This window comes from Amycolatopsis sp. CA-161197, assembly GCF_050942255.1.
In the GTDB taxonomy this organism is placed as follows: domain Bacteria; phylum Actinomycetota; class Actinomycetes; order Mycobacteriales; family Pseudonocardiaceae; genus Amycolatopsis.
This window is the reverse complement of sequence record NZ_CP192059.1, coordinates 7,876,879-8,331,987: the sequence shown is the minus strand read 5'-3', so window position 1 is coordinate 8,331,987 and position 455,109 is coordinate 7,876,879. Positions and strand designations below refer to the sequence as shown.

Here is a 455,109-nt window from a genome sequence, read left to right as displayed (position 1 = left end):
TGCCCGCGGTGAACGTGCCACCGGCGCCGCCGAGGACGACGATCGGCGTGGCCGCGGTCTCCAGCGCTTCGGCCAGGGCCGAGTACATGGCCGTGGTCAGCGCGTTCCGCTTGTCCGGACGGTTGATCGTCACGCTGGTGACGGCTTCGCCGGCCACGACGTCGATGGTCATGCTCCGAGAGTTCCACAACGGAACTCAGCCGGTCAACGCCGTCTCAGCGAGGCTGCGTGTCCGCGAACTGTCAGGAATGTCCAAAGTGGACACCTTCCGCGCCTTGCGGCGGCCGGCAACCCTTCACCGACCCGGCCGCCCTCCACGACATCCGCGCGGTCTACGTGCGCGGCACGGCGGTCAGAGCTCCGCCACCGCGCTGACCAGGCGGTCGACCTCGGCCGCCGTCGTGTACGGCGCGATGCCCGCGCGGACGGCGCCCGTGTCGCCGAGGCCGAGGTGGCGGGAACACTCGATGGCGTAGAAGCTCGCGGCCGGCGCGTTGACGTTGTGGCTCGCCAGGTGTTCGTACACGGCCTTGGGTTCGTGGCCCGTCACGGAGAACAGGACGGTCGGCGTGCGTTCGCGGCCGGGGGAGCCGTAGCGGACGACCTGGGGCAGCGCGGCGAGCCCGTCGTCGAGGCGCTGCAGCATCTCCTGCTCGTGCACTTCGAGCGCGGCCAGCGACGCGGCGAGCCGCTCGCGCCGCGTGCCCTCGGCCGGGACCAGGTTCGCGACGAAGTCGATGGCCGCGGTGGTGCCCGCGAGCAGCTCGTAGGGGAGCGTGCCGAGCTCGAAGCGCTCCGGCACGGCATCGCTGGACGGCACGAGCTTGTCCGGCCGCAGCGTCTCCAGCAGCTCGGGCGCGGCCGCGAGCAGGCCGAGGTGCGGGCCGAGGAACTTGTACGCGGAGCAGGCGTAGAAGTCGGCTCCGAGTGCTGCGATGTCCACGGTGGCGTGCGGCGTGAGGTGCACCCCGTCGACGTAGCTGAGCGCCCCGGCTTCGCGCGCCTTCGCCGTGATCGCCGCGACGTCCGGCCGCGTGCCCAGCAGGTTGGACGCCGCCGTCACGGCCACCAGCCGCGTCTTGTCCGTCAGCAGCGACGTGACCGCCTCGACCGGCAGCTCACCCGTCGCCGGGTCGAAGTCGGCCCACCGCACGGTGACCCCGCGCGTGGCCGCCGCCTGCACCCACGGCCGGATGTTGGCGTCGTGGTCGAGCCGCGTGACCACGACCTCGTCCCCGGCTTCCCACGTCTTCGCCAGCGTGCGTGAGAAGTCGTACGTCACCTGGGTCATGCTGCGTCCGAAGACCACGCCTTCGGCCTTCGCGCCCAGCAGGTCGGCCACTGCCTGGCGTGCTTCCCGCACGATCCCGTCGGCGCGCCGCTCGGCCGGCGTCACGGTGCCCCGGTTGGCGATCGCGGAGCAGAGGACTCCTGCCACGGCTTCCCCCACCACGTCCGGCACCTGTGAGCCCCCGGGCCCGTCGAAGTGCGCGGCGCCTTCGGAGAGGGCGGGGAAGTGCTTGCGGATCGCGTTCACGTCATAGGCCACGGAGCCCAGCATGCCGGAAGCGATCAGGCGGGTGCGAGATCGGCCGGGGATCTCGGCCGGAGCCCTGGTCGGAACGGCTTGGTCGACAGCTGAGACGACCGGTCATATAATTGGTGGATGCCACGTCCCAGCGTTCGTGAGGTGATCGTCGACACCGCGGTCACCGAGTTCCACCGCTACGGCTTCGCCGCGTGTTCCGTCGACACCATCACCCGGGCGGCCGGCGTGCCCAAGGGGTCGTTCTACAACCACTTCAAGAGCAAGGAAGACCTCGGCGCCGAAGTCGTCGCGCGCTACGCCGAGAGCTCCGGCTGGCGTGACGGCCACGGCGACCTCGGGCCGCTCGACACGTTGCGCGCGCGGTTCACCGTGATGCGCGACGTGCTCGTGGACAACGAGTTCACCCGCGGCTGCCTCATCGGCAACATGGGGTCCGAGCGCGCCGACCACAGTCCCGTCATCCGCAAGCAGGTCGGGGAGAGCCTCACGCACTGGTCGGACAGCATCACCGACTCCATCCGCCAGGCGCAGGCCGCCGGCGAGGTCAAGGGCGACAAGGACCCGGAGCTGCTCGGGCGGTTCGTGCTCGACGCTTGGGAGGGTGCGATCATCCGTACCAAGGTGGCCAAGAGCGTCGCCCCGCTGGACGACTTCTTCGACGTGGTGTTCGGCTCCCTGCTGTAGGAAGGTGCCCCCAGCGTGCTCGCCGACCTGGTGGACGAACTGCTCGCCCAGCCGCTCCCGTGGCCCATCGTCCAGGCCGGTGACCCGGTCCTGCGCACGGCCGCGGCGCCGTATGAAGGCGAGCTGAGCGAAGCCGCGCTCGCCGGGCTGATCGAGGGCATGAAGGAGACGATGCACGCGGCGCCCGGTGTCGGGCTGGCCGCGCCGCAGATCGGGCTCCCGCTGCAGCTCGCCGTGATCGAGGACTACGAGCGGCCGAACACGCCGCCGGAGGTGCTGGCGGCGCGGGGGATCGGGCCGTTGCCGTTCCGCGTACTGGTGAACCCGCGGTACACGGCGCTGGGCTCCGAGCGGGTCGCGTTCTTCGAGGGGTGCCTGAGCGTGAACGGATGGCAAGCCGTGGTCGCGCGGCCGTTGCGCGTCCGGCTCGAGGCGCAGGACGAGACGGGCGCGGCCGTCGACGAGGAGTTCGCGGGCTGGCCGGCGCGCATCGTCCAGCACGAGACCGACCACCTCGGCGGAGTGCTCTACCTCGACCGCGCGGAGCTGCGTTCGCTGTCGACGCACCAGGCCGTGGCGCAGCGGTGGGCGCAGCCGACGCCGGTCGACGCCGCGAAGGAACTGGGCTTCGACCTGCCCTGAAAAACCTGGGTGCCTGATTCGGGGTCGGCGCTTGACAGTAACTAAGACGACCGGTCATATTCGTGACATGGCAACTTACCGAGCTCTGGAAGTCACCGGAACCCGCCAGTTCGCGCTCAGCGAGCGGGAGCTCGTCGCGCCGTCGTTCGGGCAGGTCCGGGTCAAAGTGGAGTACTGCGGCGTCTGCCATTCCGACGTGCTCGCGGTGGACGGATTGCGCGCCGACCCGGATGTGCCGCGGGTGCCCGGGCACGAGATCGTCGGGGTGATCGACGCCGTCGGCGAGGGGGTGCGGGCGTGGCACGTCGGCGAGCGCGTCGGCATCGGTTACCTGGGCGGGCAGGACGGCGAGTGCGAGTACTGCCGCCGCGGCGACTTCGTCAACTGCACCGATCAGCCGTGGACCGGCACGCACGTCGACGGCGGTTACGCCGAGTACACCTACGCTCGCGCCACCGGCCTCGTGCGCATCCCGAGTGGACTGTCCTCTTCGGACGCCGCGCCGTTGCTGTGTGCGGGAATCACCACGTACAGCGCGTTGAGCAAGCTGGACGCGCGACCCGGTTCGCTGGTCGCGGTGCAGGGGATCGGCGGGCTGGGCCATCTCGGTGTGCAGTACGCGAAGGCGCTGGGCTACCGCGTCGCCGCGATCGCGCGGGGAACGGACAAGGCCGACCTGGCCATGCGGCTCGGCGCGGACGAGTACCTCGACAGCACTGCCGCCGACCCCGGCGCGGAGCTGCAGAAGCTGGGCGGCGCGGCGGCGATCGTCGCGACGGCCTCGAGCGGCGCGTCCATGTCGCCGCTGGTCGCGGGGCTCGCGCCGCGCGGGCGGATGGTGGTCGTCGGCGCGGCGCCCGACCCGCTGTCGATCGGCACCGCGGACCTGATCTTCGGCACACACACGGTGGCCGGCAGCCTCACCGGTTCGGCCATCGAGAACGAGGACGGCCTCGCCTTCGCCGAGGCCCGCGGCGTGCGGCCGATGAACGAGATCGTCCCGTGGACCGACGCCCCGAAGGCCTACGAGCGCATGATGTCGGGTCAGGCGCGCTTCCGGATCGTCCTCGACCTCGCGGCCTGAGCTTTTTGTCGGTGGCCGCTGCTAGCGTCCTCCCTTGTTCGAGTCCGACTGGGAGGGATCACATGGAATCGTTGCAGGACAAGGCAAAGGCGTTCAGAGAGCTGCACGCCCAGCCGATGCTGGTACTGCCGAACGCCTGGGACGCCGGCAGCGCGGCTGTCATCCAGCACGCCGGCGCACCGGCCATCGCCACCACGAGCGGCGGCGTCTCGTGGGCCCTCGGCCGCGGCGACGGCCAGCGTCTCACACGCTCCGAGATGACGGCGGCCGTGCGGCAGATCACCCGCACCGTCTCGGTACCGGTGACGGCCGACATCGAAGGTGGCTACGGCCCGGACCCCGCCGACGTCGCCACCACCGTCGCCGAGGTCATCGACGCCGGCGCGGTCGGCGTCAACCTGGAGGACTCCTGGGCGGGCACGCTCTCGCTGTTCGCCCCGGAGGTCCAGGCTGAGCGCTTGGCGGCGGCTCGCGCGGCTGCCGCCTCGGCGGGCCTGCCGGAGCTGTGGATCAACGCCCGCACCGACGTTTACCTCTTCGGCATCGGCGAGCCCGCGGGCCGCTTCGCCGACGTACTCGCCCACGCCTACGCCGAGGCCGGCGTGGACAGCATCTTCGTGCCGGGCCTGGTGGACCTGGCCGTACTCTGCGAGCTCACGGCCGCCTCCCCGCTCCCCGTCGCCGCCATGGCCGGCCCGGGCGCTCCTTCCGTGGCAGACCTCGCGTCGGCCGGCGTCCGCCGCGTCACCGTCGGCACGGCCCTGGCCCAGGCCGCCTACGCCGCAGCCCTCCGCTCGACCCGGGAACTCCTCGACGCGGGCACCTACGCCGAGCTGGGCTCCGCCATGGACTTCGGCACGCTGAACGGCTTGTTCGCGTGACGGCCTTCGACTGCGCGGAGGTGGGTGCCGTGTAGCCCCGCGCTTCTGTCCTCACCCCTCCCGGGCGGCCGGGGACGATACTGAACCGCGTGGATCACGACGGACCGAGCCATGCCGATCCCGCAGATTCGAAACGCGCGGATCCGGCGGTGCTGGACCGTCTGGGCCGTGCGGGCTCGAACCGCGTGTACGCCGAGGGCCCTCACCCCGCGGACGGTGCGACTCCGGGCCGTGTCGCCTACGGAGGACCTCACCGCGCGGATCAGGCGGTTTCGGACCGCGTGGATTCCGCGGGCGCGGGCCACGCGGGTTCGCGCCCCATGAATCACGAGGCGCCGAACCGCGCCGACCAGGCAGTCTTGGACCGCGAGGATTCTGGGTGGATGGATCACGTGGATCTGGAGGGGCCGGGTCGCATGGATCGTGTGGGTTTGGACCGCGCGGATTCCGAGGGGCGCGACCGCGCGGATCTCAGAGATGCGGACCGCGTGGATCCCGAGGAGCCGGGTCGCTTGGATCATGCGGGTTCGGACCGCGTGGACCACGAGGAATCGAGCAGCGTGGTTCGCCCGGCGCGGACCGACATGGATGACGCGGGGCTAACCGGCGTGGAATATCCCGCCGGGAACGCCGTCGTGGAACCCGGTCACCCGCGGCACCATGATCCCGGCCGACGATGGCTGTCGCCTCTGGGCGGATGCCGTTGGGAGGGTGAGTCGGTCGTTCTGCGTCGCCGAGGCCGTCCTGGGTTTCCTCGCCCCACAGCGACAAACACCTACGCGGGCAGATAGTTGATCGGATGGTCACCCGTCGCCCACAGGTACTGCACCGCGTAGGCCCGCCACGGCTGCCACACCGCCGCATGGCGGGTCAGGGCGGAGGGCGACGTCGGCAGTTCCAAAGCAGCAGCAGCCAGCTTCACCCCCAGATCCGTGGGCACAAAAGCATCCGGATCACCCAGCGCTCGCATCGCGATGGTCTCCACCGTCCACGGCCCGAACCCCGGCAGCGCCGACAGCTCGGCGCGGGCGCGAGCCCAGTCACCGCCCGGCGAAAGGTCGAGGTCACCTGCGGCGAGGGCGGCGATGAGGCCCAGCAGCGTCCGGCGGCGGGACTGCGGCATCGCGAGCGTCGAAGGATCCAGGTCCACGAGGTCGGCCGGCGTGGGAAAGAGAAAACCGAGGCCGCCCTCGCGATCGTCGACGGGCGTGCCGTGGGCCGTGACCAGGCGGGCGGCGTGCGTGCGGGCCGCGGCGGTCGACACCTGCTGCCCCAGCACGGCCCGCATCGCGAACTCCTCCGGATCAGTCGTGCGCGGCACCCGGCGCCCGGGGTTCTTCGCGACCAACGGGGCCAGCGCCGGATCCGAGGAGAGCTGCGCGTCGACGGCGATGGGATCCGCGTCGAGGTCCAGGAGGCGGCGGCAGCGGCTGATGGCGGCCGCCAGGTCACGCAGGTCGGTGAGGCTCAGGCGGCACGCGATGTGGTCGGGCGTCGGCGCCAGCGAAACGAGGCCGTGGCCGTGCGGCAGGCGCAGGGTGCGCCGGTACGCGCCGTCGCGCCATTCCTCGACGCCCGGCACGGCCGTGGCCGCCAGGTGGCCGAAGAGGTTGTCCGGGCACAGCGGTGCGCGGAACGGCAGCCGCAACGACAGCGCCCCGGGCGAAGACGGCGCGCCGGATGCCCGCGCCCGCAGCTCGCTCGGCGTCAGGGCGAACACCTGCCGCACGGTGTCGTTGAACGTCCGGATGCTCGAGAACCCCGCGGCGTGCGCGATGTCGCCCATCGGCATGTCGGTGGTCTCGACCAGCAGCCGCGCCGTTTCCGCGCGCTGGGCCCGCGCGAGCGCGAGCGGCCCGGCGCCCAGCTCCGCGTGTACCTGGCGCTCGAGCTGCCGCACGCTGTACCCGAGCCGCGCCGCGAGCCCGCTCACGCCCTCGCGGTCGACCACCCCGTCGGCGATCAGCCGCATGGCGCGGGCGACCACGTCGGCGCGCTCGTTCCACAGCGGCGATCCCGGCGTGACGTCGGGCCGGCAGCGCTTGCACGCGCGGAACCCGGCCGTCTGCGCCGCCGCCGCGCTGCCGTAGAAGCGCATGTTCTCGACCTTCGGTGGCACGACCGGGCAGCTCGGGCGGCAGTAGATACCCGTGGTGACGACGGCGGTGAAGAACCACCCGTCGAACCGGGCGTCCTTCGACTGCACCGCGCGCACGCAGCGTTCGATGTCCTCGTACACCCCGCCAGTCTGCCCGGTGGCACCGACAGAACCTGGCGGGAATGCGACATCACCCCACCGAGCGTCACACTCGGCGAAGGTAATGCCTCACTTTTTCCCGATCACCGAAACACCATACCGGCTGGTCGGTGACGATCACCACTTCGGCGGTGTGCGCCGAAGAGCGGTCGCTATAGTTTTTCGCACTGGCGGGAATTCTGGGGAAGTTCGCCATACGCGTCTGGGGACGTTCCCGCCTGTTCGAATCCGGTCCGTCGGCCGGGTTTTCTCCACCGAAAGGCGATTGAATGAAGAAGCACATTTCGCTGGTCCTCGGCGTGCTCGTGGGCGCCGGCTCGATGCTCGCGCTGGCCCCGTCCGCCGGCGCGGCCGGGACGTGCGCGTCCGGGCACTTCTGCCTGTTCGAGGACGACGACTACAAGGGTCAGCACATCGAGTTCGCCTACCGCGCGGGCGCCATCGACCTGTCCAAGACCAAGTGGGCGGGCGGCAACGGCTTCGTCACCAACGGCGCCAGCTCGATGAAGAACAACACCAGCCACGTCGTGAAGCTGTACGACGCCGCCGACTGCGGCGGCAACCAGGGTTACGAGGCCAAGAAGAACTCGGTGGACACCGACTTCTCGAACAACAACTTCGACAACAAGGCCAGCTGCGCACTGTTCGTCTGATCTGAAAAACCACAAATAGTGCCACTGGAAAACAATTCCGGTGGCACTATTTGTCGTCTCCGATGGTCACTCAGCGCTACCGCCGACAACCTTCCCCAGACTTCAGCTCGAATTCACCGCCGTGATCGTTCACGGCGCGCCGGGACCCGGATAACGTGCCCAGCGCGGGACGAACCACGCACGAACCGGCCCGTGTTGAGACGTGTCACCACCCGCTCCACCGGCGAAGAAGCGACTGGGGAAGCCGCCGACGGTGAGCACAACCACCGTGCCGCACCTGTGCGGCCGTCCGCCCTCCCGCGGGCACGACCGCCGGGACCGCACTGGATCGGAGCGACGTGGAAAACCCGACGCGACGCAAGTTCCTCACCGTCACGGGAGCCGCCGCCGCGCTGGCGCTCGCCGGCACCTTGCCCGGCATCACCGCTTCCGGCGCCACCACCGTGGACACCGACCGCGTGCCCGGCTACCCGTTCACGCTCGGCATCGCCTCGGGCGACCCGCTGCCCGACGCGGTGGTGATCTGGACGCGCCTGGCGCCGAAGCCACTCGATCCGTTCGGCGGCATGAACGACCGCCCGGTGTCGGTGCGCTGGGAGGTCGCCGAGGACGAGCGGTTCCGCCGGGTCGTCCGCTCGGGCAATGCGCTCGCCCGGCGCGAGGAGTCCCACAGCGTGCACGTGGACGTCCGCGGGCTGCGGCCGTGGCGGCACTACTTCTACCGCTTCCACGTCGGCGGCCACACCAGCCCGGTCGGCCGCACCCGCACGTCGCCGACCGCGCACCAGTCGGTGCCCGCCGTCTCGCTGGCGTACGCGAGCTGCCAGGCCTGGTACGAGGGCTTCTACACCGCCTACCGCGACATGGCGGCGAAGGACCACGACGTCGTGTTCCACCTCGGCGACTACATCTACGAGTACGGCGTGGGCGCCGACGGCGGCCTGCGCAAGCAGGACATGGCCGTGGACTTCCAGCGCGAGACCACGACGCTCGACGACTACCGCGGCCGCTACGCCCTCTACAAGACCGACCCCGACCTGCAGGCCGCGCACGCCGCCGCGCCGTGGATCGTCACGATCGACGACCACGAGGTCGAGAACAACTGGGCCGGCGACATCTCCGAGAACAACGACCCCGTCGCGCAGTTCCTCGTGCGGCGCGCCAACGCGTTCCGCGCGTGGTGGGAGCACCAACCCGTGCGCGTCTCGCAGCTGCCGACCGGGCCGGACATCCAGATGTACCGCCGCTTCCAGTACGGCGACCTGATCCGCTTCAACGTGCTGGACACCCGCCAGTACCGCGACGACCAGGCCGCGGGCGACGGCACCAAGGCCCCGAACCCGGACTCGCTCGACCCGAACCGCACGATCACCGGTGCGGCGCAGGAGAAGTGGCTGCTCGACGGCATGGCGCAGCACTCCGCGCGCTGGGAGGTGCTCGCGCACCAGACCGCGATCGCGCAGCTCGACACCGCCGCGGGCGCGCCCGTGCTCGTGCCGATGGACACGTGGGACGGCTACGTCGCCTCCCGCAAGCGCATCCTCGGCGGCGCGCAGGATCGCAAGGTGCGCAACCTGGTGAGCATCGCGGGTGACCTGCACCGCAGCGTCGCGTCGGAGCTTCGGCCCGACTACGCGGACCCGGCTTCGCCGGTCGTGGCGACGGAGTTCGTCGGCACCTCGATCACGTCGGGCCAGGACGGCATGGACCTCGACGCCGGCGGCCAGACGATCCTCGACGAGAACCCGCACGTCAAGTTCGGCAACTTCCAGCGCGGCTACGTGCGCTGCGAGGTCACCCCGCGCGAGTGGACCGCCGACTACCGCGTGGTCGACAAGGTCTCCATCCGCGACGGCAAGGTCACCACGCGCGCGAAGCTGACCGTCGAAGACCGCGTCCCCGCCATCCACGTCCACTGACAGGAGTTCCCCATGCAGCGACGTCACCTCGCGGTGGCCGCCGGCGCTGTCGTCGTGCTCGGCGTGGCACTCGCAAGCGCCGCGCAGAGCACCCCGGCCACGCCCGCGTTGCAGCTGACCGCCACGCCTGCGCAGATCCAGGTCGTCGGCCTGCCCTGCCTGCCGAGCGCCCTCACCGTCGGCATGACGAACAACGGCAAGGGCCCGGTGTACGCGGACATGGAGCTCTCCGCGCCTCGGCCGCTGTCCCTCGACCGGCGGGTGTTCTCGTCCTGGCTGCCCGTCGGCCAGCCGGTGTCGGTCCGGGTCGGCGTCACCGTGCCGCGCTCCGCCCGCCCCGGCCACTACACCGTGGACCTTTCCTCCGACCGCGCCCACTTGCCCGTCCCCGTCGACGTCCTTCCCCTACCCCCCAAGGGCCCCGGCGACAACGTCCTCCTCGGCGAACAAGCCACGCCCTCCTCGACCAACGGCAGCTTCTCCCCCTGCGGCGCCGTCGACGGCGATGCGAACGGCGACCACTGGTCCACCACCACGGGCTGGAACGACGGCACGAAATCGGCGTTCCCGGACACCTACGCCGTGACCCTGCCCGCTGCTGCCGCGGTCAGCCGCGTCGTCACCGACACCCTGGACTCCACCAAGTACCCGGCCGCCAAGTACGGCCTCCGCGACTTCGACATCCAGGCCCACATCGCCGGCGCCTGGACCACGGTCGCCTCGGTGCGCGGCAACACCTCGGGCTCGGTGACGTCGACGTTCCCGGCGGTGCAGGCCGATGGGGTGCGGGTTGTGGCTTTGGATTCGAATGATCATGCTTATTCGCGGATCGTGGAGCTGGAGGCTTTCTCGAGCTGAGGGGTCAGAGGCGCTGGGCCCGGCTCAGCCGGGCGGGGTGGTTTCGCTCGGTTCGGGCTCCTCGAAGTCGGCGACACGGCTCGGCGAACTCGGGAAGTGTTGCCGGGACCGGCAAGTGCGGTGGTTACTTCGACTACAGCTCCCGTACCCGGCTCAGTCGGACGGCGGACACAGTCGCGAGGGCCATCACCGCCGCGCCCGTGATCAGGGTGGCGCGGAGACTCACGGAGCCGAGCAGCCCGCCGGCGAGGGCGCCCAGGGGTTGCATGCCGTAGACGAGGAACCGCCACGTCGCGGTGGCGCGGGAGAGCAGGTCGGGCGCGATGAGGGTTTGGCGGAGGGTCTGCTGGTTCACGCCGTAGAGCGAGGGCCCCGCGCCGCGCAGCACCTGGCCCGCGACGGCGGCGATGGCCCCACCCGCGGCGATGACCAGACCAGCAGCGCTGGCGAGTGTCATGCCCGCCAGATAGGCGCGGCCGGGGCCGAGGCGGCGCGTGATCGGATGCGCGACGAGCGCGCCGAGCATGCCGGCGGCGCCGGCCACAGTCACGGTGAGACCGACGGCCGCGGGAGAGAACCCGAGTTCTCGCACCAGGTACAGCACCAGCACGGTGTTCTGCAGCTGCCCGGCGAATGCGCCGAGCGTCGCCGACAGCGTGACCACGCGCAGCACCGGATGCCCGAACACCGCGTGCAAGCCTTCGAGGACGTCTTTCACGAGGTGGTGCTCGCGCGCTGCACGCGGCGGGCCGGGTACCCGGATGCGCGCCTTGAGCAGGGCGGCCACGAGGAACGATGCTGCGTCGGCCACGATCGCGAACGGTGCGGTGAGCAAGGCGACCAGCGCCCCACCCAGCGCGGACCCGGTGGTGGCGACCGTGGTGGTGCTCAGCATCAGTGCACTGTTGGCGGGCAGGAGTTCTTCGGGTGGTACCAGTGCCGGCGTGAATGATTGCGCCGCAACGGTTTCGAAGAGGTTCGCGACGCCGGCGAGAAGCGCGACAAGCAGCAGCTGCGCCAAGGTCGGCATCCCGAACGCTGCGGCGACAGGGATCGAGCTGATGAGCACCAGTTGCGCGATGTCGGCTGTCACCAAAATCTGCCGGTACGGCAGACGGTCCACCCAGACGCCGGCGGGGAGGCCGAGCAGGAAGTGCGGTAGGAGGGCGGCCGCGCCTAGGAGTCCCATGTAGATGGACGAAGCGTGCAGCGTCAGCACGGCCGCCAGCGGCAGCGCGACAGTGGTGACACTCGAACCCAGCAGCGACACCGAGTTACCCAGGAAGAGCCGGCGGAAGTCGGCGTGTCGTTGGAGGATGTGCCGCGCCACGCGGGCGAGGTTACGCCGAGTCGTGGTGGAGCCGGGCGCGATGGTGCGCAGGAACCCGCTCTCTGCGGTCGAGGGGCGGCAGGCCGAGCCCTACACAGGCCTCACCAGCTCGGTGAGGCTGAGGAGCTCGTGAGTGGAGATCGCTGGCGAGCCACGCGAGGTCGCGCCGAAACGGGTTCGCGGCGAACGTCGGACGGGGCGAGAATCGAGCGTAGCGGTACAGACATCACTGCGGCGGCCGGTGGACGGCACGAAGCCACGGGCGAAGTCAGGCCGAAACCCGCTCCCGCTCACGGCGAGCATCCACAACCCGCAACCCCGCCAACAGTCCCGTCAGGCCGCGATGTCCGCGGGTGAAGATGGCGAACAGGCCGCTCACCAGGATCCACACGCCGGTGAACGTCGACGGCTGCGCGCTGGCCGTCGCGGCGCCCAGCGCGAGGAAATAGCCGCCCGACCCGAAGACGAACCGCACCACCATCTGCAGCGCCGAAGGCTTGTCATCGCCAGAATTGACCACCGTCAGGAGCACCGCGCGTTGCCCAGGTGTCGCGCCGTTGCCGGCCAGAGGGACCATCAACAGCAACACCAAAGCGGGCAACCACTCGCCGAGAATCGCGTTCACGACGGGATTGCCCGGCCCGCGGAGGCTGTCCGGGTCGCGCAGGAGCTGGACGGCGACCACGGCGACGTTCAGCGCCACGCCGAGCAGCGTCACCGCGATGAGGTCGAGCAGCATGCCGAACAGGCGACGTCCGCTGCGGACGGGGCGGGGGGCCTTGGCGTCGAGGCGTTCGTGGGGGCGGCCGAGGACCGGGGCGACCAGGGCGCCGACCGCGGCGCCGGCGGTGTTGGAGAGGAGGTCGCCCGTGTCGAAGAGGCGGTAGGGGCAGTCGACGAGGAACCAGACGCCCGTGAGCTGCGTGGTTTCGATGAAGAGCGAAACGAGGAACCCGCTGGCGATCGCGAAGGCCGGGCCCTTCCGGTACAGGCGGCGCATGAACACGCCCCACGGCACGAACAACGCGACGTTGAACAGGACCTGCCGCAGCGCCGGGTTGCTGAGCAGTCCCGTGTGGAACTGTTGCATGTCCGAAAGGAACTGCAGTGGGTTCACGACGGGGTGGCGCAGCGACTCGTGGCTCGCGCAGAAGGCGGCGTCGACCACGGGCGTCGGCACGAGCGTGTACGTGATCAACGCGCAGCAGTAGACGAGGAACCCCAACGCCGCGATCGCGCGTCCCGGACCGAACTCGCCGCGGCGGCGGTAGCTGAGGACGGCGTAGGGCACCACCAGCACGAACGCCAGCCCGAAGCCGCCGAACAGGGCCAGCAACGTCGGCCCGCTCCACTGTGTCACTGACCCCTCCACCTCCGTAGGCGCGCCCGAGGGTAGCGATCTTCGCCGGGACCCACCGTTCGAGGGACACTGGCAGCGGTGCGTAATCTGCACGCGGAGGGCACGGAGAGAGGAGCCGTTCGTGGACGACGACATCGAGGACAACGCCGACACCGGCGTGCTCGACCCCGAAGACACCCTCGAGGACGGCGACCCGTACGACGAGGGCTACTCGCCGCCGGAGAAGCCGCTGGCTGTGCGCGAGTGGGGCATGACCGCCGCGGAGGAGCTCGCCGGCGAGAGCTGGGAGGGCCGCCTCGCGCGCGAGCTGCCGGACCTGGCGTACGACGACAGCGACGACCTCGGCGACACCACCGACACCGACGGCGAACTCCTCGACGACGAAGTCGGCGACGCCCGCGCGGGCCGCCTCGTCGCCCAGGACGCGGGCTTCGGCCCGGACACCGACGAAGAGCTCTACGCCTCCGACGCCGGCATCGATGGCGGCGCCGCGTCCGCCGAAGAGGCCGCCGTGCACATCGTCACGCCTCGCGACTGATCCGGGCGGTGACGGACCGGTCACGACGTGCTCGAGTCGGGTGTCGGCAGGTGGCCGGGGGTGACTTGCCGGGCTGACGTGGGCAGTCGCGAACGGTCCCTTCGCGACGTGCTCGGGTCGGTGACCGGTCTGGGCACGTGTTGGGGAAGTTTCGCGGGCTGATGTCACCGTCGCGAACGGCCTTTTCGAGACGCGCCCGGGTTGGTGACCGGCCTCGGCTGGTGGCCGGGTGTCTTCGTGGGCTCGTCTTGGCCGTCGCGAACGGCCGTCTCGCGACGTGCTTGCTGGGTGACCGGTTCCGGTACGTGTTCGGGGAGCTTTGGCGGGCTGATGTCACCGTCGCGAACGGCCCTTTCGAGACGCGCTCGGGTTGCTGATCCCGGTTAGGCGGGCGTCGGGGTGGTTCGCGGCTGGCTGCCGCGAAGGGGCCTTTCGTGAGGGTTCACGGTTGCTGGGTGGGTCTCGGCGGGTGGTTGGGGTGAGTTGTGGGCTCGCCTTGGCTGTCGTGAACGGTCTCTTCGCAACCGGTCGGATTGGCGAGTGGAGTTCCAGCAGTCGTCGCGCAGGCGGGCGTGACTCTGCGGAGTTGACGACGTCGTGAAGGGACCGCTCGACCGGGCGGCGGCGGGTGGCGGGCGCTTGCGGGGCGGCCGCTCCGATCTTCACGAAGTGTCCGAAAGTCCCCACCGCGCTGCCCTTCACAGCTCTGCGGCCCAGATCGAGGCCAGGAGCAGGTAGGGGCGCAGGAGTGCGGTGAGCTCGGGATCCCCGCGGTGGTGCAGGGCGTTTTCGGCCAGGCGGCGGGTGACGCCGGCCAGGAAGTCGGCGAGTTGGACGCGCGGGTCGGCGCGGGAGTCGACGAAGTGGATGTCGCGGGTGGGGCCGAGGAGGGTGGCGAGGCGTGCGGGGGTGAGGGAGGGCTGTTCGTCGTGGATGACGGTGGTGGGGTGCCAGTGGGTGACCGTGTCGACGAGGGCCGGCATCAGTGGGTCGAGTGGCGGTACCAGTGATGGGTCGGAGAGCAGCTGATCTCGTAGCTCGGTCAGGTGCTCGCGCGCCGGCGGCCGGTCGATCGGCGGGTCGAGTGACTCGGTCTGCTGCAGCGGTCGGACTTGCGGGTGCCCCGGGTGGTTTGGCTCGGGCCGTTGCTGCGGGTTGATCTGTGGGCGGGATGGCTCGCGCTGGTGGGGCGGTGGGACCTCGGTGTGCTCGGGGTGGTTTGGCTCGTGGCGTTGCCGCGGGTCGATCGGTGGGCGGAGTGACTCGGGCTGTTGCGGTGGCCGGATTTGCGGGTGGTCCGGGTAGTTCGGCTCGGGCCGTTGCTGCGGGTTGATCGGCAGGTGGGGCGACTCGGGCTGCTGCGCCGGTCGGATCTGAGGGTGCTCTGGGTCGTTTGACTGGCGTTGCTGCCAAGGCGCGACCAGCGGGGGCTCGATGCTGATCGATCCGCGCTGCCGTGCCGGTGAATGGGCGGCGGGCTGTGGCGTCGACGAGACAGCATTGGGTAGGGAACCGCCGGGCTGGGGCGCCGACGAAACAGCAGTGGGCAGGGGACCACCGTGCGGCGGCACCTGGGCGAGCCAACCCAACACATCACGCTGAGCAAAGAACTCCGCAGGCGTCAGCCCAGGACCACGCCTCTGCGAGGTCCGCAGCAAAGCGGTGAACGACTGAAGGAACTCAACCCACCGCGGCCCATACAGTCGCAAACCCCCCAAATAAAGCGCCAGCGCCCGGGAGTCCGGGCGGCGGGCGAGGCAGTCCGGGTACGGCACTCGGTCGACGAGGAGGTCCACCACCTTTCCGGTGACGAACAGTGCCTTGTCCACCAGCACGACGCCGGCCCGGCCGACCAAGGGGCCCGACGGGCCCAGGAACCACACCAGAACGGCCCGGTTCTTGGCGCGCAGCAGGTGGTTCGCCTTGTACTCCAGAGCCGGCGAGCCGATCCGGTCCCGGAGCTCGCCGACGCAAGCCGCGGCTGCGTCGAGGCCCACCCGGACGCCGGCGTGCGCGAAGACGGCCGTGTTCGCCCCGATGAGGTTGACGCCCTCGGAGCCGGACTCGTCGCAGGCGATCGTCCCGGGCACCGGCAAGATCCTGCCAGGCCCGGCCGGCCGGTGCACGGGGTTTTCGCAAAACAACAGTCCACAAGGGACTCAGCCCAGCGTGAACGGGTCCCGTGTCCCTCCGGTCAGCTCGATCCAGACGGCCTTTTCCTCCAGGTACTCGTCCACGGCGTGGACCCCGTTCTCCCGGCCCAGGCCGGAGTTCTTGAAGCCCCCGAAGGGAACCGACGGGGAGACCACGCGGTAGGCGTTCACCCACACCGTCCCGGCGCGGATTCGCCCGGCGACCCGGTGGGCCCGGTGCACGTCCTTGGTCCACACCGCGCCGGCGAGGCCGTAGGGTGTGTCGTTGGCCAGTTTCACCGCCTCGTCCTCGTCGGTGAAGGTCAGCGCGGCCAGGACGGGGCCGAACACCTCCTCGCGATACACCGTCGACTCGGGTGTGACGCCGGTCAGCACCGTCGGCTGCACGAACAGCCCGCCCAGGCCGGGATCCGCGACGCCGCCGTACGCGACCGTCGCGCCCTCGGCCCGCGCGGTTTCCAAGTACGACAACACCTTCTGATACTGCGGCTCGTTCGCCACCGGCCCCATCTCGGTCTCCGCCGCGGTCGGGTCGCCCAGCCGGATCGCGGCGGCGCGCCGGGCCACCAGCCGCACCAGTTCGTCGTGGACGTCCGCGTGCACGATCAGCCGCGAGCCCGCCATGCACGTCTGCCCGGTGGCCGCGAAAACGCCCGCCACGATGCCGTTGGCGGCCGCCTCCAGATCCGCGTCGGGGAACACGACCTGAGGCGATTTCCCGCCCAGCTCCAAGGTCACCTTTACGAGGTTTTCCGCCGCTGCCCGCGCGACGGCCCGGCCGGTCGCCGTCGAGCCCGTGAACGCGACCTTGTCCACGCCGGGGTGACCGGCCAGGGAGGCGCCCGTCTCGCGTGAAAGGCCCGTGACGACATTCACCACACCAGGCGGAAAACCGGCCTCCGTGACCAGCGCGGCGAAGCCCAGCGTCGACGTCGGCGCGTGCTCCGAAGGCTTCACCACCACGGTGCACCCGGCGGCCAGCGCCGGTGCCAGCTTCCAGGTCAGCAGCAACAACGGCGAGTTCCACGGAGTGATCGCCGCGACCACCCCGACCGGCTCGCGCTTCGTGTAAACGAGGTAGTTCGGGTTGGGCGACGGGATCTGCCGCCCCTCGATCTTGTCCGCCAGGCCGGCGAAGTAGTGGTACCAGCCGCCGAGGGCGGTGAGCTGGCCGAGCATCTCGCGCAGGAGCTTGCCGGAGTCGTTGACCTCGAGGCGGGCCAGCCGTTCGGCGTTCTCGCCGATCAGGTCACCCAGCCGGCGCAGCAGCGCGGCCCGGGTGAAGCCCGTCGCGGAGCCCCACTCGCCGTCGAGGGCGGCGCGGGCCGCGCGCACGGCGGCGTCGACGTCCTCGGGCCCGCCGTCGGGGAGCGCGGCCCAGGTTTCGCCGGTGTAGGGGTTGCGGGATTCGAACGTCTTGCCGCTGATCGCGTCGACGGCGTGGCCGCCGATGAGCATCTTGAAGTGTTCGGGCATGGCCCACCTCTCCTCGGTCTCGCTTCGGACGGTACGTCCGCACCCGAGGAGGCACCAGACCCGCGGATTCAGCCGATCGGCGAAAGTGTCCACAAAGGACGCAAGGGGCGCCGTGGACCAGGGCCGCCGGGAGTGCGGTGAACGCACCGCACTCCCGGCGGCCGGGCGGTCGGGCGCCGGGGGCGGTGATCCCAGTGCACAGCCGCCGGCGTGGGCCGACCTGGTGAGAGGAGCAGGCTGGGAAGATCACTTCGAACGTAACCCACACCCCGGCGGGCCTGCCAGTACTGTTCCCCGATCGAGGCGGTGTGAACAATGCACGTGTGCTGTCCGATGCGAGCGGCAGGGAACCGAAGATGAGCCAGAACACCGACGCGCCCCTCGGCGCGCCGTGGGCACACCAGCAGCAAGAGGCGCTCCCGCAGGTCCCGGCCCCGCCGCCGGACCCGCAGGAGCCGCCGAAGCGCAAGCGCCCCCTGCGCGCCGTGCTGATCTCACTCGGACTGGTGGTGCTGCTGGCGCTCGTCGGCGTCGCGGTCGGGCACTACGCGTGGGGGCCGAAGACGCCGCCCGCGCCGGCTGCGGCCCCGGTGCGGGTGCAGGCGGCGTTCGACGTCGCGTCGGTGGTCGCGAAGGTGAGTCCCGCTGTGGTGGACATCGACGTGGAGCTCGGCCTCGAGGGCGGCGGCGCGGCGGGCACGGGCATCGTCCTGAGCGACGACGGCCTGGTGCTCACCAACAACCACGTGGTCGAGGGCGCCACCGCGATGCACGTCACCGACGTCGGCAACGGCCGCGGCTACGACGCCACGGTGCTGGGTTACGACCGCAGCCACGACATCGCCCTGCTCAAGCTGAAAGACGCGACCGGCCTGGTCACGGCCACCCTGGGCGAATCCGGCGCGGTCGAGATCGGCGACGGGGTGGTCGCCATCGGCAACGCGGGCGGCCTCGGCGGGCCGCCCAGCGCGTCGCCGGGCAAGGTCACGCGGCTCGGCCAGCAGGTCACCGCGGCCGACGAGGTCACCGGCGCCACCGAGACCCTCACCGGCCTGCTCCAGGTCGACGCCGACATCCAGTCGGGCGACTCCGGGGGACCGCTCGCCGACACCCAGGGCCGCGTGATCGGCGTCGACACGGCCGCGAACGCCGGGTACGTGTTCGACAAGGGCCTGCGCCCGCACGAGGGCTTCGCGATCCCCATCACGGAGGCCGCCGACATCGCGAAGCGCATCCTCGAGCGCAAGGCGTCCGACACCATCCACATCGGACCCAGCGCGTTCATCGGCCTCACCGTGGTCGACGGCGGCAACGGCACGGGCGCGCTCATCAAGTCCGTGGTCGCGGGCGGGCCGGCGGCCAAGCTGGGCCTGAAGGCCAACCTGCTCGTGGTGGGCATCGACGACAAACCGGTCACCTCGGCGACGGCACTGATCGCCCTCATGGACACCCACCACCCCGGCGACAAACTGCGGATGACGGTCGCCGGGCAAGGCGGCAAAACGGCCACGGTGACGCTGGTCCCGGTGAGTGGTCCGATCGGCTGAGTGCGGCCGCCGGGGACCGGTCGGACGCCCGGGTCGCCCTCGTCACCGAGCGTGATGGCGAGGTCGGCGAGCGCGCCGAAACCGGGTCCGGCAGGGGACGAACGGGCACCGTCCGTGGCCGAAGGTGTCGGTTGCCCCCGGTGATGGCAATCGTCCGTTCAGGGGAAGGGTTGACTGTCGCGGGGTGCGAAGCGGCCACTGTGGGTGGTGGTCGCGGACGGAGCACCTCGTGTGGACGGCCTCCGGTGCTGTCCTACAGTTCTGCGCAGCAGGGCAAGGGTGATCTTGCCGGTTCGGGGAGGGTGGTCCGGAATGGCCGGGTTGAGGACTCGTCACCGCCAACAGGTGGCCGACGAGGCGCTCGTCCGCTCGTTGTTCGAGGAGCACGGAAAGGCGATGCTCGCCTACGCCACGAGACTCCTCAACGACCGCGCGGCCGCCGAAGACGTGGTGCAGGAGGCCCTGGTGCGCGCCTGGCGCAACCCGGACAGCCTCGTCAACGGCAAGGGCTCCGTGCGCGGCTGGCTGCTGACCGTCGTCCGCAACCTGGTGATCGACAAGGTCCGCGCGCGGGACGCACGCCCCGCGGAGGTCGCGGAGTCGCCCACGACCGGTCCGGTCGAGCACGACCACGCCGACCACGTCGTGGACTCGATGGTGGTCCTGTCGGCGCTCGAAGGCCTCTCGCCCGAGCACCGCGAAGTCCTGGAACAGATGTACCTGCACGGCCGGACGGTGACCGAGGCCGCCGAGCAGCTGGGAATCCCGGCGGGCACGGTGAAATCCCGGTCGTACTACGGTCTACGGGCATTGCGGGAGAAGTTCGCGGATCAGCGGGTGGGGGCGGCGTAGATGAGCGGGTTCAGCGAGTTCCCCGAGCACGCGGACCTCGCCGGCTACGTCGCCGGTGACGTCTCCGCGGAGGAGAAGCAGACGATCGAGGCGCACCTCGCCGGCTGCGCGGACTGCCGCGCGGAGGTCGAGTCGCTGCGCGAGATGCAGGAGTTCCTGGGCGAAGTGCCGCCCGAGGCGCTGCTCGACGGCCCGCCCGAGGGCGGCGACCTGCTGCTGCAGCGCACGCTGCGCCAGGTCCGTTCGGAAGCGCGCAGCTCCGCCGGCCGGGGCCGGTTCCTGGCCGCGACGGCCGCCGTCGTGGTTGCCGCCGCGGCGATGGGCGTCGGTGTCGTGGTGGGCAAGGCGGGTTCGCCCGCGGGCCCGGCCGTCGCCGTTCCGCCGCCGCCCGCACCCGTGCCGACGACCGCGTCCAGCACCGTGCCCGGCACGAAGTTCCTCAGCGGCACCTCGGGCGAAACGCGGCTCACCGCGAGCATCGTCCCGGCCGCCGGCTGGGTTCGCGTCGAGGCCGCCGTGACGGGCATTCCGGCGGGGGAGAAGTGCCGCCTGATCGTCGTCAGCAAGAACGGCGACCGCGAGATCGCCGGCGGCTGGCTCGTGTCCCCGAAGGCGGTCCACGACGGTGCGGACCTCAACGGTTCCGCCCTCGTCGACCCCTCTCAGGTCGCTTCGATCGTGGTCGAGAATACCGAGGGCCACCAGTTCGTGGAAGCGAACGTCTGACCTTCGGGCGCTTCCTGCCCCGGCCCGTGGTGTGTTCGGGCAAACCGGGAGCGGGGAGTCCACTTCGGACGGTCCCGCGGCGGCCGGCGCGCAGGTACGCCGGCTCGCCGACGGGAACGCCGCGGCCCTAGTTGCGGTACCGGAACAGGATCCGCCCCCGGCTCAGGTCGTACGGGCTCAGCTCCACCAGGACCCGGTCGTACGGCACGATCTTGATGAAGTTCTTCCGGATCTTGCCGCTGATGTGGGCGAGCACGTGGTGCCCGTTGGACAGCTCGACCTTGAACCGGGCGTCGCGCAGGCACTCCACCACGGTTCCCTCGACTTCGATCCCGCCCTTACCGGCCATGGCGCACCAGCTCCAGGGTGCTGTTGCTCCGCCGGGCGCCGAGGCCCTCGAACAACGCCGTCGCCGCTTCGTTGGCCTCGTTCACCTCGGCCGACGCCGTCTCGATCCCCGTCCGGTGCAGAACGCCGAGTGAATGGACGAGCAGCGCACGGGCGATGCCGCGGCGCCGCCGGGAGGTGCGGACGGCGACCAGCCCGATGCGGGGCAGGCGCGTCAGCTGGACCACCCGGATCAGGCCCACGTACTCGCCGTTTTCGGCTGCCACGGCGTACTTCGTCGGGTCGACGATCGTGTCGCCGGGCCGGACCAGCACCTCGGCCGGCATCTCGTGCCAGCCGACGGCCGCTTCGACCTCGGCCCGGACGACGCGGTCCAGCTCCCGCAGCGGGCCTTCTTCGGCCGCGCCGGCGGGGACGAGGGTGACGCCCGCTGGTGGCAGGGCCGGCCCGGTGACGCGCGTGGGCACGACGTACTCCCACTCGCGCCGCCGGATCGTCAAGCCGGCTTCGCGCCAGGCGGCCAGCAGTTCGTGGTCGGTTTCGTCGACCACCGTGTGGAGCGGTTGGGGCAGGGTCGCGAGCATCGCGCCGACGAGCTGGTCGAAAACGGAGCGGTGCCAGGCGTCGACGCTGAGGAAGACCCGGCCGTCGGGGCGCGTGGTCGCCTCGGCGCGGCCGGTGACGCGGTCGTCGTCCAGCGCGTGCCACAGCCGGGGCGCGACGCGCGTGATCTCCACCGCGGGTTCGCCCGCGGTGAAACGCAGAGTGTTCATGGTGGTCACCTTTCGGGAGTGCCTGATCAAGGCGCTCCCGGCAACCCCTACGTCAGTCGCCCGACCGTGACGACGAGGGGAGCACCCACATCGAAACAGCGTTCATGGGTCTCACCTCCCGGCGTCGAGTCACGGTCCCCGGAACGATAGCGGCAGGGCGGCAGCGTGCCTACCGAATTTCGTGCGCCTAGCCGAACCTGGTCGTGAGCCAGGTGCGGGCGTGCTGCCAGGGTTCGTCGGCGGGCTCGATCACGCGGAAGTGGTCCACGCCGGCGAGCGCGGTGAAGGTGACGTCGTCGCCGGCGGCGCGGGCGGCCTCGACGTAGACGCGGCTGTGGTCGATCGGGACGCGGACGTCGGCGTCGCCGTGGACGATCAGCTGGGGCACGCCGATCGGCAGGCGCGTGAGGGGCGAGGCGGCCGGGTCCGGGGACGGCAGGAACAGGCTCGCGGCGCCCTCGCCGAGGCCTTCGGCGGCGCTGCGGGGGACGTCGGTGATCGGGGCGAGGCCGATGACGGCGGACGGTTTCACGGCCGCGGCGGCGAGGAGCGCGAGGTGGCCCCCGGCGGAGTGGCCGACCACGATGGTCGGCAGGTTCTCCGCGACGGGGACGGCGGCCATGGCGGCGAGGACGTCGTCGAGGGTCTCGGGCCAGCCGCCGGTGTCGCCGTCGATGCGGCGGTACTCGAGGTTCGCGACGAGCCAGCCGGCGGCGACGAGGTCGGCGGCGAGCGCGTCCATCAGGTGCAGGTCGCGCTGGGCGCGCCACCAGCCGCCGTGGAGCAGGAAAGCCGTGCCGCGCGCGGGGTTGTCGCCGTGCAGCTCGACGAACTGGCTGGGTTCGGCGCCGTAGCGGATCGTCCTCATTCCTTCATTACACCAGGGATGAGGTTCACTTCAGCAGCTCGTGGACCTTCGCGAGCCCCTCGTACGAAGCGCGGTACGCCTCGTACAGCCGCGTCAGGTCCGTCTGCGGCTCGAACACGCGCTCCACGGCGACGGTCGCGGCGGCCGCCGTTTCGACGTCCGGCTGCAGGCCCACGCCGACGGCGCCCAGCAGCGCGGCCCCGAGCGCGGCGCTGTCGTGCACGCGGAGGCGCTCGACGGGACGGCCGAGGACGTCGGCGTGCAGCTGGGTCCACAGGTCGCTGCGCGCGCCGCCGCCGGAGAAGGTCAGCGACGGCAGCCGGAAACCGCACGCCTGCTCCACCTTCTCCAGCACGTGCCGCGCAGAGAACGCGACGCCCGTCAGCACCGCGCGCGAGAGGTCCGCTCGCGTCGCCGACGAGCTCAGACCGAGGAAGCTGCCCCGCACGTCGGCGTCCCACAGCGGTGCGCGTTCGCCCTGCAGGTACGGGGTGAACACGATCCCCGCCTCGCCGTCGGCCGCTGTGGCGAACACCTCGGGCACAGTCTGTCCCGACGCCTGGGCCCACCACCTGACGGCCTCGCCCGCAGCCTGCGTCGGACCGGCGTGGACGAAGAGGTCGCCGCGCGGCGGGAACGTCACGATGCCCTTCTGGGCGGCACCGTGATTGGACGCGCCCGCGACGACCAGCGACGTGCCGCACGAGATCATGCCGCGGCCCGGCTCCGTCGTGCGCGTCCCGAAAACCGCGCCGAACGCGTCCATGGTCCCCACGACGACGGGCGCGCCGTTGAGGTGTTTCGCCGGCCCCAGCGGCGTTTCTGGCTCGAGGAGCTCCGGCAGCCGCTCACCCAGCCCGTCGACGAGCGCGACGGCCTCCGGCAGATAGCCCTGCGCGCCAGCGACCCGGACGCCGGACAGCTTGTCCGTCGCGACGCGCCCGGTGAGCCGCGCGCCGATGAAGTCCTTGGGGCTCAGGATCCACCTCGCCCGCGCCCACTTGTCCGGCTCTTGCTCGGCGAACCACGCCGCCCGCGCACCGACGAACGACGCGTCCAGCGCCACCGGCCCGCCCCAGATCCGCACCTTGTCCTCGGCGGTGAAGCGCGCGTCCAGTTCCCGGGCTATTGCCGCGCACCGCTGGTCCTGCCAGATCAGGGCAGGTGTCAGCGGGGTGAGGTCTTCTTCTGCCAGCAGATGGGTGTTGACCTGGCTGACGATCCCGGCGCCGCTGATGACGACGTCCGGCAGCTCGGCGAGGACGGCGCCGATCGCGGTGACGGTGGCGCGCCACCAGTCCTCGGGATCCTGCTCCGCCCAGCCGGGGCGCGGCCGGGTGATCGGGTAGGCGCCGCTGCGGACGGCGCGCGCCCGGCCGTCGAGGCCGAACGCGGCGACCTTCACGGCGGTGGTGCCGATGTCGATGCCCAGGACCACCTGGTTGTCGTTCATGGGAGAGATGTATCAAATCCCGCTACGGTCGCGGGGTGACGACACCCGCCGAAGCCTTCATGGCCGCGTACCACGACCGGAAACCCCATGTGATGTCCGATCTGATCGATTCGTGCCGGGTGATCGGTGACGGGCGGACGAGTTACGAGGTCCTCGCCGCGCGGGTGTCCGGCAAACGGCGCGTGCTCGACCTCGGCTGCGGCGACGGTTCGCTGCTGGCCGCGATCGACGGCGCGGAAGCCTTGGCGGGCGTGGACCTGTCCGCGGCGCACCTCGACGTGGCGCGGGCCCGGCCGGAACTCGCGCAAGCCGACCTGCGGCAGGCGCGGGTGCAGGAGTTGCCGTTCGCCGACGGTTCGTTCGATGCCGTCGTGTCGCACATGGTGCTGATGCTGCTCCCGGACGCCGACACGGCCATTGTTGAAGCGGCACGCGTGCTGGCGCCGGGCGGCGTGTTCGCCGCGGCCATCAGCGGCGGCGTCACGGGGGCGCTGAAGGTGTTCATCGAGATGGCGAACCCCCTGTTCGACGAGGTTCCCGCAGAACGCCGCGTCCGCCTGGGCAACCCACGCGTCCGGCGGCGCGACGGCCTCGACGAGCTGCTCGGCGCCGCCGGCTTCGAGCCCGCCTCGTGGGACCCGATCGACCTCGACTTCGGCGGCCCCGAGGCGGACGTCTGGGCGCGTTGCTGCGAGACGTTCTACCCGGTGGACGCCCTCGACGCCGCGCAGCTGAAGCGGCTCGAATCGGCGTTCCGGGCGGAAAGCCGCGATCTTGTGAAGGACGGTCGATTGCCTGCAGGGATGACCATGCGAATCGTCGAAACGAGGCTGCGGGCCGATCAGCCGCGATGACGTCGGGGACATGACGACGCCGGGGAGCTGTGGCTGCGGGAGTACCACGACCGCAAGCCGGATTCGCAGTCGGTGTTGATCGGGCGCACCGCCGAGGGGTTCGACGAGTTCCTCGGGCCGGCGGGGTTCGAACCCGTTGCGTGGGAACAGATCGTGGTCGATTTCGGGGCGCCGCCGGAGCGGGTGTGGGTCACGTCCTGCGAGACGCTCTACCCCGCCTCGACGCTGGACGACACGCAGCTCGCCGAACTGCGCGCCGAGTTCGCCGGGGCGACGCGCGGGCTGCTGACCGCCGACGGGATCCTGCCCGCGGCCGTGCGGCTCGACATCGCGCGAACGCGCCTGGCGGAGTGACGATCCGCGCTAACGTCTCGCCATGACGTCCGCCGAGGAGTTCCTGCGCAGCTACCACGACGCCCGCCCGGACGCCGCGTCCGAGCTGGCCGGGCGCGGCCGCGTGACGGGCGACGGCAGGACCGTGTACGAGGTGTTCGCCGACCGCGTCGCCACGGCCAAGTCAGTGCTCGACCTCGGCTGCGGGGACGGCGCGCTGCTCGCCGAGCTCGGCCGCCGCGGGGTGGCGAAGCTGGCGGGGGTGGACCTTTCGCCCGGCCAGCTGGCCTCGGCCGGCCGCCGGCCCGAGCTGGCGGAGGCAGACTTGCGCGAGGGGCGGGCGCAGGAGCTGCCCTTCGCGGACAAGACGTTCGACACCGTGGTGTCCTTCATGGCGTTGATGCTCATGGCCGACGTCGAGCAGGTCGTCGCCGAGGCCGCGCGGGTGCTGGCGCCGGGCGGCACGCTCGCGATCGGCGTCGGCGGTGGCGGGCGGGAGGCGATGGAGATCTTCCTCAAGGTCGCGCGGCCGCTGTTCGCCGTCGTGCCCGAGGAACGCCGCGTGCCGGCGGCCGGCGACCCCCGGACCCGTACGCGTGAAGGTCTGGACGAGCTGCTCACGCCCGCCGGCTTCGAACCCGTCGAGTGGGACCGGATGGTCGTCGACTTCGGCGGCACCCCCGAGGAGGTCTGGCAGACCTGCCACGACACCTACTACCAGATGGCCACCCTCGACGACACGCACCGCAAGGGCCTGCGCACGGCCTTCACCGTGGCGACGCGCAGCCTGGTGACGCCCGAGGGCCGGCTGGCGGCGTCCGCGTGCATCGACGTGGCGGTCACCCGGCTGCGGTGACGGTGCCGAACCACCGGGTCAGCGTCTTCTCCAACCCGGCCACGTCCGGCCGGGCGTCGGAGGAAGCCCAGGCGACGTAGCCGTCCGGGCGGATCAGCAACGCGGTCGCGTCGACGCCCGTCGCGGCGGTGACCGGGTCCACCCGGTCCGCCCACGCGGCGGCGGCCGAAGAAACCGAGCCGTCCGAGGTCAGGTCGACGAGAACCGGCCGCGCCGCATGATAAGCCGCCGCGACGCCGTCCGAAGAAAGGTCCGGTGCCCACCGGCCGACGAGCGGGTGCGGGTCGTCGCCGTAGCGGATGTCCGCGCCCGACAACAGGTCCGCGAGGTGCTGCGTCACGTCCTGGTGGCCGAGCAGCTCCCCGAACAGCTCGCGCAACGCCGTGACCTCCGGGCCCGGCGCGGTCAGCGCACCCTGCGCCTGCGTCTGCATCACGACGCGCCGGCTGACCGGCCGCCGCTCGGCGTCGTAGGTGTCGAGCAGGTCGGCCGGCGCCCAGCCGCGCACCTCGGCGGCGAGCTTCCACGCCAGATTGACGGCGTCCTGCAGCCCCAGGTTCAGTCCCGGGCCGCCGATCGCCGAGTGCACGTGGGCGGCGTCGCCGACGAGCAGCACGCGCCCGACGCGGAACTTCTCCGCCAGGCGCGTGTTTCCGCTGGAGACCCGGCGCAGCTGGTGCGGCCCGGGGCCGGTCGGCGCGTCCAGCGGCAAGTCGACGCCGAGCACCCGCCGCACGCTTTCGCGCACCTCGTCGAGCGTGGGCGGCACGTCGTCGGGCACCTGCGGCCGGCCGCGTTCGGACGAAGCCACCAGCGGTGCGGCGTTCGGGAACGGCGCGAACACGAACAGCCCCGTCTCCGTGCGGAAGTGCCGGAACGGCGGCACCGCGTCGACGCCGTCGAGCCGCAGCCCGCCCGTCGCCGGGTCGCGCACGGAGTCGGGCACGCTTACGTGTGCGGTATACGAAACCGTGTCTTCCCTGGTGACGCCGGGAAAATCGATGCCGGCGAGCTTGCGCACGGTGCTGCGTCCGCCGTCCGCGCCCACCAGGAACCGGGTGTCCACAGTGTACTCACCATCGGGGCCGGAAACAGTGACGTGCACCGAGTCGTCCTGCTCGAACCCGAGCACCTCGTGCCCCCGCCGGATTTCCACGCCCAGCGCCAGAGCCCGCTCTTCCAACGCGCGTTCCAGCTCGCGCTGCTGAATCGGCAGCAGGTACACGGGGTTGACGGGCAACCGGGCCAGATCGAGCGGAAACGCGCCGAACATGTAGTGCGGCGCGGGCGCGGGTTCGGCCTGGCCGGTGAGCCCTTCGTACAGGCCACGGCGGTGCAGCAGCCGCACGACCTGGCCGACGAGGCCGTTGGCGCGCTGTTCTTCGCTGCGTTCGGTGAGGCGTTCCAGGACGACCGGCCGGACGCCGGCCAAGCTGAGTTCGCACGCCAGCATGAGCCCGTTGGGCCCACCACCGGCGATCACGACATCGATCGCGGGCATGGTTTCTCCTTGGCGGAAGAGGAAAAGCCGGAAAATCAGGGAAGTTCGACGGTCACCGCGCCGAAGGCCGCGCGCAGCACCGAGCTGAAGGAAACGGGTGGATCGGCGCGCAGCCAGTGCACCATGGCCGCGCGGATGGCCCCACCGGCGGCGGTGGCGACGAGCACGGGGTAGAGGTCGTGGTCGGCGTCGGTGCCGGTGCGGTCTGCGATCGCCTGGGCGAGCGCGATTTCGGCGGCGACGTTGGCTTTCTGGAACTCGCCCTGCAGGGCGGGTTCGGCGATCATCAGCTGCACGCCCTGTGTCCACAGTGGATCCGGAGTGGACTCGGCGCGGTCGGCCTCGAACCGGGCGAGCGCGGCTTCGGCGATGGCGTCCCAGAGCGGCTCGTCGGCCGACCGTGCGCGCAGCAGGTCGGCGATGCCCTGGGCGCGGTCGTGGTGCCGGGCCGCGATGGCCTCGGCCTTGCTGGAGAAGTAGTTGTTCACGGTGCGCGGCGAAACGCCGGCCTCGGTGGCGATGTCCTCGATGGTCACGTGCGCCAGACCGCGTTCGACGGCGAGCCGGATCGCGGCCCAGGAGATCGCGGCGCGCGTCTCCAGTCGGCGCCGTTCACGCAGGCTTGGCCGTTCGGTCATGCCCCCAAGGTAGCGAAAACTTGCGCATCACGCAAAGTCTGCGTGATGCGCAAGTTCGATGGATACAAGAAAGCCCAGGGCCACGTGACCCTGGGCTTTCCGGAACTCAGTCCTTGACGCCCTTCACGGCGTCCTTGACCTTGTCGGCGGCTTGCTTCAAGTTGCTCTTGCCCTGCTCTGCCTTGCCTTCGGCCTGCCACTGCTCGTTGCCGGTGGCGTCGCCGACGGCCTCCTTGGCTCGGCCCTTGAGCTCTTCCGCCTTGTTCTCGGCCTTGTCGGTCATGGTGTCGCCTCCCTTGCTCATTCGCTGGCACTCACCGGCTACCCGGTGGGCGGGAGGCCAAACACCGAGACTCAGGCGTTGCGAAGGGTGGCGAGCGCCTTGCTCCACGCCTCGACCTGGTCGAGGGTCGTGTTGAGGTAGCCGGTGTGCATCTCGGCCGGCTTGAAGGTCGACATGTTCTCGAAGTCGGTGAACAGCGACAGCGCGACCTGGCTCGTCACGTGGGCGACCTGCAGGTTGCTCAGCACGAGGCGCAGCTGCTCCACCGCGCGGACGGCGCCGACGGAGCCGTAGCCGACGAAGCCGGCGGCCTTGTTGTTCCACTCGGCACCCAGGAAGTCGATGGCGTTCTTCAGCGGGCCCGGGATGGCGTGGTTGTACTCCGCGGTCACGAAGACGTAGCCGTCGAACTCGGCGATCTTCTCGGCCCAACGCTTGGTGTGCTCCTGCGCGTACTGGCCCATGGACGCCGGCAGCGGCTCGTCGAGGTGCGGGAGCTCGTAGTCGAGGAGGTCGAGGAGCTCGTACTCCGCGGTGCCACGCTGCTTCGCGATGTCGAGGGCCCACTTCGCCACGGCTTCGCCGTTGCGGCCCGGACGGGTGCTGCCGAGGATGATCGCAATCTTGGTCATGTCCGACTTTCCTGGTTCGAGGGGACGGTCATCGGGTCAGTTGCGCTGGTCAGGGCTTGATCCAGAAGTGTTCGATGACGCGCCCGCAATTTAGTCTCCGCTCTGCGGACATGTCAACAAACCGGGTGTGAGGGTCATTCCCACGGCTGGGTGAATCGGCAGTACCTTGTGCGTGCCGTCGCCCACTCCCAGGCGCGAATCGTGACCACTTCACAGGACAGCTATCCGCTCGTGATCAGGGGCGGACGGGTGCTCGACCCGGAGAGCGGTTTCGACGCGGTGGCCGACGTCGGAATCACCGGCGGCACCGTGAGTGTGGTATCCGCAACACCGCTGCAGGGCGCGCAGACGATCGACGTGACCGGCCTCGTCGTCGCCCCGGGGTTCGTGGATCTGCACAGCCACGGCCAGGCGATCCCCGAGCAGCGGCTGCAGGCGCTCGACGGCGTCACCACGGCGTTGGAGCTCGAGGCCGGCATCACGCCGGTCGGCGCGGCGTACGCGCGGGCTGCCGCCGAGGGCCGGCCGGTCAACTACGGCTACTCGACGTCGTGGGCGCTGGCGCGCATGGCCGTGCTCGCGGGCGCACCGCTCGAAGGCCCGCCGGACACGGTGCTCACGCACCTGGGCGTGCCCGCGTGGCGCGCCGAGGCGTCGGCGGCCGAGCGCGGATCTTCGAGCACCTGTCACGGGACCTGGCCGACGGCGCGCTGGGCGTCGGCGTGCTCGCGGGCTACGCGCCGCACCTCGATCCGGCCGAGTTCGTCGCCGTGGCGGAGCTGGCCGCGGAGGCCGGGCTGCCCGCGTTCACGCACGCGCGCCCGCTCGTGGAAGCCGACCCGGACGTGCCGGTCGACGGCGCCGAGGAGATCGCGCGCGTCGCGGGACAGACCGGGGTGCACCTGCACTACTGCCACGTGAACAGCACGTCGGGGCGCCACGTCGACCGCGTGCTCGGGCTCGTGGAGCGCTGCCGGCTCGAAGGCGCCGAGGTGACCACCGAGGCGTACCCCTACGGCGCCGGCTCGACGGCCATCGGCGCGGCTTTCCTGGCGCCGGAAGTCCTGGCGCGCCAAGGCATCCGGCCCGACTCGCTCGTGCTCGTCGGCACGGGGGAGCGCATCGCGGACGCCGCGCGTCTCGCCGAGGTCCGCGCGAGCACCCCGGGCGCGCTCGCGCTGCTGCACTTCCTCGACGAGGACGACCCGGCGCTGGAGCGCGCCCTGCTCTTCGAGGGCACCGCCATCGCGAGCGACGCCATGCCGCTGACGTGGACGGGCACCCGGCCGGACCCGCTGACGTGGCCGCTGCCGCCGGGCGCGCTCGGCCACCCGCGGGGCGCGGGTACGTTCTCGCGCGCGATTCGGCGGCTCTACCGGGAAAGCGGGAAGCTGACGTTGTCCGAAGCGGTCGCGCGCTGCTCGCTGCTGCCCGCGCAGGTCCTGGACGAAGCCGTGCCCGCCCTGCGGCGCAAGGGTCGCCTGCGCGCCGGCAGCGACGCCGACGTGGTGGTGTTCGACCCCGCGCGGATCGCGGACCAGGCGTCCTATGTGGACGGAACGCGGCCCTCGGTGGGGATCGAGCACGTGCTCGTGAACGGCACCGCGGTGGTGCGCGCCGGCTCCCTCGTGCCCGACGCGTTGCCCGGCAAGCCGGTCCGCGCCTGACTCAGGCGGCCTTGTTCCTGCGCAACGCGACCGCGGTGGCGACCGTGGCCACCGCGAGGACGAGGAACACGACCGCGGCGCCCGTCCGGTCCAGCGTCAGGTTCCCGACGAAGCCGATCAGCAGCGCAACGGTGAGGGGCGCCCACATGGCGGATGGTCCTTTCTCGCGGTAATGCTTGTCAAAGCTAAGCTTTACGGTACGGCGGGGTGGGTGTTCCGCGCATGATCAAGTGGCGCAAGGAAAACGTCAATTCCTGATCAGCGCGCACGGCGGCACCCGCGCGGGCCGGCGCGGTGGCCTCGGCGTGGACACCTTCGAGCTCGGGCACTCGGCGGCGCCGGTCCACGCGCGGGGCGACCCGGCCGATCAGGCGGTCGCCGTGGAGGACGGGCAGCACGTAGTAGCCGTAGCGGCGCTTGGTCTTCGGCACGTACATCTCCGTGCAGAACTCGAATCCCCACAACCGTTGCGTGCGGCCGCGGTCGCAGATGAGGTTGTCGAACGGCGAAAGCAACGTGGTGCGCGCCGTCCAGCCGCCGGCGGTGATCGCCTCCAGCAGCGCCGCGCGACGCCGAGGGCGCGCAGCGCGTGTTCCGCGCAGCGCGTCACGATCTCGGTCTCGGTCAGGGGTGCGGGCCCGAGGCCGGCGGGCAAGCACCGGAAAGCCAAGTCCCACAGGCGTTTCCCGCCGGTTCGCGAGGCCACCATGATCTCGCCGCGGAACCAGAGCACGTCGAGCATGCTCTCCACGTTGCGCCCGGTCGTCCAGCCGCCCGAGACCCACCCGGCCGCCGATCGGTCCTCGAACGCGCCGGCCGGCAGCGGGCCGGATTCGCGGAGCCGATCGCGGATGTGGTCACGCAAGGCGGCGTTGCCGTGGAGGAACTCGGCGACCCGGCGCCCGTACGCCGACTTCTCGGCCGGGTAGGCGCGAATCAGTGCCTGGTGCAGCGGGCTGCGCAGCACGAGGTGGTGGCTGTGCGCGACCACGCTGATCGAGTCGAGTTGCAGGCACCGCAGCGCGCCGAGGACCTCGCACACGTCGCGCGCCCCCGGCCGGCGGGCGTCCCGGGTGCGCAGTTCCACGCGGCTAAACCCAGCGCGACACGCGGGCGGTGAAAATCACAGGGAAATGCGGGTGCTGCTCGGTGGGGGCGCTGGGCGTGCAAGTGCGGGACCAGGGGGATGAGTGGTGCTGCAGGTCGGTTCGGTGGGTGATCGAAGCGGCGACGGTGCTCGCGGAAAAGTATTACTGTGGCGGCGTTGTCGTACTTCCACGCACTGCACAAAGGACTGTCCACATGCGCCTGTCAACCCGCAACCAGCTCGTCGGCACCGTGTCGGCGGTGAAGCCCGGCGCGGTCATGACCGTGGTCACGGTCCAGCTCGACGGCGGCCAGTCCGTCCCGCCTCGATCACCAAGGACGCCGCCGAGGAGCTGGAGCTCGAGGTCGGCAAGCCGGTGACCGCGCTGGTGAAGTCGACCGAGGTCATGCTCGGCGTCGAGTGACGTTTCGCCAGCTCGCGGCCCGAACCTGCTGACCAGCGGGTTCGGGCTTTTTTGTGCCCGTTTCCAGTCGTGCGTGCTAAGGTCGTTTCATGCCGCAACGAAATGAACGAGCAGACCTGGCCCGCGCGGTCATGGAGCTCATCGACACCGGCCACCGCCGGATCTCGCGGCACCTCGACCTGACGCGGGTGCGCGTGCTGGGCACCGTCGCGGCCCGGCAGCCCGTGCGGCCGAACGCGATCGCGACCGAGCTGGGGCTCACGGCGTCGGCGACCAGTCGCCACCTCGCCGCGCTGGAGGCGGCCGGGCAGATCGCGGTGGAGCCGGACCCGGCGGACTCGCGGACTTTCCTGGTGCGGCAGACGGAAACCGGCCGCGCCGACGCCGAAGCCACGGTCGCCGCCGGTGCGGCGGTGTTCGCCGACGTGATCTCCGGCTGGTCGGACGAAGACGTCACCGGGGCCCGCGAGCTGATCACCCGCCTGAACCAGGCGTGGTCGACCCGCGGCGACGCAGCTTCGGCGGCGCAGCGCGGGAGTGGGCCGCGCTGGCGGAGGAAACGCCAGGGTGATGAGGGGAGAAATGACTGCGATAGCTCCGGCCCGAATACCCGCCGTTGTGCAGGTTGCGCGGGGCTTGCTGGGCCTCGTGGCGGTGAGTCACCTGGTGGTGCCGCTGGTGATGTGGGCGCGCGAGGGGGCGGTGCGTGACGAGGTTGCGGCGGCGCATCCGGAGTTCGGGGTGGCTGAGGTGGCGCGCGCGGCCGATGTGGCGGTCGGGGCGGCGGTGGGGTTTCACCTGGTGCTGCTGCTGTTGTGCGTGGTGCCGGCGTGGAAGCTGAGGGGCGGGAGAGTGTGGGTGCGGCGGCTGGTGACCGTCTCGCAGTTGGCAGGGGTGCTGTTCAGCGTGTTCTCGTGGTCGTCCTCGGGGATGTTCCACGCGGTCATCCCGGTGCTCGGGGCGCTGCAAGTCGCGTCGGTGGTTCTGCTGTGGGTGCCGGCGGGGCGGGAGTTCTTCGCCGGTAGCCGGTAAGCGGTAGCCGAGCCCCGAAGGAGGAGGGGTTGACAAGAGTTAAGACGACCGGTCATATTCAAGTGGTGAGGCACGAGCCACCCGAGGATCGGAGTTACGGACATGAGTGACTTGCTGGACATCGCCGTCGAGGCGCACGGTGGGTTGAAGCGCTGGAACGAGCTGAACAGTGTGAGCGCGCACCTGCGCAACGGCGGGGTCGTGTTTCCGCTGAAGGGCCAGGCTGGGTTGCTCGACGAGATCGACGTCCGCGTCGAGCTGCATCGGCAGTTCACCAGCCACTCGCCGTTCGGCGGGCCCGGGCTGCGCACGGCGTTCCGCGGCGAGCACGTGGCGATCGAGAACGCGGCGGGCGAGGTCGTGGAGGAGCGCGACAACCTGCGCGCGTCGTTCGCCGGCCACACGTTGGAGTCACACTGGGACCGGTTGCAGACGGCGTACTTCGCGGGCTACGCGATGTGGACGTACCTGACCACGCCGTTCACGCTCACCCGTCCGGGCTTCCGCACCGAGGAGCTCGCGCCGTGGCAGGAGGACGGCGAGACGTGGCGCCGCCTGCGCGTGGAGTTCCCCGACGACCTCACCACGCACAACAAGGTGCAGACCTTCTACTTCGACGCCGACGGCCTCATCCGCCGCCACGACTACGACGCCGAGGCGGTCGCCGGCGGCCTCGCGGCGCACTACTCGTCGGAGCACCGCGAGGTCGACGGCATCGTGGTCCCCACCAAGCGTCGCGTCTACCCCGTCGGGGAGGACGGCAAGCCGGTGCCGGAACCGCTGCTGGTGTCGATCGACCTCAGTGAGATCAAGTTCGCCTGAGCAACGCTACAAGCCGCGCAGGAGCCGCAGCGGTGACTCCACGCAGTCCGCGATGAACCGCAGGAACCCGCCCGCCGTGCCGCCGTCGCAGACGCGGTGGTCGAACGCCAGCGTCAGCTCGGTGATCTTGCGCGGCACGACCTGGCCGTCGACGATCCACGGGCGGTCGATGATCCGGCCGATCCCGAGGATCGCGACCTCGGGGTGGTTGATGATGGCGGCGGAACCGTCGACGCCGAACACGCCGTAGTTGTTGATCGTGAAGGTGCCGCCGGTGAGCTCGGCGGGGGCGAGTGAGCCGGAGCGGGCGCGCTCGGTGCGTTCGGCGAGGGCGCCGGAGAGCTGTTCCACCGAAAGCTCGTGCGCGCCGGGCACGACGGGGACCACGAGGCCGCGGTCGGTCTGCGCGGCGAACCCGAGGTGCACGGCCGAGGGGATCACGATCTCGTCGCCGTCGAGGTGTGCGTTGAGCTCGGGGAAGCGACGCAGGCCTTCGACGGTGAACTTGGCCAGCAGGGCGAGGAGGCTGATCTTCGGCGCGCCGACGTCGGAGTTGAGGGCGGCGCGGGTTTCGAGCAGGGCTGTCGCGTCGACGTCGACCCAGACAGTCGCTTCGGGGATTTCCCGGCGCGAGCGGGTGAGCTTGTCGGCGACGGTCTTGCGGATGCCGCGCAATGGGATCCGGCGTTCGTCGGAGGCGGCAGGAGTGACGGCCGCGGCGATCGCTCGCTCGACGTCGGCGCGGCTGATGATCCCTTCGGTGCCCGAACCGGCGAGCGCGTGGATGTCCACACCGGACTGTTTGGCCAGCTGCCGCACCAACGGCGACACCACGCGCACGCGCTCGTTCACCGGCCGCGGCGCGGACACCACCGCGGCTCCGGGCCGCCGCGTGCCCCGAGCACGACGGGTCCGCCGCGCCTGAGCCGTACCGGTGCCGTATCCGATGAGGACGTTGCCGCTGCCCTCCGAAGTGGACGGAGAAGGCGTCACCACCCCCGGCTCCAGAAACGCCGGCGCCTCCTCCACCGTGATCAGCGGGCTGCCGACGGTCAGCACGTCGCCGGCCGCACCGTGCAGCGTCGCGACCCGGCCCGCGAACGGCACCGGCACCTCGACGCTCGCCTTGGCCGTCTCGACCTCCACCACCGTCTGGTCGACGGTCACGGTGTCGCCCACGGCCACGTGCCACGCGACGATCTCGGCCTCGGTCAGGCCCTCGCCCAGGTCGGGCAGCTTGAAGACGGCCATCACGCCTCCGTTTTCGTGAGCGGCGCCGCGTCGTCCCACTGCAGCCGCTCGATCGCGTCGAGCACCCGGTCGACGTTCGGCAGGTGGTGCTTCTCCAGGTTCGGGGCGGGGTACGGGATGTCGAACCCGCCGACGCGCAGCACGGGCGCCTCCAGGTAGTGGAAGCACGTCTCCGACAGCTGGGCCGCGACCTCGGCGCCGTAGCCGCAGAAGCGGCTGGCCTCGTGCACCACGACCGCGCGCCCGGTCCGCCGAACCGACGCGGCGACCGTGTCGAGGTCGAACGGGGCGAGGCTGCGCAGGTCGATCACCTCGGCGCTGTAGCCCTCTTCCTCGGCCGCCGCGGCGGCTTCGAGTGTGGTGCCGAGCGCGCCGCCGTAGGAGATCAGCGTGACGTCGGTGCCCGAGCGCCGCACGACCGCGCGGTCCAGAGTGGACGATCGGTGGTCGAGCCGCACGGTCTCCTTCTCCCAGTAGCGCCGCTTGGGCTCCAGGAAGATCACCGGGTCCGGGCTGTCGATCGCCTGGCGCAGCAGCGCATACGCGTCAGCGGGCGAAGCCGGCGTGACAACGCGCAGGCCCGCCGTGTGCGTGTAGTAGACCTCGGAGGAGTCGCAGTGGTGTTCGACGCCGCCGATGCCACCGCCGTAGGGGATCCGGATCACGATGGGCAGCTCGACGGCGCCGCGCGTGCGGTTGCGCAGCTTCGCGAGGTGGCTGGTGATCTGCTCGAACGCAGGGTAGGCGAACGCGTCGAACTGCATCTCCACCACGGGCCGCAGGCCGTTCATCGCCATGCCGATGGCCGTGCCGACGATGCCCGACTCGGCGAGCGGGGTGTCGAACACCCGCGTCTCGCCGAAGCGGGCGGCCAGCCCGTCGGTGACGCGGAAGACACCGCCGAGTGTGCCGACGTCCTCCCCGAACACGAGCACGCGCTCGTCCTCGGCCAGCGCGTCGGCGAGGGCGCGGTTGAGCGCGCCGGCCATGGTGACGGTGTCCGGTTCGGCGGCGGTGGCCGAAGTGGAATCCAGGGTCGCGGTCATTCTTCGGCTCCGAAGGAGAGTTCGGCGGTGAGGTCTTCGGCCTGGCGGCGCAACGCGGCCGTCGGCTCGGCGTACACGTGGCGGAACAGGTCCGCCGGGTCGAGCACGGTGTCGACGTTCATGCGCTCGCGCAGCGACGCGGCTTCGGTCTCGGCGCGCGCGGCGATCTCCTCGCGGGCGGCGTCGTCGAGCAGGCCGCGGTCGGTGAGGTAACGCTCCAGCCGCGCGATCGGGTCGCGGGTGAGCCAGGCCTCGACCTCCGCTCGGTCGCGGTAGCGGGAGGCGTCGTCGGCGTTGGTGTGCGACTCGACGCGGTAGGTGAGGGCCTCGATCAACGTCGGCCCGCCACCGGCGGCGGCGCGCGCGACGGCCTGCTCCACCACGGCGTGCACGGCGGCCGCGTCGTTGCCGTCCACCAGCACCGACGGCATGCCGTAGCCCACGCCCTTGTGCGCGAGCGAAGGCGCCGCGGTCTGCTTCGAAAGCGGCACGCTGATGGCGTAACCGTTGTTCTGCACCAGGAACACCACCGGCGACTGCCACACGGCCGCGAAGTTCAGCGCCTCGTGCGTGTCGCCTTCGCTGGTGGCGCCGTCGCCGAGCAGCACCAGCGCGACGGTGTCCTCGCCCTTGGTCTTGGCGGCGTGCGCGAACCCGACGGCGTGCAGCGTGTTCGTGGCCAGCGGCGTGCACTGGGGCGCGACGTTGGCGCGGTACGGGTCATAGCCGCAGTGCCAGTCGCCACGCAACAGCGTGAGGACCTCGACCGGGTCGACGCCGCGGGCGACGACGGCCATCGAGTCGCGGTAGGTCGGGAAGAGCCAGTCTTGCGGACGCAACGCGAGGATCGAGCCGATCTCACCCGCCTCCTGGCCGCGGGCGGACGGGTACACGGCGAGGCGGCCCTGCTTGGTCAGCGCGGTGGCCTGCGCGTCGAAGCGGCGGCCCGACACCATCGCGCGGTGCAGGCGCAGCAGCACGTCGTCGGCCGGCATCTCCAGGGCGGGGTCGGCGACGGGCGCGCCGTCGGCGGTGATGAGGCCCAGGGGCTCGTCGCTCGGAAGGAAGAACGACGCGGCGGTGCGTTCCGTGGTGGTCACCGGCAGCTCCGATCGACGGGGAACAGGGGAAGACGTCTAACGCCGATCTTCGCTCCGCACCGATCAGGGATCCAGGTATCCACGGCAAGTGTGGAACAATGGCTCACCCGCTCACAGTGAGCCGGATTATTGGCTTCGGGAGGTGCCGGGATGTCCGAGCCGGGTGGACGAATGGCGGCCGCCCTCGACGAGGTCGACCTGAAACTCATCGCCGAGCTCAAGGCCGACGGGCGCGCCTCGATGCGGGCGCTGGCCGAGCGCGTGCACATTTCGCGAGCGGGTTGTTACACGCGGGTGGAGCGGCTGCACCGCGAAGGCGTGATCACCGGGTACGCCGCGGTGACCGATCCGCGGCGGATGGGTCAGGGGCTCGCGGCGTACGTCTACCTCAAGGTCACGCAGAACTCGTGGCGCACGGTGAGCGCGGCGCTCAAGAGCATCCCCGAGATCGAGCACGGCGGGCTCGTCTCGGGGGACAACGACCTCATCCTGTTCGTCCGCACGAGCGACGCCGACAGCCTGCGCGACCTGGTCTTCGAACGGCTTCAGGCGATGCCGGACGTGCTTTCGACGCACACGGTGCTGGTCTTCGACGAGCTGTGAGGCCTCAGGAGACCAGCGAGTCGAGCAGCTTCAGGCGTTCGGCCGACGGCGAGCCGGGCTCGGCGCCGGAGAAGATGATGCGCTGACCCGTGTCGTCGGGCATCCGCAGGCTCTCCTCGTTGAGGGTGAGCCGCCCGACGAGCGGGTGGTCGTACTCGCGGACCGAGTGCAGGCACTCCGCCACGGGGTGCGAGGCCCAGATCCGCGCGAACTCCGGGCTGTGGATGCTGAGCTCGCCGATCAGCTCCGCCATCTTCGGGTCCTCGGTCTGCTCGCCGGTGGCCATCCGCAGGTAGGAGGCCGCGTTGCGGGCCTGGCGCTCCCAGTCGACGACCAGGTCGCGCATCGCCGGCTCGAGGAACATGTGCTTGGTCAGGTTGGGCCGCGCGGTGCGGTCGATGCCCAGCAACGCGAAGCCGAGCCGGTTGCCACCGAGCAGGTCGGTCCGCCGGCCCACGATGATCGCCGCCTGGTCGAGGTTGCCCTCGACCAGCGCGAGAACCGAGTCACGCACCATTTCCGGGCCTGCCTCCCGCCGCATCACCTGGGCGGGCCAGGCCAGGCGCAGCAGGTGCATCCGCTCGCTTTCGTCGAGGCGCAGCGCGTTGGCGATGGCCTCCATCACCGAGTCGGACATCTGGTGGCTCTCGCCCTGCTCGATGCGGGTGTAGTAGTTCACGCTCACGCCGGCGAGCTGCGCGACCTCTTCGCGCCGCAGCCCGGGGACGCGCCGCGGGGTGCCGTAGGTCGGGACCCCGGTCTCCGCGGGCGTCAGCGCCGCCCTGCGGGAGCGCAGGAAGTCCCCGAGTTCGGTGTTGCGCTGCTCGCTCATGACCCGATTCTCCTTCGGCGGCTCGCCCGCTGCCGTCCCCTCGTGTGGGTACCCAGCGCGTGGCGAGGTGCGGTTGCCGCGGTGGTTACAACATCGGGGCATGACGAAGTATTCGGTCACCCTTGGACTGGACACGTTCGGGGACGTGCTTTCCGACGACGGCGGCACCCCCGTCAGCCACGCCGAGACCATCCGCGGCCTGGTGGAGCACGGCGTGCTCGCCGATCACGTGGGTCTCGACTTCTTCGGCATCGGTGAGCACCACACGGTGGACATGCCGCTCTCGGCGCCCGACGTGGTGCTGGCGGCCGTGGCGGCGCGCACGTCACGCATCCGGCTGGGCTCCGCCGTCACGGTGCTGAGCTCCGACGACCCCGTGCGCGTCTTCCAGCGCTACTCGACCCTCGACGCGCTCTCGCACGGACGCGCGGAGGTGATCCTGGGCCGCGGGTCGAGCACCGAGTCGTTCCCCTTGTTCGGCTACGACCTGGGCGACTACGACGAGCTGTTCGACGAGAAGGTCGACCTGTTCTCCCGCCTGCTGGAGGAGAAGCCCGTGACGTGGTCCGGCCGGCTGCGGCCCTCGCTGAACGGCCAGGAAGTGGTGCCGCACACGGAGACGGGCCCGATCCCGGCGTGGATCGGCGTCGGCGGCAGCCCCGAATCGGTGCTGCGGACGGCGAAGTACGGCATGTCGCTGATGCTCGCGATCATCGGCGGCCCGGCCGCGCGGTTCAAGCCCTTCGCGGACCTGTTCCGCGACGTGCAGCGCCGGCTCGACAAGCCGCAGAAGGCGATCGGTCTGCACATGCCCGGCCACATCGCCGACAGCGACGAGGACGCGATGGAGGAGCTGTACCCGCACTACGTCGACGTGCTCACCCGCGTCGCGCGCGAACGCGGGTTCCGGCCGCCGTCGCGCGAGCAGTTCCTGGAGGAGGTCTCCGAACGCGGCGCCTGGCACGTCGGCTCACCGGAGACGGTGGCGCGCAAGATCGCCGCGTCGCTGAAGACGGTGGGGGCCACGCGGTTCGACCTGAAGTACGGACTGGCCGGGCTGCCGCGCGGGTCGGTGCTGCGCAACATCGAGCTGTACGGGACTCGCGTGGCGCCGATGGTGCGGGAGCTGATGGCGGAGTGAGCCGTGGCCGCAAAGGTGCCGCGGCTCAGTCCGCGGCGCCTTGGTCGTAACCCACCAGGAAGGCCATCGCCCCGGTGAGGGTCGTCCTGCCGAGGAACATGCCGGTGCGCCGGGCGAACTGGGTGAAGTACTCGCGATCGCTCATCTCGAGCAGATTCGGCATCCCCCGGTTCTGCCTCAGGAGCGCCGGACGCGACCGTCAGACTTGCGGCGGGAGGGCCGGGCCCGTGGTGCCGAGTTGTTCCTGCGCCACCACTTCCGGCACCGGCCACGTGATTCCCGGCGGCGGGAACTTCTGCCCGGTCTTGGCGAGGAAGTCGGCGGGCGGTTCGTACATCGGCGGCTGGACGCCGTCCGGGATCATGCTCTTCCAGTTCGCGTCGCGGGTGCGTTCGGTGAACTCCTGTTGCATGCGCCGGAGCAGCTCGGGCTGCGTGATGAGGTCGACGGCCGTCGCGGCGAGGTACTTCGCGGCGGAGAGCGCGGCCTGGTGGCCGATGTTGGTGGCCGCCGTGGCCGTGACACCCCAGTTGTGGTTGGGCAGGCCCGGCGGGAACGTGGCGATGAGCGCGGTGACCTTCGGGGTCCGCCAGCTCACGTCGGCGGTGTCGACGGACGGGCCGCCGAGGAACACCGGGTCGGGTGCGGTGAGCGGCACGAGTTCGGTGGGCATGCCGATCTCGGGCTTGCCGAGCGAGCGCTGCAGGGCTTTCGCCAGGTCGTGGTCGGCGGCCGTGAACCGCGGCGGACCGATCTTGGTCATGTTGTCGTTGAGGACCTCGGCCGCGACCTTGTTGCCCAGCGAGTTCCACGTGCCGGAGTGGAACTTGTGGATCAGCTTCGTCTGGCTCGCCTGCGCGGCGGCGTTGGCGCAGGCCACGATCTTGTCGTAGAGCACCTGCGCGCGACCCGGGCTGCCTTCGCGCACGAAGAACCAGATCGAGCACATGTCCGGCGTCACGTTGGGCGCGCCGCCGCCGTTGATGATGGCGTAGTGGAAGCGCCCGGACGCCGCGACGTTCTTCTCGCGCAGGAACTCGCTCATCGTCGCCATCAGCAGCGCGCCGTCGAGGCCGCTCTTGTTGCCCAGCGGCGTCGCGCCGTGGCCGGCCGCGCCGAGGAAGGTGAACGTGGCCGACATGAGGGCCGACGTGGTGCCCCAGTCGGCGCGGGTGACGGTGAACGGGTGCCAGTCGAGGTACCCGTCGAGGCCCTCGTAGAGCCCGGCTTTCGCGCTGTACGGCTTGCCGACGAGTTGTTCCTCGCCGCTCGCGCCGAACACCTTGAGCGTGGCGACGAGCCCGTTCTGCTTCATGGCCTTGCTCACGGCGATGGCGGCGCCGATCGAGCCGGCGCCGAGGGTGTTGTGGGCGTCGCCGTGGCCGGCGCCGTAGCTGGGGCCGTAGGCGTCATAGTTGTAGACCAGCGGGTCGTGCGTCGAGACGCCGGTCTTCTGCGAAAGGCCTGGTAGCGCGTCGTATTCGGCGTTGAAACCGAGGACGGGCTTGCCGGAGCCGTAGGTGGCCACGAACGCGGCGGGGAAGCCGCCGGCGCCCCATTCGATCGTGAAGCCGTTGCGCCGCAGCAGCTCCGCCGAGTCGAGCGCGGAGTTCCACTCGCGCAGCGACAGCTCGGCGTGGGACCAGACCTTGTCCGACAGGCCGGTCACCGCGCTCGCGTTGTCCCGGAGCCAGTTCAACGCGGTCGTCTTGCCGGGGCTGTCCTGCGCCACGCCCGTCGGCGCGGTGTACGTGGCCGGGTCGACGCCGATCTTCTCGTCGTAGCCCAACGTCGCACCGAGTACCGGATCGGCGGTGTACATGGCCGCCAACGTGGCCGCCCCCGTGACCCCGAACGCCTGCAGTGCTCGGCGGCGTCTCATCTGGTAGTCCGAACCCATGACTGTCCCCTCTTCGACTTGTGTGACGAGCCAAAGAGATCTGACCGGCAAGCGATCCCGGCGACAATGGTCCGGACAAAAGAAGTGCCCGGCCGGGCGCGGTTGCGCGCCCGACCGGACATCACCGCGGGATCAGCGGAACAAACCAGAGCCGAGTGTGTGGCTGTTGAAGAAGTTCCAGATCACGTCCTGGGCCTTCACCGTCTGCGTCGCCGAGCCGGGGCCGCTGTCCACGAGCTCGCCGGGCCAGGTGTGGCCGGCGCCGAGGATGCGGTAGTGGGTGACGGAGGCGTTGACGGCGCAGTTCTGCCACGAGAACTGGATCACGTCGGAGCCGATCGGGGTGCTGACCGGCGTCGCGGCGCAGTGGTTGTGGTTCGCCCAGTTCTGGGCCCAGTCCATGAGGTTGGGGATGGGCTCGCTGTGGCTGGTGCCGCCGTTGTACTCGATGGTCGGGTCGGCCGTGCCGTGGAAGTCGACGATCGGGGCGGGGACGCTCGACGAGCAGCCGACCGTGGTGCCGGGGTAGAAGGCGCCGGCGATCGTGGCGAAGGCGGCGATGCGCATCGGCAGCTGGCAGGCCAGCAGCGACACGAAGCCGGCGCCGTTGGACTTGCCGGTGGCGAAGATGCGCAGCGGGTCCACGCACAGCGTCGCCTGCAGGTGGTCGAGCAGGTCGCCGACGAAGCGGACGTCGTCGACGCCCGGCGCGGCGTACGGCGCGCTCTGCCAGGCGCGCTGGTCGGCTTCGCCCTTGGCGCCCACGGGGTAGACGGCGATGGTGTCGAGGCCGTCGATGCCGGAGAACTCTTCGATGTCGCTGCCGTCGCCCTTGCGGCCGTGGAACGCCATGACCACGGGCATCGGGTGACCCGGCTGGTAGTTCGCGGGCAGGTGGATCAGGTAGTCGCGGGAAAGCCCGCCGGAGGTGATGGTCTGCGTGACCGTCTGGCCGAGCGGCAGCGAGGTCGAGTGCGCGGTGCAGCCCGTCGAAACCCGGGGGTAGTTGCGCACGGAGGGGGTCGCGGACGCGGTCTGCGGGACGACCGCCGTGGCGGTCAGCGCAAGCGCGGCGACAGCGGCGAGCTTGGCGAATCTCATTCAGAGCACCTCGTCGAGGAAGGACCGGAGCCGGTCACTGCGGGGGGACTCGAAGAACTCGGTGGGGTGGGCGGCTTCCACGAGCCGTCCTTGGTCGAGGAACACGACCTGCTCGGCGACCTCACGGGCGAACCGCATCTCGTGCGTCACCACGATCATCGTCATGCCGCGGGAAGCCAGGTCGCGCATCACGGCGAGCACGCCTTTCACGAGCTCGGGGTCGAGTGCGGACGTCGCTTCGTCGAACAACATCACCTCGGGGTTCATCGCCAGCGACCGCGCGATGGCCACGCGCTGCTGCTGACCGCCCGAGAGCTGGGAGGGCCGGCGGTTCTCGTACGCCGCGAGCCCGACCGCGGCGAGGTTCGCCCGCGCGGTCTCCACAGCTTCGTCGCGAGACACGCCGAGCACCTGCTGCTGGGCGAGCGTCACGTTGTCGAGCACCGTGTGGTGCGGGAACAGGTGGAAGTTCTGGAACACCATGCCGACGCGGGTGCGGATGCGGTCGACGTCGGCGCCCTTGTCGGTGATGGCCTGGTCGCCGATGAAGATGCGCCCGGCCGTCGGGATCTCCAGCAGGTTGGTGCAGCGCAGCAGCGTCGACTTGCCGGAACCCGACGGGCCGATGATGCACGTGGTGGTGCCGCCCGGGGCTTCGAGCACGATGTCGTGCAGCACCGGGGTGTTCCCGAAGGTCTTGTCGATGTGCTCGTAGCGGACGGTCGTCCCGGTGGTGGTCACGGCGTCGGCCGCCGCGGTGCTCGCCCGCGTCATACGAGAGCCTCCTCGGTGCGCACGGCCGCCGGCGTGGTCGCCGCGGCGGGCCGGCCTTCGCGCATCCGCTTGTCCCACTTGTTCACCACGTAGGTGAGCGGCACGGTGATCGCGAGGTAGAACAGGCCCGCGGCGACCAGCGGTGAGAGCGAAGCGTTGTTGGTGGACGTGTCCTGGGCGATCGCGAACATCTCCCGCTGCCCGGCGGCGAGGCCCAGCAGGTAGACCAGGGCCGTGCTCTTGATGACCAGGATGAACTGGCCGGTGAGCGCCGGCAGCACGCGCCGGAACCCGATCGGGATCACGATGAGCCGCATGGTCTTCGTGTGCGACATCCCGAGGCTGCGCGACGCTTCGACGATGCCCTTGTCGACGCTCTGGAAGCCCGAGCGGAAGATCTCCGCCATGTAAGCGCCTTCCATGAGCCCGATCGCGAGCGCCGCGTAGCCGTAGGTCCAGTTGCCGAACATCGTGAGCCCGGCCAGTGGCAGGCCCTGGCCGATGAGGTAGATGCTCAGGATGTGGGGCAGGCCGCGCAGGATGTCGACGTACCAGCGGCAGGGCAGGCGCAGCACGCGGAAGCGGGACATCAGGCCACTGGCGAGGAAGATGCCCACCACGAGGCCGATCGCGCTCGCGAGCACGGTGAGGAACAGGGTGTTCAGCAGCCCCTCCTTCAGCAGCGTGGGGAGCGTGCTGCCGATGAGGTCGAGGTCGAAGAACGTGTCCCAGATTTGTTTCAGACCGTCCATGGCGCTGTCCTTTCAGGACCCGTCGGCAGCGGTGACGCCGGGGCGCTGCTGCATGCCGGGGTAGGCCTTGAGCATGTCGTCCGGGATCGCGACGCCCTTGGGGTTCCACTTGTCGAACAGCTTCGTGTACGTGCCGTCGGCGATCACGGCCTTGAGCGCGTCGTCGAGCGCTTTCTTCAGCTCGGGCTTGTCCTTGGCGACCGGGAACGCGGTCATGCCGCTGGTGATCGCCGGCGAGGCCTGGTAGTCCGGGTGCTTCTCCAGGAGGTCGTTCGTGGTCGCGACGCCGGTGAACAGCCCGTCGACCTGGCCGGCGGTGAGCGCGTTGGAGCTGGCCGCGATGTTGGGGAACTCCTTGACCGTCACGGTCGGCACGCGCTTCTTCACGAGCGGGATCAGCTCGCTGCCGCGGGTGATCGCGATGGTCTTGCCGCCCGAAGCGTCCACAGTGGTCAGTGGCGCGCTCTTGCGGGAGATCAGCTGCGCCTGCCCGTAGTTCACCGCGGTGGTGAAGTCGGTGACCTCCTGGCGCGGCGGCGTGACGAGCGTGCCGAACGCGGCGGAGTCGTACTTGTGGTTGCGGATGTTGGGCAGCATGCTCGCGAAGTCGGTCGCGGTGTAGTCGGCGGTCAGGTTCATCTTCTGCGCCATCGCCTGCGTGAGCTCGATGAGGAAGCCGGCGGGCTTGCCGCCGTCGATGAACGACGTCGGCTTGTCGTCGGAGCGGAAGGCGAAGTGGACCTTGCCGGGGGTGGCGGTGCCGAGCGGGTTGGCGGCCTGGTCGTCGCTGCCACCGCAGGCGGTCAGCGTGAGGCCGGCCGCGAGCACGAGGGTGGCCACTCCGAGACGGCGTCGGGTCGGGGCGGTCATGGCGTCTCCTGGGGAATGCGGGTGAGGGTGGGGGCGGACTGGCGTTCCGGCAGGTCGAGGAACTCCTGCAGGAAGCCGCTGATGCGCTCGACGGTGGCTTCCACCAGCCGAGCACCGATCTCGACGGACGACTTGGTGGCGTCGCCGAGCGTGCCGGTCTTGCTCAGGTCGTGATAGGACTGTGGAAAGTGGATCCCCGGCCGCGAGCGGCTGAGCTTGCCCGCCTGGTCGAGGTCGTCGAAGGTGGAGCTGCCGGGGGTGAGCCGCTCGGGGAGCACGAGGTCCGGGTCGGCGAACATCGCCTGCGAGGTCTCGATTTCGCTGGAGTGGCCGCCGATCCGGCTTTCGGACAGCTTCGACACGAGGTCCGAGACCACGGGCGTGATCCCGCTCCACGCGATGTGCAGGTCGGGCAGGTCGGTGCGCAGCCGCGTGACGGCGACCTCGACCGTGGCGTTGTTGCCGCCGTGGCCGGTGAGCACGTAGACCTTGCGCCAGCCGTGGCGGTGCAGGCTGGTGACGAGCTCCACGATCACCTGCTGCAGCGTGATCGGCGACAGCGTGAGCGTGCCGGGGAAGGCCATGTGGTGCTCGGAGACCCCCACGGGGATCACCGGGGTCACCACGACCTTCGGTGAAAGGTGTTGCGCCACAAGGTCTGCGACGACCTCGGCCCGGGTGGTGTCGGTGCGCTGCGCGAGCCCGTGGCCGTGCTGCTCGGTGGCTCCGAGCGGCACGATCGCCACGGGGGCGTGCGGGCGCAGGTCGTCGATCTCGGGCCAGGTGAGATCGGCGAGGCGGTGTGAACGTGGTGCGATCGGCATGGTGTCTTTCCCGGTCATTCGGCCCGCCCGAGCTGGCGGGCCACTTCGGTGCGGAGTTGTTCGAGGTGGTGGCGGGTGTGTTCCTCCGCGGCGGCCGCGTCGCCGGAGCGCACGGCGTCGAAGATGGCGAGGTGCTCCTCGTAGTCGCGCCGGCGGTCCTCGATGAGGGCACGCAGGGCTTTCTGCTCCCGGCCACGCGCGGCGAGCAGCGAGTCGACGACCTCGAAGAGCACCTGGTTGCCCGAACCGCCGGCGAGCTCCCGGTGGAAGTTCAGGTGCGGCCGGTGGTCGGTGCTGTCGCGCTTGGCCGTGTCGAGCGCGAGCTCCAGGCGCTGCAGGCTTTCCTCACTGCGGTTGATCGCGGTCAGCGCGGCGATGCCGGGCTCGATCGTGAGCCTGGCGTCGACGAGCTGGAGGATCAGCTCGTCCTTCATCGGCGCGGAGTTCGGGTTCGGCATGAGCGTGCGGTGGACGCCGTCGCCCACGTAGATGCCCGAGCCGTGGCGCATGCGGACCGCGTCGGTGGTCTGCAACCGGCGCAGTGCTTCCCGGATCGTCGGCGTGGTCACGGAGAACCGCTCGGCCAGCACGCGCACGGTCGGCAGGCTGTCGCCCGGCGCCAGTCGCTCGTCGGCGATCAGCTCCAGCAGCCCCGCCACGAGCTGTTCGGACAGCCCGGGTTTCGGGTGCGCTTCGGTCATCGGTGACTCCGTTCTGCGAGTGAATTGACTAAATCACTTGCTCAATTTGAAGTCAAGGATTTCGCGACGAACGTGCATGAGCGCAGTTCGGGAGGGTTTGGGGCGATCTTCGAGCGCGCGGGCTACGCCGTGCCGGCGGTGGCGAGGCGCCGCGCGGCGATGTCCTTCGCGGTGCGTTCGAAGGCCTTCAGGTCCGGCGTCGGCGTGCCCGCGGCGCGGCCCAGCACGAGCGTGGTGCCGGCCTGGCCGACGACCGGAACGGCCACCACGGCGTCGCCGATCCGGCTCGCGGCGCTCTCGCCGACAACGACGACGAGCTGGCCGAGCGCGACGCGGTCGACGATCTCGTCGAGCGACACCGGCGGGCACGTCGCGCGGTAGGCGTCGACGCGGCGCAGCTCGTCGAGGGGGACGGCCGCGCGCGTCGCGAAGGGATGGGACGCGGGCAGGAGGGCGACCGGCGATTCGACGGCGAGCTCCGTGGTCGCGAGTCCGGTGGTGTCCGAGGACGCGCAGAGCACGGCGACGTCGGCGGTGCCTTCGCGCAGCGCTCGGGTCTGGTCGGTGGTGAACAGCAGCTCGACCGGTGCGGCGGAGGGGCGGTGCGCGTAGGCCTCGAGCAGATCGGACAGCAGGCCCGCTCCGGTGCCGGAGCGGACGGCGACCACGAGGCTCGCCGGCCGGGCCGCGCGCTGGGCGCGCCGCACCGCGGTGTCCACGGCGGCCAGCGCCGCGCGGCTCTCGGCGAGGAAGACCTCGCCGGCTTCGGTGAGGGAGACGCGACGGCTGGTGCGGTCGAACAGCCGCACGCCGATGCGCCGTTCGAGCCGGGCGATCGCACGCGAGAGGGGCGGCGCGGCGATGCCGAGCCGCTCGGCGGCACGGGCGAAGTGCAGCTCCTCGGCCACCGCGACGAAGTAGGCCAGCTCGCGCGTCTCCAGGCGATCCATACCTCCAGGGTAATGATCGCCGCCCGGACGGTCATCGTTCCGCAGGTCACGCGGGGGTTGGCTGGAAACGTCCCCCAGAGAAAGGCCATTTCCGTGAGTGACGAACGCGCGGTCCAGGGGGTCCTGGCCCGCTATGTCCGCGCGACCGACCGGCGTGACGGCGCCGCGCAGGGCGCGCTGTTCACCGACGACGCCGAGGTCCGGATCCACGTCCGGACCGGCCCCGGCACGTACGAGCAGATCGGCGAGCCGTTGATCGGCGGCGCCGGGGTGCGGTACGCGGTGGAGAACTTCATGAAGCCACACCCCGAAGGCGGCACCGGGCACCACGTGACGGCGGACCACCTCATCGAGGTCGACGGCGACCGGGCGCGGTTGTCGGCGCAGTACGTGGTGTTCGAGACGCGCACGCTGCCGTCGCCGGTGGTGCGGCCCATCGAGTCGGGCTACTACGAGACCGAGCTGCGCCGCGTCGAGTGGAAGATCTCCCGCCACGACGTGCTGGGCGATCTTCCGCTGGAGCCGGAGGCGTGAAAGCCGTGGTGCACCACCGGTTCGGCGGGCCGGAGGTGCTGGAGCTCGCCGAACTGCCGGACCCGAAGACGAATCTCGACGGCGTGCTGGTGCGCGTGAAGGCGGCGGCGCTGAACCCCGCGGACCTCGGCGTGCAGGCCGGCGCGATGGCCGACGCCCTCGAAACGTACTTTCCCGCGGTGCCGGGGTGGGACATCGCGGGCGTCGTTGAGCGAGCGGGTCCGGCGGCGCCCGAGTTCTCCCCTGGCGACGAGGTGATCGGGTACGTCCGCGGGGACGTCGCCCATCGCAATGGCGGGTACGCGGAGAAGGTGGCCGCCGACGTGCGGATGTTGGCGCGCAAGCCTTCTCGGCTGTCGTGGGCCGAGGCGGCCGGGTTGCCGCTGGGTGGGCTGACCGCGTTGCAGGCGGTTCGGGCTCTCGGCTTGTCCGCGGGTGAGACGCTGCTGGTGCACGCGGCCGCGGGTGGCGTGGGTTCGCTCGCGGTGCAGCTCGCGGTTTCGCGGGGGGTGCGGGTGATCGGGACGGCTTCGGAGGCGAATCACGCGTATCTGCGGTCGCTGGGTGCCTCGCCGGTTGGCTACGGCTCGGGTCTTGCCTCGCGGGTCCGCGCGCTGGCTCCGGGTGGTGTCGACGCCGTGCTCGACACCACCGGCCGGGGCGCCCTTTCGTCCACTCCGGACCTGGCCGCGCCGGACGTGCGGGTCGCGTCGATCGCGGAGTTCTCTTTCCCCGGCACCATTCCGGTGTTCGCTCGCCTCGACGGGCGGGACCTGCTGACGTTGGTGGAGCTGGCCGAGGCGGGCACGCTCTCGGTGCGCGTGGCGCGAACGTTCCCTCTGGACCAGGCGGCCGAGGCGCAGCGGTTGCTGGCTGAGGGTCACGCGCCGGGGAAGGTCGTGCTGGTGTGCGACTGACCCGGCGAGGCGGCGCGGACCGGGGCTGTGGTGAGGGGAGTCAGGCGGAACACGCTTCCTGAAGCGGTGATCGCTCAGTCGGGTTCGGCGCGGGCGTGGTTCACTCGGCGCCGGAACTCAGGAAGCGAGTCGAACCATGGTGCGCATCACGGCGCCGGGCTGGAGTGTTGACGTCGGGGACGACGAGGTGGTGTTCGGGCGTGCGCTGCGGCCCGGGGAGGGCGAACCGGACCTGCCGCGGGTGTGGGCTGGGCGGGGGCTCGGGCTGCGCGACGAGGACGTGCCCGCGTTCGTGGGGGCGCTGGGTGAGGTGATGGCGACGGCGCAGTTCTGGCACGCGCCGCGGTCCGGAGCGGGGCGCGGCAGCGAGCAGATCTGGTCGGTTCCCCTGACGCGTAACGGGTTCACGTACGTCACCGGACCGTGCGGACGGTGGAACAACACCGCGGGGCACCGGCCGGCGGAGACGTTCTCGGTGGCACTGGCCGACGTGCGCGGGCTGCGGATCCGGCTGGCGGCGCACCTGCACACGGGGTGATCACGCCCGGCGTTTGACCAGGAAGACCGCGTGCTGGATGTGGCCGTCGACCGGGCCGGACTGGTCGGTCAAGCGGTAGCCCGCGCGTTCGTACATCGTGATGTTGCGCTTGCTCGCGGCGCCCGTGAAGAGCTCGAAGCGGTCCGCCGACGCGGGCGCCTGGCTCTCCACCTGCTCCAGCAGCCGCCGGCCCAGGCCGTGCCCGGCGAGGTCGGGCGCGACCATCAGCCGCCCGACTTCCCAGGCGCCGTCCTCGAGCCGCCCGCGCACCGCGCCCACCAGGCGCGGACCCTGCCGCAACACCCACACGCGCCACGTGCGGATCCACTCGCGGACCTCGTCGAGCGTCTCGTGGAGCGCGGGGATCTCCAGGGTGTTGTTGAGCAGGGCTTCCTGAACCCAGCAGCACCGCTGCAGCACCATCAGTTCGGCGGCGTCGTCGGCGGTCGCTTCGAGGAGGCGGAGGTTCACGATGCCTGTTTAGCGGTCGGGAGGCCGGCAGCGCAATCGAGTTCGAGCGGCGTTCGGGAACGGTCCCCGCGGCGGACGGTGATCGGGCAGGATGGGTGCCATGGGGGACAACGATTCCGACCGCACGCCCGGGACAGCTCGCGAAGACGAGGTGATGCCGGCTTTGGTCCAAGCCATCGTCCGGGAGGCGCCGCGCGTGGCGGCCGCGGTGCCGGTGACGGCCGCGGCCGCGCTCGGCCGATGGCGTGGCGGGCAGGAACACCGCGCGCGGCCCGGGGAGCCCGAAGCGATCCGGGCCTTGCGGGGGCTGCCGGTCTGGATCGTGGAACGCGTGCACGGGGCGCTGGAGCTCACCGTGCGCGCATTGCCGCCGGTGGCGGGCGCCGCGGCGGGTCTGGGCGACCGCGTTACCGGGACGTTCGCCTTCGGGTCCTTGAACACCGAGGCCGAGGCGTTGCGCGAAGCCCGATTCTTCGATACTTCCCGGCCGGGTGCGGTGGAGGTGATCGCCGGCCTGGTGTCGCGGCTGGTCGAGCACGAGGCCGTGGCCGGGTCGCTGGGTGCGGACGCAGCGGGCGACGAAGAGGCGGTCGCCGCGGCGCACGGGGCGGCATACCTCGCGGTGGCCGTGGTGACGGCGGCCGGCGTGCTGGGCGATGCCGCGTACGACAAGGTCGCCGCGCAGATCGGGCTCGGGCTGGGCGTGGCGTCGGCTCTTCTGCCGAGCCGGAGCATGCCCGTGGTGTACGAGGAGGCGGTGCTTGCCAAGAAGCGCGCCGAGTACCGCTTGCCGGCCTTCGGCTCTATGCAGGTGGCCGTGCGCGACCACGTGTTCGCACTGGCCGAGGGACCGGTCGCCGAGCCAGGCGAATTCGCGGACAACGGACTGGTCGAAGTCGTCGACGGTGGAGTGCTCGTGCGGACCGGGCGGGAAACCGGGGTGCTGGAAGTCCGGATGCGGGTACTCGCCGAGCCACCGGCGAAGATCGACACGCAGGGCTGGCACGAGGTTGCGGAGGTCAGCTGGCCGGCTCGCCGCGGCGACGCGACCTTCGTGGGACCGAAGCACTACAACCACCGTCGGATCGCGACACCGCCGCGGCCGGGTGACCTGCGGGTGCGGGTGTACGCGTACGGCCGCGACGACGTCGAGACCGAGAACTACGAGCTGGTCGTGTGGGAAGCGCCGCCGGCACCGGCCGTGGTCCACGCGCGAGCCGACCGGCTGGGCCACCGGCTGCGCGGCGAACCGGAGCCCCCAGGGGTCGACCTACCCGAGGCGGCGTACCGGTGGGTCAGCCAGAGTGCACTGTCGGAGGGAGCGACCGTGACTGTGGTCGTGGGGCTGACGCTGCGGGAGGTCTTGCAGGCGTTCGGCGCGGACATCCGGGAGCCGGAACCGATCGAGGACCTGCTCGACTCGGACCTCGAGTTCGGCCCCTGGGTGACGGCGTCCGAAGTGGACGGAATCGTGCTGGCCATCGAGGAGAACGGGATTCGTGGCGCGCAGCGCGAGGTGCTGGCCGAACTGTCGCGAGAAGGACGCGCCGCGAGCATGTTCTGGAACGTCAACGCCGTCAGCCGGCTCTCCTTCGCTCGCGACGGCGAACTCCTCGCCTCGGACGAACTCGGCCGCTCGCTCGGCGACGATCCGGAAGTGGCCGCCGCCGTCGAGGGGCTGGACTTCCACGATTGGCGGGACCGGTATGAGAAGGGCCTGGTGGCCGTCGAGCGGTTCACCGGCCGGGGGCTCACGGTGGAGGACTTCGACGAGATCCAGGAGGCCGGCATGGGTTATCCCTTGGCGGACCTGTGACGGCCGGGCGGGTCACGCCATCGGGGTGAGGTGACACTGGAGGGCATCAACTTCGAAGCACTCCGTGCCTTCGTCGCGGTCGCCGAGGAGGGGCAGTTCCGGCTGGCGGCCGGGCGGCTGGGGATCAGCCAGCAGGCCGTGTCGAAGCGCGTGGCGGGGCTGGAGGGCGAGCTGGGGGTCGTGCTGTTCGAGCGGGTCGCGGCCGGGGCGTCGCTGACGGCGGACGGGCGGACGTTCCTGCCGCGCGCGAAAGCCGTGCTGAGTGCGGTCGCCGAAGCGGTGGAGTCGGTTCAGCGGGAGACGCGGCCGTTGCGGGTCGACGTGCTCGGGCGGCGGCTGGCGGCGGCCGAGCTGTTCCGGGAGTTCCACCGCGACCACCGTGAGGTGCCGATGGAGATGCTCACGTCCGGCGGCGCGGCCGAGACGCTGCGGGAGCTGCGCGCGGGCGCGGTCGACGCCGGGTTCACGTACCTGCGTGAGCCGCCGGAGGGCCTGAAGCACGTGTACGCGTACCTAGAGCCGTTGCAGATCGTGGTCGGGCCGGAGCACCCGCTGGCCGGGCGGCGGGAGGTGCGCCTGGCCGAGGTCGCCGAGCACCGCGCGTGGGTGCCGGGGATCCGGGGCGGCAGCGAGTGGGAGGGCTTCTACGCCGAGCTGTCGGCGGAGTTCGGCGTGGACGTCGACCCGGCCGGGCCGAACTTCGGGCTCGAAGCGCTGCTCGACACGCTGGCGGAGTCGCGCACGCTGCTGACGTTCGTCGGCGAGAAGATCCGCATCGCGTGGCCCGAGCGGCACGAACTGCAGCGCATTCCGGTGGTCGAGCCGGTGCCGTGTTACCCGTGGTCACTGGTGTGGCGTCCGGGGACCGGTCACCGCGGGCTGGCCGAGCTGGTCGCGTTCGTGCGGCGCGGGTGGGCCGGCCCGGCCGGAGCGAGCTGGGTGCCCGGCCACGTCCGCCGTGATTTGGTCAAGGGCGCGCGATCATCGTGAAGCCGGCGCCGAACGGGTCGGTCACGGTCGCCATCCGCCCGTACGGCGTCCCCTCCACTGAAGCGACTTCGCCGCCCGCGGTGCGGACCTTGGTGGCTGCTGCGTCGGCGTCGGCGACTTCGAACGTGGTGGCCCAGGCCGAAGTGGTGGCGTCCCGGAGGGTGAAGATGCCGCCGACCTCGTGGCCGTCGGGCCGGCGCAGGAAGGTGAAGTCGGCGTCGGGCAGGTCGGCGTTGCCGTCGAGCGTGAAGCCGAAGACGGTGCAGTAGAACTTGCGGGCGTCGGTCGCGTCGGGAGTGACGAGGTCGTTGCGCACGAGGGTGTCGGGCTCGTTGACCAGGCGGGCGCCGGGGAAGGCGTGCCCCTCCCACAGACCGAACGGGGCGCCGGACGGATCCACGGCGAGCGCGGCTCGGCCGCGGTCCCCGACGTCGTGCGGTTCGCGCAGCAGCGTCCCGCCGGCCGCGGTGACGGCTTCGGCGGTGGCGGCGCAGTCGTCCGTCGCGAGGTGGACCTGCCAGCCGGGCAGGGGGTCGGCCGCGTGGTGCAGACCGGCGACGGGGAGGCCGCGCAGGAGGCAGTCGCCGCCGTCGAAGTCCCAGCCGAAGACGGCGCCGTAGAAGGCCCGCGCGCGATCGAGGTCGGGCACGGCCAGGTCGATCCAGGTCGGCGTGCCCAGCGGCTGGTTGGTCTCGACGGGGCTCATCGGAATCCTTTCGACGTCGTGGTTGCGAACGGTAGAACCCCATCCGGCCAGTTTCCGGCCTGATTTGCCCGGTTCGCGGCTACCCTGGCGTCCTCGACGCGGAAGGGGTCCCTCATGGCAGAGCTGGTGCGCACCGACGGCGGCTTCGCCCTCGTGCTGCGCCGCACGTTCGCGACGTCACCCGAAGACGTCTGGGCCGACGTGACGCAGCCGCACCGCACGGCGCTGTGGTTCGGGCCGTGGGAAGGCGAAGGCGCGCCCGGGAAAACGGTCCGGGTGCCGATGGTGTTCGAGGAGGGCAAGCCGTGGATCGACATGCGCGTCGACGCGTGTGAAGCACCGCAGCGGCTGGCGTTGCTGGGCATGGAGGACGCCGGCGGGTGGCCGATGGAGCTGCTCGTGTCCGAAGTGGAGGACGGGACCGAGCTGCGGCTGGTGCACCACCTGACGAGCACCGACGGGATCGGCGAGATCGGGCCCGGCTGGGAGTACTACCTCGACCTGCTGGTCGCCGCGCGCGACGACTCGGTGCGGCCGTCGTTCGACGAGTACTACCCGGCGCTGAAGGCGTCGTTCGAGGCGTTGCGCGCGTAGTTCGGGGAGTCACACCCCAGCATGTGGGATCGGGTGGCACAACGCCTGGCCGCCACCGCATTCTGGAGTGTCGCTCCGACTACGAAATGGCAGGCAGGATGAGCTCGTCGCCGCTCGACAACCCGGTGTGGGCAGCGCTGACCGGACCGCACGCGCACTTGGCCGAGCAGAAGGGCCAGGTCCTGCGCTACCCCGCGGACGTCGCGCCCTTCGTCGCCCTGCCGGATCAGCCGGACGACCAAGTCTGGCGTGACATCGCCGACCTCGCCGGACCTGGTGCCACGGCTGTGATCGCCGGCGCGACGGGTCCCGCGCCCGCGGGCTGGACCGTGCTCGGCGAGACGCCGGGCGTGCAGCTCGAGGGCACCGGCCTGACCGTGGCTCCCGACGCGGAAGCCGTCCGCCTGACCGCAGCCGACGTGCCCGAGATGCTCGACCTCGTCGCCCGCACGCAGCCCGGCCCGTTCCTGCCGCGCACCATCGAACTGGGCACCTACCTGGGCATCCGGCGCGACGGCGCCCTCGTCGCGATGGCCGGCGAACGCTTCCACCCGCCGGGCTGGACGGAGATCAGCGCGGTCTGCACCGACCCGGCGTTCCGCGGCCAGGGCTTGGCGGCGCGGCTCATCCGCGCGGTCGCGGCGGGCATCCGCGAACGCGGGGAGCTGCCGTTCCTGCACGCCGCCGCGTCGAACGTCGGCGCGATCCGGCTGTACGAGCACCTGGGCTTCAAGCTGAACCGGACGTTGGTGTTCCTCGCGGTGCGGGTGCCCGAATCGGACAAGCGCTAGTTTCCGGCGACTGGCGAGAATCCGGCGGAAGACGGCGATCCAGCCGGTTCCGGGCGGTGAAACGCGAGGGCTAGCGTCAAGGCCGTGAGCAAAGTCTTCCTGTCGATCCACGTGCTGGCGGCGATCCTCGCCGTCGGGCCCGTGGCCGTGGCCGCCAGTATGTTCCCCGCCGCCCTGAAGCGGGGTGATCGCTCGACGTTGGTGCTGCTGCACCGCATCTGCCGCGTGTACGCGTGGGTGTCGATCGCCGTGCCGGTGTTCGGTTTCGCCGTCGCCGGGACGATGAAGGTGACGGGCCAGACGTGGGTGCTCGTCTCGATCGCCCTGACCGCGGTGGCCGCGGTGGTGCTGCTGGTGTTCGTGCTGCCGGGTCAGCGGGCCGCGCTGGCGGGACCTTCGGGTGACGGCGCGGTGCCGGCCGAGACAGCCGGGTCGTCTGTGGCGACCGCGTTGGACACCCGCGTCGCCGGCCGGCTGGCCATGACGACGGGGGTGTTCAACCTGCTGTGGGCCGTGGTCACGGTGCTGATGATCGTGCGGCCGGGTTCGTCTACCGGAGTGTGAGGCTCGCCAGCACGGAGGCGAGCTCCGCGGAGTGGATGAGCGGCCCGACGTGCGACGCTTCGAGCGAGTGGACGTCGAACGGGTTGTCGGGCGTGCGTGCGTCGGCCTCCTTGATGAAGGTGTCCTGCAGGGCCAACGGCATGCTCTCGTCCCGGGTGAAGCGCACGTAGGTGTGCGGCACCCGGCCCCAGGTGGCGGCGTCGATGACGTCGTCACCGCCGTCCAGGCTCTCGTCCGGATCCATGCCGGCCAGGAACGACAGCAGCTCGGCGTCGGTGCCGTCGGCCAGAATCGCCCGCTTCAACGCGGCGAGCTGCGTCGCGTCGGCGGTGCGCCAGTTCATGCGCAGCACACCGAGCTGCCCCGGATCACCGACCCTGACGGTGGCCGCTTCGAGAAGCGCTGTCGGAACGTGGGCCGGGTCCTGCAGGTAGTGGGCGGGGTTGCCGGTCACGCAGCACCACGCCGTCAGGTACACCGTGCGCGCCAGCAGGTCCGGCACGGCGTTCGCGACGCTCGTGACCGCCATCCCACCCCGGCTGTGCCCCACGAGGATCACCGGACCGTGCTCGTGCACCCGCCGGACCACGTCCGTCAGCGCCGCCACCACCTCGGCGTGGGTCACGCCCGCCAGCGGCGAGGGCTCGGTGGCGAACGTCTCCAGGTCCTGTGCCTGGTACGCCGCCGAGAACCCCGCCGCACCGTGGCCGGGCAGGTCGACCGCGAGCGAGCGGTGGCCGAGCAGCGCGAGCTCGCGCTGCAGTGAGGTGAAGCAGCGGCCGGGGGCGTTCGAACCGTGGACGAGGACAAAAGTGGGTGCCATCTCGGCGATTCTGCCCGAATCGGGCGGGCCGCCGTGGCGGTTTTGTCGAGTCCGTGGCGGCCTCAGGCCGTGGCGATGCTCCCTCCGCCGTCGACGCGCAGGACCTGGCCGGTGATGAATCCGGCGTCGTCGGAAAGCAGGAAACAGATGGCGTGGGCGATCTCCGCCGGCCGCCCGAGCCGGCCGACCGGCAGCTTCTCCAGGAACCGGGTTTCGCCTTCGGACCCGGCGGGGGTGCCGCGACGGAACAGCTCGGTCTCCGTCGGCCCGGGCGCGACGGCGTTCACGGTGATGCCGCTGGCCCCGAGCTCCCCGGCCCAGATGGCGGTGGCGGTCTCGAGCGCCGCCTTCGACCCCGCGTAGGTGGTGCGGTTCGCGGTGCCGAGGGTGACCATGCTCGTGACGTTCACGATCCGGCCGCGCCCGGCGGCGAGCATCCCGGGCAGCACGGCCTGGGTCACCTGCACCGCGGTGCGGAAGTTGAGGTCGTAGGCGTGGGCGATGTCGTCGAGGTCGATCGACCCGAGCGGCGCCAGCTTGGCGAAGCCGACGTTGTTCACCACCGCGTCGACGGGACCTTCCGCGAGGACCTTGTCGAGCGTCGCGGCGGTGGCGTCGCGGTCGCCGAGGTCGACGGCGTGGAAGCTGCCGGGGAATTCGGCCGGCGCGGTGCGCGCCAGGCCGATCGGGTGGTGGCCCTCGGCGGCCAGCCGGTCGACGACGGTCCGGCCGATGCCCTTCGACGTCCCGGTGATCAGCACTCGCATGACTAATGACTCCTCTTGTTTTGCTCGGTTGCTCCATGACGGTAATGTTCTGGACGAGCCGTGGGAAATGTCCTTCGCGTTATGACGGTATGCCGCGGCGATCATGGTGGGAGGTCCTCGTGACGACGATGCAGCAGCTCAAGGTGCTCCTGGCCGTGGCCGACCACGGCGGTTTCACGGCGGCGGGCGAGCGCCTCGGCATGGCGCAGCCCGCGGTGAGCCGCTCGATCGCCTCGCTCGAAGCCGAGCTCGGTGCGCCGCTGCTCACCCGCCAGCGCACCGGCGTCACCCTCACCGAAGCCGGCGAACGCGCCGTCCGGCGGGCGCGCGAGGCCGTGCGGCAGGTGGATCTGCTGCGCGCCGAGGTCGCCGAGGTCGCCGGCCAGATCACCGGGACGCTGCGGATCGCCAGCCTGCCCACCGCCACGGGCACGCGGCTGCCCGCCGAGCTGCGGGCGTTCACCGAACGCCACCCGCTCGTCGCGGTGCGCCTGATCGAGGGCAGCGACCAGGAGGTGCGCGACTGGCTCGACCTGGGGGTCGCCGACGCCGCCGTGGTCACGCTGCCCGCGCCCGGCCTGCGGACGGTGCTGCTCGACAGCCACGAGATGTGCGCCGTGCTGCCCGCCGGCCATCGGCTGGCGGAGCGCGAGGCCGTCTCCTACGCGGACCTCGCCGAGGAGCCGTTCGTCCGCCCGACGGGCGGCTGCGCGCAGGTGTTCTCGGCGGCCGCGGAGAAGGCCGGGGTTCACCTGGAGGCGACGTTCGAGGCCCGCGAGATGTCGGCCGTGCTGGAGATGGTGCGGGCGCGCCTGGGCGTGAGCATCCTGCCGTCGGTCGGCGTGCCGCGGCTCGACGGCACCGTGCTGCGGCCCTTGGTGCCGCGCACGCCGCGGACCGTCGCGGTGGCCGTGAGCGCGAGCGCTTCACCGGCCGCGCGGGCGTTCCTGGACGAGCTCCGGGGCGGGGCCGACCAGGTCTGAGGTCCATTGTGGAGGGTCTCCTTTCAGGCTGCCTTTAGGGGCGCTTAGGGGTCGTTGGGCGGCTGCCGGGCGGGCTAGCTTGGTGCGTCGGGGGACCCGGTCGGCGTGACCTCGTCCCGTTGTGACAGACGTTCTGACAGACGTTGTGACAGACGGAAAGGCGGTGGGACGACATGGTCGCCCACGCGGAAGACGCCTGGTTTCGGCGGTTCCACGCGGCGCCGGAGGCTCGGGCGCGGTTGGTGTGCCTGCCGCACGCGGGCGGGTCGGCCAGCTTCTACTTCCCGGTTTCGCGGGCCCTGGCGCCGGATGTCGAGGTGCTCGCCGTGCAGTACCCCGGACGGCAGGACCGGCGGCACGAGCCGTTCCTGACCACGATCGACGCCATGGCCGACGCGGTCGCCGAGCTGCTGCGCGACAAGACGGACCGGCCGTTGGCGTTGTTCGGCCACAGCATGGGCGCGATGGTCGCCTACGAGGTGGCGCGGCGGCTGGAATCGTCGGGGGCCCCGGTGGACACGCTGTTCGTGTCCGGCCGGCGCGCGCCCTCGCGGCAGCGCGACGAGTCCGTGCACACGCGCACCGACGAAGGCGTGCTCGACGAGCTGCGCCGCCTGAGCGGGACCGAGATGGACCTGCTCGGCGACGAGGACGTCGTGCGCATGATCCTTCCCGTGGTGCGCAACGACTACCGCGCCGTGGAGACCTACCGGCACGTGCCGGGCCTTCCGCTCGCCACGCCGGTGGTCGCGTTCACCGGCACCGACGACCCGGTCGCCTCCGTGGCCGAGGTCCGCTCGTGGGCCGACCACACGGCGGCGGGCTTCGAGCTGGTGACGCTGCAGGGCGGGCACTTCTTCCTGACCCGCCACCAAGACGTGATTCTCCGGTATCTGGCTGATCGGCTCGTCGACAAGGGGCGTGTACATGTCTGAGGCACTGGCCGTAGAGGGAGCGTTCGGCAACCGGCTCGTGGAGCTGCGCGAGATCAAGGAGGCGGCGCGGCGCGGTCCCGACGACGCGGCGACCGTCCGGCAGCACGAGCGCGGAAAGCTGACCGCCCACGAGCGCATCGAGCTGCTGCTCGACCCCGGCAGCTTCACCGAGCTGGAAGCCCTGCGGCGCCACCGGGCGACGGGCTTCGGGCTCGAACACCGCCGCCCGTACTCGGACGGCGTGGTGTGCGGGTGGGGGACCGTGCACGGGCGCACGGTTTTCGTCTACGCCCACGACTTCCGCATCTTCGGCGGCGCGCTCGGCGAGGCGCACGCGCAGAAGATCCACAAGGTGATGGACCTCGCCGCGGCCGCGGGCGCGCCGCTCGTGTCGCTGAACGACGGCGCCGGCGCGCGGATCCAGGAGGGCGTGACCGCGCTCGCCGGCTACGGCGGCATCTTCCAGCGCAACACCCGGTGTTCGGGGGTGATCCCGCAGATCTCGGTGATGCTCGGCCCGTGTGCCGGTGGTGCGGCGTACTCGCCGGCCTTGACGGACTTCGTGTTCATGGTCCGCGAGACGTCGCAGATGTTCATCACCGGCCCCGACGTGGTGCAGGCCGTGACGGGCGAGGAGATCACGCAGAACGGCCTCGGCGGCGCCGACGTGCACGCCGGTACCTCGGGCGTGGCCGCGTTCGTCTACGACGACGAGCAGTCGTGCCTCGAAGACGTGCGGTACCTGCTGTCCTTGTTGCCCGCCAACAACAATGAGGCCCCGCCGGTCGAGCCGACCACCGACCCGGTCGACCGCCGGACGGACCGCCTGCTCGACCTGGTGCCGACCGACTCGGCGCGCGCGTACGACATGTGCGCCGTGATCGAGGAGATCGTGGACGACGGCGAGTTCCTCCAGGTGCACGCCGGCTGGGCGACGAACGTGGTGTGCGCGTTCGCCCGGCTCGACGGGCACGTGGTCGCCATCGTGGCCAACCAGCCGGCGGCGCTCGCGGGCGTGCTCGACATCGAGGCCAGCGAGAAGGCCGCGCGGTTCGTGCAGACGTGCGACGCGTTCAACATTCCGCTCGTGACGCTGGTCGACGTGCCCGGCTTCCTGCCGGGCGTGGACCAGGAACACGGCGGCATCATCCGGCACGGCGCGAAGCTGCTGTATGCCTACTGCAACGCCACGGTGCCGCGCGTGCAGCTCATCCTGCGCAAGGCCTACGGGGGCGCCTACATCGTGATGGACTCGCGCTCGATCGGCACCGACGTGTCGCTCGCGTGGCCGACGAACGAGATCGCCGTGATGGGCGCCGAGGGCGCCGCCAACGTGATCTTCCGCCGCGAGATCAAGGCGGCCGACGACCCGGAGACCGTCCGGCGGCTCAAGATCAAGGAGTACCGGACCGAGCTCATGCACCCGTACTACGCCGCCGAGCGCGGCCTGGTCGACGACGTCATCGAGCCCGCCCGGACGCGCGAGGTGCTGATCCGCGCGCTGACCATGCTGCGCACCAAGCACGCCGACATCCCGGCGCGCAAGCACGGAAACCCGCCGGTGTGATGAGCGGGCCAGTGGTGCGGATCGTGCGCGGGAACCCGACGGACGAGGAACTCGCGGCTTTGGTGGCGGTGCTGACCGCGCTTCAGGCGCCGCCCGAGCCGGTGGTCGAGGTGCAGGTGCCACGGCCACGCCGGCCGGTGCGCTTCGTGCCGGCGACGAGTTGGCAAGGGGTTCGCTGAGGGTCGCGCTGGGGGCCGCATCTGTGCCACGGATTGGTGGCGCGGGTGCGGCTCTCTTCTTTGCAGCGGATGGGTGTGCGCGCACGGTCGCGGCGACCTGGCGCGAACGGACTGCGTGCTCTCCCGGCGGTGCCGGTGCGGCTCTTATCTTTGATGCGAGGGAATTCAAGGAACCAAACGCCCCGCCTCTCTCGCGGCCGGGCCCGGTCACGCCATTCTCCGCTGACTCGCCCGAGGAATACATCTGCCGCGAGGCCAGTGCGGTTTTGCGGCTCACTGCACCAAAAGCAGCACCGAGCCGCACCCGTCTTCGGGGGTGCGGCGAAGCGAGGTGTGCTCTCCACAGCGTGGCGAGCACACCGTCCACAATGGTCGAGATCCGAACCGGGCCGGCAGGCGAAAGCTCCATACCCCCAAGCTACCGACCCCACTCGAACATCCGCACGATATCGATCGAGTGAATCAAGCGCGCACGGCGGTGCTGTCCAAATAGGTCAGCACGGCGCGGATGCGGCGGTTCTCGTCGCGGCTGGCTTCCAGGCCGAGTTTCGCGAAGATGTTGCTGATGTGGTTTTCCACTGCGCCCTGGGTCACCACCAGGGTCTTGGCGATGGCGGCGTTCGACAGACCCTGCGCCATCAGGCCGAGGACCTCGGTTTCGCGCGCGGTCAGGCCCTCCAGGGGATCGCGGCTGCGGGAGAGCATCTGGGCCACCACGTCGGGGTCGATGGCCGAGCCGCCGCCGGCGACGCGGCGGACGGCTTCCAGGAAGTCGGCGACGTCGGCGACGCGCTCCTTCAGCAGGTAGCCCACGCCGGAGGTGCCTTCGGCGATGAGGTCGACCGCGTAGCTGCCCTCGACGTACTGCGAGACCACCAGGACCGGCAACCCGGGAATCTCCTGGCGGGCGGCGATCGCCGCGCGGATGCCCTCGTCGGTGAAGGTGGGGGGCATGCGGACGTCGGCGATGACGAGGTCGGGGCGGTGCTCGCGGATGGCGACGAGCATGGCGTCCGGGTTGTCGACGGCGGCGGCCGTGGTGATGCCGACGTCGGCGAGCAGGCTTTGCACACCCGCGCGCAGGAGCACGGAATCCTCGGCGATCACGACACGCATGGAACAGCTCCTCAAAATCACCAGCGGACAGGGAGATCGGCACGCACGACGGTCGGCCCGCCCATCGGGCTGACCACCGTGAGCACGCCGTCGATCGTGGCGGCGCGGTCGGCGAGGCCGGCCAGCCCGCCGCCGGGGCGCACCGAGGCGCCGCCGCGGCCGTTGTCCATGATCTGGACGACCACGGTGTCGTCGTCGCGGGTCACGCGCACCGAGGCGCGGTCGGCGCCGGCGTGTTTGGTGATGTTCGTGAGCACCTCGCTCACGATGAAGTACGTCGTGGTCTCCACCGGCGCCGGCGGGCGCGGATCCACGGCGACCTCGACGTCGACCGGGATCGGCATGCGGGCGGTCAGCGACGACAAAGCCGCGTCGAGACCGCGGTCCTGCAGCACCGGCGGGTAGATCCCGCGGGCGAGGTCGCGCAGCTCGGACACGGCCAGCTTGGCGTCGGCGTGCGCGGCGCCGATGAGCTCGCGCACGGCGGCGGAATCGTCGGAGTCGAGCTTCAGCTGCGCGCGCCCCAGGCTCATCGCGACGGCCACGAGCCGCTGCTGTGCGCCGTCGTGCAGGTCGCGCTCGATGCGCTTGCGCTCGGCCTCCACGGCGTCGACGCCGCGCGCCCGCGAGTGCTGCAGGTGCTGCGTGCGCTCCTCCAGCTGCGCCGTGCGGTCCGGACCCAGCATCGACAGTGTGAACTCAGCGTGCAACGCCCCGATCCGCGGCGCCACGAAGATCCCGAACGGCGGCACCGCCACCGAGACGATCCCGGCCACGAACTCGACGATCCCCAGCGGCATCGCCACGAGCACGAACACGAGCTCGCGCCACGTCACCGGGTCCACCAGCCGCGCCTGCCACGCCGCCAGCAGGCCGTTGCCGTTGGGCTGTTTCCGCCGCGGCTGGGCCACTTCGACACCGAGCAACGTCCGCACCGACCGCCGCTCGAAGTCCGCGAAGCCGCGCATCACGCCCGTCGCGATCAGCGACAGGGGGATGCCCACCCACAGCATCGTCGTCGCGACCCCGACGATCATCGACACGAGGACGACCACGAACGCGAAGATCCGGACCGGGAAGTTCACGATGAGGAACCCGATCGTGCGGATCGCGTGGGGCCGCCGTGTCACCGGCATCGCGCGATCCGTTCGAACTCGGGCACGAGGTCGTCGAGCGTCGGCGTCGTGAGCATCTCGTCGCGGACCTCCAGGGCGCAGCTGCGGAACGACGGTTCCTCCAGGAGTCTCAGCAGTCCTGTTCGGACACTCCCCGGTGTGACGTCCTCCAGGTCCACCAGCAACCCGTTGCCCCGCTTGACCTGCGCGACGGCCGAACCGCGCTCGCTCCACGTGGTGCCGGGGATCACGAGCTGCGGCACGCCGTTGACCACGGCGTTGCCGATCGTCGCGCCGCCACCCTGGTGGATGATGGCCGAACAGCTCGCGAGCAGTTCGTTCATGGGCACGAAGTCGACCGCGCGCACGTTGTCCGGCACCTTCCGCACGGACGCCAGCTGGCCGGCGTTGAGCGTCGCGATCACCTCGACGTCGAGGTCGGCGAGGGCGTCGAGCAGGTCGGACACCGACGTCTCCTCGACGCCCAGCACCTGCCGGTTGGAGATCCCCAGCGTCAGCATCACCCGCGGGCGCGCCGGCTTCTCGAGCACCCAGCGCGGGATCGCCATCGGCTTGTTCTGCGGGATGAACCGCGCCGGCAGGTAGTCGACGTCGACGCCGTCGTAGCGCAGATAGGACGGGTGGCAGTCGATGGTCTTCAGGCCGTGGCGCAGGGTTTCGTCGTAGACCGCGCCGAACCGCGCGACCGCGCCCGACATCCAGTCCACGAAGGGATCCGGCGCGTCGGACCGCAGGTCGCGGTACTGCGCGTTGATGCGGGCCGTCTGGTCCATCGCGTACATCATCCGCAGGTGCGGCACCCCGATGGCGTGCGCGACGATCGGCGCGGCGTAGATCATCGGGTCCCACACCACGAGGTCCGGCTGCCACTGCCGCGCGAAGCGCACGAGCTCGTCGAGCAGCGAATCGGGCGTGGTCCAGCGGAACACGTCCACCCAGTGCTCGTAGACGTTGCGCACGTACTCCTCGGTGTACCGCTCGGGCCGGCTCTCGGAGATGCGGAACTCGCCCTGCATGGCGTTGTTGCCCTCGACCTGCAGCTGCCGGTGGCGCGCGATGTCGAGCTCGGTGCCGAACCACATCGCGTCGAGACCGGTCTCGGCGAACGAGGCCACCTCGCGCGGGTTGCACTGGCCGACGAACCGCACCTCGTGGCCGGCGGCCGCGAGCGCCCAGCCGACCGGCGCCATGCTGTAGACGTGCGTCCTCGTCGGGAAGACCATCAACATGACTCGCATGGGACGCACTCTCCGAACTGGCTCGACCTGCTGGCGGGAAAAAACGTTAGTGCGGACGCCGCGCGCGGCCGACCCGGCAACGCGCCGCTAGGGGTCGCGCACCCCTACCGCCCTTGCCTCGAAAAGTCCTTGTGGGCTAAGGAGAACAAAGACTTAGACCGGCTTTAGACGCCCCTTAGGGGCTGGTGACGACGACGCCGGTGCGGCTAGACATGAACGTGGGTCCGGCGGCAACCACCCGCCGGCCGAGGGAAACGAACGAGGTGATGAGCATGGCCGTGGCGCCCACCGCGAAGGGCTGGGTTCCCTTCGGCGAGCACCGCACGTGGTACCGGGTCACCGGCGTCGTCGGCGGCGAGCTGCCCGCCGTCGTCGTGGTCCACGGGGGACCGGGCAGCACGCACGACTACCTGCTGAACCTCTGCTCGCTCGCCGAGCACGGGTTTCCGGTGGTGCACTACGACCAGCTCGGCAGCGGCGGTTCCACGCGGCTGCCGGCCGAGGGCGCGGACTTCTGGACGCCCGAGCTGTTCGGCGACGAGCTCGACAACCTCGTGCACCGGCTGGGCATCGAGGACAACTACGTCCTTTACGGACAGTCGTGGGGCGGCCTGGTCGTCGCGCGCCACGCGGCGCAGCGGCCCGACGGGCTGCGCGGGCTCGTGATCGCCAACTCGCCCGCGTCGTACGAACTCTGGCGCTCCGAAATGGACGCGCTCCGGGCGCAGCTCCCGCCCGGCGTCGACGAGCAGCTGCGGGCGCACGAGGCCGCCGGTACCACGGACACGCAGGAGTACTTCGACGCCATGCGCGTGTTCTACGACCGCCACGTCTGCCGCGTGCTGCCGTGGCCGGGCGACTACCTGGCCTCGTTCATGGAGATGGCGGACAACAACACCGTCTACTCCGTGATGAACGGGCCGAGCGAGTTCACCGTCACCGGCACGCTGAAGGACCACTCCGTGGTCGACGACCTCGACGACATCGAGGTGCCGACGCTGCTCATCTCCGGCCGGCACGACGAAGCCACCCCCAGGACCGTCCAGCCCTACTTCGACCGGATCCACGACGTGCGCTGGGAGATCTTCGAGGACTCCAGCCACGTTCCCCACCTCGAGGAACCCGGACGGTTCCACGAGGTCCTGCTGAGTTTCCTGCAGGAAGTCCACCCCGCCGCCAACGCCGAAAGTGAGGCAACCAGCCATGGATGAGGCCAGAGGATCGGCGGTGGTCTTCCCCGGGATGAGCCCCTGCCGCTTCGCCGACTTCGGCAAGTTCCTGCTCATCAACCCGTTCGCCCGCCGCCTGATCGGAGAGGCCAACGACCGGCTCGGCTACTCGCTGGTCGACCGGTTCCGCGAGACGGAGGGCGACTACTCCGAATACGCCCAGGTCGGGTTCATGCTCACGTGCCTCGCGCTCGCCGAGTGGGCCGAGCAGGAGTACGACATCAGCCCCGACTACTGCACCGGCCCGAGCTTCGGCGAGAAGCCGGCCAGTGTGTACGCCGGCGCGCTGACGTTCCCCGACGCCGTCTGGATGACCGCGGAGCTCGCGCGTTGCCTCACCGAGTTCTTCGCCACCGAGTACACCGACGTGGTCACGCACTCGTTCGTGCGCACGCCCGAGGAGAAGCTCCTGGACGCGCTCAACGACCTCGACGGGCGCGGCGAGTGGTCCGACATCTCGTGCTACATCGACCACGACTTCTACATGGTCTCGTTGCGCGAGCGGAACCTCGACTGGCTCAAGCAGACCGTGCGCAGCATGGGCGGGTTGTCGTTGTACACCATGCGTCCGCCGTTGCACTCCCGAGCTTTCGCGGCGCTGCGGCGGAAGGCGGAGGACGAGGTCATCGGCGACCTCGACTTCCACGACCCGCTGCTCCCGATCGTCGCCGACCAGGACGGCTCGATCCTGCGGTCGGGGGAGCAGGTGCGCACGATGCTGCTCGACAGCATCGTCAAGCCGTTGCGGTGGCCGCACGTCGTCTCCTCCCTGGAACAGCTGGGCGTGCGCAAGCTCTGGGTGGCCGGCCCGGACACGCTGTTCGGCCGCGTCCGCGCGACCACGAGCCGCTTCGAGGTGGTCACGGTGAACCCGCGCCTGGCCCTGCAACCCCGGAGGCGGGGCGCAGGACCTTCGCGGGTCAGCTAGCCGGCTGCAGCTCGGCGAGCGTGGCCCAGAGCCGGCCCGGGTTCTCGAAGGTCTCGAGGTTGAGGGCGTCGTCCTCGAAGCGCACGTTGTAGTTCTGCTCCAGCACGGCGAGCAGTTCCACGGTCGCGAGCGAGTCGAGGCCGTACTCCCGCAGCGGGGTCTCGGCGGTGAGTGCCTCCTCGGCGGGGAGGAACGGGAGGAACGTGCGAAGGGTCTCGTCGAAAGAGCTGTCCCACATGACTACTCCGGATGGCTAGATCGGTATCTACCAGGCAGAAAACCGACCGCCCGGTTCGGTTTTGGACTCTACCTCGCGTCGCCGCTCCGGATCGACGCATCGGGACCCCTATTCAACGCGGAGGACGACGATGGATACGAGCTTCACCGGCGGGCTGCACTCGCGCTTCCTGCGTGGCCTGGCGCTTTCCGAGAACGGCACCGCCGTCCGGGTCGGCGGCCAGGAGCTGAGCTACGGCCGGCTCCACGAGCAGGCGCTGCTCTGGGCCGGCGCGCTGGCCGACGCGGGCGCGCGCACCGTAGGGGTGCTGGCGGGCAAGGGAATCAGCGCGTACGCGGGGATCCTGGCCGGGTTGTACGCGGGCGCCACGGTGGTGCCGCTGCGGCCCGACTTCCCGGCGGCCCGCACGGCGCAGATGGTCGAGGCGGCGGGGGTCGACGCGCTGGTGGTCGACGAACGCGGCCAGGCGCTGCCGGCGGACGTGCTCGGCGCGCGGCGGGTTCCCGTGCTCACCCTTCAGACGCGGGCGCAGGGTCTGGCCGCGCCGCGGGAGGTGCGGCCGGAGGACTCCGCGTACATCCTGTTCACGTCCGGCTCCACCGGCCGGCCCAAGGGCGTGCGGATCGGCCACGGTTCGACCGAGCACTACTTCGGCCTGCTCGACGCGCGTTACGACTTCACCCCCGACGACGTGTTCTCCCAGACCTTCGACCTGAACTTCGACTGCGCGATGTTCGACCTGTTCTGTGCGTGGGGCGCGGGGGCGCCCGCGGTGGTGCTGCCCGGGCGCGCCTACCGCGACCTGCCGGCGTTCGCCGCGGAGAGCGGGCTGACGGTGTGGTTCTCCACGCCGAGTGCGATCGACCTGGTGCGCCGCACGGGTGGGCTCAAGCCGGGTGCGCTGCCCGGCCTGCGGTGGAGCTTCTTCGCGGGCGAAGCGCTCACCGTGCGCGACACGGCCGACTGGCGCGCCGCGGCCGTGAACTCGCTTGCGGAGAACCTCTACGGCCCCACCGAGCTCACCATCACCGTCGCCGGTTACCGCTGGGACGACGTGGAGACGCCGCGCGTCGCGGTCAACGGGGTGGTGCCGATCGGCGCCGTCCACGAGGGCCACGACCACCTGCTGCTCGGCGAGGATGACGTCGAGGAAGCGGAAGAGGGTGAACTCGCCATCGCGGGTCCGCAGCTGACCCCGGGCTACCTCGACCCGGCCGACGAAAACGGCCGGTTCCTCGATCGCGGGGGCCGCCGCTTCTACCGCACGGGTGACCGCGTCCGGCGGCTCGGCGACGACTTGGCCTACCTCGGCCGCCTCGACTCCCAGGTGCAGGTGCTCGGCTGGCGGATCGAGCTGACGGAGGTCGAACACGCGTTGCGCGCGACCGGCGTCCGCGACGCCGTGGCCCTCGGCGTCTCCGGCGACGCCGGCACGGAACTGTTCGTCTTCTACACCGGCGGCGAGCGGCCGGTGATCGAGCTGGTGCGCGCGCTGCGCCAGGTCCTGCCGGAGGGCGTGATCCCGCGCCACTACCGCCACGTCGACGAGTTCCCGCTGAACTCGAACCGGAAGATCGACCGGAAGGCCCTGGCAGCGGAGGCGGAAGGGCTGCTGACACCGGTAGCCTGACCGGCGTGGCGAAGTACGTGATCGGGCCGGAGGTCGCGCTACGGCTGGCCGAGGAGCAGGGTGTGGTGGGGCACCGGTTGCTGGCGCCCCACGCTCATCCGTTCGCACGCGTTGTCCGCGCTCTACGCGCAGGTGCGCCGCGGTGAGCTGACGAAGAAGGACGCAGCCGTGCGGCTCGATCGCGTGCGGGCGTTGAAGATCCGGCTGCTCGGTGACCGCGTCTTGCAGGCGACGGCGTGGCAGGTCGCCGAGGAGCTCGGCTGGGCGGACACGTACGTCGCCGAGTACGTCGCGTTGACGCGGTTGCACGGCGACGCGTTCGTGACGCTCGACGAGCAGCTCGCGCGTGACCTCGACGGCGTCGTGCCGGTCGCGGGGTTCGAAGCGCTGAGCTGAAGCCCGTCTGAAACGGCCTGCTACGCCTGGGTTTCCGGGCGCGGCAGGCCGTTTTGGCGTGCGCGCTTAGGGGCGGTTAGGGGTGTGGCCACGCGCGCCGCCGCGGCTAGTTTTCCCGGAGTCGAGGGGCGGATCGAGGCCCCGGTTCTCGAGTTCTGGTGGGAGCAGTCGTGAACGGTACTTTGCTCGTCCATTCCCTGCTCGACGAGGCGGTGGCCGACGCGCCCGGGTCGACGGCCGTGCGCGACCGGGCCGGCGCGTGGACCTACGCCGAGCTGGCCGCGTGGAGCCACGCGGTGGAGGTGGTGCTCGCCCGGCGCGGGGTGGGGCGCGGTGACCGGGTGGTCGTGCAGCTGCCCACCACGCGTGAGCTGGTCGCGTTGTTCTTCGGCACCACGCGCCGCGGCGCGGTGTTCGTGCCGGTGAACCCGGCGATGAAGGCGTTCCACTTCGACTCGGTGGTGGCCAACGCCGAACCGGTGCTCACCATCACCAACGACAACTACAGTCTACTGTGGACCGAGGTCGAAGCCGCCTACGGCGAACACGTGGAGGCGACCGACGTCGACCCCGACGACGTCGCCGTGCTCATCTACACCTCCGGCAGCACCGCCGCGCCCAAGGGCGTGATCGGCCCGCATCGCCAGGTCACCTTCGCGGCCGGCGCGATCCAGGCCGTGCTGGGCTACCGCGGCGACGACGTGGTGTTCTGCCGCTTCCCGATGTCCTGGGACTACGGCCTCTACAAGGTCCTGCTCTCGACGCTCGGCCGCAGCGAGATCGTGCTCGCCGACGCGGAGTCCGACCTGCGGCTGCTGCAGCGGATGCGCGAGGTCGGCGCGACGATCGTGCCCATCGTGCCGTCACTCGCCACGATGATCGCCACCCTCGCCGGCCGTGAGACGGAGCCGGCCGCGCCCGTGCGGCTGTTCACCAACACCGGCGCCGCGCTGCCCGAGAGCACGATCGCGCAGCTGCGCGCCGCGTTCCCCGGTGCCCGCGTGGTGCGCCAGTTCGGCCAGACCGAGTGCAAGCGCATCACGATCATGCCGCCTGAGGAGGACGACCAGCGGCCCGGCGCGTCCGGGCTGCCGCTGCCGGGCACGTCCGTGCTCATCCTCGCCGCCGATGGAACGGAGCTGCCCGCCGGAGACATCGGCGAGATCGTGGCCGCCGGACCGCACGTGATGCCGGGTTACTGGCGTGCGCCGGAGCTGTCCGCGCGCGCGTTCCGCCGCGACGAGGCGACCGGCGAGCTGCGCCTGCACACCGGCGACTACGGCCGTCTCGACGCCGACGGTTACCTCTACTTCGAAGGCCGCCGCGACGACATGTTCAAGCGCAAGGGCATCCGGATGTCCACTTTGGAGATCGAGGCGGCCGCCATGGACATCCCGGGCGTCCGGGCGGCCGGCGCGATCCCGCCGAGCGACACGCGTGATCTCGCGATCTGCGTCGAGACCGACCTGCCGCCCACGACCGTGTTGCGGGAGCTGGCGAAGCGCCTCGAACCGCAGAAGGTCCCGTCCCTGTGTCACGTCGTCGACGAGTTCCCGCTCACGGCGCACGGCAAGAACGCCACGAAGGAACTGGCCCTGCTCGTGGAAGGCGCGCGCAAATGACCGAGTCCCTGGCCGAACGCTTCGGCACCCCCACCTACGTCTACGACCTCGACGTGGTCGCCCGATCGCGCGACCAGCTGTTCGGCCTGCTGCCCGAGGGTTTCCAGGTCTTTTACGCGCTGAAGGCCAACCCGCACCCCGAAATCGCGCGAGAGCTGCACGACGGTGGTTGCCGCGCGGAGATCAGCTCCACCGGCGAGCTGGCCAACGCGCTGCAGGCGGGCTTCGCCCCGAGTGAGATCCTCTACACCGGCCCGGGAAAGACCGACGCCGAGCTGGAGCAGGCGATCGCGACCGGCGTGCGGATGTTCTCCGTCGAGTCCCTCACCGACCTGCAGCACGTCGGCGTGGCAGCCGAGAAGCACGGTGTGGTCGCTTCGTGCCTGCTGCGCGTGAACACCACGCAAGGGAGCGCGTCGACCGGCATCCGCATGATGGGCCGGCCCTCGCAGTTCGGCATCGACGCCGAGACGCTGCCGTCGCTGATGCCCGCGTTCAAGGCCGTGCCCGGCACGCGCGTGGCCGGCGCGCACTTCTTCACCATGAGCAACGCGAAGGACGAGGACAGCCTGCTCGGCGAGTACGAATTCGTGCTGCAGTCGGCCGCGCAGCTGCACCAGGAGGCCGGCCTGCCGCTGGAGCTGCTCGACATCGGCGGCGGCTTCTCCTCGCCGTACGCGGTGCCGGGACCGCGCACCGACTACCCGAAGCTGCGCGCCGGGCTGGAGCAACTGCTTGACCTGTACCTGCCGGAATGGCGGACGGGGGAGGTCGAGCTGGCCTGCGAGTCGGGCCGGTACCTGTCCGGGAGCTGCGGCTCGCTGCTCGCCGGGGTCGTGAACGTCAAGGAGAGCCGCGGCAGCAGGTTCGTGATCCTCGACGCGGGCATCAACGTCGTCGGCGGGCTGTCCGGCATCGGCCGGCTGCTGCCCGCGGCCGTCGGCATCGAGGACACCGATCCGAACGGCGAGACCGGCAGCCTCGTCGGTCCACTGTGTACTCCCGGTGACTCGCTCGCGAAGGCCGCGAAGCTGCCCGAGCTGGCGCCCGGCGACGTGGTGACGGTGCCGAACGTCGGTGCATACGGCGTGACAGCGAGCCTGATCAGCTTCCTCGGCCGGCCCGCGCCGACGGAGGTCGTGGTGCGCGGCGACGAGGTCGTGTCCGTGTCGCGGCTGGACTACCAGCGCGCGTACGAGGTTTCGCCGTGAGCGAGGAGATGAACGCCTACCGCGGCGGCGTGGTCACGGAACCGCCGCGCACGGTGATCGTGAGCAGCATGGCGTCGGACTCGCACACGTGGAACCTCGTGTACCTGGAGCTGCTGGTCGGCGAGCTCGGCTTCGACGTGGTGAACCTCGGCGCGTGCGTGCCCGACGAGCTGCTGGAGTCCGAATGCCTCAGCCGGCTCCCGACGATGCTCGTGCTCAGCAGCGTCAACGGCCACGGCTACCAGGACGGCCTGCGCGTGATCCAGCGCCTGCGGTCCTTTCCCGAGCTGCGGGCCCTGCCGGTGGTGATCGGCGGCAAGCTCGGCGTCGGCGGTCCGCTCACCGAAGAGGAGACGGCGCGGCTGCTGCTCGCCGGCTTCGACGGGGTCTTCGACGACCAGCAGAACAACGCGTCCTTCCGCCGGTTCGCCGCGACGTTGACCGCCGGCTCCGCCCAGCTCCCCGTGCGGGTGGAGGGGGTGTGAGCTTCGAAGAGTTCGTGGCGAGCAGGCACGCGGCCGGGCAGCTGGTCGTGCAACCCCGCATGGGGTTCGCCGACCCGGTGGCGATGCGCGCCGGGCTCGCGGCGACCAGGAACGCGGCCGCCACGACCGTCGGCACCGTCACGCTCGACAGCTACACCCGCGTCGGCGACACCGATTCCGTCGCGCACGCGCTGGCCCACGGCATCGCACTCAACGGTTACCCCATCGTCAACCACCCGGCCGAGGTCACCCGAGCGATGCTCGACGGCCTCGAAGGCCCGGACTTCCCGGTGCAGGTGCGCCATGGTTCGGCCCGCCCGGCGGACATCTTCCGCGCGATGCTCGCCGCCGGCCTGCACGCCACCGAGGGCGGGCCGGTGTCCTACTGCCTGCCCTACAGCCGCACGCCACTGGACGAGTCCGTGCGCAACTGGTCGTACTGCTGTGAACTGCTGGCCGACGCCGAGCTGCTGGGCGGCCGTGCGCACCTGGAGACGTTCGGCGGCTGCATGATGGGCCAGCTCTGCCCGCCGAGCGAGCTCGTGGCACTCAGTGCGCTGGAGGCGTTGTTCTTCTACCGCAAGGGGTTGCGCAGCATCTCGGTGAGCTACGCGCAGCAGACCAACCTGCGCCAGGACCAGGAAGCCGTCGCGGCACTGCGCCGGCTGTGCACCGAGTTGCTCCCCGGCGCGTCGTGGCACGTGGTGATCTACGCGTACATGGGCTTGTTCCCGCGCACGCCGGAAGGCTCGCTGAGCCTGCTCGGCACGGCGGCCGAGCTGGCGCTGAGCACCGGCTCGGAGCGGCTGATCGTGAAGACCGTCGCCGAGGCGCACCGGATCCCGACCGTCGCGGAGAACGTGCAGGCGCTCGAACACGCGGGCGCCGTGCGAGGCACCAGGAAGGTCGCCGTGGAGGCGGACAACCAGGTCTACCGCGAGGCCTACGCGCTGGTCGACGCCGTGCTCAACAGCCACGAAGACCTCGGCCGGGCGATCGTGGTCGCGTTCAAACGCGGCCTGCTCGACGTGCCGTTCTGCCTGCACCCGGACAACGCCGGGCAGGCCCGCAGTTACCTCGACCCGGCCGGCCGGCTCTGCTGGTCCGACCTCGGTTCCCTGCCGCTGCGCCGCGTGGTCGAGCGCGGTCCCGGCGGCGCGATCACCTCGTCGACTTTGATGTCGGCGCTCTCGTACGTCCAGCACACCCACGACGCCCAGGCATTGGAGCAGCCGATGACCGCGATTGGAGGGGATTCGCGATGAGTACGCGCCGGACCGTCCGGGCCTACCCGTTCGACATGCAGGAGATCTCCGTTTCCGAGCTCTACCACACGTTGCAGCGCGAAGAGCCGATGAGCCGGGTGCAGATGCCCTTCGGCGAGCCGGCGTGGCTCGCCACCAAGTACGCCGACGTGAAGCTCGTGATGACCGACCAGCGCTTCAGCCGTGAGCTGGCGCAGGGTCTCGACCAGCCGCGGATGCGCCGCCAGCAGATGGGCGACGGCATCATGGGCATGGACCCGCCCGACCACTCGCGCCTGCGCCGCCTGGTGTCGAAGGCGTTCACCGCGCGCCGGCTCGAGCAGATGCGCGAAGGCGTGCAAACGCTCGTGAACGACCTGCTCGACGGCATGGTCGCGCGCGGCGACTCGGCCGACGTCGTCGAGGAGCTCGCGCGCCCGCTGCCCGTGACCGTGATCTGCGACCTGCTCGGCGTGCCGCAGGAGGACCACAAGATCTTCCGCGAGTGGACCCAAGCGCTGGTCAGCGACGCCACGGCCAAGGGCGACGTGCTCGACGTCTACGGTGACCAGCTCGACAGCTACGTCGCCGGGCTGGTGGCGCAGCGGCGCGAGGAGCCGACCGACGACCTGCTCGGCGCGCTGGTCTACGCGCGCGACGCCGGCGACAAGCTCACCGAAAACGAGCTGATCTCCATCGCCGGCGCGGGCCTGCTCACCGGTGGCGTGGAGACCGTGTCCACGGCGCTGCCGAGCTTCCTGTTCACCCTGCTGACCCAGCCGGAACTGCTCGCGCAGCTGCGTGCGGACCCGGAGCTGATGCCGACCGCCGTCGAGGAACTGCTGCGTTACGTGCCGATCAACACCGCCGCGATGTTCGCCCGCTACGCCACCGAAGACGTGCGCTTCGGCGACGTCGTGGTGCGCGCGGGCGACCCGGTGCTGCCGGCGCTGCACGCGGCCAACCGCGACCCGGAGGTGTTCGCGAACCCGGACACCGTCGACCTCACCCGCAGCCCCAACCCGCACGTGGCGTTCGGGCACGGCCCGCACCACTGCATCGGCGCGCAGCTCGCGCGCCTGGAACTGCAGGAAGCGCTCAAGGCGATTCTCGCGCGCTTCCCGGAACTGCGGCTCGCGGACGGGCGCGAAGGCGTGAAGTGGGAATACGGCGTGATCGTGCGCGGGCCTTCGCTCCTGCGCATCGCGTGGTGATTTCCCTGCCCCTAGCGGCTTTTTCTGGGGATCCGGGCCGGCACTGAGCCGACTTACGATCCCTCCGACGACCATGAATGCTGCCTTGCTACAGCGGTGGAGTGCGTTATGCGTGAGTTAGACAAGAATCCGGAATCCGGTTTCGGCCAGCGGCTGACGCACTTGCCGCCGGACGATCGGGCGGCGTTCGTCGCGGACGTGGTGCACAGCGCCACCAGGGCCGCGCTCCGGGCCGTGCTCCCGGAGGTGCCGGCCGTCCTCGACCCGGAGAAGGCGTTCTCCGACCACGGGTTCGACTCGCTGGCGGCGGTGGAGCTGCACGCGCAGCTCACCGACGCCACCGGGCTCGACCTGCCCGTGACGCTCGCGTTCGACCACCCGACCCCGGCCGCCGTCGCGCGGTTCCTGCACGCGCAGGTGTTCGGGGAGGAGACCGTCGACAGTGGACTGATCCCGCGCAGCGGCAACGACGACGAGCCGGTGGCCATCGTCGGCATCGGCTGCCGGTACCCGGGTGGCGCGGCTTCGCCCGAGCAGCTGTGGCAGCTGGTCGCAGACGAAGTGCACACGATCAGCGGCTTCCCGACCGACCGCGGCTGGGACCTCGGCAAGCTCTACGACCCGGACCCAGACCGGCCCGGCAGCAGCTACGTCGCGTCCGGCGGCTTCCTGCCCGACGCCGGTGAGTTCGACGCCGGCTTCTTCGGCATCGCGCCGCGTGAGGCGTCGGCGATGGACCCGCAGCAGCGGCTCGTGCTGGAGACGGCGTGGGAAGCGCTGGAGCGGGCGAAGATCGACCCGACCACGCTGCGCGGCACGCCCGCCGGCGTGTTCATCGGCGCCGAGGCCCAGGAGTACGGTCCGCGTCTGCACGAAGCTCCCGACGGCCTCGACGGCTACCTCCTCACCGGCAACGCGCCGAGCGTCGTCTCCGGGCGCGTCGCCTACTCGCTGGGTCTCGAAGGCCCGACGCTGACGGTCGACACCGCGTGCTCGGGTTCCCTGGTGGCCCTGCACCTCGCCGTGCAGGCGCTGCGGCGCGGCGAGACGCACCTCGCGCTCGCTGGCGGTGTCGCCGTGATGGGCGCACCCGGCACGTTCACCGCGTTCAGCCGTCAGCGTGGCCTCGCCGAGGACGGTCGGTGCAAGGCGTTCGCCGCGGCGGCCGACGGCACGGGGTTCGCCGAGGGCGTGGGTGTGCTCGTGCTGGAGCGGCTGTCCGACGCTGTGGCGAACGGGCACACCGTGCTCGCCGTGGTCCGCGGTTCGGCCATCAACTCCGACGGCGCCTCCAACGGCCTCACCGCGCCCAACGGTCCTTCGCAGCAGCGCGTGATCACGCGAGCGCTGGCGGATGCCGGACTTGATCCGTCCGAAGTGGACGCCGTCGAGGCGCACGGCACCGGCACGCGGCTCGGGGACCCGATCGAGGCGCAGGCGCTGCTCGCCACCTACGGGCGGGAGCGCGAGACGCCGCTGCTGCTGGGCTCGATCAAGTCCAACATCGGCCACACGCAGGCCGCCGCCGGCGTGGCCGGCGTGATCAAGATGGTCGAAGCCATGCGCCGTGGCGTGCTGCCGAAGACCCTGCACGTCGACGCGCCGACCCCGCACGTCGACTGGACGGCCGGCGCCGTCGAGCTGCTGACCGAGGCGCGCGAGTGGCCGCCGGTCGAGCGGCCGCGGCGCGCGGGGGTGTCGTCGTTCGGGGTCAGCGGCACCAACGCCCACGTGATCATCGAGCAGGCCCCGGCCGTCGAAGCTGAGGAAACGCCGGCCGAGAAGCTGCCGGTGGTGCCTCTGGTGGTGTCCGCTCGGGACGAGGACGCCTTGCGTGCGCAGGCCGCCAAGCTGGTGTCCACTGTGGAGACCGAGAACCTTGCGGACCTCGGGTTTTCCCTCGCCACCACGCGTGCCGCGCACGACCACCGCGCCGTGGTGGTCGCCGAGAACACCGCCGACGCCGTCCGCGGGCTCGCCGCGCTGTCCGCGGGGGAGCAGGACGCCGCCGTGGTCACCGGCGAGCGCACGCCGGGCAAGCTCGCGATGTTGTTCACCGGCCAGGGTTCGCAGCGCCTGGCCATGGGCCGGGAGCTCTACCTCGCCTACCCGGTGTTCGCCGAGGTCTTCGACGAGGCCCTCGACAACCTCGACGTGCAGATGGACCAGCCGCTGCGCGACGTACTCTTCGGGGACAACGCCGACGAACTCAACCACACGCAGTACGCGCAGTGCGCCCTGTTCGCAGTCGAGGTCGCGCTCGCGCGGCTGCTGGAGTCGTGGGGCGTCAAGCCCGACGTGCTGCTCGGCCACTCGATCGGTGAGCTCGCCGCCGCGCACATCGCCGGCGTCTGGTCGCTGGCCGACGCGTGCCTGGTCGTCGCCGCCCGGGGTCGCCTGATGCAGGCGCTGCCGGAGGGAGGCGCGATGGTCGCGCTGGCCGCGACCGAAGACGAGGTGCAGCCGCTGCTCAACGACCGCGTGAGCATCGCGGCCGTCAACGGACCGTCGTCCGTCGTGGTCTCGGGTGAGCGCGACGCGGTCGAGGACGTCGCCACCGTGTTCCGGCTGCAGGGCCGCAAGACGAGTGAGCTGCGCGTGTCGCACGCGTTCCACTCGCCGCTGATGGAGCCGATGCTGGCGGAGTTCCGCGAGATCCTCGAGGTCGTGGACTACGCGCCGCCGGCGATTCCGGTGGTGTCCAACGTGACCGGCCGCCTCGCGAAGCCCGAGGAGCTGTGCTCGCCGGGCTACTGGCTGTGGCACGTCCGCCGCGCGGTGCGCTTCGCCGACGGCGTGGCGACGCTGGCCGAGGCCGGCGTGACGACCGCGATCGAGGTCGGCCCCGACGCCGTCCTGTCGGCGATGGCCGCCACCGGACCGCACGCCGACACCATCGCCTTCACCGCCGCGCAGCGCCGTGACCACGCCGAGGTCACCACCCTCGCCGGTGCGCTGGGCAAACTGCACACGCGCGGCGTGCCGGTCGACTGGACCGCGTTCTTCGGCCCGGCCCGCCGCGTGGATCTGCCGACGTACGCCTTCCAGCGCAAGCACTTCTGGCTCACCGCTCCCGTTTCGCACGGCGACGCCGCCGATCTCGGCCAGCTCGCGTCGAGCCACCCGCTGCTGGCCGCGGAGATCGGCCTCGCGGGCGACGGGCTCGTGTTCACCGGCCGCGTCGGGCTGAGGACGCACCCGTGGCTGGCCGACCACACCATCGCCGGCTCCGCGGTGCTGCCCGGCACGGCGTTCGTCGAGATGGCGCTGCACGCCGGCGAGCAGGCCGGCTGCGGCGTGCTCGACGAGCTGACGCTGCAGGCGCCGCTCGCGCTGCCGGAGACCGGCGGGGTCGCGCTGCAGGCCGTGGTCGGTCCGGAGGAGGACGGCCGCCGCACCATCGAGTTCCACTCGCGTCCTGACCACGACGCCGACGCCGCCTGGACCCGCCACGCCGTGGGTGTCCTCGCGACCGGTCCCGTCGTGGAGCCGGCGAGCCTGACCGAGTGGCCGCCCGCCGGGGCCGAGGTCGTCGCCACCGCCGAGCTGTACGGCGAGCTGGCCGAGCAGGGTTACGGCTACGGCCCGTTGTTCCAAGGCCTGCGCACGGCGTGGCGGCGCGACGACGTCGTGTACGCCGAGGTCGCACTGCCCGCCGAGAAGGACGCCGCGTTCGGCATTCACCCGGCGCTGCTCGACGCCGTGCTGCACGCCACCGACTTCGCCCCGGGCGAAGCGCGGGAGGCCGACGAGATCCGGCTGCCGTTCGCGTGGACCGGCGTGCGGCTGCACGCGTCGGGCGCCACGGAGGTGCGCGTGCGGATCACGTCGCCCGCCACCGGCGGGGTCACGCTGGAGATCACCGACCCGGCCGGCGCGCCGGTGCTGTCGGTCGAGTCGTTCCGCTCGCGGGCCGTGCGCGGTGCCGATCTCGGCACGCAGGCGCGGGACCTGCTCTACACCGTGGAGTGGACGCCGGTCACGTCCGGCGCCGAACTGCCGACGCTCGCCGCGCTCGGCTCGGTCGCCGGCCTCGACGTGCCGGTCGCCGACGCGCTGGTGTCGCTGGTGGACGTTCCGCAGGCCGTGCTGCTGCCCGTTTCGGTGCGGGGCAAGAACGTCGCCACCGCCGCGAAGCAGGCCGCGCACCGCGTGCTGGCCGTGCTGCGGCAGTGGCTGGAGAACGAGCGTTACGAGTATTCGCGGCTGGTCGTGCTGACTCGCGGTGAGCTGGCCGACTCCGCGGTGCGGGGCCTCGTGCGTTCGGCTCAGGCCGAGCACCCGGGCCGCGTGGTGCTGATCGAAGGCGCGGTCACGGCGGCGACGCTCGCCACCGCGCTCGGCTCGGGGGAGCCGGAGCTGCGCATCGAAGGCAACGCGGTGCACGCGGCCCGCCTGGTGCGGCTCACCGGCGACGCCGAGCGGCCGGCGTGGTCCGCCGAGGGCACCGTGCTCATCACCGGCGGCACGGGTGGCCTGGGCGCGCAGGTCGCGCGCCACCTCGTGACGAACCACGGCGTGCGCAGCCTCCTGCTGGTCAGCCGCCGCGGTGCCGACGCCCCGGGCGCGGCCGAGCTGGTCGCGGACCTGCGCGAGCTGGGCGCGAGCGTGACCGTGGCCGCCGCCGACGTGAGCAAGAAGCGTTCGCTGTCCGCCGCGCTGAAGAAGGCCGAGCAGCCGCTGTCCGCCGTCGTGCACACCGCCGGTGTGCTGGACAACGCCATGATCGGCTCCCTGACCGAAGAGCGGCTCGACGCCGTGCTGGCGCCGAAGGTCGACGCGGCCTGGCACCTGCACGAGCTGGTCGGTGACGTCTCCGCGTTCGTCCTGTTCTCGTCCTCGGCGGGCCTCGCCGACGGCGCGGGCCAGGCGAACTACGCGGCCGGCAACACCTTCCTCGACGCGCTGGCCGAGCACCGCTGCACCGAAGGCAAGATGGCCACGTCGCTCGCGTGGGGTCTGTGGGACGGCGACCTCGGCATGGGGACCACGCTGTCCGAAGTGGACCGAAGCCGCATCGCGCGGCTCGGCCTCGCGCCGCTGACGGTCGCCGAAAGCCTGGCCGCGCTCGACGCGGCGCTGGCCTCGGGCGCGCCGGCCGTGGTGCCGACGCGCATCGACCGGTCCGCGCTGCGGGCCCGGGGCGAGGACGTCCCGGCCGTCCTGCGGGGACTCGCCCCCGCCGGTCGTCGCCGGGCCGCCGCCGCGGTCGTCTCCGGTGAGCTGACGCCGGAGCAGCAGTTCGCCGGCCGCTTCGCCCACCTCGGTGAGGCCGACCGCGACCGCGCGGTGCTCGACCTGGTGCGCACGCACGTCGCGGCCGTACTCGGCCACGACAGCGCCGACGCGATCAACCCGGCCCGCCCGTTCGGCGAGATCGGGTTCGACTCGCTGGCCGCGGTCGAGCTGCGCAACATCCTCGACTCCGTCACCGGCATGCGCCTGCCCGCCACGCTCGTCTTCGACTACCCGACGCCGCGCGCGCTGGCCGAGTACCTCGTGAGCCGGCTGGCTGGGCTCGCACCGACGCGGCCGATCGCGCCGGTCACGACCGCCGACCCGGAGGAGCCGATCGCGATCGTCGGCATCGCCTGCCGCTACCCGGGTGGTGTGACCACGCCGGAGGACCTGTGGCGGCTGGTCGCCGACGGCGAGGAGGCGCTGACGCCGTTCCCGGCCGACCGCGGCTGGAACGTCGACGCGCTGTACGACCCGGAGCCCGGCAAGCCCGGCCACTCCTACGTCAAGCACGGCGCCTTCCTGCACGACGCCGCCGAGTTCGACGCCGACTTCTTCGAGATCAGCCCGCGTGAGGCCGCCGCCATGGACCCGCAGCAGCGGTTGCTGCTGGAGGTGTCCTGGGAGGCGTTCGAACGCGCCGGCATCGACCCGGTTTCCTTGCGCGGCAGCGCGACCGGTGTCTTCGCCGGTGTGATGTACCACGACTGGGGCACGCGGCTCGGCACGGTGTCCGACGACATCGCCGGCTACCTCGGCAACGGCAGCCTCGCCAGCGTCGTCTCCGGCCGCGTGTCCTACGCGCTGGGCCTGGAAGGCCCGACGGTCACGGTCGACACGGCCTGCTCGTCGTCGCTGGTCGCCCTGCACTGGGCGGCGCAGGCGCTGCGCCGCGGCGAGTGCACGCTCGCCCTCGCCGGCGGGGTCACGGTGATGTCCACTCCGGACACCTTCGTCGACTTCTCCCGCCAGCGCGGCCTTTCCGCAGACGGCCGCTGCCGCTCGTTCGCCGACGCGGCCGACGGCACGGGCTGGGGCGAGGGCGCGGGCATGCTGCTCGTCGAGCGCCTGTCCGACGCCCGCCGCAACGGTCACCCGGTCCTCGCGCTGCTGCGCGGCTCCGCGGTGAACCACGACGGCGCGTCCAACGGCCTCACCGCCCCCAACGGTCCCTCGCAGCAGCGGGTGATCACTCGCGCGCTGGCCGACGCCGGGCTCACGCCGTCCGAAGTGGACGCCGTCGAAGGCCACGGCACCGGCACCACGCTGGGTGACCCGATCGAGGCTCAGGCGTTGCTGGCCACCTACGGCCAGGAGCGCGAACAGCCGCTGTGGCTGGGTTCGATCAAGTCCAACATCGGCCACACGCAGGCCGCCGCCGGTGTCGCGGGCATCATCAAGATGGTCCTGGCGATGCAGCACGAGCAGCTGCCGCGCACGCTGCACGTCGACCGTCCGTCCACAGTGGTCGACTGGGCGGCGGGTTCGGTGCGGCTGCTCACGCAGCAGCAGGACTGGGCGGCAGACGGCCACCCGCGGCGTGCGGCCGTGTCGTCGTTCGGCATCAGCGGCACCAACGCCCACGTGATCCTGGAGCAGGCTCCCGAGATCGAGCGCGCGCAGCCGGCGGAGACGCAGGCCGTGGTGCCGGTCGCGCTGTCCGGCCGGTCCGCCGCCGCGGTGCGCGGGCAGGCGGCGCGGCTGCGGACGTGGCTGGCCGAGCACGAGACCGTCGGGGTTGCGGAGATCTCGCGTTCGGTGGCCGCGACGCGGGCTTCGCTGGAGCATCGCTCGGTGGTCGTCGCCGGGACGGTGGCCGAGCTGGCCGACGGGCTCGACGCCGTCGCCACCGGTGAGGCCGCGTCCGACCAGGTCACCGACGGGAAGCTCGCCTTCCTGTTCTCGGGCCAGGGCGCGCAGCGCGTGGGCATGGGCCGAGAGCTGTCCGAAGCCTACCCGGTGTTCGCCGAGGCCTTCGACGCGGTGTGCGCGGCCGTCGACCGGCACACCGACGTGCCGCTGCGCGACGTCGTCTTCGGCACCACTGCGCTCGCCGACCGTGGGCTGCTGGATCAGACGCAGTACACGCAGACCGGGCTCTTCGCGGTCGAGGTCGCCCTCTTCCGGCTCGCCGAGTCGTGGGGGATCGTCCCCGACGCGCTCGCCGGCCACTCCATCGGTGAGCTGGCCGCCGCGCACGTCGCCGGGGTGCTCTCGCTCGACGACGCCGCCAAGCTGGTCGCCGCCCGCGGCCGCCTGATGGGGGCCCTTTCGGAGCGGCCGGGCGCGATGGTCGCGTTCGCGGCGCCGGAGGCGACCGTGCGCGAGCTGCTGGCCGGGCACGACGACGTGAGCATCGCCGCCGTCAACGGGCCCGCCGCCGTGGTGGTCTCGGGTGCCGCCGACGTGGTCGCGGAGATCGAGCGCCTGGCCGGCGACATCCAGACGCGCCGGCTGCGCGTGAGCCACGCGTTCCACTCGCCGCTGATGGACCCGATGCTCGACGAGTTCGCCGCGGTCGCCGCCGGGCTCACGTACGCGGGGCCGCGGATCCCGATGGTCTCCACCGTCACCGGCCTCGTGGCCACCGACGAGGAGCTGCGCTCGCCGGGGTACTGGGTCACGCACGTCCGCGAGACCGTGCGCTTCGGCGCGGCGGTCAAGACGCTGGCAGAGAGCGGCGTCCGGACGTTCCTGGAGCTCGGGCCCGACAGCGTGCTGTCGGTGCTCGGGCCGCAGAGTGCCGAAGACAGTGACGGCAACACAGTGTTCGTCCCGTTCGGCCGGCGCGACCAGGACGAGGTCCGCACGGCGCTGGCCGCCGTCGGCCGCCTCCACGCGCGGGGTGCGGCCAAGCTCGGCCTGCTGCTCGGCGACGGTCCGGTGCGCCTCGACCTGCCGACGTACGCCTTCCAGCACAAGCGTTACTGGCTCGACGCCACGCCGTCCGGCGACGTCACGGCCGTCGGCCAGCAGCCGCTGGCGCACCCGATGCTGGGTGCGGTGGTGCCGCTGTCCGGTTCGGACACCACGGTGCTCACCGGCCGGCTGTCGGCCGCGTCGGTGCCGTGGCTGGCCGACCACGTGGTGAAGGGCGCGATCCTCGTGCCCGGCACCGGTCTGCTGGAGCTGGCCGTCGCGGCCGGCGACCAGGTCGGGCTGCCGGTCGTGGAAGAGCTGACGCTGCAGGCACCGCTCGTCCTGCCGCCCGACGGTGCGGTCGCGCTGCAGGTCGTGGTCGGCCCGGCCGCCGACGACCGTCGTCCGGTCACCGTGTTCTCCCGCCCAGCCGACACCGAGGGCGAGTGGACGCAGCACGCGCTCGGCACGCTCTCGGCCGTCGCCCGGTCCGAGCCCGCCGGGCTCACCGAATGGCCGCCGCCGGGGGCGAGCGTGATCCCGGTGGAGGGCGCCTACGAGCTGCTCGCCGACCGCGGTTACGGCTACGGTCCGGCGTTCCAGGGCCTCAAGGCCGCGTGGCGCCGGGGCAACGAGGTGTTCGCCGAGGTCGCGCTGCCGGAACCGGCCGCGGCCACGGCCGGCGCCTACGGCCTGCACCCCGCACTGCTCGACACCGCCATGCACGCCGACCTCCTCGGCGACCCGAGCGGCGCGACGCTGCTTCCGTTCGTGTGGAACGGCGTGACGCTGCACGCGGTCGGCGCCGCGGTGCTGCGGGTGCGCATCGTGCGGCTGGACGGCGACGAGCTCTCGGCCATCGAGGTGGCCGACAGCGAGGGCCGGCCGGTCGCGACGATCGAGTCGCTGGTCTCGCGGCCGGTGCAGAAGGAGCTCTCGGCCGCACCGGACACTGTGGACGGTTCGCTGCTGAAGATCGCCTGGCAGCCCGGCACCGCACCGGCGGCCGACACCGCCGTCGTGGCCGTCGGCCGCGGCCGGGTCGGGGTGGCCGCCACCTACGCCGGGTTCGCGGACCTGATCGGGGCCGTCGATCGAGGTGAGCCGGTGCCGGAGCTGGTCACGCTCTCGGTCCCGGAACGCGAAGGTGCGGTGCCGGAGGTCTCCCGCGAGCACGCGGCCTGGCTGCTGGCGGAAATCCAGGCCTGGCTGGCGGAGCCGCGGTTCGCGGGCACGAAACTCGCGGTCGTCACGCACTCCGCGACGGCGGCCGGCGGCGCGGGAGTGGACGTCACCGAAGGCGCCCTCTGGGGTCTGGCGCGCGCCGCGCAGGCCGAGCACCCGGGCCGGGTGTTCCTCGTGGACGCCGACACCGCCACCACGCCCGGCGACATCGCGTCCGCGGTCGCGTCGGGGGAGCCGGAGTCCGCGGTCCGCGCGGGTTCGGTGCTCGTGCCGCGGTACGCCCGCACCGAGACCACCGGGGTCTCGCCGTTCGGCGAAGGAACGGTGCTCGTCACCGGCGGTACCGGTGGGCTCGGCAGCCTGCTGGCGCGATACCTCGTGGCCGAGCACGGCGTGCGCGACCTCGTGCTGACGAGCCGCCGCGGCCTCGATGCCCCGGGTGCCGCGCAGCTGGCCGACGACCTCACGGACCTCGGCGCCACGGTCACCGTCGCGGCGTGCGACGTCGCCGACCGCGCGGCCGTCGCGGAGCTGCTCGACGCGTTGCCGCGGCTGTCCGCCGTGGTCCACGCGGCCGGCACGGCCGACAGCGGGGTCTTCGACTCGCTGACCACGGACCAACTGCACTCCGTGCTCAAGCCCAAGGTCGACGCCGCTTGGCACTTGCACGAGCTGACCGCTTCGCGTGAGCTGTCCGCGTTCGTGCTGTTCTCCTCCGCCGGCGGCCAGGTGCTGCCCGCCGGCCAGGCGAACTACGCCGCGGCCAACGCGTTCCTCGACGGCCTCGCACAGCACCGCCACGCGGCGGGCCTGCCGGCGACGGCGCTGGCGTGGGGGCTGTGGGCCGAGAACACCGGCCTCGGCGGCGACCTCGCCGAGGCCGACCTCGCCCGGATGGCTCGGCTGGGCCTGCCCGCGGTCACCGCGGAGCAGGGACTCGCGTTGTTCGACGCCGCGGTGGCCACGGAAGACGCTGTGGTCGCGCCGCTGCGGGTCGACGTGCCCGCGCTGAAGGCGCGCACGGACGAGCTGCCGGCTCTGCTGCGCGGCTTCGTGCCGCCGAAGGCCCGCCGTGTCGCCAAAACCAAGGCGGCGAGCGCGGACAACGCGTTGGCGAACGAGCTTGCCGCCCTGGTCGAGAGCGAGCGCGACCGTGTGCTGCTGGATCTCGTCCGCACGCAGGTGGCCACCGTGCTCGGCTACGCGGACAAGTCCGAAGTGGACGGCACCCGGGCGTTCAAGGAGCTCGGGTTCGACTCCCTGGCGGCGGTGGAGCTGCGCAACCTGCTCGGCACCGCCACCGGGCTCTCGCTCCCGGCGACGCTCATCTTCGACCACCCGACCGCCAAGGCCGTCGCTGACTTCGTGAAGGGCAAGCTGCTCGGCGCGGTCACCAAGAAGTCGACCACGCGCACCAACGCCGCCGGTGTTTCGATGCAGGAACCGATCGCGATCGTCGGCATGGCCTGCCGCTACCCCGGCGGCGTGCGGTCGCCCGAGGACCTGTGGCGGCTGCTCGTCGACGAGGTCGACGCGGTCAGCGGCTTCCCGACCAACCGCGGCTGGGACACCGAGGGCATCTACGACCCCGAACGCGGCAAGCGTGGCAAGACCTACGCCAACCAGGGCGGGTTCCTGCACGACGCCGCCGAGTTCGACCCGGCGTTCTTCGGCATCGGCCCGCGCGAGGCCATGGCGATGGACCCGCAACAGCGGCTGCTGCTGGAGACGGCGTGGGAGGCCATCGAACGCGCCGGCATCGACCCGACCGCGCTGCGCGGCAGCCTGACCGGCGTCTTCACCGGCGCCATGTACGACGACTACGGCAGCCGGGCCCCGGGCGCGCCCGCCGACGTCGCCGCCTACATCCCCAACGGCAGCTCCGGCGCGGTCGTCTCCGGTCGCATCTCCTACCTGCTGGGGCTCGAAGGTCCGTGCATGACGGTGGACACGGCGTGCTCGTCTTCGCTGGTCACGCTGCACCTCGCGGTGCAGGCACTGCGGGCCGGCGAGTGCCGGCTGGCGCTGGCCGGCGGTGTGACGGTGCTTTCGCAGTCGGACCTGTTCGTCGACTCCAGCCGCCAGGGGGTGCTTTCGCCCAACGGCCGCTCGAAGTCCTTCTCCGCCGCGTCCGACGGCGTCGGCTGGGCCGAGGGCGCGGGCCTGCTCCTGCTGGAGCGGCTGTCCGACGCGCAGCGCAACGGCCACGAGGTGCTCGCCGTCGTGCGCTCCAGCGCGGTGAACCAGGACGGCGCGTCCAACGGGCTCACCGCCCCGAACGGCCCCTCGCAGGAACGCGTGATCCACGCGGCGCTGGCCGCCGGTGGACTGCGTCCGTCCGAAGTGGACGCGGTCGAGGCGCACGGTTCGGGCACGAAACTCGGTGACCCCATCGAGGCGCAGGCCCTGCTCGCGACCTACGGCCAGGACCGGCCCGAGGGACACCCGCTGTACCTGGGCTCCGTGAAGTCGAACATCGGTCACGCGCAGGCGTCCGGTGGTGCGGCCGGCGTGATGAAGGTGGTGCAGGCGCTGCGGCACAACCTGCTCCCGCGGACGCTGCACGTCGACGCGCCGTCGCCGGTCGTCGACTGGACGACGGGCGACATCGAGCTGCTGACCGAGGCACGGCCGTGGCTGCCGAACGGGCGGCCGCGCCGTGCCGGGGTCTCGTCCTTCGGCATCAGCGGGACCAACGCGCACATCATCATCGAGGAGGCGCCGCCGTCCACTGTGGAGGCGCCGCGCGCCAGTGCTCCGGCACTGCCGGTGGTGCCGCTGCCGCTCGCGGGATCGGTGGGCCAGGCGCTGGCCGACCAGGCCGCCCGGCTTGCCGAGCACCTGCGGGCCAACCCGGAGCTTGACCTGACCGACGTCGGGTACTCGCTCGCCACCGGTCGCGCGGCGCTCGACCACCGCGCGGTGGTGCTGGCCGCAGACCGCGAGGCCGCGTTGAAGGCGCTCGACGGGCTCGCCACCGGCGGAACCCCGGCGAGCACCGTGACCGGCACGATCAGTGCGGCCGACCTGACCGCGTTCCTCTTCACCGGCCAGGGCGCGCAGCAGCCGGGCATGGGCCGCGGGCTGTACGAGGCCTTCCCGGTGTTCGCCGGCGCGTTCGACGAGATCTGCGGCCTGTTCGACGGCGATATTCGCGGTCTCTCCGAGACGGACGTGCCGCTCAAGCGGGTCATCTGGGCCGAGAAGGGCTCCGACGACGGGAAGCTGCTCAACCAGACCGCCTACACGCAGTGCGCGCTGTTCGCGATCGAGGTCGCGCTCTACCGCCTGGTGGAGTCGTGGGGCGCCGCGCCCGACTACGTGGCCGGGCACTCGATCGGTGAGCTCGCCGCGGCCCACGTGGCCGGGGTGCTGTCGCTGGCCGATGCCTGCACGCTGGTCGCCGCTCGCGGCCGGTTGATGCAGGCGCTGCCGAGCGGGGGCGCCATGGCCGCGATCGCGGCCACGGAGGACGAGGTGCGGGCCGCGCTGCCGTCCGACGTCGACGTCGCCGCGGTCAACGGGCCGCGCTCGGTCGTGATCTCCGGGCCGGACGCTTCGGTCCGGACGGCCATGGCCACGTTCTCCGACGCCGGGCGCCGCACGAAGCAGCTGGTCGTGTCGCACGCGTTCCACTCGGCGCTGATGGAGCCGATGCTGGCGGAGTTCGGCGCGGTTGCCGAAAGCCTCAGCTATTCCGCCCCGGCGATTCCGGTGGTGTCCAACGTGACCGGGCGGATCGCCACGGCCGCCGAGCTGTGCTCGCCCGCCTACTGGGTGGGGCACGTTCGCGAGGCCGTGCGGTTCGCCGACGGGGTCACGACGTTGCTGGGCGCCGGCGTCACGCGGTTCGTGGAGCTGGGCCCGGACGCGGTCCTCACGGGCATGGCCCGCGAGAGCGACACCGCGGCCGCCGAACGGCCGGACCGCGTGGTGCAGGTGCCGGCGATGCGGCGCGGCCGCGACGAGGTGACCACGCTGTTCACCGCGCTCGGCACGCTGTACTCGCGGGGCACGGCCCTCGATTGGCGGGCGCTGTTCGCCGGCCGCGGTGCGTCCACTGTGGACCTGCCGACGTACGCGTTCCAGAACAAGTCCTACTGGCTCGACGCGACCAAGGGCACCGGCGACGTCGGTTCGCTGGGCGCCAAGTCCGCCGCGCACCCGCTGCTGGGTGCGCTGGTGGAGCTGCCCGACGGCGGCGCGGTGCTCACGGGCCGGCTGTCCACGGCGACGCAGCCGTGGCTGGCCGACCACGTGGTGATGGGCCGCACGATGCTGCCCGGCACCGCGTACGTCGAGCTGGCCGCGCACGCCGGCGACCAGGTCGGGGCGGGCCTGCTCGAGGAGCTGACCCAGCAGGCACCGCTGCTGCTGCCCGAGGACGGCGTGGACCTGCGCGTGGTCGTCGGGGCTCCGGACGCCAGTGGCCGCCGGGAGTTCTCGGTGCACTCGCGGGCCGCCGAACGAGGTGCTTGGACGCAGCACGCGGCGGGCACGCTCACCACGGGAACGCCGGCCGCGGAGTTCGACCTGGCGGCCTGGCCGCCGGCGGGCGCCGAGGCCGTGGACCTGACCGGGCTCTACGACGACCTCGCGGGCCTCGGCTTCGGCTACGGCCCGACGTTCCGGAACCTCCGCGCGGTCTGGCTGCACGAGGATGAGGTGTTCGCCGAGGTGGCGCTGCCCGAGGGCACAGCGGCCGGCGAGTTCGGCCTCCACCCGGGCCTGCTCGACTCCGCGCTGGGCGCGACGGACTTCCTCGTGCCGGGCGGCCCGAAGGCGCTGACCGAGACGACGATCCCGTTCGCCTGGAACGCGGTCTCACTGTTCGCGGCGGGTGCCACGGCGCTGCGGGTGCGGGTGCGCAAGACGGAGAACGGGGCCGAGCTGGCGCTCGCCGACGCGGCCGGTGCGCCGGTCGCGTGGATCGAGTCGCTGGTCACGCGGCCGGTGTCGGAGAGCCAGCTCGGCGCGAAGGTGCCGGACTCGCTCTACCGCATCGACTGGTCGCCCGCGTCGGGTGTGCGGCTGGCGCCGTCGATCGACGGCTGGGCCGTGCTGGGTGCCGACGATCTCGGGTTGGGCCTGCCCGTCCACGCCGAGCCGGTGGCGGCCGACGTGCTGGTGCTGCCGGTCGCGACCGAGGACGGCGACGTGCCGGCCCGCGTCTACGCGACCGTTCAGAAGACGTTGGCGCTGCTGCAGAACTGGCTCGGCCGGTTCGACGACGGCAAGCTCCTGGTCGTCACCCGCGGTGCGGTCGAGGCGGACACGCCGGACCTGGCGCAGGCGCCGGTCTGGGGTCTGGTGCGGGCCGCGCAGGCCGAGAACCCGGGCCGGATTCAGCTGGTCGACGTGGACGGCAAGGCGGAGTCCGCGCAGGCGCTGCCCGCGGTGGCGGCTTCGGGTGAGCCCGAGGCGGTCGTCCGTGCCGGTGAGGTGCGGGTGCCGCGGCTGGTGCGGGTGACCGAGATCGGCGAGCCGGTCGAGTGGAACCCCGACGGCACGGTGCTGATCACCGGGGGCGCCGGTCTGCTCGGCGGGCTGCTGGCCCGGCACCTGGTCGCCCGCGGCGCCCGCGACCTCGTCCTCACGAGCCGGCGGGGCCTCGACGCTCCGGGTGCGCGGGAGCTGGTCGAGGAACTCGCCGGGCAAGGCGCGAAGGTCACCGTGGCGGAGTGCGACGTCACCGACCGCGCCGACCTGGCGGGACTGCTGGAGACGCTGCCGAAGCTCACCGCCGTGGTCCACGCGGCGGGGCAGATGGACAGCGCGGTGCTGGGCGCCCTCACTCCGGAGCAGGTCGAGACCGTGCTGCGGCCGAAGGTCGACGCGGCCTGGCACCTGCACGAGCTCACGGCGTCGCGGGACCTGGCGGCGTTCGTCCTCTACTCGTCGGCAGGCGGCCTGTTGCTGGCCGCGGGGCAGGCCAACTACGCGGCGGGCAACGTGTTCCTCGACGCGCTGGCCGAGCACCGGGCCGCACAGGGCCTGCCGGCGACCGCCCTGGCCTGGGGTCCGTGGGAAGGCACCGACGGCGAGGTCGACCTGGCGCACATCGCCCGGTACGGCGTCGCGGAGCTGACCGCGGAAGACGGGCTGGCGTTGTTCGACGCCGCGCTCGCGGCGCGGCGGCCGGCACTCGTGCCGGTGGAGCTGGCCGACCTGAAGGAAGCCGACCGCGTGGCCCCGCTCCTGCGTGGCCTCCTGACGGCTCCGTCCCGGCGAGCGGCGACGGCCGCGGTGACCGCCGCACCCGAGGCCGGTTTCGCCGATCGGGTCGCCGCGCTGCCGGCGAGCGAGCGGGAAGCGGCGGCGCTGCAGCTGGTGTGCGAGCACGCGGCGGCGGTGCTGGGTTACGACGACGCTTCGGCCGTCGGGGTCGAGAAGGGCTTCACAGACCTCGGCATCGACTCGCTGGCGGCGCTGGAACTGCGCAACCGGCTCGGGGCGGCGACGGGGCTGCGGCTGCCGGCGACGCTGATCTTCGACTATCCGAGCCCGCTCCCGCTGGCCCGCCACCTCCTGGCGGAACTGCTGCCGGAGTCCGAAGAGGACAGTGCGCTCGAAGAGAACGACGAAGCCGCGTCCGCAGTCGCGGCGATGGACCTGGCCGACCTGGTCCGCTCCGCGATGGGTGGCGACCAGACCGACGAACGAGGTGAGTCCCGGTGACCCAGTCCCCGTCGACCGAGCAGATCGTCGCCGCGCTGCGACAGTCCATGACGGACAACGAACGGCTCAAGACGGACAACAAGAAGCTCTCCGCCCGGCTGCACGAGCCGATCGCGATCATCGGCATGGGCTGCCGCTACCCCGGCGGCGTCACGACTCCGGACGAGCTGTGGCAGCTGGTCGCGGGCGGCGTCGACGCGATCGGCGAGTTCCCGGCCGACCGCGGCTGGGACACGGCGTCGATCCACGACCCCAGTGGTTCCCGGCCCGGCACGACGTACTCGAACGAAGGCGGTTTCCTGCCCGAAGCCGCCGACTTCGAGCCGGAGTTCTTCGGGATCTCGCCACGGGAGGCGCTCACGCTCGACCCGCAGCAGCGCGTGCTGCTGGAAACGGCGTGGGAAGCGGTGGAGCGCGCCGGGATCGTGCCGGCGACGCTGCGCGGCTCCAGCACCGGCGTGTTCACCGGCGTGATGTACCACGACTACGGCGCGGGCAGCAGCGACGGCAGCCTCATCTCCGGGCGCGTCTCGTACACGCTCGGGCTCGAAGGTCCGTCGGTGTCGGTGGACACGGCGTGCTCCTCTTCGCTCGTCGCCATGCACCTCGCGGCGCAGGCGCTGCGGCGCGGCGAGTGTTCCCTGGCGCTGGCCGGCGGCGTGACGGTGATGGTGACGCCGGACATGTTCGTGTACTTCAGCGAGCAGCACGGGCTGTCCTCCGACGGGCGCTGCAAGGCGTTCGGCAGCGGCGCCGACGGCGTCGGCTGCTCGGAAGGCGCCGGGATGCTGCTGCTGGAGCGGCTTTCGGACGCTCGCCGAAACGGTCACCACGTGCTCGCCGTGCTGCGCGGCAGCGCGGTGAACTCCGACGGCGCATCGAGCGGCATCACGGTGCCCAACGGCCCGGCGCAGCAGCGCGTGATTCGCGCGGCGCTGGCCGACGGCGGGATCGAACTGTCCGATGTGGACTTCGTCGAGGCGCACGGCACGGGCACGAAGCTGGGTGACCCGATCGAGGCACAGGCACTGATCGCGACCTACGGCAAGGTGACGACGCCCGAACGGCCGCTGTACGTCGGCTCGTTCAAGTCGAACGTCGGCCACACGCAGGCCGCGGCCGGCGTCGGCGGTGTGATCAAGGTGGTGGAGTCGCTGCGACGCGGTGTCCTGCCGCGCACGCTGCACGCCGAGGAGCCGTCGCCGCACGTCGACTGGTCCGGCGGCACGGTCGCGCTGCTCGCCGACGAGCGGGCGTGGCCGGAGACCGGGCGCGCGCGGCGGGCCGCGGTGTCTTCGTTCGGGATCAGCGGGACGAACGCGCACGTGATCGTGGAGCAGGGTGACCCGGCTCCCGAGCCTTCGGCCGAGGGCGGGCCCGTGACGTGGCTGTTCTCGGCCACTGGGCCCCAGGCGCTGCGGGCGCAGGCGGGCCGGCTGGCCGAGGTTTCGGGGTCGGCGGCGGACGTCGGGCTCTCGTTGGTGACCACGCGAACGTTGGCCGAGTACCGGGCCGGGGTCGTGGCGGCCGATCGCGCCGGTGCCGTGCGGGCGTTGACGGAGTATGCCGCCGGGCGCGCGCCGGCCGGAATTGTCGAAGGTGTTGCGGCGCCGGGGAAAACGGCGTTCCTGTTCACCGGCCAGGGCGCGCAGCGGGCGGGGATGAGCCTGGAGCTGGCTGCGGCCTATCCCGTCTTCGCCGCCGCGTTGGACGAGGTCGCCGCCGAGCTGGATCCGCACCTGGACACGCCGCTGCGCGAACTGCTGGCGGATGCGGACAAGCTCGACGAGACCGGCTACACGCAGCCGGCGCTGTTCGCCGTCGAGGTCGCGGTGTTCCGGCTGCTGGAGACGTGGGGCGTGCAGGCGGATCGGCTGGTCGGGCATTCGATCGGTGAGCTGGCGGCCGCGCACTGCGCGGGTGTGTTCTCACTGGCCGACGCGTGCCGGCTGGTGGCCGCGCGGGCGCGGCTGATGCAGGCGCTCCCACGCGGTGGCGCGATGGTCGCGGTGCAGGCGCGGGAGGACGAGGTCCGGCTCATCGACGGCGTCGGGATCGCCGCGGTGAACGGGCCCGATTCGGTCGTGTTGTCCGGGGTCGAGGACGCGGTGCTGGCGGTCGCGGAGAAGTTCGCGCGGACGTCGCGGTTGCGCGTGTCGCACGCGTTCCACTCGCCGCTGATGGAGCCGATGCTGGCGGAGTTCGCCACGGTGGCGGCGCAGGTGAACTACTCGGCGCCGGCGATTCCCATCGTGACCACGGCCGGCGGCGATCTGTCCACTCCGGACTACTGGGTCCGGCAGGTGCGCGAGGCCGTGCGGTTCGCCGACGCGATGCGCACGGTGCTGGCCGACGGAGTGACCACGTTCGTCGAGGTCGGACCGAGTGCGGTGCTCACCGCGATGGGGCAGAGCTGCCTGGCCGGCGACGAACGGGCGACGTTCGTGCCGGTGCTGCGCAAGGACCGGCCGGAGGCCGAGAGCGCGGCCACGGCGGTCGCGACGCTGTTCACGGCCGGGGTGCCTGTCGACTTCGAGGCGTTCTACGCCGGCGCGCACCGGGTGGAGTTGCCGACGTATGCGTTCCAGCGCAAGCGCTATTGGCTCGACAACCCGACCGGCGCCCGGGCGCGGGGTGTGGCCGAGGTCGGCCAGCGCGAGGCCGGGCACCCGTTGCTGGGTGCAGTCGTGGTCGCGGCCGACTCGGGTGGTGTGGTGCTCACGGGCAAGCTCTCGCTGAGCGCACAGCCGTGGCTGGCCGACCACGTGGTGCAGGGGGCGGCGTTGTTCCCGGGCACGGCGTTCGTGGAGCTGGCCGTGCGGGCCGGCGACGAGGTCGGCTGCGCGCGGCTCGACGAGCTGACGTTGGCCGCGCCGCTGATCCTGCCCGCGCAGGGTGGGGTGCGGCTGCAGGTCACGGTCGGCTCCCAGGACGAGGACGGCACCCGAACGCTGGGCATCTACTCGCAGGCCGAAGGCGCTGACGAGTGGGTTCAGCACGGTAGCGGCCGCCTTTCGTCCACTGTGGACGCGCGACCGGAAGCCGCCGAGTGGCCGCCCGCGGGCGCGGCCGAGATCGACGTGACCGGCCGCTACGACGACCTCGCGGCCCAGGGCTTCGACTACGGCCCGGTGTTCGCCGGGCTGCGCCGCGTCTGGCGGGTGGGTGACCGGCTGGCGGCCGAGGTCTCGGTACCCGAGCACGCGAACGCCGAAGCGTTCGGCCTGCACCCCGCGTTGCTCGACGCCGCGCTGCACACGATCGGCCTCGCCGGGCCGACGGAGGACAAGCCGGTGCTGCCGTTCGCGTGGTCCGGGGTGTCGCTGCACGCCGGCGGCGCGTCGAGCCTGCGGGTACTGATCTCGTCGGACGTCGAGAACACGGTGTCGCTCACGGCCACCGACCCGAGCGGGTCGCCGGTCCTGAGCGTGGAATCGCTGGCGCTGCGGCCGATCGCGGACGACGCGTTCGCGCCGGCCGAGCGTTCGGCGGTGGACGACTCGCTGTTCCGCGTGGAATGGCCGGCGTGGTCCGGTGAGCCGGCCGCGGCCGTGACGTCGGCGGTGCTCGGCGAGGACGTCTTCGGTCTCGGTGGGAAGACCTTCGCGGACTTCGAAGCACTGGTCGCCGGGATCCACGGTGGTGACGCCGTGCCGGACGTGGTGTTCGTGCCGTTCGCCGCGCCCGAGGTCGCCACGCCGGCCGGAGCGCGCGAAGCCGTGCACCGCCTGCTGGCCCTCGCCCAGGCGTGGGTCGGCGAGGACGTGCTGGCTGCGTCACGGCTGGTTGTAGTGGCGCGGCGTGCGATCGGCACCCGGCCGGACGAGGCGGTGGCCGACCTGACGCACGCGGCCCTCTGGGGTGTCGTGCGGACGGCGCAACTGGAGTACCCGGACCGCTTCCTGGTCGTGGACCTCGACGACGGCCCGGTGCCGGTCGCCGAGGTGCTCGGGGCGATGTACGCGGACGAGCCCGGCGTCGCCGTGCGTGCCGGCCAGGTGCTCGTGCACCGGCTGGCCAAGTTCGTGCCGGATGAAAAGCCGGTGCAGCTCGGCGGAACCGTGCTGGTCACCGGCGCGACGGGCGTGCTGGGCATGCTGATCGCGCGGCACCTGGTGACGTCGTACGGCGTGCGGGACCTGCTCCTGACCAGCCGGCGCGGCCTCGACGCGCCGGGCGCGCCCGAGTTCGTCGCGTCACTGGAAGAGCTGGGAGCTTCCGTTTCGCTGGTCGCGTGCGATCTGGCTTCGCGTGACGCCGTGGTTTCGTTGCTGGACGGAGTTTCCCTGTCCGCGGTGATCCACACGGCCGGGGTGGTCGACGACGGCGTGCTGCTGTCGCTGACCCCGGAGCGGATGGACGCGGTGCTGCGGCCCAAGGTCGACGCCGCGTGGCACCTGTCCGAGCTGACGGCGTCGATGGACCTGGCGGCCTTCGTGCTGTACTCGTCGGCCGGCGGCACGCTGGGCGCGGCCGGTCAGGCGAACTACTCCGCGGCGAACGTGTTCCTCGACGCGCTGGCGCAGCACCGCGTCGCAGCCGGGCTACCGGGCGTTTCGCTGGCCTGGGGGCTGTGGTCCGAGGGCGGCATGTCCGGCGAGCTCGGCGACACCGACCTCATCCGCATGGCCCGCTCCGGCGTCTTCGGGCTGTCCTTTGCGGACGGTCTGGAGCTGTTCGACGCCGTTTTCGGGACCACGGAACCGGCGCTGGTGCCGGTGCGGCTGGACCTGTCCGGGCTGCGGGCCGACGCGCACAGCGTGCCGGCGATGCTGCGGGGGCTGGTCAAGCGGTCGACGCGACGCCGGGCCGAGGTGGTCGACGACTCGTGGGGCCGGATTTCCTCGCTGCCCGCGGGAGAACGCCCGCGGGCCGTCGTGGACCTGGTGTGTGGCACGGCCGCGGTGGTGCTGGGTCACGAGAACGCCGGTGCGGTGGACCCGCGCAAGGGTTTCATCGAGCTGGGCTTCGATTCGCTGACGGCGATCGAGCTGCGCAACCGCCTCGACGTGGTGACCGGGCTGCGGCTGCCGGCCACGCTGATCTTCGACTACCCCTCGGTGGAGGTGCTGGCCGAGTTCCTCGCGGAGTCCGTGGCGGACGGCCCGTCCGACGTCGAGGTGCGCGTGGAGGAGCTGGTGGCGGCGTTGCGGAGCGCGGACGCCGACGTGCGGGGCAAGGTCGTGGACCGGCTGAAGTCCGTCGTGGGCGAGTTCTCCGGGGACGACGAGGTCGAAGACGCCAGCGCGGACGAGCTGTTCGCGATGCTGGACGAGGAGCTCGGCGCACACTAGCGACAACGAGAAGCGGGCCGTCCACAGTGGAAACTGTGGGCGGCCCGTCGTCGTGTCCGGGGGAGCGGAGCGGGCGGCGCTCGACGCTCGGGGGGAAGGCGCGGATCGCGAACCTGGGACCGTGGTGCCCCAGGGCGTTCTGTACGCGTCGGGTGGGTTCTCAGGCCTCGGTGAGCAGACCCAGGGAGCACAGCGAGCCGGCCAGCGCGATGATGTCGTAGCGCGTGTCCTCCTCGTCGGTGCCCCACAGACCGGACAGGACGGCCGCGGCGCGGTCGACGTCACCGTTCTGCTGCTTCAGCGCGATCCACATCGCCGCGGCGACGGGCTCGCACTCGATCTGGCGGCGGGTGGCGCGGCAGGTGAGCTCGAGGTGGCCGTTGGGGAGCATCCGCTGGGTGACACCGGGAGCGGTCTGGATGGCCATCATGACTACCTCCGAGGGAAGTGGTTCCGGGGTGTTTCCTTGATGTACTTAGTTTCGCGGAACCGGGCCCGCCGGACCATGGGGTCGGCACCTGAACGCCAGGTGGGGTTTACCCACCCCTACCGCGGCGCCTGATCCGGGGTTGCGCGCTGCCACCGAGCCAGGGTCGTGGCGACCGTGCCCACGACGCCGTCCAGCTGGCTGTTCAGGTAGAAGTGCCCGCCGCCGAACACGGCGACGTCACACGTCGCGGTGGTGTGGGCGCGCCAGGCGCCGGCCTCGTCGAGGTCGGTCACCGGGTCGGTGTCGCCGACGAGGACCTGGATGGGGCACCGCAGCTCGGCACCGGCGTCGTGGCGGTAGGTCTCCACGGCCGTGTAGTCGCCGCGGACGGCGGGCAGCACCATGCGCAGCAGTTCGTCGTCGCCCAGCACGGCGGTGTCGGTGCCGCTGAGCTCCTTCAACGCGGCGATGAGACCGTCGTCGTCGCGCTGGTGGATGTATTCGATGCGCTGGGCCGAAGGGGCACGGCAGGCGGAGGCGAACAGGCCGATCAGCTCCGCGCCGCGGGCCTCGAGCCGGCGGGCGACCTCGTAGCCCAGCGTCGCGCCCATGCTGTGGCCGAACAGCGCCACCGGGCGGTCGAACCACGGGCCGAGGTCGTCGGCGAGGGCGTCGGCCATGGCGGCGAGGTCGTCGAAACAGCGTTCGCCACGGCGGTCCTGGCGGCCCGGGTACTGCACGGCGACGACGTCGGCGGGCAGCCCGGCCGCGAGGGCCGCGCGGGAGAACGGAAAGTAGGCGGTCGCGGAGCCGCCGGCGTGCGGCAGGCACACCAGCCGCACGCGAGCGTCCTCGACCGGGTGGAAGCGCCGGACCCAACGACTGGTTTTTTCGTTCACGGCAGTCACAGTTCAGGAAGTGTTCGGGCCGGTGCTCGGGCGGGCAACCCCTACCGACCCGGGAAGTGCCTGGGGCGCAAGGAAATCCGCAGCAACAGAACGTGACGTGATCACCCCTTCGGGTGACTTTAGGTCGGGGTTGGTTGCCCTTAGGGGGTCACTGCGAGTCTCGGAGTCGCAGGAAGATGACCAGTGGGTCGAGGAGCTTGCGATGGGCGTGAACTGGGGGCAGAACCGCCGAACCGATCCGCAGGAGGCAGTGGGGTTTCTGGAAGGCCTGCTGATCGAATGCGACGCCGGTGCGGGGGAGACCGTGCTGGTGGGCGGCGGTCCGGCCAGCGGCAAGACACAGGTGCTGAACCAGGTGGTGGCACGGGCGAAGGAGCTGGGCATCCTCACGCTCACCGCGACCGGCGCGGCCGACGAGCGCGAGGTGGACGGCGGCGTGATCGACCAGCTGCTGGCCGGTCCCGCGCTGCCGAAAGCCGTGGCACAGCACCAGGACAAGATCACCGAGCTGTGCGGCGCGCTGCACGGCGTGGCCCGCGAACGACCGGTGCTGGTGGCCGTGGACGACCTCCACCACGTGGACGAGACGTCGGCGCGGCTGCTGCTGAGGTTGCAGCGGCGCACCCGTTCGGCCGCACTGCTGCTGGTGCTGACGCAGCCGGACACCTGGTACGCCGGCGGCGGTCTCGAGTTCGCGTCGCAGCCGCACCGGCACGTGCAGCTGACGCCGCTGTCGATCGCGGCGATCGCGGAACTGGTGGCGGAGGACGGGCCGGACGGGCTGCCCGAGCAGATCCACGAGCTCAGCGCCGGCAACCCGCTGCTGGTCAACGCGCTCGTGGACGCGTTCCGCAGCAGCACCGACTCCGGTTCGGCCTACTCGGAGGCCGTGCAACGGCTGCTGCACCGCTACGGCTCGCCGATGCGGGAGGTCGCGACGGCGATCGCGGTGCTGGACACCGACGTCACCACCGAGGCCGTGGCCGCCGTCGCCGGGGTGGACCCGCTCGACGCCGAGACGTCGGCCGGGCTGCTGGCCGAGTCGGGCCTGGTCGCCGGCGTGCGGTTCCGGCAGCAGCCGGCCGCGGCCGCCGTCGTGGGCGGGCTGCGCGGTTCGGAGAAGGTGCGGCTGCACGTCCGCGCCGCCGAGGTGAAGCACGCGCGGGGCCTGCCGGCCGCCGACGTCGCCCGCCACCTCGTGGCCGCCGACGAGGCGAAACCCGAGTGGGCGCTGCCCGTGCTGGTGGAAGCGGCGGAGCAGGTGATGCTCGGCGACGACGTCGAGTTCGCCACCCGCTGCCTCAAGCTCGCGGCGTCCGTGACCACCGCCGCGTGGGAGCGGCAGGCGATTTCCCAGCTGCTGGCGAAGATCACCTGGCGCGTCAACCCGGCCGCCGCGGCGCCGCACCTGGCTTCGCTGCGTGCGGCGGGAGACTCGCTCGACCAGTCCGACCGGATCGCGCTCGCACGGCAGTCGCTGTGGTTCGGTGAGCGGGATACGTTCGAGCAGGCTTTCGCGGCGCTGGACGCCGACCTCGAACCGCTCGACCCGCGCACGGCCGCCGAGCTGACGCTGGCCGGGCACTGGCACTACGGCGTCGCCCCGGCGGCCCCGAGCGGCGACGACCCGTGGCTGCACACCGCGAACACGCTCGCTTCCGTGTGGCACACGGGCGCGACCGAGGCGACGTCGGCGTGCGCGGAACGGATCCTGCAGAACTGCCGGATTTCGGACACTTCGCTCGAAGCGCTGGGCACCGCGATCGTCGCGCTCGCGTACGCCGACAAGGCCGACCGTGCCGAAGGCTGGTGCACGTCGCTGAGCGAAGAGGCCGAATACCGCGGCGCGGTGACGTGGAAGGCGATGCTCGACGCGTTGGGCGCGAGCCTGGTGCTGCGCCGGGGTGACGTCGCGGCGGCGACGGACCGGGCGAACCGCGCGCTGGCCCTGCTCGACGCGCCCAACTGGGGTGTCGCGATCAGCTACCCGCTCGCCACGCTGCTCTCGGCGCACACCGCGGCCGGCGCGTTCAAGGCCGCTGCTGCGGTGCTGCGGCAGCCGTTGCCGGAAGCCGTGTTCACCACACTCGGCGGCGTGCGCTACCTGCGGGCCCGGGGCCAGTTCCACCTGGCCACCAACCGCGGTCTGGCGGCGGTCAGCGATTTCCAGCAGTGCCAACGGGTCCTGCGGGAGCAGGAGCTGGACCTGCCGACGGTCGTGCCGTGGCGCACCGATCTCGCCGAGGCCAACCTGAAGCTGGGGAACCCGACGCTCGCCGTCGAGCTGGCCAAGCAGCAGCTCGCGAGCGCGGCGCCGACCGATGCGTACTCGCGTGGTTCGGCCTTGCGGGTGCTGGCTTTCGCCGGCGATTCCGCCGGGCGGGCGGGGCTGCTCAACCGGGCCGCCGAAGCGTTCAAAGCCTCGGGCGATCGGCTGGAGCTGGCGCGCACCACACGGGCGCTCAACCAGCTCGGCCAGCGCGCGGAACGCTCCGCGGGCCTGGTCAAGCCGGTGCACGTGCCGCGCCAGGCGACGCGGGCGGTCACGGCGAGACCCGTGCCGCCCCGACCCGTCGCCCCGCGCACGGAGGTGACGCCCGCGCAGACGACGCTCAGCGAGGCCGAGCTGCGCGTGGCCGAGCTGGCGGCCCACGGGCGCACCAACCGCCAGATCGCGGAGACGCTCTACATCACCGTGAGCACGGTCGAACAGCACCTGACCCGGGTCTACCGCAAACTGGGCGTGGCCGGGCGCGCCGCTCTGGCCGGCGAGCTCGCCGGCGCCGACAGCGGGCAGTGAGGGAGAGAGATCCGGTGGTACTGACCGAGATCGAGCTGCGCGTGGCCGACCTCGCCGCGCACGGCACGAGCGTCCCCGCGATCGCGGAGCTGCTGGGCGTCGCCCCGAACACGGTGGCCGACCACCTCACGGCCGTGTACCTCAAGCTCGGCCCCTGACCACGCGGGCGCACCCCAATGAGGTTTTCTCAGTAGGGCGAGGTGGGGGTGCGTGTTGCCGTGAGGTGAGGCGTGGGGCCGCTGGTAGGACTGGATTTGCGAAGATCGAATCCTAAAATTCCAGAGGCCCCACGTGATCACCCATGGTGCCACGCTCGACGTGGCACGCGAGCTGGCCCTCTATGTCGGCACAGTGCTGCGCGCCGAGCGACACCGGCGAGGCACCCGCCGCGGCGCACGTGCGTTGACCCCCTACCGGCAGGCACTGCTGGTGCTGCGCTGGTTCCGCGATGCCACCCCGGTCCATCGACTCGCTACCGACCACCAGGTCAGCCTCGCCACCGCCTACCGCTACCTGCACGAAGCCATCACCGCTCTCGCCGCCCTCGCCCCCGACCTGCACCAAGCCCTGCAGCAACGCCGAGCCGCCGGTGACACCCACGTCATCCTCGACGGCACCCTGATCCCCACCACCCGCATCGCCGCGACCACCATCAAAACCAAAGGCACCAACCGCGGAACGACGGTGCATCTGTGGTACTCCGGCAAACACCGCAGCTTCGGCGGGAACATCCAGTTCCTGGCCAACGCTGAGGGATTCCCGCTCTGGGTGTCCCCGGTGCTGCCCGGCTCCCGCAACGACCTCTCCGCCGCCCGCGATCTCGGCATCGTCGGAGCGCTGACCGCCGCCGCAGCCGCGGGCCTGAGAACTCTGGCTGACCGGGCCTATCACTCAGCCGGCATCGGCATCCTGACACCGTTCAAGAAAGCCGCAGGCCAACCGCCCCTGGCAACCGACCACCACAGCTACAACCTGCTGCACAGCCAACTGCGCTGCCTCGGCGAGCGAGCCGCCGCAATGCTGAAAACCCGCTGGTCAGCACTGCGACGGATCACCCTCTGCCCCAAACGCATCGGCACCATCGTCCAAGCAGCACTCGTCCTCACCCACCACGAACACCACGGCCGCTACTGAGAAAACCTCAATGTGGCGTTGGGTGCGTCGAGCGCACCGAACGCCACATTGGGGTGGTCTGGGCGGGGGGTCAGCGGCGGTCGGCGATGACGGCCGCGATGATGTCGTCCAGCGTGCGGGTGGGGACGAAGCCGATCTGGTTGTACGCGCGGGTGCAGTCGGGGATGCGGCGCTGCATGTCCTCGTAGCCCTCGCCGTAGGCCTGCTCGTACGGGACCTTCGCGATGGTGCTGGTGGAGCCCGTCGCGGAGATCACGCGTTCGGCCAGCTGCGCGATCGTGGTCTGCTCGTTGCTGCCGAGGTTGAACACCTTGCCGTACGCGGTTTCGTCGGCGAGCAGGTCGACGAGCGCGGGCACGACGTCGTGCACGTGGCAGAAGCAGCGGGTCTGCTGGCCGTCGCCGAAGACGGTGATGGGCTCGCCCGCCAGCGCCTGCGTGACGAAGCGCGGGATGACCATGCCGTAGCGGCCGGTCTGGCGCGGGCCGACGGTGTTGAACGGGCGCACGATCACCGTGCGCAGGCCGTGCTCCTTGGCATACAGGTAGGCGAACGTCTCGTCCAGCGCCTTGGCCTCGGCGTAGGACCAGCGGTTCTTCAGTGGCGAGCCGATGATGCGGTCGTCCTCTTCGGACAGTCCGTCGGCGGTGTTCTTGCCGTAGATCTCGCTCGTGGACGCCACCAGGATCGGGACGTCGTGGCGCAGCGCGGCGTCGAGCAGGTTCTCGGTGCCGTGCAGGTTGGTGCGCAGGCTCTCGAGCGTCTTGTCGAGGATGGTGAACACGCCGACCGCGGCGGCGAGGTGGAACACCGCGTCGACGCCGGCCATGCACGACTCGACGGCCGACGGGTCGGTCACGGAGCCGCGGACGAAGCGGAAACCGGGGTGCCCGGCCACGGCGGTGAGGTTGTCGAGGGTGCCGGTGCTGAGGTTGTCCAGGGCGACGACCTCGTCGCCGCGGGCGAGCAGGTGCTCGGTGAGGTGGGAGCCGATGAAACCGGCACCGCCGGTGATCAGGTAACGCACGTCAGGAGTCCTCTCAGTTCGCGAACAGCGTGCGGTCGAAGCGGTAGGTGGCGTCGATGACCGTGCCGCACTGGGCGAGCCACTCGTACGAGTGCCCGGGCTGGATCGTGTGGATCAGGGCGACGTCCCAGTCGCCGCCGGCCGGGTCGACCACGTTGTCGAGCGATCCGCCGGTCACGCGCACGTTGGGCACCAGCGGGTCGTGGTAGCCGACCTTGGCGCCCTTCGCGGCGAGCAGGTCCAGGATGTCGAGCGCGGACGACGAGCGCACGTCCTGCACGCCGGGCTTGTAGGTCACGCCGACGACGAGCACGCGGGTGCCCGCCATGCCCTTGCCGTCGCGGGAAAGCGTGTTGAGCACGCGGTCCACGACCTGCTTCGGGCGCTCGGCGATCGCGTGCATGGCCTGCGTGACGAGCGGCGCGTTGCTCTGCGTCGCGCGCAGCTGCCACAGCAGGTAGTGCGGGTCGCAGGGGATGCAGTGACCGCCGACGCCGGGGCCGGGGTGGAAGGCCATGAACCCGTACGGCTTGCTGGCGGCGGCGTCGATGACCTCGATGGGGTCGATGGCGAAGCCGTCGCTGATCTCCGCGAACTCGTTGGCCAGCGCGATGTTCACCGCGCGGAAGGTGTTCTCGAACAGCTTGGTCATCTCGGCCGCCTCCGGCGAGCTGACGCAGTGCACGGCCGGGGTCAGCACGTTGATCACACGCTGCGCCATCGCGGTGCACACCGGCGTGACCCCGCCCAGCACGCGCGGCGTCTCGGCCTGCGTGTGTGTGACGTTGCCGGGGTCGATGCGCTCGGGGCTCGACGCCACGAAAATGTCCCGCCCGACCGTGAAACCCTTGGCGCTCAACGGCTTAACCAGCAGTCGCTCCGACGTGCCGACGTAGCTGGTGGAGGTGAGGATCAGCGTCTGGCCGGGCCGCGCGTGGGAGATCAGGGCGGCGCACGCGCTCTCCAGCGGGCCCAGGTCGGGCATCAGGTACTCGTCGAGCCCGGTCGGCACGCACACCAGCACCGCGTCGGCCTCGGCCATGCGCGCGGAGTCGGTGGTGAGCTGGAAGTCTTCCTGGTGCACGGCCTTCTCGAGGCGGCGGTGGTCGGACTCGATGAGGTCGACCTCGCACGAGCGGATCGCGTCGAGGCGGTTCTGCGACAGGTCGATGCCGATCACCTCGACGCCGCCGGCGTGCAGGCCGAGCGCCGTCGGCAGGCCGACGTACCCCATGCCGATCACGGCGACCGAAGTCAGTTTGGTGAGCTCGGTGGTGGTCCGGAATTCAGCGACAGTACTGGTCATTTCTCGTCACCCGTTTCTTGCTGGGCAGATAAAAGACAGAAAGGAAACGCGCTCAATGCACGATCCGCACGATTTCGAACGCCTCGGCGAGCCCCGCCGAGACCTGCGAGCCGCGGTATTCGGCCAGGGCGCGCACGCCGCGTTCGCTGCGGGGGCTGGGCCACGGCTCGAGCTCCTTGCCGTAGGCGCGCAGCGCGTCGATCTTGCGGTCTAGGTGCGACTCGTCGAGCAGCTGCCAGTAGTTCGGGCGGAACGCGTTGGGCAGCCCCGAAGCTTCTCCGACGTCGGTGGCGGAGCGGATCTCGAATGTGCGGACCTCCTTGACCGGGCCGCGGCCGGGCCGGCCCGCGACGCGAGCCGCGCGGCTCACCAGCGCGTGGTCGGTGGACAGGTCGCACATGCTGGTGGCGAACACCGTGTCCGGCTCGAACTCCCGGACCTCCTGCTCGACGACGCGGTTGAGGTCCAGGTGCCGTTCGGTGTCGAGGCGGTTGTCGCCGAACTCGTGGACGCGCACGCGCTCGATGCCGAGCGTCTTCGCGGCCAGCTCGATCGCGGCGGTGCGGTTGACGACACCGGTGCCGCTCACCGACCGCGAACCGTCGTCGTTGGTCAGGATGCAGAGCGACACGACGACGCCTTCGTCGGCGAGGCGGGCGATGGTGCCGCCGGCGCCGAGCGTCTCGTCGTCGCCGTGGGCCCCCACGACCAGAAGCTTCCGAATCTTCCTGTGCATAACCGATCCCCAGTCTCAGTCCAGCGGGCGAACCTCGGGCGAAAACGAGCGAGAGAATTGCTGTGAACGTGGGGAAAATCTGTCATCCGGCCGCCGCGACCGACAACCCCTAAAGACCGTCTAAAGCGGACCTTGGTGCCGCTTCGAGCGCGCTGGTGCAGGGGCTCTTAGGGGTGGGTCCGGCCGCGCTCGCGCTTCTATCGTCGGCCTGTCCGGCGTTACGTGACGGGGAAGGAACGAGGACACGTGGGCAACTCCGAAGAAAAACTGGTCGGTGCGCTCCGAGCCTCGGTGAAGGAAACCGAGCGGCTGCGCGAGAAGAACCGCCGGCTCACCGAGGCCGCGCGCGAGCCGATCGCGATCATCGGCATGGCCTGCCGCCTCCCGGGTGGCGCGAACACCCCCGAGCAGCTGTGGCGGCTGCTGGCCGGCGGCGTCGACGCCATCGGTGAGTTCCCGACCAACCGCGGCTGGGACCTCGAGCGCCTCTACGACCCCAGCGGTGAACGCCCCGGCTCCAGCTACGTGCGCGAAGGCGGCTTCCTCCACGACGCACTGGACTTCGACGCCGACCTCTTCGGCATCAGCCCCCGCGAGGCCCTGCTGATGGACCCGCAGCAGCGGTTGCTGCTCGAGACGTCGTGGGAGGCCTTCGAACGCGCCGGCATCGCGCCGCACTCGGTGAAGGGCAGCGCCACAGGTGTCTTCGCCGGCACGATGTACCACAACTACCAGGGCAGCTACGGCTCGTCGGGCGTGATCTCCGGGCGGCTCGCCTACACCTTCGGGCTCGAAGGACCCGCGGTCACGATCGACACCGCGTGCTCGTCCTCGCTCGTCGCACTGCACCTGGCGGTTCAGGCCCTGCGCAGCGGCGAGTGCTCGCTCGCGCTGGCCGGCGGCGTGTCGGTGATGTCGACGCCGCGCACCTTCGTGGAGTTCTCCCTCGACGGCACGCTCGCCCGCAGCGCGCGCTGCCGCACGTTCGCCGACTCCGCCGACGGCACCGGCTGGTCCGAGGGCTGCGGCATGCTGCTCGTCGAGAAGCTCTCCGACGCGCGCCGCAACGGTCACCCCGTGCTCGCCGTCGTGCGCGGCACCGCGATCAACCAGGACGGCGCCTCCAACGGCATGACCGCGCCCAACGGCCCAGCCCAGCAGCGCGTGATCCGCCAGGCCCTGGCCAACGCCCGGGTGACGCCCGACGAGGTCGACGTGGTCGAGGCGCACGGCACGGCCACCAAGCTCGGTGACCCGATCGAGGCGCAGGCCCTGTTGGCGACGTACGGCCAGGACCGTGCCGAGCCGCTGTGGCTGGGGTCGATCAAGTCGAACGTCGGGCACACGCAGGCCGCCTCCGGCGTCGCCGGCGTGCTGAAGCTGGTGCTGGCGCTCAACAACGGCGTGCTGCCGAAGACGCTGCACGTCGACAAACCGACCCGGCACGTCGACTGGGGCGCCGGGAACGTCGAGCTGCTGACCGAGTCGCGCCCGTGGGCACGAGGGGACCGGCCGCGCCGCGGTGCGGTGTCGTGCTTCGGGCTCAGCGGCACCAACGCGCACGTGATCCTGGAGGAAGCTCCGGAGCCCGAGGCGACGGAGCCGGCGCGGGACGACGCGGCGGTCCCGTTCGTGCTGTCCGGGCGGACGCCGCAGTCGCTGCGGGACCAGGCCGCGCGGCTGGCGGAGCACCTCGTGGAGAACCCCGCGCCGCCGCTCGACGTGGCGCGCACGCTGGCCGTCGGCCGGACGCACCTCGACCACCGCGCCGCCGTGACCGGGCACACGCAGGACGAGCTGCTGGCGGCGTTGACCGCGCTGGCGAACGGCGAGCCCGGTGGCGTCAGCGGTCTGGCGCGCGGTGAGGCGACGCTCGGATTCCTGTTCTCCGGTCAGGGTTCGCAGCGTGTCGGCATGGGCACTGAGCTGGCGGCGAAGTTCCCCGTCTTCGCCGAGGCTTACGCCGCCGCGTGCGGCGAGCTGGACCGGCACCTGGACCGGCCGATCCGCGAGGTCGTGGCCGGTGACGCCGAGACGCTGGCACAGACGGGGTATACGCAGGCCGCGTTGTTCGCGTTCGAGGTGGCGTTGTTCCGGCTGGTCGAGTCGTGGGGTCTGGCGCCGTACGCGGTGTGCGGGCACTCGATCGGCGAGCTGGCGGCCGCGCACTGCGCCGGGGTGTTCTCGCTGGCCGACGCGGCGAAGCTCGTCGCCGCACGGGGCAAGCTGATGCAGGCGCTGCCCGCCGGCGGCGCGATGGTGGCGATCGAAGGCACGGCCGAGGAAGTCGCGGAACACGATCCCGAAGGGACGGTCGACGTCGCCGCCGTGAACGGGCCGAGGTCCGTGGTCATCTCCGGTGCCGAAGACGCCGTGCTGGCCGTGGCGGAGAAGTTCGCCGGGCGCCGGACCACGAAGCTGAAGGTGTCGCACGCGTTCCACTCGCGGCTGATGGACCCGATGCTGGCCGAGTTCCGCGCGGTGGCGCAGAGCATCACCTACACCGAGCCGACGTTGTCGGTCGTCTCCAGCGTCACCGGCGGCGAGGTGTTCACCGAGCTGACCGATCCCGAGTACTGGGTCCGCAACGTGCGCCGGCCGGTGCGGTTCGCCGACGCCGTGCGGGCGCTCTCGGCCGAGGACGTGAACCGGTTCCTGGAGCTGGGCCCGGACGCGCCGCTGACTGCCGTCGTGCCGCAGTCCTCTTCGGACGGTTCGGTCGCCGTCGCCGCGCAGCGCCGGGAGATCGCCGAGGACGTCGCCCTGGTCACGGCACTCGCGACTCTGCACGTCCGTGGGATCTCGCCCGACTGGGCCGCGCACTTCACCGCCCGCGGTGCTGCCCGCGCCTACCTGCCCACCTACGTCTTCCAGCACCAGCGCTACTGGCTGGAGGTCTCGTCCGACTCCGGTGACGTGACGTCGATGGGTCTCGACCCGGTCGACCACCCGCTGCTCGGCGCGGCGACGCTGCTCGCCGACGCCGAGGGCCTGGTGCTGTCCGGCCGGATCTCCGCGACCACGCACCCGTGGCTGAACGACCACGTCGTCGGCGGTGCGATCCTGTTGCCCGGCACGGCCTTCGTGGAGCTCGCGGTGCGCGCGGGCGACGAGGTCGGCTGCGGTCGCGTCCGCGACCTCACGTTGCACGCGCCGCTCGTTCTGCCGGAGAAGGGTGCCGCGCGGATCCAGCTCCGGGTCGGCTCGCCCGCCGCGGACGGCACGCGGCCGATCAGTGTCCACTCGCGCCCCGACGACCTGTCCACGGCGAGCGCGTGGACCCGTCACGCCGACGGCACGCTCGCCCCGGCTTCTGCGGCCACCGCGTTCGACCTCAGCGCGTGGCCGCCCGTCGGCGCCGAGGCGATCGACCTCGACGGCATGTACGACCTGCTCGCCGAACACGGCATGGCCTACGGCCCGGTCTTCCGCGGCCTGCGGGCCGCGTGGCGCAGCGGCGACGACGTGTTCGCCGAGGTCGCGCTGCCCGAGCAGGACCGCATGAGCGCGGAGGTGTTCGGCCTGCACCCTGCGGCGTTCGACGCGACCCTGCACGCCGTGGGCCTCAGCAGCGCTGCCGGTGAGGGCACGACGCTGCCCTACGCGTGGTCCGATGTGGAGCTTCACGCGGCCGGCGCGTCCTCGCTGCGCGTGCAGGTCCACCCGACGGGCGAGCAGACCGTGGAGCTCCGGCTCGCGGACACCAGCGGTGCGCCGGTCGCCCGCGTCGGTGGCCTGACACTGCGCCGGATCAGCGAGGAGCAGCTCGCCGCCGCGCGATCGACGCCGAGCAGCACCGACTCGCTGTACTCGCTCGACTGGGTCCCGACGACACTGCCGGACGCGGGCACCACCGACTACGCCGTGTACGAAGCCGGCACCGGCAACGACGCCGAAAGTGCGCGGGCGGCTGTCCACAATGCACTGAGGGAGCTGCAATCGGTCGAGGGCAAGCTGGTCGTCGTGACCCGCGGTGACCTGGCCGGTGCGGCCGTCGCCGGTCTCGTCCGCTCGGCGCAGGTGGAGAACCCCGGCCGGATCGTGCTGGTGGAAGGCGAGTCCACCCCCGACCAGCTCGCCGCGATCGCGGTCGCCGACGAGACGGCCGTGCGTGTCTCCGGCGACGACGTGCGCGTGCCGCGGCTGGCCCGCGCGGTGCCGGAGCCGGGCGAGCCCGTGGACTGGTCCGCCGGAACGGTGCTGCTCACCGGCGGCACGGGTGCGCTGGGCCGGATCGTCGCGACGCACCTGGCCCGGCGGGGCGCGAAGAAGCTCCTGCTGGTCAGCCGCCGCGGCAAGAAGGCGCCGGGTGTAGCCGAGCTGGTCGCGCAGCTGGCCGAGCTGGGGGCCGAGGCCACCGTGGCCGCGTGCGACCTCGCCAACGCCGCCGTCGTGAAGCGGCTGCTGAAGAAGCACCCGATCCACGCCGTGGTCCACGCGGCCGGCGTCCTCGACGACGGGATGCTGCCTTCGCTCACGCCCGAGCGCATCGACGGCGTCTTCGACCCCAAGGCGCTGGCCGCGTGGCACCTGCACGAGCTGGCCGGCGACGTCGCCGCGTTCGTCACGTTCTCCTCGGCGGCCGGCGTGCTCGGCGCGCCCGGTCAGGCCAACTACGCCGCCGCCAACGCCTTCCTCGACGCCCTCGCCACCCACCGCCGCGCCGAGGGCAAGCCGGCGCACTCGCTGGCCTGGGGCATGTGGGAGTCGGCCGCGGGTATGGCCGGCGAGACCCACGGCAAGCGCGGCCTCGGCGCGTTCACGGCGGAGGAGGGCCTCGCGCTCTTCGACGCGGCCGTCGGCTCGGCCGGCGACGTGTTCGTGCCGATCAAGCTCGACCTGCCCGCGTGGCGCGAGGCGGGCGGCGTGCCCGACCTGCTGCGCGGCCTCGTCCCGGCGGCGCGGCGCACGGTCTCCGACCGCGAGGCGGGCGCGGACTCGTTGCTGGGCAAGCTGATCCGGCTCCCGGCCGACAAACGGCTCGACCACCTGCGTGAGCTGGTCATCGCCCACGCAGCCGCGGTGCTCGGGCACGGTTCGGCCGACGTCGTCGACGCCGACCGCGCGTTCAAGGACCTCGGGTTCGACTCGCTCACCGCGGTCGAGCTGCGCAACACGCTCAACGAAGCCACGGGCCTGAGCCTCACGGCCACGCTCGTCTTCGACTACCCGACCGCCGGTGACCTGGCGGCGCACCTGCACGAATCGCTGCTCGGCGACCTCGGCGACGCCACCGAGCCCGAGCAGACCGTGGTCGCCCTCGGCGCCGACGAGCCGATCGCCATCGTGGGCATGGCCTGCCGCTTCCCCGGCGGCGTCCGCACACCCGAGGAGTTCTGGCAGCTCGTCGTGAACGGGGGCGACGGCGCGTCCCGCTTCCCCGAGGACCGCGCGTGGGACCTCGACTACTGGCTCGGGCTGTCGGCGGCCGCGGGCAAGGAACCCAACGGCGGGTTCGTCACCGACGCCACCGACTTCGACGCCGGCTTCTTCGGCATCAGCCCCAACGAAGCCGTGATGATGGACCCGCAGCAGCGCATGCTGCTCGAGACCGTGTGGGAGGCGTGCGAGTCGGCGGGCATCAACCCGTTGTCGCTCAAGGGAACCGACACCGGCGTGTTCGCCGGCGTGATGCAGTCGGACTACGACCCGGGCCCGCTGGGCACGCTCGCGCACAACGGCCTGTTCCGCGGCTCCGGCGCGCTCGGCAGCGTGGTCTCCGGTCGCGTCGCCTACACCTACGGGCTGGAGGGCCCGGCCGTCTCGGTCGACACCGCGTGCTCGTCTTCGCTGGTCGCCCTGCACCTCGCGATCCAGGCCCTGCGCCAGGGCGACTGCTCGCTCGCCCTCGCGGGCGGGGTGTCCGCGCTCGTCTCGCCGGAACCGTTCGTGCACTTCGACAACAGCGGCACGGCGTCCGACGGGCGCACCAAGGCGTTCTCGGCCGCGGCCGACGGCGTGGGCTGGGCCGAAGGCGTGGGCCTGCTCGTGGTCGAGCGCCTCGCCGACGCGCAGCGCAACGGCCACGAGGTCCTCGCGGTGGTCCGCTCGAGCGCGGTCAACCAGGACGGCGCGTCCAACGGGCTCACCGCGCCCAACGGGCCTTCGCAGGAGCGCGTGATCCGCCGCGCGCTCAAGCTCGCGGGGCTGACCGGCGCGGACGTCGACGTCGTCGAGGGCCACGGAACCGGCACCACGCTGGGCGACCCGATCGAGGCCAACGCGCTGCTCGCCACCTACGGCCGCGAGCGCTCGGCCGACGACCCGCTGTGGCTCGGCTCGGTGAAGTCGAACATCGGGCACACGCAGGCCGCCGCGGGTGCGGCCGGGGTCATCAAGATGATCCTGGCGATGCGCCACGGCGAGCTGCCGATGACGCGGCACGGCGGCGACCCGTCGCCGCACGTCGACTGGTCGCCGGGCACCGTGCGGCTGCTCGCCGAGACGATCCCGTGGCCCGAGCGCGACCGTCCGCGCCGCGCCGCCGTCTCGGCCTTCGGGTACAGCGGCACCAACGCGCACGTGATCGTGGAGCAGGCGCCGCCCGTCGCCGCGCCAGAACCGGTGCGGGCGCCGGGTGAGCGTGGCACGGCCCTTCCGCCGTGGCTGCTCACGGCCCGTACGCGGGAAGCTCTGCCGCTGCAGGCCGCCGCGGTGCTGACGCACCTCGAGGAGCACCCGGACCTGGACTCGCTCGACGTCGGGTTCTCGCTGGCCGTGCGCGAACCGATGCTGTCCTACCGCGCGGCGGTGGCCGGCGACGACCGGGCCGAACTGGTGGCGGGCCTCACCGCGCTGGCCGCGGGGGAGGACTCGCCGGCCGTCGTGCGCGGCACCGCCCGCGGTGGGGTGACCGCGTTCCTCTTCCCGGGACAGGGCACGCAACGGCCAGGCATGGGTCGTGAGCTGTGCGCCGCGTTCCCGGTGTTCGAGCACGCCTTCAACCAGGCGAGTGTGCTGTTCGACGACCACCTGGGCCGCTCACTGCGCGAGGTGATGTTCGCCGACGAGGGCTCGGTCGACGCGCAGCTGCTCGACCGCACGGCGTTCACGCAGGCCGCCCTGTTCACCATGCAGGTGGCGCTCTACCGGCTCGTCGAGTCGTGGGGCCTGCGGCCAGGGGTATTGCTGGGCCACTCCGTGGGCGAGATCGCCGCCGCGCACGTGGCCGGGGTGCTGTCGCTCAAGGATGCGGCGAAGCTCGTCGCGCATCGCGGGCAGCTCATGCAGGAACTCGCCGGCGGTGCGGTGTTCGCGGTCGAAGCCGACGAAGCCGAGGTCACGCCGCTGCTCACCCCGGCGTGCGGGATCGCCGCGATCAACGGCCCTCGCTCACTCGTCGTGTCCGGTGCCGAGCCCGACGTGCTGGCCATCGCCGAGCACTTCCAGGCCGAAGGCCGCCGCACCAAACGGCTCGCGATCAGCCAGGCCATCCACTCGCCGTTGCTCGACGAGATCCTCGACGAGCTGCGCGAGATCGCCGAAGAGCTCACCTACGAGCCCGCCCGGTTGCCGATTGTGTCCACGGTAGACGGTGTGGTGGTGGACCCGGAGCGCTGGTGCGACCCGGAGTACTGGGTGGCGAACTGCCGTCAGTCGGTGCGGTTCCTCGACGGTGTGCGAGCCCTGGAGGACTTCGGCGCCGCGCGGTACGTGGAGCTGGGCACCGACGGCACGCTCGCCGCGATGACCCAGACGTGTCTCGCCGGTGACCCGCGTGACGTCGTGGTGATCCCGTTGCGCGCCAAGGCCCAGGGCGAGCTCCGGGGTGCGCAGCTGGCCGCCGGCCGGTTCTTCGCGCACGGCCTCGGTCTCGCGCCCGCCAAGCTGTTCCGCGGTGCCGAGCAGGTGCCGCTGCCGTCGTACGCCTTCTGCCGCACGCGTTTCTGGCCCGAGGTGGACATGGAGGCCCTCCACGCCACCGGCGACCTCGTCACCACGGGGCTCGACGCGACAGAGCACCCGCTCGTGGCCGCGTCGCTCACGGTGGCCGGTTCCGCGCAGGTGGTGCTGACCGGCCAGGTGTCGGTGCACACGCACCCGTGGCTGGCCGACCACACCGTCGGTGGCGTGATTCTGTTCCCGGGCGCGGCTTTCGTCGAGCTGGCCGTGCGGGCCGGTGACGAGGCTGGCTGCCCGCGGATCGACGAGCTCACTCTGGAAGCGCCGCTCGTGCTGCCGGAGCTGGGCAAGGTGCGCTTGCAGGTGGTCGTGGACGAGCCGGACGGCTCGGGTCGCCGCACCGTGTCGGTGTTCTCGCAGGCCGATGCCGCCGAGCCGTGGGTTCGGCACGCCGCCGGGGTGCTCGCGCCGGACGCGGGGGCGGAGCCCGCGGGGCTGTCCGTCTGGCCGCCTGCGGGGGCGGAACCCGTTGACCTGGACGGGTTCTACGAAGGTTTCGCGGCCGTGGGCCTCGGTTACGGGCCGGCGTTCCAGGGGCTGACGGCCGCCTGGGTGTCGGGTGCCGAGGTCTTCGCGGAGGTCGAGCTGGACGACCCGGCCGCCGAGCGGTTCGGGTTGCACCCGGCCGCGCTCGACGCGTCGCTGCACGCCATCGGGCTCGCCGAGACCGTGACGGTCGAGGGCGGGCTGCCGTTCGCGTGGACCGGCGTGCGGCTGCACGCGGTGGGCGCGAGCCGGCTGCGCGTGCGGATCACGCCGCTGGGCGCGGACTCCGTGGCGATCGAGCTGGCCGACCAGACCGGGCGTCCGGTCGCGTCGGTCGAGTCGCTGGTGCTGCGGACCGCCGCCGGTGGTGCGGTGGCCACCCGGGCGCCCGAGTCGCTGTTCGGCTGGGCTTGGCTGCCCGTGCCGGCGACCGGTACAGCAGTGCCCGCGCTGTTCCCGAGTCTCGACGCGGTCCTCGCCGCCGGCCCGGTGCCGGACGTCGTGGTGCTCGATCGCCGCACGCCGGCTGAGATCGGTGACGCGTTGGAGGACGTGCAGAACTGGCTTGCCCAGAAGGAGTTCTCGGCGGCCACGCTGGTCGTGCTCACGAGCGGCGCGGTGGCGCGCGACGGCGAGGACGTGACGGATCTCGCCGGGGCCGCGCTGTGGGGCCTGGTGCGCGTGGCGCAGTCGGAGAATCCGGGCCGGTTCGTGCTCGTCGACTCCGACGAGGCTTCACTGGCGCTGCTGCCGGGTCTGCCGGACTCCGGGGAGCCGCAGTTCGTGCTCCGCTCCGGCGTCGCGTATGCCGGACGGCTCACGCGACCGACACCGTCGGCCGAGCCCGTGACCGCGTTCGGTCCCGACGGGACGACGCTCGTCACCGGGGCCACCGGGGCGATCGGCTCACGGCTCGTGCGGCACCTGGTGACCGAGCACGGCGTGCGGCGACTGGTCCTGGTCAGCCGGCGCGGTTCGGCTCCCGGCCTGGTCGACGAGCTGACTTCGTCGGGCGCATCGGTGACCGTCGCGGCCTGCGACGCGGCGGACGAAGCCGCGCTCGCCGAGGTGCTGGCCGCGATCCCGGCCGAGCACCCCTTGACCGCGGTGGTGCACCTGGCCGCGGTGGTCGACGACGCCACCCTGCCGTCGCTGACCCGCGAGCGGCTCTCGGCGGTGCTGCGGCCGAAGGCCGACGCGGCGCTGAACCTGCACCGCCTCACCGAAGGCCTCGAGCTGTCGGCGTTCGTGCTCTTCTCCTCCGTCGCCGGGCTGCTCGGCAACGCGGGCCAGGGCAGCTACGCCGCGGCCAACACGTTCCTCGACGGCCTCGCCGCGCACCGGCGGTTCCGCGGGCTGCCCGCGCAGTCGCTCGCGTGGGGCCTGTGGGAGGACGCGGGGCTGTCCGAGAGCGACCGGGACCGGTTGGTGCGCAACGGGATCTCGCCGCTGTCCGCAGAGGAAGGAATGGCGCTGTTCGACGCCGCCGTGGCGCGGCCGGAGGCGCTGCTCGTGCCGATGAAGGTGCTGGCCGGCGACACCGAGGACGTGCCGCCGGTGTTCCGCGCGCTTGTCACGCCTTCGCGGCGCACGGCGTCGCGGGCCGCGGGCGACGCGGGAGGCCTGAAGCAGCGGCTGGCCTCGCTCGAACCGCTGCAGCGTGAACGGGCCGTACTGGACCTGATCCTGGACCGGACGGCGGCGCTGCTCGGCTACGCCGGCGGCACGGCGATCGACGCGTCGCGCCACTTCCTGGAGTCGGGCCTCGACTCGCTGACGGCCGTCGAGCTGCGCAACGGCCTCAACGACGACACCGGCCTCGGCCTGCCGGCCACGGTGGTGTTCGACCACCAGACCCCGGCCGGCCTGGCCACACACCTGCTGTCCGAATGGGACACGACAGTAGCGGCTCCGGCGGAAGACGATTCCCTGCAGGAACTCTTCGCCGACGCGGTGCGCGCCGGCCGGGTGCAGGACGGGCTGAGCATGCTGGGCGCAGTCGCGAACCTGCGTTCCGCGTTCACCTCACCCGCCGACGTCGACCGGCTGCCCGCGCCGGTGCGGCTCAAGGAGGGTTCGGCCGACCCGCAGCTGTTCTGCTTCGCGACCCCGGTCGCGACGGGCGGGGTGTACCAGTACGCGAAGCTCGCCGCCGGGTTCCCCGGTGACCACGAGCTGCACGCGGTGCCGATGCCGGGCTTCCTGCCCGGGGAGGCGCTGCCATCGACCCCGGAGGCGATCGTCGAGGTCCTCGCGGAAAGCCTGCGCAAGGCGGCGGGCGACCGTCCGTTCGCGCTGCTGGGCTACTCGTCGGCGGGCATCCTCGTCCACGCCGTCGCGGAAGCCCTGGAACGCACCGGCACCCCGGCCGCCGGCGCCGTCCTGCTGGACACCTACGTGATCCACGACGGCGCCGGTGAAGACGTCCGCGCCAGCGAGGAGGCCGCCGCGGACCTCGCGAAGGGCATGCTGCGCCACGAATCGCAGTACGGCTCCTTCGACCGCACGAAGCTCACGGCGATGGCCCGCTACATGGACTTGCTGCCGCGGATCACGGTCACGGACCTCGCCACCCCGTCGTTGCTCGTGCGGCCCACGGACCCGTTCGACCCGGCCGCCACGACGTGGCGCACCACCTGGTCCCACGCGGGCACCACCCGCACCGTCCCGGGCCACCACTTCACCCTCATCGACACCGACGCCCCCACCACCGCCCGCGCCGTCTCGGCCTGGCTCACCGACCTCGCCTGACCCCTGCTCACCGCACCCCAATGCGGCGTTGGTGGCGCTCAACGCACCGAACGCCGCATGGGGGCGCTCCGGGCCGGGCGAGCGGGTCAGTGGGACTCGGCGAAGCCGGACACGCCGGCGACGACGTGGTCGAGGCCGGCTTGGAGGAACGCCTCTGCCTCGGGTTGCGTCGCCGGGTACTGGCCGTCCGCGACGAGGCCGGCCAGGTGTGTCGAGCCGAGGCGGTCGAGGTGGGGCAGCAGGTGATCCCGCACGGCGGTTGCCTCCCCGGGACCGGCCGGGGACGCGAGCCGCGCGGCGGCGGCGTGGGCGAAGCCCGCCACCATGGTGACGCAACCGAGCAGATGTCCTTTGTGGACACCGGCGCGGGTCAGGGCCGCCAGGAGGAGCTCCGTCCACGCCAGGCGGTTCGGGGTGATCGCGTCGCCGCTGCGCGGCAGGTCCAGCAGCCACGGGCGGGTCAGCAGCCGGTCGACGACGGCACGGGCCCAGGCCCGCACGTCGGCGCGCCAGTCGTCGGACGCGACCAGGGCCGGCGGCGGCGGGCCCCAGCCCGCGTCGGCGAGCAGCACCGTCAGCTCCTCTTTCGAGCTGACGTAGCGGTACAGCGCGTTGGTCGTCACGCCGATCTCGTGCGCGATGTTCGGCAGGGAGGCGCCCGCGGCGCCCTCGGCGTCGGCGAGCTCCACGGCCGCCGCGACGATCTGTTCGACGGTGTGCGCGGGCCGCGGTCCGCGGCGTGGCGGCGGAGCGCCGCCCCAGGCGAGCGTGAGCCCCGGGGGCCGTTCGGGTGTCGTGTCCCTGTCCAGCATGGTCCGCATCTTCCCTGGCGAGTACTCCGGCAGTAAACTGTGAGAGTCTTGCACTGATTCGGGCGGAGGGCGAGCGGACGTGATCGAGACCAAGCCGGTGGCTTCGGCCATCGGCAGGCTCCTGTGGCCGGAGCGCACGAAGGTCACCGAGCTGGACCGCAAGCTCGCGGTCACGCGGATCGAGCACGCACGCGATGAAGGGCAGTACGACGAAGCCGAGGCGGCGCAACGGATCGCCCGGGTCGAATCGGCCGGCGACTACGCCGCGCTGACCGCCGGCGTGGCCGGCCGCGCGGAGGCTGCGGTGCCGGCGATCCTGCAGGCCGCCCCCCGGGTCGGTGCGGCCGTGTGGGCGGTGGCGAGTGTGGTCAACGTGCTCGTCTACCTCATCCTCGGCCTGGTCAGCGGCCACTGGGACGGGCCGTGGCCGATCTGGCCCGTGCTCGGCGGCGGCCTGATCGTGCTCGGCCTGTGGTCGACCCGTGAGCGCGACCGCCGGATGCGCCTCGCCGGCGACTGACGCGCAACCCCTGACCTGGTGAAAAGGGTCCTGGGTTCCCCTTGGCCAACTGGTCCGCTAAACTGTGCAAGCCATACACAGTTCAACGATCGGGGGCCGAGATGGCCGAAACGACAGACAGTTCGACGGCCGGGGGGCGCACCACCGCTTTGAAGGTGGTGACGATCGTGTGGCTCGTGGCCACGGCGATCCACCTGCTGATCTGGGTGATCATGTGTTCCGTCACGCTGAGCCTGAACCACTCGCCGTTCTGGATCTGGCCGCTCCTCGGCGGCGCCGTGATCGTGGTGCCCTGGTGGCTCGCGGTCCGCGGCCGCGCGAAGGAGAGGGTCGCCCGGTCATGACGACGATGACGGCCACCGGGTCGCCCGTCCGGCTCGACTCCGTGAAAAAGACCTATGGGCGTGGAGAGAACGAGGTCGTCGCGCTCGCCGGCGTCAGCGTCGACTTCCCGCGCGGCAGCTTCACCGCGGTGATGGGCCCGTCGGGGTCCGGCAAGAGCACGCTGCTGCACTGCGCGGCGGGCCTCGACCGGCCCGACTCGGGCAGCGTCACGCTCGTCGGCGCCGACCTCAAGGGCAAGAGCGAGACCCAGCTGACGGAGCTGCGGCGCGAGCACGTGGCGTTCGTGTTCCAGTCGTTCAACCTCATGCCGGCGCTCAACGTCGAGGAGAACATCACGCTGCCGATGCTGCTCGCCGGGCGTGAGCCCGACCGGGCGTGGATCGCGCAGGTCGTGGAGCGGGTCGGTCTCACGCACCGCGTGAAGCACCGCCCCGGTGAGCTTTCCGGCGGCCAGCAGCAGCGCGTGGCGATCGCCCGCGCACTCGCCGGCCGGTCGGAGGTGACGTTCGCCGACGAGCCGACCGGCGCCCTCGACACGAGCACCGCGCTCGAGGTCCTCGGCCTGCTGCGCGAGCTCGCCGACGCCGGCCAGACCATCGTGATGGTCACGCACGACCCGGTCGCGGCTTCGTTCGCCGACACCGTGCTGTTCCTTGTGGACGGTCAGATCGTGACGCGCATGACCGCCCCGGCCGTCGAGGCCGTGGCCGGCGAGCTGGCGCGCCTCGGCGCCCAGGCCAAGCTGGCGAGGGGGCGGCAGTGAGCCCGCGGCGCGTGGTGCTCCGGATGGCGCTGGCCAGCCTGCGGTTCCGCGCCGCCGCCTCGCTGGCGACGTTCGTCGCGATCCTCGTCGGCTGCTCGCTGCTCATCGCGTGCGGCGGCCTGTTCGAAACCGCGCTGACGCTCGACGCGCAGCCCCAGCGGCTCGCCGCGGCGCCCGTGGTGGTCGGCGGTTCGGCCGGGTTCAAGCTGCCCGACGAAGAGTCGCAGGTCGTGCCCTACAGCGAACGCGCCGGCGTGCCCGCGGACCAGCTCGCGAAGCTGGCGGGTGTGCAGGGCGTGCGCCAGGTCGTGCCCGACGTCTCGTTCCCGGCGGTGGTCGTGACCGCGGCCGGGCCGCAGGCGGGCGGCGACACGCTCGCCGGGCACGGGTGGGAGTCGGCCGCGCTGGCGCCTTACACGCTGGTGCACGGCACGCCGCCGCAGAACGCCGGGCAGGTCGTGCTGGACGAGGCGTCCGCCGCCGGGGTCCAGGTCGGTGGCCAGGTGGCCATCGCCGTGGACGGCGCGCAGCCGCGCGACTTCGTCGTGACGGGCATCGCGCACTCCGACGTTTCGGGGCCCGCGCTGTTCTTCTCGGCCGGCGACGTGCAGCAGTTCGCCACGCACCCGGGCACCGTCGACCTCGCCGGCGTCTTCCCGGCGCCCGGCGTCGACGCCGACGACCTGGCCGGCCGCCTCGCCGAGCAGGTGCCGGGCCTGACCGTGCTGACCGGAGCCGACCGCGGTTCCGCGGAATTCCCGGGCATCGAGGCCGCGCAGCTGCCGCTGATCCTGCTCGCCGGGGTCTTCGGCGGCATGGTGCTGGTCGTGATGGCGCTCGTGGTGTCGGCGACGATCAGCCTCACCGTGCGCCAGCGCCAACAGGAGCTCGCGCTGCTGCGGGCCACGGGTGCGACGCCGAGACAGGTGCACCGCATGGTGCTCTCGGAGACGATGGTGGTTGCCGTGCTGGCCGCGATCGCGGGCGTGTTCCTCGGCCGGTTCGTCGGCACGCGGATCTTCGCGATCACCACCGAGGACGGCGTGCTGCCGCCGCAGCTGGAGTTCAGCCAGGGGATCATCGCGTTCGCGGGTGGTCTGCTGCTGGCGCTCGGGATCTCGTTCGCCGCCGCGTGGTTCGCCGCGCTGCCGGCCGCGCGCTCGCGTCCGCTGCAGGCGCTCGCCGAGGCGTCGATCCCGTCGGCGAAGGTCAACGACGTGCGCAAGTTCGGCGCGAAGATCTTCGCCGGGTTCACGGTCGTCCTGGCCGTCGCGACGCTGTTCCTGCCCGTGGACATCGCCTCGGCCGCGTGCGGTCCGGCCGTGCTGACCGGTTCGATCGCCGTCGCGCTCATCGGCCCGGAGCTGATGGCCTACGTCGCCACGCGCTTCGGCCCGCTGATCCGGCGGGTCGGCGGCCGCGACGCGACGCTGGCCGTGATCAACTCGCGCACGCGCGCCGTGGCGTTCGCCGCGGTGCTCACGCCGATCACGCTGGCGACGGCGGTCGCGCTGGGCAATGTGTACGCGGAAACCACGCAGCAGCACGCGATCGTCGGCGCGTATGCCGAGCAGCTGCAGGCCGACGCGGTGGTGGACAGCGGCACCGGCGCGGTCTCGCCCGAGCTGATCCGCGCCGTGCAGCAGGTGCCGGGCGTGGGCACGGTTTCGCCACTCGTCACGAGCCAGGGCTGGATCGAGGAACCCTACGACGGCAACGGCAGCGACCCGGGCCGGCTGCTCGGCGTCGACGCGGGTGACACCAGCGTGCTCGCCACGCCCGTCACCTCGGGGACGCTGCGCGACCTCACCGGCGACACCGTGGCGCTGCCCGAGGACATCGCCGACGACCTGGACCTCAAGCTCGGCGACACCATCACGATGCGCCTCGGTGACGGGGGCCAGGCGCACGTGCGGATCGTCGCGCTGCTCGACAGCCCTTCGGGCTACCCGAGCATCGTGCTGCCGGCGGCTTTGCTCGCCCAGCACACCACGTCCGGCGTCGCGAGCCGGCTGCTGGTGCGCGCGGCGGACGGGCAGGACGCGTCGGCGGTCGTCTCGGCCGTCACCGCGGCGACGCACAACTGGCCCGGGGTCGTGGTCGGCGACTCGGACACGCTGACGGAGAGCTTCGCCGCCAGCGCCGACGTCGAGGCGATGATCCACTACCTGCTGGCCGTGCTGGCCATCGCGTACGCGGCCATCGCGGCCGTGAACACCCTTGCGGTGGCGGTGCTTTCGCGGCGGCGGGAGTTCGGCGTGCAGCGGCTGGCGGGCGCGGGGCGGCGTCAGGTCCGGTCGATGCTCATGATCGAGGGCGGGATCCTGGCGGTGCTCGGGATCGTGCTCGGCACGGTGATCTCGTTGTTCACCATGGTGCCCATGGCGATCTCGTCGGGGACCATCGTGCCGGTCGGGCCGATCTGGGTGTTCTTCGCGGTGATCGCGGCGGTGTTCGTGATCGTGTGGCCCGTCACCGCGCTTTCGGCCCGGCTGGCCATGCGCCGCAGCCCGATCGAGGCGGTGACGCTGCCCGGGCAGTGAGCTTTTCTAGGGGTACGCGGGCCGGTTCCGGGTGGCTAGTCTCGAATTCGACTATCCGCACCGGGCCGGCCCGGTTTCCCCTTTCTGGAGTGGATTTCCATGCGAGTACTCCTGGCCGTGCCGTCGTCGCCCGCTCGTCTGCGCACGCTCGTCCCGCTCGCGTGGGCGCTGCGCACCGCCGGCCACGACGTGAAGATCGCCGGACGGCCCTCGTTCGTCGAGGAGATCCTCGCCACCGGCTGCGTCGCCGTGGACCTCGAAGAGGGCGACGGGGAAACGCTGGCCGAATCGGTCGCGCTGGTCGAGTTCGCCAAGCTCTGGCGGCCCGAGGTCGTGGTCTCCGACGCGCTGGCACCCGCCGGCACGGCCGCCGCGCGCGCGGTCGAGGCCGTGGCGGTTCGGCTGCTCGGCGCCGGTGACGAACCGGCCGCTTCCGACGCCGACGCCACGTTCGACGTCGTGCCGCCTTCATTGCGGGACAACGGTTCGGGCGTGCGTGCCGTGCGGCACGTGCCGCACTTCGGCCCCGTGGTCGTGCCGAACTGGTTGCGCCGCAAGGCCCGGCGGGCCCGGATCCTGCTTTCCCTCGACGACACCTCGCTGTTCGGCCCGGTCTTCGACGCCGTGGCCACTGTGGACGCCGAGCTGCTGTGCGCGGCGCGCGCCGACACGTTCGGCCCGGGGACCACGGTGCCTGCCAACGTGAAGCTCGTCGACGTCGCCCCGCCCGCCGCCGTGCTGCCCACGTGCGCCGCGGTCGTCCACGACGGCGACCCCGCCCTCGCGCTCGCGGCGGTGGCGCACGGCCTGCCGCAGCTTTCCTTGGCCGGCAACGATTTCGCGGCCCGGGTGGCCGAAGCCGGTGCCGGGTTCGTCGGCGCCGTCGAGCACGTCGCCGACGTGGTGGCCGACGGCGGGGTGCGGGCCAAAGCCGTGGCGCTGCGCGAGGAAATCGCCGCGCTGCCGGCCCCGCACGCTGTGCTGGCCGAGCTGACGCGGTGATTGTGGGGCCGCCCGGCCCCGTTAGGGGTGGGGCGGCCACCAGGGCCTCGGTAGCGTTTTCGACGTGGCACCTTCCACCCCTTTCCGCGGTTAGGTGGGTCGAATCCGTGAGTACCGAAAGCCCGTCCGGTGAGAACGAGCGCAAACTGCTCGGGTATCTCAAACGCGCGACGACGGAACTGCGCGAGACCAAGCGCGCCCTGCAGGAATCGCGCGACCGCGACAGCGAACCCCTGGCGATCGTCGGCACGGCCTGCCGCTACCCGGGCGGGGTCCGGACGCCGGAAGACCTGTGGAGGCTGGTCGCCACCGGCACCGACGCCATCGGCGAGTTCCCGGCGGACCGCGGTTGGCCGCTCGACACCCTGCACGACCCCACCGGAGAACGCCCCGGCACCACGAATACGCGCGAAGCCGGGTTCCTCTACGACGCGGCCGAATTCGACCCCGAATTCTTCGGCATTTCCCCGCGTGAGGCGCTTTCCATGGACGCGCAGCAGCGGCTCATGCTGGAAACGGCGTGGGAAGCGCTGGAACGCGCCGGAATCGTGCCGGAAACCCTGCGCGGCAGCAGCACCGGTGTGTTCACCGGCGTGATGTACCACGACTACGCGGGCCACGCGGCCGCCGGCAGTGTGGTGTCCGGCCGCGTCGCCTACGCGCTCGGGCTGGAAGGTCCCGCGCTGAGCGTGGACACCGCGTGTTCCTCGTCGCTCGTCGCCCTGCACTGGGCCGGCCAGGCGCTGCGCCGCGGCGACTGCTCGCTCGCGCTCGTCGGCGGCGTCACGGTGATGGCGACGCCCGAGACCTTCGTCTACTTCACCGAGCAGCGCGGGCTGTCCGACGACGGGCGCTGCAAGGCGTTCGCCGCCGCGGCCGACGGCACGGGCTGGGGCGAGGGCGCGGGCATGCTCGTGCTGGAACGCCTTTCCGACGCGCAGCGGCTGGGCCACCCCGTGCTCGCCGTGGTGCGCGGCAGCGCGGTGAACTCCGACGGCGCGTCGAGCGGCCTGACCGTCCCCAATGGACCGGCGCAGCAGCGGGTGATCCGCAGCGCGCTCGCGTCGGCCGGCCTGACGACCGCCGACGTCGACCTCGTCGAGGGACACGGCACCGGCACGAAGCTCGGCGATCCGATCGAGGCGCAGGCCCTGCTGGCCACCTACGGCCAGGACCGCGCGGAACCGCTGTGGCTCGGTTCGCTCAAGTCCAACATCGGCCACACGCAGGCCGCGGCGGGCGTCGGCGGGATCATCAAGGTCGTCGAGGCCATCCGGCACGGGGTACTGCCGAAGACGCTGCACGTGGACGCTCCTTCGCCCCACGTCGACTGGGCGTCGGGCGCGGTCGAGCTGCTCACCGAGGCGCGCGAGTGGCCCGAAACCGGGCGGCCGCGGCGGGCGGCGGTGTCGTCGTTCGGGATCAGCGGCACCAACGCACACGTGATCATCGAGCAGGCGGAAGCGCCGACGCTCGAGGCGGAAGTGACCGAGCCGGAAGTTTCGGTGCCGGTAGTTTCGGTGCCGGTTGTGGTGTGGCCGCTGTCGGCCGACTCGGCGGACGCGCTGGACGCCCAGGTGGAGAACCTCGCCCAGCGCCTCGATTCGGCGCTGCCGATCACGGACGTCGGGTTTTCCCTGGCCACGACCCGGTCTTCACTCGACCACCGCGCGGTGGTCGTCGGCGCGAACCGCGAAGAGCTGCTGGCCGGGCTGGCCGAAGGCGGTATCCGGGGCGTCCGCGGTTCGGGCCGTACGGCGTTCGTCTGCACCGGCCAGGGCGCGCAGCACGCGGGCATGGGCCGGGAGCTCGCGGCGGCGTACCCGGTGTTCGCCGAGGCCTTCGACCAGGCGTGTGCGCTGCTCGACCCCGGGCTGAAGGCGGCGCTGGACGACGGCGAGCTGCTGGAGCGGACCGGATACGCGCAGCCGGCGTTGTTCGCGTTCGAGGTGGCGTTGTTCCGGCTGCTCGAATCGTGGGGGGTGCGGCCCGACCACGTGCTGGGGCACTCGATCGGCGAGCTGGCCGCGGCGCACGTCGCCGGGATCCTGACTCTCGAGGACGCCGCCACGCTGGTCTCGGCCCGCGCGAAGCTGATGCAGGCCCTTCCGGCCGGCGGCGCGATGGTGGCGGTGCAAGCGACCGAGGACGAGGTCACGCCGCATCTGACCCCGAACGTCAGCGTCGCCGCGATCAACGGCCCCGACTCCGTCGTGCTTTCCGGCAGCGAGGAAGCCGTCGCCGATGTGGTTGCGAACTTCAGCGAGCGCAAGTCCACGAAGCTCAAGGTCTCGCACGCGTTCCACTCGCCGCTGATGGAACCGATGCTCGCCGAGTTCGCCGCGGTGGCGAAGAAGCTCACCTACGCGAAGCCACGGATCCCGGTCGTCGCCACGGCCGGCGGTGATCCGTCCACTCCGGACTACTGGGTGCACCAGGTCCGCGCGGCCGTGCGGTTCCACGACGGCGTGCAGACGTTGCTCGGCCACGGTGTCACCACATTCCTCGAGGTCGGCCCGGCCGCGATCCTCAGCGTGACGGCCGCCGACGCCTTCGTCCCCGCACAGCGCAAGGGCCGGCCCGAAGCGCACGCGCTGGTCACCGCCCTGGCGACCCTCCACACCCGCGGTGTCGAGGTGGACTGGCACACTTTCTACGCCGGGGCCCGGCGCGTGGACCTGCCGACCTACGCGTTCCGCCGCACCCGCTACTGGCTGCCCGCCACCACAGCGTCGGGCGATCCGGCCGAGCACGGCCAGGAACGCGCCGCGCACCCGATGCTCAGCTCCGTCGTCCGCCTCGCCGACCGCGACACCGTCGTGCTCACCGGGCGGCTGTCGGCCACGGGCTGGATTGCCGATCACGTGGTGCTCGGCACCGTCCTGCTACCCGGCACGGCGTTCGTCGAGCTGGTGCAGCGCGCCGCCGACGAGGTCGGCTGCGCACACCTCGAAGAGCTCACGCTCGAAGCCCCGCTCACCCTGGCCGAAGGCGCCGCGATCCAGGTGACCGTGGAGGCCGCCGACGCCGACGGACGACGTCCCGTGACCGTCCACTCGCGACGCGACGAGGCCGCCGAGTGGGTTCGCCACGCGAGTGGTTTCGTGACGCCCGAGGCCGAAGTGCCGTCGTGGCGGCTCACCGAATGGCCGCCCGCCGGCGCCACCGAGGTCGCGCTGGCCGACCCGTACGAGACGCTCGCGGCCCTCGGCTACGACTACGGGCCGGCGTTCCAGGGCCTGCGCGTGATGTGGCGTTCCGGCGACGACGTCTACGCGGAGGTCACCTTGGCCGACGGCGCCGAGGCCCGCGACTACGGTCTCCACCCCGCCCTGCTCGACGCCGCCCTGCACGCCCAGCTCCTCGGCCCGGTGCCCGAAGAGGGCTCTCTGCTCGCAGACCCGGCGCCGATGCTCCCGTTCTCCTTCTCCGGCACGACTCTGCACTCCGCCGGCGCGTCGGCGCTCCGGGTGCGGGTGTCACCGGCCGGCCCGGACACCATCACGGTGCGGATCGCCGATTCGACCGGCGGCCCTGTGCTGACGGTGGACGCCCTCGCCGCCCGCGCGGTTTCGCTCGACAAACTCGGTGGCGCCAGGGACTCGCTGTTCCGCACCTCGTGGGAACCGGCGAATGAAACCGTCCCCGTCGAAGCCGCCCGCATCCTCGAACTGTCCACTCCGGACGGTCCGGTGCCCGCCGCGGCCCGCGCGATCACCCGCGAGGTGCTGACCGCCATCCGCGAGACGCTCGACGGGACCGGCCGCTTGGCCGTCGTCACCCGAGGCGCCGTGTCGGTGGCCGGGGAAGACGTGCACCCGGCGCTGGCAACGGCGTGGGGCCTGGTCCGCGCGGCCGAGGCCGAGAACCCGGGCCGGTTCCTCCTCGTCGACGGCGAACCGACCTCGCTCACCGAGGAGCCCGAGGTCGCCGTCCGCGATGGCCAGGCCTTCGTACCTCGCTTCACCGTCGCCGCACCCACCGTGAAAGACCTGGGCTGGGACCCCGACGGCACCGTCCTCATCACCGGCGGCACCGGTGGGCTCGGCGCGGTCGTGGCCCGGCACCTCGTCGGCACCCACGGCGTCCGCCGCCTGCTCCTCACCAGCCGCCGCGGCGCGGAGGCACCCGGCGCCGCCGACCTGTGCGCCGAACTCACCGCCCTCGGCGCACACGTCACCATCAAAAGCTGCGACGTCACCGACCCCGGCTCCGTGCGGTCCCTGCTGGACGGCACGCGGGTCACCGCCGTCATCCACGCCGCCGGCGTCCCGTCCGCGGGACGCGTCGAAACCCTCACCGACGACGAGACCGACCGCGTCTTCGGGCCGAAGGTCGACGGTGCCTGGAACCTCCACGAGCTCACCGGTGACCTCGACGCCTTCGTGCTGTTCTCCTCCGCCGCGAGCTCCGTCCTCGCCGCCGGCCAGGCGGGGTACGCGGCGGCCAACGCCTTCCTCGACCAGCTGGCCGAACACCGCCGTGCACAAGGCAAACCCGCGATCTCCCTCGCCTGGGGCGCGTGGGCCGAGGACGGCGGCATGGCCGGCGAGCTCGACGCCGCGGACCTGCGTCGCCTCCGTCGCCTCGGCACCCCGCCGATGGCGACCGGTGAAGCCCTCGCCCTGCTCGACGCGTGCCTCACCGCCGACGACGCCGTGCTCGCGCCCGTGCGCCTCGATCGCGCCGCGCTGAAGGCTCGCGGGGACGCGCTCCCGCCCGTGCTGCGCGGCTTCGTCCGCCCGGCCGCGCCGAAGCGGGCGGGCCGTGCGGACGGGGCCGTCGCCGCCCGGCTGGCCACGGTGGCGGAGGCCGAGCGCGAGGCCTACCTGCTGGAGGTCGTGTCGGAGCAGGTCGCCGCGGTCCTCGGTTTCACGAGCGGGGCCGCGGTCGAGCCCGGGCGCGCGTTCCAGGAGATGGGGTTCGACTCCCTCACCTCCGTGGAGCTGCGCAACCAGCTCGGCGCGCTGACCGGCCTCAAGCTCACGGCCACGGTCGTCTTCGACCACCCGACGCCGGCCGCGCTCGCGCGCCGGCTGCACGACCTGCTGGGCGAGGGCCGCGGCCCGGCCGACCCGGTGCTGGCCGAGATCGACCGGCTCGAGGCGCTGCTGTCGGGCGCCGCCGGCTCGCTGAACGGCTCGACCGGCAAGGTCACCGCCCGCCTCGACGCGCTCGTGCGCAAGTGGGCCGACGCGCACACCGGCCGCGAAACGACCGCCGACCTCGGCGAAGCCACCGACGACGAGCTCTTTGCCGTGCTGGACGACGAATTGGGCATCGGATGAACAGGCAGACCATGAGCAACGAGGACAAGCTCCGCGACTACCTGAAGCGCGCCACCGCGGACCTGCAGCAGGCCCGCCGGCGGGTGCACGAGCTGGAGGCCCGGGACACCGAGCCCATCGCGATCATCGGCATGAGCTGCCGCTACCCCGGGGGCGTGCGGACACCGGACGACCTGTGGGACGTCGTCGACGAAGGCCGCGACGTGATCGGCGAGTTCCCGGCCGACCGCGGCTGGGACGTCGAGGGCGTGTACGACCCGACGCCGGAGCGGCCGGGCAAGACATACACCCGCCACGGCGGCTTCCTCTACGACGCCCCGGATTTCGACGCCGACTTCTTCGGCATCAGCCCCCGCGACGCGCGCCGCGCCGACCCGCAGCAGCGCATCCTGCTGGAGGCGTCGTGGGAGGCGTTCGAGCGCGCCGGGCTCGACCCGCACTCGCTCAAGGGCAGCCCCACCGGCGTCTACGCGGGCGTGATGTACCACGACTACAGCGGCGGCAGCCCCGACGGGAGCCTGGTGTCCGGCCAGGTGTCGTACACGCTCGGGCTCGAAGGCCCGTCCGTGTCGGTGGACACGGCCTGCTCGTCTTCGCTCGTCGCGCTGCACCTGGCGGCGCAGGGGCTGCGCCGCGGCGACTGTTCGCTGGCGCTGGCCGGCGGTGTCGCCGTGATGGGCACGCCGGAGATGTTCGTGGACTTCTGCAGCCGCCGCGGCCTCGCCGCCGACGGGCGCAGCAAGTCGTTCTCCGACGACGCCGACGGCACGTCGTGGGCCGAGGGCGTGGGTGTCCTCGTGCTGGAGCGACTGTCGGACGCACAGCGCAACGGCCACCGGGTGCTCGCCCTGGTGCGCGGCTCGGCGGTGAACCAGGACGGGGCCAGCAACGGCTTTTCCGCCCCCAACGGCCCTTCGCAGGTTCGGGTGATCGAGGCGGCGCTGGCCGACGCCGGGCTGTCGGTGTCCGATGTGGACGCCGTCGAGGCCCACGGCACGGGCACCGCGCTCGGTGACCCGATCGAGGCACAGTCGCTGCTGGAGACCTACGGCCGGCGCACGTCGGGTGAGCCGCTGTTGCTCGGGTCGATCAAGTCGAACATGGGTCACCCGCAGGCCGCGGCCGGTGTCGCCGGGGTGATCAAGATGGTGCAGGCGCTGCGCCACGGCAAGCTGCCGCGCACGATCCACCTGGGCACGCCGTCGAAGCACGTCGACTGGACGTCCGGCGCCGTGGAGCTGCTCGCCGAGCCGCGCGACTGGCCCGAAGTGGCGCGGGCGCGCCGCGGTGCCGTGTCGTCGTTCGGGGTCAGCGGCACCAACGCGCACGTGATCCTGGAGCAGGCACCCGAGGTCGAAGCCGTCGAGCCGGGCGAGGCGCCGGTGTATCCGCTGGTGCTGTCGGCGAAGAACCCGGCCGCGCTGGCCGAGGCTGCCGCCCAGCTGGCGTCCCCTGTGGACGCCGGGCTCGCCGGGGTGGCGCACACGCTGGCGATCGGCCGGGCCCGGCTGGACCAGCGCGCCGTGGTCCTGGCGCAGAATCCGGAGCAGGCCGCGGAGGCGCTGCAGGAGTTCAGTTCCCGGCCCGACGTCGTCACGGGTACCGCCGACGTTCGCGGCAAGACGGTGTTCGTCTTCCCCGGCCAGGGTTCTCAGTGGACCGGGATGGCGACGCAGCTGCTGCGGCAGTCGCCCGTGTTCGCCTCGCGCATGGCCGAATGCGACGCCGAGCTGCGCAAGTTCACCGGCTGGTCGGTGCTCGCCGTCCTGCACGGCGAGCCGGGCACGCCGCCCGCGGACCGCGTGGACGTGGTGCAGCCGATGCTGTGGGCCGTGATGGTGTCGCTGGCCGCGGTGTGGCGCGTGCACGGCGTGGAGCCGGACATGGTCATCGGCCACTCGCAGGGCGAGATCGCCGCCGCGAGCGTCGCGGGTGCGCTGTCTCTCGAAGACGGTGCTCGCGTGGTCGCCCTGCGCAGCAAGGCCATCGGGGAGGTCCTCGGCGGACGGGGCGGCGGGATGCTCGCCGCCGGGCTGGCCGCGACCGACCTCGAAGCCCGCCTCGGTGCGTGGGACGGCCGGATCTCGGTGGCCGCTGACAACGGCGCCACCTCCGCCGTGCTCTCCGGCGACGGCGACGCGCTCGACCACCTGCGCGACCAGCTCGTCGCCGAGGGCCTGCGCGCCAAGCGCGTGCCGGTGGACTACGCGTCGCACTCCGCGCACGTCGAGCACCTGGCCGACCGGCTGCTGGCCGATCTGGGCCCGATTCGCCCCCGTCGCGGTGAGGTCGCCATGACCTCCACGGTGACGCTCGAACCCGTCGGCGATTCCACTGTGGACGCTGCCTACTGGTTCGCGAACCTGCGCCGGACCGTGCGGTTCGCGCCGGTCGTCGCGCAGCTTGCCGCCGCCGGCTACACGCGGTTCGTGGAGATCAGCCCGCACCCGGTGCTGACCATGAGCATCCAGGAGACCCTCGACGAAGCCGGCCACGCCGGTGCCGTCGCCGGGACCCTGCGCCGCGACGAAGGCGACCTGACGCGGTTCGCGACCTCACTCGCCGAGTACTGGGTCCGCGGCGGCTCGGTCGACTGGTCCTCGCTGATCCCGGCGGCGGGGATCGTCGACCTGCCGACTTACCCGTTCCAGCACAAGCGTTTCTGGCGCGAGGAAGCCGACGCCCCGGCTTCGCCGGCCATGCCCGTCGCCGACCAGGAGTTCTGGCAGGACGTCGCCGAAGGGGACGTCGCCGCGCTCGCCGCTCGGCTGGGCGTGGAGGCACAGCCCCTCGCCGAGGTCGTGCCGGCGCTGGCCACGTGGCACAGCCGCCGCACCGAACTGTCCACCGTGGACTCCTGGCGCTACCGCGTGTCGTGGACGCCGATCGGCGGCGTCACCGGCGGGCTGACCGGCGCCTGGTTGGTCGTCGCCCCCGCCGGCGCCGCCGAGCTGGCCGACGCGCTCGCGGAGCAGGGTGACGTCGTCCGCCTGTTCGTCGAGAGCACCGACGACCTCGCGACCCTGATCACCGAGGCGACGGCAGTCCGGCCGTTCGACGGCGTGCTCTCGCTGCTCGCCCTCGGCGCGGACAACCCCGCGCTCACCACGATCGAGCTGCTGCAGGCCCTGGGCGACATCGACGCGCCGGTCTGGGTCGTCACGCGGGGCGCCGTCGCCGTGGACGCGTTCTCCGACGCCGACCCGGCCGCCGCCATGGTGTGGGGCCTCGGCACGGTCGCCGCGCTCGACCGCCCCGGCACCTGGGGAGGCCTGGTGGACGTCACCGGCCCCGGCGACGCGGCGAAACTGGCCGCCATCGTGTCCGGAGTGGACAACGAGGACCAGGTCGCGATCCGCCCGTCCGGCGTCTTCGCCAAGCGGATGGCCCACGCGCCGCTCACCGGCGACGCTCCCGAGTGGACTCCGCGCGGCACCGTGCTGATCACCGGCGGCACGGGCGCGGTCGGCGCGCACGTCGCCCGTTGGCTCGCCGCGAAGGGCGCCGAACACCTCTTGCTCACCAGCCGACGCGGCCTCGACGCCGACGGTGCGCGCGAGCTGGTGGAGGAGCTGTCCGGCACGCGCGTCACCGTCGCCGCGTGTGACGTCACGGACGCGCAAGCGCTTGCGGCCCTGCTGGAAGAGCACCCGCCGACGGCCGTCGTCCACGCCGCCGGGGTGCTCACCCGGGAGCCGTCACTCGACGACGTCACGCCCGAGCAGTTCACCGCCGCCCTCCACGCGAAGGTCGCCGGTGCCGCCCTGCTGGACGAACTGCTGGGCGACGCCGAGCTCGACGCCTTCGTGCTGATGTCCTCCGGCGCGGCGGTCTGGGGCACGTCAGGCCAGCCCGCCTACGCAGCCGGCAACGCCTACCTCGACGCCCTCGCCCGCCGCCGCCGTGCGAACGGCCGTACCGCCACCGCCGTCGCCTGGGGTTCCTGGGGCGGCGGGGGCATGGTCGACGCCGAGGCGAGCGACCTGCTGCGCCGCATGGGCCTGGCCGAGATGGCGCCGAAGCTCGCCGTCGAAGCACTCGGCCAGGCCCTCGCGCACGACGACACGTACCTGGTCGTCGCGGACATCGACTGGGCGGCGTTCGCGCCCGTCTACCAGCTCGCCCGGCCGCGGCCGTTGCTGCGTGCGCTGCCCGAGGTCACCGCCGACGAGGCTCCGGTCGAGTCCACCGGCGACCTCGCCGGGAAGCTCGCCGGCCTGACCGCCCCCGAACAGCGCCGCACCCTGCTGGATCTGGTGCGCGGCGAGGTCTCGGCCGTCGCCGGCTACGACGGCGCCGGTTCGGTCGAGCCGGCCCGCGCGTTCAAGGAGCTCGGTTTCGACTCCGTGACGGCCGTCGACCTGCGCAACCGGCTCGGCGCCGCCACCGGCCTGAAGCTGCCCGCGACCGTCGCGTTCGACCACGTGAACCCGCAGGCGCTCGCCGAGCACCTGTGGACGCAGCTGTGCGAAGGCGACGCCGAGGTGCCGCTCGAGGTGGAGCTCGACCGCCTGGAGGCTGCCGCCGCTTCGCTCGACGCCGCGGAGATCGACCGGTCGCGCATCGTCGCGCGGCTGCAGGCGATGGTCACCACCCTGCACAAGACGCTGGCCGGCAGCGGAGCCGGCGCGGAAGCCGCGCTGGAAGCCGCGACCACCGACGAGCTGTTCGCCCTCATCGACAACGAGCTCGGCGCCTGACACCCGCCCACTGCAGCGACAAGAGGAATCTCGCGATGACTGACGAAAACAAGCTGGTCGACTACCTCAAGCGGGTGACCGCCAACCTCCAGGAGACGCGCGAGCGGCTGCGCGAGGTCGAGGCCGCGGGCGCCGAGCCGATCGCGATCGTCGCGATGGGCTGCCGCTACCCGGGCGACGTCCGCTCGCCCGAGGACCTGTGGCGCCTGGTGGCCGAAGGCCGCGACGCCATCGGCGGGTTCCCCACCGACCGCGGCTGGAACCTGGACACGCTCTTCGACGCCGACCCCGACAGCCCCGGCACGAGCTACGTCAGCGAAGGCGGCTTCGTCGCCGACGCGGGCGAGTTCGACGCGCCGTTCTTCGGCATCTCGCCGCGCGAGGCCCTGGCCATGGACCCGCAGCAGCGCATCGTGCTGGAGCTGGCGTGGGAGACGTTCGAACGCGCCGGCATCGCGCCGCACTCGCTGGCGAAGCAGCAGGTCGGCGTGTTCGTCGGCAGTGGCGGGCAGGACTACTACGACGAGCTGCCGGCCTCGGTGCTCGCCGGTGAGGTCGAGGACTACCTGAGCACGGGCAACGCCGGCTCGGTCATTTCCGGCCGCATCGCCTACGCGCTGGGACTGGAGGGCCCGGCCGTCACGATCGACTCGGCGTGCTCGTCCTCGCTGGTGGCGCTGCACCTCGCGGTGCAGTCGCTGCGGCAGCGCGACTGCTCGCTGGCGCTGGCCGGCGGCGTGATGGTGATGTCGCGGCCGGGCCCGTTCCTCGCGTTCAGCCGGCAGCGCGGCCTCGCCGCCGACGGCCGTTGCAAGGCGTTCTCCGACAGCGCCGACGGCACCGGCTGGGCCGAGGGCGCCGGAACCCTGTTGCTGGAACGGCTTTCCGACGCCCGCCGCAACAGCCACCCGATCCTCGCCGTCGTGCGCGGCTCGGCCGTGAACTCCGACGGCGCGTCCAACGGCCTCACCGCGCCCAACGGCCCGTCGCAGCAGCGCGTGATCCGGCAGGCGCTGGCCAACGCGCAGCTGTCGGCGTCCGAAGTGGACGCGGTCGAGGGCCACGGCACCGGTACCACGCTGGGCGACCCGATCGAGGCGCAGGCTGTGCTCGCGACTTACGGGCAGGACCGGCCGGCGGGCAAGCCGCTGTGGCTGGGCTCGATCAAGTCGAACATCGGCCACGCGCAGGCGGCGGCCGGCGTCGGCGGCGTGATCAAGGTCGTGCAGGCGCTGCAGCACGGGTTGTTGCCGAAGACGCTGCACGTCACCGAGCCGTCGACCGAGGTCGACTGGGCGTCGGGCGAGGTGGAGCTGCTGCGGGAGGCGCGGCCGTGGACCGCCGACGGACGGCCGCGCCGGGCGGGGATCTCGTCATTCGGCGTGAGTGGCACCAATGCGCACGTGATCGTCGAGGAAACGCCGGCCACCGAAGCCGCCGAGGTCGTCGCGCCGAGCTGGCCCGAAGGGGTCGCCGTGCCCATGCCGCTGGCCGGGCACGGGTCGGCCGCGTTGGCGGCCCAGGCCGGACGGCTGTCCGAAGTGGAGGGTGCGTCCGCGCTGGATCTCGGCTTCTCGCTGGCCACGTCCCGGTCGCCGTTGTCGCACCGGGCCGTGGTGCTGTCCGAGGACCCGGCGACGGCGATCGCCGCACTGGCCGTGGGGGAGACCGCGCCGGGGCTGATCACCGGTTCGTCGGCGGAGGGGCAGACCGCGTTCCTGTTCTCGGGCCAGGGTGCGCAGCGCGCCGGGATGGGCGCCGCGCTGGCCGCCGCGTTCCCGGTGTTCGCCTCGGCCTTCGACGAGGTCTGCGCCGAGCTGGACCGGCATCTGGACCGTCCACTCAAGACGGTGGTGTTCGAGAAGCCGCGCCTGATCAACCAGACCGGGTACACGCAGCCGGCGTTGTTCGCGATCGAGGTCGCCCTGTTCCGGCTGCTGCAGTCGTGGGGCGTCAAGCCGGACTACCTGCTGGGCCACTCCATCGGCGAGCCGGCGGCCGCGCACGTCGCCGGGATCCTGTCGCTGGCCGACGCCGCCACGCTGGTCACCGCTCGCGCGAAGCTCATGCAGGCCTTGCCGGGTGGTGGCACCATGGTCGCGCTCCAGGCGACCGAGGACGAGGTCACGCCGCACCTGACCGATTCCGTGAGCATCGCCGCGATCAACGGCCCCGACTCCGTGGTGCTGTCGGGCACCGAGGACGCCGTCGCCGCCGTGGTCGCGCGGTTCGACGGCCGCAAGTCCACCAAGCTCAAGGTGTCGCACGCGTTCCACTCGCCGCTGATGGAGCCGATGCTCGCCGAGTTCCGCGCCGTCGCCCAGCGGCTCACCTATGCGGCGCCGGTGATCCCGATCGTCTCCACCGTCGGCCCGGATGTCGACATGTCCACTCCGGAGTACTGGGTCGGCCAGGTCCGCGCCGCCGTCCGGTTCCACGACGGCATCACCACGCTCACCGCCCATGGCGTCGGCCGGTTCGTCGAGGTCGGGCCGGACGGGGTGCTCTCGGCGCTCGTCCGGCAGACCACGGATGCCACCGTCGTTCCCGTCCTCCGCAAGGACCGTGACGAGCCGCACGCCGTGCTCACGGCCCTGGGCGAGCTGTTCGTCAGCGGCCTCGAGCCCGACTGGGCCGCGGTCTTCGCCGGCCGCGGCGCTAATCGGGTCGACCTGCCGCCGTACGCGTTCCAGCGCAAGCGCTACTGGCTCGCCGCCCGCGCCAACCGCGACGAGATCACCGGCGCCGGCCTCACGGTGGCCGGGCACCCGCTGCTCGGCGCCGCCGTCGCGCTCGCCGACAGCGACGGGGTCGTCCTCACCGGCCGGCTGTCCGTCGAGACGCACGCGTGGCTGGCCGAGCACCGGCTCGGCGACGTCGTGGCCGTGCCCGGCACCGCGTTCCTGGAGCTGGTCGTGCGCGCCGGTGACCAGGTCGGCGCCGGCCGGATCGAGGAGCTGACGCTGGGCAGCCCGCTCGTGCTGCCCGCACGCGGTGGCGTTCAGGTGCAGGTCACGGTCGGTGCGGCGGGGGAGCACGACGTCCGCACGGTCACCGTCCACTCGCGACCGGAGGAGGGCGCCGAGTGGACGCTGCACGCGTCCGGCACCGTCGCCCCGCAGTCGCCGCGGGGCGGGACCGAGCTCACCGAGTGGCCGCCCGCCGGCGCCGAGCCCGTCGCGATCGACGGGATCTACGAGGACTTCGCCGACACCGGCCTCACCTACGGCCCGCTGTTCCGCTCGCTGCGCGCGGTGTGGCAGCGCGGGCGGGAGGTGTTCGCCGAGGTCACGCTGCCCGAGGACAGCGACGCGGAGCGCTTCGGCCTGCACCCGGCCGCGCTCGACGCCTGCACCCACGCCCTGCGGGTCGCCGGTGGTGGCGACGGCGGCGTCGGCCGCGTCCCGTTCTGCTGGACCGGGGTCGAACTGCACGCCACCGGCGCGTCCGCGCTGCGGGTGCGCTTCACCCCGACCACGGACGACGGCTTCGAGGTCGTCCTCGCCGACACCACCGGTGCTCCCGTGGCGACGGTCGCCGAGACCGTCTTCCGCGCGTTCACCGCCCCGGTCGCGACCGAGCAGGCCGCGCCGCTGTACCGCGTGGAATGGCAGCGGGCGACGGTGCCCGAGTCCGATAGGGACACTTCGGGCCTCGAGGTCTTCGACTGCACCGCCACGACCGGTGACCTGCACGAACCGACCCACCGGGTGCTCGCCGCCCTGCAGAGCTGGCTCGCCGAAGGTCACCAGGAACACGAACGGCTGGTCATCGTGACCCGTGGCGCCGTCGCGGCCGGTGGCGACGTCACGGACCTCGCCGCGTCCGCCGTGTGGGGCCTCGTGCGTTCGGCGCAGGAGGAGAACCCCGACTCGTTCCTGCTGCTCGACCTCGACAGCGAAACCCAGGCCGCAGACGTCGTGGCGCAAGTCCTGGCCTCGGGCGAGACCCAGGCCGCCGTCCGCCTCGGGGTGCTCCTCGCGCCGCGCCTGGTGCGCACGGCACCCGAGCTGGAGCGTCCCTACTTCTGCCCCCACGGCACGGTGCTGGTCACCGGCGCGTCCGGCGCGCTGGGTGGCAAGCTCGCCCGGCACCTGGCCGCCGAGCACGACGTGCGCCGGCTGCTGCTCGTCAGCCGCCGGACCACGCCGGAGCTGGAGCAGCTGGCCGCTGACCTGCGGGAGCTCGACGTCGACGTGCGGCTCGCGCGCTGCGACGTCGCCGACCGCGCCGCGCTGGCCCGGGTCCTCGCCGACATCCCGGCCGAGAATCCGCTCACCGCCGTGGTCCACGCGGCCGGCGTGCTCGACGACGGCGTTGTCACCGCGCTGACCCCCGACCGCGTCGACACGGTGCTCGCGCCCAAGGTCGACGGCGCCGTGAACCTCCACGAGCTGACCCGCGACACGGCACTCTCGGCGTTCGTCCTGTTCTCCTCGGTCTCCGGCGTGCTCGGCGCGCCCGGCCAGGGCAGCTACGCCGCTGCCAATGCGTTCCTCGACGCCCTCGCCGCCCACCGCGTCGCCCACGGCCTGCCGGGCCTCTCGCTCGGCTGGGGCCTGTGGGGCGAGGTCGGCGGCATGGGCGGCACGCTCACCGCCGAGGAGGTGACGCGGCTCGCGTCGAGCGGCATCGTGCCACTGTCCACTGCGGACGGTCTCGCGCTGTTCGACCGTGCGCTCGCCGTGCGGCAGCCGACCGTGGTCCCGGCGAAGCTCGACCTGCCGGTGCTGCGCAAGCTGGACCGGATCCCGCGCACGCTGGAGCAGCTCGTCGGTCGCGCGGCCCGGCGCGTCGCGGCCCAGGCCGAAGCGACCGAGGACTCGTTCGCCGGGCGGCTGCTGCGGCTGCCGGAGGAGGACCGGCGCGACGCCGTGCTGGAGCTGGTGCGCGGTCACGCCGCCACCGTGCTCGGCTACGGCGGTGCGCACGAGATCGAGCCGGCGGCCCAGTTCCAGTCGCTCGGCTTCGATTCGCTGACCGCCATCGAGCTGCGCAACGGCCTCACCGCCGCAACAGGCCGGCGGCTGCCGGCGACGCTCATCTTCGACCACCCGACCCCGTCCGCCCTGGCGACCCACTTGCTCGCCGAGCTGGCGGGCACCACTGAAGAAATCGTCACGGTCGCGTCGGCGGCTTCCGACGAGCCCATCGCCATCGTCGGCATGGCCTGCCGCCTGCCCGGCGGCGTCACGTCGCCCGAGCAGCTCTGGGAGCTGGTCGCCGAGGGCCGCGACGCCATCGGCGACTTCCCGGCCGACCGCGGCTGGGACGTCGCGGGCCTGCTCGACCCGACCGGTCGCCGCCCCGGCACGACGTATGTCGCGCGCGGCGGGTTCGTCTACGACGCGGGCGACTTCGACCCGGCGTTCTTCGGCGTCTCACCCAAGGAAGCGCCGGCCATCGACCCGCAGCAGCGGCTGCTGCTCGAAGCGTCGTGGGAAGCGCTGGAGCGCGCGGGCATCGACCCGGTGTCGCTCAAGGGCAGCCCGACCGGCGTGTACGCGGGCGTGCAGTACCACGACTACGTGGGGGCCAACAGCGCCGGCTCGATCGTCACCGGGCGGGTGTCCTACACGCTGGGGCTGGAAGGTCCGTCGGTCAGCATCGACACGGCGTGCTCGTCTTCGCTGGTCGCGATGCACATGGCGGCCCAGGCCCTGCGCGGCGGCGACTGCTCGCTGGCGCTGGCCGGCGGCGTCACGGTGATGGCGACGCCGGAGACGTTCGTCGAGTTCAGCCGTCAGCAAGGGCTCGCGGCCGACGGCCGGTGCAAGGTGTTCTCCGCCGACGCGGACGGCACCACCTGGTCCGAAGGCGTCGGTGTGCTCGTGCTGGAACGGCTCGCCGACGCGCGAGCCAACGGGCACCCGGTGCTCGCGGTCCTCAAGGGCAGCGCGGTCAACCAGGACGGCACGTCCAACGGCCTCACCGCCCCCAACGGTCCCGCGCAGCAGCGGGTGATCCGGGCCGCGCTGGCCGACGCGGGCCTCGAACCGTCCGAAGTGGACGCCGTCGAGGCACACGGCACGGGCACGAAGCTCGGCGACCCCATCGAGGTCCAGGCGCTGCTGGCGACCTACGGCACGCAGACGTCAGCCGACCGTCCCCTGTGGATCGGCTCGGTGAAGTCGAACATCGGCCACACGCAGGCGGCGGCCGGTGCGGCGGGTGTCATCAAGATGGTCCTGGCGATGCAGCACGGGGAGCTGCCGGCGACGCTGCACGTCGGGCGTCCGTCCACGGAGATCGACTGGTCCACCGGCGCCGTGCGGGCGCTCGTCGAGCCGGTCAAGTGGCTGCCCAACGGCCACACGCGCCGCGCCGGCGTCTCGTCGTTCGGTGTCAGCGGCACCAACGCGCACGTGATCCTCGAAGAAGGCGACCGGCGTGAGGTGGTCTCCGGCAGCGGGGTACCCGAGTACGACGGGCCGGTCGCGTGGCCGGTGTCCGGCCGCGGTGCCGCGGCGCTGCGGGCGCAGGCCGAGCAGCTCATGTCGTACGTGGACGAAGAGCCCGAAGGCAGCCTCGCGGACATCGGCCTTTCGCTCGCCACCTCCCGCAGCGCCTTCGATCGCCGGGCGGTGCTGATCGGCAGCCGGTCGCCGCAGTTCGTGCGGGGTCTCGCGGCGCTGGTCGACGAAGAGGAGGCTCGCGGCGTCGTCAGCGGCGTCACGACTTCGGGCCGCACGGCGTTCCTGTTCGCCGGCCAGGGTTCGCAGCGCCTCGGCATGGGGCAGCGGCTCGCCGAGCAGCAGCCCGTGTTCGCAGCCGCGTACGACGAGGTCTGCGCGGAGCTGGACCAGCACCTGGACCGTCCGATCCGTGAGGTCATCACCAGCGGCGAGGCCCTCGACGAGACGCGCTACACGCAGCCGGCGTTGTTCGCACTGGAAGTCGCGCTGTTCCGGCTGATCCGGTCGTGGGGCGTGAAGCCCGACGTGCTGGCCGGGCACTCGATCGGCGAGATCGCGGCGGCTCACTGCGCCGGCGTGCTCTCGCTGGCCGACGCGGCGAAGCTCGTGGTCGCCCGTGGTGCGCTGATGCAGGGGCTGCCGGAAGGAGGCGCGATGGTCGCGATCGACGCGTCGCCCGAAGCGGTGCGTGAAGCCGCGGCCGGCACGGTCGACCTCGCCGCGATCAACGGCCCGAGCTCGGTGGTCATCTCGGGTGCGGCCGACGCCGTGGCCGCGGTGGCGGCGAAGTTCGAGCGCACCAAGCAGCTGCGGGTCTCGCACGCGTTCCACTCGCGGCTCATGGAGCCGATGCTCGCCGAGTTCCGCGCGGTGGCCGAGCAGCTGACCTACACCGAGCCGCGGATCCCGGTCATCTCGACCGTGACCGGCGAGCCGGCTGACCTCACGTCGCCGGAGTACTGGGTGCGTCAGGTGCGGGAAGGCGTCCGGTTCCACGACGCGGTCACCCGGGCCGCGGCCGACGGTGCGACACGGTTCCTCGAGCTCGGCCCGGACACCACGCTCACGGCGATGGCCACGGCCTGCCTCGACGATCGGCCGGAAGGGCTGGTGCTGGCCGCCTTGCTGCACAAGGACCAGGACGAGGCGGTCACCGCGTTGACCGGACTCGCGCAGCTGCACGTGAGCGGCGTCGACGTCGACTGGACCGCGGTCTACGAGCCGACCGGCGCGCGGAAGGTCGCGCTGCCGACGTACCCGTTCCAGCGGCAGCGTTACTGGCTGGAGAGCACGGCGTCGGCGCCGGGCCAGGAGGACCACCCGCTGCTCGGCTCGGCGCTCGAACTCGCCGACGCGGGCGGGCTCCTGTTCTCCGGCCGCGTGTCGGTGGGCACGCACCCGTGGCTGGCCGACCACGTCGTCGGCGGTGCGATCCTCTTCCCCGGCACCGGGTTCGTCGAGATGGCGATCCGCGCGGGCGACGAGGCCGGCTGCCCGCGGCTGGACGAGCTGACGCTGGAGTATCCGCTCGTCGTGCCCGAACGCAGCGGCGTGCGGGTGCAGTTCGCGCTCACCGCACCCGACGGATCTGGCACGCGGACGTTCACCGTCCACTCGCGACCGGAAGGCGACGGTGCCGCCTGGACTCGCCACGCCGCCGGCCGGCTCGCCAAGGCGGACAAGGCCGGCAAGTTCGAACTCGGCCAGTGGCCGCCGGCCGCCGAGCCGGTGCGGCTGGAGGGCACGTACGAGGAGCTGGCGGAAGACGGCCTGGCGTACGGTCCGGCGTTCCGCGGACTGGTCGCGGCCTGGAAGCACGACGGTGAAGCGTTCGCCGAGATCCAGCTGCCCGCTTCGGTGTCCGAAGTGGACCGCTACGGCATCCACCCCGCGGTCCTCGACGCGGCCTTGCACACCATCGGCGTCTCGGGAGCGCTCGGCAAGGAGCCGATGCTGCCGTTCGCGTGGGAAGGCGTGCGGCTGCACGCGGTCGGCGCGACGACGCTGCGGGTGCACGTGAAGCCGATCGGCACCGGGGCGGTCGCCCTGGACATCGCCGACGGCACGGGTGCGCCGGTCGTCTCCGTCGAGTCGCTGCTGCTGCGGCCGATGTCGGCGGTGCCGCAGGCGGCCGAGCCGAGCGGCGGGGACTCGCTGTTCCGCGTCGCGTGGGAGCCGGCGGAGCTGGACGCCGTCGCCGAGGTCACCGACTGGACCGTGGTGGGTGCCGACCCGTTCGGCCTCGCCGGTGAGCTCGGGGCGGAGATCACTGTGGACTGCGCCGGCGCGTCCGGCCTGCTCGTGGTGTCGGCCGGTGGGGACGACGTTCACGCCGAGCTGCACCGCGTCCTCGGGCTCCTGCAGGAGTTCCTGGCCCGACCGGACGGTTCGCTGCTCGTGGTCACCCGCGGTGCGGCCGCCACGGAGGCCGGGGAGAACCCGGATCCGGTCGGGGCGGCCGTGGCCGGCCTGGTGCGTTCGGCGCAGGCCGAGCACCCGGACCGCGTCACGCTCGTCGACCTCGGCACGGGCACGCCGACCGGCCGCACGCTGGCCGCGGTGTCCGCTTCGGACGAACCGCAAGTCGCGCTGCGCACCGGCTCGGTGCTCGTGCCGCGGCTGCGGCGGGCGAGCGACGCGGCGGCCGCGCCGGTGTGGCGGACCGACGGCACCGTGCTCATCACGGGCGCCACCGGTGCGCTGGGCAGCGCCGTGGCCCGGCACCTGGTGGCCGAACACGGGGTGCGGAGCCTGCTGCTCGTCAGCCGTCGTGGCGCGGACGCGCCGGGCGCGGCGGACCTGCGGGAGGAGCTGGCCGGCCTCGGCGCCGACGTCACGCTCGCTGCGTGCGACGTCGCCGACCGGGCCGCGGTTTCCCAGCTGGTGCGGGGAGTCGAGCTGCAGGCCGTGGTCCACGCGGCCGGTGTCCTCGACGACGGCGTGCTCACCTCACTCACCCCGGAGCGGCTGGACAACGTGCTGCGACCCAAGGTCGACGCCGCCGTGACGCTGCACGAGCTGACGCGAGACGCGGACCTCACCGCATTCGTCCTGTTCTCCTCGGCCGCCGGCGTGCTCGGCGCACCGGGCCAGGGCAGCTACGCCGCGGCCAACGCCTACCTCGACGCACTGGCGGCTCGCCGCCGGGCCGAAGGACTCGCCGGCACCTCGCTCGCGTGGGGCCTGTGGGAAGGCGGCATGGGCGACGCCGTGCAGGACGCCGACGCACACCGCATCGGCGAGACGGGCATCACCGCGCTGTCCACTGAGGACGGGTTGAGGCTGCTCGACTCGGCCGCGGGCTCCGCCGAACCGCTGCTGGTGCCGATCGGGCTCGACCCGCGTGTGCTGGCGGCGTCGAGTGTGGAGGACCTCCCGGCCGTGCTGCGCGAGTTCGCCGACGCACCGGGCCGCCGGGCGGCGCAGGACGCGGCGGACGACACGGAGTCGTTGGCGCAGAAGCTGTCGGCTCTGCCGGTGGCCAAGCGCGTGCCGACGATGCTGACGCTGGTGCGCACCCACGCGGCCGCCCTGCTCGGCCACGCCGGGCCGGAGGCGGTGGAGGCGGACCGCTCGTTCAACGAGGTCGGCTTCGACTCGTTGTCCGCCACCGGGTTCCGCAACAAGCTGAGCCTCGTCACGGGGCTGAAGCTGCCCGTGAGCCTCATCTTCGACTACCCGACGCCGCGGATCCTGGCCGAGCACCTCGTCGGCGAGCTGGCGCCACAGGCGGTGGAAACCCCGGTTGTGGAGGAGCCCGAGGACGAGCAGCCGGCGCTGGACGCGTCGGCGATCGACGAGCTCGACGCCGACGCCTTGATCAGCATGGCGATCGGGGGAAGCGACGACGACTGACCGGCCGTCGACCCCTAACTCCGCGCCACCCGGCCATTATTGCCGCTGCGAAGGCGCCTGTGGCCCACTGGTACGGACAGTTCACCGGGCTCCCGGCCGGTGTCCGAGAAGAGAAGTTCTTCATCGATCTTGACCCGAACGAGGAGAGGTAACCGATGGTCACCGGCTACGCAATAGAAGCACGGGGGCTGCGCAAGTCCTATGGCGACGTCGACGTGCTGGAGAGCGTCGACCTCAGCGTGGAGCGGGGCACGATGTTCGCGCTCCTGGGCCCCAACGGCGCCGGAAAGACCACCACCGTGCGGATTCTCAGCACGCTCCTGGAGGCCGACGGCGGCACGGTGACCGTCAACGGCCACGACCTCAAGGGCCCCAAGCGCAAGGTGCGCGAGCAGATCGGCCTGACCGGCCAGGACACCGCGGTCGACGAGCTGCTCACCGGCCGCGAGAACCTCGAGATGATGGCGCGGCTGTTCCACCTCTCGACCGCCGACGCGAAGGCGCGCGCCACGGAACTGCTCGCGCAGTTCGACCTCGTGGACGCGTCGACGCGGCAGGTCAAGACGTACTCCGGGGGCATGCGCCGCCGGCTGGACCTCGCGATCAGCCTCATCACGTCGCCGCCGGTGCTGTTCCTCGACGAGCCGACCACCGGTCTCGACCCGCGCAGCCGCTCGGCGATGTGGGACGCGATCCGGCAGCTGCTCGACGGCGGCACCACGATCCTGCTCACCACTCAGTACCTCGAGGAAGCCGACCAGCTCGCCGACCGCATCGCCGTGATCGACAAGGGCCGCGTGGTCGCCGAGGGCACGGCGGCCGAGCTCAAGCGCCGTGTCGGCACGGAGCGGCTCAAGCTCACCTTCGCCACCCCCGTGGAGGCGGAGCGCGCGCACACCGTCGTCGAGGGCGTGCTGCTCGACACGACGGTGAGCATCGCGATCGACAACCCCGCGCAGGTGCGGCGGGTGCTCAACCAGGTCGCCGACGCGGGCCTCGAAACCACCGGTCTCGAGCTCTCCGAGCCGACCCTCGACGACGTCTTCCACACCCTGACCTCAACCGCGGGAGAGAAGTGAGATGACCCAGACCCTGTCGAGGGAGACGGAGGGGACCCGGATCCCCGCCACTCCCGCCCGTTCGGCGCTGTCGCTCGCGGCGTCCGACTACCGGGTGCTGATCGGGCGCAACCTGAAGCACATCACCCGCAACCCGGAGATGCTGATCCAGGCGGTCTCGCTGCCGATCGTGCTGCTCCTGCTGTTCCGCTTCATGTTCGGTGGTGCCATCAACCTGCCCGGCATGAACTACATCGACTACCTGGTGCCGGGCCTGATCGTGATCAGCATCGGCTTCAACTCCACGTCCACTGTGGTCGGTGTATCCGCCGACCTCACCAACGGTCTCGTGGAACGCTTCCGGTCGATGCCGATGGCCGGGTCGGCTGTGCTGGTCGGCCACGTGGTTTCCGGGGTGCTGCGCAGCCTGCTCTCGCTCGTGGTGATGGTGGCTGTCGGGCTTGCCATCGGCTTCCGGCCCGGTGGTGGCGTTCTCGGGTGGCTTGGCGCGGTGGGCCTGCTGGTGCTCTTTGCGGCCGGTGTGTTCTGGCTGGCTACGTTGCTCGGGTCGATCGCGAAGACGGTGGAGGGGGCGAGTGGCTTGGGCATGATCCTGGTGTTCGTGCCCTACGCCACCAGCGCGTTGGTGCCGACGGCGTCGATGCCGAGCGTGCTGCGGGTGATTGTGGACAACCAGCCGGTGACGGTGTTGATCGATGCTGTTCGGCATCTGATGAACGGGTCCGAGTTGGGTGCCACGGGGTGGCTGGCGTTGGCGTGGTGGGTTCCGATCACGGCGGTCGCGGCGGTGCTGACGGTGCGGAAGTTCCATCAGCGGGCGACGGTCTGAGATTGGCTCTTCTGGGGCGGCCCGCTTCGTGCGGGTCGCCCTTTCGTCGTGTGCAAGGTCGACTTTAGGTGGGTCGGGCACGCTGCGTTGAGCAGCCAAGACCAGTGCGTGAAGTGAGGTGGCAGGATGCCGACCCGCATCGATGAGTTGCCGGCCGATGTGCTCGACGTGTGGCTCGCCCCATTGGCGGATGATCCGGCCGGGGCCGTGGCGTTTCTTGCCGAGGTGACCGATCGGGTTGCCCGCCGGAGTGGGGGTGGGCGGGTGTTGGTGCTCGGTGGGGGGCCGGTTGCGGATGCGTTGGCCGGGGAGGGTTACGCGGTCGACGTGGGTTCGTTTTCGCTTGGGTTGCCGGTGGGGTCGCGGTTTGATGCGGTTTTTCTCGGTGGTGACGGGTTGTCGCGGATCTCGGGGCAGCGGGGGCAGGTGCGGGCGGTTCGTTCGCTGGCGAGGGTGTTGCGGCCGGGTGGGGCGTTGGTGGTGCAGGGGAGGCAGCCGGATCCTCGAAGGTGGGGTGCGGAGGGGTGGGTGGATTGTGTTCGGCAGACGGTGGAGCTGGGTGGGGTTGTTTTGCGGTATGTGTGGCCGGCTGAGTTGGATTTGATGGCTGAGTTGGCGGAGTTGGCGTTGGATTCGCGGTGGGGTGGGTGGTACGGGGAGCCGGTTGAGTGTGGGGGGCCGGTGGTTTCTGTGTATCGGAGTTGAGGGGGTTCTGGTTGTGGTGCCGGCTCGGCGTGCTGCGCACACCATTGCCGGTTGTCGGGTGGGTGGTGGGGAGCCCCGATTTTTGATTGTGACGACGGTAGGGATCGGCTTGTCAAGGCGGGAAAGCGTGCCTTGACAAGCCGATCCCTACCGTGTTGGGGAAAAGCATCGGGGGGCCGGGTGGGGGAAGGGTTCGGGGAGGGGATGGGGGAACGTGGCGTGCGGTGCCGGGTGGCGGTTGGTGAGTGGCAAGGGCACGCGTGGGGGGTGTGGAGTGGTGGCTGTGGTGCGCGGCCGGCGGTTGGGGTGGTAGGCGCCGGGGTCAGGTGGGGGTGTGGGTTGTATGGGCGGCCGGCGGTTCGGGGTGTGCCGGAGCGTCCCAATGTGGCGTTGGTTGCGTTGGGTGCACTCAATGTGGCGTTCGGTGCGTTGGGCAACCACCGCCACATTGGGGCGGTGGCGGTGGTGGTGTGCCGTCGGGCGGCGGAGCGGGAGTGTCGTGAGTGAAGGAGACCGAGCAACAAGAAAGGCCCGCCTACTGCAATGAAAGCAGTAGCGGGCCTTCTTGTTGTGCGGAGTTACACGGCGTCGGACATTTCTCCCACCAGGATGCTCTGGTGGAGTTTGCGGAGGGAGACGCCGGGTTCGATTCCGAGTTGCTGTACCAGGTTCTGGCGGGCCGAGGCGAAGGTTTCCAGGGCTTCGGCGCGGCGGTTGGAGCGTAGGAGCGCGGTCATGAGGTATTCGTAGAAGGTTTCGCGCAGGGTGTGTTCCTTGGCCAGCGCCGAGAGTTGGCCGACGACCTCGCGGTGGCGGCCGATGAGCAGCTCGGTTTCCATGAGCAGCTCCAGGCATTCCAGGCGGGTCTCCTCCAGGAGGGTGGCGTAGGCCTGTACGTCCGGGGAATCCGTGAAGCCGCCGAAGGCGGGGCCGCGCCAGAGGGAGGCGGCGTGGCGGAGGACGGTGGCGGCCTGGCCGTAGCTGCGGTCCCAGTGGAGGGCGCGGCCTTCCTGGTAGAGGCGGGTGAAGCGGTCGGCGTCGAGTTCGTCGATGCCGACGTGGAGGGAGTAGCCGCGTGGGCTGGTGACCACGGGGCTGTCCTCGGCGTCGGCCGGGGTGCCGCGGAGGAGCTTGCGCAGCTGGGAAACGTAGACGTACAGCGCGGCGCTCGCGCGCGCCGGTGGGTTTTCGCCCCAGATTTCGCCGATGAGGTGCTCGGTGGTGACCACCTGGTTGCTCTTGGCCAGCAGCACGGCGAGCAGCGTCTCGATCTTGCGCGCCCGGGGTGCGCTGACACCGGGCCGGCCGCTGACTCTGATCTGCCCCAGAATTTCGTAGTTCATCATGAACGCCCTCCGGTGTCCGCGTCGTCGGGGGGCCGGCATCGGCGGCGCCCCCAGCGCCCCTGCCTGCCGGACTTGCCTGGCCCCACGTGAGCAACTTACCAAACCGGGAGGTCGGTTTTCAAGACAAAACCGGGAGGTCGGTCTGTTTTGATCAAGGAAAAACCGCCTCGGTCCAGGTAGTGGCCCTGAATTGTGCCCGGAATCCTTGTAAACCGGGCGGTTGGTATCTTACTCTGATCAGGTCGGCACGGACGTGCGCGGCCGGAGTGGATGGGGACGACGGTGACGAAGCAGGCGCGCGCGGAGCAGACCCGGCTCTTGTTGCTGGAAGCCGCCGCCGAGCTGCTGCACCGCGACGGCTACGCGGCCACGAGCATGGTGGACATCGCGCGCCAGGCGGGCGTCACCAAGGGCGGCCTGTACTTCCACTTCTCCTCGAAGGACGAGGTCTGCGACGAGGTCCAGGGCGCCGCGGTGGCCGTGCTCCAGGAGCACGTGGACCGCGTCGACCGCCGGAGCGGCGCGCCCGCCCTGCGCAGGCTCGCGGAGCTCAGCCGCGCCCTCATGCACTGGCTCGGCGCGGATCCCAAGGTCGGCGCCAGTTTCCGGCTCACACGCGAGATGGGCTCGAAGGACGCCCGCTACGTCGCCTTCACACGCGCCTGGCTCGCCCAGGTGCGGCGCTACATCGCCGAGGCGCACGACGCCGGCGAGCTCAGCGCGGAGGTCCTGCCCGACATGGCGACGCTGCTGGTGGTCGTGACCTGTGTGGGCCTCGAGTCGGTGGTCGCGAGCGGCACGATCCCGGCCGACACCGACCTCACGCGCACGCTTTCCGAGCTCTGGCGCGTGATCGAGCTGGCCGAGCCGGTGCCGAGCACCGCGCGATGAGCCGCCTCAGGCGGGCTGCTCTTCGAGGACCCCGGCCGGGTTGAACTTGTGCAGCCGGCGCGGCGGCACGATCGAGGGCAGCAGCGTCGCCCACATGAACGTGACGCGCTCGCGCAGGTCGGTCCGGTCCGTGAGGACCTGGGAGCTCAGCTGGATCCCCGTGAACGACCCGACGGCGTACTGCGCGAGATCGTGGGTGTTGATCTCCTTGCGCACGTCACCCGAGGCCTTCGCGGCGAGCAGGCACCCGTGGACGAGGTCGATCCACTGCTTGTAGGCGTTGGCGGCCGGCGTGACGAACGAACCCTGCTCGATGACGAGCCGGATGCTGGCGCGCACGAAGACATCGTTCTGCAACCCGGTGGCAAGGGTGTGGCACCAGTCGATCACCGTCTGCAGCCCTGGGTTCGTCAGCGCCGGCGACGAGTCCGCCACCGCAAACTGCTCCTGCATCAGCGCTTCGGCGAGATCTTCCTTCGACTTGAAGTGGAAGTACAGCGCACCCTTGGTCACGCCGGCCTCGGCCAGGATGTCGGACAGGCTCGCCCCGAGGAATCCGACCGCGTCGAACCGCGACGCCGCGGCGGCGAGGATGGTCTTACGGGTCTGCTCCGCGCGTTCCTGGCGAGCCACGCCTGACTCCTTCGTGCACAAGGGGATGAGGTCCGTCGTGGACCGGTGCAAGCGCTCAGTGTACCGGTCGGCGGGCCGAAGAGCCAGCGAAAAAAACCGGTAGGTAGGTATGGTTTTGGCTCTCGGATTCCGCTAGAAATTGAACGGGGGAGCACTGGGGAAACTGGGGAATTTCTTTCTGGGAGGTCCGACATGGTCGGCACACTGCTAGTGGAGACAGTAGGAAGATCATCCACTGAAACGATCGATGAAACTCCGGCGAAGAGACCGATTGACTTCCAGCAGACGATCCCGCGCAGCCTCGTGCACCGCGCGGCTGTCTCGGAAGTCTTCGTCACCGATCTGAACATCCTGGGGCCGGGACGCTTCGAGCTCGGCGCCCAGTGGCCGCGGCGCCACGGCTTCTTCGGCCCGCGCACACCGGCTTCACACGACCCGTTGCTGTACACCGAAACCTGCCGGCAAGCCGCGATGCTGCTCGCCCACCGGGCGTACGGGGTGCCCCTCGGCTACAACTTCCTATCCGACCACAAGGCGTACGAGGTCGACGAGGCAGGGCTGGCCACCGACACCCGGCCGGTGAACGTGGTGCTGCAGGTCAGCGCGCACGACGTGCAGTACCGCGGCAAGCAGGTCGGCGGCATGCGGTACGAGTTCGACGTGTTCCGCGACGGCACGCACATGGGCACGGCTTCGGAGCGCTGGCGGTGCGTGTCGTCGGCGGTCTACCGGCGGCTGCGCGGCGAGCACTTCGCGGCGACGCCGTTCCAGGTCACGGTGCTGCCCACCGTCGAACCGGCCGAGGTCGGGCGCAACCACGCGCAGGACGTGCTGGTCGCGGCCACTTCGGAGACGGGCGTCTGGGCCCTGCAGTTCGACCCGGACCACGCGGTGCTGTTCGACCACACGGTGGACCACGTGCCCGGCATGGTCATGGTCGAGGCCGCGCGGCAGGCCGCGTTGCTCACGGTCGGCGACCCGCACGCATTGCCGCTACGGGCGGAGATCGAGTTCGACGCCTACGTTGAGTTCGATGCCGAATGCCTTGTCGTGGCCACGGAACTGGCCCCGGCGGAGGACGACTGCCGCCTGGTGCGCGTGGAGTTCCGGCAGTACGGCAAGACCGCCGTGACGACCACGCTGGCGATGCGTCTGTCATGACTGCCGACCTGGGGGCGGTCAGTACGACAGACATCCTGGTCACCGGCGCCACCGGCTTCATCGGCTCGGCCGTGGTGCGGGAGCTCGTCGCGAGCGGGTGCGGCCCGCGCGTGCGGGTCCTCGTGCGGCGGCCGCTGCCCGACTGGCCGGCGGACACGGGCGTGCGAGCCGTGGTGGGTGACCTCACCGACCCGGCGAGCCTGGCCGGGACGTGCACGGGCGTCACCACGCTCGTGCACCTCGCGGCGCAGGTCGGCGGGGACGAACAGCTGTGCACCGCCGTCAACGAGGACGGCACCCGCGCGCTGCTCGCGGAAGCGGCGCGTGCCGGCACCACGCGGCTGCTGCACCTGAGCACCTGCGCGGTCTACCGCGACGGCGACCACCGCGGCGCGTCGGAGTCGGCGCTGGTCACGGGTCCGGCATCGGCCACGAGCCGCAGCCGGCTCGCGGCCGAACGGCTCGTGCGCGCGGCCGGTGGTGTGGTCCTGCGGCCGCACCTGGTCTACGGCGTCGGCGACCGGCACGTCGTCCCCGCGCTGGTGCGGTGGCTGCGTGCGGTCCCGGCGTGGGCGGCGGGCGGCGACGCGCGGACGTCGGTGGTCTCGGCCACGGATCTCGCGGCGGTGCTCGTCGCGTTGATCCACCGGCCGGGCCCGCCGGGGGAGGTCTTCCACGTGGCCGACCCGCGGCCCGTGCGGATGCGGCGCCTGATCACGGCCGTGTGCGACCTGCTCGGTGAGCCGGTGCCCGCGGCGGACCTGCCGCTCGCGGAGCACCGCGAGCGGACGCGGGACGCGTTGCCGTGGCTCAGTGATCACCAGTATTCCCTGCTCACGCGCGACCACTGGTACGAGAGCAGCCGCGTCTGGGCCCGCACGGGCGTGTCGGCGGGGCCCGGCCTCGTCGCCCGCCTGGCCGAGGCGGCGGAGTACTACCGGGAAACGCTCTTCGGCCGCGTTGGCGGAATATGACGCGATTCGAAGATCGAATAACGCGGAAAGTGCCCGCTTGAATTCGCACAGCAATTTCGATCATGACGGCCACCCGGAATGGACCGGGTGGCCGTCCGCTTTTCCCGGCGGCCGGTGATCGTCGAAGATGGCGGCATGTCACGACGTGAGCTCGTGGTGCTCGGGTCGGCGAGCCAGACGCCGACCCGGCACCGCAACCACAACGGGTACCTCCTGCGTTTCGACACCGACGGCGTGCTGTTCGACCCGGGGGAGGGCACGCAGCGGCAGATGACCCACGCCGGCGTGGCCGCCGCGGAGCTCACGCGCATCTGCATCACCCACTTCCACGGCGACCACAGCCTCGGCCTCTCCGCCGTGCTGCAGCGGCTGTCGCTCGACGCCGTGCCGCGGCCCGTGCGCTGCCACTACCCGGCCTCCGGCCAGGTGTTTTTCGAGCGGCTGCGCTACTCCACCGTCTACCACGAGCGCGCCGAGGTCGTCCCGCGGCCGGTGCTCGCCGACGGCTGGACCGACGGCCCGATGTCCGCTCACGTCCTCGACCACCGCATCGACTGCTTCGGCTACCGCTACACCGAACCCGACGGCATCCGCATGCTTCCCGACCGCCTCGCCGCGGCCGGCGTCCGTGGTCCGGACATCAGCCGGCTGGAGCGCGAAGGGTCGCTGGAGATCGACGGCCGCACTGTTCACCTCGCCGACGTCAGCGAGCCCAAACCCGGACAGGTCGTGGCGTTCGTCATGGACACCCGGCCGTGCGCGGGCGCCCTGGACTGCGCGCGCGACGCGGACCTGCTGGTCGCCGAGTCGACCTTCCGCGACGCCGACGCCGACATCGCCACCCGCTACGGCCACCTCACCAGCACCGACGCCGGGCGCCTCGCCGCCGAGGCGGGTGTGCGCAAGCTCGTGCTGACCCACTTCTCGCAGCGCTACCCCTATTCGGAGGCCGACGCGTTCGGGGAGGAGGCGGCGCAGGTGTTCGACGGGGAGATCCACGTGGCGCGCGACTTCGATGTGATCCCGTTGCCCCGGCGGCGCTGACGCTGTGACCTGGGCCGTCGGCGTGTCGGTGCCCGGGGTCGGCGGAGCGTGCCCGCGGTCGTGCCAGACTTCCGGGCGATGTACACGCCGTCCGATCTCGCCGATCTGCTCGAGTGCGAGCACCGGAGCGTCCTCACGCAGGCGCTGGCGGCGGGGCTGCCCGGCGCGCCGACGCCGGGCTCGGGGCCCGATCAGCTGGCTGTGAAGCACGGGCGCGCGCACGAGGAGGCGACGCTCGGGCGGCTGCGGGCCGAACGCAAGGTCGTGGAGATCGAGGAGCGGGACCCGGTCGTCGCCGCGAAGGCGACGGAGGAGGCGCTGCGCGCGGGCGCGCCCGTGGTCTACCAGGCCGTGTTCCACGACGACGAGTTCACCGGCCGCGCCGATTTCCTTCTGCGCGACGACGAAGGCCGCTACGAGGTCTACGACACCAAGCTCGCCCGGCACGCCAAGCCGTCCGCCGTGGTCCAGCTGACGGCCTACGCCGACGCGTTGCGCCGGGCCGGGTGGCCCGCTGGTCCGGACATGCACCTGCTGCTGGGCGACGGCACCACCCGCACCCTGCGCGTGGACGACTTCCTCCCGCTGCTCGACCGCTTGCGCTCGCGGCTGCGCGATCGCCCGGCCCGCCTGCCGTTGCAGCTGTGGGCCGACGAGCGGCCGGCGTGCGGAGCGTGCCGCTTCGCGCAGCACTGCTCGACCGCGCGGGAGGCGGACCGGGACCTGTCGCTCGTCGCGGGGATGCGCGGAGACCAGCGGCGCAAGCTCGTGACGGCCGGGCTAGCCACGATCGACAAGCTCGCCGCCGCCGGTCCGGACGACCGGCCGCGCGACATGTCGGCGACGACGTACACGACACTGCGCGCGCAGGCCGCGATCCAGGTCCGCCAGGACGAGACGGGCGAGCTCGCCTACGAGGTGATCGACCCCGCCGCGCTCGCCGAGCTGCCGCCGCCGAGCCCGGGCGACGTCTTCTTCGACATGGAAGGCGACCCGTACGCGCTGGCGGGCACCGGGCTCGAGTACCTGTTCGGTGCGGTGACGGACGACGCCGACGGCCGGCGGTTCACCCCGTTCTGGGCGCACAACCGCGCGCAGGAGAAGCGCGCGTTCGAGGAGTTCGTGGACTTCGCAGCCGCGCGGCTTGCCGAACACCCCGGTGCGCACGTCTACCACTACGCGCCGTACGAGGTCACGGCCATCAAGCGCCTCGCCGCCGTGCACGGCACCCGCGAGGAAGAGGTCGACGAGCTGCTGCGGGGCGGCGCGCTGGTGGACCTGTACGCCGTGGTGCGCAAGGCGTTGCGGGTCGGGCAGCGGTCGTACTCGATCAAGTACCTCGAGCCGCTGTACATGCCCGCCGCGCGCGAGGGCGACGTGAAGACGGCCGCGTCCAGCATCGAGGCGTACGAGGACTACCTCACCCTCACGGCCGCCGGCGAGCCCGAGCGGGCCGGTGAAGTGCTGCGCGGCATCGGTGAGTACAACGAGTACGACTGCGTGTCCACCTTGCGGCTGCTGGAGTTCCTGCACCGGGTGCGCGTGGACGAGGGCATCGAGCTCGCGGAGCCGGCACCGGAGTCCGATGTGGACGCTCTGCTGCGGGAGACCGAGGAAGACGTCGCGGCGCAACGGCGGGCGGAGCGCGCGGCCGCCATGGCGGCGCTCGTCGATCCCCTGCTGGAAGGCCTGCCCGACGACCCGGCCGAGCTCACGCCCGACGACCACGCCCGCGCCTTGCTCGCCGCGTCCGTGGGCTACCACCGGCGCGAGACCAACCCGGCGTGGTGGGAGTTCTTCCGGCAGCTGGCCGCACCGCTCGGCGACCTGGAGATCGACACGACGTGCGCGGTGCCCGTTTCGGTGTCGGCCGGCGAGTGGGTGCCGCCGTCGGGCCGGCTGCGCACGGCGAAGCGGACGCTCGTCGTGGCGTGCGACCCGGACCGGCCGCACCCGTTCGCGCCGGGTGACGACGTGCGCCTGCGTTATGGCGCCGAAGCGCGCGACGCGAAAGTGGTGGCTTCCTCGGCCGTCGAGCTGACGCTGGAGGAGAGCAGCGCCCCCGACGCGACGTCGAACGACCGCCCGGCCGCGGTGCTGCCCGGCAGCCCGGTGCGGCCGTCGCCGAAGGACGAGGCGGTGGCGGATCTCGCGCGGCTCGTCGGCGAAACCCTGCCCGCGTTGCCGAAGCACCCTGGTGTGGACCTCTTGCGCCGCACGGCGCCGCGGCTGCGGACCGGCGGCGCGTTGCCCGCCGCGGGAGCGGATCTGGTCGCGACGGTGATCGAGGCCGTCGACGCGCTCGACGGTTCCGTGCTCGCGGTGCAGGGCCCGCCGGGCGCGGGGAAGACGTACCTGGCGGGCAAGCTGATCGCGCACCTCGTGCGTTCGGGCCGGACGGTCGGGGTCACGTCCAACAGCCACAAGGCCGTGGAGAACGTGCTGTCCGCCGCGCTGGGCAACGATCCTTCGCTCGCGTGCGCCAAGCGTGCGAAGCGGACGCCGGACCCCGCGGCGCCGTGGGAACAGCCCAAGAACAACAACGCTTTGGTGCGCTGGCGCGAGGAACACGACACCGGGCACCTCGTGGGCGGCACGGCGTGGACGTTCGCCAACGCGGCCGTGCGCGCGGAGCCGTTCGACGTGCTCGTGATCGACGAGGCCGGCCAGTTCGCCCTGGCCGACGCGCTGGCGGTGTCGACGTGCGCGAAGAACGTGGTGCTGCTGGGTGATCCGCAGCAGCTGCCGCAGGTGGTGCAGGGCACGCACCCGGCGGGCGCGGAGGCGTCGGCGCTCGGGCACCTGATCGGTGACGCCGACATCATGCCGGCGCACCTGGGCTACTTCCTCGACCAGACGCGGCGCATGCACCCGGCGGTGTGCGCACCCGTGTCGCGGCTGTCGTACGCGGGGTTGCTGCACTCGCACCCGTCGGCGTCGCGATCGGTCGACGGGTTCGCGTCGGGGCTGTACTTGGCATCGGTGGAGCACCGCGGGAACACGACGCGTTCGGTGGAGGAGGCGGCCGAGGTCGTCTCGGTGATCTCGGCGCTGCACGGGCGCACGTGGGAGGGCCGCCCGCTGACGGACGCCGACTTCCTCGTGGTGGCGCCCTACAACCTGCAGGCCCGCGTGGTCACGCGCGCGCTGGCCGACGCCGGCTTCGGCGACGTCCGAGTGGGCACGGTCGACCGGTTCCAGGGCCAGGAGGCGCCGGTGGTGGTGACGACGATGACATCGTCCTCGGCCGTCGACCTTCCGCGCGGGCTCGACTTCCTGCTGTCGCGCAACCGGCTGAACGTCGCGCTCTCGCGGGCGCAGTCGGTGGCGGTGCTGGTGTGTTCGCCGCACCTGCTGGAGGCCGACATCCGCACGGTCGAGCAGATGCGGCTCGTGTCGGGGATGCTCGGGCTGCTGCAGGACGCGCTGCCCTGGCCTTCATCCGGATAAGGGCGTGCCCCCGGTCCCGTCGCTGCGGAGGGGGAGTTCGCGCGGGCCGGGAGCGGGGGCACTGTTTCCCGCCTCGGGCGCCGCGCCGATGGGGGGATCGGCGGGTGCGGGCGGGAGCTTTCTCTTGTGCGTGGCTTGCGTCGGTACGGGGGGTCGCCTCTCGGCGAGTGGCACGACCCGGCGTCTTGCGACGGCCCGGGAAGGCAAAGGGTGAGGCCCGGGGACACCCGCCGTACCGACACTCTGTACAACGCCTGCGCGGGGCCGGTGTTCCGGATTTCCCTTGTGACGCAGGTCGCTCAGGTGATTTTCATGATCCACTGTGGACGTTTGGATACTCCTGCTCCTGCCGCGGCAGTGGGTCCGGCGACAGGAGCAGGAGCACATGAGCCCACCCCGCGCTGCCTGGGGGCAACTGCGGCGCAGCGGGGTGGGGTGGTCCGAAGGGGTTGGTTCGAGGCCGGTGCGGGGGTCGCCTCTCGGCGGTTGGCGCGACCCGGCGTCTGTGCGACGGTCCGGGAAGGCAGTGGGTGGAGCCCGGGGACACCACCGCACCGGCAAAGGTTGTAACCAGTGCCGGTTCTTCGGTATTCCCGGCGTTCTGGATGATCCACAGTGGAGGGTAGGGGTGCTCCCGCTCCCGGCTCCGCCGGCTGGGGGTCCGGCGAGCGAGAGCAGGAGCACTGGTGCCCGCCCCGCGCCGCGTTGGGGGAGCGCAGGGCAGCGGGGCGGGTGGTCTGGCGTCGGCACGGGGGTCGCCTCTCGGCGAGTGACGCAACCCGGGGCCGGCGAACCGGCTGTCCGGGAAGGTGAAGTGTGGAGCCCGGGGACCCACCCGCACCGACAGTGAGTACAACGCCCACGCCCCCCGAATGTTCCACGGCCCGCGAGTGACGTGGATCGCGACCGTTCGGGTGATGGCTCGGCCACGTGCCGAGCTGCGGGCGTCGGAGCCACCGGGTCGGTCAGCTGCGCCTGCCGGTCGAGGAGGCCCGGGTGGATGCGGGAGTCGCGGCGGCACAGGGGAAACGAGCGCCGCCGGAACGTCGCCGGGCGACTCCGGTCGGCGAAGGTTGCCGGGGCGCCGTGCCGCCCGGGACCTTCGGCGTGCGTCGGCGCCGCGTCGCCTTCGGCAGTGAGCGCCTGCGACGCGTGTGGTCCAGACCGCGACCGGCGTGCGCTTCACGTCGCTCCCGCTGACGCGCGACCGCGTGTGGCAAGCGCTCTCCTCCCGGGGCGAGTGAGGGTGTGTTTGTGTGGCCCCCTGGGCGCGGAAGGGGACTACCAGGGGGCCTGGCCCGCCGCCCGGTCGGGGGAATGTCGAGGCTGAGCGGGTTGTCGGTGACACTAGCGGTAGAAGTCGATCTTTGATCAGTCCACGAAACGGTGAATCAATCAGGGTGAACTATTACTCTTGGTGATCGTCGGTGGTGAGGCGGTTTCCGGCCCCTTCCGGCGCGCCGGACCACATCGCGAGGGCGTCGCGGAGGCCGGCCGGATCGACGGGCGAGTCGAGCGGCGCGGCCCACGCGATGTGCGCGTCCGGGCGGACGAGGAGGGCGTCGGCGGGGCGGAGCGCGGTCTTGGCGGTGCGGAGAGCCACGCGGGGAGCCCAGGGTTCGGCGGCCGCCCGGAGCTCCGGGCGGTCCGCGAGGTCGAGGAACACCGGCCGGCCCGGGCTCAGCAGCGAGGCGAGCGACGACGGGCCCTCGTCGGTGGTCAGGGGGAAGTCGCGGGCGAAGGTGCCGGCCAGGGGGTGGTCCGAACCGGGCGCCGGGTAGCGCAGGTCGGTGCCGCCGATGGCCGCGGCGAGGCGGTGCAACGGTTGTTCGTCGGTGAGGAGCTCCTGGAACAGCGTGCGCAGCGCGTCGGCAGCGGGGTCGTGGCCGCGGCGGAGCGCGGCCTGCGCGCTGGTCTGCAAGAGAGCGCGGCTGCCGGCGTAGTGGCGTTCGGCGTGGTAGCTGTCGAGCAGTCCCGGCGGCGCCCAGCCGTGCACGGCGGCGGCGAGTTTCCACGCCAGGTTGACCGAATCGAGCATGCCGAGATTGAGCGACGCGCCCGAGGAAGCCAGCAGGTGCGCCGCGTCGCCGGCGAGGAGGACGCGTCCGACGCGGTACTCGGGGACCTGCCGGCCCTGCCACTGGTAGCGCGACAGCCGCCGCACCTCGCCGAGCGGCAACGGAACCCCGAGCACACGGCGGACGCTGGCCTGGAACTCGGCTTCGGTCATCGGGCTGAGGTCGTCGTACTCGGTCGTCTCTTGTTCGACGGTGTTGATCAGCAGAACGTCCGTCCCGATCGTGCCGAACGCGAACACTCCGCTGTCGGTCCGCGTGAAACCCTGGCGCAGCAGCCCCAATCCGGGTACGTCGAGGTCGCCGTTCCGCCTCACCGAGTCCGGCACCGTCGCCTCGACGAGCCGGTTCACCTCCGGGTAGGTCGTGCCCGGAAACGGCACCCCGAGGACCTCGCGGACCCGGCTGCGGCCGCCGTCGCAGCCCACGACGAAGCGAGCCGTGAGCTGGTACGGCCCGTCGGGACCCCGCACGTCCACCGTCACTGCCGTGTCTTCGCGAAGGCCGACGACCTCGTGCCCCTCACGGATCTCCGCCCCGAGCTCGGTTGCGTACTCGGCGAGCGTGCGTTCGAGCACCGGCTGCGGGATGCCGAGCGCGTAGTACGCCGGCTCGGCCAGGCGCGAGAGGTCCAGCTGCGTCCCGCCGAACGGCAACGACGGCGCCGCGCGCACCGGGGAAGCCGCCGCTTCGAGCCGCTCCAGCACCCCGCGGTAGCGCAGCAGCTCCACGATCTGGCCGCCGAGACCGTTGGCGCGCGCGACTTCCCGGCGCTGCGGCTGCCGTTCCAGCACCAGCGGCCGCACCCCGGCCAGGCGCAGCTCGGCGGCCAGGACCAGGCCGGCCGCGCCGGCACCCACGATGATCACGTCGTGCACTTCGTACCCCCGTTTCGCTGACGGCCGCCGATTCTGCGGCACGACGGGGGTCTTGCGGCAAGCCCCGGGGTGCGCTATAGCTTGAGAGTGGGAGACGTCCAGTGTGGACGGATCCCCTCACGCCACCCGGACCTCGACCCCGGCTTGGCGAAATCGGTCCAGTGCTTCCGAAGGCGCCTCGGCGTCGGTGACCAGTACGTCCACGTCCTGCATCCCGCACACGGTCGCCAGCGCGGTGCGCGAGAACTTGGCGCTCTCGGCAACCAGCACAGTGCGCCGTGAAGACCGCTTCGCAGCGCGCTTCACGGCGGCGTCCTGCAGGTCGTGGGCCGTGACGCCATCGTCGGGCGACAGGCCGCAGCAGGTGAGCACGAACGTGTCGAACCGCAGCGCGGCGAGCGCGGCCTCGGTGATCGGGCCGACCATCGAGCCCTCGCCGAAACGCGTGGTTCCGCCGGGCAGCAGCAGGTTCACCGACGAGCTCTCCGCCAGCGCGGTCGCGCTCGGCAGCGCGAGCGGCATGACCGTCAGGCGCCGGCCCGCGAGGGCGCGCGCGACCGCGAGCCCGCTCGTACCGCTGTCGACGACCACGGCCTCGCCGTCGCGCACCAGGCCACCGACCACGGCCGCGATCCGGTCTTTCGCCGCTGCGGACTCCACCGCGCGCAGCGCGAACGGCAGCTCCTCGCCACGCATCAGCAGGCTCACCGCGCCACCTCGTACGCGGCGCAGCGTGCCCTGCTCGGCCAGCGAGTCGAGGTCGCGCCGGATGGTCACCTCCGACGTGTCCAGCTCGCCGGCCAGCTCGCCGACGTCGACGCGGCCGTCGCGCCGGAGCCGCTCGAGGATGCGTTCGTGCCGGGGGTTGCCTCGCATGACTGCCGAACTTACCTCCCTTTCGTTCGAAAGGCCTGGGCGTCTGTGACGACGAACATGTTCGTTACGACCTTGTTCGGAACGAACATGTTCGTTACCGTGAGGACATGACCGCACCACGCAGCCGCCGGGAACGTCCGGCCAAGCCGGCCCTGACCAGGGCCGGGATCATCACGGCCGCGCTCGCGATCCTGCGCGCCGAAGGCCTGTCCCGGCTGACGATGCGCCGGCTTGCGCAGGAGCTCGACACCGGTGCGGCGTCGCTGTACGTCTACGTCCACAACACCGTGGAGCTCCACGCGGCGGTGCTCGACGAGCTGCTCGCCGAGGTCGAGCCGGCTCCGGCGGCCGGTACCTGGGCGGAGCGGCTCGAAGCGGTGCTCGGCTCGTACACGGCGGTGCTGTTCCGCTATCCCGGGCTGGCGCAGTCGGCGCTCGTGGCCCGCCCGCGCGGGGACAACTACCTGCGGCTGGTGGACACGCTGCTCGCGCTGCTGGCCGAGGGCGAGGTGCCGGGTGCGCAGGCGGCGTGGGGCGTCGACCTGCTGCTCCAGCTGGCCACGGCGACCGCGGCCGAACACGCCGACGAGCGCCCCGAAGACCGCGAAGCGTTTCAGGCCCTGGCGGCCGTCATCCACGACGCGTCACCCGAGAAGTACCCGCACTTGGCCGCGGCCGGGCCCGACCTGCTGTCCGGCGCGCCCGGGCAACGCTTGTCCTGGGCGTTCCGCGCGCTGATCGCCGGAATCGCCGCGACCCCGAGAACCTGAAGGAGAAAGACCATGAAGATCACCGTCATCGGAGCCGGTCTCGGCGGGCTGACGCTCGCGGCCGTGCTCAACCGCAACGGCGTCGAGGCCACCGTGCTGGACCTCGACGCGTCGGCCGCGGCCCGCTCACAGGGCGGGATGCTCGACATCCACGAGGAAACCGGTCAGGCCGCGTTGCGCGCGGCCGGCCTGTACGAGGAGTTCCTGCCGCTGATCCACCGCGGCGGGGAGGCCATGCGCGTGCTGGACCGGCACGCGGTGGTGCGACTGTCCGAAGAGGACGATGGTCACGGCGCCCGGCCGGAGGTCGAGCGCGGCGCGTTGCGCGACCTGCTGCTCTCGTCGCTGCCGGAGGGCACCGTGCGGTGGGGTGCCAAGGTCGTTTCGGCCCGTCCGCTGGGTGATGGCCGCCACGAGGTGACGCTGGCCGACGGTTCGACGCTGGAGACCGACGTGCTCGTCGGAGCCGACGGGGCCTGGTCCCGGATCCGGCCCCTCGTCTCGGCCGAAGTGCCCGCGTACACCGGGATTTCGTTCGTGGAGCTGGATTTGCTGGACGTCGCCACCCGGCACCCGGAAAGCGCGGCACTCATCGGCGGCGGAATGTTCATGGCGCTCGGCCCGGGGAAGGGGATTCTGGCGCACCGGGAGCCGGACGGCAGCGTGCACGTCTACGTCGCCCTCCAGGTTCCCGAGGGCTGGGTTTCCTCGCTCGACCTATCGGGCGCGCAGCTGGCGCGAGAGTTCGCCGGCTGGGCCCCGGAACTGAAGGCCTTGATCGAGTCGGCCGACACGGAGCTGGTGCCGCGGCCGATCCACGCGTTGCCGATCGGCCACGAGTGGGCGCGCGTGCCCGGCGTGACGCTGGTGGGCGACGCGGCGCACCTGATGTCGCCGTTCGCCGGTGAGGGTGCCAACCTGGCCATGATCGACGGCGCCGAGTTGGCGCTGGCCCTGGTCGAGTCAGGCGGCGACGTCGAGGCGGCCTTGGCGCGGTACGAGAAGGCGCTGTTCCCGCGCAGCGAGGAAGCCGCGCGGGGTTCGGCGGAGAACCTGGTGACCTCGTTCGCCGAGGACGCACCCGACCGGCTGCTCACGGTGTTCGACGGGCACTACTGTGCCGATCAGTACTGATCCGAACACAGTCACGGCCGAATGGTTTCGTAGCAACGATTGCGTGCCGCTTGGGGAGTCGGCCTACTTTTGGCCGGATCAGTAAATTCCGTCGACCGCTGCGGTGAAGATCGTTACGCTCGGGGGCTCGTCCGACCCGGGGGGATGATCTGGCGTGCGGAGCCGTGGTGGGGCGGTGCTGCTGGCGGCCTTGGTGGTCGACTCGGTGGGCAACGGGTTGTTCCAGCCGCTGTCGGTGTTGTTCTTCGCGAAGCTCACCACGGTGCCGCTGGCGCTGATCGGCGTGCTGCTCAGCGCGGCGAACGCGCTCACGCTGCCGGTGCCGCTGATCGCCGGGCGGCTGGCCGACCGGATGGGCCCGTGGGTGCTGGTGGTCGCCGCGCAAGGCGCGCAGGGCGTTGGGTTTCTGCTGTTCACGCGCGTGACCGGGCCCACCGGGATCTTCCTCACCGCCGCGCTCGTGGCGGTCGGGGTGCGGTTCTTCTGGTCGTCGGTGTTCACCGCGGTCGCGGATTTCGTCGACGGCAGCGAGAAACCGCGGAGCAAGGACTCCTGGTTCGCGTGGATGAACGTCACCCGCACGGCCGGACTGGCCATCGGCGGCCTGATCACCGGGGTCGTCGTCACCATCGGGACGCCGGAGGCGTATCGCGCGATCGCGTACGGCTCGGCGGCCTGTTTTCTCTGTGCGGGACTGGCGATCGCGGTGCGCGTGCGGGCGCCGCGGCGTGCGGAGGGCGACGCCGGCGGGTACCGGGGGATGCTGCGGGCGCGGCCGTTCCTGGCCTTCACGGGGCTGAACGCGGTGTTCGCGTTGACGAGCATGATGCTGGCGCTCGGGTTGCCGGTGTTCGTGACCGTGGGGCTGCACGGTCCGCCGTGGCTGGCGCCCGCGATGCTGGTGGGCAACACCGTGCTGCTCACGGTGCTCACCGCGCCGGCCGTGCGGCTGGTGTCGCCGCTGCGCCGGACGCGCGTGCTGATGGCCTCGGCGGTGCTGTGGGCGGCGTGGTGCCTGGCGTTCGCGCTGCTGGTGCCGGGGCAGCTCGGGTGGGTGGTGCCGGTGCTGCTGGGCGCGACGTTCCTGTTCACCGCGGCCGAGACCGTGCACGGCCCGGTGTCGCAGTCGCTGGCCACCGAGCTGTCGCCGCCGGGCGCGCGAGGGCGTTACCTGGCGGTGTTCCAGTACTCGTTCACGGTCGCGAGCCTGGTGGCGCCGGCGTTCTTCACCACGTTGTTCGAGATCGGGTACTGGCTGCCGTGGCTGGTCCTGGGCGTGGTGAACGTGTTCGCGGCGCTGGCCATGCGGTTGCTGGAGCGCGTGATCCCCGTCGCGGCTACTACTTAAGGATTACGCGGGTCGAGCCGTCGAGCCGATTCGGGTGCGCGGCGCGCGCTCTCATACTGGACCCATCGCGTCCGATGTGGACCGACGAGAACCAGGGAGAGGACCGATGACCATCCCCACCGCGCTGGCCGCCGCAGCCCAGGACGGCCCCCACGCCGCGAACATCGCCGTCGCCGTCGGGATCATCGCGTTGATCCTGACCCCGCTGGTGTTTTTCCTCGCCGCGCTGATCAGCGTGCTCGGCAGCCCGCTGACCGGCGGGATGAAGCTCGTGTGGGTCGTGTTCGCGTTCTGCGCGCCGTTCCTCGGGCCGCTGCTGTGGTTCCTGGTGGGGCGGCGCAGTGCCGAGGCCGCAGCGTATCGCTGAGTCTGTTGTGGACTGGATCGGCGGACGGGTTCGGCGAACCCGTCCGCCGATTTCGTCAGCTCACCTGCAGGTCGACGCAGGAGTAGAACGCGTTGGCAGTGTCGGCGACGTTCCAGATGGCCAGCACGGTCTGGCGCCCCGTGCGGTTGCCCAGGTTCACCGAGTGCGACACGGTGGCCGGCGGCACCTGGTTGTTGCCGCTGAAGCTCGCGACGCGCGTGTTGCCGATGTAGTACTCGTAGGTGCTGGTCTTGTGCCGGGCGGTGAACGTCCAGTTGAACGTGACCGTGCGACCGGTCGCGGTGGCGCGCCAGGGCTTGCTGTTGTCGTTTAGCTCGGCGAAGCGCGCGACGCCGCCGTTGCAGGTGCGCTGGCCCTTCGGGCCTTCCACGCTCTGCGGTTCCCACTTGATGTCGCCGCAGGACACGATGTTCTGCGCGCATTGCGCCTGCCGGCTGGCGGGCGCGTTGACGTAGCCGTGGGCGCTGGCCGTGCCCACGGGGCCGACCAGCACGATCACAGGCGCGATCGCCGCACCGGCGAGGGCGGCCACGAGCTTGCGGTTCGTTTTCATACCGGGCTCCTTCGACAGCGGTGCCCGCTCCCACGGATGGCCTTGAACGGGCGCGATCGAGCCGCCGCGTGGGAGGTGCGCGGGCGGGGAGAGGGGGAGAATGTGGTCTAGACCATACTGGGAAACGGGCGTTTCGGTCAAGAGGTCGCAAACTTCTGGAGTAGTCGGACGACCTTCGCCGGGCTAGTGCATACTGTATGCAGTTTGGTAGCCTGAGCGCGTCCGACCGCTTCGTTCCGTCGAACACGGAGGCTCTCGCCGCGATGTACACCGTCACCGACCCGGCCACGGGTGAACTGATCGAGCAGATCGAGAACTCCACCGACCAGGAGGTGCGCGACGCGATCGCCCGCGTCCACCGCGGCTACCTTTCCTGGCGGGACCGCCCGGTCGCCGAACGCGCCGAGATCGTCGCGCGCGCGGGTGAGCTGTTCGCGGAACGGTCCGACGAGCTCGCCGCGATCATGACCCTCGAGATGGGCAAGCGCGTCAACGAGGGCCGCGGTGAGGTCGGCATCGTCGTGGACATCTTCTCCTACTACGCCGAACACGGCCCGTCCCTCATCGCCGACGAGCCACTGAAGATCCGGGGCGGCGACGCCGTCATCCGCAAGGAGCCGATCGGCGCCCTGCTCGGCGTGATGCCGTGGAACTTCCCCATGTACCAGGTTGCGCGTTTCGTCGCGCCGAATCTGGTGCTGGGCAACACCATCCTGCTCAAGCACGCGTCCATCTGCCCCCGCTCGGCCGTCGCGATCGAACAGGTCCTCCGCGACGCCGGCGTGCCGGACGACGCGTACGTCAACGTCTTCGCCTCGTCGCGCCAGGTCCCCTCGATCCTCGCGGACCCGCGCATCGTCGGCGTTTCCCTGACGGGCAGCGAACAGGCCGGCATCTCGGTCGCCGCCGAGGCGGGCCGCAACCTGAAGCGCTGCGTCCTGGAGTTGGGCGGCTCGGACCCCTTGATCGTCCTCGACACCGACGACTTGGACTCGACGGTGAACGCCGTGGCGACGGCCCGCATGCGCAACTGCGGCCAGTCCTGCAACGCCCCCAAGCGCATCATCGTGGTGGGGGATCTGTACGACTCGTTCGTCGAGAAACTGACCGCACGGGTGGCTTCGTTCTACCTGCCCGGCGACCCCTCCGACCCCTCGACCAAACTGCCACCCCTGGCCTCGGTCTCCGCCGCCGACGAAGTCGCCGCCCAGGTCTCGACGGCCATCGCCCAGGGCGCGGTTCTGCGGACGGGCGGCCACCGCGTGGACGGCCCCGGCGCTTACCTGGAAGCCACCGTCCTGACCGACGTAACCCCCGACATGGACGCCTACCGCGACGAAATCTTCGGCCCCGTGTTCTTGCTCTTCCCGGCCGCTTCCGACGAGGAGGCCATCTCCATCGCCAACGACTCCCCCTTCGGCCTGGGCGCCAGCGTCTTCGGCACCGACCCGGCCCGCATGCGCGCGGTGGCCAACCGCATCGAGTCGGGGATGGTGTACTTCAACAAATCGGGCGGGTCGCAGGCGGATCTGCCTTTCGGCGGGATCAAGCGCTCCGGGATGGGCCGGGAGCTGGGCCCGTTGGGGATCGAGGAGTTCATGAACAAGAAATCTATACGCCTCTGACCTGCTGTTTTGTTGCGTTTGACCCTCTCAGGCCGTCGTCAGGCCGTCGCGGATTCGTCCGTGGCGGCCCGGCCGGCCGCTCGGGGCGTGAACACTTTGTTGGCCGCCGCCCGCGCCCGCTTGTGGCTCGACGGCACGAGGTGGGTGTAGATGCGGAGGGTGTAGCCGGGGTCGTGGTGGCCGAGGTACTCCGCCACTTCCTTGATCGACACGCCTTGCGCGAGCAGTGTGGAGGCGTAGAAGTGGCGCATGGCGTGCATCCCGTCGCGCCGGTCCACGTAGTCCAGCCCCGCTGTCCCGAACGCTGACTTCCACTCGTTCTTGGTGAAGTTGGCTCCCTGGGTCACGTGCCAGACCGGCTTGTTGCGGTACTTGCGGGTCCGTCGAAGCGCCCGGCTGATCAGCACCCGAAGGGTCTCGGGACGGCCGCCAGGTTCGAGCCAGGGGAGCGTGAGCGTCATGGGCTCGCGCAACGACATGTGGTCGTCGACGGCATCGAGTACGCCCGCGCCGAGCGGGACCACTCGGGTCTTGCCTCCCTTGGGCGGCGAGAAGACCGGTTGCCCGCCGATCCATCGGATTTGCCGTTGAACGTTGACGATCATCTCGTCGCGGTCGATGTCGTCCGGGCTGAAGCCGAAGATCTCCATTTGCCTCAGCCCGAGGCCGGCACCCAACGGCACGATGACGGTGTACTCCCGCGGCAGCGCGAGCTGGACCGAATGCACCCGCGATTCCGGCCACGGGATCACCTTGCGCTGCACCGGCTTCGGCCGCTTGATGCTCTTGGCCCGGCAGGGATTCGAGCGGATCTTCTTGTCGTCGGCTGCGGCTTGGAGGATCGCCGAGACCGTGTCGAAGAGGACCGCTCGGTACGAGGCCATGAGCCCGCGTCCGCCCTCGATCTTCGGCCGCTCCAGCCAGTCGAGCCAATCCCGGATGGTGTCGGTCTTCTCGACGACCTTGAGCGGCTTGTCGCCGAGGAACGGGAAGATTCCGGTCTTGAGGTGGCTGTTCACCGTCTGCCGGGTACCGGCGTCGGCTGACTGTCCTTTCTGCCATTGTGCGGTGTAGTCACGGAACTTCTCGGCGCCTGACTCCGGCGTGATGTACTCGCCGGTCATTACGTCGTGCTGCATCTTGGTCAGGAAGGCTTTCGCCTTCGTGAGTTGCTTGTCAGGGAAGGCTTTGGACCGCTCCTTGTCTTCGGCGTCGTAGTACCGGACCTTGTAACGCTCGCCTTGACCGAACAGCTCAGTCTTCTCCCTGACGGGATGGCCCTTGGCGTTGAAGACAAGCTTGCCGTTCTCGTCTTTCTTCTGCCGCCACCAGCGATCCTGAACGTGTCCCTTCATGTCACCTCCTGGGTGTTGGGGCAACGACCGATCCCCGTGCCTCTTGATCCGAGACACGGGGAAGGCCGTCGCCGGGGTGTGCGGCTATGCCGCTTCTGCCGATTCGTCGAGCGTCTTGAGCCATCGACGTACCGCGTCAGGGTCGTACCTGACGTGCTTTCCGATCTTCATCCACGACGGGCCGTAGCCCTTGAAACGCCAGTCGCGCAGGGTCTTCGCCGGGATGCCCAGGAACGTCGCGAGGACGTCGGACGACCACAGGCCCTCGACACTCACCACCTTGACTTGTGCTTCCATCGAGCCCCCTTCCGTCATGCGGCCTCCCGAGTTGCCGAAGTTTCTGGCGGTCCGGCTGCGAGTAGCGCCCGGTCGTATTCGGCCTTCCAGGTGATGCGCTCGGCGATGGCGTGCATGACCAGGTGCGGCCGGGGTGGCACGTGCGGGTCGACGGAGTCGACCTTGCGCCAGACGAGCCGGGTCGGGTCGGGTTGTGGTTTCTCGATTCCGACAGCGGCGAGCGCCTGGATGACGAACGCCTTGCGGTCGGCCTTGTGATCCACGAGCGTCTTGCCCGACCATTTCCGCGACACCAGCACCCGACGACCTGGAAGACCGAGGGTGGTCCGCCGGTGCGCGCGTCCCTTGCAGTGGCCCGGGGTGGTCTTGCCGTTGGCGCCCTTGGGCTGGATTCCGTAGAGCAGCCAGACCGCGCACCGGGGCGAGCACGGGGTGATGGCCAGCTCGGCGTGCAGCCGGTCGTGGTGATCGACCAGCGCCGCCGTGTCGGCCTCGACCACTTCGCCGGTCGACTTGGTCAAGTACTTGGTGAGGTAGCCGATATGGCGGCCGGCCTCTTCCGTCCCGCCCAAGATCCCCTTGGAGTGCACCTGCCGGCCGAAGGTCACCACGTGCGCCGGGTCCTCGACCTGGTTGACCGCGTCAACCCAGGACACGAGCGGTTGCCGGGTCACGGGGTCGATAAATCCACGTTCCGGCCCATCCCAGGCCGGGAGCCGGTCGGCGTAGACGATCTCGTTGTGACTCGGCCACCAGACCTGGTGATAGGTGGCCTCGGTGACCTGCCGGATCACGTCGTGCGGCACCGATCCCCGGATGGCCGCGTGCAGGTGCGGCGCAGTCCGCTTCTGCGGCTCGACGGTCGCGAAGTACTGCACATCCCAGCCGACGACCCGGCGCAGGTTCTGCCACCACCGATCCACCAGCGCCGAGAAGTGCACTGCGTCCCGAGCCGCCCGCCGGTAGTCATAGGCGGTCGGATTGACCGGGGCACCATCACCGCGGACCGGGCCGTAGGTGTCGCACGTGAGCGTGACGAACATCGACGGCCGGAACTTGCCCGCGTACTCCCTTCCGACCGTGGTTTTGGCGACCTTCCGGCGAGGCAGGTTCGGCGCGTCCTGCCGCCGCTTCGTCGAACGCTTCACCACCTTCCGAGCGGGCAGTTCGACACCTGGCAGCCGACCCCGGACGCCGAGTTGCCGAAGTTCCTCATCCACGCCCCGGATCTCGTCCCGCAGCTCTTCGGCTTCGGCCGGATCCTGGTCGACGACGTCTCGGTACGCTGCGACCAGGTCGGCCCGGAACGTCAACAGCTCCGTCTGGTCCTCGGTGGGTTCCGCCGGGGTGAGGTTGGGTTCTTCGGTCATGTGCCAGCCTTCGCGGCACTGGACTTGCCGCAGCGCCTTCGCCTTGCGGGCACAGGGCAGGCACACCGATTCCACGGTGGACCCGCACGGGACGGGGACGTAGCGGATTTCTCCGGTGTCCTGGTCGCCGACCTCCATCGTGAACGGCCGCACGCACACTCCGTGCTTCTCCGCCGTCGCCCGGATCACGTCATCGGCCAGGGGCGCCCGCATCCGCTCGGCACGTGTCTCGCTCATCAGGCAGCCACCTCCCCAGGAGCCGCCCAACCCCGCAGCAGGTAGACCGGCATCGATTGCTTGGCCCCGGCCGGGAGGTCGGGGAACGTGCTGGGGTCGAACGGGACCGCCCCGTAGACCCGCATCGGGATCCCGCACGGGGTCCGGCCGGTGATCGACAGGTGCACCGACACGCCGTCGCTCACGCGCCATACCGTCGCGCTGACGTCGTCGAGGGTGTTCGCCCACACCAGCAGGGCACGGGCGACCTGAGGCAGCCCGTCGACGTCCAGTTGAACCGTGATCGGCCGCGACCACGCGGTGACGTCCAGCGACGCGACCGGCGGTAGCTGGTGCAGGTCGAGGTGGTCACGGATGGCGTCGAGGAAGATCATCAGCGAGTTCACGCCGCCACCCCCTCGCTGCCGGAGGGACGACGCCGGTCGGCGAGGTTCACCACGCCGCCGTTGGTGACGTAGTGCTCCAGTGCCTTGACCGTCTCGTCCGACACCCAGCCCGCGCGCACCCGCAGCGGCTCACGGATGCCCTCGCCCCACACGTAGCCCACGCCGGTCTCGGCGTCCCCGATGCGATTCGCCCACGCGCCCCGCTCGTAAGCTCCGTCGCCGAGGACCATGCCGACGTGGGTCTTGGAGGTGACCCGCAGGCACACGCGCCGGGTGAACAGCTCGCGCACAGGGACGGTGTCCTTCGTCGGTTCCTGCACATAGCCCCGAACCGAGAGGCCCAACGCCCGCCCTTGCGTGTTGAGGACCGCGACGTGTTCCACAATGGACTCGCGGGTCTTGCGGTCGGTGTACCGCGTGAGTGCTCCGATCTCGTCGAACTCCAGGAGCTCCAGCGGGTACGCCGTCGAAATCGGGACGTCGCGGGTCACTCCGGCGAACTCGCGTTTGCGCTTCTCCAGTTCGTCCCGCAGGCCCTCCAGCAGCTCCAGGGTTTCCTTACCCGTCACGGCGTAGCGCGCGAAGATCCGGCGCCCGTACGCGAGTTCCATGCCCTTCGGGTCGACACCGGACACCCGCACCACGCCGGAACGGATGGCCGAAGCCGCGGAGACCAGCGGGCACCACATGACCGAGTTCTTGCCCGCGCCGCTCGCCCCGGCGACCAATGTGTGGGAGCCAGGACCGGCCAGCGGCAACAGCCACGGCTTGCCGTACTCCGTGGTCCCCGCGAACACCTTGCGCAGGTCAACCCCGGTGCCGTCTGCGGCAACCAGGTCAGGCAGCGGCAGACACCGCACCGGCGACGCGAGCAGATCCCGGCGCATGAAGTCCAGCGACACGACGTCAGGCGCGATCTCCCGCACCTGGACTCGCGTGACCTTGCGCGCGGTGGCCAACGCGCGGGCGGCGTCGTCGAAGTCCTCGGGCTTCTGGCCCGCGACGAGCTGAATGCGGACCTCGTCCCAGGACGGCCCTGAACGGACCCGCAGGACCTTGGGCACTGCCACGCCGGCCTGATGACGGGCCTTCGCCACGGCGTCCCGCTTACGCCGCCGCGACACCAGGTTCACGGTCACGTCCACGGGGATGGCCTCGTCGCGGATCGACAGGCCGCAGGCGTGAAGCCAGTCCGGAAGCTTCCGGCCGTAGACGGCCCAACGCAGCCACCAGGAGCGCATCCAGCGGCCGCACCAGCGATCGAAACCCTCGACGTTCAGGTACCGCCACACCAGAGCCGTCAGCCCGAGCGTGCCGCCGACGACAACGAACGAGAGCCAGCCCCACCAGTACCACCACGCCGTCAGGGCGAGCACCGCGAGGCAGGAGCGCCAGCGGGTCACCAGTTGCCTAACAACCCAGCCAGCTGCACGGACCAACGACCAAACGGCGATGCCGACGACCGCAAGCGCCGCCAGGGTCTCCGCGATGGCCGCGAACGCCCGACCAAGCTTCGCCAGCAGCCACAGCGCCACGGCGAGACCTCCGGTGATGAAGACGAGTGTCACCGCGTTCATCGGCGCTCACCACCTTCGTGGCGCGAGCCGGTATCTCCCGGCAGCGTCAGGGAGAGGGGGAGCATTCCCAGGCACGATGAACATTCCGTTTCGCCGGGCAGCAGCCGAGCGAATCGCTTACAAGTCGCGCAACGCATCCGGGTGACCCCCGTTGACGACGACTGCGCCTTGACCGTTATGGTTTCCATTGTTCACTTCTCCAGTGGACAGACGCAGAACCGGGTGAAGGTTGGTAGCCAGAAGGCCGGTTCTGCGTTCTAACGGGACATTTATGGGCACGTGGGGACGCGTTTAACACGACACGCGTCCCCACGTGTTTTTCGATTTTCTTTTGTGCGTGATCGGCGTCAGGACGTCATCGAGCCGACGGCGGAACCTCCTGTCCCGCAGGAGACTTGCCGAGGCGGAGCGCCTCTTCCCGTGCCGCGTCGGCCATCCGCTGTTCGTAGCCGACGAAGTACAGCGCCTCGTGGTGGTGCCCACGATCGATGTCCGCGATCCGCTCGTACATCCGCTTGTTCTCCAGGTGGAACGCGATCACCGTGGACGGCGGCGCATCCGTTGGCGGATACCGGGACTGAACCCACTGGTGGGCGCCGTACAGTGTCGTCGGCGCGTCCGAGCTGGTCCCGGGCTTCGAGTTCCGCTCTGAGGTCATCACCGCTGCGCCCTCCAGATTCGGCCGGCATCGGCGGACCCTCCGCACGGGTTCGGGACTTCACCGACGCCGAGCGAGATCGCCTGCGCCTCGAACTCCGCCGCAGCAAGCTCAACAGCAGCTAGGCACCACCACGGAAAGCCCCGTGCTGCCAACAGATCCCGGTACACGGCGGCTATTCTCTTCGCGGCGTAGCCGAGCTGCTCCCGCACGGCAGGGCTGCTCTCGCGGTGCTCCAGCGTGTAGAGACGCGAGTAGTCCTGATACGCCTTCGTCCAGGCGCCCACCAGGTCAGCGGGCGCGCTCGTCACGCTCTCGGTCAGCTGCACAGTCATGCGGCCTTGCTCGTGTCATCCGAGGCCGCCGAGGAGCGCGCCGACTTGCCAGCGGACGCCGCCGCCTTGAAGCCCGTCGCGCGGAACACGTACGTCTGGTACTTGAACTCCCCTTGCCCGCCGACGCGAGGCTCGGCCGTCAGCCCTTCCAGTTCGATCGGCCGCATGCCCGGCAGCACCTCCGACGTCGTCGGAACCGGCTGCACGTCGGCGAGGAACGTGATCTCGAACGAAGCGCGCTTCGCCTTCTCCTCGCCGAGGTCGGTGACCGTCGCCTTCCACTGCCGCTTGCCCGTCGCCTCGTCGACGCGCTGCCTCACCGGCCGATTGGCCGCCCGATCCTCACGCGACTGGAATTCGTTGTCCGGCGCCACGTCGCCGACCATTACAAGTCCACGCGGAAACGCGTCGTCGAAGTTGATGCCGAACCTGAAACCACGCTCAATAGCCATGAGATGAACCCCTCGGTTGATGTTTAGCTCGCTTGTATGGCGTCTCGCGCCTTTTCCAACTCGGGTAACAGAACCGTCAGCGCGTCGAGGTCGATCAGCACCACAACCGGGAACGCTTTGCCGAACCGCACCTCGACGCGGTTCGCGTATGCCAGCGGCTTCACGCGAATCGGCAAGTCCGCTCCGACGTGGAGCTGCACCGTGTCACGCATGACTGACCCATCCGCGCACCGGCGGCCCTTCTTTCGAGCTGTCCCAGTCCGGTGTCACCAGCAATCCCCTTCCTCCGCTTCGCCGGACCGACTCCGGCACGCTAGGGACCACTCTCCGCAGATCAGAGGGACATGATCACTGCACAGCAGGACTTCTAGGGACGTCCCTGGTACGGTTGAAGTCGTCCCTAGAAGTCCCGAGGAGGGCCGATGCCGAACGAACGCCTGCGTGACGCGCTCCTGCGCAACGGGTTCGACCCCGAGCAGGTGGCTAAGGCGCTCGACGTCGATCAGAAGACCGTGGAGCGCTGGATCAGCAAGGGGCGCACGCCGTACCCGAAGTACCGGCACAAGCTCGCGGCGCTCACCAAGGAGTCGGAAACCTACCTCTGGCCGGGCTCAATCGCGCCAGAGCGCAAGGTGGAGACGGCCACCGCCGAACTGGTGCAGGTCTTCCCGCACCGCAACGCCGTCCCCGTCGAACTCTGGGACCGCATCATCCGCGACGCGACCAGCGATATTGAGATCCTGGTTCACGCGGGCCTCTTCCTCATCGAGCGCCCACGCTTCGTCAGGGACCTGGCGGCGAAGGCCAAGGTCGGCGCATCCATCCGGCTCATCTTCGGCGACCCCGAGGGCGATTCGGTCGCCCTCCGTGGAGAGGAGGAGCAGCTAGGTGACGGGACCTTGCCGGCCCGGATCCGGAACGCTCTCGCCTACTACAAGCCGCTGGTCGGCGTCGACGGCGTCGAGATGCGCTTCCACAACACGACGCTCTACAACTCCATCTTCCGCTTCGATGACGAGATGATCATCAACACGCACGTCTACAGCTTTCAGGGTGCACACGCGCCGTCACTGCACCTACGCCGTCTCTCTGGCGGGGACCTCTTCGAGACGTACTCGGAGAGCTTCGAGACCGTCTGGAACCTCGCCAAGCCCGCCACCGTCTAGGAGGCAGCACATGACCCGCGTTGACTACTACAACGACCCGAACGCCCCCAAGGCCAACAGCATCGTTGTCGCCGTGTCGGCCTTTATTCAGGACGACGAAGGCCGGATCCTGATGATCCGCCGGACCGACAACGATCTGTACGCGATCCCGGGCGGGCAGCTTGAGCTAGGCGAGACTCTTGCCCAAGCGGCCGTACGCGAAGTTCGTGAGGAAACCGGAATCGAGTGCGAGGTTACAGGAGTCATCGGTTTGTTCTCAAACCCCGACCATGTCATTGCCTACAGTGACGGCGAAGTCCGCCAGGAATTTTCAATCTGTTTTCGTGCAAGCCCTTGCGGAGGAAAGCTGCGAACAAGCAGTGAAAGCAAAGAAGCGAACTGGATACCACTGCCCCAGGTGGCGGAATTGTCAATTCACCCGTCCATTAGGCTACGAATTGAACACGCACTAAGCAGCAACACTGTCTTCTTTTCCTGAGGGCTACAGCTCAGGTAGTACTTCATCAAGTACTGCGAATACCCAGCCGGTCAACTTTCTAACCTTTTCTTGCAAAGTTCCAGCATGGAATGCACTACTTCCCGCGGAATAAGTCTGTCTACCAATCTGTCCCACTAGCTCATCGATAAGCTGATCGACGCCCTTGGCTTGATCTTTACTGCCCCCTCTTTGCTGAACGGCATATCGAATCCTTTCGCTTTGTGTTGAGTTGACCTTACCTCCCTGCTGCACCCCTTTGAACCATTCTTGCTTTCTCACCTCGTCTTCGGGTGCCAGCAATTGGACCGTTGCTCGCATTACTTCCCTGACTTCTCCGGCTGGCCCGATGTAACTAAGCCGCGTGTGATCATTCAAGTCTTTGAGTGCTTGCTCCAATGAATCGGCAAAAGTTCCAGACTGTCGGCGCAGACGGTCGAGAATATTCGCGTCCCTAGCTGAGAGCGGCCCCCTCGCTGGCATGGTAGGCTGGTTGCTTCGCGCCGGCGGCTGGCGGACCCGCAACTGAAACTCCTTGACTCTTCTCAAGAAGTCTGGATCGGGGCCGTTAGCTAGCGCCACTGGAATCGTCCTCCGACTTTCCATCATTCAGAATGTAACGCCTCATGTTCCGAAAGATGTCCTCAATGGTCTCCGAGGATGCATCGGCAGCGATATGTATCTCAATGTTTACGTGAACGCCAGGAGTTACCGACACGCCGATCTGAGGCGTTGGCTTCAGAACCGCATTCGCAGGACCGCTGCCATTTTCGTGGATTTCTTCTCCAGAATTTAGCGAAGGCGAATCGCTAGAATCCGGAACATCGCTGTTCGACCCGGACTTTGCACCAGTGAGGTCTACGTAACGCTTTCCGTTCCATTCACGAATGAAACCGAGATTCCGAGCATCATCGACAATCTGGCTCAACACACTCTCAGTGCGATCGGACGGTACGCCCATCTCTTGGAGCATATTCTTTGCTATATTGTCAGCTGGCATTGCTGCGCCATCGTAATGACGCAGAAAGGCGCCCACGACCTTTGGTTGCAGCGCGGCCTCCCTCTTGGCGGCAAGGTCATCACCCTCGGTAATAGGTCTGACAATCCGTAGCCCGATTGGAGTGAGGGCGATCTCTGGTGCCTGCGCAGCACCGTTTGTGAGGCCGTATGCGACTGCGGCACCAGTAATGGCCCTAAAGGGGCCTGACGTCGGGGCCATTCCCATCGCCTCGGCCACGTTCAAGGGGCGAGTCGGCTTGTAGGCGTAGTTCTCTGCGATTGCCCGGGGAACTCGCAATGCCTGCTCTAGGCTGCAGCTTGGTACGTCCTCTTGCAGTAGGCGTGATTTGCGTTGCTTTGCCTTCTCGGTCGATTCAGGCTCCGTCGCGGCCACGTTCATCTCCTATGCACTCGTTGCCGAATTTGGCTCTATGGGATCAAGGCGCCGCCGACGGCGGCGCGGGGTTGCGCGGCGTTCGGCGGGTCCGCCCGGTGCGACACGGACGGCCTGCCGCTCCGCTCCGGCCGCCGGTCGCGGGGCGGCCCGCCGGAGGTGCCGGCGAGCACAGCGCCGCCGTCAACGGCGAGTGATCCAATGACGCGCATGCGGGCAAAGTCGCCCAAGCGGTCCAGACCGTTACAGCCCGCTCGTCATCCGTTGCGGCCCGCTTCCTCGTCAGCGATCGTTTAACACCGCCTCGACGCCATCAAGGGCGCCTACGGCGTCGCTGCGCGATGGTCGCAAGCGCCCACCCTTGACGGCGCCGAGACGGTGCTAAAGGCGGCAGGGACGAGGATGGCGGGTTGGCCTGGCCGCCACTCAGAGGGCGGGCAGACGAAGAGGGCCAGGCCGTCACCAGGCCGTCAGACGTCAAGATCGGTCCGGACGCGACCGGACCCAACCGAAGCAAACGAGCAGGTCAGAGGCGGTGCACTCACGAACGTCCCCAGGCCCACAGACCGCCTGGATAGTTCATGAACAAGAAATCGATCCGGTTGTGAGCTGCCGGGTTGTTGTTCTCGGCCTTGGCAGGCCGTCCTCAGGCCGCCATGGATTCATCCGTGGCGGCCTGGTCGACGGTGTGTTCTTGCTGGTTTTTCTGGCGTGGGTGCTCGGGTGATCGAGTCCGCCGACGAGTTCGCTCGGCTGTGCCGGAGCCCGGATCCAGGGGAGCGCCGCAGGGCCGCGGTGGACGAGGCATCCGAGCAGGTGTGGATGGACGTCGTTCATCGCTATCCGGACGAGCGGGTGGGAGTCGTGCAAAACAAGACTGTTCCGCTCGCGGTGCTGGAAGTTCTTATCGGCGATCCTGATCCTCGCGTACGCCACATGGTGGCGATGAAGCGAAAGCTCACGCCGAGTCTTCTCGAACGCCTGGCCCGAGATCCCGACGAAGGCATCAGGATGAGAGTCGCGCTGCACAGGAACACTCCCAGGGCGATGTTGGAGTCTCTGCGAAAAGACCCCTGGCACCAGATCCGTGCGACCGTAGAGGACAGATTGGGAAGTTGATGGGGGTGCCGTGGCGTTCGAATACCTGGCCGATACCAGCGTGGCGGAGTGGCTTGCCCGAACCGGGACGCCGGATGAGCAGCTGATTCTCTTCGGTCCGGCAGGCTATGAAGCGTACGCACGGCTGCGGTTCATCCCGGATCCAGAGCGGCCCGGCCAGCAAGAAGCCGATGTGCGGCTTCCTGAAGACCACCAGTCCGACATACAGCAGGCACGGCGAGCGCTCCACGAGCTCAGCCGGCTTACCGAGACGCCCGACGAGTGCTACTTCTGCGTCTGGGAGGGGTACTCCGACGTGACGCCGCAAGGCGAGACCCTTTTGGCCCTCCCGTGTCGGCGCTACTGGTTGCTCAGAGGAACCGTGAACGACCTTGACGACTGGGAAACAGAACTGGGCACCGGCGGCCCCATCGCCCCACCGGCGTTCGTGTGGCCGGCGGACCGCAGCTGGTGCTTTGCCAGTGACGTCGATCCGCACTGGGCCGGGATCGGGGCGACGAGCCAAGCCATCGAGCGCCTGGTCGACACGCCAGGGATCGACGTCGTCGAGGCGCGGCCCGAGGAGCGGCAACCGCTGTTCAGGTAGTGATCAACCGGAAACCGACGTCCAGGGAATCCCGACTCAGCAGGTCGGCATGCCGCCGCTGCCAGGCGCCGGAGGTCAGGTCGGCGTGCAAGGACGCGATGCCGCGGGCCACGGCCGCCGGCGGGGTTTGCGCGAGGGCCGAACAGGAGCGGCGGACGCGCTCGTCCAGGTATGCCGACGGGCGGCGCCAATGAGCGGGGTACACGCCGTCCTGGAAGTCCCACGGAACGGGCAGCACCTCGACCGCGGACGCGGCCAGTTCGGTGGCGATGTCGGTGGCGGAGGGGCGGGAGCGTTCCAGCGAAGCGACTTCCGGGATGTATTCGCGCGTGAGCCAGAAGTCGGCGTGCAGGCGCGTGTCGTAGGCCAGGACGACTTGGCGCGAGGCGACGCGGCGGAGTTCGGCGAGGCCGCGGCGCCAGTCGAGCCAGTGGTGGACCGTTAGGACGGCCAACGCGACGTCGGCGGAGGCAGAGCGCAAGGGTAGGTGTTCGGCGACGGCCTGCACCGCGGGGGCCAAGGCGGGAGGGCGCTGCGCGAGCATGCGGCGGGAAGGTTCGACGGCCGCCACGGTCGCAGGTGGTTCGTAGGAACCCGTGCCGGCGCCGACGTTCACGACCGAAGCCGCGGGGCCGATCGCCGCGAGAATGCTGGCCAGCCAGCGAGGGTCGGTGCGGCGGCCGAGGGAGTAGTCCTTGCCGATGCTGTCGTAGATGGTCATGAGCGCAGCAAAGAGCCCAGCCAGCCCGCGAAAACCACCTGCGTCTCAGCCAACACCGCCGCCTGATCCGAAGCCGAAGCGATCATCCGCGCCGCCTCCATCACGGCGCTCAGGATGAGCTGCGCGAGAGTCCCGATGGGCATGTCCACGATCAACCCCGCCGCATGGGCCGAAGTCAACGCCGACACCAGCAGCCCCAAGCCGTACTCGCCTTCGATTTCGCGCCAGGCGTCCCAGCCCAGCACGGCGGGGGCGTCCGTGAGGGAGATGCGCTGGACCTCCGGGCGCAGACACGCCTCCAGGAACGTCCCCAGCGCCGTCGTCATGCCCGCCAAGGGATCGGCGGACGCGGTCATCACCGCCGAGACCTCCGCCGTGAGCTCGCGTTCAACCGACTCCACCACGGCCCGGAACAGGCCCAGCTTGTCGCCGAAGTGGTGGTAGAGCGCGCCGCGCGTGACGCCGGCGGTGCGGGTGATCTCTTCGGCCGGGACGTCGTGGTAGCCGCGCGTGCCGAAGAGCTCGCGGGCGGCGCCGACGAGGGCGGCGCGCGTGCTGTCGGAACGTTCCTGCTGAGTGCGTCTCACCCGGCCTAATCTGCCATGACGCTCGCGAACTCGACGATGTGCCCGGCCAGCACCTCGGGCTGGTCCTCGGGGACGAAGGTGTACGAGTCTGCGATCTCCACAACTCGAGCATCCGGCAACAGCGAGGCCAGCCGGTACGCGAAGCGCACGGGGAACAGCTTGTCCTCCGTCGCCCACGCCAGCAGCACCGGGCGGGAGAACGAACGCAGCTGCTCCGCCGCGGCCAGGGTCAACCGCGGGTCCACCGAGCGCAGGAGCTTCCGCAGGTCCCGCTGGACACCGCGAGATCGGCGCAGGCGAAGCAGGTACGCCGACGCCACCGCCGGATCCAGCGGCTTCTTCGTCACCCAGCCGAACAGCAGCGGCAACGGCCACAACGCCCGCACCCGCAACAGCTGACCCAGCACGGCCATCGACCCCGGCACCTTCGCCAACGTCGGCAGCGGCTTGAAGATCGGCGGGAAGAAGTACTCGAAGCTGTCCGACGGCGTCAGCACGACCCGGCCGACGCGCGCCGGATGCCGCGCGAGCAGCAGCTGAGTGATGGCGCCGCCGGTGTCATTGGCCACCAGGGTCACGTCGTGCAGGTCGAGGGCCTCCAGGAAATCGCCCAGCAGCGTGGCCACGCCGGGAGCGCTCAGGTCCGCGTCGGAACGAAGCGGGATCTCGTGCGCGCCCAGCGGTAGATCCGGGGCCAGGCAACGGAACCCGGCCTCCGCGATGGTGGGCACGACCTTGCGCCACAGCAGCGCGTTGGTGAGCACCCCGTGCACGAAGACCACGGGCTGACCCGTGCCGCGTTCGTAGTAGCGCACCTCGCCCTGCGGCAGGCGGATGCGGTGGTCCTGTCCGAGTGAGGAAGTCATGCGACCAAGATACATACATACAGTCTGTATGTAAATCAAAAGCGGACACGACTGTGCCCGCCACCCCCGGAAGGTGTGGCGGGCACCAGTGCGAACAAGCTCAGCCCAGTTCGGCCGCCAGCTGCGCAACGCCCCAGCGCAGGTCCTCTTCGGACACCACGAGCGGCGGAGCCAGCCGGATCGTGCTGCCGTGTGCGTCCTTCGCCAGCACCCCGCGGCGAAGCAGGCCTTCGCAGACGTCCCGGGCCGTGCGGCCGCGCACGTCGATGCCGGCCCACAGGCCGCGCACCCGCACCGCGTCGACCGCCGAAGAGGGCAGTTCGGACAGGACCGCAGCAAAGACCCGGCCCAGCTCCTCGGCCCGGCGCTGCGGCTCACCCGTCTTCAGCTTCCGCACCACCGCCGTCCCGACGGCGCATGCGAGCGGGTTGCCGCCGAACGTGCTGCCGTGCTCACCCGGCCGGAACACGCCCAGTACGTCGCGCCGCGACACCACGGCCGACACCGGCAGGATGCCGCCGCCCAACGCCTTGCCGAGCACGTACATGTCGGGCACGACGTCCTCGTGGTCACACGCGAACGTGCGCCCGGTCCGCCCGAGCCCGGACTGGATCTCGTCGGCGATGAACAGCACCCCGGCCTCGGAGCAAATGGACCGAACGGCACGCAGATACCCGTCAGGCGGCAGCACCACACCGCCCTCACCCTGGATCGGCTCGATCAGCACCGCCACCGTCTCCTCGTCCACCGCGGACCGCAGCGCCTCCGCGTCGCCGAACGGCACGGTCACGAACCCCGGCGTGAACGGGCCGTGGTCGGCCGTGGCCTCGGGGTCGTCGGAGAACCCGACGATCGTCACGGTCCGGCCGTGGAAGTTGCCGCCCGCCACCACGATCTTCGCGCGCCCGGCCGGCACGCCCTTCACGCGGTAGCCCCACTTGCGCGCCGTCTTGATGGCCGTCTCCACGGCCTCGGCGCCGGTGTTCATCGGCAGCACCATCTCCATGCCGCACAGCTCGGCGAGCTCGGAGGCGAACGTGCCCAGCTGGTCGTGGTGGAACGCGCGGCTGGTGAGGGTCAGCCGGTCGAGCTGGGCGTGGGCGACGGCCAGCAGCTCGTCGTCACCGTGGCCGAAGTTCAGTGCGCTGTAGCCCGCGAGCAGGTCGAGGTAGCGCCGGCCTTCGACGTCGGTGACCCACGCGCCCTTGCCTTCCGTGAGCACCACGGGCAGCGGGTGGTAGTTGTGGGCCAGTGCGGCTTCGGCGCGTTCGATCTCTTCGCCGGTGATGGACATTTCTCTCCGCTTCAAGGAAAACTCAGACGAGGGTGCCGGCCGGCTGCGACGCCGCCGGCTCGGGTTCGGGCTCCGGCGCCGGCCGGTCCGGGCGGCGCCGGACCTTCTTCGGCCGGTCGAGCAGCTCGGCGACGCGGGAGAGCCCGAAGTTGATGACGATGTAGATGACCGCGGTGAACGCGTAGGTCTGCAGGAAGTTGGCGTTGAACTCGCCGATCACCTGCCCGTCGCGCAGCAGCTCGGGGTAGCCGACGACGTAGCCGAGGCTCGATTCCTTCAGTGTGCGGATCACCTGCGTGACCAGCGCCGGGCGCAGCGCCCGGAACACCTGGGGCAGCACCACGAGCAGCATCGTCTGCCCGCGGCGCAGGCCGATCGCCGCGGCGGCGTCGAACTGGCCGCGGTCCAGCGAGTTCACGCCGGCGCGGACGATCTCGGCGAAGACCGCGCCGGCGTGCAGCACGATCGGGATGGTCAGGACCCAGAACGGCGGGAGGTTCCAGCCGAACATGGGCAGGCCGATGAGGAAGAAGTACACGAGCAGGATCAGCGGGATCGCGCGGAAGAGCTCGATCAGGCCGGCGCACGGGATCGAGACCCACTTGTGCGTGGAGAGCCGGCCGAGGCCCATCAGCGTGCCGAACACCAGGGAGATCGCGGCGCCGGTGAGGCCGACCTCCAGCGTGGTCAGCAGGCCCTGCAGCAGGTAGCGGATGTTCGACCACTCGATGAGCGGCTCCCACAGACGCGCGGTGAGCTGCTGCACGTGGGCGAGCTGGGCGATGGCGCCGGCCACGATGCCGATCAGTGCGAGGACGGCCACGACGGTGGCGATCTTCAGCCGCTTCTGGCCTCGGGGCCCGAGTTCGTCGAAAAGGGCGGGGGAGCGCGACTTCATCGTCGGATGCGAACCTTCCGTTCGACGACGCCGGTCAGCTGGCCGATCGTCAGGGTGATCAGGAGGTAGCCGATGACCGCGGCGATGAAGGTCGGGACCGGCTGGGCGAAGTCGAGGTTGAACTGACGCGCCGAACCGGTGAGCTCCTGGACACCGACCGCCGCGCCGAGTGCCGAACCGAGGCACACGTTGATCAGGATGTTGCCCAGCGGCTGCACCATCGACCGGAACGCCTGCGGCAGCACGACCTGCCGCAGGACGCCCGAGAAGGTGAGGCCGATGGCGCGCGCCGCCTCGATCTGGCCGAGCGGCACGCCGGCGATGCCGGAGCGCACCGTTTCGCAGATGTAGGCGCCGAAGTACAGCCCCAGCCCCAGCACGACCGACCCGAACAGCGGGACGGTCGCGCCGAGGTAGGGCAGGCCGAAGACCACCATGACCATCACCAGCAGCATCGGCGAGTTGCGCAGGCAGTGCACGTAGAACCCGGCGGCCGCCCGCAGCGGCCCGATCGGGCTGACGCGGCAGACACCCAGCAGGGTGCCGATCACCAGCGCCAGCGGAAACGCGATCGCGGCCAGCTCGAGGGTCGTCAGCAGACCGGTCAGCAGCTCACCGAGGTGCGCGAAGAGCACGGACATGGGGTCTCCGATTTCGGGGTTCGGGTCAGACGCCGGGGACGGAGCCGAGCTTCGGCGGGGCGGGCGGCGGGGTCTTCAGCAGCTTGCCGACGGTGCCCTGCCAGAGCTTGGTCCAGGTGCCGTCGGCCTCGATCTTCTGCAGGAACTCGTCGACGACCTGCTTGAACACCGGGTCGTCCTTGGGCTCGCCGATGCCGAACGGGTTGGAGCCGAACGTCGCGTCGAGCAGCTTCACGTCCGAGCGCGTCTGGATCGCGCCGAGCAGCGAAGCGTTGTTCAGCGTCACGGCCTCGGCGCGGCCCTGCTCCACCGCGGCGATGCACTGCGCGGTGGTGTCGAACAGCACCGGCTGCGCGGTCGGCACCTCGGTGACCAGCGCGGTCTTCGCCGCACCGGACTCGGTGGCCACCTTCTTGCCGGCGAGGTCCTTGGCGCTCTTGATCGTGGTGTCCGTGGACTTCACGATGATGCCGCTGGCCGCCATGTAGTACGGGCCGGAGAAGTTCACGAGCTTGGCGCGCTCGGGCGTCATCGTGTACGTCTGGATCGCGACGTCGATGGTGTGGTTGCCGAGCAGGCCCTCACGGGTGTCGGAGCCACCGCTCTGCATCTTCGCCGACGGCTTGCCCAGCAGGTACTTCGCGAGCAGGTCGGCCATGCCGGCGTCGAAGCCGGAGATCTTGCCGGTGGCCGGGTCGAGCTGCGAGAAGCCCAGCGTGTTGCGGCTGCCCGCCCAGACCAGCTCGCCGCGCTGGCGGATCTTGTCCAGCATCGGCGAGTGCGGCAGGTTCTGGCCCACCGGCGCGCCCGCGACGGCGTCGTCCTGGCTGATCATCTTGGCGACGTCCGCGGCGGCCGGCTTCGCGGCGGCGCCACCGGGGGCCGTGGCCGGGGCGCTGCCGCACGCGGCGAGCAGCGCGCCCGCGACGACCACCGCGCCCACGGCGGCGGTGATTCTGGTCAGCTTCATTGCTTTCTCCTTGTCACGGTGGGGAAATTCGGTGCTGGAGGGACTAGTGCTGGAGGACTTTGGACAGGAAGTCCCGCGCCCGGGCGGTGCCCGTGCGGTCGAAGAACTCTTCGGGGGTGCCTTGTTCGGCGATGCGGCCTTCGCTCATGAAGACCACGCGGTGGGCGGCACGGCGGGCGAAGCCCATCTCGTGCGTGACCACGACCATCGTGGTGCCCTCCGCGGCCAGCGAGGTCATCACGTCGAGGACCTCGCTCACCATCTCCGGGTCGAGCGCGCTGGTCGGTTCGTCGAACAGCACGATCTTGGGGTTCATCGCGAGCGCCCTGGCGATGGCCACGCGCTGCTGCTGCCCGCCGGAGAGCTCGGCGGGCAGTTTGTCGGCCTGGTCGGCCACCCCGACGCGGTCGAGCAGCCGTCGTGCGGTCGCTTCGGCCTCACGCTTGGGAATCCCGCGGACGCGGATCGGCCCGAGCGTCACGTTCTCGAGCACGCTGCGGTGCGCGAAGAGGTTGAACGACTGGAAGACCATGCCGACGTCGGCCCGCAGGCGCGCCAGGTCGCGGCCCTCGGCGGGCAGCGGCTTGCCGTCCAGCGTGATGGTGCCGGAGTTGATCTTCTCCAGGCGGTTGATGCAGCGGCACAGCGTCGACTTGCCCGACCCGGACGGGCCGAGGATCACCACGACCTCGCCCTGGTGGATGTCGAGGTCGACGTCGTGCAGCACCTGCACTTCGCCGTAGCTCTTGTTCACACCGCGCAGACTGGCGAGCACGGGTCCGGTCATCAGTGACCTCCGGGGCCGTCGTAGAGCTGCCAGGGCAGCAGTTCGTAGTCGTTCTCACAGGGGTTGCCGATCGCCACGCGGTACTCGCCGCTGGTCAGGTCGACCAGGCTGGAGGCGATCGTCTTGTAGCGCTTGAGGTCCGGCGCCCGATCGTCCGGGTGGGCGCACACGCCGTCGGGATGCCCGACGTGGTCGCTCATCGTCGCGGCGACGACCTTGCGCACCTCGGCGGAGCTGGTGGCCGTGCGCGCGGACGCGAGCCCGCGCTCGATCACCTGCACGCGGTAGAGCGAGTCCACAGGGGACACGCGGTGGGTGGCGGCGATCCGGTCGGGCACGCCGTACTGGTAGTGGTTGCCGTGCACCAGCATTCCGTCGCTCGGCAGGCCCCAGCGGTGCACGGTGGGGGTAGTCTCGTAGTCCACGGCGACGCCGCCGCGGTGGGTCACCAGGAGGTTGGTGGCGATGTGCTGGTGGACGTCGAAGGGCACCTGCAGGGCGCTCTTGAGGTGGTCGTGGTCGAGGATCATCCGGCGCAGCACCGGCTGCGGGATGCCGATCGGCGTGCCGAAGGCGCCGTTGAGCCCGTTGGCGTTGAGCGCGATGCCCGCGGAGTTGGCGCCGTGGCGGCCGATCTGGCCGGCCTCGACCTGCATGATGAGGGTGGGCTTGGGCGGCTGGACCACGCGCAGGAGCACCACGGTGTCCTGCGTGCCTTCCCGCCAGTCCCAGTTCTGTCCGCAGTAGACGTGGCCGTCGCCGGTCGCCTCGGGCAGCAGTGCGAAGGAGGAGCAGCCGTCGGCCGGCTCCTCATCTTCGGCGACGCCCGGGTTGAAGGCGCTGTCGTTGTTGCGGACGATCTCGCCGCGCGCGTTGAGCGCGAGGATCTCGTCCTGGTGCACGCCGGCACCGTCGGCGATCGCGTCCATCTCTTCGAGCAGGTGCGGTGCGACGGCGGCGACCGGTGCGCGCCAGCGCCGGGCCGAGGCCTGCACGTCCGTCCACTCCAGACCGGACGCGAGCCGGAAAGCTTCCCGGTAGTAGGCGATCGACGTGCGGATCTCCGCCCTGGCGGCCTCTCCGTAGGCGAGTCCCCGTTCACGGGGGCCACCTTCGATCTGGACCAACCGGACTGCCATGGATACCTCTTTCCCGGTGCTGGCGATTCGTTGAAGGTTTGCGCTACATTCATCAGGAACTTGTAGTGGCAGCTACGGATAAGATAGACCGTGCTACGAAGTTGTCAACACCTGTCGTCGTTACTACATGGTTACGACGGTGCAGGACGGTCCCACGCCATGCCAAGGAGATCCGCTCCATGACGAGCCCCCAAGCGACGCCCGACTCCGCCCGAGTCCTCGACCCGACGGAGTTCTACTACGGCGGGCCGACGCCGTTTTTCGCGCTGCAGAGCGACCAGCGCTTTTCCTACTGCCTCTACGTGCCCAGCGCCCACCGCACCTCCGAGACGCCGCTGCCGCTGCTCGTCCTGATGCACGGCACCCAGCGCACCGCGGAGCGTTACCGCAACGACTACCGCGAGTTCGCGGAGCAGAACGACACCATCGTGCTCGCGCCGCTGTTCCCGGCGGGCATCGCGCAGCCCGGCGACCTGCACGGCTTCAAGCGCCTCAGCTTCGAAGGCATCCGCTACGACTTGATCCTGCTCGACATGATCGCCGAGGTCGCCGCGCGCTTCCGCGTGGACGCCGACCGCTTCTACCTGCACGGCTTCTCCGGCGGCGGGCAGTTCGCGCACCGCTTCGCCTACCTGCACGCCGATCGGCTGGCCGCGTTGTCCATCGGCGCTCCGGGCCGGGTCACGCGGATCGACCCGGACGTCCCGTGGTGGCTGGGCACCGCCGACGTGCGCGAGCTGTTCGGCACCGACGTGCAGGTGGATGCTCTGCGCAAGCTGCCCGTGCAGATGATCGTGGGCGGCGAGGACAAGGACACGTGGGAGATCGCGGAGCCGGGGATCGACGCCGGTGGTGACACGCGCATCGAGCGGCTGACCACGTTGCGCAAGAATTTCGAGAGCAACGGGATCGACGTGCAGTTCGACGTGGTGCCCGGCGTGGCACACCGCGGGCTGCTGATCCAGCCGGTGGTGAAGAACTTCATCGCCGGGGAGCTGGCGCGCCGGCCGTAGCGCGTGACGGGCTCACGGGGCACGGCCGCACCGTGGCGGCCCTCCCGTGGGCACGTGGATCGGGAAACGAGGGTGGGATGGGGAACGACGAAGAGTCGCTGCGCGCGCGGATCGCGCGGTGCCTGCCGAAGATGTCGCGGGCCGAGCGGACCGTCGCGGAGTACCTGCGCGACCACGGCCGCTACGCCATTTTCGCCACGGCCGACCAGATCGGCGGCGCGACGGCGACCAGCGACGCGACCGTGGTGCGCACCGCGAAGTCACTGGGGTTCGCGGGGCTGATGGACCTGCGGCGCAGCCTGGCGCGCGAGGTCGCGCTGGAGACCAGCCCGTCGCACCGGCTGCTGACCGAGCTGCCCGACGGCGCCACCGCGGGCGATGCCGTGGTGGACAAGGTCTTCACCGACGCGACCGAGCGGCTGGCCGCCACCTGGCGGCTCGTGCAGTCCGACGAGTTCCTGCACGCGGTCGACCTGCTGGACTGCGCGCGCGAGGTCCTCAGCTTCGGCCTGGGGGCCTCGAGCCTGGTGGCGCGGTACCTGACCATGCGCCTGGTCCGGATGGGCCGGCGCGCGCGGTCCACGGGCGCCACGGGCTTCCAGCTGGCCGACGACCTGCTCGGCCTCGGCCCGGAAGACGTCGTCGTGCTCTACATCCCCGGCCGGATCCTCGGCGAGATCGAGGTGCTGCTCGATCACGCCGAGGAGGTCGGCGCGAGCGTGGTGCTCGTGTCCAGCTCGCTGGGGCCGCTGTTCGGCTCCCGGGTGGACGTCTCGCTCACGGCCCCGCAGAGCGCCAGCAACTTCACCGGGGAGATGCTGAGCGCGGAGGTGCTCACCGACGCGTTGGTGCTGCGCCTGGCCTCGCGCGACGAAAACCGCGCGACGAAGACGTCGGAACTGCTGACTTCGCTGCGTTCCGATCTGATCAACGGCGATCTGCGCGCACCGCGGCTGCCCCGCGGCGACGGCGTCGGTTAACCGGGGCCGGCCGTTTTCTCCACGCTGACGGTGCTCAGGTGCCGCCGCAGGAACTCCGCCGCTTCGGCGGTGCGGCCGGCCAGCAGCAGGTCCGCGAGGTCGACGTGCTCGCGGCAGCGCACCGCGGCCCGGTCGCGCGGCAGCGTGCGCCGGTACTCGATCAGGCGGCGCAGGTTGTCCACGCGGCGCAGCGAATCGATGAAGAACGTGTTGTGGCTGCACGCCACCACGGCCTCGTGGAAGGCGCGGTTGCGCGCGAACAGCTCGGTGTTGGTCACGGTGTGCGCGGCGCCCTCGGCGAGCTCGAGCTGTTGCGCGCGAACGGTTTCGATGGCCGCCCGGTCCACGGCGAAGCCGGGTTCGAGCAGCGCCGCCGGTTCGAGCGCGAGCCGGAACCGGTAGCTGTCCTCATAGGACTCCTGCGACGTCAGCATCGGCTGGAACTCCCAGCCGTAGCCGGGCAGCCGTTCGATCCAGCCCTCGCCGGAGATGCGGCGCAGCACGGCCGTCACCTGGGCCGGGGTGAGGGCGTAGCGGCGCGCCAGCTCGCTCTCGCTCACGCGGTCGGGCAGCTCGCCGTCGAGCCGGTCCGAGGCGATGCGCAGGTACTGCTCCTCGTCCTCGTCGCCGAGCTCACCGGCCTCGACCGTGAGCTCGGCGACCGGGCGGGCGACGGTGTGGCCACCGCCGGGCTCGGCGACGGCCACCACCCCTTCGTCCGCCAGCAGGCGCAGCGCCGCGCGCACGGGTGAGCGCGAAACACGCAGGTGCGCGGCCAGGGTGCGCTCCACCAGCCGCGTGCCCGGCTCGGCCGCGGTCTCGCGGATGTAGCCCACGATGCGCGCCGCGACCTGCCGGGTGAGCGGGGTCGGGGTCTGTTCCACTTACCCAGGCTAGCGCCGGTGCTCGGCATCCACCCGGGTGGTGGTGCCGGTCGCGACGATGGTGCGCGTCGCCTCCACCGAGGCGTAGGTCCACAGGATCCGCATCGGCGCCGTGGCCGAGGCGTTGCGGAACCGGTGCGGCACGCCCGCGTCGACGTAGGTGGTGTCCCAAGTGGACAGGTGGTGCTCGGCGCCGTCGATCTCCACGATCGCCTCGCCCTCCAGGATCACCACGCTCTCGGGGCAGTTGTGCGTGTGCAGCGGGATGCCCGCGCCGCCGTCGAACAGCGTCTGGCCGTTGAGGAACACCTCGGCGCCCAGGGCCTTGCTCACCAGCGGGATCGTGCGCGCGCCACCGCCGCGGTCGGCCGCGGTCAGCTCGGCCGGGCGCAGCACCACGGAGGGAAACGGCTTCGATTCGCTCATCGGGTTCCTCCGAACCACACGGTCTTCACGTTCACGAACTCGCGGATCCCGTCCGCGCCCAGCTCCCGACCGTAGCCGGACTTCTTGATGCCGCCGAACGGTAGCCGCGGGTCGGAGGCGACCATGCTGTTCACGAACACCGCGCCGGCCTGCAGGCCCTTGGCGAAGCGCTGCGCGCGTTCAGCCGACCGCGTCCACACGGCGGCGCCGAGGCCGAACTCGGTGTCGTTGGCCAGCGCCAGGGCCTCGTCGTCGCCGGAGACGCGGACGATGGCCGCGACCGGCCCGAACGTCTCCTCGTCGAACGCGGCCATGCCCGGCTTCACGCGGTCGAGCACCGTCGGCGCGTAGAAGTAGCCCGGTCCGGCCACGGGCTCGCCCCCGGTTCGCAGCACGCCGCCGGCCGCGACCGTGCGGCGCACCTGGTCGTCGAGCCCGTCGCGCAGGTCCTCGCGCGCGAGCGGCCCGACGGTGGTGCCCGCCTCGGCCGGATCGCCCACCTGCAGCCGTTCGACCGCGGCGGTGAAGGCTTCGGCGAACTCGTCGGCCACGGCCTCGTCCACGATGAACCGCTTGGCGTTGACGCAGCTTTGCCCGTTGTTGAGGAACCGTGCGCGCACGGCCGTCTCGGCGGCGGCCGGCACGTCGGCGTCGGCGAGGACCACGAACGGGTCGGAGCCGCCGAGCTCCAGCACCTGCTTCTTGAGCGCGGCCCCGGCCTGGCTCGCCACGAGCGCGCCGACGCGCGTCGAGCCGGTCAGCGTGACGGCGGCGATGCGGTCGTCGGCGATGAGCTTCGCGACCTCGCCGACGTCGACGAGCAGCGCCCGCACCAGCCCGGCGGGCGCCGAGGCCTTGCGGAACACGTCTTCGATGGCCAGCGCGCAGCCCGGGACGTTGGTGGCGTGCTTGAGGATCGCACCGTTGCCCGCGGCCAGCGCCGGCGCGGCGAAGCGGAAGAACTGCCAGAACGGGTAGTTCCACGGCATCACGGCGAGCACCACGCCGAGCGGCTCGGCCACGACGGACGCCTCGGCCAGCACCGGGCGCTCGGCTAAGTACTCCGCGGCGTGCTCGGCGTAGTGCACGCAGTTGAGCGCGCACTTCTCGATCTCGGCCTCGGCTTCGGCGAGCGGCTTGCCCATCTCTTCGGTGATCAGCCGCGCGTACTCGGCCTTCCCCGCGCGCAGGACCGCGGCCAGCTCGCGCAGCAGCTCCACGCGTTCGGCAAGCGGTTTCTCACGCCACCCCGCCTGCGCGGCCACGGCCGCATCCAGTGCGGCGTCGACCTCTTCGGCCGTGTGCGAGTCGTAAGTGGACAGTGGCTTGCCCGTCGCCGGGTTCACGGATCGGATCATCGGGCACCCACCGGAAGGCCGGTGACGGACTCGGAAACCGCGCCGGCGAACGCTTCGGTGCCGAGTGTGCCGCCGACGTCCGCGGTGCGCGTCGCCGGGTTGTCGAGGACGGAGTCCACGGCGCGGGTCACGAGTTCCGCGCCGGCCACGAGCGCGTCGTTGCCGTCGCGGCGGCCGCGCCAGTCCAGCAGCATCGCCGCGGACAGGATGAGCGACGCCGGGTTGGCCACGCCCTGGCCGGCGATGTCGGGCGCGGAACCGTGCTGCGCCTGGCCGACGCACACGTCGTGCCCGGCGTTGATCGACCCGCCGAGGCCGAGGCTGCCGGACAGCTCGGAGGCCTCGTCGGACAGGATGTCGCCGAACATGTTGGTGGTCACCAGCACGTCGAAGCGCTCCGGGTCGCGCACGAGCAGCGCCGCCGCCGCGTCGACGATCAGCTCTTCCAGCTCGACGTCGGGGAACTCCTGGGCGACCGCGCGCACCTCGCGCAGGAACAGGCCGTCGGAAAGCTTGAGCACGTTGGCCTTGTGTACCGCCGTCACCTTGCCGCGGCGGCCGCGCGCGAGGTCGAACGCCGCCCGCGCGACGCGGGCGGAACCGCGTGCGCTGACCTTGCGCACGGACAGCGCGAGATCGGGGTCGGGCATGAACTCGCCGGTGCCGGCGAACATGTTGCGGTCGGAGTAGAAACCCTCGGTGTTCTCGCGCACGATCACGAGGTCCATGGGCTTGCGCAGGATGCTCAGGTCCTCGCGCGAACGGCACGGGCGCACGTTGGCGAACAGCTCGAACGTGGTCCGCAGCGCGGCGGACGGGTTGATCCCGCCCTGTTCGCGCGGCGGATACTCGTAGTGCGACACCGGGCCGAGCAGCGTGCCGTCGACCTCGGGCACACGCTCGAGGACCGCCTGCGGCAGCGTGGTGCCGTCGGTCGCGAGCGAGGCCAGGCCGATGTCGCGGACCTCGAAGCTCAGGCCGAGCCCGAGCCGCCGATCCGCGGCGCCGAGCACGTCCAGGGTTGCCGCCGTGATCTCCGGGCCGATTCCGTCGCCGGGCAGGACGAGGACTTTCACGGACACTCCTTCCGACTGCGGATTTTCCGACGCTGGTTTTTCACTCTAGCAATATACCATCAATGTAGTGGACGCTTCAGTCTTCACATCCGTTGTAGGATCAGCTACCTTCGACCGCCAAGAGCCTCCCCACCTGTACGGCTCACTTCCCCGCTCGAGGAGATGGCTGCCGATGTCCCTGCTGCTTACCCAGGCCGTGTCCGCGGCCGAAGCGAACCCGACCCCCGAGGTGTGGCGGGTCATCACGAAAATGGCGTACTTCGCCGGTCTGATCGGTTCGATCGGCGGCTGCATGCTGTACCTGATCGTGCTGCGGCCCGTCTTGAGACGGCCGTCGGTCGATCCCGCCGACCGCGCGGTGCTGCAACGCCGCGCCGGCGTCTACTACGCGCTCGTCGGCACGTGGTTCCTTGTCGCGCTGTACTTCCAGATCGCCGGCAAGGGCGCCCGTGTGAAGGGCAAGGAAATCCCGTTCGGCGACGCGCTGTCGCCCGCGGCGATCTGGCGCTTCATCTCGGTGCCGGGCAAGAAGGGCGACTGGATCTCCAGTGGCGCCGAGGCGTTGATCCAGTACGCGCTGTGGGGCCTCGCCGCGATCGTGCTGATGCTGGCGTTCTCCCCGCGGCTGCGGGAAAAGCTCGGCGTGCTCACGCTGACGTCGCTCATCATCAACTTCGTCGCCTACCAGGTCACGCTGCTGCCGACGAACTTCTCCAAGGCCACCGGCGACACCGTCGCCAACTCGCTGCTCGACCACCTGCACGTCTTCTCCATCTCGACGTGGGTCGGCGGTATCGCGGGCCTGGTGATCCTGGCCTTCTCGCGCCGCAGGCTCTCCCTCGGTGCCGGCGACGTGTTCGCGCAGATCTGGACGCGGTTCTCGACGCTGGCGATGGTCGCCGTGGGCTGCATCCTGATCACCGGCCTGTGGCTGGCCTACTCGCTCGTCGGCAGCCCGTCGGAGCTGTTCACCACGAGCTTCGGGCGGTTCCTCGTCATCAAGGTGTCGCTGGTGTTCACGATGATCTGCATCGGCGCGGCCAACGAGTTCGTGATGATGCCGCGCATCGCCCGCGCCCGGGCGGCCGGCGCGGAGGGTTCCGTGTTCCGCCTGGCGCTGCGCACGTTCCCCGTGCTGGTGACGATCGAGGTGCTGCTCGCCGTCGGCGTGCTGTTCGTGCTCTCGTTCCTCACCGGTTCGGCACGCGTCGAGGCCGGCGACCCCGAAGACCCGACGCTGAGCGGCACCGTCATCGGCATCGGCGTGGTGCTGGCGATCCTGATCGCGATCTCTTTCGTGACCACCGCCAAGGTCTCCGACCGCCTGTCCCGCTCGGCGGGGCGCGCCCACGAGGTCGAACAGCGTGAGGCCGTCGCCGCGGAGAGCTGAGCGTCAAGGGCCCATCAGGGAAACGCGTTGGTGTGTCAAGCGTTCGTCGTGCCCATGCCCGCCCCGCCGTCGTCCGGGAGACCTTGAGGGTCCTCGAGAAGAAGGCGGTGGCGGGCATGGGCACGGTGGTTTCCGCGGTGGTGCTGATCGGTCTGTCGGCAGTGCTGGCGCTGGCGTTGCGCGTGTCTTCACGGCGGTGAGCCGCGCGCTCGCCTCAGTAACCGGCGCCCGTCAGTGCGATCGTGCGGTCGGTGTGCGTGGCGAGCAGGGGGTCGTGGCTGGCGACGAGGACGCCCGCGCCCGCGTCGGCGGCCGTGCGGAGGCGCGCGAGGACGACTTCGGCGTGGGGACGGTCCTGGTGCGACGTCGGTTCGTCGGCCAGGACGAGGGTGGGTGCGGTGGCCAGCGCGCGACCGACGGCGGCGCGTTGTTGTTCCCCGCGGCTGATTTCGGTGGGCAGACGGTCGGCGAACTTGGCGAGGTCGAGGGTTTCCAGCAGCTTGGCGAGGTCGGCGTTGCCGCCGGTGCGGGCGGCGAAGGCGAGGTTGTCGGCGACCGTCAGCTCGTCGAACAAGCCGATGGACTGCGGCACGAAACCCAGGTGCTGCCACGGCATTCGCGCCATCGGGACGGCCGGCAGCACCGAACCCGGCGTGACGCTGCCGGTGTCCGGGGTTTCCCAGCCGCCGGCGATCATGAGCAGGGTGCTTTTGCCGGAACCCGAAGGGCCGGTCAACGCGACCAGCTCACCGGGGTGCAGCTCGAAGCTGATCGGGCGCAGCACCTGCGTGCCGCGGTAGGTCTTGGAGACGTCGGTCAGCGTCAGCACGGTCATCGGATGCGTCCGTCCACGAGTTCGATCACGTCGTCGGCCGCGGTGACCAGCTCGGGGTCGTGGGTGGCGACCACGACGGCGTGCCCGAGGACCGCCAGCCGGCGGACGGCGTCGCCGACGAGGTGGGCCGACACGCGGTCGAGCTGGGCCGTGGGTTCGTCGGCGAGCAGCGCGGCGGGGTCGCCGGCGGCGGCGAAGGCGAGGGCGACGCGTTGCTGTTCGCCGCCGGAGAGGCCGCTGGGTCGGCTGTCGCCGCGGTGCCCGAGGCCGAGGGTGGTGAGCAGCTCGCCCGACGGGGTGCCGGTGCCGCGCAGGCGGCCGGCGAGTTCGAGGTGCTCGGCGACGGTCAGGTACCCGAGCAGGTTGTCGACCGGGTTCTGGAAGACGTAACCGAGCCGTTTCCGGCGCAACCCGCGGCGGCCGCGGGCTGACAACGCGGTCGCGTCGACGCCGTCGACCTCGACACGGCCGCGCGCCGGGCGTTCGAGGCAGGCGAGGATCCGCAGCAGCGTCGACTTCCCGGAGCCGGACGGTCCCACGAGCGCGGTGACCCGGCCGCGCGCGGCGGACACCGAAACCTCTTGCAGGGCAACGACATCGTGGGTCGCGGTCCGGTAGGTCTGGTGCACGTCTTCGCACCGCAGGGCGTCAGTTGGTGTCACGCAGCACCTCCGACGGGCGGGCGCGCGAGACGGCGCGCTGGGCGGCGAGAGTGGCCAGCACGGCGGCCAGCAGCGTGGCCGCGGCGAGGCGCGCGGTGAGCGACCACGGCGCGGCGATCAGCGTGCCGGGTGCGGCGGCGGGGTCGAGGTCGTAACCGGCGCTGGTGATGGCGACGGCGATCGCGGCGAAGCCGAGGCCCGCGACGAAGCCGGTGGCCAGCAGGCCGCCGACCTCGTAGAGCAGGGCGCGCCAGTGCGAGCGTGGCCCGATGTCCATGCGCCGCAACAACAAGTACGCGCTGCGCCGCGCCCGGGCCCGCGAATTGAGGTACAGCAACAGTCCCACGAGGACGATCGCGCCGGCCAGCACGGACACCGCCGTCAGGAACAGGAACGTGTAGGTGATCGCCGCGTAGACGCCGTTGGCGGTCACGTCTTGGGCCTGGCTCAGCGTGCCGACGGGCACGTGGGCCGCGGACAGCGCCGGAACGATCCTTCCCGGGTCGCCGCGCAGCCACAGCTCGTGGTGCAGGTTCTCGCCCGCCAGCCGGGTGAGCACGTCGCGGCGGACGAACATCAGCGGGAACCCGGCGCTCTTCCCGGGCAGCTGCGCGACGCTCGTGACGGAGAACTCGACGGTGTGGCCGTTGATCTCCACCGGCGTCGACCCGGAGGTGCCGGGGATCCCGGCCAGCACGCCGGCCGGCGCGTCGGGTGCGGTCAGCCCGGCGATCAGGTCCTCGAGGGCCGGGCCGGGCAGGAGGTTGTCCCAGAACGCGGTGTCGGTGAACGTCGCCGGGTCGACGCCGAGGACGTTGACGGTGGTGCTCCCGACCGTGCCGGAGTCGTAACGCTCGACGAAACTCGACGGGAACCCGGGCGGCGCCTGCGCGGGTCCGGTCAGGTCGACGACCACGTCGGTGCCGACCACGAGCTGGCCCTCGGCGTGCAGCGTGCGCTCGACCGACCCGGTGACCGTGGTCGCGTACACCGACAGCGCGATCGGGATCGCCGTCGCGGCGATCAGCACGGCCGCGGCGGCCGGCGCGGACGCGAGCCTTCGCCACGACAGGAACGCGACCGCTCGCGACAGCGACACCGGCCGCAGGCGCACCACGGAGAACCGGACGACGCGCGCGGCCAGCAACGCCAGCCCGATCACCAGCAGCAGCGGCACCACGATCAGCCGCGGCGGGATCCGCGCGACGGTCCCCGCCGCACCCACTCTCGCCGCCGGGTTATCACCGAGCGCGAAAGAGCAGACCATCGCGGCGCCCAGCGGCAGCAGCTCCCACGGCCAGTTGCGCCGGCGGGTGGTGCGCGCGTCGAACAACGCGGTGATCCGGCGGCCGCTCGACACGGCGATCGCGCCCAGCGTCACCACCAGCGCGGCGGCGGCGCCGAGTACCGATCCGGCCAGCGCGCCCGGCGTGACGAGCGGGCTCGGCCCCAGCGCCGCCACCAGGTAGCGCGCGAGGAACCAGCCCGCGGCACTGCCGAGCACCACGATCGTGCCGACCTCCAGCACCGCCTTGCCCACCAGCGCGAACGGTCCCACCCCGCGCGACGACAGCACCGCCAGCTCGGCGCGGCGCCGGTCCACCCAGAACGAGCCGGCCGCCGCCGCGATCACCAGCCCGGCCAGCGCCCCCACCGCGCCCATCGGCACGACGGTGGTCGCCAGCTGCGTGGTCACCTGGTCGGCGCGGACCACCATGCCGCCGAGGGAAGACGTGTACTCCGTGCCGCCGAAGCGGTGGAACGCCTGCCCGAGCGGGTCGGTGGGATTCTCGGTGCGGGCGCGGACGTGTTCCAGCCCGGCCACCACGGGTGGCGCGCTCGCCGTGGTCATCCCGGTGGTGTCGACGGAGCTCTCCACCAGGTTCTGCACGCCGGAGTCGCGGGTGGCGATGTGGAAGAAGTCGTCCGGCGACACGAGCGCCACCGGGTACGTGCCGGCGTTGGACAGCGGGCTGCCGCGGTAGAGGCCGACGAGGCTGCACCAGTACTGCTGGTCCGGCAGCGAACGCAGGTCGCGGTAGATCCCGGCCACGCGCATCGTCGACGTGCTGCCGCCACCCGGCGCGGTGGCTTTGCCGCTGGGCTTGAGGTCGTTGCGGGAGCCGCCGCGGACGGTCACGAGGTCGCCGGCGTGGAGGTTCTTGAGCGCCGCGAACTGGTCCGGCAGCCAGATGCCCGGCCCGGTCCCGCGCTGGACCACCTGGATGTGGTTCTGGAAATCGGTGCGCGAGATGAGGTTGACGACCGTCTGCTCGGAGTGCGCCGGCGGGCCCGTCGCCGCTTCCACCGACGCGCCGGAGACCAGAGTCGACACCGGCGCCGAGGCTCGCGGCACCTCGGCGGTGGCCTGGCCGGCCAGCTTCGCGCGCGTGTCATACAGGGCTTTGCCGACCGCCGCGGGCACAGCGGGGTCGCGCTGCTGCATCGGCAGGCCGCCCTGCCACTGCGCGCCGACCGCCCATTCGCACGCGAGGGAGGTCTGCTGCTGCAGCGTCGCGTTGCCCGCCGCCGAAAGGAACAGTGCGACGGCCGTGGCGGGCAACGCCACCAGAACCGCGGCCGCCGCGACGGCGATCACCACCGCCGGATTGCGCCACCCCGTCCGCACGGCCCGCGACCACGGCGTGGGCAACCCCCTCCTCGGCATGTCGAGGAGTTTCACACAGGCGTTTGCCCGTCAGGGCGCGCCGAGATCGTTTCGAAACGGCGTGCTGGCCGACCGCACCCGTGCGGCGACGGGCTGTGGCGGAATCCCGCTCAGCGGGCCGGTTCGGGGTGCGCGAGCCCGTCGGGGGCGCAGTGCGAGCACACGCCGGTGAGGATCGGAGCGCTCGTGGCTTCGGCCGTGCCGACGGAGTCGAGGCGGCCGCAGTTGGTGCACAGAAGGTGGCCGTGTTCGGGCCCGGTCAGCTCGTAGCGCTGGGCCACGCCGACGGTGTCGAAGCGGCGGACGAGCCCGGCGGACACCCCGGTGGCGAGCACGTCGTGGATCGCCCGGGTGGAGGCGAAGCGGAGGCGGTCGCGGACGTGGGGGAGCAGCTCGGCGACGGTGGTGTGCGGCTGCTCGGCGAGCGTTTCGAGCACGACCTGGCGGGCGGTGGTCACGCGCAGGCCGGCGCGGCGCAGGCGGGCCCCGGCGTCGACGTGGCCGGGCGACGGCTGGGGGAGCGTGGGAGTCGGCACAACACCTTTGTAGTGCCTAGAGTTGATGGAGTCAATTGTCTGATGGAGTCAAGTGTGGGTTACTCAGCGGCGTAACGGCAGGTGGGGAAGGGTTTCGGCGGGCCGTGTGAGCTTCTCCACGCCAGACTTGATGCAGTCCATTCTGAGGTACGCTGCGGCCATGGATGCGTTCGGGGTGCGGTTGCGCCGGGTAGGGCTGCGCAACACGCCGCAGCGGCGAGCGGTGCTGGCCGCGGTCGAGCGGCACCCGCATTCGACGGCGGCCGAGCTCGCCGTGGACCTCGAAGCCGACGGCGCGGCCGGCGGGCTCTCCCGTCAGGGCCTGTACAACGTGCTCGAAGACCTCGTCTCCGCCGATCTGCTGCGTTCGCTGGAACCCGCGGGCTCGCCCGCGCGCTTCGAACCGCAACGCCACGACAACCACCACCACCTCGTGTGCCGCGGCTGCGGCGCGATCCAGGACGTGCCGTGCGCCGTCGGCGCCCCGCCGTGCCTCGACCCGGTCACCGCGCCCGGCTTCCGCGTCGAAGCGGCCGAAGTGACGTGGTGGGGCGTGTGCGACACGTGCGCTGCAGCCGAGCCGCATCTGTCCACAACGGACTGACGGCAGCGGGCGCTAGTCGTCCGGCTGCGCCCGCAGGTGGCGGCGCAGGGTCTCGTCGCTGCCCAGCCCGCTGCGCCGTGCGGCGGCGGCCACGGTTTCGCCGCTCATGACCAGCGCGATCGCCGCTTCCCGGCGCACGGCGGCGACGTAGGTGGCCGGCGTCTGGCCCGTGCCTTCCTTGAACAGCCGCGACAGGTGGCGCGTGCTGAGGCCCGCGCGCTGCGCCATGCTCGTGAGGCAATGGTCGCCGGCCGGGTCGGCGGCGACCTCGTCGCAAAGCTCGCGGACGATGTCGCGGCGCGGGCGCGGAGTGCGGGCGGGCACGGAGAGCTGGGGCTGCGCGCCGCGGCGGCGCATGAAGACCACCAGCTCGCGGGCGATCTCGTGGGCCAGGACGTCGCCGGCGTCCTCCTCCACCAGTGCGAGGGCGAGGTCGATGCCGGAGCTGACGCCGGCGGAGGTGAGCACGCGGCCGTCGCGCACGTAGATCGCCTCGGGGTCGACCTCGACGCCGGGGTAGCGCTGCTGCAGCGTGTCGGCGTGGCGCCAGTGGGTGGTGGCGCGGCGGCCGTCGAGCAAACCGGCGGCACCGAGCGCGAAGGCGCCCGCGCACACCGACGTCACGCGCCGGGCACCGCGCGAGAGGTGCCGGATCGAGGTGAGCAGCTCGTCGTTCGCGCCGGGTTTCACCAGGCACTCGCCGCCGGGGACGACCAGCGTGTCGACGTCGGTGACCTCGGCCGCGGCCCGGTCGACGCCGATGCGCAGGCCGCTCGACGTGGTGATGTCGCGCCCGTCCGGGGAGCACATCGTGACGACGTAGCCGGTGCCGAGCTCGGCGGCGACGTCGAACACCTCCAGTGGCCCGGTCACGTCGAGCAGCCGGACGCCGTCGAACACGAGGACGGCGACCGGGACCGGCGGTCTCGACAGGCCCACCCCGCGAATCTACGACGGCCCCCCGCGACAGGAAAGGGCCGGATGTGTGGGCTGCGTGTCCGCTTCCAGTCGGTTACGCGGTGTTAGCTTTTCCCCGGACGACGCGAAGGCGGTGCCCAGGATGAAGCTGCAACACGGTCTCGGCGGTCTCGAAGGCCTCGAGGGTTTCCCGTTGGACTACGAGAAGCGCGTGTTCGTCGAAGACTGGGAGAAGCGGATCTTCGGCATCCACACGGCGATGATGGGCCTGAGCGCGTCGCTGCGCGACTCCGTCCCCGGCTACGACCTCGACGCGGTGCCCACTACGTTCCGCACCACGTGGACGTGGGCCCACCTGCGCGCGGGCGCGGAGGCGATGCACCCGTTCGAGTACTTCAAGTTCCGCTACTACGAGAAGTGGCTGGGCGGCATCAGCGCGTACCTCGTCGAGCAGGGTTACCTGACGCAGGAGGAGCTGGACGCCGCCACGGAACGCTTCCGCGAGCAGCCGCAGGCGCAGCTGCCGGACCGCGACGCCGAAGCCGTCGACGAGCAGGTGCTCGACTACCTGCGCCGCGGCGACACCCCGAGGCGCGGCCCGGCCACGCCGGCGTTCGCGGTGGGCGACGAGGTCGTGGTGCGCAACCCGCCGGCCACGGAGCACACCCGGCTGCCCGGTTACCTGCGCGGGCACCGAGGCCGCGTGGAGCGGGTGTTCGAGGGCAACTACTCGTACTTCGTCTCGACCGGCGGCGACGGGCTCGGGGAGCCGATGTCGGTGTACATCGTGCGGTTCGAGCCCGAGGAGCTGTGGGGCGAGGAAACCGAACGCGCGGCCGGCCCGCTGTACGCCGAGCTGTACGAGACCTACTTGTCCGCCGGATCGACGAGGGACGGAAACCGATGAGTGAGCTGTTCGCCTACCCCGACGACCGCGAGGAGGCGAGCGCCGCGCAGGTCAAGGCGCTCGAGGCGCTCCTGATCGAGAAGGGCGTGATCACCGGGTCCACTGTGGACAAGGTGCTCGGCTACTTCGAGTCGGAGATGACGCCGCTCAACGGCAAGAAGATCGTGGCCCGCGCGTGGGTCGACCCGGAGTTCGCGCGGCTGCTGGCCACCGACACCCCGAAGGCGATCGCGCAGCTGGACCTGCCCGAGGGCATGGCCGGCGCCGAAGGCGAGCACATCGCGGCTGTGGTCAACGAGCCCGGCGTGCACAACCTGGTGATCTGCTCGCTGTGCTCGTGCTTCCCGTGGCCGGTGCTCGGGCTGCCGCCGTACTGGTACAAGGACCCGGTGTTCCGCGCCCGGGCAGCGCGCGAGCCGCGTGTGGTGCTGGCCGAGCTGGGCGTGGAGCTCGACGACGACACCGAGGTGCGCGTGTGGGATTCGAGCGGCCACTCGCGGTGGTTCGTGGTGCCGGCGCGGCCTTCGGGGACGGAGGGCTGGAGCGAGGAACAGCTCGCGGAGCTCGTGACGACGGAGTCGATGATCGGCGTGGCCCTCGCGGGCCCGGCGGCGTGAGGGGGCGGGCGTGGCGATCGACATCAGCACGCTGAACTACGACGAGTCCGGGCACGTCAAGTTCCACTCGTCGTGTTCGACGGACCTCGAGCAGCCCGTGTTCGACGCGGAGTGGCAGCGGCGCGCGTTCGGTCTGGCGGTGGCGCTGTCGGAGTTCGGACACTACGCGTGGGAGGACTTCCAGCGCGAGCTGATCGCGGCCATCGGCTCGTGGCAGTCCGCACCCGACGACGAAAAGGGCCGCTGGGAGTACTACCAGCACTGGGTGACCGCGCTCGACACCGTCGTCCGGCGCCACGGCCTGCTCGAAGAGGGGTACGTCAACCCCGAGGACCGCGACTGAGCGTTCGCCTAGACTTCCTCCTCACCGGGCGAGCGGGGCCCCGCTGCCGGACGACGCGGAGGAGGCGGCAGGGTTGGTCAGCCGGGCCGAGAAGAACGAATCGAACCCCGACCTGGGCGTCCTCGCCGGGCGGCTGCTCTTCGCCGTGCAGCACGAGCTCTTCACGTCCCTGGCCGCCCAGGGCTTCGCCGACCTCCACCCCCGCCACGGCGCCGTGCTCGCCTACCTCGACACCGAGGGGGTCCGGGCCACCGAGCTGTCCCGCCTTTCGGGGCAGCACAAACAGGTGATCGGGACGATGATCGACGAGCTGGAGGCCCTCGGGTACGTCCAGCGCCGCCCGGATCCCGCCGACCGCCGCGCGAAGCTGATCTGCCCGACCGAGCGCGGGCTGGCGGAGATGCGCGCGGCCGGCCGGATCATGACGGCTCTGCAGGAACGTCACGCGCGCCGGCTGGGGCGTGAGGTGTACACGCAGTTCAAGACGGTGCTGCAGGACGTGGTGGAGCACCAGCGGAAACGCACCGTGTGACGCGGTCAGCCGATCCGGTGGGGCCCGGTCCAGCCGGGGTTTCCCCGGGTGACGAAGGAAACCCACGCGTCGTGGGTGCTCCGGGCGAGGTCCGCGGGTGGTTCGCCGGGGCCGAGCAACGCGTGTTCACCGCGCAGGCCGGGCAGATCGACACAGTCGAAGACGAACGGCAGCTCCACGCAGTGGCACGCCCCGAGGCGGCCGCCGAACGCCGGTGACCGCCAGCGGAAGTCGTAGGTCCAGGTGCCCAGGTTTTGGTTGGCTTCCCGGAAGGCATCGGTCATCAGCCGGGTGAGGAGCTGCTCGGGATCGTCGTGGGGGTGCGTTTCCCGGCAGCGCGCGATGCGGGCTTCGGGATCGGGGAAGCGTCGCCGGGCGCCCCGCAGGAGGTCGGCTTCGGTGGTGTCGAAGGCGAAGGGGATCGAGTAGAGGTTGGCTTCTTCGGCGTTGGTGCCGGCGAGGAGGCCGATGTCGCCGCGGAGGCCGTCGGCGGGTTGGCGCGTCAGGAGTTCGCCGTCGAGGACGGGCTTGAACGGGCTGCTGCCGAGTGACGGGTCGAGGAAGCCGTGCTCCGGCTTGAGCTGCTCGGCCAGGTCGAGGATGCGCTCGTCGCCGAGGTCCGCCAGCGCGGCGGCCGTGGCGGGCGCACCGAGGGCCGCGCCGAACGCTCGTGTGGTGAGCGCCGCGCGTTCGGGCGGGTGGCAGCACAGGGCGTGGCCGCTCTGGCTGATCCCGCGCCGGAACAGATCGGTCGGCGTGGTCATCAGGGCGAGCACCAGCATGGCTCCGGCCGACTGTCCGCCGAGAGTGACGTTCCCGGGGTCCCCGCCGAAGTGCGCGATGTTCGCGTTGATCCACCCGAGCGCGGCCAGCACGTCGAGCAGCCCGCGATTGGCGGGCGCGCCGGGCAGGTCGAGCCAGCCGATCGCGCCGAGCCGGTAGTTCACGGTGACCAGCACGATCCCGTCGCGGGGGAAGGCGTCGGTGGCGTACACGGGCGCGTGGCCGGTCCCGGTGGCGAAACCCCCGCCGTGGAGGAAAACGAGCACGGGCAGGTTCCGCGTACCGGGATCCGGCGTGGACACGGTGAGGCTGAGGTACTCGCCCGGCGCCGTCGTCGTGCCGAGAACCGGCGACAGATCGGCCCGCCCGAACGGCCGCATCCGCTGGGGCGCGGTGGCTTTCGCCGCGCCCCGCACCCCGTCCCATCTCGGCGGCCCCGGCGCGGCGAACCGCCCCGCCCCGACCGGCGTCGGCGCGTACGGAATCCCGGCGAACGTGACGCCGTGCGCGCTCCGGTGGCCGAGCACCTTGCCCGAGGCGGTGCGGACGATGGTCACCGGTGCGGCCTCAGCGCAGCGCGTCCTGCAGCGCGGCCAAGCCCACCGGGCCCACCGAGAGAGCGTCGTGGTGCCACTGCCGCAGCGAGAAGTCCGGGCGGGAAGCCGCTTCGGCGCGGGCGGTGAGCCAAGCTCGTTCCCCCAGCTTGTACGCGATCGCCTGGCCCGGCCAGCCGAGGTAGCGCACCACCTCGGGGTGGACGCGGTGCTCGGCCGCCAGCCCGCGTTCGTGGAGCACGCGGCAGGCCGTGTCGAAGTCCCAGCGGGAACCGTCGGGCAGCGGCAGGTCCAGGTGCGCGCCGATGTCGATGACGACGCGGGCGGCGCGTGTGGCCGAACCCGCGAGCATGCCGAGGCGGGTGCCGGGCTGGGTGTACCAGCCGAGCTCGTCGGCGAGGCGCTCGGCGTAGAGCGCCCAGCCCTCGGCGTGGCCGCTGACGGAGTGCACGCGGGCGAAGCGGCTGACGCGGTCGGCGGCGAGCTTCGCGGTGCCGATCTGCAGGTGGTGGCCCGGCACGCCCTCGTGGAACACCGTGGTCAGCTCGGACCACACGGCGAAACGCGAGCGTCCGCCCAGCGGCCACCACGTGCGGCCCGGCCGGACGCCGTCCTCGCTCGGGCCGGTGTAGTACGGCGCGCCCGAGCCGGAGCCGTGGGCGATGGTCACGTCGATGGCGCGCAGGGGTTCCGGGATGTCGAAGTGGGCGGCCGCATCGGCCATCGCGCGGTCGTGGGCGGCGCGCAGCCAGTCCACATAGGCCGGTTCACCGTCCACAAAGTACTGCCCGTCGAGCAGCGCCATGGCCTCCGCGACCGAAGCGCCCGGACGAACCTGCGCCGCCTCCGCCGCCAGCTCCTGCTCGATGCGGGCCAGCTCGGCCCAGCCCCACTCGTACGCCTCGGCCAGGTCGATGTCGGCACCCAGGCTCAGGCGCGCGCCCGCCGCGTAGCGCTCGGCACCGACGCCCTCGACGGTGGTCGCGCGCGGCGCGTAGTCCTCGCGCAGGAAGCGGGCCAGCTCGGCGTAGCCGCGGTGGGCGGCCTCGGCGGCGGAGCGCAGGTCGAGGGCGAGCGGGCCGTCGCCGTACGAAGCCACGAGGGCTTCGTGGACGCCGGCGAACCGGTCGGCCTGTGCCGCGGTCTCCAGGGCCTGGCGGCGCGCGGCGACGAGGCCGCGGTCGAGGCCCGTGCGCAGCGACGTCTGCCAGGCCGCCAGCATCGTCTCGACGCCGGCCAGGCGCACGCCGATCACGTGCCAGTCGTCGTCGGCGGTGCGCGGGAGCATGTCGACGGTGTCGCGCAAGGAAGTCAGCACGCCGAACTGGGCTTTCACGGTGCGCAGGGGCTCGCCGAGGTCGTGCCAGGCGAGCTGCGCCTCGAGCCGTTCCTTGAGGTGCGCGCCCGCGATGCGGTCCTCGGCCGACTCGGGGGTGAGCGTGGCCAGGGTCGCGAGCGTCCGCCGCGCTTGATCGGCGCGGGCGTCGAACCCGTCGGGCGAGAAGTCGGTGAGCGTGGCGGCGTCGGGGGTGGTGATCCCGCGCATCGTCGCCGCCACGGGGTCCAGGGCGGCTTCCGCGGTCACGTGGTCGTCGGAGAGCTGGAAGATCGGCGTCACCCGGCTCACGCTATACCCGCTCCGCGAAGCCGGTGTGAACTTCACGAAGCCACACTGCTTGGCGAGAACACCGGTGACCACTAGGATCCCGCCATGCACTCCGTGGTGATCCTGGCTCTCGACAAGGTCGTGCCGTTCGATCTGGCCACGCCCATCGAGGTGTTCACCCGCACGCGCCTGCCCGACGGCCGCGCCGCCTACCAGGTGCGCGTGTGCGGTCCGGCCGAGGAGATCGACGCGGGCGCCTTCACGATCCGGCCACGGCACGGCCTCGAAGCCCTCGCCGAAGCGGACACGATCATCGTCCCCGGCCGTGACGAGCTCGAAGAGGTGCCCGCCGACGTCGTCGATGCCCTGTGTGCAGCCGCGGCTAAGGGCACGCGGATCGCGTCCATCTGCTCCGGCGCGTTCATCCTCGCCGCCACCGGCCTGCTCGACGGGCAGCGCGCCACCACGCACTGGGTCGCCGCGCCGCAGCTCGCCGCGGGCTACCCGGCGATCGAGGTCGACCCGGACGTGCTCTACGTGGACAACGGCAGCATCCTCACCTCGGCCGGCGCCGCCGCGGGCCTCGACCTGTGCCTGCACCTCATCCGCCGCGACCACGGCTCCGCGGTCGCCGCCGACGCCGCCCGCCTGTCGGTGATGCCGCTCGAACGCGAGGGCGGCCAGGCACAGTTCATCGTCCACGACCCGCCGCCCACCCCGCGCGGCTCGGTGCTCGAACCGGTGCTGCGCTGGCTCGACGAGAACTGCGCGAAGGACCTCACGCTCGACGACATCGCCGCCCACGCCGGCATGAGCAGCCGCACCCTCAACCGCCGCTTCCGCGAACAGACCGGCACCAGCCCGTTGCAGTGGCAGCTGCGCGCCCGCATCCGCCAGGCGCAGCACCTGCTGGAAGCCACCGACCACGGCGTGGACCGCATCGCGGGCCAGGTCGGCTTCGGCTCGCCGACGTCGTTCCGCGATCGCTTCAAACGCATCGTGGGCACCAGCCCGCAGGCCTACCGCGGCAGCTTCCAGCGGCGCTGAACACTGGAAACCGGCCGGACGCGACGGCGACCGCCGCGCCCGGCCGGGGGATCAGTGCGGCAAGCCGGTCAGTTCCGAGAGCTCGCCCCGGCCGGCCAGGCCGTAGGTCAGCTCCGTGATCCGATCGGCCGTCTCCGCGGAGACCACGCGGGTGGCGTTGAGGCGGAACTTCGTGGCCGGCTCCTCGGCCGACAGCGGGTTGTCCGGCCCGCCGCGGTTCACGTCCACGCGTTCCTCCACGTCGGTGCCGTCGGTCAGCCGGGCACGCAGGACGGCGGGGAACTGGTGCGGGAAGATCTCGTCGCACCGCGAGTCCGGCACGCACGTCACCTTGGCCGCCAACGCGAGCCGCTCGGGGTCCGCCGCCGCGGAGTCGGTGAAGTCCTCGTGGAACACGCCCAGCCCGCCGCCGCCGAGGAACGCCGCCGCGACCGTGTAGGGGCCGGAGAACGCCGCGTGGTAACCCGACTTCGGGTGGACCTTGTCCTCGCGCGGCTCGCCGATGGTGCGCAGCACGGCCGTGGGCGCGCCGAGCTCCAGGCTGACGATCGAGGCCGGATCCACGCCCCGGGCCCGCAGCCGGCGCGCGGCGTCGATGCCCGCGTGCGTGAAGTGGTTGCAGGGATACGGTTTGAAGAAGATCCCCGGCAGCTCCCAGTCGGTGCCGAGGCCGGTCACGATCTCGTCGACGTGGGCCTGGTCCCCGCAGAACGCCTGCAGGAACCCGAACCGGCCCTCCAGTACGGTGGGCGGACCCGTGATGCCGTGCCGTGCCATCCCGGCGGCCGTCACCGCCGCGTGCGCGGCCCAGCCGCAGTGCACGCGCTTCACCGTGCCGCCGGTGCGGTTGGCCTCCAGCAGACCGGACCCCATGCTGGCCGCGATGCCGATGGCGTCGGCGATCCCGGCTTCGTCCACATCGGACAGCATCGCGGCGGCGGCCGCGGCGCCGAGGGCACCGCAGATCGCCGTGGCGTGCAGGCCGTGCTCGAAGAAGACGGAGTTGCCGAGCTCCTCGGCGTACCCCCCATGCCGAGCCGCACGGTTGGGGCGCTTTTACCCCTACCCAACCGCCGTCCGACAACACAACAAAACCCGCACCCAGACCCGCCCCGGCACCCTGATCCGAAGCCCCCTGTAACACACTCCAGCTTCGGGGTGCACTCCCAACGCAAGCCGCCCTGCGGGGGACCGCGTCACCACGAGGACAACACGCCCTGCGAGGACAGAATCACCGCCCCGAAGAATCCCCGGATTCCCTCAACCAAGCCCAGCTGTGCCGTATCTCCTCCGCGGCATCCCGCACCAACACCCGATACCTCCCCACCACCTCGGGCGTAAACCGATACTCCGGCCCGCAAACGCTGATCGACCCGTGGATCTCCCCATCCGGCCCGAACAGCGGCGCCGCCACTGATCCCGCGCCCGGTTGCCGTTCCCCCAACGACACAGCAACCCCTTCACGAGCGGTCTCCACCAGCACCGCCCGCAAATCATCCGCTGCCGTAATCGTCTTCTCCGTCAACGCAGGCAACTCCCGCCCCAGCACCGCCGCCCGCCGCTCCTCCGGCAAGAACGCCAGTATCACCTTCCCCGACGACCCGGCATGCAACGGAAACCGCCGTCCGATGTCGACAGTCATCTTGATCTCCCGAGGGCTCTCGAACTGATCGAGATACACTCGCTCATCCCCGACCAGCCCCGACAACGTCGTCGTCTCGCCCGTCTCATCCCGCAACCGCCGCAACACCGGCGTCGCGACAGTCCGCGCATCGAACCGCCGCAACGCACTCGCCCCCAACGCCACCGCCGCCGGGCCCAGCCGGTACCCGGCCACCCCCGGATCGGTCGCGAGCATCTCCCGCGACACCAGCGACTGCAGGATCCGATGCACCACCGCCTTCGCCAGCCCGAGCTCCCGGCTGATCGCACTCACCCCCAGGTACCGGGGCCCGCCGGTGAAAAGCAGCAGCACGTCGGCGACCCGCGCGGCCGCTTCCGTGCCGGCGTTGTCGGACGAAGCTGCGGGCTTGCGCCCGGCGGTACTCTGGGTACTCAAACCGGTAATCCTCGGAATTCTGGTTGTGTTCCGCTGATGGGAACGTGGGTGAACTGCGCGCTGGCGCCCACTTTACCGGTTCCGAGGAGTTTCGGGACCACCCCGTTCCGGTCAGCGATACGGCAGCACTCGGGCGAGGGCCGCGACGGCCGTCGCGGGGTCCGGGCCCGCGGGGATGAACACCACGTGGCCCGCGCCGGCGGCCTCGAGCTCGGCGAGCCGGGCCCGGGCGTCGGCCGGGGTGCCGACCACCGCCAGCTGGTCCACCCACGCGTCGGGCAGCGCCGCCGCGAACTCCTCCCGTGACCCGGCTGCCTTCCGCAGCGCCGCGAACTCCGCGGCGAACGGCAATGGCGCGAGGTGCGGCGCCCAGTCCGGCTCGCCGATCGCCGTGAGCGCCTTCCTGGCCAGCGCCCGCGCCTGGTCGGGGGAGTCGTCGACGGCCGCGACGTTGTACGCGACCAGTTCGTGCTCCGTCCCGACGATCTCCCGCACGGCCCGCAGGTACTCCGGCGTGACGGGCTCCGCCAGGATCGTCCCGTCCGCCACCTCGGCCGCGAGCGCCAGCGACTTCGGCCCGCGCACACCGGCGTACAACGGCGGCACGACCTTCGGCGGGCTCTGCAGCCGGACGTCTCGCAGGTGCACCTCGGCGCCGTCGAAGCCGACGCGCTCGCCCGCGAGGATTCCCCGGACGGCGGTGAAATACTCGCGCAGAAGCGTCAACGGGCTCCCCGGCCACGCCCCGGCCTGCTGCAGCCACGCCGGCATCCCGTGCCCGATCCCGGCCAGCAGCCGCCCCGGGAACATCGCGGCGAGCGTGGCCACCTCCATCGCGGCGAACGCGACGTTCCGCGCCGCGGCGGGCAGAACCCCGATGCCGACCTGGATCCGCTCGGTCTTCGCGAGCGCCACCGCCGCCTGCGCGATTCCGCCGCGGAAGAAGCAGTCCTCGACCACCCACAGCTCGTCGAACCCCAGCTCCTCGGCGCGCTGCGCGTACGCGACGAACTGGGCGACGTCGAGATCCGGCGGTGCGAAGAGACCGATCTTCACGGCGGGGTCCTCCCGAACGTTCCACGGCTGAGGTGTCTTTTGTACTCGCTGTCCGGAGCAAGCGGCCATCCGTCTTGACACCTTGATCAACTTCGGAAAAAGTTCGCCGGGTGAAGGGAAAAACACTACGTGTGATCTTCGCGTTCGCGCTCGTGGTCTTCGGGATCGCCGCCGCGGCACCGGCGGTGTCGGCCGCGCCAGGGCGCACGCCCGTCGTCCTGTTCCCGGCGTTCCGCCTCAGCAAGCTCGAGGTCACGGTGCACAACCAGACCACGGACGCGTGGTGCCCGCGGTCGGGGTCGTTCACCGACTGGTTTCACAACGACCACCCGAGCACCACGTTCAGCCAGGTTTGCCAGGACGAGCTGCTGACACTGCGCTACGACTCCGACCCGTTCGTCCCGATGGCGAAACGGTTTTCCGAGCAGCCCGGCGTCGACGTGGCGGTGCTCGGCTACGGCACGACCGCCAGTGCGCCGTTCTACGAGCCGCTCTACCGCACCCTCGAGGCGCACGGCTACCACCGCGACCAGGACATCCGCGTGGCCGGCTACGACGCGCGGCTCACCCCGGACCTCGGCGGCTTCGTGCAGCGCACGAAGGCCCTGATCGAGCAGACCTACCGGGACAACGGCAACCGGCCCGTGCGGCTGGTCGGCCACTCGAACGGGCCGCTGTACGCGCAATACCTGCTCACGCACACCAGCCGCGCCTGGCGAGCCCGCTACATCCAGGGTTTCACGTCGCTCGCGGGCAACCTGCCGGGACAGGGGCTGCTGTACGCGACCGTCTTCACCGGGCTGAACATCCAGGACTTCACCAACCCGACGACCCCGGACAACGCCCGGAGCAGCGCCGGCATGTACCTGACCGCGCCCAGCACCTACATGAGCGCCTCCGACCCGAAGGTCTTCGGTGTCCGGGAGACCGTGCTGGTGGACCAGTCCACCGGCCGCTCGTACACGCCGGATGACTACGCACGCCTCTTTGCCGACGCGCACCTGCCCGTCGCCGAGCAGCTCGCGAACCACTACGTCGGTTTCGTGAAGTTCACCGATCCCGCGCATTTCCCGGACGTCGACGTGACGGCGGAGAAGGGCTCCGGCGTCCCGACCGTGGTCGGCGCGCGCCTGCCGGACCTCACCGTCGGCCAGGTGGCCGGCCCGCCCTCGACCACGATCACGCGCGACGGCGACGGCAACCAGGAAGACCTCACCAACGAGGCGACCCGCGTGTGGCAGGGCATGTCGTGCTGCTCGTACCGGCTCGACGACAACCCCGGGGTCGACCATTTCTCCTTGCCCGGCAACGAGAACGTGCTCGCCCGGCTGCTCGCCGACCTCGGGGTGCGCCGCTGAGCCGGCCGGGTCCCCGCGCGTCAGGAAGGTTCGTCCGCCGGCGTCTCCTCCGGCCAGTCGAGGCCGGCTTCGGTGATCAGTGTGTCGAAGATCGGTGTGTCGGGCTGCGTCATGTCGGGGCCACCACGTCGATGATCGCGTCGGCACGGACCCATTCGCCGGTCTCGTGGGTGCCGTCGGCCTGGACGGGGACCCAGGTGACGTCGGTGTCGGTGTCGAGCACGGGCGGGCCGGTCACGATGCCGCGCCGGCACAGGCGCTGGGGGCCGGGCTTGCGCTTGCCCGGCAGGTAGGTGACGCGGTGGCCGCGCACCAGTGGTTCCTCGGTCATGGTTCCCCTCCTCGTGGTGTTCCCCTGCGTTTCCCTCTCAGGCCGGAAGTTCGTCGTTGACCTCCGCGAGCCCCGCGGTCACGACCCGGCACGGCGCGCAGGCCGCGAGGTGCCCGCCGATCACTGTCGAACGCCGCTGCGACAGCCCGCCGCGCACCCACGCACCCAGGTTGCGGCGCGCCTCGGCGCAGTACGGGTCTTCCGCGTGCGGCACCTGGACCTGCAGGTACGCCTGGCGCAGGCCCTCGCGCGCCCGCCCGGCGAGCACGGAGGCGCCGTTCGGCGAGACGCCCAGCAGCAGCGCGGCCTGCGCGGTCGAGTCGCCTTCTGCGGCCGTGCGCCACAGGACCGTTCGCCACCGGCCGGGCAACGTGCAGTAGGCCGACCAGACGAGGTCGATGTCGGACCGTCGCACCGCTTCTTCCTCGGCCACCGCCCGCGCGCCGGCCGGCTCGGGAACGGTTTCGCACAGGTCGACGCGGTTGTGGAGCCGGCTCCAGCTCGCGGCGAGGTTCCGCATCGTGACGATCAGGTACGGCCGCGCGTTCTCCCGCGGCCCGCCGCCGGCGCGCACGGTGGTGATCACCCGGATGAACGCCTCGGCGACGAGGTCGTCGCGCTCCGCCGGCCGGTGGCTCAAGCGCACGGCCGTGCGGCGCATCGGCTCCACGTGCCGGCGGTACAGCGCCCCGCTCGCGTGGACGTCACCGGCGCGGACGGCCGCGAGCAGCACCGGGTCCGGCGGCTCGTCGTCCACGCAACTTCCCACGCGGTTCTCCAGGGTCGTATGGACACTCTCCGTAATAATACTGACCGTGTTCAACAAGCACTCAAAGTAACAGGTACAGAAGTGTACCCGATATCGCGGCGAGCGCTACACTTCCCGCCGATGACGTCCCCGGGCTCCTCCCACAAGGCTGACGGCCGGGCGGCGCGCTGGGCGGGCCAGCGGGAACGTCGCCGTCGTGAGTTCGTCGAGGCCGGGCTGCGCGCCATCGCGCGCCACGGGCCGGACGTGTCCACCGAGCAGATCGCCGAGGAAGCGGGCGTCGCGCGCACCCGGTTGTACAAGCACTTCGCCGACGCCACCGACCTGCAGTGCGCCATCGCCGACCGCGCGGGCGAGCTGATCACCGCCGAGTTCGCGCCCCTGTGGGACCCGCCCGGCACCCCCATGCAGATGATCCGCGGCGCGATCGGCGCCCACACGCGCTGGCTCGCCGACCACGCCCACCTCTACCGCTACCTCACGCAGGTTTCCGGCCGCCCCGGCACACGCGACGTCGTCGCCGACGTGAAGACCGCCATCGCGCGCCAGCTGACCGCGCTGTTCGAGCGCTACCTCACCGCGTACGCCATGGACACGCGCGTCGCCGACACCATCGCCTTCGCCCTCGTGGGCCTCGTCGAGTCCAGCACCGCGCGCTGGCTGGAAAACCCCCGCGGCCTCGACCAGGCCGACCTGGCCACTCTCCTGGCCCGCTGGACCTGGCACATCCTCGACGACGCCCTCCGCGCCGGCGGCATCACCCTCGACCCGGACGTGCCGCTACCGAAAAGCGTTGCCGGGCGGGGGGATTCTTGAGTCCCTTGTGGATGGTGGTCGGTCGAGCCGCTGGAGGATCGAGGCGAAATCGCCGTTGTCGAGCAGTCCTTCGAGCACGCCGACGATGGCGCTGACCCCCGGGTCGCGCACGATCAGGCCGTCGGAGACCCAGAAGTAACGGCCGCCGAGGGCTTCGTCGGATCCGGTCGAGCGTTGCATCAGCTTCTCGACCTCAGCGAGGGTGAAGACCGTCGCGGTCCAGCGAGAGCCGTCGGGCAGCCGGACTTCGACGTCGACGTCGCACACGTCCTCGGGGTCCTCGCCGGCGTCGGGGAGGAAGTCAGCCTCGAGCCGGTCCGTGCGAACGCGGTACCAGGGGCCGTCCCACCGGCCGGGCGCGGTGTCGGTCATGGGCGGAGCCTGGCATGCGGATCTGCCTGCCTCAAAGTGAGTTTCGCGGGTTCAGCGGGTGATGAGCGACGCGAAGGCAGCGCGCACGTCGGCGTCCGAGGCGTCGACCGGCATGTCGGACGGCGGGCCGAGGTCGGTGTAGCCGTAGGAGGTGTAGGAGACCGACGCCGGGCAGCTGGTGCCGCCGATTTCCACCTTGGTGTCGGCGACGAGTTTGCCGGTGCGGAGTTCGTAGGCCTTGAGGGGGAGGGCGATCTTGTGGAACGTGACGTCGTCGGGGAAGCCTTTGAAGGTGCCTTCGTACTGGCAGGTGCGGACGGCGGTGCCGCTGGTGTCGTCGCCGGCGCAGACGATGAGGACGGCCTTCGTCGGGTCGGTCACGCGCCAGTCGGCGGGGAGGCGGTTGGTGAAGTCGTTGTTGCCGGAGAAGATCGCGCGGTTGGTGCCCTTGCCGTAGGGCGGCGCGGCGCTGTAGGGGGCGGGTTTGGTGCAGTACTCGGGGGCGCTGGTGTTGGCCAGGAGACTGCGGACGTTCGCCAGTTCACCCGCCACCTTGGCCTTCTGGACGCCTTCGGCGGCCCTTGCGGCGACAGCGCTGTGCGGGTATTGGTCGAGCGCCTGCTGGTAGCGCGTGCGGGCGTTCTGCCAGTCGCCGTTGGCCAGTTGGCCGTCGGCGCACGAGACGAGCGCGCCGGGCCGGGTGCGCTCGACGACGGCGGTGGCCTCGTGGTGGGCCCGCAGCCAGTCCGTGTCCACGGCGAGGTTGCACGGGTTCTGCGCCGGCAGCTGGCTGAGGAAACCGTCCAGCACGACGTCGGCCATGCGCTCGTGGCCGGGCAGGGCGGTGCGCACTCCGGCCAGGGCGTCGAAGCCGGTCTTCAGCTGATCGGGATTGCCCGGCAGCCCACCGGCAAGTGCCTCGGCGGCGGTGCGCAGCCGGGCGCACGCCTCCGCCGTCGCATCCCCGGCGGCAGCCAGTGGCGCATCGGCGAGACGGTGGCCGAACCACACGCGGTCCAGCGCCGTCTGGGCCTTTTCGCAGTCACCGCTGCCGCGCGCCTCGGCCACCTCGCGGGCGATCGCGACCGCGTCGAGGCGCAGCAGCGCAGCCACCACGAGCACCGGCACCGCGACGGCCAGCGCCACCATCCAGTCCCGCCACCGGTTCGTCGCCGCCGGCCCCGCGAGAAACCACCCGTGCACGATCGTGGCCGCCCACCACACCAGCACCACGATCTCGAACCACACCGTCGGGAACGCCGTCACCAGCAGCACCGCCAGCACCACCGTGCCGACGACGTTCACGACTGCCAGCCCCCGTCGCCGCAGCAGCAGATACCCGACCCCCAGGAACGACGCATTCCCGACCGCCACGGCGACCGGTCCAACCCGCCGCCGCACCGGCACCCACGGCGGCTCGTACATCAGCTCCCTCTCCACCCACGCGACAACCGCCACCGATTGTGACCACCCACCCCGGGAGGGGTCCCGATCTCACACTCACCAGCCCGGCACCGCCCCACGCGAAGGCCGAGGCGTGCGGCGCCCATGCGCGATTGTCGAGACGGAGCCCGCTCACCGGCCGCGCGTTGCAGGTTCCTGCCAGCCGAATGCCGCCCTCGCGACAGCAGGCGAGAGGCCGAAGCCGGGCGGTCCAAACCTTCCGCCCTTCCCTGCTTCACGGCCGCGCACCGACCGCGCGGCCAACGCGGCAGGCGTTTCACCTGCGCACGCCGAGCGACCTGCGAGTCCGATGTGGTCAGACCCCGCCCGAACCTCACCCCAGCCGCTTCCTCCACTCCACCTCCACCCGGATCCGTTCCTCCGGCGACCCGTCCCACGTCACCGACAGCTCCTGCGCCCGCAAGGCCGCGGCGACCACCTGGCCCACCTCCGCCGTGTCTGCCGACGAGTCCGCCAGTCGGCCGTAGGACAGCAGCAGTTCCCCTCCCTCGACGGCCCGAGCCGTGTCCTGCGAGTGGAAAAAGGCGAACCCCCGGTCGCCCGGAGCGGCTTCGGCGCCGATTTCCGTGAGACCGCAGTGCTGGCAGCACGTGAAGTCCGCGCGGGCCACGACGCCCTCGGCGGCCAGAGAAGAGAACGCCGCCAGTACCCGGTCCGGGTCGGTCACCGGGGGCCACGTGTGTTGTTCCGCCACCCGCGCCTGCCACAGCCGGTCGACGACGGCGCGGGCCTGCGCCGGCGTCACCGTGTCCGGCTCGAAGTACTCCGTGATGGCGACCGCGACGCCGTCGGGTGTGCTGAAGCCGCCGTGCACGAGCGGCCTCGCGAACTCGACGGCCTCGGGCAGGTCCTTCTCCTTGCGTCCCCACATGCCGGCCATGGTGCCGGCCACCCCCGACAGAAACGGCCGTTATCCTGGAGCGACCGGGCGGCGAGGAGCGAAACGAATGACTGTGGAGAAGGCGACCCGCACCTACCGCATGAGCCGGCGGGCCGACGCCATGGAGGACACGCGCCGCCGGATCACGGAGGCGATCGTCGAGCTGCACGAGTCGGTCGGGCCGGCGCGCACGACCATCGCGGGCATCGCCGAGACCGCGGGCGTGCAGCGCCACACCGTGTACCGCTACTTCCCGACGGAGGAAGACCAGCTCGCCGCGTGCTCCGCGCACTACTGGGGCCGGCACCCGTTCCCCGATCTCGAAGGCTGGCAGGCGATCGGCGAGCCGGTCGAGCGCATCACGTACGCGCTGAAGCAGCTCTACGCGTTCTACTCCGAAGTGGAACCGATGCTCGTCAACGCCCTGCGCGACGCCGTCGAAATGCCCGCCGTCGAGCGCGCGCTCGGGTCGATGGCGACGTTCCTCGAAGACGCCACGAGCCTGCTCTCCGCGGGCTGGTCGCCGGCGCGCGGGCGCAAGCGGTTCGTGGTCGCGGCGGTGCGCCACGCGCTCGCGTTCGACAGCTGGCGCTCACTCGTGCGCGAAGCGGGCCTGAGCACCAACGACGCCGCGAAGCTCATGGCCATCATGGTCTCCGCCGCGAAAACCACGCCCTGACAACGAAAACTAGAGCACGCTGTGCGCACGCCGGTAACCGGTCGGCGTCGTGCCCACCTCACGGCGGAAAATGGTCCGGAAGTTCGCCGCCGTCCCGAAACCGGTGGCCGCGGCGATGCGTTCGACCGGCCAGTCGGAGGTCTCCAGCAGCCGGCGCGCGCTGAGGATGCGGTGGTTGACCACCCAGCGCATCGGCGACATGCCCGTCTCGAGCTCGAAGTGCCGGATGAACGTGCGGCGCGGCAGGTTGCTGCGCTCGGCCATGCGCTGCACGGTGATCGGGTCGCCGATGTGCTCCATGACCCAGCTGCGCGTCGCCGACAGATCCGTTCGCGCGGCCGTGAGCACGTCGACGTACTGCGGCTGCGCGCCGCCGCGCGCGGGGGAGGCCACGACCTCCTTGCCGGCCTCGTGAGCGGCCGCCGCGCCGAAGTCGGTGCGGATGAGGTGCAGGCAGGCGTCGATGCCGGCGCCGGCGCCCGCGGACGTGAGGATTTTTCCGTCTTCCACGAACAGCTGGTTCTCCAGCACGCGCACCGCCGGGTACTGTTCGCGCAACGCGGCGAGGTACCGCCAGTGCGTGGTCGCCTCGCGGCCGTCGAGCACGCCGCTTTGGGCGAGCGCGAACGCGCCGGTGCAGATCGCCACCACCCGCGCACCGCGGTCGGCGCCGAGGCGGATCACGTCGAGGTACTCCTCGGGCAGCGGCACCTCGGGCTCGTCGTAGCCGGGCACGATCACGATGTCGGCCTCCGGCGCGTCGGCCAGCGAATGCGTCGGGCTGATGCCCAGCGGCGACCCCGTGGTCTCCTTGCCGCACACGAGCACCTGATAACCCTCTTGCCGGCCGAGGATGTGCGCGGGGATACTGAAGTCGAGCCCCATGACCCGGGGCACGGCCAGCAACGCCACGACCAGCTGCGTGCGGGGCAACGGACGTCTCCTCGGATCGCACCGGAACCAACTCCCGCCAGGCTACCCGCAGTGGCACGATCCTTGCCCAATCTGGCATCGAAACGGCTGGTGAGCGCCCTGCCCACGCTCGTAGTGTTCGAATTCGACCACGCGGCAGGAAGGCTGAAAACCCCATGAGCAAGCCGATCGAGAGGACCACGGAGAACTTCGGGGTCCCGTGGGAAGGCATCTACGGCTACGTCCAGGCCGTGAAACACGGCGACACCATCTACGTCTCCGGCCAGCTGTCCCACGACGGCGACCAGCTCGTGGCTCCCGCGCCCGTGGACGAGAACGGCGCCGTCACCGACTTTTCCGCCATGGAAGAGCAGATGCGCCGCTCGTACGTGAACGCCGCCGAGCTGCTGAAGCGCTTCGGCGCGACGCTGGCCGACGTCGTCGAAGAGGTGCTCTACGTCCTCGACATCGACGCGGCCTTCGCCGTGGCGGGTCCCGTGCGCAAGGCGGCCTACGGACGGGAGGACCCGCAGGTCGCCAGCACGCTGGTCGGCACGACGCGGCTCGCCTTCCCCGAGCAGCTCGTGGAGATCAAGCTGATCGCGCGGGTCTGACCCGTCCGTGGAGCGCCCTCGCCGGGGGATCCGGCGAGGGCGTTCAGGCGTCGTGCGCCGAGTCGCGGCCCGAGTCCACGAAGAACGCCGCGACCACACCGCCGATCGCGCACAGGATCCCGATCACCACGAACGCGGTGTTGTAGCCGTCGACCTGGTTGCGGGCACCGTCGATCAACGCGCCCGTCGCCCACGGCGCGATGATCCCCGACGTGCTCTGCAAGGCGATGAACAGGCTCAGCACGCTGGTGCGCTGCGAAGGCGCCGCGGCCGTCCCGATCGCCGCGTACACGATCGGCTGGGCCACCAGCGTGAGGCAGTAGCCGGCGACGAGGATGACGTAGGCGAGGTAGCGCGCGCTGCCCGCCAGTGGCAGCACGGCCAGCAGCACCCCGCCGGCGGCGAGCGAGAGTGTCGGCACGAGGCCGTGAGAGATGCGCGCGGACACGCCTCGCGCGAGCAGCCGGTCGGTCAACCAGCCGGAGCCGAGCATGAACACCATGCCGATGACGCTCGGCAGTCCGAAAAGGACACCCGAGGTGAGCGTGGAGAACCCCAGCCCGGCTTCGAGGTAGGACGGGAACCAGCTGAACACCACGGAGATCAGCGCGTACATCGGATACGTGGCCAGCAGGAGCACGATGAACGTGCGGCTCCTCGCCACCTTGAGGAACGTCCGCCGCCGCGCGGCCCGGTCCACTTTGCCCGGTGCCTCGGGCGTGACCGCGAACGGCCCGGTGCGTCCCGCGAACAGCCACACCGCGCACCAGACGAGACCGGCGAGACCCAGCGCGAAGAACGCCGAGCGCCACCCGGAGTGCACGATGAGCAGGGTCAGCAACGGCGCCGCCACGATCTTCGCGAGCGACGCGCCGGACGTGAGGACGGCGGTGGGCAGGCCGCGCTTCTCGCGCGGGAACCAGCTGTACGCGGTGGAGTTCGCGACCGCCGTCGCCGGGCCCTCGGCGGCACCCAGGCCGATGCGGGTCACGAGCAGCACGCCGCCGCCGGCGAAGAAGAACACCGGCAGCTGCGTGGCCGCCCACAGCAGCGACATCACGAACAGCAGCCACTTCAGCGGCACGTGCCGCGTGGCGAGGAAGCCGACGCCGACGGCGCTGAGGCTGTAGAGGAAGTAGAACGAGCTGCTGATCAACCCGAACTGCGACGCCGACAGGTGCAGTTCCTTCATGAGCGGCTGCGCGGCGAGCGCGAGGGAGATGCGGTCGGCGAAGTTGAGGACCATGAAGACGGCGAGCAGGAGCAGCACCGTCCACGCCATCGCCGGCCGGTAGCGCGGCTCCGGTCCGGCGACGGCGACGAGCGGGATCTCCGGGGTTCTCGAGGTGGTCACGGGATTCCCTTCGCTGGTGCGACGGCGTTGTCGCCCATCGCGGTGGTGGGGTTCTCCGAAAGGAAACGGGAGTGTCCGAAGTGGCCAGACGATCGGCGCACGCGGCGCCCTGGCGATCGGTGTGAGGACAGTATGTCGGAGTTTCGTTACAGTCAACACCTGCAACGTAATTGTCCCGCACGTCCGGCTTGCCGATGCGGAAGTCCCACCAAACGCGGGGTGTCAGACGAGCTGCGGCTGCAGCTCCTCGGCGGCTTCCCGCAGCGCGGGCAGCACGCGTTCCCGCATGTCCGCCTCGGAGATCCGCTCGACGCTCGTCCCGATGTTCAGCGCGGCGATCGGCGTGCCGTCCCACCGGCGCAGTGGCACGGCCGCCGAGTGGAAGCCCGCCTCGACCTCGTGGGCGACATACGCGCACCCGGCCTCGGCCACCTCCGCGACCTTCTTCTCCAGCGTGGCCACGCCGTCGTCGTCGAGGCTCGCGTGGCTGACCAGGTGGCGGTGCCTGCGCTCGGCATCGAGGCCGCTGAGCAGCACCAGACCCAGCGCGGACTGCGCCGCGGGTACCCGGAACCCGATGCCTTCGCCGATCGGCAGGGTGTGGCGCGGCAGGGCCCGCGCGATCATCACGGCCGCCGGTCCGTCGAGGACCGCGGCGGTGCAGGACGCCTGGAAGACCTCGGCGAGGCGGTCGCACCGTGGCTGCAGCACGTGGCTCACCGGGTTGGTCGTGAGGTAGGCCGACGCGAGCGTGAGCACCTTCGGGGCCAGGCGGTAGGCCTTGTCGTCGGCGACGATGTAACCGAGGTGCGCCAACGTGAGCAGGGCGCGGCGCACGGTCGCGCGGGGGAGTTCGAGCTTGCGGGCCAGCTGCGCCTGCGTGAGGCGTTCTTCGGTGTGGTCGAATGCGGTGAGCACGAGCAGGCCGCGTTCGAGGGCTTCGGAGTAGTCCGAGCGGCTGGTGCCGTCCACTTCGCGGGCCGCCCGGCGGGCCTCGTCCCGCGCGTTGAGCTTCGACACTCCACCAGCTCCGTTCGATTAACGCACAGCTTGTCGCGAAATGTAGCACGAACGTCGCCCAGGGCCTTGCGACGACCAACCGCGCGTGCCTACAGTGTTCACATCAGAACCGAGTGTTCGTTAATTGAACTTTCTGCCCCACCACGCTGGACGACGAAGGCGCGAGGAGAACGCTGCGATGCGCGCGGACGACAACCGGAAGATCACCGAGACCGGGCCCGGTACTCCGGGCGGCGACTGGATGCGGCTGTACTGGCAGCCCGTGGCGCTGACCGAGGAGCTCGACACCGAACGCCCGGTGGTTCCGCTGCGGGTGCTCGGTGAGGACCTCGTGCTGTTCCGCAACGCCGACGGCTCGCTGGGCCTCATCGACCGCCGCTGCGCCCACCGTGGCGCGGACCTTTCCTTGGGGCGTCTGGAAGACGGCGGCCTGCGCTGCTACTTCCACGGCTGGCTCTTCAACGGCAACGGGTCCTGTATGGACACTCCGGCCGAGCCCGAGGACAGCAAGCTCAAGGCCAAGGTGAAGATCCGCTCGTACCCGGTGCAGGAGTGCAACGGAATCGTGTGGGGCTACCTCGGCGACGGCGAGCCGCCGAACCTGCCCGCGCTCGACTGCTTCGTGGCGCCGCCGGAGTACACGTTCGCGTTCAAGGGTTATCTCGACTGCAACTGGCTGCAGGCGCTGGAGGTCGGGATCGACCCGGCGCACGCCTCCTACCTGCACCGGTTCGAGGAGGACGAGGACACGAGCGACAGCTACGGCAAGCAGTTCCGCGGCGCGTCGCTCGGCACGAACCTGCCGATGACGAAGATCCTGCGCGAGTACGGCCGGCCCGAGATCCTCAACGCCCGCACCGAATACGGGCAGCGCATCGTCGCCCTGCGCACGCTCGACAAGGACGGTCTCGACGGCTCGTCCACCCACGTGCGCATCACGCACCAGGTGTTCCCGCACGGCATCACGATCCCGCTGAGCTCCACCATGGCGATCACGCAGTGGCACGTGCCGATCGACGACGTCTCCTGCTACTGGTACGCGATGTTCACCAGCCTCGACGAGCCCGTCGACCAGGAAACCATGCGCGCGCAACGGCTCGACGGCATCACACTCCCGGACTACAAACCGGTGCGCAACCGGGCGAACAACTACCGCTTCGACCCCGAGGAGCAGCGCACGCAGACCTACACCGGGCTGGGGCGCGACATCAACGTCCACGACCAGATGGCGGTCGAGGGCCAGGGGTACGTCTACGACCGCAGCCGCGAACACCTCAGCCGCTCGGACCGTGCGATCGTGACCTACCGGCGGATGGCGTTGCAGGCCATCGACACCGTCGCCGAAGGCGGCAGCCCCGACCTGCTGCTCAAGGACGGTGCGGACGTCGAAAGCCGCGGCCCCATCCCGCTCGACGGCATCGGGCCCACCGGCGAGTGGGAGGACTACTGGGCGAGCTCGATCGCCGACCTGCGCAAGGCGAGCCCGTGGGCCTCGCACCTGCAGGCGGCGCTCGCGACGGGACTGGCGGGCGTGCCGGGCTCGGCGGTCGAGCCGGACCGTTCTTCGTCACCCGACGCCTACGACCGCACGCGGGACTGAGGCATGGGGTTCATCGAGAAGTTCGGGCTCTGGACCGAGGAGCAGCAGGAAGCGGCGAGAGCCGTCCTGGCGCGGATCGGCGCGGAGGGCCTGCGGACGATCCGGGTGTCCTTTGTGGATCAGCACGGGATCCTCCACGGCAAGACGATCCCGGCGAGCGGGCTGGCCGCCGCGTTCCGCAGTGGGCTGAGCTGTGTGTCGACGCTGCTGTCGAAGGACACGTCCGGTACGACGGTGTTCTCGGCCTTCAACGCCGACGGCGGCCTCGGCGTGGCCGAGATGGCGGGCGCGGCCGACGTGGTGATGGTGCCCGACCCCACGACGTTCCACCTCGTGCCCTGGGCCGAGGACACCGCGCGGATCCTCTGTGACCTGCGGTTCGGCAACGGTGAGCAGGTGCCGTTCTGCAGCCGCGGCGTGTTCCGCACGGCGCTGGACCGCGCGAGCGTCGCCGGGTTCACCTACGTCACTGGGCTGGAGATCGAGTTCCACCTCTACCGGCGGGCTTCGCATTTCCCCAACGACGACGGGATCGGCCGCTGCACCACGCCGACCCCGGTCGAGCCGATCAACCAGGGCAACCAGCTGCTGAGCGAAAACCTCGGCGACGAGGTCGAGCCCGCCACCCGGCGCATCCGCGAGGCGCTGGAACGGATGGGGATCGAGCTGCGCAGCATCGAGGTCGAGCTGGGGGCCAACCAGCTGGAGGTCACGCTCGACCCGGGCGCCGGGCTCGCTTCGGCCGACGCGATGGTGCTGTTGCGCAGCACGGTCAAGCAGGTGGCGCGGCGCAACGGTTACCACGCGACGTTCATGTGCCGGCCGCAGATCACCGACAGCAAGTCGAGCGGCTGGCACCTGCACCAGAGCCTCGTGTCGCCGGACGGTGGGCACAACGCCTTCGTCCCGGCCGACGGCGAGGGTGCGATTTCCTCGGTGGGCAAGCAGTTCATCGCCGGTCAGCTCGCGCACGCGAGCGCGGCGTGTGTGTTCGCGAACCCGACCGTGAACGGTTACAAGCGGTTTCAGCCGTACTCGATGGCGCCCGATCGGATCGCGTGGGCGCGGGACAACCGCGGTGCGATGATCCGGCTCGTCGGCTCGGCCGAGGACGCCTCGACGCACATCGAGAACCGGGTGGGGGAGTCGGCGGCCAACCCATATCTGTACATGGCTTCGCAGCTGCATTCGGGTCTGAACGGGGTCGAGGGGGCGTTGCCGTTGCCGCCTTCGGCCGACGATCCGTACACGACTGACGCCGGGCGGCTGCCGGCGAACCTGGCCGCGGCCGTCGACGCGCTGGAGGCCGATGCCGGGCTGCGGCGGGTGATGGGTGAGCAGTTCGTGGCTTACTACGCCGCGATCAAGCGGGCCGAGATCGCGCGGTTCGAGCGGACGGTCACCGATTGGGAGCATCGTGAGTACTTCGACCTCTACTGATCTGTCGTTGCGGGTCACGCGCGTGACCTGGGAAGCCGCGGGAGTGGTGGGGCTCCGGCTGACCGGTGGTTCGCCGTTGCCGGCGTGGGAGCCGGGGGCGCACCTCGACCTGAAGCTGCCGTCGGGGCTGGGCCGGCAGTACTCGCTGTGCGGCGACCCGGCCGACCGGCTGCACTACGACATCGCGGTGCGGCTGGAGGACGCCGGCCGCGGCGGGTCGGCCGAGATCCACGGCACGGCGCTGGTCGGGCGTGAGCTGCTGGTGGAGCGGGTGCGCAACCACTTCCCGTTGGCGGACGCCGAGTCGTACTTGCTGATCGCCGGCGGAATCGGCGTCACGCCGCTGCTGCCGATGGCGCGGGTTCTGGCGGAGCGTGGGGCCGACTTCTCGATGGTCTACTGTGGACACGGCGCTGCCACCATGGCCTTCCGCGCGGAGCTGGCCGCGATCTGTGGTGACCGGGTGTCCTTCGTCGACACTTCCGTCGAGCCGCGGCCGGATCTGAAGGAGCTGATCGGCGGACTGGCACCGGGCGCGGCGGTGTACTGCTGCGGCCCGGCCGGGTTGCTCGAGGGCGTCACCGAGGTCTGCGAGGCCGCCGGTGTGCGGTGCGAGACCGAACACTTCGCCGCCGCGCCTTCTCTCGATGCTTCCGTGGGCGAAGAGGTGGAACTCGAACTGCGCCAGTCCGGCCTGACCGTCGTGGCCGGCCCGGACACCACCCTGCTGCAGGCCATCCGCGACGCCGGGGTCGACCTCGAGTCCGACTGCGAAGAGGGCTACTGCGGCACCTGCGAAACCCGGGTGCTGGAGGGCACGCCCGATCACCACGACGTGGTGCTGTCCAACGCCGAACGCGCGGCGGGGAAGACGTTCTTCCCTTGCGTGAGCCGGGCCTGCGGCCGCAAGCTCGTGCTGGACCTGTGATCACGAGGAAGGAAACCAGGTGGGCGAGGAAAACCGGACGAAGGTCGCCGTGGTGCAACCGGGGGACGAGTCGGACCAAGTGGCGCTGCCCGGGTTCGGCGCGGTGTTCAAGCTGACGCACCGGAACAACGGCGGCGAGGTCGCGATCCTCGAGCACCCGTTCGCGGTCGGCTCCATCACCGCGCCCCACCGCCACACCCGCGAGGACGAGCACTCCATCGTGCTGGCCGGTCACATCGGCTTCCGTTCGGACGACGCCGAGGTCGTCCTCGGCCCGGGCGGCTACATCACCAAACCCCGCGGCGAGATGCACGCCATGTGGAACGCCGGCAAAACCCCGGGCCGCATCGTCGAGGTCATCACCCCCGGCGGCTTCGAAACCTACTTCCGCGACCTCAGCGACCTGCTACTCGCCCACACCGCCGGCACCCTCGGCGACGCGCCGAACCTCCACGAAACCGACGAGTTCGCCCGCCTGGCCACCAAGTACGGCCTGACCTACGGCACCCCGGACTGGCTGGACGACGTCGTCCAGCGCTACGACCTCAACACACCCACCCACTGACCGCCCGCCTCGGCGGCTGGGCGCCGCCCCGGCCTCTCGTCAGCGCGCCCGTCCGCCACCGGCCGGTCGGCTCAGTTCGACGTGTCCGCCGGGTCGTCGGTGGCGTCGCCGGCGTCGAAGACGGAGAGGGCGCGCCGCTGTTGGAGGAGGCGGACGACGGCGTCCAGTTCGGACTCGAGTTCGGTCAGGCGCGCCTGTTCGGCGGGGGAGAGGCCACCGCCGTGGTGGATGGCGCGGGTGCGGAGGTCGTGTTCCTCGTCGAGAAGCGCCGCGAGGCGATCGGTGATTGCGTGTGAAGTCGTGCCCATGTCACCCACCCGTTCGAGCCGGCCCCGGCCGGGTCGGGGTGACCCGGCCGGGATGACGTGCAATGCGGAAATCCCGGCCGGGCGTGGGCATCAGGCCACCTTGGCCAGCGTTGCCCGGGCGGCGGACACCACGGCCTCGGGCGTGAACCCGAACTCGCGGAACAGCGTCGCGTAATCGGCCGAAGCGCCGTAGTGCTCGATCGAGACGATCTCGCCGGCATCACCCACGAACGGGTACCACGGCAGCGCGATCCCGGCCTCGACGGCGACCCGCGCCTTCACCGACGGCGGCAGCACCGAATCACGGTAAGCCTGGTCCTGCGCGGCGAACCACTCGAAGCACGGCAGCGAAACCACGCGCGTCGGCACGCCCTCGGCCTCCAGCCGCTCCCGGGCCGACACGGCGAGCTGTAGCTCCGAACCGGTCCCGATCAGCACCACCGCCGGGGCACCGTTCGACGCGTCCGCCAGCACATAACCACCGCGCGCCACGCCCTCGGCCGAAGTCCCGGCCAGCACCGGCACCGGCTGCCGGGTCAACGCGAGCGCGGTCGGGTGGTCGACGTCCTCGATCGCGGCCTGCCACGCCGCGACGGCCTCGTTCGCGTCGCCGGGGCGCACCACGTTCAGGCCCGGAATCGCCCGCAGCGCCGAGAGGTGCTCGATCGGCTGGTGCGTGGGCCCGTCGCCGCCGACGCCGATGGAGTCGTGCGTCCACACGTACACCACCGGCAGCCGCATCAGCGCCGCCAGCCGCACCGACGGGCGCATGTAGTCGCTGAACGCGAGGTACGTCGCGCCGTACGGCCGGGTGCCGCCGTGCAGCGCGATGCCGTTGAGAATGGCGCCCATCGCGTGCTCGCGGATGCCGAAGTGCAGGGTCCGCCCGTACGGCTCCGCGGCCCACATCTTCGTCGCCGCCGCGACCGGCCCGAACGAGTCGGCGCCCGTCATCGTCGAGTTGTTGCTCTCCGCGAGGTCGGCCGAACCGCCCCACAGCTCGGGCAGCACGTCGGCGACCGCGTCGAGGAACGCGCCGGATCCCTTGCGCGTCGCCATCGAAGCGCCCACCTCGAACGACGGCAGCCCGGCGGCCCAGCCCTCCGGCAGCGCCCGCGTCGAGAGGCGCTGCAGCAGCGCGTGCCGCGAGGGGTGCGCCGCGGCCCACTCGTCGTACTCGCCCTGCCACTGCGCCCGCCAGGCCTGACCGCGCTCGACGGCCTTGCGCGTCCGGGCCAGCACGTCGTCCTCGACCACGAAGTGCCGCTGCGGATCGAAGCCCAGCACGCGCTTCACCGCCGCGACCTCGTCGGCGCCGAGCGCGGAGCCGTGGATCTTGCCGGTGTTCATCTTGGTCGGCGCGGGATAGCCGATCACCGTGCGGAGCCGGATGTACGACGGGCGCGGGTCGGTCTTCGCCGCCGCGATGGCGTCCTGGATCGCGGCGACGTCCTCGCCGTCCTCCACCACCTGCACGTGCCAGCCGTACGCGCGGTAGCGCTCGTCCGTGTCCTCGGACAGCGCGATGTCCGTGTGGTCTTCGATCGAAATATCGTTGTCGTCGTAGAACACGATCAGGTTCGCCAGCTGCTGGCGGCCCGCGATCGACGACGCCTCGGAGGTGATGCCCTCCTGGATGTCACCGTCGGAGGCGATCACGTACACGAAGTGGTCGAAGATGCTCTGCCCCGGCGCGGGTTCGGGATCGAACAACCCGCGTTCGCGCCGCGACGCCATGGCCATGCCCACAGCGTTGGCCAACCCCTGCCCGAGCGGACCGGTCGTGACCTCGACGCCCTGGGTGTGGCGGTACTCCGGGTGCCCCGGGGTGAGCGAACCCCACCGGCGCAGCTGCCGCAGGTCTTCGAGCTCGAGGCCGTATCCGGCGAGGAACAGCTGGATGTACAGCGTGAGGCTGGTGTGCCCGGCGGACAGGACGAACCGGTCGCGCGCCGGCCACGACGGGTCGGCCGGGTCGTGGCGCATCTCGCGCTGGAACAGCGTGTAGGCCAGCGGCGCGAGGCTCATCGCCGTGCCGGGGTGACCGTTTCCGGCCCGCTCGACCGCGTCGGCGGCGAGCACCCGGACGGTGTCCACGGCGCGGGTGTCGGTGTCGGTCCAGCCTTGCGGGCGGCGGCGGGTGGTGACGGTGTCGGGCACTGTGCTCAGACTTCCCCTGCGTAGTCGGGTTTTCCCGCCCGTTGTGCACACGCGCCGAGCCGGTTCCGCGTCGTCCGGCGGGCTTCCGGGCGGCGCGGTCGGTCACCGGGCTCGACTGTAATGAGCCGGAGCGAGCCCCGGCAACTCACCGTGGGGCTGCTCTCAGCGGATGACTCAGCTGTGTGAGTTTTCGGACCAGAGTGGTTCGGGAACGGACACGCCGAACTCGCGGCCCCACCGGTTGCGGCTGCTCACCTCGTGCACGGGGCGGCGGTTCGCGGCGACGCCCCACTTGCCGCGCGGGTACCCCATCGCGACCATGGCCGTGAGCTCCCAGCCCTCGTCCTCGGGCACGTCGAGCAGCTCCATGACCCGGTCGGACTCCAGGCGCAGCATCGTGGTGAGCACCCCGCCGACCCCCTCCGAACGCGCGGCGAGCAGCGCGCTCCAGATGGCGGGGTAGATGTTGGCTCCGCCGTGGTTGTCGATGGAGAAGACGAACAGCAGCAGCGGGATCTCGGTGAAGTGGTCGGTCAGGAAGTCGCCGGACTTCGCGATCCGCCGCATCGTCTCGCGGTGGTTCTCCGGGTCGTGGATCGGCTGCGCAAACGTGCCGGCCGAGATCTCCTCGTACTCCCTTGCCCGGCAGCGCCGCCAGATCGGGGCGAGTTCGGCCTTGATGCCCGGATCGTCCACGGCCAGGAAATGCCAGCGCTGGGTGTTGCCGCCGTTCGGCGCCCGGATCGCGGCGTCGAGGATGCGCGCCTGCACGTCCAGGGGAATCGCGTCCGGATGCATGCGCCGCATCATCCGTGTGGTGTAAAGGGCTTCGTGGACGTCCATCGAGGGCACAGGCGGCATGGGCCGATTATGCCCCGGTTTACGTTACAGTCAATGATCGGAACTAATTCGGCTCACCGTTTGCCCGAAGTGGACGCCCGCCGCCGCGCGGGCTTCTTCTCCAGCGCCGGCCAGAGCACGGAGACGACCGCGCCGGGGATCTCGGTTTTGGCTTCCCCGCGGTAGAACGCCGCGAAGTACGCACCGAAGCACATGGTCGCGATGGTGTGCTTGTCGATCTCCTCCCGCACGGCGCCGCGGTCCTGCAGGTGCGTCAGCACGCTTTCGACGAGCTCCACGCGGGGCTCGACGGAGTGCTTGCGCAGGATGTCGAGCAGCTCCGGCGTGCGGATCGCCTCGCCCGCGAAGTTGCCCATGAGCACCATCGCGTCCGGGTTGAAGTACGCCGGGTCGAGCCGGCGGACGGCCTCCGTCAGCGCCTCGCGCGGCTCGAGTCCACTGAGGTCGAACGCGTACATGTCGCGCTGCTTGCGGAAACCGTAGTCGAGCGCGTCGACGACGAGCTCGAACTTCGTGGCCCAGCGGCGGTACAGCGTGGGCCGGCTGACCTTCGCGTCGGCGGCGATGTCGCCGATCGTCATGCGGGAGTAGCCGTCGAGGACGAGCCGCCGGCGGGTGGCGAGGATGATCGCCTCGTCGAGCGCGGCGTCGCGGGGACGCCCGCCCGGCCGGGGTCCGTCTTCGGTGCCGACCTGCTCGTCTGCCGTCGCTTCGCGTGTCCGCGCCATGGCTCCACCTCGCCGAGAAAACCGATCGGCGAAGCATATCCGATCCGTTACACGACGGCGTTGTTATCCTGATGGTTACGTGCACTCATTGTAATGAAACAGCACTGGAGGAACGATCGTGGACGTCGAGGACTACCTCCACCGGATCGGCGCGGCCCGCCCCTCGGTGCCGGATCTGGCGGCGCTGCGCGAGCTGCAGCGACGGCACCTCGAGAGCGTGCCGTTCGAGAACCTCGGGTTCTACCTCGGGGAGCAGATCGAGCTGGCCGAGCCGGCGCTGCTCGACAAGATCGTGGGCCGGCGCCGCGGCGGGCTCTGTTACGAGCTCAACGGGGCTTTCGCCCTGCTGCTGCGCGAAGTCGGGTTCGAGGTGCAGCTGCTGGCCGGCCGGGTGATGCGCCGCGAGGGGTTCTTCGGGCCGCCGTTCGACCACCTGGCTTTGCGCGTGGACCTCGACGAACCGTGGCTGGTCGACGTCGGCTTCGGCCGCTTCAGCCTCGCGCCGCTGCGGCTGGCCACGACCGACGTCCAGCTCGATCCGGGCGGCCGGTTCACCGTCGAGCCCGCGCCACACGGTGACGTCGATGTGGTGTGCGACGGCGCGATCGTCTACCGGCTCGAGCCGCGGCCGCGCGAGCTCGACGACTTCGTCGCCATGGCGTGGTTCCACGAGACCTCGCCCGCCTCGCTGTTCACGCAGCGGCCGACGTGCTCGCGCTCGACCGCGGAAGGACGCGTGACGATCACGGGTGCCCGCCTCATCGAGACGATCGGCGGGGAGCGCGTCGAGCAGGCGCTCGAAGGCGATGCTGCGGTCCTCGACGCCTACCGCGAGCACTTCGGCCTGCGGTTCGATCGGGTACCGAGTTTCGTTACAACACTTGACTGTAACTAAACGTGGACGTACGGTGCGAGAACGCCGAACCACAGCGGACCGAACGGAGTCGACGATGACCACGCCCCAGGAGCTGATCGACCGCAGCATCCCGTTCCTTAACGAGGTGAAGAACCGCACCGCGAGCGGGGAGCTGGAGTCCTGGCTCAACACCCGCTACGGACCGGACAGCGAGCTCTACCAGGACCTCGCTCGCATGATCACCGAGGGCGTCGAGGCCGGCTGGGCCGCCAACATCGAGGTCGAGGGCAAGAAGTACCGCCGCAGCCGCATCGCCGAGCCGCAGGACGTGCTCAACTACTTCAGCATCACGGCCGTCTACATGGACAGCGTCGAGCCGTTCCGCGGCCAGTACCACCAGCACCCCTACGGCGAGCTCAACCTCGTGGTGCCGCTCGACGCGGACGCGAAGCTGATGGGCCCCAACGGCTGGAGCGGCCCCGGCTGGACCGCGCCCGGCCCCGGCAGCCACCACTACCCGGAGGTCAAGGGTGGCGCGCTGATCGCGTTGTTCTACCTGCCCGCCGGCCGGATCTCCTACGACATCCAGCCGCCCGCGGCCTGAACCCGGGGAGCCCAGCGCCATGAACCCGGCGTCCACGATCGAGGAAGCGATGGCGACGCGGCGCAGCTGCCGGGCGTTCCTGCCGACGCCCGTGCCGCGCGCGCAGGTCGAACGGCTGCTCGCGCTGGCGTCGTCCTCGGCCAGCAACTCCAACAGTCAGCCGTGGCAGGTCCACGTGCTCACGGGTGCCGCCAAGCGCGCCTTGACGGCCGACCTGCTGTGCGCGTACGACGAGGGCCGGCGCGCCGTCGGCGAGTTCGCCTACCAGCCGGCGGCGGACTCGTGGCCCGAGCCGTTCCGCTCGCGCCGCCGTCGTTTCGGTGAAGGCCTGTACTCCGAAACGCTCGGCATCGCGGCCGACGACACCGCCGGCCGCGACGGCCACCACCGGCGCAACTACGACTTCTTCGGCGCCCCGGTGGGCTTGGTGCTCACGGTGAGCCGGGGACCACTGCAGGGTGCGCTGATCGACGCCGGTCTGTTCCTCCAGGGACTGATGTTGTCCGCGCGCGGAGCCGGGCTGCACACTTGCGCACAGGCCTCGTTCATCGATTACCACCCGGTGTTGCGCCGCCACCTCACCATTCCGGACGACCACCTCGTGGTGTGCGGAATCGCACTCGGCTATGCCGACGACGAACACCGCCTTGGTGGATATCGCACAACGCGGGAGCCGGTGGAATCCTTCGTCACCTTCTACGATTCCGCTGTGACTCATCAGGTGGAACCGGCGTGACGGCCGACCGCGACCTCGTCTACGCGACGGTCGGCGGCACCCGGCTGATGGTGGACATCCACCACGCCCCCGCCGCGGGCGCACCCGTCGTGCTGTACCTGCACGGCGGCGGGTGGACCCGCGGCGACCGGCGCGGCGAGGCCGCACGCCGGCAGGCGCCCTTGGCGGAGCACGGTGTGACCGTCGTGTCCGTCGATTACCACCTGGCACCGGAGGCGGTGTTCCCGCAGCAGGTGCACGACGTCAAGGGCGCCGTGCGCTGGCTGCGGGCCAACGGCGCGCGCCTCGGCCTCGAGACCGGGCGGCTCGGGGTCTGGGGCGCGTCCGCCGGTGCGTACCTCGGTTCGCTGCTGGCGTTGTCGCCGGGCGACGCCGAGCTGGAGGGCACGGTCGGCGGTCACCTGGACCAGTCCAGCGCCGTGCAGGCCGTGGTGCACTGGTTCGGGCAAGCCGACCTGGCGGCCACGGCGGCGCGCAGTGAGCTGGAGGCGAAGCTGCTGCCGTTCCACTTCGAAGCCGACTTCCTCGGCGGCGCCGACCCGGCGGGACATTCGCTCCTGACGTGGGTTTCGGCGTCGGCGCCACCGTTCCTGATCGCCCACGGCGACCGCGACCGGATCGTGCCGCCGGGGGAGGGCCGCGCGTTGCACGACGCGCTCGTGCGGGCCGGGGCGAAGAGCAGCTTCGTGCTGCTGGGCGGCGCCGGGCACGAGGACCCCGCGTTCGACGGCCCGGTGAACCTCGCGACCACGGCGGCGTGGCTGCGCGCCGTTCTGGCCTGACCCCACCCGCGCGTACCGGGCGCCGGGACTAACGCGCCGGATTGTTTCGTTACAGATCATGAACGTATCGAAACAATCCGAAGGAGTCCCGGATGTCCCCGACCCCGACCGTGGAGCACTGGTTCGATTTCCTCTGCCCCTTCTGCTACGTCGCCCAGGATCGCAACCGGGTGCTGCGCGAACACGGCGTGGTGGTGAACGAACATCCGCTCCAGATCCACCCCGAGATCGGCCCCGGCGGCAGCCTGGCCGGCCCCCGCGTCGGCCCGACCTACGAGTTCCTCGCGCGCGAAGCCGAAGCCGCGGGCCTGCCGCTGAAGTGGACGGACCGGATCGCCTACTCGCTGCCCGCACTGGGCGCGTACGCCACGCTCGACGACCCCGAAGTCGCCGACCGCTTCGCCACCTCCGTGTTCAACGCGTACTTCGGCGAAGGCCGGGACCTCGAATCACGCGACCTGCTCCTCACGCTGGCCGAGCAAGCCGGCGGCGACCCCGAGGTCGTCCGCGCCGCCTGGGAATCGGGCGAAGCGGACCGGGCCGTGGGCCGCTCGGCGATCCTCGCGTACGAGAACGGCGTCGAGGGCACTCCCGCCTGGGTGTCCGGCGGCCGGAGCTTCAGCGGGTTGCGGCCACGTGAATGGTTCGTGACGTGGGCTGCGTCTCTCAGCTGAACCCAGGGTGTCGCACGATCCGTGTCACAAAGGTCTTCGCAGGTCAGTGTGGGTGATAATGTGCGAAGAAGATCACCCGCACGGCCGATCGGTCCAGTCAGAAAGCCGCTCCACGATGGTTTTGTTCGGCACGGGTGATTCGCTCACCTTCGCCTTCGACGAGTCCCGCCGGCTGCGCATCTCCGCCCCGCCCGGCCAGTTGCCGTTGGCCGCCTTCCTCTACACCGACGCACAAGCCGACGCCGCCACCGTCGGGCAGCTCATCGGCCTGCTCCGCCGAGCGCAGCGTGAAGCCAAGACCTGGCTCGGCAACGGCACTTCCGTCACGTTCACCGGCGAGGACGTCGGGCTCGAAAGCCTCTACGGCACCTGGCCGCACACCGTCGTGCCGCAGCACGTGTTCTTCGCCGCGCTCGAGTCCCTGCACCGGTTCCTGCTCGCGTCCGGCGCGACCCCGGCCGAAACGGGCATCACGCGCCGGGCCTCCGAATACCGCAACCTGAAGAACGGCCGGTTCTCCTTCGTCGACCACACCTACTTCCCGCCCGACTGGACGCCCGAGGCCGTGTCCGCGGCCGGCACCGCCGCGTGGTCCTCGCCCGACGTCCTGCGCGACCCGGCCACGGGCGCCTGGTCCGGCACCTTCGCCGACCTGGAGATCGCCGGCTACCACAACCCCGCGACGGGCGAGGTGCTCACGTATTTCCCTGTGCAGCACTGATCCGCGTCCCTAGGCTCACGGCCATGGCGGGCTGGGAGTGGGACGAAACGCTGTACGCGGGCAGTGCGGCTTATTACGCGCGCGGCCGCGTCGCCTATCCGGCCGCGCTCGCCGACGCGATCGCCGGCGCACTGCGGCTCGACGGTTCCGGCCGCCTGCTCGACGTCGGCTGCGGCCCGGGCTCGCTCACGCTGCTGCTCGCCCCTCACTTCGCGGAAGCCGTCGGCCTCGACGCCGACCCCGGCATGCTCGCCGAAGCCGCCCGGCTGGCCGCCGCGAACGGGATCACCACCACGCGCTGGGTCCACGCGAAGGCCGAGGACCTGCCGGCCGGGCTCGGCTCGTTCCGGCTCGTCACGTTCGCCCAGTCCTTCCACTGGTTCGACCGCCCCCGGGTCGCCGCGGCGGCGCGCGGAATGCTCGACCCCGGCGGCGCCTGCGTCCACGTGCACGCCACCACCCACCGCGGCACCACGACCGCGTCGGCGCCGCCCCACGGGCAGATCACCGAGCTCGTGCGCGCGTACCTGGGCGAAACCCGGCGCGCGGGCCGCGGTGTCCTGCCCGACGGCACGGCCGGCGGGGAGACGGAGATCTACCGCGCCGCCGGGTTCACCGGCCCGGAGCGGATCGCGGTGCCGGGCCCCACTGTCGTCCGGGATATCGACGACGTCGTCGCCACGGTGTTCTCGTTGTCGAGTTCCGCCCCGCATCTCTTCGGCGATCGCTTGGCCGCTTTCGAGTCCGAATTACGGGGCCTTCTCGGCGCCGCGAGCCCGTCCGGAAAGTTCCGTGAGCAGATGCGCGAGTTCGTCGTGGATGTCTGGCGGCCGTGAAATCCGGCGAGGTTGTCACACCAACGGGTGGTTTATCCGACGATCACTCCGCGGAACACCGCGTGGCGCCGAACGAAGGGCCAGGATCCGCGCCGCGCAGGGGAAGCGGGCGAAATCGGCCGCACCGCGCTGACCACGGCGAATCGTCGCGCAGGGGCGAATTTCCCTAGTCCCCCTAATGGGGTGGGGCCCGAAATCCCTAATGCCGATGTGCCGAACCCCCGGGGTGGCCCCCGATGGCCGCCGAACGGCGGCGTCCTATCTTCGTCCCCGAACCCCTTCGACTTCGCGGCATGCCCACGACGGCCGAATCAATCAGTGCACAGGAGACAACAGACTATGGACGCGGTGCAGAACCTGCACGAATTCGCCATGACCCTGCTGAGCGACCCGCAGGCCGCGGCTGCCTACGCCGCCAACCCGCAGGGCCTGCTCGACGCTGCTGGCCTGGCCGACGTTTCGCCGGCCGATGTGCAGGACATCATGCCGCTGCTGGCCGACACGGCCCCGCTGGCCGCCGCCCCGAGCCTGCCGGTCTTAGGCAACGTGCTCTCGCACGCGGCCGGCGAGCGCGCCGACCTGCCGAACGTGACGGGCCTGGCCAGCGGCCTGCCGAACCTGAGCGGCGTGTTCGAGACCGTCAGCGACGTCGCGGACTCGACCGGCGTCAACACCCTCGCCCACGGCACGCTGGGCGCCGTCTCGAACGTCGTCGACCACGTGGCCGGTGCGGTCAACGGTGTCCCGGTCGCCGGCCCGGTCGTGGCCGCCGGTGCGATCGACCTGGAGAACACCGTGAGCGCGGTGGGCGAGCACCTCTTCGACGGCAAGCTCGTGGGCTCCGCGGTCGACGCCACCACCAACCACCTGGGCGACGCCCTCATGCCGCAGGCCGCCGTGGCCGCGATCGCGGGTGTCCCGGCGGTCGGCGGCCCGGTGTCGGGTCTCGTCGAGGACGTCCGCGTCACCGGCGCCGGCCTGCTCGGCCACGTCAACGAGGCCATCGGCTCCACCCCGGTGGGCGTCGCGCTGAACGGTGGCGACGAGCGCGCCGACTTCGGTGCCGCGGGCGACCTGTCGCACACGCTGGACCACGTCGTCCCGGCCGCGGCCGCCGTCCCGGCGCTGCCGGCCCTCCCCGCGGTTCCGGGTGTCCCGGCCGTCCCGGCTCTGCCGGCCGTGCCGAACGTCGCCGGCACCGTCGGCTCCGTGACCCACACCCTGTCGGCCGCCGCGCCGCAGGCCCCGGTCGCGGGCGACGCCGTGCACCACGTGCTCGACACCGTCGGCCAGGCCGACACCGCGGGCATCCAGCACACCCCGATCGCCGACGTCGCGGACGCGGCCCACACCGGCTCGCCGCTGGGTGGCGTCGAGACGCACGCGCAGGACCTGGTCCACGGCCTCGACCTGCACGCCGCGACCGACGCGCTCGGCCACCTGCCGCTGCTCGGTCACTGAGTTCCGCCGCTCAACCAAAAAACAGGCCCGGACCGCTTGGTCCGGGCCTGTTTTTTGTTCTCTAGGAAGAAATCGCGTGCGTCCGCCGGTAGTGGCGCGCCACCCGCGCCCGGTTGCCGCAGATGTTGCCCGTGCACCACTGCCGCCGCTTCGTCTCCGCGACGAACAGCATCGAGCACGTGGGGTTCGCGCAGCGGCGCAGTTTCTCCAGCTGCGCCGGGGAAGACAGCAGCTCGATCGCCTCGGTGGCGATCGCGGCCAGCGCCGCGTTGCCGCCGTGCTCGGTGTGCCAGCGCGTGGCCGCGGTCAGCGTGCCTTCGGCGTCTTCCGCCAGCCGCAGGCTGCGCGGCACGGCCGACGCGAACGCGTTGAGGTCCTCGATCGAAACCGCCTGCGGCGCCCGCGTCTCCAGGTGCGACTCCAGCAGGTCGCGGATCGCCGCGCGCAGCCGCCGGGTCGCGGCCGCGGCGGGGACGCTCGCCTCGGGCAGCCGGGGCAGCTGCAGCCGCCACCAGGTCTCGTACCCGTCCGTCGGTTCGATCAGGTCGACGGCGGGGTCCACCGCCGTCATGAGGGTGTCGGCGAGGTCGAGGGCCACGAGCGGCTCGCCGCCCATGGGGAACCCGGCTGCCTGCACGTCCTCGAGGGTCGGTCCGGCGGTCATGGCTCCACGATATCCGGCAGAGCGCCGCGAGGTGGTCAGAGCGCGGTTAGTAACTCATACTGAGGTTACTAACACACTGGAGGAGCCATGCGGCCGTGGGCCAGGGTCGGTGCGGCGGTGCTCGCGGTCGGCTGGGGCGCGAACCAGTTCTCGCCGCTGCTCATCGTCTACCGAGACCAGGAGCACCTCTCGCCGACGGTCGTCACGGCGATCTTCGGCGCGTACGTGGTCGGGCTGATCCCGGCCTTGCTGCTGGGCGCGCGGTTCTCCGACCGGCTCGGCCGGCGCCGCGTGATGCGGCCGGTGCTGGTGCTTTCCGCGCTGGCTTCGGTGATCCTGCTGTTCGGCGCCGGGTCGACCTGGGTGCTGGCGCTCGGCCGGCTCGTCGCGGGAATCGCTTCGGGTGCCGCGTTCGGGCCGGGCAGCGCGTGGATCAAGGAGCTGTCCACTGACGCCGGCCCGGGCGCGGGTGCGCGCCGGGCCGCGGTCTCGCTGTCGGTCGGGTTCGGGAGCGGGCCGCTGGTCGCCGGGGTCCTGGCGCAGTGGCTGCCGGCACCGGCCGTGGTGCCGTACCTGGTGCACATCGCGGTGACGGTGGTGGTCGGCGTGCTGGCGTGGCACGTCCCGGAAACCGTGCCGGCCGCGGCTTCCTCGGGGCAACGGCGGCGCGCGCTCAGGCACGCGTTGACCAGCCCGGAGTTCCTCCGCCGGATCGTGCCGAGCGCGCCGCTGGTGTTCGGCGTGGCGACGACGAGTTTCGCGGTCCTGCCGGCGCTGTTGCCCGCGCCGGTCGCGCCCGTGGCGAGCAGCGGGGTGATCGCGGGCCTGACGCTGGGCAGCGGGCTGCTCGTCCAGCCCGTGGCTCGCGCTCTGGAACGACGGGGCAGCCCGCTGGTGCTGACCTGCGGTCTCGGCCTCACCGTGGCGGGGTTCCTGCTCGCCGCGCTGTCGACCGAGCTCAGGCAGGCCCTGCTGACGCTCCCCGCCGCCGTGGTCCTGGGCGCGGCTTACGGGATGCTGTTGGTCGGCGGGCTCAGCCGCGTCGAAGCGCTGGCGGAGGCGGCCGATCTCGCCGGCGTGACGGCGGTGTTCTACTGCCTGGCTTACCTCGGGTTCGCGGCGCCGTACCTGTTCGCGGCGGTCGACGTCGTCATCCCGGCGCCCGTGGCCTTCGTGGTCGCGGCCGGGGTGAGCGTGGTGCTGGTGGTCGTCACCGCGCCCTTCCCCGTCCGTGCGGCGCGGTGATCACCGTGACCCAGCCTCGCGTCCGCGTGACCGCCCAGCTCAGGGAACTCCGCTTCGACGCCGGTTCCCGCGCCCTCGACCTCGTCGCCACCGTCGGCCGCCGCCCGACCGCGGTCATCGAGCGTCTCGGGGACACCGGCCGCCTCGACGCGTGGGCCGGCGGGGTCGGCCTGCCGCTGCTCCCGGGCGCGGCGACCGCCGCCGCGCTGGCCGACGCGCAACGCTTGCGGGAGGCCGTGTTCCGCGTGGTCACGGACGTGATGGCCGACGCCCCGGTGGACCCCGCCGCGGCCGCGACGGTCGAGGGCTACGCCCTCCTCGCCACGGAACCACCGCGGCTGGACCTGGCCGCGGACGGTCGCCTGGCCTCCGGCCCCCGCCTCCGCACGTCCGCCGAGCTGCTCTCCACCGTTGCCCGCGACGCTATCGACCTCGTCACCGACCCGGCCCGCCGGACCCACCTGCGCGCCTGCGACTCACCCGTGTGCCGCATGCTCTTCCTCGACCCGCCCGGCGGCCGCCCGCGCCGCTGGTGTTCCATGCGGCGTTGCGGCAACAGCAGCAAAGCGGCGGCCTTCCGGGACCGGGCAGCGTCTACTGTGGACTCTTAGGCCGTCACCCGGGGGTTGTGCGGGGAAGGCACCACGTCAGACGCGTGGAGCGGCACTCCGGTGCGCGCCACCACCCGCGTCGGGTGGAAGCGGACGCGGCGGCCCGTGGCGTCGTCCTCGCCGGCGGTGCCCGGGGTGACCCATTCCAGCGTGGCGGTGCCGGTCAGCTGGAGTGTGGTGCCGGTGGTGAAGTCGAGGAACAGCAGCGCCGCCTCGGGGTCTGTGGTGATGTTGCCGAGGCTGTTGAACAGGTTGTTGCCCGCGTAGTCCGGCCACCACAGGTCGTCGCCGTCGAGGCGGACGAAGCCGGGCTCGCCGCCCTTGTGGGACGAGTCGGCGCCGCGCGTCGGGTGGATCGTGCCGAGGAAAAACGTGTCCGCGCGGCGGATGAGGGCGCGGTGGGCGTCGGTCAGGGCGTCCGACCGTTCGACGGCGGCCGGTGCCGGCTCGGGGTCGATCTCCAGCCGGCGTTGCTGGATGTAGGACGGGCAGTTGCCGTAGGCCTGCTCGACGTCGAGGAGGAACCCGCCCTCGGCCGAGGCGACGACGGTGCCGTTCACCCGCAGCCGGCGCCGGGTCGCGAACTCGACGGCGATCAGGCCCACCGGCTCGGCGGCGGGCAGCTCGTGCAGGGGATCGCCGGCGCCGGGGCGCGTGTGCACGACCAGCGTCGTGTCGAAACCCTCCAGGAACCCGGCCGGCCCGAGCAGGGGAGACGTCCACAGTGTCCCGTCGGCGTCGCGCGCCGTGACGGCGGCGAACTCGCGCTGCGCGAGGAAACCCTCGGCGCCGCGGCTCAGCTGCGCGGGCGCGAGCATGCCTTCGAGCCGGGCCGCTTCGAACTCGAGCCCGGCCTGCCGTTGCACGCTCAGCTCGCCGGCGTGGAATCCGGCGACGATCGGCTGCGTGGTCATGGTGTGCCCTCTCATCCGGCTTGCTGGTCGTGGGTTCGGCGGTAGTGGCGGGCGACCCGCACGCGGTTGCCGCAGACGTTGCCCGCGCACCACTGGCGACGCCGGTTCGTGGCGAGGAACAGCATCGTGCAGTCGGGGTTCGCGCAGCGGCGCAGCCGGGCGAGGCGCGCGGGGTCGGCGAACAGCTCGATCGTCTCCCGGGCGATGGCCGCCAGCGCGACGTTGCCGCCGTGCTCGCCGTGCCAGCGCGTGTGCGCCTCCCAGGACTCGTGCGCTTCGAGCCGCGGGCTGGTCGGCACGGCCGCCGCGACCGCGTTGACCTCTTCGAGCGACGCCGGCGCGGGCCCGCGGCCGTCGAGGTGCGCTTCCAGCAGGTCGCGGATCGCGGACCGCAGCCGGCGGGTGGGCACGAGGTCCGGCGCCGCCGACCCGGGCAGCCTCGGCAGCTCCAGCTGCCACCACGTCGCGTAGCGCCCGGGCGAGGCGAGGAGGTCGCCGTCGCCCGGCTCCGTCTCGGCCGCGAGTGTGTCGGCGAGATCCAGCGCGACCAGCGGTTCTCCGCCCATGGGGAAGCCGGCCCGTTGCAGGTCCTCCAGGCTGACACTACTGCTCATGCGGCGAGTGTACGCATTAGTTATCACTGTAGACAAGTTTTGAAGGGGCCTTGTGCTCCTCTAGCTAACGGATATACAGTCTGCGAATCCGTTAGTGAGAAGGAAGGCGAAAGTCATGGGACTGGCATGGCAGCAGGGACCGCTTTCGACGAGGTCGGTCGGCAGGTTCCTCACCCCGGAGCCGTTGCCCGAGCGGTTGCTCTTCGTGGAGCCGCTGCGCAGGCGGATGCGCGTCCGTTTCGGTGGCGAGTGGCTCGTCGACAGTGAAGACGTGTTGCTCCTGCACGAACCGGGCCACTACCCGGTGGCGTTCTTCCCGAAGGCCGCCGTCGCCGACGGCGTGCTGGAGTCGAGCGGCCGCGTCACGAAGCACCGCGAACTGGGCGACACCACGTGGTACACGGTCGTGGCCGGCGAAGGCCGCGCCGAGCGTGCGGCGTGGGAGTACACCGGGCTGCCGGAATACGCCGACGTGCTGAAGGACCGCGTCGCCTTCGCGTGGCGCGCGATGGAGGCCTTCTACGAGGAGGACGACCGGATCGTCGGCCACGCCGCGGACCTCTACCACCGCAACGACATCCGCAGCACGTCGCGTCACCTCGTGGTCCGCGACGGTGACCGCGTCATCGCCGACACCCACAACCCGGTGGTGCTGTACGAATCCGGCTTCGCGCCGCGCTGGTACGTGCCGCGCGAGGACATCGTGGACGGAGCGCTGACCCCGGTCGACGGGCAAACGTTCTGCCCGTACAAGGGCATCGCCAGCTACTACGACATCGGCTCGCACGCCGGCGCCGCCTGGTCGTACGAGCAGGCCTGGACCGAGGTCGAACGCGTGTCCGGCCTGGTGTCGTTCGAACCGGACAAGATCGAGGTCTACCTCGACGGCGTGCGGCAGTCGCTGGCGCCCGGCCAGACCGTGATCCCGCACGGCGTGGACCGCTGCCTCGACACCGACGAGATCGAGAAGCGCACCGCCTGAAACGGCGGGCCTTACCGAATCCGAACGAGCCGAGGGAACCGGGGGGAACCGTGTCACAGTGGTACGTCTTCGCGGCGCAGGAGGTGCTGGCATGACCGCAAAAGTGCTGTCGGTGAACGTAGGCACGCCGAAAAACGTGTCCTGGCAGGGCAAGACCGTCTACACGGGAGTGTGGAAGCAGCCGGTCGAGGGCCCGGCCATGGTGCGCCGCCTCAACATCGACGGTGACGGCCAGGGCGACAAGGGCGGCCACGGTGGCGAGCAGCGAGCCGTGTTCGTCTACCAGATCGGCTCGTACCGCCACTGGGAGCGGCACTTCGGCCGCGACGGCCTCGAGTACGGCTCGTTCGGCGAGAACTTCACCGTCGACGGCCTGCCCGACGACGAGGTGTGCATCGGCGACCGCTACCGCATCGGCGAGGCCGAGTTCGAGGTCACGCAGCCGCGGGTCACCTGCTACCGCGTCGGCATGCGGCTCGGCGAGCCGGAGCTGCCCGCGCTGCTCGTGGCCCACCACCGGCCCGGGTTCTACTTCCGCGTCATCCGCGAAGGCAACGTCGCGGCCGGCGACCCGATCGTGAAGACGCGCACCGGGCCGGGTGCGCTGAGCGTGGCCGACACCGACGCGTTGCTGTACCTGCCTGAAAAAGACGGGGAGAAGCTGCGCGTCGCCGCCGGGATCCCCGCGCTGAGCCCGGGGTGGCGGCAGTCGTTCGAGGAGCTGCTGGGCATCGGCACCACAGCGCCGGGCCCCGCGTGGGACGGCTTCCGGCCGCTGCGCGTCACGGCCGTGCGACCCGAGAGCACCTCGGTGACGTCGGTGTACTTCGAGGCCGACGACGGCAGCGCCTTGCCCGCCGCGCTGGCCGGGCAGTACCTGACGCTGCGGGTCCCGGGCGCCGCGACGCCGGCCCCGGTGCGCAGCTACTCGATCTCGTCGGCGCCGGGCTCCGCCGGCTACCGCATCAGCGTGAAGCGCGAGGGCGTGGCCAGCACGTTCCTGACCACGCAGCTGGCGGCCGGTACGGTGCTGGACGTCGCCGCGCCGCGGGGCGACTTCGTGCTCGGCGACGGGTCTTCGCCGGTGCTGCTCGTGTCCGCCGGGATCGGCGTGACGCCGGTGCTGGCGATGCTGCACCAGCTGGCCGCGCAGGACAGCACCCGCGAGGTGTGGTGGATCCACGGGGCGCGCGGGCCGGCGGAGCACCCGATGGCCGCGGAGGCCCGGTCGCTGCTCGCCGCGTTGCCCGGTGGCCGCGCGGAGATCTTTTACAGCGCCGCGACGGTGGAGGAACGCACCTCGGCCGGTGCCCACACCGGGCGGCTCACCAAGGACGCGCTGGTGGAGCTGGGCGTGCCCGCCGACGCGTCGGCGTATGTCTGCGGTCCGACGGCGTTCATGACGGACATGACCGCCGCGCTCACCGCCGCGGGTCTGGACGCGACCCGCATCCACAGCGAGCTGTTCGGCGCGCTGGACGCCATCAATCCCGGCCTCGTCGGCCAGACCACGCGGCCGCCGCACGCGCCGGAGGGGCCGCCCGGAACCGGGCCGACCGTCACGTTCGCGCGCAGCGGCGTCTCGGCGCCGTTCCCCGGCGGCAGCCTGCTGGAGCTGGCCGAGGCGTGCGACGTGCCCGCGCGCTGGAGCTGCCGCAGCGGCGTCTGCCACACGTGCGTGACGCCGGTGCTTTCCGGGTCCGTCGACTACTCGCCTTCGCCCCTGGAGCCGCCGGCTCCGGGGCAGGCGCTGGTGTGCTGCGCCGCGCCGCACACCGATCTCGTCCTGGACATGTAATCCCTGTGCTCGAAAGGAACACCACGATGAACTGGGCTCTCGAGGTCGTCACGCTGGCCGTCGGCGACGTCGACAAATCGCTGAAGTTCTATGCCGACCAGGTCGGGTTCTCGCTTGACGTCGACTACCACCCGCAGGACGGCTACCGCGTCGTCCAGCTCACGCCGCCCGGCTCCGCCTGCTCCATCCAGCTCGGCACGGGCCTCACCGACGCCGCTCCCGGCTCGACGCGCACCACCTACCTCGTCGTCACCGACCTCGAAGCCGCCCGCAGCGAGCTCTCCGGCCGTGGCGTTCCCGTCGGCGACTTCCGGCACAAGGCGAACCTCGCCGACTGGCAGGGTGACTGGGCCTCCGGCCTCGACGCCGACCGCCGCGACTACGCGAGCGCCTTCGACTTCGCGGACCCGGACGGGAACACGTGGGTGGTGCAGGAGGTCGGCTACCGCGCCTGACGGGTCCGGCGGGTGTGCGGAAACCGCCGCGGAGTGTTCGGGAATTCGCGAGGGGTGTGCGGAAACGGCCACCGGGTGTTCGGGAAGCTACGGTGCGGGTGAGGAGGTTCCCAGCCTGTGTCCGAATGTTGTCCACCTTCGCGCGTTTCACACCATCCCGTGGCCGCCGAGGTTCCGGCGGGGCCGGCGACCAACGCCGACGGTTTGCTCACCCTGCCCGGCGGCAGCTTCCGGATGGGGACCGACGACGCCGACGGGTTCCCCGACGACCGGGAAGGCCCGGTGCGCGAGGTCACGGTGGCGGCGTTCGCCATCGACGCCTACGCCGTGACCAACGCGCGCTTCGCGGAGTTCGTCGACGCCACCGGGCACCGGACCGAAGCCGAGGAGTTCGGCTGGACCTACGTGTTCGCGAAGTTCGTCCCCGGCGCATTGCGCAAGATCTCGCCACGGCCGGAGCAGACGCCGTGGTGGTGCGGGGTCGCGGGCGCGTACTGGCGGGCGCCGGAAGGACCGCACAGCAGCGTCGAGGACCGGTGGGACCACCCCGTGGTCCACGTGTCCTGGAACGACGCCCTGGCCTACTGCGCGTGGGCCGGGCGCCGGCTCCCGACCGAGGCCGAGTGGGAGTACGCGGCGCGCGGCGGGCTGGACCAGGCACGGTTCCCGTGGGGCGACGAGCTCACCCCCGGCGGCGAGCACCGGTGCAACATCTGGCAGGGCCGCTTCCCCGTGCACAACACCGAAGAGGACGGCCACGTCGGCACCGCGCCCGTCGATGCCTTTCAGCCCAACGGGTTCGGGCTGTACAACGTCTCCGGCAACGTCTGGGAGTGGTGCGCCGACCGGTTCGACCCCGGAAACCGCTCCCTGCGCGGTGGGTCGTACCTGTGCCACGAGTCCTACTGCAACCGCTACCGCGTCGCCGCCCGCATGGGCAACACGCCCGATTCTTCCAGCGGCAACACGGGTTTCCGCACCGCCGCCGACGTCTGACTCAGGACTCCAGGTACGCCAGGACGTCGGCGGGTTCGGCGGCGAAGTGGACGAGGTCGTCGAGCGGGAGCGGCAGGAAACCGTCGTCCTCCATGCGGCGCAGCTGCAGGATCAGGCCGTCGTAGAAGCCGTCGGTGTTGAGCAGCACGATCGGCTTGTGGTGCAGCCCGTGCTTCTTGAGTTCGAGGACCTCGGTGACCTCGTCGAGCGTGCCGAGGCCGCCGGCCAGCACGACCACGGCTTCGGAACGCGAGAGCAGCAGCGCCTTGCGTTCGGCGAGGTCCGCGGTGATCACCATTTCGTCGGCGTCTTTGCGGGCGGCGTCGCGCAGCAGCTCCACCGAGATGCCGACGAGGCGCCCTCCCGAAGCCCGTACGCCGTCGGCGACGACCTTCATCAGACCGCTGTCGGACCCGCCCCACACCAGCGTGTGGCCGCTTTTGCCGACGAGCCCGGCGAACTCGCGCGCGGGCTCGGTGTAGCGCTCGTCGAGGTCGGCGGCGGAGAGGAAGACGCAGATGTTCATGGCCGGACTATAAAGTCAGCCCACGCGGTAGCGCGCGACCGCTTCCGGATCCCACTCCAGGCCGTTGCCGGGCCGGTCGGGCGGCGTCGCGTGGCCGTCGGTGATCCGCAGCGGTTCACGCAGGACCGGGGCGGCCCAGTCGACGTACTCCAGCCGGTGCGCGGTCGGCGTCGCGGCCAGCAGGTGGGCGCTGACCTCGGGGAACAGGTGTGACGACAGGGGAATGCCGCAGGTGTCGGCGAGGGCCGCGGCGTCGCGCCAGCCGGTGACGCCGCCGATGCGGTCGAGGTCGGGCATGACCAGGTCGCTCGCGTCGTGCTCCAGCGCGACGGCCATCGCGCGCGGGCCGGCGAAGTTCTCGCCGATCTGCACGGGCGTGCGCAGGGTGGCGGTGAGCCGGGCGTTGGCCGCGTAGTCGTCGTGGCGCACCGGTTCTTCGATCCACGACAGGCCTTGGTCGTCCAGCGCGCCGCAGCGGGCGAGGGCGTCGGGCAGGTCGAGGGCCTGGTTGTAGTCGGCCATGACCTCGACGTCGGGGCCGACCGCCGCGCGGACCGCGCGCACGGCGGCCAGATCGTCGGCGGGCGGGCGGCCGAGCCGCATCTTGACCGCGCGGAAGCCTTCGGCCACGAGTTCCTGGGCTTCGTCGGCCGCGGCCGAGGGTTCGATCAGGCCGAGGCCGTTGCTGTTGTACGCGGGGATCGGGCTCAGCGGTGCGCCGAGCAGCCGCGCCAAGGGTAGGCCGGCGGCAATCGCGAGCGCGTCCCAGCATGCGGTGTCCACGAGCGACACCACCGCGGCGACGAGCCCGCGCACGCCGAGCAGCTTGAACCTCGCCTCGAGTTTCGACCGCGCGGCCGCCGGATCGGCCGGGGTGCCGGCCAAGGCCTCGTGCACGTCGCGGGCCAGCGCGGCCGCGGCGTGCCCGGCGGCTTCGAGGTAGCAGAACGAATACGCCCGCCCGGTCACGCCTTCCTCGGTGTGCAGGTCGAGCAGCAGCAGTGGCGCCGCCGTGACGCGCGCGGCGCTGGTGCCGAGTGGCCGGCGCATCGGCACCAGCACGAGCGTGGCGTCGACCGAGCGGATCGTGAGGCTCATCAGCGGTGGCCTTCGCTGTGCACGGCGAGGATGTCGGTGATGGCGCGGTTGCACGGCGTCGGCACGCCCAGCGCCTTGCCGCGCTCGACGACGTCGCCGCTGAGCCACGTGACCTCGAGCCGGTTGCCGCGTTCGAGGTCGTGGTGCATCGAGGACGTCATGCCTTCGGGGACGCCGTCGGTGAAGGCGAGCCGATCGTCGGCGTAGTCGGCGGGCAGCGCCACGCCCTGGGCGCGGGCGACCTCGACGACCTCGGCCATCACGTCGTGCAGGAACGCCCGCGAACGCGGGTTGGCGCGGATCGGGCCGATCGTGGTCCGCGCGGTGCTCGTGGTGCCGGAAAGGCCGACCAGGAACACGAACTTCTCCCAGATGGTCTGTTCGATCTCGGTGCTGATCTCCACGTCGATGTTGCTTTCCGCACACGCGTCGTGGAATTTCTGCACCCGTGCGGAGCTGGTGCCGTCGTACTCGCCGAACACCAGCTTCTGCAGCGTGCCCGTGTGCCGGATGACGCCCGGCTCGGCGATCGTCGCCGCGATGTAGCAGACGCCGCCGATCACGTGCTCGGGCCCGAGGACGCGGCGCAGGATGTCGTCCTTGACCACGCCGTTCTGGAACGACACCACGGCCGTCCGGTCGGTGAGCAGCGGCTTGATCAGCTCCGCGGACGTCTCGGTGTCCCACAGCTTCACGCCGAACAACACGAGGTCGGCGGGCGCGAGCCGCGTCGGGTCGTCCGTCACGTCGATCTTCGGCAGGTGCAGGTCGCCGAGCGGGCTTTCGACCCTCAACCCGTTGGCGCGCAACGCTTCCAGGTGCTTGCCGCGCGCGATGAAGCTCACGTCGTGGCCGCCGTGGGCCAGCCGGGCCCCGAAGTAGCCGCCCACGCCGCCGGTGCCCATCACCACGACCCGCATGTGATCCCCTTAGTTGATCGCTCGTCCAAGTTACGTGCCTTGGAGTTCTACCACGCTGGATCGGCGGTGTCGATATTCTTGAACGCTTACTCTACTATCGCGGCGTGGGACGCACACGCACCTTCGACGTCGACGAAGCCCTCGGCGTCGCCCTGGACACCTTCTGGCAGCGCGGCTACGACGCCACGTCGATCCAGGCGCTGTGCCAGGCCATGGACATCCAGCCCGGCAGCGTCTACGCCGCGTTCGGAAACAAACACGACCTGTTCGTCGCCGCACTCCGCTCCTACGCGGCCACCGTGTCCGCCGAGGCCGTCGAGCGGCTCAACGTCGCTCCCAGCGGGATGCAGGGCCTGCGCGACTACTTCGCCCACCTCGTCGACGCCATGGTCGACGGCCGCCGCCGCTGGGGCTGCCTCGTCACCAACTCGCTCGTCGAGCTCACCGACCGCGACCCCGCTCTGGCCGCGATGTTCGAACAGCATCTGGCCAATCTCCTCACCAGCTTCGCCGGCGCCCTCACCCGCGCCCGCACCGCCGGCGAACTCCGCCCGGGCGCCGGCCCCGAGTCCGCGCCCCTGCTCGTAGCCGTCGTGCAGGGCATGAACGTCCTCGCCAAGACCCGCCCGGGCCGCGCCACCCTGCAGTCCATCGCGGACAACGCACTCGCCGGCCTGGCCGCACCGTCCACTGAGGATTGACGACCGCTTTCACCACGGCGGGATCATGATCAACCTGGGCGGCGTCGCCGGCTCGCTGCTGATGACGGTCGTCGCGTTGCGGTTCAGCAGCCGCGTTCTCGCGGTGATGACGCTCGCCGGCGCCGCGGTGGTGTTCCTGGCAATGGCGGTCGTGCTCGGCAACCTCACGGCGACGCTGGTGGTTGCGGTGCTGATGGGCACGCTGCTGTACGCACTCGGCGCGTCCTCTACGCGCTCGGCCCGGCCCTCGGCCCGGCCCTCGGCCCGGCCCTCTACCCGGCCGGTGTCCGCTCGACGGCGCTGGGCTGGGCGGTCGGCGTCGGCGGCATCGGCGCCATCGTGACGCCGCTGGTCGCGGGCGCCCTGGTCGATGCGGGGTGGTCGGGGGTCGGCCTGTTCGAGCTGTTCGCGATCCCGCTGGTGCTCGCCGCGCTGGGCCTGGTGGCGCTGCGCTTCGTGAAGCCGTCGGCAGCCGCTGTTCCGGCCGCGGCGGAGGCGCCGACCTCGGCGTGAACCGCGTGGGGTGGGCGCCGCGGCGGCCACCCCGTGACGGTGCCCACTCGAACGGGGCAAACCTGTCACATCCGGCATCGCTGTCTTGTCTCCCTGGTGCAGGGCAAGAGAGCGAGGAGCGAGATGCGCAGGATCCTGGTGGTCGGCGGCGGGTACGCGGGTTTTTACGCGGCCTGGGGACTCGAGAAGCGGTTGCGGCCTTCGGAGGCGGAGCTCACTGTCGTGGACCCGCGTCCGTACATGACCTACCAGCCGTTCCTGCCCGAGGTCACGGCCGGGTCGATCGAGGCGCGCCACGCGGCGGTGTCGCTGCGGCGCCACCTCAAGCGCACGCGGATCGTGGCCGGCGCGGTGACGGAGATCGACCACGCGAACCGCCGCGTGGTCGTGCGGCCGGCCGAGGGGCCGGAGTTCGAGCTCGAGTACGACGAGATCGTGGTGACGGCCGGCGCCGTCACGCGCAAGTTCCCGATCCCCGGCGTCACCGAGGAGGCGATCGGGATGAAGCACGTGGAGGAGGCGGTCGCGATCCGCGACCGGCTGCTGACGTCCTTCGACCGCGCGTCGGCGCTCGAGCCGGGGCCGGCGCGGCGGAAGCTGCTCACGGTGACGTTCGTCGGCGGTGGCTTCTCGGGCGTCGAGGGCTTCGCGGAGCTGCTGTCGCTGGCGACGGCGCTGCTGAAGTCGTACCCGGAGATCAGCCGCGACGAGCTGAGCTTCCACCTCGTGGAGGCGCAGGGCCGGATCCTGCCCGAGGTCACCGACAAGCCGGGGCAGTGGGTGGTCCGCTCGCTCGAACAGCGCGGCGCCCACGTGCACCTGAACACGCAGCTGCGCTCGGCCGTCGACGGGCACGTGGTGCTCTCGACCGGCGAGGAGTTCGATTCCGCACTCATCGTGTGGACGGCGGGCAACGCCGCCAACCCCGTGGTGCACAACCACACCGACCTGCCGATCGACGAGCGCGGCCTGCTGGTCGTACGTGCCGACCTGCGGGTGGGCACCGAGACGGACCCGGTGCCGGGCGCGTGGGGCGCGGGCGACGACGCCGCCGTGCCGGACCTCGCGTCGCCTGTTCCGGGGGCGCGGACGGTGCCGAACGCACAACACGCGGTCCGCCAGGGCAAGCTGCTTGCTCGAAACCTCACAGCGCATGTTCGTGGTCGCACACCGAAGCAGTACCTCCACCACGGGCTGGGCTCCGTCGCGACCCTCGGCATCGGCAAGGGCATCTTCCAGTACCGCCGGATCGTGATCACGGGCCTGCTCGCGTGGCTGATGCACCGCGGGTACCACGTGCTGGCCGTGCCGAGCTGGGAACGCAAGGTGCGCGTGCTCGCGATCTGGCTCACGGCGGCGTTCTTCGGCCGCGACATCGTGTCGCTCGCGTCGGTCGAGCACCCGCGCGACGCCTTCGTCTCCGGAGGTGACCCGATCAGGTGACGGGTTTCCGCGCGGATGCTGTCACAGATCCGCGGTCCGCCTTGTCCTGGCTGGTGCGACGTCCCCGGGCCCTCCGGGGACACCCAGCGAAAGGCGCACCATGAGGATTGTCGTCATCGGCGGTACCGGCCTGATCGGCTCGCGGGCCGTGAGCCTGCTCAAGGAACACGGCCACGAGGCGGTACCGGCGTCGCCCAACTCCGGGGTCAACACCGTGACCGGCGAAGGCGTCAAGGAAGTGCTGCAGGGCGCCGACGTGGTGGTGGACGTGTCGAACTCGCCGTCGTTCGCCGACGACGACGTGATGGCGTTCTTCCGCGCCGCCACCACGAACCTGACCGGCGCCGCCATGGACGCGGGCGTCGGCCACTACGTCGCGCTGTCGGTGATCGGCAGCGACCGCCTGCCCGAGTCGGGCTACCTGCGCGCGAAGGTCGCCCAGGAGGAGCTGATCAAGGACTCCGGCCTGCCCTACTCCATCGTGCGGGCCACGCAGTTCTTCGAGTTCGTCGGCGCGATCGCCGACGGCGGCACCGAGGGCAACGTCGTCAAGCTCCCCGACGCGGGCATCCAGCCGATCGCGGCGTCCGAGGTTTCCGGCGCCGTCGCGAAGGTTGCCGCCGGGACGCCGCTCAACGGCATGACCGAGATCGGCGGTCCCGAGGTCTTCACGATGGAGAGCTGGGTGCGCGAGGCCCTGGCCTTCCGCAACGACCCGCGTGAGGTCACCGTCGACCCCGAGGCCCGCTACTTCGGCGAGAAGCCGGGCCCGAAGGGCCTCCTGCCCGACGAGGGGGCCCAGCTCGGGCAGATCAAGTTCGCGGACTGGCTCCCGGCCAACCCGCCCAGGAAGTGATTCCTCGCGCGGGTGGTCCCGTTCCGGTGCCACCCGCGCATCCCGTCAGGAGGTAACCCGATGACAGAACAGCAGGTCGCGACGTCGGTACTGGTGATCGGCACGGGGGGATCCGGGTTGCGCGCCGCGATCGAGCTGGCCGAGCGGGGTGTGGACGTGCTCGTGGTCGGCAAGCGGGCCAAAGGCGACGCCCACACCACGCTGGCCGCCGGCGGCATCAACGCCGCGCTGGCCACGATGGACCCCGAGGACAGCTGGCAGCAGCACGCCGCCGACACGATCAAGGAGAGCTACCTCCTGGCGCACCCCGACACGGTGCGGGTCGTCACGCAGAACGCCGCGCGTGGCATCGAGGACCTCGAACGCTGGGGCATGCCGTTCGCCCGCGAGGCCGACGGCCGCATCTCCCAACGGTTCTTCGGTACGCACACCTACCGGCGCACCGCGTTCGCGGGTGACTACACCGGGCTGGAGATCCAGCGCACGCTCGTGAACCGCGCGGCGCAGCTCGACGTGCGGATGCTCGAGAACGTCTACGTCACCCGGATCCTGGTGCAGGACAACGTGGTCTTCGGCGCGTACGGTTTCGACCTCGACAACGGCACCCGGTACGTGATCCACGCCGACGCGGTGATCCTGGCCGCCGGTGGGCACACGCGCATCTGGCGCCGCACGTCTTCGCGGCGCGACGAGAACACCGGCGACTCGTTCCGCCTCGCCGTGCTGGCCGGCGGCCGCATCCGCGACCCCGAGCTCGTGCAGTTCCACCCGTCCGGGTTGCTGGAGCCGGAAAACGCGGCGGGCACGCTCGTGTCCGAAGCCGCCCGCGGTGAGGGGGGCCAGCTGCGCAACGCGTTGGGCGAGCGGTTCATGGCGCGCTACGACCCCGAGCGGATGGAACTGTCCACTCGAGACCGGGTGGCGCTGGCCGCGTACACCGAGATCAAGGCGGGCCGCGGCACGCCGAACGGTGGCGTGTGGCTCGACGTGTCGCACCTGCCGCGCGAGACGATCATGCAGCGACTGCCACGCGTGTACCAGACGTTGCTGGAACTGCAGATGCTGGACATCACGAAGAGCCCGATCGAGATCGCGCCCACCGCGCACTATTCGATGGGTGGCGTCTGGGTGCGCTCGGCCGACCACGGCACGGGTGTCGAAGGCCTGTACGCGATCGGCGAGGCCGCGAGCGGCCTGCACGGCGCCAACCGGCTCGGAGGCAACTCGCTGATCGAGCTGCTGGTGTACGGCCGGATCGTCGGCGAGGCCGCGGCGGAGTACTCGGCTGCTCTTTCCGCGCAACGACGTTCCGCCGGCGCGCTGGCGGAGGCTCGCGGTGAGGTCGACGAGCTGCTGGCGGCCGACGGCCCGGAGAACGTCCGGGCCCTGCAGCGTTCCCTGCGCAACACGATGACCGAGCACGCGGGTGTCGTGCGCGACGAGGAGGGTCTGCTCGCGGGACTGTCCGAACTGGACGCGCTCGAGGGGCGGATGAAGAACGTCGGGGTCCACCCGGACCTGGCCGGGTTCCAGGATCTCGCGCACGCGTTCGACCTGAAGTCCTCGGCGCTGGCCTGCCGGGCGACACTCGAGGCGGCGGTGGAGCGGCGCGAGACTCGGGGTTGCCACAACCGTTCTGACTACCCGGAGCTGGACGAGTCGATGCGGGTGAACCTCGTGTGGTCCGGGCCCGGGCGGATCGAGCGGGAAGCGTTGCCGCCGGTGCCTCCGGAGATCGCCGCGTTGATGCGGGAGGTTTCCTCGGAAGGGAAGCTGGTCGAGTGAACCGAGGGGCTCTCCCGACCGGGAGAGCCCCTTCTTCATCGGGGTCGCACGACGTTGGTGAACAGGATCGCCACGTCGGTCTCGGCTTCGAGGCGGTGCCTTCGCTCGGGGAGCACGAGGAAGTCGCCGGGTGCCGCGCCTCGGCTTTCGGCGCCGGTGACCAGGCGGAGGCGGCCGAGCAGAACGAGCACGGTGGTCTCGCCGCCGGGGTGTTCGTGTTCGTGCAGGTGTTCGCCGGCGCGCAACGCCATCACGGTCTGGCGCAGGGCGTGCTCGTGTCCACCGTGGACGGTCACGGCGCTGCGCCCGGAGGACGCCTGCGCCGCGAGTCCGGCGTGGGTCTCGGCGAGGGTGATCAGGTTCATGGTGCTCCTTGCCGAGGGGGCCGGCTTTCGGGCCGGCCCCGTTCCGGGTCACGGGCGGGGCGCTCGCAGGTGCTTGCGCTGCTCCAGTTCCTCGTCGCTCACCGGGATGACCATCGGCTGTCCCGGTGCGCAGAACATCGTGACGACGAACTGGGACTCGGCGTCGTCGAGGTTGTTGCCGTCCTGGTAGTGGATCACGTCGAAACCGGGCTCCCAGAACGCTTCCCCGGCCTTCACGACGCGCTCCGGGTCGCCTTCGAGCTCGAAGACGATCTCGCCCTTGAGTACGTACCCGAACGCCGGACCCGAGTGCCGGTGCGGTGGCGCCCCGTCGCTGCCCGGCGGCAGCGTGACCAGGATGGTCATCGGTACGGCCCCCTCGGGCGCCGCCGGTGCTCCCTCCGCGGTCGCCACCAGCTCGATCTTCGGCGGCGGCGCGCTCGACTTGGGGTTCGGCAGGTGGTGCGAATGTTCCACGCTCATGAGCTTCCTTCACGGACCTGGTGTCGGTTGTCCTTCCGTGAGCTGAGACAAGACGCGGGCGCGATCTGTGACAGCGCCACCGCTCCTTGTGGTTTTCCGGCCGGGAATGGTGCGATGGGGACCATCTGCCGTGCGGGAACGAACACCCGGCGGTGATCGGCGAACATTCCGCTGGTGTCCGGCAGAGCCGGACGCTCGCCAGCCGAAACGCGGTCACCCGACCTATCGTGGCCGGATGGATGAAACGCGTGGTGGCGTGGCGTCGGTGGTGAAGGCCTGCAAGGTGCTGCGCGCCTTCTCGCCCACGGTGGGTGTCCTGTCGGTCCGGCAGGTCTCGGCCCGCGCGGACATCCCGCGCAGCACCGCCCACGAGCTGTGCCGCACCCTCGTCGCCGAGGGGATGCTGGAGGATTCGGGCAACGGTTACCAGCTCGGCCCGCTGCTGCTGGAGCTCGCCGGCCAGATCATCGAACGCACCGGCCTCGTCCGCGCGACCGAGGGCATCCTCGACCGCCTGGTCCGCGCGCCCGAACAGGAGGCGCACCTGGGCCAGCTCACGCAGGGCTGGGTCGTCTACCTCGACCGCAACGCCAGCACCTGCAAGGTCCCGATGCACAACCGCGTCGGCCAGCGCGCGCCCGCGCACCTCACCGGGTGCGGCAAGGCGGCGCTGTCGTGGCTGCCGTTCGACAAGGTCGTGGCCCACGTCGAGAAGTGCTGCGCGGAGAGCTCGACGCCGCCGCCCGACCTCGACGAGCTCGAAGCCGAGCTCATCCGCGCCCGCCGGGACGGGTTCCTGGTGTCGAAGTCGTTCCAGAAGGACCGGATGTCCGTGGCCGCGGCGATCTTCGACGCGTCGGGCCACTCGGTCGGCGGCGTCTCGCTGGCCGGGCCCGCGACGATGTTCACCACGGCGGTCGTGGCGTCGGCCCGCTCGTCGGTGACCAACGCGGCCGGCCTGATCAGCGCGCGGCTCATCAACGAGTCGGCCCGCTGGGCGAGTACGTCGCGCTGACCGCAATCGTCTGTAGGATAATCGGCGACACTCACGCCCGATTGCGGCAAGACCGGCGCGGGAATCGCACCTGAAATCGGCGGGCCGCGCGGCTCCTCTGCGTATACTGCCGTCGTGCGAAGAGCGACCTTGAAGGACGTGGCCGCGCGCGCCGGGGTCCACGTCGCGACCGCGTCGAGGGCCCTCAACGAGACCAGCCGCCACCTGGTGAACAGCGCGACGCTCGACCGTGTGCTCCGGGCCGCCACCGAACTCGGCTACTCCGGCAACCTCAGCGCCCGCACGCTCCGCACCGCCCGGTCGATGGCGATCGGCATCCTGCTGCCGGACCTGACCAACCCGATCTTCCCGCCGATCGTGCGCGGTGCCGAGGACATCCTGCGCGAACGCGGCTACAGCACGTGGATCGCCAACACCGACGACGACCCGAAGATCACGGCCGCGTCGATCGACGCGTTCCTCTCCCGCGGCGTCGACGGGTTCATCTCGGCGGGGTCGCGCCTGCACGACGACACGGCCGAGCAGATGGCCGGCCAGGGGCACCCGCTCGTGCTGGTCAACCGCACCGTCGACCGCCGCGACATCCCGTCGGTCACGGCCGACGACGACCACGGCGTCCGCCTCGCGCTCAGCCATTTCGTGGAGCTGGGCCACCGCAAGATCATCCACCTGGCGGGCCCGCAGGACCTGTCGACCGGTGTGCACCGCAAGCGCGCGTTCGTGCAGGGCCTCGCCGACCACGGCCTCGACCGCGAACCCGAACGCGTGGCGCAGTGCGACGCGTGGTCGCAACGCGAGGGGCACCGTGTCCTCAGTGGACTCCTGCGCGACGAGAAGATCGAGTTCACCGCGATCGTCGCCGGAAACGACCTGATCGCCCTCGGCTGCTACGACGCGTTGCGCGAACACGGGATGACGTGCCCGCACGACGTGAGCATCATCGGGTTCAACGACACCCCGTTCATGGACCACGTTTCCCCGCCGATGACGACGATCCGCATTCCGCAGTACGACTTGGGCCGCGAAGCCGCCAAACTTCTCGTCGACAACCTGGAAAACCCCGAGCAGGGGCCGCGGTCGATCGTGCTGCCGGTGGAACTGGTCAACCGGCGTTCCACGGCGCCTTTGCGCGCGAACTGACTTTCTCATTGTGAACGATTGCAGCCGAGCATTCGGCGGCTCTCGGCTTGGCGCCCTGTCTAGGCTTCTCCCGAGAAGCACGACCGAAGCCCGAAGGAGTCTCCGATGGACCTGCTGTTGCGCGGCAAGACGGCGCTCGTCACCGGTGCGAGCCGCGGGATCGGGCTGGCGGTGACGCGGGCGCTGGTCGAGGAGGGCGTTCAGGTTGTCGCGGCGGCGCGCAACGTCGACGGGGATCTCAAGGACCTGCCCGTCGAGACCGTGGCGGTCGACCTCGGCACCCCGGACGGCGCGGCGCGGGTGGTCGAGGAGGCCGTGGCGCGGGTGGGCGGGATCGACATCTTGGTCAACAACGTCGGCGCCGTGCGGCCCCGGCCCGACGGCTTCACGTCCGTGACGGACGAAGACTGGCTGGCGACACTGAACCTCGACTTCATGTCGGCCGTGCGCACCACGCGCGCGGCGCTGCCGTCGCTGCTGGAGCGGACCGGCGCGATCGTCACGGTGTGCTCGGTCAACGCGACCCTGCCCGACCCGCTGGTGATCGACTACAGCGCGGCGAAGGCGGCGTGCCTCAGCTTTTTCAAGTCCCTGTCGAAGGAAGTCGGCGCGCGCGGCGTCCGCGTGAACACGGTCAGTCCCGGCCCGGTCGCCACGGACCTGTGGCTGGGCAAGGGCGGCGTCGCCGAGACGGTCGGGGGCGCGGTGGGTGCGGAGCCCGGCAACGTCGCGGCGAAGGCGGCCGCCGACTCCGTGACCGGGCGGTTCACGCGGCCCGAGGAGGTCGCGGACCTGGTGACCTTCTTGGCCGGCGGTCGCGTCGGCAACCTCACGGGCGCCGACATCATCCTCGACGGTGGCCTGACGCAGACGATCTAGACCCCGTCTGACCTGGCGTAACATCCCGTTGATGACACCCGAGGAGCAGCTGCGCGAAGCCGACCCGGTCCTCGGCCGGGTCATGGACGAGATCGTCGGGCCGCCGCCCCGGCTGCCGCCCGACCCCGCGCTGGCCGGCGACCCGGACATCCCGAAGGACAACTACGGCGTGCTGGTGCGCGCGATCGTCAGCCAGAACATCTCGATCCACTCGTCGCGCGCCATCTTCCGCAAGCTGAAGGACCGCTTCGGCGGCCGGCTGCCGACGCCGGAGGAGCTGCTGGCCGACGACCCCGAGGAGCTGCGCCCGGCCGCCGGGCTGTCCCGCGCGAAAACGGTGTCGCTGCGCTCGCTCGCCGACTGCATCCTGTCGGGCCGCCTCGACCTCGACGCGCTGAACGAGCTGCCCGACGACGAGGTCGTCGCGCAGCTCGACCTGGTGAAGGGCATCGGCGTGTGGACCGCGCAGATGTTCCTGATGTTCCACCTGCACCGCCCCGACGTGCTGCCGACCGGGGACCTCGAGCTGCGCCGCAGCGTCGAGCGGGCCTACGGGCTGGCCACCCGGCCGACGCCGGCGGAGCTCACGCGCCTGGCCGAGCCGTGGCGGCCGTACCGCACGCTGGCGTGCCTGTACCTGTGGCAACTGGCCGAGCAGGCGCCGCGGTTGTGATTAAGCTGGTGCCACAGGACTTTTCGCGCAAAGGAGAAACACGTGGAGGGTGTCGACCCCGCGGTGGCGCCGAGCGGCAACGGCTGCGCCGAGTGTGATGCGGCCAGCCCGCAGGGCTGGTGGTTCCACCTGCGCCGCTGCGCGCAGTGCGGCCACATCGGCTGCTGCGACTCGTCGCCCGGCCAGCACGCCAGTGCGCACGCCGCCTCGTCCGGCCACCGGATCGTCCGCAGCTTCGAACCGGGCGAAGAGTGGTTCTGGGACTACGCCGAGGAAGTGATGTACGAACGCGGCCCCGAGCTCGCCGCCCCGACGCACCACCCGCTCACCCAGTCCGCTCCCGGTCCGGCCGACCGGCTGCCGGCGGACTGGGCCAACCGGCTTCACTGACCCGGCTCCGGGCGCCCGGCCGTGGTGACGACCGGGCCGTCCGGGCCGGCACAGTACCTTCGACACCATGACCAGCTCACGTCCGAATCCCACCGACGTCGCGGGTGCGTTGTTCGATTTCGCACTTCGGCCCTCACAGGTGCAGGCGGCCGACGCCGTCACGGCGGGCCAGGACACGTTGGCCGTGCTGCCCACGGGCAGCGGGAAAAGCGCCATCTACCAGGTCGCCGGCCTCGCCCGAGGCGGGCTGACCGTGGTCATTTCGCCGCTCATCGCGTTGCAGCGCGACCAGCTCCGGTCCATCGCGGGTCGCCCGTACGGCGACCGCACCATCAATGCCGAGCTCCTCAACTCCAGCCAGAAGGTCCACGAGCGCCGCGAGACGCTGGCGCGGCTGGAGAAGGGCGAGCTGGACTTCGTCTTCCTGGGCCCCGAGCAGCTCACGAACGCCGAGACGCGTGCGGCGATCACCAATGTCACGTTGTTCGTGGTGGACGAAGCACATCTGGTGAGCGAATGGGGACAGGAGTTCCGCCCCGAGTACCTGCGGCTGACCGACGCGGTCGCCGAGTTCGGCCGGCCGCCGATCCTCGCGCTCACGGCCACGGCGTCGCCGCCCGTGCAGGCGGACATCACGCGCCGGCTGGGGATGCGCGACCCTCAGGTGGTGGTCGCCGACTTCGACCGGCCCAACATCTCGCTCTCGATGCGCCCGACGCAGCCCAGCAAACCGGAGGCCCGGGCCGTCGACGACCGGTGCGTCGACGTCCTCATCCAGCACGACACCCCGGCCCTCGTCTACGCGCTCACCCACGCCCGCTGCGAGTCCCTCGCCGATCGCCTGCGCCTCGACGCCTTCCGCTCGGCGCCGTACCACGGCGGCATGACGGCGGCCGCCCGCGCGCAGGTGCAGGACGACTTCTTCGCCGGGAAGCTGGACGTCGTCGTGGCCACGAGCGCGTTCGGGATGGGGATCGACAAGCCCGACATCCGCACGGTCGTGCACGCCGGGGTGCCCGCGAGCATCGACGACTACTACCAGGAGATCGGCCGCGCCGGCCGTGACGGGGAACCCGCGGTGGCCGTCCTCGTGCACGACCCGCGGACCATCCGCATCCCGCGCCTGCTCGCCGCCCGCACGCACCTGGGCGAGGAGACCGTGCACCTGGTCGTCGACGCGGTCGAGAACTCGCCTCGGCAAGCGGCGCTCACCGACCTGACCGCCAGCGCCGGGGTGCCCGCCCACGCCGTCGAGCGGGTGGTCAACGAGCTGGCGGAGCTGGGGTTCGTGGGCGTCACGGGGTCGGGCCACCACCGCATGGTGGAATGCGAACACGAACTCACACCACCGGCCCAGCTCGCCGACCAGCTCGTGGACCTCGATCGGCGCCGGCAGGCCGTGCTCGCCAGCCGGATCGAGGCCGCGCGCTCGTACGCCGAAAGCACGCGGTGCCGCCGTGCGGAACTCCTCGCATACTTCGGTGAGAACTACACACCCCCGTGTGAGAACTGCGACAACGACCGTGCGGCGCACACCACCGAGCACCAGCGCGCCGACGTCTCCGGCGGTGCTCCCGTGCACCACCGCCTGTGGGGAGACGGACAACTGTTGTCCCAGGACGAACACGAGTTGCTCGTTTACTTTCCCAGCGTGGGCTACAAGCACCTCACCGCGTCGACGATCTCGTCCGGCATCCTCCAGCCGCGCTGAACAACCGCGCGCGGGCTCGCCTGGTAACTTCCCGACTCGGGCGCGAGACTGGGTGCGCCCGGAGAGAGGAGCCGTCCGTGGACGACGACATCGAGGACAACGCCGACACCGGCGTGCTCGACCCTGAAGACACCCTCGAGGACGGCGATCCGTACGACGAGGGCTACTCGCCGCCGGAGAAGCCGTACGAGGTCGACGAGTTCGGCACCACGCCCGAGGAGGAGCGCGAGGGCGAAAGCTGGGAGGGCCGCCTGGCCCGCGAGGTGCCCGACGTGCAGCCCGAGGAGGGCGACGACCTCGGCGACAGCGAGGACACCGACGGCGAACTCATCGACGACGAACTCGGCGACTTCCGCGCCGGCCGCCTGGTCGCTGCCGACGAGGGCACCGGCGAAGACTCCGACGCCGAGCTCTACGCCTCCGACGTCGGCCTCGACGGCGGCGCCGCCTCGGCGGAAGAAGCCGCCGTCCACGTGGTCGACGACCCCGAGGACTACTGAGCACCACCGAGCATCACCGAACACCGCTGAGTGCGGGGTGGTGCGGGCCTTCCCGCACCACCTCCTCCAGCCGCCGCGGCCCGGGTTGCACCGCGCCCCGCACCGCCGATTGGTGCGTCGCACCGGGGAGATCGCCCTTACGCTGCGCCGCGGCTACCACGCTGAGGTCTCGCTGTTCACCGTGTCGCTCGGCCGGCTTCCGCGAGCTTCGACCGGACTGCCCTGGGGCGCGAGGGATCTGGCGTGGCTGTCTTGCTGGGGGCAACCGTTCGGGCGCCGCGCGGCCGCTATCCGCGAGCACCCCAGCGCCGGGGCAGCGAGCCTCGCAATCGGCTCGCTGAACGCGCCACTGAGATTCCCGCCCAGCCCGACGTCCATCGACCTGCATCCGGCGTCCGGCAGCGCAACAGTCGCACGCCCTGGGGAGTCACGCCTTGCGCGCGATCTCCTCCAGCCAGCCAGTCACCTTCTCGCAGATCGTGGCCTCGCCGCCGCGCGTGTGTTCCACCAGTTTGTCCCGGGACCACAGCATGGCCGCGATCACGCCGTGGCGCACCGGTGTCAGGCCGATCTGCCAGGTGCCGTGGCGCCACTCCGCCGTGCTCCACTGGCCGGTCGTGGGGCTGCGCTCGACGGTCCAGGCCGGGCCGGCCGCCAGTTCTGCCACCGTTTTCGGCGCTCGCCACTGCCGCACGGTGTGGTTCTCGGTGCTCATCGGGGTCCCTCGGGGTGCGCAGGAACGGGGTCGTGTCGCGGGAGCGGCGGTCCGGCCGCGAGAGCGGGGAGTCAGCGCACGGTGGCAACCCTTTCGTTCAACTCCCGTTCACTTTAGCGGCCCGTGAGGTGTGTTTGCGCGTACTTCCGGAAAGCCGCGACGAGGCGGCTGCGGTCGTCGGCGCGGGTGGCGAGCACGACGTGCGCCGGTTCGACGTCCTCCAGTACGACCGAGGTCAGGTCGGGGCGCAGGAAGCGCACGTCGTGACCTGCGGAAATGGCCACGGCCTGACCGGACGCGACCAGCTCGAACTTGTCCTCCAGCGCTTCGATCACCGGCCCGTCGCGCACCGGCCGGCCGTTGGGCCGCGGTTCGATGCGCCAGTACGCGCTCCACGCCGGGTCGATGTCCCGCATGCGCGGCAGCGGCTCGTCGGCGATGTCGTTGATGCTCACCGACTCCTTACCCGCCAGGCGGTGATCGAGTGGGAGAATAACCACACGCGGCTGATCGAAAAGCACCGTGACGTGGAGCCCTTCGGTCGCGAACGGCAGACGGCTCACCACAACGTCGACCCGGTGCTCCAGCAGCGAAGCCGGCACGTCGTCGAACGCGATGTGCAGCGTCTGCACGTCGGCCTCCGGGTGCCGGTGGCGCATCTCCCGCACGGCCGGCGTGACGATGAGCCCGCCCGCGTACCCGACGGCCAGCCGGCTGGGCTGCGCGGCGGCCCGCGTGCGCGTGATGGTCTGGGCCGCCGTGCGCAGCAACGCCTTCGCCTGCGGCAGGAACACCTCGCCCGCCTCCGTGAGCCGGCTGCCCTGCGGCGTGCGGTCCAGCAGCCGCGCGCCGAGCTGCTGCTCGAGACGGCGGATTTGCCGGCTCAGTGAAGGCTGCGTCACGTGCAAGGCCTCGGCAGCGCGGCCGAAGTGCCGGTGCTCCGCGACGACCGTGAAGCAGTGCACCAGCCGGAGGTCGAGGTCGACCGGATGTTCGGGCATGTGCGAATTCTACCTGCGGTGATGCGCGAAGCGTATTGCGCAATACGAAGGTTTCATTGGCCGATGTGCGGGATCCGACGGCAGGGTGGAAGAACCAGAGCATCCCTTGTTTGAGGAGCAACACCATGCGTGTGTTTGTCACCGGCGCGACCGGGTTCATCGGCACCGCGGTCGTGCGTGAGCTGCTCGGCGCCGGCCACCAGGTGCTCGGCCTGGCCCGCTCCGACGCGTCGGCCGCCAAGCTGACCGCCGCCGGCGCCGAGGTCCACCGCGGCAGCCTCGAAGACCTCGACAGCCTGCGCACCGGCGCCGCCGCGGCCGACGGCGTGGTCCACATCGCGTTCGTCCACGACTTCAGCGACTTCGAGCGCTCCGTCGGCACCGACCGCCTGGCGATCGAGACCATCGGCGAAACCCTGGCCGGCACGGGCCGCCCGTTCGTGATCAGCTCCGGCACCCCGGCCACCCCCGGCGGCGTCGCGACCGAGGACACCGTCCCCGAAGGCGGCAGCCTCGCGGCCGGCCGGTTCGCGTCCGAAGAGATCGTGGTTTCGCTCGCAACGCGGGGAGTCCGCGGCTCCGTCGTGCGGTTGCCCCGGTCGGTCCACAGCGACGAGGATCGCCACGGCTTCATCCCCTTGCTCATCGAAACCGCCCGCACGCGCGGCGTTTCGGCTTACCCCGGCGACGGCGCGAACCGCTGGCCCGCCGTCCACTGCCTGGACGCCGCGCGGCTCTACCGCCTCGCCCTCGAACACGCCCCGGCGGGCACGCGCCTGCACGCCGTCGGCGACGAGGGCATCCCCGTGCGCGAGATCGCCGAGCGCATCGGCAAGCACCTCGGCCTGCCGGTCGAGTCCGTCCCGGCCGAACAGTCGGCCGAGCACTTCGGCTGGCTGGGCCCGATCTTCGCCGCGGACATGCCGGCGTCGAGCGTCGGCACGCAGGACCAGTTCGACTGGCAGCCGGCGCATCCCGGCCTGCTGTCCGATTTGGACGCCGGCCACTACTTCGCCCGCTGATGGCCACGTTCGAAGCCGGCCCGGTCGGCGTCTGCCTTCCGGTCACCTTCACCAGCACCCCATCCGCCGACGACCAACGCGCCGCCGTGCGCCGCCTGGAACGCGCCGGCTACCACGCGGCGTGGACCAACGAGGTCATCGGCAAAGACGCCCTCGCCCAGCTGGCGGTGCTCCTGGGCGCCACCGAGACGCTGGCGTTCGGCACCTGCGTCGCCAACATCTGGGCCCGGGCGCCCCAGACCGCGCACGCCGCCGCTTCCTTCCTGGCGCAGGCTTTCCCGGGCCGGTTCACACTCGGCCTGGGCGTCGGCTACCCGCAGCAGGCGTCGAGTGTGGACCGTCCTTTCGGGACTGCACTGGCCACCATGCGGTCCTATGTGGAAGGAATGGCGGCCGAAACCTGGCCACCCGCCCCGGATGCCCCGTACCCACTCATCCTGGGCGCCAACGGCCCCAAGATGCTCTCCCTCGCCGCCGACATCGCCGACGGCGCGCTCCCCGCCGGCCTTCCTCCACAACACACGGCTCTAGCCCGGCAGACGTTGGGCCCGGACAAACTCCTGGTCGTGGCGCTGTCGATCGCCGACTCGGTCGAGACGGCCCGCCAAACCGTCTCGAACTGGCTCGACCGCCCCGCGTTTCGGGCGACACTCACGGACCTCGGTTACCCCGCCGAGCCCACCGACGACCTGGTCCGGACCCTCGTCGCATACGACGGCCCGGACCACGTCGCCGCCGCCGTCCAAGCCCACCTCGACGCCGGCGCCGACCACGTCACCCTGCTTTCCCCCGTGGGCACGGAATTCGGCCCAGGCATCGACCACCTCGTGGCGCTCGCCCCGGCACTGCGCTGATCACAACCTCCCGGCCACAGTCTTCGCGAGCGATGCGTAACTGTCGCGGGACGCGTCGCTCGGCCTCAGGGTGAGCGAGAGCAAGACGACGCGGGTCTCGCCGTGACTCGGCTTGGCCACGGTGATGTCGGTGCCGTTGTCCGTGTTGGTGCAGTAGACGGCGGCTTCACTGAGGGTCTGCGGCTTGTCAGCGCATTCCTGTGTGGACACCTGCAGCGCCGTCTTCTGCGAAGGATTCCCTGGCGCGGCAAGGACGGTCAGGCTCGCCCATTCGTAACTCGGCTCGTCGGAACGGTGGTATTCGCAGGTGTATGAAGTAAGGCCGTTTTCGGTTGTGGGGGATTCTTCGCTGCTGTCGTAGGTGTCCCCGTTGGTGAGCGCCCGCGCGATCTCGGCGGCGTCCAACAACGGACACGCCGCACTCAACCGCGCGGGCGACGCGGCCGGCACGAACGACGTCGAGGGAGCGGAACTCGTGGTGGTGGTCGTTTCGGGCGCCGTGCTCCCGCTCGGCGGTGGCGCCACCAGCGTCCCGTCTCCACCATTCGAACACCCCGCGGCGGCCGCCACCACAAAGGCGACGGCGATGAGTCTTCTGGGCAAACGCATGCCCCGAATCCTGCCCGATCTTCGGGGAGATCCCCGTCTTGGAGATCTACTCGTGATCATCCCTATCATCCCTATTGTCCCTTTTCGGCCGAGATAGGGTGATCCGTGGTCCCGAGGAAGTGTCTCGGCGTTCCATGACCGTCGAATGTGCGGGTCCACCACGAACTGGGAGTGACCCCGGACCGCCGAGCAGTCCGGGGTCACCACCTCAAGCCTTCGGCTTCGTCAGCTCGCATCCGGCCAACGAAAGGTCCACCGTCGACCCCGCGCCGAGGCAGGCCGGGATCCCGGCGGTCTGCTGTCCGTACGACCGGCCCATGTGGACGGTGACCACGCCGTTCTCGTCGACCTCGCAAGGGTTGTCCACCTCGCACACCTTGCCCAGGCCGTTGGAGGTGTTGTGGATGCCCACGACCTGGCCGGTGTGCGGGTCGAGCACGGGCGAGCCGGAGTCGCCGCTGCCGGGGGTGCAGTCTTCGCTGTACTGGATCGCGTTGTGCTGCGTGTAGCCGCCCTCGCGGAGTTCCGGGACGATGTTCGCGACCGAACACGCCCAGGTCTTCCCGCGGGTGCCCGAAAGGACGTCGAGCTGGTCGGCCTGCTGGGGTTCGCTCGTGCCGAGGTCGAAGATCTTCGCGCCGGCGGCGGCGAGCTGCGCGTAGGTCTTGTCCACTTGGTACAGGGCGACGTCGGTGCCGGTCATGGTGGCGTACAACAGCTTCGTGGTGCGCAGCGTCGTCTTGATCCCGCCCGACGCGGACAGCACCGCGGCGTCGCGGGCCTCCGCGCGCTCGGTCACCGCCGAGCCCACGGCGGGGTGGTCGCCGGCGATGCAGTGGCCGTTGGTCAGCAGGAGGGCGGGGTCATCCGGACCCGCGCCGGCCTTGCGGACCAGCGATCCCGCGCACGAGCCCAGGTTGACGGCGCCCTCGAGCGTCGGGTGGCGTTCCGCGATGGTTTCGCGCACCCAGTCGGCGTACGCGGGCACGTTCGTGTAGATCCCGGGCCCGTTGTCACCACCGCTGACGACACCCGCGAGCGTCCACGCGCCGCCTTCCTTCACGAGCGCCGGGCCTCCGGAGTCCATGTTGGTGGGGCCGACCTTGCCGTCGAGTGCGCCGATGCACAAGTCGCTGAGCGAAACCTGACAGGTCGATGTTTGCTGGACAACAGTGTCGGCCTCGCGCAGGTGGTCGGGGTAACACTGGGGCGCGGACTGGTTGCAGGTCATGCCCCAGCCCATGATGCGCGCTTGCGTGCCCGGCGCCGGGGCCTTCGCGCTGATCTTGATCGGCGCGGCCTTCGCCGAGTGCGCCAGCTTCAGCAGCGCGATGTCCTTTCCGAAGATGTGCGGGAGGGTGCCGTTCGAACGGCGCACGAACTTCTCGACCGGGATCACCTCACCACCCGACGACGCGCTCACCGACCCCAGCCGCACCGACCAGTCGTGCGGATAGCCGACCTGGGTCTCGAGATCGTTGCGCGCACAGTGCGACGCCGTCACCACCCACTGGGGCGCGACCAGCGTCACCCCGCACACGTGCCCGTCGGGCCGCGGCGAGTCGGCCGGTCGGTTCAGCGACCCGGTGAACGGATACGCACGCGGAGATGGGACTCCGCCAACAATCGCTGATGCCGGAGCAACACCCAACGCGGTCACGGACAACGCGGCCGCCACGGCGGCCAGCACACTTCGGAGTTTCAACGGGCTCCCTCTCATCTGCGGATCACAGAACCCGCTCAGACTCCTCACCCTGTGTGCACGCACCTCGACCGGAACGTCACGATCCTGTGACAGCGCCCGAAAACCGTCTGCGGGTACCGCCCCAGAACACCCTGGACTCATGTCCTCGCCGAGCGCGACGCCCATCTCTGCCCCCTACGGCCGGTCGCAGACCGTCTCAGGGCACGGCCTCTTCCGGAGTGCGTGGACGGACACGCGCATGGTGTTCTTTTCACTCAGGCTGTCGCTTTAAGACCACGCCAGCGCAATGCCTATGGCAATGCGGCTCCATAGCGGGTCAACTGGCGCTCGTGGGGCTCCAGTGATCAGCGCGGCGGCCATGCTCGCACCAGGTCTTCCGTGAGGTTCCAGGTCGGCAGTTGAGACGTGGCGACCAGTACCGGCATCGCCGGGCCGTGCTCCGGCGCCTTCATCAGTTCGGGCGGGACAGTTTCGCTGCCGCGGCCGTTTGTGTGGCCCCACGACCTGGCGAAGATCCCGAAGAGGTCTCCGTGTCGATCCCGGACGCTGCCCCGATCACGACCGCGCGCCTCCCGCCGAGGTCTACGTGTTCGGCCACCTCTGCCGCGACGCCGGCGAAGCCAAAGGGAGTCTGAATGGAGGTCGCACTTTCACGCCAAGCAGCCACAGGGCATGCGGCCAGCGAAAGTTCACCGAGTCTGGTATGCGTAGCTGTCATGGCATTCACCGACGCGTCGCTGACCTCGCTGCGGGTGTTCCGCGAGGTGGCCGAGCGAGGCTCGTTCACCGCGGCAGCAGCGGCTCTCGGTTATACGCAGTCTGCCATCTCACGGCAGATCGCGTCGCTGGAGCGCGCGGCGGGGACCCAGCTCGTCGAGCGCCGTCACGACGGTGTGCGCCTCACCTCCGCCGGGCGGCTGGTCGTGCGCCGCGCGGCCGCCGTCGTCGACGAGGTGGACGCCGCGGCGCGCGACCTCGTCGGCTTGCCCGAGGGGCACGGCAGCGTCCGGCTCGGCTGGTTCGCCAGCGCGGGCGCTGCCCTGGTGCCCCGCGCGCTGGCGGAGCTGCGCCGCGCGCACCCGGGCATCACCGTGACCACGCGCGAAGGCAGCACCCCCGCGCTGGTCCGCGCCTTGCGTGCGGGCACGTTGGACCTGGCGCTGATCGCGTCGACGCCGCCGTTCCGCCCGCCTGACAGCGAAACCCCGGCGCTGCGGGTGCAGATTCTCGCCGAACGCAACCTGTGCGTCGCCGTGTCGACCACCCACCCGCTCGCGCGCGGCGAGTTCATCGATGTCGCAGACCTGTCCGGCCGGCGCTGGATCGCCGGCTCCCGCAACGAGCCCGTCATGGGCGTCTGGCCCGGCCTCGACGAGCGCCCCGACATCGCCCACACCGCGCGCGACTGGCTCGCCAAGCTCCACCTCGTCGCCGCCGGCTGCGGCATCACGACCGTGCCCGCCGCCCTCACCCCGGCGCTCCCGCCCGGCGTCCGCGTCCTCCCCGTGCGTGGTGGCCCTTCCGAACAGCGGCGCATCCTGCTCGCTCGACTGCCGGGCCGCCCGTCGGACGCCACGGCGCGGCTGGCGGAGGCTTTCCGCGCGGCAGCGCTGGAAGGCGATGTCGAGGGGTTCTGACGGTGTGATCCGGTTGCCGCTGGTGGAGGGTGTGACCATCCGAAGGGCGCACCCACCGTCAGCGCTGTCATCACTTTGTGTACTCATGCGCGAGAACGCACACTCAAGTCTCACCGGTGATCAACTTTTGTGACTACCATCTCACCGGATGTGCGAATCCGACCACGGACGCGTCGCCAAAACGTCAACCCTTGGTCGGCCGCGCACAGTCTGCCCTGGTCAAGGTGGTGCCGAAGTCACACACCTTGCTCAGATGAGCACTTCGATTCACTTGAACGTGCCCAGTCTCTAGTCTGGACTTGTTCCAGAAAACGTGGTCTGATGCCCTCATGCCGGCCACCGATCCTGCGGAACGTCTGCGGGGTGTCTCACTGCGAGTCACCAAGCAGCGGACCGCCGTGCTGCACGCGGTGGCGCAGCGGCCCCACGCGGATGTCGAGGCCGTGGTCCGCGCGGTGCGCTCCGAGCTCGGCGCGGTGTCGACGCAGGCGGTGTACGACATCCTCGCCGCGTTGGGGGAAGTGGGGCTCGTGCGGCGCATCGAGCCGGCCGGGTCGCCGGCGCGGTTCGAGGTGCGCACGGGCGACAACCACCACCACGTGGTGTGCCGTCGCTGTGGTTCGGTCGCCGACGTCGACTGCGCCGTGGGGGAGCGGCCCTGTCTGACGCCGGCGACCACCAACGGGTTCGTCATCGACGAGGCCGAAGTGACGTACTGGGGCCTTTGCCCTTCCTGCAACGAAAACTGACTGTCCACCACCTGAAGGAGATGAAGTGGCTTTCGAGGAAAACACCAAACCGCTGACGACGGCGGCGGGTGCGCCGGTCGTGGACAACCAGAACAGCGTCACCGCCGGCCCGCGCGGCCCGGTGCTGCTGCAGGACCTGTGGCTCATCGAGAAGCTGGCGCACTTCGACCGCGAGGTCATCCCGGAGCGCCGCATGCACGCCAAGGGCTCCGGCGCGTGGGGCACTTTCCGCGTCACGCACGACATTTCGCAGTACTCGAAGGCCGCGATCTTCGCCAAGGTCGGCAACGAGTGCGAGATGTTCGCGCGGTTCTCGAGCGTCGCGGGTGAGCGTGGCGCGGCCGACGCCGAGCGGGACATCCGTGGTTTCGCCCTGCGTTTCTACACCGAAGAGGGCAACTGGGACGTCGTCGGCAACAACACGCCGGTGTTCTTCCACCGTGACCCGCTGAAGTTCCCCGACCTCAACCGCGCGGTGAAGCGTGACCCGCGCACCAACTTGCGTGACCCGGAGAACAACTGGGGTTACTGGACGAACCTGCCCGAGGCGCTGCACCAGGTCACGATCATCATGACCGACCGCGGCATCCCCAAGTCGTACCGGCACATGCACGGCTTCGGCTCGCACACCTACAGCCTCATCAACGCCGCGGGCGAGCGGAACTGGGTCAAGTTCCACTTCCGCACCCAGCAGGGCATCGAGAACCTGACCGACGAGGAAGCCGGCGCCGTCATCGCCGCCGACCGCGAGTCGAACCAGCGCGACCTCTTCGACGCCATCGAGCGCGGCGACTTCCCGAAGTGGAAGCTGTTCGTGCAGATCATGCCCGAGGCCGACGCGGCGACGTACCGCTTCCACCCGTTCGACCTGACGAAGGTGTGGAACAAGAAGGACTACCCGCTGATCGAGGTCGGCGAGTTCGAGCTCAACCGCAACCCGGACAACTACTTCCAGGACGTCGAGCAGGCCGCCTTCACCCCGGCGAACCTGATTCCCGGCATCTCGTTCAGCCCGGACAAGATGTTGCAGGGCCGCCTGTTCTCCTACGGCGACGCCGCCCGTTACCGCGTCGGCGTGAACCACCACCAGATCCCGGTCAACTACCCGCGCGGCGCCAAGCTGGTCAACACCTACCACCGCGACGGTGCCATGCGCGTCGACGGCAACCAGGGTGGCGTCCCGGGCGTCGAGCCGAACAACTTCGGCCGCTGGCAGGAACAGCCCGCCTACGCCGACCCGGCCCAGGCCGTCGGCTCGACCGCGGACCACTTCAACTTCCGCGAAGACGACGACGACTACTTCACGCAGCCGGGCAACCTGTTCCGCCTGCTGTCCGCGGACGAACAGCAGCGCCTGTTCGAGAACACGGCGCGCGCGATCAAGGGTGCGCGCAAGGAAACCGTCCAGCGCCACATCGAGAACTGCACCAAGGCCGACCCGGCCTACGGTGAGGGTGTGCAGAAGGCCTGTGAGGCCCTGGGCGCTCTGTAAGTCCTTTGTGGCCGTTGCCCCCGTCGCCGTTTGCCGCGACGGGGGCACGGTCGTTCTTACAGGCTTTGCCCGAACATTTTCGCGGCTTCCCGCGCGCTCGGTGTCCCGGCGTCCAGATCGGCCCCCGCATTCTTCAACGCCGCGACGATTTCCGTTTCGCCCTTGAACAACGCACCCGCGATCGGCGACTGGTTGCGCGCGTTGCAGATGTCGGGATCGGCGCCGTGCTGCAGCAGGTAGCCGACGGTCTCGCCGCGCCCGTGATAGGCGGCGAGCATGAGGAGTGAATTGCCGGCCTCGTCGAGGGAGTTGACGTCCAGGCCGTGCTCGATGAACTCCGCGAGTTCCTTGGTGTTGCCTTCACGCGCGAGGTCCGCCATGACGGTGCGGGCTCGTTTTCGGAGATCTTCGTTTTCGTCAGCGGGCATGGCGGAATTTTAGCATCGGTCAATTGTCCAAGCCGACCTTCGATGCGTTGCGACTATTGGACGGGCTTCGGAAATGGCCCTGATCGCGCGCCGCGGGGCCGCGCACAAATGCGTGCGCGGCCCCGGTGAAAAGATCAGCGCAGCGGTTCGAGCGCCTTCGCCAGCGGCTCCAGCACCGCGGGGGTGTGCGGCGGCGGCAGGTAGACGATCGCCAGGTCGAGACCGGCCTCGCCGAGGGCTTCGGCCTGCTTGGCGACCGCGGCGTAGTCCAGGTCGGGCTCGAGGCGCACGTGCGAGGACAGCGTGATCTCGCTCGGGTCGCGGCCGATGTCGGCGCAGTGGCGGTGCAGGACGTCGCGCTTGTGGGCGAACTGCTCGGGCGTGCCGCCGGTGAAGTTCCAGTGGTCGGCGTACTTCGCGGCCGTGCGCAGGGTGCGCTTTTCGCCGCTGCCGCCGATGCAGATGGGCGGGTGGGGCTTCTGGACGCCCTTGGGTTCGTTGCGGGCGTCGGTGAGCCGGTAGTGCGTGCCCTTAAAGGTGGTGGTTTCCTTCGTCAGCAGGCTGATCAAGACCTCGCAGCCTTCCTCGAACCGGTCGCTGCGTTCCTTGAGGGTGCCCAGCTCCATGCCGTAGGCGCCGGACTCCTCCTCGTTCCAGCCGGCGCCGATGCCGACCTCCAGGCGCCCGCCGGACACGATGTCGAGCGTCGCGGCCATGTTCGCGAGCAGCGCGGGGTGGCGGTAGTGCATGCCGCTGACGAGCGTGCCCAGACGCAACCGCTTGGTGGCCTGCGCGAGCGCGGTCAGGGTGACCCAGCCCTCCATGCAGGGGCCGGTCGAATCGGAGAAAATGGGGTAGAAGTGGTCGAACGTCCAGCCGGATTCGAACAGCTCGATCTCGTCGGCCGCCTGCCAGACCGCGAGCATGTCCTCCCAGACGGTGTTCTGGGGCGAAGTCTTCATGGCGAATCGCATGGTCGTGAGCGTAAACCTGGAGTAACCCCAGCTGCCAACACCGCTGTGGCGGACCGGTGCTCGTCCGAATTGTGTCGCTTTGGGGGTAACAGGCGCTGGGCCTCCGGTGGGTGCACCTGGAAGTAGAGCTGACCTTCAGTACTTTGTGGACAGTGGGCGCCACGCCGGTGAACCACCGGCACGGTGCCCACCGCCGAAAGCCTCAGTCGCGGATCGCCTTGAGGGCGCCGGACCACGTCTCGAGCTGGGTGAACAGCGTGTCGGCCGCGTCGTTGTGGAGGGCGGCCGGGGCGAAGGACGCGAAGTTCTCGAAGTCCGTGAACAGGGAGAACGACAGCTGCTGCCGCACGTGGGCGATCTGGAGCTCGCTGCAGATGGCGCGCAGGTGTTCGATCGCGCGGGCGCCGCCGAGGGAGCCGTAGGACACGAAGGCCGCGGCCTTGTTGTTCCACTCCGCGTAGAGGTAGTCGATGGCGTTCTTGAGGACGGCGGACGTCGAGTGGTTGTACTCGGGCGTCACGAAGATGAAGCCGTCGTAGGAGTCGATCTTCGCGGCCCAGGCCTTGGTGTGCTCGCCCGCGTATTGGCCGAGGGTGGGCGGCAGGGCCTCGTCGAGGTGGGGCAGCGGGAACTCGGCCAGGTCGACGAGCTCGTAGTCCGCGTCGGTGCGGGCCTTGGCCTTCTCGAAGACCCAGTCGGCGACCTGCTTGCCGTTGCGTCCCGGGCGGGTGCTGCCGAGGATGACGGCGATCTTCAGGTTACTCACTTGTGCCGGTTCCTTCCGGAGGTGTGACTTGAATGTTCATGTCAACTATCGAGCACCGGTACTTGAACATTCAAGTCACGCGCTAGACTGGGACGCATGACACACCGGCAGGCCACCCCGCGGTGGCTCGACTCCGAAGAGCTGCAGACGTGGCGCTCGTTCACGTACCTGCTGCACCGGCTGCCGACCGAGCTGGAGAAGCAGCTGCGGGAAGACGCCCAGCTCAGCTACGTCGAGTACTACGCGCTGGCAGGGCTGTCGGAGGAACCCGGCCGGCGCATGCGGCTCAGCGAGCTGGCGATCCTGACCAACGCCGAGCTCTCCCGCCTGTCGCACCTCATCAGCCGGCTGGAGAAGCGCGGGTTCCTCTACCGCGAGCCCGACCCGGAGGACGGCCGCTACACCCACGCCGTGCTCACCGAAGCCGGCTATGCGCACGTGCTCGAGTCCGCCCCGGGCCACGTCGAGCGTGTGCGCGAGCTCGTGTACGACGTGCTGTCCGAATCGGAGCTGCGCACCCTGCGGACGGCGGCCGACAAGATCACCCGGCGCATCGAAGCCGATGGCTGAAGGTCTCCATGAGAGGGAGCGGCAGGCGGCCCCCGCGCCGACGCATCCTGGTGGCATGACGAAGAATCCCGGCTTCGAGTTCGGGCTGAACTCCTTCGGCGAAGTCGCCACCGACGGAGCGCGCACCCTGAGCGACGCGGAGACCGTCCGCCTGCTCGTCGACGAGGCACGCCTCGCCGAAGAAGCCGGCCTCGACGTCTTCAGTGTCGGCGAGCACTACCGCGAAGGCCACAACGACAGCGCGACACCGGTGCTCCTGGCGGCCGTCGCGACGGCGACCGAGCGCATCAAGCTCGGCACGTCGGTGACGGTCCTGAGCACCAACGACCCCGTCCGCCTCTACCACGACTTCTCCACCGTGGACGCCGTGTCCAACGGCCGGGCGCAGCTGGTGCTGGGGCGGGCGTCGGCGACGGAGTCGTTCCCGTTGTTCGGATACGACCTCGCCGACTACGAGCACCTGTTCGAAGAGAAACTCGAATTGTTCATGCGGTTACAACGCGAGGAGTCCGTGACGTGGTCGGGCACCGTGCGGGCGCCGCTGGTGAACCAGACGCTGCACCCGCGGATGCGCCCGGGCGGGATCCCGACGTGGATCGGTGTGGGCGGCAGCCCGGATTCCGTCGTGCGTGCCGCGAAGTACGGGCTGCCTTTGATGCTCGCGATCATCGGTGGCCGGCCGCAGCGGTTCGCCGGGCACGTGGAGCTTTACCACCGTGCTTTGTCGCAATTCGAACAGCCAGTGTTGCCCGTCGGACAGCACTCGCTCGGCCTGATCGCGGACACCGACTCCGAAGCCGTCGAGACGTGGTGGGAGTACTGGCAGCCGGTGGTCGCGAAGCTCGCGGCCGAACGCGGCTTCTACAAGCCGGACCGCCGCCGGTACCTGGCGGAGATCGAGGGTGGCGCGCTGTTCGTCGGCTCGCCGGAGACCGTCGCGAACAAGATCGCGACCATGGCGCGTGACCTGCGCCTCAGCCGTTTCGACCTGAAGTACGACATCATGAACCTGCCCCGCGAAGCCCGCGCCCGGTCGATCGAGCTGTTCGGCCGCGAGGTCGCACCGCGAGTCCGCGAACTGCTCACGAAGGCGCCTTCCCATGTCTGACCTGGTTTTCGGCCTCGACACCTTCGGCGACGTCCCGGAGGACGACGCCGGCACGCCGATGTCCTACGCCGCCGCGATCCGGCACGTGCTCGACGAGGCCGTGCTCGCCGACGAGATCGGCGTGGACGTGATCGCGCTCGGCGAGCACCACCGGCCGGAGTACTCGATCACCACTCCGGAGACGGTGCTGGCGGGCATCGCCACGCGCACGTCGCGGATTCACCTGTCTTCGGGGGTGACCGTGTTGAGTTCCGATGATCCCGTGCGCGTTTTCCAACGTTTCGCGACCGTCGACGCACTGTCGGATGGCCGGGCGGAGATCATTCTCGGACGTGGTTCGTTCACGGAGTCGTTCCCGTTGTTCGGATATGACCTCTCCGACTACGACAAGTTGTTCGAAGAGAAAATCGACCTGTTCGTTCGGTTACTCGACGAGAAGCCCGTGACGTGGAGCGGAACGCTGCGCCCGGCGCTGGACGCGGCCGACGTGTTCCCCAAGACGGAGTCGGGCCGCCTGACGACGTGGGTCGGTGTCGGCGGGTCGCCGCAGTCGGTGATCCGAACCGCCCACTACGGGCTGCCGCTGATGCTCGCGATCATCGGCGGGCCGGCGAAGCGGTTCGCACCGTACGTGGACCTCTACCGGCGGGCGGCCGCCGAGTTCGGCACGACCGCGCACCCGGTCGGCATGCACTCGCCCGGCTTCATCGCCGACACCGACGAAGAAGCGCGCGAACTGTTCTGGCCGCGCTACCGCGTGATCCGCGACCGCATCGGGCGGCTGCGTGGGTGGCCGCCGATCCAGCGCGCCGAGTACGACAGCGAAATCGAGCACGGCTCGATGTACATCGGCTCGCCGGAGACGGTCGCGCGCAAGATCGCCGGGGCGGTCAAGGATCTGGACGTGGGTCGGTTCGACCTCATCTACTCCAGCGGTTCGCAGCCGGCGAGCGCGCGGATGCACGCGGTGGAGCTCTACGGCACGAAGGTGATCCCGATGGTGCGGGACCTGCTGGCGGAGGGGAAATGACGCAGACGCTGGGCATCCTCGGCGCGGGCAAGGTCGGCACGGTCCTCGCGCGCCTGGCCGTGGCGGCCGGCTATCGCGTGCTGATCGCGGGCTCGGGCGCGCCGGAGAAGATCGCGCTCACCGTGGAGGTCCTCGCCCCGGGCGCCGTCGCCACGACACCGGCCAAGGCCGCTTCGGCCGACGTCGTGATCCTGGCGCTGCCGCTGGGCAAGTACCGCGGCATCCCGGTGGCGGAGCTGGACGGCAAGCTCGTGATCGACGCCATGAACTACTGGTGGGAAGTGGACGGTCACCGCGCCGACCTGGAGGTCTCCACGAGCGAGACGGTGCAGAAGTTCCTGCCCGGCGCGCGCGTCGTGAAAGCCTTCAACCACATGGGTTACCACGACCTCGAAGACGAGGCCCGCCCCGCCGGCACCCCCGGCCGCAAGGCCATCGCCGTCGCCGGCGACAACCCCGCGGACGTGGTCGAAGTGTCCACTGTGGTCGATTCGCTTGGCTTCGACCCCGTGCCGGCCGGCGGCCTCGCCGAGGGCGTCCGCCTGGAGCCGGGCGCAGAGACGTTCGGGGCGAACGTCGAGGCTGCGGAGTTGCGGGCGATGCTGGAGCGGTTCCCGGAGTCGGAACGTGGTCGCGCGCTCAGTGAGCGGCTGGCGGGGGAGTCGCACTAGTCACCTCCTCGAGTCTGGGACCGGTCGTGCCATGTTGGCCGGGACGGTCGGGTCGAGCTGACGCCGAGGCCGCGTGCGGCGGTCCGGGACTCGGGGCTCGGTTCCGCCGGTGGGTCGGCTGCGGCGTTGGCCGGGCGCGGCAACAAACCAGCGAACCGGCTCGGGTGCTCGGTGCCGGTCGACGTCGCCACGGGGTCCAGTCACGTCGGCTCCTGCTGATCCCGGGACCTGCGTGCGGGGCTGTTCCGAGGCTGCGTCTCTGGCGTGGCGCAGCGGTAGAACCAGCGGAACTGGTGCGGCTAACGAGGCGCCGGTGAAGATCGCAACGGGGTCAGGGAATGCCGGGTATCGCGAATGCCGAGACCACGCGAAACCCGTCCGAACCTTGCTTGCCGTGCAGGTTCCTCTGGAGGTTCGGCTTTGGGGTGGCGCGGCGGCGGGACCAGCGGAACCGATGCGGCTTACTCAGAGACCGTGAACGGCGGTGTCCGGGAAAGCCGGTGGTGCGATGACGCGGATCCGTCCGGGATCTGCGGCGCGGGGATCGGTTCCGCCGGCAACTTCCGAATGGCGCGGCGACAAAACCAGCGGAACCGGCCCCACTCACTCGGCGCCGGTGAGCATGGCGACGAGGTCGCGGGCCGAGGTGCCGCGGGAGAAGAGTTCTTGCATCTCGGCGCCCTCGGTGGCGACGGCCTGGCTGCGGGGGAACATTTCGTGTTCGTATTCGGACAGGGCCTTCTCGACGTTGCCCGGGTGGGCGGCCAAGGCTTGGCCCAGGCGGGCGGCGTCGAGCATGGCGAGGTTGGCGCCTTCGCCGTTGGGGGGCATGAGGTGGGCCGCGTCGCCGAGGAGGGTGGCGCCGGGGACGCGGTCCCAGCGGTGGTCGTGGGGCAGGGTGAAGTGGGGGCGGAGCACGGGTGCGGTGTCGGCCTCGGTGATGAGGGCGGTGAGATCCGGGGCCCAGCCGGTGAATTCCTGCGCGACGCGGGCGGCAGCACCCGCCGGGTCGGTGAAGTCGATGGCGGCGAACCACTCCTGGGGCCGGGTGAGGACGACGTAGGTGTGCAGCGTGTCGCCGCTTTCGCGGTGCGCGTGGATCTCGCGGCCGGACGCGGGCGCGATGAGCGAACCGCCGCCGACGGCTTTCGCGGCGGCCGGGTGGCGGATGTCGGCGTTGTACAGGTAGACCTCGACGAACGAGGTGCCGGCGTACGAGGGAACCGCGTCCGACAGCAACGGCCGGACGCGGGACCACGCGCCGTCCGCGCCGACCAGCAGGTCGGTCGCGACCACGCTGCCGTCGGCGAAGGTCACCTCGTGGCGGCCGGCGCCCACGGAGCGCGCGTCGACGACCTTGGCGCCCCAGCGAACCGTGCCGGCGGGGAGTGAGTCGAGCAGCAGCTGCCGCAGCTCGGCGCGTTGGACTTCGGGCCGGCCGCCGGTGCCGTCGTCGGGTTGGTCGAGCAGGAGGGTCCCGTCGGGATCGAGGACGCGCATCTGCTGGCGGCCTTCGAGGATCAGGCCGGAGAACTCGGCCATGAGCTGTGCGGCTTCGACGGCGATCTGGCCGTTGTAGTCGTGGATGTCGAGCATCCCGCCCTGGGCGCGCGCCCCTGCGGATGCCTCGGCTTCGTAGACGGTGGCGGGAATGCCGTGGACGTGCAGGACGCGGGCGAGGGTGAGGCCGCCGAGTCCGGCGCCGATGATCGTGACGGTGTTCATGGTGACTCCTGCCGAGAAGTGGACTGGAACGCTGTTCCAATGTTGGAACGACATTCCAGATGTGTCAAGATGGACGCATGGTTGCGCGGACCCGCCGAGCTCAGCGGCGTACCGAGGCGCTCTCCCGCGAGCGCATCACCGAGGCCGCCGTCGAGCTGCTCGACGCGTCCGGCGAGGGCGGGCTGACGTTCCGCGCGCTGAGCGAGCGCCTCGCCACCGGGCCCGGGGCGATCTACTGGCACGTCGCGAACAAGGGCGAGCTGCTCGAGGCCGCGACCGACGCCGTGGTCGCCGCCGCGCTGGCCGAGCCCGCCGAGGCCGGGGGCTCGCCGCGGGACGAGATCCGCGCCGTCGCGCTGGGGCTGTTCGCCGCGATCGCCGAACACCCGTGGCTGGCCACGCAGGTGTCGCTGCAGCTGTCGCACGGTCCGACGAAATCGGTGCCACTGCGGATCTTCGAGGGCATCGGCCGGCACGTCGGCGCGCTGGGTGTGCCCGAGGAAAGCTGGTTCACCGTGGCGTCGGCGCTGATGCACTACATCCTCGGCGCCGCCGCGCAGAACGCTTCGAACACCCGCGTCGCCGGGTCAGTGGTGGACCGGGCGGAGTTCCTCGACGCGGTGTCGGCGGCGTGGGAAGCACTCGACCCGGACGACTACCCGTTCACCCGGGCTGTCGCCCGGCAAGCGCGCGAGCACGACGACCGCGAGCAGTTCCTCACCGGGATCGACCTCATCCTCGCCGGGATACGCGTCCGGTGACGGCGTTGCCGGCGTTGTGGGGCAGCCGGATCGCGGCGACGAGCGGGATCGCCAGCAGGACGGCCAGCAGCGCCAGCGCCACGCGGAACGGACCGGGCGCGTCGGTCGCGACCAGGCCTCCGGCGCGGATGAGCAGGGCTCCGATGGCCACGCCCAGGCCCGCGCCGAGTTCCTGCAGCGTCGAGAGCAGGGTGTTGGCGTGGTTCATGAGCGGCTCGTCGACGTCGGCGAAGGCGACGCTGTTGTAGGCCGTGAAGCCGGTGGAGCGGGAGATGCCGCTGACGAGGAGCAGGGCGAGCAGCACGGGCAACGGCGTGTCGGCGCGCACGAACGCCAGGCCGGCGAGGCAGGCCGCGCCGACGAGGATCGACGCGAGCAGCACCGTGCGGATGCCGAAGCGGCGCATGAGCGGGGTGGTGGCGGGTTTGATGCCGACGTTGCCCACGAAAAGTGCGATCACCACCAAGCCGGCGCGGGCGGGGGTCCAGCCGAAGCCGAGCTGGAACAGCAGCGGGAGGACGAAGGGGATGGCGGTGATCACGCCGCGGTAGACCGAGCCGGTGGCGGCGGTGATGCGGTAGGTCGTGATGCGGAGGATTCGCAGGTCCAGCAAGGGATTCGGCGCGCGCAGCAGATGCCGGATCGCCCAGCCGAGGCCGACGACGGCCACGACCAGCGCCACGGCCGTCGCCGGGCCGAAGCCCGAGCCGAGGCCTTCGAGGGCGACGACCAGCGCGGCGGTGCCGACGGCCACCCACCCGAACCCGACCCGGTCGAACGGCGCGGGCCGCTCCGCCCGCAGGTCCGGCACGATCGCCCACGCCACGGCCAGCGCGGCGATACCCAGCGGCAGGTTGATCACGAAGATCCACCGCCACGACGCGTACTGCGCGAGCAGCCCGCCGACCACCGGCGCCACCACGGGCGCAAGCAACGCCGGCCACGTCAGGTAGGCGACCGCTTTGACGAGATCTTTTTTGGGCGTGGCGCGCAGGACCACCAGCCGGCCGACGGGCACCATCATCGCGCCGCCGACACCTTGAACGACTCGCGCTGTTGTCAAAAGAACAAGGTTTGGTGCTAGTGCGCACGCCAATGACGAAAGGGTGAACAGGATCAGTGCGGTCGCGAACACGCGGCGCGCGCCGAAGCGGTCGGTGAGCCAGCCGCTGATCGGGATGAGGACGCCGAGGGTCAGGACGTAGGCCGTGATGGTCACGTTGACGTCCACTGAGCTCACCCCGAGATCGGCCGCCATGAGCGGTGCCGCGGGCGCGATGATCGTGGCGTCGACGATCTCCATGAAGAACGTGGCAGCGACCAGCAGTGCCAAGCCGCGCCGGAACCCCATGGCGGTCGACCCTACTTGCCCGGCCGGGCGGGTCGGCTGGTCGCGATGGGGATCACATCGGGCGTGACGGTGGGGGCGCGTCGGCCAGGGCACCGTCACCGTCGGCGGGCGGCCGCCGCGCGCCGTCGCCGTCGGCGCCGCAGCCTCCCGACCGCCCCGACCTGGCGATGCTTCAACTCCTTCGAATCGGGGTATGAGGACGCTGGATCATGCCCGAAGTTCGGAAAAAGGAGCGCTGACCGCTGGTGGACTCTCCCCTGCGCTCGAGCCGGCCGCCGCGATGACGGCGCTGCCGCTGACCGGCGCGGGCGGCGAGCTGCACCAGGTGCGGTGCTGGACGCGCGAGCACCTGCTCGACGTCGATGCCGACGTGCTGATCGACATCGTCCAGGTCGTCGACGAGCTGGCCACCAACGCGCTCTCCCACGGCGGGCCCCCGTGGTGCGTGCGCCTGCTGCGGATGCCCGGATTGGTCCGCGTCGAGGTCGACGACAGCACCCCGGCCCGCGCGGCGCCGCGGCCGCCGGACACCGAGGGTGGCCGCGGCCTGCACCTCATCGCCGCCCTGTGCGTGGCGTGGGGTCAGCAGGTCACGGCGACGGGGAAGACCGTGTGGGCGGAGCTCGCACTGGGGCCGGGTAACGGCACCGGTTCGTGAGGGTGACCGGCCGCGGCCGGAAGTGGTGGGGTCCCACCATCCTGTGGTGGAATTTTCGCGTGAGTTCTGAGCTGGAGCCGGTGGGGCAGGCGGCCAAGGTCGAGCAGCTGGAGGCTGCGCTCGCGACGCGCCCGGTGATCGAGCAGGCCAAGGGCATGCTGATGCTGGTTCGGAGCTGGACCGAGGACGAGGCCTTCGAAGCCCTGCGCGAGATCTCACAGCACACGAACGTGAAACTGCACGACGTCGCCACGGTCGTCGTCGCGAGCGGCACGGGCGCGAAGCCCGACTTGCCGGCCGAGACGGCCGACGTCGTGCTCGCCGAACTCCGGGCGGGCGTCCTCGGCAGCGCCTTCGGCGCCGAGAGCTGAGCCTCGAACGGAACAACCGAGCCGCAACCGCAATGACTTGAAGATTCAAGTAACCCTCGCTACCGTGAACGCGTGCACCCCGCCAAGACGCCCGTCACTTCGCGTGGCCGCGCCAAGCACGTGATCGCGGTGCTGCTGGTGCCCGATTCCGTGGCACTGGAGATCACGGTGGTGCAGCAGGTGTTCGGCCCGCGGATGTCCGCGATCGCCGAGCTGACCGGGGACGCCGAGAGCGCCTACGATGTGGTGCTGTGCGGCGAGCAGCCGCGGCAGGTGCTGCGCTCGGGCGTCGACTTCGGCGAGCTCGCGCCACTGGAGACACTGCTGACGGCCGACACCGTGCTCGTCCCCGGCGTCGAGGATCCGCTGGCGGAACGCTCGCGGCCGCTGCTGGCCGCCCTGGTCGCGGCCGCCGGGAACGGCGCGCGGATGGTCTCGTTCTGCGGCGGCGCGTTCCTGCTGGCCCGCGCCGGGCAGCTGGACGGACGCCGCGCCACCACCCACTGGCTGTTCACCGAGGAGTTCCGCCGCGAGTTCCCCGAGGTCCGCCTCGAACCCGGCTGCCTCTACCTCGACGACGGCCCCGTGCACACCTCGGGCGGGATCTTCTCGGCCACCGACCTGTCGCTGCACCTGCTGGCCGAAGACCTCGGCCACGCCTACGCCGGCGACGTCGGCCGGCTGCTGGTGACGGCGCCGCGGCGGCCGGGCGCGCAGGCGCAGTTCGTGAAGGATTCCATCCGGATCCCGGGCGAGCCGGCGCTCGGTTCGTTCCTGGCGTGGCTGCGGGAGCACCTCCACGAGCCGCTCACCCTCGGCGGGCTCGCCGCCCACCTGCACCTGAGCGAGCGCAGCCTCGTGCGGAAGTTCCGCCGCGCCACCGGGATGACGGTGTTCGACTGGGTCAGCCGCGAACGCGTCGCGAGCGCGAAGGTGCTGCTCGAAACCACCGACCACCGCATCTCCGAGATCGCCGCGATGGTGGGGTTCGGCTCCGCGGAAACCCTGCGCCGCCACTTCGAACGCCAGGTCGGCACCACCGCGGGCAGCTACCGGAGCACCTTCCGCGCCGCGCTCGTCCCGGCCTGACCGGCGGCTAAGATACGTCTGGGATTTCTTCCGACCTCACGGGGGATCTATGGCGAGCGAGCGCTTCGGTGCGAAGGACCGCGCGCTCGCGTACGTCAAGGAGCAGGTGCTCTCCGGCGGCTTCCCGGGCGGCGAGCTGATCAGCGAGGGCGAGGTCGCCGAGGCGCTGGGCATGTCCCGGACGCCGGTGCGCGAGGCGTTCCTGCGGCTGGAGGGCGAAGGGCTGCTGCGCCTCTACCCACAGCGTGGTGCGCTGGTCGTCCCCGTTTCGCCCGATGAGGTCCGCGCGGTGCTGGAGGCGCGGCTCGTGCTGGAGCAGTTCGCGGCCGGCAAAGTCGCGGCCGCGGGGCCGGACGTGCGTGAAGCCGTCTTCGCGGCCATGGAGGAGCAGCGGGCCAAACAGCAGACGGCGGCCGGGCTCGGCGAGTTCCTCGAGGCCGACCGCGCGTTCCACACCGTGCTGGTCGACGCGGCCGCGAACCCGATCCTCGGCTCGGTGTACGGCTCGCTGCGCGATCGGCAGATGCGGATGGTCGGTGAGTCCACTGTGAACGGACGCAGCGGCACGCGCAATCGCCTCGACGTGATCCTCGAGGAACACCAGGAAATCGCGGAGGCCGTGCACGTGGGCGACGCCGAACGGGCGTGCGAGGCCGTCCGGGCGCACCTGTCCAGCACCCGCCGCGCGCTGGGCGTGACCGAGGACGCGGGGCTGTAGCCGGCCCGGCCATTGTTCAACCGGCGCTCAACCGTTCCGGAGTTATCGTGACTGCATGGCAGGTGACGCGGATCTCGCCCGGATCGGATTCCTTCTCTCCGACCGGAACCGCGCCGCGATGCTGTTGCTGCTGCTCGACGGACGCCCGCAGCCGGTCTCGGCGTTGATGGCGGAGGTCGGCATCTCGGCGTCCCTGGCGAGCACGCACCTGCGCAAGCTGAAGGACGGCGGTCTGGTCGTCGTCGAAGTGTCCGGCCGCCAGCGGCTGTACCGGCTCGCGAGCCCCGTCGCCGACGCGATCGAGGGCCTGCTGCTCCTCGCGCCGCCCGGGCCGGCGAAGTCGTTGCGGCAGGCGACGCGCGGGCGCAAGCTGCGCGAGGCCCGAGTTTGTTACGACCACCTCGCGGGCAGCGTCGGCGTCGCCATCACCGACGCGTTCCTGGCCAAGGGATTTCTGGTCCAGGACCACGATTCCTACGGCGTTTCGGACCGAGGGCGCGATGAGCTGGCGGCGCACGGGATCGACGTCGACGGGTTGCGCGGGCGCGCGCGGCCGTTGGCCCGCCCGTGCATGGACTGGAGCGAACGCCGGCACCACCTCGCGGGCAGCCTCGGCGCCGCGGTGAAGAGCCGGCTGCTCGAACTGGGCTGGATCGACCTCCTGGAGGCGAGCCGCGCCGTCGACCTCACCGAGGCCGGGCGGCGCGAGCTGCGCGAATGGCTGGGTGTGGACACCGCGTAAGTGGTGCTGTTCAACGGAGAACGGAGCGAGATGTCCGATGTCAGCGAGGTGACGGTGATCGCCGTCGACGTCTTCGGGACCACTGTGGACTGGCGCAGCGGCGTGATCGACGGCGTCGCCGCGATCGCCCGAAACCAAGAGGTCGAGCTCGACTGCCCCGCGCTCGTGGACGCGTGGCGCGAGCGCTACCTGCCCGCGGTCGGGCAGATCAACCGCGGCGAACGCGGCTGGGCGAACCTCGACGCCGTGCACCGCGATGCGCTCGACGAGTGCCTGGAGGTACTCGGCGTCGCCGGGAAGTTCGGCGCCGAGACGCGTGAGCGCATGGTGCGGGCCTGGTACGCGCTGCCGCCGTGGCCCGACGCCGCCGAGGGGCTGGCCGAGCTGCGCCGCGATTTCGTGGTGGTCGCGCTGTCCAACGGCGGGTTCGCCCAGCTCACCCACGTGGTCAAGGGCGCCGGTCTCGGGTTCGACGCGATCCTGTCGGCCGAGAACGTCGGCGCGTACAAGCCCGACCGTCGCGCGTACACCAACGCGGCGAAGCTGCTCGACGTCGAACCCCGCGACGTCCTCATGGTCGCCGCCCACACGTGGGACATCCACGGCGCGCGCGACGCCGGGTTCCGCACGGCCTTCGTCGAACGACCGGGGGAGAAGGGCCCGGACCGGCCCGCCGACGCCGCCGCGACCACGGACTGCGACCTCAGCGCCGTGAGCTTCACCGACCTCGCCGGCCGGCTGCGCGCGGGGGTGAGGGAGGCCGGCCACTGAATTTCACCATGCGGAAGATCAATTACACTTGGTGGAAATTTATGGCCTTCAGCCCTTGTGACTCGGTAGGCTGGGAGTTAGCGTTGGACGGGCTACGACTTGTATCTCAGTCATGTTCCAGACCTCCTCCGTGAACCGGGGGAACGCTGGACGACCTGGTGGAGGTGACGACGGTGCCGCAGCGTTTGCACGCCGAGTTCGTCGAAGCCGTGGGTGCCGACGCGGTGGTGTCCGACCCGGTCGCCCTGCGGTCCTATGAATGTGACGGCCTGACCGGCTTCCGCGTCGTCCCGTCGCTGGTGCTCTTGCCCCGAACGGCGGAGGCGGTCGCCGCGGCCGTGCGGGTCTGCGCGAAGCACGACGTGCCGTTCGTCGCCCGCGGCGCCGGCAGCGGGCTGTCCGGCGGTGCGCTGCCGGTCGCCGACGGGGTCGTGATCTCGTTGCAGCGCCTGCGGTCCGTGGTCGAGATCGACGTGGTGAACCGGCGGGCGGTCGTCGAGCCCGGAGTGACCAATGTGGACATCAGCCGGGCAGCGGCGCCGTACGGGCTGTACTTCGCGCCGGACCCGTCGTCGCAGCAGGTGTGCACGATCGGCGGCAACATCGCGGAGAACTCCGGTGGCGCCCACTGCCTCAAGTACGGCTTCACCGTCCACCACATCCACTCGGCCGAGGCCGTGCTGCCCGACGGCACGACCACGGTCCTCGGCGGCGACTGCCCGCAGCAGGGTGGGTACGACCTGCTCGGCGCGTTCGTCGGCTCCGAGGGCACGCTCGGCATCGCCACGCGCATCACCGTGAAACTGCTGGCCAAGCCGGCCGCGGTCAAGACGCTCGTGGCCGACTTCCCATCCGTCGAGCAGGCGGGCGACACGGTGAGCGCCGTGATCGAGGCCGGCATCGTGCCCGCGGCGGTGGAGATGATGGACGCGCTGGCCATCGAGGCCGTCGAAGCCGCGGTCAGCGCCGGCTACTCGCGTGACGCCGCCGCGGCGCTCGTGGTGGAGCTCGACGGGCCGCAGGCCGAAGTCGACGCGCAGTTCGCGCAGGTGAAGCAGCTGTGCGAGGAGTTCGGGACGACGAAGCTGCGCATTCCGGCGAACGCCGAGGAACGGGCGCTGGTGTGGAAGGGCCGCAAGGCCGCGTTCGCCGCGGTCGGGCGGATCAGCCCGAACTACTTCGTGCAGGACGGGGTCGTCCCGCGCACGCAGCTGGCGACGGCGTTGACCCGGATTTCCGAACTGGCCGCCGAGGCCGGGCTGCGCGTGGCGAACGTGTTCCACGCGGGGGACGGGAACCTGCACCCGCTGGTGCTCTACAGCGAGGCCGCCGGTGAGCACGAGCGGGCGGAGGCGCTTTCGCGGGCCATCGCCGAGCTGTGCGTGGACCTGGGCGGTTCGTTGTCCGGGGAGCACGGGATCGGCACGGACAAGGCGTGTTCGATGCCGCGCCAGTTCAGCCCGGACGACCTGGCCACGATGGCGCGGCTGCGCCACGCGTACGACCCCGCGGGGATCTGCAACCCGGGCAAGCTGCTGCCGACGCCGCGGCTGTGCGGGGAACGGCCGGGTGTCTACAAGCCGCATCCCCTCGAAGCCGCCGGCCTGATCGAGCGGATGTGAGGGGCGTGACGACGGAAACCACGTTCACTCCGTCCACTGTGGAGGAAGTGCACGCCGCGGTCGCGGACACCCGGGCGAGCCACCCTCGGCTGCTCGTGGCCGGTGCGGGGACCGCCCCGGACTGGGGTGCGCCCGCCGAGCCGGCCGACGCGATCATCGACACGACGTCGTTGTCCGGGGTCCTGAAGTACGCCCCTTCGGACCTGACGATCGCGGTCCGGGCGGGCACGCCGCTCACGACCGTTCAGCGGACGCTCGCGGAGGCGGGTCAGCGCGTGGTGCTCGACCCGGCTCGCGCCCGGCGGGGCGCGACGATCGGCGGGCTGCTGGCCACCGCGGATGCCGGGCCGTTGCGCACGGCGTTCGGCAGCCTGCGTGACCTGGTCATCGGGACGACCGTCGTGCTCGGCGACGGCACGGTCGCGCGGTCCGGTGGGCACGTGATCAAGAACGTCGCCGGCTACGACCTGGCGAAGCTGTTCCACGGATCCCTCGGGACGCTCGGGGTCGTCGCCGAAGTCGTGCTGCGGTCGCACCCGCTTCCGCCGGCGATGTGCACGGTGGCGGTGGAGGCCGACGCGGGCGAGGCGTTCGACCTGGCCGGCCGGATCGTCATGACGGGGTTGGAGGCTTCGGCCCTCGAATGGTCCGGCGGGCGGCTGCTGGTGAGGCTCGAAGGGACGTCGGAGGGCGTCGAGCAGCGTGAAGGTGAGCTGTGCCGGTTCGCGGGCACGACGGCCCGGGTGCTCACGGACGAGGAAGCGGACGCGGCCTGGGCGGGTGTTGCCGCGATCGCGGATGGTGTTCAAGGGACGACAGTTGTGCGAATCGGGACACTGCCCGCTGCGGGCCCGGTTCTGGTGACGCGGATGGTGGCCGCGGGAGCCGCAGTGGCCAGTTCGATGGCGATCGGCGTCCACACCGTCCAGTTCACCGCCGGTGACCACGACGAACTCCTCACCCAGCTGCACCAGGAGTTCGGCGCGGCCGTGACCGTGCTGCGCCGCGACGGCCTCTCCGCCGGCCACGGATGGGGTCCGCCACCGGCGCCCGTGCGGGTGATGCGGGCGATCAAGCGGCAGTTCGACCCGGCCGGCCGGTTCGGGGCCGGCCGGTTCTCACCCTGGCTCGAAGACGAGGAGCGCGCGTCATGACCTCGACACTCGGCAGCTCCTTCGACGAGCACCACCCGCCGAAGCGCGAGCTGCTCGACGACTGCGTCCACTGTGGATTCTGCCTCCCGACCTGCCCGACCTACGCGGTCACCGGCCAGGAGATGGAGTCCCCGCGCGGGCGCATCTACCTGATGGACCTCGCCGCCCAGGGCGAGATCGGCTTGGACGAGACGTTCGGCCACCACATGGACACGTGCCTCGGCTGCCTCGCGTGCACCACCGCGTGCCCCTCGGGGGTGCAGTACGACAAGCTCATCGAGTCGGTCCGGCCTCAGGTCGAGCGCCACGTGCCGCGCGGCTTCCTCGACAAGGTGTTCCGCGCGTTCGTCTTCTCGCTGTTCCCGTACCCGCGCCGGCTGCGGCTCGCGGCGTTCGGCGGGCTGCTCTACACCCGCCTCGGCCTGCGGGCGCTCGTCCACCGGTCGGGCACGCTGAAGCTGCTGCCACCACGGCTCCGGGCGCTGGAAGCGCTGCTGCCGCCGGTGACACTGCGGGCGCTGCGGGCGAAGACGCCGGAACGGACCCTCGGGCCGGTCGGCGAAGCGCGGCTGCGCGTGGGGTTGCTCGCCGGCTGCGCGAACCGCGTCTTCTTCGGTGACGTCAACGCCGCCACCATCCGGGTGCTCGCCGCCGAGGGCTGCGACGTCTACGTCCCGCAGGACAGCCAGTGCTGCGGCGCCCTGTCCGTCCACGCGGGACGGGAGGAGGAAGGCCTCGTCCGGGCCAAGGGGACCATCGAGATGTTCGAGCGCTACGACCTCGACGTCGTCGTCGTCAATGTGGCCGGTTGCGGGTCCGTGCTCAAGGAATACGGCGACCTGCTCGCGGATGTACCCGAATACGCCGAGCGAGCGCAGACCTTCGCCTCGCGAGTGCGGGACATCAACGAGCTGCTCGCGGACCTCCCCGCGCGTGCCACCCGGCACCCGATGAAGACCAAGGTCGCCTACCACGACGCCTGCCACCTGGCCAACGCCCAGGGCATCCGCCGGCAACCGCGCGAACTGCTGCGCACCATCCCGGAGCTGTCCGTGCACGACATCGCCGAGGCGGAGCTGTGCTGCGGCTCGGCGGGGATCTACAACCTGGTGGAGCCCGAAACAGCCGAAGAACTCGGCCGCCGCAAGGCGAAGCACCTCGCGGACGTCGAACCCGACGTGGTGGCCACCGCGAACGCCGGGTGCCTGCTGCAGATCCGCCGGTTCCTCGACCAGGGCATCCCGGTCGTGCACCCGATCCAGCTGCTCGACGCGTCCATCCGGGACGTCGATCCACTCGATACGCGTTCCTGAGGGTCCTTTCACCGCACCGATTACCGAGCGCCGATCTTTCCGGCGCCGGTTCAGCGCGCCGATTTCACAGGAGATTTCACATGAGCACGGTGGGTTTCATCGGCCTGGGCATCATGGGCCTGCCGATGGCCGAGAACCTGGTCGAGGCCGGGTACGACGTCGTCGGCTACAACCGCGGCGCGAAGCGGGTCGACGCGCTGGTCGCGGCGGGCGGCCGGGGCGCGTCGAGCATCGCGGAAGCGGTCAAGGGTTCGGACGTCGTGATCACGATGCTGCCGGACTCGCCGGACGTCGAGGCGGTCGCGACGGGTGAAGGCGGCATCTTCGAGAACGCGCACCCCGGTCTGCTGCTCATCGACATGAGCACCATCGAGCCGGCCACGGCCCGCGCGGTCGCCGAGGCCGGTGCGACGGCCGGCGTGCGTGTGCTCGACGCGCCGGTGTCCGGTGGCGAGGCCGGTGCCGTGGAGGGCGTGCTGTCCATCATGGTCGGTGGCGCCGCCGAGGACTTCGCCGCGGCCAAGCCGGTACTGGAGGCCGTCGGGCGCACCATCGTGCACGTCGGTCCGCACGGTGCGGGCCAGACCGTCAAAGCCGCCAACCAGCTCATGGTCGCCGGTCACCTGCAGCTGCTCGCCGAAGCGCTCGTGCTCGCCGAATCGTCCGATGTGGACCCGGTGGTCGCCGTGGAGGTGCTCGGCGGCGGGCTGGCCGGCAGCACCGTCCTCGACCGCAAGTCGGAGAACATGCTCAAGCGCGATTTCACACCCGGTTTCCGCCTTTCCTTGCACCACAAGGACATGGGCATCGTCACCGCGGCCGCACAGGAAGCCGGGGTGGCGATCCCCCTCGGCAGTGCGGTCGCGCAGTTGATCGCCTCCCTCGTCGCTCGCGGCGACGGCGGGCTCGACCATTCCGGTCTGTTCAAGCTCACCGAAGAGCTCGCCGGCCGGACCCAGTAGGACAGTCATTTGTCAGGAGTGGACTCATGCCCAGAATGACCGCAGCCGACGCCGCCGTCGCAGTGCTGCGCCGCGAAGGCATCACGAATGCCTTCGGGTTGCCTGGCGCCGCCATCAACCCGTTCTACGCCGCGTTGCGCCGGGACGGGAACGTCGCGCACACGCTGGCGCGCCACGTCGAAGGCGCCTCGCACATGGCCGAGGGTTACACGCGGACGCGGCCGGGGAACATCGGCGTGTGCATCGGCACGTCGGGCCCGGCGGGCACCGACATGATCACCGGCCTGTACTCGGCCAGCGCGGACTCGATCCCGATCCTGTGCATCACCGGCCAGGCGCCGGTGGCCAAGCTGCACAAGGAAGACTTCCAAGCCGTCGACATCGCGGCGATCGCGGCGCCGGTCACCAAGTGGGCCGTGACCGTGATGGAGCCCGCGCAGGTGCCCGGCACGTTCCAGAAGGCGTTCTGGCTCATGCGCACCGGCCGGCCCGGCCCGGTGCTGATCGACCTGCCGATCGACGTGCAGCTGGCCGAGATCGACTTCGACATCGACTCCTACGAACCCCTGCCCGTCGCGAAACCGGCGGCGACGCGCGCCCAGGTCGATCGCGCGTTGGACCTGCTGGGCGCGGCGCAGCGGCCGGTGATCGTGGCCGGCGGCGGGATCATCAACGCCGACGCGGCCGACCTGCTGGTCGAGTTCGCCGAGCTGACCGGCATCCCCGTGATCCCCACGCTCATGGGCTGGGGCACCATCCCCGATGACCACCCGCTGATGGCCGGCATGGCGGGGATCCAGACGAGCCACCGCGGCGCCAACGCCACCATGCTCGAAGCCGACTGCGTGCTGGGCATCGGCAACCGCTGGGCCAACCGGCACACCGGTGACCTCGACGTCTACCGCGGCGAGCGGACGTTCATCCACGTCGACATCGAGCCGACGCAGATCGGCCGCGTGTTCGCGCCGCACTACGGGATCGTGTCCGACGCGAAGGCCGCGTTGGAGCAGTTCGTCGCGGCGGCCCGGAAGCGAAGCGAAGCCGGGACTCTGCCGGATCGTGCGGCCTGGGCGGCGGATTGCGCGCGCCGCAAGTCCACGATGGAACGCAAGACGCACTTCGACGAGGTGCCGATCAAACCGCAGCGCGTCTACGAAGAGATGAACCAGGTGTTCGGAAAGGACACCCGGTACGTCTCGGCGATCGGGCTTTCGCAGATCGCCGCGGCGCAGTTCCTGCACGTGTACCGGCCGCGGCACTGGATCAACTGTGGACAGGCCGGGCCGCTCGGGTGGACGGTCCCGGCGGCGCTCGGCGTGGCCACCGCGGACCCGGACGCCGAGGTCGTGGCGATCAGCGGGGACTACGACTTCCAGTTCATGATCGAGGAGCTGGCGGCCGGTGCGCAGTTCAAGCGCCCGTACGTCCACGTGCTGGTCAACAACTCCTACCTCGGCCTGATCCGGCAGGCGCAGCGCGCGTTCGACATGGACTACTGCGTGCAGCTGGGGTTCGAGAACGTCAATTCGCCCGAGACAGCCGGCTACGGCGTCGACCACGTGAAGGTGGCCGAGGGACTGGGCTGCAAGGCCATCCGCGTGCGCCGGCCCGAGGATCTGCGGGCGGGGCTCGAGAAGGGGCGGCAGCTGGCGGCCGAGTACCGCGTGCCGGTGATCGTCGAGGTGATCCTGGAGCGCGTCACGAACATCTCGATGGGCGCGGACCTCGCGGGTGTCAACGAGTTCGAGCCGCTGGCCGAAAGTCCGGAGGACGCGCCGACCGCGCTCACGCACTGACGCGTCCGAAGTGGAGGTTCCGTAAGGAATCGGAAACTACTGTCCGGCCTTCGTCGACGATTAGCCTGGGTTCGACCAGCCCGGCCAAGACGAAGGAAACATCCATGGTGAAACGCGTGGTGGCCGGCGCTCTGGCGGCCGTGGTCGCGGTCGGGCTCGCAGCTTGTTCGTCGGACGAGCCCGCCGCGCCCGCGGCCCCGGGTCCCCGCGCGGTGTACGTCACCAACTGGGCCTCCGACACCATCGCCGAGTTCGGGCTCAACGAGGACGGTTCCCTGAAGTCGCCGGCGATTTCGCTGCCGGTGGGGAAACGGGACACGCACCCGCAGGCATCGATCCGTTCGCACGACGGAAAATGGCTCTACGTCGGCAACTGGGGCACGCGGGACGTCACTCCATTCCGGATCGAAGCCGACGGGCGCCTGACCGCCTTCCCCGCCGCGCACGGTCCGGCGCCCGAACCCGTGACCCCGTCGGGAATCGCGCTGAGCCCGGACGGCAAGAATCTCTACACCGCCAACTTCAGCAACGGCGGAGACGGAACCGTTTCGCACTACCGAATTTCGGCTGACGGCCTGCCTCAGGGCGTGGCAACGATCCCCGCCCACGGCCGCGGCACGACGGCACTGGCGGTCGCACCCGACGGCCGCACCCTCGTCACCGCCAACAGCGCTTCGGGTGACATTTCGACGTTCACCGTCGCCACTGACGGCAGCCTCGCCTGGGTGACGACCGTCGCCACGGGAAAGGGCGCCTTCTTCGCCGCCATCACTCCGGACAGCGCGCACGTCCTCGTCACGAACTCGCTGGCCGACAGCATCAGCTACCTCACCCTGGGCGCGGGTGCCCGGCCTGCGCTGGTCAGCACCGTACCCAACCCCGCCGACGAGCCCCGCGGCATCGTCCTGACCGCCAAGGGTGACCGCGCATACGTCGCCAACTTCGCCAACGGCACCGGCCCTGGCCACATCACGACGTTCACGGTGACGGCCGCCGGTCTCCGACAGGCCGGCCCGGCAGTGGCGACGGGCGGGAACGGCGCCGAGGGCATCGCGCTGTCCCACAACGGCCGCAGCCTGTACAACGCGAACTTCAACACCAACGGCGACGGCAGCGTCACGACCTACCCGCTGGCCGCCGACGGTTCGGTGGGCACCCCGCGCCCGCCGGTGCTCACGGGCGGCCGTCAGCCCGATCTGACGAGCATCACCCTGCCGGCGAGCTGACCGAGATACTGCGGAGAAACCGATGCCGCTGCGGAAGGCTGTCCACAGTGGTCTGCGGGGCGGGGTCGTCCTCACGGCGGTGAAGATCTCAGGTGAGCATGTGCATCCCGCCGAAGAACGCGACGGCGAGGACCCCCACAGCGAACCCGACGAACAGCGCCGCCCCGAGCCCGGGGCGCAGCCGCGTACCCGCGTAGGCCAGGCCCAGCGCGAGGATCAGCCACGAGCCGATGAGGGCGACACCGCTCATCATGGACTCGGCGAAGACGGCGGCGACCCGCGCGCCGGCCGCGACGAACAGGGCGAACCCCGCCGCCGCGGCCGGGATGACCCACGCTTTACGGCCCAGGTGCGGTGTGTGGGCGGATTCCGGTGACCTCTGCATGGCAACGCTCCTCGGCTGGATGACCACTGTTCGTAGTGTGCCTCGCGTCACGGCGAAGATCCCTTACCGTCGGCTAACGCCCGGTCTGCCCAGTGGCGGCGAAGGACGAGGACGGCGCCGGTCAGGGTTTCGTAATGGCCGAGGTGCCCTGGGGTGGTCTCGGCGCTTGTAGCTTCGGGGACGTGATGTTCCGACGTGGTGCCCTTGCTGCCGGTGCGTTCCTGCTCGCTGCCTGCGGGGCTGCACCGGCCGCTCCGGCTGCGCCTCCCCTCGTGTTTCCGCAGGCGTCGGCCGGCGTCGCGACGTGGACGCCGTGGCCTTCCGCGTTGCACGACGCGCGGCACTCGGGCGCCTCGGCTGTGTCGGGACCGACGCGCGGCACCATCCGCTGGCAACGTCGCCTCGAAGGCGCCACGACCCCCGGCCCGGTGGTCGGTGCGGACGGCACCGTGTTCATCGCTTCGAACGGCGGCGTACTCCACGCCCTCGACCCGGCCGACGGCCACGACAAATGGACCTACGACACGAAGACCCCCGTGGGCGGCGACCTGTCGATCTCACCCCTGGTGCTGCGCGACGGCACGATCCTCCTGCCCAGCGGCGAAGATCTGATCGCGTTGTCCCCGACCGGCCGGCTACTGTGGACGCGAGCGTTCTCGTCCCGGGTGACCTCTCCGGCTTCCTTCGACGGCACCCGGGTCTACGTCGGAACCGGCGACGGCACGGTGTCCGCAGTGGACACCGTGGCCGGTCACGTCGTCTGGACCGTCGACACCGGAACGACCTCCTACGGTTCGGTGGTCACCGACGGCCGCGGCCGCGTCTACACCACCGCCGACTCGTCGCTGATCGCCCTCGACGACCAGGGCACCTCTGCCCGCATCGCCTGGCGCGCCGACCCGCACGACGACATGACCGAGGTCTCCGCAGGCCTCGGTCCGGACGGCACCGTGCTGCTGGGCACCAACGGCCGCGCCGAATGGGCCTATCACCCGGACGGGAAACCGGCCTGGCAGGCACCGCGCGTGATCACGTACTCCTCACCCGTGGTCACCGCGTCCGGTCTGGCCTACGTGGCCGACCACAGTGGACAGGTCCACGTCTTCGACGTCCACACCGGACACGAGGCCGCCCGCTACGGCCCCATCGGCGCCCAGATCTGGAGTTCCACCGTCGTCGACCGCTCCTACCACCTCTACTTCGGCGGCGAAAACGGCCACGCCTACGGCTTCAACCCCGACGGCACCCGCCTCTTCGACGTCGACCTCGGCGGCAAGGTGGACAGCTACCCGGCCCTCACCGGCGACGGCGCGCTCGTGATCGGCAGCCGCAACGGACTGGTCACCGCCGTCGGCTGACCGTGGCTCAGGCCGGGTACCGCCGCTCGATCTCGGCCAGCTTGCGGTCCACGACCTGTTGCGCGCCCGCCCGGGGGGAGACCGCGTGGGCCTGGGCGAGCAGGTCGGTGACGATGCGGTCCATCGACTCGCGGACCTTGGTCTCGGCCTCCTGCGCGTCGGCGTCGAGGTCGCCGAACAGGGTCCACCACCACCAGGCGTTGGTGGCCGAGTTGGCCACGAAGTCGGGGATCACGGTGACGCCGCGGGCGGCGAGCGCGGCCTCGGCCTCGGCGGTGGTCGGCATGTTGGCGGCTTCGACGACGACCCGCGCGGTGACGCGGTGCTGGTTCGTCTCGTCGAGGCAGTAGGACACCGCGGCCGGGACGAGGACGTCACATGCGACGTCGAGCCAGGCGTCCCGCGGGAGCTCGCGGTCGGCCGGGCGAAGCTGCGTGCGGTCGAGGCCGCCCCACGGATCGCGCGTGAGCAGGAGACGTTCGACGTCGAGACCGGCGGGATTCGCCACGACGCCGTCGGCGTCGGCGATCCCCACGACGAGGACGCCGGCCCGGGCCAGGTAACGCGCGGTCGCGCCGCCCATCGAACCGAAGCCCTGCACGACGGCCCGGCGCGGCGCGGTCGGCGGATCGAGGTGGTCCATCGCGGTCAGCGCGGCCTGCGCGACGCCGAGCCCGCCGACGAGCTCAGGCAGCGCGACGCCGTCGACGTCGATCGAAAACGCCTTGGCCAACCGGGCGCGCGCCTCGTCGGCGTTGTCCAGCAAGGGGTAGACGGCCTGCACGGAACTGTCCATCCCGAGCTCAGCCACGACTTCGTCGATCGTCTCCTGCCGGACGCCCAGGTCCTCCCCGGTGGTCCAGTGCCGTTCGACGATCGCGCGCACCGCGGCCAGGAACCGCGTGAGGACGCCGCGGGCCTCGGGATCGTGCGGGCTGCAGTCGATGCCGCCCTTGGCGCCGCCGAGGGGGATGTAGCGGGCGCCGGGTTCGTAGTGCAACGCTTCCTTGCGGGTCATGCCCGCCGCCAGGCCGCGGACTTCGTCGAGCGTGCAGCCTTCGCGCATGCGCAGCCCGCCGCTCGCGACGCCACGCACCAGTCGGTCGATGACCACGAACCCGCGGCGGCCCGTCTCGGTGTCGGTCCAGGTGATCGAGAGGTGCGGCTCCCGCGCTGTCATGTGTGCCCCGTTCGTTTCACTACTGAATCACCATGCAGTAGTGAGTGAATGGTTGTCAACGGCCGAGGCCCAGCTCGTGCGCGACGTGTCGGCGCGCCCACTCCTGCATCCGCTCGCGGTTCTGCACCCCGCCGTGCACCAGGGTCTGCACGGCGAGCCCGTCGAGGAACGCGGTGATCCGCCAGGCCGCGCCGCGCGGGTCGGGCGCGGTGAACTCGCCGGCGTGGACGCCGTCCTGGATGATCGTGACCAGCGCTTCCTTCCAGCGCAGGTCCAGCTCGCGGCCGACCTGCCGGAGCTCGGGTTCGCGCAGCGCCGCCGACCACCCTTCGATCCACAGGCGCCAGCCCTTCGCCCGCCCGGTCGGCGCGTACCAGTCGAGTGCGGTGCGCAGCCGTTCGGACGCCGTCGTCACGCCCGCGGTGAGCTGTTCGAGCTTCTCGAGATCGCGTTGCGCGGCCCAGGTGAACGCATCCGCAATCAGCGCTTCCTTGTTCTTGAAGTGGTAGAGCACCAGCGACGTGCTCACCGACAGGTCGGCCGCGACGTCGGCCATCCGCACGGCGTGGATCCCGGCCTGCTCGAGGCGGCGGACGGTGGCGCGCAGGATCTCGTCCCGGCGCACGGTGGTGTCTTTCCGGCTGCGGCTCACGAGGCGAGCTTATCCTGAACCAGCGATCAGTAGTGGCTCACAGGACGCCCGCGCGGAGAGCGAAGGCCACCGCCTGCGTGCGGTTGCGGAGGTTGAAGCGGCCGATGATCGAGGCCAGGTCCTTCTTCACCGTGCTCTCGGAGTACACGAGGGTTTTGGCGATCTCCCGGGTTTCGACCCCCTCGGCGAGCATGCGGAGGATCTCGACCTCGCGGGCGGACAGTCCGGGGCCGGTGTAGCCCAGGGGCTCCAGGACGTTGCGTTGCAGGCCGCGGATCTGGGCGACGAGGGTGCCGAGCAGGCGGGGCGACATCACGGCGGACCCGTTGGCGCTCGACAGCACCGCCTCGGCGAGGTCGGCGCCCGTGGCGGTGGTGCGGTCGAGCACGGCGACGACGCCGTGGCTGACGAGGGACAGCAGCGAGTGCTCGCGCACGTCGGCGGTGAGCAGGACGATGGGGGCGGCGAGCACGGCCGCGGCTTGGACGCGGCGCATCGTCGCCGTGGAGAAGCGGTCGTCGACGACGACGGTGACGTCGGGCGGCGGCTCGTCTCCCGCCGTGCGCGGGGTTTCGACGCCCAGGAGCTTGCGGATGCTTTCCGTCGTCAGCGGGTCGGGGCCGAAGACCGTGATCGCGACCTCGGTGAGCGACCGGCGCGGCTTGGCCGCGACGGGTGAGCAGGACGTCACGACGAATCCTTCCTCCGGTGCCGTTGTCCCACCGAAGATACTGAGCGAGTTCGCCGGGAACCGGTTCCGCAAGAGTTCGGTCACATGAGAAATCCGGTGGCCGGACCACGAAACGGCGAATGGGTCTGCTCAGCGCTGGAGCGCGTGGGCGGCCAGCACGTGGGCGACGGTTTCGGTGATCTGGCGGGCGAACGGGATGTTGAGCCATTCGTCGGGCACGTGCATGTTCGACTCGGCGCCGACCGCGCCCGTGACGAGAAAGGCCGCGTCCGGGTAGGCCCGGCCGAGCATCTGCATGAACGGGATCCCGCCGCCCAGGCCCAGGAACTGGTGCGGGGCCTCGAAAACGCCGGATTCGAGCGCGGCGGACAACCAAGCCGGCGGCTCGGGTGCGCACCAGCCGTCCTGGGCCATCACATCGGTGATCGTCGCCGAAGCGCCGTAGGGGACGTCGGTCGTGGTCGCCCGCTCCAGCGCGGCCGCCGCGTCGGCCGCGCTGACGGTGGGCGGCAGGCGGAAGCTGAGCCGCAGCGACGTCGAGGCCCGCAGGACCGCACCGGCTTCGGCGACATCCGGGAGGCCCGCCGCGCCGGTGACCGACAGGGTCGGGCGCCAGGTGTTGTTGAGGATGCGTTCGGCCTCGTCGTCGGCGGCCGGTCGCCCGCCGGGGACCAGGGAAAGCGGGTGCAGCGTCGACAGTGGACGCAGTTCGGCCAGCCGCTGCGCGTCCGCCACGCGTTCGGGCGGGATCGGCGCGTTCAGCTCCGGCAGCAGGATCCGGCCGGTGGCGGGATCTTCGAGCCGGTCGAGCAGCAGCCGCAGAATGCGGAACGAGCTGGGCACGACGCCGCTGGCGATCCCCGAGTGCACGGCTTCTTCGAGCACGGCGACGGTGAGCGTCGCCTGGAGGATCCCGCGCAGGCTCCGCGTGACCCACAGCCGTTCGAAGTCACCGCCGCCGGAGTCCAAACAGGTCACGAGGCTCACCCGGCCGAGCCGCTCCGCCAGGTGGCCGAGGTAGTCCGGCAGGCCGGGGCTGCCGGACTCTTCGCCGGCCTCCAGCACGAGAACCACGCGGCAGTGCTCGCCGCCGGCGGCCCGGACCGCGGTGACGGCGGTGAGAGCCGCGTACGCGGCGTAGCCGTCATCGACGGCGCCACGGCCGTAGAGCCGGTCGCCCCGCAGCACTGGCTGCCACGGGCCGAGTCCTTCGGACCAGCCGTCGAACGGCGGTTGCTTGTCGAGGTGCCCGTAGAGCAGGGTCGTGCCTTCGCCGGACGCTCCCGGCGTGGCGGGTATTTCCGCGAACAGCAAGGGCGGCACGTCGTCGAGCTCCACGACCTCGAAGGTGCTGCCCGCCGGCGCGTTCGCCTCGAGCCAGCCGCGGACGTGCTCGACCGCGCGGCGCAGGTGCCCACGTTCGCGCCACTGCGCGTCGTACGCGGGGGACACGGCCGGGATCGCCACGAACTCCGCGAGGCTCGGCAGGACCCGCTCCGCCCACGCGGTCTCGACGTGGTGTCGCACCTGTTCGATTTCCACCAGCCCACCCCGCTCCTTCGTGACTACTCGATCATCGAATCACAACACGCCCGCGCGCAGGGCGAACGCGACCGCCTGGACCCGATTGCGGAGCTTGTAGCGCGTGGTGAGGCTGTGGAGGACGTGCTTGATCGTGCTCTCCGAGTACGTCAGCTTCCGGGCGATTTCGGCGGTTTCCGCACCGTCGGCCAGGAGCCGCAGCACCTCGACCTCGCGCTCGGTGAGGCCGGCGCTGTTCACACCGAGAGGCCCGAGCGTTTCGCGCTGCATCCGCCGCACGAGGCCGATGAGCGTGCCGAGCAGGTCCTGCGGCATCACGCTGTGCTGGTGCGCGGCGGCCGACACCGCGGCGGCGAGCTCGGCGCCGTCGGCCGACTTGCTGTCCACGATGGCCACCACCCCGTGCTCGATGAGCGTGAGCAGCGCGGCTTCCTCGACGCCGGCGGTGAGCAGGACGACCGGGACACCCGACGACTGCAGGGGCCGCAGCTGCGCCACGGCGGCGGTGTTCACGTGCGGCGTCGAGAAGACGAGCACGTCGGGCCGCGAGCCCGGGCGCGCCCGCACGAGGCCGGCGTGGCTTTCGAGGACCAGCCGCAGGCCGGTGGCGCTGAGGGTGTCCGTGGCTTCCACCCGGACCGAAACCTGCTGGGCGACCCGGGGCCGGAGCGCGACGGGGTGCCGGGGTCGGACCGCAACGTGTTCCATGGTGCTCTTTCCTTGCCTGTTTTCGTCATCCGGAGCCGGTGCGGGGACTCGGGCGTGCTCCTGGTGCTCCTTCAGCATGCCCCGGGCGCGTTGGCCCGGCATTGACGAAAGCTTTATCGCGCGCGGCGATCACCCGCGCACGGTCGGTGTCATTCGTCTTTCGGCGGCCGAGCCTCGGAAAGACTCATGCGACGACCCCGCCGCGACGGCCGGGGACGATCTACGCTCATCCGGCGCACAGCAGTGAACCGCAACTCGTCCGCCGGCGAAAGGTGTGGCACCGAAATGGCCGAAGTGGACCCCGAGGTCGAGTACACCGCAACGCACCAGTGGGTGCGGCGGCTGCCGGGCAACTCGGCGCGCATCGGCGTCAGCGATTTCGCGCAGGAGGAGCTGGGCGACATCATCTCCTTGTCCCTGCCGGCGGTCGGTGCCGAGATCGTGGCGGGCGAGCCGTTCGGCGAGGTCGAGTCGACGAAGAGCGTGGCCGAGGTCTACGCGCCGGTTTCCGGAGTGGTCGCCGCGGTCAACGGCCTGCTCGCCGACAGCCCGGAGGTCGTCAACGACGACCCGTACGGCGACGGCTGGCTCATCACCGTCGACGTGCGGCCCGGGGAGACGAAACTGTTGGGCGCGCAGGACTACCGGACCTCCACCGAGGGCTGAGCCACGTGGGCGAGGCAGGCGTAGGTCGCCTCGACCAGCGCCATCTTGCGCGGATCGTCGCGTGGGTGGGAGCCCATCCGGTTCATCACGTACCCGAAGCCGACGCCGTTCTCCGGGTCGGCGAACCCGGTCGAGCCGCCGAACCCGTCGTGCCCGAAGCTACGGGGGTTGGGGCCGAAGCTGAGCTGGCCGCTGCCGAGGGTGAACCCGAGGCCGAACTCGTTGTCCAGCCCCATGACCAGGTCGCGGCAGCGGCCCTGGCCGGTGCGGGCGAGCTCGATCGTTTCCTGGCGCAGCAGCCGTTCCGACCCGTCGGCGAGGGCGCCGTAGATCGTGGCGAGGCCGTGGGCGGTGCCGTGCCCGTTGGCCGCAGGCACCTCCGCGACGCGCCAGCGGGTGAGGTTCGCCGTGCGGCCCAGGGGAAGCGGGTTGGCGAGCGCGGCCAGCGTCGCACGGTCCGGCACGACTGTCGTTTCCGGACCGGCGGACGGCTCGACCATCGTGGAGCAGCGGGTGAGGTCGTCGCGGCTCACTCCGATGTGGACGTCCACGTTGAGCGGTTGCGCGACGTTGGCGCGGAAGAACTCGCCGACGGTCTGCCCGGTGATCCGGCGGATCACCTCGCCGACGAGGAAACCGTAGGACAGCGCGTGGTACCCACTGATCGAACCGGGCTCGAACAACGGCTCCTGTGTGGACAGGAGCAGGGTCATCTTCGTCCAGTCGAGCAGGTCGTCGATCTGCAGCGGGTGCTCGGGCGCGACCCCGGTGACACCGGAGCGATGCGAAAGCAGCCACCGGACGGGGATGCCGGCCTTGCCCGCGGCGGCGAATTCGGGCCAGTAGCGGGCGACCGGCGCGTCGAGGTCGAGATCGCCGCTTTCCACGAGCTGCACCGCGCACAACGCGACGAGGCCCTTGGTGGAAGACCACAGGTTGGTCAGTGTCGGGCGCCGCCACGGAACCCGGCGCTCCTCGTCCGCCCAGCCGCCCCACAGGTCGACCACGGTCCGGCCGCGCACCACGACGGTGACGGCCGCGCCCAGCTCGTCGCGCTCACCGAAGTTCTCGCGGAAAGCCTGGGCCACCGGCTCGAAACCTTCGGCGGTCTCACCGTGCACGGGTGCGGGGGACGAGAGTGGCATCGGCTTTCCTTAGGTCGAGGCGAGATCGCCGGACGCGCTGGTGGCGGCCCGGCGAGGTCGATTCTCCCCGGCCCTGCGGCGGGAAAAGGCCGCGTTGGCCGGAAAGGCGGGAAACGTCGCCCGCGCGATCACGGGGTCGCCCGCAGGAGGTCGTCGAGTGCACGCCGGGCTTGCCGTCCGTCGTGCTCGCGATGTTGCTGGTGGTAGAGATCCACCGCCTGGCGCAGGCTCTTCAAGGCGAGGTCGTGGCGGCCCAGCTTCTCGTAGGCGGCGCCGAGCGTGAGCAGGGTGTCCGGGATGGAGAACATCTCGTCCCCGAACAGCGCCAGCGCCTCTTCGAGGTAGGCGATGGCCCGGTCGAGGTTCCCGAGGCCGAGGTGGATGGTGCCGAGAGTGTCCAAAAGGGCCGGACGGATGTTGTTCATGCGGGCCTCGTCGGCCAGCGCGAGAGCCTGTTCCGAGATCTCCAGCGCCCTCTCGTACTGGCGCTCCAGCTGCAACGCCCACGCCAGGTGGTTGCCGACCCACGCCCGGATCGCCGGGGGCAGCCCGGCGGCCAGCTGCCACGCGTCGGTGCTCAGCTCGACGGCTTCGGCGATCCGCTGCGCCCGTACGGAGATCTCGGACCACGCGTTGAGGCTGAGCACCCGCTGCGACACGTCGCCGAGCTCCTCGGCGATGGTCAGCGCCACCTCCACGTGCTGGACGGCTTCCTCGTGGCGGCCGGTGCGGGTGAGGGCTTGGGCGATCACTCGGCGGGCCAGACATTCGGAGCTGCGTTCCCCGAGGATCTGCGCGGCGGCCAGCCCGTCGCGCCAGACCCCGATGGCGTGGTGCGCGTCGCCCTGGGTGGCGTAGAGCGAGCTGCTGCCCCACGCCAGCTGCCACACGATCTTGTGCCACTCGCGCTCTTTCGCCACCGACCGGACGGCGCCGATGTTCTCGGCCTCCGTGTTCACCCACCGCTTGGCTTCGGTGCTGTCGCGCAGCGGCACGGGCGTGCACCCCGCGGGGAGCGGCACGGGGGTGATGGGCGGACGCCCGGCGTCGGCGAGGGTGACCGCGTGAACCAGGGTGTGGAGGTAAAAGCACGTCAAACGGTGGAGTGCGGACGTGATTTGTTCGTTGTCGCGCGAAAGTCGTGCGAGTTCTCGCGCGTACGCACGCACCAGGTCGTGGAGGCGGAAGCGGCCCGGCTCGTGTTGCTGGACCAACGAAGCGCGTTCGAGAACTCGCAACGCGGTCCGCGTCGCCGCGTAGGTCTTGCCCGCGAGTGACGCCGCGGCGTCGAGCGAGATGTCCGGGCCGGGCACGAGACCGAGCAGCGTGAACAGCTCCGCGGGCTCGCCCGCCAACGCCGCCAGTGACGTCCGCAGCACGGCCCGGATGCTGAGGTCGGTGCCGATCTCCAGCGCGTTGAGGGTGGAGCCGGAGTCGGCGAGCTCGTCGGCCAGCGCGGTGAGCGCGAACTCGGGGTGCTCCTGCGCCCGGCCGACGACGATGCTCAGGGCCAGCGGCAGGCCCCCACACGCGTCGGCAAGCCGGGTGACGGCCGCGGGCTCCGCTGCCGTGCGCGAAGGGCCCAGCCGCGAGACGAGCAGCTGCCGGGCGGCGGCGCCGTCGAGGACGTCGAGGGAGATGAGGTCGGCGTGGTGGCTCGAGACCAAAGTGGTCAGCCGGTTGCGGCTCGTGACCACCACCGGGCACTGCGAGGTGCCCGGCAACAGCGGGGTGACCTGGTCGGCGTCGAGCGCGTTGTCGATGACCACCAGCAGGCGTTTGTCCGCCACCAGGCTGCGGTAGAGACCGCTCATCGCGGCGAGGTCCTGCGGCACGGCAGCCGGCTTCACGCCGAGCGCGGAGAGGAACGCGCGCACGGCGGTCTCCGGCGGCAGCCGGTCCCCGGACGGCGCGAACCCCCGCAGATCGACGAACAGCTGCCCGTCGGGGTAACGGCCGGCGTGGTCGTGCGCCCAGCGCAGCGCGAGACAGGTCTTGCCGACCCCGCCGGGGCCGACGATCACCGACACCGGAGCGTCCGCCAGCGCCGAGAGCTCCCGGTCGCGCCCGGTGAACGCGCGCGGCGGCGCCGGCAGCTGCCGCGGAACCGGCGGTGGCAGGCCGGGATCGTCGTCGGCCGGGCCGGACCGCGCGGATTGATCGTCCACAGTGGTCTCGTCCCGCAGGATCGCCTGGTACACGGCCCTCAGCGCGGGGCCGGGATCCACCCCGAGCTCCTCGGCCAGCAGCGTCTTCACCTTCTGGAAGTGCCGCAACGCGTCGGCCTGGCGGCCGGTTCGGTGCAGCGCGGCCATCAGCTGCCCGGCGAGACGTTCGTCGTACGGGTGGTGCTCGGCCCGGCTGGTGAGCGTCGGCAGCACCTGCGCGTGGCGACCGAGCTCGAGCTGCAGGTCCGTTCTGGCCAGGAGCACTTCGTCGCGCTCGGCCAGCAGCGCGGTGCGGAACTCCCGCAGCCACGGGCTGTCCAGCCCCGCGAACGGTTCGCCCCGCCACAGTTCCAGCGCTTCGTCGTAGAACCCGACCTGCTCCTCGGCGTCCTCCGAACGCCGGGCGAGACCGCTCAGCCGCCGGAAGCGATGTACGTCGACCTGGCCGGGCTCGACGTCGAGCACGTACCCGTGGCCCCGGCGCACGATCCGGTGCTCACCCGCCAGCGCCGTGCGCAGCCGGGTGAAGTAGCTGTGCACCATGCTCCGCGCGCTGCCGGGTGCTTCGTCGCCCCACACACGGACCACGAGGTCGTCGAGCGAGACCGGCTGCCCGGCTTCGAGCAGCAGCGACACCAGGATGGCGCGTGGCCCGGCCGGGCCGATCGGCTGGGGCTCCTCGCCCCGGACCACCTCGACGTTGCCCAGGAGCCGGAAGCCGAGAGACATCTGAGACCACCTCTGACCCGCTCCGCGCGAACATTCGCCACATCTTAAGCACGGTCGTCGAATGTCTCACCCGACAGGTAACCGCGTCCCGCATTCTAGTTCCGCGCCGTCGACGAATTCGGATCCGGAATCCTTATCATTCGATTAAGGAATGCGCCGCGTCGTGCCGCCCGGATTCGGTCGCGGCGGCTACATTCGCGGGAAGCCTCGCGAAAGGAGCCCCCATGGCCGCAAGAGCCCGGACCGTGGGCTTCACCGGGATCTGCCTGGGGTACTTCGCGATCATCCTCGACGGCAGCGTGCTCAACATCGCCGTGCCCGCGCTGCGCGACGACCTGAAGACGTCCCTGGCCTCGGTCCAGTGGGTGATCAACGCGTACACGCTGTGCCTCGCCGCGCTGCTGCTCACAGCGGGTGCGCTGGGCGACCGCTGGGGCCTGCGCCGGTGTTTCCTCTGGGGCACCGCGATCTTCACCGCCGCCTCGCTGGCCTGCTCGCTCGCGCCGTCGGTGCACGTGCTCATCGCGGCCCGCGTCGTGCAGGGCGTGGGCGCGGCGGCGCTGCTGCCCGCGACGCTCGCGCTGATCCGCACGCTGTTCTCCGACGACGGCGAACGCGCCCGCGCCACGGCGATCTGGGTGTCCACCGGCGCGATCTCCACCGCGGTCGGGCCCATGGTGGGCGGGCTGCTGATCGACGCGTTCGGCTGGCGCAGCATCTTCCTGATCAACCTGCCCATCGGTGTCGCCGCGATCCTGCTGGCCCGGGCCGGGATCACGGAGGCGCCGCGCCACAAGCGCAAGGTCGACCACGCCGGGCAGGTCACGGCCGTGGCCGCGCTCGGGCTGATCACCGCCGGCGTGATCGTGAGCGGCAGCGCGGGCTGGAGCTCCCCGCTCAGCCTCGGCCTGCTGGCCGGCGGCCTCCTGTCCGCCGCCGCGTTCTGGCTGGTCGAACGCCGCGTCGCGCAGCCCATGCTGCCGCGGGGGTTCTTCTCGGTCCGCGTGCGCACGGTCGCGGTGGCGAGCGCCGCGTTCATGGGGTTCCTCTTCTACGGCACGCTTTTCGTGATGTCGCTGTACTTCCAGCAGGTGCGCGGCTGGTCGGCGGGCGAGGCCGGGATCGCGCTCCTGCCGCTCACGGTCGGGTCGACGATCGGCTCGCTCGTCCTCTACCGGCCGCTGTCGCGCAGGTTCGGCAACCCCGTGGCGCTGCTGACCGGGTTCGCCTGCTGCGCGTCGGGCGTCGCGGTGCTGCTGGTCTTCACCGGGGCCCCGGCGTATGTGCCGGTCGCAGCCGGCCTGCTGCTGGTCGGGGTGTCGAGCACGATCGCGTTCTCCGCGCTCACGTCGCTGCTGGTCCCGAGCGTGCCGGTGCACCAGTCGGGTGTCGCGTCCGGCGTGCAGAACACGAGCCGGCAGTCGGGCGCGCTGATGTCGGTGTCGGTGCTCGGCGCGATCCTGAACACGGCGGCGTTCACGACGCGGCTGCCGATCGCGTTGGGCGTACTCGCCGCGGTGGTCGTGCTCGCCCTCGTCTCGGCCGGGTTCGCGATGCGGCCCGCCCGCTGAACCGTTGTCCGTTCGAGCACCGAAATAGGTCCGTGCGACCAAGATCGGCGTGGGACCGGTTCGGCCGATGGGGCCGCCGGGTAGCCAGGTGCCGACCCGGACGAAGGGAAGTTCTCATGTCGGCTGGCACTCGGTGGCACGTGATCCCGCGAACCGCGGGGCTGTGCGTGCTCTGGCTTCTCATCGGTCTCGCGCTGGCCGTTCAAGCCGTGCTGGTGCTCAGCACCTCCAGCGTGAACCAGCCCGCGCTGGAGGTGGTCGTGGCGGTGCTGGGCGTGATCCTGGCGGGGTGCTCGATCGCCGGGCTGGTGTCCCCGCGCCGGCGCGGTCGGTGACCTACTGGTCGAGCACGACGTCGGTCTCCGGCCGGGCGCAGCACACGAGGATCCGCCCGGCCGGGGGCAGTTCGAGCGGCGCCGGGTCGTACGTCGTCGCGCCGGCGAGCAGCGGGGTGTCGCAGGTGTGGCAGACGCCGCTGCGACAGGCCCAACGAGTGGGCACGGCACACGCTTCGGCCAGCTCCAGCAGGGTTTCCCCGTCGTCGCGCCAGCGGACCGTGAGGCCGCTGCGGGCGAAGGTGACGGCGGGGCCGGTCCCGGGCGGGCCTTCCGGCGGGTGGGGCGCGACGGTGCCGGCCTCGCGCACGCCGGGGTTGATCGCGGCGAGGGCGCCGAAGAGTTCCGTGCGCACGTCGGTGCAGCCCAGCGCGACGAGAGCTTCGCGGACGTCGTCCATGAAGGACGGCGGGCCGCAGACGTACGCGGTGGCGCCGGCCGGCAGGGCGAGCTCCTTCAGCGTCCGGCCGGTGACGCGACGGCTGTCCGCGCCGGATTCCGGCCGGGTGTGGAAAAAGTGCGCGTGACTGTTCGGCAGCCTCGCGAGCAGACCCCGGACTTCGAGCTCGAACGCTTGGTCCGCAGCGTTGCGGGCCGTCTGGATCCACCAGATCGCACGCTCGGGCTCCTCCGCGGCGAGCTGGTGCAGCATCGCCAGGACGGGGGTGACACCGACGCCGGCGGACAGCAGAACGACCGGGCCGGAACCCGGCTCCAGCACGAAGTCGCCGCGGGGCGCGGCCGCGTCGAGGGTGTCGCCGGCCTTCAGCACGTCGTGCACGTAGGTGCTGGCGGCGCCGTCGCGCTTCACGCTGATGCGGTAGCCCTCGGTCGTCGAGAGCGAGTAGCTGCGGATCAGCGGCGGTTCGCCGGCACCCGGCAGCCGCACGGTGAGGTACTGGCCGGGCCGCGCGGCCGGGAGGGCTTCGCCGGGCGCGTCGAGGTGGACGGACGTGATGGTCGCGCTCTCGCGCACGACCTTCGTCACGGTCAGCGGCCGGAACCCGGTCCAGCCCGGGTCAGCGGGCTTCTCGGCCGGGCTGAGCAGCTCGCGGAACGACTGGCGCCAGCCGGGGCTCAGCGCGGGGATGTCGACGGCGGACTCGAGCGCTTCGGTGGTGCGGTTCGGGGTGTAGAGCAGGGCGTCGACGTCGGCGACGGTCATCTCGTGCGGGCCGCGCCGGGTGCGCACGATCTCGTCGCCGGCCGCGACGTGGCCCTCGCGCAGGACGCGGAAGTAGAACCCCGGCCGCCCGTGGGACACCAGCAGCGACGGCAGCTCCGGCTCGTTCAGGCGCATGCCGACGCGGAAACACGTGACGCGCGGCTGCGTCACCTCGAACTCCGCCTCGCCGATGCGGTAGCGGTCGCCGACGCACACTTCGTCGTCGGGCATCCCGGTGACGGTGAAGTTCTCGCCAAACTGCCCGAACTCGTAGCTGTCGTGCCCGAAGTACGCCTGCCAGTACTCGATCGACTCCAGCTGGTAGACGAACACCGCGCGCTGCTCGCCGCCGTGCCCGGCCGGGTCGCCCTGCCCGTCGCCGTCGACGTTGAGCCGCCGCACCATCCGGGGGCCGCTGACCGCGCCCTTCCAGATGCCGGTGTGGACGATCCTGCCGTTCCACTCGACGTCCTTGGGCATTCCCACGTTGACCGACACCAGCGTTGGCACGCCTGCTCCTTCCGCGATGGCGCCAAACTACTGTGGGCGCGTTTTCCGCGGTGTGCGGGAAATGGTCACGTCACATGAAATTTCCGGAGGATCTTGTTAGATTTTCCGAATGACAACGCTGCGCGCCCTGGAATGTCTGGTCGCCCTCGTGGAGGAGGGCTCGGTGACGCGTGCCGCGGCCTCGTTGCAGATGTCGCAGCCCGCGCTGTCGCACCAGCTCGCCGCGCTCGAACGCGAGATCGGCACCCCGATGGTGCAGAAGATGGGCCGCGGCGTGCGCGTGACCGCCGCGGGTCACGCGGTCGCGGAAGAGGCGCGGGTGGCGTTGAAGGCGTCCGAACGCGCGGTGCGCGTGGGCCGGCAGATCGGGTCCGGCGGCGCGGGGCGGCTGCGGATCGCCTGCGCCGAGACCATGACGGCGTGGCTGCTCGTCCCGGTGCTGCGGCACTGGCGGGCGCGCCGGGCCGAGGTGCTGATCGAGCTCAGTGAGCACACCAGCTCCGACCGGATGGTGGAACTCGTGGCGTCGGGCGAGGTCGACGTCGCCGTGGGACCGCGGCCGTCGGAGACGGGTGAGCACCTCGAAGTGCTCGGCGAGGAGGAGGTGGTGGTCGTCGCGCCGGCGGGCCACCCGTTCGGCGAACGCCTGTCGGTGCCGTTCGCGGATCTCGCGGCGGAGCCGTTCGTCCATTTCGTGAGTGACAACGGGTTGTCGGTGTGGCTCGACCAGCTGGCCGCGGACCACGGTGTGGTGCTGGATCCCGTGCTGCGCACCAGGAGCCCGCGCACGGCCGCGCAGCTCGCGGCCGCGGGGATGGGCGTGACGATCGTTCCCGTCTCGGCGCTGCCTCCTCGCCCGCCGGGGGTGGTGCGGCGGCTGGATCCTCTGGTGGAGCGGGAGATCGTCGTGGTGGTCGCGGCGCCGTCGGACTCGCTGGTCGACCTGTTCGTGGGCGATCTTCGACGGCGTGGGTTGCCCGGAGGCCGTCCGGCGCGCGCGAACTGAGAGTGTGACGGAATTCTTTCGGCCTCGGCGCCGCGGGTTCCGCGTCGCCTGACGCGGCTACCGTGACGCTCGACCTGGTTGTCGACCGGGAACGCGAAATGGGTTCGCACTCTCTTCTCCCGCAATGATTCTCGCGGCTCTGGCGCGCGTTCCCCCGATCACGGAAGAAGCGCGTACGTGGATCAGCTGCAGGCTTTTGTACTCGACGTCGACGGGACCGACATCCAAGCGGAGGGCGCGCGGTTGCGCGCCGGCGGCTCGGCGGTGGTGGTGGAGCTGCCGGGCGGGGTCCGTGCCTGGGCGGTCGGCCACGCCGGCACGCTCAAGTCCCTGCTGACCGACAGCAGAGTGTCCAAGGATCCGCGGCAGCACTGGGCCGCGTGGAAGGAAGACCGCATCGCCGCGGACTGGCCGTTGCGGCTCTGGGTTTCGGTGCAGAACATGTTCACCGCCTACGGAAGCGACCACCGGCGGTTGCGCTCGCTGGTCGCGTCGGGCTTCACCGCGAAGCGGACGATGGAGCTCAAGCCGTAGGTGGAACGCATCACGGCGACGCTGCTCGACGAGGTGGCCGCGCTGGGCCGGGCCGACGTCGTCGACCTGCGCGCGGCTTTCGCGTATCAGCTGCCGGTGGAGGTCATCTGCCGGTTGTTCGGTGTGGACGACTCACAGCGCGCCGGCCTGCGCAAGGTGGTGGACACCGTCTTCGACACGACGACCACCCCCGAAGCCGCGCAGGCCAACGCCGAGGACATGTACCGGATCCTCACGGGCCTGGCCGAGCAGAAGCGCGCACGGCCAGGCGACGACGTGACGAGCGCGATCATCCAGGCCGACTCCGACCGCTTCGGCCGGCTCACCGACGCCGAGGTCGTCGACACCCTCATCCTCATGCTGACCGCCGGGCACGAGACGACCGTGAACCTGCTGGACCAGGCCGTGACGGCGATGCTCACGCACCCGGAGCAGCTCGCGCTCGTGCGGTCCGGCAAGCGCACGTGGAGCGACGTCGTCGAGGAAACCCTGCGGTGGCAAGCACCCGTGGCGTACCTGCCGCTGCGGTACGCGGTGACCGACATCGACCTGGGTGACGTCGTCATCCCCGAGGGCGACGCGATCCTCGCCGCCTACGCCGCGGCCGGCCGGGACGAGGCGGAGTACGGCGAGACCGCGGGCGAGTTCGACATCACGCGCGGGGTGAAGCAGCACCTGGCGTTCGGGCACGGGATCCACCACTGCCTCGGTGCCCCGCTGGCGCGGCTGGAGGCGACGACGGCGTTGCGGATGTTGTTCGAGCGGTTCCCGGACCTCGCTTTCGCGGAACCGTCGGCACGGCTGGTGCCGATGAGCTCGTTCCTGTCCAACGGTCACGCGGAGCTGCCGGTGCGCCTGGGGCGTGACGCAGCTGTGTGACGGGCGGGTTGGTGGCCTCGATGCCTCGGGGCCACCGGTTTTCGGCTCAGGTCAGGGGTTCGCCGCCGTCGACGCGCAGGGTCACGCCGGTCAGGAATGGGTTGGTCATCGCGAAGAGCACGGACGACGCGATGTCGTCGACGGTGCCGATGCGCCGCGCCGGGTTGTGCGTGCGGAAGTGCTCGAAGTAGGCGGCTTTGCCTTCTTCGCCCAGGGCGTCCCAGATGCCGGTGTCGATGACGCCCGGGGAGATGGCGTTGACGCGGATCGGCGCCAGCTCCAGTGACAGCGAGCGGGTGAGGAAGTCGGCTGCGCCGTTGGTGATGGCGACGCCGAGGAAACCGACCGCGGGCTTGAACGCGGCCACGCCGGAGAACAGCGTGAAGGATCCGTCGTCGGAGAGGTGCGGCGCGAAGTGCTTGGCGAGCATGACAGGTCCGATGACCTTCGTGTCGAACGAGCGGCGCAGCGCGTCGCGGTCCAGCTCTTCGAGGAGGCCGCGGGCGCGCGACGACGCCGTGGTGACCAGGTGGTCGACCTGGCCCAGACGTCCGGCCAGTGCGGTGATGGACTCGTCGACGGTGACGTCGACCTCTTCGGCGCGGATGCCCTCGTCGTCGTAGGCCTGGCCCAGCTTGGCCGGGACGCGGCCCGCGACCACGACCTGGGCGCCCTTGGCGCGGGCCGCGAGCGTGACCGCCCGGGCGATGCCGCTCGGCCGTCCGATGACCAGAACCGTCCGGTTTTCCAGCGCTGTCTCCACGGCCGTCCCTCCCGTGCTCCTCTGTGGACTCTTCCACCGTAGGGCTCGGGCGCGGCGGGGAGCCATCGATGTTGTGGCTGGTCAGGTGAGTTTTTGTGCATGGATGGGTGGTAACCATTAGGTAGGTCTCCGGCTGTCGACCTTGATCGTTCGGCTGGGTGAAAGTTCGGGTCTTGCATCTGTGAGACTAATGGGTATAGCGTAGTTGTATACGTTAGTTAGACGGTGGGTGAAGCATTCGCCGGCTCTCGCTCACGGGCAGAAAACTTTCATGAAGCGGGCCGAGCCCCCGGCCTACGCTTCCTCGCGGGACTGTGCAAAGGAGACACACTCATGTCCGAATCCCTCAAGGGACGCAAGGTTCTCGTCGTCGGTCGCGGTAGTGGCATCGCCCGGGCGGTGGTGCTCGCGGTGCGCGCCGCGGGTGCGGAGGTCGTCGTCGCCGGTCGCGACGAGGAGAAGCTCAAGGGCGCGTACGACGATCCGGGCGTCTCGGTCGAAACGGTCGACCTGACCGACGAAGCCAGCGTGGCCGCGCTCGCCGAGCGTCTCGGGCAGGTCGACCACGTCGTGTCCACGGCGTCGGCCCGCGCCCGCGGCCTGGTCGGTGACCTGGCGCAGGGCACGATCGCGCTTTCGTTCGAGACCAAGGTCATCGGCCCGATCCTGCTGGCGAAGCACCTGGCCCCGAAGATGTCGGCCGACGGCTCGATGGTGATCTTCTCCGGCGCGACGGCCCGCAAGCCGTCGATCGGGATGCTGGCCGTCGCCGCGACCAACGGCGCGGTGGACTCGTTGACGAAGGCGCTCGCGGTGGAGCTCGCACCGATCCGCGTCAACGCCGTCTCGCCGGGCACGATCGACACCGGCGCGTACGACGCCCTCGGCGACGACAAGAAGGCCGCGCTCTTCGCGCAGCGTTCGGCGAGCAACCCCGCGCGGCGGATCGGGACGTCGGAGGACATCGCCGACGCGGTGCTCTTCGCGCTCACCAACGGGTTCGTGACCGGGGTGTCGCTGGGCGTCGACGGTGGCGAGCCGCTGGTGTGACGCTGTCCTGAGTGGACGGTCGTGGTGGTTCGGCGCGGTCCCGATCGGGAGCGTCGTGGGGGATCGAAACGATGAACGGAGGTTCGTGATGCCGTTGCCGTGGTTGCTCGCTCCGCAGCCGGACGTGTTCCGGGGCAAGTTCCTCGTGCCCGGCGCGTTGCCGGATCGCCTGTCGTACCGCGAACCGCTGCGACGCCGGCTGCGGGTGCGGTTCGCGGGGGAGTGGATCGCGGACAGCGAGGACGTCGTTCTCCTGCACACGCCGGGCCGGTTTCCGGTCGCGTACTTCCCGGCCGCGGACGTGCGGGTCGAGGTGCTGGAGTTCCGCCAGCGCACGACGCTGCACCCGGATCTCGGGAAGACGGCGTGGTTCGCCGTCCGCGTCGGGGACCGGGTTCACGAGGGTGCGGCGTGGCAGCACGTGCGGCCGCCGGCTCATGCGGCTGAGTTCGCGAACCTCGTCGCTTTCTCGTGGCGGGCGATGGACGGGTTCCAGGAGGAGGACGAGCCCGTCACCGCTCATGCCGCGGACCCCTACCACCGCATCGACGTCCGGAACGCCTCGCGCGAGGTAGTGGTCGAAGTGGACGGACGGGTGGTCGCGAAGTCGCGTCGGTCGCGGGTGCTGTACGAATCGGACCGGGAGCCGCAGTGGTATTTGCCGCGGGCGGACGTCGACGAGACCGCGTTGGCCGAGGAGACCTTGCGGACTCGGTGCCCGTACAAGGGGGTGGCGACGTACTACGCCATCGGTGGGCAGTCCGGGGCGGCGTGGTCCTATACGGACGCTCCGGCGGAGTCGGCGGCGGTCGCGGGGTTCGTCGCGTTCGACCCGAACAAGCTCGGGGTGTACGTCGATGGCAAGCGGTTGCACGACACGCTCGGCCGCGGTGGAGCGAGGACGGGGCTGGATCGGGCGTTCGCTTCGCGTCGCTGAGGTGGGGCGCGGCGGCTGAGACGCTGAGGTGGGGTGTCATGGCCGGGGTGTCATGGCCGGGGTGTTGCGGCCGGGATGTTGAGGTCAGTGGCCGTCCGCGAACAGTCGTTCGCAGTGGTCGAGGAACGCCTGCGCGCGGTGCGTGAGCGGGCCTCCGGCCGGCCAGCCCATGATGACGGGTGTCGAAGGTGCCTTTTCGCGCAACGGAAGTGCGATTACTGCCAAGCCTTCGTAGGATTGCGACAGCGCGGGTTGCTGAACGGTCATCGAGTAGCCGAGACCGCGTGCGACAAGCGACCGCGCGAGTTCGAAACTTCGCGCCCGGTGTGCGGGAACCATCGCCAGCTGTGCGGACTCGAACACGGCACGGAAGTAGCGCTCGCTCGGGGGCACGTCGAGCAGGATGAAGGGCTCGTCGGCCAGCTCGTCGAGCGAGAGCGCCTCGCGGCCGGCCAGCCGGTGGTCGCCCGGCAGGAGGATCGCGGGCTGCTGGTCGTACAGGGTCCGGAACGTGATCGCCGGGTAGACGTCCTGTTCGTAAAGGAACGCGATCTCACACCGCCCGTCGAGCAGGTGGTCCTGGATCTCGGGCAGGCTGCCTTCGATGAAGCGCACCGAGACGTCGGGATGGTCGTTTTCGAACGTCGCGATCGCGGCCGGCAGGTGGAACGGCGCGATCGGGCCGTAGCAGCCGACGACCAGCGTGCCGCTCACGTCGCGGCTCAGCCCCCGGGCCTCGACGCCGAGGTCGCTCATGGCGCCGACCACCCGCCGCGCGTCGGTGAGCACCTGTTTGCCCGCCGCGGTGAGCGAAGCGCCACGCCGGGGTGAACGGATCACCAGCCGCAGGCCGAGGGCGCGTTCCACCTCGGTGAGGGCCAGGGAGATGGCGGCCTGCGAGACGTGGCAGCGCTCGGCCGCGGTGGTGAGCGAGCCCGTTTCGGCGACGGCGATCAGGTATTCGAGCTGCCGGATCGTCACGTTCGGCAGATTCATGAGCTGAGCATATAACTGGGCTCAGTTCTTCAAGCTGGACTCGGTAATCGCTGGTTGGCAGTGTTGGCGAGGTGACTGTCCCGCGGAAGCACCGATACCCGTTCGCGCCGTACGCCCCGCCGCGGCTGCCCGTCGACAAGGGGCTGCGCCGCGGCGCCGAGTTCCACCGCCACCTGGACCAGCGACGGTCGGTGCGCTGGTTCTCACCCGACCCCGTGCCGGCCGAGGCGATCGAGCTCGCGGTGCGCGCGGCCAACACCGCACCCAGTGGTGCGCACCAGCAGCCGTGGACGTTCGTCGCCACACAGGATGTGGTGGTGAAACACCAGATCCGGGTGGCGGCCGAACAGGAAGAGCAACGTTTCTACCACGAACGCGAGATCCCCGAGTGGCGTGCCGCGCTCGCGCCGCTGGAAACGGACGAGCACAAGGAGTTCCTGGAAGTCGCACCCTGGCTCGTGGTGGTGTTCGCGCAGAAACACCGGGTGTTGCCAAACGGACAGCTCCAGAAGACGTACTACGCGTCCGAAAGCGTCGGGATCGCGTGTGGGTTTTTCCTCGCCGCACTGCACTCGATGGGGCTCGCGACGCTGACGCACACACCGAACCCGATGGCGTTCCTGAGCCGGGTGCTGCACCGTCCGTCGACCGAGCGGCCGTACATCCTCTTCCCGGTGGGCTATCAGGCCGACGACTGCGAGGTCCCCGCCCTCACGCGGAAACCGCTGTCGGACGCACTGGTGTTCGTCGGCGACTGAGCATTCAGGACCGGGTGCGTTCAGGACCCCGGGTGCGTTCGGGGCCGGGCGCGTTCGGGACGCGGTGTTTTCAGTACACGGTGCTGTTCAGAACGGAACACAATGCGTTCAGGACACGGTGATCGGGTCGTCCAGGTGGAGCGTGCCCGGCCGCACGACCTCGGCGTACGCGCCCGCGCACGGCATGGCCTTGCCGAGGCCCGCGACGTCGATGCGGTTGCCCGCCATCACCGCCCGCACCGCCTGCGGGTTGCGCGGCAGCGTGCCGTGGGCGAGTGACGGCACGGCACACCGCGGGGTCGGCAGCGTGACCCTCAGCCGCGCGCCCGTGCCGGCGTCGCCGAACTGGATTTCCTTGCCCAGCCAGTGGTTCTCCACGAACGCGCCGGTGCCGGGCGGGGTCGCGATGACGAGGTTCGGCCGGTAGCGGATGGCCTCGGTGTCGAGGTGGTCCAGCGTCGCGGTGCTGATGAGGTGGATCGGGGAGTGGTCCACGAAGTTGCGCCCAGGCGTGCCCTGGCCGATCTGCAAGGTCTGGGCCGGAACGACGGCGCTCACGCCGTTGTCGAGGACGTCTTCCGGGTCCGGGCGTTCGACGGACGCGCCGTCGGGCCGGATCCCGGACACCGTGATCGCGCGGCCCAGCAGGTCCGACAGCCGCGAGCCGGCTTCGGGATCGTCGGCGGCCAGCCTGGTGCCGTCGGGGAAGGTGATGAACACCCGGCCGTCGGTCTCGGCCGCCAGCTCCAGGAGCCGTCGCCACAGGCGCGGGTGTTTCGCCGTCGCGACAAAGCCGGTGTCGGAATCGATCACGGCGAGCGTGCGGTCGCCATCGAGGCCGGCCGCGCCCACCCGCGCTTCCGTGACTTCCTCGCCGAGCATGGATTTCACCGGATAACGCCGCAATGCCACTACACGCACGTCTGCCTCCTCAGGGGTGTCCGGAACCGCACACGGAATGGTGGACGACGAACGCGACGCCCACCCGCGTGGCACGGGCGGACGGGTTGTGCAGCCGGTGCGTGCGGCCGGAGGTCGAACTGGGTGGGGCCGCCGGACCTGAGCGCGATCTCCTCGTCGTCTTGTGCAGCCGGTGCGTGCGGCCGGAGGTCGAACCGGATGGAGCCGCGGGACTTGAGCGCCATCTCCTCGGCGCCCTGGAGCGCGCGCCGTCGCGGACGTGGCGCCTTCTCTCGCCGGCGTGGTGCACGGCGCCGGTTTCGGTGCCGGGCACCAGTTCGAGCCTGACCACCGCGATCGTGGCGCGCGGCCCGCTGAGCACTTCGTCGCGTCCCTCGGCGTTTTCGTGCGCCACGCCCTGTCCGGCGCGCACCAGGTGGTACTCCTCGCCGGGCTGGTCGGCCACGAGCTTGCCGATTGAGGTGCCGTACGTCCGCGCGAGCTGCAGGGGGCTGCCGATCGAGATGGCGTCCGTGGGCGCGATCTGCAGGGGGCTGCCGATTGAGGCGCCGTCCGTGGGCGCGAGCTGCGGGAGGCTGCCGATTGAGGCGCCGTCCGTGCGCGCGACCTGCGGGCTGCCGATCGAGGGCCGCGGTTCCCTGCGCTCGAGGCGCGACAGCTGGGCGATCCCCGTGAGCTCCGCGAGGTGGGTGAGCGTGAGCCCGCGGTCGGCGCGCCCCTGCTGAAGTTTGCGCGCAACCGGGCGCCCGATGTCGTCGTCACCCATGGTCGGCACCCGCCCGGTGGCCGGTCACGCGCCGGCCTGGCGGGTGCGCTGGTAGTGGCGGCGGGCCTTCATGCGGTTGCCGCACACGGCCATCGAGCACCAGCGGGCGGTGTTCGGCTTGCTGTGGTCGATGAGGAACAGCCGGCACTCCGGGTTCGCGCACGGCCGCAGCCGGCCGGGGCTCGCGTGGCGCAGCGTGTCCCAGGCCAGCACCGCGCGCGAGGCGGCCGCGCGCCCGGACGCGGTGTCGAGGTCCCACTTGATCCCGCCGTCGTCGAAGACGGCGCGGTAGCTGAGGCCGTCGACGAACGGGGCCAGCGCCTCGGGCCCCGCGTCGCCGCGCACGACGTCCTGCAACGCCGCGCGCACGTCGACCAGCGCGCGCCACTCCTGCGCGGACGTCGGCTGCCCGTGGGCGGCGAGCCACTCGCGGCCCAGCTCGGCGTCGGCGAGCTCGTCTTGCGGCGTCCCGTCGACCACCGGAGTGGTGTTCAGCAGGTCGAGCAGCAGCTTCTCGTCGGTCACGGCTCCAGGCTAACCGGCAAACTCAGGGTTGACAAGTTAGGCACGCCCTGTTTGAGTACTAACCATCAAACAACTCGTGAGGAGTTAGAACTCATGACCGCAGTCCGCCACCGCTACGCCACCGTCGACGGCCGGCAGCTCTTCTACCGCGAGGCCGGGCCCGCCGACGCCCCCGTGCTCGTGCTGCTGCACGGCTTCCCGACCAGCTCGTTCATGTTCCGGAACCTGATCCCGGCGCTGGCCGACCGCTACCACGTGATCGCGCCCGACCACCTCGGTTTCGGCCTGTCCGATGCGCCTGCGGCCGACGAGTTCGACTACACCTTCGACGCGCTGACGGACCTCACGGCCGGCCTGCTGCGTCAGCTCGACATCACCCGCTACGCGATCTACGTGCAGGACTACGGCGCCCCCATCGGCTGGCGCCTCGCGCTCGCGAACCCCGACGCCATCACCGCGATCGTCACGCAGAACGGCAACGGCTACGACGCCGGTTTCGTCGAGGGGTTCTGGAAGGTCGTGTGGGACTACCAGGCCGAGCAGAACGCCGAAACCGAGGCCGGCATCCGCAGCGCGCTCAGCCTCGAGCTGACGAAGTGGCAGTACGTCACCGGCGTCCCCGACGAGACCCTCGTCAGCCCCGACACCTGGAACCACGACTTCGCCCTGCTTTCACGCCCGGGCAACGACGAGATCCAGCTCGCGCTCTTCCGCGACTACGCCACCAACCCGCCGCTGTACCCCGCCCTGCACGAGTACCTGCGCAAGACCCAGCCGCCCGTCCTCGCGGTCTGGGGCAAGAACGACCCGATCTTCGGCCCGGACGGCGCCACCGCCTTCACCACCGACGTGCCCACCGCCGAAATCCACCTCCTCGACGGCGGCCACTTCCTCCTGGAAACCGCCGGCGACGAGGTCGCCGCCCACATCCGCGACTTCCTGGGCCGCGTGCCTGCATCGCACTGAGCTTTGGTCGCGGTGGTGCCCGTTCTTCCGCCACCACCGGCTTTCCTCCGGGCGGCCTGGCCCTTCGCGGCGCCATCCCCGCCGCGCGGGGCCTGCCGCCGCGGCGGGTCGGCGCCGGGTCTTCCACCACTACCGGCTTTCGTCCGGGCGGCCCGGCCCTGCGCGACGCCATCCTCGTCGCGCAGGGGCCTGTGGGCGCGGCGGGCCGGTGTTCGTTCTCCCGCCATTGCCGGCTTTCCTTCGGGCGGCCTGACTCTTGTGCGACGCCATCCCCGTCGCGTAGCGCGCGTGGCCGCGGCGGGTCGGCGCCGGGTCTTCCACCACTACCGGCTTTCGCCCGGGCGGCCCGGCCCTGCGCGACGCCATCCTCGTCGCGCAGGGGCCTGTGGGCGCGGCGGGCCGGTGTTCGTTCTCGCGCCATCACCGGCTTTCCTTCGGGCGGCCTGACTCTTGTGCGACGCCATCCCCGTCGCGTAGCGCGCGCGGCCGCGGCGGGTCGGCGCCGCGTCTCCCGCCACTACCGGCTTTCCTTCGGGCGGCCTGCCCTTCCGCGACGCCATCCCCGTTGCGCAGGGCGCGTGGCGCCGGCGGGCCGGCGCCCGGAGCCCGCATTCCGGCCGCCGGCCCGTGTCGATCTTGGGCGCTGAAGCCTTTACTTGCGTTGTTGAGGCAGTGGGGTGCCGTATCGGCTCTGCCGAACCGGCGGTGAGGCCAGGGTCGCTTCCTCGTCCGTCGTGATGCGCGGGGTGCCCGCGACGTCGGCGGGCAACTGCACCTGGCACGCGCGGTCCATGGAAATGCACCGCCATACGGCCGCGGGCCCGGACCCGGCCGACGGTGACCAAGTCGTCGCGGCGCAGGATCGCTGCGCGTTGTCCATCAAGCCGTGTCACAAGTCGCTCCCCTTTTGGTTTGCCTAGTAGGCAGACCGCGACTCTCGATGGGCGGTGGGGAAGCAGGCGGTGACGGGTTTCGGGGGACTCCGTCACCACCTGCCGGCGAGGGGGCGGAGCAGCGGGGGAGGGAGAGCGGCTGCTCCGCGGGTCACAGTGTGCGCCCGTCCGGGCGATTTGCCCCGAAACCGGACTGAACGGCCAGTGATGTCTGTCCGGGTGGTCACTCCGCCCTCGGGACCGGCATCCGTAGCCGTTCGATGAGATCTGGACGCCGTCGGCGGCGCATCGAGACCGGCGTGGTCCACGTCAACGACGCCACCAGCCACGACGAACCCATCGTCGCGTTCCGCGGCGAGAAACGTCCGGGCCGCCGCTACGGCGAGTGGGGCCTCACCGAGTTCACCACGCCGAAGTGGATCTCCGTCCGCCGTGCACGCCGGATCTTCCCGTGCTGACCATGTCCTCCGAGGCCGGCGAAGGCGGCGCGAGCTTCGCCGACCCGGTCGCCGCGGAGGTCGCCGTCCTGGGCCGTGTCAGCGCGCGCCGAGCTTCTTCTTGCGCGTCATGACCAAGCGCGCGTGGATCAGCCCGAGGAGCCCCAGGTGCGCGAGGACAAGGGCGACGACCGGGCTGTGCCGTTCCACGGGGAAGCAGTCGTCGAGGGTGTAGTCCTGCCAGGCGACCGCGGGGTCACACGCCTCGCCGGACGGGGTCACGAAGTCCGGGCCTCCGGTCATGCCGACGAATGTGAGGAACACCCCGACGATGAGAGCCGCAACGCTGGTGATGGCGACGATGGCACGTGCTGACACAGACTGCTCCTCGGATCCGCGGGTCGATCACTCGATCGCGGCATTCGTCTCCTTCGTTACGTTCCGGGCGCACGGGACACGAAGCAGTTCGCCGTCGCGGTGGCCAGGAGCGTGCCCGCGGTGTCCTCCAGGCGCGCTTCGGCCAGGACGACCTGGGACCCCGAGTGGAGCACGCGGCCGGTGGCGGTGATCGGCCCTGTGTCGATGCGGATGGCCTTGAGAAAACGGACGGAAAGGTCCAGAGTGCTGAACCCGCTGCCGAGCGGGAGGGTCGTGTGCACGGCGCACGCGGCCGCCGAATCGAGCATCGTGGCGTAGAGGCCACCGTGGACGGTCCACATCGGATTGTAGTGGTACTCGCCCGGGGTGAGGCGGAAAACGGTCTCACCAGGCGACGCCGACACCAACCGAAGGCCGACGAGGTCCATCATCGGCGCGGATGGGATGTCGCCGCGCGCCATGGCCCGCAGGAACTCCAGGCCGCTGAGCTCGGCCGCCGCACTGGCGAACGCGAGGTGATCGGCCCAGGAAACGGTGCGGACCCGCTCGGCGGGTTCGGTGCCGGCGGCGAGCTTGGCAGGCTCTGCGATGCGTGTGCGCTCGGCTGGCGCGGTGGTGGCGGCGGGCTTGGCGGATCTGGTGGTGGTGGTGTGCATCCGCTCGGCGGGCTCCGGGGTGGTGGTGTGTTTGTGCTCGGCGGACTCGGTTTTGGTAGTGGGTGTGTGGTCGCTGGCCACGGTGCGCACCCGCGCTGCGGGCTCTGTCGTCGTGGCCGCGGCTGAGGTGCGTTTGTGCTCGGTGGTGGCGCACGCCCGCTCGGCGGGTTCGGTGGTGGCGCTGCGGACGCGGTCGGGCGACTCGGTGGTGTTGGCGGGCGTGGTGCTGTCGGTCATGGGGTTTCCTTCACCGCGGCGAGCGCGTTCAGCGCCGCGTGGAGGCCCGTGTCCACGGCGGCGCGCATGAGGTGCGGGCGGCGCTCGGTGCGGCCGATGTGGGGGCTGCCGAGGGGCGGGCGGATCTGCAGGGTCGCGGGGTGCGTGGCCAGCAGGCGTTCCTCTTCGGATCTGAGGGTTGCGCGGGCGAGCCAGGGTTCGAGGGCGCCCGGTGCGTGGCGGGCGAACCAGCGGGTCGCGACGAGGCGTTCGCCGCGGGAGGGAGCGGTCGCAGTGGTCTCGTCGGAACGTCGGGTGCGGAAGGCGACGAGGTGTGTTGCTTTCTGCGCAAGCGCTGTTCGGATGGGAACGGATTCGCTCACGCCGGCGTCGACGAAGTGTCGGCCGGCGATCTCGATCGGTTCGCCCGCGAGCAGGGGCATGGCGGTCGACGCGCGCAGGGCGGCCTGCAAGCCGGCCTGGTCGTGGAGGTGCTCGTGCAGGTCGGCGGACTCGCCGGTCATCGCGTCGGTGGCGGTGGGGTGGAACTCGACGGGGTTGTCGAGGATCTCCCGGAACCCCATCGGGACGACCTCGGTGTAGAGCGTGTGGACGAGAAACTCCGTGTCCACCACCGGCCGCCGGCTCAGGAGGCGCTTCGGGTTGATCGTCCGGCCCATGATCATCGGGTCCCACCACGCGTGCTGGGTGCTTTCCGCACGTCCGCACAGCAGCCACGCGCCGTTGAGCGCGCCGGCGGAGCTCCCGTAGACGGCGTCGAACAGCGGCAGCAACCCGAGTTGTTCGATGGCGATCGTCATGCCGCTCGAATACGCACCTCGAGAGCTCCCGCCCTCGATGAGCAGCACCAGGCGAGCGTCGTCGCCGCGGTTTCCGGGGGTGCTCCCGCTGCGCCGGCGTTCTCGCAGCAACTCCACGACGGCTTCGGTCACCGGTGAACCTTCTTTCGTTCGGATGTGAGAAATTTCCCCTGAGTGACGGCGAGCAGCGCCCCCACGACGGTGATCACCGCACCCGCGACCTGCACGGCGGTGAACGACTCACCGAGGAACACCACGGAAGTCACGGTGCCGAACACCGGCACCGCGAACATGGTGATCGTCGCGGTCACCGGGCTGACGGCCCGCAACCCCCGGTAGTAGAACAGGTACGCGATCGCCGTCGGGCCGATCGCGAGGAACACGAGGTTCCCCCACGTGAGCGTGGACACCGATGTCCATTCAGTACCAGAAAATGAGGGAATTGCGACAAGCACCAACGCCAACGCGCCCACACCCGTCGCATACGTCGTGGCCCGCAACGGTTCCATGCCGCTCAGCACCTTCTTCGACGCGATGCTGTACGCAGCCCAGCACGCCGCCCCCGCCAGGTAGACGAAGTCGCCGGCGAGGCGGGTTCCGCTGAACCCCGCGCCACCCCCGCCGACGCCGAGGAAGAACACCACCGAGCCCGCGATCCCCAGCACCAGCCCGGCAATGCGCGCACCGGACGCCGATTCCTTACCGGTCACCAGGAAATACAGCGTGGTCAGCACGGGACTGAGCACGGGCACGATGATGCTGCCGTCGATCGAGGGGGCGAGGGAAAGCCCCCAGAAGAAAAAGAAGTTGTACGCGAACACCCCGACGAGCCCGACCAGCCCGGCTCGCACCAGGTCACGCAAGGAAAAGCGCGCCGAACCCGGGCGCACGCACAGCAACACCACGAGAATCACCGCGCCCGCCCCGAACCGCAGGCAGGCGGCGACGTCGTGCGGCAGCTCGCCCACCACGACCTTCGAGCTGGTGAACGCCGCCCCGAACAACACCATCGTGATGAGCAGGTAGGAGTACGGAGCGACGCCACCGTCGCGTTGTTCGGGCATGAGTTCGGTCCACTTCGTTCCGGGTACGGGAAAAGGCTGGGGATCACACCGATCCTCGCCGCCCCGCGCGCGGATTTCTTGTACGTTCCTTGCATGGCAGGCGAGTCCGAGATCACCGCCTGGAGCCCCGGCGTTCCCGGCATCAGCGAGGTGTTCCACGCGCATTTCGTGCGGCACGCCTACCCCGTGCACACGCACACCGTGTGGACGTTGCTGATCCTCGACGACGGTGTGCTCCAGTACGACCTCGACCGCCACGAGCACGGCACCCTGCGTTCGCAGGTCGTGCTCCTGCCGCCGCACGTGCCGCACAACGGCCGCACCGCGGCGCCGCACGGGTTCCGCAAGCGCGTGCTGTACCTGCCCGAGGACGCGCTCGACGCGCGCCTGATCGGCCCGGCGACCGACCAGCCGAACCTGCCGGACCCGAAGCTGGCGGACCGGATCAGCCGGCTGCACGACACGCTCGCCGCACCGGGCGACGAGTTCGAGGCGCAGAGCCGGCTCGCGTTCATTTTCGAACGCCTCGGCACACACCTGCGCCACGACGTGATTCGCCGCGAGCCCGACCGCGGGCTGGCCGACGACCTGCGCGACCTGCTGGACTCGCGGATCGTCGCCGGGCTGCCGCTCGACGAGGCGGCGCGCCTGCTGCACGCGGACCCGACGCACCTGATCCGCGCGTTCACACGGCGGTTTTCGCTGCCGCCGCACCTGTACCTCACCGGCCGCCGTGTGGAACTCGCGCGGCGCTTGCTGCTGGCCGGGGTGCCGGCCGCGGCGGTCGCCACCGAGGTCGGCTTCTACGACCAGTCGCACCTGACCAGGCACTTCAAGCGCATGCTGGGCGTGAGCCCGGCGCGGTTCGCCGGACGCCGATGAGGCCACGGCTACTCCCACAGGTCCGTCGACAGGTACTTCAGGCCCGAGTCGGGGATGACGACGGCGACCGTGGCGCCGGCGAGCTCGTGCCGCAGGAGCTTGAGGGCTGCGGCGACGTTGGCGCCGGCGGAGAAACCGGCGAAGATGCCTTCACGGGTGGCGAGCCCGGCCGGGGGTACTTCGCCGCCGAGGCGCCGGCTCCGCACCTGCGGCTGGGGTTTGCCGACGCCTCGGGTGCGCAGGAAATCACAGAAGGTGTTCGTCGTCTCGCAACGGCGTGTGCGGAAGTCAACCTTTGAGCAGGGCACGTGCCATCACCATTCGCTGGATCTGGTTGGTGCCCTCGTAGATCTGCGTGATCTTCGCGTCGCGCATCATGCGTTCGACCGGGAAGTCGCGGGTGTAGCCGGCGCCGCCGAACAGCTGGACGGCGTCGGTGGTCACCTGCATGGCCACGTCGGAGGCGAAACACTTCGCGCTGCTGGCGAAGAACGTCTTGTCCGGCTCGCCGCGTTCGACCTTCGCGGCGGCCAGGTACACGAGGCTGCGGGCGGCCTCGATCTTCATGGCCATGTCGGCGAGCATGAACTGCACGCCCTGGAACTCGGCGATCGTCTTGCCGAACTGTGTGCGTTCTTTGACATACCTGCGTGCGGCATCGAGCGCGCCCTGTGCGATTCCCACCGCCTGGGCGCCGATGGTGGGCCGGGTGTGGTCGAACGTGCGCATCGCGGTCTTGAAGCCCGTGCCCGGTTCGCCGACGATGCGGTCGGCCGGGATGGTGCAGTCGGTGAAGTAGAGCTCGCACGTCGGGGAGCCCTTGATGCCGAGCTTGCGTTCCTTCGCGCCGACCTCGAAGCCCGGGTCGTCGGCGTGGACCACGAAGGCCGAGATGCCGGCCGCGCCCTGGCCGGGGTCGGTCACGGCGAACACGGTGTACCAGGTGGCCACGCCGGAGTTGCTGATCCAGGCTTTGGCGCCGTTGAGGACCCAGTGGTCGCCGTCGAGCCGGGCCCTGGTTTTCATGGCGACGGCGTCCGAGCCGGATTCCCGCTCGGAAAGTCCGTAGGCGAACAAGGCCTGTCCGTTTGCCAACGTCGGCAGGACCTGCTTCTTGAGGTCTTCCGACGCCGAGAGCAGCACGGGCATGCTGCCCAGCTTGTTGACCGCCGGGATCAGCGACGAGCTCACGCACACCCGCGCGACCTCCTCGATCACGAGGCAGGCGGCCAGGCCGTCCGCGCCTTCGCCGCCGTACTGCTCGGGGACGTGGACCGCGTGGAACCCGGCGGCCGTCAGCGCCGCGCGGGCTTCTGCGGGGAAGCGCGAGTTCTCGTCGACGTCGGCGGCGTGGGGAGCGATTTGTTTTTCGCACAGGGAACGTACGGTTGCGCGCAGTTCGTGGTGTTCTTCGGACATCCGGAAGGCGTCGAAGTCAGGGTTCGCGAACGGCTGGTTCATGTCGGTCTCCATCTGCCGAGGGGAGGGTCAAGGGCTGACCGCCGAGCATCATGAGGGGGATGGTGGCGAGCGTGGCCAGCGCGGCGATCACGAGCCACGCCGCGTAGGAGGCGCCGCCGGCGAGCGCGGCGAGCAGGTACGGCGCGGCGAACCCGAGGTAGGCCAGTGCGTAGAAGATGCTGACGAGGCCGGCGAACTCGTGCTGCTCGGCCATGCGTTCCACTTTGTCCAGTCCGGTGACCATGAGGATGCCGTAGCCGGTACCGAGGACCACGGCCGTCACGAGGACGAGCGGGGTGGCCGGGTGCCACGCGACGAGCGCGGTGCCGGCCAGGCCGAGTGCGGTGACGAGCAGGCCGGCGACGGGGGCGTGCAGGTGCCCGGCGTGCGCGAGGCGGCGCGCGATCGGCTGGACGAGCGCGCCGAGCGGCAGAGTCAGGCCGCCGACCAGGCCACTGAACGCGACGGGTGTGCTGATCGAGCTCGCCGTGTGGCTGGGGAGCAGCGCGGGCAGCGTCGCGATGCTGATCGCGACCGTCCCGAACACCCACGGCGCCCACGGCACCACGCCGAGCAGGAAGTGGCGTGACACCGCCGGCCGCGGCAGCCACTGCACACGCTCGGCCCGCGCGAGCGCCGGCGCGGTTTCCGGCACCCGCCACGCGAGCACCAGCACTCCGGCCATCAGCGCCAGGTGCACGACGTACGGCAGCTCCACCGGCCACGGCAGCCACTGCGCGAGCGCGCCGGCCAGCAACGGCCCGATCCCGAACCCCAGCGACAACGCGGCGGCCGAGCGCCGGGCCCCGCGGCCGGGCGAGGACAGCTCCGTCACCCACGCCGTGCCCGCGCTGTACGCCGCGCCGGACGCGACGCCCGCCAGGAACCGCCCCACGTACAGCGACGGCCACCACACCGGGCCGAGCATCAGCACGAGCGTGGCCAGCACCGAGACGAGCATCGCCGGCCGCAACACGGCGCGCCGCCCGTACCGGTCCGCCGCCCGCCCGCTGAAGATCAGCGCCGGCACCAGGCCGACGGCGTAGATGCCGAAGATGCTCGTCACCGCCGACTCCGGCAACCCGAGCTCACCGCGGTAGACCAGCAACAGCGGCGTGAAGTGGTTCGCCCCCCACGCAACGCCGAACAACGCGGCCGCCGCCCGCACCCAGGCGACCCGACTGTGTGGGGACTCGTGCACGTTCAACTCCTAGGCGAATTTTCCGGTGTGGTGATGGGGATGTGGGGGTGGTGGGGGTCTTCGGTGGTTGGTGAGGGTTTCGGTGGGGTGGTTGGGGTGCGCGGGCTGTGCGCTGCGGCGTGGTGTTGGGAACGGGTCGGTTTGGTGTTGCCCGGGGACGGTTTGCGGCTGATTTCTGGGCAGGTTTTGTTGTGGTGTTGGGGATGTGAGGGCCGCGGGGTTCGACGGCGGGTGGTGAGGTTTTCGGCGCAACATCGGGGTGGGCCGGCGCGTGCTGCGCCGCGGTCGTGGGAACTGGTCAGGTCGATGTTGTTCGGGATGGTTCGCGGCCAGGTCGCAGACGGGGTTTGTTGCGGTGACCGGGGTGTGAGGGCAGTGGGCTTCTTCGGTGGCTGGCGCGGGTTTCGGCGGGGCGGCTTTGGTGCGGCGCGGGTTTTGGAATCGGGTGGTGCGGTGGTGGTCGGGATGGCCGGTAGTCGGCTGCCGGACGAAGGATGTGTGTGGTGGTCGCGAGGTCACGACCACCGGGCGCGGGGGTGGGGAGGCGGTGTTCGGAGTGGGCGGAGTCATGGCAGGTGGTCGGCGTCGACGGCCGGCCAGGTTGAGGGTGGGGGTTGGCGCAGCGAGGAGGGCGGGACGGGGGTGTTTTCGGCGGCGGCGTGGAGTTTGCCGTTGCGCGAGACGATGGAGCCGGCGGTGAGCATGGTGGTGATGAGGTCCGTGGCGAGGGATTCGGGGGAGCGGCGGAGCAGCCAGGCCGCGTCCTTGAGCCAGGCGCGGGCGTGGAGGTAGGGCTCGACCGCGTCGGTGGGAATGCCGTCGCGGATCATGAGGGCGTAGGCGAAGACGCGGCGGGCGCCGTACCAGACGGCGCCGTCGGGGTCGTCGACGAGGCGCTGGGCGCGGCGCGCGGCGTTGGCGAGGGCGGCGCCCGTGTCGGCGGGGATGGGGCCGTGTGCGGGAAGGAGCACGCGGGGGTCGAGATCGATCAGGTGGTGTACGGAATCGAGCGCGGTGGTGGTGGCGTCCGGACCGTCGAGGGCGAGGTTCACCCAGCCGACGTCGTAGTCGGACAGGGCGTCGCCGACGGCGAGGAGGCGTTCGTCGGGCTGCCAGAGGGCGAGGTGGCCCGGGGTGTGACCGGGTGTTCGGATCACCTCCCACTCGGTGTCGCCGAGTAACAGCACCTGTCCGTCGTCGAGCAGTTCATCGACGGAGTAGGGCGGGACGGGCTGGTCGAGGTACTCCATCTGGCAGCAACCGGGGTCGCGACGGGCGACGGCGAGTGCGTCGCGGGCACTGGCGGCGATGCCGGCGCCGTTGCGCTGCAGCAGGGCGTTGCCGCCGACGTGGTCGCAGTGCCAGTGGGTGTTCACGACCAGGCTCAGCGCCGCGGTGTGCGCGCGGACCCACGCGGCCGTCTCCTCCGCGTGCCCGACGAAGCCGCTGTCCACCAGGGCCGGCTGCCGGCCGGGCAGCAGGAGCAGGTTCGCGTCGGGGAACGGGCGCTGCTGCCAGACCAGCCACGACGGCAATCGGTCGGTGTCGAACGGCACGGGTCCTCCTCCGGAAGTCGCCAGGCAGTGAGAGTCCACTGTGGAACGAGAGTCACGCGCGCACGCGCGCGGGAGCGGAGCTCCGAACGCCGTGCGGCACGGAAGTCATTGTCGCAAAAGGAAAACCGGCGATCAACGCGGTTACCCCCGTTCAAGGGTAGCGACGGACCGGCCGGGAAACGCATAGTCGCGGTATCCCGCCGAAGGAAGGATCGCCGTTGAGCACGAGCGACGCACACCGGGCCTACAAGGCGAGTCGCGACCAGCTGCTGGCGTTGCGCGGCAAGCACGTCCGCGCGGCCGAGGAGTTCCGCTGGCCCGAGCTGGGCGAGCGGTTCAACTGGGCCGTCGACTGGTTCGACGCCGTCGCCCGTGACAACGCGGACAACGACCGCCCCGCCCTCGTCATCGTCGAGGAAGACGGTTCGGAGACGCGCAGAACGTTCGGCGAGCTGTCCCGCGCGTCCGACCGCCTGGCGGCGTGGCTGCGAAACCGGGGAGTCCGCAAAGGACACCGCGTGCTGCTGATGCTCGGCAACCAGGTCGAGCTCTGGGAAAGCATGCTCGCGATCATGAAGCTCGGCGGCGTGATCATGCCGACCACGACCGCGCTCGGGCCCGCCGATCTCACCGACCGCATCGCCCGGGGCGAGCCCCGGCACGTGATCTGCAACGCCGCCGACACCACCAAGTTCGCCGACGTTCCCGGCGACTACACGCGGATCAGCGTGGGCCCGGCCGACAACTGGGCCGATCTCAACGAGGCCGCCGACCTGCCGCACACCCCCGTCGAGCACCCCGGCACCGCGCCCGGCGACCCGCTGCTGCTGTACTTCACCTCCGGCACCACGACACGGCCCAAGCTCGTGGAGCACACCCAGGTCTCCTACCCGGTCGGGCACCTCGCGACGATGTACTGGCTGGGCCTGTGGCCGGGCGACGTCCACCTCAACATCTCGTCGCCGGGCTGGGCGAACACGCGTGGTCCTGCTTCTTCGCCCCGTGGATCGCCGAGGCGACGATCTTCGTCTACAACTACCGCCGCTTCGACGCCGCCGCGCTCCTGAACCAGCTGCGTGTGCGAAAAGTGACAACGTTCTGTGCGCCGCCCACCGTCTGGCGCATGCTGATCAACACCGACCTCGGGGACCGCCCGGCGGGCCTGCGTGAGGCGATCGGCGCGGGCGAACCGCTCAACCCCGAGGTGATCGAACGCGTCCGCGCGGCGTGGGGCATCACCATCCGCGACGGCTTCGGCCAGACCGAGACCACCGCCCAGGTCGGCAACACCCCCGAATCCGACGTCAAGCCGGGTTCGATGGGCCGCCCGCTGCCGGGCGTCCCGGTCGTGCTGGTCGAACCCGCGAGCGGCAAAGTCGTGCAAGGTCCGGGCGAGGGCGAAATCTGCCTCGACCTGGCACAACGCCCGCTGACCTTGATGACCGGCTACCTCGCCGACGACGAACGCACCGCCGAGGCCATGGCCGGCGGCTACTACCACACCGGCGACGTCGCCTCGATCGACGAGGACGGCTACCTCACCTACATCGGCCGCACCGATGACGTCTTCAAGGCCAGCGACTACAAGATCAGCCCGTTCGAACTCGAGTCGGTGCTCATCGAACACCCGGCCGTCGCCGAGGCGGCCGTGGTGCCCGCGCCCGACCCCGTCCGGCTCGCGGTGCCGAAGGCCTACATCGGGCTCGCGCCCGGACACGAGCCCACCAAGGAGACGGCGCTGTCGATCCTGCGCTACGCCCGGGAGAACCTGGCCCCGTACCAACGCGTGCGCCGCCTCGAGTTCGCCGATCTGCCCAAGACGATCTCGGGCAAGATCCGCCGCGTCGAGCTGCGGGCGCGTGAACTCGGCGCCGAGGCCACCATCGAATGGCGTGACGACCAGTTCCCCGACCTGACCCGCTGAACCGCGACCCGCCCAGCCGCTGAACCGCCGCACCCCGACCGCCGAAGGACCGCCGCCATGCCTGGCTCCGAAACCTACGAACACTTCCTCTCGCTGCACACCCGCCCCGAGGGGCTCGTCATGCCCAACGCCTGGGACGGCCTCTCCGCTCTGCTCATGGCCGACGCCGGGTTCGAGGCGATCGGCACCAGCTCGGCCGCGTTCGCCGCGACGCTGGGCCGGTTCGACGGCCGCCACGCCGTGAGCCGCGAAGAACACCTCGACCACGCGAAGCTCCTCAAGCGGCTCACCGAGCTCCCGATCAACGGCGACTTCGAGGACGGCTACGGCGAGACCGCCGAGGACGTGGCCGCCACCGTCGAGGCGGCGGTCGAGGCCGGGCTGGCGGGTATCGGTGTCGAGGACACGACCGGGACGGGTGAGAACCCGATCCGGCCGTTCGACGAGTCCGTGGAACGCGTCCGCCACGCCGTCGGGGCGGCGAAGCAGCGGATCGTCGTCACGGCCCGCGCCGACAACTTCATCCAGGGCATCAACGACCTCGACGACACCATCCGCCGCCTCAGCGCCTTCGCGGAAGCCGGCGCCGACGTGCTGTTCGCGCCGCTCCCGCCCGATCTCGCTTCGGTGGAGAAGATCGTGCAGGCGGTGGCGCCCAAGCCGGTCAACGTCGTGGTGTCGCCGGCGGACAAAACGCTGACGGTGTCCGAACTCCACCAAGCCGGTGTGAAGCGGATCAGCCTCGGGTCGTCGCTTTACGCACACGTGATGTCCGTTCTCGATCAAGCCGCGATCGACCTGGCCGGTGGCGACCTCGCCGCGGCCACGAGCGGCTCGCGGTTCCGGTTCCGCCGCCTGCTGCGCCAGGCCAAGGGGTGACCGGCCGCGAGGGGATCGAGGCGGCGGTGGCGGACATCGCGGCGGGCAAGGCTGTGGTGGTGGTCGATGACGAGGACCGGGAGAACGAGGGTGACCTCATTTTCGCGGCCGAGAAGGCGACGCCCGAGCTGCTGGCGTTCATGGTCCGTTACACCTCGGGGTATGTGTGTGTCGCGTTGACCGAGGCTGAGGCTGATCGGCTGGATCTGCCGCCGATGTATCACACGAACCAGGACGTGCGGGGACTGCGTACAGCGTCACGGTCGACGCCGCCGAAGGCATCACCACCGGGATCTCCGCGGCCGACCGGGCGCACACGATGCGGTTGCTGGCCGATCCGGCCGCCTCGGCCAAGGACTTCCGCCGCCCCGGCCATGTGGTGCCGCTGCGGGCGAAGGAGGGTGGTGTGCTGCGGCGTCCCGGGCACACCGAAGCCGCGGTGGACCTGGCCCGCATGGCCGGGCTCAACCCCGCCGGTGTGCTGTGTGAGATCGTGTCGCAGAAGGACGAGGGCGACATGGCGCGGCGTGACGAGCTGGAGGTGTTCGCCGCCGATCACGACCTGCGCGTGATCACGATCGCCGACCTGATCGCCTACCGCCGCCGTACCGAGAAGCAGGTGGAGCGGGTCGCCGAGGCCCGGATCCCGCTGGCGGCGGGCACGTTCCGCGCGGTGGGGTATGACAGTCTGCTGGACGGCATTGAGCACATCGCGTTCGTGTACGGCGAGATCGGCGACGGTGAGGACATCCTGGTGCGGGTGCACTCGGAGTGCCTGACCGGCGACGTCTTCGGCTCCCTGCGCTGCGACTGCGCGAGACAGCTGGGCGCGGCTTTGCAGGCGATAGCCGACGAGGGCCGTGGAGTTGTGCTGTACATGCGGGGCCACGCCGGCCGCGGCGTCGGATTGCTGCACAAACTCCAGGTGTACCAACTACAGGACGCCGATCAAGCCACTGTGGACGCCAACCTCGTCCACGGTGTCGCGGCCGACGCACGGGATTACGGCACCGGCGCCCAGATCCTGCGCGACCTCGGCATCCGCAGCATGCGCCTGCTCTCCGACAACCCGGGCAAACGTGTCGGCCTCGAGGGCTACGGATTGCGTGTCACCACAAGGGTTCCCTACGGCGAAGTCACCCCCGGCCGGGGGTAGCCGCTCGGGCGCGCACGACCTTTACTGGTCGCGACCCCCCAAGGAGAACTCGTATGACCAGTGTTGTTCAGCACGAATCTCTTGTCCACGAACAGACCTTCGACAAACCGGCCGAACGGACGGTCCCGATCGCCGATCCTGGTGCGTGGGCGATCCTGGCGTTTTCCGCCACGTCGCTCATGCTCGGCCTCTACAACGGAAACTTCGTCAACCCCGCCGGCGCCGCCCTCGTGATCCCGGTGGCGTTCTTCTTCGGCGGCGCGATCCAGATCATCGTCGCCGTGCTCGAAGTGGTGCGCGGCAACGTCTTCGGCGCCGTCGTGTTCGGCAGCTTCGGGCCGTTCTGGGTGATCTACGGCTTCATCCAGACGACGTTCGAGGAAAAGGTCGTCGAAGCGGCGACCAAGGCGAACGTCGACCCCGCGGCGGCGGTGTCGAGCGGGCTCACGGTGTTCCTCGCGATGTTCGCCGTGCTCACGTTCGTCTTCCTCGTCTCGGCCCTGCGGACGGACGCGGTGCTCGTCAGCGTGCTGGTGCTGCTGCTGGCGGCGCTGGTGCTCCTCATGATCGGCGTCCACAGTGGAGCCAAGGGCTTCGTGCAGGCTTCCGGGTACGTCACGGTGGTGTTCGCGGTCCTCGGGCTCTACCGGGGAACGGCCGACATCATGACCGCGACCTACGGCCGGCCGGTGCTGCCGGTCTTCAAGCTCGGCTAGCCGGACGGGGCCACGGCCGCCGTGGCCCCGTCCCTTCACAACAGTCCGTTCAGCCGCGCCTGATGAGCGGCGGCAGTCCGGTTGTGGACTTCCAGTTTGCGCATCGCCGATCGGAGGTAGGCCTTGACGGTCTCCAGGCTCAGCCCCAGCCGGGCGGCGATCTCCAGGTTGCTGGCCCCCACCTCCGCCAGCCGCAGCACGTCGATCTCGCGGGGCGCGAGCGAAGCCGACGCCGCGACCTCGGCCCGCGCCGGCTCACCCGTCAGGTCCGCCTGGATCCGCTCCAGCCGCGCCCGCAGCTGCGGATCGCTCGTGTCTCGGATGAGTGCCGCGAGCTCGGCGAGCGCACCCCGCGAGCGGACGGCCGCATGACCGGGATCGCGCCGCAATCGTCCCTCTACATCGGACTGCAGTTGTTCGGCGACCACCACGGCACTGCGCACGGTCCGGTCGCCGATCGGGTTGCCTTCCCGGACCGCGCCGTACAGCACCCCGCGCACCTCACCCCGGACCAGCACGGGCACGGCGAAGACCGAGGTCAGCCCCTCCTGCCGCACCACGACGTCGTACTCGTGGGTGATCGCCATCGTGGACGCGTAGTCGTTGACCCGGAACGGGGTCCGGCTGCGCAGCACGCACCCGCCGAGCCCCTTCCCGGACTGCACGACGAGCCCCCGCAACGCATCGCCGGAGTTGCCCATCAGCCGGTCGAGCACCAGGTGCAGGCCGCCGGTGCCGTGCCGCGTGGTGCCGCCGAGGGCGATCGGCAGGCCGGTCACCTTCCGCAGCCGCTCCAGCCGCTCGGGCAGCAGGTCGTCGATGATGCGCCGGATCGCGCTCCCGTCGTCCACTGTGGCCGTCGGGGTGGGCCACAGTGGACGACGGGAGCGCAGCTCGGGTCCGTTCATGTCCGCCTCGTCACCGTCACGCGTCGGTGGTGAACACCATGCACGAGCTCGTCGCGTGCGCGAGCAGCCGATCTTTCGCGTCGCGGACTTCGGCGTGTGCCAGCGCGGTCCGCCGGCCACGGTTGATCACGTGGCCGGTGGCGCGGAGCGTGCCGATGTCCGCGGTGAGCGGCCGCAGGTAGTGCACCGAAAGGTCCAAAGTGGTGTATGTGCTGCCGACCGGCACGGTCGTCTGCACGGCGTAGCCGGCGGCGCTGTCGAGCAGCGTCGCGGCGACCCCGCCGTGGACGATGCCGATCGGGTTGTAGAGGTGCTCGCCGACCTCGCCCACGAGCACGGCGTGGCCGGACTCGATCTCGGCGAGCCGGAAGCCCAGGGTCGCGGCGATCGGCATGATCCCGGCCTCGCCGGCGTCGAGCAGGTGCCGGCTGAACTCGAGCCCGTCCATCTCGCGGCTGAGTTTGGCCATCTCCTGGGGGTCCACCCAGCTGTATGTCCGAGTGCCTTCCATGGCGGGATCGTACCTCCGATTTACTAGGATGACCTACTGTTGGTCGTCATACCTTCTTCACCGGGGCCCCGGGCGAACCCGGGGCCCCGCCGATCGCGCGCAAGCGTCAGAGCCCGAGCTCGCGGGCGATGAGCATCTTCTGCACCTCGCTCGTGCCTTCGCCGACCTCGAGGATCTTGGCGTCGCGGTAGTACCGCGCAACCGGGGCTTCGTTGATGAACCCCATGCCGCCGAAGATCTGCGTGGCGTCGCGGGCGTTGTCCATGGCGGCGTTGGACGAGATGAGCTTCGAGATGGCGGCCTCGCGCTTGAACGGCTCGCCGCGCAGCATCTTCGCGGCTGCCGCGTAGTAGGCCAGCCGCGCGGTGTGCGTGCGGGCCTCCATCTCGGCGATCTTGAACTGGATGGCCTGGTACTTGCCGATGGGCCGGCCGAAGGTCTCGCGCTCGTTGGCGTAGCGCACGCACTCGTCGACACAGCCCTGCGCGAGCCCCGTGGCCAGCGCGGACACCGCGACCCGGCCCTCGGTGAGGATCGAGAGGAACTGCGCGTAGCCGCGGCCGAGGCCGCCGAGCAGGTTCGCGGCGGGCACGTGCACGTCGTCGAACCCGAGCTCACGCGTGTCCGAGGCGGCCCAGCCGACCTTCGAGTACGGCTTGGACACGCTCAGGCCGGGCGTGCCCGACGGCACCATGATCGTCGAGATCTCCTTGGCGCCCTTGTCGTCCGTGCCGGTCACCGCGGCCACGGTGATCACGCCGGTGATGTCCGTGCCGGAGTTGGTGATGTAGGCCTTCGAGCCGTTGATCACCCAGTCGTCACCCTTGCGGACAGCGGTGGTCCGCGCGCCGCCGGCGTCGGAGCCGGCGCCCGGCTCGGTGAGGCCGAACGCGCCGAGCACCCGCCCGGTGCACAGCTTCGGCAGCCATTCCTGCTTCTGCTCCTCGGTGCCGAACCGGTAGATCGGCATGGCGCCCAGCGACACGCCGGCCTCCAGCGTGACCGCGACCGACGAGTCGATCCGCGCCAGTTCCTCGACGGCCAGGCACATCGCGAAGTAGTCGCCGCCCATCCCGCCGTACGCCTCGTCGAAGGGCAGGCCGAACAGGCCCATTTCCCCCATCTTCGCCACGATCTCGTAGGGGAACTCCTCGCGCATGTAGAACTCGCCGATGACCGGCGCGACCTCGTCGCGCGCGAACGCGGCGACCGTCTTGCGCAGTTCCTCGTGTTCCTCACTGAGCCTGTTGTCGATCACGATGACTCCCTCGAGTCCAAAGGACAGTTGTTTCGTTCGGCGTCACCTGGTGGCCGAGGCGGACCGCTGAACCCGGCGATTCCCCGGGGCGGTGATCGTGTGTGCGGCACTCTCGTCGCTTCGGTCACGAGCCGCGCCTGACCGGCGCACACCTGCTCGTCCGCGACCCGTTGTTAGCGGTCGTTAACACGCTCGATGTTAGCGCTCGCTAACCGGGCTGTCCAGGTGACGTACAACGCTCTCCTTGGAAGTTTTCGTTGGCAGACAAGGGGAATGATCGCGATGGTGGCAGAGCGGCCGGAGGCCGACAACGCGGTTACCCCCATTCAAGGGTAGCGGCGGCGGGCCGGGCGATGCATAGTGGCGACGAGCGTAACGTTGTTCCGTATCGATGTTCCGTAACGTCGGTTCACACCAGGGAGGCAGAGTGTTACGATCGCGCTGTGCCCCGGGTGAAGCAACGCACCGAAGCGCTGCGCGAGCGCGGGCTGGCCAGTGCGCTCGCAGTCCTCGCCGAGGAGGGCGTGGCGGGGCTGACCACGCGCACGGTCGCCCGCCGGGCCGAGGCCTCGGTCCCGGCCATCTACGAGGTGTTCGGCGACAAGGCGGGCCTCATCCGCGAGGTCTTCTTCGAGGGATTCCGCCTGCTGGGCGACGATCTGGCCGCGCTGCCGGCCGACGACGACCCGCTGGCGGCCCTGCGGCACCTCGCCGAGGCCTTCCGCCACTTCGTGGTCGCGAACCCGGTGCTGGCCGAGATCATGTTCTCGCGCCCGTTCACCGACTTCGACCCCACGCAGGACGAGGACAAGGCCGGCGTCAAGGTGCGCAAGATCTTCGTGCACCACATCCGCACCGCCGTCGACGCGGGCCTGTTCGCCGCGGACCCGACGGACATCGCGCACGTGTTCTTCGCCTACGTCCAGGGCATTGTAGCCGCCGAGAGCGCCCACCGGCTGGGCGGCTCGAAGCAGTCGGTGGACCGCCGCTGGCGCCTGGGGCTCGACGCGTTGATCGCCGGCCTCGGCCAGGCTCCCGCCCCCGTTCGTCGTCGTGCCGGGACTCGCGCCAAGAACGCCTGAGCGCCACCGCACGACCTCGCTCTTTTCCTCGGGCCCATGCCCGTTTCCGCACGTCAGGAGATCAACCATGGCCAGCCGTGCCCCCCGCCGGCCCCCGTTCGACACCCCGCCCGACCTGCTCGACTTCACCCCGAGCGAGGATCAGCGGCTGATCCGCGACACCGTCGCCGAGTTCGCCGCCGAGCACCTGCGTGCGCGGGCGGGCGAGGCCGACGCGGCGGGCGCGGCGCCCGACGACCTGGTCACCAAGTCCGCCGAGCTCGGCCTCAGCCTGCTGGGGGTGCCGGAGGAGCTCGGCGGCGTGGCCACCGCGCGGTCCGCGGTCACCGCGACCCTGGTCACCGAGGCACTGGCCACCGGCGACATGGGGCTGGCCGTGGCGTGCCTCGCCTCGTCGGCCGTGAGCACTGCGCTCGTGCTGTGGGGGAGTGGCGAGGCGCAGGAGGCGTACCTGCCCGAGTTCGTCGGGGACACCGTGCCGGCGGCGGCTCTCGCCATCCTCGAGCCGCGGGCCGTGTTCGACCCGTTCGAGCTGCGCACGGTGGCCCGCCGCACGGCGGGCGGGTTCGTCCTCGACGGGGCCAAGTCGCTGGTGGCGCGGGCCGCGCAGGCCGAGATGTTCGTGGTCGCGGCGGAGCTGGCCGGCCAAGGGCCTGCGTTGTTCATCGTCGAGGCGAACGCCCCGGGGCTGAGCGTCGAGGCCGAACCCGCGATGGGCCTGCGCGCGGCCGGCACGGGACGGCTCGACCTGGCGGCGGTGCACGTACCCGAAACGGCCCTGATGGGTGACGCCGAGCCGGCTGCCTACGCGGAGTGCGTGCGGCTGTCGCGGCTGGCCTGGTGCGGTCTCGCGGTCGGCACCGCGCAGGCCGTGCTCGACTACGTGATCCCGTACGTCAACGAGCGCGTCGCCTTCGGGGAGCCGGTGAGTCATCGCCAGGGGGTCGCGTTCAAGGTCGCCGACATCGCCATCGAGCTCGAAGGCATGCGGCTGGCCACCTACCGCGCGGCCGCTCGCGCCGACGCCGGGCTGCCGTTCGCCCGCGAGACGGAGCTCGCCCGCAGGCTGTGCGCCGACAAGGGCATGCGCATCGGCAGCGACGGCGTGCAGCTGCTCGGCGGCCACGGCTACGTCAAGGAACACCCCGTCGAACGCTGGTACCGCGACCTGCGCGCGGTCGGTGTCGCCAGCGGTGTCGTGCTCGTCTGAACCGGTACGCAAGGAGCAAGCCAGTGATCCACCTCGAAGTGCCGGCCGGACTGTCCACAGTGGTCGACCAGGCCCATCTCACCGCGGAGAAGCTGCTCCGGCCGGGTTCCCGGCGCAACGACCGCGCCGAGCACACGCGTCCGCCGGAGCTCGACGCCCTCGCGCCGCTCGCGGACAGCCTCAACACGGCGGGCGGGCGGGCCTCGGCGACCGCGGAAGTCCGCAACGGACGCAACCTCGCCAGCGTGCTCGGCATCATGGAGCTGTGCTGGGGTGACGCGGGAATGCTGTTGTCCCTGCCCCGCTTGGGCCTCGGTAACGCCGCCATCGCGTCCGTCGCGAACGCCGAGCAGGCCGAACGGTTCGCGGGCAAGTGGGCGGCGATGGCCATCACCGAGCCCGACACCGGTTCCGACTCCGCCGCCATCCGCACCACGGCCGTGCTCGTCGGCGACCACTACGTGCTCAACGGTGAGAAGATCTTCGTCACCTCCGGCGAGCGCGCCGACGCCGTGGTGGTGTGGGCGACGCTCGACCGCACGCTGGGCCGCGCGGCGATCAAGTCGTTCGTGGTGGAGAAGGACTCGCCGGGGTTCGAGCTCGTGCGCCTGGAGCACAAGCTCGGCATCCGTGCCTCCGACACCGCGCACCTACGCTTGGACAACGTGCGTGTGCCGCGGGAAAACCTGCTCGGCGACCCGGAGATCAACGTCGAACGCAGCTTCGCCGGCGTGATGCAGACGTTCGACAACACCCGTCCGCTCGTCGCGGCGATGGCCGTCGGCGTGGCGCGGGCCGCGCTCGACGAGACGCGCACGCTGCTCGCCGAGGCCGGCCTGACCATCGACTACGACCGCGCCGGCCCGCGGCAACCCGCGGCCGTCGCGACGTTCCTGGACCTGGAGGCCGACTACGAGGCGGCCTACCTGCTCACCCTCGAAGCGGCGTGGATGGCGGACAACGCCCGGCCGAACTCGATGCACGCGTCGATGGCCAAGGCGAAGGCCGGCCGCAGCGCCACGGACATCGCGCTGGGCTGCGTCGCGCTCGCCGGCAGCCTCGGCTATTCGGAGGACTCACTGCTGGAGAAGTGGGCGCGCGACGCGAAGATCATGGACATCTTCGAAGGCACGCAACAGATCCAGCAGCTCATCGTGGCGCGCCGGCTGCTCGGCAAGTCGTCCGCCGAACTCAAGTGATCGGAGTGGATCATGCTCTCCTACGCCCGCGGCGCCGACAGCCCGGCCCTGCTCGAAGAGACGATCGGCGCGAACTTCGAACGCACCGTCGCCGCGCACGGTGACCGCGAGGCCCTGGTCGAGTTCGCGACCGGACGGCGGTGGACCTACACCGAGCTCAACGCGGACGTCGACACGCTCGCCCGGGCGTTGATGGCCGTCGGGGTCGAAAAGGGCGACCGCGTCGGCATCTGGGCGCCGAACTGTGCCGAGTGGACGATCACGCAGTACGCCACCGCGAAGATCGGCGCGATCCTGGTCAACATCAACCCGGCGTACCGCACGCACGAGCTGGCGTACGCGCTCGAACAGTCCGGCGTCACGCTGCTGATCTCGGCGAGCACGTTCAAGACCAGCGACTACGGGGCCATGATCGACGAGGTCCGTGCCGGCACCGCGCTGCGCACCGTGGTGTACCTCGACACCGACGACTGGCAGCAGCTGCTCGACTGCGCGACGGGTGAGGAGGACCTCGCCGGACGGCTGGCTTCGCTCAGCCCGAGCGACCCGATCAACATCCAGTACACGTCGGGGACCACGGGGTTTCCCAAGGGCGCCACGCTGAGCCACCGCAACATCCTGAACAACGGCTTCTTCGTCACCGAGACCATCGGCTTCAGCCCCGAAGACCGGCTGGCGATCCCGGTGCCGTTCTACCACTGCTTCGGCATGGTGATGGCCAACCTCGGCTGCACCACGCACGGCGCCGCGATGGTCATCCCCGGCCCGGCGTTCGACCCCGCGACCACGCTCAAGTCCATTCAGGACGAACGGTGCACGGCGGTGTACGGCGTGCCGACGATGTTCATCGGCATGCAGGCGCTGCCCGCTTTCGCGGAGTACGACCTGAGCACGCTGCGCACGGGGATCATGGCCGGCGCGCCGTGTCCCGTCGAGGTGATGAAGCGCTGTGTCACCGAGATGCACCTGGCGGAAGTGTCCATTGCGTACGGAATGACGGAGACTTCACCGGTGTCGTGCCAGACGCTGGCCGACGACGACCTCGACCGGCGCACCGCGACGATCGGGCGTGTGCACCCGCACGTCGAGATCAAGATCGTCGACCCCGAGACCGGTGAGACCGTGGAACGCGGGACGCCGGGCGAGTTCTGCACGCGTGGCTATTCGGTGATGATCGGGTACTGGAACGACCCGGAACGCACGGCGGACGTCCTCGACGCCGATGGCTGGATGCACACCGGCGACCTCGCCGTGATGCGTGAGGACGGTTACGCGCTGATCGTCGGCCGGATCAAGGACATGGTGATCCGGGGCGGGGAGAACGTGTATCCGAGGGAGATCGAGGAATTCCTCTACACGCACCCCGACATCGAGGACGTGCAGGTGGTCGGTGTGCCCGACGAGCGGTTCGGCGAGGAGCTGTGCGCGTGCATCAAGGTGCGCGCCGGCTCGGCCCCGCTCGACGCCGCAGCGATCCGCGCCTTCGCGACGGGAAAGCTGGCGCACTACAAGATCCCGCGGTACGTGCGCCTGGTGGAGCAGTTCCCCACGACGGTGACCGGCAAGATCCGCAAGATCGAGATGCGGGCCGAGTCGGCCAAGGCGCTGGGGCTTCCGGTGCCGACGCTGTGAGGGGCCATGGCTCCTGACGCCGACCTGGCGGCGCGGATCGTCATCCGCCGACCTGTCGCCGGGGACGGTGAGCCGGTCGGAAGATTCCTGATCGGACTGTCGCTCGCCAGCCGGTACCACCGGTTCTTCTCCGGCATCCGGTACATCTCCCCGGCTTTGCTCACCACGCTGACCACGGTGGCGCCCGGCCAGGTCGTGCTCCTCGCGCTCGACGGCGAGACCGTGGTCGGGCACCTGATGGCGACCGACCACGACGGTGACGGGGTGGACATCGGCATCGTCGTCGCCGAGGACTACCAGTTCCGCGGGATCGGCCGGAAACTCCTGCAGGAGCTGACGAACGCTCTGTCGGACGGCGGTTCGACGCGGGTGCGGTGTGATGTGCTCGGCGCCAACTACTTCGTGCTCGACTGGCTGCGGCGGCGGTTGCCGGACATCCGGTTCGTGCGGCACGGGGAGACGATCACCGTCCACGGAACCCTTGCCGCTCCTGGGAACCCGTGGCGGTGACGTACACCGACAGCGTCACTTGACGCTCGCGCCGAAGATCACTGTCCACATAGGTTTGGCGCGTCAACGAACAAGCACTATCTCCCAGGGAGCTGGAATGATCAACCGGAGGCAGTTCGGCCAGGCCTTTGCCGCGACGGCGGCGGCCGCGTCGCTGGCCGCGTGTTCCACCGGACAGGGCGCACCGGCAGCCGCGCCCGCCGCCGCACCCGGCGACGACCTCAGGGTCGGCTCCGGCAAGAACACCTCGCTCGGCCCGATCAAACAGGTCAAGGCCGGGCTGCTCGACGTCGGGTACGCCGAGTGGGGTCCGGCCACGGGCAAACCGGTGGTCCTGCTCCACGGCTGGCCGTACGACCCGCACAGCTACGTCGACGTCGGCCCGCTGCTCGCGGCGGCCGGCTACCACGTCTTCGCGCCGTTCCTGCGCGGTTACGGGCCGACGACGTTCCTGTCGAAGGACACCGTCCGCAATGGACAGCAGGCGGTCGTCGCGCTCGACATCGTGGCCATGATGGACGCGCTGCACCTCGACAAGGTGATCCTCGGCGGCTACGACTGGGGTGTGCGCACCGCGGACGTCATCGCGGCGCTGTGGCCGGAGCGGGTTCAGGCGATGGTGGCGGTGAGCGGGTACGGCATCAACAACCTGGAGGTCAACAAGCAGCCGCTGGCGCCGCTGGCCGAGTACGGCTGGTGGTACCAGTACTACCTCGCCACGGACCGCGGTGTCCTCGGGTACACGAAGTACCGGCACGACTTCAACAAGCTGATCTGGAAGAACGTCTCTCCGAAGTGGAACTTCGACGACGCGACCTACGACCGCACGGCGCAGGCGTTCGACAACCCCGACCACGTGGCCATCGTCGTGCACAACTACCGCTGGCGCCAAAGCCTCGCGCCGGGCGAACCGCAGTACGACGTCTACGAGCAGAAGCTTCAGGCCTCACCCAAGATCGGCGTCCCGACGATCACCATCGGCAGCGACTTCGACGCTGCCGCGGCCGACGGCAAGGCCTACCGCGACAAGTTCACGGGCAAGTACGAGCACCGGACGTTCACCGGGATCGGCCACAACGTGCCCCAGGAAGCACCGCAGCCGTTCGCCAAAGCCATCATCGACGTCGACAAGTTCTGAGGCTGCCCGCGAAAAGTCCGTTCGAGGGGAATTGTGGAGTTCTGCCGCGGGAGTTGTGCTCCAGTCGGTCGGTGACCGGTGTGGGACTCGCCACGAGCGGGCCGGTGAGCAGGCCGGGCTTGCGAAGATCGGCCCGTGCGCACAGGACTTCTCGCTGCCGAAATACCAAGTCGCCTCGCTCTGTGGCACTCCGGAGGTCGGAGAGCGAACGGTTCCGGCCGTGACCGGCTGATCGCGGCGGTGGCCGGGCATGGCTGAGGAGTTTCGGCTGCGGTCGGTGGCTGTCGCGGTCTACGGGCCCGCCGCGTTGTTCGGGCTGGCGGAAGGGTCGATGCTGCCGGTCGTCGCGCTGAGCGCGATCGACCGCGGGGCCACGACGTCGGTGGCGGCGTTGATCGGGGCGCTGCTCGGGATCGGCTCGCTGATCACGAACATCCCGGCGGGCATCCTCGCCACGCGGGTCGGCGAGCGGAAGTCGATGTTGGTGGCGGCCGGGGTGACCGCCGTCGGGCTGGTGCTGTGCCTGGTGAACATCGGCGCGGGGCAGGCGGCGCTGGTCGTCTACGGCGCCGGCGTACTGCTGATCGGTGCGGCGAGCGCGGTGTACAGCCTGGCACGCCAGTCGTACCTGACCGAAGCCGTGCCGCTGCACATGCGGGCGCGGGCGTTGTCGACGCTCGGCGGGACGATGCGCGTCGGGCTGTTCCTGGGTCCCTTCGCCGGGGCCGCGGCGATGCAGATCTGGGGACAGGCCGGCGCGTACTACCTGAGCCTCGTCGCGGTGCTCGCGGCCGGGATCGTCGTGTACCGGGTGCCGGACCTGGAGACGGTCGAGGAAAACCGCGCGGCCGCGGCGGCGGTCACGACGTGGGGGATGGTCAAGCAGAAGTGGCGGGTGTACGCGACGCTCGGCGTCGGCATCCTGCTGCTGTCGGGGATCCGGCAGACGCGCCAGACCGTCGTTCCCCTGTGGGCGGCCCACCTCGGCCTCTCGCCCACGGTCAGCTCGGTGATCTACGGCTTCGCCGGCGCGATCGACGCGCTGGTCTTCTACCCGGCGGGCAAGGTGATGGACCGCCGTGGCCGCCGGTGGGTCGCCGTCCCTTGCACGTTCGTGCTCGGAGCTTCCTTCGTCCTCATGCCGCTGACGCACGGGCCGGTTCTGCTCGCCCTGGTGGCCATGGTGATGGGCTTCGGCAACGGCCTCGGCTCGGGCATCGTGATGACACTCGGCGCGGACGTCTCGCCGACCGTCGGCCGCCCGACCCACATCGGCATCTGGAACGAGCTGGCCGACATCGGGTCCGGCCTCGGCCCGCTGCTGCTGGCCGGTGTGACCGCACTGGCCGGGCTCGGGCTGGGGATCGTCGCCAGTGGATTCGTCGGCTTCGCCGCGGCGGGGGCGCTGTGGGCGTGGATCCCGAGGACGACGCACCGGGTGCGAAGAGTCGCCGAGCGGACGTGACCGCCGCGGCGCACACGCGGCGGCTCAGGCGTCAGCGGCCCGGACGGCAGCGGCTCAGGCGTCGAACCACTCCTCGGCGCCGTGGCTCGCGACGCGCAGCTGGCCTCCCACGAGCACCCACAACACGCTGGCGAAGAAGTGCCCGTTCAGCATCAGCACGATCCCCTGGATCACGATCAGCCAGTTGACCGTCGTCATCGCACGCAGCACCCACCGCGCACCACCGCCGAGTGCGACGGCGCACGCCGCGAACGTCGCCGCACCGGCCACGTCGAGCACCACACCCGCGACGAGGAACGCACTCCACCAGCCGCTGCTGTCCCCGACCTCGGCGACGCCGTAGCCCGTCGCCAACAGGGCGGCGGCGACCTGCAGCCACAATCCCCACCGCAGGACGCGGATCGTCGGTGGTTCGTCGACTGCCACTGTCCTCAACCGATCACAAAGTGTCGCAACGACACCAGCGGCTGTCCGAATTCGCACAACCCGTGCGGCAGACCGCACACCCCAGAACCGCTCACGTGCGAAGGTTATCGCCGGGAGGACGGAAAACGGGCTGACCGTGATCGAAACCGGTCAGCCCGCTGTCCATTCCCAACACGGCGTCAGAAGCCGGGGAACACCCGGCGCAGGTCGTCGAGCGAGAGGGCGCCGTCGACGGTCACGCCGGTGTCGTGCGGAGGCTTCAGCCGGCCGCTGACCAGGCGGATGAAGGCTTCGGCCGGGCCGTTGAACGTGGCCGAAGGTGACTCGAGGTGGTCCACCACCGTCACGGCTTCGTCGATCACCAGGCCGGCACCCGGGATGGCGACCGACGCCGGCTTGCCGAGTTCGGCCGGTTTCGCCAAGAAACCGAGCATGAAGCCGATCGGGCCGGCCATCAGGTCGACGAGCACCTCGGCCGAGCCTGCTGCCACGCCGGCCTGGGGGTCGAACGCAACGCGCACGTCCCACGAGTGGTTGGCGACCTCGTTGAGGCGCATGCCCAGGGCGGTCAGCAGCGAGACCGGCTCGGGCAGGAAGCCGAGGTCGACGGTCAGCGACGAGCGCTGTTCGGGCGTAAGCGCCTCGACGGTGTCGAGCCAGCGGGCGTTGTGCTCCAGGAAACCTTCGGCCTGCGCGCGCGGCGCGGAGCCGTCCCAGCGGGCCCAGATCGTCGGGTTGTCTTCGACCGCCACGGTCTCGCCGGCGGCGCGGGCGATCGGCGCGCGGCCGATCTCGGCGCCGCTGCCGAGGTGGGACAGGGCCTGCGCGACGGTCCATTCGGCGGCGCCGCTGGTGGTGGCCAGCTGCTCGTCGGTGAGGGTGCGGACGAGGGCGGCGAGCGTGTCGTGCTCGGCGCGAAGGGCGGTGATCGTGCGGTCCACGAGTTGGCTCATGCCACGCTCAACTCCCGAATGGACGGCTGTGTTCCGCCGATCACCGAGCGGCGCACTCCTTTTTCCGCTCGCGGTACGCGCGCGTGGCCATCTGGCCGCTGCACGTCGTGCTGCAGTACAGCGCCGAGGAGTTGCGCGTCTTGTCGAAGAACGCCGTGTAGCACGTGTCGTTCTTGCACACCTTCACCCGCGGCCACGCGCCCCGCGAGGCGAGGTCGGCGACCGCGCTGAGCAGGTGCGAGAACGACCGGTCGACGCCGGTGCCGGTCGGGTGCAGCTCGCACCCCTCCGCCGTGACGACCGTGGTCACCGGGAAGCGCACCGCGGCCCGCTGCAGGTGGGCTTCGGACTCGGCCACCATCGCCACGCCCTCGTCGCAGCCGACGTGCGCGCGCAGGATGCCCAGCAACGCGTCGCGCAGTTCGCGGGCGGTGGCCGCGTCGGCGTCGGTCGCGCCGGCGGAGTCACCCGCGTCGACGGCCTGGAACCACTTCGCGACGGCGGCGCCGTCGGCCAGCTGCTCCTCGGCCTGTTTGCCGTGCACCCGCGTGTTCACGAACCCGACCAGCAGGTTCGAGCTCACGCACTCGTCACCGGCGCGCGCGGGACCCAGCGTCACCTTCACAGCCGCCACCTCCGGTCTCGAGTGTAGCCGACCGAAGTGTCATGACCTAAGTTGTTAAGCAAGTCACAAGAGCGCTCAGATCATTGCCAGGTGACATGCATCAGGGAATAGCCTATGACACGTGATCAAGCCCGCGGCTCGCTCCGGAGCGCGGGAAATCCCCAAGGAGAACGAAGACATGACCAAGCTGCTGGTGATCCTCACGTCGGCCACGAAGTGGAGCCAGAAGGACGGCAGCCAGCGCCCGACCGGGTTCTGGGCCGAGGAGTTCGTGGTGCCGCACCGCATTCTGTCCGCGGCGGGCGTGGAGCTGACCATCGCGACGCCGGGCGGGCGCCCCGCCCCGGTCGACGAGCTGAGCCTCAGCCTGCAGGCCAACGGCGGCAACCAGGCCCACGTCGACGACGCGCGCGCGTACGTCGAAGCCCACCGCGAGCTGCTGCAGTCGCCGGCGCGGCTCGAGGACGTGGACTCGGCCGGGTTCGACGGGGTGCTGATCCCCGGCGGCCACGGCCCGATGCAGGACCTGGCCGTGAACGCCGACGTCGCCCGCGTGCTGGCCGCGCTGCTGCCCGACGAGTCCAAGGTGGTCGCGTCGCTGTGTCACGGCCCGGCAAGCTTCTTCTCCGCCGGCGACCCCGAAGGTGGCTGGCTGTTCAAGGGCCGCAAGCTCACCGCGTTCTCCGACGAGGAGGAGCAGCAGGTCGGCCTCGCGCAGAACGCGCCGTGGCTGCTGGAGGAGCGGCTGCGCCACGCCGGCGCCGAGTACTCCTCGGGTCCGGCCTGGGGTTCGTACGTGGTGGTCGACGGCAACCTGATCACCGGCCAGAACCCGGCCTCGGGTGAGCAGGCCGCCGAAGCGCTGCTGAAGGCGCTGGCCGAGCGCGGCTGAAACCGTCCCGGCAACGGGAGCCTTGACAGTTCTGAGTGCGCCAACGCAGAATGGCCGCGATCTGAGTTGGACAACTCAGATTCCCGGTGCCGGCTGTCCTGCGTGGACGTTGCCGGTCCTCGCCGTGCCGGCGACCGCAGGAGGAACCGTGCAGGAGTCAGACTGGAAATCCGTGCTCGACGCGGCGAGCACGGCCGCGCTGGACTACCTCGGCTCGCTGCCGGACCGGCCGGTGTTCCCGACCGCGGACCACGCGACGATCCGCACCGCGCTCGACCGCCCGCCGACGACGCGAGGCCTCGACGCGGTGCGGGTCGTCGACGAGCTCGCTCGTGATCTGGAGCCCTACGTGGCCGCGCAGGCGAGCGGGCGCTACTTCGGTTACGTCGTCGGCGGCCTGCACCCGGCCGCGCTCGGCGCGGACGTGCTGGTTACAGCGTGGGACCAGAACGCTTCGCTCTACCCGTCGACGCCGGGTGTCGCCGTCGCGGAGGAGCTCGCCGCCGAGTGGCTGGTCGACCTGCTGGGGCTGCCCGGCGAGAGCTCGGTCGGGTTCGTCACCGGCGGGCAGATGGCCACGTTCACCTGCCTCGCGGCGGCCCGGCACCAGGTGCTGCGCGACGCCGGGTGGAACGTCGAGGCCGACGGTCTCGTCGGCGCCCCGCGGATCACCGTCGTGGTGAAGTCCGGTGCGCACTCGACCGTGCTGCGGGCGCTGCGGTTCCTCGGCCTCGGCGAGCGGGCGCTGGTCACTGTGGACTGCGACGACCAGGACAACATGCGCCCCGACGCGCTGGAGAAGGTGCTGGCCTCCGTGTACGGGCCGACGATGATCGTCGTCGAGTGCGGCAACGTGAACACCGGCAGCTTCGACGATTTCGCCGCCGTGGCGGACCTCGCCGAGGCCCACCGAGCCGCCGGCAATCCGACGTGGGTCCACGTCGACGGCGCCGTGATGCTGCTCGCCGCCGCGGCGCCGGCGATGGCGGCGCGCACCGCGGGCCTCGGCCGCCTCGACTCGTGGTCGACCGACGGGCACAAGCTGCTCAACGTCTCCTACGACTGCGGAATCGCCATCTGCGCCAACGCGTCCGCGCACCGGGCGGCCATGAGCGTGCAGGCGGCCTACCTCGAACAGGGCGAGGGTGGTCGCGACCCGATGGACTGGGGACCCGATTTCTCCCGGCGGGCCCGGGGTGTCGGTGTCTACGCGACGCTGCGGGCGCTCGGCCGCGACGGCGTGGCGGACCTGGTCGAGCGGACCATCGGGCTGGCCCGCCGCTTCGCCGACCGGCTCGGGGCGAGCGGCCAGGCCGAGATCGTGAACGACGTCGTGTCCAACCAGGTCCTCGTGCGCTGGCTCGCGCCCGACGGCGACCACGGCCGGCTCGCCGATGCCGTCATGGCGGGCGTTCGGGCCGAGGGCACGGCGTTCTTCAGCGGGACGACCTACCGCGGTGAGCGGCTCATGCGCATCTCGGTCTCGGACTGGGCGAGCGACGAGGCGGACGTGGACCGGGCCGTCGAAGCCCTGCTGCGCCACGCGCGTCTGGCGGCCTGAACCTCAGGCGCGCCTGTTCTCCACGAACGCCCGCAACGACTTCAGCTGGGCGGCCAGCTCGCGGCCGTCGGGATCGGCGCGTGCGATGGTGAGCGTGCCGAGCACGGTCGCGGTGAGCAGATCCGCGAGCACGGCCGGGTCGGCGGTGGACTCGCCCAGCTCGCGACCGCGTTCGAGGGCGGCCAGGAATCCGGCGCGGAGCTGCTCGCGGTAGCGCCGGGTCGCGGTGGCGACGTGCTCGTCGACCGGCTTGGCCATCGCCGTGGTGGCCAGGCAGCCGAAGCCCGCGTTCGGGCCGTCGAGCACGGATTCCAGGCGGGACAACGCTTCGAGCACGTCTTCGCTACCGCGCTCGCCCTGCTGCAGCGGAGCGAGGACGTCCTGCATGAGGACCAGGTACTCGTCGACGGCTTCGCGGTAGATCTCGATCTTCGTGCCGAAGGAGTTGTAGAGGCTCGACGTGGACAGTCCCGTCGCCGCGGCCATCTGCTGCTGGGTGACGCCGTCGAAGCCGACGTGCCAGAACAGGGTCATCAGGCTGTTCAGGGCTTCGTGGCGGTCGAAGCCGAGCGGCCGCCCCGCGCGCGGCGATTCTGAGTTCACCCACTCAGTGTTCGTCGCCGGCGGGGGAATTTCAAGCCCGCGGACCTGCGGTGGTACCCGTGAGGTATCACAGAACGCGGAACAGGTCTTGGACGCGGCTCGCGCGCCCGGCGCACAGTCGAGGTGATCGACGACGGGAGCGAGATGAGCAGGCAACCCGGGATGGACCGCGGCGCGGTGCTGTGGTCCGAAGTGGAGAGTGCGCGCAGGTCACGGCCGTTGCTGGTGATGCTGCACGGCTGGAGCTACGACGAAACGCACCTGCACCGGCTGATCACGCCGGTGCTGCCGGCGGAGGTCGTGGTCGCGTCGGTGCGGGCGCGCATCCCGGAGGCCGGCGGGTACGCCTGGTTTCCCAGCCAGGGCAACTCGATCGGTGATCCTCGGCCTCGGGTCGCCAACGCGGCGGCGCTCGATGTCCTGGCGTGGCTGGAGACGGTCGACGCGCCGTCGATCGGGCTGCTCGGCTTCTCCCAGGGTGGCGCCATGGTCCACCAGCTGATGCGGCACGCGCCGGCGCGCTTCGCGTACGGCGTGAACCTGGCGGGGTTCGTCGTGCGCGACGAGCAGCCCGGTGACGAGCTCCTGAGCGCCACGCGGCCGCCTGTCTTGTGGGGCCGCGGCCGGGAAGACGGTGTCATCCCGGCGGCGGCGCTGGCCCGGACGCGGCGGTGGCTGGCCGGGCACGCCACCGTCGAGAGTCACGTCTACCCCTGCCTGGGCCACGACGTCCGGGGCCGGGAGATCGAGGACGTCGCGGCTTTCGTCGGCGAGCAAATCCGTTAGAAAACCCCGTTTCCGAGGAGGCACTCATGCGTCATGACATCGAGTTCGATGCCGAAGGAGCGTTGCTGCGCGGCTGGTTCTACGAGGCTGAGGGGGTCAGCGGGCCCGCGCCGTGTGTGGTCATGGCGCACGGCTGGAGCTCGACCAGGCGCATGTACCTCGACCGGTTCGCCGAGGTCTTCGCCGCGGGCGGGCTGTCGGTGCTGCTCTACGACAATCGCGGCTGGGGCGATTCGGAGGCCGCGCCCGGCCAGCCCCGGCACGAGATCGACCCCTGGGTGCAGGTCGGTGACTACCGGCACGCCATCACCCACGCGCAGAACCGGTCCGATGTGGACCCCTGCCGCATCGGCGTGTGGGGCACCAGTTTCTCGGGTGCGCACGCCTGTGTCGTCGCGGCGATGGACCGGCGGGTGAAGGCCGTGGTCACGCAGGCGCCGTTCGTCAGCGGCCGCGCGACCTACGCGAACCTCGCGCGGGTCGACAACCAGGTCGTCGGGCCGGACGTGTTCACGGCCGACCGCCGGGCCCGCGCTCGCGGGGAAGCCGCCGCGACGATCCCGGTCGTCGGCACCGACCCCGGGCAGCTCGTCGGCCTGCCGACGCGGGATTCGTACGAGTGGTTCACCCGCGCGCGAGCCGAGCTGGATCCCTCCTGGCCCAACGAGGTCACGCTGCGCAGCCTGGACAACTTCTACTGCTACGAGCCGGCGAAGTACCTGCCGGAGGTCACGCCGACGCCGTTGCTGATGATCGTCGGCAGCGAGGACGGCCTGACAGGCGGCAACCTCGCGGCCGTCGCGTACTCCCGCGCGGCCGAGCCGAAGGACATCCTTTTCCTGCCGGGCGGCCATTTCGACGCGTACACGGGCGAGGGCTTCAAGGTCGCTTCGCGGGCGGCGCGCGATTGGTTCGTGCGGCATCTCGCCGCGAAGTGATGCCCAGGAGGTATCACAGCGAGCGAAACAGGTCTTGGACGTGCGCCACCGTTCCGACGCACAGTTGTTCTGTATCCATTGTGAGCACAAGGGAGTTGTCATGAGGGTCTTCTTGACCGGCGGGTCCGGCTACATCGGACAGGCCACGATCGCCGAGCTGGTGAAGCAGGGGCACACGGTCGACGCGCTTGCCCGCAGCGATCGCGCGGAGGCGACCGTGGTGGCGGCCGGCGCTACGGCGGTGCGCGGCGGTCTCGGCGACCTGGCCGTGCTGAAGGACGCCGCGGCTCGCGCCGACGCCGTGATCCACCTGGCGCAGGCCGAATCCGGCGACGAGGATCTCGCCGCCGCCACCGCGATGCAGGACGGCGTCGGCGCCGGCACCTACGTGCACACCGGCGGCACCTGGGTCTACGGCGACACCGACGGCGTCGTCGACGAGACCGCGCCCTGGAACCCGCCCGCGGCGGTCGCGTGGCGCAAGCCGGTGGAGGACGCCGTGCTGGCCCACGGCGGGCGCCCCGTCATCGTGCAGCCCGGCCTGCTCTACGGCGGCGACAACCGCCTGATCGACGTCTTCTTCGTCCAGCCCGGCAAGAAGAACGGCGCCATCCCTTACATCGGTGACGGTGCCAACCACTGGGCGCTCGTCCACATCGACGACCTCGCACCGCTGTACGTCGCCGCCCTCGCCGCGCCGGCCGGCTCCGTCTACGTCGGCGTCGGCGGCGTCAACCCGACCGCCAAGCAGGTGGCCGAGGCCTGCGCCCACGCCGCGGGCCTCGCCGGCAAGACCACCTCGATCTCGCTGGAGCAGGCGCGGGCCGAGATGGGCCCGATCGCGGACGCGTTCGCTCTCGACCAGCAGCTGACGCCGGCCAAGGCGGAGCGTGAGCTGGGCTGGCTGCCGCGGCACACCGACCCGCTGGCGGTCTTCGCCCAGGGCTGAGCCCCGCGGCTCCGCGACCCCAGGGCCGCTGTCGCGTAAGATACGTTTCGTAACTTACGGCGGGCTGGAGGATTCGTGGCCGGACGGCGGATGTCGTACGACGAGCGGCACGGCCAGTTGCTCGACACGGCCGCGGCGGTGGTGCGGGCGGACGGGGCCGACGCGCTGACGCTGGCGCGCGTGGCGGAGCAGGCGGGCGTGACGAAGCCGATCGTCTACGGGCACTTCGAGACGCGCGCTGGGCTGGTGAAGGCGTTGTACCACCGGGTCGACGAGCAGCAGTCCGAGGCGGTGCGGGTGGCGCTCGACACGAAGGTGCGCACGCTCGAGGAAGCGGCCGCGTTGCTGGCCGAGGCGTACGTCGGGTGCGTGCTGCACATCGGGCAGGAGTACGGCGCGATCACGGCGGCGCTGTCGACCAGTCCGGACATGGAGGAAGTGCTGCACGCCGGGCGTGAGCGTTACGTGGATCTGTACCTCGAAGCGCTGCACCGGTTCGTGCCGGGCAAGCTGGACCGCGCCGTGGTGTTCGGGGTCATCGGCGCGGCGGAATCGCTGTCACGGGAAGCGATCGCGGGCCGGCTGCCGGGACCGCGGGCGATCGACGCGGTGGGGCGCATCATCCTGGCCGTGGTCCGGGACAGCTGAAGCCGCCCGCGGGGGTGCGGCGCGGGCGGCTGGTCAGGCTGCGGTCGCGGCGAGCTGCGCGATCGCGTCGGCGACCCGGTCGTAGAGCTCGCGGGGCAGGTTGTGGCCCATGCCGGGGAGGACGAGCAACCGGGCGCCGGGGATGGTCGACGCGGTGTCCTCGCCGGCGGCCGGCGGGATCAGGGGATCGTCGGCGCCGTGGATGACCAGCGTGGGTGCGGTGATGTGCCGGAGCCTGGCGCGGCGGTCGCCGTCGGCCAGGAGGGCGGCGAGCTGGCGTTGCACCCCGCCCGGGTTGTGGGCGCGGTGCACTGTGGACAGTAGGGTCGCCCGGAGCTCGGCTTCGTCGTACGGGTAGGCCGGGCTGCCCAACGTGCGGGCCGCCGCCGCGGCGTGGTCGAGGTAGGCCTTCTCGTCCGCCGGGTCGGGCGCCGGGGCGGTGAGCGCCGTGACGGCTTCCGGCGTCGGGGGCGGCAGTGCCGGATTGCCTGTGGAGGACATGACGGACGTCAACGACAGTGTCCGATGTGGATGGCCGGCCGCGACGAGCTGGGCGATCATGCCGCCCATCGAGGCGCCGACGAGGTGGGCGCGGCCCACGCCCGCCGCGTCCAGCACCGCCACGACGTCGGCGGCCATGTCCTCCAGGCGGTAGGGCGGTTTTGCCGACCCGCTCGGGTCCGGGGCGCCCGCTTCGGAAAAGCTGGTGGACAGGCCGGCGTCCCGGTTGTCGAAGCGGATCACGAAGAACCCGCGCGCGGCCAGGGCCTGGGGGAAGCCGTCGGCCCACTTGGTCAGCTGGTCGCCGAGGCCCTGGACGACCACGAGCGGTTCGCCGGACTCCGGCCCGACGGTGTCGTACTCCAGCGAGCAGCCCTCGGCAGCGGCGCGGGGCATCAGAACTCCAGCGCTTGCGTGAGGTCGGCGATGAGGTCGTCGACGTTCTCGATGCCGACCGAGATCCGCGCGAGCGAGTCCGTCAGCCCGATCTCCTCGCGCAGCGGCGCCGGCACACCCGAATGCGTGGTGGAGGCGGGGTGGCAGATCAACGTCTCGGTGCCACCCAGGCTCACGGCCAGCTTGCACAGCTGCAGCCGGTCGAGGAACGCGAACGCCTCGCGCTCGCCGCCCTTGACGTAGAAGGAGAACGTGGAGCCCGGCGAGGTGGACTGGCGGTCGAACACGGCTTTGCGGGGGTCGTCGGCGGTCAGGAATCCGAGGTAGTCGACCTGGGCGATCTTGTCGTGGTCACGCAGGAACTCGGCCAGGCGCAGCGCGTTGGCGGCCGCTCGCTCGGCCCGGATCTGCAGCGTTTCCAACGACCGCAGCAGCATCCAGCACGTGTTCGGGTCGAGCTGAGTGCCGAGGGCGCTGCGTGTCTGCACGATCCGGCCGACGTGCTCGGCGCTGCCGGTGACGCCGCCCGCGATGAGGTCGCTGTGGCCGCCGGCGTACTTCGTCAGCGAGTAGACGGCGAGATCGGCGCCGTGGCGCAGGGGCTGCTGGAACATGGGGCCCAGCAACGTGTTGTCGACGATCACCAGCGGCCGCTTGCCCTGCCGCGTGCCGATCAGGTCCGCGACGGCCGAGAGCACCTTGAGGTCGATCAGCCCGCCCGTCGGGTTGGCGGGGGTCTCGGCGAAGAGCACGCTGACGGTGCCCTGCTCCATCGCCGTGTCGGCGGCGGCCTCGACGTGCGCGGCGTCGGTGCCGTCGGTGAAGCCGGCGGAACCGATCCCGAAGGCGGAAAGCGTGTTGCGGATCAGGGTTTCCGTGCCGCCGTAGAGGGGGCGCGAGTGCAGCACGACGTCGCCGGGCTTGCAGAACGTGAGCAGCGTGGTGGCGATCGCGGCCATGCCCGAGGCGAAGACGGCGCCGCGTTCGGCGTCGTCCCAGACGGCGACGCGGTCTTCCAGGATCTCGAAGTTCGGGTTGTTGAAGCGGGAGTAGACGAGGCCGGCCTGTTCGCCGTCGCGGGCCTGGCGCCGGCCGGACGTGAGGTCGAACTGGTCCTTGCCCTGTTGCGCGGTTTCGAAAACGAACGTCGAGGTGAGAAAAACCGGTGGTTTGAGTGCGCCTTCGGACAACGCGGGGGAATATCCGAACCCCATCATGAGCGTTTCCGGACGCAGCGCGCGGTCGCCGACGGTGCGCCGCTTGTAGTTCGACGACTTCACGCGTCCTCCCCGGCGTGCGCGGCGGCGCGGAGCACCAGCAGGACCCCGTTCGCGTGTTCGGGTGCCACCACAAGACCGCCTTCTGTTGTCGTGAAAGGAACATCGGATGTGCGAAGGTGCGCAGCGGCGGTGTCCTGGTCGGACACCTTGACCGCCAGCACCGTGAGCCCGGCCGGTGGCAGGGCGATGCCGGGGTAGGTCGCGGCGAACGAGGCCGGGCCGAGGTAGACGATCGGGCTGCCGCCGGTGGGTACCGAGATCGTCCCGGCGTGCGCTTCGGGTTCGGTTTCGAACACGCGGGCAACATCCGCAGCGGACGCCGCGGCGTCCTCGGCGACGATCGCGACGTGGTCGATGCCCCAGGCCGTGTTCGGGTGCTTCATCAGCTCCGGGAGCCACGTGTGCTCGGGCGTCCGGATCTCGCTGGAGAACAGCTGCAGGTACCCGCGGACGTCGGTGAGCCGGGCGATCGAGAAGACCGCCTCGGCCTCGGTGCCGTCGGGGAGCTCGACCGGCCGTCGCACGGTCTGGGGTTCCGTCGTGGCGAGGCCCGCGGCCTGCCACTCGGCGGCCGCCGCCGCGGTGTCGTCCGTGCGCAGCGCGACGGCCGCGATGCCCTCGCGCACGCTCAGCGCGGCGCGGATGTCCTCGTTGTACCCGGTGGGTTCCCGGACGCCGAGCAGCTCGAAGTAGTCCTGCTCGAACAGGACGTTGTGGTTGCCGGTGCCCATTTCGGCGGTGTGCCGGCCGAAGGGGGACACGGTGAACCCCAGGCGGGTGAACGTGTCCCGCGCCCGGTCGAAGTCCCGGACCAGCACGCAGCAGTGGTCGATGCCGTTGAGATGACTCCGCATGGCCCTCTTCCTGTCGGATCGCCGGCTCGAACCCCGACTAAGTTACGAACCGTAGCTTACCTTTCGTAACTTCGCTGTCAAGGCAGCTGCGCGACCGCGTTTGCCGTGGTCGCGGCGACAGGTAAAGTCGAGTGGGTTCGAAATCGACCGGCCGGCCAGGAGGTACCGGGATGTACGCGGTGCACAGCGGCGGGGCACTGGGCGGGTCGCTGGAGGCGTGGCGCCACAGCCACCTCGCCGAGCTGCCGGAGGACGTCCGCGACGCGATGCTCGCGGAAGCCTTCGTGGTCACCGTCCCGGCCGGCAACGTCATCGGCGAGAACAACCGCCCCACGCTGGCGTTGATCCACTCCGGACTCACCCGCGTGGTCCTCAGTGGACCCGACGGCCGCACCGCCACCGTGCGCTACGCCGGCGCCGGCCAGATCCTCGGCCTCACCTCGGCGATCGCCAACGGCTCGCCGTGGCTCGGCTACGCGATCACCGAATGCCGCATCACGTTCCTCAACCCCGAGACCCTGCGCCGCTTCGGCCAGACCGACGCGCGCGTCGCGTGGTCACTGGCCCGCCAGATGGCGCGCGTCTGCTACGAGGTCATCGACACCCTGGGCGCCAACGTCTTCGGCACCATCGACCAGCGCGTCAGCCGCCACCTGCTGGAGCTGGCGGTGCGGCAGCCGGAGGGTCTCGTGGTGATGGCGGACCAGCACGAGCTCGCCCAGTCGGTGGGCTCGGTGCGCGAGGTGGTGGCGCGCTCGCTGCGGTCCCTGCGTGAACGCGGTGTGCTGCGCCGACTGCCGAAGGGCGGCTTGCTGATCGTGCGGCCCGAGGTCCTCGAAGGTGTGGCCGCGGGGCTGGACACCTCGAAGACCTCGGGCGAGTGAACCGGGCGAGCTGAGGGGATGGGTCAGTCGCCCAGCCGCACGAGCACCTTGCCGTTGTTGGTGCCGTTCAGCAGGACCTGAATGCCGTCCGGGGCGGACTTCAGGCCGTCGATCACGTGTTCCTGGCAGCGCAGCTCGCCGGCGCGAACACGGGGCAGGAGGTCGGCCTCGACCTCGTCGAAGCGGGCGGCGTGGTCCATGTAGATGAAGCCCTCCATGCGCACGCGGTTCGGCAGCAGGTGGAACCAGTTCCGCAGCGGGACCGGGCCGCCGTTGCCGTAGCGGGAGACCGCGCCGCAGAGGACGACGCGGGCGTTGACCGCGAGGTGGGGCAGCAGGGCGTCGAGGGTGGCGCCGCCGACGTTGTCGAACACGACGTCCACGCGGTCGGGGGCGAGCTCGGCGATCGTGGCTTCGACGTCCTGCGTGCGGTAGTTCACGCAGTCGGCCGCGCCCAGCGACCGCACGAGATCGCACTTCTCCGGCGTGCCCGCGACGCCGATCACGCGGGCGCCCGCGGCGACGGCGAGCTGCACCGCGATCGAGCCCACGGCGCCGCCCGCGGCGGTGACGACCACCGTCTCACCGGGCTTCGGCTGCCCGATGTCGTGCAGGCCCAGCCAGGCCGTCTGGCCGGAGATGCCGAGCACGTGCAGCGCGGCCTGCAGCGGCACGCCGTCGGGCACCTTCCGCAGGGTCGAGCCGTCGACCACCGCGTCCTCCTGCCAACCCAGCAGCCCGGACACGCGGTCGCCGGCGACCAGGCCGGGGTAACGCGACTCGGTGACGACGCCGGCGCCGAGCGCGCGCATCGCCTCGCCCAGCGGTGCGGGCGGCAGGTAGTTGCGCACGTCGTTCATCCAGCCGCGGGTGGCGACGTCCAGCGACAGCCAACCGACCTTCACCACCACCTGGCCGTCCTGCAGCGCGGGCACGGGCGCGTGGTCCTCGTAGCGCAGCACCCCCTCGTCGAGTGGTCCGGTCGTGGTGGCGGGCCGGGCGGCGAGGACGTAGCGCCGGGTGTGTGACGTCGACATGGGCTTCTCCTCGAAGCGGGTTCCAGCACGGTCAGGCCAGGGTTCACCGGCTTGATCGAAACCGCAGTGACCTGGGTCGGGTCACGGCTGCACCCAGGTCGGGAACCCCAGGTCGAGCGGGGGTCGTGTGCCTCGGGTTACACCCGGACGGGAGCCAGGTCGCTGACGGAGGACGGCCCGCGCGGCGATCCTCCGGGGACCCACCGCAGAGGAGGACCCGTGGCCGAGAGCCGATTCGTCACCGTCGACGGCATGCGCACCCACTACCTCGAGGCGGGGCCGGTCGACGGGCCGCCCGTGGTCCTGCTGCACTCGGGGGAGTACGGGTCGTCGGCCGAAGGTTCGTGGACGGAGACCATCCCGGGCCTGGCCGGCGCCGGGTATCACGTGTACGCGCCCGACTGGCTCGGTTACGGCAAGACCGACAAGGTGATCGACTTCGCCGACCCGAAGGGCCGGCGCGTGCGGCACATCGCGGCCACCGTCCGGGCGCTGGGCATCGAGTCCGCGGCTTTCGTCGGCAACTCGATGGGCGGGACCTACCTGGCCGAAGACCTCGCGTCCGACGCGCCGCTGCTGCCCGCCGCCGCGGCGGTGCTGGCCAGCGGCGGCGGGTTCATCCCGTTCAACGAGGCCCGCGCCGCCATCCAGGACTACGACCTCACCGAAGCCGGGATGGCGAGGATCCTGCGCACGGCGATGTACTCCAGCCGCTGGGCCGACGATCCCGAGTACGTGCGCCGGCGCCACCGCATGAGCCTCGAACCCGGCGCCTGGGAGTGCGCGGCGTCCGCACGGCTGCGGCCGCCGAAACCGGTGACGCCGGACCACGGCGGCGAGCACTTCGGCAAGAAGGACCCGATCGCCTACGAACGCTTCGTCGTGCCGACGCTGGTGATCGCCGGCGCCGAGGACCCGCTGCGCGAGCCCGGGTACGCCGACGAGATCGCCGCGCGCATCCCCGACGCCGAGCTGCGCGTGTACAGCGAGTGCGGCCACCTGCCCAACATCGAGCACGCGCAGCGGTTCGTGGAAGACGTCCTGGCCTTCCTCGCGCGCCGGTACCGCAAGCCCGAGTAACCGGCCACACCCATCCGAAGAGCGCCGCCGAGCTGTCCTCGGCGGCGCTCTTCGGCGTGTCCTGGCTCGCACGGCGAGGTCGGGCCCGGCAATTGACTCCCGATCTCCGCGTCTGCTCTACTGTTCAGAGGTTAGTTCTGCTCTACAGAGTTTGCGGGTTTGAGGAGAGTCGACGATGACGGATCAGTCCGGCACCCTGTCCGACGTGCGGCGCGGGATGATCCCGGCGCACATCTACAACGACCGGGAGATCTTCGAGCTGGAGAGGGAACGCGTCTTCGGCCGGGCGTGGCTCTTCGTGGCCCACGAGTCGGAGATCGCCAAGCCCGGCGACTACGTGGTGCGCCGCGTGCTGGACGACTCGTTCATCGTCACGCGCGACGAGAAGGGCGAGATCCGGGCGCACTTCAACATGTGTCTGCACCGCGGCATGCAGGTCTGCCGTGCGGAGATGGGCAACGCGTCGCACTTCCGGTGCCCGTACCACGGCTGGTCCTACCGCAACGACGGCCGGATCGTCGGGCTGCCGTTCCACCAGGAGGCCTACGGCGGCGAGGCCGGGTTCAAGCGCAAGGGCCAGCGGTTGCTGCCGGCGCCGAACCTCGACACCTACAACGGGATGATCTTCATCTCGCTCGACCCGGAGGCTCCGCCGCTGGTGGACTTCCTCGGCGATTTCCGCTTCTACCTGGACTTCTACACCAAGCAGAGCCCCAGCGGCATCGAGCTGCGCGGCCCGCAGCGCTGGCGCGTGAAGGCCAACTGGAAGATCGGCGCCGAGAACTTCGCCGGCGACATGTACCACACGCCGCAGACGCACACCTCCGTCGTGGAGATCGGCCTGTTCCGCGAGCCGAAGGCGGAGAAGCGCAAGGACGGCGCCACGTACTGGGCCGGCAACGGCGGCGGGACGACCTACAAGCTGCCGCCGGGCGGGTTCGACGAGCGCACGCGCTACGTCGGCTACCCGCAGGAGATGGTCGACCGCATGAAGACCACGTTCTCCGAGGCCCAGCAGCAGGTGATCGGCGAGGACGGCTTCATGATCTCCGCCGCGTCGGTGTTCCCGAACCTGTCGTTCGTGCACAACTGGCCGCGCGTCGCGGATTCCGACGACGTGCTGCCGTTCATCTCCGTTCGGCAGTGGCAGCCGATCAGCGAGAACGAGACCGAGGTGCTGTCCTGGTTCGCGGTCGACGCCGAGGCGCCCGAGGAGTACAAGGCCCTGTCCTACAAGGCTTACCTGATGTGCTTCGGCTCCACCGGCATGTTCGAGCAGGACGACGTCGAGAACTGGGTCTCGCTCACCAACACCGCCGCCGGCTCGATGGCGCGGCGGCTCAAGCTCAACAGCCGCATGGGCATCCTCGAAGACGACACCGAGGTCGTGCCCGCCCTCACCCCGGAGCAGTTCCACGGCCCGGGCGTCGCGCACACCGGCTACGGCGAGTACAACCAGCGCGAGCTGCTCAACCGCTGGGCCGACTACCTCGAACAGCCGACGAAATCGGCCACCGCCCTGGAGGTCGGCGCGCCGGCCGAGACCGCCGAGGCGGTGCAGGCATGACCACCGAGACGCACTCCAGCCGTTCCGCCCTCGGCGCGCACGCGTCGCGCATCCAGCGCACCGGCCGGCCGCTGCCGTTCGACGACGCCCGCCACCTGCAGGCCCACCAGTGGCTGGTCGACGAGGCGTGGCTGCTCGACGCGCAGGACTACGAGCAGTGGCTCACCACGCTCACCGAGGACATCCACTATCTGATGCCGGTGCGCGTGACCACCGCGCTGGGCGCGGGCTTCGACACCGCGCCGGGCATGGCGCACTTCGACGAGGACAAGTACTCGCTGTCGCGGCGCGTCGCGCGGTTCCTGACCGAGCACGCCTGGACCGAGGACCCGCCTTCGCGCCTGCGCCACCACCTGTCCAACGTGCGCACCTTCGCGACCGAGGACGACGACCACCTGGTCGTCGAATCGGCGACGCTGCTGTTCCGCAGCCGCGGCGACGTGCTGGCCGGCTCGATCGTCTCGGCCGGCCGCGAGGACCTGCTGCGCCGGACTTCCGACGGCTGGCAGCTCGCACGGCGCACGATCCTCGTCGACGATTCGGTGATCCGCATGCAGAACCTGGCGATCTTCCTGTGAACCTCTCCTGGGAAGGCGAGGCCGAGGACGCCCGCGCGGCGGCCGCGGCTGCCGCGGAACACGACGAACTGGTCGCCCGCACCACGGGCGAGGTGATCCGGCTCGGCAACGAGTTCGCCGAGATCCTGGTGCGGCGCGTCGACACGCGCAACGGCGCCCGGCTGCTGATCGAGTCGCCGAAGTCGGGCCAGTGGGTGGCCTTGTGCCCGCTGGAGCTGGAGGCGCTGACCTGGCAGAACACCGAGACGTTCTCCGCCATGATCGGCCACCCATTCGGCCCGCTCGTGGCGGCGGAGCCGGACTCGGGGGAGGACGCGTGACCGGCTGGCTGGAGGGCCGGCGTGCGCTGATCGTCGGCGCCGGCTCGGGCATCGGCCGGGCCGTGGTCGACGCGTTCCGCTCGGAAGGCGCCCGGGTCGCCGTGCTCGAACGCGACGCGGCCAAGGCGGCCGCGCTCGAAGCCGAGGTGCCGGACGTGCCGGTGACCGTCGGCGACGCGACCACGCGGGCGGCGAACGACACCGCGGTGGCCGCCGCCGTCGCCGCGTTCGGCGGGCTCGACGTGCTCGTCAACTGCGTCGGCGTGTTCGACTTCTACCGCAGCATCGAAGACCTCGACGCCGCCGTGCTCGACGACGCGTTCGACGAGATGTTCCGCACCAACGTCAAGAGCCACCTGCACTCGGTGAAGGCCGCGCTGCCGGAGCTGAAGCGCTCGGGCCACGGCGTGGTGCTGCTGACCGAGTCGACGTCGTCGTACTACCCGGGCCGCGGCGGCGTGCTGTACCTGTCGTCGAAGTTCGCCGTGCGCGGGCTCGTCACCGCGCTCGCGCACGACCTCGCGCCGGAGATCCGCGTGAACGGCGTCGCGCCCGGCGGCACGCTGGGCACCGACCTGCGCGGCCTGCCCAGTCTCGGCACCGCCGAACGCAGTCTCGGCGACGCGCCGCGGCGGGCCGAGGAGCTCGCCGCCCGCGTGCCCCTGCACGTGGCGCTCAGCGGCGAGGACCACGCGTGGAGCTACGTGTTCCTCGCCTCCGACCGCGCCCGCGGCATCACCGGTCAGGCCGTCCACCCCGACGGCGGCATCGGCGTTTCCGCGCCCCGCAAACGATCCTGAACCCGAAACGGAAAGACCGATGGCCAAGCTCACCGCCGACACCGACCTCTGCCAGGGCTACGGCAACTGCCTCACCACCGCCGCCGACGTCTACGACATCGACGACGACGGCAAAGTCGTCCTGCTGACCGAAACCATCCCCGAGGCCGACCGCGCCCGCGTCGAAGCGGCCGCGCGCAGCTGCCCGGTCAAGGCGCTGGGGGTGGTCGACGGATGAGCACGGTCGTGATCGTCGGCGCGTCGGTGGGTGGCGTCCGCACGGCGCAGGCCCTGCGGGCGCAGGGCCACGACGGCCGGATCGTGCTCGTCGGAGCCGAGCCGCACCTGCCCTACGACAAACCGCCGTTGTCCAAGCAGTTCCTCGCCGGTGCGTGGGAGCACGACCGGCTGGCGCTGCTCACGGAGGAGGAAGCCGCCGCGGAACGCATCGAGCTGCGGCTCGGCGTCGCGGCGACGGGCCTCGACCCGGCCGCGCGCACCGTCGAGCTGGCCGACGGGACGACCCTCGGCTACGACACCCTGGTGATCGCCACCGGCGCCACCGCGCGGCCGTCGCCGTGGGCCGCCGAATCCGGCGTGCACGTGCTCCGCACCCTCGCCGACGGCACGGGCCTGAAGGACGCGCTCGCCGAACCGGGGCCGCTCGTGGTCGTCGGCGGCGGGTTCATCGGCGCCGAGGTCGCGGCCACCGCCCACGCCGCCGGCCGCGCGGTCACCGTCGTCGACCCGCTGCCGGCGCCGGTCGGGCGCGTGCTCGGTGACGAAGTGGGCCGGCTGGTCGGCGACGTGCACCGGCGCCACGGCGTCGAGACGCGCTTCGGCACCGGCGTCCAGGCCGTGTCCGGCCGCGTGGGCGCGCTGGAGGTCACGCTCACCGACGGGACGGTGCTGCCCGCGGGCACGGTGGTCGTCGGCATCGGCGCGGTGCCGTCGGTCGAGTGGCTCGCCGGTTCGGGGCTGGAGCTGGACAACGGCCTCGTGTGCGACGAGTTCTGCCACGCCACCGGGCACCCGGAGATCTTCGGCGTCGGCGACGTCGCCCGCTGGTTCCACGCCGGCCACGGCGAACACGTGCGCGTGGAGCACTGGACCAACGCCGTCGAGCAGGCGGCCTGCGTGGCCCACAACGTCGTCCACCCGGACGAGCCGGTGCAGTACCGGCCGACCGAATACGCGTGGAGCGACCAGTACGACTGGAAGATCCAGATCGCCGGACGGCCGAGCCGCGCCACCGGCTTCGAGCTGGCGGGCGACCCCGCCACCGACCCGCCGCGGTTCGCCGCGCTCTACCGCGACGAAACCGGCCGGCTTTCCGCGGCCGTCACGGTGAACTGGCCGAAGCTGCTCGTCGCCGCACGGCGGCTCATCACCGCCGGAACCCCTTACGAGGAAGGACTTTCCGTGCTGGACAAGCTGATCGCCCCGGTGAGCGCCGCATGACCGAGTTTCCGAAGGAACGGCAGCTCGTCTCCGACGCCTGTCGTGTGCTCGCCGCCCGCGGGCTGGCGGAAGGCTTCCTGGGCCACGTTTCCCTGCGCATCGATGACAGCCGTCTGCTCGTCCGCTGCCGCGGACCGCAGGAACGAGGGCTGGCGTGGACGTCACCCGAGGACATCCGGCTGGTCGACCTCGACGGCGCGGCCGCCGCGGCGGGTGAGCTCGACGGCTGGTCGGTCCCCAACGAGCTGCCCCTGCACACCGAGGTGCTGCGCACCGACCCCGAGGTGCAGGCCGTGGTGCACGCCCACCCGCCGTCGGTCGTCGCGGCGGACCTGGCGGGGCTGGCGATCCGGCCGATCGTCGGCGCCTACGACATCCCCGGCGCCAAGCTCGCGGCCGGCGGCGTGCCCGTGTACCCGCGCGGGGTCCTGGTCCGCAACCGCACGCTGGCGAAGGAAATGGTGGCGGCGATGGCCGGCCGGCCGGTCGTGCTGCTGCGCGGGCACGGGCTCACGAGCAGTGGCGGTTCGGTGCAGGAAGCCGTGCTGCGCGCGCTGTCCGTGGACGCGCTCGCGCGGATGGCGCTCGACGTGGTGAGCGCCGGCGGCCGGCTCGCCGACCTGCCACCGGAGGATCTGGCGGAGCTGCCCGACCTGGGGCCGGCCTTCAACGAGGGCGTGGCGTGGCGCCACGAGCTCGCCCGGCTCGGCCAGAGCACCAGCGGTTAATGCAGCAGCGGCGTGGCTTCGGCGACCGTCTCCTTGAGACGTTCGCCGATCTGCCGGACCTCGGCGCGCGACAGCCGCCCGACCGGCAGCGAGACGTTCAGCGCGAGCCGCGCGGGGAGGTTCCCGGCGGGGAAGGCGACGGCGACCGACGCCACGCCTTCCTCGCTCTCCTCGCTGCTGGTCGCGTACCCGCGCCGGCGCACGCTCTCGATCTCCAGCTCCAGCTCGGCGCGGGTGCCGATCGAGTTCGGCGTGAGCGTCTCCAGCCGCTCGTCCGGGTACATCCGGCGCAGGTCCTCGGTGGACAGCTCGGCGAGCAGCGCCTTGCCGGTCGAGGTGCAGTTGGCGGGCATCGCCTGGCCCAGCCGCGAGGCCACCCGGACCGCGCGCGGGCTTTCGATGGCCTCGATGAACCGCACCGTGGTGCCGTCGAGGATCGCGAGGTGCACGGTCTCGGCGAACTCGTTGTTGAGCTTCTCGAGGAACGGCCGCAGCGTTTCGCGCACGTCGAACCGCTGCAGGATCGCGAACGCGACGGCCGTGAGCGAGGTGCCCGGCCGGTACGTCTTCGTCCGCGCGTCCTGCCGGATGAAGCCGCGGTACTGCAGCATCGCCAGCAGCCGGTGGGCGGTGGAGGAGGCGACACCCAGGTACTCGGCGACGTCCGTCATCCGCAGCTCGGGGCGATCCCCCAGCAGCAGGAGGATCCGAAGCGCCTTGTCGACCGAGTCGATCGGGTACTGCGGTGCGGGCGAGTGCGCGCCGGCGGGGTCGAGAGCGGGCTTCTTCATAGCAGAATCGTACGGCAAGCGGCGAACCCGGCGGGGCGCGGTGATCGCCGTGCCGCGGGCGGTTCGCGCTCCGAACCCCTGTCCGGCAGCCAAGAACTCGAAGACGGCTCGGCTTTTGCGAGGCGCGGAAAACGCGGTCCGCAACCGTTCGGAAACGCTGGGAACGCACGGCGAACCTGTGCCTTGACCCTGTTCTAAACCTCTGTTAGACAGAGCGCACTTCTTCATCGCAGAAGACTGGTGAACAATGACCGTTGCTGTTCAGTTCTCCCCGCCGTCGAGACCGTCCCCACCACGGCGCCGCTTCGGCTTCGTGTTCGCGGCTCTCGCACTCGCCACGGCCGGCTGCTCCGCCTCAGCCGCTTCCGACGGCTCCGCCTACACCCTGGGCCTCATCACCAGCCAGACCGGCACCGGCAGCCAGCTCGGCGTCGGCGAGCTGCAGGGCGCGCAGCTGGCAGTGGACCAGATCAACGCGCGCGGCGGCGTCAACGGCAAGCAGCTGCGGCTGCGCACCGCCGACGACCAGAGCAATCCCGCGCAGGCCGTGTTGCAGACGCGCAAGATGCTCGGCAGCGTCGACGCGCTCGTCGGGCCGTCGCTGTCGGGTCCGTGCCAGGCCGTGATCCCGCTGGCGTCCAGCGCGCAGCTGATCGACTACTGCCTTTCCCCCGGCGTGAAGCCGAAACCGGGCTCGTACCAGTGGTCGGCCAGCGCGCCGACCGACACGCTCGCCGAACGGCTGCTGGCGTACTGGAAGAGCCAGGGCATCACGCGCGTCGGGCTGATCTACACCACCGACGCGAGCGGCCTCGACGGCGCGCACGCGATCCAGTCGGCCGCCGCGCACACGGGCGTTTCCGTGGTGGGACAAGCCAGCTACAGCCCCACCGCGGTGTCGGTGACGTCTCAGCTGCAGGCCACCACCTCGGGCAAGCCGCAGGCGCTGGTGGTCTGGAGCAGCGGGGCCGCCGCGGGTGTCGCGTTCAAGGGCATCGACCAGATGGGACTCAAGCTCCCGGTCGCCACCACCGACGGCAACCTCACCTACGCGTTCCTGCGCCGCATCGCCGACTACACGCCGGACACGCTGCTCATCCCGGCGACGCGCGACTTCTGGTTCCAGCAGCAGAACACCAGCACCGAAGTACAGCAGCTGGAACGCGCTTACCACGACGAGTTCCGCGCCCGCTACGGCGCCGACCCCGACTTCGGCCCCGGCGTCGCCTACGACGGCGTGCTGCTCGTCGCGCAGGCGCTGGAGAAGGCCCACGGCGACGTCGCCGGAACCCGTGACGCGCTGGAGAGCCTGCGCGGGGTCTCGGGTGTCGTCGGCACTTATTCGTTCGCCCGGGACAACCACCGCGGGATCGGCGCCGACGACGTCGGCATCGTGCGCGCGACCGGTGGCCGGCTGACCTTCGTGGGGAGATGAGCACGGCCATGTCCGGACTGATCCAGGTCATCGTCGGCGGCCTCGCCGACGGGGGCGTGTACGCGCTGATCGCGCTGGGCGTCTCGCTCGTCTACTCGATCAGCCGCATCATCAACCTCGCCCAGGGCGGGTTCGTGGTGCTCGCGGCGCTGCTGGCCGTGTCCATCCAGCAGTGGCTGGGTGTGCCGCCGCTGGTCACCGTGGTGATCGTGGTGCCGCTCTTCGCGTTGCTCATGGCCGTGGTGGAACGGCTGGTGATGGCGCCGGCCGCGGCCCGCGCGACGCCGGACCGGATGCTGCTGGTCACCGTCGGCCTGTTGCAGGCCATCGGCGGGCTGCTGCTGCTCGTGTGGGGCAACCTGCCGTACACGATGCAGCCGTTCAGCGGCGACACGGCGATCACGATCGGCGGGGTCCGCATCGTGTCGCAGTACCTGTGGATCATCGGCGCGCTCGTGGTGACGGTGGCGGCGCTGTGGTTCCTGGTGCAGCGCACGAGCCTCGGGCTGACCATGCGCGCGACGGCGAGCAACCCGGAAGCCGCCGCGCTGCAAGGGATCAACGTCGGGCGCATCCGGCTGATCGCGTTCAGCCTCGCCGGCGCGATGGCGGCGCTGGCCGGCACGACGGTCATCCCGGCGACGTTCCTCCAGTTCTCCACGGTGACGCCGTACGCGGTCGCCGGGTTCATCGCGGCGGTCGCGGGTGGCCTCGGCAGCACGGCCGGCGCGGTCGTCGGCGGGCTGGTTCTCGGTCTGCTGCAAGGACTTTTCAGCCGCTACACCAGCGGCGACCTCGCGCAGGTGATCGCGATGGCCGTGCTCATCGTGCTCCTGCTCGTGCGACCGACCGGGCTGCTGGGCAAGACGAGCGAGGTGCGCCGATGACGACGCAGGAAAAGACCACCCCCACGACCGCGGCCCGCCCGCAGGTCCGCCGTGGCCGGTCGCCGCAGCGGCTGGTCCTCGCGGCCGTCGCCGTGGTGGTCGCCCTCGTGCTGCCGCTGCTGGTCCCGGGCTGGCTGGGCCTGCTCGTGATCGCCGGGATCTTCTTCCTGATCGTGCTCGGGCTCAACCTGCTCATGGGGTACGCGGGCCAGGTCTCGCTGGGACAGACGCTGTTCATGGCGATCGGCGGCTACGGCGCGGGGCTGCTCACGCTGCGCTGGCACTGGCCGACGCTGGTGGCGATGATCGTGATGGCCGTGGTCTCGGCGGCGGTCGCGGCTGGGCTCGGCACGGTGTTCCTGAGGCTGCGCGGCTACTACCTCGCGCTGGCGACGCTGGGGCTGGCCGTGATCACCGAGTCGCTCGCGTCGGGGCTCACCGGGTTCACCGGCGGGCCCTCGGGGCTGGTCGGCGTGCCGAGCCTGCGCCTGGGCACGTTCGACGTGTTCAGCGACCAGGCCAACTACTACCTGTTGCTCGTGGTGTGCGGGCTCGGCGCGTGGTTCGTCGGCAACCTGCAGCGCTCCCAGACCGGGCGCGCGCTGTCGGCCATCGCCGCCGACCCCGCGGCCGCGACGATGCTCGGCATCAACGCGGCGCGCTACAAGACCAGCGCGTTCGTGGTCTCCGCCGTCTACGCCTCGCTCGGTGGCAGCCTCTACGCGTTCTACCTGCGGTTCATCTCGCCCGAGGTGGTCGGGGTGACGGTGGCGCTGAGCATCGTGATCATGCTCGCGCTGGGCGGCGCGCGCACGATCGTCGGGCCGCTGCTGGGCGCGCTCGTGATCCAGGGGCTGCCGGAGGTGGGGCAGAGCTTCGCGTCCTGGTCGCCGTTCGTGGCCGGGGTCGTGCTCATCCTCGTGATCACCTACCTGCCGCGCGGGATCTGGGGCGCGGTCAAGAAAGCGGTGCAGCGATGACCACCGAGACCCCGCTGCTGGCCGTGCACGGCCTCACCCGCCGCTTCGGCGGCGTGACCGCGGTCGACGACGTGAGCTTCACCGTCGCCCCCGGCACCGTGCGCGCGATCATCGGCCCCAACGGCGCCGGCAAGACCACGCTGCTCGACCTCATGACCGGGTTCACCGCGCCCGACGCAGGCCGCGTCGAGTTCGCCGGCCACGACATCACCGGCATCCGCCCGCACCGGCTGCCCGGGCTCGGCCTCGCGCGCACCTTCCAGTCCGCGCGGCTGGTGGGCACGCTGACCGTGCGCGAGAACGTGATGCTCGGCGGCTACCGCTTCACCCGGGCGCGGTTCCTCTCCGACGGCCTGCGCCTGCCGCGTACCCGCCGCGAGGAACGCGCGCTCGGCCGCCGCGCCGACGAGCTGCTGGAGTTCCTGGAGCTCGGCGCGTTCGCCGACAGCCTCGCGGGTGAGCTGCCCGCCGGGGCCCAGCGGCTGGTCGAGGTCGCACGGGGTCTCGCGGGCGGGCCGACGTTGCTGCTGCTGGACGAACCGGCGGCGGGGCTCGACGACACGGAGACCGGTGAGCTCGCGGCCGCGCTGCGGGCCGTGTGCGCGGGCGGCATCTCGCTGGTGGTGATCGAGCACAACATCGAGCTGGTCATGACCGTGAGCGACCACGTCACCGTCCTCGACGCCGGCCGCGTGATCGCCGACGACGTGCCGCAGCGCGTGCAGGCCGACCCGGCCGTGATCGAGGCCTATCTGGGAGTGAAGCCATGAACCTCACCGTGCGCGGCCTCGACGCCCGCTACGGCTCCACCCGCGTGCTGCACGACGTGTCCTGCGAGGTCCCCGACGGCAAGATGGTCGCGATGATCGGCGCCAACGGCGCGGGCAAGACCACGCTGCTCAAGTGCCTCGCCGGCCTGCACCGGCCGGCCGCCGGGGAGGTGACGCTGGGCGGCGAACCGGTCGCCGGGCTCGCCGCGCACGAGGTGGCGCGCCGCGGCGTGTGCCTGGTCCCGGCCGGGCGGCAGCTGTTCGGCGACCTCACCGTGGCGGAGAACCTGCAGGTCGGGCTGCACGGAACCGGGGTGCGCGGCACGGCGGTGACCGAGCGGCTGGAGCGCGTCTACGGCCTGTTCCCGATCCTGCGTGAGTTCGCCACCCGCCAGTCCGGGCTGCTGTCCGGCGGCCAGCAGCAGATGCTGGCCATCGCGCGGGCGCTCGTGCGGGAACCGAAGGTGCTGCTGCTCGACGAACCGTCGCTCGGCATCGCGCCCTTGCTGGTCACCGAGATCCTCGGCGTGCTGCAGCAGCTCGCGCGCGACGGCGTGACGATCCTGCTCGCCGAGCAGAACGCCGCCGCCGCGCTCGGCATCGCCGACCACGGCGTGGTGATGGAGAACGGCTCCATCACCCGCACCGACACCGCGGCGGCCCTGCTCGCCGACGACGACGTGAGCCGCCACTACCTCGGCACCGCCCGCGACGCCGTCGAGGTGGGGCACGCCCGCGCGTTGCCCGCCGGGTTGCGGGAACCGCTGCAGGCGTAAGACTGTCCACAGTAGATACTCAACGAGGAGCTCCCATGAAGATCGTGCTCGTCCACGGCGGGTGGCAGGGCGGCTGGGCGTGGGACGGCGTGGCCGAGCAGCTGCGCGCCGCCGGTCACGACGTGTTCGCGCCGACCCTGCGCGGGCAGGAGGACGGCGACGTCGACCGCTCCGGCATCACGCTCACCACCATGGTCGACGACCTGATCGGCCGGATCGAGGGCCAGGGTTTCGACCGGTTCGTCCTCGTCGGCCACAGCGGCGGCGGACCGGTGATCCAGCTCGTCGCGGAACGGCAGCCCGAACGCGTGGAGCGCACCGTGTTCGTCGACGCGTGGGTGCTGGCCGACGGCGAGTGCATCAACGACCTCCTGCCCGACGAGCTCGTCGGCGCGGTCACCGCGCTGGCCGGGCAGAGCAGCGACAACTCCGTGACGCTGCCGCCCGAGATGTTCCTGGGCGCGTTCCTGCAGGACGCCGACGAGGCGCTCGCCGCGAGCGTGGCCGCGCGGATCGTGCCGAGCCCGCTGGGCTGGCTCACCGAGCCCGTCCGGCTTTCGCGGTTCTTCACCTCGGGCGTGCCCAGCAGCTACGTTTTCCTGCAGCAGGACCAGGCCGTGCCGAAGACGGCCTACGAGCGGTCGGCGAACCGCCTGGCCGACCCGCGGATCGTCGAGTGCCCCGGCAGCCACGAGGCCATGCTCACGCACCCGGCGGAGCTCGCGAAGGCGCTGCTGGAGGCCACGGCGTGAGGCACCGCACCGGTTTCCTGGCACCGCTGTACTACGACGAGCTGCGCCCGGACCACGCACCGGCGCGCAGTGTCGTCCTCGTGCACGGCGGCAGCGTGACCGGTGCGTGTTATCTGTCCACTCCGGACGGCCGCCCGGGCTGGGCCCACACGTTCGCCGGGCACGGCCACCGGGTGCTCGTGCCGGACTGGCCCGGCACCGGGCGCAGCACGTCGCTGCCGCCGGACGAGGTCACCGGCGAGGTCGTCTGTGCCGCGCTGGGTGCGCTGCTCGACGACCAGGACGAGCCGGTGGTGCTCGTCGTGCACTCGATGTCCGGGCCGTTCGGGTTCCGCCTGCTGGCCACGCACGGGGACCGGATCGCCGCGCTGGTCGCGCTCGCGCCCGGCCCGCCCGGTGACATCCAGCCGGAGCCGGCCGTGCTGGAGGAGACCGCGGACGACGTCGAGATCCAGGGCCTGGCCCTGCGCTGGCGGCTCCCGAAGCGCGGCCTGTGGTGGCCGAGCGACGCGTTCGCCCGGGCGAAGATGATCGGCGCCAGCACGCGGTTTCCGGCCGACGCGGTGGCGACCTACAGCCGGCAGCTCGGCCCCATCCCCGCCGGGCTCCTTGCACAGCGCCAGAATCTGCGCGGCAGCCAGCTGCGCGGGGCCGGCCGCTTCGACGGCAAGCCCGTGCTGGTGCTCACCGGCGACCGCGACACGGACCACCCGCGTGCGGCCGACGCCGCCACCGCCGAGTGGCTGTCCGCGCACGGCGCCGACGTCACCTACCGCTTCCTCGACGATCCGGAGCACACGGGCAACGGGCACATGCTGATGAGCGAGGACAACAGCGAGGCGCTGGCGGAGCTCGTCATCGGGTGGCTGGCCGGGGTTTCCTGAGCCCGCCCGGTCTCAGGCGAAGCGCTGCGCGTCGGCTCCCGCGTACTGGGCCATGCGCGCGTCGAGCCTGGCGTGGTGCTCGATCCGGTCGATCAGCTCGGGCAGCAGGGAGCCGGGGAACACGCACGTGGCCTCGTCGGCCCGGATTCCGGTGCGGGCCCGGCTGAGCGCGCACCCGACGCTGGCGGCGACCCGGCCCTGCTGGGCCATCGCGACGATGTGGCACTGCGGTTTGCCCTCGACCGGCAGGTCCGGCACGGCGTCCTTGACCGTCATGAGGCCGCGGGCGTTGGTGCGGATCAGCACGACGTCGGGGGTTTCGGTGACCGAGCCGAGCGGGGCGTAGTGCACCGACTCCGTGCGTTCGGCGACCACGGGCAGCGTCACCACGTCGTCGTGACCGACCCAGCCGGCTTCGAGCAGCGCTTGCACGTCGTCGTTGGCCGCGACCTCGTCCAGCGTGCGGAAGCCGTGGGTGAGGCTGCCGACGCTGCAGTTGGCGTGGTCGGCCGCGTAGGTGGTGACCGGCGCCTGTGCGCCCTGGATCCAGAACACGCAGCCGGCGGGGACGGCGCCGGTGCGGCCGTGTTCGTTGGCCGGTGCCGGCGGGAGGCCGGACTCAGCAGCAGGCGCAGGGTGGCCGGGGGATCGATCCGCCGCCGAACGGAAGGTCAAGGCGACCGGCGGCGCCGCCAGGTGCAGCACCTTGGTCAGCCGGGCGGCGAGTGCCGGCCAGTCCGGAGTGGACACCGGGGTCGACGAGCTGGAGCCGGGGGTGGACATCGTGGCCTCGTTCCGTGCCGATGGGGATGGTGGTGGCAGTCGGTGGAGCTGGGAAGACCTGGAGCTCGTGGTCGCCGATGACGAGGTCGACCTCGATGGTGTGGCGGTCGAGCGCGCGCCAGCGTTCGTAGGGCGCGCCGTCGCAGCGCAGCACGCAGGTGGCCGTGTCGGCGAGCTGCGAGACGCGGAACGTGGTCGCGCGGCCCCGGTGTGACGACGTGGCCGCGTACGTGCCGATGTGCAGGATGCCGGTTTCGCCCTCGTTGTACGCCATGTCGATGCCGAGGTACGGGAAGTCCACTTCGGACACCGTGGGCTGGTCGAACTTCGCCAGGTTCGGCTCGGTGAACACGCGCGACCACGCCCCGGGCCCGCCGATCTCGGCCATCATCAGCAGCCCGTTGAGCTGGCCGCGGGGGAACGGCTCGTCGAGCCCGAAGCCCCAGCCGAAGTCGTCGGCCGCGGAGCCGAAGAAGCCGGGCCGGAAGTGCTCTTCCGCGTAGGCGTCGAGGTTCGCGAACGTGACGTAGTCGCCGAACTCGCGCGCCAGCACGATGCCCAGCAGCAGGAACCGCGGGTCCGGCAGGGAACGCACCGGGCGCGTCGGGTCGCTCCAGCCGATCTTGTCGACGGCGGTGCGGTACAGCGCTTCGGCCAGCACGGGGTTCTGCGGCAGCATGTACACCGCGATCGAGAGCCCCGACGTCGGGCCGGCGCGGTGGACGTAGTCGGCGAGCGGGTCGTAGTAGAGCGCGGTCCACTCGACGGTGCCGCCCGCGGTCATGCCGAGGTACCGCTGCCGCAGGATCTCGACCCAGTTGTCGTAGACCCAGTGGTCGCCGCCGCCGGTGAGGATGTCGTGCATCCGCAGGCCCAGCCCGGCCGCGCTGAGGCAGTACGGCCAGATCTTGGTGTTCTCGCAGTGCGGGCCCTCGGGGCGTTCGGTCCACTGGCGGGTGAGCAGGGCGTTGATGCCGTCGTGGGTCCAGGAGTACGTGGTGTCGTCGAGGCCGGCGACGCTGAACGGCTCGTTCCACTTCCGGTCGCGCGAGACGTAGCCGTGGAAGCCGAGCAGCAGGTTGAGCCAGCCCTTGAAAAACAGGTTCCCCTCGGCGCCGACGGGATCGGGGGCGAGGCCCCACGGTTCGACACCGTTGGCCGTCCAGCCGGGCATGTCGTACTCGCCGGCCAGGTGGCGGGGGAGCCAGAGCTTGATGAACTCCTCCGGGTAGTGGGCCCGGTCGGGGTCGTGCCCGATCTGGGTGAGCCAGTCGATGGCCGCCCAGTGCGTGGTGTGGCGGCTGAGCAAGCCGTCCATGATGTCGACGTACACCTCGCGCCAGGCGGGTGTCACGTCGGCCATCATCGGTACGGCGTAACTGGACTCGGAGAGGTCGAAGCGGGCGAAGTTCAGCACGGGCGGGGTGCTCTTGTCGTCCCACCACGGCGCGGGCCGGCCGCTCGAGGACCAGTCGTCCGGGGTCGTGGCCTTGCGGTGCAGGAACCGGAGCCAGCCGCGGGCGCGCCGGCCGAGCCGGTGATCGTCACCCATGGTCCGCTCCCTTCACCACTCGCGTTTGTACCACGGTTTTTCCGGCTTCTCCGTGGCCTTCTTCCCGGCGCGCCACCGCGGTCAACCGCCCGCGTAACCTGGGTTACTCGTGCCTTTGCCCGCCGGTGGCCGGCGTGTTTCTCTTCATGGCGACGTGCTGCTCTTGTCGGCGTTCAAGGAGGAACGAGATGAGTGTGTACATGCTGGCCGGGACCAACGTCCACGACCCCGAGGGCCACCAGGCCTACATCCGGGCCGCCACCGACAGCCTCGCCGGGTTCGACGCTTCGATCAAGGCTCTCTGCGACGACAACAAGACCGTCGAGGGCCGGGAGTCCCCGGGCCGGCTGATCCTCATCGAGTTCTCGAGCCGGGCCGAGTTCGACCGCTGGTACGAGTCGGAGACCTACACCGGCGTGCGGCCGTTGCGCCACGCCACGGCGGAAACCGACCACCTGTGGGTCACCGCGGACGCGTGAGGACCACGGCTCGCGAACGGGGAGCACCGGTGAAGGCTTCACAACGAGAACGCAGCGCGCGCGCCTGGCAGGCGAGCCCGCTCGCCGAGCTGCCGGGCGAGGTTCGCGACGCCTTGCTGGCCTCGTCGGTGGTGGTCGGGGTGCCGGCCGGGCAGAGCATCGGCGAAGCCTACGCCGGGCCCACGTTCGCTCTCGTCCACAGTGGACATGTGCGCGTGCAGCTGGTGACGGCGGACGGGCGCACGGCCACCATCCGCTACGCCGGCGAAGGCCAGATCCTCGGCCTGCCCTCGGCGATCGCCGGCACCACCCCGTGGACCGCCTACGCCGTGACCGACTGCGAGCTCACGATGATGAGCGGCGCGCTGCTGCGCGAGCTCGCCTCCGCGGACGCGGCCATCGCGTGGCACCTGGCCGGGCAGCTGGCGCAGATCTCGTTCGAGGTCATCGACGTGCTGGGCGGCAACATCTTCGAGCCCGTGCTGCAGCGCGTGTGCCGGCACCTGCTCGAGCTCGCCGAGCGCACCGACGAGGGGCTCGTGGTGGCGACCGACCAGCACGAGCTGGCGCAGTCGATCGGCTCGGTGCGGGAGGTCATCGCGCGGGCGCTGCGGACGTTGCGTGAGCAGGGCCTGATCGAGCGGACGCCCGCCGGGCTTCGGCTCGTCGATCCCGCCCGGCTGCACGAGATGGCCGCGGGCCACGGAGAACCGACCAAAGGCTGACGGGCCTTTCGGTGTAGTGGAAAGGAAATCTTCATGACCGATGCGACGATGTCCCTCGGGGACGTCACCCTCGACCGGGTCGACGAGTGGACCGGCAAGCTGTTCACGCGGCCCGACCTGCTGCCCGACTCGGACCGGCAGGCGTGGGAGGCGGAGCGGGGCTGGCTCGAACCGGACTTCTGGTCGCCGGACTCGGAGGACGCGTGGTTGTGCGCGCAGAGCTTCCTCGTCCGCAGCGGCGGCCGGACGATCCTGGTCGACACCGGGATCGGCAACGCGAAACCGCGTCCGGGCGTGCCGCCGTTCGACCACCTCGACACCGGCTACCTCGACAATCTCGCCGCGCTGGGCACCCGGCCCGAGGACATCGACCTGGTCGTGTGCACGCACCTGCACCCCGACCACGTCGGCTGGAACACCACGCTGGAGGACGGCGAGTGGCGCCCGACGTTCCCGAACGCCACGTACCTGCTGCCCAAGGTCGACTTCGACTACCTGGCCGAGATGGCGAAGTCCGCCGACGCACCGGACCCGTTCGGCTACGTGACCACGTTCCACGACAGCGTGCTGCCGGTCGTGCAGAACGCGAAGTCCCAGCTGTGGGACGGCGAAGAGCACGTGATCGACGACGCGCTGCGGCTCGTGGCGTCTCCGGGGCATTCGCCCGGGGCGTGCGTGGTCACCATCTCGTCGGGCGGCGAGCACGCGCTGCTCGCCGGTGACCTCGTGCACCACCCGATGCAGATCCTGGACCCGGGGCAGCGCAACGCACTCGACGCCGACGGCGAAACGGCGGCGCGGTCGCGCACCCGGCTGCTCGGGTGGGCGGTGGAGAACTCCGCGCCGGTGTACGGCGGGCACTTCCCGGGTGGGCGGGGTGCGCGGATCAGCAACGCCGGCGGTGCGTTCCGCATCGATTCCTGGACGTCGCTCTGAGACGTGCCGCTTCGGTGGCAGGAATGTTTTTCGATTACTAATCCGGCCAAAAGTAGGCCGACCCCTACGCGGCACGTAACTGTTGCCACGAAGCCATTCGGCCGTGACTGTGGTCGGATTAGTATCAATCGAAACAGTGCCAGGGGGGTCGCAGCTGGATCGTTTTTCCCGAATCCCTGAGGGAGTATCGCTGTGCCTGGATCGACGAAGCTCCACGGTTGGCATCTGATCACGACTGTCGCCGCCTTGACCATTTTCGCCGAGGGGTACGACATCGTCGTCTTCGGCGCCGTTCTGCCCGGGCTCCTGGTGGAGCCCGGGTGGAACCTCTCCACATCGGCCGCCGGGCTGATCGGGAGCGCCACCTACCTCGGCATGCTCATCGGCTCTGTCGCGAGTGGACGGTTCGTCGACCGCTTCGGCGCCCGGCGAATCCTCCTGACGATGACGGTGTTCCTCGCTCTGGCGGTGGCGGCCTGTGCGGTCGCGCGGTCGCCGATCGAGCTCGGCGTGTTCCGGTTCGTGCTGGGCCTGGCCGTGGGCGGCAACATCCCGGCCGCGATCATGGCGGCCCGCGTCTCCGCTCCGTCCGCGAGGATGAACCTGGCGCTGACGTGGATCAGCTCCGGCATCCTCGGCGGCGGCGGCGGCGCGTCGCTGATCGCCATCCCCGTGCTGCCGACCCTCGGCTGGCGGGCCCTGTTCTGGATCGGGGCGGGGATTTCCCTGGTGGCCTTGGCCGCCACCGCGCTGGTCATCCCGAAACACCCGGCCGCGGGCGGCGTCCGACCTGCGAAGGTCCGGTTCGCCCAGGTCATGACGGCCCGGCACCGGCGCCTGCTGATCGCCTGCATCCTCGCGACGACCGCGAACATGCTGGTGTGGAACGGGATGTCGACCTGGCTCACGACGTCCATGAAGGAACTCGGCTACACCTTGACGTCGTCGCTGCAGTTCAGTCTCGTGCTGACGGTCTCGGCGCTGATCGGTTCGCTGGCGTTCGGGCTCTTCGCCGACCGGGCCGGTGCCCGGACCGCCGGGCTGCTGTCGACGGGGCTGGGGCTGATCGGGCTGCTGGGCTGCGTCGTCGGCGCGAGCACGCCGGGGATCGCGTGGATCGCGGTGGCCCTGCTGGGCGCCGGCGCGGGCTCGACCACGACGATGATCGGCAACGTGGTGGCCATCGGCGTGCCCGCTCCCGTGCGGGGCACCGCTTTCGGCCTCAACAACGGCCTCGGCCGCGTCGGGGCGATCTTCGGGCCGCTGACGGGCGGCTGGATCATCGGCGCGACGGTGGGCCCGGCGTGGTTCTTCGCCTTCTGCGCGCTGGTGCTGGTGTTGTGCGCGGCGGCCCTGGCGCTGGTTCCCCGGCCTGGTGCGCCCGCTGACGGTGCTTCCGTGACACCGCACGGAGACGCGGACCGGCAGGACATTCCCGCGGCGCAGTAGGAAAACGGGTGAGGGGCGGTGCCGGGTCCGGCACCGCCCCTCACGTGTCCGCACAGCTGCGCACCCGCCGAGCTTCCGGTCACCGCGCAGGTGAACGCAAGTCACAGACGAACCCCCGTTCGCGGAGCACCATCGCCTGGACGACGACGTTTGGAGGCGGTGATGACCGGACCACTAGTGGACGCGGCGCTCGCCGCGCTCCGGGCCGGCGCGCTCGTGCTGCTGGTGGACGACGACGATCGCGAGGCCGAAGGCGATCTCGTCGTGGCCGCCGAGCACGCGGACCCGGCCGTGGTGAACACGATGATCACCCACGGGCGCGGCCTGCTGTGTGTGGCCGTCGACGGAGCCACCACGGATCGGCTGCGGCTGCGGCCCATGGTGAGCCGCAACGACGCCCCGCACCACACCGCGTTCACGGTCTCGGTCGACATCGCCAACGGCGGCACCGGGATCTCCGTGAAGGACCGCAGCGCCACGCTCAAGGCCATCGCCGATCCCGGCAGCCGGCCCGAGGACTTCGTGCGGCCCGGCCACATCTTCCCGCTGCGCGCCGACCCGGGCGGCTCGTTCGCCCGGCGCGGCCACACCGAAGCGTCGCTCGACCTGGTCACGCTGGCCGGGCTGCGGCCCGCCGCGGCGATCTGCGAGGTCCTCGACGAGGCCGGCGAGCCCGCGCGCCGGCCGTACCTGACCGCGCTGGCGCAACGTCTCGGGATCCCGATCCTCGACGTCGCCGACGTGATCGCCCACCGCGCCCACCAAGGCGTGACGCGGGTGGTCGAGACCGTGCTGCCCTTGCCGGAAGGGCGGTTCCGCACCCTCGGCTACCGCGACGTGCTCGGCGGCGAACACCTGGCCCTCGTCCTCGGCGAGCCCGCCGGGCACGACGACGCACCGGTCGCCGTGCACGTCGAGTGCGTGCTCGGCGAAGCCCTCGGCTCCCGGCTCTGCGGGTGCGAGGACCAGCTCCACACGGCGCTGCGCCGGGTCGCCGACGCCGGCCGCGGCGCCGTGCTCTACCTGCGCCCCGGCGCCGCCGTCGGCCCGGCCCGCCGGCTGCGCGGCCCCCTGGCCACCCACCAGGCCCTCGACCCCCACGACGAGTGGCTCAGCGCCGGGATCGCCCGCGATCTCGGCCTGCGCCTCCCCGTTCCCTCCGAAGCTGCGAAAGGACCACACGCATGCTGACCCTCACCGACGAGACCACCGGGACCACCGTGTCCGACGGGGTGGTTCTCGACGTCACCACCACCGGCTCGGGCCCCACGGCGTTGCTGCTGCACGGCGTCGAAGGCGTGCGCGACGACCGGGGCTTCGCCGAGCACCTCGGCGCGACCAACACGGTGCTCGCCCCCAGCCACCCCGGCTTCGACCTCTCGCCCCGGCCCGAGTGGCTCGACAGCGTCGAAGACCTCGCCTACGTCTACCTCGACTGGCTGGACCGGATCGGCGCGCACGACGTGACGCTGGTCGGCTGCCAGTTCGGTGGCTGGCTCGCCGCGGAGATCGCCATCCGCTCCACCGCCCGGCTTTCGCGCGTGGTGCTGGTCGACCCCGTGGGCATCAAGACCGGTGGCCCGACCGACCGGGAGATCGCCGACGTCTTCCACCTCACGCGCGAAGAGCTCGACGCGCGCACCTTCCACGACCCGGCCGCCGGCCCGGGCGACCTCACCGCGGCCGAGCGCGACACCGTGCTGCGCATCGCCCGCAACGAGGAAGCCCTGGCCTGCTACGGCTGGGAGCCCTACCTGCACAACCCGCGCCTGCGCCGGTGGCTGCACCGCATCGACGTGCCCACCCTGGTGGTGTGGGGCGGTTCGGACCGCATCGTGACCCCGGACTACGGCCGCGCGTTCGCCGAGGCCATCCCCGGCGCGCGGTTCGAGGTGCTCCCGGGCGCGGGGCACCGGCCCCAGGTCGAACGCCCCGCCGAACTGGCCGAACTCATCCGCGACTTCTCGCGCTGACCCGATTTCGGAGACGATCCCATGGAATTCTGGCACTTCAGCGAAACCGCCTACCCGTACCTGCCCCCGGAGGACACCTACGAGTCCGTCCGCGTACAGCTGCCCAACGGCGTGATCGACCCGGAGCGTGCGGCGCAGCTCTGGGACCGTTACCTCGCCGAGTGGCAGGTGGCGGACCAGGCCGGCCTGAACGTGATGATCAACGAGCACCACCAGACGGCGACCTGCCTCGACCCGGCCGCCCCGGTGATCGCCGGCGTGCTGGCGCGCACCACCGAGCACGCCCGCATCCTGATCCTGGGCAACCCCATCGCCAACCGCAAGGACCCCGTCCGCGTGGCCGAGGAGATGGCGCTGGTCGACGTGCTCAGCCGCGGCCGGCTGGAAGTCGGCTTCGTGCGCGGGGTGCCGTACGAGGTTTCGGCGGTGAACAGCAAGCCGGTGATGATGAGCGAGCGGATGTGGGAGGCGCACGACCTCATCCTCAAGGCGTGGACGACGCACGACGGCCCGTTCAATTGGGAGGGCCGGTTCTTCCAGCAGCGCCACGTGAACATCTGGCCGCGCGCCTACCAGCAGCCGCACCCGCCCGTGTGGGTCACGGCGATGACCGCGCCCAGTGCCGCCCGGATCGCGGAGAACGGCCACGTGATCGCGTCGTTCCTCACCGGCTTCGACGGCACCCGGAAGGTCTTCGACGCCTACCGCGCCAAGTGCGCGCAGCTGGGCCGGCCGGTCCCCGGTGACGACCGCTTCGCCTACGCCGCCCTGGTCTACACGGGACAGACGGACGAGGAAGGCCTGGCCGGGGCGGAAAAGCTGATGTGGTACGTCAAGGCCAACAAGGTGCCGTTCCACCACGTGCAGCCGCCGGGGTACACGCCGTACTTCGTGCGCGCGGCGGGGCTGGCCGGGGAACGCTCGGCCTACGACTTCAACACCATGACGCTGCAGGACATGATCGACGGCGGGATCGTGTTCGCCGGCAGCGCCGACACGGTGCGCGGGCAGATCGAGCGGTTCTACGAGCGCGTCGGCGGCTTCGGGCACCTGCTGCTCATGGGCCAGGCCGGGTTCCTGGAGCACGAGGAGACGGTGCGCGGCATCGAGACGTTCGCCAGTGACGTCAAGCCGAAGCTCGCCGGGCTGTCGACGGCGGCCGCGGGGGCGGGCCGTGGCTAGCGGCGGCGTCGGCGCGGACGAGCTGCGCCGGAACTGCGGGGCGTGGCCGACCGGCGTCGCCGTGGTGACGAGCGCCGGGCCGGACGGCGCGCCCGTCGGCCTCGCGGTGAACTCGTTCACCTCGTTGTCGCTCGACCCGCCGCTGGTGCTGTTCTGCGCCGCGCTGTCGTCCACGACGTGGCCGCACATCCGGTCCGCCGGCCGGTTCCTGGTGCAGATGCTGGCCGCCGACCAGCACGACGTCGCCCGCGTGTTCGCACGCTCCGGCGGCGACAAGTTCGGGGGCCTGGCCTGGCACCGGCGCGACGGGCTGCCCGAGCTCGACGGGATCGCGGCGGTGCTGAGCTGCTCGATGGACGGCGTGTACGCCGGCGGCGACCACGAGATCGCCGTCGGCCGCGTCGAAGCCGTCGAGACGTTCGGCCGCCGGCCGCTGGTGTTCCACGACGGCGACATGCACGCCCTGCCGCTCGCCCGGGCGAGCTGAGCCGAGGAGACGGTGTGAACTCGATCAGGTTCTGCGTCCTGCCGGTGTCCGATGTGGCCACTTCGAGGGCCTTCTACGCCGCGCTCGGCTGCGTCGAGCGCGGGGTCGACGGCGATCGGTGGGCCGGGGTGTCCTCCGACCACGTGGCGCTTTTCCTGTGCGGCCCGGCCGATCCGAAACGTCCGGCCCAGCCCGCGTTCGCCGTGCTGGTCGACGATCTGCCGGCCGCGCTGGCCCAGGCGCTCGCGGCCGGTGGGCGGACGTTGCCGGGCGACGACGGGCACGTCCGGCTGACCGATCCGGACGGCAACCACGTGATGCTGATCGAACGGGGAACGCCTCCGGGCTGACGCGGTTGCGCCGAAGCTCCTGCCCGGCCGATGTCCACTGTGGCCCGACCAAGCCCGAACCCTTTTATCCGACAAGGAGAACCACCATGTCGTCCGTCCTCATCACCGGCGCGTCCAAGGGCATCGGCCGCGCCATCGCGATCGAGCTGGCCGGGCGCGGGCACCGCGTGATCGCCACCGCGCGCCGTCCGGAGGCGCTCGCCGACCTGCCCGTCGACCAGCGCCTGCGCCTCGACGTGACCGACCAGGAAAGCGTCGACGCGGCCATCCGCGAAGCCGGCGAGATCGACGTCGTGGTCAGCAACGCCGGGGAAAGTGTCCGCGCGCCACTGGAAAGCGTGCCGCTCGACGAGGTCGCGCGGCTGTTCGAGCTCAACACGCTGGGCGCGCTCCGGGTGGTGCAGGGCGTGCTGCCGGCCATGCGCGAGCGGGGTTCGGGCCGGCTGGTGTTCGTCTCCAGCATCCAGGGCCGGATGGTGCTGCCGATGATCGGCCCGTACGGCGCGACCAAGTGGGCGCTGGAGGCGCTCGCCGAGACGCTCGCCATCGAGACCGGCCACTTCGGCATCCGGGTGAGCCTGGTGCAGCCGGGCGCGGTCTCCTCCGGCGGCGGCGAACGCGCCAAGGTGCACGTGAAGGACGACGACCCCTATTCGGGGCTGTACCGGCAACTCCCCGTGCTGCGCGGTGAGGTCGTGACGCCGGAGTCGGTGGCTGCGACGGTCGCCGACACCATCGAGCAGCCCGAGCCGCCGCTGCGCGTCCCCGCCGGTGCGCCGGCGAAGCAGGTGCTGGAGGCGCGGAAGGTGGCGCCGGAGGACAAGCCGTTCGTGGCCGTGCCCCTCGACTGGTAACCGCCCGTCGGCGGGTGGTCAGCCGCGCGACGCCGGGATCGGCTCGAGGAGCCGCCGCGGGACGTTGAGCGCGGCGGACACCGGGTCGAGCTCGGCGCCGGTCGGCGTGAAGCCGGGGCCGGGTTCGATGCGGGTGTCGGCGGGCGCGACGAGCTCGCCGCACTTCTCGCACCGGCCCTCGTGGTCGAGCAGCGCGCCGTCCGCGTCGTGGCGCAGCGCGCGCTTCACCCCGGCCGGCGAGTAGAAGTCGTCACCCCAGTTGATGAGCGAGCGGACGATCGGCCACAGGGCGACGCCTTTGTCGGTGAGCACGTACTCGACGGTGCCAGCGCTCTCGTCGCGGGTGAGCACGCCTTCGCGGACGAGGAGCTTCAGCCGGGCCGTCAGCACGGCGCGGGGGATGCCGAGCTGGGTCGCGAAGTCCCCGAAGCGGCGGACGCCGTAGAACGCGTCGCGCACGATGAGCAGGGTCCACCGCTCACCGACGATCTCCAGGGCTCGCGCCAGGGAGCAGTTGCGGTCCGCGTAGGTACTGGGAAGGGACATACGGGCAGTCTACTCCGCCAGTTCGCTCACTGAACTGGAGTTGTGCTACAGTCGGCCGCAGTTCATTGACTGAACTGCGTTTGCCTCTGTTGCTCACCCTCTGTCTGATCCCAGGAGAACCGGCGATGTACCAGTTCCTCGTTTCCTTCACCGTCCAGCCCGGCCACCGCGACGACTTCGTGCGCGTGGCCCGCAAGACCGGCGTCGACTCCCTGGCCAACGAGCCCGGCTCGATCCGCTTCGAGGTCATCGCGGACGAGGAGAACCCGGACGTCTTCTACCTCAACGAGGTCTACGCCGACGTCGAGGCGTTCAACACCCACGCCCAGGGCCCGTACTTCGGCGCGTTCTTCGCCGAGGCGAGCACCTACGCCGAGGGTCCCGTGTGGCTCATGAAGGGCAACCGGGTCGACGACAAGGCCGCCGTCTGAGTCTGCGCGCAGGACCGGCGGAAGGGCGGGATCGGTGAACGACGGTCAGCGCACCGGGTTGCTGGACCTGGTGCTGGAAACGCACGGCGGCCGCGAGCAGTGGAGCAGAGCGCGGACGATCCGGGCGCACCTGCACATGGTCGGTCCCACGTGGACGGGCCTCGGCCAGGAGAAGACGTTCGCCGGCGTCGACCTGGCCGTCGACGTGCACCGGCAGCGCACGGTGTTCGCCGACTTCACCGGCCGCGGGCTGCGCGGGGTGTACACGCCCAAGCGCGTCACGATCGAAGACGCCGACGGTGCCGTGCTCCAGGAGCGCCGCACGCCGCGCGAGTCCTTCCCGCCGCGTGCCCGCGGGATGAAGTGGGACGCGTTGCACGCCCTGTACTTCGCGGGGTACGGCATGTGGAACTACCTCACCAACCCGCACCTGCTGACGTTGCCCGGCGTGCGGACCGAGGAGCTCGAGCCGTGGCGGGGCGGCGGCCACCACTGGCGGCGGCTGCACGTCACGTTCCCCTCGCACCTGGCCACGCACAGCACGCGGCAGACGTTCTACTACGACGAACGCGGCCTGCAGCGCCGCGTCGACTACGCGCCCTACGTGCTCGGCAACCTGCCCGCGACGCACCACACGGAGGCGCACCGACGGGTTTCCGGCCTGGTGTTCCCGACGCACCGCTACGTGCTCCCCATCGTGGACGGAAAGCCCGCGTCCCGGCCGACCATCATCGTCGACTTCAGCGACCTCGCCGTCGAGTTCTCCGGCGAAGCACTGTCCTTCGAGGGAGGGCGAGAGTGAACACCAAACCGTACGCGGAGAAGAAGTTCGCCGAGATCGACGGGGTGCGCATGGCGTACCTCGACGAGGGCGAGGGCCCGGCCATCGTGTTCCAGCACGGCAACCCGACCTCGTCCTACCTGTGGCGCAACGTGATGCCGCACCTGGCGGGCCAGGGCCGGCTGATCGCGTGCGACCTCGTCGGCATGGGTGACTCCGGCCGGCTGGAACCGTCGGGCCCCGACCGCTACTCCTACTTCGAGCAGCGGGAGTACCTGTTCGCGCTGTGGGAGCACCTCGACCTCGGCGACGACGTCGTGTTCGTGGTGCACGACTGGGGTTCGGCGCTCGGCTTCGACTGGGCGTACCAGCACCAGGACCGGGTCGCCGGGATCGCGTACATGGAGTCGATCGTGGCCCCGATGACGTGGGCCGACCGGCGGGAGTCCTTCCGCGGCACGTTCCAGGGTTTCCGCTCTCCGCGAGGGGAAGCGATGATCCTCGACGGCAACGCGTTCGTCGAGCAGGTGCTGCCGGGCGCGGTCCTGCGCGAGCTGAGCGACGAGGAGATGGCGGTCTACCGTGCGCCGTACCGCACGCCGGGGGAGAGCCGCCGGCCCACGTTGAGCTGGCCGCGCCAGCTGCCCATCGAGGGTGAGCCGGCCGACGTGGTGGCGGTGGTCGAGCGGTACGGCCGATGGCTGGCGACCTCGGCCGTGCCCAAGCTGTTCGTCAACGCCGAACCCGGCGCCATCCTCGGCTCCCGCCAGCGGGAGTTCTGCCGGGCCTGGCCCAACCAGACGGAAATCACGGTGCCCGGCATCCACTTCGTGCAGGAGGACAGCCCGGACCTGATCGGCTCCGCGGTCTCGGAGTTCGTCCGCGACCTGTCCCGATGACTTCCCGTAGTGCGAAAGGTGTTGCAGTGTCCCACGACGACAGGCTGTTCCTGATCACCGGCGCGACCGGCAAGACCGGGGGCGGCGCGCTCAAGCTGCTGCTCGAAGGCGGCCACCGCGTCCGGGCGATGGTCCATCGCGACGACGACCGCTCCCGCGCGCTGGCCGAGGCCGGTGCCGAGGTGGTCGTGGCCGACCTGCACGACCTCGACGGCATGACCACCGCGCTGCGGGGCGTCACCGGCGCGTACTTCTGCCACCCGATCCTGCCGGGCCTGGTGGAGTCGACCGTGATCTTCGCGCAGGCCGCGACCGAGGCCGGGGTGCGCTCGGTGGTGAACATGTCCCAGATCTCGGCCCGCCGGGAGGCCGGCAGCAACGCCGCGCGCCAGCACTGGCTGTGCGAACGGCTGCTGGACCGGACCGACCTGCTCACCACCCACATCCGCCCGACGTTCTTCGCCGAGTGGCTGAAGCTGTGGTGGGAGAAGCGCGACGGCGAGGGCTACTTGCGCCTGCCGTTCGGCGAGGGCCGCCACGCGCCGATCGCGTCGGCCGACCAGTCGCGCGTGATCGCCGCGCTGCTCCTGCAGCCCGAACCGCACAACCGCGCGGCGTACTCGTTGCACGGCCCGGTCGAGATGAACCACCACGACATCGCCAAGGCCATGGCGGCCGAGCTGGGCCACCCGGTGCACTACGAGCCGATCAGCGTCGAGGAGTTCGCCGCTTCGGGGCTGCAGCGGGGCACCGACGCGCACCTCGTGCAGCACCTGTCGAACGTCGCGATCGACTACCGCAACGGCGTGTTCTCCGGCACGAACGACGTCGTCGAGAGGGTCGGCGGACGGCCGCCGCTCTCGGTCGAGGAGTTCGTCCGGGCGAACCGCGCCGACTTCGTGACCAGCGGGCCGCGTTTCGTTCCCGCTCCGTGACGGGGGCGATCTCGTCCGAGCTGCCTGGCTTCTCCCTGGCTTGGCCGGCCGGTGAGCGGTTCGGCATCGCGGCCGCGCCGGGCGGCCTGGCGCTCGTGCAGGACCTGCTGAACACGCGGCCGAGCCCGGCGAAAGGGTTCGTCGATCTGCTGTCCACAGTGGCCTCGGCGCAGCGCTGGGCGGCCGCGGCGATGGCGGAGTGGGCGGCAGCCGGAGGCCATCGCCGACGTCGGGTGCGGCTGCGGACCGCGGATGTCGGCGAACTCCGTCAGTTGCGCGAACAGCTCGCGGCCGTTGTGCGGACCGACGGCGAGCCGGTGCTGCCCGCGTTGTCCGGGCTGACGGTCGCCGCGGGCACCGCCCCCGACGGCCGGCTGGACCTCGAACCGGCCGGGAGCGGCTGGCAGCTCGTCGGCGGTGCGATGCTGCTCGAGATCCACCGCGCCGACGGGCTGGACGAATGGCGGCGCCTGAAGACCTGCCGCAGCTCGGCGTGCCCGATCGCGTTCTACGACCGGTCCCGCAACAACAGCCGCGTCTGGCACGACGTCAAAGTCTGCGGCAACATCGCCAACCTGCGGGCTTCCCGCGCCCGGCGCCGGCGGATTGCGCCGTGAGCCGGTCCATTCGCGACAGCCGGGGGAGGCTACGCCCGCCGCGTCCGCTTGGCCTCGCGGGAGATCCGCGCCTCGGTGTCCGCCATGGTCACGTCGTGGCCCGCCGCGCAGCGCACGGCGGCGAGGAGCGGTTCCCCGCAGCCGGCGTGCACCAGCTCGACACCGCCGGCCGGGCCGGCCAACGTGGCGCCCCAGCTCATCATCGCGACCACCACGGGGAACAGCGAGCGGCCCCGCTCGGTCAGCACGTACTCGTGGCGGGTGCGCGACCCGGGCTCGCGGTAGGGCTGCTGGCGCAGCAGGCCGTCGTCCACGAGCTGCTTGAGCCGCTTCGCCGCGACGGCGTCGCTCAGCCCGGTGCGCCGGGTGAGCTCGTCGAAGCGCCGGCCGCCGTAGAACGCCTCGCGCAGCAGGATCATCGCCGACCGCGTGCCGACGAGCTCCAGCGCGCGCTCGATCTTGCACCAGCCCTCGGCGGTCCACGCGTCGCGGTCGACGAACCCGCCGACCCGCGTCACGACGGGAAGGTCCGCCTCGGGCTCCTGTGTGTGTGCCATGACCGACACTGTACCTGTCTAGCGTTCACCATAGTCAGGCTGCTAGCGTGCTGGCTATGTCTTTGGAAAGTCAGCAGGTGGCCATGACCAGGTCAGGGGCCGCGAGACCCGGAACCGAAGCTCCCTCGCGCGGCCGGTGGTGGGCCCTGGCGGTGGTCTGTCTCGGCGTGATGATGGCGTTCGTCAACGTCTCGTCGATGATCTCCGCACTGCCGGCCATCCAGTCCGATCTGCACACGTCGTCGGCTCAGCTGGTGTGGGTCAGCAGCGCGTACACGCTCGTCGTGGTGAGCCTGGTGCTCACGGCGGGCACGCTGGGCGACCTGATCGGCCGCCGCGCCGTGTTCCTCGCCGGGGTGGTGGTGTTCGCCGCGAGCAGCGCCCTGGCGTTCTTCTCCGACAGCGCGGGCCTGCTGATCGCGGCCCAGGCACTCATGGGCGTCGGCGGCGCCGCGATCCTGCCCGCCAGCCTGTCGATCGTCAGCCATTCCTTCACCGATCCGCGCGAACGCACGAGCGCGATCAGCGTGTGGGCGAGCTGTTCGGGGCTGGGCCTGGCGATCGGGCCGCCGGTGGCGGGGATTCTCCTCGACGACTCCAGCTGGCACGCGGTGTTCCTGACCAACGTCGTGCTCGGCGTCGTCGCGATCGCGCTGACGCCGGTGCTGGTGCCGGAGAGCAAGCACCCGACCCGGCGGCTCGACCCGGCCGGCGTGGTGCTGGGCACGATCGTCGTCGCGTCGGCGACCTACGCGATCATCGAAGGCGGGTCCGTCGGCTACGCGGCCGCACAGATCATCGCCGTCTATGTGGTTTTCGCGGTGTCGCTCGCGGCGTTCGTCCGCGTCGAGCTGCGGCACCACGACCCGATGCTGGACCTGCGGCTGTTCAAGAGCTCCTCGTTCGCGGCGGTCATGGGGGTCGCGACCACCACGATGTTCGGCTTCGTCGGGATCTCGCTGGTCAGCGTGCTGTACCTGGAACGCGTGCAGCACCTCGGCGCGCTGGCCACCGGCGTGCGGATGCTGGTCATGTTCGGCACCTACATCGTGGTCAGCGCCGTGGCCGCCCGGCTCGTGCGGCGCATCGGCTTCGTCACCATGCTCACCGGCGGGCTGGTGATCATGGGGGCCGGCGCGCTGCTGCTTCTGGTCACGGGGCCGACGCCGGGGTTCGGGCAGGTGTGGCCCGGCCTGCTGATCGTCGGGTTCGGTTCCGGGCTGCTCGTGGCGCCCTCGACCGCGGCCGCGGTGAACAGCGTCCCCACGCAGCAGGCGGGTATGGCCAGCGCCGCGGTGAACATGTTCCGGCAGCTGGGCAGTGTCCTCGGCCCGAGTGTGCTGGGCACGATCGTCACGACGAAGTTCCCGAAGAACCTGTCCGACCGGCTCCTCGACGCCCGGGTGCCCGCCGGGGTGACGCGCCGGATCGTGGACGGTGCGAGCCACGGCGGCAGCACCGCCGGAATCCCGGCTTCCGTGAAGACCACGGTCACGAGTTCCGTGGCCTCCGCGTTCACCGACGCTGTCCACGTGGGACTTCTCGTGGGCGGCGTCGTCCTCGTGGTCATGGCGGTTCCGACCGTGGCCTTCGTGCGGCACACGGCCGCCCGCCGTCGCTCGGAAACAGCGTCGGCCTGACCGGTTCGTTCGCCGCGCCGATCTTCTGCTGACGGTGGTCCGTTCACCGGATTTGCCGAAAACGCCCATCGAAAAGCGCGATTCATTCACGAAAACCGTCCTGGCAGAGTGGCCAGGACGGCCTTTGTGCTGCCCGTTTCCGGGAATTTCGCCGGCCGGAAAAAATACTTGATCTTTTTTCCCGACCAATAGGACACGGCGCCCTCAAGATCACATTGGGGGATGGCAAAAACTTTCCACCCCGTAGTAGGTTTTGTTTATCAACCCACTTCGCGGCCGGAATCCCGGCCGGCCACTCGCTTTCGGGGAGGAAAGTCATGACCACCATTCATCCACAAGACGCCCGGGGGCAGTACGAGCGGCGGACGGCGCAGCTGTGCGAAAACGATTCACAGGTTCGCGACGCGATTCCCCGGGCCGACGTCCGCGAGGCGGCGTTCCGGCCGGGCCTGTCGCTGGCGGCGAGCGTGGCCGCAGTCATGGCGGGCTACGCCGATCGGCCCGCGCTGGGCGAGCGCGCGCGGGAGACCTTCACCGACCCGGCCACCGGCCGGACCGAGGTCCGGTTGCTGCCGCGCTTCGAGACGATCAGCTACGGCGACCTCTGGGCCCGCGCGACCGCCGTCGCGAGCGAATGGCACCACGACCCGCACACGCCGCTGCGCCGGGGCGATTTCGTGGCCACGCTGGGTTTCGTCAGCTCCGACTACGTCGCGGTCGAGCTCGCCTGCGTCCGGCTCGGAGCGGTTTCCGTGCCCCTGCAGGCCGGAGCCGCCGCCGGCACGCTCAAGCCCATCCTCGAGGAGACCGGCGCCAAGGTCCTCGTGGCGAGCCCGGAGTACCTCGGCCCGGCGGTCGACCTCGTCCTCGCGAGCCCGTCGGTGCTGCGGCTCGTGGTCTTCGACTACATCGCCGAGGTCGACGCACACCGCGACAGCGTCGACGCGGCGCGCGCCCGGCTTTCCGAGGCCGGCAGTGACGTCGTGCTCGACGTCCTGCCCGCCGTCGTCGAACGCGGCTGCGCGCTGCCGGCCGCGCCGCTCGCCACCGCCGACCTCGCCGACCCCGATCCGCTCGCGATGCTCATCTACACCTCGGGCAGCACGGGCACACCCAAGGGCGCCATGTACACCGAGCGCGTCTCCCGCGAGCTGTGGCGCGATTTCATGCCCGGCCGCGACAACCCCGCGATCGTGCTCGACTTCCTGCCGATGAGCCACGTCGTCGGCCAGAACGTGATGGCCAGCACGCTGGGGTGCGGCGGCACCGTCTACCTGGTGGGCAAGAGCGACCTGTCCACCATGCTGGAGGACTACTCGCTGGTGCGCCCGACCGAGCTGCTGGTCGTGCCGCGGATCTGCGAAATGCTGTTCCAGCACTACCGCGGCGAGCTCGACGGCCGCATCGCCGCCGGTGGGTTCCGCGAAGGCCTCGACGAAGAGGTGAAGACCGAGCTGCGCGAGAAGACGCTCGGCGGCCGGATCCTGTGGGCCGGCTTCGGGTCCGCGCCGCTTTCGGCGGAGCTGACCACGTTCATGGAGTCCCTGCTGCACGTCCCGATGCACGACGGCTACGGTGCCACCGAAACCGGCGGTGTGGTCATGCTCGACGGGAAGATGTGGCCGCACCGGGTGTCCGGCTACCGGCTGCTCGACGTGCCGGAGCTCGGCTACTTCTCCACCGACCTGCCGCACCCGCGAGGCGAGCTGGTGGTCCAGGGCGGCACGCTCGTCACCGGGTACTACCGCCGGCCGGACACCGCGGCCGAGGTGTTCGACGCCGAGGGCTACTACCACACCGGCGACATCATGGCGGAGCACAGCTCCGGCGAGCTCGTGTACGTCGACCGGCGCAAGAACGTGCTGAAGCTGTCGCAGGGCGAGTTCGTCGCGGTGTCCAAACTGGAGGCCGTGTTCGCGGCGGCCCCGCTGGTCGAGCAGATCTACGTCTACGGCAGCAGCGAGCGCTCCCACCTGCTCGCGGTGATCGTGCCGACGCGGGCCGCGCTCGCCGACGGCGACCCCGCCGCGCTGAAGCGCCGGCTGAGCGATTCCCTGCAGCAGGCGGCCAAGGAGGCCGAGCTCAACTCGTACGAGATCCCGCGTGACTTCCTGGTCGAGACCGAGCCGTTCAGCACCGTCAACGGACTGCTCACCGGGATCAAGAAGCTGCAGCGCCCGGCGTTGAAGAAGCACTACGGAGAGCGCCTGGAAGCGCTGTACGCCGAGATCGCCGACCGCGAAGGCAGTGAGCTGCGGGAGCTGCGGCAGCTCGGACTTGACCGGCCGGTGGTGGAGACGGTGGCGCGCGCGGCGGAGGCGCTGCTCGGCGCGTCGGCGGCGGAACTGGGTCCGGACGCGCGCTTCAGCGACCTCGGCGGCGACTCGCTGTCGGCGCTGTCGTTCTCGAACCTGCTGCGCGACATCTTCGGCGTCGACGTTCCGGTCGACGTGGTGATCAGCCCGGCCAACGACCTGCGCGCGATCGCCCGGCACATCGAGGACGCGCGGAAGCCGGGTGTGAAGCGGCCGACGTTCGCCACCGTGCACGGCGCCGGGAGCACCGTCGTCCACGCCGCCGACCTCACGCTCGGCAAGTTCGTCGACGCCGAGACCCTGGCGTTGGCGAAGAACCTGCCGCGTGCCACCGGAACCGTGCGCACGGTCCTGCTGACCGGAGCCAACGGGTACCTCGGCCGCTTCCTCTGCCTGGAATGGCTGGAACGCCTTGCCGAAACCGGCGGCAAACTCGTCTGCCTCGTGCGCGGGCGCACCGCGGAAGCGGCGTACGCGCGGCTCGAGGAGGCGTTCGACACGGGCGACATCGCGCTGCTGCAGCACTTCCGTGAGCTGGCCGCCGGCCACCTAGAGGTGCTGGCGGGCGACATCGGCTCGGCCGACCTGGGCCTGGCGGAGCCGGTGTGGCAGCTGCTGGCCGACACCGTCGACCTCATCGTGCACCCGGCCGCGCTGGTCAACCACGTGCTGCCCTACGACCAGCTCTTCGGCCCCAACGTCGTGGGCACCGCGGAGCTGATCCGGCTCGCGATCACCGCGCGGCTCAAGCCGATCACCTACCTGTCGACCTTCGCCGTGGCCGCGCAGGCCGCGTCGGGCGACGAGGTGTCGGACATCCGCGAGACGAGTCCTTCGAGGACACTCGACGACAGCTACGCCAACGGTTACGGCACCAGCAAGTGGGCGGGGGAGGTGCTGCTGCGCGAGGCCAACGATGCGGTGGACCTGCCGGTGACCACCTTCCGGTCGGACCTGATCCTGGCGCACAGCCGTTACGCCGGGCAGCTGAACGTGCCCGACATGTTCACGCGCCTGGTGCTGAGCCTGATCGTCACGGGCATCGCGCCGCGCTCGTTCTACAGTGGACCGGGTCCGGCGCACTTCGACGGCCTGCCCGTGGACTTCACCGCCGAGGCGATCACGGCGCTCGGCCTGGAGACCGAAGGCTACCGGACCTACAACGTGCTGAACTCCCACGAGGACGGCGTCTCGCTCGACACCTATGTGGACTGGCTGGTCGCCGCCGGCCACCGGATCAGCCGCGTCGAGGACTACCACACGTGGTTCCGGCGGTTCGAGACGGCGATCCGCGCGTTGCCGGAGAAGCAGAAGCAGTACTCGCTCCTGCCGCTGCTGCACGCCTACGCCGAGCCGGAGGAACCCGTTGCGGGGGCGCTGATTCCGGCGGATCGCTTCCGCGCGGCCGTCCGGCGTGCCCGCGTGGGCACGGACGCGGACATTCCGCACGTGACGGCCGAGCTGATCGAGAAGTACGCCTCGGATCTCGCGAACCTCGGTCTGATCTGATCTTCCGGTGGTAGGCTGACTCTGCTTTTGATTAGCCAGACTCTGATGGGAGAAACCCGTGAAAACCAAGTACACGGTGGAAAACTACGAGTACATCAGCGACCGGACCTACGAGGAAGTGGTGGCCGATCTCGACGCCGTCCTCGGTGACGTGGAGCGGGGCAAGTTCAACGACATCCTCGCCGCGTCGGAGACCGTCGAGGAGTGGCACGCGGAAATCACCAAGCAGCTCGGGCCGAGCGGGATGCTGCGCTTCTTCGAGGTCGACCACGGCCGGTGGATGGGCTTCTACGGGCACCAGGTGAAGGCCAAGAAGTACGTCTACGGCAACCCGCTCATCGCCGAAACCATGATGCGCTACGACACGCGCTTCGGCCTGGAGGCCCCGAACCAGATCATGGTCTACGAAGACGCCGACGGCCGCGCCCGCGTGACCTACGACCTGCCGTCGTCGATCTTCAACTTCATCGGCAACGAGGAACTGACCCGCACGGCCTACGGCCTGGACGCCAAAGTGGCCGAATTCGTCGAGAAGCTCACCGGCACCACGGCCTGAAGCGACGACGAAGGATGCCGGCACGCACGAGGGCGCGCCGGCATCCTGTGCCCGGGCCGGTGCCGACTCGGGGCTGTCACTCGTGCGGGTCCCAGCCGACGAGCAGGTCGAACTGAAGCCAGTCGCGTTCGAGGTTCAGCCGGCTGAAAGCGCGAGGCTCCAGGAACGCCGCTCGGTGGCGTGGAAATCGATGACGGCAGGGCTCGCGGGGCCCGGCGCTCGTCGACGTGCAGCAGGTGGACAGAAACTCGTCCGCACGGCCGAGCGCTACGTCGTCCGGCAGCGGCTGAGGAGCGCCCACGGTGAGCTGAGCGTCGTAGGTGCGCACCGAGATCTCGTGGAGCTGGTGGCGGGCGACCGCATCGCACGTCCGAGGCGACTACGAAGTGTCCCACCACCTCCAGTACGCGTGATCCGGGCCGGCGTCGCGCAGCGCGGCCAGCCAGGCCACCAGGGCCGCCCGTTCGCGAGACTCCGCCCGGCGGCGACCACCGCGCGGAACGCCGCCGAGCGTTCGTCGATCGGCCGCAGCAGGTCGGGCAAACCCCAGGGTGTTGTGCCCGCGGGCGGTCTACCACCACGCCGTGGTGGCGGCACGGCGGTTCCCCGGGTCAGAGGTAGCTGTCGTAGTCCGGCTGAGCGGCCCAGAAGTGGTCGGGGCCGAGTTCCTCGCCGAGGCGGGCCTTGATGCGCGAGTAGATCGCCACCGCCGAGGACCAGGGGCGGGAGCAGGCGAGGACGTCGACCAGCCCGTCGTCGTCGAAGCGCATCACGGACGCGATCGAGACGGGCTTGCCCTGGATGTCGCCGGTGAAGTAGCCGATGCGGCGGTCGCCGCGGTCCAGGCTGAGCTCGCTCCAGTCCCGGGCGCCGTAGACCGACGTCGCGTGGCCGAGGACGCGGCTCGCCAGCGGTTCGGGGGAGACGCTCTTGCGCAGGATCGGGCTGTGGAAGCTGAGTGCCGGGCTGTACTGGTGGTTGGGCTTGGCCGAGTACTCGCCGGTGTCCGGCGGGAGCCACGGCACCGCCCAGGCCTCGGGCGGAACGTCGTCGAACGCGGCCTTCGCGCGGTTTCGCAACGTGGTGAACGGCTGCGTGGCGTTGAGGAAGCTCTTGACCGCGGTCAAGCGCCCGGATTCGTCGGTGGTGGCCAGGAGGATCTGCCGGATGGGCTCGCCCTCGACCTCGCCGGTGAGCATCAGGCCCTCGGCGCGTCCGCCGGTGAACCGTTCGGTGATCGCAGAGTGCTCGACCCCGGTCGTTTCCGCGGCGAGCAGGGTCGCGGCCTGCTCGCGGGACAGGCCCGGCCAGTCGGTGACCGCGCTGTCGAACACCGCGCCGGGCGCCGCGGCCGCCAGCAGATCCGCCGCGGTGAGGCCCGATTCGACCAGGCTCGTGAATGACGGTGGCATCGTCAGCTCTCGTCCACCAGCGCACGGAACTGCTCGACGACGCCGGCCCGCTCGTCGCGCGTCGCACCGGCCGGGGTGATGGTGAGCGTGGTGACGCCGGCTTCCCGGTACGCGGCGATGCGCTCGCGGACGTGGCTTTCGGGGCCGATCAACGAGATCGAGCGGAGCAGCTCTTCCGGGACCGCCGCTTCCGCTTCCTGCTTCTTGCCCGCGAGGTAGAGGTCCTGGATCTTCTCCGCCTCGGCCTCGAAGCCGTAGCGGCGGACGAGGTCGTTGTAGAAGTTGCGGCCCTTCGCGCCCATGCCGCCGATGTACAGCGCGAGCGTCGGGCGCATCGCGTCCAGCATCGGCTGCGGATCGTCGGTGACGCGGAAGACCGCCTGGGCCTCGATCTGCAGCGGAGGCAGGTCGTCGGCGCGCTTCGCGGCGCCGTCGGCCAGTGACTGGCCCCAGACGTCCTTCGCCTTCTCCGGCAGGAAGAAGAACGGCTGCCAGATGTCCGCGAGCTCCGCGGTCATGGCGACGTTCCGGGGCCCGATCGACGCGATCAGGATCGGGATCCGGCTGCGCACCGGCGTGTTGATCAGCTTGAGCGGCTTGCCCAGGCCGGTGCCCTCGTTCTCGGGCAGCGGGATGCGGTAGTGCTTGCCCTGGTGCACGACGCGTTCGCGCCGCCAGACCTGGCGGCAGATCTCGACGACCTCGCGCGTGCGCCCGAGCGGCGCGGTGTAGGGGACGCCGTGGAACCCTTCGATCACCTGCGGGCCCGACGCGCCGAGGCCGAGGATGAACCGGCCGTCGCTCACGTGGTCCAGGCCCGCGGCGGTCATCGCGATCAGCGACGGCGTGCGCGTGTAGATCGGCAGGATCGCCGAGCCGATGCGGATGGTGCTCGTGAGCGCCGCAAGCGCGCCGAGCTGGCTCACCGCGTCGAACGTGTACACCTCGGCCACGTAGGCGATGTCCGCGCCGGCGCCTTCGTAGGCGACGACGTCGTCGGCCAGGTCGCGGAAGCTGCCTTTCGCGCTGTACTCGTTGTAGATGCCGACAAGCACGGTCCGCCTGCTTTCCTTCTCCGGTGAAGTTGCTGCGTGCCCTCAGGGTTGCGCAATGCAACTCACTCGTCAACCGCCGGTGTGACCTGAGTTCGGTCGGTGCGGCTCCGGCGCCGTCGTCCCGTAGACTACACCTGACTGTGCAAAAGCCTAGCCAGAGCTCGGGCCTGTTTTCGAAGGAGCACGTGCATGAAGCCAGCCCTCAACCGGCGCGTCGCGGTGACCGGGATCGGTGTCGTGTCGCCGGCCGGCATCGGCGTGAAGGAGTTCTGGGACGGGCTGTCGCGTCCGGCCGCCGCGGCGAACGTGCGGCGGCTCAGCGGCTTCGACCCGCGGCGCTGGATGTCGCACAAGGCGGCGCGCACGGCGGACCTCGCGACGCAGATGGCGGTCGCGGCCGCCGACGAGGCGCTGGCGGACGCGGGGCTGCTGACCGGCGAGATCGAGCCGACGGTGGCGGTGCGCGATGCCGAACGCGCCGCCGTCTCGCTCGGCACGGGCATCGGCGGTGTGTCCACACTGGAGTCGCAGGCCGGGGTCCTGGCCGCGCACGGGGAGCGCAAGGTCTCCCCGCACACGGTGCCCATGACGATGCCGAACGCCGGCGCCGCCGCGCTCAGCATCCGCTACGGCTTCCAGGGCAGTGCGTCGGTGATCACGACGGCCTGCGCGGCCGGCACCGACGCGATCGCCGCGGGTGCCAAGCTCATCGCCTCGGGCGGCGCCGACCTCGTGCTCGCGGGTGGCAGCGACTCCAGCCTCACGCCCGTGTGCGTGGCCGGGTTCACCAACATGCGCGCGCTGAGCCGCAGCGGGATCTCGCGTCCGTTCGATGTGGACAGAGACGGCCTTGCCGCGTCGGAGGCGGCCGGCATCCTCGTGCTCGAACCGCTGGAGCTCGCCTTGGAGCGTGGCGCGAGCATCTACCTGACCATCGACGGCACCGCCTCGACCGCCGACGCCTACCACGTCACCGCGCCCGCCCCCGACGGTGCGGGCGCCGAGCGCTGCATGCGCATGGCGATCGAGGACGCCGGCTACACCCCGCAGGACATCACGCACATCAACGCCCACGGCACGTCGACCGCCCTCAACGACGCGGCCGAAGCGCGCGCCATCCGCCGCGTGTTCGGTGCCTCCCGGCCGCTGGTGACCAGCATCAAGGGCGCCACCGGACACTCGTTCGGCTCGGCCGGCGCGGTGGAGGCCGTCGCCGTCGCACTGACGATGGCGCACGAGCTGATCCCGCCGACGCTCGGACTGTCCACACAGGACCCCGCGCTGGACGTCGACGTGGCCCGGTCGCTGACGCCGTGGACGCCGGGCCCGGTGCTGTCCAACAGCTTCGGCTTCGGCGGGCACAACGGCAGCCTGGTGTTCTCGCCGCTCGCCTAACGCCCGGGCCGCCGGAAGGCCAGGACGCGCGCGGACGTGCTCTGCCGGACGTCGCCGTCCTGGTTCTCCGTCTTGTACGACATCAGCACGGTGGCGCGCGAGGGCCGCGACCGCGAGAAGGTGAGCTTGTCGATCTGCCCCTCGACGTGCAGCAGGTCGCCCGCGCGCGCCGCCGACGGCCAGGCCAGGTCGATGGCCGCCCCGACGATCCCCGTGGCGAGCGGCAGCGCGGAGGTGACCAGCAGGCGCATGGTGATCGCCGCCGTGTGCCAGCCGCTCGCGACGAGCCCGTCGAAGAACGTGCCGCGCGCGCCTTCGGCGTCGAGGTGGTAGAGCTGCGGGTCGAACGCCGTCGCGAAGGCGACGATCTGCTCTTCGGTCACGGCGTGGGTCACGGACCGGAACGGCATCCCTTCGTGCAGGTCGTCGGCCCACAGCCCGCCGTCGTTCACGGGCTTCGGAATGAGGTCGCTGTCCATCGTGGCGGTGTCCCTTCGCGTGCTGCGGCCGACGTTAGGCCGCGCCCGCCGGCCCGCGTATGACGGCGGTCGTGCGAGCGCCGAACGAAAGTCACACCCACTCGGGAGGACCACTGTGGCCAGTGAATACCCGACGCGGCCAACCGCACCTCGGGCTGACCGCGACGTGCGCGGCGGGTCAGCGGAAGACGGCCGCGTGTTCGGTGAGGTAGTCGTGCAGGGTGGTCGGGGTGCGGCCGGTGATGCGCCGGAACGCGTCGGTGTCGGTGTACTTCGTGTTGCCGCGCTCCAGGCCCTCGGCGACGGCGTAGCCGCACGCGGTGATGTGGCGCGACATGTCGGCCTTGAGCAGGCCCGCCTGCGGGGAGGCGGCCAGGTCGAGCAGTTCCTTCTCCCAGGCTTCGCGGCTGACCGGTTCGAAGTGGACCGGCCGGCCGAGCACGTCGCTGAACACCTTGGCGACCTGGTGGAAGTCGAAGAACTCCGGGCCGGGCAGGTAGTGCACCGGCGCGCCGGCGAACAGCTCCGGGTGCAGCAGGGCCGCGACGCAGAACTCGGCGGCGTCGAGCGCGTTCAGCCAGCTCACCGGCTTTTCCGCGAAGCAGTTGCGGATCACGCTCTCGTGGCGCACTGACTGCGTCGAGAACAACGGCAGGTCCTCGTGGAACACCGCGGCCATGCGCAGGATCGTCACATCCAGCCCGGCCCACTGCAGCACTTCCTCCGACAGCCACTGGCCCCGGCCGAGGTGGCTCGGATGCGTACGCGTCGACGGGCCCATCGACATCACGACGGTGCGCGGGTTTCCGCCCGTTTCGCGCACCGCCTCCGCGTAGTTCGCCGCCGCCTGGACGATCCCGGCGTCGACCGGATAGGTGAGGTACGCCTGCGCCACGCCGTCCAACGCCGGCACCAGCGTCCGGTAGTCGTTCAGATCGCCGACCACGACCTCGGCCCCGAGCGCGGCCACCCGCTCGGACCGCTCGTCGTGCCCGCGGACCAAGGCCCGCACCGGAATCCCGCTCTCCAGCAACCGCCGCACCACGTGCGCGCCGGTGCCCCCGTGCCGACCGGTCGCTCCGGTGACCAAGACCGTGTCCGAACTCATCCCTGTTCTCCGTTCCCGTCTCCCTTGCGGTGGGGGACTTTCACCACCGTCCCAGAGTGAGTTGGAAAAGACAACTCATTGTGGTGTCGGGGATAGCGCGCCGTCGAGGAGGCTGTGCCCCGGCGGTGGCCGACGGGGGCCGCCGCGTGCGGTGACCCTCTCCGGAACCCCGATTTGTACCGCTTGTCCGAGACCTCGAACATCCACAGTGGAGAGTTGATGTTGACGCTCAGCCGGAATCTGCGAGTCTCCTCGTTCGCGGTCGACTGAACACAAGCAACCCACGGAACCCGGCAAGCCCCGAGGACAAAAAACGCTCACCGTGCCTGGGTGCGCCACGCCCCGGCCATCGGTGACAGGATGGCCCGGTGGACGTGCGCAGCAGGAACAACGTGACCGTGACCGGCCGGGAGGACCGGCCCACGGTGCTGCTCGCGCACGGGTTCGGGTGCGACCAGAACCTGTGGCGGCTCGTCGTGCCGGCGCTGGCCGAGCGGTTTCGCGTGGTGCTGTTCGACTATGTCGGCTCGGGCAAGTCGGATCTGGCGGCGTGGTCGGAGCCGCGGTATTCGCGGCTGGAGGGGTACGCGCAGGACGTGCTCGACATCTGCGCGGAGCTCGAGCTGCGCGACGTCGTGCTGGTCGGGCACTCGGTGAGCGCGATGGTCGCGGTGCTGGCCGCCAACCGCGAGCCGGAGCGGTTCGCGAAGCTGGTGCTGCTGACGCCGTCGCCGCGGTACCTCGACGACGGGGACTACCGCGGCGGGTTCAGCCGCGCCGACATCGACGAGCTGCTCGACTCGCTCGACGCGAACTACCTCGGCTGGTCGGGCGCGATGGCGCCGGTGATCATGGGCAACCCGGAGCGGCCCGAGCTCGGTGAGGAGCTCAGGGACAGCTTCTGCCGCACCGACCCGGCGATCGCGCGGGTCTTCGCGAAGGCCACGTTCCTGTCCGACAACCGCGTCGACCTGCCGAAGGTCACCGTGCCGACCGCGGTGCTGCAGTGCGCCCAGGACGCCATCGCGCCACCCGAGGTCGGGCGCTACGTCCACGACCGGATCGACGGCAGCGTGCTGGTGACGCTCGACGCGACCGGCCACTGCCCGCAGCTGAGCGCGCCGGAGGCGACGGCGGCCGCGATCACGGCGTTCGCGGCCGGCTGATGATGGGCGAGACCGGCGGCGGGTCGGCCGGTGAACACCCCGAGGCGCTGGCCGCGTCGTTCTCCGCCCTGCTGGAGGACAGTGTCGAGGACCTCTACGAGCACGCGCCGTGCGGCTACCTGTCCACGTTGATGGACGGCACGATCGCCAAGATCAACACCACGCTGCTCGGCTGGCTCGGCTACCGGCGCGAGGAGCTCGTCGGGCGGCGCCGGTTCGCCGACCTGCTCACCGTGGGTGGCCGGCTGTACCACGAAACGCACTTCGCGCCGTCGCTGCGCATGCACGGCGAGCTCGGCGGGATCGCCCTGGAGCTCAAGGGCGCGGACGGGTCACGGCTGCCGGTGCTGGTCACGTCCACCGTGAAGACCGGGCTGGGCGGCGAGGGCCAGCTGATCCGCACCACCGTCTTCGACGCGCGCGACCGGCGCGCCTACGAGCAGGAGCTGCTGCGGGCCCGCCAGGAGGCCGAGCACGAGCGCGACCGCGTGCAACGCCTGGCCACCACGCTGCAACGCACCCTGCTGCCCCCGGTCCTGCCGGCCGTGCCCGGAATGGACGTCGCCGCGTACTATCACCCCGCCTCGCCCGACGAGGTCGGCGGCGACTTCTACGACCTGTTCCCGCTGACGGGCGGCACGTGGGCGTTTTTCCTCGGCGACGTGTCGGGCAAAGGCGCCGAGGCCGCCGCGGTCACCTCGCTGGCCCGCTACACCCTGCGCGCGGCCGCGGTCTACGAGCCGGATCCGGTCACGGTGCTCGGCAACCTCAACACGGTGCTCAACCACGAGTACCACGGCACCGACCCGCGGTACTGCACCGTCGTCCACGGGCTGCTCGTGCCCGACACCGCCGGCGCCACCGTCACCCTGGCCGGGGGCGGGCACCCACCCGCGCTGCTGATCCGCCGCGACGGCGCGGCCGAGCTGGTCGACACGCCCGGTGGGCAGCTGGTCGGCGCGCTGCCCGACGCGCGGTTCGTCTCCGTCGAGCGCCACCTCGGACCCGGGGACACCCTGGTGCTCTACTCCGACGGCCTGACCGAGGCCCGCACCCAGGGCCGCGTCCGCTACAGCGAGGAGCAGCTGCGCGACTTCGCCTCGACCCTCGCACCGGCCACCGCGACGACGGTGGTGGCCGCGATCTCCGGCCTGCTCGCCGGGTTCGCCGCCGGAGTCGACGACGACACCGCGCTGCTCGCCCTGAGCATTCCGCACCCCGGAGACGAGGAGCCGTGACCATCGAGTTCGCCGCCACCACCCACGACACCGCCTCGGGCCCCTTGCTCGAGCTCAGCGGAGAGCTCGACGCCGCCACCGCGCCCGACGCCCTCGAAGCGATCCGGCTCCTGGCCCCGGCCGCCGGCCAGCAGCTGCTCGTCGACCTGAGCGGCCTGGTGTTCTGCGATTCCAGCGGCGTCTCGGCCCTGATCGCGGCCCGCAACGTCGCCCTCGCGGCCGGCGCGGCGATCGCGCTGGCCGCGGTGCCCGGCCACCTGGCCCGCACGCTCGGCCTCATCGGGCTGGCCGAGCTTTTCAAGACCTACCCCACCACCGCGGACGCCCGGAACGCTTGGGCGGCAAGCGCTTCCGACCAGTGACCGGGCGGCACGCCGCCCCGGCGCCCTCGGCCGCCTCGCCCGTGGCTGTGCGGCCCGGCGGCGGGCGGACGAGTATCGGAGGATGCCGGCATCAGATCCGAACCCAGGACAAGACCCCCGCTCGTTCGCGGGGGAGACGACCATCAGCCTGCGCCGCGCCGGTTCCGCCGTGGTGCTGACCGCTCAGGGCGAGTTCGACGCGGTGACGACCCCGCGGCTGCGGACCTCGATCCGCGAAGCGGTCGATGCCGGCCCCGAGGTGCTGGTCATCGACCTCACCGCCGTGGAGTTCTTCGGCTCGGGCGCGATCGCGGCCCTGGTCGACGCGCACCTGAAGGCCGCGGAGCAGACCAGCCTGCGCCTGGCGGTCGAGCACTACCTCGGCCGCACTCTGAAGCTGGTGGGCCTCGACCAGCAGCTCGCGACGTACGCCTCGGTGGAGGAGGCTCTGGCGGCCGGGTGAGCATCCGGTGCTTGGGAGTGCCGCGGGCGGGTACCCCGAGCCCATGACGTCCAGGCCAACCCGATCAGGAAAGCGCGAGGTGGCGCACATGGCTCCGGCCGGCGATCTCGGCGCGACCGTCACTCCCGAGCTGCGGGTGACGTCGCCGGCGCGGACCGGCGACGTGACCAAGGTGCGCCACAAGCTCACTCGCTGGATCGCGGCGCAGGAGCCGCCGGCCGACCTCGTGGGTGACATCGCGCTGGCCGCCTACGAGGCCCTGATCAACACCGCCGAGCACGCCTACCCGGCCGGTGCCGCCGGCGACGTCGAGCTGTGCGCCCAGCACCAGCCCGGCTTGATCCGCGTCACCGTCACCGATTTCGGCCGCTGGGAACGTCCGCCGGCCGCACCGGACCCGACGCGCGGCCGCGGGCTGGCCCTCATCCGGATCCTGTCCGACGACGCCACGATCGTCCGCACCGGCGCCGGCACCACCGTGACCATGACCTGGCGCCTGCACCCCGACGACCCCTAGCCCGCCGCGGCACCCTCGGCCGGGTTTCGCCGCACCGGCGACAGGAAACCCCGCCCCCGAGACGATGGTGAGAGGCAGGCCGGTGGAGCCCGAGTATCGAGAAGCCCTGGTGTTGCGGCACTACGTGAACGCCGTGGCCGAGCAGGTCGGCGTCGAGGCCGGCGCGGCGTTGTGCGAGAGCGGGCCCCGGCCCAGCGCGTACATCGCGCTCGCCGACTCCAGCGCGGCCTGGCCCGGGCGGTTGCTGATGCTGCTGTGGAACGGTGAAGAAGGCTGGCGGCTCGCATTGGAGCCCGAGGGTGGTGAGGAGCCGGTGGTCGTAGCCACGTGGCCGCACCCGGTGCGCCCGGCGCCCGCGCGGGTGGCTCGCCGGCTGCGCGACGCGCTGCGGAACTCGGCGGAGGTCGTGGATTCGCTGTAGCTGCTGCCCTCCGGACTGCAACGAGCCCGGCGTGGCCTCTGGGGCAAGCACGCCGGGCTTGTTGGTCCGCGTCGGGGGTCAGTTCTTGTTGGTGCCCGGGGTGAGGACCTTGTCGATGACGAAGACGGTCGCGTTCTTCGTCGGGATGTTGCCGCAGAGGATCTTGGCGCCGTTGACGGTCATGGTGTCGCCGCTGCCTTCGATCTTGAGCGGGCCGCCCGCGGTGTTGAGCGAGGTGACGGTGCCGGCGGCGGCGAGGCCCTTGGCGTCGTAGCGCTTGCCGACGACGTGGTACTGCAGGATCGGGGCGAGCTGGTCGGGATTCTGGGCCAGCTCGTTGAATTTCGCGTCGCCGAGGGCGTTGAACGCCGGGTCGGCGGGGGCGAAGACGGTGATGGCCTGCTGGCTGTTGAGCGTGTCGACCAGGTTGGTGGCCTTGACCGCGGCGACCAGCTTGGTCAGCAGCGGGTTCGTCGACGCGGCGCTGGCCACGGGCTGCGGGCCCATGGAGTCGAGCGAGCCGGGGGAGTTGCCCTGCGGCAGCTGCGAACAGGCCGGGCCGAAGACGTCGGCGTTGGTGGTCATGCCGTTCGAGACACCGGAGTCGGCGCTGGACATCGGGGCCGACGAGGCCGGGGCCGGGGCGCTGCTGCTCGACGAGCCGCTGTCGGTGCCGCAGGCGGCGAGCGCGAAGGCGGCGACAGCGGTGACGCCGATTCCGGCGATACGAAGGGATTTCACGGTAAAGCTCCATTCACAGTGGACAGATGAACCAGGACCGGCCCAGTGGGTCGCCGGGGTGTTTCTCGTGAGGGATTCGACGCCGGTCCAGAAAAGGATTGGTGGTGCGGGAAACTCTTTCGAGTGAGCCGCTCACGTCGCGATGAACGTGGTGGAGTGCCAGCCGGTGGCGCCGTCGGGCACGGTGCCGGCGCGCGCGTCGGTCTGGGTGTAGCCGGTCTTGTCGGTCGCGCGGACGAACACCTGGTGCGTCCCCGGTTTCACGGCGATCTGGGTCCACCACATGCGCCAGGTGTTCACGTTGACCTCGGCCGAGAGCGTAGTCCGCTGCCACGGGCCGGTGTCCACTTTGATCTCGACGTCGGCGATGCCGTTGTGCTGCGACCACGCGATGCCGGCCAGCCGCACCGCACCCGCCGGCACGGTGTCGAAGCCTTTCGGGGTGTCGATGCGTGACTCCGTCTTGATCGGTGCCTGCTCGCCCCAGCCGCGTTTGAGCCAGTACGCCTGCCGGGCCCGCCAGGTGGTCACCTCGATGTCCACGACCCACTTGGTCGCCGACACGTAGCCGTAGAGCCCCGGTGTGACCAGCCGGGCGGGGAACCCGTGTTCCAGCGGAAGCGGTTCCCGGTTCATCCCGATCGCCAGCATCGCGCCGCGGCCGCGATCCAGTGCCGCCGCCACGGGCGTGCCGGAGGTCCAGCCGTCGACACTCGTGCAGAACAGCTGCTCCGCTCCCGGCCGCACGCCGGCCTCGGCCAGCAGATCGGCCAGGTCGACGCCGATGAAGTCGGACGTCGACACGTAGTCGCCACCGACCTCATTGGACACACAAGTCATGGTGATCGTTCGTTCGACCAGCGGGCGGTTGCGGATGTCGGCGTAGCGGTAGCGCACTTCCCGCTCGACCATGCCGTGGATGCGCAGGCTCCAGTCCTCCGCGCGCAGCTGCGGTACCGACAACGCGGTGTCCACCCGGTAGAACTTGGGGTTGGGCGTCAGGAACGTCGGTGTCCCCAGCTTCGCGAAGTCGGCGTCGGCCGGGATCGCGGGCGCGGATTTCGCGGGCAGGAGGGCACCGATCGCCGCCCGGGACGCCGTCGCGTCCCGGGTGCCGCTGACCAGCCGGCCGGCCCCGCCGAGTACCCCGGCCCCGACGAGAGCACCCGCCCCGCCGAGGAGAAACGACCGCCGCGACGCACCCGCGGGCCGCTCGGCCGTCGGGTTCTTGCGGGGCGCGATCCGGTGGAGCAGCAGGAAAACGGCCACGCCCACCACCAGGCTCGCCGCCGGCGCCAGCAGCGCCACGGCCGTCAGGTCCAGGCGCTGGTACACCGCGAACCCGCCGAGCAGCCCGAACAGGGCGACGATGACCACTCCTGGCCGGGGCGAGCGCAGCGACAGCACCCCGGCGACCGCGGCCGCGGCGACCATCACCGCGGCCATGCCGCCGAGCAGCACGACCTTGTCGTAGGTGCCGAACGTCCGCACCGCGAAGTCCTTCAGCCCGATCGGCGTCAGGTCGATCGCGCCGTTGCCGACGGCGAGGTAGGGCGAGGCGTTGATGCTGATGAACCCGGCCACGAGGTGCCCGGCCCCCAGCGCGGCGAGCAGTGCCAGCACCCCGCAGAGCGCCGCGGACGGGATGCGCAGTCGGGCCGGCGCGGTGCTCGGCGCGGCAGGGGCTTCGGTAGTGGCCATACCGGTCATTCGGCCCCGCCCGGCGTCCGGATGGGCACCTGCTCGGGTGAGTTTCCGATCGGCACCAATACGGCGCGGAACCGGTGGCGAATGCCTGGTGACCCGTCGGCTGAGTGCCGGTGGCGGACTCGGCGGTTCGGCCGGGAGGGACTTCACATGGCCGGTCACGCCGGAGTTTTGCGGATGGCGCCGCCGCAACTGTCTACAGTGGACTTCCAGGCGACACCCGAGGAGCTGCTCGCCCGGGCAGCGCTCGGGGACGAGGTGGCCTTCGCCGCGCTGTACGACGAGCTCGCCGGCCCCGTGCTGGGCATGGTCGGCCGGGTGCTGCGCGATCGCGCCCAGTCGGAGGAGGTCGCGCAGGAGACGATGCTCGAGATCTGGCGCAAGGCCGCGACGTTCAGCCCGGATCGCGGGAACGTGCGGTCGTGGGCGCTGACGATCGCGCACCGGCGGGCGATCGACCGCGTGCGGTCCGAGCAGTCCGGCTCCGACCGGGAGGCCCGCGCCGGCCGCCTGGACCCGCACCGGGACTTCGACGAGGTCGCCGAGCAGACGATGCTGCGCCTGGAACGCGAGGACGTGCGCGCGGCGCTCGCCTCGCTCACCGACCTGCAGCGCCGCTCGATCGAGCTCGCGTACTACGACGGATACACCTATCGCGAGGTCGGCGCCCTCCTCGACATTCCCGTGAGCACCGTCAAGTCGCGCATGCGGGACGGCCTCATCCGCCTGCGCCACGTCCTGGGAGCACGAGCATGACCACGGCCGACACCCACGCCCTCACCGGCGCCTACGCGCTCGACGCCATCGGCGACTTCGAGCGGGCACAGTTCGAACGGCACCTGCGCGACTGTGAAGTGTGCGCCCACGAGGTGCGCGAGCTGCGCGCCGTGGCCGCGCTGCTCGGCGTCGCCGCGGCCGCCGACCCGCCGGCTTGGCTGCGCTCGTCCGTGCTCGCCCGGATCACGACGACGCGCCAGGCCCCGCCGATCGTCCGCGAACCGCACCCCGCGGTCCGTATCCCCCGCCGGTGGCGCACCCGGGCGGCGATCGCGGTGGCCGCCGTCGCAGCCGTGGCCGCCGGCGTCGTCGGGGGCATCACGCTGGGCGGCGACCCCCACGGCTCGACGGTCGCCATCGCGGACGGGCCGATCCTCGCCGCACCCGACGCGGTCACCGTCACCGCCCGCGTGGCCACCGGCGGCACCGGTACCGCCGAGGCCTCCCGCAGCGCCGCCCGCGTCGCGGTCTCGCTCGCCGGCGTCGCGCCGCTCGACCCCGCCCACGCGTACCAGGTCTGGTTGATCAGCCCCCGCGGTCCGCAGTCGGCCGGTCTGCTCCGCCCCGACGCCGGCCCGCTGGTCACCGCCCTGCCGGCCGACGTCGACCACATCGCCGTCACCACCGAACCCGCGACGGGATCACCCCGGCCCACGACTCCGGGCGTGCTCCGGCTCGACCTCGCGTGAGCCACTGTCCACTTCGGATGCCGAATTCCCGTGGGGAGGAGAGCACGTGACTGCGCACGAGCCGGTCCACCACGTCGCCGGCGGCGGCGAGCTGGCCCGTGAGCTGGACTCCTACCTCGCCGAGGGCTACGACATCGAGAGCGCGGCCGACGGATGGCTGGTACTGCGCCGCGGGTCCGTGCGGATCACGGTCGTCGTCGCACTCCCCGGCTGACCGAACGTGACGAAGGGGGGTGGCGGGCCACGCGGCCCGCCACCCCCCTTCGTTTCCGTGTGTGCCGGGTCAGCCGGCGGCGCTGGTGGTGACGTCGCCGTTGACGCCCTGGGGGAAGAACCCGCCGGAGGTCGCGGCCTTGTCGGTCAGGTACACGATGTTGAGGACCTGGCCGGGACTGCGGCTGTAGGCGATCCCGTTGGCGTCGGTGGGCACGATGTTGGCGTTGCCGTGGCTGTCGATCACGCCCTGGTCGTCGTCGGCGGGGCCGTCGAGGCTGTCGCGGGCGGCGGACAGTCTGACCGACGCCGTTTTCAGGTCCGTGCTGAACAGGCCGGTGCCGAGCAGGCCTCCGCCGCGCTGGTAGAGCGCGCTGCGGATCGTGCCGGCGTGGTAGGCCTCGACCGCGAGGATGCCCGCGGCCGCTTCGAGGTAGGTCTTGTTGCTGATCAGCGGGGCCGCGCCTTTGTAGGCGGTGACGCCGACATCTTCGAACAGGTACGCGGCGAGCAGGAAGTTCTCCTCGCACGCGAACGCGTCGAACGTGTGCCCGGGCTTCACGATCCCGGCCGCCTGCGCGGCGGCGGTGAAGCTGGACTGCAGGTCGATCGCGGGCCGGCTCACCGCCGCGGCACCGAGCGCGGAGCGCAGGAACGCGACGTGGGCCTTCTCGTCACCCGCGATCTCCTGCGCGTACTGCTTGGTGGCTTTCGTCTCGAACCGCACCGCGCGGCCGCCGCTGACCCCGCCGCGGGTGCCCGTGCCGGTGGTCATCGAGTCGGCCAGGCCTTTGCCGGTCACGGCGTGCAGGTAGAACTCGGCCTCGAGGTATTCGAGGTTCAGCGCGAAGTTGAGCACCGCGCCGTCACTCACCTCGGCGCCGGCCTCGGCCACCGGCGCGGACCGCCGCGTCGCCGCTGCCGCCGGCCCGGCGAGCCCGATTCCGCCGAGCGCGCCGACGCCGACGACGCCGAGCCCGGTCATGCCCGCGGCCTGGAGGAACTTCCGCCGATCCTGGGGATTCTCCGCGCTCCGGCTGATCATGGAGGCGGCATAACGCTTGCCGAACACAGGCGATCTCCTTCCGACCCGGCACCGCGATCGGCCGCGCCGGGCGAACCCGCGCCGGACGTGCGCGCGGGCAACGGATCTTGCGTGGACCACCGGAGTTCGGCGCCGCTCGGGACGCGGATTGGTCCGGACCCCGGATCGGGTGGTGGCGGCGCCGAATCTTTTCGGCGGAACGGAAAAAGATCGGCCCCGCACCCCTCCGTTCGGATGGCCGCCGCATCCGGCACTCCGGGCGGCTCCGGCGGCACCGGTTCCAGCGGCGCGACCGACAACGCCGGCGCCACCACGGGTGACACCTCCGGCCCGGTTCGGGGAACCGGGAAACTTCCCGGCATCCCACCCCCAAAATCCACTGTGGACCACCGGCGGAACCGGTCCGGCCGTGACGCACGTGTGACCCACCCGACGGTTTTGCCTCACCCCACGCGGGATATCCCGGTGCTAATCGCCCCAGAACTCGGCGACCACCGTCCGTCTCCGAGAAAGAGCGATCGCATGACACAAACCCTCACGCGCCCTGGTAGCGGTGCGCGAAAACCCGCGCAGCCGATGCTGTCGGGTGAAAAGACCCGAACCGAGAACTCCTTGGTCAAACTGTTCGCCGTGGTGCCGCTGCTGGCGCTGGTGGCGGCGGTGCCGTTCGCCTGGGGCTGGGGTCTCGGCTGGGTCGACCTCGCGCTGGCCGCCGGGTTCTATGTCCTGACCTGCCTCGGCGTGACGATCGGGTTCCACCGGCACTTCACGCACGGTGCGTTCAAGGCCCACCGCGGGCTGCGGATCGCGCTGGCCGTGGCCGGGAGCATGGCCATGCAGGGCCCGGTGATCACCTGGGTCGCCGACCACCGCCGCCACCACGCCTTCGCCGACCGTGACGGCGATCCGCATTCCCCGTGGCGCTACGGCACCTCGCCCGCCGCGCTCGCCAAGGGGTTCTGGTTCGCCCACATGGGGTGGCTGTTCGACCGCCAGAAGACCAACGCCCAGCGGTTCGCCCCCGATCTGCTCGCCGACCGCGACATCGCGCGCATCGACCGCTGGTTCCCCGCGCTGACCGCCGTCACGCTCCTCGCGCCCGCTCTCATCGGCGGCCTCGCCACGATGTCCTGGTGGGGCGCGGTGACCGCGTTCTTCTGGGCGAGCCTCGTGCGCGTCGCGGTGCTGCACCACGTGACCTGGTCGGTGAACTCGCTCTGCCACATGATCGGCGACCGGCCCTACGCCGCGCGCGACAAGTCGGCGAACTTCTGGCCGCTGGCGATCGCGTCCATGGGCGAGTCGTGGCACAACTCCCACCACGCCGACCCGACCGGCGCCCGCCACGGCGTCCGCCGCGGCCAGATCGACATCTCGGCCCGGATCATCTGGCTGTTCGAGAAGGCCGGCTGGGCCACCGACGTCCGCTGGCCGAAGCTCGACCGCCTGGCCCGCAAGCTCAACCCGGGCTACGCACCGGGCCTTGAACGCGGAGTGCTCGATCCCCGGTGACACTGCGCCCCGGGGCCACGGCCTGGTTCGATCAACGCGGGTTGAACCCACAGCCTCCACGATCCGAACACCCGCACCCCCGGAGGCCCAGCCGTGCCCGAATCGCAGGAACCCGAGCAGGGTTCGTTCGCCGCCGCCGAAGCCGCCGCGGCCGAGCTCAGCACGGCCGCACAGCCGTTGGGCGCCAAGGGAAAACCGCTCAACCGGCGGTCGCCCTTCCTGCTCGGTCTGGCGGGCGCGGCCGGCGTGGCGGTGGTCTACGGGCTGGTGCTGATCGTCGTCGGGCTCCAGGACATCCTGGTGCTGATCGGGCTCGCGCTGTTCCTCGCCATCGGCCTCGAACCCGCGGTCTCGTGGCTGACGCGGCGCCGGTTCCCGCGCTGGCTCGCGGTGACGACCGTGTTCGTCGTCGGGCTGCTGGCCCTCGGCGGCTTCCTCACCGCGGCGATCCCGGTGGTCGTCGAACAGGGCACGCAGCTCGTCGCCAAGGCACCCGGCTGGTTGCACGACGCCCAGAACCACAACACCGTCCTCGGGCAGCTCAACGACCGCTTCCACCTGCAGTCGCAGCTCGAAGGCCTGCTCAGCGGGCCCGGCCTCGGCACCGGTCTGCTCGGCGCCGGCCAGGCCGTGTTCAGCGCGTTGACCAACGTGCTGATCCTGATCGTGCTCACGGTGTACTTCCTCGCCGACCTGCCCCGCATCCGCGCGGACGGCTACCGGCTCGTCCCGCACTCGCGCCGGCCCCGCGCCATCCTCCTCGGCGACGAGATCTCCACCAAGGTCGGCGGTTACGTGCTGGGCAACCTGGCCATCTCTGTCATCGCCGGCGTGCTGACCCTGGCGTGGCTGCTGATCTTCGGCGTCCCCTACGCGGCGCTGCTCGCGATCACCGTCGCCATCCTCGACCTGATCCCGGTGGTCGGCTCGGTCGTCGGCGGCGTGCTCGTGAGCCTCGTCGCCCTGACGGTGTCCCTGCCGGTTTGCCTCGCCACGATCGGGTTCTTCGTCGGCTACCGCCTCGTCGAGGACTACCTCCTGGTGCCCCGCATCATCGGCGGCGCGGTGAAGGTGCCCGCCCTCGTCACCGTTGTCGCCGTCATCGTCGGCGGCGCGCTCCTGGGCATCGTCGGCGCGCTCGTCGCCATCCCCATCGCCGCCGCGGCCCTGCTCATCGTCCGCGAAATCCTGTACCCGCGCCTCGACCGGGCCTGATGAATTCACGGCCGGCGCGCCGAGTGTGTTAGGACTGGGTCCTAGCAAAGGGGCTCCAGGTGCACCAGCTCAGTCTCGGCGTCATCGCTCTTTCCCGGAAAGAGAACGAACGCCGGTTGCCGATCCACCCGCACCACCTCGACCGGATCGACGCCGATCTCCGGAAGACCATCTACCTCGAACACGGCTACGGCGAGCCCTTCGGCGTGTCCGACGAGCAGCTGGCAGGCCTCGTCGCCGGGTTGCGCTCGCGTGAGCAGCTCATCGCCGAGTGCGACGTCGTCCTGTTGGCCAAGCCGCTGGCCGGCGACGTCGCCGAGCTGCGCGACGGCCAGGTCCTGTGGGGCTGGCCCCACTGCGTGCAGGACGCCGAGCTGACCCAGCTGGCCATCGACCGGCGGCTCACGGTGATCGCTTTCGAGGCGATGAACCACTGGCGTCGCGACGGCTCGTTCGGCCTGCACGTGTTCCACAAGAACAACGAGCTCGCCGGGTACTGCTCGGTGGTGCACGGCCTGCAGCTCATCGGGTCGACCGGCGACTTCGGCCGGCGGCTGCGGGCCGTGGTGATCGGCTTCGGCGCGACGGCCCGCGGCTCGGTGACGGCGCTCAACGCCCACGGGATCCACGACGTCGACGTCCTCACCGCTCGCGGCCTCAGCGCGGTCGGCTCGCCGATCCACTCCGCGACGATGGTGCACATCGACCACGACGTGACCAACCCGGGCGATCTCCGCCGCAGCCACGCGCTCACCCCGACCGGCCGGGTCCCGCTGGCCGGGTTCCTCGCCGAGCACGACATCGTCGTCAACTGCGTGCTGCAGGACACCGCCGCGCCGCTGACCTTCCTCATCGACGACGACCTCGCCGCGTTCACCGCGGGCAGCCTCATCGTCGACGTCTCGTGCGACGAAGGCATGGGATTCAGCTGGGCCCGGCCCACGACGTTCGCCGCGCCGACCTTCCCGGTCGGGGACGGCATCACCTATTACGCCGTCGACCACAGCCCGTCCTACCTGTGGAACTCCGCGACCTGGGAGATCAGCGAAGCCCTGCTGCCGCACCTGCGGTCGGTCCTCGCGGGCTCCGCCGGCTGGGACGAGCACCCGACCGTCCGCCGTGCCATCGAGATCCGTGACGGCACGGTCGAGAACCCCGCGATCCTGTCCTTCCAGCACCGCTCGCCGGAGTACCCGCACGACAATCTCTGAGCCCCGGCGAAGCTCGGCCGCGTTTGCCCACCGCGCACGAGGTGGAAAGATCGTTCCGACGACGGACCGGCCGAGGGAGGGTGGCGCAGCGGTGCGTGACGGGTTCGCGATTTCCCCGGACGGAACGAAGGTTCATTTCTCCTCGGAGGGCCGGGGGCGGCCGCTGGTGATCGTGCCGGGGGTGCTCGCGCCGCTGGAGCTGTACCGGCCGCTGGCGCGGGTGCTGGCGGACCGGTACGCGGTCGTGCTCGTCGAGCGCCGGGGTTACGGGCGGACGTCGCCGGGGCCGGCTCCGGTGACGTTCGATCGGCAGGCGGAGGATCTCGTTGCCGTGCTGGGGGAAGTCGCGGAGCCGGCGATGGTGTTCGGACATTCCTTCGGTGGCCTGGTGAGCTTGGCGGCCGCGCGCGCCGCCGAAGAGCGCGTCGCGGGCATGGTGCTGTACGAACCGCCGGTGGCTCTGCTCGGCGGCCCGCTCGAACCGATGCTCAAGGGCTGTCGTGAAGCCGTCGAGGGAGGTGATCCGCAAGACGCGGTGCGCCTCGCTCTCACGTTGAGCGGGTCACCCGCCCCGCGCGACGAGGGCGCCGCCGACGGGACGGTCGCCAAGCTGGCGCGGCTCGTCCCCGGCCTCATCGCCGACCTCGAGTCCGCGACCTGGCTGAAAGTGCCGGCCGAGTTCTGGGCCGGCGTGACGGCGCCGGTGACTTTCGTCGAGGGCGGTAGTACGACGCCGGAATACGCGCGCAGTGTGGCGATTTTGCGCGCCGTTTATCCGCGTTCGCGGCACGAAGTGCTCCCCGGCGAAGTTCACATCCCCAGGGCCATGGACCGCATCGCACGATTTTTCGCGTGAGATCATCCATGTCCACATCGGACTGGAATTTCAGTACTGGTGCTCTCACTTACGCGGGAACGCCTTCGCCCGCAAGGATTTCCGTCGTAGTGGTCGTGGACCCCTCGCCAGCGGCCGACCGCAGCGCAGTGTCGGCCGCTTCCTGCGACGTTTCCGGGGGTACGACCAGCAGGATCAGCTGACGTGAATTCGACCCGATCGCCGTGATCGTGTGCGGGTCCGTGAATCGGAAGCCCTCGAGCGGCACGATCCGGTCGCCGAGGTACACCTTCCGGGTCGCCGGGTCCCAGGTGTCCAGGTGGTAGGACACCCGCGTGACCGGTCCCACCGACTGCTCGAGCGCGGCCGCCAGCGAGGGCAGTTCCGCTTCCAGATCCGTGGAACGCGGCCACCAACCGCCGTCGACAGAGCCGCGTTCGGTGCCGGAGTTTTTCAGCCGCAGGCGGGGCTCGTGGATTTGGTCAATTTCCGGCTGAATCGCGGTCGCCATTCCGGCGCTCCCACCTCCGGCCCTCGACGGGGCCGGGGATTGTTCGTGCGCCAGCGGTGGCACCGGCGAGCAGCCGGACACTCCTCCCCCTGGTACCACCACGCTACCCCGAATGCGGGCGAAATCGGCGTACGCTGAGGTTATTGGCCCAGGAAATCACGGAATTCGACTCTGCCGGCCGAGGACGGCGCACCTCGGGGAAATCGCGGGAGCGCTCGTCGCACGAGGCAAGCCGGACAGGAGCGCGACCATGGAGTTCGGAACGGACCGCGGTGCGGCGGGAACGGTGATCGGCTCGCTCGCGACCGGAAAACGGCTGCGGCTGAAGGAACCGGGAGCGACAAAAGGCTGTTTCGACGGCGCCTGGTGGCCGCGTTCCCGTGATCCGGTCGCGGAGTTCAGCGCCCTCGTCTCGTCGATCGCCGCCGGGCTCGGCCGGGTGGAACGCATCGGCTTCAACCCGGCCGCGTGGGACCTCGCGCCGGCCCGGCTCGCCCACGGTCCCGACCTGGTCCGGCTGGCGGGATTTTTCGGCCTGCAGCAGCACACCGTCGTGGTGATCGGGCCGCGTATCCACCACCTGACCCTGCTGGTGATCCCGCCGGAAGCCGACCCGGCCGCCGCGGAACGCGCCCTGGCCGCCACGTCCGCCCAGGACAGCACCGACTCCGCCCAGCTCATCCTGAGCGACAGCGGGGTCACCGGCCCGGCCTGACCGGGATCGGAATTCTCATGGACGCCCCGCTCGGCGGCTCCAGGGTGCGGCTCAAGCCGCAGCCTTCCGTCACCGGCTTCGTCGACGGCGCCTGGTGGCCGCGTTCGACGGAGCTGACCGCCGAGGTGCCGGAACTCGCGGCCGCCCTCGCCGAACGGATCGGACCGGTGTGGCGCGTGGCGTACCCGTCGCCGGCGTGGACGGTGCCCGGAACCCGAATGGTGAACCGCGGCATGATCATCCGGCTGGAGGGGTTCCCCGCCCAGGACCCGCACATCGTGCACGTGACCGGCAGCCTGATGCGCCGCCTCACCCTGCTCGTCGTCCCCGCGGAAACCACACCGGTCATCGTCGAGCGCGCGATGTCGGCCGCCTCGGACCAGAACGACGCGACCCGCCCGGCGGCCCTCCTCGACGGCGCCGGCCTGGGCGCCCAACCGTCCGAAAACGACGTCTGCCGCTGGGAATCCGAAGGCGGCTCAACGGAAATCCGCCGTCCCGGTCAGATGGTGCCGTGATGCTGCAGATACCGGAACGTCGCGATTCCCGGTAGGACCGGCAGCCAGTACGTCAGCAGCCGCGAAGTGAGCACCGCCGCCACCGACGTCGCCGGCGGCACGCCCACCGCGGTCAGCCCCGCCACCATCAAGCCCTCCACCGCCCCCAGGCCGCCGGGAATCGGCGCGAGGTGGCCGAGGGACTGGGCGACCACGAACACCACGAGCACCGCGGCCACGGGGACTGCGACGCCGAACGCGGCCAGGCTGGTGGCGAGTCCGAGGCCGGAGAACAGCAGATAGGCGCCCGCGCCGCCGAACAGTTCGAGCGCGCGGATCGGGTCGCGCAGCACCGGCAGCAGGTCGCGGGCCATCGCCACCGTGGGCCGGACCAGGCGGCGGCGCCCCAGCGGGGAGCCGATCACGAGGCCGGCGATGACCAGGGCGCCGCCCGCACCCGCCAGGACGGGCCACCCGTGCGGGATGGACACCCCGCGAACCACTCCCGAACCACCGAGCGCGAACACGCCGATCACGCACCAGAGCGCCGACACGGCGCCCGTGGCGGCGAGGTTCAGCAGGGTGACGCCCACGGCGTGGGCGCGGCGGATGCCCAGGCGTTCCATGAACGCGATGTTGATGCCGAAGAATCCGACCCCGCCGGGCGTGGTGCGCCCGGTGAACGCCGCCGCCAGCTGCACCGCGGTGGTGCGCCAGAAGGGCAGCGGCGTCACGCTGGAACCGAGGAACGACACGGACGACATCACGATCGCCAGCAGACCGGTGACCACGGACGCGAGCAGCCAGCCCCAGTGGGCGTCCCGCAGCGAGCCGACCACCTCGTCGATTCCCGACAGCTGCGGCAGCAGCACATACACGGCCGCGCCGAACAACAGCAGCCCGACGATCGTCCTCGGGCGAACCGGGGAACGGAACGTGGGGATGGGCCGGTCGATGGTTTCGGCGAGCGTCTCACGGAGATCGGTCAGCACGTAGCGGCCGTCGATCTGGCTCCGGATCCTCCGCGGCAATGCGAGGGGCTGGAGGTAGGGCAGGGCCGTCTCGAGCCGGTCGGGCGACAGCGTCCTGCGCGCGCTGCGGACGGTCCGCTCGACACCGACCAGCGCCGTCAGGGACACCAGCGCCTCGGCGAGGTCCTGCGCGCAGCGGGCCGGGGCCGCGCTCACCCGGCCGAAGGTGAAGTCGAGCAGCCACACGTCGCCGGCGGTGTCGACGAGGAAGTTCTCGGGCCGCAGGTCGTGGTGGGCGATCCGGGCCTCGGACAGGATCGCGACCTGCCGCCAGATGCCGTCCAGCACCGGCTCGCCGATCTCGGCGGAACCCAACCGGCGTCCCTCGACTTCCCGGCGCACGAGCAGCGGCGAGCCGTGTTCGGTCTCGCAGACCGACACGACCGGCGGCGTCCGCACCCCGGCGCGATCGGCGAACAGCGTGACGAACGCTTCGTGCTCGGCCTCGTGGTAGGTGGTCGAGAGCGGCGGATCGTCTTCGGCGTCGAGGGAGGCCAGCAGCCGCCTGAGCCGGTACCACGCGCCGGCCCGGCGGTGCAGCCGGCGCACGATCTCCACCCGAAGCCGGTCGCCCGTCGAGGTGTCCACCGTGAACTGCAGCGGTCCCCGCGTGCCCTGCTCGACCGGGAGCACGCGGACCGGGTTCAACCCGGCCACGTCCAGCGCGTGGTGCACCGCTTCCGCCGACGTCCGGCGCCCGGGCGCGCCCAGCACCAGGTGGATGATCGTCCCGGCGCCCCAGCCGAGGAACACCCCGGCGAAGGCCCCCAGCGGGAGGTGCCCGCCGAGGTACACATCGGCCGCGGCGGCCAGGACCGCCACCGCCCAGGCCAGGTTGCGGACCTTCACGGTGAGGTAGGGGGCGGCGACCGTGGCCATCGCCGCCGCGATCGCCGCGGGCACCGACGGGAAGTCGAATCCCGCGGCGCCGGGAAGGCGGATCGCCGGATCCGACAGCAGTTCGGCGGGAACGGGCCGGAATCCGGTGAACCAGTGCAGGATCCGCGCCGATCCCCAGGCCAGGGTGCCGGCCGTCGCGAGAGACACCCCGAGCCGGATCCGCTTGAAGTACAAGGCCAGCGCGGAAGCGGCGGCGATGCCGATCCAGCTCCCGACCCCCGCCAGCACCCGCCACACCCAGACGGACTCGGCCGGGATCTTCCCGAGCTGCTGGTAAATCGCCACCTCGACCGGGTTGATGGCCGGGTTTCTCGCCACGAATGAGCACAACGTGACCACGGCGGCCGCGATCGCCAGCGAGATCAGGTCACCGGGTCTGCGCCCGATCGACAGCGAAATCCGGCGCCGGCCGCTCGCGGCCGCCGAAATCTCGTTGTTGCCCTTCACTGCTGCCTCGGACTCATCGCGGGTCGCACGGTCGACCACTCCAGCGTCCGCCCAACCCGCGACCAGGACAACCGGGAGGACGACGTCGGCGAGTTTGCGTTCACGCGGCCGGGGTACCCGAACGGCTCGCCCCCGGACTTCGGGCTCCGCTCAACCCGCGCCGTGCGAGTCATCGACGCGCCCTGCGTTGTGAGTGTCTACAGCGGACGCGCCGCCCTGGTGAAGAATTCGCCGATGTTCGTGCGGTCTCCTGGACCGGCGCGCGCACGCCTGCCGCGACCAGGGCCTAGGCTCAATCGGTCGGCGGGAATGCCGAGACGGGAGTGGCCGTGATGGACGATCGGCGGCAGCAGCTGTACCGGCTGCTCGCCGAGGACGGCCGGGAGCAGTTCGGCCCGCGCATCGAGCGGGTCTGCGCCGTGTGCGTGGGAACGCTCGAAGTGTCCGGTGCCGGTGCCACGGTGCTCGGCAACGGCAACGGCAACGGCAATGGAGCCGGTGTCGGGCGCCACCGTGGCCTGGTGCACGCCAGCAACCCCGTGAGCGCCGGGCTCGACGACCTGCAGTTCACCGTCGGCGAGGGCCCGTGCCTGGACGCCTACGCTTCCGGCGGTCCGATCCTGGTGCCCGACCTGCTCGCCGAGAGCGCGCGGTGGCCCGCGTTCGGCCCGGCCGCGGCCCGGCTCGGTGTCGCGGCGGTGTTCTCGTTCCCGCTGCAGGTGGGGGTGGTGCGGCTCGGTTCGCTCGACCTCTACCGCGACCAGGCGGGTCCGCTGTCGCGCCGCCAGCTGTCCGACGCCCTGGTGCTGGCCGACGTGGCCACCCAGGTGGTGATCGGCCACCTCGACGGGCACGCCGTCAGCGACCTGTCCTGGCTGGCCGACTCCCACATCGAGATCCACCAGGCGGTGGGAATGGTGAAGGTTCAGCTCGGGGTCACCGCCGACGCGGCCCTGCTGCGGTTGCGCGGGCACGCGTTCGCCGAAGGGGCGACGCTGAGCCACGTCGCCCGGCAGGTCGTGGCCCGCACGCTGCGGTTCACCGACGAAGAGAAGCCCGCATGATGACCAGCGAAGAAAGGCGTGTTGCATGAGCGCGACCCCAGACCAGCGGCTGGCCCGCACCTTCGTTGCCCTGGCCGACACCCTTGTCGTCGGCTTCGACGTGCTCGATTTCCTGTCCGCGCTGACCGAGCGCAGTGTCGAGCTGCTGGAGGTCGACGCGGCGGGCGTGATCCTGTCCGATCAACGCGGTGGCTGGCGGCCCGCCGCCGGTTCGTCCGAGCGGGCGGACCTGGTCGAGCTGTTCGCCGTCCAGGCCCGGCAAGGACCGTGCTTCGACTGCGTCGCCGAGGGGCGGCCGGTCCGCAGCGGCGACCTCGCCACCGAGGCCGCGCTGCGGCGCTGGCCGCAGTTCGCCCCGGCCGCTCTCGACGCCGGCTTCCGCGCGGCCTCCGCCGTGCCGATGCGGCTGCGGGAGCAGACCGTCGGCGCGTTGACACTGCTGAAACAGGCACCGGTCGACCCCGACGACAACACGATCGCGATCGGCCAGGCGCTGGCCGACGTGGCCACGATCGGGATCCTGCACAACCGGGCCGCCTCGCGCGCGGAACTGCTGGCCGAGGAGCTCGAAGCCACGCTGCGGCGGCGTGCGGTGATCGAGCAGGCCAAAGGTGTGCTCGCCGAGCACGGCGGCATCGACATGCACGAGGCCTTCGCCGCGTTGCGCCGCTACGCCCACGCCCAGGAACGCGGGCTGTCCGAAGTCGCGCGCGACCTCGCCGACGGCACCGTCAGCCCCGCCGACATCTTCGCCCGCGGGTGACCGAGACCGTCAGGCCGGGTGCTGGCGCAGGATGACGTCGAGGTCGACGCCGCCGCCGACGACCTCGGCCGCGAACTCGGTGAGCCGGCGGTGATGGGCCCGCGCGTAGCCGCGCAGGTGGCCGAACGCCTCGTCCATCGACATCCCGCCGTGCTCGGCCAGCACGCCCTTGGCCTGCTCGATCAGCACCCGGCTGTTCAACGCGGTCTGCAGCTGGGCCGACAGCTGGTCACCGTGTTCGATGGTGCGCTGCTGAAGGATCCCGATCGTCGCCACATCGGCCAGGGCCTGCGCCAGGGCGAGGTCATCGGCCCCCACGCCACGCGGCTCGGTGCCCAGCAGCGTCAGGCCTCCGAGGACGTCGTCCCGCAGCCGCATCGGCAGCGCGTGGGCGGACCGGAACCCGCATTCGCGCGCCGCGGCGGCGAACCGCGGCCAGCGGAGGGCCGAGGCCTGCAGGTCGGGACTCGAAACCGGCTCGCCCGTCCGGACGCAGTCCACGCACGGCCCGTCGTCGGTCTGCACCGCGAACAGCTCCAGCAGCTCCGCCCGGTGCGACGACGTCGCCGCCACCTGCAGCCGATCTTGGCCACCGCGGAGGATCACCCCCGCCGCCGCGACGTCGACCAGGTCGACGACCTGCCCGGTCAGCATCCCGAGGAAGTCGACGACATCGAAATCGGCGACCAGCGTGTCGGCGAGGGCGACGAACGCGCGGGCCAGCTGCCGTTCCCGCCCGGCCAGCGTTCGGGTTGCCGTGGTGGAGTGCTCATCCATGGGTCTGCTCCGTCTCCGGCGAAGGTCCAGGAACAGGGGAGTCCTCCAGGATACGCGGGGAATGCCGGGCGCTCGGCGACACGGATCCCGCGCCGAAACCGGCGCGGGTGCCGACGGACTCAGCTCAATCTGTGCTCGTCCTCCATTCGATGGCGAGGAGCTCGTAGGAGCGCAGGCGGTCGGCGGGGTCGTGGGTGATCGTGGTGACGGCCAGTTCGTCCGCGCCGGTCGCCTGCCGGAGGCGGCGCAGCTGCGCGACGACCGTGGCGGGTGAGCCGACGATCTGGGTGTCGACCCGGTCGGCGACGAGCGCCCGGTCCTCGGCGGTCCACGTGTGCGCGGCAGCCTGTTCGGGGGCGGGGAAGGGGATGGCGCCTTCGCCGCGGCGGATGCCGAGGACCCAGAGGCCGTAGCCGGCTGCGAGGTGGCGGGCGTGGTCGTCGGTGTCGGCCACGACGACGTCGGCCGAGACGGCGACGTAGGGCCGCGAAAGGTGCGCCGACGGGCGGAAGGCCGCGCGGTAGCCCTCGACCGCGTCGAGCACCGTCGCGGGGCTCACGTGGTAGTTGGCCGCGAAGCGCAGCCCGCGGCTGCCGGCCACCCGGGCGCTCTGCCCGCCGCTGCTGCCCAGGACCCAGACTTCGACGTCGGCGCCTTCGCCGGGAACCGCGTGCGCCGCCACGCCCTCGGCCGAGCGATAAGTCCCGTCCAGCAGTGCGAGCAGGTCGTCGACCTGGTCGCCGTAGTCCGGGGCTTCGGCGCCCGGCTGCTGGAGCAGGGCGAACGTCACGGCGAGCCGGGCCGAGCGCCGGAGGCTGCCGAGATCCGGGGGCCGGGGGATGAGCACGCCGCCGTTGTGGTGCGCGGCGGGCCGGTGCTCGGGCGCGGAGGCGCGCTCACGGATCAGCTGCTTGCCGCTGCGCCCGAGCCCGAGGTCGAGACGGCCGGGGTGCAGCGCGTCGACGAGGCCGAACTCCTCCACGGCCGACAGCGGCGTCCGGTGGCCGAGCTGCACTCCGGCCGATCCGACGCGGATGCGTTCTGTCGCGGACGCGAGCAGCGCGGCCAGGACCGGCGGCGACGATCCCGCGACGCCTTCGTTGAGGTGGTGCTCGGCGAGCCAGTACCGGCGGTAGCCGAGCCGTTCGGCGTGGCGGGCGAGGTCGATCGCGTTGCGCACGGCCTGCGTCGCGGTCGAGCCCTCGCTCACGGGAACGAGGTCCAGGACCGACAGCGGGAGGTCGGGCGCCTCGGTTCGGGCGGCGTCAGGCGACATGCCCGACGACCGTGAGGGTGTGCTTGACCGAAAGGTTTCGAGACACCCGGCCACGCTAGGCCGAAACTCCGCGGACGGAGCCGATTCCCGGATCCTGGACCATTCCCGGTCTTTGTGCGGCCCTTCACTTTGTCCGGCAAGGGTTTCGCTCCGTGGACGGGCTGGCCTCGCCTGCACGCCGGTGCCGACAATCGTGGTGCGAAGGGCGTGGCAGCAGGGACCTGCCGGTTCATCCGGCCGACCTCACCGGGACTGTCCACAGGGGAGCCGATTCCGCGTGGCTGCTACGCCTCGCCCGCCTCGTCGGGTGCGGTTTCGCGGGCCGACCGAATGCGTCGGACGGGATCGGCAGTTTGTTCGCCAGGCCCGTCCTACCCCGTGAAACCCGGAATACCCCGAGCGCCGCAGCGGCTGCAGACGCCGTCCGGCAGATGGTGCGCGCGGCGCACGTGACAGAGGAGACGGGCCATGACATCCCTCGCGGTGGCACTGGAGATCGACGGCGCGGGAGCGCATCCCGCGGCGTGGCGCAGGGCGGCGCATCCACCGTCCGGGCACTTCGATCCCGGGCGGCTGCGCGCACTCGGCGAGACCGTCGAGCGCTCCGGCTTCACCGCGGTGACGCTGGAGGACGACCTGCTGCCGGGACCCGCGCCGGCGCCCGCGGGCCGCATCGGGTCGCTGGAGCGCGCCGCGTTCCTCGCCGAGGTGACGAGTGTGCTGGGGCTCGTGCCGGTCGTGTCGACGACCTACACGGAACCGTTCCACGTCTCGTCCGCCCTCGCGGCGCTGGACCACCTCGGCCACGGCCGGGCGGGGTGGATCGTGGGCAGCACCGAGAACCCGGCGGCCGCGCTCGCCTGGGACCGTCCCGTGGTGACGGGGGAGGCCGCGCTGCGGCGCGAGGCCGCCGACGCCCTGCGCGTGGTGCGCGCGCTGTGGGACTCGTGGGAGGACGACGCGGTGGTCCGCGACGTGGCCACGAGCCGTTACCTGGACCGCGATCGCGTGCACTACATCGACTTCGTGGGTGAGACGTACTCGGTCAAGGGACCGGCGATCGTGCCGCGACCGCCGCAGGGCAACCCGGTCGTGTTCGCCGCACCGGAGCTGGTCGATCCGGCGGACGCCGACGTCGCCCTGATCTCCGGCCGGGACCTCACTGCGGTGGCCGCGGCGTCGAGCCTGGCCAGCGCCGCACCGCTCCGGTTCGCCGAGGTCGAGGTCGCTCTGGACACCGAGGCGCACAGCGGGGCCGAGCGGGTCGCGGACCTGGCGCGGCACGGCCCTTGGGCCGACCGCGGGCGCCTGCGTTTCGTCGGCGACGCACCGGGGTTCGTGCGGCTGCTGGCCGACCTGGCCCGCATTGTCGACGGCGTGCGCCTGCACCCGCTTGTCCTCGACGAGGACCTGCCCACGCTGGCGAGGTCGGTCCTGCCGCGGCTGCGCGCCGAACGTCTCGCCGCGGCACCCGTTCCCGGACAGTGGCTGCGGTCGACGCTCGGCCTCGCCGCGGCCACCAACCCGTTCGCCACCACCGGAGGTTGAGCCGATGACCCGCACCGATCCGCACGACGTTCCCCGCCCGCACGCGAAGCTGCACTTCGGGGTGTTCTTCCAGGGCGTCAACCACTGGACGATCTGGACCGACCCGCGCAGCGGCTCGCAGATCGCGCCCGAGTCCTACCGCCAGGTCGCGCTGACCGCCGAGCGCGGCCTGTTCGACGCCTTCTTCCTCGGCGAAGGACTGCGTCTGCGCGAAATCAACGGCCTGGTGCACGACCTCGACGTGGCCGGCCGGCCCGAGGCCATCACCCAGCTGTCCGCGCTGGCCGCGGCCACCCGGCACATCGGTTTGGTCTCGACGTCGAACGTCACCTACAACGACCCGGCCGACCTGGCCCGCCGCTTCGCCGGGCTCGACCTGCTCTCGGGCGGGCGCGCAGGCTGGAACGTCGTCACGACCGACAACGCGTGGACGGGCGAGAACTTCCGCCGCGGCGGCTACCTCGACCACGCCGACCGGTACCGGCGCGCCGAAGAAGTGCTCGGCGCCGCGCGGGCGCTCTGGGACTCCTGGGCCGACGACGCCCTTGCCACCTCGACCGGCGCCGAGTCGTGGGCGCGGGACGGCTCGATCGCGCCCGTCGTCCGCCACGGCGACCTCGTCGACCTCGAGCTCACCGGCGGCCTGCCGCGCAGCAGCCAGGGCCACCCGGTGATCTTCCAGGCCGGCGACTCGTCGGAGGGGCGCGACTTCGCCGCCCGCAACGCCGACGTGATCTTCTCCGCCCACGGCTACGACTTCGACGACGCGCTCGCGTTCGCCGGCGACATCCGCCGCCGCCTCACCGCCGCCGGCCGGACTCCCGAGGACCTGCGCATCCTGCCCGGCGCCTCCATCATCCTCGGCGACACCGAGGCGGAAGCCGAGGAGAAGGCGCGCTGGGTGCGGCAGCAGCAGATCACGCCCGGTACCGCACTGGCGCAGGCGACGTTGCTGTGGAACGTCGACCTGTCGGCCTACGACCCCGACGGGCCGTTGCCCGACCTCGAACCCCGCGAGCAGGACAGCAGCGGCGCCTTCGGTGCCGCCCGCGTGGCCGACTCGCGCGCGACCGTCGCGCGGTGGCGCGAGGAGGCCGCCGCCCACGGCTGGTCGTTGCGGCAGACCGTCATCGAGCTCGGGCAGCGCGCTCGCAGCCACGTCGGCACTCCGGCCGGGCTGGCGGAGAAGTTCGCCCGCTTCGTCCGGGAGGGTGCGCTGGACGGCTTCAACGTCTCGCCCTACCTGGTTCCCGACGGCCTCGACGACATCGTCGGCTCCCTCGTCCCCGCGCTGCAGGAACGCGGTCTGTACCGCACCGAGTACACCGGCACGACGCTGCGTGAGCACCTGGACCTGCCTCCGGCCCGGCGAGGGGAAGGAGCTCTGGCGGTCGCCGAGGCCAGCTGACCGCGCCGGCAAGATCTACTGTGGACAGTGCGCTCCGCCCTCTGCCCGGTTGCCTGCCGGGCAGAGGGCGGTGTTCGGCATGACCATCCGGCCCAGTCCGGTCTCGACAAGTGTCCACTCGGGACATATGCACCGAAACCTTTGTCACGGGCCAAGTTCATCATGTGAGAGTGTCGAACCGGTGCTCGACAGGGGTGTGGCGACCGGGTCAGAGTGATCGGCGGCAGCACGCTTTCCCCTTCCCCTCTGGAGTCACTCGTGAGCTCTCCTCCGGTCACTCGCCTCGAAACCTCGTCATCCGGACCGCCGGTCGACGAAGCCCGCCTTCGTGAGCTCGCCGCGCGGCGAGTGCTGCCGTTGCGCAGGCCGGGCCGCTGGATCGCCGCCGCGGTGGTGCTGGTGTTGCTGGCGCAGCTCGTCCACGCGCTGGTGACGAACCCGGTGTTCCAGTGGAACGTGTTCGGCTACTGGTTCTTCCGGCCGGTGATCCTCGACGGGCTGGTGCTCACGCTGGAGCTGACCGGGCTGGCCGCGGTGTTCGGCCTGGTGGGCGGCATCGTGCTGGCGTTGATGCGGCTGTCGCGAAACCCGTTGCTGCAGGCCGTTTCCTGGGTCTACGTCTGGATCTTCCGGTCGATCCCGCTGATCGTGCTGTTGCTGTTCCTGGCCAACGTCACGGCGCTCTACAGCACCCTGAGCCTCGGCATCCCGTTCGGACCGTCGTTCCTGCAGTTCAGCGCGACGGACCTGTTGAGCTTCTTCGTCGTGGCCGTGCTCGGGCTGAGCCTCAACGAAGCCGCGTACGCCGCGGAGATCGTGCGTTCCGGCGTGCTGTCGGTGGACCAGGGGCAGCTGGAGGCGGCTGCCGCGCTGGGCCTGCCGCGGTGGCGCCAGTACCGGCGGATCATCCTGCCGCAGGCCACGCGCGCCATCGTGCCCGCGTACGCGAACCAGCTGATCGGCCTGCTGAAGGGCACGTCGGTCGTGTACATCACGTCGTTGCTGGAACTGTTCGGCGTGGTCGAGACGCAGGCGAGCACCAACAGCGGCCAGATCATCCCGCTGCTGCTGGTCGGCACGGTCTGGTACGTGATCCTCACGAGCGTGCTGTCGGTGGTGCAGTACTACGTCGAGCGCTACTTCTCCCGCGGCGCGCTGCGGACGGTGCCGCCGACGCCGGTGCAGCGGTTCCGGCGCCGGCTCCGCTCGCTGGGGGCGGCCCGGTGAGCGAAGTGCGCGTGCGCAACGCGGTGAAGTCCTACGACGGCATCCGGGTCCTCGACGACGTCGACCTCACCGCGCCCGCGGGCGAGGTGACGGTGCTGCTCGGTCCGTCCGGGTCCGGGAAATCGACGCTGTTGCGGGCGATCAACCACCTGGAGCGCCTCGACAGCGGCTACGTGAGCATCGGCGGCGAGCTGGTCGGTGTGCGGGTGCACGGCGACCGGTTCAAGGAGCTGAGCGAACGCGCGATCCTGCGCCGGCGTTCGCGGATCGGGTTCGTGTTCCAGCACTTCAACCTGTTCCCGCACCTGACGATTCTCGACAACGTCATCGAAGCCCCGGTCGTCACCCAGCGCGTCGCGCGGGCGACGGCGCAGGCCCGGGCGCGCGAGCTGCTGGCCCGCGTCGGCTTGGCGGACAAGGAAACCGCCTACCCGCGTCAGCTTTCCGGCGGGCAGCAGCAGCGGGTCGCGATCGCCCGCGCGCTCGCGCTGGAGCCGAAGCTGATCCTGCTCGACGAGCCCACCTCGGCGCTCGATCCCGAACTCGTCGGCGAGGTGCTCTCGGTGATCCGGGACCTCGCCCGCTCCGGGACGACGTTGATCGTCGTCACCCACGAGATCCGCTTCGCCCGCGAAATCGCCGGCCACGTCGTGTTCCTCGACGCCGGCCGCGTCGTCGAAGAGGGCCCGCCCGAGCAGGTCCTCGACCGTTCCCGTCACGACCGCACCCGGGAGTTCCTCGGGAGGGTCACCCGCACCGAAAGCGCAGGAATCCCATGAGACGCCGCTCTTTGCTGCCCCTCGCCGCCGTCACCGTCGTCGCCCTGTTCGCCGGCGCGTGCGGCGGCAGCACCCAGGCCGCGACGAACCCGGACGGCACGGACACCGTGAACGTCGCCGCCAACACCAGCGACGAGCACCCGGTGACGCTGACCGTGCCGACCGTCGCCGAGATCCGCGCGAAGGTGCCGAAAGCGATCCTCGACCGCGGCAAGCTCGTGATCGGCGTCGGCGCGCTGCCCTCGGGTTTCCCGCCGCTGGCCTACGTCGGCACCGACCAGCGGACCCTCACCGGCGCCGAGCCCGACCTCGGCCGCCTGGTGGCCGGCGTGCTGGGGCTCGAGCCCGACGTGCAGAACGCGTCTTGGCAGAACCTGTTCGTACGCCTGCAAAGCGGCCAGTTCGACGCGGGGTTCTCCAACATCACCGTGACCGAGCAGCGCAAGCAGCAGGGCTTCGACTTCGCCGCCTACCGCGAGGACAACCTGGGCTTCGAGGTCAAGCGCACCAGCACGTGGAACTTCGACGGCACCTACGAGAGCCTCGCCGGCAAGACCGTCGCCGTCGACTCCGGCACCAACCAGGAGAAGATCCTGCTGGAGTGGAAGAACCGGCTACAGGCCGAGGGCAGGAAGCTGGACGTGCGGAACTTCGCCGACAAGAACAGCACCTACCTCGCGCTGGACTCCGGCCGCATCGACGCCTACTTCGCCCCCAACCCCGGCATCGCCTACCACGCCGCGCAAACCGCGAGCACGCCCAACCCCACGCGCAGCGCAGGCAAGTACTCCGGGGCCGGCGCGACGCTGCAGGGCCTGATCGCGGCCACCACCAAGAAGGGCAACGGGCTCGTCGAGGCGTTGTCGGAGGCCATCGACTACCTCATCCAGCACGGCCAGTACAAGAAGTGGCTCGCCGCGTACGGGCTCGAGAACGAAGCCGTCGAAAAGGCCGCGGTCAACCCGCCCGGACTCCCGCTGGACAACTCGTGACCGAAACGAGCACCACCGAACCCACTGCTGTTCTGGACGACCCCGCGTGGGCCTCGCTCACCGGCCCGCACGCGCACTTCGCCGAACGCCGCGGCCGCCTCGTGCGCTACCCGGTCGACGTGGCCCCGTTCCTCGCCGTCGACCCCGCGGCGCGCGGCCCGGTGTGGGACGACCTCGCCGCGCTCGCCGGCCCCGGCGCGGTGGTGCCGCTGCTCGCGCGGGCCGGCACGCCGCCACCCGGCTGGGAGGTCCTGCGCGAGGCCGCGGGCGTGCAGCTCGTGGACCACGGCGTGGCGGCCGCGCCGGATCCCGAGGCCGTGCGGCTGACGGAAGCCGACGTGCCGGAAATGCTCGACCTGGTCGCCCGCACCCGGCCGGGCCCGTTCCTGCCCCGCACCGTCCTGCTCGGTACCTATCTCGGCCTGCGCCACCGCGGCGCTCTCATCGCGATGGCCGGGGAACGCCTGCACCCGCCCGGCTGGACCGAGATCAGCGCCGTCTGCACCGACCCCGACCACCGCGGCCGTGGCCTGGCCACCCGCCTCGTCCTCGCCATCGCCGCCGGCATCCGCGACCGCGGCGAAACCCCTTTCCTGCACGCCGCGGCCCACAACCACAACGCGATCCGGCTGTACGAGTCCCTCGGCTTCCGCCTGCGCCACCGCACGGTCTTCGGCCAGGTCCGGGTACCGGAGGTGGCCGAGGAGCGCTGACGTGCGGATGGTCTCGGTTTCCGGTCCGGTGTTTGGCGGGTGGTTCCGCGGGGGTACTTGGGCGGTCACCGAGAGGACGGGGGTGTCGGCCGATGACGGACGGACGCGGGAGCGACGGCAGTGGCGTCACCGATCCTCGGTTCGCCCTGGGCGCCCAGGTGCTGCCGTGGGAGGTGCCCGAGGATCCGCCGCACTCGATCGCCGGGCGCTACGACGTGGAGCGGCTGATCGGCAGCGGAGGCACGGCGCGCGTCTACCGGGCGGTCGACCGCAGGCTCGGCCGCGAGGTCGCGGTCAAGGTGTACGACCGGCAATCGGTCGCGGTGGAGCAGGTGCGCCGGGTCCGGGAGCGGACGATCCAGGCCGGCATCGACCACCCGCGGGTGGTGGCCGTGCTCGACAGCGGGACGGACGGTGGCCGCCCGTTTCTCGTGATGCAGCTCGTGGACGGCGAAAACCTGGCGGAGCGCCTGTTTTCCGGGCCCCTGCCGGCCGAGCAGGTGACCGATCTGGCGGTGCGGCTCGTCGAGACGGTCGCGCACATCCACGCCCGGCGCGTCGTGCATCGGGACCTCAAGCCCGCCAACATCCTGCTCGGCCCGGACGGCCCGTTGATCAGCGATTTCGGCATCGCGCACGAGCTCGGCTCGACCAGCATCACCGGCACGGGGTTCGTCACGGGCACGGCCGCGTACCTCGCGCCCGAGCAGGTCGTCGGCGAGCCGGCCGGACCCGCCGCCGATGTCTACGCGCTGGGTCTCATCCTGCTGGAATGCCTTACGGGACAACGCGAATACCCTGGCACGATGGCCGAATCGGCGATGGCGCGGCTGCACCGGCCGCCGCGCATTCCCGCCGGGTTGCCCGCACCGTTGGCGCACGCGCTCGAGCGGATGACGGCCCGGGAGCCCGCGCACCGCCCCACGGCGGTTGAGGCCCTGCAGCTGCTTCGTCAGCCCGTTACCGCGGTTGCGCCGGTTCGGCCACCGGCCGTGGCCCGCAGGCTTCGCCCGAGGCTGCTGGCCGCGTTCGGAGGCATCGCGGCCGTCACGACGGCAGCCGTCCTCGCTGTGGCGCTCACGGGACCGGACGCGCCCGGCCCCGCACCTGCCGCCCAAACACCCGCTGCGCCGGCGCCGTCAACCGCCGCCTCCGCGAAGCCACCTACCTCCGCCGTCCCGGCGGCGGTACCGCACAACCCCGCCCCGCCGCGGCCGATCCCCGTCGCTGCGCGAGGCCCGGGCGCTCTTCCCAAGACGCCAGCCGCGGGCGGCAAAGCCAGAGGCAAACCCGAAGAGAAGGCCAAGGCCAAGGGCAAAGGCAAGGGCCCCGGCGGCCCGTAGCGCCTCCGCTCGCAGACACCCCACTCGCCGCAATCCCGACCGGCTCACGCTGTACGCCGGGGCCACCGCAAATCGCCGGCGGAGGCCATCTCACGTTTTACCCTCGGCCGCCGTCTACCAGGTAGAGGAGTGTCCGGCATTCGTGAACCTGGAGATTGCATGAACGCTGCACGGCGAGCGACCGTGGACCGCTGGCGCGACCGCGTCGAGTCGGGGGACTGGCCGGCGATCACCGCCGAGGTCGACGAGTACGGCGGGGCCCTGCTGCCCCGGCTGCTGGCCCCGGAGGAGACCGAGGAGATCAGGGGGCTGTACGCGCGGGACGACCTGTTCCGCAGCACCGTCGACATGGGCCGGCACCGCTTCGGCCGGGGCGAGTACCGGTACTTCCACGCGCCGTACCCGGAGCCGATCGAGCGGCTCAAGCAGGCGTTGTACCCGCGCCTGCTGCCGATCGCCCGCGACTGGTGGACCAAGCTCGGCCGGCCCGCGCCCTGGCCGGACACCCTCGACGAGTGGCTCCGGATGTGCCACGACGCCGGCCAGGCGAAGTCCACCGCGATCCTGCTCCGCTACGCCGAGAAGGACTGGAACGCCCTCCACCGCGACCTGTACGGCGACCTCGTGTTCCCGTTGCAGGTCGTGATCAACCTCAACGAGCCGGGCGTGGACCACACCGGCGGGGAGTTCCTGCTGCTGGAACAGCGCCCGCGCGCCCAGTCCCGGGGCACGGCCACCCTGCTGCCGCACGGTCACGGCTACCTGTTCACCACCCGCGACCGGCCGGTCGAATCCGCCCGCGGCTGGTCGGCGGCGCCGGTCCGCCACGGCGTGTCCGCCATCAGGTCGGGTGAACGGCACACCCTCGCCCTCGTCTTCCACGACGCGGCATGAGCGGCGAAAGCCCTTTGCTGACGAAGCCCGCCACCTACGACGCGGACCTGACGGCCACCGACGCCGAGGTCGACACCCTCATCCGGCTCGCGCTCGCCCGCGGCGCCCGCGACATCACGATCGGCTCCGGCCGCACCGCCCGCGCCCTCGCGACCGCCCGCGCGGTCGAATCCGCCTGGGCCCACGCCGGCGGCCGGACGCTCGGCACCGTCACCTGGCCCGAAACCGCAGCGTCCTGGCTGCGCCCGGCCTCCCGATTCGCCGCGGCCGACCCCGACCTGTGGCTCATGACCGGACCGGCCACCGGCTGGGCCCAGATGACCCGGCGCCTCTTGTGGTCGACCCCCTGGACCCCGGCCCGCACACTGGCGACCGCCGGAATCGGCGATCCGCGCACCCTCGCGCTCGTCGGCCCCGCCCACCTGCACGGCCTCACCGGCGCCACCGCGGACGGCGCCTCCTGGCACGTGGCCGGGAACGCGTGACGGCGGACACATCGCACTGCGCGAGGAACGGGCCTCGCAGACCCGGCTTGGTCGTTCGAACCGGACCTCACGATCCCGCGCAGCAGTTCGTCTACCCGGCATGGACAAGAAATCGCAGCCTCGACCCGGGAAGCACCTCCCGATGACCGACCCCGACGGCGACCAACACGAGCGCACAGCGATCGAACTCGTGTCCTGCCCCGAGTGCGGGAACGTCGCCACGATCGAATGGGCGTCCCGGCTCTCCGGCGTTCTGCACGTGAAAGTCCGGTGCCTCGAACGGCGCTGGTTCCTCATGCCCGCGGAGCGCATCACCTGCTACGGCTCCGAACGGCCGTACCGTGATGCCGACGCGCCCGCGGGTTGTTCGTCCGCTCGGAGTCTGCCGGTGCCCGACAAGACAGACCACCGGACAGGCTCAGGCCCGCGTCTTCAGCCTTGATCCTTCCCGAAGTACCGTCGCCGGGGATCTGTCTAGGAGGCAACGGTGACCAGGCGGTCGACATCGGTCCGGCGACGATTTCTGGTGCGGCTGCTGGCCGTCGTGTGCCTGGCGGGCACGCTGGTGTCCACGGGAGCGTCCGCCGGCGCCACACCGGTTTCCGCGCTCGCCGCGCAAACCGTGACCGCCGGGCAGGCGCGGTTCGAGGTCCTCTCGCCGACGCTCATCCGGACGGAGTACGCGGGCGACTCCGCCTTCGTCGACGCCGGCACGTTCAACGCGGTCGGCCGCGGCAGTTTCGCCCGGACCCCTTACACCGCAACGAAACGTGACGGCTGGCTGACCATCCGGACCAGTTCCGTCCAGCTGCGCTACAAGCTCGGCTCAGGCGCGTTCTCCGACGACAACCTCACCGTCGAGCTGCGGACGGGCGGCCAGGACGTCACAGCCCGCCCCTGGGCGGGCAAACTGACCCCCGCCTGCGCGTTCGGCGCCCTGTGCGAGGCCGAGGATCTGCAGCTGTCCGGCCCGGGCGCGGCCGACGACCACCGTGGTTACACCGGCGCCGGGTTCGCCGCGGGCTTCGCCAACGCCGGCGACGCCCTGGCGTTCCGCACGACCGCCCCGAAGGCCGGCGACTACCAGCTGGATCTGCGGTACGCCAACGGATCCGGCGGCGACGGCCAGCACACCACGCGCACGCTCACCGTCCTCGTGGACGGCGGCGATCCGCACCAGGTGTCGTTGCCGCCCACCGCCGACTGGGACACCTGGACCCTCGCCACCGCGCCGGTGACGCTGCCCGCGGGCGAACACGAGGTCCGCATCGAGCGTGGCGCCACCGACTCGGGCAACGTCAACATCGACAGCCTCGCCGTGGTCACGGCAGGCGCCGCGTACCCGCAGCCCGTCCCGCCCGCACCCACGCCCTGTGCCTTCGGCGCGCTCTGCGAAGCCGACCAGGGCGCCCTGGCCGGCGGCGCGCACGCGGCGAGCGACCACGACGGCTACTCCGGCAAGGGCTTCCTCGCGGGCATGGAGCGGACGGACGCGTCCAGCGCGCTCACGGTGACCGGCGTGCCCGCGAACGGCTCGTACGACCTGCAACTGCGCTACGCCGACGCGACCGCCGTCTCCGGCCAGAACCAGCCCACCACGTTGTCGGTCCGGGTGGGCGACGCCGCACCGACCAGCCTCACGCTGCCGGCGACGAGCAGCTGGAACTCGTGGCGGGCCACGGCCGTCCCGGTCAAGCTGGCGGCGGGCACCGACACCGTGACGCTGGCCTGCCCCGACTCGACGAACTGCCACCTCAACATCGACACCGTCGCGATCACGAAGCTCCACTCGCCGCTGCTCGCCCCGCACGCGGCGCTCGGCGGCTACCGGCGCGGGCTCGACGGCGTGGACGGCACCGCGGTCACCGCCCCGGGAATCCTTTACCAGGACGGCTGGTCGCTGCTCGACGACACCGCTTCGGCGCTGTATGACCCGCGTACCAAGGTCGTCACCCAGCGCCAGGCGCACGGCGGCCAGGCCTACCAGGACGGATACGTGTTCGCCTACGGCCAGGACTACACCCGCGCGTTGCGGGAGCTGTCCCAGCTGACCGGGCCGTCGCTGCTGCTGCCCCGCTGGTCGTACGGCGTCTGGTACTCCGAGTACTACGACCGCACCGCCGCGGACTTCGAGCAGACCATCCTGCCGAAGTTCCGGTCGGAGAACGTGCCGCTGGACATGCTCGTGGTCGACACCGACTTCAAGACGCCGAACAAGTGGAACGGCTGGGAGATCGACCCGGCCCGTTTCCCCGACCCGGCGGCGTTCTTCCAGTGGGCGCACGATCAGGGCCTGCACACCGCGCTGAACGTCCACCCGAGCATCCTCGCCTCCGACCCGCAGTTCGCCGCGGCGCAAGCGACCGCGAAGGGCAAGCTGAAGCCCGGCAGCTGCGGCGGTGGCGGCACCGACTGCTACGTGTTCGACTTCGGCGACCCGGACCAGCTGCGCGCCTACTTCGACCTGCACCGGCCGATGGAGCAGCAGGGCAACGACCTCTGGTGGCTCGACTGGTGCTGCGACGGGTCGAGCTCCGGCCTCGCCGGCGTCACCCCGGACTCGTGGATCAACCAGCAGTACGCCGACGACGCGGCGAAGACCGTCGGCCGCGGGTTCGCGTTCTCCCGCGCGTACGGCTCACTGCAGGCCGGTGGCTACAGCTCGCCCACCGCGGTGCCCACGGGGCCCTGGGCCGACAAGCGCACCACGTTGCACTTCACCGGTGACACCATTTCCGACTGGGCCACGCTGGGATTCGAGGTCGGCTACACGCCCGGCGAGTCCGCGGCGACGGGGCTGGCTTCGGTGAGCCACGACATCGGCGGCCACACCGGGGGCCTGCAGGAACCGGGCAGCGAGCCGGGCAGCACGAAGCTGCCGGACGACCTGTACGCGCGCTGGGTGCAGCTCGGCACGTTCCAGCCGATCGACCGCCTGCACTCCAACCACAGCGACCGGTTGCCGTGGCAGTACGGGGCCGCCGCGGACACGTCGGCGACGAAGTTCCTGAACCTGCGCGAGGACCTCGTGCCCTACACGTACACGCTCGCGCAGCAGGCCACCGCCACGGGGTTGCCGATCGTGCGTCCGCTGTACCTGCAGTACCCCGGGCAGCAGGAGGCCTACGCCCAGGCGGGCGGCGAGTACCTGTACGGGCCGGACGTGCTGGTCGCTCCCGTGACGAGCCCCGGCACCACCGCCACCACGAGCGTGTGGTTCCCGCCCGGCAGCGACTGGACCGACTACTTCACGGGCAAGACCTACCACGGCGGGACCACCGCGCAGATCACCACGGGCTGGGACACCATGCCGGTGTTCCTGCGCTCGGGCGGCATCATGGTCACCCGCAGCGCCGACGTCACCGGCGACCAGGGCCACCCCCTGACCGCCACCACGGCCACCGTGGCCGGCGGCCACCAGGGCACCTTCACCCTCTACGAGGACGACGGGCAGTCACCCTCGGCCAAGGGCGCCACCACCCGCCTGACCTACACCGAGGACCCCCACTCGGCGACACTCGCGATCGACGCCATGCACGGCTCTTACCCGGGCCGGCCGGCGCAGCGCGCCTGGACCGTCCGGTTCACCGCCGCCAAGGCTCCGTCGGCCATGCTCGTCGACGGCCACCGCAGCGCCGCGAACACGTGGACCTGGGACCCCGCGACGAAAACCGTGACCGTGCGAACGCCTGCGCAACCGACCGCTCGCCCGCTCACGGTGCGGTTGCTGAACTCGTAACCCGTCGTCCCGGCGGACGAGCCGTTGCCCCCTGCTGCTGTGGCGTGACAGGGCCCGCCGTGTGGGTGTCCGATCTGTTCAAGATCCGGCCGGCCCTCCCCGCTTACGTTGGCGGAGAGAGGAACGAACGCCGACAGAGGAGATACGGGTGCGGATCGGGATCGGACTGCCCGCCGCGGTGCCGGGGACGGACGCCGCGGGGATCGGACGGTGGGCCGCCGAGAGCGAGGAGCGGGGCTTCCGTTCGCTGGGCGTGCTCGACCGGTTGGTGTACGACAACCTGGACCCGCTGGTGGCACTGGCCGCCGCCGCGGCGTGCACGGAGCGCGTCGAGCTGCTGACCACGGTGCTGAACATCGGTTATCGCCGCAATCCGGTCGTCCTGGCGAAGCAGATCGATTCGGTCGAACGCCTTTCCGGAGGGCGGCTCACCGTCGGGCTCGGGATGGGCGGCTGGCCGGAGGACTACCACGCGAGCGGCGTCGAAATGACGAAGCGGGGCGCCCTTTTCGAGTCCACTTTGGACACGATGCGGCAGGTGTGGCGCGGCGAGCTGTCCGGGGCTTGCGGGCCGATCCCCGCCCTGCCACCAGGCCGTCCGCAGGTTTTGCTCGCCGGTGTGGTGCCCGCCGGTTTCGTCCGGGCCGCGCGGTTGGCCGACGGCTGGGTGGCGCCGTCCTTCGGGCTGGAGGTCTTGAACGAAGGGGTCGCGACCGTCCGGCGGGAATGGAGCCGAGCCGGCCGCGAGGGGCGACCGCGGATCGTCGTCGAGCGCTACTTCTGCCTGGGGTCGCGCGCGGCGGAAACGGCCGAATCGTATGTGGCGCACTACTACGGGGCCGAGTTCTTGCCCCGCGTCCGTCTCGACGCCATCACCGACGAATCCCGCCTGTGCGAGGAGATCGGCCGGCTTTCCGAGGCCGGAGCCGACGATCTGGTGCTGTTCCCGTGCTCGGGATCACCCGAGCAGATCGGCCTCTTGGCCGACGCCCTCGACAAAACGGCCGGGGAATCGGAAAAGGAGGCACCCCGATGACCTCGCACAAGGAATCCGACCTCACCACACTGGCCAACGTCGGCCCCGCCGTGGCGGGCTACTTCGAGAGCATCGGCATCACCCGGATCACGCAGCTGGCGAACCAGGACCCGGTCGAGCTGTACGAGCGGATGTCCGCGGCGGCCGGTGAACGGCTCGACCCGTGCCTGCTCGACACGGTTTTGTCCGTTGTGGACCAAGCCGCCGGGCGGCCGGCCCGACCGTGGTGGCACTACACCGCGGAGCGCAAGCAGCTACAGGCCCGGCACCTCCCAAAGTCGGATTGACAAAGGGATCCCGGCCCGTCGATCATAGAAGTCGCACTGAGCGTGACAACGTTGTCAGACACGGATCGGGAGCGACGTGACCCAGCTGAATCGCAGGCGGTTTCTGTCCGGTGGGATCGCGATCGCCGGTGGTGGCGCGCTCGGCGCGCTCGGCCTGTCGGGCATCGCCGACGCGGCCCCGGACAGCACGGCCGGAGGCCGGCCCCTTCACCTCGACGGCCACGAGATCACCGGCGGCTGGACCTTCACCGCGGCCGACGCGACGACGGCAACCGGGGACCGGTTCGCCAGTGCGCAGCAGCTCGCGGGCCTGAAGCCGGCCGTCGTGCCGGGAACACCGCTCACGAGCATGATCGCCAACGGCGAGTACCCCGATCCGCTGTACGGCCACATCGTGACCGACACGGTCCCGGACACCCTCAAGGACACCGGCTACTGGTACCGCGTCGCGTTCGCCGTGCCGCGGCTGATTCCGGGCCAGCGGTTCTGGCTGCGGTTCGACGGCATCAACTACCTGGGGACCGTCTGGCTCAACGGCACCGAAGTCGGCACCGTCGCGGGTGCGTTCAAGCGGAGCGTCTTCGACGTCACCGACATCATCACGAACGCGAACGGCACCGCGTACCTGGCGGTGCTGGTCGGCAAGCTCGACTACGCCGACCCGCCGTCGCTGCCGAGCTACGCCAGCGGGGTGACGCGCGGCGGGCGCAACGGGGGCAAGACCGGGATCACCTTGAAGAACGGGCCGACGTTCTTCTGCACGGCGGGCTGGGACTGGCTGCCGACCATCCCCGATCGGGACCTGGGCATCTGGCAGCCGGTCACCTGGTCCACCACCGGCCCGGTCCGGTTGACCGACGTGCACGTCGATCCGACGCTGTCGGCCGACCTGCGCACGGCCGACGTCACGGTCGAGCTCGCTCTCGACAGCGCGTTCGACACCGCGAAACCCGTGGTGCTGAAGGGATCTCTCGACGGCCACGACTTCGAGCGCACCGTGACCGTGCCGGCCGGGGCGTCCACGATCACGCTGACGTCGAAAGACCTCGCCTGCCTGCGCCTGGACCGCCCGAAGCTGTGGTGGCCCAACGGGTACGGCGACCCCCACCGTTATCGGCTCACGATCGCGGTGGAGTCCGGCCGTCAAGTCTGCGACGAGCGGACGGTGGACTTCGGGGTGCGGCGGATCGAGTACACCAAGCCGGTCGAGTCACCGTCCGGCGCGACCGTCGACGGTCTGGCCATCACCGTCAACAACCAGCCGATCCTGGTGATGGGCGGCAACTGGGGCCTGGACGAGGCACTCAAACGCATTCCGCGGCAACGGCTGCGCGACCAGGTGCGGCTGCACCGCGACGCCAACCTCAACCTGATCCGCAACTGGAACGGCCAAAGCAGCACCGAAGACTTCTTCGAGGCGTGCGACGAGTACGGCATTCTGGTGTGGCAGGACTTCTTCTGCTCGACCGAAGGCCCGCCGCCCGCAGACGTCGCGCGCGACCTGGACAACATCCGCGATTGCATCGTGCGGTTCCGCAACCACCCGTCGATCCTGCTCTGGTGCGGTGGCAACGAAGGCCCGCCGCCGCAGCCGCTCGTCGACGGCCTGGACGCGCTGGTGGCCGAGCTCGACCCGAAACGCGCGGCGCTGACCAGCTCGGCCGGCGACACCGGCCAGGACCCCATCGGTGGATACAGCTCCGGCGGTCCGTACCACTGGGTCACCCCCGGTACCCACTTTTCGCTCAACGACGGCACGAAGTGGCCCCCGTTCCACAACGAGGTCGGCTCGTACTCGATCCCGACGCTGGAGTTCATCCGCAAGATGCTCCCCGAGTCGTCGTGGGAACACCCGGACGACTTCTGGGCCGACCGCGACGTCAACGGCAACGGCGGCAACGGCGGCGGCGCCGGGTACCTGGCGCTCACCGCGCAGCGGTACGGCGAGGTGCTGAACCTCCCGGACTTCGCGCGCAAGTCGCAGCTGATGAACTACGAGTGCATCAGGGCGATCTACGAGGCGCACGCCGCGAACATGATCAGCGCGTCGCCGGGCAAGCCGTACCCGCGCACCGGCGTCATCATGTGGATGACCAACCCCGCGCAGCCCAGCTTCGTCTGGCAGATGTACACCCACGACCTCGAGGCGCACTCGGCGTTCTACGCCGTCCAGCACGCCTGCCGGCGGGTCAACGTGATCCTCGACCGCCAGACCCTCGACGTGGTGGTGGCCAACCACACCCGGTCGGCCGTGCGCGGCACCGTCGACGCCACGCTCTACGCCCTGAACGGCACGGTGTTCGCCCAGACTTCCCTGCGCGTGCCCGCCGCGGCCGCCTCCGACCACACCGTCATCGGCACCCTCGCGCCCCAGCTCGCCGCCACCCCCGACGACGTCGCCTTCGTCCGCCTGTCCCTCAAGGACCAGCACGGTACGGAACTGGTCCGCACCTTCTCCTGGCTCGAGAACCCGGCGCGCCCCACGGGATTCGCAAGCCTGGACACCGCTCCCGCCCCCGCCGTCTCCATCACCGCTGACGCCCGGCGCGACCGCGACGAGCTCACCCTGACCGCGGAGGTCACCAACACCGGCCACTCCGTGGCCCTCATGCTGCACCTGCAGGCCTACGACACCCACACCGGCGACCGCATCCTGCCCGCCACCTTCAGCGACAACTACCTCAACCTGGCCCCCGGCGAGTCGACCACCGTCCACACGCAACTGACCGCCGACCAAACCCGCCGCCACCCGTCCCTCGGCATCCGCGTCGACGGGTGGAAGATCGACCAGCCCGCCTCCCACCTGCGCGGCCACGGCGTGGCCGTCACCTTCAACCAGGCCGCCCTGGCCACCCACCCCCCGACGAAAACCTTCGGCGCGTAGCCGGAAGCGAGGGGTCCGGCCGAAACGCCTGATCCCTCGCTTGCGGCCGGCCGGCGACGGAACGCGGTCCTGATCGACGGGTGACGCCGCGTCAGCGCCGTGGGTGCTCGGCCGAGGGTTGTTGGGTGGCGTGGCCGGCGTTCGTGTTCGGCATCTGCTTGTCGCTGGTGGCCAACATCTGCTCGGCGCCGACGCTGAGCCCGCTTCAGGTGACAGTGGCTGCTTGTCCTCCGTCGGTGTTGCTGATGGCAGTCGAGCTGCTCGACGGCGCACGGAAGCGCCGGACAGCGGTCGAGACTGGCTCCGAGACGGCTTCCGCACGCCGAGAGTGGAGCGAACGCGGTCTCGGGCTCGCCACAAAGGACGGGTCACGAAACCGCCGAGATCGTCGGCTCGCACTCCGCGTCGCATCCGTCCACAGCGGGCGGGATGACGGCCGGGCAGCGGACGTGGGAGCACCACCTGCGTGAAGCAGCCGGCGGTCGGACTCCGAATCGAGCCGAGTTGGATCGGGTGGCCGGTACGCACAACGACGGTCGGCGGATCTTGCGCCAGTGGCGAACTGCCAAGAAGACCCCCGATGAACGGGTGTGCCTGCGCGGGGTACACCGAAGGTGAGTAGCGCGGACTACCGGTTGATCCTGGCCAACGAGCGCACCTTCCCTGCGTAGCTGCGCACCGTACTTGCGTTGAGCGCTGCTGGGTTGGTCAGGGCAGTGATCGAGCCGGCGGAGTTTGAGGCTCATTTTTTGGTGGTGCACCTGACTGACCGGAGGTCGATCTCCACACCGATCAGCAGGGCGAAGTGGCCCACCCACAGCCACGCGAGAAAGATCACCACAGTGCCGAGCGCGCCGTAGCCACCGGCGGCGAAGTTCGCGTTGTACCAGGAGAACGCGCCGGATCCGGCGAGCCAGAGGAGCACGCCGACAACGCCGCCCCGGCTCACCCATTTGGCTCGCCCGCGCGGGGCTCCCGGGGTGGCGGGCAGTCCTCGCTGCAGCAGCCCGAAGAAGATCAGGAGCACTGCGAACAACAGCGGCCAGCGCAGTGCGTGCCAAATGCCCGCGACCAGGTCGGGCAGCCCGACCGCCCGCTCGAGGGCGGCGCCGAGCGGACCGCCGGCCAGCAGCGCGAGAGTGATCCCGGCCAGCAGGGCGAGCATCAGGAGAGTCAGCGGAAGCCGCGAGAGCTTGGCGACCCAGGGCAGTCGGGTGTCCGGCACGCCGCGAATCCCGCCGATCGCGCGTTGGCAGGCGGCGACGTAGCCCGAGACCGCCCACACGCTCGCGACCAGTCCGACCCCCACGACAGTTCCGGCCGCGGTGTGGTCGCGCAGGGCGTCGCGCAGAACCGGGCCCACCCCGGCGGCGCCGGCCGGCAGCAGCTCGACAAAACCATCGACGACGACGTCGGTGTCGGGGGTGGAGCGCAGGGTCAGCTCGAGAATTGCGACCAGCACGATGAGCGCCGGGAAGATCGCCAGCAGGCCGAAGTAGGTCAGTGCGGCGGCTCGGTCGGGTAGCTGGTCCTCGGCTACGACTCGCAGCGCGGCCTCGACTCGCCTGCGCAGCGCGCGAACCAGCGGAGCCGAGTTTGTCACGTGCTCATGCACCTCCTTTCGCGAAGTCTGCGCCGGCTTCGTCGGCGTGACCTCGTCCGGGAGGGTGGAGACCTCGAGCTGTGTCCCTCCACCCCATCCTCTTGTGCGACATCCGTTTCCGCAGTCACGCGCCAAGACCCCGGGCCCGGGCGCGTGGCGGGGCGTTTCTCACCTGGGAAGGGTGATGTGTCAGCGGTGGTCTCGGTGGTGGTCCTGCGAGGTTGCGAACACGAACGACACGAGGTTGATGATCTCGGAATGAGGAGCACCTGGGGTTTGGTGTCAAGCGGCGGTTGGTTTGACGCAACGTGTTCGGGCGTGTGGGGCGTGTCGTTGACGAGCTGCTGGTACACGGCATCGGCGAGGTATCGAGTTTGGAACCCAGCGGCTCGCGACGCGCCCGTTCACCGGCTGTACTCGCTGCTGCAGGTGGTCAACCGCGCAGGTGGCGAGGGGTCCGCGATCACGCCGTCGGCGCGTATCTCAAGGTCGCGGCGACGTCGCCGCCGCGCGGGACGTCCTCGTGGCGGACGGCGAGCAGGTAGGCGCCCGACAGCCAGGCCCGGCGCGCGATCTCGTCGACGAGATCGACGGGGCCGGGAGCTCCGAAGGTCACCTCGCCCGAGTCGTCGACTTCGCCGGGGACGGTGGCGTCTATGTCCACGAACAGCGTGTGCACGGCGCCGCGCGTGGCGAAGCGGGCCAGGTCTGCGAGGTCGGTCGAGGTGCGACCCTGCCCGAAGCGTTCGTCGAAGGTGCTTTTCTCTTCGTCGAGCCGCGCGGCGTACCAACGGTCGAGGACCGCACGGGCTTCGGTGACCAGCTCGCCGTCGCCGCGGTCCTCCGGGTTGCCCGGCACGCTGTGTGGCACCAGGTCGGGGTAGCCGCAGTGCACGCGGAAGATGCTGTCGAGCGGCTCCGTAGCGGCGAGGACGAGCGGCACGCCGTGGCCGGGCAGCACCTCGCGCAGCGCGCCGTCGACCAGCCGGGAGAACTGCGCCATGCGCAGTTTCTGTCCCTCCGCGCCCTGCACCCGGCGGCTCGGTGCGCGGTCCTTGACGGATGCCTTGCCGACGGCGGACGCCACGTCCGCGGGCATGCCCGGCACGCGTATCTCACGCGGGGGAGCGTCGGGCACGGTTTCCAGCACCCGCGCCGAACCCTGGGCGAGCGCCAGCACGAACGCGGTCTGCGGGAAGGTCACTGCGCGCATCAGCGGTTTGACGAAGAACCGTGTGGCTCCGACTGCGGCCGGCGTGAGGCGGTTGGGCAGCCGAAAGCTGTGCAGCGAGGTCGGCGTCGCGAACACGGCGAGGCTGCGCGCCTGGTGCCGCCAGAAGACCCCGGAGTCCTCGTCCTCCAGCACGGCGAGTTGTTCTTCCAAAGCCGCGAGGTCCTGCTGGTCCACGTCGCCGAGCTGTGCCAGCGCTTCCCGGACTCCGTTCTTGTAGGCGATCCGCTCCGCCTCGCCCGGTGACGTGGGCTCGGTCTGCAGGTAGATCGACACGGCGGCCGGAGCTTCGGCCTGCCAGAGCGCGTCGATCTCGGAGCGGGTCGGGATGTCGGTGTACAACGTCATGCGGTTCCTCCTCATCGAGGTGTCCGTCCGCCCGTCCTGCCTGAGGCAGGGCAGGAAGCTCCATTCTCGACAGTAGGTCCAGGCACGGCGGGAAACCATGGAAGGCCGGTGACCCCGCGTTCGACGTAACTCTCTGCGGTCCTTGGAATGTAGGGGCCGGCACCGCCGCGATGAACCCGACGCCATCGAACAAGTACTCAGGTGGCTGACCGACCCTCGCCAATACCCTCACGACCGAGAGTCAGCAGACGAGGCGCTGGACGGGCTCAATCACCTGCTGGAAGTCGAGAACTTGCACGTTGAGCTGGACGGCGAGCTGCGCCCGGTCATCACGAGGTCTGCACGTTGTGCGTCGCGACAGCGCCCTGCCGCGGACTCACGGTGGCCCCGCCTCGCGCGTATCGAGTCGATGGCCAGGCCGCTGCCGAGTGTGGCGGGGGCGGGGCGGGTGGGCGAGACTGCTTCGATGGTTTCCGAGTACGCCGAGAGCGACCAATTCCGTGGTGCTCGTATCCACCTGTGCAATCTCGCCGGCCTCGAGATCCGCGATTGCGAGGTGAATGGCCTGAAGATCGTCGACTGCTACGGCAGGGACGTCTATCTCGGTGGTGACTTCGAGCGCCTGGTCGTCAACGATGTCGACGTGACCGCCTACGTCGAGGCCGAACTCGACCGCCGGCACCCCGTACGGGTGCTGGCGCGGGATGCGGCATCCCCCGAGGACTACGGGGCTGCGTGGGACGCGATCGAGGCCCTGTGGGGCGCGACGCTTGACCAGGCGAGGCTGTTGCCCGAGGCCAGACTGCACGAGCGGGTCGCGGGCGAGTGGTCGTTTGTCGAGACGCAACGGCATCTGCTGTTCGCGTGCGATGCGTGGCTCGGCAACGCCGTGCTCGAGGAGGAAGCGCCCTACCACCCGTGGGGCCTGCCCGCCGGGGGGATGCCGCCCGACGCGGCGGCGAAGCTGGGCCTGGACCTTGACGCCACCCCATCGCTCGACGAGGTGCTCGCGCCGCGGCTGGCCCGCATGGCCGTGATGCGGCGTGTCGTCGAGGGGCTCACTCCGGCCGAGCTCGACCGGGTGTGCGGTCGCAAGCCGGCGGACCCGTATCCCGACACGGAGTACGTCGTGCGCCGCTGTCTCAAGGTAGTGCTGAAAGAAGAAGGCGAGCACCACCGTTACGCAGTGCGCGACCTTGCGGTGCTCGAGGCGGGTGTGCCTAGACCGCAGTAGTCGCCTAGCTATGCCCCGGCCAGGTGGCGAGCCCTGGTGTCCGTGATGGGTGACGGAGGTCGGCGGCTCCACGGTCGTTCAGATCGCCTTGCCGAACGACCTCGCGGGCATGGAAACCTTCCCGGGAAGCTACTTCCTCAACGCGGAGGCTGAGGTCGTTGTTGACCTCACGCCGCTTGAATTCGCCGAGCACGCGAGCGTTGAGATCACTTCGGCGAAAGCTCGTGACATCCTGGACGACCTTGGCTCGCATTCTGCCCCGAAACGATTACCGTGATATGACTGATTTTCTGAACGACTTGCCCAAGTTATCCCTGGGAAAATTTCTGCTTTTGTACCGGGTGCTGCCAAGTTACGATAGTCGAATTTGGTCGTCGAAAAACCGTGGAGGAACAAGGTGCACCAGAATCGTTTGGACTCCGGTCCGTTCATGGACGAGACTCCGGACATCAAGCCGCGCAGTCGCGACGTCACGGACGGTTTGGAGCGTACCGCTGCGCGCGGGATGCTGCGGGCTGTGGGGATGGGTGACGACGACTGGGTGAAGCCGCAGATCGGTGTCGCTTCTTCGTGGAACGAGATCACGCCGTGCAACCTGTCGCTGGATCGGTTGGCGAAGGCGAGCAAGGACGGTGTGCATGCGGCGGGTGGCTACCCGTTGGAGTTCGGCACGATTTCGGTGTCCGACGGTATCTCGATGGGCCATGAGGGCATGCATTTCTCGCTGGTGTCGCGTGAGGTGATCGCGGACAGTGTGGAGACGGTGATGCAGGCCGAGCGGTTGGACGGCTCGGTGCTGCTGGCCGGGTGTGACAAGTCGTTGCCGGGAATGCTGATGGCGGCTGCCCGGCTTGACCTGGCCAGTGTGTTCCTCTATGCCGGTTCGATTCTGCCTGGTCGGGTCACGCTGTCGGATGGCGGCGAGCGTGAAGTCACGATCATTGACGCGTTCGAGGCCGTCGGTGCGTGCGCCAGGGGCTTGATGAGCCGCGAGGACGTCGGGCTGATCGAGCGCGCTATCTGCCCCGGTGAGGGCGCGTGTGGCGGGATGTACACGGCGAACACGATGGCCAGTGCGGCCGAGGCGCTGGGGATGTCGTTGCCCGGCAGTGCGGCTCCGCCGGCGACGGACCGGCGGCGTGACGGGTTCGCGCGGCGGTCGGGTCAGGCGGTGGTCGAGATGCTGCGCAAGGGGATCACCGCTCGGCGGATCATGACCCGGGAGGCGTTCGAGAACGCGATCGCCGTGGTGATGGCGTTCGGCGGCTCCACCAACGCGGTGCTGCACCTGCTCGCGATCGCGCACGAGGCGGAGGTGCCGCTGAGTCTGGACGATTTCACGCGGATCGGTGCGCGGGTGCCGCACCTGGCCGACGTGAAACCGTTCGGGCGGCATGTGATGACCGATGTCGATCGCATCGGCGGCGTGCCGGTGGTGATGAAAGCGTTGCTGGACGCGGGTCTTCTGCACGGCGATTGCCTGACCGTGACCGGGCGTACGGTCGCCGAGAACCTGGCCGAGATCGCGCCGCCGGACCCGGACGGCACGGTGCTGCGCGCGATGGCCTCGCCGATCCACCCGACCGGCGGCATCACGATCCTGCGTGGTTCCCTGGCGCCGGAGGGCGCGGTCGTGAAGTCCGCCGGTTTCGACTCGGACGTGTTCACCGGCACGGCCAGGGTGTTCGATCGCGAACGCGCCGCGATGGACGCGCTGGAGGACGGCACGATCGTCGCGGGCGACGTCGTGGTGATCCGCTACGAGGGCCCCAAGGGCGGGCCGGGGATGCGGGAGATGCTCGCCATCACCGCGGCGATCAAGGGTGCGGGGCTCGGCAAGGACGTCCTGCTGCTGACCGACGGCCGTTTCTCCGGCGGCACGACCGGCCTGTGTGTCGGCCATGTCGCCCCGGAGGCAGCCGACGGCGGGCCGATCGCCTTCGTCCGCGATGGCGATCCCGTCAGCCTCAACGTCGCGACCGGGATGCTGGACCTCGGCGTGGATGCCGCCGAGTTGGCCGCTCGCCGGGCGGGCTGGACGCCGTTGCCCGACCGCTACACACGCGGCGTGCTGGCCAAGTACTCCAGGCTCGTCGGCTCGGCCTCCCAGGGCGCTGTCTGCGGGTAACGCAGGCGGGACTGCGCCCGGCGATCCGGCCGGGCGTGGCCGTCGCTCATGACCGAATGGTCAAGTGGAACGAGGCGAAGGGCGCTGGCAATTTCTGTTGGTGCCGGGCTCAGTGGGTGAGCCGCTCAGGAAAGTGGGGACGGCGCCGGTCGCGGCCGCGTGGGTGGCATGAGTGCTCAAGCCCATGAGGAAAGGTTCACGACGTTCCCCGGCCCCGGCCACCCTGACGAAGCGGGCGTCGGCGCCGGGTTCGCTGGTGCTCTGTCCGAGGACGCCCTCGACGACGCCGAGAAAAGTCTGCTCCCGAGCGCAGCAGACAAGGCCTCTCGGCACCAGGCGGCGCTCGAGCAGTCGGCGCAGAAGCCTTGAACCTCGGGCTGCCTGGCCGGCCGCCAATGCACAGGCAAGACTGGTCTCGAAGACTCCGGCGAGGCTTCGAGGCGCGGCGCCGCAGCTGCCGTCGGATACGGCTCGTGTAGTGAGCCAGAAGCTCTGTGCCTTGCTGGGGTCTGCGCTGAGGGCGCCGTTCGGGCCGACGCGGGCGCAGGCGGGGTTGGGGGCTGCGAGCGCGCGGACGCCGTCGGCGAGCATGGCGGCGCGGGCGTCTCCCGTTCCGGTTGATGACCGGTGCGGGACACCGGAAATCCCGCGCGCGAGGGCGTCGAACCAGTGGGGGCGAACATCGGGCGTGCAGGCGCCGGACCTGTCGCTTTCAGCGCGGTTGGCAGGCGTGGCCTGGCCGGCTGCGGCTGACTGGACGTATCGGCTGCTCTCGACGGCGGTCTGGTCGGCTGCTACGGAGATCGGGTGGCCGACGACGTCGCCGGCAATCCGCGTTCGAACGACAGTCGCAGCGGACCCGAAGGTGCGGCCGTCCGCAACCAGTCGGCGGGATTCGTGCCACACCGCGAAAGCCTGGCGCTCATGGTGGGTTGGACATGAAGTTCGGGCTCGACTCGCTGAGGAATTCTTCGATCACGGTGACCACTGTGGACGGTAGACAACCGGAAGAAACTCTTCCACATAACACAAATCCCCAGGCCGGAAGTGATCCGAACCTGGGGAGTGAGGGTGCGCCATCAGGGACTCGAACCCCGAACCCGCTGGTTAAGAGCCAGCTGCTCTGCCAATTGAGCTAATGGCGCTTGGTGGTGCCCGCCGCTTTGGTTTCCCTCGGCGACGTGGAAAAGATTAGCAGGCTGTTCAAGCCGCGTTTCAGGGGGGTCCCCTTAAGTGCGCGCGGTGGGTCGCCGCGGCGGCGGGAGGGCTCCTAGCTGCGCGTTCCCGTTCAGTCTGGCAGATCGGGGGCCGTTGTGGGGGCCGTCGAGGTCATTAAGTGGCCGTTGACAACTGTACGTCGTACAGGTAACTCTGGTCTCATGTACGACGTACAGGAGAACATCCTCGCCACCCCACTCACGCTGCCCAATGGCACCGTCCTCGCCAATCGGCTGGCGAAGGCGGCCACCAGTGAGCACCTGGCCGACCGGCGGGGCGCGCCGACGCGGCAGCTCGCGGAGGCCTACCGAAGGCTCGCGCACTCGGGTGCCGGGCTGCTGATCAGCGGAAACGTCATGGTCGACGGCTCGGCGCTGGAGGCTCAGCGCAACGTCGTGATCGAAGACTTCCGGCACCTGCCAGAGCTGCGGCGCTGGGCGGCCGCGACCGTGGGCACCGACACCAAACTGCTCCTGCAGCTCTCGCACCCCGGCCGGCAGTCGATGCGCGGCCTGAAGCTCGCTGGGCGGCAGGACGTCGTCGCGCCTTCAGCAGTGCCCCTGGACCTGGGGAAGTGGCTCTTCCGCCGGCCGCGGGCGCTGTCGGACGTGGAAGTCGGCACACTCGTCGCGCGCTTCGCCACGGCCGCGTACGTTGCCGCCGAAGCGGGCTTCGCCGGCGTCCAGCTCCACGCGGCCCACGGCTACTTGCTCAACCAGTTCCTGTCCCCGCTCGTCAACCGCCGTGACGACCGCTGGGGCGGCTCACCGGAGAACCGGATGCGCTTTCTGCTGGAGGTCGTCCGCGCGATCCGCGCCGGCACGCCTCCGGACTTCATCCTCTCGGTCAAGCTCAACTCCGCAGACTTCCAGCGCGGCGGCTTCGCCCCCGAAGACGCCCTCGCGGTCGCCAAGGCCCTCGAACAGGAAGAGGTCGACTTCCTGGAAGTATCCGGCGGCACCTACGAAAGCATCGCCGTCGTCGACGGCACCCCTCAACGCGCCTCAACGCTCGCCCGCGAGGCCTACTTCCACGACTTCGCCGAAGACTTCGCCCGCGAGCTCACGATTCCCCTCATGCTCACCGGCGGCTTCCGCTCCCACGCCGCCATGGTCGACGCCGTCTCCTCCGGCTCCGTCGACCTCGTCGGCCTGGCCCGCCCCATCACCCACGACCCGACCTTCCCCCACCGACTTCTCACGACCCCCACTGCCCGCAGCGCCGCCCCCACCCCGAAGATCGGCCAGAAGCTCCTGGACGACCTCCTCAACTCTTCCTGGCACCAGCAACAGCTCTCCCGCCTGGGCCGCGGCGCCCGTCCGCGCCCCTCCCGCCGCCCCACCACCGCCCTCGTCATCGCCGCCCTCACCACCCTCCGCGACGCCCTCTTCTTCTCCTAACCCTCCACAAAGGACGACGAATACCCCACGACCTAGGGTGACGACACGGGATGGGGGTCCAGGGGGCTCGCCCCCTGGCGGGGGTCTGGGGGTCCGACCCCCAGAAAAAAGGCGAAACCCCAGCCCGGGGAAAGGTGCCCGAAGGTCACCGACCAGACTGGGGTGATGGGGTGAGCGACGGGTTTCGAACCCGCGACCTCCTGGACCACAACCAGGTGCTCTACCAGCTGAGCTACGCCCACCATCTGCGAGGGATCGTTGCGATCACCTTGCTGCGGAATATCGTAGCGTGCCCTCGCGAGGGGTTTTCACCGGGTCAGCTTCGGTGGCGTTCCTGCACTTCGGCGGCCGCGGCTTTGGCTTGTTCGCTGGTCGGCCCGGGTTGGGGGACGAAGGCGACGTTGCGGTAGTAGTCGAGTTCGCCGATGGATTCCTTGATGTCGGCGAGCGCGCGGTGGGCGAGGCCCTTCTCCGGCTTCGCGTAGTAGATCCGCGGGTACCAGCGCCGGACGAGTTCCTTGACCGACGACACGTCGACCATGCGGTAGTGCAGGTGGCTGTCGAGCGCCGGCATGTCGCGGGAGATGAAGCCGCGGTCGGTGGCGATGGAGTTGCCCGCCAGGGGGGCCGTGCCGGGGTCGGGGACGTGCTCGCGGATGTAGTCGAGCACGCGCTGCTCGGCTTCGGCGAGCGTCACCGCGGAGGCGCGGACCTCTTCGGTGAGCCCGGACTTGGCGTGCATGTCGTGGACCACCTGCGGCATGCCGTCGAGCGTGGTGTCGTCGGTGTGGATGACGATGTCGACTCCCTCGCCGAGGACGTTGAGGTCGGCGTCGGTCACGAGGGCGGCTATTTCGATCAACGCGTCTTTGCCGAGGTCGAGCCCCGTCATCTCGCAGTCGATCCAGACTAGGTGGTCGGTCACCCGGACAACCCTAACCCGACACGGGGATGTCAGCCGGGTTACCTGCGCATTCGGCGCGTTACGCTCGGGCAGCCAGGTGAAAGAGTGTGATTTCGGACTCGGAACGGGGTGCGGCCAGTGGCCGAGCAGGGGTCGGGGCCTGCGGCGGAGATCGCGCAGGGTTACGTGAGCGAGGGCGCCGCGGTGGAGCTGGGCGCCGTGGTGATCGACGGGCGGACCGAGGCGGCCGCGGCCGTGCGGCTGCCGCTGGCCACGCTGAACCGCCACGGTCTGGTGGCGGGTGCGACCGGCACCGGCAAGACGAAGACGTTGCAGCTGATCTCGGAGCAGCTCTCCGCCGCGGGTGTGCCGGTGGTGCTGGCCGACGTGAAGGGCGACCTTTCGGGCCTGTCGGCGGCGGGCCAGGCGAACGACAAGCTCACGAAACGCGCGCAGGAGCTGGATGACGACTGGGCGCCGGCCGCGAGCCCGGTGCAATTCCTGTCGCTGGGCACGGGCGGCAAGGGCTCGCCGATCCGGGCCACGATCACGAGCTTCGGCCCGGTGCTGCTGTCCAAGGTGCTGGACCTGAACGAGACCCAGGAGTCGACGCTCGGCCTGATCTTCCACTGGGCCGACCAGCGCGGGCTGGCTCTGCTCGACACGAAGGACCTGCGGTCGGTGATCACGCACCTGACCAGCGACGAGGGCAAAGCCGACCTCAAGGGCATCGGCGGCGTCTCCGCGGCGACGGCCGGGGTGATCCTGCGCGCACTGTCCAATCTGGAAGCCCAGGGCGGCGAGGACTTCTTCGGCGAGCCCGAGCTGGACGTGCACGACCTGATGCGCCAGGCCGACGGCAAAGGCGTGGTGACGCTGCTGGAGCTGGACAACCTGCAGTCGAAGCCGGCGTTGTTCTCGACGTTCCTCATGTGGCTGCTGGCCGAGCTGTTCGAGGAGCTGCCCGAGGAGGGCGATCTCGACAAGCCGAAGCTCGTGTTCTTCTTCGACGAGGCGCACCTGCTGTTCAACGACGCGTCGAAGGCGTTCCTGGAGCGCATCGAGCAGACGGTGAAGCTGATCCGGTCGAAGGGCGTCGGCGTGTTCTTCTGCACGCAGCTGCCCACCGACATCCCGAACGCCGTGCTGTCGCAGCTGGGCGCGCGGGTGCAGCACGCGCTGCGCGCGTTCACGCCCGACGACCAGAAAGCCCTGGCCAGGACGGTGAAGACGTACCCGAAGACGCCCCACTACGACCTCGAGTCGGCGCTGACGTCGCTCGGGATCGGCGAGGCGGTGGTCACGGTGCTGTCCGAACGGGGCGCGCCGACTCCGGTCGCGTGGACGCGGCTGCGGGCGCCGCGGTCGAAGATGGGCTCGGTCGGGGACGAGGCGGTGGCCGCGGCGGTCGCGGCGTCCGACCTGAACGCGAAGTACTCGGAGACGATCGACCGGGAGTCGGCCTACGAGAAGCTGGCGGCTCGGGTCGCGGCGCCTGCCCAGCCGCCTGCTGCCGAGGCCCCAGCCCCTGCTCCCGCTCCGGTTCCGGCGGGGAACGCCGAGGATCCCGGACTGATCTCCCAGGCCATGAGCAACCCGGCGGTGAAGTCGTTCATGCGCTCGGCCGCGTCCGCGTTGGGGCGGGAGATCACGCGGGGGCTGTTCGGCAACCGGCGGCGGTGAGAAATACCTGACAAGCCCTGGCAGGTATGGCGGGCAGGCTGAGCGCATCCGATCGGAAGGAACGAGCCATGACCAGCACCGCGACCGCCACGTTCGAGCTGGACAAGTGGGAGCCGCAGGCCGAGGACGAGACGGGCGGCACCGAGTTCGCGCGGGTGGCCATCGCCAAGACGTTCACGGGTGCGGTGGAGGGCACCAGCACCGTCGAGATGCTGACGGCCTCGAACGCCACTTCGCGCGCGTACGTCGCCTTCGAGCGACTGTCGGTGTCCGTCGACGGGCGCAAGGGTTCGTTCGTGCTGCGGCACACGGCGGGTGCCGACGGCCTGTCGCTGCTCATCCTCGCGGGCTCAGGCTCGGGAGAGCTGACGGGTATCTCCGGCTCCGCCGCCATCACCCAGGACGAAGCCGGCAACCACGCGTTCACGCTGACCTACGAGCTCCCGGCAGCGTGAAAGCCGCTCTCTCAGGGCCCCGAAACCCTGGGAGAGCGGCTTTCACCGTGGTTTCCCCGCCACCCCGATTCGAGCGAGGAAAGTCGGACGGGCCGCCCCGACCGCGGTCCGTCCGCGACCGCGTCAGCCGTTGACGATCTGGTTCACGATCGTCTTGGCGTCGTTGACCGGGATCGCGAAGCCGATCCCGACGCTGCCCGCGGAGCCTCCTGCCGCCGACGGGCTGTAGAGGGCCGAGTTGATGCCGATGACCTGGCCCTGGGCGTCGACGAGCGCGCCGCCGGAGTTGCCCTGGTTGATCGAGGCGTCGGTCTGGATCGCGGTGTAGCTGGGGCCGTTGTCGGCCTGGTTCGATGTGCGGCTGAACGGCGACTGCTGTTGCTGCTCGCCCCCGCCGACGTCGGACAGCGGCCGGTTCAGCGCGCTGACGATGCCGGTGGTCACGGTGTTCTGCAGCCCGCCCGGCGAGCCGATGGCGATCACTTCCTGGCCGACCGCGAGCTTGCTCGAGTCGCCGAGGGTGGCGGCGGTGAGGCCGCTGGCGCCCTTGGCCTGGAGCACCGCGATGTCGCCCTTGGTGTCGGCGCCGACCACGCTGGCCTGGTACTTCTTGCCGTCGGACGTCGTGATCGTGACGTCGCCGACCGCGCCGTCGACCACGTGGGCGTTGGTGAGGATCCGGCCGTCGGAGGTCAGGATGACGCCCGAGCCGATGGCTTCGCCCTGGCCGGTGTCGACGTTGACCTGCACGACGCTCGGCAGCACCTTCGCCGCGACCGTGCTGACGTCGCCGGTGGAAGTCGTGTTGCTGACCGTCTGCCTGGCGACCGCGGAGGACGACGCGGGCGAGGCCACCGACGTGGTGGTCAGCCCGACGATCGCCGCGCCGGCGCCACCGCCGACGAGCGCCGCGGCGAGCGCGGTCGCGCCGACGACGGCGGCCAGCTTGCCGCCCCGTCGCTTCGGCTGCGTCGCGTGCTGAGCCTGCGGCTGCTGCGTGAAGAGCGGGTTCGGCGCGGCCTGCTGGTGGCCGTACTGCCCGTACTGGGCGTACGGGCCGTACTGCGGCTGGGTGTGCTGCTGGGCGTTCTGCTGAGCAGCGTTCGGGTGGGTCTGGTGCGGCTGGTGCCCACCGGGTGAGGCGGGGCCGGGCCGACTCGCGTTCTCGGTCATGACACCAGGTTCGCGGCCGTGGTTGTGAGAACCCTGTGGAAATCCCTTCGGCTTTGCTGAGAAGAATCAGCTGAGAATCCTCAGGCGTTCCTCAGCCTGGGCGGGCGGTTTTCAGTCGAAGAATTTCGGGACGTCGAGGGCACCTCCCGAGGCCTCGAACTCGTCGTGCACGGCTTGGCGCAGCGTCGCGTCGGCGAGGTAGTCGGCGGCGGTGAGGGCGAGGCCGAGCGCGCCGTCGACCACGGCCTTGTCGCCCGAGGGCGACCCGGCGGCTTCGGCGAACTCCTTGGTGTGCAAGGCAACCGTCGGTCCGGAGACGGCGATCATCGGATGCAGCGCGGGCATCCGGTACGACAAGTTGCCCAGGTCCGTGGACCCGGTGAGGAACTCCGGCACGATGCCCGGCGGCAGCGGTTTGCGGCCGGTGTCGGCCTGGTTCACCGACCACCGCCCGGCGAGTGTGGTGTTGAAGCGGATCGGCAGGTACGCCGGCTGCGAATCCCACGTCAGCTCCACGCCACAGCCCGTCATTTCGGCAGCGCCGTGGGCGATCGCGGTGATCCGCTTCGCGAGGTCGCGCAACGTCTCGGGGTCGGCCGAGCGGAGGTAGAACAGGAGCGCGGCGCGTTCGGGGATCACATTGGGCCGGGCGCCGCCGTCGGTGAAGACACCGTGCACGCGGTCGGTGGAGGGCAGTTGCTGACGCAGCATCGACACGCCCTGGTAGGCCGCCACCGCCGCGTCGAGTGCGTTGCGCCCCATGAACGGCTGCGCCGACGCGTGGGCCCCGACGCCGTGGAACACCATCTCCAGCTGCCGCCGGCCGAGGAACGGGTGCAGCGCGATGTCGTGGCTGAACGGGTGGAGCATGATCACGGCGTCGACGTCGTCGAACACCCCGGCGCGCGCGAGCGTCTCCTTGCCGCCACCGCCTTCCTCCGCGGGCGTGCCGATCAGGGACACGCGCCCGCCGATCTGCTCGGCGACGGCCGCGGCACCCAGGAACCCGCCGGCGCCGGCGGTGCAGATGACGTTGTGCCCGCACGCGTGGCCGAGCCCGGGCAGCGCGTCGTACTCCGACAGCACGGCGATGTGCGGCCCGCCGTTGTCCGGCGTGCTCGCGCGCAGCGCCGTGTCGAGGCCGCCGAGGCCCACCGTGACCTCGTGGCCGTGGGTGCGCAGGAGCTCCGCCAGCGCGCCGACGGAGCGGTGCTCGGTGAAGCCCTCTTCCGGGTGGGCGTGCAGGTCTTGGCTCAGCGCAACGAGTTCGTCGGCGTGGGCCCGCACTTCTCGTTCCACGGCCGCGCGCACGCCGGACTCGGCTCCGGTGTGGGCGGAGCCGAGGGGCTCGGCGGCCGCGACGGCTTCGGCCGTGGCTTCGATCAGTGCGCGCAGGTGGGAGTCGTCGGGTGGGACGGGAGCGGCGTCGGTCATGCGGGGATGCTATCCCCGGGCACCGACAAAGTGGATCAGTTCGCCCCGGGCAGCTCGCCGGAGACGATCTGGGTGACGCCCGCGAACCGCTCGGCGACGATGCGGAAACCCCGCGCGCGCAAGGCGGCCGCGATCTCGCCGCGGTCGAACATCCGCTGTCCGCTGAGGATTCCGCCCGCCGTGTCGACGACTCGCGCGGGTTGCCAGTCTCGCCGCGCGCTCGTCAACAGCACGACGCGACCACCGGGACGCAGGATCCGCGCGAACGAGTCGAGGGCGCGTTCGGGCTCGGCGAACATGTGCAGGGCGGCGAAGCAGCAGATGGCGTCCACTGTGGAGGGTGGGAAGGGCGGTTCGACGGCGCCGGCGCGGAGGTAGGCGACCCCGTCTTCGTGGCTCTCGTCTGTCTCGGCTACGGCGCGGGCGAGCATCGAGGGTGCGCCGTCGAGGCCGATGGCGAGGCCGTGGTTTCCCGTTGCCGCACCGAAAGCGCGGGTGAACCGGCCGGTGCCGCAGGCGACGTCGAGCACGATCTCGCCCGGTTCGAGCGCGAGGAGTTCCGCGGCGAGGCGGACCTCGCCGGCCATGCTGGGGCCAAACGGGCCTTTGAACAGGCGGCCGAACGCGGGGCGCCAGAAGCGTTCGTAGACCTGGGGGAGCAGCGTCGTGCGCATCACGCGCTGGGTGATTCCGGTGGTGGGCCCGGCTTGCGGTGCGTCGCCGAGGACGTCGAGGTAGCCGGCGTCCGTGGGCTTGGCCGGCGTGGTGAGCAGCTCGGCGAGACGGTCCTGGGCTTTCGGGTGCTCGACCACCGGTTTTTCTCCCCTCTCGGTGGGATACCGGCAGTATGCCAAAGCCTGGTTGTCCACGATCGAGTGAAGATCTCGCCGATCAGGCGTTCGAGTGCCCGAATTGTCGGCCCCCCTTCCTAACGTCGCTTCCACGGTTCTCCGACCCCCGGAGTCCGCAGAGGAGGGACATCCCGATGACCGCACCGATCCTGCTGCCCATCGACGTGCCGACCGGCGAGATCGCCGTGCGCGGACCGTTCGACCTGTCCGCCGCGAGCCGCTACCTGGCCGGGTTCGGCCCGGCCGGCCGGCCCGACGCCGCCTCGGAGTCGGGCGTGCTGCGGCTGGCCTTCCCCGTGGACGGCGTGTGGACCCACGCCGGCGCCGCCATCCGCCAGAGATCGCCCGGCACGGTGGAAGTCGAGGTCTCCGCGCCGGTCGACCTGGCCGCGCGCGTGATGGGGCAGGTGAGCCGCATGCTGTCGCTCGACGTCGACGCCTCGGGTCTGCCCGACATCGACTTGCGTAGCCGCCGGTTTGCGCGCCGAGCATCCGGGTTTGCGCCCTGTGTTGCTCTCCTCGCCTTACGAAGCCGCCTGCTGGTCGGTGCTCTCCCAGGGCATGCGCTTCACCACGGCCATGAGGCGCCGCCGCCGCCTCGCCGAACGCCACGGCGCCATCATCGACGTCGGTGAGTACCAAGTGGTCTCGTTCCCGGCGCCGGCGGTTCTGGCGGAACTGGCTTCGGAAGACGGCCTGGCCGACTTCCGCGTCGCCCGCCTCCGCTCCGTCGCCCAGGCCACCGCCGACGGCCGCCTCGACCCGGCCGAACTCCGCGCCCTCCCCGTTCCCGACGCCCTGGCGCACCTCCGCACCATCCCCGGCATCGGCGCTTTCTCCGCCGAACAAATCCTCCTGCGCGGCGCCGGCCACCCCGACCTCTTCCCCCGCGCGGACGCCCGCCTGCACGCATCCATGCGCGATGCGTACTCGCTCCCCGCGACCACCCCCGTCTCCCAGCTGATTCCCCTGGCCGATGACTGGCGCCCTTACCGCAGCTGGATCGCCCTGCTGTTCCGCGCCACGCTCGATGCCGTCCCTCCCGACCCTGACGCGGCTTCCTTGGCTGAGGAGGTGGTGACCGGCTCGGCCGCACAGTGATGCCGTCCGCTGCGCCGCTAGCCCGGCAGTTGCGGCTCACGAGTCGCCCGCGTGGACGCGCCGGCGCGCCCGCGGCTGTCGCGCCCGGGAAGGAGGTGACAGCCGGCTTGGGTAACGACCGACGTCAAGCCGCGCTGGTGCGGTGGAGCCGTGCACCTGAACGTCGAGGCTGGTCTGTCTGAGCGGCGACGCCTGGCCGCGCGCCTGGAGACCGGGCTCGCCGAGCGTGCCACCCTGGCGGCTGTGCCGCCTTTAGCCGAGGTGACTGCCGCGCGACGGCTGGCCGCGATGGTGCTGCGACGACGTGCGACTGGATGTCGAGACTGCCTCGGCTGGTGTGCGACGCCCGGACGCGCGTGTCCGAAGGCTGCGGCTCGTGCGGAAGTGCCGCTCTGGCGGCTGTGCCGACGTGCCCGTGGGGCAGCCGGGATCGGCCGAGGAACGGCGCCCGGCCGTGGTGGTGCTGTGCTGCTCGGCGGAGGGCGATCGGTGGGATGGCTCGGGCGGGCGATCCTCGGCGGCTGTGCGGCCTGGTGCGAGGGGGCTTCCTGGCCCCTGCGCCGGCGCGTTCGGTCTTGTCGCAGTCGCTTTCGGTCAGGGGGCGGGAGTGGACCGCTGCTCACGGTTGCCTGCTGGGGCGCTGCGGACTGCATTCGAGATGGAGGTGGTGACTGGGTTCGGGAGGGAGGTCGCGGGTGCGTTCAGCTGGTTGCGGTCCAGCGGCGCGGCCCTGTGCTGGGTGACGAGGAAGCGTGCGGGCACAGCAGTGCCCAGGGGCGTGCTCTGCGGGCAAAGCGTGGGTCGGGACCGGTGCCGGGCCGGCTGCGGTCGGTGGTGGACGGCGCAACCGGTGCCACAAGCCCGGTCAGTTCTCGCCCGAGCAGTGGGCGGGCGACTGAAGGAGGTGGTCAACAGCGGCCGACAGCGCCGCACGCGATGCAACAGATACCGAAGGCCAAGAAGGGAGAACCCATGAACTGACCCCGCCCATACCGACCCCAGCCACCCCGTCCCGCAGCGGGCACTAACAGTGGCCAGATGCCGCCTGTGGTGAGGTGTGCGCGTGATTTCGCGTGTGTTCGACGTCTCGTCCGTGGTCGCCAGTCAAGGTGTGGCTGGTGGGTGGGGGCGTGCGGCCGACGCGCCCGGGGCGGTCGAGGCGGCGCTGACGCAGGCGAACACGCCGGCGGCGATCACGTTGGTCACCGGGGGCGTCGCGTTGATGGTGGTGCTGGTGGGTGGTACGCCGTGGCGGTTTGCGCGCAACGTGGTGACCATCGTGCACGAGGCGGGGCATGCGCTGGCGGCGGTGCTGGTCGGGCGGCGGTTGCGGTCGATCAAGCTGCACTCGGACACCTCGGGCGTCACGGTGTCGCGCGGGAAGCCGGAGGGGCCGGGCATGGCGTTCACGGCGCTGGCGGGCTACGTCGCGCCGTCGGTGCTCGGGCTGGTGTTCGCGAGCCTGGTCGGGCAGGACCTGATCACGGCCGTGCTGGTGCTGGTGGCGTTGCTGCTGCTGGGCGTGCTGATCATGGTGCGCAACGCGTACGGCGTGTTCACCGTGGTCGCGAGCGCGGTCGTGCTGGGGCTGGTGGCGCTGGTCGCGCCGCCGGTGGTGCAGGCGCCGTTCGCGTATCTGCTGACGTGGTTCCTGTTGTTCGGGGGCGTCCGGCCGGTGGTGGAGCTGCAGGTCAAGCGGCACCGTGGGCAGGCGCGCGACTCGGACGCCGACCAGCTGAGTCGCCTGACCGCGGTGCCGGCGGTGCTGTGGGTGCTGGTGTTCGTGGTGCTCACGGTGAGCTGCCTGCTGGCCGGTGCGCTGTGGCTGCTGGAGCCGGTCGTCGCCTGAACGACCCGGGGATGGGCCGCGGGCGTGTGACGGGCGTCCCGAGGGGTGAGCCCGCCGTCCCCCGATGTGGGCGGTGCGGCAAACTGGTCCTCTGCCGAACGCGCGGAGGGAGACGACGATGGACGAGGTCGCGAAGGCCGTCGAGGAGTGCGCGCGAGCGGCGAAGCTGGCCGCGCCGTCGCTGGCCAGGGCCACCGAGGAGGCCGTGGACGCGGCGCTGCGGGGCATGGCCGAGCGCCTGCAGACGCACCGCGAGGAGGTGCTCGACGCCAACCGGGCCGACGTCGCCAAGGCGCGCGAGGACGGGATGAGCGCGGGCCTGCTCGACCGGCTCACCATCACGCCCGAGCGCCTCGACGGCATGGCCGAGCAGCTGCGGCTGCTGGCCGGCGCGCCGCACCAGGAGCGGTCCGTCGAGGTGTCCACATTGGACGGTGGACTGCGGCTGATCGAGCGGCGCCGGCCCGTGGGTGTCATCGGCGCGAACTACGAGGCGCGGCCGAACGTGACCGTCGACGTCGCCTCGCAGCTGGTGAAGTCGCGCAACGCCGGGGTGCTGCGCACCGGGTCGGCCGCCCTGGGGTCGGCCCAGCGGCTGCGCGACACGGTGATCGCGCCGGCGCTGGCCGAGGCCGGGATCGACCCGGACGTGGTGCAGCTGGTGCCGCGCGTCGAGCGGGAGGCCGCGTCGGCGCTGGTGCGCCTGCCCGGGCTGGTGCCGCTGGTGATCCTGCGCGGCAGCGGCGACAGCACGCGCGCGCTGGCCACCGAGGCGGCCGTGCACGGCGTGCGCACGCTGGCGCACGCGGACGGCGGCGGCGTGCTGTACGTCGACGCAGCGGCCGACGCGGCGAAGGTGCGCGACCTCGTGTCCGCGAGCCTCGACCGGCTCGGCGTGTGCAACCGGCTCAACCTGCTGCTCATCCACGACGACGTGCACGACGCCGTGTGGCCGTCGATCACCGCCGCGCTGGCGGAGCGCGGGGTGACGCCGTCGCTGGCGCCGCACGAGCACGCCATCGGCTACGAGTGGGCGCTGGACTCCGACCGCGAGGCGACCGTCACGGTCGAGCGCGTGAACGGGCTCGACGAGGCCGTGGAGATCGCGAACGAACGGACGTCGGGCCTCGCGGCGGGCATCGCCACCGAGGACGAGGCGGCGGCCGGCGCGTTCTTCGACGGCTACACCGGCACGGGCGTCTTCTGGAACGCACCGACGCGGCTGCTCGACGGCTTCAAGCTGCTCGCCGTGCCCGAGACCGGGATCAACCTCGACCGCGTGCCGGGGCCGCGTGGGCCGGTGACCTACACCGACCTGTACGTGCGCCAGTACGCGGTCCAACCCGCATGACCAGCCGTCCCCACGTCGTGTTGTCGGCCGCCCAGTCGCTGGACGGCTATCTCGACGACGCGAGCACCACCCGGCTGATCCTGTCCAATGAGGACGATTTCGCCGAGGTCGACCGCCTGCGCGCCGAGGCCGACGCGATCCTCGTCGGCGCCAACACGGTGCGCGCGGACAACCCGCGGCTGCTCGTGCGTTCGGCGGACCTGCGCCGCGAGCGCGTCGCGGCGGGGCGGCCCGAGCAGCCGATCAAGGTGACCGTGACGAGCAGCGGCAAGCTGGATCCGGCATCGCGCTTCTTCACGGTCGGCGAAGCACCGAAGCTCGTCTATGCGCCGCCGGTTGCGGTCGACGGCCTGCGCGACGTGGCGACGATCATCGACGCCGGCACCCCGCCCCGGCTCGAGCGCATCCTCGACGACCTCGGCGAACGCGGCGTCCGCCGGCTCCTCGTCGAGGGCGGTGGCGCCGTCCACACGCAGTTCCTCGAAGCCGGCCTCGCCGATGAGCTGCGCCTCGCCATCGCGCCCCTGGTGGTCGGCGACCCGCGCGCGCCGCGCTTCCTCGGCCCCGGCGCGTTCCCGCGCCCGCTGGAGCTGGCCGGACTGCGCCAGCTCGGCAACGTCGCCGTCCTCAACTACCGCGCAGCGGCCGAACCCACGCCGATCGACGTCCTGCGGCTGCGCCAGGCGATCGCGCTGGCGGACGAATGCCCGCCCAGCTCGACGTTCCGCGTCGGCGCCGTCATCGCCGCGCCCGACGGCACCGTGCTCGCCACCGGCCACTCCGGCGAGGGCGAGCCGCACAACCACGCCGAGGAAGCCGCCCTGGCCAAGCTCCGCGCGGACGACCCGCGCCTGGCCACCGCGACCATGTACAGCTCGCTCGAACCGTGCAGCTCCCGCGCTTCGCACCCGAAGAGCTGCACACAGCTGATCCTCGAAACGTCCATCCCGCGCGTCGTCATCGCCTGGCGCGAGCCCTCGCTCTTCGTCGAGGCCGAGGGTGTCGAACTCATCGCCGCGGCGGGCCGCAAGGTCGTCGAGGTGCCCGCGCTGGCCTCCGAGGTCCGCCGCGCCAACACGCACCTGCCCGGCATCCGCCCCTGAGCCTGCCGCCGGACGTGGAACACCGGGTGGTCCACAGTGGATTCACCGTGGGCCACCCGGCAGCAGGGGAACGCGCTCAGCAGGGGCCGTTGTCGGACCAGACCCCGTCCGGGCCGGTCGTGCCGGGTTCTTCGCCCTGGGTCCACCACTTGGCGGTCCACTTGTGGGCGTTGTGGGACACGGAGTTGCCGCCGACGTAGACCGAGGCTTTCTGCCACTCCGGCGCGGTGCAGGTGCCCGGCGGGTTGGTGGGCGGGCTCGTCGGTGGGTCGGTCTGGGGCGGCGTCGCACCGGCGAAGCGGGTGGTGAACTTGGTGAAGTCCCAGTCGTTCTGGGTCACGTTGGAGCACACCGCGTTGTCGGTCGTGGTGGTGCAGGGGCGGTCGCGGTTGACCGACCAGTACGTGAAGCGGCCGAGGTGGTGGCTGGTCGCGTAGTCGTAGACGGTCTGGAAGTCGGCCAGGGTGAAGATCTCCGCGTTGTCGGAGCGGCCGTTCATGCCGGAGAAGCCCTCGTGCGAATACGCGGTGGCGCTGTCCCAGCCGAGGTGGCTTTCCAGCAGGCCGTGGAAGTTCTCGAGCGCCGAGACCTGCGCCGAGGAGTCGTTGAAACCGCCGTCGAAGGGCATGATCGAGAAGTTGTTGGGCGTGAAGCCGATGGACTTGGCCTGGTCGAGCAGCTGCGTGCCGAACCAGCCGGTGCCGGCGGAGGTGCCGGGCATCGTGACGGACACGAACAGGCCCGGGTTGTCGGCCTGCAGCTTCTTCGCGGCGCCGAGCTCGTTGGCGATCGCCGCGGTGTTCTCGTACTCGGGTTCTTCGAGGTCGAAGTCGAGGGCCTTGAGGCCGTACTTGGTCACCACCTGCTGGTAGGCGGCGGCGGTCGCGTCGACGGTGCCGCACGTCTGGCCCAGTTTCGTACCGCCGTAGCCGCCGACGGATACCGACACGTCACCACCGTTGCCCCGGATGCGGTTCACGACGCCGGCGACCGCGGTGTCCGAAGAGACTGCCGACTTGCCGTCCCACGTGGGGCTGCAACCGCCGCCGTCGGGGGCGAGGATGAAGGCCAGCTGGAACGCCTTCTGCCCGGTCGCGTTCATCACCGTCACCGGGTCGGGCGGATTGTTGCTCACGGGCATGAGGTACGGCGCCGAGGCGTACCAGTTGTTGCTCAGGGCCGCGGCGGCCGCGGGCTGGGCATCGGCCGTGGCGGCCAGGGTCGCGGCTGTCCCGAGCACGGCGGCGGCAGCGAGCCCGACGGCGGCCAGTCTGCTTCGTTGCATCTGTCCTCCAGCTGACGAGCGGGGTGCGCATCAGCATTGGACTAGACCAATGCGAAGTCAACCCGCCACCCGACGATCGGCGGGATGCTACGGGCGAAATGCCGGGATCGGCCCCCGGTGTTCACCCTGGCGGCCCAACGTCCCCTCCCCCGACCGGACGCGGACCAACCGCCGTGCTGGTCCACTGCGGACAGCCGGCGACGCTCGAAATCCGGTCGCACTCGCTCTCTGGCACCCGAGGACAGGACAAGCGGGCGGCAGGGAATGGCAGGACCGCTCCGACGGGTCGGGTGAAGGAGGTCAGTCGCTTTCGAGATCGCCTTCCAGGGTGAGGTAGACGTCGCGCAGCTGGGCCATCAGGTCGGGGTCCGGCTCGGACCAGAGGCCACGGTCGGCGGCTTCGGTGAGGCGCTCGATGATGCCGCGCAGGGCCCACGGGTTGGCCTGGCGCAGGAAGTCCTGGTTTTCGGCGTCGAGCACGTACGACTCGGACAGCTTCTCGTACATCCAGTCGCCCACGACGCCGGCGGTGGCGTCGAAGCCGAAGAGGTAGTCGACGGTGGCGGCGAGTTCGAAGGCGCCCTTGTAGCCGTGGCGGCGCATGGCCGCGAGCCAGCGCGGGTTGACCACGCGGGCGCGGAACACGCGGGCGGTCTCTTCGCCGAGGGTGCGGGTGCGCACGGCGTCCGGCGTGGTGCTGTCGCCGATGTAGGACGCGGGCGCGGAGCCCGTCAGCGCGCGAACGGTGGCGATCATGCCGCCGTGGTACTGGAAGTAGTCGTCGGAGTCGGCGATGTCGTGTTCGCGCGTGTCGGTGTTCTTGGCGGCCACGACGATGCGCCGGTACGACTGCTCCATGTCTTCGCGCGCGGGGCGGCCGTCGAGGTCGCGACCGTAGGCGAAGCCGCCCCACACCGCGTACACCTCGGCCAGGTCCTTGTCGTCGCGCCAGTTGCCGGAGTCCATCAGCGGCAGCAGGCCGGCGCCGTAGGCCCCCGGTTTCGAGCCGAAGATGCGGGTGGTGGCGCGGCGCTCGTCACCGTGCGTCGCCAGGTCCGCCGCGACATGGGCCCGCACGAAGTTCTGGTCCGAAGGCTCGTCCAGCGCCGCCACGAGGCGGACGGCGTCGTCCAACAACGTGATCACGTGGGGGAAAGCGTCGCGGAAGAAACCGCTGATGCGCACGGTGACGTCGATGCGCGGGCGGCCCAGTTCGGCCAGGGGAATGGCCTCCAGACCGGTGACGCGCCGCGAAGCCTCGTCCCACACCGGCTGCACGCCCAGCAGCGCCAGCACTTCCGCCGCGTCGTCACCGGAGGTGCGCATCGCCGAGGTGCCCCACACCGAAAGCCCCACCGACGTCGGCCACGAGCCGGTGTCCTCGCGGTAGCGGCGCAGCAGCGAGTCGGCCAGCGCCTGGCCGGTCTCCCACGCCAGGCGGCTCGGGATGGCCTTCGGGTCGACGGTGTAGAAGTTCCGCCCGGTCGGCAGCACGTTCACCAGCCCGCGCAACGGCGAACCGCTCGGGCCGGCGGGGATGTAACCGCCGTCCAGCGCGTGCAGCACCGCGGAGATCTCGCCGGAAGTCCCCGCCAGCCGGGGGACGATCTCGGTGGCCGCGAACGAAAGCACCCGCGAGACCTCCGCGTCCGGTGCGCCCAGGACGTCGGAAACCACAGCGGGCACGGCCGAAACAGCCCAGGAACGCGCCTCCATCGCGGAGACCAGCGAACGCGCCGAGGTCTCGATCGCGTCCACTTCGGACATCGGAGCGGACGAGTTCTCCTTCAATCCCAACGCCGAACGCAGCCCCGGCACCGCGCCCTGCTTGCCGCCCCACATCTGCTGGGCCCGCAGCATCGCCAGCACGAGGTTCACGCGCGCCTCGCCGACCGGGGCCTCGCCGAGGATGTGCAGGCCGTCGCGGATCTGCGCGTCCTTGACCTCGCAGAGCCAGCCGTCGATGTGCAGCAGGAAGTCGTCGAACTCTGCGTCGTGCGGACGTTCGGCCACATCCAGGTCGTGGTCGAGCTTCGCCGCCTGGATGAGCGTCCAGATCTGGGCGCGGATGGCCGGCAGCTTGGCCGGGTCCATCGCGGCGATGTTCGCGTGCTCGTCCATCAGCTGCTCGAGCCGCGCGAGGTCGCCGTAGGACTCGGCGCGCGCCATCGGCGGGATGAGGTGGTCGACGATCGTGGCGTGCGCCCGCCGTTTGGCCTGCGCGCCCTCACCGGGGTCGTTGATGAGGAACGGGTAGATCAGCGGCAGGTTGCCCAGCACGGCGTCGGGCGCGCACGACGCGGACAGGCCCGCCGTCTTGCCCGGCAGCCACTCCAGCGAACCGTGTTTGCCCAGGTGCACCACCGCGTGCGCGCCGAACTCCTCCTCCAGCCAGCGGTACGCGGCGAGGTAGTGGTGGCTCGGCGGCAGATCGGGGTTGTGGTAGATCGCCACGGGGTTCTCGCCGAACCCGCGCGGCGGCTGGATCATGATCACGACGTTGCCCGACTGCAGCGACGCCAGCACGATGTCGCCCTCGGGATTTGCCGATGTGTCGACATACAGGGAGCCGGGCACCGGGCCCCAGTGCTCCTCGACCGCCGAGCGCAGTTCCGCGGGCAGCGCGGCGAACCATGCGCGGTACCGCGCCGCGGGGACGCGGATCGGGTTGCCCGAGAGCTGTTCCTCCGTCAGCCACTCCGGATCCTGCCCGCCGGCGGCGATCAGCGCGTGGATCAGCGCGTCGCCGTCCGGCTGGTCGG

The 455,109-nt window shown here is 71.0% G+C and carries 410 protein-coding genes, 2 tRNA genes and 7 pseudogenes (1 of these 419 only partly in view); 247 read left to right on the top strand and 172 right to left on the bottom strand.

The features are described 5' to 3' along the window. Nucleotides 1–13 precede the first annotated feature (13 nt). Both ACQPXB_RS39260 and ACQPXB_RS39255 read right to left on the bottom strand, forming a co-directional pair. A pseudogene (locus ACQPXB_RS39260) lies at nt 14–88 on the bottom strand (hypothetical protein); the annotation flags it as partial. A 264-nt stretch (nt 89–352) separates the two neighbouring features. After that, nucleotides 353–1,549, bottom strand: a complete 1,197-nt coding sequence (locus tag ACQPXB_RS39255) for a cysteine desulfurase-like protein (RefSeq protein ID WP_432846776.1) — start codon at nt 1,547–1,549, stop codon at nt 353–355. A 117-nt stretch (nt 1,550–1,666) separates the two neighbouring features. Here ACQPXB_RS39255 and ACQPXB_RS39250 point away from each other — a divergent pair, with 117 nt between their 5' ends. The 4 genes from ACQPXB_RS39250 (at nt 1,667) to ACQPXB_RS39235 (ending at nt 4,840) form a co-directional block, all read left to right on the top strand. Further along, a complete protein-coding gene (locus ACQPXB_RS39250; protein WP_364061162.1) occupies nt 1,667–2,233 on the top strand; it encodes a TetR/AcrR family transcriptional regulator in 567 nt (188 codons plus the stop codon). 15 nt (nt 2,234–2,248) lie between these two features. Further along, nucleotides 2,249–2,875, top strand: a complete 627-nt coding sequence (locus tag ACQPXB_RS39245) for a peptide deformylase (RefSeq protein WP_432846774.1) — start codon at nt 2,249–2,251, stop codon at nt 2,873–2,875. Nucleotides 2,876–2,942: 67 nt separating this feature from the next. Further along, complete coding sequence (locus ACQPXB_RS39240; RefSeq protein ID WP_432846772.1) at nt 2,943–3,959, top strand: alcohol dehydrogenase catalytic domain-containing protein; 1,017 nt, start codon at nt 2,943–2,945, stop codon at nt 3,957–3,959. Nucleotides 3,960–4,021: 62 nt separating this feature from the next. Further along, nucleotides 4,022–4,840, top strand: a complete 819-nt coding sequence (locus tag ACQPXB_RS39235; RefSeq protein WP_432846770.1) for an isocitrate lyase/PEP mutase family protein — start codon at nt 4,022–4,024, stop codon at nt 4,838–4,840. 775 nt (nt 4,841–5,615) lie between these two features. Here the strand turns inward: ACQPXB_RS39235 and ACQPXB_RS39230 are convergent. After that, complete coding sequence (locus ACQPXB_RS39230; RefSeq protein WP_432846769.1) at nt 5,616–7,079, bottom strand: DNA-3-methyladenine glycosylase 2 family protein; 1,464 nt, start codon at nt 7,077–7,079, stop codon at nt 5,616–5,618. Between the two features lie 287 nt (nt 7,080–7,366). On the opposite strand from ACQPXB_RS39230, the gene ACQPXB_RS39225 reads away from it, so the two are divergent. The 3 genes from ACQPXB_RS39225 to ACQPXB_RS39215 all read left to right on the top strand — a co-directional run bounded on the left by ACQPXB_RS39225 (nt 7,367) and on the right by ACQPXB_RS39215 (nt 10,527). After that, nucleotides 7,367–7,750 (top strand): peptidase inhibitor family I36 protein, encoded by a 384-nt coding sequence (locus ACQPXB_RS39225; protein ID WP_432846767.1) that lies wholly within the window; start codon nt 7,367–7,369, stop codon nt 7,748–7,750. Nucleotides 7,751–8,088: 338 nt separating this feature from the next. Next, a complete protein-coding gene (locus tag ACQPXB_RS39220) occupies nt 8,089–9,669 on the top strand; it encodes an alkaline phosphatase D family protein (RefSeq protein WP_432846765.1) in 1,581 nt (526 codons plus the stop codon). 12 nt (nt 9,670–9,681) lie between these two features. Beyond that, nucleotides 9,682–10,527, top strand: coding sequence for a galactose-binding domain-containing protein (locus ACQPXB_RS39215; protein ID WP_432846764.1), 846 nt, complete (start codon nt 9,682–9,684; stop codon nt 10,525–10,527). 133 nt (nt 10,528–10,660) lie between these two features. Here the strand turns inward: ACQPXB_RS39215 and ACQPXB_RS39210 are convergent, their stop codons facing one another. Together ACQPXB_RS39210 and ACQPXB_RS39205 are read right to left on the bottom strand one after the other, a co-directional pair. Then, the gene (locus tag ACQPXB_RS39210) at nt 10,661–11,857 is read right to left on the bottom strand and encodes an MFS transporter (protein WP_432846762.1); all 1,197 of its coding nucleotides are present in this window, start codon (nt 11,855–11,857) and stop codon (nt 10,661–10,663) included. Nucleotides 11,858–12,125: 268 nt separating this feature from the next. Next, complete coding sequence (locus tag ACQPXB_RS39205; RefSeq protein WP_432846760.1) at nt 12,126–13,217, bottom strand: VanZ family protein; 1,092 nt, start codon at nt 13,215–13,217, stop codon at nt 12,126–12,128. Between the two features lie 121 nt (nt 13,218–13,338). Here ACQPXB_RS39205 and ACQPXB_RS39200 point away from each other — a divergent pair, with 121 nt between their 5' ends. Then, nucleotides 13,339–13,755: a DUF5709 domain-containing protein gene (locus ACQPXB_RS39200; RefSeq protein WP_366583116.1), complete on the top strand. Its 417-nt coding sequence runs from the start codon at nt 13,339–13,341 to the stop codon at nt 13,753–13,755. Nucleotides 13,756–14,453: 698 nt separating this feature from the next. On the opposite strand, the gene ACQPXB_RS39195 is transcribed toward ACQPXB_RS39200, so the two are convergent. Beyond that, a complete protein-coding gene (locus tag ACQPXB_RS39195; RefSeq protein ID WP_432846759.1) occupies nt 14,454–15,851 on the bottom strand; it encodes a hypothetical protein in 1,398 nt (465 codons plus the stop codon). 63 nt (nt 15,852–15,914) lie between these two features. Beyond that, on the bottom strand, nt 15,915–17,384 hold the full coding sequence (locus ACQPXB_RS39190; protein WP_432846758.1) for an aldehyde dehydrogenase: 1,470 nt from the start codon (nt 17,382–17,384) through the stop codon (nt 15,915–15,917). 356 nt (nt 17,385–17,740) lie between these two features. Between ACQPXB_RS39190 and ACQPXB_RS39185 the strand changes: the two genes are divergently transcribed. The 3 genes from ACQPXB_RS39185 to ACQPXB_RS39175 all read left to right on the top strand — a co-directional run bounded on the left by ACQPXB_RS39185 (nt 17,741) and on the right by ACQPXB_RS39175 (nt 20,509). Next, nucleotides 17,741–18,931, top strand: coding sequence for a S1C family serine protease (locus ACQPXB_RS39185; protein ID WP_432846756.1), 1,191 nt, complete (start codon nt 17,741–17,743; stop codon nt 18,929–18,931). A gap of 312 nt (nt 18,932–19,243) precedes the next feature. After that, the gene (locus tag ACQPXB_RS39180) at nt 19,244–19,783 is read left to right on the top strand and encodes a sigma-70 family RNA polymerase sigma factor (protein WP_285973083.1); all 540 of its coding nucleotides are present in this window, start codon (nt 19,244–19,246) and stop codon (nt 19,781–19,783) included. Continuing rightward, the gene (locus ACQPXB_RS39175) at nt 19,784–20,509 is read left to right on the top strand and encodes an anti-sigma factor family protein (RefSeq protein WP_432846753.1); all 726 of its coding nucleotides are present in this window, start codon (nt 19,784–19,786) and stop codon (nt 20,507–20,509) included. A gap of 127 nt (nt 20,510–20,636) precedes the next feature. On the opposite strand, the gene infA is transcribed toward ACQPXB_RS39175, so the two are convergent. The 4 genes from infA to ACQPXB_RS39155 all read right to left on the bottom strand — a co-directional run bounded on the left by infA (nt 20,637) and on the right by ACQPXB_RS39155 (nt 23,951). Beyond that, on the bottom strand, nt 20,637–20,858 hold the full coding sequence (gene infA / locus ACQPXB_RS39170) for a translation initiation factor IF-1 (protein ID WP_220243541.1): 222 nt from the start codon (nt 20,856–20,858) through the stop codon (nt 20,637–20,639). Continuing rightward, nucleotides 20,848–21,630 (bottom strand): GNAT family N-acetyltransferase, encoded by a 783-nt coding sequence (locus tag ACQPXB_RS39165; RefSeq protein WP_432846751.1) that lies wholly within the window; start codon nt 21,628–21,630, stop codon nt 20,848–20,850. Before ACQPXB_RS39165 ends, infA begins: the two co-directional genes overlap by 11 nt. Before the next feature lie 187 nt (nt 21,631–21,817). Then, nucleotides 21,818–22,498 carry an alpha/beta hydrolase gene (locus ACQPXB_RS39160; protein ID WP_432846749.1) on the bottom strand — a complete coding sequence of 227 codons (681 nt, stop codon included), beginning with the start codon at nt 22,496–22,498 and terminating at the stop codon, nt 21,818–21,820. Nucleotides 22,499–22,523: 25 nt separating this feature from the next. Further along, nucleotides 22,524–23,951, bottom strand: a complete 1,428-nt coding sequence (locus tag ACQPXB_RS39155) for a xylulokinase (protein ID WP_432846747.1) — start codon at nt 23,949–23,951, stop codon at nt 22,524–22,526. A 35-nt stretch (nt 23,952–23,986) separates the two neighbouring features. Here ACQPXB_RS39155 and ACQPXB_RS39150 point away from each other — a divergent pair, with 35 nt between their 5' ends. The 3 genes from ACQPXB_RS39150 to ACQPXB_RS39140 all read left to right on the top strand — a co-directional run bounded on the left by ACQPXB_RS39150 (nt 23,987) and on the right by ACQPXB_RS39140 (nt 25,994). Further along, nucleotides 23,987–24,805, top strand: a complete 819-nt coding sequence (locus tag ACQPXB_RS39150) for a class I SAM-dependent methyltransferase (protein WP_432846745.1) — start codon at nt 23,987–23,989, stop codon at nt 24,803–24,805. A gap of 72 nt (nt 24,806–24,877) precedes the next feature. Continuing rightward, nucleotides 24,878–25,159 carry a hypothetical protein gene (locus ACQPXB_RS39145; protein ID WP_432846743.1) on the top strand — a complete coding sequence of 94 codons (282 nt, stop codon included), beginning with the start codon at nt 24,878–24,880 and terminating at the stop codon, nt 25,157–25,159. A gap of 22 nt (nt 25,160–25,181) precedes the next feature. Then, nucleotides 25,182–25,994 carry a class I SAM-dependent methyltransferase gene (locus ACQPXB_RS39140; protein WP_432846741.1) on the top strand — a complete coding sequence of 271 codons (813 nt, stop codon included), beginning with the start codon at nt 25,182–25,184 and terminating at the stop codon, nt 25,992–25,994. Here ACQPXB_RS39140 and ACQPXB_RS39135 read toward each other — a convergent pair. From ACQPXB_RS39135 to ACQPXB_RS39120, 4 genes are all read right to left on the bottom strand, one after another. Beyond that, nucleotides 25,978–27,495: an FAD-dependent monooxygenase gene (locus ACQPXB_RS39135; protein ID WP_432846739.1), complete on the bottom strand. Its 1,518-nt coding sequence runs from the start codon at nt 27,493–27,495 to the stop codon at nt 25,978–25,980. The genes ACQPXB_RS39140 and ACQPXB_RS39135 overlap by 17 nt on opposite strands. A 35-nt stretch (nt 27,496–27,530) precedes the next feature. Beyond that, a complete protein-coding gene (locus ACQPXB_RS39130) occupies nt 27,531–28,133 on the bottom strand; it encodes a TetR family transcriptional regulator (protein WP_432846737.1) in 603 nt (200 codons plus the stop codon). Nucleotides 28,134–28,239: 106 nt separating this feature from the next. After that, nucleotides 28,240–28,416, bottom strand: a complete 177-nt coding sequence (locus ACQPXB_RS39125) for a CsbD family protein (RefSeq protein ID WP_220243533.1) — start codon at nt 28,414–28,416, stop codon at nt 28,240–28,242. Between the two features lie 71 nt (nt 28,417–28,487). Then, the gene (locus tag ACQPXB_RS39120) at nt 28,488–29,048 is read right to left on the bottom strand and encodes an NADPH-dependent FMN reductase (protein ID WP_432846735.1); all 561 of its coding nucleotides are present in this window, start codon (nt 29,046–29,048) and stop codon (nt 28,488–28,490) included. A gap of 150 nt (nt 29,049–29,198) precedes the next feature. On the opposite strand from ACQPXB_RS39120, the pseudogene ACQPXB_RS39115 reads away from it, so the two are divergent. Together ACQPXB_RS39115 and ACQPXB_RS39110 are read left to right on the top strand one after the other, a co-directional pair. Continuing rightward, nucleotides 29,199–29,555: pseudogene (locus ACQPXB_RS39115) on the top strand (amidohydrolase family protein); the annotation flags it as partial. 215 nt (nt 29,556–29,770) lie between these two features. Further along, the gene (locus ACQPXB_RS39110) at nt 29,771–30,715 is read left to right on the top strand and encodes an amidohydrolase family protein (protein WP_432846733.1); all 945 of its coding nucleotides are present in this window, start codon (nt 29,771–29,773) and stop codon (nt 30,713–30,715) included. Between the two features lies 1 nt (nt 30,716). Here ACQPXB_RS39110 and ACQPXB_RS39105 read toward each other — a convergent pair whose 3' ends face one another. Both ACQPXB_RS39105 and ACQPXB_RS39100 read right to left on the bottom strand, forming a co-directional pair. Next, nucleotides 30,717–30,863, bottom strand: a complete 147-nt coding sequence (locus ACQPXB_RS39105; protein ID WP_432846731.1) for a hypothetical protein — start codon at nt 30,861–30,863, stop codon at nt 30,717–30,719. A 37-nt stretch (nt 30,864–30,900) separates the two neighbouring features. Next, nucleotides 30,901–31,682: pseudogene (locus ACQPXB_RS39100) on the bottom strand (DNA glycosylase AlkZ-like family protein). 335 nt (nt 31,683–32,017) lie between these two features. On the opposite strand from ACQPXB_RS39100, the pseudogene ACQPXB_RS39095 reads away from it, so the two are divergent. From ACQPXB_RS39095 to ACQPXB_RS39075, 5 genes and pseudogenes are all read left to right on the top strand, one after another. Beyond that, a pseudogene (locus ACQPXB_RS39095) lies at nt 32,018–32,077 on the top strand (hypothetical protein); the annotation flags it as partial. A 53-nt stretch (nt 32,078–32,130) separates the two neighbouring features. After that, the gene (locus ACQPXB_RS39090) at nt 32,131–32,226 is read left to right on the top strand and encodes a TOBE domain-containing protein (protein WP_432856960.1); all 96 of its coding nucleotides are present in this window, start codon (nt 32,131–32,133) and stop codon (nt 32,224–32,226) included. Nucleotides 32,227–32,315: 89 nt separating this feature from the next. Beyond that, nucleotides 32,316–32,936 (top strand): MarR family winged helix-turn-helix transcriptional regulator, encoded by a 621-nt coding sequence (locus ACQPXB_RS39085; RefSeq protein WP_432846730.1) that lies wholly within the window; start codon nt 32,316–32,318, stop codon nt 32,934–32,936. Next, nucleotides 32,893–33,258, top strand: coding sequence for a hypothetical protein (locus ACQPXB_RS39080; protein ID WP_432846728.1), 366 nt, complete (start codon nt 32,893–32,895; stop codon nt 33,256–33,258). The genes ACQPXB_RS39085 and ACQPXB_RS39080 overlap by 44 nt, the downstream gene beginning before the upstream one ends. Before the next feature lie 102 nt (nt 33,259–33,360). Further along, nucleotides 33,361–34,080, top strand: coding sequence for a hypothetical protein (locus ACQPXB_RS39075; protein ID WP_432846727.1), 720 nt, complete (start codon nt 33,361–33,363; stop codon nt 34,078–34,080). A 6-nt stretch (nt 34,081–34,086) separates the two neighbouring features. Here the strand turns inward: ACQPXB_RS39075 and ACQPXB_RS39070 are convergent, their stop codons facing one another. Genes ACQPXB_RS39070 through pdhA form a run of 3 tightly spaced genes read right to left on the bottom strand, consistent with a single transcriptional unit; the run spans nt 34,087 to nt 37,477 of the window. Next, nucleotides 34,087–35,331: a dihydrolipoamide acetyltransferase family protein gene (locus tag ACQPXB_RS39070; protein ID WP_432846725.1), complete on the bottom strand. Its 1,245-nt coding sequence runs from the start codon at nt 35,329–35,331 to the stop codon at nt 34,087–34,089. Beyond that, nucleotides 35,331–36,377 (bottom strand): alpha-ketoacid dehydrogenase subunit beta, encoded by a 1,047-nt coding sequence (locus tag ACQPXB_RS39065; protein ID WP_432846723.1) that lies wholly within the window; start codon nt 36,375–36,377, stop codon nt 35,331–35,333. Before ACQPXB_RS39065 ends, ACQPXB_RS39070 begins: the two co-directional genes overlap by 1 nt. Beyond that, nucleotides 36,374–37,477: a pyruvate dehydrogenase (acetyl-transferring) E1 component subunit alpha gene (pdhA, locus tag ACQPXB_RS39060; RefSeq protein WP_432846721.1), complete on the bottom strand. Its 1,104-nt coding sequence runs from the start codon at nt 37,475–37,477 to the stop codon at nt 36,374–36,376. The genes ACQPXB_RS39065 and pdhA overlap by 4 nt, the downstream gene beginning before the upstream one ends. A 150-nt stretch (nt 37,478–37,627) precedes the next feature. Here pdhA and ACQPXB_RS39055 point away from each other — a divergent pair, with 150 nt between their 5' ends. Continuing rightward, nucleotides 37,628–38,080 (top strand): Lrp/AsnC family transcriptional regulator, encoded by a 453-nt coding sequence (locus tag ACQPXB_RS39055; protein ID WP_360595072.1) that lies wholly within the window; start codon nt 37,628–37,630, stop codon nt 38,078–38,080. Between the two features lie 4 nt (nt 38,081–38,084). Here the strand turns inward: ACQPXB_RS39055 and ACQPXB_RS39050 are convergent, their stop codons facing one another. After that, nucleotides 38,085–38,912 carry a helix-turn-helix transcriptional regulator gene (locus ACQPXB_RS39050; RefSeq protein ID WP_366583139.1) on the bottom strand — a complete coding sequence of 276 codons (828 nt, stop codon included), beginning with the start codon at nt 38,910–38,912 and terminating at the stop codon, nt 38,085–38,087. Between the two features lie 100 nt (nt 38,913–39,012). Here ACQPXB_RS39050 and ACQPXB_RS39045 point away from each other — a divergent pair, with 100 nt between their 5' ends. Further along, nucleotides 39,013–40,053 (top strand): LLM class flavin-dependent oxidoreductase, encoded by a 1,041-nt coding sequence (locus ACQPXB_RS39045; protein WP_386947214.1) that lies wholly within the window; start codon nt 39,013–39,015, stop codon nt 40,051–40,053. A 199-nt stretch (nt 40,054–40,252) separates the two neighbouring features. Here ACQPXB_RS39045 and ACQPXB_RS39040 read toward each other — a convergent pair whose 3' ends face one another. The 8 genes from ACQPXB_RS39040 to ACQPXB_RS39005 all read right to left on the bottom strand — a co-directional run bounded on the left by ACQPXB_RS39040 (nt 40,253) and on the right by ACQPXB_RS39005 (nt 47,925). Beyond that, entirely contained in the window at nt 40,253–41,953 is a 1,701-nt protein-coding gene (locus ACQPXB_RS39040; protein ID WP_386947216.1) for a hypothetical protein, read from the bottom strand. 132 nt (nt 41,954–42,085) lie between these two features. After that, a complete protein-coding gene (locus tag ACQPXB_RS39035; protein WP_432846718.1) occupies nt 42,086–43,054 on the bottom strand; it encodes an alpha/beta hydrolase family esterase in 969 nt (322 codons plus the stop codon). After that, the gene (locus tag ACQPXB_RS39030) at nt 43,055–43,828 is read right to left on the bottom strand and encodes an amino acid ABC transporter ATP-binding protein (protein WP_366583144.1); all 774 of its coding nucleotides are present in this window, start codon (nt 43,826–43,828) and stop codon (nt 43,055–43,057) included. After that, complete coding sequence (locus ACQPXB_RS39025; RefSeq protein WP_366583145.1) at nt 43,825–44,580, bottom strand: amino acid ABC transporter permease; 756 nt, start codon at nt 44,578–44,580, stop codon at nt 43,825–43,827. Before ACQPXB_RS39025 ends, ACQPXB_RS39030 begins: the two co-directional genes overlap by 4 nt. A 12-nt stretch (nt 44,581–44,592) precedes the next feature. Continuing rightward, on the bottom strand, nt 44,593–45,450 hold the full coding sequence (locus ACQPXB_RS39020; protein ID WP_432846716.1) for a transporter substrate-binding domain-containing protein: 858 nt from the start codon (nt 45,448–45,450) through the stop codon (nt 44,593–44,595). Beyond that, complete coding sequence (locus ACQPXB_RS39015; RefSeq protein WP_432846714.1) at nt 45,447–46,292, bottom strand: creatininase family protein; 846 nt, start codon at nt 46,290–46,292, stop codon at nt 45,447–45,449. The genes ACQPXB_RS39020 and ACQPXB_RS39015 overlap by 4 nt, the downstream gene beginning before the upstream one ends. Next, the gene (locus ACQPXB_RS39010) at nt 46,289–46,975 is read right to left on the bottom strand and encodes a FadR/GntR family transcriptional regulator (protein WP_432846712.1); all 687 of its coding nucleotides are present in this window, start codon (nt 46,973–46,975) and stop codon (nt 46,289–46,291) included. The genes ACQPXB_RS39015 and ACQPXB_RS39010 overlap by 4 nt, the downstream gene beginning before the upstream one ends. A gap of 122 nt (nt 46,976–47,097) precedes the next feature. Then, nucleotides 47,098–47,925, bottom strand: a complete 828-nt coding sequence (locus tag ACQPXB_RS39005; RefSeq protein WP_432846710.1) for a LysR family transcriptional regulator — start codon at nt 47,923–47,925, stop codon at nt 47,098–47,100. Nucleotides 47,926–48,018: 93 nt separating this feature from the next. Between ACQPXB_RS39005 and ACQPXB_RS39000 the strand changes: the two genes are divergently transcribed. The 3 genes from ACQPXB_RS39000 (at nt 48,019) to ACQPXB_RS38990 (ending at nt 49,914) form a co-directional block, all read left to right on the top strand. Continuing rightward, on the top strand, nt 48,019–48,459 hold the full coding sequence (locus ACQPXB_RS39000; protein ID WP_432846708.1) for a nuclear transport factor 2 family protein: 441 nt from the start codon (nt 48,019–48,021) through the stop codon (nt 48,457–48,459). Then, nucleotides 48,456–49,376: an NADP-dependent oxidoreductase gene (locus ACQPXB_RS38995; protein WP_432846706.1), complete on the top strand. Its 921-nt coding sequence runs from the start codon at nt 48,456–48,458 to the stop codon at nt 49,374–49,376. The genes ACQPXB_RS39000 and ACQPXB_RS38995 overlap by 4 nt, the downstream gene beginning before the upstream one ends. Before the next feature lie 136 nt (nt 49,377–49,512). Continuing rightward, complete coding sequence (locus tag ACQPXB_RS38990) at nt 49,513–49,914, top strand: hypothetical protein (RefSeq protein WP_366583151.1); 402 nt, start codon at nt 49,513–49,515, stop codon at nt 49,912–49,914. On the opposite strand, the gene ACQPXB_RS38985 is transcribed toward ACQPXB_RS38990, so the two are convergent. Next, entirely contained in the window at nt 49,915–50,385 is a 471-nt protein-coding gene (locus ACQPXB_RS38985) for a GNAT family N-acetyltransferase (protein ID WP_366583152.1), read from the bottom strand. It lies immediately after the preceding gene. Nucleotides 50,386–50,485: 100 nt separating this feature from the next. Here ACQPXB_RS38985 and ACQPXB_RS38980 point away from each other — a divergent pair, with 100 nt between their 5' ends. Further along, on the top strand, nt 50,486–52,201 hold the full coding sequence (locus tag ACQPXB_RS38980; protein WP_432846704.1) for a DUF6461 domain-containing protein: 1,716 nt from the start codon (nt 50,486–50,488) through the stop codon (nt 52,199–52,201). Nucleotides 52,202–52,231: 30 nt separating this feature from the next. Then, nucleotides 52,232–53,191 (top strand): LysR substrate-binding domain-containing protein, encoded by a 960-nt coding sequence (locus ACQPXB_RS38975; protein ID WP_432846702.1) that lies wholly within the window; start codon nt 52,232–52,234, stop codon nt 53,189–53,191. On the opposite strand, the gene ACQPXB_RS38970 is transcribed toward ACQPXB_RS38975, so the two are convergent. Then, nucleotides 53,169–53,897 carry a VOC family protein gene (locus tag ACQPXB_RS38970; protein ID WP_366583155.1) on the bottom strand — a complete coding sequence of 243 codons (729 nt, stop codon included), beginning with the start codon at nt 53,895–53,897 and terminating at the stop codon, nt 53,169–53,171. The two genes, ACQPXB_RS38975 and ACQPXB_RS38970, sit on opposite strands and share 23 nt — an antisense overlap. 114 nt (nt 53,898–54,011) lie before the next feature. Between ACQPXB_RS38970 and ACQPXB_RS38965 the strand changes: the two genes are divergently transcribed. The 3 genes from ACQPXB_RS38965 (at nt 54,012) to ACQPXB_RS38955 (ending at nt 55,846) form a co-directional block, all read left to right on the top strand. Continuing rightward, nucleotides 54,012–54,491, top strand: coding sequence for an SRPBCC family protein (locus ACQPXB_RS38965; protein WP_432846701.1), 480 nt, complete (start codon nt 54,012–54,014; stop codon nt 54,489–54,491). Between the two features lie 98 nt (nt 54,492–54,589). Further along, the gene (locus ACQPXB_RS38960) at nt 54,590–55,282 is read left to right on the top strand and encodes a GNAT family N-acetyltransferase (protein WP_432846699.1); all 693 of its coding nucleotides are present in this window, start codon (nt 54,590–54,592) and stop codon (nt 55,280–55,282) included. Nucleotides 55,283–55,366: 84 nt separating this feature from the next. Next, complete coding sequence (locus ACQPXB_RS38955) at nt 55,367–55,846, top strand: hypothetical protein (RefSeq protein ID WP_432846697.1); 480 nt, start codon at nt 55,367–55,369, stop codon at nt 55,844–55,846. Here ACQPXB_RS38955 and ACQPXB_RS38950 read toward each other — a convergent pair. Together ACQPXB_RS38950 and ACQPXB_RS38945 are read right to left on the bottom strand one after the other, a co-directional pair. Further along, on the bottom strand, nt 55,833–56,669 hold the full coding sequence (locus ACQPXB_RS38950; protein ID WP_432846695.1) for an alpha/beta hydrolase: 837 nt from the start codon (nt 56,667–56,669) through the stop codon (nt 55,833–55,835). The genes ACQPXB_RS38955 and ACQPXB_RS38950 overlap by 14 nt on opposite strands. Nucleotides 56,670–56,731: 62 nt before the next feature. Then, on the bottom strand, nt 56,732–57,436 hold the full coding sequence (locus ACQPXB_RS38945) for an SDR family oxidoreductase (RefSeq protein ID WP_432846693.1): 705 nt from the start codon (nt 57,434–57,436) through the stop codon (nt 56,732–56,734). Nucleotides 57,437–57,564: 128 nt separating this feature from the next. On the opposite strand from ACQPXB_RS38945, the gene ACQPXB_RS38940 reads away from it, so the two are divergent. The 4 genes from ACQPXB_RS38940 to ACQPXB_RS38925 all read left to right on the top strand — a co-directional run bounded on the left by ACQPXB_RS38940 (nt 57,565) and on the right by ACQPXB_RS38925 (nt 61,100). Then, nucleotides 57,565–58,419 carry a LysR family transcriptional regulator gene (locus tag ACQPXB_RS38940; RefSeq protein WP_432856957.1) on the top strand — a complete coding sequence of 285 codons (855 nt, stop codon included), beginning with the start codon at nt 57,565–57,567 and terminating at the stop codon, nt 58,417–58,419. A 173-nt stretch (nt 58,420–58,592) separates the two neighbouring features. Beyond that, the gene (locus ACQPXB_RS38935; RefSeq protein ID WP_366583161.1) at nt 58,593–59,354 is read left to right on the top strand and encodes a thioesterase II family protein; all 762 of its coding nucleotides are present in this window, start codon (nt 58,593–58,595) and stop codon (nt 59,352–59,354) included. Beyond that, a complete protein-coding gene (locus ACQPXB_RS38930) occupies nt 59,320–60,921 on the top strand; it encodes an acyl-CoA carboxylase subunit beta (protein ID WP_432856954.1) in 1,602 nt (533 codons plus the stop codon). The genes ACQPXB_RS38935 and ACQPXB_RS38930 overlap by 35 nt, the downstream gene beginning before the upstream one ends. 11 nt (nt 60,922–60,932) lie before the next feature. Continuing rightward, nucleotides 60,933–61,100 (top strand): acyl-CoA carboxylase subunit epsilon, encoded by a 168-nt coding sequence (locus ACQPXB_RS38925; RefSeq protein ID WP_366583162.1) that lies wholly within the window; start codon nt 60,933–60,935, stop codon nt 61,098–61,100. Between the two features lie 462 nt (nt 61,101–61,562). Here ACQPXB_RS38925 and ACQPXB_RS38920 read toward each other — a convergent pair whose 3' ends face one another. The 3 genes from ACQPXB_RS38920 to ACQPXB_RS38910 are packed head-to-tail and all read right to left on the bottom strand — an operon-like array spanning nt 61,563 to nt 64,590. Beyond that, the gene (locus ACQPXB_RS38920) at nt 61,563–62,216 is read right to left on the bottom strand and encodes a response regulator transcription factor (RefSeq protein WP_366583163.1); all 654 of its coding nucleotides are present in this window, start codon (nt 62,214–62,216) and stop codon (nt 61,563–61,565) included. Between the two features lie 17 nt (nt 62,217–62,233). Beyond that, nucleotides 62,234–63,352: a sensor histidine kinase gene (locus ACQPXB_RS38915; protein ID WP_432846691.1), complete on the bottom strand. Its 1,119-nt coding sequence runs from the start codon at nt 63,350–63,352 to the stop codon at nt 62,234–62,236. After that, on the bottom strand, nt 63,343–64,590 hold the full coding sequence (locus tag ACQPXB_RS38910) for a nucleotide disphospho-sugar-binding domain-containing protein (RefSeq protein ID WP_432846689.1): 1,248 nt from the start codon (nt 64,588–64,590) through the stop codon (nt 63,343–63,345). The genes ACQPXB_RS38915 and ACQPXB_RS38910 overlap by 10 nt, the downstream gene beginning before the upstream one ends. Nucleotides 64,591–64,862: 272 nt before the next feature. Here ACQPXB_RS38910 and ACQPXB_RS38905 point away from each other — a divergent pair, with 272 nt between their 5' ends. Further along, nucleotides 64,863–65,801, top strand: a complete 939-nt coding sequence (locus tag ACQPXB_RS38905) for a proline iminopeptidase-family hydrolase (RefSeq protein ID WP_432846687.1) — start codon at nt 64,863–64,865, stop codon at nt 65,799–65,801. Then, the gene (locus tag ACQPXB_RS38900; RefSeq protein ID WP_366583167.1) at nt 65,794–66,747 is read left to right on the top strand and encodes an ACP S-malonyltransferase; all 954 of its coding nucleotides are present in this window, start codon (nt 65,794–65,796) and stop codon (nt 66,745–66,747) included. Before ACQPXB_RS38905 ends, ACQPXB_RS38900 begins: the two co-directional genes overlap by 8 nt. Here the strand turns inward: ACQPXB_RS38900 and ACQPXB_RS38895 are convergent. Next, complete coding sequence (locus ACQPXB_RS38895) at nt 66,740–66,985, bottom strand: phosphopantetheine-binding protein (RefSeq protein WP_220243495.1); 246 nt, start codon at nt 66,983–66,985, stop codon at nt 66,740–66,742. The two genes, ACQPXB_RS38900 and ACQPXB_RS38895, sit on opposite strands and share 8 nt — an antisense overlap. A 130-nt stretch (nt 66,986–67,115) precedes the next feature. Between ACQPXB_RS38895 and ACQPXB_RS38890 the strand changes: the two genes are divergently transcribed. The 9 genes from ACQPXB_RS38890 to ACQPXB_RS38850 all read left to right on the top strand — a co-directional run bounded on the left by ACQPXB_RS38890 (nt 67,116) and on the right by ACQPXB_RS38850 (nt 96,041). Beyond that, nucleotides 67,116–68,615: an AMP-binding protein gene (locus tag ACQPXB_RS38890; protein ID WP_432846684.1), complete on the top strand. Its 1,500-nt coding sequence runs from the start codon at nt 67,116–67,118 to the stop codon at nt 68,613–68,615. A 60-nt stretch (nt 68,616–68,675) separates the two neighbouring features. After that, the gene (locus ACQPXB_RS38885) at nt 68,676–69,011 is read left to right on the top strand and encodes a type II toxin-antitoxin system VapC family toxin (RefSeq protein WP_432846682.1); all 336 of its coding nucleotides are present in this window, start codon (nt 68,676–68,678) and stop codon (nt 69,009–69,011) included. A gap of 170 nt (nt 69,012–69,181) precedes the next feature. Continuing rightward, the gene (locus ACQPXB_RS38880) at nt 69,182–70,633 is read left to right on the top strand and encodes an AMP-binding protein (protein ID WP_432846681.1); all 1,452 of its coding nucleotides are present in this window, start codon (nt 69,182–69,184) and stop codon (nt 70,631–70,633) included. After that, nucleotides 70,630–71,844, top strand: coding sequence for a type III PLP-dependent enzyme (locus ACQPXB_RS38875; protein WP_432846679.1), 1,215 nt, complete (start codon nt 70,630–70,632; stop codon nt 71,842–71,844). The genes ACQPXB_RS38880 and ACQPXB_RS38875 overlap by 4 nt, the downstream gene beginning before the upstream one ends. Further along, entirely contained in the window at nt 71,841–72,329 is a 489-nt protein-coding gene (locus ACQPXB_RS38870; protein WP_366583172.1) for a cobalamin B12-binding domain-containing protein, read from the top strand. Before ACQPXB_RS38875 ends, ACQPXB_RS38870 begins: the two co-directional genes overlap by 4 nt. Continuing rightward, nucleotides 72,326–73,594, top strand: a complete 1,269-nt coding sequence (locus ACQPXB_RS38865; RefSeq protein ID WP_432846678.1) for a methylaspartate mutase — start codon at nt 72,326–72,328, stop codon at nt 73,592–73,594. The genes ACQPXB_RS38870 and ACQPXB_RS38865 overlap by 4 nt, the downstream gene beginning before the upstream one ends. Continuing rightward, on the top strand, nt 73,591–74,787 hold the full coding sequence (locus ACQPXB_RS38860) for a cytochrome P450 (protein ID WP_432846677.1): 1,197 nt from the start codon (nt 73,591–73,593) through the stop codon (nt 74,785–74,787). Before ACQPXB_RS38865 ends, ACQPXB_RS38860 begins: the two co-directional genes overlap by 4 nt. Before the next feature lie 108 nt (nt 74,788–74,895). Beyond that, nucleotides 74,896–90,747, top strand: coding sequence for an SDR family NAD(P)-dependent oxidoreductase (locus tag ACQPXB_RS38855; protein ID WP_432846675.1), 15,852 nt, complete (start codon nt 74,896–74,898; stop codon nt 90,745–90,747). Then, nucleotides 90,744–96,041: a type I polyketide synthase gene (locus tag ACQPXB_RS38850; protein WP_432846673.1), complete on the top strand. Its 5,298-nt coding sequence runs from the start codon at nt 90,744–90,746 to the stop codon at nt 96,039–96,041. The genes ACQPXB_RS38855 and ACQPXB_RS38850 overlap by 4 nt, the downstream gene beginning before the upstream one ends. 160 nt (nt 96,042–96,201) lie before the next feature. On the opposite strand, the gene ACQPXB_RS38845 is transcribed toward ACQPXB_RS38850, so the two are convergent. Next, entirely contained in the window at nt 96,202–96,468 is a 267-nt protein-coding gene (locus tag ACQPXB_RS38845) for a hypothetical protein (RefSeq protein WP_366584097.1), read from the bottom strand. Nucleotides 96,469–96,587: 119 nt separating this feature from the next. After that, nucleotides 96,588–97,370: a thioesterase II family protein gene (locus ACQPXB_RS38840; protein ID WP_432846671.1), complete on the bottom strand. Its 783-nt coding sequence runs from the start codon at nt 97,368–97,370 to the stop codon at nt 96,588–96,590. A gap of 211 nt (nt 97,371–97,581) precedes the next feature. Here ACQPXB_RS38840 and ACQPXB_RS38835 point away from each other — a divergent pair, with 211 nt between their 5' ends. The 3 genes from ACQPXB_RS38835 (at nt 97,582) to ACQPXB_RS38825 (ending at nt 101,313) form a co-directional block, all read left to right on the top strand. Continuing rightward, the gene (locus ACQPXB_RS38835; protein WP_432846669.1) at nt 97,582–100,179 is read left to right on the top strand and encodes a LuxR C-terminal-related transcriptional regulator; all 2,598 of its coding nucleotides are present in this window, start codon (nt 97,582–97,584) and stop codon (nt 100,177–100,179) included. A 14-nt stretch (nt 100,180–100,193) separates the two neighbouring features. Then, complete coding sequence (locus tag ACQPXB_RS38830; protein ID WP_366584100.1) at nt 100,194–100,337, top strand: LuxR C-terminal-related transcriptional regulator; 144 nt, start codon at nt 100,194–100,196, stop codon at nt 100,335–100,337. Nucleotides 100,338–100,470: 133 nt separating this feature from the next. After that, complete coding sequence (locus tag ACQPXB_RS38825; protein ID WP_432846667.1) at nt 100,471–101,313, top strand: transposase family protein; 843 nt, start codon at nt 100,471–100,473, stop codon at nt 101,311–101,313. 70 nt (nt 101,314–101,383) lie between these two features. On the opposite strand, the gene ACQPXB_RS38820 is transcribed toward ACQPXB_RS38825, so the two are convergent. Genes ACQPXB_RS38820 through ACQPXB_RS38810 form a run of 3 tightly spaced genes read right to left on the bottom strand, consistent with a single transcriptional unit; the run spans nt 101,384 to nt 104,382 of the window. Next, nucleotides 101,384–102,340, bottom strand: coding sequence for an NAD-dependent epimerase/dehydratase family protein (locus ACQPXB_RS38820; protein ID WP_366584101.1), 957 nt, complete (start codon nt 102,338–102,340; stop codon nt 101,384–101,386). Between the two features lie 13 nt (nt 102,341–102,353). Next, nucleotides 102,354–103,646, bottom strand: coding sequence for a nucleotide sugar dehydrogenase (locus ACQPXB_RS38815; protein WP_432846665.1), 1,293 nt, complete (start codon nt 103,644–103,646; stop codon nt 102,354–102,356). 52 nt (nt 103,647–103,698) lie between these two features. Continuing rightward, complete coding sequence (locus ACQPXB_RS38810) at nt 103,699–104,382, bottom strand: PIG-L deacetylase family protein (protein ID WP_366584103.1); 684 nt, start codon at nt 104,380–104,382, stop codon at nt 103,699–103,701. Between the two features lie 246 nt (nt 104,383–104,628). On the opposite strand from ACQPXB_RS38810, the pseudogene ACQPXB_RS38805 reads away from it, so the two are divergent. Then, nucleotides 104,629–115,521: pseudogene (locus tag ACQPXB_RS38805) on the top strand (SDR family NAD(P)-dependent oxidoreductase); the annotation flags it as partial. Nucleotides 115,522–115,607: 86 nt separating this feature from the next. Here the strand turns inward: ACQPXB_RS38805 and ACQPXB_RS38800 are convergent. Beyond that, complete coding sequence (locus tag ACQPXB_RS38800) at nt 115,608–116,333, bottom strand: TetR/AcrR family transcriptional regulator (protein ID WP_432846663.1); 726 nt, start codon at nt 116,331–116,333, stop codon at nt 115,608–115,610. A gap of 79 nt (nt 116,334–116,412) precedes the next feature. Here ACQPXB_RS38800 and ACQPXB_RS38795 point away from each other — a divergent pair, with 79 nt between their 5' ends. The 10 genes from ACQPXB_RS38795 (at nt 116,413) to ACQPXB_RS38750 (ending at nt 143,673) form a co-directional block, all read left to right on the top strand. Further along, on the top strand, nt 116,413–116,853 hold the full coding sequence (locus tag ACQPXB_RS38795) for a hypothetical protein (protein ID WP_432846662.1): 441 nt from the start codon (nt 116,413–116,415) through the stop codon (nt 116,851–116,853). Nucleotides 116,854–116,954: 101 nt separating this feature from the next. Continuing rightward, entirely contained in the window at nt 116,955–117,197 is a 243-nt protein-coding gene (locus ACQPXB_RS38790) for a hypothetical protein (RefSeq protein ID WP_432846660.1), read from the top strand. Nucleotides 117,198–117,202: 5 nt separating this feature from the next. After that, nucleotides 117,203–117,961, top strand: a complete 759-nt coding sequence (locus ACQPXB_RS38785; RefSeq protein WP_366584223.1) for an ABC transporter ATP-binding protein — start codon at nt 117,203–117,205, stop codon at nt 117,959–117,961. Continuing rightward, a complete protein-coding gene (locus ACQPXB_RS38780) occupies nt 117,958–120,504 on the top strand; it encodes an ABC transporter permease (RefSeq protein ID WP_432846658.1) in 2,547 nt (848 codons plus the stop codon). Before ACQPXB_RS38785 ends, ACQPXB_RS38780 begins: the two co-directional genes overlap by 4 nt. A gap of 99 nt (nt 120,505–120,603) precedes the next feature. Then, nucleotides 120,604–121,506, top strand: coding sequence for a nucleotide disphospho-sugar-binding domain-containing protein (locus ACQPXB_RS38775; protein WP_432846656.1), 903 nt, complete (start codon nt 120,604–120,606; stop codon nt 121,504–121,506). Nucleotides 121,507–121,613: 107 nt separating this feature from the next. Further along, entirely contained in the window at nt 121,614–126,794 is a 5,181-nt protein-coding gene (locus ACQPXB_RS38770) for a type I polyketide synthase (protein ID WP_432846654.1), read from the top strand. Next, nucleotides 126,791–131,494 carry a type I polyketide synthase gene (locus ACQPXB_RS38765; RefSeq protein WP_432846652.1) on the top strand — a complete coding sequence of 1,568 codons (4,704 nt, stop codon included), beginning with the start codon at nt 126,791–126,793 and terminating at the stop codon, nt 131,492–131,494. The genes ACQPXB_RS38770 and ACQPXB_RS38765 overlap by 4 nt, the downstream gene beginning before the upstream one ends. Before the next feature lie 35 nt (nt 131,495–131,529). Next, nucleotides 131,530–141,765 carry an SDR family NAD(P)-dependent oxidoreductase gene (locus tag ACQPXB_RS38760; protein WP_432846650.1) on the top strand — a complete coding sequence of 3,412 codons (10,236 nt, stop codon included), beginning with the start codon at nt 131,530–131,532 and terminating at the stop codon, nt 141,763–141,765. 155 nt (nt 141,766–141,920) lie between these two features. After that, complete coding sequence (locus tag ACQPXB_RS38755; protein ID WP_366584113.1) at nt 141,921–142,844, top strand: ATP-binding cassette domain-containing protein; 924 nt, start codon at nt 141,921–141,923, stop codon at nt 142,842–142,844. Between the two features lie 94 nt (nt 142,845–142,938). Further along, the gene (locus tag ACQPXB_RS38750; protein WP_432846648.1) at nt 142,939–143,673 is read left to right on the top strand and encodes an ABC transporter permease; all 735 of its coding nucleotides are present in this window, start codon (nt 142,939–142,941) and stop codon (nt 143,671–143,673) included. 1,283 nt (nt 143,674–144,956) lie between these two features. Here the strand turns inward: ACQPXB_RS38750 and ACQPXB_RS38745 are convergent. Beyond that, on the bottom strand, nt 144,957–145,721 hold the full coding sequence (locus ACQPXB_RS38745) for an AfsR/SARP family transcriptional regulator (protein WP_386947283.1): 765 nt from the start codon (nt 145,719–145,721) through the stop codon (nt 144,957–144,959). Nucleotides 145,722–146,006: 285 nt separating this feature from the next. On the opposite strand from ACQPXB_RS38745, the gene ACQPXB_RS38740 reads away from it, so the two are divergent. Continuing rightward, nucleotides 146,007–146,615, top strand: a complete 609-nt coding sequence (locus ACQPXB_RS38740) for a ScbR family autoregulator-binding transcription factor (protein ID WP_432846645.1) — start codon at nt 146,007–146,009, stop codon at nt 146,613–146,615. Nucleotides 146,616–146,621: 6 nt separating this feature from the next. On the opposite strand, the gene ACQPXB_RS38735 is transcribed toward ACQPXB_RS38740, so the two are convergent. Further along, a complete protein-coding gene (locus ACQPXB_RS38735; RefSeq protein WP_364060871.1) occupies nt 146,622–147,248 on the bottom strand; it encodes a ScbR family autoregulator-binding transcription factor in 627 nt (208 codons plus the stop codon). A gap of 192 nt (nt 147,249–147,440) precedes the next feature. On the opposite strand from ACQPXB_RS38735, the gene ACQPXB_RS38730 reads away from it, so the two are divergent. The 4 genes from ACQPXB_RS38730 to ACQPXB_RS38715 all read left to right on the top strand — a co-directional run bounded on the left by ACQPXB_RS38730 (nt 147,441) and on the right by ACQPXB_RS38715 (nt 153,877). Next, nucleotides 147,441–148,409: a ScbA/BarX family gamma-butyrolactone biosynthesis protein gene (locus ACQPXB_RS38730; RefSeq protein ID WP_432846643.1), complete on the top strand. Its 969-nt coding sequence runs from the start codon at nt 147,441–147,443 to the stop codon at nt 148,407–148,409. Then, nucleotides 148,406–149,383 carry an NAD-dependent epimerase/dehydratase family protein gene (locus ACQPXB_RS38725; protein WP_432846641.1) on the top strand — a complete coding sequence of 326 codons (978 nt, stop codon included), beginning with the start codon at nt 148,406–148,408 and terminating at the stop codon, nt 149,381–149,383. The genes ACQPXB_RS38730 and ACQPXB_RS38725 overlap by 4 nt, the downstream gene beginning before the upstream one ends. Before the next feature lie 135 nt (nt 149,384–149,518). Then, complete coding sequence (locus ACQPXB_RS38720) at nt 149,519–150,427, top strand: ribonuclease Z (protein ID WP_432846639.1); 909 nt, start codon at nt 149,519–149,521, stop codon at nt 150,425–150,427. Nucleotides 150,428–150,505: 78 nt separating this feature from the next. After that, nucleotides 150,506–153,877 (top strand): TM0106 family RecB-like putative nuclease, encoded by a 3,372-nt coding sequence (locus tag ACQPXB_RS38715; RefSeq protein ID WP_432846637.1) that lies wholly within the window; start codon nt 150,506–150,508, stop codon nt 153,875–153,877. Nucleotides 153,878–155,285: 1,408 nt separating this feature from the next. Here the strand turns inward: ACQPXB_RS38715 and ACQPXB_RS38710 are convergent. Together ACQPXB_RS38710 and ACQPXB_RS38705 are read right to left on the bottom strand one after the other, a co-directional pair. Next, the gene (locus ACQPXB_RS38710) at nt 155,286–156,821 is read right to left on the bottom strand and encodes an FAD-dependent monooxygenase (protein ID WP_432846635.1); all 1,536 of its coding nucleotides are present in this window, start codon (nt 156,819–156,821) and stop codon (nt 155,286–155,288) included. Between the two features lie 126 nt (nt 156,822–156,947). After that, nucleotides 156,948–157,706, bottom strand: a complete 759-nt coding sequence (locus ACQPXB_RS38705) for a DeoR/GlpR family DNA-binding transcription regulator (RefSeq protein ID WP_432846634.1) — start codon at nt 157,704–157,706, stop codon at nt 156,948–156,950. A gap of 107 nt (nt 157,707–157,813) precedes the next feature. On the opposite strand from ACQPXB_RS38705, the gene ACQPXB_RS38700 reads away from it, so the two are divergent. The 4 genes from ACQPXB_RS38700 to ACQPXB_RS38685 all read left to right on the top strand — a co-directional run bounded on the left by ACQPXB_RS38700 (nt 157,814) and on the right by ACQPXB_RS38685 (nt 161,325). Continuing rightward, nucleotides 157,814–158,476 (top strand): TetR/AcrR family transcriptional regulator, encoded by a 663-nt coding sequence (locus tag ACQPXB_RS38700; protein WP_432846631.1) that lies wholly within the window; start codon nt 157,814–157,816, stop codon nt 158,474–158,476. A gap of 12 nt (nt 158,477–158,488) precedes the next feature. Then, nucleotides 158,489–159,610 (top strand): FAD-dependent oxidoreductase, encoded by a 1,122-nt coding sequence (locus ACQPXB_RS38695; protein ID WP_432846629.1) that lies wholly within the window; start codon nt 158,489–158,491, stop codon nt 159,608–159,610. 154 nt (nt 159,611–159,764) lie between these two features. Beyond that, nucleotides 159,765–160,958, top strand: a complete 1,194-nt coding sequence (locus ACQPXB_RS38690) for an MFS transporter (protein WP_432846627.1) — start codon at nt 159,765–159,767, stop codon at nt 160,956–160,958. Between the two features lie 106 nt (nt 160,959–161,064). Continuing rightward, entirely contained in the window at nt 161,065–161,325 is a 261-nt protein-coding gene (locus tag ACQPXB_RS38685) for a PLD nuclease N-terminal domain-containing protein (protein ID WP_366584126.1), read from the top strand. A gap of 55 nt (nt 161,326–161,380) precedes the next feature. Here ACQPXB_RS38685 and ACQPXB_RS38680 read toward each other — a convergent pair whose 3' ends face one another. Then, the gene (locus ACQPXB_RS38680; protein ID WP_366584127.1) at nt 161,381–161,899 is read right to left on the bottom strand and encodes a lytic polysaccharide monooxygenase auxiliary activity family 9 protein; all 519 of its coding nucleotides are present in this window, start codon (nt 161,897–161,899) and stop codon (nt 161,381–161,383) included. Between the two features lie 263 nt (nt 161,900–162,162). On the opposite strand from ACQPXB_RS38680, the gene ACQPXB_RS38675 reads away from it, so the two are divergent. Next, nucleotides 162,163–163,524, top strand: a complete 1,362-nt coding sequence (locus ACQPXB_RS38675; protein ID WP_432856950.1) for an NAD-dependent succinate-semialdehyde dehydrogenase — start codon at nt 162,163–162,165, stop codon at nt 163,522–163,524. Nucleotides 163,525–163,562: 38 nt separating this feature from the next. Here ACQPXB_RS38675 and ACQPXB_RS38670 read toward each other — a convergent pair whose 3' ends face one another. The 9 genes from ACQPXB_RS38670 to ACQPXB_RS38630 form a co-directional block, all read right to left on the bottom strand. After that, the gene (locus ACQPXB_RS38670) at nt 163,563–164,879 is read right to left on the bottom strand and encodes a tyrosine-type recombinase/integrase (protein WP_432846625.1); all 1,317 of its coding nucleotides are present in this window, start codon (nt 164,877–164,879) and stop codon (nt 163,563–163,565) included. A gap of 84 nt (nt 164,880–164,963) precedes the next feature. After that, nucleotides 164,964–165,176, bottom strand: coding sequence for a helix-turn-helix domain-containing protein (locus ACQPXB_RS38665; protein ID WP_432846623.1), 213 nt, complete (start codon nt 165,174–165,176; stop codon nt 164,964–164,966). A 14-nt stretch (nt 165,177–165,190) separates the two neighbouring features. Next, nucleotides 165,191–166,783: a replication initiator gene (locus ACQPXB_RS38660; protein ID WP_432846621.1), complete on the bottom strand. Its 1,593-nt coding sequence runs from the start codon at nt 166,781–166,783 to the stop codon at nt 165,191–165,193. Next, on the bottom strand, nt 166,783–167,169 hold the full coding sequence (locus ACQPXB_RS38655) for a hypothetical protein (protein ID WP_432846620.1): 387 nt from the start codon (nt 167,167–167,169) through the stop codon (nt 166,783–166,785). Before ACQPXB_RS38655 ends, ACQPXB_RS38660 begins: the two co-directional genes overlap by 1 nt. Continuing rightward, the gene (locus ACQPXB_RS38650; RefSeq protein WP_432846618.1) at nt 167,166–168,746 is read right to left on the bottom strand and encodes an FtsK/SpoIIIE domain-containing protein; all 1,581 of its coding nucleotides are present in this window, start codon (nt 168,744–168,746) and stop codon (nt 167,166–167,168) included. Before ACQPXB_RS38650 ends, ACQPXB_RS38655 begins: the two co-directional genes overlap by 4 nt. 355 nt (nt 168,747–169,101) lie before the next feature. Further along, nucleotides 169,102–169,404: an AMED_5909 family protein gene (locus tag ACQPXB_RS38645; protein ID WP_432846617.1), complete on the bottom strand. Its 303-nt coding sequence runs from the start codon at nt 169,402–169,404 to the stop codon at nt 169,102–169,104. Next, nucleotides 169,404–169,739, bottom strand: a complete 336-nt coding sequence (locus ACQPXB_RS38640; protein WP_432846615.1) for a hypothetical protein — start codon at nt 169,737–169,739, stop codon at nt 169,404–169,406. Before ACQPXB_RS38640 ends, ACQPXB_RS38645 begins: the two co-directional genes overlap by 1 nt. Then, a complete protein-coding gene (locus tag ACQPXB_RS38635) occupies nt 169,736–170,191 on the bottom strand; it encodes a hypothetical protein (protein WP_432846614.1) in 456 nt (151 codons plus the stop codon). Before ACQPXB_RS38635 ends, ACQPXB_RS38640 begins: the two co-directional genes overlap by 4 nt. 23 nt (nt 170,192–170,214) lie before the next feature. After that, on the bottom strand, nt 170,215–170,403 hold the full coding sequence (locus ACQPXB_RS38630; RefSeq protein WP_360604568.1) for a hypothetical protein: 189 nt from the start codon (nt 170,401–170,403) through the stop codon (nt 170,215–170,217). A gap of 210 nt (nt 170,404–170,613) precedes the next feature. On the opposite strand from ACQPXB_RS38630, the gene ACQPXB_RS38625 reads away from it, so the two are divergent. Beyond that, nucleotides 170,614–171,357 carry an XRE family transcriptional regulator gene (locus ACQPXB_RS38625; RefSeq protein WP_432846613.1) on the top strand — a complete coding sequence of 248 codons (744 nt, stop codon included), beginning with the start codon at nt 170,614–170,616 and terminating at the stop codon, nt 171,355–171,357. 10 nt (nt 171,358–171,367) lie between these two features. Then, entirely contained in the window at nt 171,368–171,835 is a 468-nt protein-coding gene (locus tag ACQPXB_RS38620; protein WP_432846611.1) for an NUDIX hydrolase, read from the top strand. Nucleotides 171,836–171,838: 3 nt separating this feature from the next. Here the strand turns inward: ACQPXB_RS38620 and ACQPXB_RS38615 are convergent, their stop codons facing one another. Next, entirely contained in the window at nt 171,839–172,357 is a 519-nt protein-coding gene (locus ACQPXB_RS38615; RefSeq protein WP_432846609.1) for a hypothetical protein, read from the bottom strand. A gap of 43 nt (nt 172,358–172,400) precedes the next feature. Continuing rightward, the gene (locus ACQPXB_RS38610; protein WP_432846607.1) at nt 172,401–173,225 is read right to left on the bottom strand and encodes a hypothetical protein; all 825 of its coding nucleotides are present in this window, start codon (nt 173,223–173,225) and stop codon (nt 172,401–172,403) included. Between the two features lie 723 nt (nt 173,226–173,948). On the opposite strand from ACQPXB_RS38610, the gene ACQPXB_RS38605 reads away from it, so the two are divergent. Together ACQPXB_RS38605 and ACQPXB_RS38600 are read left to right on the top strand one after the other, a co-directional pair. Further along, a complete protein-coding gene (locus tag ACQPXB_RS38605; RefSeq protein WP_432846605.1) occupies nt 173,949–174,344 on the top strand; it encodes a hypothetical protein in 396 nt (131 codons plus the stop codon). A gap of 10 nt (nt 174,345–174,354) precedes the next feature. Then, nucleotides 174,355–174,930: a hypothetical protein gene (locus ACQPXB_RS38600; protein WP_432846603.1), complete on the top strand. Its 576-nt coding sequence runs from the start codon at nt 174,355–174,357 to the stop codon at nt 174,928–174,930. Here the strand turns inward: ACQPXB_RS38600 and ACQPXB_RS38595 are convergent. From ACQPXB_RS38595 to ACQPXB_RS38555, 9 genes are all read right to left on the bottom strand, one after another. Continuing rightward, complete coding sequence (locus ACQPXB_RS38595) at nt 174,923–175,651, bottom strand: class I SAM-dependent methyltransferase (protein WP_432846602.1); 729 nt, start codon at nt 175,649–175,651, stop codon at nt 174,923–174,925. The genes ACQPXB_RS38600 and ACQPXB_RS38595 overlap by 8 nt on opposite strands. Then, nucleotides 175,648–176,238, bottom strand: coding sequence for a TetR/AcrR family transcriptional regulator (locus tag ACQPXB_RS38590; protein ID WP_432846600.1), 591 nt, complete (start codon nt 176,236–176,238; stop codon nt 175,648–175,650). Before ACQPXB_RS38590 ends, ACQPXB_RS38595 begins: the two co-directional genes overlap by 4 nt. A 5-nt stretch (nt 176,239–176,243) precedes the next feature. Then, entirely contained in the window at nt 176,244–177,104 is an 861-nt protein-coding gene (locus ACQPXB_RS38585; protein ID WP_432846598.1) for an alpha/beta fold hydrolase, read from the bottom strand. A gap of 100 nt (nt 177,105–177,204) precedes the next feature. After that, a complete protein-coding gene (gene rocD, locus ACQPXB_RS38580; RefSeq protein WP_432846596.1) occupies nt 177,205–178,398 on the bottom strand; it encodes an ornithine--oxo-acid transaminase in 1,194 nt (397 codons plus the stop codon). 22 nt (nt 178,399–178,420) lie between these two features. Continuing rightward, nucleotides 178,421–179,296: an amino acid ABC transporter permease gene (locus ACQPXB_RS38575; protein WP_432846594.1), complete on the bottom strand. Its 876-nt coding sequence runs from the start codon at nt 179,294–179,296 to the stop codon at nt 178,421–178,423. After that, nucleotides 179,293–179,937: an amino acid ABC transporter permease gene (locus tag ACQPXB_RS38570; protein WP_366584147.1), complete on the bottom strand. Its 645-nt coding sequence runs from the start codon at nt 179,935–179,937 to the stop codon at nt 179,293–179,295. Before ACQPXB_RS38570 ends, ACQPXB_RS38575 begins: the two co-directional genes overlap by 4 nt. Nucleotides 179,938–179,962: 25 nt before the next feature. Beyond that, nucleotides 179,963–180,907 carry a transporter substrate-binding domain-containing protein gene (locus ACQPXB_RS38565; protein WP_366584148.1) on the bottom strand — a complete coding sequence of 315 codons (945 nt, stop codon included), beginning with the start codon at nt 180,905–180,907 and terminating at the stop codon, nt 179,963–179,965. 43 nt (nt 180,908–180,950) lie between these two features. Continuing rightward, on the bottom strand, nt 180,951–181,694 hold the full coding sequence (locus tag ACQPXB_RS38560; RefSeq protein ID WP_364181174.1) for an amino acid ABC transporter ATP-binding protein: 744 nt from the start codon (nt 181,692–181,694) through the stop codon (nt 180,951–180,953). Then, nucleotides 181,694–182,833 (bottom strand): C45 family autoproteolytic acyltransferase/hydolase, encoded by a 1,140-nt coding sequence (locus ACQPXB_RS38555; RefSeq protein ID WP_432846591.1) that lies wholly within the window; start codon nt 182,831–182,833, stop codon nt 181,694–181,696. Before ACQPXB_RS38555 ends, ACQPXB_RS38560 begins: the two co-directional genes overlap by 1 nt. A 179-nt stretch (nt 182,834–183,012) precedes the next feature. On the opposite strand from ACQPXB_RS38555, the gene ACQPXB_RS38550 reads away from it, so the two are divergent. Both ACQPXB_RS38550 and ACQPXB_RS38545 read left to right on the top strand, forming a co-directional pair. Then, nucleotides 183,013–183,846 (top strand): alpha/beta hydrolase, encoded by an 834-nt coding sequence (locus ACQPXB_RS38550; RefSeq protein ID WP_432846589.1) that lies wholly within the window; start codon nt 183,013–183,015, stop codon nt 183,844–183,846. Between the two features lie 77 nt (nt 183,847–183,923). Beyond that, the gene (locus ACQPXB_RS38545) at nt 183,924–184,826 is read left to right on the top strand and encodes a MurR/RpiR family transcriptional regulator (protein WP_366584151.1); all 903 of its coding nucleotides are present in this window, start codon (nt 183,924–183,926) and stop codon (nt 184,824–184,826) included. Here ACQPXB_RS38545 and ACQPXB_RS38540 read toward each other — a convergent pair. The 4 genes from ACQPXB_RS38540 to ACQPXB_RS38525 are packed head-to-tail and all read right to left on the bottom strand — an operon-like array spanning nt 184,823 to nt 188,570. Then, the gene (locus ACQPXB_RS38540) at nt 184,823–185,710 is read right to left on the bottom strand and encodes a GntR family transcriptional regulator (protein ID WP_366584152.1); all 888 of its coding nucleotides are present in this window, start codon (nt 185,708–185,710) and stop codon (nt 184,823–184,825) included. The genes ACQPXB_RS38545 and ACQPXB_RS38540 overlap by 4 nt on opposite strands. A gap of 9 nt (nt 185,711–185,719) precedes the next feature. Next, complete coding sequence (locus tag ACQPXB_RS38535; RefSeq protein WP_366584153.1) at nt 185,720–186,136, bottom strand: cupin domain-containing protein; 417 nt, start codon at nt 186,134–186,136, stop codon at nt 185,720–185,722. Then, the gene (locus ACQPXB_RS38530; RefSeq protein ID WP_432846587.1) at nt 186,133–187,494 is read right to left on the bottom strand and encodes an NAD-dependent succinate-semialdehyde dehydrogenase; all 1,362 of its coding nucleotides are present in this window, start codon (nt 187,492–187,494) and stop codon (nt 186,133–186,135) included. The genes ACQPXB_RS38535 and ACQPXB_RS38530 overlap by 4 nt, the downstream gene beginning before the upstream one ends. Beyond that, complete coding sequence (locus ACQPXB_RS38525) at nt 187,491–188,570, bottom strand: isocitrate/isopropylmalate dehydrogenase family protein (RefSeq protein ID WP_432846585.1); 1,080 nt, start codon at nt 188,568–188,570, stop codon at nt 187,491–187,493. The genes ACQPXB_RS38530 and ACQPXB_RS38525 overlap by 4 nt, the downstream gene beginning before the upstream one ends. 172 nt (nt 188,571–188,742) lie before the next feature. Between ACQPXB_RS38525 and ACQPXB_RS38520 the strand changes: the two genes are divergently transcribed. Further along, entirely contained in the window at nt 188,743–189,960 is a 1,218-nt protein-coding gene (locus tag ACQPXB_RS38520; protein ID WP_432846584.1) for a copper resistance D family protein, read from the top strand. Nucleotides 189,961–190,174: 214 nt separating this feature from the next. On the opposite strand, the gene ACQPXB_RS38515 is transcribed toward ACQPXB_RS38520, so the two are convergent. The 4 genes from ACQPXB_RS38515 to ACQPXB_RS38500 form a co-directional block, all read right to left on the bottom strand. After that, nucleotides 190,175–190,795 (bottom strand): ABC transporter ATP-binding protein, encoded by a 621-nt coding sequence (locus ACQPXB_RS38515; protein ID WP_432846582.1) that lies wholly within the window; start codon nt 190,793–190,795, stop codon nt 190,175–190,177. Further along, entirely contained in the window at nt 190,792–191,457 is a 666-nt protein-coding gene (locus ACQPXB_RS38510) for an ABC transporter ATP-binding protein (RefSeq protein ID WP_432846580.1), read from the bottom strand. Before ACQPXB_RS38510 ends, ACQPXB_RS38515 begins: the two co-directional genes overlap by 4 nt. After that, entirely contained in the window at nt 191,444–194,125 is a 2,682-nt protein-coding gene (locus ACQPXB_RS38505) for an ABC transporter permease (RefSeq protein WP_432846579.1), read from the bottom strand. Before ACQPXB_RS38505 ends, ACQPXB_RS38510 begins: the two co-directional genes overlap by 14 nt. A gap of 110 nt (nt 194,126–194,235) precedes the next feature. After that, nucleotides 194,236–194,661, bottom strand: a complete 426-nt coding sequence (locus ACQPXB_RS38500) for a Fur family transcriptional regulator (RefSeq protein WP_366584160.1) — start codon at nt 194,659–194,661, stop codon at nt 194,236–194,238. A gap of 160 nt (nt 194,662–194,821) precedes the next feature. Here ACQPXB_RS38500 and ACQPXB_RS38495 point away from each other — a divergent pair, with 160 nt between their 5' ends. Further along, the gene (locus ACQPXB_RS38495; RefSeq protein WP_432846578.1) at nt 194,822–195,265 is read left to right on the top strand and encodes a Fur family transcriptional regulator; all 444 of its coding nucleotides are present in this window, start codon (nt 194,822–194,824) and stop codon (nt 195,263–195,265) included. Nucleotides 195,266–195,277: 12 nt separating this feature from the next. Here the strand turns inward: ACQPXB_RS38495 and ACQPXB_RS38490 are convergent, their stop codons facing one another. Then, nucleotides 195,278–196,204: a GlxA family transcriptional regulator gene (locus tag ACQPXB_RS38490; RefSeq protein WP_432846576.1), complete on the bottom strand. Its 927-nt coding sequence runs from the start codon at nt 196,202–196,204 to the stop codon at nt 195,278–195,280. Between the two features lie 121 nt (nt 196,205–196,325). Between ACQPXB_RS38490 and nthB the strand changes: the two genes are divergently transcribed. The 4 genes from nthB (at nt 196,326) to ACQPXB_RS38470 (ending at nt 198,582) form a co-directional block, all read left to right on the top strand. Beyond that, a complete protein-coding gene (gene nthB / locus ACQPXB_RS38485) occupies nt 196,326–197,090 on the top strand; it encodes a nitrile hydratase subunit beta (RefSeq protein WP_432846575.1) in 765 nt (254 codons plus the stop codon). Beyond that, nucleotides 197,087–197,707, top strand: coding sequence for a nitrile hydratase subunit alpha (gene nthA, locus ACQPXB_RS38480; RefSeq protein ID WP_360599334.1), 621 nt, complete (start codon nt 197,087–197,089; stop codon nt 197,705–197,707). Before nthB ends, nthA begins: the two co-directional genes overlap by 4 nt. A gap of 10 nt (nt 197,708–197,717) precedes the next feature. Next, nucleotides 197,718–198,050, top strand: a complete 333-nt coding sequence (locus ACQPXB_RS38475; RefSeq protein WP_366584165.1) for a nitrile hydratase accessory protein — start codon at nt 197,718–197,720, stop codon at nt 198,048–198,050. A 73-nt stretch (nt 198,051–198,123) separates the two neighbouring features. Further along, nucleotides 198,124–198,582 carry a MarR family winged helix-turn-helix transcriptional regulator gene (locus ACQPXB_RS38470; RefSeq protein WP_366584166.1) on the top strand — a complete coding sequence of 153 codons (459 nt, stop codon included), beginning with the start codon at nt 198,124–198,126 and terminating at the stop codon, nt 198,580–198,582. A gap of 5 nt (nt 198,583–198,587) precedes the next feature. On the opposite strand, the gene ACQPXB_RS38465 is transcribed toward ACQPXB_RS38470, so the two are convergent. Further along, nucleotides 198,588–199,922 carry a carboxylesterase/lipase family protein gene (locus tag ACQPXB_RS38465; protein ID WP_432846572.1) on the bottom strand — a complete coding sequence of 445 codons (1,335 nt, stop codon included), beginning with the start codon at nt 199,920–199,922 and terminating at the stop codon, nt 198,588–198,590. A 10-nt stretch (nt 199,923–199,932) separates the two neighbouring features. After that, the gene (locus tag ACQPXB_RS38460) at nt 199,933–201,537 is read right to left on the bottom strand and encodes a DUF885 domain-containing protein (protein WP_432846570.1); all 1,605 of its coding nucleotides are present in this window, start codon (nt 201,535–201,537) and stop codon (nt 199,933–199,935) included. 93 nt (nt 201,538–201,630) lie between these two features. Here ACQPXB_RS38460 and ACQPXB_RS38455 point away from each other — a divergent pair, with 93 nt between their 5' ends. Further along, nucleotides 201,631–202,572 carry a GlxA family transcriptional regulator gene (locus tag ACQPXB_RS38455; protein WP_432846568.1) on the top strand — a complete coding sequence of 314 codons (942 nt, stop codon included), beginning with the start codon at nt 201,631–201,633 and terminating at the stop codon, nt 202,570–202,572. Nucleotides 202,573–202,623: 51 nt separating this feature from the next. On the opposite strand, the gene ACQPXB_RS38450 is transcribed toward ACQPXB_RS38455, so the two are convergent. From ACQPXB_RS38450 to ACQPXB_RS38440, 3 genes are all read right to left on the bottom strand, one after another. After that, complete coding sequence (locus tag ACQPXB_RS38450; RefSeq protein WP_432856947.1) at nt 202,624–203,538, bottom strand: MmgE/PrpD family protein; 915 nt, start codon at nt 203,536–203,538, stop codon at nt 202,624–202,626. Between the two features lie 265 nt (nt 203,539–203,803). After that, nucleotides 203,804–204,631 carry an IclR family transcriptional regulator gene (locus tag ACQPXB_RS38445; protein ID WP_432846566.1) on the bottom strand — a complete coding sequence of 276 codons (828 nt, stop codon included), beginning with the start codon at nt 204,629–204,631 and terminating at the stop codon, nt 203,804–203,806. Nucleotides 204,632–204,742: 111 nt separating this feature from the next. Then, nucleotides 204,743–205,687 carry an LLM class flavin-dependent oxidoreductase gene (locus ACQPXB_RS38440; protein WP_432846564.1) on the bottom strand — a complete coding sequence of 315 codons (945 nt, stop codon included), beginning with the start codon at nt 205,685–205,687 and terminating at the stop codon, nt 204,743–204,745. 131 nt (nt 205,688–205,818) lie between these two features. Between ACQPXB_RS38440 and ACQPXB_RS38435 the strand changes: the two genes are divergently transcribed. Continuing rightward, on the top strand, nt 205,819–207,045 hold the full coding sequence (locus tag ACQPXB_RS38435) for a lipase/acyltransferase domain-containing protein (RefSeq protein ID WP_432846563.1): 1,227 nt from the start codon (nt 205,819–205,821) through the stop codon (nt 207,043–207,045). 109 nt (nt 207,046–207,154) lie between these two features. Here the strand turns inward: ACQPXB_RS38435 and ACQPXB_RS38430 are convergent, their stop codons facing one another. Both ACQPXB_RS38430 and ACQPXB_RS38425 read right to left on the bottom strand, forming a co-directional pair. After that, on the bottom strand, nt 207,155–207,376 hold the full coding sequence (locus tag ACQPXB_RS38430; RefSeq protein WP_432846561.1) for a hypothetical protein: 222 nt from the start codon (nt 207,374–207,376) through the stop codon (nt 207,155–207,157). Between the two features lie 37 nt (nt 207,377–207,413). Further along, on the bottom strand, nt 207,414–208,133 hold the full coding sequence (locus tag ACQPXB_RS38425) for a sigma-70 family RNA polymerase sigma factor (protein ID WP_366584174.1): 720 nt from the start codon (nt 208,131–208,133) through the stop codon (nt 207,414–207,416). 132 nt (nt 208,134–208,265) lie between these two features. Here ACQPXB_RS38425 and ACQPXB_RS38420 point away from each other — a divergent pair, with 132 nt between their 5' ends. After that, nucleotides 208,266–208,961, top strand: a complete 696-nt coding sequence (locus ACQPXB_RS38420) for a TetR/AcrR family transcriptional regulator (RefSeq protein WP_432846559.1) — start codon at nt 208,266–208,268, stop codon at nt 208,959–208,961. Here ACQPXB_RS38420 and ACQPXB_RS38415 read toward each other — a convergent pair. The 3 genes from ACQPXB_RS38415 to ACQPXB_RS38405 form a co-directional block, all read right to left on the bottom strand. Continuing rightward, nucleotides 208,926–209,333: a hypothetical protein gene (locus ACQPXB_RS38415; RefSeq protein WP_432846557.1), complete on the bottom strand. Its 408-nt coding sequence runs from the start codon at nt 209,331–209,333 to the stop codon at nt 208,926–208,928. The genes ACQPXB_RS38420 and ACQPXB_RS38415 overlap by 36 nt on opposite strands. Before the next feature lie 51 nt (nt 209,334–209,384). After that, on the bottom strand, nt 209,385–210,758 hold the full coding sequence (locus tag ACQPXB_RS38410; RefSeq protein WP_432846555.1) for a hypothetical protein: 1,374 nt from the start codon (nt 210,756–210,758) through the stop codon (nt 209,385–209,387). A gap of 352 nt (nt 210,759–211,110) precedes the next feature. Then, nucleotides 211,111–211,668, bottom strand: coding sequence for a DUF6891 domain-containing protein (locus tag ACQPXB_RS38405; RefSeq protein ID WP_432846553.1), 558 nt, complete (start codon nt 211,666–211,668; stop codon nt 211,111–211,113). 76 nt (nt 211,669–211,744) lie between these two features. Between ACQPXB_RS38405 and ACQPXB_RS38400 the strand changes: the two genes are divergently transcribed. Next, on the top strand, nt 211,745–212,356 hold the full coding sequence (locus ACQPXB_RS38400) for a TetR/AcrR family transcriptional regulator (RefSeq protein ID WP_432846551.1): 612 nt from the start codon (nt 211,745–211,747) through the stop codon (nt 212,354–212,356). Nucleotides 212,357–212,365: 9 nt separating this feature from the next. On the opposite strand, the gene ACQPXB_RS38395 is transcribed toward ACQPXB_RS38400, so the two are convergent. Beyond that, on the bottom strand, nt 212,366–213,289 hold the full coding sequence (locus ACQPXB_RS38395; RefSeq protein WP_432846550.1) for a GlxA family transcriptional regulator: 924 nt from the start codon (nt 213,287–213,289) through the stop codon (nt 212,366–212,368). A 155-nt stretch (nt 213,290–213,444) separates the two neighbouring features. Between ACQPXB_RS38395 and ACQPXB_RS38390 the strand changes: the two genes are divergently transcribed. Further along, the gene (locus ACQPXB_RS38390) at nt 213,445–213,882 is read left to right on the top strand and encodes a Rid family hydrolase (protein ID WP_366584181.1); all 438 of its coding nucleotides are present in this window, start codon (nt 213,445–213,447) and stop codon (nt 213,880–213,882) included. Between the two features lie 43 nt (nt 213,883–213,925). Here ACQPXB_RS38390 and ACQPXB_RS38385 read toward each other — a convergent pair whose 3' ends face one another. Together ACQPXB_RS38385 and ACQPXB_RS38380 are read right to left on the bottom strand one after the other, a co-directional pair. After that, nucleotides 213,926–215,236 carry an MFS transporter gene (locus ACQPXB_RS38385; protein WP_432846549.1) on the bottom strand — a complete coding sequence of 437 codons (1,311 nt, stop codon included), beginning with the start codon at nt 215,234–215,236 and terminating at the stop codon, nt 213,926–213,928. A gap of 222 nt (nt 215,237–215,458) precedes the next feature. Continuing rightward, on the bottom strand, nt 215,459–216,256 hold the full coding sequence (locus ACQPXB_RS38380) for an IclR family transcriptional regulator domain-containing protein (RefSeq protein WP_432846548.1): 798 nt from the start codon (nt 216,254–216,256) through the stop codon (nt 215,459–215,461). 178 nt (nt 216,257–216,434) lie between these two features. On the opposite strand from ACQPXB_RS38380, the gene ACQPXB_RS38375 reads away from it, so the two are divergent. The 4 genes from ACQPXB_RS38375 to ACQPXB_RS38360 are packed head-to-tail and all read left to right on the top strand — an operon-like array spanning nt 216,435 to nt 220,789. Beyond that, on the top strand, nt 216,435–217,856 hold the full coding sequence (locus tag ACQPXB_RS38375) for a Rieske 2Fe-2S domain-containing protein (protein WP_432846546.1): 1,422 nt from the start codon (nt 216,435–216,437) through the stop codon (nt 217,854–217,856). A 3-nt stretch (nt 217,857–217,859) separates the two neighbouring features. Then, a complete protein-coding gene (locus ACQPXB_RS38370; protein WP_432846545.1) occupies nt 217,860–219,296 on the top strand; it encodes a glutamine synthetase family protein in 1,437 nt (478 codons plus the stop codon). After that, a complete protein-coding gene (locus ACQPXB_RS38365; protein ID WP_432846543.1) occupies nt 219,274–220,224 on the top strand; it encodes a PDR/VanB family oxidoreductase in 951 nt (316 codons plus the stop codon). Before ACQPXB_RS38370 ends, ACQPXB_RS38365 begins: the two co-directional genes overlap by 23 nt. A gap of 19 nt (nt 220,225–220,243) precedes the next feature. Next, complete coding sequence (locus ACQPXB_RS38360) at nt 220,244–220,789, top strand: cupin domain-containing protein (RefSeq protein WP_366584187.1); 546 nt, start codon at nt 220,244–220,246, stop codon at nt 220,787–220,789. Nucleotides 220,790–220,860: 71 nt separating this feature from the next. Here ACQPXB_RS38360 and ACQPXB_RS38355 read toward each other — a convergent pair whose 3' ends face one another. The 4 genes from ACQPXB_RS38355 to ACQPXB_RS38340 form a co-directional block, all read right to left on the bottom strand. Next, on the bottom strand, nt 220,861–221,097 hold the full coding sequence (locus tag ACQPXB_RS38355) for a DUF2630 family protein (protein ID WP_432846541.1): 237 nt from the start codon (nt 221,095–221,097) through the stop codon (nt 220,861–220,863). 90 nt (nt 221,098–221,187) lie between these two features. After that, on the bottom strand, nt 221,188–223,257 hold the full coding sequence (gene tkt / locus ACQPXB_RS38350) for a transketolase (RefSeq protein WP_386947343.1): 2,070 nt from the start codon (nt 223,255–223,257) through the stop codon (nt 221,188–221,190). Between the two features lie 174 nt (nt 223,258–223,431). Then, complete coding sequence (locus ACQPXB_RS38345) at nt 223,432–224,118, bottom strand: nitroreductase family protein (protein WP_432846539.1); 687 nt, start codon at nt 224,116–224,118, stop codon at nt 223,432–223,434. A 53-nt stretch (nt 224,119–224,171) separates the two neighbouring features. Continuing rightward, the gene (locus tag ACQPXB_RS38340; protein WP_386947347.1) at nt 224,172–224,846 is read right to left on the bottom strand and encodes a TetR/AcrR family transcriptional regulator; all 675 of its coding nucleotides are present in this window, start codon (nt 224,844–224,846) and stop codon (nt 224,172–224,174) included. Nucleotides 224,847–224,964: 118 nt separating this feature from the next. On the opposite strand from ACQPXB_RS38340, the gene ACQPXB_RS38335 reads away from it, so the two are divergent. The 8 genes from ACQPXB_RS38335 to ACQPXB_RS38300 all read left to right on the top strand — a co-directional run bounded on the left by ACQPXB_RS38335 (nt 224,965) and on the right by ACQPXB_RS38300 (nt 231,516). Next, a complete protein-coding gene (locus ACQPXB_RS38335; RefSeq protein WP_432846537.1) occupies nt 224,965–225,741 on the top strand; it encodes an arylamine N-acetyltransferase family protein in 777 nt (258 codons plus the stop codon). Nucleotides 225,742–225,796: 55 nt separating this feature from the next. Continuing rightward, nucleotides 225,797–226,306 carry a DUF4863 family protein gene (locus ACQPXB_RS38330; RefSeq protein ID WP_432846536.1) on the top strand — a complete coding sequence of 170 codons (510 nt, stop codon included), beginning with the start codon at nt 225,797–225,799 and terminating at the stop codon, nt 226,304–226,306. A gap of 19 nt (nt 226,307–226,325) precedes the next feature. Next, entirely contained in the window at nt 226,326–227,042 is a 717-nt protein-coding gene (locus ACQPXB_RS38325) for a nitroreductase (RefSeq protein ID WP_366584194.1), read from the top strand. Then, entirely contained in the window at nt 227,039–227,824 is a 786-nt protein-coding gene (locus ACQPXB_RS38320) for an alpha/beta hydrolase fold domain-containing protein (protein WP_432846534.1), read from the top strand. The genes ACQPXB_RS38325 and ACQPXB_RS38320 overlap by 4 nt, the downstream gene beginning before the upstream one ends. Before the next feature lie 92 nt (nt 227,825–227,916). Next, nucleotides 227,917–228,498 carry a DsbA family oxidoreductase gene (locus ACQPXB_RS38315; protein ID WP_432846532.1) on the top strand — a complete coding sequence of 194 codons (582 nt, stop codon included), beginning with the start codon at nt 227,917–227,919 and terminating at the stop codon, nt 228,496–228,498. A 115-nt stretch (nt 228,499–228,613) separates the two neighbouring features. Continuing rightward, nucleotides 228,614–229,219, top strand: coding sequence for a hypothetical protein (locus tag ACQPXB_RS38310; RefSeq protein ID WP_386947354.1), 606 nt, complete (start codon nt 228,614–228,616; stop codon nt 229,217–229,219). A 23-nt stretch (nt 229,220–229,242) separates the two neighbouring features. After that, nucleotides 229,243–230,055, top strand: coding sequence for a class I SAM-dependent methyltransferase (locus ACQPXB_RS38305; protein ID WP_432846530.1), 813 nt, complete (start codon nt 229,243–229,245; stop codon nt 230,053–230,055). A 339-nt stretch (nt 230,056–230,394) separates the two neighbouring features. Then, a complete protein-coding gene (locus tag ACQPXB_RS38300; RefSeq protein ID WP_432846528.1) occupies nt 230,395–231,516 on the top strand; it encodes an IniB N-terminal domain-containing protein in 1,122 nt (373 codons plus the stop codon). Nucleotides 231,517–231,577: 61 nt separating this feature from the next. Here the strand turns inward: ACQPXB_RS38300 and ACQPXB_RS38295 are convergent, their stop codons facing one another. Then, nucleotides 231,578–232,180 (bottom strand): CGNR zinc finger domain-containing protein, encoded by a 603-nt coding sequence (locus tag ACQPXB_RS38295; protein WP_386947360.1) that lies wholly within the window; start codon nt 232,178–232,180, stop codon nt 231,578–231,580. 87 nt (nt 232,181–232,267) lie between these two features. Here ACQPXB_RS38295 and ACQPXB_RS38290 point away from each other — a divergent pair, with 87 nt between their 5' ends. Together ACQPXB_RS38290 and ACQPXB_RS38285 are read left to right on the top strand one after the other, a co-directional pair. Beyond that, nucleotides 232,268–233,425, top strand: a complete 1,158-nt coding sequence (locus tag ACQPXB_RS38290) for an MFS transporter (RefSeq protein WP_432846526.1) — start codon at nt 232,268–232,270, stop codon at nt 233,423–233,425. A gap of 5 nt (nt 233,426–233,430) precedes the next feature. Further along, nucleotides 233,431–234,036 (top strand): CGNR zinc finger domain-containing protein, encoded by a 606-nt coding sequence (locus tag ACQPXB_RS38285; protein WP_432846524.1) that lies wholly within the window; start codon nt 233,431–233,433, stop codon nt 234,034–234,036. Here the strand turns inward: ACQPXB_RS38285 and ACQPXB_RS38280 are convergent. Together ACQPXB_RS38280 and ACQPXB_RS38275 are read right to left on the bottom strand one after the other, a co-directional pair. After that, entirely contained in the window at nt 234,033–234,950 is a 918-nt protein-coding gene (locus ACQPXB_RS38280; RefSeq protein WP_432846522.1) for a pyridoxamine 5'-phosphate oxidase family protein, read from the bottom strand. The two genes, ACQPXB_RS38285 and ACQPXB_RS38280, sit on opposite strands and share 4 nt — an antisense overlap. A gap of 11 nt (nt 234,951–234,961) precedes the next feature. Continuing rightward, nucleotides 234,962–235,564 (bottom strand): CGNR zinc finger domain-containing protein, encoded by a 603-nt coding sequence (locus ACQPXB_RS38275; RefSeq protein WP_366584204.1) that lies wholly within the window; start codon nt 235,562–235,564, stop codon nt 234,962–234,964. A 115-nt stretch (nt 235,565–235,679) separates the two neighbouring features. Here ACQPXB_RS38275 and ACQPXB_RS38270 point away from each other — a divergent pair, with 115 nt between their 5' ends. From ACQPXB_RS38270 to ACQPXB_RS38255, 4 genes are all read left to right on the top strand, one after another. Further along, nucleotides 235,680–236,546, top strand: a complete 867-nt coding sequence (locus tag ACQPXB_RS38270) for a DUF427 domain-containing protein (protein ID WP_432846520.1) — start codon at nt 235,680–235,682, stop codon at nt 236,544–236,546. A 91-nt stretch (nt 236,547–236,637) separates the two neighbouring features. Then, nucleotides 236,638–238,344 (top strand): MOSC domain-containing protein, encoded by a 1,707-nt coding sequence (locus ACQPXB_RS38265; protein WP_432846518.1) that lies wholly within the window; start codon nt 236,638–236,640, stop codon nt 238,342–238,344. A gap of 26 nt (nt 238,345–238,370) precedes the next feature. Continuing rightward, nucleotides 238,371–238,799, top strand: a complete 429-nt coding sequence (locus ACQPXB_RS38260; RefSeq protein ID WP_366584207.1) for a VOC family protein — start codon at nt 238,371–238,373, stop codon at nt 238,797–238,799. A 159-nt stretch (nt 238,800–238,958) separates the two neighbouring features. Then, a complete protein-coding gene (locus ACQPXB_RS38255) occupies nt 238,959–239,795 on the top strand; it encodes a formylglycine-generating enzyme family protein (RefSeq protein ID WP_432846515.1) in 837 nt (278 codons plus the stop codon). A 1-nt stretch (nt 239,796) separates the two neighbouring features. Here the strand turns inward: ACQPXB_RS38255 and ACQPXB_RS38250 are convergent, their stop codons facing one another. The 3 genes from ACQPXB_RS38250 to ACQPXB_RS38240 are packed head-to-tail and all read right to left on the bottom strand — an operon-like array spanning nt 239,797 to nt 242,339. Beyond that, nucleotides 239,797–240,321, bottom strand: coding sequence for a TIGR00730 family Rossman fold protein (locus ACQPXB_RS38250; protein ID WP_432846513.1), 525 nt, complete (start codon nt 240,319–240,321; stop codon nt 239,797–239,799). 15 nt (nt 240,322–240,336) lie between these two features. Continuing rightward, complete coding sequence (locus tag ACQPXB_RS38245) at nt 240,337–241,419, bottom strand: enolase C-terminal domain-like protein (RefSeq protein WP_432846511.1); 1,083 nt, start codon at nt 241,417–241,419, stop codon at nt 240,337–240,339. After that, the gene (locus tag ACQPXB_RS38240) at nt 241,419–242,339 is read right to left on the bottom strand and encodes a ketopantoate reductase family protein (RefSeq protein ID WP_432846509.1); all 921 of its coding nucleotides are present in this window, start codon (nt 242,337–242,339) and stop codon (nt 241,419–241,421) included. Before ACQPXB_RS38240 ends, ACQPXB_RS38245 begins: the two co-directional genes overlap by 1 nt. Before the next feature lie 104 nt (nt 242,340–242,443). Between ACQPXB_RS38240 and ACQPXB_RS38235 the strand changes: the two genes are divergently transcribed. From ACQPXB_RS38235 to ACQPXB_RS38210, 6 genes are all read left to right on the top strand, one after another. Continuing rightward, nucleotides 242,444–243,040 (top strand): TetR/AcrR family transcriptional regulator, encoded by a 597-nt coding sequence (locus ACQPXB_RS38235; protein WP_432846508.1) that lies wholly within the window; start codon nt 242,444–242,446, stop codon nt 243,038–243,040. 25 nt (nt 243,041–243,065) lie between these two features. After that, entirely contained in the window at nt 243,066–243,383 is a 318-nt protein-coding gene (locus ACQPXB_RS38230) for a hypothetical protein (RefSeq protein ID WP_432846506.1), read from the top strand. Continuing rightward, nucleotides 243,380–243,553 (top strand): hypothetical protein, encoded by a 174-nt coding sequence (locus ACQPXB_RS38225; protein ID WP_432846504.1) that lies wholly within the window; start codon nt 243,380–243,382, stop codon nt 243,551–243,553. Before ACQPXB_RS38230 ends, ACQPXB_RS38225 begins: the two co-directional genes overlap by 4 nt. Before the next feature lie 123 nt (nt 243,554–243,676). Beyond that, complete coding sequence (locus ACQPXB_RS38220) at nt 243,677–244,996, top strand: NAD(P)/FAD-dependent oxidoreductase (protein ID WP_366584214.1); 1,320 nt, start codon at nt 243,677–243,679, stop codon at nt 244,994–244,996. A 100-nt stretch (nt 244,997–245,096) separates the two neighbouring features. After that, nucleotides 245,097–245,852 carry an SDR family oxidoreductase gene (locus ACQPXB_RS38215; RefSeq protein ID WP_432846501.1) on the top strand — a complete coding sequence of 252 codons (756 nt, stop codon included), beginning with the start codon at nt 245,097–245,099 and terminating at the stop codon, nt 245,850–245,852. 60 nt (nt 245,853–245,912) lie between these two features. Continuing rightward, nucleotides 245,913–247,637: an L-aspartate oxidase gene (locus ACQPXB_RS38210; protein WP_432846500.1), complete on the top strand. Its 1,725-nt coding sequence runs from the start codon at nt 245,913–245,915 to the stop codon at nt 247,635–247,637. A gap of 35 nt (nt 247,638–247,672) precedes the next feature. Here ACQPXB_RS38210 and ACQPXB_RS38205 read toward each other — a convergent pair whose 3' ends face one another. Both ACQPXB_RS38205 and ACQPXB_RS38200 read right to left on the bottom strand, forming a co-directional pair. Continuing rightward, complete coding sequence (locus ACQPXB_RS38205; protein WP_432846498.1) at nt 247,673–248,002, bottom strand: cupin domain-containing protein; 330 nt, start codon at nt 248,000–248,002, stop codon at nt 247,673–247,675. Nucleotides 248,003–248,050: 48 nt separating this feature from the next. Then, complete coding sequence (locus ACQPXB_RS38200; protein WP_432846496.1) at nt 248,051–248,485, bottom strand: cupin domain-containing protein; 435 nt, start codon at nt 248,483–248,485, stop codon at nt 248,051–248,053. A 235-nt stretch (nt 248,486–248,720) separates the two neighbouring features. On the opposite strand from ACQPXB_RS38200, the gene ACQPXB_RS38195 reads away from it, so the two are divergent. The 7 genes from ACQPXB_RS38195 to ACQPXB_RS38165 all read left to right on the top strand — a co-directional run bounded on the left by ACQPXB_RS38195 (nt 248,721) and on the right by ACQPXB_RS38165 (nt 254,793). Further along, a complete protein-coding gene (locus tag ACQPXB_RS38195; RefSeq protein ID WP_366584219.1) occupies nt 248,721–249,500 on the top strand; it encodes an IclR family transcriptional regulator in 780 nt (259 codons plus the stop codon). Nucleotides 249,501–249,614: 114 nt separating this feature from the next. Then, the gene (locus ACQPXB_RS38190) at nt 249,615–250,640 is read left to right on the top strand and encodes a LacI family DNA-binding transcriptional regulator (protein ID WP_432846494.1); all 1,026 of its coding nucleotides are present in this window, start codon (nt 249,615–249,617) and stop codon (nt 250,638–250,640) included. 105 nt (nt 250,641–250,745) lie between these two features. Beyond that, nucleotides 250,746–251,519 (top strand): SDR family oxidoreductase, encoded by a 774-nt coding sequence (locus tag ACQPXB_RS38185; RefSeq protein ID WP_366584221.1) that lies wholly within the window; start codon nt 250,746–250,748, stop codon nt 251,517–251,519. Nucleotides 251,520–251,550: 31 nt separating this feature from the next. Then, the gene (locus ACQPXB_RS38180; protein WP_366587315.1) at nt 251,551–252,192 is read left to right on the top strand and encodes a DNA-3-methyladenine glycosylase family protein; all 642 of its coding nucleotides are present in this window, start codon (nt 251,551–251,553) and stop codon (nt 252,190–252,192) included. Between the two features lie 42 nt (nt 252,193–252,234). Continuing rightward, nucleotides 252,235–252,582: a UBP-type zinc finger domain-containing protein gene (locus tag ACQPXB_RS38175; RefSeq protein WP_366587317.1), complete on the top strand. Its 348-nt coding sequence runs from the start codon at nt 252,235–252,237 to the stop codon at nt 252,580–252,582. A 67-nt stretch (nt 252,583–252,649) separates the two neighbouring features. After that, nucleotides 252,650–254,293, top strand: coding sequence for a RecQ family ATP-dependent DNA helicase (locus ACQPXB_RS38170; protein WP_432846491.1), 1,644 nt, complete (start codon nt 252,650–252,652; stop codon nt 254,291–254,293). A gap of 77 nt (nt 254,294–254,370) precedes the next feature. Next, complete coding sequence (locus ACQPXB_RS38165; RefSeq protein ID WP_366587321.1) at nt 254,371–254,793, top strand: DUF5709 domain-containing protein; 423 nt, start codon at nt 254,371–254,373, stop codon at nt 254,791–254,793. Nucleotides 254,794–255,220: 427 nt separating this feature from the next. Here ACQPXB_RS38165 and ACQPXB_RS38160 read toward each other — a convergent pair whose 3' ends face one another. Both ACQPXB_RS38160 and ACQPXB_RS38155 read right to left on the bottom strand, forming a co-directional pair. Beyond that, a complete protein-coding gene (locus ACQPXB_RS38160; RefSeq protein WP_432846489.1) occupies nt 255,221–255,508 on the bottom strand; it encodes a hypothetical protein in 288 nt (95 codons plus the stop codon). Between the two features lie 113 nt (nt 255,509–255,621). Further along, nucleotides 255,622–256,509, bottom strand: coding sequence for a LysR family transcriptional regulator (locus ACQPXB_RS38155; protein WP_432846487.1), 888 nt, complete (start codon nt 256,507–256,509; stop codon nt 255,622–255,624). Between the two features lie 125 nt (nt 256,510–256,634). Here ACQPXB_RS38155 and ACQPXB_RS38150 point away from each other — a divergent pair, with 125 nt between their 5' ends. Together ACQPXB_RS38150 and ACQPXB_RS38145 are read left to right on the top strand one after the other, a co-directional pair. Further along, nucleotides 256,635–257,531 (top strand): SDR family oxidoreductase, encoded by an 897-nt coding sequence (locus tag ACQPXB_RS38150; RefSeq protein ID WP_432846485.1) that lies wholly within the window; start codon nt 256,635–256,637, stop codon nt 257,529–257,531. Beyond that, nucleotides 257,531–258,385 carry an LLM class flavin-dependent oxidoreductase gene (locus tag ACQPXB_RS38145; protein ID WP_432846484.1) on the top strand — a complete coding sequence of 285 codons (855 nt, stop codon included), beginning with the start codon at nt 257,531–257,533 and terminating at the stop codon, nt 258,383–258,385. The genes ACQPXB_RS38150 and ACQPXB_RS38145 overlap by 1 nt, the downstream gene beginning before the upstream one ends. On the opposite strand, the gene ACQPXB_RS38140 is transcribed toward ACQPXB_RS38145, so the two are convergent. Beyond that, complete coding sequence (locus tag ACQPXB_RS38140) at nt 258,386–258,994, bottom strand: hypothetical protein (protein ID WP_432846482.1); 609 nt, start codon at nt 258,992–258,994, stop codon at nt 258,386–258,388. 208 nt (nt 258,995–259,202) lie between these two features. Beyond that, nucleotides 259,203–260,714: a trypsin-like serine protease gene (locus tag ACQPXB_RS38135; RefSeq protein WP_432846480.1), complete on the bottom strand. Its 1,512-nt coding sequence runs from the start codon at nt 260,712–260,714 to the stop codon at nt 259,203–259,205. Between the two features lie 701 nt (nt 260,715–261,415). Between ACQPXB_RS38135 and ACQPXB_RS38130 the strand changes: the two genes are divergently transcribed. From ACQPXB_RS38130 to ACQPXB_RS38120, 3 genes are all read left to right on the top strand, one after another. After that, entirely contained in the window at nt 261,416–262,336 is a 921-nt protein-coding gene (locus ACQPXB_RS38130) for a LysR family transcriptional regulator (RefSeq protein WP_432846478.1), read from the top strand. Nucleotides 262,337–262,665: 329 nt separating this feature from the next. Continuing rightward, a complete protein-coding gene (locus ACQPXB_RS38125) occupies nt 262,666–263,085 on the top strand; it encodes a Fur family transcriptional regulator (protein WP_366587337.1) in 420 nt (139 codons plus the stop codon). A 25-nt stretch (nt 263,086–263,110) separates the two neighbouring features. Beyond that, nucleotides 263,111–264,577: a catalase gene (locus ACQPXB_RS38120; RefSeq protein ID WP_432846476.1), complete on the top strand. Its 1,467-nt coding sequence runs from the start codon at nt 263,111–263,113 to the stop codon at nt 264,575–264,577. A gap of 56 nt (nt 264,578–264,633) precedes the next feature. Here ACQPXB_RS38120 and ACQPXB_RS38115 read toward each other — a convergent pair whose 3' ends face one another. From ACQPXB_RS38115 to ACQPXB_RS38105, 3 genes are all read right to left on the bottom strand, one after another. Next, the gene (locus ACQPXB_RS38115; RefSeq protein WP_432846474.1) at nt 264,634–265,005 is read right to left on the bottom strand and encodes an ankyrin repeat domain-containing protein; all 372 of its coding nucleotides are present in this window, start codon (nt 265,003–265,005) and stop codon (nt 264,634–264,636) included. 134 nt (nt 265,006–265,139) lie between these two features. Continuing rightward, nucleotides 265,140–265,979: an LLM class F420-dependent oxidoreductase gene (locus ACQPXB_RS38110; protein ID WP_432846473.1), complete on the bottom strand. Its 840-nt coding sequence runs from the start codon at nt 265,977–265,979 to the stop codon at nt 265,140–265,142. Nucleotides 265,980–266,181: 202 nt separating this feature from the next. Beyond that, nucleotides 266,182–266,745 (bottom strand): NADPH-dependent FMN reductase, encoded by a 564-nt coding sequence (locus tag ACQPXB_RS38105; protein ID WP_366587345.1) that lies wholly within the window; start codon nt 266,743–266,745, stop codon nt 266,182–266,184. A 96-nt stretch (nt 266,746–266,841) separates the two neighbouring features. On the opposite strand from ACQPXB_RS38105, the gene ACQPXB_RS38100 reads away from it, so the two are divergent. Genes ACQPXB_RS38100 through ACQPXB_RS38085 form a run of 4 tightly spaced genes read left to right on the top strand, consistent with a single transcriptional unit; the run spans nt 266,842 to nt 270,124 of the window. Next, entirely contained in the window at nt 266,842–267,315 is a 474-nt protein-coding gene (locus tag ACQPXB_RS38100; protein WP_366587347.1) for a MarR family winged helix-turn-helix transcriptional regulator, read from the top strand. Nucleotides 267,316–267,370: 55 nt separating this feature from the next. After that, nucleotides 267,371–268,423 (top strand): LLM class flavin-dependent oxidoreductase, encoded by a 1,053-nt coding sequence (locus ACQPXB_RS38095; RefSeq protein WP_386947394.1) that lies wholly within the window; start codon nt 267,371–267,373, stop codon nt 268,421–268,423. Then, nucleotides 268,416–269,453: an LLM class flavin-dependent oxidoreductase gene (locus tag ACQPXB_RS38090; RefSeq protein ID WP_386947395.1), complete on the top strand. Its 1,038-nt coding sequence runs from the start codon at nt 268,416–268,418 to the stop codon at nt 269,451–269,453. Before ACQPXB_RS38095 ends, ACQPXB_RS38090 begins: the two co-directional genes overlap by 8 nt. Further along, complete coding sequence (locus ACQPXB_RS38085) at nt 269,450–270,124, top strand: NADPH-dependent F420 reductase (protein WP_432846469.1); 675 nt, start codon at nt 269,450–269,452, stop codon at nt 270,122–270,124. The genes ACQPXB_RS38090 and ACQPXB_RS38085 overlap by 4 nt, the downstream gene beginning before the upstream one ends. 603 nt (nt 270,125–270,727) lie before the next feature. Here the strand turns inward: ACQPXB_RS38085 and ACQPXB_RS38080 are convergent. Beyond that, complete coding sequence (locus ACQPXB_RS38080; RefSeq protein WP_432846468.1) at nt 270,728–271,849, bottom strand: FAD-dependent oxidoreductase; 1,122 nt, start codon at nt 271,847–271,849, stop codon at nt 270,728–270,730. Between the two features lie 77 nt (nt 271,850–271,926). Here ACQPXB_RS38080 and ACQPXB_RS38075 point away from each other — a divergent pair, with 77 nt between their 5' ends. Continuing rightward, nucleotides 271,927–272,610, top strand: coding sequence for a TetR/AcrR family transcriptional regulator (locus tag ACQPXB_RS38075; protein ID WP_432846466.1), 684 nt, complete (start codon nt 271,927–271,929; stop codon nt 272,608–272,610). Here ACQPXB_RS38075 and ACQPXB_RS38070 read toward each other — a convergent pair. Then, nucleotides 272,582–273,961 (bottom strand): MFS transporter, encoded by a 1,380-nt coding sequence (locus ACQPXB_RS38070; RefSeq protein ID WP_432846465.1) that lies wholly within the window; start codon nt 273,959–273,961, stop codon nt 272,582–272,584. The two genes, ACQPXB_RS38075 and ACQPXB_RS38070, sit on opposite strands and share 29 nt — an antisense overlap. 193 nt (nt 273,962–274,154) lie before the next feature. Here ACQPXB_RS38070 and ACQPXB_RS38065 point away from each other — a divergent pair, with 193 nt between their 5' ends. The 12 genes from ACQPXB_RS38065 (at nt 274,155) to ACQPXB_RS38010 (ending at nt 286,383) form a co-directional block, all read left to right on the top strand. Beyond that, a complete protein-coding gene (locus ACQPXB_RS38065; protein WP_386947403.1) occupies nt 274,155–274,619 on the top strand; it encodes an ATP-binding protein in 465 nt (154 codons plus the stop codon). A 59-nt stretch (nt 274,620–274,678) separates the two neighbouring features. Beyond that, entirely contained in the window at nt 274,679–274,990 is a 312-nt protein-coding gene (locus ACQPXB_RS38060; protein ID WP_366587366.1) for an ANTAR domain-containing protein, read from the top strand. A gap of 72 nt (nt 274,991–275,062) precedes the next feature. Next, nucleotides 275,063–276,079, top strand: a complete 1,017-nt coding sequence (locus ACQPXB_RS38055) for a GlxA family transcriptional regulator (RefSeq protein ID WP_432846462.1) — start codon at nt 275,063–275,065, stop codon at nt 276,077–276,079. Nucleotides 276,080–276,128: 49 nt separating this feature from the next. Then, the gene (locus ACQPXB_RS38050; protein ID WP_432846461.1) at nt 276,129–276,797 is read left to right on the top strand and encodes a GntR family transcriptional regulator; all 669 of its coding nucleotides are present in this window, start codon (nt 276,129–276,131) and stop codon (nt 276,795–276,797) included. Nucleotides 276,798–276,852: 55 nt separating this feature from the next. Next, nucleotides 276,853–277,539, top strand: a complete 687-nt coding sequence (locus tag ACQPXB_RS38045) for an ArsR/SmtB family transcription factor (RefSeq protein WP_366587373.1) — start codon at nt 276,853–276,855, stop codon at nt 277,537–277,539. A gap of 30 nt (nt 277,540–277,569) precedes the next feature. Then, nucleotides 277,570–278,310 carry a haloacid dehalogenase type II gene (locus ACQPXB_RS38040; RefSeq protein WP_432846458.1) on the top strand — a complete coding sequence of 247 codons (741 nt, stop codon included), beginning with the start codon at nt 277,570–277,572 and terminating at the stop codon, nt 278,308–278,310. A 164-nt stretch (nt 278,311–278,474) separates the two neighbouring features. After that, a complete protein-coding gene (locus tag ACQPXB_RS38035; protein WP_432856944.1) occupies nt 278,475–279,932 on the top strand; it encodes an FAD-linked oxidase C-terminal domain-containing protein in 1,458 nt (485 codons plus the stop codon). Nucleotides 279,933–279,937: 5 nt separating this feature from the next. Then, a complete protein-coding gene (locus tag ACQPXB_RS38030; RefSeq protein WP_366587380.1) occupies nt 279,938–281,086 on the top strand; it encodes an FAD-binding oxidoreductase in 1,149 nt (382 codons plus the stop codon). After that, a complete protein-coding gene (locus tag ACQPXB_RS38025) occupies nt 281,083–282,399 on the top strand; it encodes a (Fe-S)-binding protein (RefSeq protein WP_432846456.1) in 1,317 nt (438 codons plus the stop codon). The genes ACQPXB_RS38030 and ACQPXB_RS38025 overlap by 4 nt, the downstream gene beginning before the upstream one ends. Beyond that, nucleotides 282,288–283,361 (top strand): 2-hydroxy-3-oxopropionate reductase, encoded by a 1,074-nt coding sequence (locus tag ACQPXB_RS38020; RefSeq protein ID WP_432846454.1) that lies wholly within the window; start codon nt 282,288–282,290, stop codon nt 283,359–283,361. Before ACQPXB_RS38025 ends, ACQPXB_RS38020 begins: the two co-directional genes overlap by 112 nt. Nucleotides 283,362–283,387: 26 nt before the next feature. Next, entirely contained in the window at nt 283,388–285,157 is a 1,770-nt protein-coding gene (gene gcl, locus ACQPXB_RS38015) for a glyoxylate carboligase (protein WP_432846452.1), read from the top strand. A gap of 104 nt (nt 285,158–285,261) precedes the next feature. Continuing rightward, a complete protein-coding gene (locus ACQPXB_RS38010; protein WP_432846450.1) occupies nt 285,262–286,383 on the top strand; it encodes a lactonase family protein in 1,122 nt (373 codons plus the stop codon). 88 nt (nt 286,384–286,471) lie between these two features. Here the strand turns inward: ACQPXB_RS38010 and ACQPXB_RS38005 are convergent, their stop codons facing one another. Further along, nucleotides 286,472–286,768, bottom strand: coding sequence for a hypothetical protein (locus ACQPXB_RS38005; RefSeq protein WP_366587393.1), 297 nt, complete (start codon nt 286,766–286,768; stop codon nt 286,472–286,474). 272 nt (nt 286,769–287,040) lie between these two features. Here ACQPXB_RS38005 and ACQPXB_RS38000 point away from each other — a divergent pair, with 272 nt between their 5' ends. Beyond that, nucleotides 287,041–288,126, top strand: a complete 1,086-nt coding sequence (locus ACQPXB_RS38000; protein ID WP_432846448.1) for a PQQ-binding-like beta-propeller repeat protein — start codon at nt 287,041–287,043, stop codon at nt 288,124–288,126. 7 nt (nt 288,127–288,133) lie between these two features. Here ACQPXB_RS38000 and ACQPXB_RS37995 read toward each other — a convergent pair whose 3' ends face one another. The 5 genes from ACQPXB_RS37995 to ACQPXB_RS37975 form a co-directional block, all read right to left on the bottom strand. Next, nucleotides 288,134–289,306 (bottom strand): Glu/Leu/Phe/Val dehydrogenase dimerization domain-containing protein, encoded by a 1,173-nt coding sequence (locus tag ACQPXB_RS37995; protein ID WP_432846446.1) that lies wholly within the window; start codon nt 289,304–289,306, stop codon nt 288,134–288,136. A 55-nt stretch (nt 289,307–289,361) separates the two neighbouring features. After that, nucleotides 289,362–289,958 carry a TetR/AcrR family transcriptional regulator gene (locus ACQPXB_RS37990; RefSeq protein WP_386947426.1) on the bottom strand — a complete coding sequence of 199 codons (597 nt, stop codon included), beginning with the start codon at nt 289,956–289,958 and terminating at the stop codon, nt 289,362–289,364. Between the two features lie 37 nt (nt 289,959–289,995). Continuing rightward, the gene (locus tag ACQPXB_RS37985; protein ID WP_386947428.1) at nt 289,996–290,649 is read right to left on the bottom strand and encodes a LuxR C-terminal-related transcriptional regulator; all 654 of its coding nucleotides are present in this window, start codon (nt 290,647–290,649) and stop codon (nt 289,996–289,998) included. A 129-nt stretch (nt 290,650–290,778) separates the two neighbouring features. Further along, nucleotides 290,779–292,191, bottom strand: a complete 1,413-nt coding sequence (locus ACQPXB_RS37980; protein WP_432846444.1) for a M20/M25/M40 family metallo-hydrolase — start codon at nt 292,189–292,191, stop codon at nt 290,779–290,781. A 39-nt stretch (nt 292,192–292,230) separates the two neighbouring features. Further along, a complete protein-coding gene (locus tag ACQPXB_RS37975) occupies nt 292,231–292,899 on the bottom strand; it encodes a response regulator transcription factor (RefSeq protein ID WP_432846442.1) in 669 nt (222 codons plus the stop codon). Nucleotides 292,900–293,184: 285 nt separating this feature from the next. On the opposite strand from ACQPXB_RS37975, the gene gcvH reads away from it, so the two are divergent. Then, nucleotides 293,185–293,565, top strand: a complete 381-nt coding sequence (gene gcvH, locus ACQPXB_RS37970) for a glycine cleavage system protein GcvH (protein ID WP_432846440.1) — start codon at nt 293,185–293,187, stop codon at nt 293,563–293,565. Here the strand turns inward: gcvH and ACQPXB_RS37965 are convergent. Next, nucleotides 293,541–294,710: a serine hydrolase domain-containing protein gene (locus tag ACQPXB_RS37965; protein ID WP_432846438.1), complete on the bottom strand. Its 1,170-nt coding sequence runs from the start codon at nt 294,708–294,710 to the stop codon at nt 293,541–293,543. The two genes, gcvH and ACQPXB_RS37965, sit on opposite strands and share 25 nt — an antisense overlap. Nucleotides 294,711–294,838: 128 nt before the next feature. Then, on the bottom strand, nt 294,839–297,607 hold the full coding sequence (locus tag ACQPXB_RS37960; RefSeq protein ID WP_432846436.1) for a BTAD domain-containing putative transcriptional regulator: 2,769 nt from the start codon (nt 297,605–297,607) through the stop codon (nt 294,839–294,841). Between the two features lie 224 nt (nt 297,608–297,831). Between ACQPXB_RS37960 and ACQPXB_RS37955 the strand changes: the two genes are divergently transcribed. Then, nucleotides 297,832–299,178, top strand: a complete 1,347-nt coding sequence (locus ACQPXB_RS37955) for an MFS transporter (RefSeq protein WP_432846434.1) — start codon at nt 297,832–297,834, stop codon at nt 299,176–299,178. 116 nt (nt 299,179–299,294) lie between these two features. Next, nucleotides 299,295–299,513, top strand: coding sequence for a hypothetical protein (locus ACQPXB_RS37950; RefSeq protein WP_432846432.1), 219 nt, complete (start codon nt 299,295–299,297; stop codon nt 299,511–299,513). Between the two features lies 1 nt (nt 299,514). Here the strand turns inward: ACQPXB_RS37950 and ACQPXB_RS37945 are convergent, their stop codons facing one another. Next, on the bottom strand, nt 299,515–301,188 hold the full coding sequence (locus ACQPXB_RS37945; RefSeq protein ID WP_432846430.1) for an MOSC domain-containing protein: 1,674 nt from the start codon (nt 301,186–301,188) through the stop codon (nt 299,515–299,517). Between the two features lie 109 nt (nt 301,189–301,297). Between ACQPXB_RS37945 and ACQPXB_RS37940 the strand changes: the two genes are divergently transcribed. From ACQPXB_RS37940 to ACQPXB_RS37930, 3 genes are all read left to right on the top strand, one after another. Further along, nucleotides 301,298–302,194 (top strand): LysR family transcriptional regulator, encoded by an 897-nt coding sequence (locus tag ACQPXB_RS37940; protein WP_432846428.1) that lies wholly within the window; start codon nt 301,298–301,300, stop codon nt 302,192–302,194. Nucleotides 302,195–302,371: 177 nt separating this feature from the next. Then, nucleotides 302,372–302,728 carry a hypothetical protein gene (locus tag ACQPXB_RS37935; RefSeq protein WP_432846427.1) on the top strand — a complete coding sequence of 119 codons (357 nt, stop codon included), beginning with the start codon at nt 302,372–302,374 and terminating at the stop codon, nt 302,726–302,728. Continuing rightward, nucleotides 302,729–303,607 (top strand): cytochrome P450, encoded by an 879-nt coding sequence (locus tag ACQPXB_RS37930; RefSeq protein ID WP_432846425.1) that lies wholly within the window; start codon nt 302,729–302,731, stop codon nt 303,605–303,607. A gap of 46 nt (nt 303,608–303,653) precedes the next feature. On the opposite strand, the gene ACQPXB_RS37925 is transcribed toward ACQPXB_RS37930, so the two are convergent. Beyond that, complete coding sequence (locus tag ACQPXB_RS37925) at nt 303,654–304,370, bottom strand: SDR family oxidoreductase (protein WP_432846423.1); 717 nt, start codon at nt 304,368–304,370, stop codon at nt 303,654–303,656. Between the two features lie 333 nt (nt 304,371–304,703). On the opposite strand from ACQPXB_RS37925, the gene ACQPXB_RS37920 reads away from it, so the two are divergent. Continuing rightward, nucleotides 304,704–305,420: an SDR family oxidoreductase gene (locus ACQPXB_RS37920; protein ID WP_432846421.1), complete on the top strand. Its 717-nt coding sequence runs from the start codon at nt 304,704–304,706 to the stop codon at nt 305,418–305,420. 88 nt (nt 305,421–305,508) lie between these two features. Beyond that, nucleotides 305,509–306,357: a DUF427 domain-containing protein gene (locus tag ACQPXB_RS37915; protein WP_432846419.1), complete on the top strand. Its 849-nt coding sequence runs from the start codon at nt 305,509–305,511 to the stop codon at nt 306,355–306,357. Nucleotides 306,358–306,441: 84 nt separating this feature from the next. Here the strand turns inward: ACQPXB_RS37915 and ACQPXB_RS37910 are convergent, their stop codons facing one another. Further along, nucleotides 306,442–307,353: a LysR family transcriptional regulator gene (locus ACQPXB_RS37910; RefSeq protein WP_432846417.1), complete on the bottom strand. Its 912-nt coding sequence runs from the start codon at nt 307,351–307,353 to the stop codon at nt 306,442–306,444. A gap of 71 nt (nt 307,354–307,424) precedes the next feature. On the opposite strand from ACQPXB_RS37910, the gene ACQPXB_RS37905 reads away from it, so the two are divergent. Further along, entirely contained in the window at nt 307,425–308,111 is a 687-nt protein-coding gene (locus tag ACQPXB_RS37905; protein WP_432846415.1) for a nitroreductase family protein, read from the top strand. A 108-nt stretch (nt 308,112–308,219) separates the two neighbouring features. Here ACQPXB_RS37905 and ACQPXB_RS37900 read toward each other — a convergent pair whose 3' ends face one another. From ACQPXB_RS37900 to ACQPXB_RS37890, 3 genes are read right to left on the bottom strand one after another with little or no spacing between them, the layout of a single operon-like run. Continuing rightward, nucleotides 308,220–309,032 carry an MOSC domain-containing protein gene (locus tag ACQPXB_RS37900; RefSeq protein WP_366587437.1) on the bottom strand — a complete coding sequence of 271 codons (813 nt, stop codon included), beginning with the start codon at nt 309,030–309,032 and terminating at the stop codon, nt 308,220–308,222. Between the two features lie 10 nt (nt 309,033–309,042). Further along, nucleotides 309,043–309,798, bottom strand: coding sequence for a helix-turn-helix domain-containing protein (locus ACQPXB_RS37895; protein WP_432846413.1), 756 nt, complete (start codon nt 309,796–309,798; stop codon nt 309,043–309,045). A 24-nt stretch (nt 309,799–309,822) separates the two neighbouring features. Beyond that, the gene (locus ACQPXB_RS37890; protein WP_432846411.1) at nt 309,823–310,323 is read right to left on the bottom strand and encodes a CGNR zinc finger domain-containing protein; all 501 of its coding nucleotides are present in this window, start codon (nt 310,321–310,323) and stop codon (nt 309,823–309,825) included. 93 nt (nt 310,324–310,416) lie between these two features. On the opposite strand from ACQPXB_RS37890, the gene ACQPXB_RS37885 reads away from it, so the two are divergent. Continuing rightward, complete coding sequence (locus ACQPXB_RS37885; protein ID WP_432846409.1) at nt 310,417–311,289, top strand: alpha/beta fold hydrolase; 873 nt, start codon at nt 310,417–310,419, stop codon at nt 311,287–311,289. A gap of 1,153 nt (nt 311,290–312,442) precedes the next feature. Further along, nucleotides 312,443–312,640, top strand: coding sequence for a hypothetical protein (locus ACQPXB_RS37880; protein WP_432846407.1), 198 nt, complete (start codon nt 312,443–312,445; stop codon nt 312,638–312,640). 78 nt (nt 312,641–312,718) lie between these two features. Here ACQPXB_RS37880 and ACQPXB_RS37875 read toward each other — a convergent pair whose 3' ends face one another. Genes ACQPXB_RS37875 through ACQPXB_RS37860 form a run of 4 tightly spaced genes read right to left on the bottom strand, consistent with a single transcriptional unit; the run spans nt 312,719 to nt 315,754 of the window. Then, entirely contained in the window at nt 312,719–312,997 is a 279-nt protein-coding gene (locus ACQPXB_RS37875) for a hypothetical protein (RefSeq protein WP_432846405.1), read from the bottom strand. Between the two features lie 56 nt (nt 312,998–313,053). After that, on the bottom strand, nt 313,054–313,890 hold the full coding sequence (locus ACQPXB_RS37870; RefSeq protein ID WP_432846403.1) for a PaaI family thioesterase: 837 nt from the start codon (nt 313,888–313,890) through the stop codon (nt 313,054–313,056). Continuing rightward, the gene (locus ACQPXB_RS37865; RefSeq protein WP_366587450.1) at nt 313,887–314,822 is read right to left on the bottom strand and encodes a patatin-like phospholipase family protein; all 936 of its coding nucleotides are present in this window, start codon (nt 314,820–314,822) and stop codon (nt 313,887–313,889) included. Before ACQPXB_RS37865 ends, ACQPXB_RS37870 begins: the two co-directional genes overlap by 4 nt. Beyond that, nucleotides 314,819–315,754, bottom strand: coding sequence for a DMT family transporter (locus ACQPXB_RS37860; RefSeq protein WP_432846401.1), 936 nt, complete (start codon nt 315,752–315,754; stop codon nt 314,819–314,821). The genes ACQPXB_RS37865 and ACQPXB_RS37860 overlap by 4 nt, the downstream gene beginning before the upstream one ends. Nucleotides 315,755–315,847: 93 nt before the next feature. Between ACQPXB_RS37860 and ACQPXB_RS37855 the strand changes: the two genes are divergently transcribed. Continuing rightward, nucleotides 315,848–316,636 carry an AraC family transcriptional regulator gene (locus ACQPXB_RS37855; RefSeq protein ID WP_366587454.1) on the top strand — a complete coding sequence of 263 codons (789 nt, stop codon included), beginning with the start codon at nt 315,848–315,850 and terminating at the stop codon, nt 316,634–316,636. 8 nt (nt 316,637–316,644) lie between these two features. On the opposite strand, the gene ACQPXB_RS37850 is transcribed toward ACQPXB_RS37855, so the two are convergent. The 4 genes from ACQPXB_RS37850 to ACQPXB_RS37835 all read right to left on the bottom strand — a co-directional run bounded on the left by ACQPXB_RS37850 (nt 316,645) and on the right by ACQPXB_RS37835 (nt 320,854). Beyond that, the gene (locus ACQPXB_RS37850; protein ID WP_432846398.1) at nt 316,645–316,842 is read right to left on the bottom strand and encodes a hypothetical protein; all 198 of its coding nucleotides are present in this window, start codon (nt 316,840–316,842) and stop codon (nt 316,645–316,647) included. Nucleotides 316,843–316,924: 82 nt separating this feature from the next. Beyond that, on the bottom strand, nt 316,925–318,097 hold the full coding sequence (locus tag ACQPXB_RS37845) for an acyl-CoA dehydrogenase family protein (RefSeq protein ID WP_432846396.1): 1,173 nt from the start codon (nt 318,095–318,097) through the stop codon (nt 316,925–316,927). Then, complete coding sequence (locus ACQPXB_RS37840; RefSeq protein WP_432846394.1) at nt 318,072–319,298, bottom strand: MFS transporter; 1,227 nt, start codon at nt 319,296–319,298, stop codon at nt 318,072–318,074. Before ACQPXB_RS37840 ends, ACQPXB_RS37845 begins: the two co-directional genes overlap by 26 nt. Before the next feature lie 566 nt (nt 319,299–319,864). Next, on the bottom strand, nt 319,865–320,854 hold the full coding sequence (locus ACQPXB_RS37835; RefSeq protein WP_432846392.1) for an MBL fold metallo-hydrolase: 990 nt from the start codon (nt 320,852–320,854) through the stop codon (nt 319,865–319,867). Nucleotides 320,855–321,072: 218 nt separating this feature from the next. On the opposite strand from ACQPXB_RS37835, the pseudogene ACQPXB_RS37830 reads away from it, so the two are divergent. The 4 genes and pseudogenes from ACQPXB_RS37830 to ACQPXB_RS37815 all read left to right on the top strand — a co-directional run bounded on the left by ACQPXB_RS37830 (nt 321,073) and on the right by ACQPXB_RS37815 (nt 325,529). After that, nucleotides 321,073–322,778, top strand: a pseudogene (locus tag ACQPXB_RS37830) (AMP-binding protein). Nucleotides 322,779–322,835: 57 nt separating this feature from the next. Then, nucleotides 322,836–323,657, top strand: coding sequence for an isocitrate lyase/PEP mutase family protein (locus ACQPXB_RS37825; protein ID WP_432846390.1), 822 nt, complete (start codon nt 322,836–322,838; stop codon nt 323,655–323,657). Beyond that, nucleotides 323,654–324,813: pseudogene (locus ACQPXB_RS37820) on the top strand (bifunctional 3,4-dihydroxy-2-butanone-4-phosphate synthase/GTP cyclohydrolase II). The gene ACQPXB_RS37825 and the pseudogene ACQPXB_RS37820 overlap by 4 nt, the downstream one beginning before the upstream one ends. 53 nt (nt 324,814–324,866) lie before the next feature. Continuing rightward, nucleotides 324,867–325,529, top strand: coding sequence for an acetate uptake transporter (locus tag ACQPXB_RS37815; protein ID WP_432846388.1), 663 nt, complete (start codon nt 324,867–324,869; stop codon nt 325,527–325,529). A gap of 35 nt (nt 325,530–325,564) precedes the next feature. Here the strand turns inward: ACQPXB_RS37815 and ACQPXB_RS37810 are convergent, their stop codons facing one another. The 3 genes from ACQPXB_RS37810 to ACQPXB_RS37800 all read right to left on the bottom strand — a co-directional run bounded on the left by ACQPXB_RS37810 (nt 325,565) and on the right by ACQPXB_RS37800 (nt 328,206). Then, entirely contained in the window at nt 325,565–326,437 is an 873-nt protein-coding gene (locus ACQPXB_RS37810; protein WP_432846386.1) for a LuxR C-terminal-related transcriptional regulator, read from the bottom strand. 16 nt (nt 326,438–326,453) lie between these two features. Next, a complete protein-coding gene (locus ACQPXB_RS37805) occupies nt 326,454–326,948 on the bottom strand; it encodes a PaaI family thioesterase (RefSeq protein WP_432846385.1) in 495 nt (164 codons plus the stop codon). 106 nt (nt 326,949–327,054) lie between these two features. Further along, nucleotides 327,055–328,206, bottom strand: coding sequence for an acyl-CoA dehydrogenase family protein (locus ACQPXB_RS37800; protein WP_366587475.1), 1,152 nt, complete (start codon nt 328,204–328,206; stop codon nt 327,055–327,057). A 443-nt stretch (nt 328,207–328,649) separates the two neighbouring features. Between ACQPXB_RS37800 and ACQPXB_RS37795 the strand changes: the two genes are divergently transcribed. The 7 genes from ACQPXB_RS37795 to ACQPXB_RS37765 all read left to right on the top strand — a co-directional run bounded on the left by ACQPXB_RS37795 (nt 328,650) and on the right by ACQPXB_RS37765 (nt 336,442). After that, nucleotides 328,650–329,288, top strand: coding sequence for a TetR/AcrR family transcriptional regulator (locus tag ACQPXB_RS37795; RefSeq protein ID WP_432846383.1), 639 nt, complete (start codon nt 328,650–328,652; stop codon nt 329,286–329,288). 67 nt (nt 329,289–329,355) lie between these two features. Further along, nucleotides 329,356–330,498: an acyl-CoA dehydrogenase family protein gene (locus ACQPXB_RS37790; protein ID WP_432846381.1), complete on the top strand. Its 1,143-nt coding sequence runs from the start codon at nt 329,356–329,358 to the stop codon at nt 330,496–330,498. Nucleotides 330,499–330,521: 23 nt separating this feature from the next. Then, nucleotides 330,522–331,697: an acyl-CoA dehydrogenase family protein gene (locus tag ACQPXB_RS37785; RefSeq protein ID WP_432846379.1), complete on the top strand. Its 1,176-nt coding sequence runs from the start codon at nt 330,522–330,524 to the stop codon at nt 331,695–331,697. A 12-nt stretch (nt 331,698–331,709) separates the two neighbouring features. Then, nucleotides 331,710–333,329 (top strand): AMP-binding protein, encoded by a 1,620-nt coding sequence (locus ACQPXB_RS37780; RefSeq protein ID WP_432846377.1) that lies wholly within the window; start codon nt 331,710–331,712, stop codon nt 333,327–333,329. Between the two features lie 6 nt (nt 333,330–333,335). Further along, the gene (locus tag ACQPXB_RS37775; RefSeq protein WP_432846376.1) at nt 333,336–333,839 is read left to right on the top strand and encodes a GNAT family N-acetyltransferase; all 504 of its coding nucleotides are present in this window, start codon (nt 333,336–333,338) and stop codon (nt 333,837–333,839) included. Between the two features lie 97 nt (nt 333,840–333,936). Continuing rightward, on the top strand, nt 333,937–334,977 hold the full coding sequence (locus ACQPXB_RS37770; RefSeq protein WP_432846374.1) for an alpha/beta fold hydrolase: 1,041 nt from the start codon (nt 333,937–333,939) through the stop codon (nt 334,975–334,977). Between the two features lie 250 nt (nt 334,978–335,227). Then, nucleotides 335,228–336,442 (top strand): MFS transporter, encoded by a 1,215-nt coding sequence (locus tag ACQPXB_RS37765; protein WP_432846373.1) that lies wholly within the window; start codon nt 335,228–335,230, stop codon nt 336,440–336,442. A 54-nt stretch (nt 336,443–336,496) separates the two neighbouring features. On the opposite strand, the gene ACQPXB_RS37760 is transcribed toward ACQPXB_RS37765, so the two are convergent. The 3 genes from ACQPXB_RS37760 to ACQPXB_RS37750 all read right to left on the bottom strand — a co-directional run bounded on the left by ACQPXB_RS37760 (nt 336,497) and on the right by ACQPXB_RS37750 (nt 338,446). Further along, nucleotides 336,497–336,868: a hypothetical protein gene (locus ACQPXB_RS37760; RefSeq protein ID WP_432846371.1), complete on the bottom strand. Its 372-nt coding sequence runs from the start codon at nt 336,866–336,868 to the stop codon at nt 336,497–336,499. Between the two features lie 179 nt (nt 336,869–337,047). After that, nucleotides 337,048–337,821 carry a maleylpyruvate isomerase family mycothiol-dependent enzyme gene (locus tag ACQPXB_RS37755; RefSeq protein WP_432846370.1) on the bottom strand — a complete coding sequence of 258 codons (774 nt, stop codon included), beginning with the start codon at nt 337,819–337,821 and terminating at the stop codon, nt 337,048–337,050. Between the two features lie 40 nt (nt 337,822–337,861). After that, the gene (locus ACQPXB_RS37750; protein ID WP_366587496.1) at nt 337,862–338,446 is read right to left on the bottom strand and encodes a CGNR zinc finger domain-containing protein; all 585 of its coding nucleotides are present in this window, start codon (nt 338,444–338,446) and stop codon (nt 337,862–337,864) included. A 121-nt stretch (nt 338,447–338,567) separates the two neighbouring features. Between ACQPXB_RS37750 and ACQPXB_RS37745 the strand changes: the two genes are divergently transcribed. Next, on the top strand, nt 338,568–339,338 hold the full coding sequence (locus ACQPXB_RS37745) for a type 1 glutamine amidotransferase domain-containing protein (RefSeq protein WP_432846367.1): 771 nt from the start codon (nt 338,568–338,570) through the stop codon (nt 339,336–339,338). A 148-nt stretch (nt 339,339–339,486) separates the two neighbouring features. Further along, entirely contained in the window at nt 339,487–340,899 is a 1,413-nt protein-coding gene (locus ACQPXB_RS37740) for a pyridoxal phosphate-dependent decarboxylase family protein (protein ID WP_432846365.1), read from the top strand. Between the two features lie 3 nt (nt 340,900–340,902). Here the strand turns inward: ACQPXB_RS37740 and ACQPXB_RS37735 are convergent, their stop codons facing one another. Further along, complete coding sequence (locus tag ACQPXB_RS37735) at nt 340,903–341,502, bottom strand: TetR/AcrR family transcriptional regulator (RefSeq protein ID WP_432846363.1); 600 nt, start codon at nt 341,500–341,502, stop codon at nt 340,903–340,905. A gap of 144 nt (nt 341,503–341,646) precedes the next feature. Here ACQPXB_RS37735 and ACQPXB_RS37730 point away from each other — a divergent pair, with 144 nt between their 5' ends. The 4 genes from ACQPXB_RS37730 to ACQPXB_RS37715 all read left to right on the top strand — a co-directional run bounded on the left by ACQPXB_RS37730 (nt 341,647) and on the right by ACQPXB_RS37715 (nt 344,823). Continuing rightward, complete coding sequence (locus ACQPXB_RS37730) at nt 341,647–342,288, top strand: alpha/beta hydrolase (protein WP_432846361.1); 642 nt, start codon at nt 341,647–341,649, stop codon at nt 342,286–342,288. A gap of 26 nt (nt 342,289–342,314) precedes the next feature. Beyond that, complete coding sequence (locus tag ACQPXB_RS37725) at nt 342,315–343,226, top strand: alpha/beta hydrolase (protein ID WP_432846359.1); 912 nt, start codon at nt 342,315–342,317, stop codon at nt 343,224–343,226. Between the two features lie 100 nt (nt 343,227–343,326). Continuing rightward, nucleotides 343,327–344,175, top strand: coding sequence for an NAD-dependent epimerase/dehydratase family protein (locus tag ACQPXB_RS37720; protein ID WP_432846357.1), 849 nt, complete (start codon nt 343,327–343,329; stop codon nt 344,173–344,175). A 75-nt stretch (nt 344,176–344,250) separates the two neighbouring features. Next, nucleotides 344,251–344,823, top strand: a complete 573-nt coding sequence (locus ACQPXB_RS37715; protein WP_432846355.1) for a TetR/AcrR family transcriptional regulator — start codon at nt 344,251–344,253, stop codon at nt 344,821–344,823. Nucleotides 344,824–344,856: 33 nt separating this feature from the next. On the opposite strand, the gene ACQPXB_RS37710 is transcribed toward ACQPXB_RS37715, so the two are convergent. From ACQPXB_RS37710 to ACQPXB_RS37700, 3 genes are read right to left on the bottom strand one after another with little or no spacing between them, the layout of a single operon-like run. After that, entirely contained in the window at nt 344,857–345,720 is an 864-nt protein-coding gene (locus ACQPXB_RS37710) for an alpha/beta fold hydrolase (protein WP_432846354.1), read from the bottom strand. Beyond that, entirely contained in the window at nt 345,720–347,000 is a 1,281-nt protein-coding gene (locus ACQPXB_RS37705) for a cystathionine gamma-synthase family protein (RefSeq protein WP_432846352.1), read from the bottom strand. Before ACQPXB_RS37705 ends, ACQPXB_RS37710 begins: the two co-directional genes overlap by 1 nt. Continuing rightward, the gene (locus ACQPXB_RS37700) at nt 346,997–347,854 is read right to left on the bottom strand and encodes a VOC family protein (RefSeq protein WP_432846350.1); all 858 of its coding nucleotides are present in this window, start codon (nt 347,852–347,854) and stop codon (nt 346,997–346,999) included. Before ACQPXB_RS37700 ends, ACQPXB_RS37705 begins: the two co-directional genes overlap by 4 nt. A gap of 170 nt (nt 347,855–348,024) precedes the next feature. On the opposite strand from ACQPXB_RS37700, the gene ACQPXB_RS37695 reads away from it, so the two are divergent. Continuing rightward, nucleotides 348,025–348,738, top strand: a complete 714-nt coding sequence (locus ACQPXB_RS37695) for a Crp/Fnr family transcriptional regulator (protein ID WP_366582978.1) — start codon at nt 348,025–348,027, stop codon at nt 348,736–348,738. Between the two features lie 23 nt (nt 348,739–348,761). On the opposite strand, the gene ACQPXB_RS37690 is transcribed toward ACQPXB_RS37695, so the two are convergent. Beyond that, a complete protein-coding gene (locus tag ACQPXB_RS37690) occupies nt 348,762–349,775 on the bottom strand; it encodes an NADP-dependent oxidoreductase (protein ID WP_432846348.1) in 1,014 nt (337 codons plus the stop codon). A gap of 219 nt (nt 349,776–349,994) precedes the next feature. Between ACQPXB_RS37690 and ACQPXB_RS37685 the strand changes: the two genes are divergently transcribed. The 8 genes from ACQPXB_RS37685 (at nt 349,995) to ACQPXB_RS37650 (ending at nt 356,288) form a co-directional block, all read left to right on the top strand. Continuing rightward, a complete protein-coding gene (locus ACQPXB_RS37685) occupies nt 349,995–350,855 on the top strand; it encodes an alpha/beta fold hydrolase (protein WP_432846346.1) in 861 nt (286 codons plus the stop codon). Between the two features lie 175 nt (nt 350,856–351,030). After that, entirely contained in the window at nt 351,031–352,422 is a 1,392-nt protein-coding gene (locus ACQPXB_RS37680; RefSeq protein ID WP_366582975.1) for a Rieske 2Fe-2S domain-containing protein, read from the top strand. After that, entirely contained in the window at nt 352,419–353,000 is a 582-nt protein-coding gene (locus ACQPXB_RS37675; RefSeq protein ID WP_366582974.1) for a 3-phenylpropionate/cinnamic acid dioxygenase subunit beta, read from the top strand. Before ACQPXB_RS37680 ends, ACQPXB_RS37675 begins: the two co-directional genes overlap by 4 nt. Further along, on the top strand, nt 352,997–353,320 hold the full coding sequence (locus ACQPXB_RS37670) for a hypothetical protein (RefSeq protein ID WP_366582973.1): 324 nt from the start codon (nt 352,997–352,999) through the stop codon (nt 353,318–353,320). Before ACQPXB_RS37675 ends, ACQPXB_RS37670 begins: the two co-directional genes overlap by 4 nt. Continuing rightward, complete coding sequence (gene hcaB / locus ACQPXB_RS37665; protein WP_366582972.1) at nt 353,317–354,120, top strand: 3-(cis-5,6-dihydroxycyclohexa-1,3-dien-1-yl)propanoate dehydrogenase; 804 nt, start codon at nt 353,317–353,319, stop codon at nt 354,118–354,120. The genes ACQPXB_RS37670 and hcaB overlap by 4 nt, the downstream gene beginning before the upstream one ends. A 19-nt stretch (nt 354,121–354,139) precedes the next feature. Next, nucleotides 354,140–354,337 carry a ferredoxin gene (locus ACQPXB_RS37660; protein ID WP_360599605.1) on the top strand — a complete coding sequence of 66 codons (198 nt, stop codon included), beginning with the start codon at nt 354,140–354,142 and terminating at the stop codon, nt 354,335–354,337. Next, nucleotides 354,334–355,560, top strand: a complete 1,227-nt coding sequence (locus ACQPXB_RS37655) for an NAD(P)/FAD-dependent oxidoreductase (RefSeq protein ID WP_432846343.1) — start codon at nt 354,334–354,336, stop codon at nt 355,558–355,560. The genes ACQPXB_RS37660 and ACQPXB_RS37655 overlap by 4 nt, the downstream gene beginning before the upstream one ends. Then, a complete protein-coding gene (locus tag ACQPXB_RS37650) occupies nt 355,557–356,288 on the top strand; it encodes a class II aldolase/adducin family protein (protein WP_432846341.1) in 732 nt (243 codons plus the stop codon). Before ACQPXB_RS37655 ends, ACQPXB_RS37650 begins: the two co-directional genes overlap by 4 nt. On the opposite strand, the gene ACQPXB_RS37645 is transcribed toward ACQPXB_RS37650, so the two are convergent. After that, nucleotides 356,285–357,079, bottom strand: a complete 795-nt coding sequence (locus ACQPXB_RS37645) for an IclR family transcriptional regulator (RefSeq protein WP_366582969.1) — start codon at nt 357,077–357,079, stop codon at nt 356,285–356,287. The two genes, ACQPXB_RS37650 and ACQPXB_RS37645, sit on opposite strands and share 4 nt — an antisense overlap. Nucleotides 357,080–357,326: 247 nt before the next feature. Here ACQPXB_RS37645 and ACQPXB_RS37640 point away from each other — a divergent pair, with 247 nt between their 5' ends. The 7 genes from ACQPXB_RS37640 to ACQPXB_RS37610 are packed head-to-tail and all read left to right on the top strand — an operon-like array spanning nt 357,327 to nt 363,563. After that, nucleotides 357,327–358,514 (top strand): ABC transporter substrate-binding protein, encoded by a 1,188-nt coding sequence (locus tag ACQPXB_RS37640; protein WP_432846339.1) that lies wholly within the window; start codon nt 357,327–357,329, stop codon nt 358,512–358,514. Between the two features lie 8 nt (nt 358,515–358,522). Further along, complete coding sequence (locus tag ACQPXB_RS37635; protein WP_220243261.1) at nt 358,523–359,401, top strand: branched-chain amino acid ABC transporter permease; 879 nt, start codon at nt 358,523–358,525, stop codon at nt 359,399–359,401. Beyond that, nucleotides 359,398–360,381 carry a branched-chain amino acid ABC transporter permease gene (locus tag ACQPXB_RS37630; RefSeq protein ID WP_366582967.1) on the top strand — a complete coding sequence of 328 codons (984 nt, stop codon included), beginning with the start codon at nt 359,398–359,400 and terminating at the stop codon, nt 360,379–360,381. The genes ACQPXB_RS37635 and ACQPXB_RS37630 overlap by 4 nt, the downstream gene beginning before the upstream one ends. Continuing rightward, on the top strand, nt 360,378–361,151 hold the full coding sequence (locus ACQPXB_RS37625) for an ABC transporter ATP-binding protein (RefSeq protein WP_432846336.1): 774 nt from the start codon (nt 360,378–360,380) through the stop codon (nt 361,149–361,151). The genes ACQPXB_RS37630 and ACQPXB_RS37625 overlap by 4 nt, the downstream gene beginning before the upstream one ends. Then, nucleotides 361,148–361,927 carry an ABC transporter ATP-binding protein gene (locus tag ACQPXB_RS37620; RefSeq protein WP_366582965.1) on the top strand — a complete coding sequence of 260 codons (780 nt, stop codon included), beginning with the start codon at nt 361,148–361,150 and terminating at the stop codon, nt 361,925–361,927. Before ACQPXB_RS37625 ends, ACQPXB_RS37620 begins: the two co-directional genes overlap by 4 nt. A 35-nt stretch (nt 361,928–361,962) precedes the next feature. Continuing rightward, nucleotides 361,963–362,679: an alpha/beta fold hydrolase gene (locus tag ACQPXB_RS37615; RefSeq protein ID WP_432846334.1), complete on the top strand. Its 717-nt coding sequence runs from the start codon at nt 361,963–361,965 to the stop codon at nt 362,677–362,679. Further along, complete coding sequence (locus tag ACQPXB_RS37610) at nt 362,676–363,563, top strand: alpha/beta fold hydrolase (protein WP_432846332.1); 888 nt, start codon at nt 362,676–362,678, stop codon at nt 363,561–363,563. The genes ACQPXB_RS37615 and ACQPXB_RS37610 overlap by 4 nt, the downstream gene beginning before the upstream one ends. A gap of 12 nt (nt 363,564–363,575) precedes the next feature. Here the strand turns inward: ACQPXB_RS37610 and ACQPXB_RS37605 are convergent, their stop codons facing one another. After that, nucleotides 363,576–364,268, bottom strand: coding sequence for a DUF169 domain-containing protein (locus ACQPXB_RS37605; RefSeq protein WP_432846330.1), 693 nt, complete (start codon nt 364,266–364,268; stop codon nt 363,576–363,578). After that, nucleotides 364,183–365,898, bottom strand: coding sequence for a hypothetical protein (locus tag ACQPXB_RS37600; protein WP_432846329.1), 1,716 nt, complete (start codon nt 365,896–365,898; stop codon nt 364,183–364,185). Before ACQPXB_RS37600 ends, ACQPXB_RS37605 begins: the two co-directional genes overlap by 86 nt. 188 nt (nt 365,899–366,086) lie before the next feature. Here ACQPXB_RS37600 and ACQPXB_RS37595 point away from each other — a divergent pair, with 188 nt between their 5' ends. From ACQPXB_RS37595 to ACQPXB_RS37550, 10 genes are all read left to right on the top strand, one after another. After that, nucleotides 366,087–366,377, top strand: a complete 291-nt coding sequence (locus ACQPXB_RS37595; RefSeq protein ID WP_366582960.1) for a DUF1330 domain-containing protein — start codon at nt 366,087–366,089, stop codon at nt 366,375–366,377. A gap of 29 nt (nt 366,378–366,406) precedes the next feature. Further along, a complete protein-coding gene (locus ACQPXB_RS37590) occupies nt 366,407–367,102 on the top strand; it encodes a Crp/Fnr family transcriptional regulator (protein ID WP_432846327.1) in 696 nt (231 codons plus the stop codon). 33 nt (nt 367,103–367,135) lie between these two features. Further along, entirely contained in the window at nt 367,136–368,038 is a 903-nt protein-coding gene (locus tag ACQPXB_RS37585) for an MBL fold metallo-hydrolase (protein WP_432846325.1), read from the top strand. Nucleotides 368,039–368,230: 192 nt separating this feature from the next. Further along, the gene (locus ACQPXB_RS37580; RefSeq protein ID WP_432846323.1) at nt 368,231–369,487 is read left to right on the top strand and encodes an MFS transporter; all 1,257 of its coding nucleotides are present in this window, start codon (nt 368,231–368,233) and stop codon (nt 369,485–369,487) included. A gap of 162 nt (nt 369,488–369,649) precedes the next feature. Then, nucleotides 369,650–370,678, top strand: coding sequence for a 3,4-dihydroxy-2-butanone-4-phosphate synthase (gene ribB / locus ACQPXB_RS37575; RefSeq protein WP_432846321.1), 1,029 nt, complete (start codon nt 369,650–369,652; stop codon nt 370,676–370,678). Beyond that, nucleotides 370,672–371,460: an alpha/beta fold hydrolase gene (locus tag ACQPXB_RS37570; RefSeq protein ID WP_386947509.1), complete on the top strand. Its 789-nt coding sequence runs from the start codon at nt 370,672–370,674 to the stop codon at nt 371,458–371,460. Before ribB ends, ACQPXB_RS37570 begins: the two co-directional genes overlap by 7 nt. A 21-nt stretch (nt 371,461–371,481) precedes the next feature. Beyond that, entirely contained in the window at nt 371,482–372,642 is a 1,161-nt protein-coding gene (locus ACQPXB_RS37565; RefSeq protein ID WP_366582954.1) for an LLM class flavin-dependent oxidoreductase, read from the top strand. Continuing rightward, entirely contained in the window at nt 372,635–373,129 is a 495-nt protein-coding gene (locus tag ACQPXB_RS37560) for a flavin reductase family protein (protein ID WP_432846318.1), read from the top strand. The genes ACQPXB_RS37565 and ACQPXB_RS37560 overlap by 8 nt, the downstream gene beginning before the upstream one ends. Before the next feature lie 14 nt (nt 373,130–373,143). Further along, nucleotides 373,144–373,479, top strand: coding sequence for a VOC family protein (locus tag ACQPXB_RS37555; protein ID WP_432846317.1), 336 nt, complete (start codon nt 373,144–373,146; stop codon nt 373,477–373,479). A gap of 86 nt (nt 373,480–373,565) precedes the next feature. After that, nucleotides 373,566–374,333, top strand: a complete 768-nt coding sequence (locus ACQPXB_RS37550; protein WP_432846315.1) for an SDR family oxidoreductase — start codon at nt 373,566–373,568, stop codon at nt 374,331–374,333. 18 nt (nt 374,334–374,351) lie between these two features. On the opposite strand, the gene ACQPXB_RS37545 is transcribed toward ACQPXB_RS37550, so the two are convergent. Beyond that, nucleotides 374,352–374,879 (bottom strand): winged helix-turn-helix transcriptional regulator, encoded by a 528-nt coding sequence (locus ACQPXB_RS37545; protein ID WP_366582950.1) that lies wholly within the window; start codon nt 374,877–374,879, stop codon nt 374,352–374,354. A gap of 125 nt (nt 374,880–375,004) precedes the next feature. On the opposite strand from ACQPXB_RS37545, the gene ACQPXB_RS37540 reads away from it, so the two are divergent. From ACQPXB_RS37540 to ACQPXB_RS37520, 5 genes are read left to right on the top strand one after another with little or no spacing between them, the layout of a single operon-like run. Then, nucleotides 375,005–375,310 (top strand): putative quinol monooxygenase, encoded by a 306-nt coding sequence (locus ACQPXB_RS37540; protein WP_432846312.1) that lies wholly within the window; start codon nt 375,005–375,007, stop codon nt 375,308–375,310. Nucleotides 375,311–375,344: 34 nt separating this feature from the next. Next, nucleotides 375,345–376,112: a hypothetical protein gene (locus ACQPXB_RS37535; protein WP_432846311.1), complete on the top strand. Its 768-nt coding sequence runs from the start codon at nt 375,345–375,347 to the stop codon at nt 376,110–376,112. Beyond that, the gene (locus tag ACQPXB_RS37530; protein ID WP_366582947.1) at nt 376,109–376,990 is read left to right on the top strand and encodes a haloalkane dehalogenase; all 882 of its coding nucleotides are present in this window, start codon (nt 376,109–376,111) and stop codon (nt 376,988–376,990) included. The genes ACQPXB_RS37535 and ACQPXB_RS37530 overlap by 4 nt, the downstream gene beginning before the upstream one ends. A gap of 26 nt (nt 376,991–377,016) precedes the next feature. Continuing rightward, nucleotides 377,017–377,925: an NmrA family NAD(P)-binding protein gene (locus tag ACQPXB_RS37525; RefSeq protein ID WP_366582946.1), complete on the top strand. Its 909-nt coding sequence runs from the start codon at nt 377,017–377,019 to the stop codon at nt 377,923–377,925. After that, the gene (locus ACQPXB_RS37520; protein WP_432846309.1) at nt 377,922–378,542 is read left to right on the top strand and encodes a CGNR zinc finger domain-containing protein; all 621 of its coding nucleotides are present in this window, start codon (nt 377,922–377,924) and stop codon (nt 378,540–378,542) included. Before ACQPXB_RS37525 ends, ACQPXB_RS37520 begins: the two co-directional genes overlap by 4 nt. Before the next feature lie 29 nt (nt 378,543–378,571). On the opposite strand, the gene ACQPXB_RS37515 is transcribed toward ACQPXB_RS37520, so the two are convergent. After that, a complete protein-coding gene (locus ACQPXB_RS37515) occupies nt 378,572–379,099 on the bottom strand; it encodes a winged helix-turn-helix transcriptional regulator (RefSeq protein ID WP_386947523.1) in 528 nt (175 codons plus the stop codon). A gap of 56 nt (nt 379,100–379,155) precedes the next feature. On the opposite strand from ACQPXB_RS37515, the gene ACQPXB_RS37510 reads away from it, so the two are divergent. The 3 genes from ACQPXB_RS37510 (at nt 379,156) to ACQPXB_RS37500 (ending at nt 385,119) form a co-directional block, all read left to right on the top strand. Next, nucleotides 379,156–380,739, top strand: coding sequence for an MFS transporter (locus ACQPXB_RS37510; RefSeq protein WP_432846306.1), 1,584 nt, complete (start codon nt 379,156–379,158; stop codon nt 380,737–380,739). Nucleotides 380,740–381,056: 317 nt separating this feature from the next. After that, entirely contained in the window at nt 381,057–384,563 is a 3,507-nt protein-coding gene (gene car / locus ACQPXB_RS37505) for a carboxylic acid reductase (RefSeq protein WP_432846305.1), read from the top strand. A gap of 58 nt (nt 384,564–384,621) precedes the next feature. After that, complete coding sequence (locus tag ACQPXB_RS37500; protein WP_432846304.1) at nt 384,622–385,119, top strand: DUF302 domain-containing protein; 498 nt, start codon at nt 384,622–384,624, stop codon at nt 385,117–385,119. Nucleotides 385,120–385,195: 76 nt separating this feature from the next. Here ACQPXB_RS37500 and ACQPXB_RS37495 read toward each other — a convergent pair whose 3' ends face one another. The 3 genes from ACQPXB_RS37495 to ACQPXB_RS37485 form a co-directional block, all read right to left on the bottom strand. Then, nucleotides 385,196–385,447, bottom strand: a complete 252-nt coding sequence (locus ACQPXB_RS37495; RefSeq protein ID WP_432846302.1) for a hypothetical protein — start codon at nt 385,445–385,447, stop codon at nt 385,196–385,198. Between the two features lie 283 nt (nt 385,448–385,730). After that, nucleotides 385,731–386,531, bottom strand: coding sequence for a hypothetical protein (locus ACQPXB_RS37490; RefSeq protein WP_432846300.1), 801 nt, complete (start codon nt 386,529–386,531; stop codon nt 385,731–385,733). A gap of 2 nt (nt 386,532–386,533) precedes the next feature. After that, on the bottom strand, nt 386,534–387,586 hold the full coding sequence (locus tag ACQPXB_RS37485; RefSeq protein ID WP_432846298.1) for an LLM class F420-dependent oxidoreductase: 1,053 nt from the start codon (nt 387,584–387,586) through the stop codon (nt 386,534–386,536). Between the two features lie 189 nt (nt 387,587–387,775). Between ACQPXB_RS37485 and ACQPXB_RS37480 the strand changes: the two genes are divergently transcribed. Further along, nucleotides 387,776–388,981, top strand: coding sequence for a beta-ketoacyl-[acyl-carrier-protein] synthase family protein (locus ACQPXB_RS37480; protein WP_386947533.1), 1,206 nt, complete (start codon nt 387,776–387,778; stop codon nt 388,979–388,981). On the opposite strand, the gene ACQPXB_RS37475 is transcribed toward ACQPXB_RS37480, so the two are convergent. Both ACQPXB_RS37475 and ACQPXB_RS37470 read right to left on the bottom strand, forming a co-directional pair. Then, complete coding sequence (locus ACQPXB_RS37475; RefSeq protein ID WP_432846296.1) at nt 388,978–389,460, bottom strand: MaoC/PaaZ C-terminal domain-containing protein; 483 nt, start codon at nt 389,458–389,460, stop codon at nt 388,978–388,980. The genes ACQPXB_RS37480 and ACQPXB_RS37475 overlap by 4 nt on opposite strands. 178 nt (nt 389,461–389,638) lie before the next feature. Then, a complete protein-coding gene (locus tag ACQPXB_RS37470) occupies nt 389,639–390,568 on the bottom strand; it encodes an NmrA family NAD(P)-binding protein (RefSeq protein WP_366582937.1) in 930 nt (309 codons plus the stop codon). Between the two features lie 368 nt (nt 390,569–390,936). Here ACQPXB_RS37470 and ACQPXB_RS37465 point away from each other — a divergent pair, with 368 nt between their 5' ends. From ACQPXB_RS37465 to ACQPXB_RS37440, 6 genes are all read left to right on the top strand, one after another. Continuing rightward, nucleotides 390,937–391,734 (top strand): alpha/beta fold hydrolase, encoded by a 798-nt coding sequence (locus tag ACQPXB_RS37465; RefSeq protein WP_366582921.1) that lies wholly within the window; start codon nt 390,937–390,939, stop codon nt 391,732–391,734. After that, nucleotides 391,734–392,972, top strand: coding sequence for a PP2C family protein-serine/threonine phosphatase (locus ACQPXB_RS37460; protein WP_432846293.1), 1,239 nt, complete (start codon nt 391,734–391,736; stop codon nt 392,970–392,972). Before ACQPXB_RS37465 ends, ACQPXB_RS37460 begins: the two co-directional genes overlap by 1 nt. After that, a complete protein-coding gene (locus ACQPXB_RS37455; RefSeq protein WP_432846291.1) occupies nt 392,969–393,334 on the top strand; it encodes an STAS domain-containing protein in 366 nt (121 codons plus the stop codon). Before ACQPXB_RS37460 ends, ACQPXB_RS37455 begins: the two co-directional genes overlap by 4 nt. An 82-nt stretch (nt 393,335–393,416) precedes the next feature. Then, nucleotides 393,417–393,797, top strand: a complete 381-nt coding sequence (locus ACQPXB_RS37450; protein WP_432846289.1) for an STAS domain-containing protein — start codon at nt 393,417–393,419, stop codon at nt 393,795–393,797. An 88-nt stretch (nt 393,798–393,885) separates the two neighbouring features. Beyond that, complete coding sequence (locus ACQPXB_RS37445; RefSeq protein WP_432846287.1) at nt 393,886–394,314, top strand: ATP-binding protein; 429 nt, start codon at nt 393,886–393,888, stop codon at nt 394,312–394,314. 109 nt (nt 394,315–394,423) lie between these two features. Then, nucleotides 394,424–394,735, top strand: coding sequence for a DUF6292 family protein (locus ACQPXB_RS37440; protein WP_432846285.1), 312 nt, complete (start codon nt 394,424–394,426; stop codon nt 394,733–394,735). A 78-nt stretch (nt 394,736–394,813) separates the two neighbouring features. Here ACQPXB_RS37440 and ACQPXB_RS37435 read toward each other — a convergent pair whose 3' ends face one another. Continuing rightward, entirely contained in the window at nt 394,814–395,476 is a 663-nt protein-coding gene (locus ACQPXB_RS37435) for a fasciclin domain-containing protein (RefSeq protein ID WP_432846283.1), read from the bottom strand. 132 nt (nt 395,477–395,608) lie between these two features. Then, nucleotides 395,609–397,177 carry a molybdopterin-dependent oxidoreductase gene (locus ACQPXB_RS37430; RefSeq protein WP_432846282.1) on the bottom strand — a complete coding sequence of 523 codons (1,569 nt, stop codon included), beginning with the start codon at nt 397,175–397,177 and terminating at the stop codon, nt 395,609–395,611. 156 nt (nt 397,178–397,333) lie between these two features. Between ACQPXB_RS37430 and sigK the strand changes: the two genes are divergently transcribed. Genes sigK through ACQPXB_RS37415 form a run of 3 tightly spaced genes read left to right on the top strand, consistent with a single transcriptional unit; the run spans nt 397,334 to nt 398,863 of the window. After that, on the top strand, nt 397,334–397,939 hold the full coding sequence (sigK, locus tag ACQPXB_RS37425; protein WP_432846280.1) for an ECF RNA polymerase sigma factor SigK: 606 nt from the start codon (nt 397,334–397,336) through the stop codon (nt 397,937–397,939). Next, nucleotides 397,936–398,649: an anti-sigma factor domain-containing protein gene (locus ACQPXB_RS37420; protein WP_432846278.1), complete on the top strand. Its 714-nt coding sequence runs from the start codon at nt 397,936–397,938 to the stop codon at nt 398,647–398,649. The genes sigK and ACQPXB_RS37420 overlap by 4 nt, the downstream gene beginning before the upstream one ends. A 46-nt stretch (nt 398,650–398,695) precedes the next feature. Further along, complete coding sequence (locus ACQPXB_RS37415; RefSeq protein ID WP_432846276.1) at nt 398,696–398,863, top strand: hypothetical protein; 168 nt, start codon at nt 398,696–398,698, stop codon at nt 398,861–398,863. 69 nt (nt 398,864–398,932) lie between these two features. On the opposite strand, the gene ACQPXB_RS37410 is transcribed toward ACQPXB_RS37415, so the two are convergent. Then, nucleotides 398,933–399,934: a ferritin-like domain-containing protein gene (locus ACQPXB_RS37410; RefSeq protein WP_432846275.1), complete on the bottom strand. Its 1,002-nt coding sequence runs from the start codon at nt 399,932–399,934 to the stop codon at nt 398,933–398,935. A 495-nt stretch (nt 399,935–400,429) separates the two neighbouring features. Between ACQPXB_RS37410 and ACQPXB_RS37405 the strand changes: the two genes are divergently transcribed. The 4 genes from ACQPXB_RS37405 to ACQPXB_RS37390 all read left to right on the top strand — a co-directional run bounded on the left by ACQPXB_RS37405 (nt 400,430) and on the right by ACQPXB_RS37390 (nt 404,701). Further along, nucleotides 400,430–401,419 (top strand): acyl-CoA desaturase, encoded by a 990-nt coding sequence (locus ACQPXB_RS37405; protein WP_432846274.1) that lies wholly within the window; start codon nt 400,430–400,432, stop codon nt 401,417–401,419. A 93-nt stretch (nt 401,420–401,512) separates the two neighbouring features. Continuing rightward, nucleotides 401,513–402,634: an AI-2E family transporter gene (locus ACQPXB_RS37400; protein WP_432846272.1), complete on the top strand. Its 1,122-nt coding sequence runs from the start codon at nt 401,513–401,515 to the stop codon at nt 402,632–402,634. Between the two features lie 59 nt (nt 402,635–402,693). Then, nucleotides 402,694–403,845: a N(5)-(carboxyethyl)ornithine synthase gene (locus ACQPXB_RS37395; protein ID WP_432846271.1), complete on the top strand. Its 1,152-nt coding sequence runs from the start codon at nt 402,694–402,696 to the stop codon at nt 403,843–403,845. Between the two features lie 91 nt (nt 403,846–403,936). Further along, a complete protein-coding gene (locus ACQPXB_RS37390; protein WP_432846270.1) occupies nt 403,937–404,701 on the top strand; it encodes an alpha/beta fold hydrolase in 765 nt (254 codons plus the stop codon). A 49-nt stretch (nt 404,702–404,750) separates the two neighbouring features. On the opposite strand, the gene ACQPXB_RS37385 is transcribed toward ACQPXB_RS37390, so the two are convergent. Further along, nucleotides 404,751–405,191 carry a DUF5994 family protein gene (locus ACQPXB_RS37385; protein WP_432846268.1) on the bottom strand — a complete coding sequence of 147 codons (441 nt, stop codon included), beginning with the start codon at nt 405,189–405,191 and terminating at the stop codon, nt 404,751–404,753. A 250-nt stretch (nt 405,192–405,441) separates the two neighbouring features. Here ACQPXB_RS37385 and ACQPXB_RS37380 point away from each other — a divergent pair, with 250 nt between their 5' ends. Then, nucleotides 405,442–405,906, top strand: a complete 465-nt coding sequence (locus ACQPXB_RS37380; RefSeq protein WP_366582905.1) for a DUF5994 family protein — start codon at nt 405,442–405,444, stop codon at nt 405,904–405,906. A 17-nt stretch (nt 405,907–405,923) separates the two neighbouring features. Next, nucleotides 405,924–406,424 carry a DUF5994 family protein gene (locus tag ACQPXB_RS37375; RefSeq protein WP_432846266.1) on the top strand — a complete coding sequence of 167 codons (501 nt, stop codon included), beginning with the start codon at nt 405,924–405,926 and terminating at the stop codon, nt 406,422–406,424. Here ACQPXB_RS37375 and ACQPXB_RS37370 read toward each other — a convergent pair. Continuing rightward, complete coding sequence (locus tag ACQPXB_RS37370) at nt 406,409–408,820, bottom strand: flippase-like domain-containing protein (RefSeq protein ID WP_432846265.1); 2,412 nt, start codon at nt 408,818–408,820, stop codon at nt 406,409–406,411. The genes ACQPXB_RS37375 and ACQPXB_RS37370 overlap by 16 nt on opposite strands. 293 nt (nt 408,821–409,113) lie before the next feature. Between ACQPXB_RS37370 and ACQPXB_RS37365 the strand changes: the two genes are divergently transcribed. Next, a complete protein-coding gene (locus ACQPXB_RS37365) occupies nt 409,114–409,845 on the top strand; it encodes a GAF and ANTAR domain-containing protein (RefSeq protein WP_432846263.1) in 732 nt (243 codons plus the stop codon). A gap of 25 nt (nt 409,846–409,870) precedes the next feature. Continuing rightward, nucleotides 409,871–410,608, top strand: a complete 738-nt coding sequence (locus ACQPXB_RS37360; protein WP_432846261.1) for a GAF and ANTAR domain-containing protein — start codon at nt 409,871–409,873, stop codon at nt 410,606–410,608. 9 nt (nt 410,609–410,617) lie between these two features. Here the strand turns inward: ACQPXB_RS37360 and ACQPXB_RS37355 are convergent, their stop codons facing one another. Next, nucleotides 410,618–411,385: an ANTAR domain-containing protein gene (locus ACQPXB_RS37355; protein WP_432846259.1), complete on the bottom strand. Its 768-nt coding sequence runs from the start codon at nt 411,383–411,385 to the stop codon at nt 410,618–410,620. Nucleotides 411,386–411,509: 124 nt separating this feature from the next. Then, nucleotides 411,510–412,661: an MsnO8 family LLM class oxidoreductase gene (locus tag ACQPXB_RS37350; RefSeq protein WP_432846257.1), complete on the bottom strand. Its 1,152-nt coding sequence runs from the start codon at nt 412,659–412,661 to the stop codon at nt 411,510–411,512. A 468-nt stretch (nt 412,662–413,129) separates the two neighbouring features. On the opposite strand from ACQPXB_RS37350, the gene ACQPXB_RS37345 reads away from it, so the two are divergent. The 14 genes from ACQPXB_RS37345 to ACQPXB_RS37280 all read left to right on the top strand — a co-directional run bounded on the left by ACQPXB_RS37345 (nt 413,130) and on the right by ACQPXB_RS37280 (nt 429,996). After that, nucleotides 413,130–414,209, top strand: a complete 1,080-nt coding sequence (locus ACQPXB_RS37345; protein WP_432846255.1) for an LLM class flavin-dependent oxidoreductase — start codon at nt 413,130–413,132, stop codon at nt 414,207–414,209. A gap of 4 nt (nt 414,210–414,213) precedes the next feature. Further along, nucleotides 414,214–415,617, top strand: coding sequence for an NtaA/DmoA family FMN-dependent monooxygenase (locus ACQPXB_RS37340; RefSeq protein WP_432846254.1), 1,404 nt, complete (start codon nt 414,214–414,216; stop codon nt 415,615–415,617). A gap of 258 nt (nt 415,618–415,875) precedes the next feature. Beyond that, nucleotides 415,876–416,844: an amino acid ABC transporter permease gene (locus tag ACQPXB_RS37335; RefSeq protein WP_432846252.1), complete on the top strand. Its 969-nt coding sequence runs from the start codon at nt 415,876–415,878 to the stop codon at nt 416,842–416,844. Further along, nucleotides 416,841–417,623 (top strand): amino acid ABC transporter ATP-binding protein, encoded by a 783-nt coding sequence (locus ACQPXB_RS37330; protein WP_432846251.1) that lies wholly within the window; start codon nt 416,841–416,843, stop codon nt 417,621–417,623. Before ACQPXB_RS37335 ends, ACQPXB_RS37330 begins: the two co-directional genes overlap by 4 nt. Next, entirely contained in the window at nt 417,620–418,615 is a 996-nt protein-coding gene (locus tag ACQPXB_RS37325; protein WP_432846249.1) for a transporter substrate-binding domain-containing protein, read from the top strand. Before ACQPXB_RS37330 ends, ACQPXB_RS37325 begins: the two co-directional genes overlap by 4 nt. Further along, entirely contained in the window at nt 418,612–419,328 is a 717-nt protein-coding gene (locus ACQPXB_RS37320; RefSeq protein ID WP_432846247.1) for a GNAT family N-acetyltransferase, read from the top strand. The genes ACQPXB_RS37325 and ACQPXB_RS37320 overlap by 4 nt, the downstream gene beginning before the upstream one ends. A 158-nt stretch (nt 419,329–419,486) precedes the next feature. Then, the gene (locus ACQPXB_RS37315; RefSeq protein WP_432846246.1) at nt 419,487–420,671 is read left to right on the top strand and encodes a protein kinase domain-containing protein; all 1,185 of its coding nucleotides are present in this window, start codon (nt 419,487–419,489) and stop codon (nt 420,669–420,671) included. Between the two features lie 159 nt (nt 420,672–420,830). Beyond that, nucleotides 420,831–421,565 carry a 2OG-Fe(II) oxygenase gene (locus tag ACQPXB_RS37310; protein ID WP_432846244.1) on the top strand — a complete coding sequence of 245 codons (735 nt, stop codon included), beginning with the start codon at nt 420,831–420,833 and terminating at the stop codon, nt 421,563–421,565. Then, nucleotides 421,562–422,050, top strand: coding sequence for a hypothetical protein (locus ACQPXB_RS37305; RefSeq protein ID WP_432846243.1), 489 nt, complete (start codon nt 421,562–421,564; stop codon nt 422,048–422,050). The genes ACQPXB_RS37310 and ACQPXB_RS37305 overlap by 4 nt, the downstream gene beginning before the upstream one ends. 142 nt (nt 422,051–422,192) lie before the next feature. Beyond that, nucleotides 422,193–422,492, top strand: coding sequence for a hypothetical protein (locus tag ACQPXB_RS37300; RefSeq protein ID WP_432846241.1), 300 nt, complete (start codon nt 422,193–422,195; stop codon nt 422,490–422,492). A 45-nt stretch (nt 422,493–422,537) separates the two neighbouring features. Then, nucleotides 422,538–425,789, top strand: a complete 3,252-nt coding sequence (locus ACQPXB_RS37295) for a TIM-barrel domain-containing protein (RefSeq protein WP_432846239.1) — start codon at nt 422,538–422,540, stop codon at nt 425,787–425,789. 148 nt (nt 425,790–425,937) lie between these two features. Beyond that, entirely contained in the window at nt 425,938–426,825 is an 888-nt protein-coding gene (locus ACQPXB_RS37290; protein ID WP_432846237.1) for an LLM class flavin-dependent oxidoreductase, read from the top strand. Then, complete coding sequence (locus tag ACQPXB_RS37285; RefSeq protein WP_386947610.1) at nt 426,822–427,112, top strand: helix-hairpin-helix domain-containing protein; 291 nt, start codon at nt 426,822–426,824, stop codon at nt 427,110–427,112. Before ACQPXB_RS37290 ends, ACQPXB_RS37285 begins: the two co-directional genes overlap by 4 nt. 76 nt (nt 427,113–427,188) lie before the next feature. Next, a complete protein-coding gene (locus ACQPXB_RS37280) occupies nt 427,189–429,996 on the top strand; it encodes a glycoside hydrolase family 2 protein (RefSeq protein ID WP_432846236.1) in 2,808 nt (935 codons plus the stop codon). 742 nt (nt 429,997–430,738) lie between these two features. On the opposite strand, the gene ACQPXB_RS37275 is transcribed toward ACQPXB_RS37280, so the two are convergent. Both ACQPXB_RS37275 and ACQPXB_RS37270 read right to left on the bottom strand, forming a co-directional pair. Beyond that, on the bottom strand, nt 430,739–431,599 hold the full coding sequence (locus ACQPXB_RS37275; RefSeq protein WP_432846234.1) for a YihY/virulence factor BrkB family protein: 861 nt from the start codon (nt 431,597–431,599) through the stop codon (nt 430,739–430,741). Between the two features lie 463 nt (nt 431,600–432,062). After that, the gene (locus ACQPXB_RS37270; RefSeq protein WP_432846232.1) at nt 432,063–433,178 is read right to left on the bottom strand and encodes a hypothetical protein; all 1,116 of its coding nucleotides are present in this window, start codon (nt 433,176–433,178) and stop codon (nt 432,063–432,065) included. Between the two features lie 466 nt (nt 433,179–433,644). Between ACQPXB_RS37270 and ACQPXB_RS37265 the strand changes: the two genes are divergently transcribed. From ACQPXB_RS37265 to ilvD, 3 genes are all read left to right on the top strand, one after another. Beyond that, complete coding sequence (locus ACQPXB_RS37265) at nt 433,645–434,412, top strand: DinB family protein (RefSeq protein WP_432846230.1); 768 nt, start codon at nt 433,645–433,647, stop codon at nt 434,410–434,412. Nucleotides 434,413–434,461: 49 nt separating this feature from the next. Beyond that, entirely contained in the window at nt 434,462–434,689 is a 228-nt protein-coding gene (locus ACQPXB_RS37260; RefSeq protein WP_432846228.1) for a hypothetical protein, read from the top strand. 153 nt (nt 434,690–434,842) lie between these two features. Then, a complete protein-coding gene (gene ilvD / locus ACQPXB_RS37255) occupies nt 434,843–436,540 on the top strand; it encodes a dihydroxy-acid dehydratase (RefSeq protein ID WP_386947621.1) in 1,698 nt (565 codons plus the stop codon). Between the two features lie 60 nt (nt 436,541–436,600). Here the strand turns inward: ilvD and ACQPXB_RS37250 are convergent, their stop codons facing one another. Beyond that, nucleotides 436,601–437,446, bottom strand: a complete 846-nt coding sequence (locus tag ACQPXB_RS37250; RefSeq protein WP_432846226.1) for a hypothetical protein — start codon at nt 437,444–437,446, stop codon at nt 436,601–436,603. Nucleotides 437,447–437,612: 166 nt separating this feature from the next. Beyond that, nucleotides 437,613–437,685 (bottom strand) — tRNA-Lys (locus ACQPXB_RS37245). Nucleotides 437,686–437,919: 234 nt separating this feature from the next. On the opposite strand from ACQPXB_RS37245, the gene ACQPXB_RS37240 reads away from it, so the two are divergent. Continuing rightward, the gene (locus ACQPXB_RS37240; protein WP_432846224.1) at nt 437,920–439,158 is read left to right on the top strand and encodes an NADH:flavin oxidoreductase/NADH oxidase family protein; all 1,239 of its coding nucleotides are present in this window, start codon (nt 437,920–437,922) and stop codon (nt 439,156–439,158) included. Between the two features lie 166 nt (nt 439,159–439,324). Here ACQPXB_RS37240 and ACQPXB_RS37235 read toward each other — a convergent pair. Then, nucleotides 439,325–439,400, bottom strand: a tRNA-His gene (locus tag ACQPXB_RS37235). 74 nt (nt 439,401–439,474) lie between these two features. After that, on the bottom strand, nt 439,475–440,083 hold the full coding sequence (gene orn / locus ACQPXB_RS37230; protein WP_285973492.1) for an oligoribonuclease: 609 nt from the start codon (nt 440,081–440,083) through the stop codon (nt 439,475–439,477). A gap of 117 nt (nt 440,084–440,200) precedes the next feature. On the opposite strand from orn, the gene ACQPXB_RS37225 reads away from it, so the two are divergent. Further along, nucleotides 440,201–441,745: a helicase HerA-like domain-containing protein gene (locus ACQPXB_RS37225; protein WP_432846221.1), complete on the top strand. Its 1,545-nt coding sequence runs from the start codon at nt 440,201–440,203 to the stop codon at nt 441,743–441,745. Between the two features lie 68 nt (nt 441,746–441,813). After that, nucleotides 441,814–442,200: a DUF3224 domain-containing protein gene (locus tag ACQPXB_RS37220; protein WP_432846219.1), complete on the top strand. Its 387-nt coding sequence runs from the start codon at nt 441,814–441,816 to the stop codon at nt 442,198–442,200. 123 nt (nt 442,201–442,323) lie between these two features. On the opposite strand, the gene ACQPXB_RS37215 is transcribed toward ACQPXB_RS37220, so the two are convergent. The 3 genes from ACQPXB_RS37215 to ACQPXB_RS37205 all read right to left on the bottom strand — a co-directional run bounded on the left by ACQPXB_RS37215 (nt 442,324) and on the right by ACQPXB_RS37205 (nt 445,619). Next, nucleotides 442,324–443,373: a trypsin-like peptidase domain-containing protein gene (locus ACQPXB_RS37215; protein WP_432846217.1), complete on the bottom strand. Its 1,050-nt coding sequence runs from the start codon at nt 443,371–443,373 to the stop codon at nt 442,324–442,326. A 111-nt stretch (nt 443,374–443,484) separates the two neighbouring features. Continuing rightward, the gene (locus ACQPXB_RS37210; protein ID WP_432846215.1) at nt 443,485–444,807 is read right to left on the bottom strand and encodes a M20 family metallopeptidase; all 1,323 of its coding nucleotides are present in this window, start codon (nt 444,805–444,807) and stop codon (nt 443,485–443,487) included. A 35-nt stretch (nt 444,808–444,842) separates the two neighbouring features. Beyond that, on the bottom strand, nt 444,843–445,619 hold the full coding sequence (locus ACQPXB_RS37205) for a class I SAM-dependent methyltransferase (protein ID WP_432846214.1): 777 nt from the start codon (nt 445,617–445,619) through the stop codon (nt 444,843–444,845). 173 nt (nt 445,620–445,792) lie between these two features. Here ACQPXB_RS37205 and ACQPXB_RS37200 point away from each other — a divergent pair, with 173 nt between their 5' ends. The 5 genes from ACQPXB_RS37200 (at nt 445,793) to ACQPXB_RS37180 (ending at nt 451,062) form a co-directional block, all read left to right on the top strand. Then, complete coding sequence (locus ACQPXB_RS37200; protein WP_432846212.1) at nt 445,793–446,293, top strand: hypothetical protein; 501 nt, start codon at nt 445,793–445,795, stop codon at nt 446,291–446,293. After that, nucleotides 446,238–446,759 carry a DNA-3-methyladenine glycosylase family protein gene (locus ACQPXB_RS37195; protein ID WP_432846210.1) on the top strand — a complete coding sequence of 174 codons (522 nt, stop codon included), beginning with the start codon at nt 446,238–446,240 and terminating at the stop codon, nt 446,757–446,759. Before ACQPXB_RS37200 ends, ACQPXB_RS37195 begins: the two co-directional genes overlap by 56 nt. A gap of 1,165 nt (nt 446,760–447,924) precedes the next feature. After that, the gene (locus ACQPXB_RS37190; protein WP_432856941.1) at nt 447,925–448,608 is read left to right on the top strand and encodes a M50 family metallopeptidase; all 684 of its coding nucleotides are present in this window, start codon (nt 447,925–447,927) and stop codon (nt 448,606–448,608) included. A 118-nt stretch (nt 448,609–448,726) separates the two neighbouring features. After that, nucleotides 448,727–449,959, top strand: coding sequence for an aldehyde dehydrogenase family protein (locus tag ACQPXB_RS37185; protein WP_432846208.1), 1,233 nt, complete (start codon nt 448,727–448,729; stop codon nt 449,957–449,959). Beyond that, a complete protein-coding gene (locus ACQPXB_RS37180; protein WP_432846206.1) occupies nt 449,956–451,062 on the top strand; it encodes a dihydrofolate reductase family protein in 1,107 nt (368 codons plus the stop codon). The genes ACQPXB_RS37185 and ACQPXB_RS37180 overlap by 4 nt, the downstream gene beginning before the upstream one ends. 76 nt (nt 451,063–451,138) lie before the next feature. On the opposite strand, the gene ACQPXB_RS37175 is transcribed toward ACQPXB_RS37180, so the two are convergent. Both ACQPXB_RS37175 and cobN read right to left on the bottom strand, forming a co-directional pair. Then, nucleotides 451,139–452,347, bottom strand: a complete 1,209-nt coding sequence (locus tag ACQPXB_RS37175; RefSeq protein ID WP_386947679.1) for a chitinase — start codon at nt 452,345–452,347, stop codon at nt 451,139–451,141. 300 nt (nt 452,348–452,647) lie between these two features. Further along, a protein-coding gene (gene cobN / locus ACQPXB_RS37170; protein WP_432846204.1) for a cobaltochelatase subunit CobN crosses the window boundary here: on the bottom strand, nt 452,648–455,109 show its 3' portion. Its footprint extends 1,147 nt past the window's final position; 2,462 of the gene's 3,609 nt are visible here — the last part of the coding sequence; its start codon lies beyond the right edge, outside the window — the gene reads right to left on this strand; its stop codon occupies nt 452,648–452,650.

Coding starts and splice junctions, on each gene's coding strand:
- ACQPXB_RS39250 (WP_364061162.1), top strand. CDS start 1,667: ATGCCACGTCCCAGCGTTCGTGAGGTGATCGTCGACACCGCGGTCACC.
- ACQPXB_RS39240 (WP_432846772.1), top strand. CDS start 2,943: ATGGCAACTTACCGAGCTCTGGAAGTCACCGGAACCCGCCAGTTCGCG.
- ACQPXB_RS39235 (WP_432846770.1), top strand. CDS start 4,022: ATGGAATCGTTGCAGGACAAGGCAAAGGCGTTCAGAGAGCTGCACGCC.
- ACQPXB_RS39225 (WP_432846767.1), top strand. CDS start 7,367: ATGAAGAAGCACATTTCGCTGGTCCTCGGCGTGCTCGTGGGCGCCGGC.
- ACQPXB_RS39215 (WP_432846764.1), top strand. CDS start 9,682: ATGCAGCGACGTCACCTCGCGGTGGCCGCCGGCGCTGTCGTCGTGCTC.
- ACQPXB_RS39190 (WP_432846758.1), bottom strand. CDS start 17,384: ATGCCCGAACACTTCAAGATGCTCATCGGCGGCCACGCCGTCGACGCG.
- ACQPXB_RS39185 (WP_432846756.1), top strand. CDS start 17,741: ATGAGCCAGAACACCGACGCGCCCCTCGGCGCGCCGTGGGCACACCAG.
- ACQPXB_RS39180 (WP_285973083.1), top strand. CDS start 19,244: ATGGCCGGGTTGAGGACTCGTCACCGCCAACAGGTGGCCGACGAGGCG.
- ACQPXB_RS39175 (WP_432846753.1), top strand. CDS start 19,784: ATGAGCGGGTTCAGCGAGTTCCCCGAGCACGCGGACCTCGCCGGCTAC.
- infA (WP_220243541.1), bottom strand. CDS start 20,858: ATGGCCGGTAAGGGCGGGATCGAAGTCGAGGGAACCGTGGTGGAGTGC.
- ACQPXB_RS39165 (WP_432846751.1), bottom strand. CDS start 21,630: ATGAACACTCTGCGTTTCACCGCGGGCGAACCCGCGGTGGAGATCACG.
- ACQPXB_RS39160 (WP_432846749.1), bottom strand. CDS start 22,498: ATGAGGACGATCCGCTACGGCGCCGAACCCAGCCAGTTCGTCGAGCTG.
- ACQPXB_RS39155 (WP_432846747.1), bottom strand. CDS start 23,951: ATGAACGACAACCAGGTGGTCCTGGGCATCGACATCGGCACCACCGCC.
- ACQPXB_RS39140 (WP_432846741.1), top strand. CDS start 25,182: ATGACGTCCGCCGAGGAGTTCCTGCGCAGCTACCACGACGCCCGCCCG.
- ACQPXB_RS39135 (WP_432846739.1), bottom strand. CDS start 27,495: ATGCCCGCGATCGATGTCGTGATCGCCGGTGGTGGGCCCAACGGGCTC.
- ACQPXB_RS39130 (WP_432846737.1), bottom strand. CDS start 28,133: ATGACCGAACGGCCAAGCCTGCGTGAACGGCGCCGACTGGAGACGCGC.
- ACQPXB_RS39125 (WP_220243533.1), bottom strand. CDS start 28,416: ATGACCGACAAGGCCGAGAACAAGGCGGAAGAGCTCAAGGGCCGAGCC.
- ACQPXB_RS39120 (WP_432846735.1), bottom strand. CDS start 29,048: ATGACCAAGATTGCGATCATCCTCGGCAGCACCCGTCCGGGCCGCAAC.
- ACQPXB_RS39105 (WP_432846731.1), bottom strand. CDS start 30,863: ATGTGGGCGCCCCTCACCGTTGCGCTGCTGATCGGCTTCGTCGGGAAC.
- ACQPXB_RS39085 (WP_432846730.1), top strand. CDS start 32,316: ATGCCGCAACGAAATGAACGAGCAGACCTGGCCCGCGCGGTCATGGAG.
- ACQPXB_RS39075 (WP_432846727.1), top strand. CDS start 33,361: ATGAGTGACTTGCTGGACATCGCCGTCGAGGCGCACGGTGGGTTGAAG.
- ACQPXB_RS39070 (WP_432846725.1), bottom strand. CDS start 35,331: ATGGCCGTCTTCAAGCTGCCCGACCTGGGCGAGGGCCTGACCGAGGCC.
- ACQPXB_RS39065 (WP_432846723.1), bottom strand. CDS start 36,377: ATGACCGCGACCCTGGATTCCACTTCGGCCACCGCCGCCGAACCGGAC.
- ACQPXB_RS39055 (WP_360595072.1), top strand. CDS start 37,628: ATGTCCGAGCCGGGTGGACGAATGGCGGCCGCCCTCGACGAGGTCGAC.
- ACQPXB_RS39050 (WP_366583139.1), bottom strand. CDS start 38,912: ATGAGCGAGCAGCGCAACACCGAACTCGGGGACTTCCTGCGCTCCCGC.
- ACQPXB_RS39045 (WP_386947214.1), top strand. CDS start 39,013: ATGACGAAGTATTCGGTCACCCTTGGACTGGACACGTTCGGGGACGTG.
- ACQPXB_RS39040 (WP_386947216.1), bottom strand. CDS start 41,953: ATGGGTTCGGACTACCAGATGAGACGCCGCCGAGCACTGCAGGCGTTC.
- ACQPXB_RS39035 (WP_432846718.1), bottom strand. CDS start 43,054: ATGAGATTCGCCAAGCTCGCCGCTGTCGCCGCGCTTGCGCTGACCGCC.
- ACQPXB_RS39030 (WP_366583144.1), bottom strand. CDS start 43,828: ATGACGCGGGCGAGCACCGCGGCGGCCGACGCCGTGACCACCACCGGG.
- ACQPXB_RS39025 (WP_366583145.1), bottom strand. CDS start 44,580: ATGGACGGTCTGAAACAAATCTGGGACACGTTCTTCGACCTCGACCTC.
- ACQPXB_RS39020 (WP_432846716.1), bottom strand. CDS start 45,450: ATGACCGCCCCGACCCGACGCCGTCTCGGAGTGGCCACCCTCGTGCTC.
- ACQPXB_RS39015 (WP_432846714.1), bottom strand. CDS start 46,292: ATGACCGGGAAAGACACCATGCCGATCGCACCACGTTCACACCGCCTC.
- ACQPXB_RS39010 (WP_432846712.1), bottom strand. CDS start 46,975: ATGACCGAAGCGCACCCGAAACCCGGGCTGTCCGAACAGCTCGTGGCG.
- ACQPXB_RS39005 (WP_432846710.1), bottom strand. CDS start 47,925: ATGGATCGCCTGGAGACGCGCGAGCTGGCCTACTTCGTCGCGGTGGCC.
- ACQPXB_RS38990 (WP_366583151.1), top strand. CDS start 49,513: ATGGTGCGCATCACGGCGCCGGGCTGGAGTGTTGACGTCGGGGACGAC.
- ACQPXB_RS38980 (WP_432846704.1), top strand. CDS start 50,486: ATGGGGGACAACGATTCCGACCGCACGCCCGGGACAGCTCGCGAAGAC.
- ACQPXB_RS38970 (WP_366583155.1), bottom strand. CDS start 53,897: ATGAGCCCCGTCGAGACCAACCAGCCGCTGGGCACGCCGACCTGGATC.
- ACQPXB_RS38965 (WP_432846701.1), top strand. CDS start 54,012: ATGGCAGAGCTGGTGCGCACCGACGGCGGCTTCGCCCTCGTGCTGCGC.
- ACQPXB_RS38960 (WP_432846699.1), top strand. CDS start 54,590: ATGAGCTCGTCGCCGCTCGACAACCCGGTGTGGGCAGCGCTGACCGGA.
- ACQPXB_RS38950 (WP_432846695.1), bottom strand. CDS start 56,669: ATGGCACCCACTTTTGTCCTCGTCCACGGTTCGAACGCCCCCGGCCGC.
- ACQPXB_RS38945 (WP_432846693.1), bottom strand. CDS start 57,436: ATGCGAGTGCTGATCACCGGGACGTCGAAGGGCATCGGCCGGACCGTC.
- ACQPXB_RS38940 (WP_432856957.1), top strand. CDS start 57,565: ATGCAGCAGCTCAAGGTGCTCCTGGCCGTGGCCGACCACGGCGGTTTC.
- ACQPXB_RS38935 (WP_366583161.1), top strand. CDS start 58,593: ATGGTCGCCCACGCGGAAGACGCCTGGTTTCGGCGGTTCCACGCGGCG.
- ACQPXB_RS38920 (WP_366583163.1), bottom strand. CDS start 62,216: ATGCGTGTCGTGATCGCCGAGGATTCCGTGCTCCTGCGCGCGGGTGTG.
- ACQPXB_RS38915 (WP_432846691.1), bottom strand. CDS start 63,352: ATGCCGGTGACACGGCGGCCCCACGCGATCCGCACGATCGGGTTCCTC.
- ACQPXB_RS38910 (WP_432846689.1), bottom strand. CDS start 64,590: ATGCGAGTCATGTTGATGGTCTTCCCGACGAGGACGCACGTCTACAGC.
- ACQPXB_RS38905 (WP_432846687.1), top strand. CDS start 64,863: ATGGCCGTGGCGCCCACCGCGAAGGGCTGGGTTCCCTTCGGCGAGCAC.
- ACQPXB_RS38900 (WP_366583167.1), top strand. CDS start 65,794: ATGGATGAGGCCAGAGGATCGGCGGTGGTCTTCCCCGGGATGAGCCCC.
- ACQPXB_RS38895 (WP_220243495.1), bottom strand. CDS start 66,985: ATGTGGGACAGCTCTTTCGACGAGACCCTTCGCACGTTCCTCCCGTTC.
- ACQPXB_RS38890 (WP_432846684.1), top strand. CDS start 67,116: ATGGATACGAGCTTCACCGGCGGGCTGCACTCGCGCTTCCTGCGTGGC.
- ACQPXB_RS38875 (WP_432846679.1), top strand. CDS start 70,630: ATGACCGAGTCCCTGGCCGAACGCTTCGGCACCCCCACCTACGTCTAC.
- ACQPXB_RS38860 (WP_432846677.1), top strand. CDS start 73,591: ATGAGTACGCGCCGGACCGTCCGGGCCTACCCGTTCGACATGCAGGAG.
- ACQPXB_RS38855 (WP_432846675.1), top strand. CDS start 74,896: ATGCGTGAGTTAGACAAGAATCCGGAATCCGGTTTCGGCCAGCGGCTG.
- ACQPXB_RS38845 (WP_366584097.1), bottom strand. CDS start 96,468: ATGGCCATCCAGACCGCTCCCGGTGTCACCCAGCGGATGCTCCCCAAC.
- ACQPXB_RS38835 (WP_432846669.1), top strand. CDS start 97,582: ATGGGCGTGAACTGGGGGCAGAACCGCCGAACCGATCCGCAGGAGGCA.
- ACQPXB_RS38815 (WP_432846665.1), bottom strand. CDS start 103,646: ATGACCAGTACTGTCGCTGAATTCCGGACCACCACCGAGCTCACCAAA.
- ACQPXB_RS38810 (WP_366584103.1), bottom strand. CDS start 104,382: ATGCACAGGAAGATTCGGAAGCTTCTGGTCGTGGGGGCCCACGGCGAC.
- ACQPXB_RS38800 (WP_432846663.1), bottom strand. CDS start 116,333: ATGCTGGACAGGGACACGACACCCGAACGGCCCCCGGGGCTCACGCTC.
- ACQPXB_RS38790 (WP_432846660.1), top strand. CDS start 116,955: ATGGCCGAAACGACAGACAGTTCGACGGCCGGGGGGCGCACCACCGCT.
- ACQPXB_RS38785 (WP_366584223.1), top strand. CDS start 117,203: ATGACGGCCACCGGGTCGCCCGTCCGGCTCGACTCCGTGAAAAAGACC.
- ACQPXB_RS38775 (WP_432846656.1), top strand. CDS start 120,604: ATGCGAGTACTCCTGGCCGTGCCGTCGTCGCCCGCTCGTCTGCGCACG.
- ACQPXB_RS38765 (WP_432846652.1), top strand. CDS start 126,791: ATGAACAGGCAGACCATGAGCAACGAGGACAAGCTCCGCGACTACCTG.
- ACQPXB_RS38760 (WP_432846650.1), top strand. CDS start 131,530: ATGACTGACGAAAACAAGCTGGTCGACTACCTCAAGCGGGTGACCGCC.
- ACQPXB_RS38755 (WP_366584113.1), top strand. CDS start 141,921: ATGGTCACCGGCTACGCAATAGAAGCACGGGGGCTGCGCAAGTCCTAT.
- ACQPXB_RS38745 (WP_386947283.1), bottom strand. CDS start 145,721: ATGAACTACGAAATTCTGGGGCAGATCAGAGTCAGCGGCCGGCCCGGT.
- ACQPXB_RS38730 (WP_432846643.1), top strand. CDS start 147,441: ATGGTCGGCACACTGCTAGTGGAGACAGTAGGAAGATCATCCACTGAA.
- ACQPXB_RS38725 (WP_432846641.1), top strand. CDS start 148,406: ATGACTGCCGACCTGGGGGCGGTCAGTACGACAGACATCCTGGTCACC.
- ACQPXB_RS38720 (WP_432846639.1), top strand. CDS start 149,519: ATGTCACGACGTGAGCTCGTGGTGCTCGGGTCGGCGAGCCAGACGCCG.
- ACQPXB_RS38715 (WP_432846637.1), top strand. CDS start 150,506: ATGTACACGCCGTCCGATCTCGCCGATCTGCTCGAGTGCGAGCACCGG.
- ACQPXB_RS38705 (WP_432846634.1), bottom strand. CDS start 157,706: ATGCGAGGCAACCCCCGGCACGAACGCATCCTCGAGCGGCTCCGGCGC.
- ACQPXB_RS38700 (WP_432846631.1), top strand. CDS start 157,814: ATGACCGCACCACGCAGCCGCCGGGAACGTCCGGCCAAGCCGGCCCTG.
- ACQPXB_RS38695 (WP_432846629.1), top strand. CDS start 158,489: ATGAAGATCACCGTCATCGGAGCCGGTCTCGGCGGGCTGACGCTCGCG.
- ACQPXB_RS38685 (WP_366584126.1), top strand. CDS start 161,065: ATGACCATCCCCACCGCGCTGGCCGCCGCAGCCCAGGACGGCCCCCAC.
- ACQPXB_RS38680 (WP_366584127.1), bottom strand. CDS start 161,899: ATGAAAACGAACCGCAAGCTCGTGGCCGCCCTCGCCGGTGCGGCGATC.
- ACQPXB_RS38675 (WP_432856950.1), top strand. CDS start 162,163: ATGTACACCGTCACCGACCCGGCCACGGGTGAACTGATCGAGCAGATC.
- ACQPXB_RS38670 (WP_432846625.1), bottom strand. CDS start 164,879: ATGAAGGGACACGTTCAGGATCGCTGGTGGCGGCAGAAGAAAGACGAG.
- ACQPXB_RS38665 (WP_432846623.1), bottom strand. CDS start 165,176: ATGGAAGCACAAGTCAAGGTGGTGAGTGTCGAGGGCCTGTGGTCGTCC.
- ACQPXB_RS38660 (WP_432846621.1), bottom strand. CDS start 166,783: ATGAGCGAGACACGTGCCGAGCGGATGCGGGCGCCCCTGGCCGATGAC.
- ACQPXB_RS38650 (WP_432846618.1), bottom strand. CDS start 168,746: ATGAACGCGGTGACACTCGTCTTCATCACCGGAGGTCTCGCCGTGGCG.
- ACQPXB_RS38645 (WP_432846617.1), bottom strand. CDS start 169,404: ATGACCTCAGAGCGGAACTCGAAGCCCGGGACCAGCTCGGACGCGCCG.
- ACQPXB_RS38640 (WP_432846615.1), bottom strand. CDS start 169,739: ATGACTGTGCAGCTGACCGAGAGCGTGACGAGCGCGCCCGCTGACCTG.
- ACQPXB_RS38635 (WP_432846614.1), bottom strand. CDS start 170,191: ATGGCTATTGAGCGTGGTTTCAGGTTCGGCATCAACTTCGACGACGCG.
- ACQPXB_RS38630 (WP_360604568.1), bottom strand. CDS start 170,403: ATGCGTGACACGGTGCAGCTCCACGTCGGAGCGGACTTGCCGATTCGC.
- ACQPXB_RS38625 (WP_432846613.1), top strand. CDS start 170,614: ATGCCGAACGAACGCCTGCGTGACGCGCTCCTGCGCAACGGGTTCGAC.
- ACQPXB_RS38620 (WP_432846611.1), top strand. CDS start 171,368: ATGACCCGCGTTGACTACTACAACGACCCGAACGCCCCCAAGGCCAAC.
- ACQPXB_RS38595 (WP_432846602.1), bottom strand. CDS start 175,651: ATGACCATCTACGACAGCATCGGCAAGGACTACTCCCTCGGCCGCCGC.
- ACQPXB_RS38585 (WP_432846598.1), bottom strand. CDS start 177,104: ATGACTTCCTCACTCGGACAGGACCACCGCATCCGCCTGCCGCAGGGC.
- rocD (WP_432846596.1), bottom strand. CDS start 178,398: ATGTCCATCACCGGCGAAGAGATCGAACGCGCCGAAGCCGCACTGGCC.
- ACQPXB_RS38575 (WP_432846594.1), bottom strand. CDS start 179,296: ATGAAGTCGCGCTCCCCCGCCCTTTTCGACGAACTCGGGCCCCGAGGC.
- ACQPXB_RS38570 (WP_366584147.1), bottom strand. CDS start 179,937: ATGTCCGTGCTCTTCGCGCACCTCGGTGAGCTGCTGACCGGTCTGCTG.
- ACQPXB_RS38565 (WP_366584148.1), bottom strand. CDS start 180,907: ATGAAGCTGACCAGAATCACCGCCGCCGTGGGCGCGGTGGTCGTCGCG.
- ACQPXB_RS38560 (WP_364181174.1), bottom strand. CDS start 181,694: ATGACCGGACCCGTGCTCGCCAGTCTGCGCGGTGTGAACAAGAGCTAC.
- ACQPXB_RS38555 (WP_432846591.1), bottom strand. CDS start 182,833: ATGGCAGTCCGGTTGGTCCAGATCGAAGGTGGCCCCCGTGAACGGGGA.
- ACQPXB_RS38550 (WP_432846589.1), top strand. CDS start 183,013: ATGACGAGCCCCCAAGCGACGCCCGACTCCGCCCGAGTCCTCGACCCG.
- ACQPXB_RS38545 (WP_366584151.1), top strand. CDS start 183,924: ATGGGGAACGACGAAGAGTCGCTGCGCGCGCGGATCGCGCGGTGCCTG.
- ACQPXB_RS38535 (WP_366584153.1), bottom strand. CDS start 186,136: ATGAGCGAATCGAAGCCGTTTCCCTCCGTGGTGCTGCGCCCGGCCGAG.
- ACQPXB_RS38530 (WP_432846587.1), bottom strand. CDS start 187,494: ATGATCCGATCCGTGAACCCGGCGACGGGCAAGCCACTGTCCACTTAC.
- ACQPXB_RS38520 (WP_432846584.1), top strand. CDS start 188,743: ATGTCCCTGCTGCTTACCCAGGCCGTGTCCGCGGCCGAAGCGAACCCG.
- ACQPXB_RS38515 (WP_432846582.1), bottom strand. CDS start 190,795: ATGACCGTGCTGACGCTGACCGACGTCTCCAAGACCTACCGCGGCACG.
- ACQPXB_RS38505 (WP_432846579.1), bottom strand. CDS start 194,125: ATGCCGAGGAGGGGGTTGCCCACGCCGTGGTCGCGGGCCGTGCGGACG.
- ACQPXB_RS38495 (WP_432846578.1), top strand. CDS start 194,822: ATGGATGCGTTCGGGGTGCGGTTGCGCCGGGTAGGGCTGCGCAACACG.
- nthB (WP_432846575.1), top strand. CDS start 196,326: ATGAAGCTGCAACACGGTCTCGGCGGTCTCGAAGGCCTCGAGGGTTTC.
- nthA (WP_360599334.1), top strand. CDS start 197,087: ATGAGTGAGCTGTTCGCCTACCCCGACGACCGCGAGGAGGCGAGCGCC.
- ACQPXB_RS38455 (WP_432846568.1), top strand. CDS start 201,631: ATGCACTCCGTGGTGATCCTGGCTCTCGACAAGGTCGTGCCGTTCGAT.
- ACQPXB_RS38430 (WP_432846561.1), bottom strand. CDS start 207,376: ATGACCGAGGAACCACTGGTGCGCGGCCACCGCGTCACCTACCTGCCG.
- ACQPXB_RS38420 (WP_432846559.1), top strand. CDS start 208,266: ATGACGTCCCCGGGCTCCTCCCACAAGGCTGACGGCCGGGCGGCGCGC.
- ACQPXB_RS38415 (WP_432846557.1), bottom strand. CDS start 209,333: ATGACCGACACCGCGCCCGGCCGGTGGGACGGCCCCTGGTACCGCGTT.
- ACQPXB_RS38410 (WP_432846555.1), bottom strand. CDS start 210,758: ATGTACGAGCCGCCGTGGGTGCCGGTGCGGCGGCGGGTTGGACCGGTC.
- ACQPXB_RS38405 (WP_432846553.1), bottom strand. CDS start 211,668: ATGTGGGGACGCAAGGAGAAGGACCTGCCCGAGGCCGTCGAGTTCGCG.
- ACQPXB_RS38400 (WP_432846551.1), top strand. CDS start 211,745: ATGACTGTGGAGAAGGCGACCCGCACCTACCGCATGAGCCGGCGGGCC.
- ACQPXB_RS38390 (WP_366584181.1), top strand. CDS start 213,445: ATGAGCAAGCCGATCGAGAGGACCACGGAGAACTTCGGGGTCCCGTGG.
- ACQPXB_RS38375 (WP_432846546.1), top strand. CDS start 216,435: ATGCGCGCGGACGACAACCGGAAGATCACCGAGACCGGGCCCGGTACT.
- ACQPXB_RS38370 (WP_432846545.1), top strand. CDS start 217,860: ATGGGGTTCATCGAGAAGTTCGGGCTCTGGACCGAGGAGCAGCAGGAA.
- ACQPXB_RS38355 (WP_432846541.1), bottom strand. CDS start 221,097: ATGGGCACGACTTCACACGCAATCACCGATCGCCTCGCGGCGCTTCTC.
- ACQPXB_RS38345 (WP_432846539.1), bottom strand. CDS start 224,118: ATGCCGCCTGTGCCCTCGATGGACGTCCACGAAGCCCTTTACACCACA.
- ACQPXB_RS38340 (WP_386947347.1), bottom strand. CDS start 224,846: ATGGCGCGGACACGCGAAGCGACGGCAGACGAGCAGGTCGGCACCGAA.
- ACQPXB_RS38330 (WP_432846536.1), top strand. CDS start 225,797: ATGACCACGCCCCAGGAGCTGATCGACCGCAGCATCCCGTTCCTTAAC.
- ACQPXB_RS38325 (WP_366584194.1), top strand. CDS start 226,326: ATGAACCCGGCGTCCACGATCGAGGAAGCGATGGCGACGCGGCGCAGC.
- ACQPXB_RS38315 (WP_432846532.1), top strand. CDS start 227,917: ATGTCCCCGACCCCGACCGTGGAGCACTGGTTCGATTTCCTCTGCCCC.
- ACQPXB_RS38310 (WP_386947354.1), top strand. CDS start 228,614: ATGGTTTTGTTCGGCACGGGTGATTCGCTCACCTTCGCCTTCGACGAG.
- ACQPXB_RS38305 (WP_432846530.1), top strand. CDS start 229,243: ATGGCGGGCTGGGAGTGGGACGAAACGCTGTACGCGGGCAGTGCGGCT.
- ACQPXB_RS38300 (WP_432846528.1), top strand. CDS start 230,395: ATGGACGCGGTGCAGAACCTGCACGAATTCGCCATGACCCTGCTGAGC.
- ACQPXB_RS38295 (WP_386947360.1), bottom strand. CDS start 232,180: ATGACCGCCGGACCGACCCTCGAGGACGTGCAGGCAGCCGGGTTCCCC.
- ACQPXB_RS38290 (WP_432846526.1), top strand. CDS start 232,268: ATGCGGCCGTGGGCCAGGGTCGGTGCGGCGGTGCTCGCGGTCGGCTGG.
- ACQPXB_RS38280 (WP_432846522.1), bottom strand. CDS start 234,950: ATGACCACGCAGCCGATCGTCGCCGGATTCCACGCCGGCGAGCTGAGC.
- ACQPXB_RS38275 (WP_366584204.1), bottom strand. CDS start 235,564: ATGAGCAGTAGTGTCAGCCTGGAGGACCTGCAACGGGCCGGCTTCCCC.
- ACQPXB_RS38270 (WP_432846520.1), top strand. CDS start 235,680: ATGGGACTGGCATGGCAGCAGGGACCGCTTTCGACGAGGTCGGTCGGC.
- ACQPXB_RS38265 (WP_432846518.1), top strand. CDS start 236,638: ATGACCGCAAAAGTGCTGTCGGTGAACGTAGGCACGCCGAAAAACGTG.
- ACQPXB_RS38260 (WP_366584207.1), top strand. CDS start 238,371: ATGAACTGGGCTCTCGAGGTCGTCACGCTGGCCGTCGGCGACGTCGAC.
- ACQPXB_RS38250 (WP_432846513.1), bottom strand. CDS start 240,321: ATGAACATCTGCGTCTTCCTCTCCGCCGCCGACCTCGACGAGCGCTAC.
- ACQPXB_RS38245 (WP_432846511.1), bottom strand. CDS start 241,419: ATGAGCCTCACGATCCGCTCGGTCGACGCCACGCTCGTGCTGGTGCCG.
- ACQPXB_RS38240 (WP_432846509.1), bottom strand. CDS start 242,339: ATGCGGGTCGTGGTGATGGGCACCGGCGGCGTGGGCGGCTACTTCGGG.
- ACQPXB_RS38230 (WP_432846506.1), top strand. CDS start 243,066: ATGATCAACCTGGGCGGCGTCGCCGGCTCGCTGCTGATGACGGTCGTC.
- ACQPXB_RS38220 (WP_366584214.1), top strand. CDS start 243,677: ATGCGCAGGATCCTGGTGGTCGGCGGCGGGTACGCGGGTTTTTACGCG.
- ACQPXB_RS38215 (WP_432846501.1), top strand. CDS start 245,097: ATGAGGATTGTCGTCATCGGCGGTACCGGCCTGATCGGCTCGCGGGCC.
- ACQPXB_RS38210 (WP_432846500.1), top strand. CDS start 245,913: ATGACAGAACAGCAGGTCGCGACGTCGGTACTGGTGATCGGCACGGGG.
- ACQPXB_RS38205 (WP_432846498.1), bottom strand. CDS start 248,002: ATGAACCTGATCACCCTCGCCGAGACCCACGCCGGACTCGCGGCGCAG.
- ACQPXB_RS38200 (WP_432846496.1), bottom strand. CDS start 248,485: ATGAGCGTGGAACATTCGCACCACCTGCCGAACCCCAAGTCGAGCGCG.
- ACQPXB_RS38195 (WP_366584219.1), top strand. CDS start 248,721: ATGGATGAAACGCGTGGTGGCGTGGCGTCGGTGGTGAAGGCCTGCAAG.
- ACQPXB_RS38185 (WP_366584221.1), top strand. CDS start 250,746: ATGGACCTGCTGTTGCGCGGCAAGACGGCGCTCGTCACCGGTGCGAGC.
- ACQPXB_RS38180 (WP_366587315.1), top strand. CDS start 251,551: ATGACACCCGAGGAGCAGCTGCGCGAAGCCGACCCGGTCCTCGGCCGG.
- ACQPXB_RS38170 (WP_432846491.1), top strand. CDS start 252,650: ATGACCAGCTCACGTCCGAATCCCACCGACGTCGCGGGTGCGTTGTTC.
- ACQPXB_RS38160 (WP_432846489.1), bottom strand. CDS start 255,508: ATGAGCACCGAGAACCACACCGTGCGGCAGTGGCGAGCGCCGAAAACG.
- ACQPXB_RS38155 (WP_432846487.1), bottom strand. CDS start 256,509: ATGCCCGAACATCCGGTCGACCTCGACCTCCGGCTGGTGCACTGCTTC.
- ACQPXB_RS38150 (WP_432846485.1), top strand. CDS start 256,635: ATGCGTGTGTTTGTCACCGGCGCGACCGGGTTCATCGGCACCGCGGTC.
- ACQPXB_RS38145 (WP_432846484.1), top strand. CDS start 257,531: ATGGCCACGTTCGAAGCCGGCCCGGTCGGCGTCTGCCTTCCGGTCACC.
- ACQPXB_RS38140 (WP_432846482.1), bottom strand. CDS start 258,994: ATGCGTTTGCCCAGAAGACTCATCGCCGTCGCCTTTGTGGTGGCGGCC.
- ACQPXB_RS38135 (WP_432846480.1), bottom strand. CDS start 260,714: ATGAGAGGGAGCCCGTTGAAACTCCGAAGTGTGCTGGCCGCCGTGGCG.
- ACQPXB_RS38130 (WP_432846478.1), top strand. CDS start 261,416: ATGGCATTCACCGACGCGTCGCTGACCTCGCTGCGGGTGTTCCGCGAG.
- ACQPXB_RS38125 (WP_366587337.1), top strand. CDS start 262,666: ATGCCGGCCACCGATCCTGCGGAACGTCTGCGGGGTGTCTCACTGCGA.
- ACQPXB_RS38115 (WP_432846474.1), bottom strand. CDS start 265,005: ATGCCCGCTGACGAAAACGAAGATCTCCGAAAACGAGCCCGCACCGTC.
- ACQPXB_RS38110 (WP_432846473.1), bottom strand. CDS start 265,979: ATGCGATTCGCCATGAAGACTTCGCCCCAGAACACCGTCTGGGAGGAC.
- ACQPXB_RS38100 (WP_366587347.1), top strand. CDS start 266,842: ATGACACACCGGCAGGCCACCCCGCGGTGGCTCGACTCCGAAGAGCTG.
- ACQPXB_RS38095 (WP_386947394.1), top strand. CDS start 267,371: ATGACGAAGAATCCCGGCTTCGAGTTCGGGCTGAACTCCTTCGGCGAA.
- ACQPXB_RS38090 (WP_386947395.1), top strand. CDS start 268,416: ATGTCTGACCTGGTTTTCGGCCTCGACACCTTCGGCGACGTCCCGGAG.
- ACQPXB_RS38085 (WP_432846469.1), top strand. CDS start 269,450: ATGACGCAGACGCTGGGCATCCTCGGCGCGGGCAAGGTCGGCACGGTC.
- ACQPXB_RS38080 (WP_432846468.1), bottom strand. CDS start 271,849: ATGAACACCGTCACGATCATCGGCGCCGGACTCGGCGGCCTCACCCTC.
- ACQPXB_RS38075 (WP_432846466.1), top strand. CDS start 271,927: ATGGTTGCGCGGACCCGCCGAGCTCAGCGGCGTACCGAGGCGCTCTCC.
- ACQPXB_RS38070 (WP_432846465.1), bottom strand. CDS start 273,961: ATGGGGTTCCGGCGCGGCTTGGCACTGCTGGTCGCTGCCACGTTCTTC.
- ACQPXB_RS38065 (WP_386947403.1), top strand. CDS start 274,155: ATGAGGACGCTGGATCATGCCCGAAGTTCGGAAAAAGGAGCGCTGACC.
- ACQPXB_RS38050 (WP_432846461.1), top strand. CDS start 276,129: ATGGCGAGCGAGCGCTTCGGTGCGAAGGACCGCGCGCTCGCGTACGTC.
- ACQPXB_RS38045 (WP_366587373.1), top strand. CDS start 276,853: ATGGCAGGTGACGCGGATCTCGCCCGGATCGGATTCCTTCTCTCCGAC.
- ACQPXB_RS38040 (WP_432846458.1), top strand. CDS start 277,570: ATGTCCGATGTCAGCGAGGTGACGGTGATCGCCGTCGACGTCTTCGGG.
- ACQPXB_RS38025 (WP_432846456.1), top strand. CDS start 281,083: ATGACCTCGACACTCGGCAGCTCCTTCGACGAGCACCACCCGCCGAAG.
- gcl (WP_432846452.1), top strand. CDS start 283,388: ATGCCCAGAATGACCGCAGCCGACGCCGCCGTCGCAGTGCTGCGCCGC.
- ACQPXB_RS38010 (WP_432846450.1), top strand. CDS start 285,262: ATGGTGAAACGCGTGGTGGCCGGCGCTCTGGCGGCCGTGGTCGCGGTC.
- ACQPXB_RS38005 (WP_366587393.1), bottom strand. CDS start 286,768: ATGCAGAGGTCACCGGAATCCGCCCACACACCGCACCTGGGCCGTAAA.
- ACQPXB_RS37995 (WP_432846446.1), bottom strand. CDS start 289,306: ATGACAGCGCGGGAGCCGCACCTCTCGATCACCTGGACCGACACCGAG.
- ACQPXB_RS37975 (WP_432846442.1), bottom strand. CDS start 292,899: ATGGAACACGTTGCGGTCCGACCCCGGCACCCCGTCGCGCTCCGGCCC.
- gcvH (WP_432846440.1), top strand. CDS start 293,185: ATGGCCGAAGTGGACCCCGAGGTCGAGTACACCGCAACGCACCAGTGG.
- ACQPXB_RS37965 (WP_432846438.1), bottom strand. CDS start 294,710: ATGCCACTCTCGTCCCCCGCACCCGTGCACGGTGAGACCGCCGAAGGT.
- ACQPXB_RS37960 (WP_432846436.1), bottom strand. CDS start 297,607: ATGTCTCTCGGCTTCCGGCTCCTGGGCAACGTCGAGGTGGTCCGGGGC.
- ACQPXB_RS37955 (WP_432846434.1), top strand. CDS start 297,832: ATGGCCGCAAGAGCCCGGACCGTGGGCTTCACCGGGATCTGCCTGGGG.
- ACQPXB_RS37950 (WP_432846432.1), top strand. CDS start 299,295: ATGTCGGCTGGCACTCGGTGGCACGTGATCCCGCGAACCGCGGGGCTG.
- ACQPXB_RS37940 (WP_432846428.1), top strand. CDS start 301,298: ATGACAACGCTGCGCGCCCTGGAATGTCTGGTCGCCCTCGTGGAGGAG.
- ACQPXB_RS37920 (WP_432846421.1), top strand. CDS start 304,704: ATGTCCGAATCCCTCAAGGGACGCAAGGTTCTCGTCGTCGGTCGCGGT.
- ACQPXB_RS37915 (WP_432846419.1), top strand. CDS start 305,509: ATGCCGTTGCCGTGGTTGCTCGCTCCGCAGCCGGACGTGTTCCGGGGC.
- ACQPXB_RS37910 (WP_432846417.1), bottom strand. CDS start 307,353: ATGAATCTGCCGAACGTGACGATCCGGCAGCTCGAATACCTGATCGCC.
- ACQPXB_RS37895 (WP_432846413.1), bottom strand. CDS start 309,798: ATGGGTGACGACGACATCGGGCGCCCGGTTGCGCGCAAACTTCAGCAG.
- ACQPXB_RS37885 (WP_432846409.1), top strand. CDS start 310,417: ATGACCGCAGTCCGCCACCGCTACGCCACCGTCGACGGCCGGCAGCTC.
- ACQPXB_RS37880 (WP_432846407.1), top strand. CDS start 312,443: ATGAGATCTGGACGCCGTCGGCGGCGCATCGAGACCGGCGTGGTCCAC.
- ACQPXB_RS37870 (WP_432846403.1), bottom strand. CDS start 313,890: ATGACCGACAGCACCACGCCCGCCAACACCACCGAGTCGCCCGACCGC.
- ACQPXB_RS37860 (WP_432846401.1), bottom strand. CDS start 315,754: ATGCCCGAACAACGCGACGGTGGCGTCGCTCCGTACTCCTACCTGCTC.
- ACQPXB_RS37855 (WP_366587454.1), top strand. CDS start 315,848: ATGGCAGGCGAGTCCGAGATCACCGCCTGGAGCCCCGGCGTTCCCGGC.
- ACQPXB_RS37845 (WP_432846396.1), bottom strand. CDS start 318,097: ATGAACCAGCCGTTCGCGAACCCTGACTTCGACGCCTTCCGGATGTCC.
- ACQPXB_RS37825 (WP_432846390.1), top strand. CDS start 322,836: ATGCCTGGCTCCGAAACCTACGAACACTTCCTCTCGCTGCACACCCGC.
- ACQPXB_RS37815 (WP_432846388.1), top strand. CDS start 324,867: ATGACCAGTGTTGTTCAGCACGAATCTCTTGTCCACGAACAGACCTTC.
- ACQPXB_RS37810 (WP_432846386.1), bottom strand. CDS start 326,437: ATGAACGGACCCGAGCTGCGCTCCCGTCGTCCACTGTGGCCCACCCCG.
- ACQPXB_RS37805 (WP_432846385.1), bottom strand. CDS start 326,948: ATGGAAGGCACTCGGACATACAGCTGGGTGGACCCCCAGGAGATGGCC.
- ACQPXB_RS37790 (WP_432846381.1), top strand. CDS start 329,356: ATGGCCAGCCGTGCCCCCCGCCGGCCCCCGTTCGACACCCCGCCCGAC.
- ACQPXB_RS37780 (WP_432846377.1), top strand. CDS start 331,710: ATGCTCTCCTACGCCCGCGGCGCCGACAGCCCGGCCCTGCTCGAAGAG.
- ACQPXB_RS37775 (WP_432846376.1), top strand. CDS start 333,336: ATGGCTCCTGACGCCGACCTGGCGGCGCGGATCGTCATCCGCCGACCT.
- ACQPXB_RS37770 (WP_432846374.1), top strand. CDS start 333,937: ATGATCAACCGGAGGCAGTTCGGCCAGGCCTTTGCCGCGACGGCGGCG.
- ACQPXB_RS37765 (WP_432846373.1), top strand. CDS start 335,228: ATGGCTGAGGAGTTTCGGCTGCGGTCGGTGGCTGTCGCGGTCTACGGG.
- ACQPXB_RS37755 (WP_432846370.1), bottom strand. CDS start 337,821: ATGAGCCAACTCGTGGACCGCACGATCACCGCCCTTCGCGCCGAGCAC.
- ACQPXB_RS37730 (WP_432846361.1), top strand. CDS start 341,647: ATGAGCAGGCAACCCGGGATGGACCGCGGCGCGGTGCTGTGGTCCGAA.
- ACQPXB_RS37725 (WP_432846359.1), top strand. CDS start 342,315: ATGCGTCATGACATCGAGTTCGATGCCGAAGGAGCGTTGCTGCGCGGC.
- ACQPXB_RS37720 (WP_432846357.1), top strand. CDS start 343,327: ATGAGGGTCTTCTTGACCGGCGGGTCCGGCTACATCGGACAGGCCACG.
- ACQPXB_RS37710 (WP_432846354.1), bottom strand. CDS start 345,720: ATGCCCCGCGCCGCTGCCGAGGGCTGCTCGCTGGAGTACGACACCGTC.
- ACQPXB_RS37700 (WP_432846350.1), bottom strand. CDS start 347,854: ATGCGGAGTCATCTCAACGGCATCGACCACTGCTGCGTGCTGGTCCGG.
- ACQPXB_RS37695 (WP_366582978.1), top strand. CDS start 348,025: ATGTACGCGGTGCACAGCGGCGGGGCACTGGGCGGGTCGCTGGAGGCG.
- ACQPXB_RS37690 (WP_432846348.1), bottom strand. CDS start 349,775: ATGTCGACGTCACACACCCGGCGCTACGTCCTCGCCGCCCGGCCCGCC.
- ACQPXB_RS37680 (WP_366582975.1), top strand. CDS start 351,031: ATGACGGATCAGTCCGGCACCCTGTCCGACGTGCGGCGCGGGATGATC.
- ACQPXB_RS37675 (WP_366582974.1), top strand. CDS start 352,419: ATGACCACCGAGACGCACTCCAGCCGTTCCGCCCTCGGCGCGCACGCG.
- ACQPXB_RS37660 (WP_360599605.1), top strand. CDS start 354,140: ATGGCCAAGCTCACCGCCGACACCGACCTCTGCCAGGGCTACGGCAAC.
- ACQPXB_RS37655 (WP_432846343.1), top strand. CDS start 354,334: ATGAGCACGGTCGTGATCGTCGGCGCGTCGGTGGGTGGCGTCCGCACG.
- ACQPXB_RS37650 (WP_432846341.1), top strand. CDS start 355,557: ATGACCGAGTTTCCGAAGGAACGGCAGCTCGTCTCCGACGCCTGTCGT.
- ACQPXB_RS37645 (WP_366582969.1), bottom strand. CDS start 357,079: ATGAAGAAGCCCGCTCTCGACCCCGCCGGCGCGCACTCGCCCGCACCG.
- ACQPXB_RS37640 (WP_432846339.1), top strand. CDS start 357,327: ATGACCGTTGCTGTTCAGTTCTCCCCGCCGTCGAGACCGTCCCCACCA.
- ACQPXB_RS37635 (WP_220243261.1), top strand. CDS start 358,523: ATGTCCGGACTGATCCAGGTCATCGTCGGCGGCCTCGCCGACGGGGGC.
- ACQPXB_RS37630 (WP_366582967.1), top strand. CDS start 359,398: ATGACGACGCAGGAAAAGACCACCCCCACGACCGCGGCCCGCCCGCAG.
- ACQPXB_RS37625 (WP_432846336.1), top strand. CDS start 360,378: ATGACCACCGAGACCCCGCTGCTGGCCGTGCACGGCCTCACCCGCCGC.
- ACQPXB_RS37620 (WP_366582965.1), top strand. CDS start 361,148: ATGAACCTCACCGTGCGCGGCCTCGACGCCCGCTACGGCTCCACCCGC.
- ACQPXB_RS37615 (WP_432846334.1), top strand. CDS start 361,963: ATGAAGATCGTGCTCGTCCACGGCGGGTGGCAGGGCGGCTGGGCGTGG.
- ACQPXB_RS37600 (WP_432846329.1), bottom strand. CDS start 365,898: ATGGGTGACGATCACCGGCTCGGCCGGCGCGCCCGCGGCTGGCTCCGG.
- ACQPXB_RS37595 (WP_366582960.1), top strand. CDS start 366,087: ATGAGTGTGTACATGCTGGCCGGGACCAACGTCCACGACCCCGAGGGC.
- ACQPXB_RS37585 (WP_432846325.1), top strand. CDS start 367,136: ATGACCGATGCGACGATGTCCCTCGGGGACGTCACCCTCGACCGGGTC.
- ribB (WP_432846321.1), top strand. CDS start 369,650: ATGACCGGACCACTAGTGGACGCGGCGCTCGCCGCGCTCCGGGCCGGC.
- ACQPXB_RS37570 (WP_386947509.1), top strand. CDS start 370,672: ATGCTGACCCTCACCGACGAGACCACCGGGACCACCGTGTCCGACGGG.
- ACQPXB_RS37565 (WP_366582954.1), top strand. CDS start 371,482: ATGGAATTCTGGCACTTCAGCGAAACCGCCTACCCGTACCTGCCCCCG.
- ACQPXB_RS37550 (WP_432846315.1), top strand. CDS start 373,566: ATGTCGTCCGTCCTCATCACCGGCGCGTCCAAGGGCATCGGCCGCGCC.
- ACQPXB_RS37545 (WP_366582950.1), bottom strand. CDS start 374,879: ATGTCCCTTCCCAGTACCTACGCGGACCGCAACTGCTCCCTGGCGCGA.
- ACQPXB_RS37540 (WP_432846312.1), top strand. CDS start 375,005: ATGTACCAGTTCCTCGTTTCCTTCACCGTCCAGCCCGGCCACCGCGAC.
- ACQPXB_RS37515 (WP_386947523.1), bottom strand. CDS start 379,099: ATGGCACACACACAGGAGCCCGAGGCGGACCTTCCCGTCGTGACGCGG.
- ACQPXB_RS37510 (WP_432846306.1), top strand. CDS start 379,156: ATGTCTTTGGAAAGTCAGCAGGTGGCCATGACCAGGTCAGGGGCCGCG.
- car (WP_432846305.1), top strand. CDS start 381,057: ATGACCACCATTCATCCACAAGACGCCCGGGGGCAGTACGAGCGGCGG.
- ACQPXB_RS37490 (WP_432846300.1), bottom strand. CDS start 386,531: ATGCCACCGTCATTCACGAGCCTGGTCGAATCGGGCCTCACCGCGGCG.
- ACQPXB_RS37480 (WP_386947533.1), top strand. CDS start 387,776: ATGAAGCCAGCCCTCAACCGGCGCGTCGCGGTGACCGGGATCGGTGTC.
- ACQPXB_RS37475 (WP_432846296.1), bottom strand. CDS start 389,460: ATGGACAGCGACCTCATTCCGAAGCCCGTGAACGACGGCGGGCTGTGG.
- ACQPXB_RS37470 (WP_366582937.1), bottom strand. CDS start 390,568: ATGAGTTCGGACACGGTCTTGGTCACCGGAGCGACCGGTCGGCACGGG.
- ACQPXB_RS37460 (WP_432846293.1), top strand. CDS start 391,734: ATGATGGGCGAGACCGGCGGCGGGTCGGCCGGTGAACACCCCGAGGCG.
- ACQPXB_RS37450 (WP_432846289.1), top strand. CDS start 393,417: ATGCCGGCATCAGATCCGAACCCAGGACAAGACCCCCGCTCGTTCGCG.
- ACQPXB_RS37445 (WP_432846287.1), top strand. CDS start 393,886: ATGGCTCCGGCCGGCGATCTCGGCGCGACCGTCACTCCCGAGCTGCGG.
- ACQPXB_RS37430 (WP_432846282.1), bottom strand. CDS start 397,177: ATGGCCACTACCGAAGCCCCTGCCGCGCCGAGCACCGCGCCGGCCCGA.
- sigK (WP_432846280.1), top strand. CDS start 397,334: ATGGCCGGTCACGCCGGAGTTTTGCGGATGGCGCCGCCGCAACTGTCT.
- ACQPXB_RS37420 (WP_432846278.1), top strand. CDS start 397,936: ATGACCACGGCCGACACCCACGCCCTCACCGGCGCCTACGCGCTCGAC.
- ACQPXB_RS37405 (WP_432846274.1), top strand. CDS start 400,430: ATGACACAAACCCTCACGCGCCCTGGTAGCGGTGCGCGAAAACCCGCG.
- ACQPXB_RS37385 (WP_432846268.1), bottom strand. CDS start 405,191: ATGGCGACCGCGATTCAGCCGGAAATTGACCAAATCCACGAGCCCCGC.
- ACQPXB_RS37380 (WP_366582905.1), top strand. CDS start 405,442: ATGGAGTTCGGAACGGACCGCGGTGCGGCGGGAACGGTGATCGGCTCG.
- ACQPXB_RS37375 (WP_432846266.1), top strand. CDS start 405,924: ATGGACGCCCCGCTCGGCGGCTCCAGGGTGCGGCTCAAGCCGCAGCCT.
- ACQPXB_RS37365 (WP_432846263.1), top strand. CDS start 409,114: ATGGACGATCGGCGGCAGCAGCTGTACCGGCTGCTCGCCGAGGACGGC.
- ACQPXB_RS37360 (WP_432846261.1), top strand. CDS start 409,871: ATGAGCGCGACCCCAGACCAGCGGCTGGCCCGCACCTTCGTTGCCCTG.
- ACQPXB_RS37355 (WP_432846259.1), bottom strand. CDS start 411,385: ATGGATGAGCACTCCACCACGGCAACCCGAACGCTGGCCGGGCGGGAA.
- ACQPXB_RS37350 (WP_432846257.1), bottom strand. CDS start 412,661: ATGTCGCCTGACGCCGCCCGAACCGAGGCGCCCGACCTCCCGCTGTCG.
- ACQPXB_RS37345 (WP_432846255.1), top strand. CDS start 413,130: ATGACATCCCTCGCGGTGGCACTGGAGATCGACGGCGCGGGAGCGCAT.
- ACQPXB_RS37340 (WP_432846254.1), top strand. CDS start 414,214: ATGACCCGCACCGATCCGCACGACGTTCCCCGCCCGCACGCGAAGCTG.
- ACQPXB_RS37325 (WP_432846249.1), top strand. CDS start 417,620: ATGAGACGCCGCTCTTTGCTGCCCCTCGCCGCCGTCACCGTCGTCGCC.
- ACQPXB_RS37310 (WP_432846244.1), top strand. CDS start 420,831: ATGAACGCTGCACGGCGAGCGACCGTGGACCGCTGGCGCGACCGCGTC.
- ACQPXB_RS37305 (WP_432846243.1), top strand. CDS start 421,562: ATGAGCGGCGAAAGCCCTTTGCTGACGAAGCCCGCCACCTACGACGCG.
- ACQPXB_RS37300 (WP_432846241.1), top strand. CDS start 422,193: ATGACCGACCCCGACGGCGACCAACACGAGCGCACAGCGATCGAACTC.
- ACQPXB_RS37285 (WP_386947610.1), top strand. CDS start 426,822: ATGACCTCGCACAAGGAATCCGACCTCACCACACTGGCCAACGTCGGC.
- ACQPXB_RS37270 (WP_432846232.1), bottom strand. CDS start 433,178: ATGACGTTGTACACCGACATCCCGACCCGCTCCGAGATCGACGCGCTC.
- ACQPXB_RS37265 (WP_432846230.1), top strand. CDS start 433,645: ATGGTTTCCGAGTACGCCGAGAGCGACCAATTCCGTGGTGCTCGTATC.
- ilvD (WP_386947621.1), top strand. CDS start 434,843: ATGGACGAGACTCCGGACATCAAGCCGCGCAGTCGCGACGTCACGGAC.
- ACQPXB_RS37240 (WP_432846224.1), top strand. CDS start 437,920: ATGTACGACGTACAGGAGAACATCCTCGCCACCCCACTCACGCTGCCC.
- ACQPXB_RS37220 (WP_432846219.1), top strand. CDS start 441,814: ATGACCAGCACCGCGACCGCCACGTTCGAGCTGGACAAGTGGGAGCCG.
- ACQPXB_RS37215 (WP_432846217.1), bottom strand. CDS start 443,373: ATGACCGAGAACGCGAGTCGGCCCGGCCCCGCCTCACCCGGTGGGCAC.
- ACQPXB_RS37210 (WP_432846215.1), bottom strand. CDS start 444,807: ATGACCGACGCCGCTCCCGTCCCACCCGACGACTCCCACCTGCGCGCA.
- ACQPXB_RS37200 (WP_432846212.1), top strand. CDS start 445,793: ATGACCGCACCGATCCTGCTGCCCATCGACGTGCCGACCGGCGAGATC.
- ACQPXB_RS37195 (WP_432846210.1), top strand. CDS start 446,238: ATGAGGCGCCGCCGCCGCCTCGCCGAACGCCACGGCGCCATCATCGAC.
- ACQPXB_RS37185 (WP_432846208.1), top strand. CDS start 448,727: ATGGACGAGGTCGCGAAGGCCGTCGAGGAGTGCGCGCGAGCGGCGAAG.
- ACQPXB_RS37180 (WP_432846206.1), top strand. CDS start 449,956: ATGACCAGCCGTCCCCACGTCGTGTTGTCGGCCGCCCAGTCGCTGGAC.
- ACQPXB_RS37175 (WP_386947679.1), bottom strand. CDS start 452,347: ATGCAACGAAGCAGACTGGCCGCCGTCGGGCTCGCTGCCGCCGCCGTG.